The organism is Bacillus sp. JKS001846 (genome assembly GCF_900176455.1).
In the GTDB taxonomy this organism is placed as follows: domain Bacteria; phylum Bacillota; class Bacilli; order Bacillales; family Bacillaceae_G; genus Bacillus_A; species Bacillus_A cereus.
In genome coordinates, this window is record NZ_FWYG01000001.1 from 1,520,397 (window position 1) to 1,981,769 (window position 461,373).

The following is a 461,373-nucleotide window of genomic DNA, read 5'->3' on the forward strand; positions in this document are numbered from 1 at the left end:
TACAAGTTACAGAAACAGAGCCTGGTATTAAAGGTGATACTGCTTCTAACGTAACAAAACCAGCTACATTAGAAACTGGTCTTGTTGTACAAGTACCAATCTTCATTAACGAAGGCGAAATGCTTATCATCAACACTGGTGAAGGTAAATACGTTTCTCGTGCATAGTAAAAAAGCACTCGTGATAATTCACGAGTGCTTTTTTTATAGGAAATAGGGTAGATAGTAAATAGCTGTTATTATAAAACTGACTAAAACAAGTGAAAGAGTACCCATAATAGATGGAGTCAAAACAATTTGAAATGGTTTTATTTCGCCAGTCTCAACGCCAGTTAATGTTTTACTTATTGCGTGATCTGTAATGTTATTTCTATGGTTACTCATAATAATTAACCACATAATTGCAAATATTGCTAAACTACCAAGGAAAAAGGTCTCTATAAATGACCAACCGACCAATAATGAAAAAAGATAAATAAGAGCTAATTCTACTACAACGGTTAAACTAACTTTCAATGCCTTCATATTTTTCCCCCTCATTCTGTAATTTCAACCAGTTTAAAAAATTTTCACGTGACACGACATGCAGAGAGCAAGGTGACTTTACTTCTTTCTCTAGTGCAGCGTGTTCGTCTGGAAACTTGTTTTCCACATGCAATGAAATATAAGGTAGTTTTTCTTGTGCTTTTAAAGAGCGGATATTATTCGTTTTAGCACCAGCAAATACGTAGGAAAGTTGTAAGTCTAAAAAGGCGATTTTAAAGATTTCTTTTTTAGCAGCCTCGTTATAGCCTTTTCCCCAGTACGGATAGCCGAGCCAACTACCAATGTGAGATTGCTTTTTCTCATTATTAATATGTTTAAGTGTGGTGAGGCCAATTATTTCATTTTCTTCATTCACAATCATTCTCGATAAGGATTTCTTTTGACGCTCTTCTTCTATTGCGAAAAGAAGAAATGTTTTCGTGTCTTCGATATTTTCTACCGTTATCCCCAATGCATTTTTTATATGTGGATCACTTGATAGCTCGAAAATCACATTTGTATAGCATAAATCTAGTGGTAATAAAGTGACGTGCTGCATGGTTTAAACCTCTTTTAAACTAAATGTACCATAATATACCATGAAATAATATGAATATTCAGATTGTAATTCAGACTTTAGAGAAAAATTATGTTTTTACTTCTGAAATAGACAACCTCTGCATATGGTTGTACAAATATATTCTTTTTTAGAATACGAAGTTAGTAACTGTTACGGGAGAAGGTGGAAGAATGAAACAGTGGCTAGCGGCAATGGAAACATCCGTGCTTGTTATGGGGGCACTTCGATTATTTTCAGGTAGTGCGGAGATATTTGCTGCTTTGCTTATGCTTTATGTGAATGATGCGAAGAAAGCGTTGTTTATAAATGGTATGTTGGCGTTTGTTGGACCTACCGTATTAATTTTAACAATGACAATTGGGATAGCGAGTGTAGCAAGTGAAATTTCTTTCTTGAAGCTCTTTTTTCTAGCGCTTGGAATTTGCTGTATTTTTATCGCATTACTGAAATAGTAAGTCGAGTATAGTGGGGAGAAGCCGATGAAAGAGGTATTAGAAGTTTTACCAAAAACGATGAAGTACTTAATTGAAGAATGTAAGCAATACGATGCTTTAGAGGAAATTCGCGTTCGAATTGGAAGGCCGCTAGAGTGTATTGCACACGGAAAGGTGTTTTTTTATGACTATATCACTACTGCAGAGGATGCTATTTACTTATTGAATAAGTTAAGTCAATTCTCAATTTATACGATGGAAGAGGAATTAAAACGTGGGTATGTGACGCTTCGCGGAGGGCATAGAATCGGGTTAGCAGGAAAAGTCATTACAGAAAAAAGCGCAGTGAAAATGATTCGTGATGTCTCTTCCTTTAATATTCGTATTGCTCGTCAAAAAATAGGGATTGCTGAACCGCTTTTGCCATATTTGTATGAAAAAAGGTGGTTAAACACGATGGTAATTGGCCCTCCCCAAACGGGAAAAACGACACTCTTAAGAGATGTAGCACGTTGCATGAGTCAAGGGGTAAGTGCTTCGGAAATTCCTTCCTGTAAAGTGGGGATCGTTGATGAACGGTCAGAAATTGCTGGTTGTGTGAAAGGGATCCCGCAATATGATTTTGGTACCCGAGTCGATGTGTTAGACGCATGTCCAAAGGCAGAAGGAATGATGATGATGATTCGTTCTATGAGTCCTGATATTTTGATCGTAGATGAAATTGGCCGTAAAGAAGATAGTGAAGCAATTATGGAGGCAGTGCATGCAGGTGTCCAGCTTTTTATAAGCGCACACGGATTTTCCTATGAGGATGTTGTGAGACGTCCATCGCTCAAGGCAGTGCTAGAGCTTGGTATATTTGATAGGTTTGTGGAGTTGTCAAAAGCGAGGGGTCCAGGAACGGTTATGCAGGTGAAAGATAAATATGGAAAACCAGTGTTATCAAATAGAAAGGCTGAGGGCGTATGGTGAAAATATTTGGTGCAGTGTTAATCGTTGCGGTCAGCACCTTTTTCGGGTTTTCGTACGCTAAAAGATACAGTGAGAGACCGAGGCAACTTAGGTTATTAAAATCAGCACTTCAATCATTAGAGGCAGAAATTATGTATGGACACACACCTTTATCTGAGGCTGCCGAGCGATTAGTTAAACAAATGCCAAAGCCATTAAATTGGATATTTCAAAGTTTCGCTAAAAAACTAGAAAGTGGAGAACAAACAGTAAGGGAAGCTTGGATAGATAGTTTGAAAGAGAATTGGAAGTTGACGGCTTTTCAACAAACCGAGTATGAAATACTGCAGCAATTTGGTGAAACGCTCGGGCAACATGATCGTGAATCACAACAAAAACATATTCGCTTATGTATTACACATTTGGAGAGAGAAGAAGAGGAAGCGAAAGCTTTACAACTGCAATACGAAAAAATGATTAAGAGCTTAGGGGTACTAGCAGGGCTACTTATTGTAATTTTACTGCTATAGGGGGGAGAAAGGCGATGTCCATTGATGTTGGATTAATATTTCAAATCGCCGGAATCGGCATTGTTTTAGCTTTCATTCATACTGTACTAAAAGAATTGAAGCGTGAGGATATTGCAAATTGGGTTATCCTTGTCGGTTTTGTCGTCATTTTATTTCATGTTGCATTTTTAATTAATACGCTATTCGACAAGATTAAAAGTGTCTTTCTCTTCCAGTAAAGGAGGCGGTTCGAATCGAAATTATACAAATTGTCGGATTAGGCCTCGTTGCTACGTTTTTAGCTGCTGTTTTGAACCAGCATAAATCTAGTATTACATCTTTATTTATTGTGTTCGTAGGTAGCGTGATGTTTCTTATTTTAATCGATCAAATTCATTCTATTTTACAAATGATTGAGAGAGTAGCGAGTGAAGCGAAGGTTAGCAACGTCTACGTGGAAACGTTACTAAAAATTATTGGAATTGCTTATATTGCCGAGTTTGGAGCTCAAATTACAAAAGATGCTGGTCAAGGTGCCATCGCTTCGAAAATTGAACTTGCTGGGAAAATCTTAATTCTCGTTATGGCAATTCCTATTTTGACGGTTGTAATTGAAACTATTCTCGGATTTTTACCGACGGGATAAGGGGGAGTGAATGTTGAGGAGGTTTGGAGCTAAGCTGCTATTTGCTTGCTTCCTTTTCTTTTCTTTACCGGTTGTTGTACAAGCTTCTCCTGTAGAAACAAACGTCGTTGATCAACAATTGGATAAGCTCGGAATTGAAGATGTGAAGCAATTTTGGGACGGGCTTGTTACAAAATATGGTGGCTATTTGCCAGAGAGTCAAAAAGGGAGTTTTATGGAGTTTGTAAAGGGAGAAAAAGAATTCTCTCTAAAAGAGTGGATGATAGGGTTATTAAAATATTTATTTCATGAGCTTGCAGCTAATGGAAAACTGCTTGGCACACTCATTATGCTCACAATCTTTAGTGCATTGTTGCAATCACTGCAATCCGCTTTTTCAAAAAGTAGTGTAAGTAAAATTGCTGATGCTGTTGTATATATGGTACTTATTATTTTTGCTTTAAATAGTTTTTATGTCGTTATGACATATGCAAGAGAAACGATACAAACAATGGTAGATTTCATATTAGCGCTATTGCCAATTTTATTGGCGCTTATAGCGACTGGTGGCGGGGTTGTATCTGTATCTTTCTTTCATCCGATTATCATTTTCTTAATGAATACAAGCGGGCTTCTTATGAATTATATCGTTCTACCGCTTTTATTACTGGCAACGATATTAAGTATTGTAAGTACAATGAGTGATCAATATAAAGTTACAAAATTGTCCAAGCTTCTGCAAAACGTTAGCGTTGGGATTATCGGTATCTTCTTAACGATTTTTTTAGGGGTATTATCTGTACAAGGAACAGCGACAGCCGTTGCTGATGGCATAGCTGTGAAAACTGCTAAATTTGTAACAGGAAACTTCATTCCAGTAGTTGGAAGGATGTTTACGGAAGCGGCGGATACTGTTATTAGCGCATCAGGATTATTGAAAAACACAGTCGGAATTATTGGGCTCGTCATTTTATGCTTAATTGTTGCTTTTCCTGCGATTCAAATTTTCTGTATTGCATTTATTTATAAATTCGCAGCAGCAGTATTACAACCGGTTGGCGGCGGAGCAATTATTCAATGTTTAGACATTATTGGAAGAAGCATCATTTACGTATTTGCTTGCTTAGCTATCGTATCATTTATGTTCTTTTTAAGTATTACAATTATTATTGCTGCGGGGAATATTACACTTATGATGCGGTAGGAGGTGAAGAGTATGCAATTTGTTACAGAGTGGATCAGAAATATTATCGTTTTTTTGCTCTTAGCGACAATGCTTCATCTTATTCTTCCAAATTCGAATTTGCAAAAATACGTTAAATTTGTTGTAAGTCTTTTGTTAGTCGTATTAATTTTAACACCCCTTTTTAAACTATTGCAGACAGATGTAAATGAAGTAATTGCAAATTTTAATGAAGAAAAGTACGTAGCAGAAGGATCTGTAAAAAATTCAATAGATTCGAAGAAAAAAGAAATACAAGCTCTAACACGTGCATATAGTTTAGAAGAGATGGCTACCAAAATGAAAAAAGAAGTAGGAAAAGAGTTTGAGAAAAAGTATGGTATGGCTGTCTCTGAAATACAAATAGTCGCAGCAGAAAATATAGAAGAAGTAAAGTCAGCGAAAGATATTCAATCTGTTGTTGTGACGTTGAAAGAAAAAGAACGTAGTAAAAATGATGCAATCGAAACAGTAAAGCCAATTGAAATTAACACGAAAGAGCCTCCAAAAAAAGTGGAAGAAACGAATGTAGAAATGAAAGATTTCTTTTCAAGCAGGTGGCAACTAGAGGGTAAACAAATCCAAGTTCAAATGGAAGGGAGGACAGGTAGAGTAAATGGACAATAAAGATAAAAATTCGAAGTTCTCATTTTTTCGAAACTTATTGAATGGGGATCAAAAAGAAAGCAACGAGAAGGGTAAAAAGGTAACACCTAAGTTTTTACTTGTCCTACTCATACTTGGAATTTTGCTTATGTTTTCTAGTAGTCTCTTTTCAAGTAAAAAAGAAGAAGTACCTGTATTTAAAGAACAAAAAACTCAAAACCAAGAAAAAGACGTACCAACTTTCGGACAAAAAAGTAATGATAGTATGTCAAATGTAGAAAAATATGAAAAAGCGTATGAACAAGAATTAAAAACTGCTTTAGAAGAAATAGCAGGAGTAAAAGACGTAACGATTAAAGTGAATTTAGATTCATCTGAAGAAAAAATTTTAGAAAAAAATACAGTGAAACGCTCACAAACAACAGGTGAAACAGATAAAACAGGCGGTAAGAGAGAAGTAGAGGACGAGTCTCTTGATGAAAAGACTGTCATTATACGTGAAGGGGATAAAGAAACTCCTGTTGTTTTACGAACAGAGAAGCCGAAAGTACGTGGTGTTCTTGTCGTAGCAAAGGGAGTGGATAATATACAAGTTAAAGCAATGGTAAAAGAAGCTGTGATAAGGCTGCTAGATGTACCGGCCCATCGCGTTTCAGTTTCACCGAAAAATTGATAGGGAGGAAATAAAGTGTTAAAAAAACAAACAGTTTGGTTATTAACGATGTTAAGTTTAGTTGTTGTACTATCTGTGTATTACGTGACAACTCCTGACAAAATGAATACAGCATCGCCAGCAACAGGTGAAAAGATTGGACAAGAAAAACAAGGTACTGATAAAGCAGTAACAAACGAAGCGCCTAAAGAAACTCCGAAAAAAGAAAATACAAGCAAAGAAACAACGAATAAAGAAACAGACAAAAAAGAAAATGCAAAAAAAGAAACAAGTAAAAAAGAGGGCAATGTATCAGTTCAATCAAGTGATGAGAATTTCACAGCTTTACGTATGCAAATGGAAGATCAGCGTAGTGAACAAAAAGCAAAATTACAAGAAGTGATGAGTTCAACAAAAGCTTCAGCAACAGAAAAGAATAAAGCGAAAGAAAATTTTGATGCCATTACGACAATGGAAACGAAGCAAGAATTACTTGAGACAGTAATTAAATCTCAAGGAGGATATCCAGATGCTCTTGTAAGAGCTGATGGTACTGATATTAGAGTAACGGTTAAAGCGGCAAAACATTCACAGAAAGAAGCAAATAAAATTATTCAACTTGTAAGAAGTGAAGGCGGATCAAAAGATGTAGGTGTGAAATTTGATCCACCAGCGAAATAAGTGAAACTTTAATCCGTAGGGATTTCCCTACGGATTATTATCTTTTACTAAGCAAAGGGTATGCAAATAGTAAAAAGAGTATGTAAGTACGTGTGAATAGAAAAAAGCTATCATTTTCGATAGCTTTTTTCTATTGCGTCTTTGTAATTATTTTTACTATGTTCAGGTCGGAATGGAGAAACACGTTGTGAGTAAAAGATTAATGGTTCATGGTACTGATGATTACTTTTTCCGGATTTGACGTGGATGCAAAGAACGCATGCCCAAACGATTACAGCAGGTAAAAAGAGAATGAGCCATATCATATTTCCACACCTCGACACAATATATTTTCTACACTTTGAACATACTATTCTTATATGAAGGAATGATGAACGGTGTGTAAACAAAAAAAAATATTTGGTAAAAATATGTTATTGACTATAGGTGTGGTGAAGAGGGAATGGCATGTTTGCTGTGTAACGTTTTGAAAAAGTAGTGAATGTTTTTTAAGAAGTGGTCTTGCCAATTTCGTGTGAAACTTGGTATTATTACTAGGTATTAAATTTTTATTGGAATAATATTTTTACAGGAGTTTCGATTTATTATAAAGAAATATAAATTGGAATGTTTAAAAAATTTATCGTAAGATGGAAATAGTAAATATTTCTATTAGTTAATGAAATATATTTTCTAATAGAATACATCGTATTTTTACAGTCAATCTAGTTTTCGTGACGAGAATCTGTAAAAACGGGACAAACAAGAGTATGGGAGTGGATTTTACATGTTTAAAATTCAAGAAGTTCGCGAATTAATTAAATTAATTGATAGCTCTAATATTGATGAATTTGAATACAAAAAAGACGGTACAACAATCAAAATGAAAAAGCGTGGTAATGAAGTTGTTGCTGTGCAAGCACCTGCAGCAAAACAAGCTATGCAACCAGTAGCGCCTGTTGAAGTTGAAACGAAAGTAGCAGCAGCACAAGCAGAAGCGCCAAAACAAGAAGAGAAGAAGGCTGTTCAAAATGAAAACCTACATAAAATCACATCACCGATGGTAGGTACATTCTATTCTTCTTCTTCGCCTGATACACCTCCATATGTAAGTGTTGGGGATAGAGTATCGAAAGATTCTATCGTGTGTATTGTCGAGGCTATGAAGTTATTTAACGAAATTGATGCTGATGTAGAGGGCGAAATTGTTGAAATTCTTGTTAATAACGGACAGCTTGTTGAGTATGGACAACCGCTATTTCTTGTAAAAGCGTAATAAGGGAGTCTTTGTGATGATAAAAAAAGTATTAATAGCCAATCGTGGGGAAATTGCTGTACGAATTATTCGTGCTTGTAAAGAAATGGATATTGAAACAGTTGCAATTTATTCAGAAGCAGATAAAGAGTCACTTCACGTACAGATTGCAGACGAGGCGTATTGTGTAGGACCAACGATTTCGAAAGAAAGCTATTTAAATTTGACGAACATTATTAGCGTTGCGAAGTTAACAGGCTGCGATGCTATTCATCCGGGATACGGATTTTTAGCAGAGAATGCAGATTTCGCAGAATTATGCCGTGAATGTAACTTGATTTTTATCGGTCCAAGTCCAGAAGCTATTTCAAAGATGGGCACAAAAGACGTTGCTCGTGATACAATGAAAGAAGCAGGGGTTCCGATTGTACCAGGTTCACAAGGGATTATTAAAAATACCGAAGAAGCGATCGAGCTTGCTAATCAAATTGGATATCCAGTTATTATTAAAGCGACTGCAGGTGGCGGCGGAAAAGGTATTCGTGTTGCACGCCATGAAGAAGAGCTTATAAAAGGAATTCAAATTACACAGCAAGAAGCTAGTACCGCTTTTGGGAACCCTGGTGTATACTTAGAAAAGTACGTTGAAGATTTCCGCCATGTTGAGATTCAAATAATGGCAGATACACACGGAAATGCCATTCATTTAGGAGAGCGTGATTGTACAATTCAGCGCCGTTTGCAAAAACTACTAGAAGAAAGTCCATCACCTGCACTTGATGAAGATATTCGCAAGCAGATGGGTGAAGCGGCAGTTAAAGCGGCGGTAGCGGTTGATTATACAGGTGCTGGTACGGTTGAGTTTATTTATGAATATAAAACGAAAACCTTTTATTTCATGGAGATGAATACGAGAATTCAGGTTGAGCATCCGGTTACTGAAATGGTAACGGGAATGGACTTAATTAAAGAGCAAATTCTTGTTGCTTCAGGAGAAAAGTTATCGTTACAGCAAGAAGAAGTACAATTTAATGGTTGGGCAATTGAATGTCGAATTAATGCGGAAAACCCTGCCAAAAAATTTATGCCATCTCCAGGTAAAGTAGAAATGTACTTACCACCAGGAGGATTTGGTATTCGCGTCGATTCAGCTGTATATCCGGGATATTCAATCCCACCTTTCTATGATTCGATGGTTGCTAAATTAATTGTTCACGGAAAAACACGTGAAGAGGCAATTGCAAAAATGAAGCGCGCACTTAGTGAATTTGTCATTGAAGGCGTACATACAACAATCCCGTTCCATTTGCAATTGCTAGATCATCCTGATTTTGTAAAAGGTGAGTTTAATACGAAATTTTTGGAAGAGCATGAACTTGTGACGCAGTGATACATTAAAGGAGGTTTTTTTCATGGCTGAACATATGTTAGATATGGGTCAAGATACAACTCTTGGTAAAGTAGAAATTGCACCAGAAGTAATTGAAGTAATTGCAGGTATTGCAGCTGCTGAAGTAGAAGGTGTAGCGGCAATGCGCGGTAATTTTGCTACAGATGTTGTTGAGAAGTTAGGTAAGAAAAATCATGGTAAAGGTGTAAAGGTTGAATTAGCAAACGAAGATATTATCGTTGACCTTTATGTTGTAATGTATTTTGGTGTAGCAATTCCAGTTGTTGCACAAAAGATTCAAGACAATATTCGCCAAGCACTCTTTACAATGACAGGACTTGAGCCAAAAGAAGTGAATGTTCACATCGTTGGCGTAACATTCGAAACACAAAAAACAGAAATCGAACCAGTGTAAGAATGAAAAGGTGCCTAGTAACATAGGCATCTTTTTTATCGTTTCATTTCTTCACAAATTACAACCCTCTAATTATTATACTATTTCAAAAAATAAGAAATAAACAAGGAAATGTGTCGTTTTTCCAAAAAACGTACATTGTGATAAGATATGGAACTTGAAGTTAATCTTTTTATTATTTTTCAGCCTTGTAACCCGTGTGTGAAACGATAAATTGTGTTATTATCATTGTATTATAAGGTTGGAAAATCAATGAAAACTGTAAGAGTAAGTGAATTGACGGCTTATAAATTATAATAATATAACAAAGTATAAGGAAAGACTTGAAGCATAAAGGAGAGTTACAATGAAACGTAGGACGGCTAGAGAAAGAGCAATGCAAGCATTATACCAAATGGATATTACAGGTGAATTAGAACCGAAAGTAGCAGTGGAAAACACGCTGGATGAAGGCGAAGAAACAAATGAGTTTCTAGAGTCACTTGTAGTAGGTTTTGTAGAAAATAAAGAAGCAATCGATGAAGCGATTCGTCAAAACTTAAAAAAGTGGAAGCTTGAGCGTATTAGTATTGTTGATCGCAGTATTTTACGTGTAGCTGTGTATGAAATGAAGTACATGGAAGAAATTCCACACAACGTAACAATTAACGAAGCAATTGAAATTGCAAAAACATTTGGGGATGAGGAATCTCGTCGTTTTATTAACGGCGTTTTATCTAATATAAAAGATACACTGTAAATTCTTTAAGGGGGAATCTTAAAATGGTAGCAGTAATCATCAAAGGAAATGAAGTTGCGGAGAAAAAACGAGCACAATTAACAGAAGAAGTTGTGAAGTTGAAAGAGCAAGGTATTGTACCAGGATTAGCAGTTATTTTAGTTGGAGAAGATCCAGCATCTCGTTCTTATGTGAAAGGAAAAGAAAAAGGCTGTGAACAAGTAGGGATTTACTCAGAGCTAATTGAACTTCCTGAAACAATTACTGAGGAACGTTTGCTTGCTGAAATCGATCGCTTAAATGGAGATGACCGTATTAATGGCATATTAGTGCAATTACCTTTACCAAAACATATTGAAGAAAAAGCTATCATTGAAAGAATTTCACCAGAAAAGGATGTAGACGGATTTCACCCAATCAGCGTGGGACGTATGATGACGGGACAAGATACATTCCTTCCATGTACACCGCATGGTATTGTAGAATTAGTAAAAGAAACAAATCTTGATATTTCTGGAAAACATGTAGTAGTAATTGGAAGAAGTAATATTGTCGGTAAACCAGTGGGACAATTGTTTTTAAATGAAAATGCCACTGTAACATATTGTCATTCTAAGACGCAAAATATGAAAGAGTTATCGAAGTTAGCTGATATTTTAATCGTAGCTGTTGGACGACCTAAAATGATAACAGCGGATTATATTAAAGAAGGAGCGGTTGTAATTGACGTTGGTGTTAACCGTTTAGAAACAGGAAAACTTTGTGGTGATGTTGACTTTGACAACGTGTTAGATGTTGCGGGTTACATTACACCTGTGCCAAAGGGTGTTGGTCCAATGACAATCACAATGCTTCTTCATAATACTGTTGAATCTGCCAAACGTGCAGGTGTCGTTTGTAAATAATTTGAGTCGGCTATGAGGAGAGAGAAATGGAGAAGCAATATTTAACCGTTACAGCGTTAACACGCTATATAAAAACAAAAATAGAATATGATCCGCATTTGCAGTCTGTTTGGTTAAAAGGTGAAATTTCCAACTTTAAAAATCATAGCCGTGGCCACATGTATTTTACATTGAAAGATGAAAATGCAAGAATCGCAGCGGTTATGTTTGCGGGCCATAATCGTAATATTAAATTCAAACCTGAAAATGGGATGAAGGTACTCGTGAAAGGGAAAATCTCTGTTTACGAGGCGAGTGGTTCTTATCAAATTTATATTCAAGACATGCAGCCTGACGGAGTCGGGAATTTACATTTAGCGTACGAACAGTTAAAAGTTCGTTTAGAAGAAGAAGGACTTTTTTCTCAAGTTTATAAAAAAGCGATTCCTCCTTACGCTAAAACAATAGGTGTGATTACGTCGCCAACAGGAGCAGCGATTCGTGATATTATAACAACGATTAAACGTCGTTATCCAATTGGGAATGTTATTGTATTTCCGGTACTTGTACAAGGGGAGTCAGCGGCTCCCTCGATTGTACAAGCGATTCGTACAGCGAATGAAATGGGAGAGATAGATGTACTAATCGTTGGTCGTGGTGGAGGTTCTATTGAGGAATTATGGGCTTTCAATGAGGAAATGGTTGCAAGAGCAATCTTTAAGAGTGAAATTCCTATTATTTCGGCAGTAGGCCATGAAACGGATTTTACAATCGCAGATTTTGTTGCAGATTTACGCGCGCCAACACCGACTGCAGCAGCTGAGCTGGCAGCACCTAACATTATAGAGTTACAAGAAAAGGTATTACAAAGAACTCTGAGATTGCAAAGAGCAATGAGAGAGTTAGTACATAAAAAAGAAGAAAAACTACAAGTGTTGCAAAAATCGTATGCGTTCCGTTATCCAAGACAAGTATATGAGCAAAAGGAAGAGCAATTAGATAGAGCGCTAGAACAGCTTGTTTTAGCGAAAGAGCGCTATATTGATAAAAAGGTGAATCAGTTAAAGCAACTTTCATTTTATTTAGAGAAGCACCACCCATCTCAAAAAATTATGCAAACGAAGGTAGCTGTTGAAACGTTGCAAAAGCAATTACAACGTGAAATGCAAACGTTACTTCAAACGAAAGAATTTGCCTTTGTAAGAGCTGCTCAAAAACTTGAAGCGTTAAGTCCGCTTAAAGTAATGATGAGAGGGTACGGGCTTGTATATGATGAAGAGAAGCAAGTGTTAAAAAGTGTGAAAGATGTAAGCCTTGGAGATGCTGTTTCAGTTCAATTACAAGATGGAATACTAGATTGTAGCGTATCAGGCATAGAGGAGCGTGAATTGAATAATGGAAAATAAATTAAGCTTTGAAGAGGCAATTTCGCAACTTGAGCATCTTGTTTCTAAGCTAGAACAAGGTGACGTACCTTTAGAAGAAGCGATTTCTTATTTTAAAGAAGGTATGGAATTATCTAAGCTTTGTGATGAGAAGCTGAAGAATGTACAAGAACAAATGGCAGTTATTCTTGGGGAAGATGGAGAGCTTGAACCGTTTACTGCTTTAGGAGATGAAGCATAGTGACGATTGCTTTTGATACTTTTTTGAAAGAAAGTAAAACTTTCGTAGAAGAAAAACTTGTAAGCTATGCAAATGAATTACAATGTCCAAATGTACTTCGTGAAGCGATGGCATATTCTTTGGAAGCGGGTGGAAAACGTCTCCGCCCGTTACTTTTGTTTGCAACATTACAAGCGTTTGGGAAAGAAAGAAATCTTGGAGTAGGTGCAGCTTGTGCTCTTGAAATGATTCATACATATTCATTAGTTCATGATGATTTACCTTGTATGGATGATGATGATTTAAGAAGAGGAAAGCCCACAAATCACAAAGTATTTGGTGAAGCGATGGCAGTTTTAGCAGGAGATGGCTTATTGACGTATGCTTTTCAAGTTATTATGGCATATGAGCAAAAAGAAATTTCTGCCGAAAAAAAAGTAAGACTTGTACTTGAACTTGCAAAAGCAGCAGGACCAGAAGGAATGGTTGGCGGACAAGTGGCAGATATGGAAGCTGAAGGGAAACGCCTTACGATTGATGAATTGGAGTACATCCATAAACATAAGACCGGAAAACTGCTTGAATTTGCTGTACTTGCGGGTGCGATACTTTCTGATGCGACAGAAGAGCAAGAAGAAAAGTTGCTTACGTTTGCCAAATATATCGGTCTAGCTTTCCAAATTCGAGATGATATTTTAGATGTCGAAGGAACTGAAGAAGAGATTGGAAAACCGATTGGTAGCGATCTTTCTAATGAAAAGAGCACATATACAACGTTGTTTACTGTAGATAGAGCAAAGGATATTTTAGAAGAAACAATTGCAGAAGCAAAAGGTGCGATTAGTTCCTTGCAATTACAAGATGAATATTTACTATCTATTTGTGATTTGATTGCAAAACGTAATAACTAATATAACAGCGTTTTCATTTGTTGAGTCATTCATCATTTTATGATATAAATGTAGGAAAAGGTTTTTCTTTTCTTGTTATTGGCAAAAATATATGTAGATTACATTGCCGTTATCACTTCGTGTTAGCGGCTATTTTTTTCATCGCCTAAAGAAATATGGTTTATAATAGGATTAGGGCGCAATAGACTGGTTAATAGCGGGACAAGACGAAAAATAGAAAAGAGAATTTCTTGTTTTGTGTAAATGTTTTTTATAATATTTGACATGTTGACAGATTATGAAATGAAAGTGAGTGATCCATGTGGATCTAACGCAAATTCAAAACCCTAGTTTTTTGAAAGATATGTCTATCAGTGAACTAGAGGGATTGAGTGAGGATATTCGTAAGTTTTTAATTGAAGAGCTCTCTCAAACAGGTGGACATATTGCACCTAATTTAGGTGTAGTAGAACTCACAATTGCTCTGCACAAATTATTTGATAGCCCGCAAGATAAATTTTTATGGGATGTAGGACATCAATCCTATGTACATAAAATTTTAACTGGACGTGCGAAAGAGTTTGGTACATTAAGGCAATATCAAGGTCTATGTGGTTTCCCGAAACGTTGCGAGAGTGAGCACGATGTATGGGAAACTGGTCATAGCTCGACTTCGTTATCGGCTGCAATGGGAATGGCTCTGGCACGTGATTTAAAGAAAACGAAAGAATATGTTATACCAATTATTGGAGATGGTGCTTTAACAGGCGGAATGGCTTTAGAGGCATTGAACCATATTGGACATGAAAAAACAGACATGATTGTTATTTTGAATGATAATGAAATGTCAATTGCACCAAACGTTGGTGCGCTTCATAATGTGCTCGGTCGTTTACGTACCGCAGGAAAATATCACTGGGTAAAAGATGAATTAGAGTATATATTAAAGAAAATCCCAGCAGTTGGCGGGAAAGTGGCTGCGACAGCAGAGAAAATAAAAGATAGTCTTAAATATTTACTAGTATCTGGTGTCTTTTTCGAAGAGTTAGGCTTTACATATTTAGGTCCAGTCGATGGGCATGATTATGAAAAGTTATTCGAAACGTTGCAATATGCAAAGAAAACAAAAGGCCCAGTGCTTGTTCACGTTATTACGAAAAAAGGAAAAGGTTATAAACCGGCTGAGAGTGACGTTATTGGAACTTGGCATGGAACAGGACCTTATAAAATTGAATCAGGTGACTTCGTTAAGCCGAAAGAAGTTGCACCAGCATGGAGTGCTGTCGTTAGTGAAACAGTACTTAAGCTAGCGAGAGCGGATGAGCGTATCGTAGCAATTACACCTGCAATGCCTGTTGGATCAAAACTTGAGAAATTCCAAAAAGAATTCCCAGATCGTATGATTGATGTAGGTATTGCAGAACAGCATGCTACAACAATGGCAGCAGGTATGGCAACGCAAGGAATGAAGCCATTCTTAGCGATTTATTCAACATTTTTACAAAGAGCATATGACCAAGTTGTTCATGATATATGCCGCCAAAATTTAAATGTTTTCATCGGAATAGATCGCTCGGGATTAGTAGGAGCAGATGGTGAAACGCATCAAGGCGTATTTGATATCTCATTCTTACGTCACTTGCCGAATATGGTGCTTATGATGCCGAAAGATGAAAATGAAGGGCAACATTTAGTTTATACGGCGATGCAATATGAAGATGGACCAATCGCATTGCGTTATGCTCGCGGTAATGGACTTGGCGTTCATATGGATAAAGAATTAAAGGCGATTCCAATCGGTACGTGGGAGACGTTAAAAGAGGGGACACAAGCAGCTATTTTAACGTTTGGTACGACAATACCAATGGCAATGGAAGCAGCTGAGCGTCTTGAAAAAGCTGGGGTTTCAGTGAAAGTAGTGAATGCTCGCTTTATTAAACCAATGGATGAAGCATATTTACATGATCTTCTAGGAAAGAATATACCGATTTTAACGATTGAAGAAGCTTGTTTAATCGGTGGTTTTGGAACAGGAGTAGTTGAATTTGCATCTGAAAATGGTTACCATAGTGCATTAGTTGAACGAATGGGTATTCCAGACCGCTTCATAGAGCACGGAAGTGTAACAAAATTATTAGAAGAAATTGGTTTAACGATAGATGCTGTTGTAGACCGTATTCATACAATGATTCCATCAAAACAAAAAAGGGCGTAACAAATGAGCGTAAAAAAAGAAAGAGTAGATGTACTATTAGTAGAGCGAGGACTTATAGAAACGCGTGAGAAAGCAAAGCGCGCCATTATGGCCGGACTCGTATATGCAAATGAGATGAGACTTGATAAGCCAGGAGAGAAAATCTCGCAAGATACTGAGATTACGGTGAAGGGACAAGTTATGCCGTATGTAAGTCGTGGTGGTTATAAACTTGAAAAGGCATTAGAGACATTTCATCTTGATTTACAAGATAAAGTTATGATAGATATTGGTTCATCAACTGGTGGCTTTACAGATTGCGCGCTTCAAAATGGAGCGAAATTATCTTATGCATTAGATGTAGGATACAATCAACTAGCGTGGAAATTACGTCAAGATGAGCGTGTTGTTGTAATGGAACGAACAAACTTCCGTTACGTGACACCAGCAGACTTAGAACGTGGTTTACCTCAATTTGCAAGTATTGATGTTTCATTTATATCATTAAAGCTTATACTGCCAGTTTTAAAAACAATGCTTATGCCTAACGGAGATGTAGCAGCGTTAATTAAACCGCAGTTTGAAGCTGGAAGAGAGCAAGTTGGGAAAAAAGGTATCGTTCGTGATAGAAAAGTACATGAAGCTGTTGTAGAAATGATTGTCGAGTTTGCTTTAAAAGAAGGCTATGATGTGGAAGGTTTAACATTCTCACCAATTACGGGTGGGGATGGTAATATTGAATTTTTAATTCATCTGAAATGGCATGGTGAACGTGAGAATGGCGAAAATCATTCTCCGATTTCTATAGAGCAAGTTGTTACAGAAGCGCATGACGTTCTAAAACAAAAAGGGAAAGGGGAATAACATATGTTGTTCCTCTTTTTGCTGTAATTGTATAATGATTGTAAAAACAATTGTGTACAAGAAACGAATTATAAGTTAACATAAATAAGTGAAGTATACCAATGTTTAAACTATGGTAAGAGATAGTGTGAGGTGCAAATGTATGAATAAAGGTCAGCGCCATATTAAAATCAGGGAAATTATTGCAAACAAAGAAATTGAAACACAAGATGAATTAGTTGATATTTTACGTAATGAGGGATTTAATGTAACGCAAGCAACAGTATCGCGCGATATTAAAGAACTGCACTTAGTGAAGGTGCCATTACATGATGGGCGCTATAAATATAGCTTGCCAGCAGATCAACGATTTAACCCGTTACAAAAATTAAAACGAAATCTAGTGGATTCATTTGTAAAATTAGACACGGCAGGACATATGCTTGTGCTAAAAACATTGCCTGGTAACGCTCATTCACTTGGAGCACTTATTGATCATTTAGAGTGGGATGAGATCATCGGAACCATCTGTGGTGATGATACTTGCTTAATTATTTGCCGTACACCTGACGATACAGGTGTTGTCTCTGATCGTTTCTTAAATATGTTGTAACAAAAAATCTTGTTTGCTTTCCATCGTAAAGTGGAAAGTGAACAAGATATTTTTATTGGTTAAAAATATGAATTTTCAATTGTAATATAATATTTTGTTTGCATAAAGTTAAAAAATAGATGGATTGACCCGTAAAACAAATGTTTGGTACAATGAAGCGGGTTAGAAGAGTATATACATACAAATATATAGCATGATTATTTGAATGAAGAACTGAGAAAATCCTTTAGTAAGGGATTATTTTATAACGAGGTGAATGGGGCATTGTTATCGGAATTATCGATTAGAAACTTTGCTATTATTGAAGCATTAAATATTTCTTTTCAAAAAGGTTTAACGGTTTTAAGCGGTGAAACAGGGGCCGGAAAATCGATTATTATTGATGCAATTAGTTTACTTGTAGGTGGCCGTGGGTCAGCAGAATTTGTTCGATATGGAACAGAAAAGGCTGAGATTGAAGGGCTATTTTATGTTGAAGATGAGAAGCATCCATGTATTGAAAAGGCAGAAGAGTTAGATATAGAAATAGAAGATGGTATGATTATTTTAAAGCGTGATATTGCTGCGAACGGGAAGAGTGTATGTCGTGTAAATGGGAAGCTTGTTACACTTAGCATATTAAAAGAAATTGGGAAAACACTTGTTGATATTCATGGACAGCACGAAACGCAAGATTTAATGAATGAAGAACGACATCTGTTTATGCTTGATCACTTTGATGGGGATCGAATCGTTAAACAATTAGACATATATCAAAACGTATACGCTGACTATGAAAAATTAAAAAAACAATTGAAATCGTTAAGTGAAAATGAGCAACAAATGGCACATCGCTTAGATTTAATTCAATTTCAGCACGAGGAAATTCGCAAGGCGGATTTAAAGATGGATGAAGAAAATGAATTAACTGAGGAACGATTGCAAATTTCTAATTTTGAAAAGATTTATAAAGCGTTAGGTGATGCATATCGTTCTTTAAGTGCCGACGGACAAGGATTAGATAATGTAAGAAGTGCAATGGGGCAAATGGAAAGTATTACACATTTAGATGAAGTGTATCAAGAGAATCATGATTCAATTGCAAATAGCTATTACTTATTAGAAGAGGTTGCCTATCAACTGAGGGAAAAGCTCGATATGATGGAATATGATCCAAATCGTTTAGATGAAATTGAAACACGTTTGAATGAAATTCGTATGCTAAAGAGAAAATATGGAAATAATGTAGAAGAGATTTTAGCGTATGCTAATAAAATTGAACAGGAAATTTTTACGATTGAAAATAAAGACGTTCATATTGAAACGACGAAGAAACAGTTGAAGGAATTAGAAAGTGTTATTATGAAAGAAGCAACGTTGTTAAGTAATATGCGTCATGAGCTTGCAGAACACCTTACAAATGCAATTCATCAGGAATTAAAAGAATTATATATGGAAAAAACGAAATTTGAAGTGAGAATTATGAAGAGAGAAGGAAATGCAGAAGAGCCCCTTGTGGAAGGTGCGCCGGTAAGACTTACGGCGGATGGTTACGATCATGTGGAATTTTATATTTCAACGAACCCAGGAGAGCCGCTAAAACCACTTTCAAAGGTTGCTTCTGGCGGAGAGTTATCTCGTATCATTTTAGCTTTAAAAAGCATTTTTTCTAAGCATCAAGGGGTTGCATCTGTTATTTTTGATGAAGTGGATACGGGTGTAAGTGGCCGGGTCGCACAGGCTATTGCGGAAAAAATTTATCGAGTATCAGTAAACTCGCAAGTACTTTGTATTACGCACTTACCTCAAGTAGCTTCAATGGCGGATTCACATTTATTTATTCGAAAACAAGTAGCGAATGATCGGACAATTACATCAGTTACTGTTTTAACTATGGAGGATAAAGTAACAGAAATAGCTCGAATGATTTCTGGTGTGGAAATCACAGATTTAACGACAGAGCATGCGAAAGAATTACTTACGCAAGCGCATCATTTTAAACAGACAGCAGAGGCTATCCAGTAATGGATAGCTTTTTTTCTCAAATGACGATTTCTTAATTCTTCCGGTTATAAATAAAGCACTGCAAGGAGAGATTAAAAAGTGAAGCCAAGAGGCTGAATGTGGGGTAGGAGCGAGGAGAGTGAACAAGTTGAAATTAGAAAAATTTCGAAAAATAATAGGTCTTTGTCTCCTTGTTTCTTTAGTTTTTATTGGATGTTTTAAACCGCTTCGAACGTTTATTTCATCACCGAAACAACTTGTTGTTTTTGAAGGGCAACAATCAGAAATATCATCATTACCAGTTTTCAAAGCTTCATCCACAAATCGTCATGTATTTACAGTGAGTTCGAATGAACAAAAACAAGGACTTATGGTAAATTCTCATCAAAATGGTGAAGCTGATATGGTATTTCAGCTTGCTGGTTTTCCAGTGAAAAAAGTAAATGTGAAAGTGTTAAAAGATTTTAAAGTGATTCCAGGTGGACAATCAATTGGTGTGAAATTAAATACAAAAGGTGTACTTGTTGTAGGCCATCATTTAATTCAAACTGAAAAAGGTAAAATATCTCCTGGTGAAACAGCAGGTGTACAAATTGGAGATATGATTACTGAAATTAATGGTAAAACAATTGAAAGAATGAGTGATGTAGCACCGTTTATTCATAATAGTGGAGAAACAGGTGAACCGCTTAATCTTGTATTGTTAAGAGATGGAAAATATATTCGTACGAAGCTAACTCCACAAAAAGACAACGGTGAATCGTCTTATCGAATTGGCTTGTATATCCGTGATTCGGCAGCTGGAATTGGAACGATGACATTTGTTCATCCAGATTCTATGAAATATGGGGCACTTGGTCATGTTATTTCTGATAATGATACGAAAAAGCCGATTCAAGTCGAAGATGGACAAATTATGCGCTCGACAGTTACATCAATTGAAAGAGGTAGTCATGGGAATCCAGGGGAGAAATTAGCAAGATTCTCACCAGACCGTGAAGTGATTGGCAATATTACAATTAATAGTCCATATGGTATTTTTGGAAAATTAAATACGAATATGAAAAACGGTATAATGGATAAAGCAATGCCTATCGCATTATCTCATCAAGTAAAAGAAGGACCGGCAAAAATATTAACAGTTATTGATCAAGATAAAGTAGAAGCGTTTGATATTGAAGTTGTTAGTACAGTGCAGCAAAAATTCCCAGCCACAAAGGGTATGGTAATAAAAGTAACAGATAAACGTCTATTAGCGAAAACGGGCGGTATCGTACAAGGAATGAGCGGAAGTCCAATTGTACAAAATGGAAAAGTAATTGGTGCTGTTACGCATGTATTTGTAAATGATCCAACATCAGGATATGGTGTTCATATTGAATGGATGTTACATCAAGCTGGAATTAATATTTATGATCAAGAGAAAAAAGCGAGCTAATATATATTATTAGCTCGCTTTTTCTGTTGAAAAATTCGTTGAAATTTTGTAAAAGCTCCGCAAGAGGTGTTTTTTGTTGTAAAATAAAAGGAAAGGGTTGAACGTTTCGTTGTATTTCTATGATGGAATGTGTTGTGAAAGGGAATAAATGAACGATAAACATATTTTTTTGTGATTTTATCGGAAAGTAAGAAACTTTAAAAGGGAATTTTCACACAATTGTCGAACAATTCATGTAGCCTAGAAGGATACACATGTCGGAGAATCGATTCGGTAAGGGAGGAAAAGCTGTGGAGAAAATTAAAGTATGTCTTGTGGATGATAATAAAGAACTAGTATCAATGTTAGAGAGCTATGTAGCCGCTCAAGATGATATGGAAGTAATCGGTACTGCTTATAATGGTCAAGAGTGTTTAAACTTATTAACAGATAAGCAACCTGATGTACTCGTTTTAGACATTATTATGCCACACTTAGATGGTTTAGCTGTATTGGAGAAAATGCGACATATTGAAAGGTTAAAACAGCCTAGCGTAATTATGTTGACAGCATTTGGCCAAGAAGATGTGACGAAAAAAGCAGTTGACTTAGGTGCCTCATATTTCATATTAAAACCATTTGATATGGAGAATTTAACGAGTCATATTCGTCAAGTGAGTGGTAAAGCAAACACTATGATTAAGCGTCCACTACCATCATTCCGATCAGCCACAACAGTAGATGGAAAACCGAAAAACTTAGATGCGAGTATTACGAGTATCATTCATGAAATTGGTGTACCCGCTCATATTAAAGGATATATGTATTTACGAGAAGCAATCTCCATGGTATACAATGATATCGAATTGTTAGGATCGATTACGAAAGTATTGTATCCAGATATCGCAAAGAAATATAATACAACAGCAAGCCGTGTGGAGCGCGCAATTCGTCACGCAATTGAAGTAGCTTGGAGCCGTGGGAATATTGATTCTATTTCGTCCTTATTCGGTTATACAGTATCCATGTCAAAAGCAAAACCTACGAATTCTGAGTTTATCGCAATGGTTGCGGATAAGCTGAGACTTGAACATAAAGCTAGTTGAGAGTAAAAGTAGTAAGGGATTTAAGCTTTAGTAAAGTTTAATAATTCTTGAAATTGATACTCGATATCAAATTTAAAACCAATGAACTTTTTATTTACAGACCAATGAATGTTATAATTCGTTGGTCTTTTTATTTTGTTGAGAAAAAGAGATTATTTGATAGTATGGAAAATAAAACCTATTTTTAGTAATATTACATGTAAGTGAGTTTTTTATAAGGCAATAAAATAGATATAGATAGGGAGAAGGGGAATGGAAAATAAAATTTCAACTTGGCTAGGAATAGTAGCAGCTATGGGAGTTCTTGCTATTGCAGTTACATTTGGAATGTTAGAACTTGCAGATAATCCCGTAGATAAAGAAGTGAGTGCTCAAATAGATAAAAAAGAAGACCAAACAATAGTAGGTAGAGAGGTAGATGGGGTCTTTGTTGATGTGTATGTTACTGAAAATTCTACTGAAAGCGAAGTCATTACAGCGATGCATCGCATGACTCATCAAAAAGTGGTGGCAGAACGAAAATCAGGCTCTATCCCAATGATTCAAAGTAATACTAAAAAATTAAAAGAAATTATAAATAAGAGTAGCTTTGCGAAGAAAAATGAACTTTTAGCAATTGCTGATAGATGGGCGAAAAAAGATTTTAGTAAAATTGTAGAAGATCACAATTATCTCTCAGATGCTCAAGAAGATAGCGTTTGTAAAGCAACTAGAGCAATGGATGCGTTAGAAGAGCAACATTATATTTTAACTACATTCGGGGAGGAAAAAGCGAAAGAACTATACGAATCAGGGGATGCTCCGCACGTTCAATAAAAAACAATATAAAGGGCTTCTAGTTTTTTATGATCGTGTTTTTAGGACGCAATGGGGACTTATAAATAAATGGTCTGCTTTCTTTATGACGTGTAACAAAAAAGAAAAGATGTGACTCATTATTAAATGATGAAGGAACGGCTAAATCACATCGTAGTACATCTGTTAAAGGATTTTAGTAGGAAAGGCATCCGTGATATAATAGAAAATAATAAAAAGTCCTGCAAAACAGGACTGTATTATTCTTCGTCTTTATTTTGTTTTTCTAATTCAACTAGTTTTTGAATTAAAATGTGCTGCGGCATATGCATGAGTTGTTCAAGTGGAACACCTAGTGCTTTTGATAAGCGGACTGCAGTATCTGGAGAGATTTGTAATGGTCTCATAGAAGTACCTCCTTTTTCGTATAGTATAGCATAAGATTGGGGGAGTGAGGATGACTCTTATATTTGCACATCGTGGTGCGGCTGGAACGTACCCAGAAAATACAATGATTTCATTTGAAGCAGCTGAGTCTTTTAGAGCGGATGGAATTGAACTTGATGTTCAATTAACGAAAGATGGAAAAGTTGTCGTCATTCACGATGAAACGGTGGACCGGACAACAAATGGAAAAGGTGCGGTTCGCAATTATGTATATGAGGACTTATGCAAGTTAGATGCAAGTTATAAATTTGGTGATAAAGTAGGTTTTTGTAAAATACCACTTTTAGAAGAGGTATTAGAATGGCTTGAACAAACGAGTTTGCTACTTAATATTGAACTTAAAAATAATAAAATTCCATACAGAGGTTTAGAGGAAGAAGTTATAACGCTTGTACGGAAATTTAGTCTAGAGGATCGTGTTATATTTTCTTCGTTTAATCACTACAGTATGAAACGGTGCCATATGATGGCTCCTGATATTCAAACAGCAATTTTATATCGCGAAGGTTTGCATAGTCCGTGGGCATACGCGAAAAAAATGGGGGCTACAGCAGTACATCCGAATTATCGTTATCTTCAAGATGCTATTGCCGAACTAACGATGGAAAGTGGTGTAGAAGTTCGCCCTTATACAATTAATGAAGAAACGCTTATGCGTAAATATTTTGATATGAATATATCGGCGATTATTACTGATTACCCTGAAACGGCAAGAACGTTATTGCCAATAAAAAAATGAGACCGCGTGTAACGGTCTCATTTTTTTATTTATAAATAGTGGGGCATTCCTATCTTCTAAAGCGAGCTTGTACTTTATTTCGTTTGCGATCTCGGTGCAAGACGAAGCCACCAAAGATATAAAACCCTAGCGCGAAGCAGAGAGCGCCGATTAAAAATTGTAACCACAGTATGGAAATTGGTGGAAATAGAATCCCGAATACAGTATCTCTCATTAACTTTATACCAAACACAGCTAATGAAATAGGGATGAGTGCTAATAGTAGAGCAACGTAACGCTGCATACATAACGCTCCTTTTCAGATTATTTCGTATATTTTAATGATGTTATACGGAAAGGGGGTTTGTCAAGAGGGTGCTGAACGAGTAAGATAAGGGTGTGAAAAAATTTGCAGAGTTACTTCGAGAGGAAGTGTAATATATGAAACAAAAAGTATTAATTGTTGGTGCAGGTGAAGGCGGGAGCGCGCTGCTGAATCTGTTACAAAGTTCGAATATATTTCAAATTATAGGGATTATTGATATAAATCCGTTGGCAAAAGGACTACAAATTGCTAAGGAATACGGGATTGCAATTGGAGAAAGTGTAACTCCATTTCTTTCTATGCATATCGATGTAATATTTGATATGACAGGTGAAGATGATGTACATAAAGTTTTATCAGAAAAAAAGAAAAAAGACACTCTTCTTATACCAGGTGATATCGCAAAAATTGTTACAGGATTAGCGCATGAGAAGGAAGGGCTAATTGGGCGGTTAGAGGAACAGACGCAACAAGGAGAATTAATTTTAAATTCTACACATGACGGCATGATTGTAATTGATCGAGAGGGACAAGTTCGTCTTTTTAATAAAAGTGCAGAGCGTATTATCGGATATAAAAAAGAAGAGGCGATAGGAAAGTATATTTTAGAAGTCATTCCAACTAGTAAATTACTTCGCATTATACGTACGAAACAAATAGAAGTAAATTATGAACTGACATTAGAGAATGGAAAGAAAATTATTACAACGCGTATTCCAATATTAAAAGAAGGAGGAGAGGTACAAGGGGCATTTGCAATTTTTAAAGATATAACAGAAGTTGTAGATCTTGCGGAAGAAGTTACAGACTTAAAAGAAATTCAAACACTATTAGAGGCAATTATTAACTCATCTGAAGAAGCGATTTCGGTTGTGGATGAAAAAGGAAGAGGTTTAGTCATTAACCCAGCATATACGAAATTAACGGGTTTAACAGAAGAAGATATTATTGGGAAGCCTGCTACAACTGATATTGTAGAAGGCGAAAGTATGCATATGAAAGTACTTCGAACGCGTCGTGCGGTGCGCGGAATACATATGAAGATTGGGCAAAAAAAGAGAGATGTAATTGTAAACGTAGCACCAGTTATTGTGGATGGAATATTGAAAGGAAGCGTCGGTGTTATCCGTGACGTGTCGGAAATTCAAAAATTAACAAATGAATTGAATAGAGCAAGGCAAATTATTCGTACATTAGAAGCGAAATATTCATTTGATGATATTGTCGGAAATTCAGATGAAACAACGGCAGCTATCGAACAGGCGAAGCTAGGAGCGAATACACCAGCAACAGTACTGTTACGCGGGGAATCTGGGACTGGTAAAGAATTGTTTGCACATGCAATCCATAATGGAAGTAATCGAAAATACAATAAGTTCGTCCGTGTAAACTGTGCGGCCATTTCGGAGACGTTGTTAGAAAGTGAATTATTTGGTTATGAGGAAGGGGCGTTTTCTGGAGCGAAAAGAGGCGGGAAACGTGGGTTCTTTGAGGAAGCGAATAACGGTAGTATTTTTTTAGATGAAATAGGGGAGTTGTCTGCAAATACACAAGCGAAACTCCTTCGTGTATTGCAGGAAAAAGAAATTGTAAAAGTTGGTGGAACGAAAGCGATACCTATTAATGTTCGAGTAATTGCAGCGACACATGTGAATTTAGAAAAGGCTATTCTAGAAGGGAAGTTTAGGGAGGATTTATATTATCGATTAAATAAAATTCCAATTCAAATTCCATCTCTTCGTCAACGTAAAGGAGATATACCGACAATTGCGGACAGATTGATTCAAAAAATTAATCAAGATTACGGTCGTAATGTAGAAGGGCTCACTGATTCAGCTGTTTTATATTTACAATCATACGAATGGCCAGGAAATGTGAGGGAACTTGAAAATATTTTGGGGAGAGCTATTATCTTTATGAATTATAACGAGACCTATATTGATGTACACCATTTACCGCCATTACATAACGAAGAGCAGGTGGAGTCAAAGCAATCTCATTTATTACCTGAATTAGAAGAAAAGCCACTTGAACATTTAGTGACAGAGTTTGAAGGGAATATTATTTATGAATATTTGGAGAGATTTGAGGGGAATAAAACACAAACTGCAAAAGCGTTAGGAATTTCCGTTCGAAATTTATATTACAAGCTAGAAAAGTATGACCGTGCAAAAAATAGCATGCAATAAATTGCGTACCGTGCAATTTATTGCATGGTATACAAAAAGCGACAAAATAAGACAGAATCTTTCGTTATTTTCCAAAGTATTGATTTTACTGCATTTTGAATGCGTTTTCATTATTGGTAAGACCACTTTTAAAAGTTGGCACGGTATTTGCTTTATAAATAGACGAGGGACGACGGAAAGGGTTGATTACAAAATATGAAGTTAGAATACTTAATTGATCAAGCAGCAGGAAAGCCTAAAAAAACTGTGGCTGTAGCAGTAGCTGAAGATCATGAAGTAATTGAAGCTGTAGCGAAAGCAATTAAATTACAGCTAGCTCAATTTCGTCTATATGGAAATCAAGAAAAAATAATGGGGATGCTACAAGAACATGGTTTACAAACTTCAGAACATGTTGAAGTGATTGCAGCAATGTCTAGTGCTGAAGCTGCAGAACTTTCTGTTAAAGCTGTGAGAAATGGTGAAGCAGATGTGCTTATGAAGGGGAACATCCCAACAGCGAATATTTTGAAGGCTGTGTTAAACAAAGAGTGGGGCCTACGTAAAGGTAGCGTACTTTCACATGTAGCAGCATTTGAAGTTCAAAATTACGACCGTCTTATTTTCGTTACAGATGCAGCGATGAACATCGCACCTGACGTAACACAAAAAGCTGCTATTATACAAAATACTGTAGAAGTTGCCCAGGCAATAGGAATCGACTTGCCCAAAGTGGCACCAATCGCAGCAGTAGAAGTTGTGAATCCAGCGATGCAGGCGACAATTGATGCAGCGATGTTAACACAAATGAATCGCCGCGGACAAATTAAAGATTGTATCGTTGATGGACCACTTGCTTTAGATAATGCAGTATCACAAATTGCAGCAGAGCATAAAGGCATAGTAAGTGATGTAGCAGGTAAGGCAGATATTTTACTCGTCCCAACGATTGAAGCTGGAAATGTGCTATATAAATCACTCGTATACTTTGCGGATGCAAAAGTAGGAGCAATGATTGCTGGCGCAAAAGCACCGATTGTTTTAACATCTCGTGCTGATTCAGCAGAAACAAAAGTATATTCATTAGCATTGGCAGTTGCGACTGCTTCAAAATAAACCAAAAAGGGTAAAACATTAGGGGGAAACGACAATGACATTAGAAATCTTCGAATACTTAGAAAAATATGATTATGAGCAAGTAGTATTTTGTCAAGATAAAGAATCTGGTTTAAAAGCAATTATTGCAATTCATGATACAACACTTGGACCGGCTCTTGGTGGAACAAGAATGTGGACATATGATTCTGAAGAAGCGGCGATTGAAGATGCATTGCGTCTTGCAAAAGGGATGACATACAAAAACGCAGCAGCTGGTTTAAACTTAGGTGGTGCGAAAACAGTAATTATCGGTGATCCTCGTAAAGATAAGAGCGAAGCAATGTTCCGTGCACTAGGACGTTATATCCAAGGACTAAACGGACGTTACATTACAGCTGAAGATGTTGGTACAACAGTAGATGATATGGATATTATCCATGAAGAAACTGACTTTGTAACAGGTATCTCACCATCATTCGGTTCTTCTGGTAACCCATCTCCAGTAACTGCATACGGTGTTTACCGTGGTATGAAAGCAGCTGCAAAAGAAGCTTTCGGTACTGATAATTTAGAAGGAAAAGTAATTGCTGTTCAAGGCGTTGGTAACGTAGCATATCACCTATGCAAACATTTACACGCTGAAGGAGCAAAATTAATCGTTACAGATATTAATAAAGAAGCTGTACAACGTGCTGTAGAAGAATTCGGTGCATCAGCAGTTGAACCAAATGAAATTTACGGTGTTGAATGCGATATTTACGCACCATGTGCATTAGGCGCAACAGTTAATGATGAAACTATTCCACAACTTAAAGCAAAAGTAATCGCAGGTTCTGCAAATAACCAATTAAAAGAAAATCGTCACGGTGACATCATTCATGAAATGGGTATTGTATACGCACCAGATTATGTAATTAATGCAGGTGGCGTAATTAACGTAGCAGACGAATTATATGGATACAATAGAGAACGTGCACTAAAACGTGTTGAGTCTATTTATGACACAATTGCAAAAGTAATCGAAATTTCAAAACGCGATGGCATAGCAACTTATGTAGCGGCAGATCGTCTAGCTGAAGAGCGCATTGCAAGCTTGAAAAATTCTCGTAGCACTTACTTACGCAACGGTCACGATATTATTAGCCGTCGCTAATCATTCATATATAACTTTTACAAAAGGCGTGGTTACCTCTTATGAGGTTTCCACTTCCTTTTGAATTTATTAGTGGAGGTAGCAACATTGTCTGTAAATCGAATTCTTGTTATTAACCCAGGTAGTACATCCACAAAAATTGGTGTTTTTGATAATGAAAGACCCGTTTTAGAAGAAACGATTCGTCATGACGTAGAACAGATTGGGAAATACAAGCGAATTATCGACCAATATGAGTTTCGAAAAGAAACGATTTTAGAAGTTCTACATTCTCATGGTATTAACATTTCAAAATTAAACGCTGTTTGTGGACGTGGTGGATTACTTCGTCCAATCGAAGGCGGTACGTATACAGTAAACGATGCGATGTTAGAAGATTTAAAAAATGGGTTTAGCGGTCATCACGCTTCAAACCTTGGAGGCATTTTAGCATATGAAATTGCTTCTGGATTAAACATTCCTGCATTTATTGTGGATCCTGTCGTTGTAGATGAGATGGAGCCAGTTGCTCGTATAAGTGGTATTGCTGGTATGGAACGTAAAAGTATCTTCCATGCATTAAATCAAAAAGCAGTTGCTCGTAAAGTAGCCGAACAGTTAAACCACAAATATGAGGATTTAAATTTATTAGTTACACATATGGGCGGTGGTATTACAGTTGGTGCTCATAAAAAAGGAAGAGTAATCGATGTGAATAACGGTTTAAACGGAGAAGGACCATTTAGTCCAGAGCGTGCTGGTACAGTACCAGTAGGGCAACTAGTAGAAATGTGTTTCTCTGGTGAGTATTACCGAGATGAAATGATTAAAAAGCTTGTCGGACAAGGTGGACTTGTAAGTTTAATCGGTACAAATGATGCGATTAAAGTAGAGAAAATGGTTGAAAAAGGTGATCCTGAAGCAACTCTTATTTATAAAGCAATGGCATATCAAGTTGCAAAAGAGATTGGCGGAGCTAGCGCTGTACTTCACGGGAAAATCGATGCAATCGTATTAACTGGTGGACTGGCATACAGTAAAATTCTTGTCGATGAAATAAAAGAGCGAGTGGACTGGATTGCAGATGTTATCGTACATCCAGGCGAAGATGAGTTAGAAGCGTTAGCAGAAGGAGCACTTCGTGTATTACGTGAAGAAGAAGCTCCAAAAGAATATGTTGTACGTGAAAAAGAAACGGTAGCTAGGGGTTGAGATAATGGCAAAAGAATATGATTTAGTCATCGTTGGCGGCGGTACTGGTGGATATGTTGCTGCAATTCGTGCATCACAACTAGGGTTAAAAACTGCACTAGTCGAAAAAGAAAATCTTGGTGGTACTTGTTTACACAAAGGATGTATCCCTAGTAAAGCTCTTTTACGTAGTGCGGAAGTATATGCAACTGCTAAAAAAAGCGAAGAGTTCGGAGTTATTGCAAGCAATGTAGAACTAAACTTTGCGAAAGTACAAGAGCGTAAAGAGAAGATTGTAACGCAGCTTCATAAAGGCGTTCAACACTTAATGAAACAAGGTAAAATTGATGTGTTTGAAGGTATTGGCCGTATTCTTGGCCCATCTATTTTCTCTCCGATGCCAGGGACAATTTCAGTTGAACTTGCAAGTGGAGAAGAGAATGAAATGTTAATTCCAAAAAATGTACTTATTGCAACAGGTTCTCGTCCAAATTCATTACCAGGTTTAGAATTAGACGGAGAGTACGTAATGTCTTCAGATCATGCCCTAAAAATGGAAACGCTTCCTAGTTCGATTATTATCGTTGGTGGCGGTGTAATCGGTATTGAGTGGGCATCTATGCTTGCTGACTTCGGTGTAGAAGTTACAGTATTAGAGTATGCAAAAACAATATTACCACTAGAAGATCAAGACGTTTCAAAAGAAATGCAACGTCTATTCAAGAAAAAAGGTATTAAAGTGGTAACTGGTGCAAAAGTATTACCAGAAACATTGGTAAAAGATAATGGAGTAACAATCCAAGCTGAACACAACGGTGAAAATAAAGAATTTAAAGCAGAAAAAATGCTTGTATCTGTAGGAAGACAAGCGAATACGCAAAATATTGGCTTAGAGAACACAGATATCGTTGTGGAAAAAGGATACATTCAAACAAATGAGTTTTATCAAACGAAAGAATCGCATATTTACGCAATTGGAGATGTAATCGGTGGCCTGCAACTTGCTCACGTTGCTTCTCATGAAGGAATTGCTGCAGTAGAACATATTGCAGGGAAAGAAGTTACACCAATTGATTACTCTATGGTATCAAAATGCGTATATAGCAGTCCAGAAGTTGCTTCTGTCGGTTTAACAGAACAAGAAGCGAAAGAAAAAGGCTATAAGTTAAAAGTAGGTAAGTTCTCATTCCGCGCAATCGGAAAAGCACTTGTATACGGAGAATCAGATGGTTTCGTAAAACTTGTAGTTGATGAAGAGACAAATGACATTCTTGGTGTTCATATGATTGGACCACATGTAACAGATATGATTTCTGAAGCGGGTCTTGCAAGAGTACTTGATGCAACACCTTGGGAAGTAGCACATACAATTCATCCGCATCCATCATTATCTGAGGCGATTGGTGAAGCAGCACTTGCTGTAGATGGAAGAGCGTTACACGCATAAAAATGTGGATTTAGGAGGTTATGAAAAATGGCAGAAGTAAAAGAAAAGCGCCATGAAGAGCTTGGCTTAAGTGATGAGCAAGTATTAGAAATGTTCCGTACGATGTTACTTGCACGTAAAATTGACGAACGTATGTGGTTATTAAACCGCGCTGGTAAAATTCCATTCGTAATTTCTTGTCAAGGACAAGAGGCTGCACAAGTTGGAGCGGCGTTCGCTCTTGATAGAGAGAAAGATTATGCATTACCATACTACCGTGATATGGGTGTTGTACTAGCATTTGGTATGACAGCTAAAGAGCTTATGTTGTCTGCTTTTGCGAAAGCTGGAGATCCAAACTCTGGTGGTCGTCAAATGCCTGGTCACTTCGGTCAAAAGAAAAATCGTATTGTTACAGGTTCATCTCCAGTAACAACACAAGTACCACATGCAGTTGGTATTGCACTAGCTGGAAAAATGGAGAAGAAAGATTTAGTAACGTTCGTTACATTTGGAGAAGGCTCTTCAAACCAAGGTGACTTCCATGAAGGGGCAAACTTTGCTGGTGTACACAAACTACCTGTTATTTTTATGTGTGAAAATAACAAATATGCAATCTCTATTCCAGTTGAAAAACAATTAGCATGTAAAAACGTATCAGATCGTGCGATTGGTTACGGTATGCCTGGATATACAATAGACGGAAACGATCCACTTGCAGTATATAAAGCTGTAAAAGAAGCAGCAGATCGCGGTCGTCGTGGTGAAGGACCAACTTTAATTGAAACAGTATCATATCGTTTAACAGCACATTCTAGTGACGATGATGATCGTGTTTATCGTGATAAAGAAGAAGTAGAAGAAGCAAAGAAAAAAGATTCAATTATAACATTCGCAGCTTATTTAAAAGAAGCTGGTGTGTTAACTGAGGAATCCGAAAAACAAATGTTAGACGAAATTATGCATATCGTAAATGAAGCAACAGAATATGCAGAAAATGCTCCGTATGCAGCACCTGAAGATGCATTGAAGCACGTATACGCAGAATAGGGGGGAACGTTTCATGGCTGTAATGTCTTATATTGATGCTATTACATTAGCAATGCGCGAAGAAATGGAACGCGATGAGAAAGTATTCGTTTTAGGAGAAGATGTTGGTAAAAAAGGTGGCGTGTTTAAAGCGACACACGGTTTGTATGATCAATTTGGTGAAGATCGTGCGCTTGATGCACCGCTTGCAGAATCTGCAATTGCTGGGGTAGCAATTGGTGCAGCAATGTATGGTATGCGTCCAATCGCTGAAATGCAGTTTGCTGATTTCATCATGCCAGCAGTAAACCAAATTGTTTCTGAGGCGGCAAAAATTCGTTATCGTTCTAATAATGATTGGACTTGTCCAGTTACAATCCGTGCACCATTTGGCGGGGGGGTTCACGGTGCATTGTATCATTCACAATCTGTAGAAGCGATGTTTGCAAACCAACCAGGTTTAAAAATCGTTATCCCTTCTACACCATATGATGCAAAAGGCTTATTAAAAGCAGCCATTCGTGATGAAGATCCAGTATTATTCTTCGAACATAAACGTGCATATCGTTTAATTAAAGGTGAAGTACCAGAGGATGACTACGTATTACCAATCGGAAAAGCAGATGTAAAACGTGAAGGTGATGATATTACAGTTATCACGTACGGATTATGTGTTCATTTTGCTCTTCAAGCGGCTGAAAAGTTAGCACAAGATGGCATCTCTGCACACATTCTTGATTTACGTACTGTATATCCATTAGATAAAGAAGCAATCATTGAAGCAGCTTCTAAAACAGGTAAAGTTCTTCTTGTAACAGAAGACAATAAAGAAGGAAGCATTATGAGTGAAGTGGCAGCAATTATCGCTGAAAACTGTCTATTTGATTTAGATGCGCCAATCGCACGTCTTGCAGGTCCAGACGTTCCAGCAATGCCATATGCACCAACAATGGAAAAATTCTTTATGGTAAATCCAGATAAAGTTGAAAAAGCAATGCGTGAACTTGCGGAATTTTAATCGGGGGGACTATACATGGCTGTAGAAAATATTACAATGCCTCAGCTCGGGGAGAGCGTTACAGAGGGCACAATTAGTAAATGGCTCGTTAATGTTGGCGATCACGTAAATAAGTATGATCCGCTTGCAGAAGTAATGACTGATAAAGTAAATGCTGAAGTACCATCTTCTTTCACGGGTGTTGTGAAAGAGTTAATCGCTGGTGAAGGTGATACGTTAGCTGTAGGTGAAGTAGTTTGTGTTATTCAAGTAGAAGGCGCAGATGAAGTAGCAGCAACAGCTGTTGAGGAAAAAACTAAAGAAGAATTAAAGGCAGAAGTAGCTACGTCTGAAAAAGCACCGAAAGTAAAACAACCAACTGATGGAAAACCACGTTTTTCACCAGCTGTGTTAAAGCTTGCGGGTGAGCATAACGTTGATTTAGATCTAGTAGAAGGTACGGGAGCAAACGGCCGTATCACTCGTAAAGATATTTTAAAGCTAGTGGAATCTGGAAATATCCCACAAGCAGGTGCGGCGAAGAAAGAGGAAGCTGTAGCGGCAGTAGTAGAAGCTCGCCCAGAAGCACCAAAAGCAGCACCAGTAGCGCAAAAAGTAGAAGCTGCGAAACCAGTTTCTGTACCTACAATGCCTGGAGATATCGAAATTCCAGTAACAGGTGTGCGTAAAGCAATCGCAGCAAACATGTTACGTAGTAAACACGAAGCACCACATGCTTGGATGATGATTGAAGTAGATGTGACAAACCTTGTGTCATACCGTAACTCAATTAAAGGTGACTTTAAGAAGCGTGAAGGCTTTAACTTAACGTTCTTTGCTTTCTTCGTAAAAGCAGTAGCACAAGCGTTAAAAGAGTATCCTCAAATTAATTCAATGTGGGCTGGCGATAAAATTGTTCAGAAGAAAGATATTAACCTTTCTATCGCTGTTGCAACAGAGGAAGAACTATTTGTACCAGTAATTAAGCAAGCGGACGAGAAAACAATTAAAGGTATCGCTCGTGAAATTACAGAACTTGCAGGAAAAGTACGTACGAAATCGTTAAAAGCAGACGAAATGCAAGGTGGAACATTTACAATTAATAACACAGGATCATTCGGTTCTGTTCAATCTATGGGTATTATTAATTACCCACAAGCGGCTATTTTACAAGTTGAATCAATTGTAAAACGCCCAGTAATTATGGATAACGGTATGTTCGGTGCTCGTGATATGGTTAACTTATGTTTATCACTTGATCACCGAGTACTTGATGGTTTAATTTGTGGTAAGTTCTTAGGACGTGTTAAAGAAATTTTAGAAAACATGTCAGAAAATAATACATCTGTATATTAATAAAAAGCTCGCTTATGCGAGCTTTTTATTATCTTATTTCTTCATCTACATCCTACTATATGTATAAATATCTTTCCCAGTAATCTTACAATAAACGATTATGTATTAGGAATTTACGAAAATACATTGCTGATATATGGTATATGGATATAAAATAAGAAAAGAATAATTTTTTTGGCAAATCTTACTGATGAAACTGTAGTATAATATATTGTATTGTATGAAAAAGAGAGTTATTCTATATAAGTGTTTTATAGATAATGTGTAATCAGTCGTCAAAACATGAAGAATGTTGACTCCTGGTTTTTTATTTTTGCCGTAACAATGTTTCAGGAGGATGTCATGAAAAGAAGTACCGAGTTTCTAAAAAGTTTAGATGTAAAATTAATTTTAATTTTGTGTGCACTATGTGTGACGAGTATAGCTGCTATATATAGCAGTCAGCAAACGGGACAGTATGGAGCTGCAAACTTTGCTATGAAACAAGGTGTTAACTACATAATTGGGGTTGTATTGTTACTTCTTGTTGCAAGCATCGACTTAGATCAATTGCAAAAATTATCTTGGCCGCTTTATATTGCTGGATTTGCTTCACTTATTCTTTTGAAAGTATTACCACCATCAGGTTTTACACCTGAAAAATTAGGTGCAAAAAGATGGTTTGTTTTCCCAGTATTTGGGCAAATTCAGCCGTCTGAGTTTTTCAAAATTGCATTGCTACTTGTAGTAGCGAGTATAGCAGTGAAACATAATGCACAGTATATGGCAAGGACATTCCAAACAGATTTAAAGCTAGTAGGTAAAATTATGCTAGTGTCACTTCCACCTATGGCGGTTGTATATAGTCAACCTGATACAGGTATGGTGTTCTTATATGCTGCTGCTATTGCATGTATTTTATTTATGTCAGGTATTCAAAAGAAATTGATAGCATTATGTACAGTTATTCCGTTGACCATATTATCTGCTTTAATATTTATTTTCTTTAAGTATCAAGACTTTTTCTATAATAATTTAGTTACTTTACTAAAGCCTCACCAACAGTCGCGTATTGTAGGTTGGTTAAATCCATTTGAAAATGCAGATCAAGGTTATCAAACACAGCAATCGATTTTAGCTGTAGGTAGTGGAGGAATGGAAGGTAAAGGGTTTGGGGGAGGAAGCGTCTATATTCCAGAGAAGCATACTGACTTTATTTTCGCTACAATTGCCGAAGAAGGTGGATTTATCGTAGCAGCCTTAGTTGTCTTCTTGTTCCTATTACTACTATATCGAACAATTATTATTGGTTATTCCGCTGATAATTTATTTGGTACATTATTATGCGCTGGATCAATCGGTATATTAACAGTTCAAATATTCCAAAACATCGGTATGATCGTTGGATTAATGCCTGTAAAAGGTATTGCATTACCTTTCTTATCGTATGGGGGAAGTTCCTTATTCTCAAATATGATTATGATGGGGCTCATATTATCGGTACGGAAAACGTATAAAAAATATATGTTTTCAGTTAAGTAAAAAAAGCTGGTTCGTTTTTAAACGAACCAGCTTTTTTACATATATGCTCATAAACGTTGCAAACTAAAACAGGATAGCAGTTTGAGACGGGTAAGGAGTGCAAAGTGATGCATATGCATATTTTTGAAGGAGCACGACATCTTTCTAATAGTGAATGGGTTATTCGGGCTATTATAGCATACATATTTTTAATATTAGTTGCGAAAGCGATGGGGCAAAGGTCTATCGCACAACTTCGTTTTTTAGATGTTGTATTAGTGTTATTGCTTGGTGGGAATATTTCTAACGCATTGTCTGATGAAAAAGTAGGGTTACTGGGATCGATGATTACAACGTTCATACTTGTTGTACTTCATATTATAAGCTCAGTTTTAATGCTGAAATGGGATAGATGGAGACGTTTTTTAGAGCCTGCACCTATTATTCTTATACACAATGGTTCCATTAATTTTAGCAATTTGAAAAAGGCGAGAATTACCTTGGAATATTTGTTTTCGGAACTTCGTATGCGAAATGTGAGCGATATTCAAACGATTAAATTAGCATTATGGGAAGCAAATGGTGTCGTTTCTATATTTCGGTATCCAGAATATGAAGCAGTTTCGCGGCTTGATCTTAAAGTGGCGGGAAAAAAATCTCCAGTTTCTTTTGTATTAGTAAAGGATGGGAGGATACAGAAAGATGTTCTTGCATTATTAGGAAAAACAGAAGCGTGGGCGAGAGAATTTCTAGAGGAGAGTACAGAAGTCGAATCTATTATGTTAGCTACAGTAGATGAATCACATAAAATAAATATTTTGTTAAAAAAATGAAAAATATACGCATTTTGTCGTTTCGTACATATGATACAATAGTGTGGACAACGAAAAAGGAGGCGATACGGTGGGATATGTAGAAGAATTACGAAAAATAGTTGGTCATCGCCCTTTAATTTTAGTTGGTGCTGTTGTACTCGTTATAAATGAAAATGGATATGTTTTATTGCAGCAGCGGACAGAGCCGTACGGAAAATGGGGGCTACCTGGCGGGCTAATGGAGCTTAGTGAATCACCAGAAGAAACAGCTTATCGTGAAGTATATGAAGAGACAGGAATAAAAGTGAAGAACTTGCGACTAATCAATGTATTTTCTGGAGCGAACTACTTTACAAAATTAGAAAACGGTGATGAATTTCAATCTGTAACAACCGCCTATTATACGGATGAATACGAAGGGGATTTTGTTATGAATAAAGAAGAAGCAGTTCAGCTTAAATTCTTTTCAGTAACAGAACTACCTGACTATATTGTAGGATCGCATAAAAAAATGATTGCTGAATATATGAAGATTATGGAAAAAAAGATATAATAATAGTGAAAGAAATACAAAAACACAGCTCTGGTTGGTAGTCCAGACGCATGATTTCATGTCAGTAACCTTCCCCTCCGGGATGTCCCGTATTTCTAATCTTTTAAAGGAGGGGCTGTCAATGGATTTGACAGTATATCACGATGGCCAATTTTTTGTTGGAATCATTACATGTAAAGAAAAAGGGAAATTGTATGGGGCGAGGTATATTTTTGGGGCGGAACCGTCAGATGAAGAAGTGCTTATGTTTGTGAATGGTTCACTTTTAGAGCATTTTCAGCACTTTGCAAAATGTGGTGTAGAAGTTAAAGAAAAACAGCGTCCTAAAAACATAAAGCGTATCATACGACAAGCAGCAAAAGAAACAACTATTAAACGTTTTACTAAGGCGCAAGAGGCGATTAGTTTATCTTATGAATTGCATAAACAAGAAAAGAAACTGCAGTCTAAAGAGAAGCGAGAAGCTGAAAAAGAAAGAAGACGTTTAATGAAAGTACAAAAAGCAAAGCAAAAACATCGTGGTCATTAAAGAAAAGGTGTTAGAGCAAGAGCTCTAACACCTTTTCTATACTTAAATACAAGTAAACTTACTTGTATTTCATAAACATTAACTGGTAAGATACAAATAGGTAGTTTTAGAGGAGGGAAAAGAGTGATTAATTTTAACTTTTTTATGAATGATGTTGTCCGCCAAGCGCGTGAAGAGATTGTCTCTGCTGGATATACAGAATTGACGACGCCGGAAGCGGTAGAAGAAGCGTTTAAAAGAAATGGAACAACACTTGTAATGGTAAACTCTGTATGTGGTTGTGCAGGTGGTATTGCTCGTCCTGCTGCTGCGCATTCCGTACATTATGATAAACGTCCTAACCACCTTGTAACGGTGTTTGCAGGTCAAGATAAAGAAGCGACAGCAAGAGCGCGTGAATATTTCGAAGGGTACCCACCTTCTTCTCCATCATTTGCTTTATTAAAAGATGGAAAAATTGTAACGATGGTAGAGCGTCATGAAATTGAAGGTCATGAACCGATGCAAGTTATTGCGAAACTACAATCATATTTCGAAGAGAATTGTGAAGAACTATAAAAAATAAGAGAAAAGGCGGCACGTCCACAATCAAGTGGATGTGCCGCCTTTTTTATTTATTATTAAAATTTCTGAGATATGCATAGTTATGTTATTTTATGCATCATTTTATACATAACAAACAGCGTTTATATTGTTTCATTATTTATTTTTATTTTATATATTGCATAAAAATAAAAGTGCTGATACAATACAAACATCGAATAAATATTCTATTAAACTTTTAAATATACATTATTAGGGGGAAGAAAGATGAAGAAGTTAGTATCAATATCGTTTGCACTTATTTTAATTGTAAGTATATTCAGCGCTTGTAGTAATGGGGAATCGAAAGAAACAAAAGGAAATAAAAAAGTACTCGTAATGGGAACTTCAGCAGATTATAAACCTTATGAATATGTAGATGCGTCAAAGAGCGATGAAATTATTGGCTTTGATGTTGATGTTGCTAAATATATCGGAAAAGAACTTGGGTATGAAGTGAAAGTGAAAGATATGGATTTTGGTGGTTTATTAGCATCTCTTAGTTCAGGAAAAGTTGATTTCGTAATGGCAGGTATGACGCCAACTGCAGAGCGTAAAAATAATGTTGATTTTACAGATATTTATTTTGTTGCGAAAAATATGGTCGTTTCTAAAAAGGATTCTAACATTAAATCTGTAGAGGATTTAAAAGGGAAAAAAGTAGGGGTACAAACAGGGTCTATTCAAGAAGAGAAAGCTTCAGAATTTAAAAAACAAGTAGATTTCCAAGTTGAGGGACGTGACCGTATACCAGAAATCGTACAAGAAATTAAAGCTGGTCGTTTTGACGCTGCAATTATAGAAGATACAGTTGCTAAAAATTATTTAGAGAAAATGAAAGATTTACAAGGAATTGAAATTAAAGAAGCACCAGAAGAAGTTGGAGCAGCAATTGCCCTTCCGAAAAACAGTGATAAAACAGCTGAATTTAATAAAGTAATTAAAAAAATGCAAGAAAATGGAGAAATGGATAAATTAGTGAAGAAATGGTTTGGCAGCGGAAAATAAGCTGCCTTTCACTTTTCTGTGAGGGGAATGAAAAGAATGAACTTAGATTTTTCGGCGATTACGCCTTCGATACCATATATACTAAAAGGTTTAGAAGTTACTTTGAAAATTGTAGCAGTATCAGCTTTAGCAGGATTTATTTTAGGAACGCTATTAGCACTTTGTAAAATTGCTAGAATACGAGCATTAAATATAGCAGCAGATTTTTATACATCAATTTTTCGTGGTACACCCCTTGTATTGCAATTAATGATTATTTATTTCGGCGTCCCACAAATAATTGGTTATGAAATACCAGCATTCTTAGCTGCTGTACTTGCATTTAGCTTGAATTCAGGTGCATACATGTCAGAAGTAATTCGTGCTGGTATTCAAGCGGTTGATAAAGGACAAACAGAAGCAGCAATGGCTTTAGGGATACCGTACGGAAAAATGATGAGAAATATTATTTTCCCTCAAGCATTAAAAAATATATTACCAGCGCTTGTGAACGAATTTGCGACACTTACGAAAGAATCGGCTGTAGTAACAGTAATAGGCGCGACTGATTTAATGCGTCGTGCTTACATTGTAGGCGGTGAGACATTTAAATATCTTGAACCATTACTTTTTGTTGGACTGATTTATTATATGTTAGTCATTATTCTTACATTAGTCGGGAAGGCAATTGAAGGGAGAATGAAGAAAAGTGATTAAAATTGAAAACCTTCATAAATCATTTGGTAAAAACGAAGTATTAAAAGGAATTACAACAACAATTGAAAAAGGGGAAGTAGTCGCAATTATAGGGCCTTCTGGATCAGGAAAATCAACATTTTTACGTTGTATGAATATGTTAGAAGCACCAACGGATGGTCACATTTGGATTGGGACGGAAGAAGTAACGAATCCGAAAACGAATGTTATGCATGTTCGTGAAAATGTCGGTATGGTATTTCAACATTTTCACTTATTTCCTCATATGACTGTATTAGAAAATATTACGTATGCCCCTATCAATGTAAAAGGGGTAACGAAGCAAGAAGCTGAAAAGAAAGCTGAGAAACTTTTAGAAAAGGTTGGATTAGTAGATAAAAAAGATACGTATCCAAATCGTCTTTCGGGAGGACAAAAGCAACGTGTAGCAATTGCAAGAGCGTTAGCGATGGAACCGGAAGTTATGTTATTTGATGAACCGACATCGGCGCTAGATCCAGAGATGGTGAAAGAAGTGTTAGAAGTTATGAAATCGTTAGTTACGACAGGAATGACGATGGCTATCGTTACACATGAAATGGGCTTTGCAAAAGAAGTGGCAGATCGTGTTCTTTTCTTGGACGGAGGAAAGCTTGTAGAAGATAGTGCGCCAGAAGAATTTTTTGCAGCGCCGAAAAGTGAACGTGCGCAACAATTTTTACAAAAAATATTGTAATATGAAAAGGTTATGTGAATAATAAGTAGAAAAGGATGACATTGTGTCATCCTTTTTTTATACTAGCTGTAAATACGTTTATACATATAGGAGTAATGATATGTTTAAAATTGGATATCGTACAGTAAAAACAGCAATAGGGACAGGTGCGGCAGTTTTTATTGCTCAGTTATTAGGGTTAGAATTTTATAGTTCAGCAGGCATTTTAGTTATTTTATGTGTACAAAATACGAAGCGCAAATCACTTCAAGTGTCGTTACATCGTTTTCTAGCGTGTGTATTATCAATGGCATTCGCGTTTTGTATTTTTGAAACGATTGGCTATACACCACTTGCAATTAGCATATTGTTACTTACATTTATTCCGACTGCAGTAATGCTTAAAATTCAAGAAGGTATTGTCACGAGTTCAGTTATTGTTATGCATCTATATTCATTGAAGCAAATTACATGGCTTATAGTTGGAAATGAAATTGCTATATTAACGATAGGGATTAGCGTGGCGTTATTAGTAAATATGTATATGCCGAGTAGTGAAAATAAGCTAAAAGAGTATCAGGATAAAATAGAGAATAATTTTAAAACGATTTTGTTTGAAATGGTTGTGTATTTACGAAATCGAGAAAGTAGTTGGAGTGGAGCAGAACTCATTGAAACCGAGAATATGTTAAATGAAGCAAGAGATTTATCGTTTAAAAAACTTGAGAATGCATTTATGCGAGAAGATGATTATTACTATCGTTATTTTAATATGCGTATGCAACAATTCGAAATTTTAGAGCGAATGATACCACTAGCAGCTTCTTTATCGTGGACATATGAACAAGCTGACATGATTGCAGATGTTGTTGAAAACATTGGTAATGCTATTAGCCCTGAGAGTACTGGCGTTATTTCCTTAAGGCAGCTTCAAGAAATGAGGGAATTATTTAGAGACATGCCATTGCCAGCTACACGCGAAGAATTTGAGATACGTGCGAAACTTGTTCAACTTGTGTATGAAATGGAACAATATTTACTCATTAAAAGTCGCTTTAAGGGAAAGGATAATATAAAAGAACTTATATAGAAGGTAGGAATTATCTATGCCGTATCTTCTCTCTATCATATTATGTCTTTCTTTATCACCGATTTGGCCTCTTGGGGATAATCCACGTGCCGGAGATCCTTTTATTATTGTAAATAAAGCAACGAATAAATTAGCTTACATTGACGATGGAAAGATTCAAAAGGTTTTTCCAGTAGCGACAGGGAAAACGAATGAATTAACTCCAGAAGGAACTTTTGATGTTGTAATGAAAGCAAAGGATCCGTATTACATTGCGAAGGATATTCCAGGTGGATCGCCAAAAAATCCACTTGGGTCAAGGTGGATTGGATTTAATGCAAGAGGAACTGATGGAAGTAAATATGGAATACATGGAACAAACCAACCGAGTTCAATTGGAAAGTATATTTCACAAGGGTGTATAAGAATGAAGAAAAACGATGTGGAATATTTGTTTGATCGCATTCCAATTGGAACGAAAGTATGGATTGTGAAATCGAAAAAATCATTTCAGCAATTGGCAAAAGAAAAAGGAGCCGTTGCATATGAAAAAGCCAACGAAAAGGTTGGCTTTTTCTATTATAATAAGTTGTCTTGACATGTGTACATAACCGTGCGTTAATGAGAGTATAGAAAGATAAAATTAGATAAAGGGGTTGCTCATATGTACTTGAATCCAAAACTTTCGTATATGCAGTTTTTTATGGGATTTCTATTTGTTATTACATTCATATTGGCAACTTTTAATATATGTTCTTATCTTGTAGCGATTGTATGTATGGCATTACTTAATCTCACTTTTGTTATTGGGGCATTTCAGCAGAAACAATATACAAGTTTTGTAATAGCGCTTGTAATGTCATTTTCCTTTAGTATTGTAGCGATTGTGTTTTATATAAAATAAACCATCTCGATGTCGAGATGGTTTATTTTGTTATGTGTAAAAAGTAAAAAAAGGACGAACACATTGCCCTTTTTACCAAAACATACTCGCGCCAGCAAGTAATGTTGTTACAAGCATAGAAATTAGCATCACATAAACCATAACTTTTTGAGCTTTTTTATGCATCGTTATACCTCCTTGCAAATCAGTACAATTTCATTGTAACGAGAAATGAAATTATGGACAAGGGGAGAGTGAGGACAAAATTCGGGAGGGGATTGCAAAATATAACAGGAAATTTGAGAGTGTGTAGAGAATATAGTAAAAGGGTATATTGTTAATTTTTAGTTGGGCAAGCTGAAGAATGGAGATACGATGATGAAAATATACGAAACAGATCGTTTATACTTAAGGGAAATTGATGAGTCGTATGCTGAAACAGTTCTTCAATATTACGACAGAAATCGTGAATTTTTAAAAGCTTGGGAAGAGTATAGACCGGATGATTTTTTTACGCTAGATTATCAAAAGAAAAAGTTGCAAAAGGATAGAAAAGAGTTCGAAGAAGGGAAAATCATCAGACTATGGATTTTTAAAAAGGGTGATGATACGAAAATAATTGGGTGTATTTCATTTAATTTAATCGTTCGTGGCATTTATCAATCTTGTGTACTCAGTTATAAATTAGATAAAGCAGAGTTAAACAAAGGGTATACGACAGAAGCGCTTAGAAAAGCAATTCAAGTTGCTTTTGGGGAATTTCAGTTACATCGCATAGAAGCTCCGATTATGCCTCGTAATTTAGCATCTATACAAGTAGTAACGAAGATAGGTTTTCAATATGAAGGCGTATCTAGGAAGATGTTAATGGTAAATGGCGTGTGGGAAGATCATATGCGCTGGGTATTGTTAAATGAGTAATAGAAAGCAGATGGTTATCTAGACATGTAAACCATCTGTTTTTTGTCTTGTATTTCGAAACTTTTGCGAAATTCTGTTATAATTAATAGTGTTACATACATAATGGTAGTGCAGGAGGCGCAGTCTTATGATTAATCAAGAACGTTTAGTAAATGAATTTATGGAATTAGTACAAGTAGATTCTGAAACGAAATTTGAAGCAGAAATCTGCAAAGTATTAACGAAGAAATTTACAGATTTAGGTGTAGAAGTATTTGAAGATGACACAATGGCTGTAACTGGTCATGGTGCAGGTAACTTAATTTGTACTTTACCAGCAACAAAAGATGGTGTTGATACAATTTACTTTACTTCTCATATGGATACAGTAGTTCCTGGTAATGGAATTAAGCCTTCTATTAAAGATGGATATATCGTATCAGATGGTACAACAATTTTAGGTGCGGATGATAAAGCTGGATTAGCATCAATGTTCGAAGCAATCCGTGTTTTAAAAGAGAAAAATATCCCTCATGGTAAAATTGAATTTATTATTACAGTCGGAGAAGAATCAGGTCTTGTTGGTGCAAAAGCATTAGACCGTGAGCGTATTACAGCGAAATATGGCTACGCATTAGATAGCGATGGAAAAGTTGGTGAAATCGTTGTTGCAGCTCCAACACAAGCGAAAGTGAACGCAATTATTCGCGGGAAAACAGCTCACGCTGGTGTAGCGCCGGAGAAAGGTGTATCTGCAATTACTATCGCAGCGAAAGCAATTGCGAAGATGCCACTTGGTCGCATTGACTCTGAAACGACTGCAAATATTGGACGTTTTGAAGGTGGTACACAAACGAATATCGTTTGCGATCATGTACAAATCTTTGCAGAAGCTCGTTCTTTAATCAATGAGAAAATGGAAGCACAAGTTGCGAAAATGAAAGAAGCATTTGAAACAACTGCAAAAGAAATGGGCGGGCATGCAGACGTTGAAGTAAACGTTATGTACCCAGGATTTAAATTTGCTGATGGTGATCATGTTGTAGAAGTTGCAAAACGTGCAGCTGAAAAAATTGGTCGTACACCTTCTCTTCACCAAAGTGGTGGCGGAAGTGATGCAAACGTAATTGCAGGACATGGTATCCCAACAGTTAACTTAGCAGTTGGTTATGAAGAAATTCATACAACAAACGAGAAGATTCCTGTTGAAGAATTAGCAAAAACAGCAGAATTAGTTGTTGCAATTATTGAAGAAGTAGCGAAGTAATGGAATAGAAAAAGCGTGTAAATCAATTGTGATTTACACGCTTTTTATTTTGATTCGATTGCTTTGACAAGACGTATAAGCCAATATAAGAAAACCTATGGAAGTATATACGTTGTTGCTACATGTACTAGACGAAGGAATAATCCTAACGTATTCATATTGAAAATCGGAAGTAGTAAATAATTAATTGCAATGATTAATATAACTACAAGGAATGTATAATTGAGTTTATCCCGCTATTTGCCGGACAGTAAGCCCCCCCACCTCAAAATTCAGCGAAAGTAAAGAATTTAGGTGAGGGCTGATTAAAGTTTCACTTTATTAGTTGATCTCATCATAATCAGACCCTTTCACATATATATCCTCTTTATATCGATTATAAAAAAGAACAAGTAATTATTATAACTATTGTGCAAAATTTGATATAATGAAAGAACGAACGTTCTGATTAGGGAGTGAGTACTATGCGAGAAATGTATCCGAAAAATGGTCGTGTTATTTTACATGTAGATATGAATTGCTTTTTCGCATCTGTTGAAATTGCTCATGATCCATCATTACAAGGAAAGCCATTAGCGGTTGCTGGAAATGAAAAAGAGAGAAAAGGAATTATTATAACATGTAGTTATGAGGCGAGAGAATACGGAATACGTACGACGATGCCCCTTTGGGAAGCGAAAAGGTTATGCCCGCAATTAGTTGTAAGGCGTCCTAATTTCACATTATATCGCGAAGCTTCATTTCAAATGTTTCAAGTCCTTTCCCGTTTTACAGAAAAGATACAACCAGTCTCAATAGATGAAGGATATTTAGATATTACAGATTGCTACGCACTTGGTTCGCCTCTTGAAATAGCAAAGATGATTCAACAAGCACTATTAACAGAGTTGCAGCTTCCGTGTAGTATCGGAATTGCTCCAAATCTTTTCCTAGCAAAAACAGCTTCTGATATGAAAAAACCTCTCGGTATTACCGTACTTCGAAAACGTGATATTCCAGAAATGATTTGGCCACTTCCAGTTGAAGCAATGCATGGGATTGGAGAAAAAACAGCTGAAAAATTAAATGAAATTCATATACATACAATTGAACAGTTAGCGAAGGGAGACGAGCATATCATTCGCGCTAAAATTGGGAAGCACGGTATTGATTTGCAAAAGCGTGCAAAAGGTACGGATGATAGGGAAGTGGATCCGAGTCAAATGGGCCAACATAAAAGTGTCGGTAACTCGATGACTTTTTCAAAGGATATGGATGAAGAGAAAGAATTGCTTGATATGTTAGAACGTTTATCAAAATCAGTGAGTAAAAGATTACAAAAGCGAACCCTTGTCAGCTATAATATTCAAATTATGATTAAATACCATGATAGGCGAACAGTAACACGGAGTAAGCAATTGAAAAATGCAATTTGGGAAGAACGCGATATTTTTCAAGCAGCATCCCGTTTATGGAAGCAACATTGGGATGGTGATTCCGTTCGTTTACTAGGTGTTACAGCTACTGAAATAGAGTGGAAGACAGAATCGGTGAAACAATTAGATTTGTTTTCATTTGAAGAGGATGCGAAAAAAGAGCCACTACTTGCTGTCATTGATCAAATTAATGATAAGTATGGAACACCGATTTTACAACGAGGTAGTCAACTACTACGTAAGCAAGAGAAGTCGTTTCAACAAAAGTTAGAAAATAAGTTTATGTAGAAGGTGTCATGAAGTAGTAAAATCATGACACCTTTCCTATTTAACTCGCTTCTAAATTTAAAGAAGTCTTCCATCCAGCTCCAGTAACGCCAGACTCTAATAGCATTCTACTTACTATTTTTTCAATTAAGATAGCCGCATTTGTCTTGCAATGTAATGTAGCCTGTATACAAACTTTTTGATTAGAATCTACATCTTCACTATACAATTCTTTTAAACGGAGCCCTTCTGTACTTACCATATGCATAAGTAAAAAACGAATATGTGCTTCATGTTCTTCTGAACAAGTAAGGGAAAGTAAGTAGTTTGTTTGTTCTGGTGATTCTTCTTTTGATTTTTTATTCATAAAAAGAGCAATTGGGCGAAGAAGTATATTTGCTAGTAACACGCCGGCTGCACCTAATATAGCTGCAACGAGGAAACCGGCGCCTGTAAGAGTACCGACAGCAGCTGCACACCATAAAGTAGCTGCCGTATTTAGCCCTCTAATACTAAAACCATCGCGGATAATAACGCCACCCCCTAAAAAGCCAATGCCACTAACGACTTGAGCAGCAATGCGGGATGGGCTAGCATCATGATCAAGCATGACGGATAATAAAACAAATATACAGGCACCAAGTGATACGAGAGCATTTGTCCGTAACCCAGCCATTCGGTGTCTCCATTGTCTTTCCATTCCAATGCAAGCTCCTACAATAATTGCGATAACTAATCTGAATACAATGTCGTACCATACCATCATGGTCACCTCCATATATAAATATGTGTTATGTTTTTTAGAATGAGCGGGGAATACCCACTCATTCTTATTTTTACAACCAGCTATGAAACTTTTTAATATAAAGCTTTTTTAGGAACTGTGTTAAAAAAGCGTAGCCTAATAGTATTCCTACTAACCAAGGGAAGTAGTTAAGTGGCAATGCTTGCAAACCAACGGCTGCACCAAGTGGTGAGAATGGAATATAAATCCCGATTGCCATAATAAGAGCGGTTAATAAAACGACTGGTGTTGATGCAGCGCTTTGAATAAATGGAATCTTTTGTGTTCTTATCATGTGAACAATTAAAGTTTGTGTTAACAATCCAACGACAAACCAACCGGACTGGAATAATGATTGCTCGCTCGGTGTATTTGCACCAAATACATTCCACATGACTACGTATGTGATAATATCAAATACGGAACTAATTGGGCCGATACAAATAATGAAGCTTCGTAAGTTTGCAGTATCCCATTTTCGTGGTTTTTCTAGAAACTCTTTATCCATTTTGTCCCATGGAATAGAAAGTTGTGAAATATCATAAAGTAAGTTTTGAATTAAAAGATGAATGGCAAGCATCGGTAAAAAAGGAATGAAAGCACTTGCTACTAACACGCTAAACACATTACCGAAGTTAGAGCTAGCTGTCATCTTAATATATTTTAAAATATTTCCGAATGTAGTACGTCCTTCTAAAATACCTGCTTCTAATATAGTTAAACTTTTTTCGAGTAGAATAATATCGGAAGCTTCTTTCGCAATATCAGTAGCAGTATTAACAGATATTCCGACATCAGCTTCACGTAATGCTACAGCATCGTTAATGCCGTCTCCCATGTAACCTACAGTGTGTCCATTTCCTTGTAATGCGTGTATAATACGAGATTTTTGCATTGGATTAAGCTTCGCAAATACAGTCGTTTCTTCAGCAAGTTTTGCTAATGCTTTATCTGGTAAAGAATCAATCTCGTAACCGAGGATTGGTTCGCCGATATCTAATCCAACTTCTTTACAAACCTTTCTTGTAACAATTTCGTTATCGCCAGTTAAAATTTTCACTTGTACACCATGTTTTTGTAATGCTTGAATTGCAGCTGCTGCAGATGGTTTCGGTGGATCTAAAAAGCCGATATATCCACTGAGAATCATATCAGTTTCGTCTTTTACTGCGTACTCTGTATCATTTATTCTTCTATCTTTTTTATAAGCCACAGCAATAACCCGCATACCTTCACTATTTAATGTCTCACTTAGTTTTTTGACATTTGAACGTATTTCCTCGGTGAGTGGAACGACTTTTTCATCCACTTCGGTGTAGTTACAAATTGATAAAATTTCTTCTACGGCACCTTTACAAACCATTGTATGTTCACCTGAAATATCCTTTACGATAACTGACATACGCCGGCGGGCGAAATCGAATGGAATTTCATCTAGCTTTTGAAAAGCTGATGGATTAAATTTATTGTTTTCCTCTGTATGCTTAATAACAGCTTTATCTATTAAATTTTTCAATCCAGTTTGATAGAAACTATTTAAATAGGCAAATTGCAAGACGCGATTGCATTCATTTCCCTTGGGATCTAAGTGACGAACAAGGACCACTTTATCTTCTGTTAAAGTTCCGGTTTTATCTGTACAAAGAATGTTCATAGCACCTAAGTTTTGAATAGAATTTAGCTGTTTTACAATTACTTTTTGTTTAGACATGTTAACGGCACCTTTAGCTAAATTAGCAGTTACAATCATTGGTAACATTTCAGGTGTAAGGCCAACAGCAACGGCAATAGCGAAGAAGAAAGCTTCTTGCCAATCTCCTTTTGTGAATCCATTAATGAGAAGGACGATAGGTGCCATAATAAGCATGAATGTAATTAAGAGCCAGCTTACTTTGTTTACACCTTTATCAAAGCTTGTTTCTACACGCTTTCCAATTACCTTATTTGCTAAAGAGCCGAAATACGTATCGGTACTTGTTGAGATGACAACAGCTTTTGCGCTGCCACTTACAATATTTGTTCCCATGAAGCAAAGGTTTTCCATATCGAGTGGATTGTAATTTTTTTTCATGTTTTTCGGTAAGATATGCTTATTTTCTGTATGGTAGCAGTGTTCGTATTTTTCTACAGGAAGTGCTTCCCCTGTCAAAGAAGATTGATTAACAAATAAATCTTTAGCGGATACAACACGCACATCAGCTGGAACGATATCACCAGCTGAAAGGGAAATAATATCGCCAGGTACAAGTTCCTCAATTGGAATTTCTGTTGTGTAATTTCGGTTTAAATTCTTTACATTTTTTGTTTCATGTACAAATCCATTTATTCTAAATACGCTCGCAGTTGTTCGAACCATAGCTTTTAACTTATCGGCAGCTTTTTGAGAACGAAATTCTTGGGAAAACCGAATCGTTGCACTAAGTAGGACCATTACAGATACGACAATCGTTCCTTGCATATCATCTGTGAAAAAGGAGAGTGCTCCAAGAGCTAATAAAACGAAAATAAATGGATTTTTAAATGCCAATAGAAATTGAATGTACCACGGCGCCATTTTATTATGAGCTATTTCATTCGGACCATATAAAGAAAGTCTACGAGACGCTTCTTGTTTAGATAATCCATCTTGTGTTGTTTCTAAAAGTTTTAACGCAGAGCTTACATCTTGTGTTGCAACCTCCACTAATAATTCGTTATTTGTTTTCATGCTATCTTGCTCATAAGCATGCTTTGTTTCTTGTCTTTGTAAATTAAACATCGGTAGTTCCTCCTCTGTCATGAAGGAGGAAACAATCTGTTACCTAACTATTTGAAATGGTGAGGAACAGTTTCTTTCCTACCTACATGATGAAATATGAATGTAAAACGTATGGGTATCTGGGCCGAATCATCAATTGCCAACTGTTCCTCACCTCCGTACAATTTAGTAGTTTCTGAATATGCTATGTTTGTTTCATAGTAAGGTGCATATAGACGTAAAAAGACCTTTACTCAAAACGAGTAAAGGTCTGAATTCGCAGTTAAAAGAGTCCACAACAAAGACTGTTAGTAGACATAAATAAAAACAGTTTTTGTGTATGACAAAATACATGCACCTCTCCCTCGTTGAGTTTTAGCACTGTATAGCATAGGTACTGAAACCAGCTACGTTAAAAAAGGCCTTCATTCCGACCTTTCCTGTTGACCCATTGGCGTCTCTCGACATTTTTGGGCAGCAGCGTTTCTCTATACAGGAGCCTCACCTAACAGAGACCATATTCAATTACATGTTGATGTTAGCACTGTAAAATCGTAGTGTCAATATCTTTTTTATCTGTGTTTTTAAAATATTAAATGGATTTATAATAGATATATGGGATGAAATGCATGATATTGATTATAAATAATATGGAAAATAAATATTTTTATAAAAGGGGAATTTGTAATGGTACCACAAAATTTTATTATAAATATTGAGAATCAAAAATGGTTGTTTAATGAGCAGGAAGATTTATGTTCTCATGGAGAAATATATTTAAATATGGCTGGAACGATTATTACGCAGGCAGGTATGGATGAGGAATGGGGAATAAGTGAATCAGCTTTAGCTTTGTTACGAACTTTAGATAAAGAATATATTTGTGATATTGAAAATGAAGAGGGGCTTATTTTGCACGGATGTGGCACTATGCTAATGTTAGGATGCCCAATTTCAATTCATTGGACTATAAACCATATAGGTAAAAACGTGATTTTAAAGGACTTTGTCAAAGTTATTTCTACTGATCAAAAGGCTATATACTATGAAGGGCTTCATATAGAATTGAATGAAAATGAATATAGAAGACAAATTGTTTCTTTTGCATTACAAGCAAAAGAATTATTTAATAAATCAAGTGACAAGATAATTTTAGATGAGTTTGATCAAAGGATGTATACAAACTTTTGGACGGAATATGACGATTTACTAAATAAGTATAAATAAAAAAGCACTGTAACCAGTGCTTTTTTATTTATAGATTACGAGATTGTAGGGTTTTCAAAAATAACAATCTCTGAACTGTTTGTAGTTGAAACACGTTGGGCGTAATATGTTAAAGCTGAAGAAATATATGCTGGTAACGTATCATTTGTATGTGATGTTGTATATTCATGGATTAATTCCTTTAAAGTTGTCCATTCTAATTGTGCTGGGTGATCAGACACGAAAGAACTTACCCAGCGATCAAATGAAGATGAAAAATCAGTTTGTAAACGAAATACTTCTTTCATAATAAAACGCTCCCTTAAAATGTAGTATAATCATTTTACCATAAAACACGAACGATAGCTAAATTTTTTAAGTATAATGTTCGTGTTATATAGTTGTCTAGATGATTGGTTATGTAAATTCAATTTGCCATTTGAAATAACATTCCGTAAGATGAGAGATAGAGTATATTTAGAGCTGGAGGAAAGAAAGTGGAATTTGTATTTTTAGGAACTGGTGCAGGTGTTCCTTCAAAAGGAAGGAACGTTTCAGCAATTGCTTTACAATTGTTAGAAGAACGAGGACAAACTTGGTTATTTGATTGTGGCGAGGCCACGCAACATCAAATATTACATACATCTGTACGTCCGCGCCGCATTGAAAAAATATTTATTACGCATTTACATGGCGATCATATTTTTGGATTGCCTGGTTTATTAGGTAGCCGTTCATTTCAAGGAGGAACTACGCCTTTAACGGTGTATGGACCGAAAGGAATTAAACAATTTATTGAAGTGGCATTATCGGTAAGTACGACACATGTGAAATATCCACTTGAAGTTGTGGAGATAACAGAAGAAGGTACCGTATTTGAAGATAATGAATTTTATGTAGAAACAAAAAGATTGTCACACGGTATAGAATGTTTTGGATATCGTATTGTAGAGAAAGATATACAAGGTGCTCTTTTAGTTGATAAGTTACTTGAGATGGGTGTGAAACCAGGTCCAATCTTTAAACGTTTAAAAGATGGTGAAGCAGTTGAATTAGAGGATGGCACGATATTAAATGGAAATGAGTTTATCGGCCCACCTCAAAAAGGAAGAATTATTACTATCTTAGGTGATACGCGATATTGCGAAGCGAGTAGGGAGCTTGCGCAAGATGCAGATGTACTTGTCCATGAAGCGACTTTCGCAGCAGAAGATGAGCAACAAGCGTATGATTATTTTCATTCTACATCTAAGCAAGCTGCGAGCATTGCACTTCAGGCAAATGCGAAGCGACTAATATTAACTCACATTAGTTCTCGCTATCAAGGAGATACATATAAGGAATTATTGAAAGAGGCTAGAGAGTTGTTTTCTAATACAGAAATAGCGACGGATTTGAAATCATTCCCAGTAGAAAAATGATAATTTTATAAAAAATGGTAACGGCGGGTTACCATTTTTTTTTGTCTAAAAAAATTTAAAAATAAAACTGTTATTATTTTATACTTATACTTGGATGATACAGAAAATTAGGATGGTTTGAATATATAGGATAAAAATACGAAATAATGATTATTTAGAAAAACTGTTATATAAGTCAGATGACATACAAGTGATACAAATAGCAGAAATGGACTTTTATTCAGAACTTTTAAAATTCAACAAAAGTAAGCGTTTTATAAAAAACAAGCTATAATGAGGGCAGATTATAATTTATGATAAGTCACATGTATTTTAGTCATTATCGTAACAAGTGAAGTTGACTAAATCATGAGAGAGTAACACGAGAATTATAATAGGAAAGATATTACTATTATTTGTCATAAGTCTTTTTCACTTTTTAGCTAAACGATATGATTAGCGAGTGTATCTATTGCAAGTTCCTTAGTTGAAGCTTTTTATTAATAAGGTGGTGGAGATTTAATTGGTATACCACTCTTTAAAAGAGTTCAGAACATCAGCAGGTAGTCTAGGTGGAATAGCGGGTGCAAATTTAGTTGCATTAGCAATGGTTATATCACTTGTTTATGCTATGCTTGCAATGGCTTCTGTGTTAAACTTTGGATTGCTACCAGACTTTATTGTGGATTATCTTGTATCATTTTTAAATGAAAATAATGCTAAGATTCTTATGTATTATGATAACTGGTATTATTTCAGGTTATATTGGATTACTTTTATTCAAAAACTATCCAATTCGTATAGCAGAACAAATTCGTGGTACAACTGGAAAAGCGACAGATGTAGCAGCTTAATAGAATAGTAGAATAAATTTTTTTCATAGAGGTTTAGGGGGAGTTATGATGAAGTATCGCTCAGTATTTGATATTATCGGTCCAGTTATGATTGGACCATCAAGTTCACATACAGCAGGCGCGGCAAGAATGGGGCAAGTTGCTCGCCAGCTGTTTCGTCATGAACCAGAAAGAGTAAGCATTTCGTTATATGGATCATTTGCAAAGACGTATCGAGGGCATGGTACGGATGTAGCACTAATCGGTGGAATATTAGGATTTGAAACAGATGACTTACGTATTCCAGAGGCGCTAGAAATAGCAAAAGAGCGCGAAATTGAAGTGGAATTCATTGAAGAAGATGCCAATGCACCTCATCCAAATACAGCGAGAATTCGTTTGTATAAAGGTGAAGATGAAATTGAAGTTGTTGCTTGCTCAATTGGTGGCGGTAAAATTGAAGTTGTAGAATTAAACGGATTCGATCTTCAATTATCAGGCACGAGCCCAGCACTACTTATTGTAAATAACGATCGCTTTGGTGCTATTGCAGCAGTAGCTTCAATCCTTGCGAAACATGAGATTAACATTAGTACGATGAGTGTATCTCGTAAAGAAAAAGGAAGAAGAGCGCTTATGGTCATCGAAACAGATGAATTATTAGCAGATGAAGTAATTGAAGAAATAAAAGCGCAACAAAATATTTGTCAAGTAACTATTATGGAATAATTGCAGGGGGGACACACCATGTTTCGGAACGCAGCGGAACTAGTGGCGCAAGCTAAAGAACAAAATGTAAAAATCGCAGAAATTATGATTCAATGTGAAATGGAAACAAGAAGTATTTCACGTGAAGAAGTAATTGCTGGTATGGAAAAGAACTTAGTAGTGATGGAGCAAGCAGTAGAACGTGGTATTCGCGGCGTGAAATCACCAACTGGTTTAACTGGTGGAGATGCTGTAAAAGTTCAAGCGTATATGAAGAGTGGAAAAGGCTTATCTGGAGATACGATTTTGGATGCAGTAAGCAAAGCTGTTGCAACAAATGAAGTAAACGCAGCGATGGGAATTATTTGTGCAACACCAACAGCAGGGTCTGCTGGAACAGTGCCAGGTGTACTATTTGCACTAAGAGAAAAATTGCAGCCTACACGTGAAGAAATGATTGAATTCTTATTTACAGCAGGAGCTTTCGGTATGGTTGTTGCGAATAACGCTTGTATTTCTGGTGCGGCAGGAGGATGCCAAGCTGAAGTTGGTTCAGCAAGTGGAATGGCGGCTGCAGCTGCAGTTGAGATGGCTGGTGGAACACAAGATCAAGCAGCTACAGCGATGGCAATTTCATTAAAGAACATGCTTGGTTTAGTGTGTGATCCTGTTGCAGGACTTGTAGAAGTACCTTGTGTAAAACGTAATGCAGCAGGAGCTGCAAATGCGATGATCTCAGCAGATTTAGCATTAGCTGGTGTAACGAGTACAATTCCATGTGATGAAGTAATTGAGGCAATGTTTAGAATCGGACAAACGATGCCAGTAGCACTTCGTGAAACAGCAGAAGGTGGACTTGCAGCAACGCCGACTGGTCGTCGCCTGCAAGAAGAGATTTTTGGGAAGAACAATAACTAAGTGTAATTATAGAAAAAGGAGCTCAAATAAACTTGAGCTCCTTTTTCTATTTTTCTTTTGTTAGTTGTTCTAATGTTTTTCCAAGATTATGTGATCGTTTCGTTGCCTGTGTAATACAAGAAACAAGTGCTTGTTGAAATTTATGTTCTTGTAATACTTCAATACCTGCCTCAGTAGTTCCACCAGGAGAAGTAATTTCCTTTCGCAAAATAGAAGGGTGTTTGTCACTTGCTTTTAACATTTCAGCAGCACCAATCATCGTTTGAAGAATAAGTGATTTTGCAACATCTTCTTTTAAACCAATTTTTGTTGCAGCTTCTTCCATAGCTTCCACTACGTAATAAATATAAGCAGGTCCACTTCCGGATAATGCAGTGACAGCATGCATATCTTCTTCCTCTACAACAGAGACGAGACCAATCGTTTCAAATAAAGATGTTGCAGTGTGAATATGTTCCGCTGTTGCATGTTTTGAAGGGGAGATAGCGGTAGCTGATTTTAAAATGGCTGCGGATGTATTTGGCATTGCACGAATAATTGGAACGTCTTTTTGAAGTAGTTTTCTAATTGAGTGAGTAGAAACACCTGCTAGTAATGAAATAATAAGCACGTTATTATTTATGTATTCTTTAAAAGGGGTAAGCGCCTCTGCAACATCCTTTGGTTTCATTGCTAGAAAAAGAATATTTGCATCAGTAAGTAATTCTTTTTTATTATGAGTACCTTTGACACCGTATTTTTTATGTAGCTCTTGTAATCTTGTCTCGTTAGAACGATTACTTACAGTAATTTGTTCACCTTTAACGACATTTGCATGTAACAAGCCACCAATAATAGCTTCGGCAATAGAGCCTGCACCGAGAAAGGAAATGTTTTGAATAGACATGATGTTCCTCCTTTAATTTTGGTTAGAAATTCTTATAAATGTACATACATTCGTTTTTTTATAGGAAACACCTCTTTTTATCTGAAAATAATGACAAATATATATAGAAGTTGTAAACTGAAGAAGTATTCATTTTTGAACCGGAAAGAGACAGGGGGGCTAAGCATGACGGCGATTCACCGAATGGAGATTCCTGTACCATTTGCAGTGGAAACTGTGAATGTGTTTTTAGTTGAGGGGGAGACATTAACATTAATTGATACAGGGACGAATACAGAAGAGGCAAGGAATGCGTTAGAAAGTCAATTAGGTGCATTAGGACATACGATAGAAGATATTGAAACAGTAGTCATTACGCATCATCATGCAGATCATTGTGGACTTTTAAATATATTTTCTGAGAAGACGAATATTATTGGACATCCTTGGAATGAGCCTTGGATCACACAAAATCCAGAATTTTTAAAGCGGTATCATGAATTTTTTAGAGAGACGGCCTTACAGTTTGGTGTGCCAGCAGCATTTTTGAAAGACGAGTCGTTATTGACGACGAGGACACTTAAATATTCTTGTAATAGATCGTTAACGCATACTGTGAGAGAAGGAGATCGTATTGATTCTTTGCCTGGATTTATAGTACTTGAAACACCAGGTCATGCTTCTACTCATATTTCTTTATATAGAGAATCTGATGGAATATTAATTGGTGGAGATGCTCTCATCAGTCATATTTCTTCGAATCCAATACTAGAACCACCATATGAAGGGCAAACAGAACGGGCACGCCCATTACTACAATATAATCAAACATTACAGCGTTTAAGCGAAATGAATATTTCACGCATTTTATCAGGGCATGGGGAAGATGTTCTAAATGTGAAACAACTTATTGAAACGAGATTACAAAAGCAAGAAACACGTGCTTTTAAAGTGCTTGAGTTATTAAAGGAAAAACCAATGACAGCATTTGAAGTATGTGTAAAACTATTTCCGGTATTATATAAAGAACAATTACCACTTACTATTTCAGAAACGGTTGGACAATTGGACTATTTAGCATATAATCAACAAGTGATGATTGATGAATCATCGCAACAATTGATTTATTATGCAAAGTAGGTGACAGCAATGACAGGACGTTTACAAAATAAAGTAATCGTCATTACAGGTGCTTCTAGTGGGATTGGTGAGCAAGTTGCAATGCAAGTTGCAGCACAGGGAGCGACTCCCGTATTAATGGCTCGAACAGAAGAGAAACTACAAGCGTTAGTAGACAAAATTAAAGAAAATTATAATACGCCTTGCTATTATTATGTATTAGATGTAAGTGAAGAGATGGAAGTACAGTCTGTTTTTTCAAAGGTATTACAAGAAGTGGGACGTATTGATATATTAGTAAACAATGCGGGATTTGGTATTTTTAAAACGTTTGAAGATGCGTCAATGGATGAAGTGAAAGATATGTTCCAAGTAAATGTATTTGGATTAGTAGCATGTACGAAAGCGGTACTACCTTATATGGTAAACAAGAACGAAGGACATATTATTAATATTGCTTCCCTTGCCGGAAAAATTGCAACTCCGAAATCAAGTGCGTATGCAGCAACGAAACATGCTGTATTAGGATTTACGAATAGTTTACGCATGGAATTAGCGAATACAGATATTTATGTTACAGCAATTAATCCAGGTCCGATAGATACAAACTTTTTTGAAATAGCGGATCAATCTGGTACCTATGTAAAGAATATGGGACGTTACATGTTAAAACCAACATACGTAGCAGAACAAATCGTAAAGTCGATGCACACGAAAAAACGTGAAGTAAACTTACCGAAGTGGATGGGAATTGGCCCGAAACTTTATGCTTTATTTCCAGGTTTATTTGAACGTGTAGCAGGTAAATCATTAAGTAAAAAATAGGAGATTTCCACATGGAAATCTCCTATTTTTTATTGTTTTCCAGTCACATAATCATAAACAATATCCTCAATCTCCTCGTATAAATCAATTTCAATATTTGAATGAGTCATCGTTTGAATATGTTTCACTAGCATTTCCTGATCTTCTTTTGATATTGGACTGCATTGATATTGCTGAAAACTTTTTATAATCATTTTCTCAATTAATTTTTCGTTCATATTTTTTCCCGCCTGTATGTACGTATGTATTGTTTTATTGTACTTGAAGTGAAATAAAAAAACTACCATGCACTATTTTTGTATAAAAATTCGGTTGTGTGTAATGTTTTTCTAGTAAAATTAAGTTTTTTTACTTTTAAAAATTTATAAATATTTAATTGACTCTATAAATATACAATATTATAATCATACTTAATTTAAAGAATCGATTTGAGGAGGAACTTATGAAAGTCGCAATTATTGGAGCCACTGGATATGGGGGCATTGAGTTAATTCGTTTATTAGAACAACATCCATATTTTTCTATAGCATCTCTTCATTCTTTTTCACAAGTTGGTGAGTGTATAACAAATGTATATCCGCATCTTCGAAATGTCCTCGTTCATACGTTACAAGAAATTGATGTGGAGACAATAGGGAAAGAAGCAGAAATCGTATTTCTAGCAACACCAGCAGGAGTATCGGCGGAGTTAACTCCCAAGTTATTAGCAGAAGGTTTAAAAGTAATTGACCTATCTGGAGACTTTCGTATGATAGATCCTTCGTCATATGAACTGTGGTATAAAAGGCCAGCAGCGAAAGAAGAAATTCTTAGAAAAGCAGTGTATGGGTTAAGTGAATGGAAAAGGACTAAGATTCAAAAGGCAAATTTAATTGCAAACCCAGGATGTTTTGCTACAGCCACATTGCTAGCGATAGCACCGTTAGTACGTAGTAGCAGGATTGAAGAAGATTCGATTATTATTGACGCGAAATCAGGGGTATCAGGAGCAGGTAAAACACCAACAACAATGACTCATTTTCCTGAGCTATACGATAACTTACACATCTATAAAGTAAACCAGCATCAGCACGTTCCAGAGATTGAGCAAATGCTTACAGAATGGAATAGTGAATTACAGCCAATTACATTTAGCACACATTTAATACCGATATCACGAGGAATCATGATTACACTTTATGCAAAAGTAAAACAAAAGATGGAAATAAAGCAACTTCAAAAATTGTATGAAGAAACGTATGAACAATCGCCTTTCATCCGAATTTGTACGCAAGGGAAATTTCCAAGTCCAAAAGAAGTGAGAGGCTCAAATTATTGTGATATTGGCATAGCTTACGATGAAAGAACAGAAAGAGTTACGGTCGTTTCTGTTATAGACAATATGATGAAAGGCGCGGCTGGGCAAGCGATTCAAAATGCAAACATAATAGCGGGACTAGAAGAGACAACAGGTTTACAACATATGCCGCTTTATCTATAAGGGGGACATGATGATTAAAGTAGCGTCTATTACAAAATTAGAAAATGGTTCAATTGTAACGCCGAAAGGCTTTTCGGCAATTGGTACTGCAAATGGTCTGAAAAAGGAGAAAAAGGATTTAGGGGCAATCGTTTGTGACGTACCAGCATCATGTGCCGCTGTGTATACAACGAATCAAATACAAGCAGCCCCTTTGCAAGTAACGAAGGATAGTATAACGGCAGAAGGGAAGTTACAAGCAATTATCGTTAATAGTGGAAATGCAAATGCTTGTACTGGAATGAAAGGATTACAAGACGCATACGAGATGCGCACATTAGGGGCGGAACATTTTGGATTGAAAGAAAATTACGTTGCAGTAGCTTCAACAGGTGTAATTGGTGTTCCGCTGCCGATGGATATAATCCGAAAGGGAGTTGCAACTCTTATACCGACGAAGGAAGAAAGTGAAGCATATTCTTTTTCTGAAGCAATTTTAACGACGGATCTCATAACGAAAGAAACTTGCTATGAAATGATTATTGATGGGAAGAAAGTGACGATTGCGGGTGTTGCAAAAGGTTCAGGGATGATTCATCCGAATATGGCAACGATGCTTAGTTTTATTACGACAGATGCTCATATAGAGCATGACGTATTGCAAACGGCATTATCCCAAATTACGAATCATACATTTAATCAAATTACGGTAGATGGAGATACTTCTACGAATGATATGGTCATCGTTATGGCAAGTGGATTATCAGAAACAAGGCCGATAAATATGGAACATACAGATTGGGAAACTTTCGTATGTGCTTTACAGAAGGTATGTGAAGATTTAGCAAAAAAAATTGCGCAAGATGGTGAAGGCGCTACGAAGTTAATAGAAGTAAATGTGCTAGGAGCTCAAACGAATGAAGAGGCAAAAAAAATTGCAAAGCAAATAGTCGGTTCGAGTCTTGTGAAAACAGCAATACATGGTGAAGACCCAAACTGGGGACGAATTATTAGCAGTATTGGACAAAGTGAAGTAGCTATTAGTCCGAATACAATTGACATTACTCTTCAATCTATATTGGTATTAAAAAATAGTGAGCCTCAAACATTTTCTGAAGAAGAAATGAAAGAGAGATTACAAGAAGATGAAATAGTCATTAATGTGTACTTACACTTAGGAGAAGAGACAGGATCAGCTTGGGGCTGTGACTTAAGCTATGAATATGTGAAAATAAACGCTTGTTATCGTACATAAGGAGAGAGAAGATGAGCGAATATATTGTAGTGAAATGCGGCGGTAGTATGTTGAATCAATTAAAAGCTGTGTTTTTTGAATGTATAAAGAAATTGCAACAGAAGTATAAAGTAGTGATTGTTCATGGTGGTGGGCCAGAAATTGATGCCAAATTAAAAGATTGTAACATCAACGTAGAAAAAAGAGATGGATTACGCGTAACACCAAAAGAAGTTATGGATGTTGTTCAAATGGTGCTATGCGGAAGTACGAATAAAAAACTCGTAATGAATTTACAAAAGCATAATTTACTTGCGGTAGGTTGTTCAGGATGTGACGGCAATTTACTTCAAGTTCAACCTGTCAGTGAAGAGATAGGATATGTGGGGGAAGTAAGTTATGTAGAAACAGCCTTATTAAAAGGATTAATGAATATGGAGTATATTCCTGTTATTGCTCCAATCGGGGTAAATGGTAATGAAGTTTATAACATAAATGCGGACAATGCTGCAGCTGGGATTGCGGCTGCGTTAGGGGCAAAAGAGCTTATTTTTATTACGGATGTAGATGGAATATTACATGAAGGGAATTTGGTAAAGGAAACGGATGAATCTGAAATTGCTACTTTTATAGAAACAGGTGTTATTACAGGTGGGATGATTCCGAAAGTACAGGCGGCACTAGCATCATTAAAAATGGGAGTGCAAAAGATAAGTATTGTGAATGGTACAAAAGATTTTACTGAGGTTACGGGAGAGTGTATTGGAACGACGGTAACGAAAGGTGTGAGTATTGCATGACGAGTCATCTTTTTCAAACGTATGGCAGAAGAACTATTGAGTTTGTAAAGGGAACTGGAACGAAAGTTATTGATAATAACGGTAAGGAATATTTAGATTTCACATCAGGAATTGGCGTATGTAATTTAGGACATTGTCACCCTACTGTTCTCAAAGGTGTACAAGAGCAACTTGATGATATATGGCATATATCTAACCTGTTTACAAACAGCTTGCAAGAAGAAGTTGCGTCATTATTAACAGAAAATAGAGAATTAGATTATGTGTTTTTCTGTAATAGTGGGGCAGAGGCAAATGAAGCGGCTTTAAAGTTAGCACGTAAGCATACTGGAAAATCTCTCGTCGTAACATGCCAGCAGTCTTTTCACGGTAGAACATTTGGAACGATGAGTGCAACGGGCCAAGATAAGGTAAAAGAAGGATTTGGTCCATTACTTCCATCTTTTTTACATATCCCTTTTAACGATATTAAAGCATTAGAGGAAGTAATGAATGAAGAAGTTGCGGCGGTAATGGTAGAAGTTGTTCAAGGAGAGGGAGGAGTAATACCTGCTGATCTATCTTTTTTGAAAGAGATTGAAACATTATGTAATAAGTTCGGTTCCTTATTTATTATAGACGAAGTACAAACGGGGATAGGAAGAACTGGAACACTATTCGCTTATGAACAAGTGGGAATAGAGCCTGATATCGTTACCGTTGCAAAGGCGCTTGGGAATGGGATTCCTGTCGGAGCGATGATTGGCCGGAAAGAGCTCGGAGCGTCGTTTACTGCAGGATCACACGGTTCAACTTTTGGCGGGAATTACATCGCGATGGCTGCAGCGAAAGAAGTATTGCAAGTAAGTGAAAAACCATCGTTTTTAAAAGAAGTACAAGAAAAAGGCGAGTACGTATTAGAGAAGTTGCAAGAGGAATTACAGCATGTCGAATGTATTCAAAATATACGTGGTAAGGGGCTTATGATTGGGATTGAGTGTAAGCATGAAGTTGCAAGTTTTATAGAACAACTAGAAAACGAAGGACTTCTCGTATTACAAGCAGGTCCTAATGTGATAAGACTATTACCGCCACTCATTGTCACGAATGAAGAGTTAGAACAGGCAGTATATATAATAAAAAAAGTAGTTTGTACAAAAAACGTATCAATCATATAAGGGGGAAGTTTCATGTCAACTGTACAAGTACCGAAATTAAATACGAAAGATCTTTTAACACTAGAAGAATTAACGAAAGAAGAAATTATTTCTTTAATTGAGTTCGCTATATATTTAAAAAAGAATAAGCAAGAGCCTTTATTACAAGGCAAAATATTAGGGCTTATTTTTGATAAGCATTCAACTCGTACTCGTGTATCTTTTGAAGCAGGAATGGTACAGCTCGGGGGACATGGTATGTTTTTAAGTGGGAAAGAGATGCAAATGGGAAGAGGAGAAAGCGTTTCAGATACTGCGAAAGTATTATCGCAGTATATTGACGGGATCATGATACGTACATTCTCACACGCGGATGTAGAAGAGCTTGCAAAAGAATCGAGTATTCCTGTTATTAACGGTTTAACGGATGATCATCATCCTTGTCAAGCATTGGCAGACCTTATGACGATATACGAAGAAACAAATACATTTAAAGGAATAAAATTGGCTTACGTAGGTGACGGAAATAATGTATGTCATTCATTGTTGCTAGCGAGTGCAAAAGTCGGAATGCATATGACTGTGGCAACGCCTGTAGGGTATGAACCGAATGAAGAGATTGTAAAAAAAGCGTTAGCAATTGCCAAGGAAACAGGAGCTGAAATTGAAGTTTTGCATGATCCTGAATTAGCGGTGAATGAAGCAGATTTCATTTATACTGACGTTTGGATGAGCATGGGGCAAGAGGGCGAAGAAGAGAAGTATACTTTATTTCAACCTTACCAAATCAATAACGAACTTGTTAAGCATGCGAAGCAAACATATCGTTTCTTACACTGTTTACCTGCCCATCGTGAAGAAGAAGTAACAGGAGAAATTATAGATGGACCGCAGTCTATCGTCTTTGAGCAAGCTGGTAATCGATTGCATGCTCAAAAAGCGTTATTAGTGAGTTTATTTAAAAATGTAGAAGAGCCTTCCTAAAAGGGAGGTTTTTTTATATTAAAATGTCGGATGTATATTTGGTTAACCATTTCGATATCATTTATAATAAAAGAGAAAACTAAATTTGTTTTTCAGAGTGTGTAAGGACATACTACATATAAAAATATAGTTAAAGAGATGATGAGGGTGAAAACAACTAAGAAAACATATTCGTTTTTCCAGCGGATGTGGAGAATATTAAAGTTTCAATATTATAAGTTGCTTCGATCGCCAGAAGGCGCAAAGAAAGTATCGTTAGGGTTTGCTATAGGATTCGGCTTAGAAATGTTAGTCATTTATACGGCATCGCTCGTATATGTAATATTTTATCCAATCGTCAGGTTAGCAAAGGGATCTTTTCCTGCGGCAGTTATTGGCAATATTATTGGGAAAATATCGTTTCTCCCAGTATTTTTATTTCCGCTTGCGTATGCGTTAGGAAAAATGATTTATCCATTTCATGTACAGAAAATTCATCATGAACCATTTACGATATCGGACTTGTTTTCAAGTCACATTTTTACGATATTAAAGAGCTTATTACAAAGTGAAGTGTATGTATTAATTGGAATGACGATTTTAGGAGTTGTGTTTGGTCTCATTTCATATTTCGTTGTGCATTATTTATACGAAAAGAACCGTAAGTTACGTTTGAAGAAAAGGAAGAAACGAGTGAGAGAACCACTTGTACAATTATAAACAATGTCACATTCATTTTCTCCTTTGAATATGTTTAAGAAAAAGGAGGAGAGGATAATGTATTATTATTACGTACCTCAAGTATATCCATATGTAAATTATTATCCGGTTTATGATACGAGTAGACAATACGAATTATATCGGCAACAACAATTACAGCAATTATCACAAATACCACAATTACCAACACAACAGCCTACACAGGAAAAAAAACCATATTTAACAACATGGCCATATTCCAATGTATACTATGGTAACTATTACGAATCATAAAGCTGCTTCTATTTAGAAGCAGCTTTATACGTTTGTTTTCAAAATTAAATTTTGAATGGTTTGAAGAGAATGAATGAGCTTTTCGCGCTCTTCCTCAGATAATGTTTGGAAATTTTCTTTTAGTTTGTCTAAAATGAATTGCTGATACTGATTTACTAATAATTTCCCTTCAGCTGTTAGGGAAATTAAAATGACCCGTCGATCTTTTTCGCTATAATGACGCTCTATTAGTTCTTCTTGAATAAGTTTGTTTAATAGAGGTGTCATGTTAGGCCGTGAAATCGCTAGCCGCTTGCCGATTTCGGAAACTGCTAATGTGCCGTTTTCATGCAAAAGCAGTAATACTTGTGTATGTGATGGCGGCATATGTCTTTGAGAAGAAAATTCTCCAGGAAGCATAAATTTGCGATAAAAAAGAGGCACTAGCGAAAGAAGATGATCAACAATACGTTCCCACTCGCGTGATTCCATATAAAGGCCCCCTTCCACTATCATTGTAACAAAAAAGACATGTTATAAAAATAGAATTGTTTCATGGTCGCTTTAATATTTGTAGGATAACACTTGCTTTGTAAATGTATTGGCAATAATTGCATAGCCGTTATCATTTGGGTGTACTTGGTCAAATAATAACTCTTTTTTATCATTCGATATTAATTTGCGAATTGGTAAAACGATAGATGGTTGATTTGCTTTGGAAATGGAATAAACAGATTCATTCCAGCCATCTAAAAACATATCTGCATAACTTGCGATGGAGTCATCGAGTTGTAACGGGTTATAGAGTTCTGAGAGAATGAGTAAAGCGTCCGGATTTTGATCTCGAACTGTTTTTACAATACTTTTTATATCCGCTTCAAAATGGGCTTTTTCTTTATTTAACATTTTTATACCATCTATAACACCAACATCACGATTTAAACGAAATAAATTATTTCCTCCAATATTAATTGTAATTATATTTGCTGCTCTAATTTTTTCCTTTACATCTTCTGATTGAACTTTTTTAGCGAGACGATCTGTTGTAAGACCGTTTACCCCAAGGTTTTCTACTGTAATTGGTTTATGAATTTGTGCTTCTATTTGCTTAGAAGCTAATTCAGCAAATCCACCTTGTGTCGATCCATATCCTTTAGCGAGTGAATCACCTAATACAAGATGATAAAAAGATTCGTTTGTTTGCTTATCAATCCAATTTGGGGCAGATGTTTTTTTTGTTTTTTCTTCAGTTTCATTTTGTTTTGTCTCGTCGTTCTTTTCAAAATAAGAATAAGAAATGATCAGAAGGAGGAGACAAACAATTGTTAAGATGACTTTTTTCATAAATTCATCCTCCTTGTAATTGGTAATTGTATCATATTCAGCAGTATTAGCAATGTAAGGGCATATTATATGTTTATGAAAAGTTTATAATAACTTTACAGAAAATTTGTTGAAGTTTGTCAAAAAATATTGACGATAGGAAAGAACTTTATATATGATAATGTCAGATAAGGTGAAACTTTAATGAGTGGGAGCTTTATTTCCTATTAATTAATAGTCTTCATCAATCGGGCGTTTAAGGGGACTACTCGTTAGCGCAGGGTGAAATGAAAATTGTGTCTCTAATAGAAGAAAAAAGGTATGTGGTTAGAGACAGATAGGGATTCATTTCATTATTTCTGGTAATTGTATAAGGGGGATTTTTTGTGAAAAAGTCAAAAAAAATGCTAGCTGGAGCAACTCTTGCGATTGGTGTTATAGCACCGCAAGTAATGCCAGCAACAGCTCATGCAGATGAGAACACTGGGGAGAGTACAGTTAAATTACGAATTCTAGAAACATCAGATATTCACGTTAACTTAATGAATTACGATTATTATCAAACGAAAACAGATAATAAAGTAGGTCTCGTACAAACGGCAACACTCGTTAATAAAGCACGTGAAGAAGCGAAAAACTCTGTCCTATTTGATGATGGAGATGCATTACAAGGGACACCGCTTGGAGATTATGTAGCAAATAAAATAAAAGATCCGAAGAATCCTGTGGATCCTAGTTATACACATCCATTATATCGTGTAATGAATTTAATGAAGTATGACGTCATCTCTCTTGGGAATCATGAATTTAACTACGGCTTAGATTATTTAAAAAAAGTGATTAAAAAAACGGATTTCCCGGTTATTAACTCGAATGTCTATATAGATGACCATGATGGTAATGATGAGAATGACGAGCATTACTTTGATAAACCATATCATATTTTAGAGAAAGAAGTAGTGGATGAAGCAGGCCAAAAACAAATAGTGAAAATTGGTGTAATGGGATTTGTTCCACCACAAATCATGAACTGGGATAAAGCGAACTTAGAAGGAAAAGTAAAAGCAAAAGATATTGTGCAAACAGCGAAAAAATTAGTTCCGGAAATGAAGGCGCAAGGTGCGGATATTATAGTTGCACTAGCGCATTCAGGTGTTGATAAGAGTGGATACAACGAAGGAATGGAAAATGCATCGTTTTATTTAGCGACAGAAGTTCCTGGCGTAGATGCAGTATTAATGGGACATTCACATACTGAAGTGGCAAGTGTATTTAATGGTGTTCCAGTTGTAATGCCTGGCGTTTTTGGAAATAACTTAGGTATTATTGATATGCAATTGAAAAAGGTAAACGGAAAATGGGAAGTACAAAAAGATCAATCTAAGCCACAATATCGCCCAATTGTTAATGGTAAAGGTAATGTAGGACCTGATCCAAGATTAGTTAATGAGATTAAAAGTGAGCATGAAGCGACAATCGATTATGTAAATACAGCTGTAGGTACAACGAAAGCACCAATTAATAGTTATTTTTCATTAGTACAAGATGATTCTTCTGTACAAATTGTGACAAATGCGCAAAAATGGTATGTAGAACAAGAACTTAAAAAACCAGAGTACGAAAAGATTAAAGATATTCCGGTTTTATCTGCAGGGGCACCATTTAAAGCAGGTGGTCGAAACGGTGCAACATATTATACGGATATTCCAGCTGGAACGTTAGCGATTAAAAACGTTGCAGATTTATACGTATATCCAAATACGTTATATGCTGTAAAAGTAAATGGGGCACAAGTGAAAGAATGGCTTGAAATGTCTGCAGGTCAGTTTAATACAATTGATCCAAAGAAAACAGAAGAACAGCCATTAGTAAATATAGGCTATCCTACATATAACTTCGATATTTTAGATGGCTTAAAATACGAAATTGATGTAACACAACCGGCGAAATACGATAAAGATGGAAAAGTTGTAAATGCAAATACGAATCGTATTGTAAATATGACATATGAAGGTAAGCCAGTAGCTGACAATCAAGAGTTCATCGTTGCTACAAATAACTATCGTGGAAGTAGCCAGACGTTCCCGGGTGTAAGTAAAGGGGAAGTTGTATATCAATCGCAAGATGAAACACGTCAAATTATTGTAAAGTATATGCAAGAAACGCCAGTTATTAACCCGACAGCAGATAAAAATTGGACGTTTAAACCGATTGTTGCAGATAAATTAAATACAACATTTGATTCTTCACCAAATGCACAAAAGTATATAAAGAAAGATGGGAACATATCATATGTTGGACCATCTGAAAATGAATTTGCTAAATATGCAATTGATATAACGAAGAAAAATGATGATAAAGAAACTGGTAAAGGAAATCCAACGACACCGCCAACAGGTGGGGGAGAAAATCCAACAACACCGCCAACAGGTAATGGAGAAAACCCAACACCACCAACAGAAGAAGGTAATAATGGTAATGAACCAAAACAAGATGGAAACAATACTGGATCTGGACAAACTACAACAGATGATCAAAATACAAAAGAAACAACAACAACTGTAAGTGAAAATAAAGAAGCTGAAAAAGATGAACGTGATTTACCGAAAACAGGTGCAAGTATTGCTTCTACAATTGGAGCGGGTCTTGCGTTTGTTGGAGCGGGATTACTTATGTTATTTAGAAGAAAGAAAGCGAATAGATAGTCGAGAAATATAAAAAGGATTACCGATTTGGTAATCCTTTTTATTATATTATGAAACTGGTACTGCTTTTTCTTTTTTCCATGAAAGACCGAATCCAGTAAAGCCGACGATAATGGTTACGACTGGACATGCTAAACAGAAGATTGCGTATGGCAGGTAATCGAATGTTGGAACGCTAAGAACGTTTGTTAAGAATACGCCACTTACACCCCATGGTACGAGTGGATTAATTACTGTACCAGCATCTTCTAATACTCGTGATAAATTACGACGTTCTAAACCGACTTCATCGTATTTATTAGCAAATGCTTGTCCTGTTAAAACGATGGATAAGTACTGCTCACCGAGTAAGAAGTTTACACCAATTGCAGTTGAAGCAGTAGAAATAATTAAGCGTGTACTAGTTTTTACGAAGCTAGAGATAATATTCATCAGCTGCGCTATAATACCCATTCCTTGTAATAATCCTCCCATACAAAGAGCTAGGAAAATAAGAGCAATTGACATCATCATACTTTGCAGGCCACCGCGAGATAATAAGCTATCAATATCTTTGATACCAGTTTTAGAAACGTAACCGTCTTGCATAATTTTTATTAAATCAGCTAAAGAAGTGCTAGGTTTAAAAATAAAGAGAATAATAATCCCTACCACAATTCCTGCAAGTAATGTTGGAACTGCGGGTACCTTTTTAAATGCGAATAGGAACAGTAATAAAATAGGAATCAGTGTAACGATAGAAATCGTTGCATTTTTTTCTAATGTGTTAATAAATGCTGAGAAATCAACGTTTCCACCAGATCCGCTTCCTAAAATGAAAAATGCGATAAAAGCAATAATGAAAGCTGGCACTGTTGTCCAAAGCATGTTACGAATATGTTCAAATAAATCTACACCCGTTACAGCAGGCGCTAAGTTTGTTGTATCAGATAAAGGAGACATTTTATCTCCGAAGAATGCCCCAGAAATAATTGCCCCAGCAATAAGAGCTGGATCGTATCCAAGGGCAGTACCCATTCCCATAAAGGCAAGTCCTACAGTTGCAGCAGTTGTAAATGCACTACCGATACTCGTTCCAACAATTGCACAAACAACAAAAACAGTTGGAACGAAAATTTTTGGAGATACAAGTTGGAAGCCGTATACCATTAAAGTTGGAATAGTTCCAGCTGCGATCCAAATGCTAATTAATACGCCTACAAGTAAGAAAATAAATATAGATGGAATACCAGCTGAAATACTACTTATCATTCCTTTTTCCATAGTAGACCAATCAATTTTTTTCATAAATCCAAACGCTAATAAAAGAACGATGCCAAATAAAATCGGGATGTGTGGTGAAACTTCTAATTTGATAACACTAAAGCCAATGCAGAAAAAGATAAAAATTGTTAAAAGAACAGACTCAATTTTTGAAACCATTGTTTTCCCCTCCTAAGTAATGTGAAATAGCTCTTTTTTATATAAAATTCGCCAATATTGTATATTTCCTTCTAAAATTTAGAATTTTGTGACAAATTACCGGTAATTGTTAGTTCTTCTATATGATGCGGAAATGATTGGATAAAAAAACGTCCCTGCATATAATTATGCAGGGACGAAGAAATCGCGGTACCACCCTAGCTTGTGAAATGAATGTATCACAAAATAAAGGGTCATATGATATGCGCTTATAAAATAAAAAACGCCCCTGCAATATATGCAGGGACGAAAAATTCGCGGTACCACCCTAAATTGTGAAACAGTGTCGTTTCACCACTCTTTAGACATAACGGTCTATAACCGTCTTTCACTACTCCTCACGTTTCGTAAAAGAAGCTCCAGGGGGTAATTCATAATTCGCTCTGTACTGGTTCGCACCGACCACCAGCTCTCTGAAATCAGAAATCGAAATACTACTAAATCCTATCAACGCCGATTCATATGATGTTAGTTAAATTTTTATCATATTTTCATCTTACATGTCAATAAAAATATTAAATGTTTTTTAGGGAAATAAAGGATAATTGTTTTTAACGCTGTAAAAATGTACGTTATAATGAATTTGAAAGGGGGAGGAAAGAGTGAAGAAAAAAATAATTCTTTTTACCACTTTATTAGTTATTGGAGGAAGTGCTGGAATTTACACAGCTTTTGCGGCTGAATCAGAGCAGTTGAAACAAAAGCAAATACAACAGTCAGAAGTGAAGAAAGTAAAAGAAATAGAAGAGAAGAAATCAATGGAAAAAGCAGCAGAAAAACTAGGAGTTTCTACTGAAGGGAAAACAAAAGAAGAGGTTACGAAAGAAGTAAATACCGCTAGGTTTGAGAAGCGTCATGATTTATTAATTGAGCACGCTAAGCAACTTGGAATTGATACAGAGGGGAAAAAAGATGAAGAAATTATTTTAGAAATTGGAAAGATACAGCATGGAAAGTAGAACAACTTATCATATGATAAGTTGTTCTTTTTTAAGAACCATTTGATTTTAAAATAATTGACAGTCATTCAGATTTAATGTTAACTATATTTATAAACAAGTTAACATTAGGGGTGACAATTGTGAAAATAAATAGTAAAACGATTGAAAAATCATCTTATACATATGAAGAATTAGCAGAGAAAAATAAAGCTTACGTATGGCACCCATTTACACAAATGAAAGATTATTTAGAAGAAGATCCTGTCATTATTGAACGTGGAGAGGGAAGAAAGCTATACGATGTAAATGGTAATGAATATTGGGATGGTGTTTCATCTATATGGTTAAATGTTCACGGACATCAAGTACCGGAATTAGATGAAGCAATTCGTGAGCAATTAAATAAAATTGCTCATTCTACTATGTTAGGACTTGCTAACGTTCCATCTATTTTATTAGCAGAAAAAATTATTGAGGTTGTACCAGATGGATTGAAGAAGGTATTCTATTCTGATTCAGGTTCTACCGCTGTTGAAATTGCAATTAAGATGGCTTTCCAATATTGGCAGCATAAAGGGAAACGAAAGAAACAAAGATTCGTTACATTAAAAGAAGCATATCACGGTGATACAATTGGAGCTGTTTCGGTAGGAGCAATAGACTTGTTTCACCAAGTGTATAGTTCGCTCTTATTTGATGCGATTAAAATGCCGTATCCATATACATATCGTTCTCCTTACGGAAATAATAAGGAGGAAATTGTAAAAAGCCATTTAGAAGAAATGGAAGAATTGTTGAAAGAAAAGCATGAAGAAGTAGCTGCCATCATTGTAGAGCCATTAATGCAAGGTGCTGGCGGGATGATTACAATGCCAAAAGGATATTTAAAAGGACTGCGCGATTTATGTACTAAGTACAATGTATTATTTATTACAGATGAGGTAGCGACTGGATTTGGGCGTACAGGGAAAATGTTTGCGTGTGAACATGAAAATGTGACGCCAGACATTTTAACTGCTGGGAAAGGTTTAACAGGTGGATATTTACCAATTGCAGTTACGGTAACGACAGATGAAATATATAATGCCTTTTTAGGAGAATATGAAGAACAAAAAACATTTTTCCATGGACATAGCTACACAGGCAATCCGTTAGGGTGTGCCGTAGCAATCGCAAATCTAGAACTATATGAAAAAACAAATTTAATAGAAGAAGTGGCACGTAAAACGGATTATGTGGCAGCGCAATTAGAAAAGCTCTTTGCGTATAAACATGTAGGTGATATTCGTCAGTGCGGATTAATGGTTGGTATTGAGCTTGTGAAGAATAAGGAAACGAAAGAAGCGTTTGACTGGACAGAAAGAGTCGGTGTTCAAGTATGTAAACGCGCAAGAGAGCTGGGTATGATTTTACGACCGCTAGGTAACACGATTGTATTTATGCCACCACTTGCTTCTACTTTTGAAGAGATTGATGATATGTTACGCATTTTATATAAGGCAATCTCGGATGTTACGGAGGGAGAATAATGAGTGGTTTTTTTATAACAGCAACTGATACTGAAGTTGGAAAAACAGTAGTTGCAGGTGCTATAGCAGGTGTATTTAGACAATTAGGATATAACGTAGGGGTGTATAAACCGTTGCAAAGTGGGCATGTTGCATCAAACCCTGAGGGAGATGCGGCAAGGTTAAAAGCATTATCAGGTGTGCCGACACAAGAAAATGAAATTTGCCCTTATTCTATTGAAGAACCACTTGCTCCGAGACTTGCCATGAAAAGAGCTGGAAGAGTAGTAAAGTTAAAAGAAATTACTGATTACTATAATGAACTATTAAAAGAGTTTAATAGCTTATTTGTAGAAGGGGCAGGTGGGCTTGCTGTCCCATATACAGAAGATGCTTTAGTAATTGATTTTGCAAAAGAATTACAGTTGCCTCTTATTGTAGTAGCTCGTCCTACATTAGGAACAGTAAATCATACAGTGTTAACGATTGCTTACGCAAAGGCGCATGGCTTAACCGTAGCGGGTGTCATTTTATCAGGTTGCAAAGAATGTGAAATGGAAAGAGTGCAAGAAAATAAAGAGATGATTGAAGAGCTGAGCGGGGTACCAGTTTTAGGATTATTACCATTCTTTGAAGGTGAGTTTACGAAAGAAGAAGTATTAGAATCTGCAAAAGAACATATTATGATTTCAAAATTAGAGGAGTTTATCCAAAATGAATCAAACGTGGCGGGCGCACCTTCAATGTAAATTACAACAATTACATGAGCAAGGGCAGTATCGTGATTTGCATGTAACAGAGAAGGCAGAAGAGACTTGGCTTATTCGAGATAAAAAAAGGATGTTAAATTTAGCGTCAAATAATTATTTAGGGTTAGCTGGAGATGAAAGGTTAAAAGAAGCTGCTATTGCCTGTACAAAAAGATATGGAACTGGAGCGACTGCCTCTCGTCTCGTTGTAGGAAATCATCCATTATATGAAGAGGTTGAGAGAAGCATATGTGACTGGAAAGGTACTGAAAGAGCTTTAATTGTAAATAGTGGGTATACGGCAAATATAGGTGCCATATCTTCTTTGGCCTCTCGGCACGATATTGTTTTTAGTGATAAGTTAAATCACGCAAGTATTGTTGATGGAATCCTATTAAGCGGGGCAGAGCATAAAAGGTATCGTCATAATGATTTGGATCATTTAGAGAAGCTGTTGAAAATGGCTTCGCCTGAAAAAAGGAAATTAATCGTAACAGATACCGTTTTTAGTATGGATGGTGATACTGCGTATTTAAGAGATTTAGTACAGCTGAAAGAGAAGTACGGGGCAATCATTATAGTCGATGAAGCACATGCGAGTGGAATATATGGAATCGGCGGAGCTGGGTTATCTCATATAGAAAAAAATCTTGCTCAAAAAATTGATATACATATGGGGACGTTTAGCAAGGCTTTAGGGTGTTATGGTGCGTATTTGACAGGTGATGAAATTTATATAGAGTATTTACAAAATATGATGAGAAGCTTTATTTTTACTACAGCTTTACCACCAAGTACGTTAGGAGCAGTGCAAAAAGCAATTGAAATTGTAAAAGAAGATAACGAAAGAAGAGAGAACCTTATAGCAAACGGAGAATACTTCAGAACTAAATTAAGGGATGTTGGTTTTGATATTGGGAATAGTTCAACTCATATTGTACCGATTGTAGTCGGTTCAAATGAACATGCTTTACGATTTAGTAAAAGGTTGCAAGAGGCAGGGATTGCGGCCATTGCAATTCGTCCGCCAACTGTGCCGGTTCATAGTTCTCGAATTCGCTTTGCAGTTACATCGCAACATACAATAGCTGATTTAAAATGGGCTATTGACCGAATTATTCACATTGCGAAAGAAGAGGAGATTTTCGTATGAACGAGCTAAAGATTATTTTTATCCCCGGATGGGGAATGGAAGAGAATATTTGGGATTTAGTACTTCCGTATTTTAAAGGATATCCTGTTCAATGCGTAGATTGGCGTAATGTGAAAGAACGAAGTGAATTTGCGGAACGAATTATAGATGTAGCGCATAACGACAACGTAATTTTAGTTGGATGGTCACTAGGAGCGTTAGCAGCAGTTGAAGCTTATAAAAAGATTCAGGCAAAAGGCATCGTATTAATTGGTGGGACTGCTAAATTTACAAATACGAGCGACTATAGTAATGGATGGAATGCTTTGCATGTAGAACGGCTGAAAAGGAATTTGGCGAGAAGGAAAGAAGATACGCTCAAGCGGTTTTATGAAAATATGTTTACGAAAGATGAGCTAAAAGGGAATAAAAACTTTGAAGACATTGTAGACCGTTTTAAAGGTGATTCTATTCAGTCTTTACAACTAGGTTTGGATTATTTAATAGAAACAGATATGAGAGAAGAACTAAAAGAAATTAAAGTACCTATACTACTTATTCACGGAGAACAGGATGTAATATGCCCATTGTCTGCGGCACGTAGTATGACGGAGAATAGCAGCAGCGAGCTGAAAGTAGTAAGTGAAGCAGGGCATGCATTATGTGTAACGAATTTTGAATATTGTGCAAATGAGATAATTCAATTTGTAGAGGGGATACGACATGATCAACAAAACGTTACTACAAAAACGGTTTAATGGGGCAGCCGTATCTTACGATCGATATGCAAATGTACAAAAAAAGATGGCACATTCATTACTTTCAATCTTAAAGGAACGATATAGTGAAACGGCATCAATACGTATTTTAGAACTGGGATGCGGGACGGGGTATGTAACAGAACAATTATCAAAGTTATTTCCGAAAGCACATATTACAGCAGTTGATTTTGCTGAAAGTATGATTGCGATTGCGCAAACTAGACAAAATGTAAAAAATGTAACGTTTCACTGTGAAGATATTGAGCAATTACGATTAGAAGAATCATATGATGTCATTATTTCAAATGCTACATTTCAATGGTTAAATAATTTTCAACAAGTGTTAAGAAATTTATTTCAACATTTGTCTATAGATGGGATATTACTCTTTTCAACGTTTGGACATGAAACATTTCAAGAATTGCATGCTTCGTTCCAACGTGCGAAAGAAGAAAGAAATATAAAAAATGAAATATCGATTGGTCAACGTTTTTATTCAAAAGATCAGTTGCTTCATATATGTAAGATAGAAACAGGGGATGTGCATGTTTCTGAAACATGTTACATAGAGAGTTTTACAGAAGTTAAGGAGTTTCTGCATTCTATTCGAAAAGTAGGAGCAACTAATAGCAATGAAGGATCATATTGTCAAAGTCCCTCACTCTTTCGTGCGATGCTACGCATATACGAAAGAGACTTCACGGGAAATGAAGGGATAATGGCAACGTATCATGCTTTATTTATACATATAACAAAAGAGGGGAAGAGATGAAATGAAACAAGTACAAACAAAAAGGGATTGGAAAAAACTTGCATACGACGTAGTGGAAGAGAAAATGATTACGAAAGAAGATGCAATAGCGATATTAGAAGCTGATGATACAGAAGTTTTAGAAATTATGAATGCAGCTTACATTATTCGCCATCATCACTTTGGTAAGAAAGTAAAATTGAATATGATTATTAATACGAAATCTGGATTATGTCCTGAAGATTGTGGATATTGCTCACAGTCTATTATTTCAGAAGCACCGATTGATAAATATGCATGGTTAACGCAGGAGAAGATTGTAGAAGGGGCACATGAAGCAATACGCCGTAAAGCAGGTACATATTGTATTGTAGCGTCTGGTCGTCGTCCGACGGATAAAGAGGTAAATCACGTAATTGGAGCAGTTAAGGAAATTCGTGAAACGACAGACTTGAAGATTTGTTGTTGTTTAGGTTTCTTAAATGAAGATCAAGCAGGACGTTTAGCGGAAGCAGGCGTGCACCGTTATAACCACAACTTAAATACACATGCAAATAATTACGATAGTATTTGTTCAACTCATACGTATGATGATCGTGTTGATACAGTTCAAAAAGCAAAACAAGCTGGTATTTCACCATGCTCTGGAGCGATTTTTGGCATGGGAGAAACAATTGAAGAGCGTGCTGAAATTGCATTTGAATTACAACGTATAGATGCAGATTCTATCCCTTGTAATTTCCTTGTTGCTGTAAAGGGGACACCTCTTGAAGGGCAAAAAGAGTTAACGCCAGTAGAATGTTTAAAAGTACTTGCAATGATGCGTTTTGTAAACCCAACAAAAGAAATTCGTATTTCAGGAGGACGTGAAATCAATTTACGCTCTGTACAGCCAATCGGTTTATTTGCAGCAAATTCTATTTTTGTCGGGGACTACTTAACGACAGCTGGACAAGAGCCGACTGCGGACTGGGGTATGATTGCAGATTTAGGATTTGAGATTGAAGAATGTGCATTATAAGATAGATGAAAAAGCAAACTTGTAAAAGAGTTTGCTTTTTTGTAAATAAAATGTAATAAATAGTTGTGAACGCTTGATATTATTGGTTTTTGAGCGAAAAAAAGAATTTTTGTGGACGAATTTTCCAAGCCCTAGTTGTACATAGTAAATATGTAATTTATATTGGGTTGGAGGATTTTACATGTACAAATACATATTAGCGATTATGACTTGTTTAATTTTAATAAAAGCAATAAGTTCTGATCCAGTTAAGGCTGCTGAAAATCCTGAACAAAAAGAGATGCAACAAAGAATCGAACAACACTTTCGAACGAAAGCTGAACATTTTGGATTGAAAACGGAAGGAAAAGATTTAAAGGAAGTTAGAAAAGAAATTACTATTATAGAAGAAGCGAAAAAAAGAGAGAATGTATGGAGAACAGCACAAGCTCTTCATATAAAAACAGAAGGAAAAACGATGAATGAATTAATAAAAGATGTACAAAAAAAGGTAAAAAAATAAAAAGAGGCCGCAGCCTCTTTTTTTATGCCCATTGTTTTGATAAGTGAGCCATTTCAATTGCAGCAACAGCTGATTCATATCCTTTATTACCAGCTTTCGTACCTGCGCGTTCAATCGCTTGTTCAATTGTTTCTGTCGTTAATACGCCGAAAATAACTGGGATGTCCATTTGTAGTGATAAAGACGCAACACCTTTTGCTACCTCATTACAAACGTAATCGTAGTGCGTTGTAGCACCTCGGATTACAGTACCTAATGTAATAACAGCATCATACTTTCCGCTACTAGCCATCTTTTTAGCGATTAAAGGAATTTCAAATGCACCAGGAACCCAAGCAACATCAATATCACTTTCTTCTACACCGTGACGCTTTAATCCGTCTAAAGCTCCGCCAAGTAACTTACTTGTAATAAATTCGTTAAAACGTCCAACAACAACTCCAACTTTTAATCCTGTACCAACTAAATGACCTTCGAATACCATAATAAATCTCTCCTTTAATTATAAGTTTAGTAAGTGTCCTAATTTATTTACTTTCGTTTGTAAATACGATTTATTCTCTTCTTTTGCCGGCATTTGCAACGGTACACGCTCGACTACTTCTAAATCGTAACCTTGTAAGCCAGCAATTTTTCTTGGGTTATTCGTTAATAATCGTAAGCTTTGTAAACCTAAATCTTTTAATATTTGAGCACCGATACCGTAATCACGAAGATCAGCAGGGAAGCCGAGTTTTTCATTTGCTTCTACAGTATCGAATCCTTCTTCTTGTAATTTATAAGCGCGAAGCTTATTAAGAAGCCCAATGCCTCTTCCTTCTTGTCTCATATAAAGAAGAACACCTTTTCCTTCACGCTCAATTTGAGCAAGTGCTGCATGGAGTTGTGGTCCGCAATCGCAGCGATGTGAACCGAATACATCTCCTGTTAAGCATTCAGAATGAACACGTACAAGTACCGGTTCACCTGTTGAAATATCACCTTTTACAAGTGCGATATGTTCTTTCGTATCTAATGAGTTAGAATAGCCAATTGCGTGGAAAGTACCGAAATCTGTAGGTAATGTAATTTCCACTTCTCTCGTCACAAGTGTTTCATGATGGCGGCGATAAGCAATTAAATCTTCTATTGTAATCATTTTTATATCAAATTGTTTTGCACATTCTATTAAATCAGGTACACGTGCCATCGTGCCGTCCTCATTTATAATTTCGCAAATAACTCCAGCTGGTTCGGCACCGCATAGCTTTGCTAAATCAACAGCAGCTTCTGTATGACCTGCACGACGCAGGACACCGCCTTCTTTCGCAATTAATGGAAAGATATGTCCAGGTCGATTGAAATCAGCGCCTTTTGATGCGGGGTTTAACAATTCTTGTATCGTAGTTGCACGTTCGTGAGCGCTAATCCCTGTTGTTGTAGAAACATGGTCAATGCTCACTGTAAACGCAGTATGATGTGAATCTGTATTATGAGATACCATTGGTTCTAATTGTAGACGTTCCGCGTACCCTGCTGTAATCGGTACACAAACGAGACCACGGCCATGTGTAATCATAAAATTAATTGTTTCTGGTGTAATGTACTCTGCTAAAGCAATAAAATCGCCTTCATTTTCTCGGTTTTCATCATCACATACGATAACGACTTTACCTTGTTTTAAATCTTCTAGAGCTTCTTCAATACGATGAAACATTGTGCTTCCCCCTTATAGAAATCCGTTTTCTTGTAAAAAGCTTTCAGTCATTGAACCTACTCGTTTTGTAGGTTTAGTAATAAAGCGTTCGATATATTTACCAATCATGTCACACTCAATGTTTACGATATCTCCGGCATTTTTTTCTCCAATGACAGATTCGCTTACTGTGTGCGGGATGAGTGAAATCGTTATGGAAGATTCGTCTATAGCAAATATCGTTAAACTCGTTCCATCAACAGCAATGGACCCTTTCTGCAAACAATAGCGCAGCAGTTCATCAGAAATTGCTATTTTGTAATAGACGGCATTGTAATGTTGTTTTTTATTTAAAATCGTTCCGATGCCATCAATATGTCCTGAAACGAAATGTCCACCGAATCGTCCGTTTGCAGCCATTGCTCGTTCTAAATTTACTTTAGAGTGTGGTTTAAGTATACGAAGTGATGTCGACTGCATCGTTTCGGGCATTGCATCAACTGTAAATGAAGTAGTTGTAAAGTTTGTTACAGTTAAGCAAATACCGTTAACCGCGATACTATCACCTAAGTGAACATCTGATAAAATTTTCTTTGCATGAATCGTTAATTTCATCGCTTCTCCACTTTGTTGCATGTTTGCTATCGTTCCTAATTCTTCTACAATTCCTGTAAACATTTCGTCACCTCGTTTCGGGCATTCGCAACGATTTTTATATCATCACCAATTTGTTTCATCTCTTGAATTTTCAAGGAAAGCGCATCTTGTAATTTTGAAAAACCATTTCCTCCAAATAAAGTAGGAGCATCTTTCCCACCAATTAATTTCGGGCTTATATAGGTTACAATTTCATTAAAATTGTTTGTTTTTAAGAAACTTGCATGAATCGATTGGCCACCTTCAACGAATAGAGAAAGAATTTGTTTCTCTCCAAGAAAGGAAAGAAGGTCCTCGATTTCTATATGCTTCGTTTCCATTTGGAATATAGCTATATTTTTAGATTCATAAGAAGATATCTTCTCTTTCTTTACATCCTTACCGACAATAATCCATGTCGGTGCTAAACCATCTGTTATAACATGAGAAGATGGTGGCGTTCGTAAATGGGTATCTAAAACAACGCGAATAGGATGTTTCCCACCATTTGGAATTCTTGTTGTTAAATGAGGATTATCAGCTATAACTGTATTCACTCCAACAAGAATTGCATCATGTGTATGGCGATATTGGTGAACATCAGCACGTGCTTCTTCACCTGTAATCCACTTACTTTCACCAGTTACAGTTGCTGTTTTTCCATCTAAGCTCATCGCTGTTTTGATTGTTACAAAAGGGCGTTTCGTTTTCATGTAGTGAAAAAAGTAGCGATTTAATAAAACTGCTTCTGCTTCAAGAACACCAGTAGTTACTTCAATTCTAGCTTCCTCTAATCTTCTTTTTCCGTTACCAGAAACGAGCGGATTACAATCGAGAGTAGCAATTACAACACGCTTAACTCCTTTTTCGATGAGCAATTCACAGCAAGGTGGTGTTTTTCCAAAGTGGCTACACGGTTCCAGTGTTACATAAACGGTAGCGTCTTTGGCGTTCTGACCAGCCATTTGAAGGGCATGAACTTCTGCGTGTTCTTCACCAGCTCGTAAATGAGCGCCCATACCAACGATGTTTCCATCTTTTACAACAACAGCACCAACCATAGGATTTGGACTTGTTTGTCCTGATGTTCCTTCTGCTAACTGCAGGGCAATCCTCATATATTCTTGATCTGTCATTTTCTTCACCTCTCCAAAAAAAATCAAAAAACCCCAAGGATTTAATATCCTTGGGGTTTGGGAGACGTGATTTCTAGAAATATAGTTTGAATACGAAAGCATAGGAAAGAAACCTAACGATAATTGATATTTCTGCATAAGGAAAAAACCTAGCAAAATATCGAATTTTTAAACGCTAGTTGTCTCTTTTTATTTCAGTATAAAAAATAAGTATAGAAAATTAAACATATATAAAGAATCAAAATGAATCTTTAAAAATATGCATACTGAAATAAAAGTGTATTCACTATATAAAAAACTAGAAACATATCCTTCTCCCATCCAGACTATACTGTCGGCCCTAGAGTTTCACTAGATCCACCGTTTTCGAGTTGAAAACGGGTCACGGACTTAGAAGTTTTCACTTCATCACCGCCGGTTGGGAATTTCACCCGACCCCGAAGGATGCTGTTTGCTCAAATTATAGCACAAAAAAAATAAAAGGCTAGTAAAAAATATTCGAATGTGAAGAATTGTGTGAAAATATATGCAGGCTGGAATGGAAATAAAAGTATTAGAAATGTTGTAAAGAGAAGGGATATAACGGAGTTGCTAAAAAGAAAAAACATGCACAAAAAAATGTGCATGTCACATGTAAAATTATTCTGCCTCTGGTGCTCTAACAACAGACTCGAATTTACCTTTATGCGAAGCGTCGCAATAAGGCATATTTTTTGATAAACCACAACGGCATAAAGAAAATGCCGGTTTTGCTGGGAATGCATTCCCTTGTGAGTCGACTAATTCCACGTCCCCTGTAACGCGAAAAGAGCCATTATCATTTACTTTAATTTGTACTTTTGCCAACGTTATCCCTCCTTCCCAAACGCTTAATTTCATCATATAATCAAGGGAAGTGCTTGGCAATATAAAGTGAAACTTTAATTAGTGGGGGAGGCATCCCCCACTAATTATTAGTTGAACCAATCGGGCTTTTAGGGGCAGTTAATCTCCTACCTAACTTCTTTGTTTCAGCCGAATTTTGAGGTGGGAGTTTTACTGCCCGCAAATAGCGGAGAAAAAAGAGCACTTTGTTTGAGAAAGAAGAGAGTGTTATAATAGTTTTCATAACTGACTAGAGTAAGGTGACGAGAGATGGATAAACAATTACATACATTACGAAACATTGCAAATGAGCGCACGTGGGCATCATTTTTGAATGATAATCATCCATATAGTTTGTTACATTGGTCCATTGCAGGTGTAGGGCAAGAGGCAAAGGATGTTTGGTTACTGCAAGATGAAGTAACATTTCAAACGACAGAATTCCCAACGTTAGATGATGCAATGCAATGGATTTCTGAAAATATGGAACAAGTTACAGACGTTTTAGCGCAATAAAAAACAGGCTTATGCAAGCCTGTTTTTTGTTTCTTTCACATATGTGTTTAAAAATTGATCGACGGCTGTTTCGTACTCTTCTTTATTTTCGTTATAAGAGCAAGCGTGTGCACCGTGTTCTGCAATATAAAGCTGCTTATTATTTTCTTTCGCTTCATATAACGCTTTTGTCATATCAGCTAAAATATAGTCGTCATCTTTACTATGAATAAAGAGAACGGGATTGTTAATGTTTTTTATACAGTCGATTGGTGAAACTTCACGAATTGTATAACCGTCACGAACTTTCAAAAATGCGTTTGCTAAAGGTAATAAAGGCCATTTTGGTAAATGGAATTCAACCTTTAAACGGTGCTGTAATTGTCCGTGAAAATCAGAGAAAGGACAATCTGCAATATAGAAATCAGCACCATCTTCTACAAGTCCTGCGTATTGAAGAAGTGTTGCAGCTCCCATAGATTCACCATGAATACCAAGTGTAATATTGGTGCCAAAACGGTTTTTTAGCCAGTCAACTACGGATTTTAAATCATGTTTTTCATAGTATCCATAGCTTGTTGTTTTTCCGCCAGTTTTACCATGACGACGATGATCGTAAATGAGGACGTTATATCCTCTTTTTAAGAATAAGTTTGCATATTTTACAGAGTTTATTTTATTTACAGTTACACCGTGGCAAAAAACCATAAACTTATTGGTGGAATGACCAGCAGGAATGTAATATCCGTGAAGGTCGTATCCAAATTGTGAAGGGATATGAATTTCTTCTTTATGAAGAGCATCAAAATCCTCTATACGAAAATGTTTTTTCGTTTCTCTTTCGAGTACTTCTTCCTCTGTTTTTTTCTTTAAGTACATCACTTTATTTGTAAAGAAAATCCCAAGGGCAGTTATTGCACCTAGTATAGTAAACAGTGCTGCAAAAAAACGTTTCATCCTTTACCTCATCCTCCAAATACCGTTACATGTGATACACTTATATTGTATCACAATGATATAAAAGGGGAGAAATAGGAAATGCTGCATATACAAAAAATTACGCCAGCGATGAAAGAAACAATCCGAATGTTCATGTGTGAGAACTGGGGAAGTTCATTGATGGTTTCACGTGGTAAGGGACATCAGTTAGAAGAGTTGCCAGGATTTGTTGCGCTCTCAGATGACAGAATAATCGGAATTATAACGTATGAAGTGACCAGAAATATGTGCGAAATTGTATCGCTAGATAGCTTTGAAGAAAGAAAAGGAATAGGGACGAAACTTGTGGATTGTGTATTACAAGTTGCAGAAGAAGAACGGTGCAGACAGGTTTGGCTTATTACAACTAATGATAATATGAATGCGTTACGATTTTACCAAAAACGTAATTTTGTAATGACTAATTTATATGTGAATGCGGTAGAGGAGGCACGAAAAATAAAGAAAGAAATTCCACGTATTGGATATGATAATATCCCAATTTTACATGAAATTCAGTTGGAGTATCGTTTAGTGAAATGATGTAACAATTTTCAGAAATATGAGTTATTAATCTTGACGGATAGTTTAATTTAGGTTACCGTAAAATTGTAATCTATTACCATATTAAGGGGTGACGATGTGGCAACTATACGTGATGTTGCAAAATTGGCAGGTGTTTCAGTCGCAACCGTTTCACGAGTTATTAATGAAAAAGGATACGTTCATGAGGACACAGTAAAACAAGTAAAGGAAGCAATTGAAGAATTACGTTATAGGCCAAACAGTGCAGCGAAGCCACTATTTAAAGAGGATTCAACGATAATTGCATTACTTGTAGATAATTTATGTAACCAATCAAACATCACTTTGCTACATTGTATTGAGGAAATAGCATATAAAGAAGGTTATCAAATCATTATTTGTAATATAGAGAATAAAGATAGATACATACATATGCTGAAGCAAAATAACATTGCAGGTGTTATTTTGACAAGAGCAGTTTTTAAAAGTGTAGGAAAAATTCCATTTCCGTTTGTTGTGATCGATGAGCAACAATCACATGGAAATTATTATGAAAGTGGACAGAGAGCTGTTTCTTTATTAAAAGAGAAAGGGTGTCACTTTCTTGCATATTTCGGTGAGGGAGAAGAAAGTGAAGAAATGGAAGATCATATAGCAGGGTTTTTAGACGCTGTTTGGGATGAAGGAATCTCTTATCGAGAAGAATGTGTACAAGGGTATACAAATAAACAATTTATTACATTATTGCAAAACAATCCGTATGTAGATGGAATTGTAGCCTCAAGTGATCAGATTGCTATTGAGTTAATTCGGTCAGCGAGATTTCTAAATATACATATACCAGATAAATTAAAAATTGTTGGACCGAATGGGAGTATAGAGTGTGAATGGATAGGTTCATCACTACCGACAATTGAAAACTATGTCAGAGATAATGGAAAAGTAGCTTTTCAACAATTAAAAGGAAAAATAAAAAAGTAAAAGGTGCGTTTTATACGCACCTTTTTATAATGTAATTGCGGCAATAAAGCCAAATATAAGTAACGGTATATTGTAATGTAGAAAAGTGGGTACACATGTATCCCATATATGATGGTGCTGACCATCAGCATTTAAACCGGATGTTGGTCCAAGGGTACTATCCGATGCTGGAGATCCTGCGTCACCTAGTGCTCCGGCTGTACCGATAATTGCAATTGTGGCCATTGGACTAAATCCAAGCTGAATGCAAAGAGGTACAAAAATGGTTGTTAAGATAGGGATGGTTGAAAAGGATGAACCAATTCCCATCGTAACGAGAAGTCCAATAACGAGCATAAGAAATGCAGCGAGTGGTTTGTTATTTCCGATTATATGTGCACTCGTTTGCACCAGAGATTCAACATGTCCTGTTTTTCGAAGAACAGCGCCGAATCCAGCGGCAGCAATCATAACAAAGCCAATGAAGGACATCATACGCATTCCGCTTGTTAATATCGCATCTGCTTCTTTAAGTGGTAGACTGCCACTAACTGATAAGACGATAATACCTGCTAAAGCACCGAAAATCATTGATTCGGTTGTTAATTGAACAGTTAATGTAGCAATAATAGATAATAACCCGAAAGTAATGCTACGTTTTGTATAGGGAACGATTTCATTTTCGGTAGTATGAATTTGTTCTGTTTCATACGTACGAGGTTTTCGGTACGTAATGAATACCGCTACACATAATCCAATAATCATACCGATTGCTGGAATAGTCATTGCTTTTGGAATAAGTGCGACATCAAATGTAAGACCGCTTTGCGCAGCGTTGGTTTGCAATACGTCATGATAAATTTTTCCGAACCCTGCAGGGATCCACATATAAGGAGTAATCAATCCAAATGTAATAATACATGTGACAAGTCTGCGATCCACTTTCAGCTCAGTTAATACTTTTAAAAGTGCTGGAATTAAGATGGGGATGAAAGCAATGTGAACAGGAATCACATTTTGTGAGAAACAAGCCATCATTAAAATAATGAATAAAATAAGTACCTTAGAATAAACTTGTTTTTTCGTGTCTTGTTCATTGCCAATCCATTTTAATGCAGTTTGAATCATAGCATCTGGAAGTCCTGTTTTGGAAAGGGAAATAGCGAAACCACCAAGCATTGCATAACTTAAAGCGATTGGAGCACTGTTTCCAAGACCAGTTGTAAAAGTGTTAATCGTTTCTGAAATACCGAGTCCGCCGATAAGTCCGCCTGTTAAAGCTCCAACAATGATGGCGACAATGACCTGGACACGTAACAAACTAAGCAATAGCATAATTGCTACTGCGACGAGTACAGCGTTCATAATAAATGTAATCTCCCTAAATTTTTATTCTGTTAAGACAAGTACATATGAAACATTTTGCTATGTTTATACATACTTGCGACATATTATTATAAAATGTTTTCTATGAAATGTAAAAGAGCCTTTTGTGACTAATGCTGAAAAGCTAGCTCTTGTTTAATTGATTGCAAAGAATTGGCGAATAATTCTGGTTCTTCTAGATCAGGAGAATGTGCTGAGTTTGGGAACCAAATCATCTTTTTTATAGGCGCTTCAATAATATCGCAATATTCCTGAACGAGTGCATAAGGAGTTTGATAATCATAGCGACCAGAACAAAAATAAACTGGAATAGATAAACTTGAGATAGAAGAAAAGAAATCGATTGTCAGCATTTCTTCCCATAAAACGCCAGATTTTAAATTTCCTGCGAGAAACTTGAACCAATCTAATAGCGTGTACTCAGGAGAAAAGAAACCTTTTCGTATGAAAGAAAAGGAAGATCCATTTTGGATTGCGCCTCCGAATGTGCCAAGCCACTTTCTTTGAATAATGAGACGTCTCGTATCTAAAAATGGTGGCTTTCCTAATTTTAAAAGGGAAGCTAATGCTTTTTTATGATTATGTTTTTTTGCAGAACGAATTAAATGTTGATATAGCAATTCTTCATTTTGTTTCATATGTACAATTTGCCCAATACCGATGTAAGCCTCAATATACTTTGGATATTGATGTGCTATGTTAAGCCCAATGATACTTCCCCAAGAATGACCAGCGAGAAATAGTTTTTGTTTGTTGAACCTTTTAAGTACATATTGAATCACTTCTTTTGCATCGGAAACGAATTGTTCGATTGTGAAATTTGCTCCGAAATCTTTCATTGAAAAGGATTTACCAGCCCCGCGCTGATCCCAATTAATAACAATAAATTGCTTCTCTAATTCTTTTTGAAAATGGCGAATAAATCCGATTTGTGCCATCCCAGGTCCGCCGTGACAGCATAATAAAATAGGTTGCTCTACGTTTTGTCCACGCATAAGGAGAGTTTGTTTTCGATTATTAATCATAACGCTTTCTATCGTAGCGATACTGTTAGGAATGAGTTGTTTGTTTTCATTATAGAACTGAGGGGTGTAGCTACGAAAAAGCATATTGAAAACCTCCTTTTGTGAAATCGTATGAATCGCACAGGCTATTCATTTTGCATATACTGTTAGAAAATCATTGTAACATACCATACTAGTGTCATTTCAACACGGGAGGAGGGAAATTGTGACGATTGGAGAAATTATAGATGGTTTAAATAGACGTGAACCCATCGCTATTATAGCAAAACGTCTTGAAATAAGCCCGTATACATTATCGAAGAAATTAAGATTGATTGGATACGAATATGATGGAGAGCAGAAGAAACGTATTTTTGTAGGAGATGGAGAAGAACCACGTCACTTACAACTCCAAGAAGCGACCGCCCTTCAATATGAGAAAACAGATTATCAATTGTTAATTTATGAGCAATTACAAAGCATTTATGAATTATTAAGAAAAAGAGAAGAAGTAATTGTACCAATTATGAGTAAAAGTACAGAGAAGAAGAGACGAACCTTTTCTATTAATACAGAAATATTATCACAATTGGACCTTATATCAGAATCGAAAGGAATTCAAAAATCTAAACTTGTAGAAGAGGCGTTGCACCAATTTTTACAGCAATATGAAGTTGACAAAACATCACATTTTGATAACTAAAGAAAAGGATACTATGTTCATTGGAAGAACGAGTATCCTTTTTATGATGTATATTACGTATAAAATAGAGGATCAGTATAAATCCTTTATGGCGTGAAAAATGAAATTTATTATTAGAGAAACACTTAATTTACTTTTTGAATTCTTCCATCAATAACTGGCTGAATTGGTTCTTTTAATTGTTTTACGTAATCGACTAACGCTTCAAAGTCGTTTGGACCAGTTTCTGCATTTTTACCATTTTTAAATGATACGAATCCGTCACCGCCAGAAGCTAAGAAGGCATTTGCAACTACGCTATACATTTTAGATGGAGATAATTCTTCTCCGTTTGTTAAACGTATATTTGTAACTTTTTCACCGTTTGGTTTATTTGCATCCCACGTATATTGAATACCTGAAATTTGAAGCATTCTTGTTGTTCCTTTTTGCCATTGCTGATTTAAAATATCGCGAATGTCTTGACCTGTTAAATCTACTTTAATTAATTGATTTCCAAAAGGTTGAATGCCGTATAACTCACCCCACGTAATATCACCAGCATCTAAGTCATTACGAATGCCACCAGGATTCATGAGGGCGATTTGAGTTTGCATCGTTTGACGCTGAGCATCGGCAACTAAATTTCCAAGAGTGGACTCACCAGCATCATTTTGTTTACGGTCGATAGGTGCTGTAGATTTTCCGACTACTTCATTTACAAGTGGTGCAATTTTTTCTTTATATTGATCTAGTTTTTTCTTTACTTGTTTATCAGGTTCTACACCTTCATGATACGTTGTAACAACTTCAGCTTTTTTCTTTACAATATCCTTTGTTTTACGATCAATTGTTACATCCACGTCTGAGAAAGCCGTTCCGTATGAATTTGCTTGGACAATTAGTTTATTATTTACTGTACCATTTACATACGTATGACTATGTCCACCGAAAATAACATCAACTTCTGGGTCTGTTTCATTTGCAATTCGAGTAAGATCGCCATTTGTTACCCCAGACTCATCGGTTGTTCCACCGACATGAGCAAGAACGACGATAGATTTAACGCCGAGACGTTTTAATTGTTGTGTTGATTTATTAATTGCTTCTACTTCATCAGTAATTTGTACATTGTTAAGCATCGTAGGCATAACGACATTTGGTGTATCAGTTGTAACAACCCCAATGAATCCTACAGGAACACCATCTACCATTTTTACAGTAAACGGTGGTAAAAATAAGCGGCCAGTTGATTTGTTGTAGAAGTTAGCAGCTACATAGGGGAAGTTAGCCCCTTTGAAATTCCCTGTTTTTTCATGATATCCACCGTAAATGAGGCGTTGCATTTCATCAATACCTTCATCAAATTCATGGTTTCCGATTGTACCGACATCAAATTTTAAGTCATTTAAAAATTCAATTGTCGGTTCATCTTGTAATAATGCTGAAACTGGTGGACTAGCTCCGACGATATCACCAGCATGTACGAGAAGTGTATTAGGGTTTTGTTTTTTACGTTCTTTTAAATAAGTAGCTAAGTAATCAGCGCCACCAGCTTCTTTATTATTGATTTTTTTAACAGTATCTAGTTGTCCATGGAAATCATTAATACCAAGCATTTGTACGTCTATGTAGCGGTTTTGTTCAGTTGGATTCTGAGATGGGGGAGCGGCAAATACGCTTGAAAAAGTAATGGTGCTTAAAACAGCAACGGCAGGAATAATTTTTTTCCACATAATATAATTCTCCTTTTTTTATAATCTGACATCATACGACATAATTTTAATAGATTCATAGGATTATAGCTACATAAAAATTTAGTCTTTTCGAAAAATTAACATATTTACAAAAAGTGAATAATAGAGTGAAGACCTTTTTTTATTGTCGATTTCATCGTGTATCTACTATAATGGAGAAAAAAGTAAAAGGTGAGTAGCATGAAGAAAAAGAAACAAAGACAAATACAAAGACAATCACAAGTGAATCAACCGAAGAAAGAAACACTTACATTAGGCGATCAATTAAATGATTCACTCATGCAACAATTAAAGAGTAAGAAGAAAGAGTTGCAAGTGAGGGAAGAGGAAAAAGAGGCAGCTGAACTGGAAAGAAAGCGCCAAGAACAAAAAGAACGTGAAAAGAATAAATCATTTGAAGAACTGCTAAGTGAAAGTAACCTTACTTGGAAAGACTTTAAATAATAAAAAATGATCAGTGGTATTTCACTGATCATTTTTTGACGAGCTTGTAAGAAAAGGGGAGTTAGAATGAGAAAAATTATCGTTGTTCCACATGAAAACCATTGGAGTGAAAAATTTCAAATGGAGGCTGAAAGATTAAAAACAGCGATGCCAGAAACGGTGAAAATTCATCATATTGGAAGTACGTCAGTGCCCGGACTGGCAGCTAAACCTATTATTGATATGATCATGGAAGTAGAAAATATCGAAAGAGTAGATGGGTGGAATGAACGATTTATAGAGCTTGGTTACATCGTAAAAGGGGAAAATGGTATTTCAAGACGCCGATATTTTATTCATGGAACTGAAGAAAAACGTTCGTATCATTTACACGTGTTTGAAAAAGGAAATCCAGAGATTGTAAGGCATTTAGCGTTTCGTGATTATATGATGGCTCATTGTGAAGAAGCAGAGGCATATGCAACCTTAAAGAGAGAATTAGCCGAAAAGTATACATATGATGGCACGTTATATACAGAAGGGAAAAATGAGTTTGTGCGCAATGTGGATGAAAAAGCGAAAGAATGGAGAGAAAATAACTTAAATGAATGAGTTCACGTTATTTTTTAGCTATATAAAAGTGTTATGTAAACTGTACGTATGTTTTGACTTTTGGGATGAATCTTGTTGAAATAAAGTTGTGGCTTATAAAAAATGTAACAATGAAAGGGAGACGACTGTGCATATTCCAACAACTACACTTCATAATGGCGTGAAAATGCCGATGATTGGTCTAGGCGTATATAAAGCGAAAGAAGGAGACGAAGTAAAGCAAGCAGTAAAAACAGCGTTAGAAGTTGGATACCGTTCGATTGATACAGCAACTGTATATGAAAATGAAAGCGGTGTCGGAGAGGCGATACGTGAATCAGGAATTCCAAGAGAAGATATATTTATAACAACAAAAGTATGGAACGACGATCAAGGATATGAGGAGACACTCGAGGCGTTTGAAAAGAGTTTGAAAAAATTACAAATGGACTATGTAGATTTATATTTAATACATTGGCCGGTAAGAGGGAAGTATGTTGATACGTACCGAGCTTTGGAGAAATTGTATGAAGAAGGTAAAGTGCGCGCGATTGGTGTTTCTAACTTTCATAAACATCATTTAGAACTATTATTACCAAATTGCAAAGTGAAGCCGATGGTAAACCAAGTGGAACTTCATCCGATGTTGACGCAATTTGAGTTGCGCAATTATTGTCAAGATGAGCAAATTCAAATGGAAGCATGGAGTCCGTTAATGAGGGGCGGAGAAGTATTCCAGCATCCAATCATTCAGGCTATTGCTAACAAATATGAAAAAACACCTGCACAAGTTATATTAAGGTGGGATATTCAAAGCGGAATTGTTACAATTCCTAAATCTGTTACACCATCTCGTATTGAAGAAAACTTTACTATTTTTGATTTTGCACTAACTGAAGAAGAGATACGTCAAATTAACACGTTGAATCGTGATTTACATGTAGGAACGAATCCTGATAAATATGATACGTTATAAAAAAGACTGTCTCCTAATACTGGAGACAGTCTTCTGTTTATCGGTAATTCGATATTTTTAACGATGCAAAGCATATGTGTCATATTTAACAATCTTTTGAAGTTGTATATATTCTTCTTTCGTTAAAGGTAACTGTTGGCTAGCTCGTATATTTTCCTGTAATTGTTGAAGCGAGCTTGCACCAGGTATAACAGCTGCAACAGTCTTATTATGTAAGCAATATTGAATAGCTGTTCCTGTTAAAGAGCGTTCTCCAATCGTTTCTTTTACACTCGCTAGAGTTGTATGTAATTCATCGTAAGAATAAGAGAGATAATCCTTGTCCTTTACTCTTTCTATTTTTATTGCATTGTTGTCAGTTAAAATTCCTTTTGCAAGTGGCCCGCGGGCAATGACGCTAATTTGGTGTTCATTCAGAAGGGGAAACCATTCTTCTGGACGACGATTTAAAAGGCTATATTCCATTAGTACACTAACGATGTTTGAGCGTTTTGCATACTCACGAACGACATTTGGGCGTATAGAAGAAATACCATAATGGCGAATAATACCTTCCTTTTTCAATTCTTCAAAAGCTTCAATTGTTTCATCTATTGGATCTTCAATCGTTCCCCCATGAAGTTGGTAAAGATCAATATAATCAGTTTGAAGTCTACGTAAACTTTCCTTTACTTCAGTTTTTATGTAAGCTTTAGAAGGATCCCAAGACCAGCCATTTTTTTCTTCTGTCCAACGATTTCCAACTTTCGTTGTAAGAACAATTTGGTCTCTTCTTCCCTTCAAGGCTTTTCCAACAAATTCTTCATTTAATCCGTAATCATATAAATCTGCTGTATCAAAAAAATTAATTCCTAAATCGATTGCTTCATCGATAATATGCATAGCTTCTGTTTCAGATGTACCGAGAGACATACAGCCAAGGCCCATTTCTGTAACAAACAAATCTGAGTTTCCTAATTGACGTTTTTTCATAGGTCAACCTCCTTACCTTTATTGTACGAGAGGGAAAAGAGGTTGACAAACGTTTACTTTCCGTTTCGCATTAACTGCCCGTAAAAGCATGATTAATGTTTCACTTTATTTGCTGTAATCCACTCTTGTACAGTTGTATACTCTTTGCTATATTGCTTTAGCTTATGGCGAATTTGCCATGCTTTTCCGACTAAAGTGACGCGATTTGGTAAAATATAAACTTTCATTTCTATCACGCTCCTTTCAATGTGGTAAAATGTATGAGGAAAGAATAGGAAATAGAACAGGGAGATGAAGTAGTATGAGTAATCTTGCAGAGAGAACAGTAAAAACTGAGCCGATTTTTGATGGTAGAGTTATAAAAGTTCGTGTTGATGATGTAGTATTACCAAATGGAGCAATGAGTAAACGTGAAATTGTAAATCACCCTGGTGCAGTTGCTATTATTGCTATTACTGATGAGGGGAAAATTGTGCTTGTTGAGCAGTATCGTAAAGCACTTGAAAAGGCGATTATAGAAATTCCGGCTGGCAAGTTAGAACCTGGTGAAAAACCTGAGGTAACAGCAGTTCGTGAATTAGAAGAGGAAACAGGATATGTATGTGAAAATATGGAGCTCATTACTTCTTTCTATACATCTCCAGGATTCGCAGATGAAATTTTATATGTATATAAAGCGACAGGTTTGACAAAAAAAGAAAATAAAGCTGAGTTAGATGAAGATGAGTTTGTGGAATTAATGGAAGTATCGTTAGAAGAAGCGATTACTCTTATGAAAGATCTTCGTATTCATGATGCGAAGACGATGTTTGCAGTACAATATTTACAACTACAAAAATAAACACTCGCCAAAGGCGAGTGTTTTTTAATTGATTTTTGCATATACACGTGCATCACGTAAGCTACCATCTGGTGCTAGGAAATCATTTTCCATTGTACCTTCTAGAATGAATTCTAGACGTTCTGCTAAGCTACATGCATTTATATTTGTTGCATCAGTACGAATTTCAATTCTTCTAGCGCCTAGTTTATCAAAGGCGAACTGAATTGCACCTTTAACAGCTTCGGTCATATAGCCTTGTTTTGTATAGGCACTATGTAGCCAGAAGTGAAGTGAAAACTTTGGAATATCCCAGTTTTCAGGCTTTAGTGTAATTGCTCCGATGAATGTACCAGATACTTTATCGTATAAGTGAAAATCAAGTGTTTCACGAAGTAAAAACTGTCCGTGAGCTTCGCGAACAATTTCTTCAGCACTCTCTTCTGTTTCAGCGTTAATTGGTATCCACGGTACTAAGTCTTCTAGAGAAGCTTGGATTGCTTCATATACTTCTGCACCATCACCTGGAAATGGTTTACGAACTTGCAAGCGTTCAGTTTGAAATAATGTTGGAAAATCTAATAATAATGGTTTCAAGAGAAATCCCTCCTATTCTCTACTTTTTAGTTTAGCAAAGTAGAGCGGAATTTCAATGTTAATTCGTCATACTTTTTTCTTTCTTTCATACATTTTTAATAAGAGTGTGAACGGAGGGAAGAAAAATGTGGCGAAAAAATTGGCAAGACCGTGTAATGTCTCACATACAGGAAAACTCTTCATTATATATATTTAACGCCGTTTTATTATTGATGGGAGTAATATTCGGAGCTATTCTGGTGAATAGTTTACAAATCAATCAAAAACAAGATTTATCATTTTACTTACAACGTTTTTTTGGACAAGTCTCTAAAGGAGAATTTGCCATTGCGGGCGAAATGTTTCGAGAAAGTTACTTTTCGCAATTAAAATACATCGGATTTATTTGGATTTTAGGGATTTCAATTATTGGATTACCACTTATTTTTATTTTATTATTTGTAAAAGGAGTTGTCGTTGGATTTACAGTTGGTTTTTTAGTAAGTCAGCATGGATGGAATGGACTATTATTAGCATTTGTATCTGTTTTGCCACAAAATTTAATTATCATTCCAGTCTTTCTCGTTATGACAACTATTGCTGCAAGTTTTTCTTTACGGATGATTAGGCATCAATTTATTAGAAAAATAACCGAGCCACTATTACCATTATTAATCCGTTATACATGCTTCTTTCTCGTAATTGGAGTGGTGTTAGCACTTGCTTCTAGTGTGGAGGCTTACGCATCACCAGTTTTAATGAAAGAAGTCGTTGAGGCTATTAATAAAAAATAAATACTTTTTGAGAATAATTATCAATTTGTTTTTATTGTTTTTTTCTTTTGACAGAAGCCCTTCTTCTGATATAATGGTGTAAGAGTGGCGAGGAGGGAGTAGTACCGAATGGAAGAAAGAATTGAACGAATTAAGAAGCAATTACATGCAGCGAGCTACAAATTAACACCGCAACGTGAAGCAACAGTTCGTGTGCTGCTAGAAAATGAAGAAGATCATTTAAGCGCAGAAGATGTTTACCTCCTTGTAAAAGAAAAGTCGCCAGAGATCGGATTAGCAACCGTCTATCGAACTTTAGAACTATTATCTGAGTTAAAAGTTGTCGATAAGATTAACTTCGGAGACGGTGTTTCACGCTATGACTTACGCCAAGAAGGTGCGCAGCGTTTCCACCATCATTTGATTTGTACACAATGTGGTGCTGTACAAGAAATACAAGAAGATTTACTTGGTGAAGTGGAAAGGAAAGTAGAACGAGACTGGAGCTTTAAGGTGAAAGATCATCGTTTAACATTCCATGGGATTTGTAAAAATTGTCAAGAAAATGAAACGGATGAAAAATAACCTTTTCCTATTTATCTAGGAAGAGGTTTTTTATTTGAATAAGGTATAAATTGGTGAAAGCTTGGCATATGTTGTAATAACTTATATTTTGGAGGAATTTACAATGCGCCGAGCTTTAAAATTAACTTTTGATGGAATAAAAGTATTTTTATTATTTACAAGTTGTACGATTTTGTTTTATTTCGCTATACTATGGATAAATGAAGAATATGAAAGCTATCATCGTTATGAAAAACCTAAAGAAGAGACTGTAGAAAAAGTATCAGGGAATGAAGAACCGGCAAAGGATGCTTTCGTAAATAGAATGATGTTTTTCTATGAAAATGGGGAGTAGTGTAGAGTGGAAGATCAATTAAAAGATTTTATTCATTATATGGTTGTCGAAAAAGGATTAGCAAAGAATACAGTAGTATCTTATGAACGGGATTTAAAAAGCTACGTAAAGTATTTGCAAAATGTGGAACAGACGAAAACTTTTCATGAAGTGACCCGTTTACATATTGTTAATTTTTTGCAGTATTTAAAAGAGAACGGAAAATCTTCGAAAACATTGGCGCGTCATATCGCATCAATTCGTTCGTTCCACCAATTTTTACTTCGTGAACGAGCGGTAGAACACGACCCATCCGTACATATTGAAACGCCACAAGGGGAACGGAAATTACCAAAAGTATTATCAGTTGATGAAGTAGAGGCGTTACTTCAAACACCAAAAATGACAAGTGCTTTTGGGATTCGTGATAAGGCGATGCTAGAGTTACTGTATGCGACAGGACTTCGTGTTTCAGAATTGATTGCACTCAATTTAGAAGATGTACATTTAACGATGGGATTTGTTCGTTGCATAGGGAAAGGGAATAAAGAAAGAATTATTCCACTAGGAAGTTTAGCAACGGAAGCGATTCAAAAGTATATTGAAAAAGGAAGAAGAGAATTAATGGGGAAAAAAGTAGTAGATGCACTCTTTTTAAACCATCATGGTAATCGTTTATCAAGACAAGGATTTTGGAAAATATTAAAACGATTAGCGAAAGAAGCAAATATTGAAAAAGAGCTTACACCTCATACGTTGCGTCACTCGTTTGCTACGCACTTATTAGAAAATGGAGCAGATTTACGTGCTGTACAAGAAATGCTTGGACATGCAGATATTTCAACGACTCAAATCTATACGCACGTTTCAAAAACTAGATTAAAAGATGTATATAAACAGTTTCATCCGAGAGCATAGTTACTATGCTCTTTTTTCATAGATTAAGAGGGGAAGACCGCTTCACAGAAACTTCACAAACATTTCGTATATTGTTTTCAGCAGAAGACTGGAATATTACAATGTATTTCCTCTATACTAAATAGAGTATAAAGGAGGAAATGATGATGAAAAAACTGATTATAACTTTATTTATCGCGATGCTAGCGTTGGCTGGCTGTAATACAAACAAAGAAGAACCGAAAAAAGAAAAGAAACTTGAAAGTGTAAACGTAGCAATTCAAACGAATCCGAAAGAAATTAAACCTGGTGAAAAAACAGAAGTACAAGCACTTGTTACACAAGGAAAAGAAAGAGTAACCGATGCCGATGATGTAAAGTTTGAAATTTGGAAAGATGGCGACGAGAAGCACGAGATGTTAGATGGTAAGCATAAAGGAAAAGGTGTTTATGCAGTAGAGAAAACATTTGAAACTGACGGAGTATATCATATTATTCCTCATACAAATGCACGTGATATGCACGTTATGCCAGAACATAAAGTTGCTGTAGGAAATGCGAAAGTAGAAGATGCGAAAAAAGAAAATAGTGACCACAGTGCAGGGCATGGAGATCATAAAAGTGACACAATGATCCATCTTATGGCTGGAGACATAAAGGCAAATGCTGAATCTACAATGAAAGTTCATTTAAAGCAAAAAGAAGAAGCATTAACTGGTGCTGAAGTACAACTAGAGATTTGGAAAGATGGTGTTGAAAAACACGAATTTATTCCAGCGAAAGAAGGGAATAAAGGAGAGTATGAAACGAAACATACTTTCAAAGAGAACGGTGCTTACAAAGTGAAAGTACATGTAAGAAAAGGCGAATTGCATGAACATAAAGAAGAAACAATAGAAGTAAAATAAAAAGTAGCTCTTTAGAGCTACTTTTTATTTTTAATATGAAGAAATAAATCATAAAAAAATTAGCACTTCGTTGCAGAATGGATTACAATAGAAGTGTGAAGAAAATGAGAAATTCTACGAAAATGTATTAAAAAGAAAGCGTAAACATGTTATGATATCAGTATCAGATGTCTGACATCTGACTTAGAAAAAACTAGAAATGTTTTTGAATCGTTTCAAGTAAACGAAATAGGTTAGAAAATGATTTAAAGAAGTACTGTTTGACAATGAGAATTCTTTTGGATAACAGTTTCACTTTATAGCGTTTTGAACATACTACAAGAAGTAGAACTGAACTTATAGGAGGTCGCAGTTATGAATAAATATAAACGTATATTCCTAGTCGTAATGGACTCTGTGGGAATCGGTGAAGCACCAGATGCTGAGCAATTTGGTGATTTAGGATCTGACACAATTGGTCACATTGCTGAACATATGAATGGGTTACAAATGCCTAACATGGTGAAATTAGGTCTTGGTAACATTCGAGAAATGAAAGGTATCTCTAAAGTAGAGAAACCACTTGGATATTACACAAAAATGCAAGAGAAATCTACTGGTAAAGATACAATGACAGGTCACTGGGAAATCATGGGCCTTTACATTGATACACCATTCCAAGTGTTCCCGGAAGGATTCCCGAAAGAATTACTTGATGAATTAGAAGAAAAAACAGGCCGTAAAATTATCGGTAATAAGCCAGCTTCAGGAACTGAGATTCTTGATGAACTTGGTCAAGAGCAAATGGAAACAGGCTCTTTAATCGTTTATACTTCTGCTGATAGCGTATTGCAAATTGCAGCACACGAAGAAGTAGTGCCACTTGATGAGTTATATAAAATCTGTAAAATTGCACGTGAATTAACATTAGATGAGAAATACATGGTAGGTCGTGTTATTGCTCGTCCATTCGTTGGTGAACCTGGAAACTTTACACGTACACCAAACCGTCATGACTATGCACTAAAACCATTCGGCCGTACAGTAATGAATGAATTAAAAGATAGTGACTACGATGTAATTGCTATCGGTAAAATCTCTGATATTTATGATGGCGAAGGGGTAACGGAATCACTTCGTACGAAGTCTAACATGGATGGAATGGATAAGCTTGTAGATACATTAAATATGGACTTTACAGGTCTTAGCTTCTTAAACTTAGTTGACTTTGATGCATTATTCGGCCACCGCCGTGATCCACAAGGATACGGAGAAGCTCTGCAAGAATATGATGCACGTCTTCCAGAAGTATTCGCAAAACTAAAAGAAGATGATTTATTATTAATTACAGCAGACCACGGTAATGATCCAATTCACCCTGGTACTGACCATACGCGTGAATATGTACCATTATTAGCATATAGCCCAAGCATGAAAGAAGGCGGACAAGAGTTACCACTTCGTCAAACATTTGCTGATATTGGTGCAACAGTAGCAGAAAACTTCGGTGTGAAAATGCCAGAATACGGAACAAGCTTCTTAAACGAGCTAAAGAAATAGGGGGATAAACAAATGAATCGTGAACTTATTACAAAATCAGCTTCATACTTAAAAGAGAAATTTCAAGAGACACCACAAGTAGGACTAATCCTTGGATCAGGACTAGGTGTATTAGCAGACGAAATTGAGAACGCAGTAACAGTACCTTACAGTGAAATCCCTGAATTCCCAGTATCAACTGTAGAAGGCCATGCAGGTCAACTAGTATTTGGTACACTTCAAGGTGTAACAGTAGTAGCAATGCAAGGACGTTTCCACTTCTATGAAGGATACGACATGCAAAAAGTAACATTCCCAGTTCGTGTTATGAAAGAACTAGGTGTAGAAACGGTTGTTGTAACAAACGCAGCTGGTGGTGTAAATACATCATTTGAGCCAGGCGATCTTATGTTAATTTCAGACCACATTAACTTCATGGGTACGAATCCATTAATCGGACCAAATGATTCTGAAATGGGCGTACGTTTCCCTGATATGTCTACGTCATATACGGTAGAACTTCGCGAAATGGCGAAACAAGTTGCAGCAGACTTAAATATTAAAGTACAAGAAGGTGTATACGTAGGAATGACAGGTCCTGTATATGAAACACCTGCTGAAATTCGTATGCTTCGTACACTTGGCGGAGATGCAGTTGGTATGTCAACAGTACCTGAAGTAATTGTAGCGCGTCATGCTGGTATGAAAGTGTTAGGTATTTCTTGTATTTCAAATATGGCAGCTGGTATTTTAGATCAACCACTTCACCACGATGAAGTAATTGAAACGACAGAACGTGTTAAAGCTAACTTCTTAGCATTAGTAAAAGCAATCGTAAAACAAATGAAGGGGTGACTTCACAATGAGAATGGTGGACCTAATTGCAAAAAAACGTGACGGACATGCATTAACGACAGAAGAAATTAACTTTATTGTTGAAGGATATACGAATGGTGATATTCCTGATTATCAAGTAAGTTCACTTGCAATGGCAATTTTCTTCCAAGATATGAACGATCAAGAGCGTGCTGATTTAACGATGGCAATGGTAAATAGCGGTGATACAATCGACTTATCAGCTATTGAAGGTGTAAAAGTAGATAAGCATTCAACAGGTGGTGTTGGTGATACAACGACACTTGTATTAGGTCCATTAGTAGCTGCTTTAGATGTACCAGTAGCGAAAATGTCTGGACGCGGTTTAGGACATACTGGTGGTACAATTGATAAATTAGAAGCAGTCCCAGGATTCCATGTGGAAATTGAAAACGATGAATTCATGCGTCTTGTAAATGAAAACAAAATCGCTGTTATCGGTCAAAGTGGTAACTTAACACCTGCTGATAAAAAGCTATATGCACTTCGTGATGTAACAGCAACAGTAAACTCAATTCCGCTTATTGCAAGTTCGATTATGAGTAAAAAAATTGCTGCTGGTGCAGATGCAATTGTTCTTGATGTAAAAACTGGAGCAGGTGCATTTATGAAAACGGATGAAGATGCAAAACGTTTAGCAGAAGCAATGGTACGTATCGGTAATAACGTTGGTCGTAACACGATGGCAGTTATTTCTGATATGAGTCAACCACTCGGTGAAGCTATCGGTAACGCATTAGAAGTTCAAGAAGCAATTGATACATTACAAGGTAAAGGGCCGAAAGATTTAGAAGAGCTATGTTTAACACTTGGAAGTCAAATGGTGTACCTTGCTGGACAAGCTTCATCTTTAGAAGATGCACGTGAAAAGCTAATTGAAGTAATGAACAACGGAAAAGCGCTAGAATCATTTAAAACGTTCTTATCAGCGCAAGGCGGCGACGCATCTGTTGTTGATGACCCTTCTAAATTGCCACAAGCACAATTTAAAATTGAAGTGGAAGCGAAAGAAGACGGATATGTATCAGAAATCGTTGCAGACGAAATCGGAACAGCAGCAATGCTTTTAGGAGCAGGACGTGCAACGAAAGAGTCTGAAATTGATTTAGCAGTTGGTCTAATGCTGCGCAAAAAAGTAGGCGATAGCGTGAAGCAAGGTGAATCTCTCGTTACAATTTACGCAAACCGCGAAAATGTTGAAGATGTAAAAGCGAAAATTTATGAGAACATGAAGATCTCTAAAGAACACGTAGATGCACCAACTTTAGTACACGGTATCGTAACGAAGTAATAAAAAAAAGCTGAGGAGATTTCTCCTTGGCTTTTTTTACTATTTTTTGTTTATAATAATAATGGGTGAAATTATGATTAGAATTTGTGCAGTAACAAAAACAGATGAAGTATTATATGATGTTTCTCTAGAAGAAACAAAGAAAGACCATATTGTATGGTATTGGCTAGATTTATATAAGCCAACGAAAGAAGAGTATACATATATTCTGCAAGACCATTTTAAGTTCCATCCCCTTGCAATTGAAGACTGTATAGAATATGTACAGAGGCCAAAAGTTGATTTTTATGATGGATATAACTTTTTAGTACTTCATGCATTTGGGGAAGATGGACTAGAACCGCACGAAATCGATTTATTTATTAGTGATCGTTATATTGTTTCTTTCCACTTTTCTCATAACAATGCAATCGAAAGAGTATGGAAAACACTTGGAGAAAAGAAGCGTATTAAAAATAGTCCTTTACACGTAGCTCATACAATTATCGACCAAATTGTAGATGACTATTTTGCGCCTGTATATTACATTGAGGATCATTTAAATGCAATTGATGATAATTTAACGGGGGAGACAGCAGGAAGTGTATTAGAAGAGGTATTTGATATACGTACAGATTTATCAAAGCTAAGGCGTACAATCATTCCGATGCGTGATTTATTATATCGTATTTTAAATTCGACTCGTTTTTACGGTATAAGCGATCATGAAATTTACTTTAAAGATATACATGATCATTTGCTTAAACTAACAGAAATGATTGAGGCAAGCCGAGAGTTAACAGCAGATATTCGGGATAGTTATTTTTCATTAAACTCACATCATATGAATAACATTATGAAAACATTAACTGTATTCTCGACTATTTTCATGCCATTAACATTTATTGCGGGAGTATATGGAATGAACTTTACGCATATGCCAGAGCTTGGTGGACAATATAGTTATTTTATTTGTCTACTTATCATGGCACTAATTGGCGGCGGAATGATGGCCTGGTTTTATAAAAAAGGATGGTTTAAGTAAAAAAACACCGAGGATTTCCTCGGTGTTTTTTTTAACCAATAGCATGTAATACAAACATAGCTAAGAATAAGCATGTAATGATATACATAGATGGTGCGACTTCTTTACGCTTTCCAAGAGCAACTTTTAAGATAGGGTAAGCAATAAATCCGAACGCAATGCCATCAGCGATACTATATGTGAGCGGGATCATAACGATAATTAAGAATGCTGGAAATCCTTCTGAAAAGTCATTCAGAGGAATTTGTTGAATGCTTGTAATCATCAGACCGCCAATAATAATTAAGATTGGTGCAATGGCACTATCAGGAATTAATTTGACAAATGGAAGAGCAAACAGTGATGCAAAGAATAGCAACCCAGTAACGATAGACGTCAGACCTGTCTTACCACCTGCAGTAATACCTGCGGCACTTTCTACTGTTGAAACGGTAGGACTTGTGCCAAATAGACCACATGTCATTGCTGAAATTGCATTGGCTTGGTAAGCACGTGGGAATTTACGATCATCTTCTAATAAACCGTGCAGAAGTCCCATGTTCTCAAAGATAAGCACCATGCTTAAAGAGAATGTTGCAATCCAAAATGGTAAGGAAGAAAGTTTCCCAAATGACATAGCTCCAAACACATCACCGTAATTAGCGAATGAGAATGAACTATTTCCCACTTGACTCGTATCCACAAGACCAAATAGCCAGGCGATACCAGTTCCTAGTGCAATCGTCCATAAAAAGTTTCCACGTACGTTACGAATAAATAATACAAGTGCAATGATAAGAGTAAGTAATGTCGCAAGAACGACAGGATTACTTAATTTCCCCATTGCCACAGCGGTATTTGGGTTCGAAACGACTAAACCACCTTTTTGCAATCCGATAAACGCTAAAAATAATCCGATGCCGACAGTAATCGCTTCCTTTAATGACTTTGGAATTGATACTGATAGCACGCGAGCGATTGGTGTAAAAGCGGCAATTGCAAAAATAATACCAGAGATAAAGACAGCAGCCAATGCTTCTTGCCAAGTTAGTCCAAGCGTATGCACAGCTGTGTACGTGAAGAATGCATTTACACCCATACCCGGGACAAGAATAGCAGGTGCATTTGCCCAAAATGCCATGAGTAGACATCCGACAAATGAACTAAAAACAGTTGCTAAAATTCCAGCTTCAAGAGGAATACCAGCATCTGATAAGATTGACGCATTTACAATCATAATATATACGATTGTGAAAAATGACGTAACTCCAGCTAAAACTTCTTGTTTTGGTGATGTTTCGTGTAAACCTAATTTAAATGTTCTTTCAAGTATTCCTTTCATGTTAAACCTTCTTTTTCATATCCCTCTCCCACCCGTGATATCTCTTTTGTAAGAGCTCACCGTTCTTTATTATATCAGAACATCATGTTTTTACAACAAGTAAAATGATAACGTTTACTTGTAAAGAGAATTCGTTATAAATACGTAAAAATAGCCCGTATGGATGAAATGATTTCTAATTCACCCGATTGAATGGGCGGGGCTGCTTGCGCATGTAAAGTAGCATAAGACGTAACCTCCCGTGGTAATTGGGCAGATTCTTCAACGAATGAGAGGGGAACAGGATTAATATTTAAATTATATGTACTCGCAATAGCACGAGCTTTTTCTACTGCTTGGTGCAGAGCTTGAATGAGAGCTTGCTCATAATATTTATTTGGATGAGATACTCGGAAACGTAAACCTTTTGCTACATTTGCGCCATTTGAAACGGCTATATCATATACTTCCCCAGCTTTTTGTACATTTAAAACGGTAATTTCATACAAATGCTCCACGCGGTATCCTTGTAGCAATGCTTTATCATTTACATATTCGTATTGAGGAGTAATTGTATAAGAAATCGTTTCTATATCTTTATCGGCAATACCAAGCTGTTTAAGTGCATCCAGCAATTGTTTGGATTGCACTGCATTTTCTTCTTGAGCCTGTTTTACATTTTTATCATCTGTTCGAATGCCAAGCGTTAATATAACAACATTCGGTTTTGCTTTGACAACGCCTTCGCCTTGTACAGTAATAGTAGCTTCTTTACCAGTATTAGCTGTGCGTACGTTGTGTAAATAAGGATTCATTCCACCCTGCATTTTCCATCACCATCCTTTTTATATGTATATGTGTGAACAAAAAAGAAATTTATATGAAAAAAGTTACATAAATGAGAATGTTGAGGAAAGAAAGCATGTACAACATAGGTATTTATAGATTATAATATGTGTAAATATGATAAAAAAGGGACGAGGCTATTGAACGAAAAAAGAGAAACGCTGATTTTAGATTTATCTGCATCATTTCGAAAAATGATACGTTTATTACAAAATGATATTAATACACGTTTTGCAGAACATATGCCATATAATGAATTTTCTGTATTACGTGCGTTATTTTTAAAGAGTCCACAGATGGCTTCGCAAATTGCGAGTGAAGTAAACGTAACCTCCAGTCATATTACAGCTGTTACAGATCGTCTCGTACGAAAAGGATTAGTAGAAAGAAAACGTTCTAATTCAGATCGTCGAATCGTGTATTTAGAAATTACAGAGCACGGAAGAGAAGTAACTGAAAAACTTGAAGCTGTGCGTAAAGAATATTATAAAGAGAGATTTAAAGGTTGGAGCGACCAAGAAATAGAAATGGTCTTAGAACTATTTGGCCGCGTATTATAATAAATGAGGATAGGAAGCGAAAGCATTCCTATCCTTTTTCTTTTGAATAAAAATATTTTGAAACTCCGATACTTTAATTAAAAGATCGGAGGAAAGATTATGAAATATATTGCTGCACTTACCATTTTATTTGGTGGTTTTTTCTATTTTCAAACATTTACGTACGCAGATACGCCTATCCAAGTGGTACGAAAAGAAGTGAAGTACATTGAAACCGATAATACAGTCTTATATTCGAAATTATGGGTTCGTTCTATGCAAAACGCAGTATTATTCCACCATAGCGATAATATTCGTAATCAGGACACATTACGTAATGTAACAAGTTCATCGCTTGTTAAAGCGAAACAACTACCTTTTCAGAAAGCGGCCCTCTATATACCGAGATTATCGCAATACGTATCAAAAACAGGAAAAGAAAACATTCAAGTGTACTACATTGCGATTCACTATAATGTGAAAAAAGAAAATGCATATCAACTAGATGGCATGAACTATTTTCTACAAGTATTTGTGAAAGAGCGTGGGGAATGGAAAATTGCTGAAAGTGTAGTTGCACCGACAGAGCAAATTGTGCAAAATGGTGATGGATTTGGGATGAAAGAAGAGATGGTGTATGGGGATAGGAGAGAGAATGTGAAATAACCTCCTTTAAAAGGAGGTTATTTCACACGCCAAGAAAATTTGAATTTTAATAAGCGAGATAATAGTAGATAGACTATCGTACTGGTCCCTATAAAACCAATATAATAATTTACGATAGAATGACTTCCGCCCGCTGCCATTCCTCCAAACATTCCAATAAAGGTTACACAACATATCATACATAGTGTTTTAAGCTTCGGATATAATAGAAAGTTTCCGTTTTGTTCATTAGGTGATCTTGTATATAAGTACATTCCTAAAGGTAATAGAATAAGTATATTTACGATTGGACCGATAAGTTTTGTTGCTGAAGGAATATACGTAAAATTAGGTTCATCATGACGTACGCCTTGTTGATCAGTATAAGCACGTTGAGGATCGTAATTAAAATTAATATTGAATCCGCGAACTGGCGCTAAAATACTCACTTTTTCTATTACTGAACCGTAACGATCTACATTTTCCTCCGTATAGACGGGATGATTGGAAATAAGTCCAACCGTATGAATAGAAATAGCCCCGGCAATTAGAGTCGGCAAAATAAAAGGGAATCCAAGTATAGCAACACTGAAAAATCCTTGTGAAATCATATTACCAGCAATTGTTCCTATGCATAATGCAAGTGTATATATAGCAATTAAGATAATAACCATGTATAAGAAGTAAGTATGAAATGGTGAAAATATTTGATACTTATTATGAAAGGTTGTCTTTTTCATAATAGCAAAAAGTCCCCAATTTAGTATAACGATAGCTACAATATTACACACACCAAAAAGCCATTTCGTTATGAAGAGATGTGTTCGTTTAAATGGCATAGACCATAAAATGTCACTTGATTGATTTTGACGTTCCCATCCAATAAGAATACAGGCTAATATAATAAGGAGTCCTCCTTGAACCATAATAGCATCGGGAAGTGAAAGTTGATAATTATATCGGTATATATATTTCCATTCATTATGTTCATGAAAATATTTTAATTGCTCGGCAGCTGCTAAATAGTATTTATATGATAGTACATAAAAACTTACTAACCAAAATAGCCAAACAATATATTTACTTTGTTTGTAGGTATGCACCCATAATGCTTTTTGAAACATAGGATCTCTCCTTTAAAAAACTTTATAGTTTGTAAGACGTGATAATATAAAATAAGTGACGATTCCAAATAAAAAGAATCCAACATAGTAACTAAATAATAAATCAAAACGTTTTAACATTTGCCCACCTATTAATGCAAAATAAAAGGTAGTACCCCACATCCAGAGTGAGTTGTATTTTGGAAAAAGGAAAATTTTCTTATTATGTTCATTAGGTGATCGTGCATAAAGAAACATACCAATTAGTAAGCTGGAAATAGTATAGAAGATAGGAACAAGTATTACTTTTGCAGAGTAGTAACTATGAAAAGTGGGTCCCCTTTGTATTACTTTTCCATGATCTTCATCTGATTGGACAGTAGGGTGGTAATTATAACTAATTGAAAAGTCTAATATAGCGCTTGAAATGTTGGTCTTTTTATTGAATTTATAAATGTTTTCGAAATTCGTATAACTTTTATTCCCCTGTATTGCCTCAGCGTGAGCTGTAAAGAAAAGGAGTAAGAGTGAAAAGATTCCCATTCCCATTATGCAAAAAGTAATGCTGAAGATGCTTTGTGAAATAATACTGCCAGTAAATGTACCTATACATAAAGAGACAGTATAGATAGCGATATATGTGAAAATTGCGTACAGGAAATATCGGTGAAATGGTTCGAAAGATTGATATTCAAAGTGAATCGTAGATTTATAAATAAAATACATAAGACCCCAATTGATTAGAAATGATAGTACAATGAAAAATCCACCGAAAACCCATTTCGATAAGAACATATCACGTCTTTTAAATGGAAATGTCATAAGTGAATCTCCATTTTGATTACTTCGCTCCCAGCCAATTAATATACAGGATAGGATAATTGTAATAATACCTAACCAAAAGCTATTAGAAGAATAAAAAGAATAATGATAGTAGAACTTTTCTTCACCTATTTTTTCTGGATGGAGAAAGAGAGACTGTTGAGTTTCTGCTTCTTGATAGTATTCGAAAGATAAAAAATAAAGTGAACTGAAGAGAAAAAGTAACGCAGCATATTTCCCACGCTTCCAATTCCACATCCACAACGCTTTATGAAACATACCCATCCTCCTCCAGTGTCGTAACGAAGACATCTTCAAGTGACATTGTTAATTCTTCAATAAGTATAGGTTGCTCTTTGTAAAACTTCTCCAGTGTTGTAGCCACATTTCCTTCGATTAAGATTGTATATACTTTTCCTGTTTGATTTAATATTTTAATATTGCTTAAGTTTTCTAGTTTTTGAGGTAGTGAACGTTCATAAGCAACTTGTATTTTAGCAAATCGTGATTTTGCATCGTCTAGTGATGTAATAGACGAGATGGTATGGCCTTTTAATATAATAATTGTATCTGCAATTTGTTCTACTTCATCTAAATGGTGAGTGGAGATGAAAATGGTAATCTCTTTTTCTGCAACTTCTCCAACGAGAAACTGTAAAATTTTCCTTTTCACGATAGGATCAAGTCCATTTGTCGGTTCATCTAAAATGATATATTCTGCCTTTGTAGAAACGGCTAAAATGATGGCGAGCAGTGCTTTCATGCCTTTTGAATAGCTACGAATTCGTTTGTTTGGTAAGTTAAAACGTTCTAACAGTTCATAGAAATGTGTTTCATCAAATGCGGTATAAACTTCTTTATAAAACTTTACGATTTCTTTTATCGTATAGCCGTTCAGTATATTAGTAGAATCAGGAACATATACGATTTTTTGTTTCGTTTCAGGATTTTTATGGATGTCGATATCCTCATATGTAACAGTTCCCTCGTCTGGGTCCAAAATGCCGACCATCGTTCGCAATAAAGTTGTTTTTCCCGCGCCGTTTCTTCCGAGTAATCCGATGATACTCCCTCTTTGCAATGTGAAAGAAACATCGTCTAAAATTGTTTGATTATCAATTGTTTTCTTCAAGCTTGTCACTTTCAACATCCGTATTCCCTCCAATCTCTTTATAGTATGAATCTATCCAATCATGAATTTTATCTTTCGTAATACCAAGATAAGAGGCTTCTAATAGTAATTGATGAAATTGCTTTTCAACCATAGCGATTTTCCTTTCGTCTAATGTTGGGGTAATCGATTGGGATACAAATGTTCCTTTTCCTCGTAACGTTTCAATAATTCCTTGTCGCTCTAACTCTTGATACGCTTTACTCACTGTATTTGGATTTATAACGAGTAAAGAAGCGAGTTCGCGTACAGAAGGAAGTTTATCACTTGGAGCCAACATGTTTTTCAATACGAGTTCTTTTATATTTTGAACAATTTGTTCCCATATCGGAGTGTTGCTTCTTGGGTCAAGTTGAATATGCAAGAGCAATGTCTCCTTCCTCATATGTATTAAGTGTACTACTGTATGTAATACACTTAATACAATATAGAGGACGAATGTATTTGTCAACTGAAAATGTTAGAAAAATTTGGTATTAAAAAAAGGTAAATTGGAAAAAATAGGTCTGATATAGAATGGAGGGTTAGTCATGAAGCGAGTTTTTGGAATACTTGTTTGTTTCATGTTATTGCTTTCTGGAACTTCAGTGAGTTTCGCACAATCTGAGAAAACGAAGCAGGAGAAAACAGAAGAAACAACACCGAAGTTAGCGGAACAAGCGTCGTCAGCAATCGTAATTGAGCAAGATACAGGTAAAGTTTTATTTGATAAAAACCCAAATGAAAAATTACCACCAGCTAGTATGACAAAGATTATGACAATGCTTTTAATTATGGAACAAGTTGAAAAAGGAAAACTAAAACTGACCGATAAAGTTAGAGCGAGCGAACATGCAGCTTCAATGGGTGGATCGCAAATCTTTTTAGAACCTGGGGAAGAGATGACTGTAAATGAGATGTTAAAGGGTATTGCAATTGCATCTGGAAATGACGCATCTGTTGCAGTAGCCGAGCATATCGCAGGTTCAGAAGAAGGATTTGTAAATATGATGAACAAAAAGGCGAAAGATCTAGGACTGAAAAATACACATTTTCAAAACCCAACAGGTCTTCCGGCCAAAGACCATTATTCGACAGCAAATGATATGGCTATAATGGCGAGAGAATTGATGAAGTATCCACTTATTCGTAAATACACAGGTAAGTACGAAGATTATTTACGTGAAGATACGGATAAAAAGTTTTGGCTCGTTAATACGAATAAGCTAGTACGTTTTTATCCTGGCGTAGATGGAGTAAAAACAGGTTTTACGACAGAAGCGAAATATTGTTTAACAGCATCGGCTGAAAAAAATGGCATGCGTGTCATTTCAGTTGTCATGGGAGCACCAACATCAAAAGAACGGAACAACCAAGTGACGAAGCTTCTTGACTACGCATTTGGTCAATATATGACAAAGAAATTGTATACGCGCGGCGAAAAAATTAAGACAGTTCAAGTAGGGAAAGGGAAAAAAGAAAAAGTAGATTTAGTTGCATCAGATAATGTTTCTCTTCTTATGAAGAAGGGCGAGAATATGGACAAGGTAAAACAAGAAGTAATTGCTGAAAAGAAAGTAAAAGCACCGATTAAAAAAGGTGACGCGCTTGGTACACTTGTTATTAAAAAAGATAAAGATGTTTTATTAAAACAAACAATTGTAGCAAAAGAAGATGTTGCTGCAGCGAGCTGGTGGGAGTTATTTAAAAGAAGTTTTGGGATGTTTTCAACATCAAAATAGCGGCAAATATTTTGCCGCTTTTCTATTCGTATGTAAGTGAATAATGCTGAAAGGTTTCACTTTATGACGAAATAGTTCTTCTTTTGTCAGCAGGAAGGATTCTTATTTTGTATCACGAAAATCTTTATGTATGTGAATAAGTAAAGTTTGAGCATAAGGAGGAAATCGTGTGAGTCTTTCCATGCAATTAGAAGTAAAACGTGACGTCCTATGTGTGAGACTAGAGGGTGAATTAGATCATCATACGGCTGAAGAGTTGCGAACGAAAGTAACAGATATGATTGAGACACATGGTGTTCATCATATTGTTTTGAGCCTAGAGAACTTATCTTTTATGGATAGTTCTGGTCTAGGTGTTATATTAGGCCGATATAAACACGTAAAGGGATTAGGTGGAGAAATGGTTGTTTGTGCAATTTCACCGCCTGTTAAGCGTTTATTTGAAATGTCGGGCTTATTCAAAATCGTTCGCTTAGAAGAAAGTGAAGCGCACGCGCTCGCGACGTTGGGGGTGGCATAGATGAGAAATGAAATGAACCTTCAATTTTCAGCATTAAGTCAAAATGAATCGTTCGCTCGCGTTACAGTAGCGGCTTTCATTGCACAACTAGATCCAACGATGGAAGAATTAACGGAGATTAAAACAGTTGTGTCAGAAGCGGTTACAAATGCAATTATTCATGGATACGAAGGAAATGCAGAAGGTATTGTTTATATTTCTGTAATTTTGGAAGAAGCAATGGTGAAACTCACGATTCGAGATGAAGGGATTGGAATCTTTAACTTAGATGAAGCGAGACAACCCCTTTTTACAACTAAACCTGAATTAGAGCGTTCCGGAATGGGATTTACTATCATGGAAAATTTTATGGATGAAGTAGAAGTTATTTCAAACGAATCTTTCGGGACAACAATCCATTTGACAAAATACTTATCAAATAGTAACGCTCTATGCAATTAAGGAGAATAGCCTATGGACATAGAGGTCAAAAATGAGAAGAAGAAACCTCAGTTAAAGGACCACGAGCTAAAAGCGTTAATTCAAAAAAGTCAAGATGGAGATCAACAAGCGAGAGATACAATCGTTCAAAGTAATATGCGCCTCGTTTGGTCGGTTGTACAGCGGTTTCTTAATCGAGGATACGAACCAGACGACCTATTTCAAATTGGATGTATTGGGCTCTTGAAATCGGTAGATAAATTTGATTTATCTTTCGACGTGAAATTTTCAACATATGCAGTTCCAATGATTATTGGTGAAATACAACGTTTCTTACGTGATGATGGATCAGTGAAAGTTAGTAGGTCTTTAAAAGAAACAGGAAACAAAATTCGAAAGATGAGAGATGAGCTTTCGAAAGAATTCGGAAGGGCTCCAACGATTAATGAAGTGGCAGAGGCACTAGAACTAACGCCAGAGGAAGTTGTTCTAGCACAAGAAGCGAGCCGGGCCCCTTCGTCTATACATGAAACTGTATATGAAAACGATGGAGATCCAATCACTATTTTAGATCAAATTGCAGATCAATCTGAAACGAAATGGTTCGATAAAATTGCTTTAAAAGAAGCGATTAGAGAACTAGATGAACGAGAGCGCTTAATTGTATACTTGCGTTACTATAAAGATCAAACACAGTCAGAAGTAGCAGAGCGCATAGGCATTTCGCAAGTACAAGTTTCAAGACTTGAAAAGAAAATATTAAAACAGATGAAAGATCGAATAGACGAATAATTGTCTATTCGATTTTTTTATGCCGTTAATAGGAGAGAGATGTTAATTTCCGTAAAAATTAACAGAATTTATTTAAAATTTAGTTAATTTGAAATATAATCCAAGTATGAACTTGTCATAAAGGGGGAAGGAAACATGGAAACGAGGCAACAATGGGGAACGAGAGCTGGATTTATTTTTGCAGCGGTCGGATCTGCCGTTGGATTAGGAAACATATGGCGTTTTCCTTATACAGCGTATGAAAATGGAGGAGGAGCATTCTTTTTACCGTACTTATTTGCATTATTAACGACTGGTATTTCATTGTTAGCGTTTGAGTTTGCCCTTGGTCATCGTCATCGTGGTTCAGCACCACTTACATTTTTCCGTATTAGCCCGCGTGCCGAATTTATTGGATGGTGGCAAATGTGCGTAACATTTATCGTTTCAACATATTATGCAGTGATTATTGCTTGGTCTATATCGTATACATACTTTGCAATTACTGGAGCATGGGGAAAAGACACGCAATCATTTTTATTTAAAGAGTACTTACATGTTGCAGATAAGCCAGGGCAATTTGGAGGACTTGTACCGGAAGTATTAATTCCGTTAGCTCTCGTTTGGATTATTGTGCTTGGCGTTGCATTTAAAGGAGTTAAAAAAGGAATCGAAGTTGTTAACCGTATATTTATTCCTTTATTAGTTGTTATGTTCCTTATTATTGTCGTTCGTGCAGTGACGATGGAAGGTGCTATGCAAGGACTAGATGCATTCTTTAAACCAGATTGGAGTCGTATTTTTGATGGGAAAGTATGGCTTGCTGCTTATGGTCAAATATTCTTTAGTTTATCTTTAGCATTTGGAATTATGATTACGTATTCTAGTTATTTACCGAAAACCTCGGATACAACAAATAATGCCTTTATTACTGGATTTGCAAATTCAGGATTTGAATTATTAGCAGGTATTGGGGTCTTTGCAGCTCTTGGATTTATGGCAAATAATATGGGAGTACCGGTTGATAAAGTAGCAAGTGCTGGCGTTGGGCTTGCATTCGTAGTATTTCCGCAAATTATTAATGAATTACCGATGTCACCGTTGTTTGGTGTATTATTTTTCTTATCGTTAACGGTTGCTGGAATCACATCACTTATTTCACTCGCGGAAGTATGCTTTGCTGCTGTGTCTGAAAAATTCAGTTTAAGTCGGGAAAAAACCATTGGAATTATGGGAACCTTTCTCGTGTTAGTTTCTCTTATTTTTGCAACACGTGGTGGGCTTATGTTCTTAGATGTTGTCGACTATTTCGCTAATAATTTTGGATTAATTACAATTGCACTTGCGGAAGTAGTGACGATAGGGCTCATTTTACGTCGTTTACCAGTTTATCAAAATCATGCAAACTTTGTATCTGACATTAAATTAGGAACGTTTTGGAGAGTGAGTTTACTCGTTATTACTCCACTTATGTTAGGGTATATGCTAATTGATGGTACAATCCAAAATATTAAAAAGAACTACGGAGATTATCCGACTGAGTTTGTTGTAACGTATGGTTGGTCGATAGCAGCAGCCTTCCTTATCGTTGCGCTAATTATTAGTCTAAAGAAATGGAATGCACAAATACATTCGGATTCTGCCAAGCTTGAAAAAGAATGGAAAGATCGAGGTGTTTCATAATGAGTGGATCAGCAATTATGATGATGGTTATTGGAATAGTAGTCATTTGGGGAGGGCTTGCATTAAGTATTGCAAACTTATTTAAGAAAAAGGCATAAGTAAAAAACATCTGTACCGAAATGGTGCAGATGTTTTTTTATGAAAAAATTGTATTAGAAAAAAATTCAATAACCATACTACAACTACGAGGAAGAGTGAAGGGGTGAATGAAAGTTGGAACAAACGATTTATATTAAAATGCGCAATCGTTTAAAAGTTTCTCCTACTTATGAAGTAAAGCTGGGTGATGTTGCTCAACTTGCCGGAGATTCTTCCGTAGTTGAGTTGTTACAAAATGAGATAGTTTACAAAATAACAGCGCATGATAAGACGCATGTTGTAATTGATGTTATGAAAGTAATTGAGATTATTCAACAGAAAGCATCTCATGTACAAATTAATTTACTCGGTTCTGGACAAACTCTTGTTGAAATTATATACGAAAAAAAGAAGGCACACCCAATTTTTTTCGGGCTTGTATGGCTGTTACTTTTCATTGGAGCGGCCCTTGCGATCATTTATTTCCATGAAGATGTAAGTATGCAACAAGTACATCAACGGTTATATTACATGATTACTGGAGAATTTAATGCGCAACCACTTTTATTTCAAATTCCTTATTCTTTAGGCCTTGGCTTAGGGATGGTTTTATTCTTTAATCATGTATTTCAAAAACGAATTAATGAAGAGCCAAGTCCGCTAGAAGTTGAGATGTTTCAATACCAACAGTCACTTGATCAATATGTAATCGTTAATGAAAACAAGGGTAATATGAAACAACTTACCGATGATTGAGTCTGGATTTGTTATTTTAATTGGTTTAGCTGGAGGGATTGCGGTAGGTAGCGGATATGTCGCATTTTTAGCTGTACTTGGTATAATCCCCCGTTTAGCCCAATTAACGAGAAGTGGAAAGCATATTCAATATTTTGAGTGGGCAGTCATTGCAGGTACTTTAACAGGGGCTTGGTGCAGTTTGAAAAACATTACATTTCAAACGTCGCAATATTGGCTCGTTATATTAGGGATATTTTGTGGCACGTTCATTGGAATGCTTGCTGCGGCATTAACAGAGGTGTTAAATGTTCTACCTATTTTAGCGAAACGAGTAGGGGTAGAGGGCAAGATTATTGTTTTACTCGTTGCTATTGTACTTGGGAAAGTAATAGGATCGTTGTTTCACTGGATTTATTTCGTAAAGTAGGAGGCAGTATATAAATGACAAGTCAGAAATTGAAGGATGATTACATAAATAAAGTGAAGGAGTATCATCCAAAGCCAAACTATTTACTAAATTGTATCAAAGCATTTCTTGTAGGTGGACTCATTTGCACAGTTGGAGAAGCATTGATGAAATTTTATATACATTATTTTCACTTTAGTGAACAAGAGGCAGGAAACCCAACTGTTGCAACTCTTGTTTTATTATCCGCGATTTTAACAGGGTGTGGTGTATATGATAAAATTGGTCAATTTGCTGGAGCAGGATCAGCGGTACCGGTAACAGGATTTGCAAATTCTATGGCGAGCGCTGCCTTAGAACATAAGAGCGAAGGGGTTGTTCTAGGGATTGCTACAAATATGTTTAAACTGGCAGGAAGTGTGATTGTATTTGGGGTTGTTGGTGCATATATCATTGGGTTAATAAGGTATACCTTTAAAATTTTTATGTCTTAAAGGAGGGGCTAGTATGAGGTTGACCGGAAAACAAACGTGGGTATTTCAAAATGATATATATGTAAATGCAACGGGCACTGCTGTCGGTCCGAAAGAAGCTGAGGGCCCTCTTGGGAAAAAATTTGATATTTCATATGATGACTTGCATTGTGGAGAAGAAAATTGGGAGCTCGCCGAACGAAGATTAATGTCAGACTCAATTCAACAAGCGGTGCAAAAAGGGAATATAAAAACATCGCAAATTGATTTCTTTTTAGCGGGAGATTTATTAAATCAAACAGTGACAGCAAATTATGTTGCGCGTAAGTGGGGCATTCCTTTTTTAGGAATGTTTAGCGCTTGTGCGACGTCTATGGAGACTTTAGCAGTTGGCTCAGCTTTTATAGACGGTGGATTTGCAAATCGTGTCTTAGCTACAGTAAGCAGTCATAATGCAACGGCTGAAAGACAATTTCGCTATCCAACAGAGTATGGTGGACAAAAACCAGGGACAGCAAATTCAACTGTGACTGGTGCAGGATCTATATTAATTAGCGATGAAAAAAGTGCAATTAAAATTACGTCAGCTACAATCGGAAAAGTGCAAGATTTAGGAATCACAAATCCTTTGGATATGGGGGCAGCGATGGCTCCAGCAGCAGCTCATACAATTCAACAACATTTTGAAGATTTAAGAAGAAGTGCCGATGATTATGATTTGATTGTTACGGGTGATTTATCAGCTGTTGGGACGCCGATTGCGAAACAACTTTTACTTGAGGAAGGTTATGATCTTGGGCATATATACAATGATTGTGGATTGATGATTTATGAAGCAAGTCAAGAAGAAGTGTTTGCAGGTGGTAGTGGTTGCGCTTGTTCAGCAGTTGTTACGTATGGTCATTTATTACACGAGATGCAAAAAGGGAATTTACAACGAATTTTTGTCGTTGCGACTGGTGCATTATTAAGCCCAATGATGATGCAACAGAAGGAAACGATTCCAACAATTGCACATGGTGTCGTATTTGAGAGAGTTAAAGGAGAGTGAATTGTGGATTTTATATATGCATTTCTTGTAGGTGGAGCTATTTGTTTAATTGGGCAACTATTGTTAGATTTCGTAAAGTTAACACCAGCTCATTTAATGGCAACTTTTGTAGTCATCGGAGCAATTTTAGATGGATTTGGATTATACGATAAACTAATAAAGTTTGCAGGTGCTGGAGCGACAGTCCCTATTACAAGTTTTGGACATTCACTATTGCACGGAGCAATGCATGCAGCAGAAAAACATGGATATTTAGGAATTGGTATTGGCATGTTTAGTTTAACGTCTGCGGGTATTTCCGCAGCGATATTGTTTTCATTTTTTATAGCACTTATATGTAAACCGAAAGGATAAATCAAATGAGACGAAGGGTTGTTTTGGTCACAGATGGAGATGAATATGCAAAGCGGACAATTGAGCTTTTAACGAAGGAATTTGGGGGAAGGTGTATTTCAGCATCACAAAGTAATCCAACCAAATTGACAGGGAAAAAAGTTGTTGAGCTTATTATGCAAACGCCATATGACCCTGTATTTGTCATGTTTGATGACAGTGGATTTATTGGAGAAGGATCTGGTGAAAAGGCTTTAAAATATGTGGCTACCCATAAACAAATTGATGTGCTCGGTATTTTAGCAGTAGCGTCTAATACGCATCATTGGGAATGGGCACGTGTAGATGTAAGTGTAGATCGGAACGGGAATTTAACCGAATACGGTGTTGATAAATTTGGACTTCCAGATGGTGAAATTGGCAGGATTAGCGGAGATACAATATATTGTTTAGACGATTTAAATGTTCCTGTCATTGTTGGAGTTGGTGATATTGGTAAAATGTGCGGAAATGATGAATGGGAGAGAGGGTCACCTATTACAAAGAAAGCAATTCAATTAATTTTAGAAAGGAGTGGATTTTATGACGAAGCCTAAAAAAGTGGATATCCCTATATCAACTTTCATAAGTGACAATGAAAATTATTTAAAACAGACAGTTGGACTAGGCGTTACATACGATGTTGGCATTCGTAAATTTCAAATTTTGAATAAAGAAATTGGTGTGTTATTTGTAAACGGACTTTGTGATACAAATTATATTATCCATATTTTAGAAGAAGCAGTGGATACAAATGAGATAAGGGATGTAGAAGAAGATACAGTTAAGCTTTTAGAGAATCGCTTAATCCATCAACAAGTAAGCAAAGTGAAAACGATGGATGAGGTAATGCTCCAAGTATTATCAGGACTCATTGTGATATTTGTAGAAGGTGAAACGGAAGCGTTCGCGATCGATGTTCGTAGTTATCCAGGGCGAACACCGACAGAACCAGATACCGAAAAGGTAGTACGTGGTGCGAGGGATGGGTTTGTTGAAAATATCGTTGTAAATACAGCATTAATTCGTAGAAGAATTCGAGATCCACGCCTTCGAAATGAAATGGTTCGAGTAGGAGATAGATCGCAAACGGATATTTGTATTACATACGTACAAGATGTTGCAAATGCGGATTTAGTAAAGATTATAAAACAAGAATTAAATAACATTGATGTAGATGGAATTACGATGGCGGATAAAACAGTGGAAGAATTTGTTGTAAAGCAAAGCTATAACCCATTCCCGCTTATTCGATATACAGAAAGACCAGATGTAGCAGCAAATCACCTACTAGAAGGGCATGTGTTAGTACTCGTCGACACATCACCAAGTGCTATGATTACACCGACAACATATTTTCATCATTTACAGCATGCGGAAGAGTTTAGACAAAATCCAGCTGTCGGTACATTTTTACGCTGGGTGCGCTTTTTAGGTGTTATATTTTCGTTATTTTTATTACCATTTTGGTTAGTGTTTGTATTTGATCCAACTCTTTTGCCAGCAAATCTGGCTTTTATTGGACCGACTAAGATGACGCATTTACCAATTTTATTACAAGTGTTAATGGCAGAGGTCGGACTTGAGTTTTTAAGGATGGCAGCCATTCATACTCCAACGCCGTTATCGTCTGCAGCAGGGTTGATTTCCGCTATATTAATTGGTCAAATTGCAATTGATGTAGGTTTGTTTGTGCCAGAAGTAATTTTGTATGTAGCAGTTTCGATGGTTGGTGCATATGCAACACCGAGTTATGAATTAGGATTAGGGAATAAGGTTGGGAAATTGTTTGTTATTATTTTAACAGGTCTCTTCCATGAGATGGGATTTGTAATTGGTATGACGATATTAATTTTATTTTTAACGTCTATAAAAAGTTTACAAACACCTTATTTATGGCCGTTTTTACCATTTGATTGGGGCGCGTTAACAAAAATTTTACTCCGTCCAACAATGTCTAGTTTAAAAGTACGACCAAGTATTGTAAGACCTCAAAATGTAAAAAGACAAAAATAAACGGGATTATACACCCGTTTATTTTTTTTAGCAAAAATTTATTATTTTTTAACAAAAATCAAACATTTTTTGTGTACACTTAGAGTAGATATTGTGTATGGAAGGGGAAGAGGACATGATTAAATTATTTGTAAGTGATTTAGATGACACGCTCGTTTACGATGTGAATCATATGCAAAAAGAAGATGAACGTGCGCTGTGTTGGTTAGCTGAGAAAGGGACAAATATTTGTTTTGCCTCTGGCCGCTTTACACACAGAATTGATGAAGTTGTAAAAAGGTTTTCATTCCCATATTACACAACTGGCTTAAATGGAGCGACAATGTTACTTCCGGATGGGAATTTATTTCATGAATCGAGTTTTGAAAATACGGTTGCTCAGGAAATATATCGGTATATACATAAAAAAGGACTAGCGGATATTGTTTGTGCAAATGAGCAGCGATATACAAAAAGGAAGAATGAACATCACCATAATTTTGAAGCATATATGGGCGTGCATATCGCTGAAATTGAAGCGTTAGAAGAAGAGTTTGGTAAGACTGTACACCCTGCAAAATTGTTTGTTTTTGGAGAAGAAGAGAAAATTGTGACGTTAGATCAAGAGCTACGAGATACGTTTCAAGGCGAAGCGGAAGTTTTTATATCAGGTAAACGCTATGTTGATATTATGCCAAGAGGCGTGAGTAAGGGGAGTGCTCTAAAGCGACTAATGGATCATTTGCAAATTGAAGCAAATGAAGTTGCTTGTATTGGAGATTCTTTCAATGATATTTCTATGTTTGAAGTAACCCCACATTCATTTACTCTTCATCATGCCCATCCATATGTAAAGGAGAAAGCAAATCACATAGTGCGTTCGGTTGAAGAGGCTGTTATGAAATTACCGTTACTTGTATAAAAAAGAAGCCCGTCATTGGCGGGCTTCTTTTTTACTTGAATAAAGATTTAACAAAATCAATGATACTTGAGAAGAAATCTTTCACTTTATCTAGAAAACTTTGCCCTTCTTCAGATCCTAAAAAGGCAGAAACATGTTCTTTTGCTTTGTTTAATTGACTACCAACTTGATTCCAATCGATATTAAGATTCTTCATTTTATCAAATAACGATACTAAGTTATCTAACTGTTCATCTGTTAATGTAATGCCGAGTTGGTCAGCAATTTTTTTAATTAATGAACGTAAATCTTCTGTTGTTTTTGGCTGTTCTTTTGCAATTTCTTCTTTAATTTTTGCAACAAGTTGAACTGCTTTTTCTTCACCAATTTTATCACCAAGCTGGGCTGTTTGTACCATTTCTTCATTCGCTACTTTTTTAACTTCTTCAGGAATTTGTTTATTGGACGCAGTTTCGTATGCTTTCATTAATCCAGTTAAAGCTGCAGTTCCTGAAACTTTAAAAGGTGCAGTAATTTGAATTTCTGCATCTTTTACACCTGCTGTAATCAAAGCGTTAGTGTACATTGCATCTGTTACCCAGTTAATGTTCTTTGATCGTACAATAAGACCAGATCCTGGTTTTGTGTATGTAATCATAGAAGAAGAAATTGCTCTCGTACCAATTTGTGCTTTTGGAACAATGCCTTCTAGAAATTTATGTTCTTCCGCATTAGATACAGTGATAATTGTAGCATCTTTTGGTGCTTTCATTTCTTTTAACAGATCTTGTTTTTGTTGTTCGGATAAGTTCTCTCCTAATGTAACAATTGATTCTCCCTCGATGATGTCTGCAAATGAAGCTGTTGGCATCATAAATACCGTTACAGCTAATAGCAGAGCTAATAATTTCGTTTTCACGAAAAATCGCTCCCTTTCTCTTTCTAAAATTTTCGGGCAACAAAGTTATTATAGTATATATTTCTTATTTGTCACCTAGCTTTTTCCACATTTCAAAAAAGAAGTATCTAGATTGTCGGATTCTTTTTGTTTCTAGTCATGAATGTGGTAATATAGTGCTGAGATAATTGAAAGGAGACATATACGCATGAAAACTTTAGGATACATATTAATGGAAAACGGTGAAAAAATCGACTTGGAATTTTTCCCAGAAGAAGCACCGAAAACAGTAGAAAACTTTAAAAAATTAGCAGAGCAAGGATTTTATGATGGTGTGACATTCCACCGTGTTATTCCTGGCTTCGTAAGCCAAGGTGGAGACCCAACAGGTACAGGTGCAGGTGGCCCAGGTTACTCTATTCCATGTGAAACTGATGGAAACCCTCATAGACACCTTGTAGGATCACTTTCTATGGCTCACGCTGGCCGTAACACAGGCGGTAGCCAATTCTTTATCGTTCATGAGCCACAACCGCATTTAGATGGTGTTCATACTGTATTTGGTAAAGCAACAAGCGGTATTGAAACAGTATTAAAAATGCGTCAAGGCGATGTAATGAAAGAAGTTAAAGTTTGGGAAGAATAAGGTAAGGAAAAAGAGAGCTTTTGCTCTCTTTTTTATTTTTAATGAGATTGAGTACTTCTTCTACAGCTCATCATACAAGTAGTATTGTTGCTAAAATATATTGCTTGTGAGAACAAACCTTTAACCAATTACATAGAATACATTACATTATATGTTTCAATAAATATTTTTTGTTATATTAATTTTGCTAGAATTGTGCTGCTTTAGGGTAACTATAAATGAAGTGCTGTTGAATGATATGTTTCTTTCCATTCCATATAAAATTTTCTTTTTTTAACTCTATTTATTAAAGGAATAGTGCTGAAACATAGATTTGACTTTCTTCTTTTCGCTTTGTATGATTATCAAGTTGTTTTAGACTCTTCTCACTCTGTTGAAAATATTGTAAAATGAATGTGATATGAAAAGAGTGATTGAGGGGATTACTAGTTTGTAACTTTTGTAAGAAGGGATAAGGGTTATGTTAATTCGTTTTAAAAAAAGTTATGAAAAAATTGCAATGGGGCTTCTTTCGTTTATGCCAACTGAAAAAGATGTGAAAACATTACAATTGACAATGAAAGAATATGAAGCAAAAGATGATTGGCAATTGTATTTGTGGAAAGAAAATGAAGATTTTGTTGGAATAATGGGGATTGTAAAAAAAGAGAATCAAGTATTAGAAATTCAGCATTTGAGTGTGAACCCGTCTCACCGTCATGTGGGGATTGGGACGAAGATGGTTCAAGAGTTAAAGAGTAAATTTCTTGAGTTTACAATTTGCGGAAATGAGCAAACGGCAAGTTTTTGCGAAAAATGTAAAGGGCTAGAACAAAATATACATTCGTGAAAGCAGAGATAAGTAGTTTATTATCTCTGCTTTCTTTTTTGTAATTGTTCGTTTCGTTCAGTAATGACCTCTGTGCGATCACGCAAAGTGTGCTTGTTTATAATATATTCACCTGGGATAGCATTCAAGTCTTTCCAAGAGAGGTTTTGTTTTTGACATAACTCTATGCACTGCTTCTCTAACGATGAATCTGATAAGGGTAAAAATAAAGGTACAAAACGTTCTTTTTTATGGATAGATTGCAATCTTTCATTGAGCAAGGAAAGAAGTTGTACTTGATTAATTCCTAAACGTTGTAAAGGCACACCGCTTTTTTCTAAAATTGTGATTGCGCTTTTCATCATTTTTGTGGAACCATTCCAATTAGCACGTCTTTGGTGGTATAAAGAAACTGCGATTTGAATGAGACCAACTAAGTAATGATCACGATTACCTCTTGGTTTTGTTTTCCAATACTCTTCTAGTATTTCGTGGCATTCAAAATAGTCATAATCTCCATGGAAATGAATTAAAAATTGTATGTATTCGGTAGGATACATGTTTTCTCGCTCCTATCTAACGGTTATACATATAAGTGTATCATAGAAATATGAACAATAAACGACTAGGAGGTTTCCCCCTAGCCGTTATTGTTCATATTAGCAGAAGCAAGCTGCTCCTACAATAATTAGTAAAATAAACAGTACAACAAGTAATGCGAACCCACCGCTAAAACCACAATCAACGTGACCCATAGTTTTTTGACCTCCTACATTGTTCTTACTACACTGTTATCATATGAAGTGGTGGGCATGATGACATAGGCATCGGTCTATTTTTAATTAAATTTCTTAAAAAGGTTGGATAGAACATGAGTATGCTCTATACTTATGTTGTTATAGAAAAAATGTGGTGGGATGCTTTGTGCAATATAATTTTAAAGTAGAGGCTTTTGAAGGGCCGTTAGATCTATTGTTACATTTAATACATCGTTATGAAATTGATATATATAATATTCCTGTAGCAGATATTACAGAGCAATATTTATCTTATGTGCATACGATGAAAGAACTTCAATTAGATGTTGCAAGTGAGTATTTAGTAATGGCTGCAACGTTATTACAAATTAAAAGTAAGATGTTGTTGCCGAAACATGAAGAAGATGTACTTGATAACGGTGATGATTTTATAGATGATCCTCGTCAAGAATTGATGGAGAGGTTAATTGAATATAAGAAATATAAGCAAGTTGCTACTGAGTTAAAAGAAAGAGAACAAGAAAGAGCACAGCTATATACACGTCCACCAATTGACTTTACATCGTTGCAACAAGAAGAGGAGACAAGCTTACCTCTTGATGTTACGTTATATGATATGCTAGCAGCATTTCAAAAATTAATGCGCCGTAAAAAGGCAAAAAAACCTGTAACAACACGTATTACTCGTCAAGAAATACCAATTGAACAGCGAATGACTGATATTTTAAAGCAGTTAAAAATAAAGGGTGGTCGCCAAAGTTTTTACGATTTGTTTGTTGATGATGAACGTGAAATAATGGTTGTAACATTTTTAGCAGTTCTGGAACTTATGAAAAATCAACAAATCATAATTGAGCAAGAACATAATTTTGATGAAATTTTCGTATCAAGCTCTAATAAATCTGCATAGAGCAAGTATGTGAAAATGGGATAGAAACATTTTATCTCATGCTATGTTTTAATGTATCGTTTGGAACAAGAGAAAAAATATTGAACCGAACGCATTAATTGTGATTCGGTTTTTTGATGTGTATTTTTATGGGAAAATAGAAGGAAGGAGCTCGTGGAATGGATAGGAAAGAACAAAAGTCAATTATTGAAGGCCTTTTATTTGTTTCTGGTGATGAAGGGATTTATCCAGAACAAATAGCAAAAGTTCTTGAAATTGAAATGAATGAAGTAATTAATATTTTAGAAGAAATGCAACAAGAATGTGAAGGTGCAAACCGTGGTTTGCAAATTGTACAGTATGCAAAAGTATATCGTTTTGCTACAAAGAAAGAACATGCTTCATATTATCAAAAATTAATAGATACACCAACAGCTGCTTCACTCTCACAAGCTGCCCTCGAAACTTTAGCGATTGTTGCATATCGCCAACCAATCACAAGGACTGAAATGGAAGAGATTAGAGGAGTTAAAACCGATAAGGCGTTACAAACGTTGGTTTCACATTTACTTATAAAAGAAATGGGAAGAGCAGAAGGACCAGGGCGTCCTATTTTATACGGAACAACAAAAGAATTTTTGGACACATTTGGATTGAAAACATTAGATGATTTACCACTGCTTTCTGAAGAGAATGAACAAATGAATGAAGCAGATTTATTCTTCGGTTCCTTACAAGAGATATCGAAATAAAAGCTTAGCATTTTGCTAAGCTTTTTTTGTATATCAATTATTTACAGTGCCATACTAAATGAAAAAAGGAGACGAGTTATGAGAGGTATGCGGATTATTTTATTATTAGTTTCTGTTTTATTATGTTTTTCTTTAAATAGCGCATCAGCTAAAAGGTATATGATGTCCATTCATACTACGTCTCCTTTACATATGCATCGGCAACATCTTAGTAAAATGAAAGTGAGCTTTTTAAAAGTGGGGCAAGGTGACGCAACACTTATTATAATGCCAAATGGACAAACAATGTTAATTGATGGAGGACCTTATGAAGCAGGAGAGGTTATTATTCAGAAATTAATTGAGAAAGGGATTAATCATTTAGATGTAATTGTCAGTACGCATCCCGATATGGATCATATAGGAGGGTTAATTCCAATTGTAGAGCAAATGCCGGTATCGCTTATATTAGATAGCGGAAAAACATATAGTTCTCTTACTTATCATACGTATCGGAATAATATTAAAAAAAGAGGGATACCTTTCGTTTCAGTAAAGGAAGGACAATATATACCGCTGGATCCACATGTTTCTATACAAGTATTAAACAACGGGAAATCAAAAGATGAAAATAATGAATCCTCAATTGTTTTAAAGGTGCGATATGGAAAAGCGGATTTTTTATTAATGGGTGACGCGGATGTACGGACAGAACATGAAATATTAAAACAATTTGATGTCCATGCAGATGTGTTAAAAGTGGGGCATCACGGCTCATATACTTCAACAAGTGAAACGTTTATAAAAAAAGTGGAACCGCAGTTTGCTATTTTGTCGTACGGGAGTAGTAATCCGTATGGACATCCTCACCAAAGTGTAGTGAAACGCTTAAAAAGGCACGGTATAATGGTATATAGAACGAATAAACGTACAGTAGAAATGGAAACAGATGGTGAACATATTATGTTAGGATCTAGCGGGTTAATGCCATTATTGAAGTGATTTCTATATTAGGGGGCGATACTGTCCCTTTTTGGAAAAATGAATAATATATATTATAATTATAAGAGACGTAAGAAATTTCCTTTTCTGTTGAATAAAAAGGAAATTTTATTAGAATGTATAGACAACTACTCGTGCGTATATTAAGATGGAACTAGGCGAATAAGGTAATAATAACAAGTAGGTAATTCATGGGAAAGGATCGATGAAAATGAAAACGCAAATTGTCATCAATGCCAAAATTTACACAGGTCAAGAAATAGTGGAAAACGGATTTATTCGTTACGCAGAAACCATTAAAGAAATTGGTTTGATGGCTCAATATGTACCACAAGAAAATGAAACTGTTTTTGATGCTACAGGGAAGATTGTAATTCCAGGTATGATCGATGTTCATATTCATGGTGGATACGATATTGATGCGATGGATGCAAATAGCGATGGGTTAGTAACTCTAGGTAAAGAAATGTTAAAAGAAGGGGTTACAACTTACTTCCCAACAACAATGACACAAGCTCCAGAGGCAATTGAAGCAGCGTTAACTGCTGCAAAAGAAGCAAAAGAAAAAGGAGCGCATTTTGAATATATTCACTTAGAAGGACCTTATGTTTCAAAGAAACGTGCAGGTGCACAACCACTTGAACATATCGTTCCTGCAAATATTGAGCAATTTAAACAATGGCAAGAAGCAAGTGGGAATTTAATTAAATTAGTAACATATGCACCAGAAGAAGAGGGAGCATTAGAGTTTGAACAATATCTTGCTGAAACTGGTGTAGTTGGCACAATGGGGCATACAGATGCAATTGATGCGCAACTAAAAAATAGAAAGATTACACATGCGACACATTTATACAATCAAATGCGTGGATTACATCACCGTGAACCAGGAGTTGTTGGTCATGTGTTATTAAATCCAGATGTAATGGTTGAAGTAATTACAGATGGCATTCATATTCACCCTGATATGGTGAAATTAGCATATAAGTTAAAAGGACCAAAAAAAGTAAGTGTTATTACTGACGCAATGCGTGCAAAAGGTCTTGAAGATGGATTATATGAGCTTGGCGGACAGCCAGTACATGTAAAAGATGGTAGTGCTCGATTAGAAGATGGAACGTTAGCTGGTAGTATTTTAAAAATGGATCAAGCTTTCCGAAATGTAATTGAATTTACAGGTTGTTCAATCGAAGATGCAGTACTGATGACATCAGTTAACCAAGCAGAAGAGTTTGGATTAAATAATAAAGGTGCATTAGCGGTAGGAAAAGATGCAGACTTTGTTGTGATGAATGAAGATTTACATGTATATGATACGGTTCGTTTAGGAATTCATATGAAGGAAGGGAAGTAATTAAATGAATATTCTTGTTGTAAAAACTCCAGAAGAACTAGCAGAAGCAGGTTATAAATTAATTGAAGAAGTTGTAAAAACAAAAGAAAATCCAACATTAGGAATGGCTACAGGAAGCTCTCCATTAGGTATTTATGCAGAAATGCGAAAAAATAAACTTGATACAAGCCGTGTAACCACTGTAAACTTAGATGAGTACGTAAATTTACCACATGAAGATAAAAACAGCTATCACTATTTCATGCAAGAACAGTTGTTTGATCATCTTCCATTTAAACAAACTTATGTACCAAACGGGATGGCAAGTGATTTAGAGGAAGAGTGCAAACGTTACGAGGGCATTCTAGCTGCTAACCCAGTTGACCTACAGATTCTTGGAATCGGTGAAAACGGTCACATCGGATTTAATGAGCCAGGAACACCGTTTAATTCTCCAACAAACATTGTTGAATTAACAGAATCTACACGCCAAGCAAACCTTCGCTTCTTCGAGAAAGAAGAAGATGTGCCAACTCATGCGATTACAATGGGAATTGGAAGCATTATGAAAGCGAAACAAATTCTACTAGTTGCTATGGGTTCTAAAAAGGCAGAAGCTGTTAAAGAATTATTGCAAGGTGAATATAGTGAAGAGTGTCCGGCTACAGTTTTACAACGTCATCCGAATGTAACCGTAATCGCTGATCAAGAAGCTCTATCTTTATGCAGTGAGGCGATTGCTGATGAACATCGACAAGTATTCACCATTTCCGATCTATTATCAGATTCAAGAGTGGGTGAAACAGCTAATTGAGGACGGCGAATGGAAGCCGGGAGATAAAATCCCATCTGAGAATGAACTTTGTGATAAGTTCGAAGTAAGTCGAATGACAATCAGACAGGCGATTAATAATTTAGTGGAACAAGGCTATTTATATCGGAAGCGTGGAATTGGAACATTTGTCCAACTTCCGAAAGTGGAACAAAAATTGCAAGGAATGACGGGATTCACAGAAGACATGATTTCTCGTGGGATGAACCCAAGTAGTCAATTACTTAGTTTCCGCCTAGTTCCAGCTACTGCTAAAATAGCAGACCGGTTGAGAATACAGGAGGGGGAATCGGTTTATGAAGTGAGGCGTATTCGCTTAGCTGATGATGAACCGATTGCTTTTGAGACGACATATTTGTCGCCAGCTCTTGTAAAAGATATTAACGAAGAGATATTGCAACAATCTTTATATGAACATTTAGAGAAAAAACTGGGCTTTAAACTTGTTAGCGCTACTCAATCAATTGAAGCTTCCGTTGCTACGGAAAATGAAGCTGAACATCTGCATATTCCTAAAAAGGCGCCTGTACTTGTAATGCGTCAATGGTCATATTCAGAAGGTGAGGTACCGCTAGAGTACGTGAAATGTATTTATCGTGGAGATCGTTATAAATTTATTACGAATATCGCACGAAACAAATAGTATATTTCAGTTTGTGAAGTACAGTGGAATTGAAAATGGTTAACATGTAAAGAAATAAAAATACGACTCATCCTTATAAGGAATGAGTCGTATTTTTATTATGAGCAATTACGTGGTTAACAGCATCTTTGACGTGATTTACTACATAGTGAGCGTGATTTTTTACTGCATCATCTGCTTGTGACATAGCAAAACTGTGAGGAGTTAAAGAAAACATAGGAATGTCATTGTAAGAATCCCCTATACAAGCAATTTCCTCAGGTTTTATTTGAAACTCATTTAATAAAACAGAAATGGCAGAGCCTTTACTAACATTCGGTGGCATTACATCTAAACATTGTTCTGCTGAGATGAAAGTACTAACTTTCCCGTGGAACTTTTCATCAATTTTTTTCTGAAGGAGTTGTAAGCTCTCCTTTGTTCCACCGACAGAAATTTTATTTGGGAAAATTGTATCATCAATCTTCTGTAGTAAGTTTGGTTCTTCAACAGAAGTCATAGTTACTTGTTGTTCAAGTTCTTGAATAAAAGGTGTTTTCTCTTCAATGTAATAATTATGCTCATCACTTACATAACGGAAATAAGGATCTTCATTCGTTATAGCTAACAAATCGGGAAGTATGCTGGAATCAAAAGTTGCAGATAATAGTTGTTTATTTTCATGTGTATATACAAAAACACCATTTACACTAATACGATGAAAATTTGTATTTACAGCTTTCATTAAGTCTGCAATTTCATTATCAAGTCTTCCGGAAGCGAAGCAAAGAATAACATTTTGTTCGGCAAGGCTGCGTAGTGCCGCAACATCTTGTTCATCAATAAGACCTCCGTGTTGCATCATTGTACCATCGATATCACTTACAAACATTTTAATCATGCTGTTATCTCCTTTCTATGTACAGTTGCTCTTACATTATACGCATCATATATAAACATGTCTAAAAAATGAACTTTTATTAAATGGCAGATGTTTTACATTGACGACAAAGAAGAATATTCTGTAACATAAAAGTAGGCTATTTAAGTACGAGGGTGGTGTTATATGAGTAATTATCTAGAAATTAAAAAAGTTTTAAATAATAATGTCATCATTGCTAGCCATCCGGAACACGAGGAAGTAGTAGTGATTGGTAAAGGAATTGGATTTGGGAAAAAAGCGAAAGATGTATTGGAGCAAGAACAAATCGAAAAAATGTTTGTCTTAAAAAATGAACGTGATCGTGAACAATACAAATTATTAGTGCCGCATATTAGTGAAAAATTAATTGAATTGATGAACGATATTATGCTGTACATTCAAGGAAAAGCGAAATCTCCACTAAATGAACATATTCATATTGCGTTAACGGATCATATTTCATTTGCGATTAAAAGGTTAAAACAAGGACTTACAATTGATAACCCTTTTTTAGTTGAAACAAAAATGCTCTATCCAGAGGAATATGAAATTGCGGAAGGTGTTGTACAACTTTTAAATTCTCGTTTGCAAATTACATTGCCAGAAGGAGAAATTGGTTTTATTGCACTTCACATTTACAGTTCGCTTACAAATTCTGATTTATCTTCAGTTAATCAAAACTCCCGTCTCATTGCACAACTTGTATCTTTAATTGAGACAAATTTACAAATTACATTAGACCAAGAGAGCATTCATTATTTACGCCTTATTCGTCATCTTCAATATGCTATTGAGAGGGTGAAAAAAGGAGAAAAAGTAGAAGAATCGCAAAGTTTTGCTGATTTATTAAAGGCGGAGTATCCAGTTTGCTATAACTTGGCTTGGAAGCTAGTTAAGGTCATGCAAAATGAGTTGCAACTACCTGTATATGAAGCTGAAAGTATTTATTTAACAATGCACTTGCAACGCTTAGTGAAGGCAGAGCATGTGTAAAAAGTCATATATTTTTGTCTAAAATGAAAACGTTAAAAAAAATGATTGAATCGCTTACAATAGTTATGTATAATAACTATTGCAAAGTTATACAAATTTCGACAAACACATTAAGGTGAGTAACGAAAACGTTTGCCTTAATTATAGTGAACTTATACGTAAACCTATTTTTGACACGTGTTACTGATTCGATCAGGCATGAGTGGAGAAAAGTAAGGAATGTAAGCTAGAGAAAGGGATATACTACCCTTTGTATAGCTATCGTTCTATCTTTTTTTCCTCATGTCTTTTTGGCGTTTGTCGGAAGGTATCAATATAGATAAGAGAGGAAGGGTTTCCATGTTTAAGAAGATCTTTGGTGTTCTTCAAAAAGTCGGAAAAGCGTTAATGCTTCCAGTAGCGATTTTACCGGCGGCAGGTATTTTACTTGGATTTGGTAATGCATTTCAAAATCCACAGTTAACAAATATTATTCCTGCTTTAAAAGCAGATTGGTTCGTAATGGTTGCAAAAATTATGGAACAATCTGGTGATATTATTTTCGCTAACCTTGCATTATTATTCGCAGTTGGGGTAGCAATTGGTTTAGCTGGTGGAGACGGAGTAGCTGGTTTAGCAGCATTCGTCGGCTACTTAATTATGAACAAAACGATGAGTGTGTTCTTAGAAGTAGATAAGCTAGTGAAAGTAACAAGTTCTGGAGCAGACCCAGTAAAAATTGGATTTGCAGATCCAGCGTATGCAAACGTATTAGGTATTCCAACGCTACAAACAGGGGTATTTGGTGGTATTATCGTCGGTATAGTAGCGGCATATTGCTATAATAAATACTTCAACATTGAATTACCATCATACTTAGGTTTCTTTGCAGGTAAGCGTTTCGTACCGATCGCAACTGCAACATTCTCTTTAATAGTAGGTATTATCATGTGCTTCGTTTGGCCATACATTCAAGGTGGCTTAAACACGTTCTCACATCAAATGATTGATGCAAATAGAACAATTGCAGCATTTATATTCGGTTTAATTGAACGTTCATTAATTCCATTTGGATTACATCACATTTTCTATTCACCGTTCTGGTTCGAATTCGGTCAGTATACGAATGCAGCTGGCGAATTAATCCGTGGTGACCAAAAAATCTTTATGGCACAGTTAAAAGACGGTGTAGAATTAACAGCAGGTACATTTACAACTGGTAAGTATCCGTTCATGATGTTCGGTCTTCCAGCAGCAGCTTTAGCAATGTACCATGAAGCACGTCCAGAAAATAAAAAATTAGCAGCAGGTATTTTAGGTTCTGCAGCATTAACATCTTTCTTAACAGGTATTACAGAGCCACTTGAATTTTCATTCTTATTCGTAGCGCCAGTATTATTCGGAATTCACGCTGTATTTGCTGGTCTATCATTTATGACAATGCAAATTTTAGGTGTTAAAATTGGTATGACATTCTCTGGTGGTTTAATTGACTTCCTATTATTCGGTGTACTACCAGGCCGTACAGCATGGTGGTGGGTAATTATTGTTGGTCTTGTACTAGCAGTTATTTACTACTTCGGATTCCGCTTTGCAATTCGCAAATGGAATCTAAAAACACCTGGTCGTGAAGTGGCAAATGCAAATGACGGCGCAGGAAAAGCAGAAGCAGGCGAACTTCCTCGTGAAGTATTAGTAGCACTTGGTGGTAAAGAAAACATTGCTTCTTTAGATGCTTGTATTACTCGTTTACGTGTTCAAGTTAACGAACAAAAGAATGTAAACAAAGACCGCTTAAAAGAACTTGGAGCAGCTGGTGTACTTGAAGTTGGAAATAACATTCAAGCAATTTTCGGGCCAAAATCTGACACATTAAAATCACAAATTCATGATATTATGTCAGGTCGTACACCTCATGTTGAAAAAGAAGAACCTGTAAAAGTGGAAGAAACTCCTCAAAAAGTTGATGAAAATGAAACAATTGTATCACCAATCGAAGGAAAAATCTTACCAATTACAGAAGTACCTGACCAAGTATTCTCAGGAAAAATGATGGGAGACGGATTTGCAATTGAGCCAACTGAAGGAACAGTAGTTTCTCCAGTTAACGGTGAGATTGTCAATGTATTCCCTACAAAACATGCGATTGGTATTCAATCTGAAGGCGGAAAAGAAATTTTAATCCACTTCGGTATTGATACTGTAAAATTAAATGGTGAAGGTTTTGAAGCGCTTGTAGCACAAGGCGACAAGGTGAAACAAGGCCAACCATTATTAAAAGTAGATCTTGCATTTGTAAAAGAAAATGCACCATCTATCATTACACCAATTGTCTTTACAAACTTACAACAAGGGCAACAAGTCGAATTGAAAAAAGATGGAAATGTTAAGAAGGGCGAAACCGCTATTATTGACATTCAGTAGGAATTTGACGCAAAATGTTTATAATTATAATAGGCGATGTGGTTGACCGAACATCGCCTATTATATACAATAGATGATGTAGTACTCACGTCTATACAACTAAAAAATACTGTAATTTAAAGGAGATAAATTATCATGGAAAAAATCTTTAAAGTAACTAGCGACTCAGGAATTCATGCTCGTCCAGCAACTCTACTTGTAAACACTGCAAGCAAATTCGGTTCTGACATTAACTTAGAGTATAACGGAAAGAACGTTAACTTAAAATCAATCATGGGCGTTATGTCTTTAGGCATTCAACAAAACGCAGAAATTAAAATCACTGCAAATGGTGATGATGCAGCTCAAGCACTAGCAGCTATCGAAGAAACTATGAAAAACGAAGGATTAGGAGAATAATGACTCTTAACATTCAAGGGATCGCTGCATCAAGTGGGATTGCTATTGCAAAGGCTTTCAGACTTGAAAATCCTGAATTTAACATCGAAAAGAAATCAATTACAAACGAAGCTGCAGAAATTGCACGCTTAGACGCTGCGCTTGAAAAAGCAAAAACTGAATTAGAAGCTATTAAGGACCACGCATTTGCTGAGCTAGGTGCTGACAAAGCTGCGATCTTTGAAGCACATTTATTAGTATTAAATGATCCAGAACTAGTAAACCCAGTAAAAGATAAAGTAAATAGCGAAAAAGTAAACGCTGAATTTGCAATGGATGAAGTTGCATCAATGTTTATTTCTATGTTTGAAAACATGGATAACGAATATATGAAAGAACGTGCTGCTGACATTCGTGACGTAACAAAACGCGTTCTTGCACATTTACTAGGAATTAACTTCTCAAATCCTGGTACAATTTCTGAAGAGGTAATCATCATTGCTGAAGATTTAACACCATCTGATACAGCTCAGTTAAACCGTAAGTATGCAAAAGGTTTCACTACTGATATCGGTGGACGTACATCTCACTCTGCAATTATGGCTCGTTCTATGGAAATTCCAGCTGTTGTTGGTACGAAAGTTGTTATGGAGAAAATCCAAAACGGCGATATCGTTATCATTGACGGTTTAGATGGAGAAGTAATTGTAAACCCATCAGAAGAAACTCTTCGTTCGTTTGAAGAAAAGAAAGCGAAATTTGAAGAGCAAAAAGCTGAATGGGCAAAATTAAAAGACCAAGCTACTGTAACAAGTGACGGACATCACGTTGAGCTTGTTGCAAATATCGGAACACCAAATGATGTACAAGGTATTATCGATAATGGCGGAGAAGGCGTTGGCTTATACCGTACAGAATTCTTATACATGGGCCGTGACAATCTTCCAACAGAAGAAGAGCAGTTCGAAGCGTATAAAGCAGTTCTTGAAGGTGTAAAAGAAGGTCAACCAGTCGTTGTTCGTACACTTGACATCGGTGGAGATAAAGAGCTTCCATACTTACATTTACCAAAAGAAATGAATCCATTCTTAGGATACCGTGCAATTCGCTTATGTCTTGATGAACAAGATGTGTTCCGTACACAACTTCGTGCATTACTTCGTGCTAGCGTATACGGTAACTTAAAAATTATGTTCCCAATGATTGCAACTCTTGATGAGTTCCGTCAAGCGAAAGCGATTTTATTAGAAGAGAAATCGAAACTTGTAGAAGCGGGTACAACTGTTTCTGATTCTATTGAAGTTGGTATGATGGTTGAAATCCCAGCTTCAGCAGTATTAGCAGACCAATTCGCGAAAGAAGTTGACTTCTTCTCTATCGGAACAAATGATTTAATCCAATACACAATGGCTGCAGACCGTATGAACGAACAAGTATCTTACTTATACCAACCATACAACCCATCTATTTTACGTCTTGTAAAAATGGTTATCGATGCTGCTCATAAAGAAGGCAAATGGGCTGGTATGTGTGGTGAGATGGCGGGCGATTCACTTGCTATCCCATTATTATTAGGATTAGGTTTAGATGAGTTCAGTATGAGTGCAACATCTATTCTTCCTGCAAGAACACAGCTAAGCAAGTTGTCAAAAGCAGAAATGGAAACATTAGCAGAAAAAGCATTAATGATGTCAACTGCTGAAGAAGTTGTTGAACTAGTTAAAAGCATATAATTAATAAAAAAACCTGAGCCGATTTGAAATCGGTCTCAGGTTTTTTCTATGAGAAAAGTAAATCTTATTTGCTTACTATTGAGGATAAGAGACAGAATTAGATAGCGATTGCAACGATATCAGTTGGGCATACGCGTAAAATACCAGTAAAAGTATTTCGATTTTGATTGTTCTTATCGTCTTTATTGTTATCTTTGTTATCTTTGCCATTACGAGCTAAAGCAGAGAAAAGAGCAACACCGTTACAGAAACCTTCAAAAATTACATTGTTGAAAGTACCATTACCTCTAATGCTTAAAAGAGAAAGCTCTGTTCCAACTGAAATGCTAGCAAGTACGTTACATACAGCTGGTTGTTGTGGTCTAACTACTTCTCTCTCTTTCTCACGATGGTCGCGATGGTCACACTCTCTTTCACGATGATGACAGTCTCTAAAGTTATCACAGCATCCAAATGATCCAAACATAATCCTCATCACCCCCTTCACACTTATAATCTATGTAAGTTCGGTAGTTAGTGACTGGACAGAGAGTGGAATTTTTTCTAGGGGATTTTCTCATTTTAAATGACTAGCTGGGTGTTTAGTATGGAATGATGTTTAAAATAGGGGAGATATAACAAAAAATGTAAAAACCACCGAAATAAATGAAATGGGTAGCCTTTACACTTTTTTACTTTTATATAAAACGATGATATATACGGGAAGAGCTAGGAGTAATGGTACAATGGATCGTGCAGTGTGTTTTTCTGATTCTAATTGGAATGCTTCTTCTTTTGGAAATTGTAAAATGGAGATGTTTGCGGCATCACCAATAAAATATAGAAGCAGTACAGTTACTATGTAACATAAAAGTGCGATAAAGCTTCCGTATGAACTCAATGAAAATCCCTCTCTTGTTATCTATTTGTTATCATTGTATCACAATTGTAACAAAAATACACGGGTATATTTCAATGCCTTAACAAAATTCGACACGAAACGTCACGTTTATTTATGATAAGGGAATAGAATATACTTTTCCATAAGTATAAATGTCGAATGATTTGTAGTAATATTACAAAAGTATGACAGGGAATAAAAAAACGAAGGCAATGTAGTTGCCTTCGTTTTTTATTATTTTGCCCATTCGCTCACTTGCTCTACGCTCATGCGAGGTGCAGGGTGGCCTTTTAAAGTTGATTCACCAATTGTAATAAGCATAATTGGAACGTAACGAGATGAAACGTTAAATTCGTCTGTCAGTGCTTGTGGGTTGAAGCCACCAATAGCACAAGTATCCCAACCAGTTGCTTTAGCTGCAAGCATAAGTTGCATTGCTGCTAAAGATGCATTTGAAAAGGCAGCATCTCTTGGGAATTGTTCACGAGCATATGCAGATTCAATATTTTTAGCTAAGCGTTCTTTTGCTTCTTCTTTCATAAATCCTTGTTCTACAATTGGACCATATACTGGCTCAACATTTTTATAAGCTTCTAAATCACCTAAAATAGCGACTACTGCAGAAGCATCAAGAATTTGTTGTTGGTTATAAGCTATTGGGTGTAATCGTTTTTGTACATCTTCACCTTGAAAAACAAGGAATTTCCAGTGTTGTAAGTTCCAAGCGGAAGGTGCTTGTGCTGCGGCTTTTAAAATCTCATGTAATTCTGTAGATGAGATTTCTTTATTTGGGTTAAATGCACGTGTAGATGTGCGTTCATATAGAACATCAAAAAAGTTGTCGTTTGTCATTGTATATCCTCCAAATTGTATATCGAATTATTTTCAAAAAAATAATATACACTACTTACATTTTGTAAGTTATCGAATTTAAGAATATAATATCTTTATTTTAATTGTCAAGTTTTAAAAATTAGCTAGGGCATTCATACAAACGATACAATTCCTACAATCATACACTAAAAAAGGAATTTATAGAGTGAAAAGCGAAGATAACATTCTCAATTAGCTTGTTAATATGTATCTCTCACAAATTAAAGTTTATTGAAGACCAGTCTTTTAAAAAAGTTTGTGAGGAATTCAGTAGAACAAGATATATGAAGTGAGTGAAGACTAGTGATGAACATACTACATTTTTTATTAGAGAATACGGTTTTCCAAAATGTGTTACAAGATCTGCAGTTAAATGTCCTTTATATAGAAAATGGATGTAAGCATCAACAAACGGTAGAAAATATCCATCCAAAATGTATGTTTATAGCAAATAGTTTTGAAGAGGGCGAACTATTATTTCAAAGAACGAAACCACACATTATCATTACGTATGTAACAGATTATTCTCAAATAAAATATATAAAGAATATGTATACTCCGCACAGTACATTCATTGTCATTTGGGATCAACAAATAACAAAAGAATTCACAGATGTACTTGCATTAGGAATACGTAATATTGTAATAGCTCCTGTAACTCCGCAAGCAGTGTTAGAGGAAGTGAATAAGAGTTTGTATCAACTTTCTTTAGTAAGGCAAGTTAGTTTGCAGCAGGAATTGCTTCAAACGATGTTTGATTTTCAAAATGATCTATTATTTATAGTAGAAGATGATGAAATAGTTGATTGTAATACAAATTTTTTAGCTTTTTTCGGATATGAAAATTTGTTTGCCTATCGTGAGCAACATTTGGTATTTGCTGAACATTTTATTAGAGAAAATGGATACTACTCGACGACGCATGATATAACATGGCTAGACGATACTTTATCTAGTGGTAGAAGAATTAAGATGTTAAATTATGAAGGGGCAGTATCTACTTTTCTATTACGTGCGACACCATTGCCAGAAGATTTATCAAGATTTATTGTAAAGTGCACGGAAATTACAGAATTAGATGAAATCTATCAAGAACAAGAAAGACTTGCTATGATAGATTCATTGACAGAGATTTATAATCGTTTAAAGTTTCAACAAATACTAGAGGTAGAATGGGAAAAGGTAATACGTAGTGATGAGAAAATAGCAATCATTTTATTTGATATAGATAATTTTAAAACAGTTAATGACACATATGGTCATGATTTTGGCGATTTAGCATTAATACAACTTGCAGAGCTTATGAAATCTAAAGTGGAGCAGCAACATGTATTTGCAAGATGGGGAGGAGAAGAATTCATTATATTAGTGACAAATACAGTAGAAAAGGAAGCATTTCAAGTTGCGGAGTCATTACGATTCTTCATTGAAACAAAGCAATTTACTGGAATTTCGAAGTTAACAGCTAGCTTTGGAGTTGCGTTATATGAACAAGGAACTACAAGAGAAGAATTAATGCAACGAGCGGACATTGCATTATATGAAGCGAAAAAAAATGGAAAGAATCAAGTATGTGTGTATAGAAAAGAAAAAATGTAATTTTTCGCAACAAATTGTTGCGATTTTTTTTTATTGTTTGATAATAGAATAGGGGGGACAATTTTAGCGAAGGAATTATGGAGGATCAATATGATAAAAAAAGTAATGGTGATGGCTTCACTGTCTGCTATAGTTGGCGGCGGAGTATACTATTTTCTTGTTAGCCCCAATATAAAGGAAAACACTGTATTAACAACTAAAGTGAATCCTACTATTGAATCGGAAGTACAAGGGAATATAGAAGAAAAAGAAGAGCAACAAATTGATTATGCTAGCATATCTCAAAAATTAGATCAATATTTAGTTGGAAAGCAATTTAATGGAACAGTTTTGGTAACAGATAAAGAGCATGTTATATTGAATAAAGGATATGGGTATGCTGATGTTCAAAATAAAATAGAAAATACGCCTCAAACAAAATATCGTATCGGTTCTATTACGAAAACAGTTGTTGCCACATCTATTTTACAGTTGCAAGAACAAGGTAAATTGAATATTCAAGATAATGTAAATAAATATATTCCTTCATTTCCGGAGAATAAAAATATTACGCTATATCATTTATTAACGCATACCTCTGGTTTACCTGAACATGCGAAAGGAAATGTGAATGCTGCTTCCCGTTTACAGTTAATTAATTGGATTGGACGTCAAAATTTAGAATTTCCTGCAGGAACAGGTTGGAGATATACAGATTATAATTATATGGTTCTTGCTTATATAATAGAACATATCTCCAAAAAACCTTTAGGAGATTACATAAAAGAAAACATATTTATAAAAGTAGATATGCATGAATCCGGTATGGGAAATATGGTACCTGGAGATAAAAATTTTGCAAAGGGTTATGTGAAAAAAGATAAAGAGCTTGTACCAGCGCAGAAGTTAGGCATGGATTGGCTATATGGTTGTGGTGAGATGTATACGACAGTTGGAGATATGAAGAAATTAGACGAAGCAATTATAAATGGAAAACTTCTTTCTGAACAAAGTATACAAGCAATGTTTTCACCTTCAGCAGAACGGAAATATGCATTTAGTTTTTATATATATCCAGATTATTTTCATAATCATGGTGTATTATCTGGTTGGAACACTTTCAATAATTTTAATAAAGAAAAAGGAACTTTTGTTATGTTATTTTCAAATGTGAAAAATAGTATGGATGATGACTTTAATAAAGAGTTCCGAAAGATGGTAAATGATTTATTAGAACAAAGGGGATGAGAAAATGGAACATAAAACTTTATCAATAGGTTTCATTGGTATTGGCGTAATGGGAAAAAGTATGGTTTATCACTTAATGCAAGATGGTCATAAAGTATATGTATATAATAGAACGAAAGCAAAAACAGATTCTTTAGTGCAAGATGGTGCAAATTGGTGTAATACGCCAAAAGAGTTAGTGAAGCAAGTTGATATTGTAATGACAATGGTTGGATATCCACATGATGTAGAAGAAGTGTATTTTGGTATAGAAGGAATTATAGAACATGCAAAAGAAGGTACGATAGCAATTGACTTTACGACATCTACACCTACTTTAGCAAAACGGATTAATGAAGTTGCAAAAAGCAAAAATATATATACTTTAGATGCACCTGTCTCAGGAGGAGATGTTGGCGCGAAAGAAGCAAAACTCGCAATTATGGTAGGTGGAGAGAAAGAAATATATGATAGATGCTTACCTTTACTTGAAAAGTTAGGAACAAACATTCAATTACAAGGACCAGCTGGGAGTGGACAACATACAAAAATGTGCAATCAAATTGCCATTGCTTCCAATATGATTGGAGTATGTGAAGCTGTTGCTTACGCGAAGAAGGCTGGACTGAATCCAGATAAAGTGTTAGAGAGTATTTCAACAGGGGCAGCAGGTAGCTGGTCATTAAGTAATTTAGCTCCTCGAATGTTAAAAGGAGACTTTGAGCCAGGATTTTATGTAAAGCATTTTATGAAAGATATGAAAATTGCTTTAGAGGAAGCAGAAAAATTACAATTACCAGTCCCAGGCTTAAGTTTGGCGAAAGAATTGTATGAAGAGCTAATTAAGGATGGCGAAGAAAATAGTGGAACACAAGTATTATATAAAAAATATATAAGGGGGTAAACGAGGTGGACCTTCAAAAGTTTGATGAGATGATTGATACTGTACAGCGAGCTACTTGTATGCAAATTAATGAAAGACAAAAAGAAGCTTTTAAACAAAAATATGATTTTGAACCAGAATTTGAATATGGAAGAGATGAGAAGGGGCATTATGTAATTCGAACCTCAAAAAAGATGTTAGAAGAAATGGAGTTTTATTTAGCATTGAAATATGATCGTGATGGAGTGGATCTTTATATGCAAGCTGAGATTGACGGCATATTTTATGTATCTATTAGCTATGGTGAAGATGCCCTACATCTACAAGAATTGTTTCAATTTCTAGAAGAAAATAAATAAAAGTCCTCAAATGAGGACTTTTATTTATTTAGTCATCTTTAATTTTTATAATTATAAGTTAGAAGCCCGGCGGCATCGTTCAACCGGGAACGGGATAATTTGTGCGATGTGATTAGGGCCAAATTGTTTTGTACGAGCATGGCGTATTATATAAAAAGCACACAGAATTGAAACAGGAATAGCGCCGAATAAACCAAATAATAAAGCGCTTACACAAGATGCGACAAATCCTAAAACACCAATTTCTAACTCTTCCATAATAGCTCCTAAAATAACAGGAAATGCTCCACATGTAACTCCAAGTATAAGTGCGATAAGTAAGCTCATGATTATCCCCCTCTGTTTGCGATATTATTTTCCTTCTTAGTTAATTGTAGTATATCACATATAAAACAGAATTTTCAGAAAAAATCAATAAATGTTCAAAAAATGTTCGAAAAATGCACTTGAAAAATCAAGGTGTTAAATTTGTGATGAAATAGTACTTTCAAGTAAATAAAAAATCAGGCTTATTTCAAAATGAAATAAGCCTGTTCCATAGGAGGATGTATATATGTAGAGTGAATAAAAGTTTGGAAAAGGGGGTCCAAGTCCTTTTATTCAACTAACTACCTTAATAGATTGGAACCCAGCCTTCAGTTGTCACAAAAATACGAATAGCTACAACTTGGCGATCATCTTGCAAGGTAAAATAATGTCTTGCATTTTCAGGAACAGATATTAAATCGCCTGGCTCAAGTTCAACATCAAAGAATTTCCCATCTTTACCTTCAATAGCGAAAATGCCATGACCACTGACGATAAAACGAACTTCGTCATCTGTATGATGATGTTCCTTTTGGAAATTAATTAATAATTCGTCAAGGTTAGGGGTGCTATTTGAAAGTGAAATTACATCATGTGCTTTATAACCACGGCGTGCTGAAACATCAGCGATTTCTTTTGAAAACACAGCTAATATTTCAGCTTTGTTTTCATCTGTTAAAGAATAATTTTCATTTAAATGAGTAGGAAGTTTAGAAATATTCCATTTCTCATATAAAACGCCTTCCTCTTGTAGAAATTTAGATACTTCCACTTCATTTTCAATACGAATATTTACTTCATGAATACGAATTTGCGCCATTAGAAACGCCTCCTTGAATTGATAATAGTTTTATATGAAATTGGAATAAAAACTCATAAGCTTCTAATCTCTTCTTTGCATCAAAGCTATCTCGGCCCCATACGGTAATACCGTGGTTACGGATTAATACTGCACCCGAATCTCCTTGTATATGCTTTCGGAAGTTTTCTCCAAGCGTTGGGATATGGGCATGGTTTTCAATAATAGGAATTTGAATTGTTGCACCTTCTTCCCAAATATCGAGAGCTTTAATAATTTCTTGATTTTGAAGGGTGACTGCGTCACTATATAAATTTGTGATGACATTATTATCAGTTGTATGAACATGAAGTACGCACCCGGCATTCGTATTGTTATAAATGTGTGTATGCAATATTGTTTCTGCTGAAGGGCGTAATTCAGTCTCTAAAACGGGAACTCCTACATGATCTACTAATAGAAAATCATCTGGAGTGGTTTTTGTTTTATCTTTACCGCTTGCTGTAATAAGAAAAGTAAGTGGTTCATGGCTAACCTTTATAGAAATATTACCACTTGTTGCTGGAAACCAATTTCGTGTTGTTAACTCTTTTTTTAACTCGCTTAAGTCATACCATTGACGAAAAAGTTGTTTCATGCCTTCACCTCCAACAAAAGTTTTAATTCAGCTTGCACATCTTGAAATGTTTCAAACGGTGTATAAGCAATATGATTTTCTTCACACTTTGTAATAAGAAAATCGCGAGCGAATACTTTATCAGCTTGTTTCGCGGCTTGTAAATCAGTAATAGAATCTCCAATTACAATATGAAAGTCATTTGTATCACTTAATTTACGGATTAATGATGATTTACATAATCCGCAATGATTTTGACAATGATCATCACAAGAATGAGGCCATTTAACTGTAATAAACTCTGCTGAAAAGTCTGTTTCATTACAATAAATTTGCTCTTTTGGAATGATTCCTTGTAAGAGTGGATAGACGAAGAAATCCATTCCACCTGATATCACGTAAAAAGAAATGTTATTTTCCTTTACGAATTGTATAAACTCATGAAAACCACTACGAATTTCAGCAGTTTCTATTAAAAATTGAATAATATCATCGTGCAGATTAGTAGGTATGAATTGAAATAATTGAGAAACACCTTCTTGAATGGATAGTTCTTGTGATAAAATTTTATTCTTTACTTCTTCGGCTTCTGGTGGTGCGAATTTTTCCATAATGGACATAATGTTATCATTATTTGTAATCGTGCCATCGAAATCACAAAATACTTGAATACTCATAATTTTACCTCATAAGAGGGATTTCCCCATATTTGTAGTGCACTATGCAAATTTATGTCGTCTACTTCATGGAGTGGTTTATTTTGCAAAGTAGCATCAATTGCAGTACGGAAAGCTTTACCGCCGCCTTGCGCTCCATTTGGATGTCCGTGTATCCCGCCGCCAGCATTAATAACAACATCTTTACCGAAATCTCGTACAATAAAGGGAACGAAACCAGGATGAATACCAGCAGACGGAACAGAAAAGCTCTTCTTGAAAAATGCATCGTCTTCAGTTAAATATTTTGAGATAGCAAGAGCCTCCTCTTTTTCTAGCGCAACACTTCCGTATGGAGATGGGAATAATGAAAAGTCAGCCCCAGCATAACGTAGTAGCTTTCCAAGTAATAATGGAGATGAAACTCCATATAACTTGGATGCTGAATAAGCACCACTTACAGCAGGATGTGCCATAATAGGAACTGGGATTTCATCATCTTCTGCAAGTGATTGTAGTACATCTAGTCCGTAAGCAAATACGTTGAATAATAGAATATCAGCTCCAGCTTGCACTGCACGTTTAGCATTTTCTTTTAAATCAAAAGTTCGTCCTGTTAAATTTACGGCATATAACGTTTTATGACCGTATGTTTCGTAGACAGATTGTAAAACTTCTTTTCCAGATACAATGCGTTTCGTAAGTGGTGTTAATGCATTTTCAAATAATATTTCATCATCTTTTACTATATCTACACCACCAATTGCTTGATCGCGTAATTGCGTTTTTAAATACCCAATGTTTCGTCCAATCATTCCTTTAAAAATACTCATTAAAAGGGGACGATCATGCACTTGTAAAAGATTTCGAATACCATCTATCCCGAATTTTGGACCAGGAAAATGTTTTTTTAACTCGTCTGAAAAAGTTAAGTCAATTAGTTTTACTTCGCCATCAAGTGATAGCTTTCCAAATGTAGTCGTTAAAATCGCTGGTAAATCTGGACTGAAGTTTAATAGCGGATATTCGATTTTAATAATTCCGCGTTTTACTTTTTTACGTAAATACGAATTGGTATGTTCATGTTCAGCTAATTCCTCAACATGAATGACGTTGCCTTTATGCTGCTTTAATTGTTCTTGCAATAAGTGTGGCAAATGAGTCCAAGAGCCAATTGTTAAACCGAGTGCAATTTGCTCAGCTTTTTTTTCTAAGTTATGTGAATCATCATGGATTAAATACGTCGCTATAATTCCGCTCATTGTTATAACCTCCTAGTTAAATAAAAAAACCTCTCAGCTAAGGAGAGGTTTTTTTACAACCAGCTCCTTATCTGTCAGCGTAATGCTGCGAGAATTAGCACCGTGTCTACAATTGTAGATCGGTTGCCGGGTTTCGTCGGGCTCGTCCCTCCACCTGCTCTTGATAAGAAGTATTTAGAAATGTTTAAAATTTTAAGATAACTGAATTTTGTCAGATATTTTTCGTGTTGTCAATTACTTTTTGAAAAAATTTAATTTACCAATTCGATTAATGGCTTCTCGTAATCTATCTTCTGTATGCAAGAGACCAACACGGACATACCCTTCCCCATGCTTACCAAATCCAACACCAGGAGCAACTGCGACATGTGCTTTTTCTAGTAAAATATCAGAAAATTGCTCAGAGGTATATCCTTTTGGAACGGGAAGCCATGCAAAGAATGATCCTGTTGGAATGTCTACATTCCAACCAATTGAGTGACAGGCTGAAATAAGAGCGTTTCTTCGAGATTCGTAACTATTTACAAGGTCTATTACACAAGACTGTGAACTTAATAGCGCTTCTCGAGCAGCATCTTGAACTGCACCGAATATACTAACATACATATGATCTTGTAATAGGTTAATTGTTTCAATCACACTTTCATTCCCTACAGCAAAAGCGATGCGCCAGCCAGCCATATTGAAAGTTTTTGATAATGTGTAAATTTCAATTCCTATATCTTTCGCACCATCTGCTTGCAAGAAACTAACAGGTTTTTGACCATCAAATCCGATAGCGCCATAAGCAAAATCGTGAACAACTAATATATTATGTTTATTAGCAAAGTGAATGGTTTCATCAAAAAAATCTTTTGATGCAGTAGCACCGGTAGGATTATTTGGATAGTTTAAAAACATTAATTTTGCACGCTCTGCAATAGAGTCATCAATGTTCGTATAATCTGGTAAAAAGTTATTTTCTGCAATAAGCGGCATTGTTTCAAAGTGTGCTTTTGCTAAAGCAACCCCGGATAAATAATCTGGATAACCTGGATCCGGAACGAGAATCGTATCACCAGGATTTGTAAAACAAATCGGTAATTCTACTAGTCCAGCCTTCCCGCCAAACAAAATAGCAACTTCAGTTTTTGGGTTTAATTCGACGCCGTATTCACGTTTATAGAATGTAGCCACGGCTTCCTTTAAGCTTTCATGTCCGCGAAATGGCGGATATTTATGATGAATGGTCTTTTCGGCAGCATCTTGTAAAGCTTTTACGATATGCTGCGGTGTTGGTTGATCTGGATTACCTTGACCTAGATTAATAACATCGTGACCAGCTGCAACGACTTTGTTAACTTTTGCAACAAGTGAAGCGAAAAATTGTGTTGGCAATGATGTTACTATCTCAGAAGGTTGAAATAATTTCATACTTTCCACCTCTTTTGAAAGTTGTTACAATTCTAGTGACAAATGATATAATCTTTCCAGTATTTTGTAAAGAAAAAAATAAGAATGGGGCTGAAAAAATGAAAGTCGCATGTATTCAAATGGATATTGTTTTTGGAGATGTAGAAAAAAATATTGAGAATGCTAAAAATAAAATAAGCGAAGCTATGAAGGAAAGGCCAGATGTTATCGTCTTACCAGAACTATGGACAACAGGATATGATTTAACGAGACTTTCTGAAATTGCAGAAAGGGATGGAGTGGAAACGAAAGAAAAGTTAATAGAATGGGCGAAGCAATATGATATACATATTGTTGGTGGTTCTATAGCAAAGCAAACAGAGCAAGGCGTTACAAATACGATGTATGTTGTAAATAATGAAGGACAGCTAGTCAACGAATATAGTAAAGTACATTTATTTCAGCTTATGGATGAACATAAATATTTAATAGCCGGTAATGGTACGGGCGAATTTAAGCTAGATGATGTCGAATGCGCTGGAACAATTTGTTATGATATTCGTTTTCCAGAGTGGATGCGTGTCCATACTGCTAAAGGGGCAAAAGTATTATTTGTTGTAGCAGAATGGCCATTAGTTCGTTTAGCACATTGGCGTTTGCTATTGCAAGCAAGAGCAGTTGAAAATCAGTGTTATGTTGTTGCGTGTAATAGAGCAGGAAAGGATCCAAATAATGTATTTGCGGGTCATTCTTTAATTGTGGACCCTTGGGGTGAAGTTGTAGTAGAGGCGAATGAAGAGGAATCAATTTTATTTGGAGAGCTTGAATTCGAGAAAATTAAAGAAGTACGTAAAGGAATTCCAGTTTTTGCGGATCGCCGTCCAGAATTATACAAATAAAATGTTGACAAGTGATTTTTATTCTTGGTATAGTCTTCAACATAAAGTTAAAAATTCAAAAAATTATACAACTCTTATCAAGAGCAGGTGGAGGGATTTGGCCCGATGAAGCCCAGCAACCGACCGTAATACCATTGTGAAATGGGGCGTTTATTACGCCAAAAGGCACGGTGCTAATTCCAGCAGAAAGTAAAACTTTCTGGCAGATAAGAGGGGAGAAGATAAACTTCAAACCTCTTTCTTAGTGGAAAGAGGTTTTTCTATGTTAGAAAAACCTCTGAATTTAAAAAGGGGGAGAAGACGATGGGATATTATTCATTAACAGAAATAACAGCTGTACAATATGCGAAAGATCATGGCTATTTTGAAGCGAAGGCAAATGTCGTTTGTCATGAAATTGGAGATGGAAACTTAAATTACGTGTTCAAATTAGATGATGGAGAGAAATCAATTATAATAAAACAAGCACTGCCTTATGCGAAAGTAGTTGGTGAAAGCTGGCCATTGTCTATAAAAAGAGCAACGATTGAAAGCAAGGCATTACAAATTTTTGCGCAGTATGTACCGGATTATGTTCCAGTAGTGTACAGTCATGATGAAGAGTTAGCGATAACGGTAATAGAAGACTTATCAAGACTAACAATTACAAGAAAAGGATTAATAGACGGAGAAGAATATCCGCTTTTATCCCAGCATATCGGCCGTTTTCTAGCACATGTTTTATTTTATACTTCAGATTTTGGTTTACAGTCAGAAGAGAAGAGGGTACTAGAAGGTACCTTTGTAAATCCGGACCTTTGTAAAATTACAGAGGATTTAGTGTTTACAGATCCGTTTGGACATTATGATACAAATGATTATGAGCCAGATTTACAGCTCGTGGTTGATGAACTTTGGAGTGATAAAACTTTAAAACTAAAAGTAGCACAATATAAATATAAGTTCTTAACAAGAAAAGAAACTCTTATTCATGGTGATTTACATACTGGTAGTATTTTTTCGTCACCTTCTGAAACGAAAGTGATTGATCCAGAATTTGCGACATATGGCCCATTTGGATTTGACATAGGTCAATTTATTGCAAATCTATTATTAAATGCTTTATCTAGAGAAGAAGAAAAAAGAAGTGTACTATTTTTCCATATAGAAAAGACGTGGAGTTATTTTGTAGAAACTTTTACAAAGTTATGGATTGGAGAAGGTGTAGAAGCATATAAGAAAGAAAAACAATGGTTACCAATTATTTTGCAAAATATCTTTACTGATGCAGTTGGATTTGCCGGATGTGAACTGATTCGTAGAACAATTGGTTTAGCTCATGTAGCAGATTTAGATGAAATAGAAAATAAAGAAACAAGAATTCAAGCTAAGAAACAAGCGCTATCCTTAGGTAAAGAACTAATAAAATATGAATCTAAAAGTGCTGATATTCAACTGTTTCGAACATTATTTCAACAGACAGTTTCAGGGGGCGTAAAAGCGTGAGTACAATTGTTACTGTTCCGAGATCTGTAAGCTGGAAAGGTGATGCAATTGCGGTATTAAATCAAACGAAATTGCCGCATAGCACAGAATACAAAACATTGACGACTATTGAAGAGGTTTGGAAAAGCATCGTAATGTTAGAAGTACGAGGAGCGCCTGCAATTGGAATTGTAGCTGCATTTGGCTTGGCGCTTGCATCAAAAAAATATAACACTGTACATATTGAAGAATTTCAAAAGAAGTTTAATAGAGATTGTAATTATTTAGGAACGTCACGCCCGACAGCAGTAAATTTATTTTGGGCAATTGATCGTATGAGAGAATCTATTCGAGAGATTACTACAATAAAAGAAGCACAAAAAACATTAGAAGAAGAAGCGCTTCGCATTCAGCAGGAAGATGAAGAGGTGTGCCGAAATATTGGGGAATATGCGTTAACATGTTTTAAAGATGGCGATAATATTTTAACAATCTGTAACGCTGGAAGTATCGCAACTGCCAGATATGGAACTGCATTAGCTCCCTTTTATATTGGAAAAGAGAAAGGTGTGCGTTTACATGCATATGCGTGTGAAACGAGACCAGTTTTACAAGGTGGTCGCTTAACGACCTGGGAATTGAAGCAAGCAAATATTGATGTGACCCTTATTACAGATAATACTGCAGCTCATGCTATTCAAACGAAAGAAATAAATGCAATTATTGTAGGGGCGGATCGAATTGTCGCAAATGGAGATACGGCAAATAAAATAGGGACAATGAATTTAGCTATTTTAGCAAAGCACTTTAATATCCCATTTTACGTTGCTGCTCCACTGTCAACATTTGATGTTACGAAAGAAACTGGAGCTGAAATTATTATTGAAGAAAGAGATGAAACAGAAGTTACGAAAATCTTTGGAAAACAAGTAGCACCAATTGGAACGGATGTTTATAATCCAGCATTTGACATAACGCCGAATGAATTAATTACAGGAATTATTACTGAGAAAGGTATTATACGCGGGGACTATAAACGAGAAATTGCATCATTATTTGAAAAACAAGCTAATACATAATAGCTTGTTTTTTTATGCCTAAATGCAGTGTTTTCTCTTACTTATATAATGAAAGGAGGGGAAGAGGATGGAAGAGTGGATCAAGATGATAGGTAATGTAGGGTTTCCGATTGTTGTAACATTATATTTACTCCACTGTATTGAAAGTAAACTAGAGGGGGTAATTGTTGCAATTGAGAAGCTCCCGCGGCAATTACTAAAGTACGAAGATCCTCGGGAATAAAAATAAAGTTTGCTCTTCTTGAGCAAACTTTATTTTTATTGAGCGGTATAACCACCATCTATAACAACAGCTTGTCCCGTTATACCTTTAGCTTTTTCACTCGCTAAAAACATCGCATAATCAGCGATTTCTTGTACTTGTAATAAGCGCTTTTGTGGGACGAGTGGATAAATAACATCTTCTAAAACATTTTCAAGTGGTACATTTCGTGTAGTAGCTAAGTCTTGTAGTTGATTACGTACAAGAGGGGTATCGACATAACCAGGGCAAAGGGCATTAACAGTAATACCATGCGTAGCACCTTCTAAAGCAGCAACTTTTGTTAATCCAATTACGCCATGTTTTGCACTATTGTAGGCAGCTTTTCCAGCAAATCCGACAAGGCCGTTAATAGAAGCGACATTAATAATACGACCATATTTTTGTTGTTTCATAATCGGAAAGGCATGCTTAATTGCGATAAACGGAGCAATTTGCATAATTTGAATTAGTAGCTCGAACTTTTCAGTTGGAAAGTCTTCAATGGGTGAAACGTGTTGCATTCCTGCGTTGTTAATTAATATATGTAATGAACCGAAATGATCAACTGTTTGAGAAATTGCTGCTGTAATTTCCTCTTCAGATGTAACGTCACATTTTAAACCGATAGCTTGAAAACCTTCATTTTGTAATTGTTCAGCAGCTTCTTTTGCACGTTCTTCAAGTCGATCGGTAATCACAACTTTTGCACCTTCTTTTGCAAAAGCCTTTCCCATTTCATAACCAATACCACTTGCAGCACCTGTTAAAAAGACAACTCGATTTGTAACCATGATGAAAAACATCCCTTCATAATAAAGTTTTCATAGTGCTCTATTTAGAGAAGCTATAATGAAATTCCTGCAAACATTTGGAAAAAATATCGTTAGGAGGATTTAAATTATGTCGACAAGTCAAATGCTGAAAGGGATTTTAGAAGGATGCTTACTTGCTATTATTTCTGAAGGCGAAATATACGGTTATGAAATGAGTGAAAAGCTAGCGAAGTATGGTTTTACAATGGCGAGTGAGGGAAGTATTTATCCGTTATTAATACGAATGCAAAAAGAAGGACTAATAACAAGCGTAATGAAGGAATCTCCATCTGGTCCAAAGAGAAAATATTATACATTAACAGAAAAAGGCGAGGAAGCACTTGGTGAATTTATGGATCGCTGGGAAGCGATGCAAAGTAGTGTAGAGCGTCTACTTGAAGGGAAGGGGAGAAAAAAATAATGCTATCAAGTGAAGCGCGAAAGTTTTTGTTAGATATGAGATTATTTTTGACGGCAAAGAGTGTAAAAGAAAGTGATATTGAAAACTTTTTAGAAGATGCAGAGTTGCATTTAATAGAAGCTGAGAGTGAGGGGAAGAGTGTAGAAGATATTTTCGGAAGCTCACCGAAAGAATATGCAGATGAACTTGTAAAAGTGATGGAAAGGGATAGACAGGAAACGTGGAAGCAAATTGGTTTTACAGTAATGAATATCGTATCGTTTTGGATTATTGCTTCTATCTTAATAGTGAACCATGGAATGTTACAGATTTCACTTATTCAGTGTATCGGTTATAGTTTTTCATTTATTTTAGTTGTTATAGGTCCTAATTTTCTACTTCGCAAAATGACTTTTGTAACAAGTTTTTCAAAAACGTGGTTTTCTATGTGGTTTTTAGTAATGATAGCGCCAATGTTTTTAATGGGAGTTATTATGGTACTAGATGTGATATATCCTACAAAAATGTTTATATTCAATCAAATGCAAAGTTATTTATTGGCTGGTGGTATTTTTATCATTACAGTAGCGGTAAATATGTATTTTGATGGATGGTTTAAAAATTTATATTTAATTATTCCACTTTCGATTATGTTACTATTTAAAACATTTACATCAGAAGATCTCGTGCCAATGTTATTTCAAATTATATGTTTATACGGAAGTTTGTTTATTTTAATCTTCCTTGAAATTATGATGAAGACGAATAGAAGAGAAATGATTAAATAAGGGAGGAGTTATAATGAAGATTTCTAAAGAAGGTGAAAAGTTTTTAATCGATACGAAAGTATATTTAATAACAAAAGGGATTAAAGAAGAAGATGTGGACGCTTTTCTAGAAGATGCAGAGCTTCATTTAATAGAAGGTGAAAAAAAGGGAAAGACAGTAAGTGACATATTTGGTGACTCACCAAAAGAGTATGCGGAAGAATTAGCGAAAGAGATGGAGAAGGATAAAAGCGGGAGCATAAAAAGTATTTTAGGGATGATTATTGGTATTGGTGGATATTGGTTACTGACAAATATTTTATTTGGAAGCCCCGATAACCAATTTACGTTAACAAATGTACAGTTAATTGGTTATCCTATCGTTTTAATCATTACGATTATTGGAATGATTGTTGCATTTAGAATGTCTTCTTTTAAAAGTAAATTAGTAGAATTTGGAATGATTTATGTAATAGTAATGGTTCCTATTTTATTATTGGTGTTATTGATGTTTATGAATAAATGGTATGGGACACCTGTATTGCAATTGTCGACAATGCAAACATATATATTAGCAGCAATTATCTTTTTATTACTTCTTATTGGTGAAGTATATGCTCTTGGCTGGATGGGTGTTTTTGTACTAATTGTTCCTCTTATGATTATGTTCTTATTTAAAGATTTAGAAGAAAGTAATGTATTTTGGGGAATTGCAAAGGTCTTACTTATGTATGGAAGTATATATGGATTAATGAAATGGTCTTTAAAAATTGAAGAAAGAAAAAGTATGAACAAGAAATTCAATAAAAAGCGGCTGCTCTGGATATACCAAAAATTATTTCCAAAGAAATATTATATAGGGATTTTTAGAGGGATTACATTTACATTTAGTTGTCTATTTTTATTTCTAGCAGCCGGGATTTTGTTTGTTGATTGGAACAAGTTGTTTTAAACAGTAACATGAGGGTTACTGTTTTTTTCTTTGTAGTAAAGAGCTTTGTAAAGAGAGCGCTTTTTGTTCTGTTGTTAATAAGGAATGAATATGAACGTTTTCTGGACGAGGGACTATCGGATACATAAGATTTGTTGGAGAAGGGTGGTGCTCCGAGCCGGTTGGAGAATGAGGATCTGCATGAGTAAGTTTTCCATGAATACGTCTTGTAAATAAAATATGACCGATTTCGTGAGCGAGCGTATATATATTTTTCGTAGGGGCAGCCGAATTTGTTAAAACGATATAGCCAGTAAGTTGCTGTTGTTTTGCTAAAGAATAAGCGCAGGCAATTACTGCTGTTTCTTTGAAATAATCACTGCCAATATAACAAATATAAAGGTCGCATTCAGGAGCTTCATTTACACATGTTTGGAAAAAGGATGCCAACTTTTCTTGACTTTGAATGGAATTTTTATAACTGATTTCACGGTCAAAAAAACGGAAAAGTTCATTTAATACAATTACTTCTTGAATTTGAAATGTAATGGGGTGCCAAATTGATTCTGCAACAGCTAAATCTTTTGCGATGCGGTCATCAGAAATATCGGCGCCGGGAGTAATGCAAATACATATATTGACGTATGGATCCATAAGGAACACCTCAAATGAAAAAAAGTTCTTCCTATAATATATGTGGGGAAAAGATGTCATGTATGGATAAACGCCTTCTTTATTGAATATATAGATGACAAGTCGAAAAAATTTCATAGTTCTATAACATGGTATGGTCGTCTTTTTGATATAGTAAAGGAAAGGGGGAGAATATATGTATACATTAAAAATCGTTTCAGACAGAGAAGCACTTTATCAATTTGCGAGTTATGTAAGAGTTGTACAAGGGGTTGAAGATGTATATGTAGAGGTGGGAGAACCTTTATATGAACATCCTTTAATGAAGTTTTATGTACATATTAAGCTGAAAGAAACATATGAGCAGCATAAAGCGTTACAGGAAATAGCAAGATTAGTAGAATTGGGTCGTTTTACATATGTCCATTATCGTAATGATGAAATTGAGGAAGCTTTTGAAGCTGTAAAATATGAAAGTTTTAAGAAATAAAGATGAAAAAACGGAGGCGAAAGCTTCCTTTTTTTCTTTAAAATTACATGAACAAAAAGAGAGAAATTTTGTTATGATAAGGGAGGTTAGGGAAAGGGGAATTTACATATGGGGTATATTGAAGAGTTACGAAAAGTCGTTGGTACAAGACCGCTTATTCTCGTAGGATCAGCAATCATTATATTAAATGATAAACAAGAAGTATTGCTTCAATATCGTTCAGATACATATGATTGGGGTGTACCTGGCGGGGCGATGGAACTGGGTGAAACGACAGAAGAAACGGCACGTAGAGAGTTATTTGAGGAAACGGGGTTAACTGCAAAAATAATGCAATTTCTTGGTGTTCTATCAGGAAAAGAAGTATATTTCCGTTATCCGAATGGCGATGAAATTTTCAATGTCATTCATCTGTATCAGGCACATCATGTGAGCGGGGAATTAAAGCTCGATCATGAAGGGTTGAAACTTCAATATTTTCCAGTAGATAAGTTGCCAAAATTGAATGAAACGACAGAGAAAATTTTGCAAAAGTTTTTATATGCACTGACAGAATAGAAGGTTAATTCCTTCTATTTTTATTATATTAAATATTTTGATTTTTTAGTATGTTTATAGTATGATAGTTATAGATATACATCTTATGGAATTTCACCTAAAAACTTACTAGGGTACATAAGAGAGGGGCAAGTACAAAATGCATAATGTTGTTATTACAGCTGCAGTTCGTTCGCCAATTGGAACTTTTGGAGGAGCGCTAAAAAATGTAACGCCAGTAGAATTAGCTGTTCCTGTACTTCAGGAAGCTGTAAAACGAGGCGGGGTAGAACCACATGAAGTTGATGAAGTAATTTTAGGTCATTGTATTCAAAGAACTGATGAAGCAAATACAGCGAGAACAGCTGCATTAGCGGCAGGATTTCCTGACACAGTTACGGGATATACAATCCAACGTCAATGTTCTTCAGGTATGCAAGCAATTATGTCAGCTGCAATGCAAATCCAATTAGGTGTAAGTGATGTTGTTGTTGCAGGTGGAGTAGAAGCGATGAGTTCGAGCCCTTATGCATTGAAACAGCACCGCTGGGGACAACGTCTACAGCACGGAGAAATTCGTGATACGGTGTGGGAAGTGTTAGAAGATCCGATTCACCATATTATGATGGGTGAAACAGCGGAAAATTTAGTTGAACAATATGAAATTACAAGAGAGGAACAAGATGAAGTTGCTCTTCGCAGTCATACATTGGCACTGAAGGCAATCGAGTCTGGACACTTTGACGATCAAATTGTTCCTATTACAATAAAAGAACGTAGAAAAGAAGTAGTATTTTCGAAGGATGAGCATCCACGTGCAGATATTACAGCGGAAAAATTAGCAGGGTTAAAACCAGCATTCCGTAAAGATGGGTCTGTAACTGCAGGTAATGCATCTGGCCTGAATGACGGAAGTGCAGTTCTAGTATTAATGAGCGAAGAAAAAGCGAAAGAAAAAGGCTTACAACCGTTAGCTAGAATTGTTGGATATTCAGTAGCTGGAGTAGACCCGAAAATTATGGGTATTGGACCAGCACCAGCAATTCGTAAAGGTTTAGAAAAAGTAGATTGGTCATTGGAAGATGCAGATTTACTTGAAATTAATGAAGCTTTCGCGGCTCAATATTTAGCTGTAGAGAAAGAGTTAGGCTTAGACCGTGAAAAAGTGAACGTAAACGGTAGTGGCGTAGGACTTGGGCATCCAATTGGTTGTACAGGGGCTCGTATTACAGTAAGTTTAATTCACGAATTAAAAAGACGTGGGTTAGAAAAAGGAATTGCCTCTTTATGCGTCGGTGGCGGTATCGGGGTTGCCTTATTTATAGAAGCACTATAAAAAAGAAGCAGCTATTGCTGCTTCTTTTTTTACGACTCAAATAGATGATGGAATAATCGATCGCGATTTTCAAAGAAAAGTTTCGTCGTTTGGTAATGCTCAGTTTCTTCTAATGTGGATTCGTGAATTCCCTCTTGTGTTAAAGAATATATAGTGGATTCAGGATAAGCCATTAAAATAGGAGAATGCGTCGCAATAACAAATTGTGAACCTTGTTCCGCTAGCTCATGCATTCGAATAAGCATGGAAAGTTGTCTCATTGGTGATAGAGCGGCCTCAGGCTCATCTAAAATGTATAAACCTTGTCCTGAAAAACGGTTCATAAATAAGGAAAAGAATGATTCACCGTGTGATTGTTTGTGTAGTGAGATACCACCATAAGAGTTGATAACCGGGTTCCCACGTGCTTCTCTATCAGCATCTATTTCATCAATATAAGAAGCAACGTTATAAAATGATTCAGCGCGAAGAAAGAAACCGTCGTTTGGTGTATTGAAACTTTTGGAAATTCGAAGGTATTCATGTAAAGATGAATGTGAATCGTTAGTGCTAAAGCGGAAATTCTTCGTTCCACCTTCTGCATTAAAGCCTAACGAAATTGCAATTCCTTCAAGTAATGTTGATTTACCCGTTCCATTTTCTCCAATAATGAATGTTACATTTGGATGAAAAACTAGTGATTGTAATGTTCGGATAGCAGGTAAGCAGTAAGGATATGCGGAAAAACTAGGGATATTTTCTTTTTTTAATGTAACATTTTGTAAAAAGGGTACGTCAATCAATATATAAACCTCAATTCATAACGGATTTTGATTCTAAAAAGGCGGCAAATACAAGTGTTAATGACACCTGAATCCCTTCCTTATTTTCTGAATATTTTATGTGGATTATATCATTTAAACTATCATATTCCAATGTGAAAATAAATATTGCATGAAGATCCATTCTCTCGTTATGATATATGGTATTCTATTGAAAATGTGAGAAGGAGTTAAAGTATGCCGTTTACATTTGCACATCCAGCAGCAGTTCTTCCTTTTGCGAAAAAGCATTCTAAACATATTTCAGTAACGGCTCTTATATTAGGTAGTATGGTGCCTGACTTTGAATATTTTTTACACTTTAGACCGTATGGTGTTACTGGCCATAAATGGCTTGGGTTCTTATATTTAAATTTACCGCTTATATTTCTACTCGCATACATATATCATTACATTTTAAAAAAGCCGTTTATAACGCATTTACCTAAACCGTTTGCTGGTTATTATTCATATGCAATAGATGAGAGGTGGGGGCTACATACCTGGAAAGAATTCTTTGTATTTTGCTATTCTGCATTATTCGGTATGCTCACGCATGTTGTTTGGGATGCATTCACTCATAAGACAGGCTATTTCGTTATGAAAATACCATTATTACAAAGAGAATGGTACGGTATCTCTGTTTATAAATATATGCAACATGGAAGTACATGTATTGGTGTTCTACTATTAGTATACGTTTTATGGAAGTATAGAAATGAAATGGGTAAAGATCTTATTTTAGCTTCGGAAAAAAGAAAGTATTGGGTTTCAGTAATTGTTGTAGCAACTATTATATTTATCGTGCACGCGTTCCTAGATCCCTATTTTCATATTTTCCAAATTGGAGGTATAATAGTATCTGGACTGACAAGTTCATTTTGTGGACTTGTCATTGTTTCTATAGTTTACAAAGCCAGGGACTAATTTTATATTCATGAATGATAGCGTTAGGAGAAATGAAATGATGAAAGCATGGAAAAGTATTTTTGTTTTATGTAGTTTTCTTCTTATGTTAAGTGGTTGCTTCCATCAAGAAGAAAAGAAAGCTGAACCGAAGAAGAAAGAATCTATTCCTGAAACAAAAGAATATGGTGGGCGTGAGCTGAAAAAAGTAGGACAAAAAGTGAAAGAAACAGGATGGGGTACTTTTAAGTTAGAGCAGATGCATTCTGTGAATCAAACATTTGAAGTAGCGCCAATGAAAATTCACGTACAAGATGTGAAAGTAATTTCTTTATCACAGATGAGTGAAAAGGCAAAAAAAACATTGAAAGTATACACGGCACTAACCCCTGAAGAAGTAAAACGGAGATTAGGGGATAAAGTAAGCCAAGAAGATGCAGAATTATATGCATCGCTAAGTGGAACAGAGATTAGTAATACAATTCGTTACGTTGAGATTACATATAAAGTGGAGAATACCGCAAATAAAAATATGCAATTTTTCTCTATGAATGATGTTATGATTAATGGTAAGCAACATTTTAAAGTAGCCACTCAAAACTTTTTATATGACGAAGATACGTTAGTTGGTACAAAAAATGTATCAAGAGAAGACTATAAGCCTGGTGAAACAAGAGATGGTATTATTGGTCTAATACTTGACGATGGAAAAGACAAGGTAAAGGATATTCAGTTTACAACTGATGATTTACTTGCAGGAGATTCAGAAACACAAGATGTTGTAAAAGAGCCACAAACGTTTAACATCTCACTAAAATAATGTAAGGCAAAACAGTCAGCATTCAAATATTATGCTGACTGTTTTTTTATTTCTTTTATGTATGAATCTACATTTTGAAAAGGCACCTTAATTTTAAACGCATCTTTTTGTTCATTAAATTGCTTTTCATTGTAGGGACCGAAACGTTTATTGTGCTTTACGTCAATAATCCAATAATGTTCACTTTTTTTATTTGCAATTGCTGCGTCAGGGTTATTCGGATCTGATTTTTCCTCGGTTTGTTTTGCAATAATGTATTTATCATCCCAAGCAATGTCTGTAATTTTTGCAGGGATGTATTGTGTGGCATATACAGCATCTTGCGAGGGGAAAAGTTCAAATGCATTTCCAGAAGTACGTATGAGTTCGTATTCATCGTTAACCGTATAAGTTAAGTGACCTGTGTTTCCTGCACAACCAGTTAATAGGAAGGCGACGAATAGGATTATCCATTTTTTCAATATGGGAACCTCCTTTATAATGCTATTGTAACAAATTGTACAAGAAAAGTAAGAGAAAGGCTAGTTTACAATGTTTTTTAGAAGTGGTACGATGAGACGGGTAAAGAAGGATATGAAGGAGTCGACATAAAATGAAGTTAAAGATGCATCGTCCAGCGCTTGTAATGAATCGCATAGGTGCTTCCCTAATTGACATGTTTTTAATCTCGGTTATGTATGGTGTAGTAGTAGCTATTATGACCGGAAACTATAGTGCTATGTTTAAGCGCTTTAATATAAGCTTAGGTGATTTTAGATATGATTTCGCAGTAGTTTTTATATTAATGGCGATATATTTTATTGTGTTACCCTTTATTTGGAACGGTGTTACACTTGGAAAAAAGGTAACGAGAATAAAATTAATTTCATTGAAGAGTGAAAAGCTAACGTTGCAAACATTAATTATAAGATTTTTTGTAGTGTTATTACCGAACGTATTGCTATTAGGAATTCCATTAATATGTAATATATATATGATGTTGTTCCGCAAAGATAATTGTGGTTTTCAGGATTTAATTACAAAAACGAAAGTAATAAGTCTTGTATAATGAAAAAAAGACCTTTTTATATATAAAAGGGTCTTTTTGATTTTATAAGTATATGGGGAATGTTTACAGTAAGGAAAAGCTAAAATGTGTTAATTCTATTTATAATAGATTGAAAATTAAGAAAATGATATAATGATTAAAAATAATATCTTTATTCCGCCATATTGGGGCTGATTAAAATTTCACTTTATATAATAAGGGGGAGATTAAAATGACTGGAGGTAGTGTAATCTTTTGGGGGATTTTAATTTTCATCGGTTTAGTTTTCGATCAGCGTAATAATAAGAAAAAAGAAGGATAAAAAGTAAACGTTTACAAGTAAAATAGCAATTTTTCTTGCTTGCAGATTAATCTTATAAAGGAGTATACTGAATGACGGTAAGACTTATAGAAGGGGTAATGAAAATGAAGCTTGCAGGAAAAGTTGCTATCGTAACTGGCGGTGGCATCGGTATTGGACGTAATACAGCTCTTTTGTTGGCTAAACAAGGCGCAAAAGTTATTGTGACGGACATTGATCAAGAGAGTGGACAAGCAACAGTGGAGGAAATTATGAATCTAGGCGGAGAGGCACTTTTTGTATCCTATGATATGGGCAAGCAAGGAGATTGGCAACGCGTTATTAGCATTACTTTGAATGCATTCAGTCGCATTGATATGCTTTTTCAAAATGCAGGTTTATATAAAATAGATTCTATTTTTTCTCGCCAACAAGAGAACGATTCCAATGTACTTTGTATTAATGACGTTTGGATAGAGATAAAACAATTAACGTCATCTTTTATGAAACAGCAAGAAGAAGTGGTGCTTAGTGATTTACCGATTTTCGGTATTATTAGCACAAAAGGACAATCATTTCATACAGTAGAAGCCCTAGTATAATAATAAAAACCGCCCTCAATATATGTGGACGGTTTTTTTGTATGTGTATAGTAAAGATAAATTTTTTAGCGAATACGTTGTTCAGTTTGGTTATCAAAGAAATGTGCTTTATTCATATCAAATGCTAATTTAATTTGATCACCAGGTGAAAATGTATGTCTTGCATCTACACGTGCTGCAAAATCTTGATTTCCAAGTTTCATATATAAAATGGATTCAGCACCTAATAATTCAGCGACTTCAATTTTTGTTGTGAAGGCAGTAGATTGCGAAGCTTCTAAAAATAGTAGTTCATCATGAATGTCCTCTGGGCGAATACCTAAAACAATTTCCTTATTTACATAGCCTTGTTCACGTAGCATCTTCATTTTTCCTTCAGATACTTTAATTTTTATAGTATTGTCTATAACGAAATCGGTTTCAGTCAATTTACCACGGAAGAAATTCATCGCTGGTGAGCCGATAAATCCACCCACGAAAATGTTTTCTGGCGTTTCGTATACTTTTTTTGGAGTTCCAATTTGTTGGATTTTTCCATCCTTCATAACGACAAGACGCGAAGCCATAGTCATTGCTTCTGTTTGGTCATGTGTTACATAAATTGTTGTTGTTCCAAGGCGATGATGTAGCTTAGAAATTTCTGAGCGCATTGCAACACGGAGTTTAGCATCTAAGTTTGATAATGGTTCATCCATTAAGAAAACTTTTGCATCTCGAACGATTGCTCTACCTAACGCAACACGTTGGCGCTGTCCACCTGATAATGCTTTCGGTTTTCTATCTAAATATTGTTCAAGACCTAAAATTTTTGCTGCATCTTTCACACGACGATCGATTTCATCTTTTGGTATTTTTCGAAGTTTTAATCCAAATGCCATATTATCATATACACTCATATGTGGATAAAGAGCGTAGTTTTGGAATACCATAGCGATATCTCGATCTTTTGGAGGAACATCATTCATTAGTTTACCATCAATTGAAAACTCGCCTTTTGAAATATCTTCAAGTCCAGCTACCATTCGTAATGTTGTAGATTTTCCGCATCCAGAAGGACCGACAAATACAATAAATTCTTTATCTTGAATGTGTAAATTAAAATCAGTTACAGCTGTTACGTTATTATCATATATTTTATAAATGTTTTCTAATTTAAGTTCTGCCATGGTATTTCCCCCTAGAAATAATTATGCAAACGTTTTCTTTGAGTTCATTATAAACGAATAGATTCAAAAAATAAATAAAAAAATAAAACGTTTTCATTTATTGGAGATTTATTAGTGGTTTTCATATGTTTTCTTAGAAAAAGAACAATAAAAATTGTAAGCGCTATTTTAAATTGAGATAGAATCTGTTATCATTCATTAATGAAAACGTTTGCGCCTTAAAAAAGAGAAAAATGAATGATGAATGAAATGGGGTAGCATAATGGAAAAACAATGGTGGAAAGAAAGTGTAGTATATCAAATTTATCCTCGTAGCTTTATGGATAGTAATGGTGATGGTATAGGAGATCTTCAAGGGATTATTTCAAAGCTAGATTACTTAAAAGAGTTAGGGATTGATGTGATTTGGTTATCACCAGTCTATGAATCTCCAAATGATGATAATGGTTATGATATAAGCGATTATTGTAAAATTATGAACGAGTTCGGAACAATGGAAGATTGGGATGAGCTATTACATGAAATGCATGAACGTAATATGAAACTTATGATGGACTTAGTTGTTAATCATACTTCGGATGAACATAATTGGTTTATTGAATCACGTAAATCAAAAGATAATAAATATAGAGATTACTATATATGGCGCCCTGGAAAAGAAGGGAAAGAACCGAACAACTGGGGAGCTGCTTTTAGTGGATCTGCATGGCAGTATGATGAAATGACGGATGAATATTATTTACATCTGTTTTCTAAAAAACAGCCAGATTTAAATTGGGATAATGAAAAGGTAAGACAAGATGTTTATGAAATGATGAAGTTTTGGTTAGAAAAAGGAATTGATGGCTTCCGTATGGATGTTATTAATTTTATTTCTAAAGAAGAGGGATTACCAGCTGTTGAAACAGAAGAAGAGGGGTATGTTTCAGGTCATAAGCATTTTATGAACGGTCCAAACATTCATAAATATTTACATGAAATGAATGAGGAAGTATTATCGCATTATGATATTATGACGGTTGGTGAAATGCCTGGTGTAACGACAGAAGAAGCGAAATTGTATACTGGAGAAGAACGAAAAGAGTTGCAAATGGTATTCCAATTTGAACATATGGATTTAGATTCAGGAGAAGGTGGAAAGTGGGATGTAAAACCATGCTCACTTCTTACTTTAAAAGAGAATTTAACAAAGTGGCAAAAAGCATTAGAGCATACCGGATGGAATAGCCTTTATTGGAATAATCATGATCAGCCTCGCGTTGTATCTCGTTTTGGTAATGATGGAATGTATCGCATTGAATCAGCAAAAATGTTAGCGACAGTTCTTCATATGATGAAAGGAACGCCATATATTTATCAAGGAGAGGAAATTGGAATGACGAACGTTCGATTCCAATCAATTGATGAATATCGAGATATTGAAACGTTAAATATGTATAAAGAAAAAGTGATAGACCATGGTGAAGATATAGAAAAAGTAATGGAATCTATTTATATAAAGGGTCGTGATAATGCTAGAACTCCGATGCAGTGGAATGATCAGAATCACGCTGGATTTACAAAAGGTGAACCTTGGATTACTGTAAATCCTAACTATAAAGAGATTAATGTGAAACAAGCAATCCAAGATGAAGGTTCAATTTTTTATTACTATAAGAAATTAATTGAACTACGCAAAAATAATGAAATAGTTGTGTATGGATCATATGATTTAATATTAGATAATGACCCTTCTATTTTTGCTTATGTAAGAACATATGGAGATGAAAAACTACTTGTCATTGCAAACTTTACTGCGGATGAAAGTGTATTTGAAATGCCTAAGGATATTAGTTATAGTGAATCAGAGTTATTTATACACAATTACGATGTAGAAATCGGATCAATAGATAACATTCCATTACGTCCGTATGAAGCGATAGTGTTCAAATTGAAATAAGAAAAAGCCTTATGCCATTTCGAACTTGGCATAAGGCTTTTTTGGATTACCATTTTAATATGGAGAATCCATATGGAGGAAGTGTAACTTGTAATACACTTGCTTCCGCTGAAAATTCTTCGTTTGTATAAATGTTAATTATTTTCTTACCAGTAACATGAAGAGGGAGTGAAACTGTAACTTCACTATTAGTAGAGTTTAAAACGAAAAAGATAGTTTCATCCTCATATGTTTTCGTATAAGAAATATAATTATGTTCATCATTTGCTTCGATGAATTGAAAAGTACCATGTCCTCCAAATGCTTTATGTTGTTTACGTAATAAAATCAATGTTTGTATATGGGTAAATAATGCATGATCTTGTTCTTTAGTATCCCAAATCATACATTTACGGCAATCAGGGTCCATGCCGCCATCCATACCAATTTCATCCCCGTAATAAATACAAGGAGAGCCGATGAAAGAAAGATGGAATACATAGAGCAATTTCAACTTATTTTTATCTCCGTTGCATGTTGTTAAAATTCTTGGAGTATCATGGCTGTCTAATAAATGAAATGCTGCTTCATTTACATTCATAGAGTAGGAATGTAGAGATTCTGTAATTTGCTTCATGAATTCACTTGCTTTAATGGAATCGTTAGCAAAGTAAGAAAGTAGAGCATTTGTAACAGGATAGCTCATGACAGCATCAAATTGATCGCCTTGTAGCCACGGAAGGGCATCGTGCCAAATTTCTCCCAAAATATATACTTCAGGATTTAGTGTCTTTATTTCAGTTCGGAATTCTCTCCAAAAGTTGTGATCGACTTCATTGGCGACATCAAGGCGCCAGCCATCTATATTGAATTCTCGTACCCAATAACGTCCTACTTCAAGTAAGTATTCTTTTACATCTGGATGAGCTGTATTTAATTTAGGCATATACGGTGTAAAGGCGAAAGTATCATAATTTGGAAGTGGTTCGGTTATAATCGGAAATTCATGAATGTGGAACCACTCTTTATATGCGGACTTCTCACCATTCTCTAGTACGTCTTGAAATTTCTCGAAAAAGTATCCACTATGATTAAACACAGCATCGAGCATTACTTTTATACCGTGCTTATGACATTCTTCAACGAGCTCTTTAAAAGTTTCTTTCGTCCCAAATTGTGGGTCAATTTCCATATAGTCAATTGTGTCATATTTATGGTTTGAATGAGCTTTGAAAATAGGTGTGAAATATATTCCGGAAATGCCAAGCTTAACAAGGTAATCAAGGTTTTGAATAACACCAGAAAAATCTCCGCCGAAAAAATTAGTTGGAGTTGGATTCGCACTTCCCCAAGGAAGGGTGTTTTCTGGATTCAGCGTACTATCGCCATTAGCGAATCGCTCAGGGAAAATCTGATACCAAATGGTGTCTTTAATCCAAGATGGTGCTTTGAATACATCATCTGCATGAATAAATGGAAAACAGAAAAAGTTACCAACATCATCATTTGGAATGCTAGAAAAGAATCCTCGCTCTGCATAAATAAGAGTGTCTGTTTCAGATTTTAATTCAAACCCATAACGTAAGCGCTTAAATTTTGGTTCGATTGCAATGGACCAATAATCAAATAATGCAGTAGAACCCGTTTTTTTCATGGGTGTACTTGCTGATATCCATTTCCCGTCTTTCCATTCGTAAGGATCACCGTAAATAAGATCGGCGCTTTGAATATCATCTCTCTTAGTACGTACTCGGATGTGAATTGTTTGTTCATCATAAGCGTATGCATAATTATCTTTCGGCCTATGATAAATGGCTTCTTTAAACATATAGAAAATCCCCCTTCAATATCTCTATACATAGTATTCCCTTAAGTGTAATAATAAAGCCTGTATTGCAAACGATTGCCTTTCTCGTAGCTTTAATATTGCTTATAAGAGTAGTATTCATTTTATATAAAGTCAATGTATAAAGAGTATAATGACATAATTTTTAAATTAATATTTGCAAAATGAATAAAAGAATGTATAATGATAGACAAATAGCGCAAACGTTTTCATAGATTGAGATATTGTTTGCGCTTCAATTAAACTATTAAATGCAAACGTTTTCAGTTAATGAGGTACATAGACAATTTAGGGAGGTTTTTGGGATGAAGAAAGCATTATCATTATTAACGGTTTCAGCATTATCTATTGGTATGTTATCTGCATGTGGACCGAAAGATTCAGGGAAAAAAGAGGAAAGTAAAGCGAAAAAAGACTATGATCTTCTTGTTTGGGAAGATGATAAAAAAGGTGTTGGTTTAGAACCAGCAGTGAAAAGCTTTGAGGAAAAATATAAAGTAAAAGTAAAAGTTGTTGAAATGCAAATGACAGATCAAGTGAAGAAGTTACGCCTTGATGGGCCAGCGGGGACTGGACCAGATGTTGTAACATTGCCACACGATCAAATCGGAAATGCAGTAACAGAAGGTTTACTTTCTGAAGTGAAAGCAGATGATGCTGTAAAGAGTAAATTTACTAATTCATCAATAGAAGCACAGACATATAACGGAAAATTATATGGTTTACCAAAAGCAATTGAGACACCAGTCTTTATTTACAATAAAAAACTAATGCCAAAAGCGCCAGAAACGATGGACGAGCTGTTTAACTTCTCAAAAGAATTTACGAAAGATGGCAAGTACGGATTTTTAGCATTAGGAGATAACTTCTACTTTGCTAATGCATTCATGGCAGGTATGGGCGGTTATGTATTTGGTGAAAAAGATGGAAAGCCAAATGCAAGTGATGTTGGATTAAATAATAGTGGAGCAGTACAAGGTGCTGAATATCTTCAAAAATGGTACAAGGAAAAATTATTCCCAAAAGGTATTATCGGTGAATCAGGTGGGCCTGCTGCTGATGGACTATTCAATGAAGGAAAAGCAGCTTCTATCATGAATGGCCCATGGGCGTTCCAAGCAATGGAAAAGAACGGGATTGATTATGGCGTTGCTCCAATGCCGAAATTACCAAATGGTCAACCAATGAAAACGTTTGTTGGGGTTAAAGGATGGCATGTAACAAGTTTCTCTAAACAAAATGATTTAGCTACAAAATTCACTGAGTGGGTAACAAATGAAGAAAACGCAAAAATTCGATTTGAGAAAACAAAAGAAATTCCTCCAGTAAAATCAGTAATGGAAGATCCAATTATTAAAGATAACGAAGCTGCAAAAGCAGTTGCAACGCAATCTGAAAATGGAATTCCAATGCCAAACATTCCAGAAATGCAAGAAGTTTGGAAACCAGCTGGAGATGCGCTTCAATTAGTTGTTACAGATAAAGAGGCACCAAAAGCGGCGCTTGATAGTGCAGTGAAACAAATTAAAGGTAATATTGAGGCAAATCATAACAAGAAAAAATAAGGTGAAATTCGTGCCTCTAATATGAGAGGCACGAATTCTCTCCCTTCCATGTAGGAAGAAAAAAGGGGGAAGGAACATGCAAACATCTATGGAACCAGCAAATGGGTTAAACCATTCAAAGCATAGGAAAATGGCAACCATGTTATCAATCATTCCAGGCGTGGGCCAAATGTATAATAAACAATTTGTAAAAGGTCTTATTTTTCTAGTATTAACAGGTTCTTTTATTGTAGCCTTTGCTGATTTATTAAATATGGGATTATGGGGTATTGTAACGCTTGGTACAGAAGTTCCACGTGACCATTCTGTCTTTCTATTAGTAGAAGGAATCTTGGCCCTTATCGTTATCGCTTTTGGGCTAGGCATATATGCATTTAACTTATATGATGCATACCAAAATGGAAAGAAACGTGATAGCGGAACACCGTTAAATTCTGTAAAAGAGCAATATCGTAATTTGTTAGATCAAGGTTTTCCTTATTTAATGGTTTCACCAGGTTTTCTACTACTTATCTTTGTGGTCGTATTTCCAATCATCTTCGTAATTTTAATTGGATTTACAAACTATGATTTATATCATTCTCCTCCAGCTAAATTAGTAGATTGGGTGGGCTTTAAAAACTTTATTGATATTTTCACTTTACCGATGTGGAGAGAGACATTTGTAAGTGTATTCTCTTGGACTGTCATTTGGACATTCGTTGCAACAACATTACAAGTTGCACTTGGTATTTTCTTAGCGATTATCGTAAATCAGCCTGGTATTAAAGGAAAGGCGATTATTCGAACAATCTTCATTTTACCGTGGGCGGTTCCAGCATTCGTATCTATTCTTGTTTTCTCTGGTATGTTTAATGAAACATTCGGAGCGATTAACAATCAAGTATTAGCTTTATTCGGAATTGAAAAGATTGCTTGGATGACAGATCCATTTTGGGCGAAGATTGCTTTAATTATGATTCAAACGTGGCTTGGGTTCCCGTTTATCTTTGCGATGACAACAGGTATACTGCAATCGATTCCGGGAGAATTATATGAAGCGGCTACAGTAGATGGAGCGACAGCTTGGCAACAGTTTCGTAAAATTACATTGCCACTTGTGTTATATGCAACAGCACCAATATTAATTACGCAATATACGTTTAACTTTAATAACTTTAGTATCATCTATCTATTTAATGGTGGAGGTCCTGCTGTAGCTGGACAAGACGCAGGTGGAACGGATATTTTAATTTCATGGATTTATAAGTTAACGATGACTTCAGCGCAGTACGGAAAAGCAGCAGCTCTTACAATGATATTATCGTTAATTGTTATTACAGTTGCGTTATGGCAATTTAAGAGAACAAAATCATTCCAAGAAGAGGATATGATGTAAATGAATATTAAAAGACAGAAGATGTTACGTCTCTCATTAAGTTATTTAGTTATTTTCGTAATGTGTGCCATCATTTTCTATCCGTTATTATGGATTATTGGCTCATCGTTTAATCCAGGTGATAGTTTATCTGGATCAAGTATTATTCCACAAAATGCAACGTTAGATCATTATCGTAAGTTATTAGATCTAGAGAATAGTAATTACTTACTATGGTATAAAAACACATTAAAAGTAAGTGTTTTAACGATGATTTTCTCAGTGTTAGCAATTAGTTTTACCGCTTATGCATTTTCGAGATATCGTTTTGTTGGAAGAAAAAATGGTTTATTAACATTTTTAATTCTGCAAATGATTCCAAACTTTGCAGCGTTAATTGCTTTATACGTATTAGCTCAATTAACAGGATTAATTGATACACACCTTGCATTAATTTTAATTTATGTAGGCGGGGCTATTCCGATGAATACATGGCTTATGAAAGGGTATTTTGATACGATTCCGAAAGAACTGGATGAATCAGCTCGAATGGATGGAGCAGGACATTTTCGTATTTTTTGGCAAATCATTATGCCACTTGCAAAGCCAATCGTAGCGGTTGTAGCGTTATTTACTTTCATTGGTCCATTTACAGATTTCATTTTAGCGAGTATTATTTTGCGAACACCAGAAAATTATACTTTAGCAGTTGGATTATATGAAATGGTTGCGAAGAAATTCGGTAATGAATTTACAACGTTTGCAGCGGGTTCTGTGTTAATTGCGATCCCAATTTCAATTTTATTCCTATCACTACAAAAATACTTTATTTCTGGTTTAACAGCTGGAGGTACAAAAGGATGAAAAATGGGACATTACGTCCCATTTTTCTTTTCATCTCCCTATAAATAAGTTTATAGGGAGATGAAAAGAGATTTGACATCACATGTGAAAAGAAGTGAAATAAATAGTATATTATAGTATAGGAAAAAATAGCTATATCCCTTACAATACATGAAGAGGGAGAATAGGATTAGTTTTGCAAGATATAAGAAATGAAAGTTTATGACTTGCAATGAGTGCGAGATAAAATATATGAAAAATGGCAGAGAAATGAGAGGAGGGGGATTTTTATGACAGTTACAATTAAAGATGTGGCGAAGCAAGCGAATGTTGCACCATCAACAGTTTCTCGTGTAATTGCTGATAATCCAAGTATAAGTGAAAAGACAAAGCGCCGTGTTAGGAAAGTGATGAGTGAATTAGGGTATCATCCCAATTTAAATGCGAGAAATCTTGCGAACCAAACGACGAAAACACTTGGTCTTGTTATGCCAAGTTCTGCAAGTAAAGCTTTTCAAAATCCATTTTTCCCAGAAGTTATAAGAGGGATTAGTTCATTTGCACACGTAGAAGGTTATGCGCTTTACATGTCGACAGGTGAAACGGAAGAAGAAATTTTTAATGGTGTCGTAAAGATGGTACAGGGACGCCAAATTGGTGGCATTATTCTTTTATATTCAAGGGAGAATGATCGGATTATTCAATATTTACATGAACAAAATTTCCCGTTTGTTTTAATAGGAAAACCATATGATCGAAAAGATGAAATTACATATGTAGATAATGACAATTATACAGCTGCAAGAGAAGTGGCAGAATATTTAATTTCATTAGGGCATAAGCAAATCGCGTTCATTGGTGGTGGATCAGATTTACTTGTAACGAGAGATCGTTTAGCTGGTATGAGTGATGCCTTGAAATTAGCAGACATTGTATTACCAAAAGAATATATTTTACATTTTGATTTTTCGAGGGAAAGTGGTCAACAAGCTGTTGAGGAATTAATGGGACTGCAGCAACCGCCAACGGCAATTATGGCAACGGATGACTTAATTGGACTTGGTGTGTTAAGTGCTCTTTCTAAAAAAGGATTCGTTGTACCGAAAGATGTTTCTATTGTAAGCTTTAATAATGCTTTATTATCAGAAATTGCGAGCCCTCCACTTTCGACAGTTGATGTGAATATTTATCAGCTAGGATATGAGGCAGCAAAAGCTTTAGTTGATAAAGTAGAGAATGCAGAATCCACTGCAAAGTGTATCATTATTCCTCATAAATTACTAAAACGTCAAACTTGTGATCATTATGCATAAAAAAGCTAAGAGTTTAACTCTTAGCTTTTTTCATTAGAAAGGCTTCTAATCGGTCGCAGCCTTCTTTTAAAGTTTCGATACTATACGCATAGGACAAGCGAAGGTAGCCTTCACCGTATTCAGAGAATGCTGTTCCAGGAACTACAGCTAGTCCCGCTTCTTTGACAAGATCAAGTGCAAAATCAAATGATGAAGATGTCAAATGACCAACATATGGGAATAAGTAAAATGCACCTGTTGGCTTTTCAACTGTTAATCCCATTTGAGTGAGTCTATTATATACGTAATCACGGCGTTTTTTATATTGGTGGCGCATCATTTTTGGTGCGTCTTTAGCTGCTGTTAATGCTTCAATTGCAGCGTATTGAGCGATTGAAGTAGCACACGTTACATTGTATTGATGAACTTTTAATATGTGTCCTGCTAAATAACTTGGTGCAAATAAAAGTCCAACACGCCAGCCAGTCATAGAATGTGATTTAGATAAACCGTTAATGACAATTGTTTTTTCACGCATTTCTGGGAAATGAGCGATAGATGTATGCTTTTGTTCATATACAAGCTCGCTATAAATTTCATCTGAAAGGACGAAAATATTTTTATCTTTTAAAACATCTACAATATCTTTTAGCTCTTCTGTTGATAAAGTTACACCGGTTGGGTTAGAAGGATACGGTAGTACGATGCATCTTGTTTTTTCTGTAATAGCATTTTTAAGCGCTTCAGCTGTTAAACGAAATCCAGTTTCACGAACATCTACAAAAATAGGCGTTGCACCGCATAATCGAATAATAGGTTCGTAGCCTGGATAAATAGGAGCAGGTAAAATTACTTCTGTTCCTGGCTCTAAAATCGTTCGGAATGCAACATCAATTGCTTCGCTAGCACCGATTGTAACGATGGTTTCGTTTTCAGGTGAATAATGTAAATCGTAGTTATCTTTTACGAAGTTACAAGCTGCCTTACGTAATTCTAGTAAACCAGCGTTATGTGTATAGCTTGTATAGTTTTCTGTAATAGCCCGTTTAGCCGCTTCTTTCACGAGAGAAGGTGTAGGGAAATCGGGTTGTCCAATTGTTAAAGAAATCAAATTATCATAGTTTTGAATCATGTTAGAGAACTGACGGATTCCAGAAATTTGGATGTCCTTCACTCTAGGGTTAATGAATTGTTCCATTGTATCTCCCTTTCTTCCGTTTGAAAATTAAGTTCATTTTATCATATTTTCTATGATTACGCTTTGTATATGTTATTTAGAAAGAGAGAGAAAAGAGAAAAAAAGCCGCTATAAGCGACTTTTTAATATCCGTATTCCCAATCTATTTCATCTTCATTCCAGAGTACAGAGGATACCTTGCCAAGGTGAACGACTGATTCGTTTACAGCACATGTGCAGTTTTCATCTCCCGCTTTATGCTGTAACTCTTCATATACTGATTTTTCAACATTTTCTAGAACAACCAAATTTTCTTCTTTTAAAACAAGCGTAGTACCCGCCATATTTATCTTCCTCCTACTAAAGTAATGATCACTTATTTGTAAACATAGATAGTATGGATTATATGCTGTATTTTGCTATAATTGTCCGTCTAAAAAAGTATTTTTATATTTTCTTTGTAATCCGTATTCATTGTATACTGCACGAAGGAAATTTGGTACAGGGTTTACAATCATTTCGAAAATCTGTAACAATTATTATGAGTTGTTAACAAAGAATTAACAAATATGTTAAGAAAAATCAAAATTTTAAAACAAATACACCTATAAAATGATATAATCATATCAAAATACATATAGGGGATGAGAGGTTATGGAGCTTATCCGTGATTTATTGATTCAAATTGCCATCATAATTTTGCCACTATTTTTATATGAAGCGATTCGTTTAAATCGCTATCAAGAAATGCCTCCGAAGCCAAATCGTTACTTTATTATGTTTTTATCTAGCGTTACGCTCGTTCTCTCCATGACATACTCTATTTGTTTTGGCAATGTGTGTGGGTATAACTTTCACCCCATTCCAATTGTCAGTGGTTTTTTATATGGTGGGATTGTTGGTTTAATCCCAGCGGTTATTTTTGTTGCATATGAATGGTTACTAAAGGGAATGAGCTTTCTTCCAGTTTTAGAAGTAATATTTTTATTGATAGTTCCGCTATTTTTATCAAAGAAATGGTCTCTTTTTTCAAGGGATAAGAAATTAATTTTAGCATTTATGATTTCATCATTTTATGTGCTTGTTTCTTTAGTATTAGGCATGATTAATGTTCTTTTGGAAACAGGATTTACACCGTATATTTCGCAAATATATAGCGGATTTATATTTGCCTCGCTTATTATGGTCATGACAATGGTATTCCAGGTGTATTTAACTGAATATTTAAATGAAAATGCATTGCTACGTACAGAGATGCAAAAATCAGAAAAGCTTAATATTGTAAGTGAGTTAGCAGCAAGTGTGGCACATGAAGTTCGAAATCCACTAACTGTTGTTCGTGGATTTATCCAATTGCTAGAAAGTACGGAAGATGTGAAGAATAAGGATTATATGCGTCTCGTATTAGCTGAATTGGATCGGGCGGAACAAATTATTTCAGATTACTTAAATTTAGCAAGGCCGCAAATTGAGAAAAAAGAACACATTTGTTTATCAGCCCAATTAATAGAAATGACCACTCTTATGTCGTCATTTGCAGCGATGCAAGGTGTATATTTACAAGTTGAAATTTCAGAAAGTCTTTATACGATTGGTGATAAGACAAAATTGAAGCAAGCTATTATGAATGTTGTTAAAAATGGTATTGAAGCAATTCAAGGAAATAAAGGATATTTAAAAGTAACAGCTATTCAAAAAGATGAAACAATCATAATAAGAGTTAAAGATAGTGGTGTTGGTATGACGAAAGAACAGTTAGCAAGGCTTGGGCAACCATATTATTCTTTAAAAGAAAAAGGGACAGGATTAGGACTTATGGTAACATTTAGTATTTTACAAGCGCATAATGGTACATTGGAATATAAGAGTGAAAGTGGAAAAGGCACTGAAGCAATTATTATATTACCAGCTGTACAAAATAAGGAATAAAAGTTACCGATGAAAGGTAACTTTTTATTTTATATTGTTTATTCATTTGTTTTTTCTTGTTTTGCTCTGCTAAATAAACTTTTAAATGATTGAAAGAAGCTTTGCTCTTTTGAGGCAGCAACCATTCTTTTTGTTTCTTGAATTTCTCGAATAACTTGCATAAGCTGTGCATCACGGTTACTGTCTTTGTTATAAATTTGACTAACAAGTTTATTCATTTTTTCTTCCTGTTTGGATTCTCGTTTATACATATGATTCATTAATAAGTCCATCTTTTCTTTTTGCAGTGCATCTGTTTGAGCGGCGTGATCGACTAACTCTTGAAGCATTTTTTCTTGAGAGCCTTCTTTTACATAAACTTGTTGCATCAATTCGTCTAGTTTCTCATCCTTTAAACGATTTTGTGTAATTAGAGTAGAATTTTGATGAATAATTGCTTCATTTAATTGAGCTAGCATTTCAAGTTTTAACATGAACTCCTCAAAGTTACGCCCATCTTCTTTTTCTTTCGTTTGTATCTCTTGCTTATCTTGTATAACTGGTACAGGTGGGGCCTCTTTTTCTTTTAAAATAATCGGTATCGTTTCTGAAATATCTTCTTGTAATGTAGCAGCTCTTTCGTGTATAGATTTCAATAGTTTTAAATCATCAAGTTTATAAATACGAGCATCAGCTGTTTTGGAAATCATATAACCATGTTCCTCTAACAGCTGACTATATTTGCGAACTATATGTTTTGGGATGCCTGTTTTATTCGTGACATCTTTCGTTTTATAGGTAGCTTCCATCATATTTCCTCCCCAAAAAGTATCGTATATATCATTTCAATCTTTTATGAGGACTTCCTTTGAAAAAGAATGTCGGAAGGCTATTAGTTTTCTACAGCATTAGTGAAAAAATGAAAATTTTTGGCGGAATGGCAAGGAATAACTAAAATAATGTCTGAAAACATATACAGGAGAAGTTTGTTATAATAACGGAGGAAAAGAAACTGGTAGAAACATGGAGGTATACATGAAGCAATTAAAAGGTATTATCATTTCAATTATCGCAATTCTGTCTATTTTAGTAGCAGTTTATGAAGTACTTGTGCCAGAGGAAACAAGTGTAAAGAAAACGAATACGTATGATCAAGTGTTAGAATTTCCGAAAGAACGTTATCCAGAGACAGGAAAACATATTACGGATGCTATAAAAGAAGGGCATTCAGAAGTTTGTACAATCGATCGTGGTGGTGCTGCAGATAGAAGGAAATTGTCGTTAGCACCATATCCATCAAAAAAAGGGTATGATCGTGATGAATGGCCAATGGCGATGTGCAAGGAAGGCGGAAAAGGAGCACATATTGAATATATAAGTCCGGCGGATAACCGCGGAGCAGGCTCTTGGGTAGGGAATAAGTTAGATAAATACCCAGATGGTACGCGAGTAAAATTTGAAGTGAAGTAGTAGTTGTATATTTCATAATGAAGGAGAAGGGGAACTATGGAGTTAACGATTTCTTATTCGCAATTAATGTTGATGAACTATGACGGTGAGCAGCCTTATGTAGATTGGACTGATGAAGATTTTGAAAGAGGTTATGCTAAGGCAGATGGAACTGTTATTTTTGAAGCACTTTCTGATTATACTTGTGAAGTGAAAGTGACCCCAGGGAAACATATTGAAAAAGAAGAAGTAGTTAGAACGATTACGGTTCCTTTTACAGTTGAAAATGAAAGTATCGTTATAACGAGTATTCTTTCTAATAAATTTCAAATACCTATTCCAAATGGTGAGTATACAGTTGTATTACAAGCAATTCCTCTTGAAGAGCCAACGGATGATGAATTATATAAAATACAATATGAATTCTTTTTTGAAAGTAAAGAATAAAAAATGGGTTATCCTGAGAAAAGGATAACCCATTTTTGTTATGCGTTTGTTTTTAAAAGGGAACGAGCATCTTTCGCTGCTTGCACCATATGTTCTAAAGCTGGAATAACTTCTTCTGTTCTTCTCGTTTTTAAACCACAATCGGGATTAATCCAGAAATATTTAGGATCACATACTTCTAAAGATTGTTCTACGATTTTATACATTTCATCTTTACTCGGTACACGTGGGCTATGAATATCATATACACCTAGGCCAATGCCTTTTTCATATGTTGTATGTTTTAATGTATCAATAAATTCTCCGTGACTTCTTGATGTTTCGATAGAAATTACATCTGCATCTAATGCGCGAATCGCGTCAACAATATCTTCGAAGTTACTGTAACACATATGAGTATGAATTTGTGTTTCATTTGCTACAGAAGAAGTTGCTAAAAGGAAGGATTGTATTGCCCATGTAATATAAGCATCCCAATCTTTTTCTTTTAGTGGCATTCCTTCACGAAGTGCGGGCTCATCGACTTGGATTACTCTAATTCCAGAAGATTCAAGTAGTTCAATTTCGTGACGAAGAGCTAGTGCAATTTGATACGAAACTTCTTTTCTTGGAATATCATTTCGAACGAAGGACCAATTTAAAATTGTAACAGGTCCGGTTAACATTCCTTTTACAACTTTCTCTGTTAAGCTTTGTGCATAAACTGTTTCCTTAATAGTCATGCCGTTAATAAAGGCTACATCACCATAAATAACAGGTGGTTTTACGCAGCGGGAACCGTATGATTGTACCCAACCGTTTTTAGTGAATGAGAAACCAGCAAGGCGCTCACCAAAATATTCGACCATGTCAGTTCTTTCAAATTCACCATGTACAAGTACATCAAGCCCAATTTCTTCTTGGTAACGAATCCATTTTTCTGTCTCTTTTTCAATAAATTGTTCATATTGGTCATTTGAAATAACACCGTTACGCCATTCTTTTCGCGTTTGACGAACTTCAGTTGTTTGCGGGAAGCTACCAATAGTCGTTGTTGGTAATAGCGGTAACTCTAGAGCAACTTGTTGTAATTCGTATCGTTTTTCAAATGGAAGAGGACGTGAAAAATCTTCTTCTTTTAGTGCTGTTCGTGCTGCTTTGACATCTTCTCGGTTACGTGCAGCAGATGAACGAATTGTATGATGTACGTTTCGATATGTTTCCAGCTCATTACTAATGCTTTCTGTACCTTGAGTGAGAGCGGAATGAATAAGAACTAACTCTTCTAATTTTTGATTTGCAAATGCTAACGCATCAAACAGCTCAGTCGATAAGTGAGTTTCTTCTGTTTTATCGATTGGTGTATGCAATAAGCTACAAGAAGGCTGAACGATGATATCTTTCGTTTGGACTTGTTTTTGTAACGTTGTAAATAACTCAAGAACTTCATCAAGGTCAGCTCTCCAAATGTTACGGCCATCTATACAACCGACAGCTAAAGTTTTATCAGTTGGGAATCCATATTTTGAAATAGCATTTAGATTACCTTCTTTACCATGAATGAAATCTAATCCAATACCGGATACCGGGAATGTAATAATTTCTTCATAGTTTTCTTCTACGCTATCAAAATATGTTTGTAAAAGAAGAGTCGCATTTGGAACTTCTTTACGAATAGCTTCATAAATTTCTTTTGCTTGTTGAACTTCTTTTTTAGTTAAAGAAGCGAAAATCGGTTCATCAACTTGAATGGCTTGTGCCCCAGCTGCATGTAGTTCTGAAAGCAGTTGTACGTATGGTGCAACTAACTGTTTTAAAATGTTAGGAAATTGTTCTTGTGTATAGCCTTTAGCTAATTTTAAGAAAGTATATGGTCCTAAAATAACAGGCTTTCCATCTACTCCTAATTCTTGTTTTGCCTCTTCGTATAAGCGAAGTGGGCGATTATCTTTTAAAGAGATTTGTAATCCCTCTTCATATTCAGGAACGATATAGTGATAGTTTGTGTTAAACCATTTTGTCATTTCGGAAGCTACGTGATCTTTAGAGCCACGCGCCATTGCGAAATATACATCAAGGTAAGATGTAAACTCAGAAAAACGTGATGGAATAAATCCTAGCATATAGGCAGTATCCAAAACGTGATCATAATATGTAAAGTCGCCAATTGGAATGAGTTCAATCCCTTTTTCTTGCTGTACTTTTACGTGTTGAAGGCGAATTTCTTTCATTGTTGTTAAAAATTGTTCTTCATCGATTTTATTGGACCAAAAAGCTTCCAATGTTTTTTTCCACTCTCGTTGTAGTCCGATACGTGGATAACCTAAGTTACTTGTTTGAATTGCCATTTTAAATTCCTCCCTAATTGAAAGTAAGCATTTCCGTTTACTAGGAAATACCTATAACAAAAAGTACAAAGACATAGAAAATAAGCCTTCCTTTTTGTTTTAACACCTCATCATCATCCGTGAATCTATCAGTGTTGTTAAAACAGGCAGGTCTCCTGACTTATGCTTCATATAATTTCTTTCACCTTCCCGTTTTCACAGTGGCACCAAAAAGAAATCTCAGCATTTACAGTGGCGGGACCGTGTTGGAGTTTCACCAAGCTTCCCTTTTAAACACGAAACGAAACTTTCGTGTACCTATTTTCCTTTTGAAAGGAATTTAACAAGCGATATGATATTGAAACAAATTCTAACACAATTTTTGGAATTTTGTCTACTGTTTTGAAATAAGAAAATTCAAAAGTTTTTATTTCTTATTATTATGACTTTTCATCCTGGATTAACTAATAATATTACAGTATAAAAAGAGAAATTGAGCTATGAAAGAAGTAGGGATGCCTTCTTTCATAGCTCAATTTTCATCTATAGCAACTTCTGAAAGTCGGCCTGCTATAGCATCTTTAAGGAGGGTGTTTAGCCATTGTAATTCAACTGTAATATGCTCAATTACACTTTGCAAAATATATAGTTGTGCACGTGGAACCTTTCCTTTATTACAATCATATATCGTTTGCATAGTATGTAAATATTGAAGAGTATCGTTTTTCTTTTTTTCTAAAATAGGAACTAATTCGTGATCATTGCTAAAGTGAGCGAAAGATAAGGCCGAATAAATAGGTTTATATATTTGGTTTTTGGCTTCGAATTGTTTTAATAGTAAAGTGTGGAATAGTTTTTTGCCTTCTTCTGTTATATGAAAAATCGTTTTGTCAGGTCGATTTGTGTCTCTAATTACATTTGTAATATGAATTGCGCCTTGCTTTTCTAATTGCTCGAAGGCGTAATAAAGTGATCCTTTAGCATATTTAATGTAACAATCCATTTGTCGTTCTTTCATAATATGCTGCACTTCATATGGATGTTTATCTCCTTCGAGTAGCAAGCCGAGAATGACTAATTTCATGCTCATGCTGTCTCAACTCCTGTATATAAAAACTTTATCCAGTAAGATCCCCACCCAAAAATTCAGCGGAAGCAAAGAAGTTAGGTGGGGATTAACTGCCCGTAAAAGCCCGATTGGTGAGGGCTAATAATCAGTGGGGGATGAACACCCCCCACTGATTAAAGTTTCACTTTATACATATTATAAACGGCATATCCTTTTTCATAAAGGAATATGCCGCTTCTTTTTTATATTAACTAACTTGCTTTTGTTTTTCTTTCTTTTTAGGGCCTGTAAAGAGGCGTTCATTTCCCATAAGTAAAATACAAATAATACTTAGTACAGCCGGGATGAGTGCCCAGAAGAATGTATTCGCAATAGATGTAGCGAGAGCTTCTTTAATACCCGCTAATATTTCAGCAGGAATTTTTGCGGTAGCGCCTGGTGATAATAAGAAACTTGTGTCTCCGCCTTTTGGAGCTAATTTTGCTAGTTCAGGGGGAAATACAGAGTTTAGTTTATCTGTAAAAATATGATTTTGAATTGTACCGAAAATCGTTACACCAAGAGTCATACCGAGTGATCGGAAGAATGAGTTTGTTGATGTCGCCGAACCACGGTCCCGCATTTCCAACTTGTGAATAGAAGACATACTTAATACTGAGAATGAGAAACCAACACCAAGCCCAGCGAGAATCATAAATAGTGTTACGAGTAAACGAGGTGTGTCCATTGTTAAAGTACTTAATAAATAAATACCAAGAACGAAGAAGAAACCAGATACCATCATAATGTTACGATAGCTTGTTCGAGACGCTAATTGTCCTCCGGTTTGACTTCCAATTACAGAACCAACCATCATTGGTGTTAAAATTAATCCAGCATTAGAGGCGGAACCTCCAAGAACGCCTTGAATGAAGATTGGAATATAAACTGTACAGATAATAAAAGCGGCACCATAGAAAAAGGCAACTCCTTGACTAGCTGCGAATAAAGGTTTTTTAAATAGATGGAACGAAATAATAGGCTCGGTTGCTTTTCGTTCTACAAAGAAGAAAATAATAAGCGTAATAACTACTGTTGTAAATAAGCCAATAATTACAGTAGAATTCCAGGCATATTCTTTACCACCAAGTTCTAATGCGAACATTAAGCAAACGATACTTATGACAAGTGTAATAGCACCAGCCCAATCAATTTTTTGTTTTCTAAATTCTAGAGACTCACTGTAGTATTTAGTAATGAAGAAAAAGGAGATAAGTCCTAATGGAATATTAATATAGAAGACCCAATGCCAACTTATATAGTCTGTAATATAAGCACCTAATAAAGGACCGAATACACTAGATGTCCCGAAAACAGCACCGAATAGTCCTGTCATCTTTCCACGTTTTTCTGGTGGGAAGATATCGTACATAATTGTGAAGGCGATAGGCATAAGGGCACCACCACCGATACCTTGAATAGCTCTATAAATACTTAATTGCTCAATACTTGAAGCTGTTCCGCAGAGCGCAGAACCGAATAAGAAAAGAATGAGGCCACCAATATAAAAACGTTTCCGTCCGTACATATCAGAAAGTTTCCCGAAGATAGGCATCCCTGCCATTGTTGCTACCATATAAGCTGATGTGACCCAAACAAACTTATCAAATCCTCCTAGGTCTCCAACGATTGTTGCCATTGCGGTTGCAACGATTGTATTATCCATTGCGGCCATTAATATACCAAGCAGTAAACCAGCAACAACAAATTTTGTCTTGTTGGCTTCTTTTTTTAATGGTTGAGTTTCCAAATATAACCCTCCTTTAGAAATAAGTAAACTATATTAAGTTTTGAGTGCAGTGGATAAAAAATTTTAATGTATAGTTGATTTTAATTTCTTTTCCATAAGTGCACTGATATGCCATAAAGAATATTATAGTCAAATTTGACTATAAGGCAAACTTTTTCTTACGTCAAAATATTCTTTCGTATGAGTAGAGAACGAGTGAGCCATACTGAATATTGCTATGAAGGGAATGAAGTAAATTGTAAAAAAATTTCATAAAGAACACCTTCTGTTAATAGATGAAAAATGGTTTTTTCTTCATATTGTCGAATAGGATAAAAGGAAGAGAAATATTAAACATTGCTTGTAGCAAGCTTTAGTAATTTGGGGAATTCATTGTGTGTATGTTACATCTGAAATGAGGTGAATATATATTATGAAAATATGGGGACGAATTTCGGATACAGGAAAGTATTCAATACCGCTACAACCAGTATTGTGGATTGACGGATCGAAAAAGGAAAACGAATTTCCTCAAGTAGCCGTTACATTACAAATTGGTAGTATGTATACAGAACAGTTTTCGTATGAATTGACCTACGATGTAAACGACATACTTATTATGCGAATTGAAGTGGAAAATAAAGGGGTAGAAATGATTTCGAGAGTTGTTGTAAGTCATATGATTCGAGATTACTTTGCTTATATTCCTAATTCTTTAAAAGTTGATAAGGGGATAAGTGAGTTTTTATTCCAGCTTGTTAGATGGCGAATTGATGATTTGTTACCGAATGAGAAGGTGGAACTACGTTGTAAAATAAAAGCTAATAAAGATAAAGCTCTTAAACAAACATTCTTTCAGGCTACATATACATTTCAAGATAAAGAGATATCATATGGCCCACTGCAAACAAATGAAGTTGTTGTGCGTCAATGATAAAAAGGAACCTGTACAAAAGGTTCCTTTTTTAGTGAAGGTTGTGTTTTTTGAGTATTTTCTTTTGCTCCATTCCTTTTTTTCCTACATAGTTATTTTTGTAGCCAAAGTATAGAATAAATAAAAATGAAACAACATTAACAATAGCGTCGATTTGATCGTTTGTAATAAAGTGTATCCCGAAAGAGGTAAATAATAATTTTAATGATAATAGAAAACCAGCTAGTAAACGCATAGCATCTGATAGATTCTCTTTTTGTAGCATATAGATTACTCCTTTCTATAAAAGTTATATATTATATATATGAAATAGAGTAGAAAAGGTATACAAGCTTAAGCAGAAATGTACATTGCATATGTACATTTTTTATTTTGTAGAAAAACATTATTGATATAGAAACATATATTGGTATAAAAGGGGGAAAAGTATGAAACATAAAGGGAAAATTAGTGGATTATTGCTTGGCAATACTGTGGCAGTTACAGAATGGATTGCACTTCAGGATGTAATTGCAAAACTGGATTCACGATCATTTTATACCGTCTTTATTATTTATATATTGCAAATGATATTAAGTTATTATTTTGGACATTGGTACGATAAAAGAGCGAACGAGCGTATGGGTATGGAAGTAGGAGGAATGGCAAGCAATGATTTTGTTGTTGATTTTTTTGGGAAAGTAGCTGCTTTATCTGAAAGAGATTCTCGTAATATTACAGTGTACATTCTTTCTGTAAAAGAATGGGAAGGATTAAAAGACACGTTGCAAGAAAAAAAGTTGGGAGTGTTAGTACAAAAATTAGAGAGTACCATTGTAAAGACAATTCGGAAGGGCGATGTTGTTACAAAGTGGGATGAAAATAAGTACGTTATTGTAGCAATTGATAATGGTCATGAAACATCAACAATAACAAAACGATTAATGAAAAATATTGAAAGTGAAATAGAAGGTGATTTACTCAGTGTCACTCTTTTATTTGGAGCAGCTAGCTATCCAGTAGAAGGAAAAACGTTTGAAGAACTGTTGAGAAAGTCGCAAAATCAATTGTACCAGTATAGAAATTTGCAAGAAAATGAGTGAAGCTTTGATTTGAAGATATATGATAGGAAGATGTTTTATTTGTAACATTTTTTTGACTTTTATTACAAAAAAACGCCGCGTTTGTAATAAAAGTCTTTAAAAATATATGAAATAAGCATATAATTATGATGGTAGTGTCAATGCAATTTGCACAGTGTGTTTTATTTTAAAAGTGTAGAGGAAAGCAAGCTCTACACTTTTCCTTTTTAGGAAATGAAAAGAATATTTGTAAGTTGTTGCGAGATATCGATTGTACTGTGTAAAATGAACAAAGAGATTAATTGATAGAAAGCTGGAAAGGGAATGATAGACGTGAGAGCGGAGCGATCACCTTTTATCAGGTGAACTATTATAGTTTTATTAAGACTGAGGTGAAATTCCGTGGACATTAAAGTAATACATAGTGTGAACAGGCCTTAAAAAACACGAAGTAGTATACTTAAAGATGGATATGGAATTGCTAAATAATTCAAAAAGAATAATGTAATATCAAGTAATAATTTGTACAAACAATATTAATGATCTTCGTAAAAAAGATGCGAGTGTATAGAACAATTACATATTTTATAACTTTTTTATATTACACGATGGTCGTTTATAAGTAGGAGGAAGAGATGTTGAAATATAGTAAATTAGCAATTGTAACTGCATTATCAATGATTTTATTAGCCGGTTGTTTCGGTCCGAAACCAGAAGAAGAATTATATGTAGCGTTTGAAAACGCTGCCAAACAAGAAAAAACAATGTTTGAAGATGCAAAAAAACTTGAGACTTTAGAGAAAGAAGGACAAGAATTATATAACCAGATTGTTCAAGAAGGAAAAGATAATAATCAAACTGTTAAAGAAAAACTGAATCAAGCAGTGAAAAATACAACTGAACGAGAAAAAGTGCTTGCAAAAGAAAAAGAAGTTTTAAATAAAGCGCAAGAAGAAGTGAAGTCAGCTGATAAGTATGTGAAGAAAATTGAAGATAAGAAATTGAAAGATCAAGCTGATAAAGTGAAAAGCACGTATGAGAAACGACACGATTCATTTAATAAAATGTATGACAGCTATGACAAATCTTTAAAACAAGAAAAAGAGTTATATACAATGTTACAAGATAAAGGTACTAAATTAAAAGATATTAGTGAAAAAGTAAAAGTAGTAAATCAATCTTATAAGGATATTGAGTCAGAAAAAGATAAATTTAATGAATTCACAAAGTCTTATAATACAGAAAAAGTAGCTTTTTATAAACAAGCAAATATTAAAATTAAAGAAGAGAAAAAATAAAACAGTTTGGCCTACACTTGGCCAAACTGTTTTATTTTTTTGTATAAGTACGACTATACCATGGAACAGGTTCACTTAATTTTTTTTCTTGTTTTAATGCTTCAGGACCAATATAATCTTGAATTGTTTTTTTTGCCACTGTTAAAGATAAGGTTGTTTTCGGATTTCGATAGGAGGATTCAAGATGACCAAGATGCGGTAGAATTCGAAAATCTTCTTTCGTAGGAGGGATGTGGAAAAAATAATCGCCTAAACGTATAAGGACATCAGATTGTTGTTGGCTAAAACGTGGGTTTCTAGAAAAATGTAATCCTTCTTTAATTGCTTTTTTTTCAGCAATCAAACGTTCTAAAGCTGTCTTTTTTAACCAGTATAAATATTTAGGATTAGTAGCTGCTTTAGCATGACGATTCACAACGAAAATAGATTGAGCTAGTCGATTAATAGAATGTTGGTTTTGTAATTGAGATTGTGGTTGTGAAGGTTTCATATTGAATCTCCTTTCAATTTTTCATTATTATACCATAAATAAAATAGGTATTTATTATACGCAAAAAGTGATTGTATATATTTTCAATATTAAAGCAATATTGTTACAAAAAACAACTATTTTGTATAATAGTAATAGAATATGTTTTTGAAATTTGATAATGAAAGAGTGAGAAGTTTGAAAGAAATATTAAAACAACAGTATGCCATTATAGATATTGGATCTAATACAATGCGTTTAGTTATTTATGAAAAGCAAAATGGAGGTTTTTATAAAGAGATTGAAAATACGAAAGTTGTTGCTAGGTTAAGGAATTACTTAATTGATGGTGTGTTGAATGAAGAGGGAATAGAAGTATTATTACAGACATTATTTCAATTTCAAGAAAGTACAAGATTCCATCAGTTGCATCATGTACTTTGTGTTGCAACAGCAACAATTAGACAGTCGGAGAATCAAGAGGAAATTAAAAAGCTTGTCGAAGGACAAACGGACTTTACTCTTAGAGTATTATCAGAGTATGAGGAAGCGCGTTACGGATACTTGGCGGTTATGAATTCTACATCGTTTTCAGAAGGAATAACGGTAGATATCGGCGGGGGAAGTACGGAAGTTACATACTTTAGAAATAGAGAAATTTTATATTACCATAGTTTTCCATTCGGGGCACTTTCTTTAAAGCAACAATTTATTAAAGGGGATATTCCTACTAAAGATGAGTTAGAGGGAATGCAACAGTATTTAGAGTTTCAATTTCGAACGTTACCATGGTTAATCAATAAGAAATTACCTCTTATTGCAATTGGTGGTAGTGCTAGGAACTTAGTGAAAATCCATCAAAATTTAATATGTTATCCTATAGCAGGATTACATTTATACAAGATGAAAGAAGAAGATATTGAAAGTGTAAAAGATGAATTGGAAAAATTGTCGTTCATAGAACTTCAGAAATTGGAAGGATTGGCAAAAGATCGAGCAGATACGATTATTCCAGCGGTTGAAGTATTTCATACACTTGTTAATGTTATAGAGGCACCGGCATTTGTATTAAGTAGAAAAGGGTTAAGAGAAGGTGTTTTCTATGAAGAGTTGACAAAAGATTTGGGGATTTCATATTATCCGAACGTAGTTGAAGAAAGTCTGCATTTACTATCACATGAATACGAAATGGACATGGAATTTGTTATTCAGCTTATTAAATATGGAAGACTAATTTGCAAACAACTTGAGGAAATAGGGCTTATTTCTATGTCAGTAAAAGACTGGGAAGTGTTCCATCAAGCAGCGAAAGTATTTAATATAGGCAAATATATAGACGAAGAAGCAAGCCGTTTACATACGTTTTATTTATTAGCGAATAAGACAATTGATGGCATGATGCATAAAGATCGAGTAAGGCTAGCGCTTATTGCATCGTATAAATCAAAAATGTTATTTAAACAACATTTATCTCCATTTGAAGGTTGGTTTGATAAAAGCGAGCAAAAAAAAATACGCCTGTTAGGAGCTGTTTTACAATTTTCAGCTACTTTAAATGTAAGGCAACGATCGCTTATTGATACCATATCTATAACAGAAAACGAAGAAGGATTAACATTTAAAGCTTTATGTGAAAAATCGGCATTAGCGGAAAAAGTGCAGGCTGAAAAACAAAAAAAACAGTTAGAAAGAGTATTAAAAACGAATATTAACTTGTTATTTGAACTAAAACATTAGGTTGTACGGATGTCTTTACGAAAAATTTACACTTTATAATATTGTAATTTGCTAAAATAAAAGTAACTAAATTATAGTAAAAAAGTTTCAAGGGGAAGTGTGAAGAGAATGGAATTATTGAAGGGGAATGCAGTAAATTTAAATGATACAGCTTATTACAATAATCGAGAGTTAAGTTGGTTAGCATTTAATGAACGTGTCTTACAAGAAGCGCAAGATGCAAATAATCCACTTTTGGAAAGATTGAAATTTATTAGTATTTTTAGTTCGAATTTAGATGAATTTTTTATGGTACGTGTAGCGGGATTAAAGGATCAAGTGAGTGCTGGATTTAATCAGCCAGAAAATAAAGCTGGCTTAACACCAAAAAAGCAATTAAATAAAATTGCGATGAAAGCCCATGCACTAATGACAGTACAATATGATACATTTAAAAATTATGTATTACCAGCGCTTGAGTTAGAGGGAATTGAACGTTTAACATTCAATGATTTGACGAAAGAGCAGCGAGAATTTATAGAAGAGTATTTTGATGAGCAAATTTTTCCGGTGTTAACTCCTGTAGCTATTGATGCATATCGCCCATTTCCAATGTTATTAAACAAAAGTTTGAATTTGGCTACTCTTTTATATGATGAGAAGCAAGCGGAAGAGGAAAACAGGACGAAGTTAGGAATTGTGCAAGTTCCTTCATTACTTGAGCGCTTCATAATTTTACCGAGCGAAGGGCAAAAGCATAAATTTATTTTATTAGAAGACGTAATTAGTAGCTTTACTCATAAATTATTTACGGGATATACAGTATCATCTGTTACTCGTTTCCGTATTACACGCAATGCAGATTTAACGATTCATGAAGAAGGTGCGAGAGATTTATTAAAGGTAATTGAAAAAGAATTAAAAAAGCGTAAGTGGGGGGCTGCTGTTCGTTTAGAAGTTGGGAAAGAACACATTGATGAAAGAGTACTAGCGTTATTATATGAGGTTCTGGAAGTAAAAGATGAAGATGTATATATAATGGATGGTCCATTAGATTTAACATGTTTGTTTTCTTTATATAAAAAACTAGCTCCTTTATATGAACATCTTGTATATCCGGCTCTTATTCCGCAACCACCTCAAGATTTAGGTGATGAAGAAGATGTATTTGAAAAAGCAATTGAGCATGATATTTTATTACATCATCCTTTTGAATCATTTCAGCCGGTAGTTGATTTTGTCCGTGATGCGGCGGACGATCCGAATGTACTTGCGATTAAACAAACGTTATATCGTGTAAGTGGTGATTCACCGATTATTCAGGCGTTAAAGATAGCGGCTGAAAAGGGAAAACAAGTGACAGTATTAGTTGAATTAAAGGCAAGATTTGATGAAGAAAACAATGTTCATTGGGCTAAAGAATTGGAACAGGCAGGCTGTCATGTTATTTACGGTGTAAGTCACTTGAAAACACATAGTAAAATTACATTAGTTGTAAGAAGAAAAAACGGAAAAATCGAAAGATTCGTACATCTCGGAACTGGAAACTATAATGATGCAACAGCGAAGTTATATACTGATTTTGGATATATTACATCAAGAAAAGACTTTGGGGTTGATGCAACCAATTTCTTTAATTATTTAAGTGGTTATACAACAAAGCCACATTTTCATCATTTATCGGTTGCTCCATTTGATATAAGAGAGCAATTTATAGATTTAATAGATGAAGAAATCCGTTATCATAGGCAATATGGAAATGGATATATTATCGCTAAGATGAATTCATTAACAGATAAACCATTAATTAAAAAAATGTACGAAGCATCACAAGCTGGAGTAAAGGTAGAGCTCATTGTTCGAGGGACATGTTGTTTAAGACCTGGCATTCCAAATGTAAGTGAAAATATTCGTGTAGTTAGTGTTGTTGGAAGATACTTAGAGCATAGCCGTATTTATTATTTCCATCATAATGGGGAGGAGAAAATATATTTATCTTCAGCTGATTTGATGACGCGAAATATGGAGAAGCGAGTGGAAATATCTTTCCCGATATTAGATATTGAAATGAAGGCACGAATTAAGGCGATTTTACAGCTTACATTAGCTGATAATGTGAAAACACGTGAACAAAATAAAGATGGTGATTACTATTATGTTATTAATAGTAGTACAGAAGAAATTGATAGCCAAGTGAAGTTGTTTAAGATGGCATATCAAAATACAGACGCTGAATAATGAAAAAAGTAAAAACCTCTTATGTCAATAAGAGGTTTTTACTTTTTTCTACTCATATGCTCCAAAAATGGAAGGATGAGTAGAAACAATAGTTTTATTATAAGCGTGTAATGAGATGACTCGTTGAGAGAATAATATTTGAAAGAATCGTTATTTTAACTTAGTAATAGTATGGTTGCTGACATGGTCCACCGTAACAAGGATAAGGTGCTGGCGGCGGGAAAGGTGGTGGATAAGGTGGATAAAATGGTCGAGGGCCGAAAGCTAATGCTCCGCCGAGCAATCCACCAGCAATTCCAGCTAGAAAGGGAACGCCAAAAAACGGGAAGAAGCGTGAGTCGCCTACTGGACCAATAGGTGCTGAACGGACTGGAATTGGTTGATAATATGGATACATGAACATACCTCCTTTATTGGACTCACTTTTATCATATGGTAAACAAAACGTGGATGAGCGCGTACAAGAAAGGATATGTAAGAAAATAGGCGAATTATTACGAATGTTGGAGTGTGAAAATTGTGATTTCAGGTTTTGACATAAAGCGAAATGGGACACGTGTTCTTCCCAGGCCTCGATTGACATAGAGAGTTAAATCCTGAATTGTATAGAAGCCTTCAATATAGTCTTTGGCGAGTGAAGGTGTAATAATAGCTCCTAAAAAAGGAATTTGTACTTGTCCGCCGTGACTATGACCAGAAAGTTGCAAGTTGATTGGATATTTAGAAACTTTGGGCGCGATATCTGGTTCGTGAACAAGAACAATGTTATAAGTACTTTGCCGTGCATGCTCTAATGTTTTCTCTATTTTTGGTTTGCCTAATAGTATATCATCGAGACCGAAAATAGAAATTTCACTATTATCCATTAAACGAATTCTTTTTTCACTATTGAGCAATAGCTCAAATCCTGATTCACGCATGATGTGCTCATAGTATTCAGTTCCATATCCACCGTGATCATGGTTACCATAAATAGCGAATTTACCAAAGGGGGCTTGTATATTTTTTAAAATGGATGCAACGAAAGGAGTGTCAGTATACGTTTGATAATTATCAATGAGATCTCCGGTAAAAAGGACAATATCTGGATTTACAGCATTAATTTTAGAAACAACTTTAGATAAATGTTGAAGCGAGAAATAGTATCCGAGATGTAAATCGCTGAATTGAAGAATTTTCATACCATGAAAACTTTTTGGGATGAGTTGTGATTTTAATGTGTGCTGTGTAAAAGAAATGAAATGGGGCTCTATATATTTAGCATAGTAGTATCCGATGCTACTGGTTATAAATGAATAGAGACAAGTACGCATACCAATTTTTAAAAAATTTCTTCTTGTAATGTGCTTCATAAAAATATGAGTATACCTCAATGTTTTCATTCCATTTATAGGCTACTCAAATCTCCTTTCAGTTTATTTAAAATATACTTTACATAATAAAAAGTAGTATAGATTACGAAAAAAAATGAATAAAAAGAAAGTTCTTTACGCTAAAATATCAGAAAAGTTTAAAAATATAAAGATTTCTATTAAATAAAGTGATAAAATGAATGTGTATTCATTTTTTGGAGGGGATGTATGTGAAAGAAAAGGTAGTTATTATAACAGGTGGATCGAGTGGAATGGGAAAAGGAATGGCGACTCGTTTTGCAAAAGAAGGGGCACGAGTTGTTATTACAGGACGTACAAAGGAAAAACTAGAGGAAACAAAGTTGGAAATTGAACAATTTCCAGGGCAAGTATTACCTGTACAAATGGATGTAAGAAATACGGATGACATTCAGAAAATGATTGAACAGATTGATGAGAAGTTTGGTAGAATTGATGTTTTAATAAATAATGCAGCTGGAAACTTTATTTGTCCAGCAGAAGATTTATCTGTGAATGGCTGGAATTCAGTCATTAATATTGTATTAAACGGTACGTTTTACTGTAGTCATGCTGTCGGAAAATATTGGATTGAAAAAGGTATAAAAGGGAATATCATTAACATGGTAGCAACATATGCATGGGATGCTGGTCCAGGAGTTATTCATTCGGCTGCAGCGAAGGCAGGAGTATTAGCGATGACGAAGACGCTCGCTGTTGAGTGGGGACGTAAATATGGAATACGAGTTAACGCTATCGCGCCAGGACCAATTGAACGTACGGGCGGTGCTGATAAATTATGGATTTCAGAAGAAATGGCTAAACGTACGATACAAAGTGTTCCGCTTGGAAGGCTGGGTACGCCAGAAGAAATCGCTGGTCTAGCTTATTATTTATGTTCAGATGAAGCTGCGTACATAAATGGAACTTGCATGACAATGGATGGAGGACAACATTTACATCAATATCCATTTTAAAAGGGATAAAAAAATGAATATTTGATTCATTTTTTTATGGCTAAATGTGACGGAATTGTGACATATGAAAGAAAAGTGTTTACAAGAGGTCATATATACGTTATATTTAAGACCTCTTTTTTCTTCATAGTAGAATTGCTAATTCCCCTTAGCATTTTACCCCTCTAATCCCTTCAGGAAAACTGAAGGGATTTTTTATTATTTTTCCGTAAATATCATGTTATAATTTTTGAAAAGTAAAGGGAGGGAAGCACGTTGATAGATGCATTAGATGTAATGAGTAACTTGGATAAAGTCCTTCCTTATTATCAAGCTATTTTTAGTGCTGATGAGCATACTGTAATTGGATACGAAGTAGTAGGACGTATTCAAACAGAAGAGGGCATACAAAGTTTAGCTTCTTTCTTTCACGATGATTCGATTCCAAGTGAATTTCAACTGGAAGCGGATAATATTATAGTAGAAAAAGCTTTAAATCGTTATTTAGAAAGCGATCAAAAATTATTATTATTTATACATCGGAATGCTAATGTATTAATGAATGATGATGATGAAAGCTTGCTTCAACTTTTATTGAGGTATGAAGAACAAGGTTTAAATTTAAAACAAATTGTTTTAGAGATTACAGAGCATGAATGTAAAGAAGATATAGAGCAATTTAATCATTTGCTTATGTATTATCGTACATATGGTATTCAAATTTCGATTAATAAAGTCGGAACGGGCACAAGTAATTTAGAGCGTATTAGCGTGTTAGCACCTGATATTTTAAAAGTAGATTTAACGAACTTAAGGCAAACAGCACTTTTACAATCTTATCAAGATATTTTATATTCTTTATCATTACTTGCTAGAAGAATTGGTGCAACTTTGTTATATGAAGAAATAGATGCTTTTTATCAACTGCAATATGCTTGGAAGAACGGCGGAAGATATTATCAAGGTAATTATTTGAAAGAATGTTTACCTGATTTTATTGAAACGAATGTTTTGAAAGAGCGACTAGGTAATGAATGTCATCAGTTTATTCAGCATGAAAAGAAGAAGTTACAAAAAATTTATAATTTAACAGAGATGTTACGCGATCGCATTGGCGATGTTTTATCAAAACAAAAAAAGAATGAAGATATAAATGATTGGTTATTACAATTTAGTCAAAGTGTATCACAGTGTAGTTTTCGTATATTTATTTGTAATGAAGATGGTTTCCAACAATCAGGAAATGTTATGAAAAAAGATGGAGAATGGATTGTGATGCCGGATTATTATATGAAGAACTGGAGTTGGCGCCCGTATTTTCTCGAGAATATCATGAAAATGCGTTTTGAGAATAAGGCGAGGCTTTCAGATTTATATGCAGATATTGAAACGGGAGAAATGGTACGAACATTTTCTTTCCCGATTGATGATGACAACTTTTTATTTATAGATTTATCTTATGAATATTTATATGAAGAAGATGTTTTATTTTAATGCACGAAGAGATTCGTGCATTTTTTGTTTGTTTTTATCATAAATTGGTAATAGTGAAAATGGTGATGAAAATGCTGTCTATCGTTGTAAAGATTTTACGAACGAAATCTGTCCTGTCTTTGCATAATCATTGTTACAATGAATACTACAAAGACAAGTTCTTTTAAAAGGAAGGTGAAAAAATGAGGAAATATGGAATATGGCTTGTTCTATTTGTATGTGTTGCCTTTCTAGTTGGTTATAGTGTTACGACTGTTTTAGGAAAAGAGGAAGTGGAAGTCGATCGGAAAGAAGTATTTACAACGATACAAAAAGGCTATGAAACCCAGTTTTCAATTCGTGGGAAGCATTTGCCGATGAATAAGATGATAGAGACGTTATCACCGTATTTTACAGATAATTTCCTTCAAGTATTTACAGATGAAAATAGCAGAAGTGATAAACAAAGTGGTGAATATTTACTTCCGGCAAAAGAAGCACCGTTTTCTTTTAATTCAGAAACGAAAATGTCGTATGATGAAGAACATAAAAATTTATATGTATATGAGCGGACAAAAAGTGGACAGTATCAAATTGTAACATTGAAAAGGGATCAAGATAAATGGAAGCTAGCAGGATATCATGAAAGTCAGGAACTTTTAACTGAAATAAAAAGGTTGCAACAATTATAAAGTGAAACTTTTAATCAGTGGGAGGGATTACTCTTCCATCTAACTTCTTTGCTGTAGCTAAATTTGGGGTAGGAGTTTTACTACCCACAAATAGCGGGATAAGAATAGGAATAGGTATTTACCTATTCCTATTCTATATTGAGTAGTTGTTGTAACTTTTCAATTTGAAACCCTGCAACTACTTCGCCATCAATTACGACTGTTGGAGTTGAATAAGAATCATAGTCGTATAAAAGACGATTGCGAGCAGCAGCGTCTTTTTTTACGTCAAATTCTTCATATGCAACGTTATTATGCTTCAAAAATTCTTTCACAATAACACAGGGCGGACAATCGGGTTGTGTATAAACCTCAATTTTTTTCATTGTTATTCCTCCTTTTTTCTGTTTTTTATTATATTCTTCCAGTATAAAAACCGCAATAAAGAAGGGGAAATATGTTCTTTCTGTTTTTTCCTTCGCATTTCGACAAATTTTTAGTTGAGTTTCTGGCCAATAACCTTTATCCTAGAGTGTGGAACATTTTTTCTGTTATGACGGATAGAATGAGTATAGCTGTAAAACCTATTGGTAGGAAGATCAGAGAAAGGAGAGATTTCATGTCTCTACTCCAAGGAATTTTAACTCGACTTGTTAGTCTACAAGAACAAGCTGAAAGCGGTGAAGTAGCACAACGCTATTTTGAAGTGAACGGTGAGCGCAAATGTAGCGTGAAATTTTTCGATAAAAGTGAAATGTATGAGTTAGAAGTGTATCAACAAGGTGAAAAACCTCAAGTGTATCAATTCGATAATATCGACATGGTTGCAATTGAGATTTACGATATCATTTCTTGATACATATAAAAAAGGTACTGCCATGTGGCAGTACCTTTTTTAGTTCTATTACTTTCTAGTGGAATGTATAGAAGTTTTTTATTTTTCCTACAATGGTATTAAAATGAAATTTTAATCCGTGCAAGTTTGCTTATCCATGTGGAAAATGAGTCCCGTCAACCGGGTGAATATGTGAAGCTAAACTTCTCACAATCGCTGGGTTCTGCAAATAGCGGGAGAAATATAACTAGGAGGTTATCGTATGGAACGTTTACCAGTTGTGATTTGTCCTAATTGTCAAAGTTCTGCTGAGATTATTCATGTATTAACGGCTCAATCTAATCAAAATGTAATTTATACGTGCCAAGTTTGTCACTTTGTAATTCGAAATATTGAAACGAATAAAGGATAGGAAGTTATAATTTTAGTTTTTGTCCCATACAATGAGAATACGAAAAGTCTGTCTAATTGAAAGGACGTGACTCTGTGGACGGTGCACATAAATTTTACAATGTTTCAGAGAGACATTTAAATTTTGATATGGTCTTTAACCGTATTTGTAGTTTCATTGAAAAGGATCCGCGAAATTTATATCGATTATCCATTGGGACAGACTCACAAGCGCATCAAAAGGATACGAGGTTTATTACAGCAATCCATATTCATCGTGTTGGAAAAGGTGCCTGGGGCTGTTTACACCATAGATCAGTAAAAGATAAGCCGGCAACCTTACGTAAGAAAATATATTTAGAAACGCAGTTTAGTCAAGAAATCGCATGTCTATTTACGCCTACTCATATACAAACAATATGGGAGTTATTGCATCCTTATGCTCAAGATGGGGCTGGATTCATAATGGAAATTCATTTAGACATTGGGAATGATGGTTTAACAAAAGAATTTATTTTAGATATGACAGAAAAAATTCGAGCGATGGGATTAACTGCAAAAATTAAGCCAGATGCTTATGCGGCGTTTAGCTATGCAAATCGATATACGAAATGATTTTTTTTGTATGTATACGATTGCTATATATCTTTTAATAAAAACTGAATATTACATCTATTAAATAGGTTGAATTTTTTATATAATAAGAGTAACGATGCGAGTGTAAGGAGAGGGGTATATGCAAAGGGAAGTTGTTTTAACGAAGGAAGAAGAAAGTTTACTACTAGATATTTTATTTCAGCAAAATTACGCAAGTGAAATTTTAGCTGTGGAACTTACAGATATTGAGAATGGTTTGAAACAGACAGATGTGATGCAATATAAAAAAATCACAAGGTTATTTTACAGATTAAAAAATAAAGGGTATTAAGCGCTACCGGAATGGTAGTCTTTTTTTTGTGCTGTATGCTAAAATAGCTGTGTGATTGTATTTTTATTGAAATAAATTTAGGACAAAATAATAATATGAAAACGCTGTCATAAAATGTGAATAGAGTTGTGAACATAAGCAGGAAAAAGGGAAAATGGGGGATGTAATATGATTAGTATTCCGAAAGACGAATTTCAACAAATTCTTGTGAAGGATTTAATGATTTCATCGGAAAAAGTAGCTCATGTCCAAATTGGAAATAGTTTAGAACATGCTTTACTCGTTCTTGTGAAATCTGGATATTCGGCGATACCTGTCTTAGATCCAATGTATAAACTACATGGTTTGATTAGTACTGCCATGATATTAGATGGTATGTTAGGATTAGAACGTATTGAGTTTGAAAGACTCGATGATATGAAAGTAGAGCAGGTGATGAAAGAAGATATACCTGTTCTTAAATTAGACGATTCATTTGCAAAAGCTTTAGAAATGACAATTGATCATCCTTTTATTTGCGCTGTTAATGAAGAAGGCTATTTTGAGGGGATTTTAACACGTCGGGCTATTTTAAAATTGTTGAATAAGAAAGTAAGGCAACATAATCGATAACGTAAGAAAAGTGACTTCATAGAAACGAAGAAGTCACTTTTTTTTTCGTGCATATCACTTGTGTATGTATTATATTTAAAAAGACATAAAACATAAGGAAAGTTTGCGCTGGACAATTGTATTTTCTGAATGAAAGCATTCGGGTAAATTAAGGATGAAAAGCTTATTGAAATAAGGTGTATGGAAGCTAAGGAAAGAGGGAGAAAGTTGCAAATTGATGATTTTCAAATGATGGTTGTGTTAGCTCAGGAATCAAATATGAGAAAAGCGGCGGAACGTTTATTTGTTTCCCAACCTGCGCTGAGTCAACGTTTACAATCTATGGAGAAACAATGGGGAATGAAGTTTTTTATTCGCTCACAAAAAGGATTGACAATTACACCTGAAGGGGAAAAAGTTGCAAATTATGCTAAAGAAATGTTGCAAAGGGAAGAAGATATAAAAAGTGAGCTAGCTGTTTTCAGAACGGAAACTCATGGAACGTTAAAAATAGCTGTTGCATCAGTTATTGGTCAATATTGGCTCCCTCCTGTTTTGAAAAAGTTTGTGCATAAATATCCTTCTGTCAAGATATCGCTGTTTACTGGATGGAGTAGTGAAGTGCAAAAGCAGTTTTATGAAGGAGACGTTCATGTTGCTATACTGAGGGGAACACAAGAATATAAAGGTCAGAAGCAACAATTATTTGAAGATGAACTGTATTTAGTTGATAAAGAAATAAAAGATATTTCGATGTTAAAAGAAACAAATAGGCCGTTCATTCAATTTAAAAGTGATTCGACTTATTATGGACAAATACAAAATTGGTGGTATGGTTTATTTTCTAATCCGCCTAAGCGAACGATTGTAGTTGACCAAATTGAAACATGTAAACAACTTGTTTTAAATGGTATAGGTTATGCCCTTTTACCTTCTACTGTTTTAAAGGAAGTACAGGAAAATATGTATAAAACACCTGTTCAACTGACGAGAGAAACATGGTTGTTAACAAGTGACTCGGCAAGGCAGTTGAAGCAAGTACAAGCATTTTTAGAAATTATAGAAGAAATTCAAAGGGAAAAATAAGATTATTATCTTGCTACTCGCTCTTTCGTTTGGTAGAGTAACATTATAAATGGATTTAGGAGGCAACAAGAATGAAAATGATGGACGCTAACGAAATTATTTCGTTTATTCAAAAAAGTGAAAAGAAAACTCCTGTAAAGGTATACATAAAAGGGGATTTAAAAGAAGTAACATTCCCTGAAACAGTACAAGCATTTGTGAATAAAAAGTCAGGTGTATTATTCGGAGAATGGTCTGAAATTAAGACAATTCTTGATGAGAATAATAAGCACATCGTTGACTACGTTGTAGAAAACGATCGTCGTAATTCTGCAATCCCGATGCTTGATTTAAAAGGTATTAAAGCTCGCATCGAGCCAGGTGCTATTATTCGTGACCATGTTGAAATTGGTGACAACGCTGTAATTATGATGAATGCAACAATTAACATTGGTGCTGTAATTGGTGAAGGTTCTATGATCGACATGAACGCAGTACTTGGTGGACGTGCAACAGTCGGTAAAAACTGTCACGTAGGTGCAGGTGCTGTACTTGCAGGTGTTATTGAGCCACCTTCTGCAAAACCAGTTATCGTTGAAGATGATGTAGTAATCGGTGCAAACGTGGTTGTTTTAGAGGGTGTTACAGTAGGGAAAGGTGCAGTCGTAGCAGCAGGAGCTGTTGTAACAGAAGATGTGCCTCCATACACAGTTGTTGCAGGTACTCCAGCACGTGTAATTAAAGAAATTGATGAGAAGACAAAAGCAAAAACAGAAATTAAACAAGAGCTTCGTCAATTAAACCCAGAGAAATAAAAAGTAAAAAAAGCGTAAGAGCGTAAATGGGCTCTTACGCTTTTTATAGATAGAGGTGCAAAAATGACAGTAAGCAAATTTATCCAAATTCGTAGAGATTTACATAGAATTCCAGAAATCGGATTTAAGGAATGGAAAACACAACAGTATATTTTAGATTATATAGGAACACTTTCTCATGAATTTGTGGAAGTGAAGACATGGAAAACGGGTGTAATCGTTAAAGTAAATGGAAAAAATCCCGAAAAAATAATAGGTTATCGTGCAGATATAGACGGTTTACCAATTACAGAGGAAACTGGATACGAGTTTGCTTCTATTCATGAAGGAATGATGCATGCATGTGGCCATGATGTACATACAACAATCGGTTTAGGCCTTCTAACGAAAGCTGTGAGCGAAAGAATAGATGATGACCTTGTATTTCTATTCCAGCCAGCAGAAGAAGGACCAGGCGGTGCTCTTCCTATGTTAGAAAGTGAAGAGTTAAAAGAATGGAAACCAAATATAATTCTTGGTCTTCATATTGCACCAGAATACGCTGTGGGGACAATTGCAACGAAAGAAGGACTGTTATTTGCCAATACTTCAGAATTATATATTGATTTAAAAGGGAAAGGTGGCCATGCTGCCTATCCGCATACTGCAAATGACATGATTGTTGCAGCGAGCCACCTTGTTACACAGCTTCAATCCGTTATTAGTCGCAATGTAAATCCTCTTGATAGTGCAGTAATTACAATCGGGAAAATTACAGGTGGTACGGTTCAAAATATTATTGCAGAAAAATCTCGTTTAGAAGGAACGATTCGAACATTATCAGTGGAATCAATGAAGCGTGTGAAAAGCAGAATTGAGTCAATTGTTGCAGGTATCGAAGCTTCTTTCCAGTGTGAGGCGATTATGGATTACGGAGCAATGTATCATCAAGTATATAACCATGAAGAGTTAACGAGAGAGTTTATGGAATTTGTACATAAACAAACTGATATGAATGTTATTACATGTACTGAGGCAATGACGGGTGAAGATTTTGGTTATATGCTTCGAGAAATCCCTGGATTTATGTTTTGGCTTGGAGTAAATTCAGAATATGGTTTACATCATGCAAAATTAAAACCAGACGAAGAAGTGATTGAAAAGGCAATCACATTTTTAAGCCAATATGTAAAGTGGAAAGGGAATAGAAAATAAAACTTCCGCTCTCTTGAAGGTTCCAAAAAACTTTTTGTTCTGAGGTGTAAGTAACGCTCGTATAGATTGATTTTAGACATTTACATACAAATGGAAGAATTAAAGTTAATTGTACTGTTTTAATAATGAGCAGGGGGTTTAGCCACTGCTCATTATTAATTATTTGACTAACTTATATATGTTTACTTTTAGTATGAAAAGTGTGTAAAATCAATGTGAAACATAGAAAAAAGGGTGGGGAATTACGTGCAAATTAGCAGTGCGATTTTATGTTTCGTCTTATATGCGTATGTTATTATTGCGGCGGTTTATTTTGGGATAAGTTTTTATGCCTATCGTCTAGTAGATAATAATGAATATGACGAAACATACAAATGGGTGAAGAGATATTTATCACCTGTACTAGAAATTATGAATGGGTTTGTGCTCTTTTTATTTATTGGATTAATTGCTTTCTCAACGAGTTTAGTAGGGAATAAAACTACGTTATTTGTATTGGGTATCATTATTTTTATGTTGTTAGGAATAAGGATTGGTAATACGGTCTTTTGGGATGAAAGAAAAGTAGATGGTTGGACGGGAATGTTAATTCCGTGCATGTTAGCTGCAATCGTGACAAATATAGAGCATGAATATTATCAATTACATTTTTGGCTTATTATCGTTTTAACAATTCTTTCTGTTTTGTATATAAGCACAGTAGTACTAACATATATTGCACATGAAAAAGGAGATGTTAAAGGCACTCGTTTCTTTAGAGGACGGGCATTATTTTGGAGTGTGCCGACGATGGCAGTTATCGCGCTTATTGCGATATTAGTAAATGGATATCAATTTTCTAATTGGCAACTATTTTTAGAAAATTGGTGGATCTTTATCTTTTCGTTTATTGCTTTTTTAGGTGCAACGCATTATTTATTCCATCAACATCATTACATATGGGCGTTGTTATTTGCATTCACACAGCTTCTATTTGCCTTTTTTGGTCAAGAAACATTATTATTCGTTTTTGAAACATTTAGTTCTTTTGGAAATATATTTGTATTTGCTATGCTACTTGTTGGTATCGCTTTTTACTTGCAACAATATTTTTATATACAAAAACAAAAATAAGAGCTAATCATAGTTTTTGTGACGCATATAAAGTGTGTTACACTGAAAATAAATAGTACTTGAAGTTATTGGAGGAATTCTTGTGGGTGAGAAAGAAAAAGAATTTGCTGTCATTGGACTTGGTCGCTTTGGTGGAAGTATTTGCCGAGAACTAGCTCAATTAGGTATGGAAGTAATGGCAATCGATTCAGATGAGGATAAAATTAATGAATTTGCAAATATAGCTTCGCATGCTGTAATTGCAGATTCAACAGATGAGATGGTATTAAAAAGCCTTGGTATTCGAAATTTTGATCACGTAGTCGTTGCTATTGGAGATAATTTAAATTCAAGTATTTTAACGACTTTGATTTTGAAAGAGTTGGGTGTAAAAAATATTACTGTAAAAGCTCAAAATGATTATCATGAAAAAGTGTTAAGTAAAATAGGTGCAGATCATATTGTGCATCCAGAACGTGATATGGGAAAAAGGATTGCTAATAATATTGCATCAAGCAATGTGCTAGACTACCTTGAGCTTTCAGATGAGCATAGTATTGTAGAGATTATTGCGAATAAAAAAATTGATGGGCACTCTTTAATTGAATTAGATATTCGTGCGAAGTTTGGATTGAATATTGTAGCAATTAAACGAGGCAAAGAAGTTATCGTATCCCCTCGAGCTACGGAGAATATTCAAGCAGGAGATATATTAATTGTCATTGGTCATGACGATGAAGTGGATCGATTTAAACACTTTTTAAGATAAGAGAAAAGAAAAGGACAATGCCTTCATGGCATTGTCCTTTTTCTTATATTTCCATAATGATTGGTAAAATCATTGGACGACGTTTCGTTTTCTCATATAGGAATGGGGCTAATGTGTCTGTAATTTCATTTTTAATTTCAGACCATTGTGTTGTTTTACGCTCCATTACTTTTTCTAAATGAGTTGTAATTAATGTTTGTGCATCATTGATTAAATCGCTGCTTTCACGCATGTAAACGAAACCGCGTGAGATGATATCAGGTCCTGCTGCAACTTTAAATTCTTTCATATCAATGCTTACAACTACAATTACAAGTCCTTCTTCAGAAAGGATACGACGATCGCGTAATACGATATTGCCAATATCTCCAATACCGTTTCCATCAATGTAGACCGAACCAGATGGGATTTTTCCAGCTACGCTAGCTTCATCCGAACGTAAAGCAAGAACATCGCCATTATCCATAATGAAGCAATTTTCTTCAGGGATGCCACAATCATTTGCTATGTTCATGTGCATACGCTGCATACGATATTCACCATGAATTGGCATGAAGTACTTCGGTTTAATTAGACGTAACATTAACTTTTGTTCTTCTTGTCCACCGTGTCCACTTGTATGGATATTTGAAAGTTTCCCGTGAATTACATCAGCGCCAGCGCGGTACAACATGTTAATTGTACGACTTACGCTAATTGTATTTCCTGGAATTGGTGAAGAAGAGAAAACAACTGTATCTCCAGGAATAATTTGAATTTGGCGGTGTGTACCATTTGCAATACGTGAAAGTGCTGCCATCGGTTCACCTTGACTACCTGTACATAAAATAACAACTTTATTAGCTGGTAAGCGGTTTAGTTGAGATGCATCTATGAATGTATCTTTCGGGCAACGAATATAACCAAGGTTTTGTCCAATTTCAATCGCTGCTTCCATACTTCGACCAAACACAGCTACTTTACGGTTGTTTTCAACAGCAGCTTCAACAACTTGTTGTAAGCGGTGGATATTTGATGCAAAGGTTGCGAATATAATCCGTCCTTCTACTTTACGGAAAATGTCTTGAATGCTATCACCAACGCGACGCTCAGACATAGTAAAGTTTGGAACTTCACTGTTCGTACTATCAGATAATAGACATAGTACGCCATCTTTACCGATTTCAGCCATTTTTGTTAAATCAGCTGGTTCACCAACTGGTGTGAAGTCAAATTTGAAGTCACCTGTATGAACAACTTGACCTTGAGGTGTTTTCACAACAACGCCGTACGAATCTGGAATACTGTGAGTTGTACGGAAGAAGGATACAGACGTTTTTTTGAATTTAATAACGTCATCTTCTTGAATCTCGTAAAGTTTTGCTTTACGAAGTAAGCCGTGTTCTTCTAATTTGTTTTTGATGAGTGCAATTGCTAATTTTCCGCCGTAAATCGGAATGTTCACTTGACGTAATAGGTAAGGGATTCCGCCGATATGATCTTCGTGACCATGTGTAATGAATAACCCTTTAATTTTATCTTCGTTTCGCACAAAATAAGTGTAGTCTGGTATTACATAATCGATCCCGAGAAGTTCGTCCTCTGGAAATTTAATTCCAGCATCAATTATAATAATTTCATCTTGAAATTGAACAGCGTATGTATTTTTACCGATTTCACCAAGCCCACCGAGAGCAAATACAGCAACTTGGTCGTTTTTTAGAAATTTCATATCGCTATACGATTTCCGCTAATGTTAAATCAGCGTTTTCTTTTTCATATTCAAGATGAGCGCCAGTAACAGACTGAACAAACTCGATATTATATGCGAACTTATTTAACTTTGTACGAACATCCTTTTCAGACGTAGCCTCTAAATATAAAACTTTTGTATTTTCACGTACTGGAACCTCAGTTAATTTTTCTTGATAAAATACTTTAAAAATCATTTGGAAAACCTCTCCTTGTCTATGTTTTGCATTATCTGTTACTTATTATAAAGCAAACAGTCACGATTTTCATGTTTTTTCGAATGAGAATGAAGAAAAAGCCCGAAATGGGCACAATTTAAGCGATTGTCTTTTTACGGACTAGACCGTTTAAATAACGCTTGAGCTTTTTCTTCAGCTTCTTCAGCATGATTACTCCTTCCTTTCCTTATTTTAAACATGCCTATTACTAGTGAAAACTCTATCTCTGATATAAGAGATAGGACAAAAGTGAATGGTGAATCTTGTCCTTTCCCATACAGTGAAAGTTATTCTATAGTAACGATCAGTAGCCGTTAGTTATAGGTATAGTATGAGGAAGAATGGAAAAGAAAATTCATCCGAACAAGTATCTACATGTTTTACTAATATATATATGCAAAGTTTACAAATAAGGTCAGAAAGGGAACGCTTTCTTCACAGATGTTTAATATGTTATACTTTTTTTTAGAATTTGAAAAGTGATATTCAAAATAGGAATATAGAGTCCCAGAAAGGATTTTGACAAATGAATGATAAAATTGTCTTTTTTGATATTGATGGAACATTATTAGATCATGATAAAAAAATTCCGCAATCTACACGAGATGCAGTAAAACAGTTACAAGAAAAAGGTGTACATGTAGCAATTGCGACAGGGCGCGCGCCATTTATGTTCGAAGATATTCGCAGGGAACTTAATATACATAATTATGTTAGTTTTAATGGACAATATGTTGTCTTTGAAGATGAGGTAATATTTAATAATCCGTTACATCCAGATGCTTTACATAGGTTTACTCAGTTTGCAAAACAAGAAGGATATCCACTTGTATATCTTGACCATCAAGATATGAGAGCATCAGTGGAATATCATGATTATGTGAAAGAAGGCTTTGGAAGCTTAAACTTTGAGCATCCAGCATATGAGCCTAATTTTTATGAGGAATGTAATATTTATCAAACACTACTTTTTTGTGAAGTAAATGAAGAGGAAAAGTTTATTAATCATTATCCAGATTTTCATTTTATTCGTTGGCATGCATATTCAATGGATATCATTCCGAATGGTGGTTCTAAGGCAAAAGGAATTGAGAAATACATTGAAAAGTTAGGTTTTAATCGTGATCAAGTGTATGCATTTGGAGATGGCTTAAATGATTTAGAAATGATCGAAGCCGTTGGCACAGGTATTGTGATGGGAAATGGCCATGAAGACTTGAAAAAACTTGCAAATCATGTGACAAAGGATGTTAATGAAGACGGTATATATCATGGACTAAAGTGGGCTGGATTGCTATAAGTGAATATGGAACCCATTTCATAATAAAAAGGCGGAAGATTAACTTCCGCCTTTTTATTATTATCGCTCTAGAGGTTTGGAATCATCAGGAGCGGCAAAAGGATTTTCTTTATTGATATGGTCATAGAACATAACGCCATTTAAATGATCAATCTCGTGTTGGAATACGATTGCTGGTAAACCTTTTAAACGTAATTTTACTTCTTCTCCGTTAATAGAAGTTGCTTTTACTGTAATTCTTGTATAACGAGGAACATAACCAGGTACTTCGCGGTCTACAGACAGACAGCCTTCACCACCCTGTAAATATGTACGTTCAACAGAATGGCTAATGATTTTTGGATTGAATAATGCATGGCTATATAATGTACCATCCGCATCGGTTACATGAACTGCAATCATTTTTTTTGAAACACCGATTTGCGGAGCCGCTAATCCGATTCCAGGGCGTAAACTATATTTTTCAGCCATTTCAGGATCTTGGCTATTTATTACGAATTCAATCATTTCTTTTAAGGTAGTTGTATCTTCTTCGCTTGCCGGTAATGACACCTCTTCTGCAACGTTGCGCAAAATAGGATCTCCTTCGCGAATAACATCTTTCATTGTAAGCATATGTAATCTCTCCTTTCCTCTTTAGTCTACCAAAGGAGATGGAAAAAGTCATCGGCAAGAAAGGGAAGGCATTTTGGAAATTGTTCTATTATAGAGTAGTTATGTATGTGATAAAAAGAAAAAGACAGCAAAGCCGTCTTTTTCTTTCCATAGTTGTTTCGTTTTACATTAGCGAATGCAAGCAGCACCAACGATAATTAAAAGAATAAACAACACAACGATTAAGGCGAAGCCGCGTCCAGACCCGCCACAAGAACCGCCATAACCGTAGGAAGGATATGAACAAGTTGGATAGCAATATGAGTATCCGTACATGAGATGACCTCCTTTATCATTTCCCGCTAATACTGCGGTTACTATAATGTATGGAAGAGAGGGTAGAAATGTATAGGTATTTACCTAAAAAAGGAAGAGTAGTTTGTATATTTTTGTTACGAAGAGAGAAAAACTAAAGAGAATTAAATCGTTTACATATTATTCTAAGAGAAAAAATAAGTGAAAAAGGGAATAATATAACAGTAGGTCAATGCTTACTAATACAGATGTAAAAAATAAAAACACGTTTGTGTAGTAGAAACCTGCATATTATTTATAAAAAAACGTATTCAAAGTAATTGACATCGTAATTAGAATAGTTGTAAACTAAAAAACGTGATCAAGATTGTATTAATATGTTTCTGAAAAAACATTAGTACAGATTGTTAGGTACACAAAATTATTCTCAACCGACATACAAACATGTTGGTTTACATCGTTGCGCTTTTTAAACTGGAAAATAGCCAGTGAAAGCGTTTCAGAATATGGTTCAAGAGAGGAAGAGGTGAACGGAATGGGTACTAAAACAAAAAAGACCCTATTTAATGTTGATGAGCAAATGAAAGCTATCGCAGCTCAATTTGAAACATTACAAATTTTAAATGAAAACGGTGAAGTTGTGAATGAAGCAGCTATGCCTGAATTATCTGATGATCAATTAAAAGAATTAATGCGTCGTATGGTGTATACTCGCGTATTAGATCAACGTTCTATTTCTTTAAACCGTCAAGGACGTTTAGGTTTCTACGCACCTACAGCTGGACAAGAAGCTTCTCAATTAGCAAGTCATTTCGCACTTGAAGCAGAAGACTTCATCTTACCAGGATACCGTGATGTACCACAATTAGTATGGCACGGATTACCATTATACCAAGCATTCTTATTCTCTCGTGGACACTTCATGGGTAACCAAATGCCTGAGAATGTAAATGCATTAGCTCCACAGATTATTATCGGTGCGCAAATCATCCAAACTGCTGGTGTTGCGTTAGGTATGAAACTACGTGGTAAAAAATCTGTTGCAATTACTTACACTGGTGACGGTGGTGCTTCACAAGGTGACTTCTACGAAGGTATGAACTTTGCAGGTGCATTCAAAGCTCCAGCAATCTTCGTTGTTCAAAACAACCGTTATGCAATCTCTACTCCAGTAGAAAAGCAATCTGCAGCTAAAACTGTAGCACAAAAAGCAGTAGCAGCAGGTATTTACGGAATTCAAGTAGACGGTATGGATCCATTAGCTGTATACGCAGCAACTGCTTTTGCTCGTGAGCGCGCAGTAAATGGCGAAGGCCCTACTTTAATCGAGACTTTAACATTCCGTTACGGTCCACATACAATGGCTGGTGATGACCCAACTCGTTACCGTACAAAAGATATCGAAAACGAATGGGAACAAAAAGACCCAATCGTACGCTTCCGTAAGTTCTTAGAAGCTAAAGGCCTATGGTCTCAAGAAGTTGAAGAGACAGTAATCGAAGAAGCAAAAGAAGATATCAAACAAGCAATTGCTAAGGCTGACCAAGCTCCAAAACAAAAAGTAACTGATTTAATGGAAATCATGTACGAAAAAATGCCTTACAACTTAGCTGAACAATATGAAATCTACAAAGAAAAGGAGTCGAAGTAAGCCATGGCTCAAATGACAATGATTCAAGCAATCACTGATGCTTTACGCGTTGAAATGAAAAATGACCCTAACGTACTTGTATTTGGTGAAGACGTTGGTGTAAACGGCGGTGTATTCCGTGCTACTGAAGGTTTACAAGCTGAATTTGGTGAAGATCGTGTAATGGATACTCCACTTGCAGAGTCTGGTATTGGTGGACTTGCAGTTGGTCTTGCACTTGAAGGATTCCGTCCAGTTCCAGAAATCCAATTCTTCGGTTTCGTTTATGAAGTAATGGATTCAATTTCTGGTCAATTAGCTCGTATGCGTTACCGTTCTGGTGGACGTTGGACTGCTCCAGTAACAGTTCGTTCTCCATTCGGTGGTGGTGTTCATACTCCTGAACTACATGCTGATAGCTTAGAAGGATTAGTGGCTCAACAACCTGGTCTAAAAGTTGTTATTCCATCTACTCCATACGATGCTAAAGGTCTTTTAATCTCTGCGATTCGTGACAACGATCCAGTTATCTACTTAGAGCATATGAAATTGTACCGTTCATTCCGTCAAGAGGTACCAGAAGGTGATTACACAATTGATTTAGGTAAAGCTGATATCAAACGTGAAGGTACAGATGTATCTGTTATCGCTTACGGTGCTATGGTTCACGCTGCATTAAAAGCTGCTGAAGAACTTGAAAAAGAAGGTATCTCTTTAGAGGTTGTTGACTTACGTACAGTTCAACCATTAGATATCGAAACAATCATCGCTTCTGTTGAAAAAACAGGTCGCGTAGTTGTAGTTCAAGAAGCTCAAAAACAAGCTGGTATTGCAGCTAACGTTGTAGCGGAAATTAACGACCGTGCAATCTTAAACTTAGAAGCTCCAGTTGTACGTGTTGCAGCTGCTGATACAGTATTCCCATTCTCTCAAGCAGAGAGCGTATGGTTACCAAACCACAAAGATATTGTTGAAGCTGTAAACAAAGTAATGAACTTCTAATTTTTAGCTTTTCATGTGCAAAAGAAATCAGCACATGCTGGCTTCTTTTGTACATATTCCATAATAATGAAATGAATCAGGGGGCTGAATTCCGTGGCATTTGAATTTAAACTACCAGATATCGGTGAAGGTATCCACGAAGGTGAAATCGTAAAATGGTTTATTAAACCAGGCGATGAAGTAAACGAAGACGATGTACTTCTTGAAGTACAAAATGATAAAGCAGTAGTAGAAATCCCTTCTCCTGTTAAAGGTAAAGTACTTGAAGTACTTGTAGAAGAAGGAACAGTTGCAATCGTAGGAGATACATTAATTAAATTTGATGCTCCTGGATACGAAAACCTTAAATTTAAAGGTGACGATCATGATGAAGCTCCAAAAGCTGAAGAAGCAGCAGTAGAAGCTCCAGCAGCGGAAGCTACTCCAGCAGCAACTGCAGAAGTAGTAAATGAGCGCGTAATTGCTATGCCATCTGTTCGTAAATACGCTCGTGAAAAAGGTGTAGACATTCATAAAGTAGCTGGTACTGGTAAGAATGGCCGTATCGTAAAAGCTGACATCGATGCATTTGCAAATGGTGGACAAACTGTAGCAGCAACTGAGGCTCCAGCAGCAGTAGAAGCTACTCCAGCAGCAGCGAAAGAAGAAGCACCAAAAGCACAACCAATCCCAGCTGGTGAATATCCAGAAACTCGTGAGAAAATGAGTGGTATCCGTAAAGCGATTGCGAAAGCAATGGTTAACTCTAAACACACAGCTCCTCACGTAACATTAATGGACGAAGTAGATGTAACAGAACTTGTTGCTCACCGTAAGAAGTTCAAAGCAGTAGCAGCTGACAAAGGTATTAAATTAACTTACCTTCCGTACGTTGTTAAAGCTTTAACATCTGCATTACGTGAATACCCAATGTTAAACACTTCTTTAGACGATGCATCTCAAGAAGTAGTTCATAAACATTACTTCAACATCGGTATCGCAGCTGATACAGACAAAGGTCTATTAGTACCAGTTGTTAAAGATACAGATCGTAAGTCTATCTTCACAATCTCTAACGAGATCAATGATCTTGCTGGTAAAGCACGTGAAGGTCGTCTAGCTCCAGCTGAAATGAAAGGTGCTTCTTGCACAATTACAAACATTGGTTCTGCAGGTGGACAATGGTTCACTCCAGTTATCAACCACCCAGAAGTAGCAATCCTTGGTATCGGCCGTATCGCTGAAAAACCAGTTGTGAAAAACGGTGAGATCGTTGCAGCTCCAGTATTAGCATTATCTCTAAGCTTTGACCATCGTTTAATTGACGGTGCAACTGCTCAAAAAGCGTTAAACCAAATTAAACGTCTATTGAATGACCCACAATTATTAGTAATGGAGGCGTAATAACAATGGTAGTAGGAGATTTCCCAATTGAATTAGATACAGTCGTTGTTGGTGCAGGTCCTGGTGGATACGTTGCGGCAATTCGTGCAGCACAATTAGGTCAAAAGGTAGCAATCATTGAAAAAGCTAACCTTGGTGGCGTATGCTTAAACGTTGGATGTATTCCTTCAAAAGCGTTAATCAATGCAGGTCATCGTTATGAGAATGCAATGCATTCTGATGACATGGGTATTACTGCAGAAAACGTAAAAGTTGACTTTACAAAAGTTCAAGAATGGAAAAACGGCGTAGTTAAGAAATTAACTGGCGGTGTTGAAGGCCTTCTTAAAGGTAACAAAGTTGAAATCATTCGCGGTGAAGCTTACTTCGTAGATGCTAATACATTACGCGTTATGACTGAAGATGCAGCTCAAACTTATACGTTTAAAAATGCTGTTCTTGCAACTGGTTCTACACCAATCGAAATTCCAGGATTCAAATACTCTAAACGTGTTATCAACTCTACAGGTGCTTTAAGCTTACCTGAAATTCCTAAAAAACTTGTTGTAATCGGCGGCGGTTACATCGGTATGGAATTAGGTACTGCATATGCTAACTTCGGTACAGAAGTTACTGTAGTAGAAGCTGGCGACGAAATCTTAGCTGGTTTCGAAAAAGCTATGAGCTCTGTTGTTAAACGTGCTCTACAGAAAAAAGGTAACGTAAATATCCATACAAAAGCTATGGCTAAAGGCGTTGAAGAAACAGAAACTGGCGTAAAAGTTAGCTTTGAAGTTAAAGGTGAAATCCAAACTGTAGAAGCAGATTACGTATTAGTAACTGTAGGTCGTCGTCCAAACACTCAAGAAATCGGTCTTGAGCAAGTTGGAGTTAAAATGACTGACCGCGGCATCATCGAAATCGATGAGCAATGTCGTACAAATGTACCAAACATCTATGCAATCGGTGATATCGTTCCTGGACCACCATTAGCTCACAAAGCTTCTTACGAAGGTAAAGTAGCTGTAGAAGCAATTAGTGGCCATGCATCAGCTATCGATTACATCGGAATTCCTGCAGTATGCTTCACTGATCCAGAACTAGCATCTGTTGGTTACACTAAAAAACAAGCTGAAGAAGCTGGAATGACTGTAACTGTATCTAAGTTCCCATTCGCTGCTAACGGTCGTGCATTATCATTAAACAGCACTGACGGTTTCCTACAACTTGTAACACGTAAAGAAGATGGTCTTCTTGTAGGTGCTCAAGTTGCAGGTGCAGGTGCTTCTGATATTATTTCTGAGATTGGTTTAGCTATCGAAGCTGGAATGACAGCTGAAGATATCGCTCAAACAATCCATGCTCACCCAACATTAGGTGAAATCACAATGGAAGCAGCTGAAGTTGCTCTTGGAATGCCAATTCACATTGTAAAATAATTTAAGTAATGTAAATAGCCCTTCTCTTATTGTAAGAGAGGGGCTATTTTTATTTTCATCAAATGACTTGCAAGGTCTTTAAACGTACTTGTCGAATGAATATATAATACTTTAACAAATGATTCAGGCTTAACTTACTTCGAAGGTAATATATATCATCCTATAATATGTAATTGATTCAAACTTACCCCCATATATTAATAAAATAGAGCATGTCAAAGGAGAAGGTTCCATGAAAATATTACATGTTATATTTTATCATTTACTACTATGGAGTGGCTTTTCCACTGTATTAACATTATCGAATGGTGATAAGTTTCATTATAAAGTTATTCTTTTTTTCGTATTTCTATATTTAGCCTATGTAATAGCATATTTTGTATTGCACGTAAGAAAGCAAGCTTTATTTCTTACATGTTCGAATTGTATATTATTTTTAATCATATTATCTATTTTTTAAATTAGCGTTTATAAAAATACATTGTTCTTCCATTAAATAATTGTAACTCTCCTTCTAATTTCTTCGCTAAAAAACGGCAAAATTCATTTGCTTTCCCTTTGTCACCAAATGTTGCATTAGGTGGTAAAGAAACTTGGATGAAAGATTGTTCATTTTCTATACCAACACCAATATAAATTGAGTCATACCGGTCGTGAGTGGATTGAAGTTTTAATGTTGTTGTAGATGTATCTAAAATTTCATAAGGAAAAGCGGTATTTGTATACGTGTAATTAATTTGGGCACCAGTTTTAGAAGTAACTGTTTTATAATAATGAAAAAGTTGTTTTATATCATCTATTGAAACTGATTGTTGGTTGGATTTCGGTACAAGCGTAATAAAGGCGTGTTGCATATAAGTTCCCCCTAGCTTAGTAGAATACTATCATTCTACATCCTACTGAATTTTTTGACAATTAAAAGGAGTATTACATGTTTTGTTTAATATACTATTAATGAAACGTGATGTAGAAAGGTGGAAACCGATGTTTGAAAAATTGTATGATGAGCATGAAAGTGTGAAGGTACGATTTTTAGGGTTTATGACACATGATACACGTTATGATTTTGGTGTTATTTATACAAATATGTTTTTTGGAAAGCCGCTCATTGTTTGTATGCAAACAGGAAGGTCTACTTTACTCGGACGAGATGATGTAGAGAATGTTCAATATATACAGGAGATTTTTAAATTAGGATCAGAAGAGGAAGCAAAGGAGTTAGCTCAGTTTTTCAAATTTCTAGTTCCGTCAACTTCTTTACATGCGGAATATGAAGAATAATTAATGTGAAACAGTCGTACTTATAAATATGGCTGTTTTTTATTTTAATATCGCATACTAATTTAAATTAAAAATATTTAATGTGTTATACTAAAAACCTATTGACGTAAAAAGTATAACATATTAAAATAAAGACAGAAAGTTAAGCGGTTACAAAAAGTTTTTGGGATTATAAACTTAGGGGGAAATGAAAAATGGGAACAATCGTATGTCAAGATTGTGAAGGTACAATTGCACACTTCGAAGATGAGAAAGTAACGGTACTTTACGGGAAATGTGGATCTTGCGGATGTGATCACACAGAGCATACAAAAGCCCAATAATTGATAGGAAATGGACAGCTAAAAGTTTTTAGGACCATAAACTTAGGGGGAAATGAAAATGGGAACAATCGTATGCCAAGTATGTGAAGGAACAATCGGACATTTTGAAGATGAGAAAACGACGGTACTTTACGGAAAATGTGGAACAAATTGTGACTGTGCTAGAAAAGATAATGCGAAAGCTTAATGATAAATAAATAGATTACTATTAAAACTCAGGGGGAAATGAAAATGGGAACAATCGTATGCCAAGTATGTGAAGGAACAATTGGACATTTTGAAGATGAAAAATCAACAGTACTATACGGGAAATGTGGATCTCATTGCGAATGTGACCATAAAGAACATACAAAAGCTTAATAATAAGAAAAAGCGCCTACATGTGTAGGCGCTTTTTTAATAAATTGTAGTTGTATGACCAACTGTTGCAACGATTGCATCATCTCTAATTGGAATAAAGCTTATGGATGTATGTGGTGTACTAGAAGAAGCATATTGGCTCATTATACGGCTATCGATACGGGTAATAGTATCAGTCAAGAAAGCTGAAATAAAAGCGTAAGGGACTCTTCGTTCATTTAATGAATAAATAATTTCTTCTTTTGTTTTTACACCCACGCCATGTCCGTAAAAAAAGAAATTTCCTAAATAGATTGTGTTTTCTCCTTGCCACTCAATCGTAGCTGGATTCACTTGTGGGTTTTTAAAGTAAACGAGGTCACCTGGAACAAGATCGCCACCGTTTTTTGTTATGAGCCTTAGATCTTGATCGTAGTCCCATGTATAAAGTAAAAGATTTGCAAATAGACGATTGAAAGTTTCTTCCTCATACAATGATAGTAAAGCTTTATAAAAAATAATGATCATAGCGGTTGCGCATTCAGTTCCATATAGTTTTCCATTTTTAAAAATATCTTGTATGGCAATAGAAGATGGTATGTTTGGAAGAAGCTCGAATCCTCCAAGGGATGTTCTTTTCCAATACTGGGGGTTGCAAAAGGATTGTTGAAATGTGCGAAACTGAAATCCACTTTGAAAAAGCTCTAGTGCAGAGATAATAATATTAACTCGTAAATTGAGATCAAAGCTGAGTTCATCAGCTGTTCGGAAGGAATAAACTTCTTGATTTCCTGCCATTATTGATAAAATTTGTTGTTTCTCTGCTGCAAATGGCTCATATTCATTTGTAATATAAGGATGTACAATAGAACGGCCTATTACAATCATAATAGTATCCCCACCTATACGTTACATTCTTAAGTATCGTATGAAGAAAAGGAAAAAAGGTGAAAAAAAAGCCTATCAACTGATAGGCTTGTACTCTTTAATAACACGTAATGTTTGTAATGTCATATCTTCAGGACCTTGTACAGGTAAACCTGCTTCTAAGTTTTTCCGAATATACTCTAAGTTTTCTTGTGTAATAATTTCCCCCGGAGTAAAGATTGGAATCCCTGGCGGATAAACCATAACAAAATCAGCTATAATACGACCCGCTGCATTTTCAAATGGGATGACTTCTGTTTCCGAATAAAAAGCATCTCGAGGAGAAAGTGCTAGCACTGGAATTTCTGGAATCTCTACTTGTACTTGAACACCTTTATCTGCCCTATTTCTAAATGTTGCTGCTAAATCGTGTAAAGCTGCAATAAGTGTATTTGTATCACTTTCTGTATCTCCCAAAGTGATAAGACATAGTATGTTGTATAGATCTGAGAGTTCTACTTCAATGTTATATTGCTCTCTAAGCCATACTTCAGCTTGGTGGCCGGTAATACCTAAATCTTTTACAGATACAATTATCTTTGTAGGATCATAGTTAAAGGTAGCATCTGTACCTAACATTTCTTTTCCAGGACAGTAAAGATGCTCAATAGAATTTATAGCATCACGAACATGCTCAGCTAATTGTATTGTTTGTTCTATGAGTGCTGTTCCTTCTGTAGCAAGACGTTTTCTCGCAACATCAAGGGATGCTAACAAGATGTAAGAAGTTGATGTAGTTGTAAGCATACTAATAATAGATTGGACATGCTTTACATTCACTAAGCCTTCTTTCACATTAAGAATAGAACTTTGAGTTAAAGAGCCTCCTAATTTGTGAACACTTGTTGCTGCCATATCCGCACCAGCTTGCATCGCTGACATAGGTAATTCATCGTGAAAATGAATATGAACACCATGAGCCTCGTCGACTAGTACAGGGATGTCATAAGAATGTGCTAATTGTACAATCTGTTCTAAGTCTGCAGCAAACCCAAAGTACGTTGGGTTAATAACAAGTAAGCCCTTTGCATCTGAGTGCTCTTCAAGTGCTTTTTTGACAGATTGAATTGTGATTCCATGAGAAATACCGAGCTTCGGATCGATTTCAGGATGCATGAAAATCGGTTTTGCACCTGAGAAAATAATAGCTGACATTACTGATTTATGCACGTTTCGTGGTACTAGGATTTTGTCACCAGGACCGCAAACGCTCATCACCATTGTCATAATAGCGCCACTTGTACCTTGAATAGAAAAGAAAGTATGATCTGCACCGAATGCAGCGGCTGCTAAATCCTGTGCTTCTTTAATCATACCTTTTGGATGATGTAAATCATCGAGTGGCGCAATATTAATTAAATCAATTGCTAATGCATTATGCCCAATAAATTCGCGAAATGTAGGATCCATGCCCTGTCCTTTTTTATGACCAGGAATATGGAATTGAATTGGATTTCGCTTACTGTGCTCAACTAAAGCGGTAAACAATGGTGTTTCGTATTGGGACAATCTATACACCCCTTCTTCTTCATAATATTTAGTGTAATTTGTTTTATATAATCCTGCTCTAAAAAAGTGTAGCCTTTTTTAGAATAAGGCTTGTTTTTCTGCCATTCAAAAAATCGTTTTTGAGATGGTAGCTTCACTTTATTTTCTATAAAACAAAAGCATTATATCACCAATAATTATAGATGTATAGAAAAAAATGTTTTTAAGGTGAGTATGTTTAATAGTTAGCCTCAACTAATGAATAGAGGAAGACAATTCCATTAAAATGAATAAATAGTGTATAATGCAGAGTGGCTATAATGAAGAATAAAATATTCTCTTTAAGATAGCATAATGAAACAAGAAGAAATGATAAATGAGGTGCGAAATGGAATATCAATATCCGTTAGATTATGATTGGTCAAATGAGGAAATGGTTACAATTGTTAAGTTTTATGAAGCGATTGAGAAAGCTTATGAAAAAGGGATTATAAGAGAAGAGTTAATGGGTTTATATCGTCGTTTTAAAGAGATTGTTCCATCGAAAGCAGAAGAAAAGAAAATTGATAAAGAATTTCAAGAAGTAAGTGGATACTCTATATATCGTGCTATTCAAAGGGCAAAAGAAGTCGAAGAACAAAAGCTCGTAAAAATGTAAAAATATTTTGAAAAATAAAAACTGAAGTGATATAATGTGATAACAACTAAAAACGGACAATATAAATTGTCCGTTTTCTACTATCGATTACACAGTGCATATAAAGGAAGGAGTGATTGCATCGTAGATTCAATCTTAGCAAGGAATTGTTCGTTGGTCATTGCTGAAAACTCCTCTGGTGATATATGAATACCAACTAATAATTCTGCTTTTTTTACAGTAGCTAATCGTTCAATCATCTTTTGTAAGTCTTCGGTTTCAAGTGTTTTATGTAATTTCACACTTGGTTTAGTATGGTCAATGGACCAAACGAAGTCATTTGGAATATTTGTTTTTAAATCATTTAAATGTTCTAAGAAGGCATGAGCCGTCTCAACTTTTTGTGGACACTCATAGATTAAACCAAAGTATATGAAGGCATGAGTACCCCATAAGCCGATTTGGAAATGCGGTAGCATTTTATATCCTCGTTTATTTGTTGAAAAAGCAACCCAAGTATCGTTTGGTGGATTGACTTTGCGGCGTGCGTGTTTTGCAACATGATAAAAAAAGTTCTCATCAGTTTGTTTGGATAAGTATTCTGCAAATTGTTCCCCTAAAGCTTCTAGCTTAGGATGAATGTTCGTTTTAATTGCACTCATTCGTTCTTCGAGACCATCAACTGTAAAGACATCAAAATCAGTTGACTTGAATGTTTGTATTGTCATGATTGTTCCTCCAACTCCTATTTTGCTTTTATTTTAGCATAGCTTGTACTATTCATAAAAAAAACAGCACAAAAAAATTTAAATAAAAAAATATAATTTTGTTGCATAGATGATTTATCCAACATAGTATAGTATAAAACAAAAAATCAGAAAATTGAATCAATTATAGTCCGAGGGCAGACGAATATTGGGAGGAGGCAAATAATATGAGACAGGTGATTAATGCGTTAAAGAGAACAGATGCTGAAAAGAGAATACCGGTGCTACGTTTGGAGCTAGATTATGAATTAGCAACTTTATATGATGCGATGATGGAAGATGACAAACAGAAAAAAGAAGAGTGTGTACAAAAGTTAGAAGTGTTAAGACTTGAAATGATTCGTTTAGAAGCGTAATAATAGTATATGTATAAAAAATTAGTTGGTGCGAACCTTATAAAGGGTTCGTTTTTTCTGTGAACAGTATAGATCGGAGTGTTTAAACATGCAAGAAGTATGGAAAGACATTGATGCACACGCCAAACGGTGGATTCGGGATGCAGGAGAGCATTTAATGGCATCAATGAAAAAAGCACTTATTATAGAAACAAAATCAAATGCAGCTGACTTAGTTACAAATATGGACCGAGAGATAGAACAGTTTTTAATTGGGAAAATTAAAGAAACATTCCCGAATCATAATATTTTAGGAGAAGAGGGTTATGGAGACGAGATAACGTCTTCTGACGGGGTTGTTTGGTTAATTGATCCAATTGACGGCACGATGAACTTTGTTCATCAAAAAAGAAATTTTGCGATTTCAATTGGGATTTATGAGAACGGTATCGGAAAGATTGGACTTATATATGATCCAGTGCATGATGAACTATATCATGCAGTCAAGGGATATGGAGCTTTTTGTAATGATATATCAATTCCTACACTGAAAAAAGGAACTGTAGAGCAAGGTATTGTAGCTTTAAATGCGATATGGCTTACAGATAATCCATTGCTTAATATGGAAAGTATGATGGCACTTGTTAAGAAAGCAAGAGGCACAAGATCATATGGCTGTGCAGCGTTAGAGATGGTATACGTTGCAACAGGAAGAATAGATGCATATGTAACGCCGAGATTATCACCATGGGATTTTGGCGGAGGAAAGATAATTGTAGAAGAAGTTGGAGGTAAGGTGACGACATTCTCTGGAGCGCCACTTTCTATCATAGAGAAGAGCAGTGTGTTAGTTGCAAAACCAGGAGTGTATGAAGAAGTGTTATCGTTTATATGAGAGCAACAAAAAAAGTAAGAGGCTGTGTATAAGCTTCTTACTTTTTAGCGTTATTGTGATTTGCGCATTTTTCTTTTTGTTACAAAACCGTATCCAACTGTAACAAATGTGCCGATAATGCAAATAATAATACCGATTGGACTATTTTCAGCAATCATAATGCCGATACCGATTAAGAAAATAACACCGATAATTGCAGTTAATAAAAAGCGATATTGAATGTGTTCCATTTCTTCACCCTCCAATCTCATTTTACTTTCACAAAAGTAAGAATACAACTATATTTTCATTCTTGCTTTTATTTTAATTGCTATTGTATCCCCTTCGCTCTTATAATAGAGAAGGATTAAAAAGACATTAGGAGTTGGACATGTTGAAAAAACGACAAGATTTACGTAATATAGCAATTATTGCCCACGTTGACCATGGTAAAACAACACTTGTTGACCAGTTATTACGTCAAGCGGGGACTTTCCGTGCGAACGAACACGTTGAAGAACGCGCAATGGATTCAAATGATCTAGAAAGAGAACGCGGTATTACAATTTTAGCGAAAAATACAGCGATTCACTATGAAGATAAAAGAATTAACATTTTAGATACACCTGGTCACGCTGACTTCGGTGGAGAAGTAGAACGTATCATGAAAATGGTTGATGGTGTTTTACTTGTTGTTGATGCATATGAAGGTTGTATGCCACAAACACGATTTGTTTTAAAGAAAGCTCTTGAGCAAAACTTAACTCCAATCGTAGTTGTAAACAAAATTGACCGTGACTTCGCTCGTCCAGATGAAGTAGTTGATGAAGTAATCGACTTATTCATTGAGCTTGGTGCAAACGAAGATCAATTAGAGTTCCCAGTTGTATTTGCATCAGCAATGAACGGAACAGCAAGCTTAGATTCAAACCCAGCAAATCAAGAAGAGAATATGAAATCATTATTCGATACAATTATCGAACATATTCCAGCACCAATTGATAACAGCGAAGAGCCACTTCAATTCCAAGTAGCACTTCTTGATTACAACGACTACGTTGGACGTATTGGAGTTGGTCGCGTATTCCGCGGTACAATGAAGGTTGGACAACAAGTTGCTTTAATGAAAGTAGACGGAAGTGTGAAGCAATTCCGCGTAACGAAATTATTCGGTTACATGGGATTAAAACGTCAAGAAATTGAAGAAGCAAAAGCAGGGGACTTAGTAGCCGTTTCTGGTATGGAAGACATTAACGTAGGTGAAACAGTATGTCCAGTTGAACATCAAGATGCGTTACCATTATTACGTATTGATGAGCCAACACTACAAATGACGTTCCTTGTAAATAACAGCCCATTTGCAGGTCGTGAAGGTAAATACATTACATCTCGTAAAATTGAAGAGCGTCTTCGTTCACAATTAGAAACAGATGTAAGTTTACGTGTAGATAATACAGATTCTCCTGATGCGTGGATCGTATCTGGACGTGGGGAACTACATTTATCTATCTTAATTGAAAACATGCGTCGTGAAGGTTATGAATTACAAGTATCTAAGCCAGAAGTAATCATTAAAGAAGTTGATGGCGTAAGATGTGAGCCTGTAGAGCGTGTACAAATCGATGTACCTGAAGAATACACTGGTTCTATTATGGAATCTATGGGTGCACGTAAAGGTGAAATGTTAGATATGGTGAATAACGGAAACGGTCAAGTTCGCCTTACTTTCATGGTTCCAGCACGTGGTTTAATTGGTTACACAACAGAATTCTTAACATTAACTCGTGGTTACGGTATTTTAAACCATACATTCGATTGCTACCAACCAGTACACGCTGGACAAGTTGGTGGACGTCGTCAAGGTGTTCTAGTTTCACTTGAAACAGGAAAAGCATCACAATACGGTATTATGCAAGTTGAAGACCGTGGTGTAATCTTCGTTGAACCAGGTACAGAAGTATATGCTGGTATGATTGTAGGAGAACACACTCGTGAGAATGACTTAACAGTTAACGTTGTGAAAATGAAACAACAAACTAACATTCGTTCTGCGACGAAAGATCAAACTTCAACAATGAAGAAACCACGCCTAATGACTTTAGAAGAATCATTAGAGTACTTAAACGATGACGAGTTCTGTGAAGTAACTCCAGAATCAATTCGTCTACGTAAAAAGATTCTTGATAAGAGTGAGCGCGAAAGAGCTGCTAAGAAAAAGAAATCTGTCGAAGCGTAAAAATAAAAAAACAACGCCCTTTATAAAGGGCGTTGTTTTTTTATTTTGTTTATTTTTTAGAATATTTACTCATTTTTGTGGACAGTATTTTTTTTGCGAGTTACTCTTGTATTAAGTGTATAAAGAAAATTGCATTTTACTGCTAGGGGGGAAGAGTGTGTTAGAAAGGATGTCTTTTTTTGCAAAATTGTGTAAGGTAGATGAAAATCCAGAGTTAGGAATGTGGTTACTTTATGGGACGATTATTATATTAAGTGCTCTCGTTTATAATTTAGGGTTTGCTAGAAAGTTGTCTGTACTAAAAAATATTGTGATATACATATCATTAGCAATTGGATGCACAGTATTAACCTTTTTTGCTGTGTTTTTACCTGTTGGAGAAGGACTTGTTGTAGCGGCAATTGTACTTGGAATTTATAGATTGCGTTTGCGTCAAGCGAAACAACAAAAAGCAGGATAAGGAAGGGGAGTTTTCATGCGTTCAGTACAAGATGCACTATATAATTGGTTAACAATTAAAACAGTTGCGGAAGCACGCCCAGATGATAGTGCTGCAAAAGAAACATATTTGTTATTTCAAAATATGATATATGAAGAACATAAATTAAGAAATGTTGAAGTCGAAAAGAACGAGGAAATGTATTTAATTACATATGAAATGAATGGAGAACGGAAATCTGCAAGGTTTCCGTTAGAAGCCATTGATTGTTTTTTGGATCAGATGAATCGTGAACCAGAAAAATATAAATAAGTCCTTATCTATATGAGTAAGGACTTATTTACATTTTACCAATCATCTTCGATTTTTTTATCACGATATAATCGAAAATTACCACTTGCATGACGTTCCATTGTACGCTCTGCAATTCGTTCCGAACATTCCATGCACATATATGTATGAATAGGGCGATTACGCAGTTTTTTTGCCATAGGATTTTCATCATCTAACATATCTTTTTTATCACAAATCATACATTTGACTCTCATTTCGTCACCTCAATACGAATTCTATCAGTATAAGTATATCATGGAAGTATAATGTTTTTGAATAATAGTGGGAAAAAATAATATTTTCGCAATTCAAAAAATAAGTTATGATAAGGATATACCAAGTATGTTTGGAGGTGAAAATATGGCGAATGTAGTAGAGCCTACCTTAACAGAGGATTTAGTACAAACGTTGCGTAAAGAGTGTATTGTTATGATAGCAACGACAGATTTCGAAAAGCAAGTTCCTAACGTAAGTGCTATTTCTTGGGTGTATGCAGTGAGTAAAACTAGTATTCGATTTGCAGTAGATCAACGTTCACGTATTGTGGAAAATATACGGCATAATACAGGTGTGGTATTGACTATAATGGCGAATGAATCCGTATTTTCTATAAGTGGTGCAGGTGAAATTTTGACAGATAGAATGGAAGGTATTTCTCTAAAATTAACTGTAATAGAAGTAAATGTGCAAGAAGTGCGTGATGTTATGTTTTATGGAGCGAAACTTGCAATTGAACCAACATATGAAAAAACATATGATCTTCGGGCAGCGAAAAAGCTGGATAATGAAGTGTTAGTAGGGATAAGAGAATTATAAAGATGCTAAATAGGAAATTCGTTTATTCACTTTTGTAATCGGTTATTGTGATTTAACGTTAATAATTATAATAAAAAGTAATATATTGAATAGAAATGAATAAAGAATAAATAAAAGGTTTAATGACTATGATTTTCGATTCTACCTCGTTTACACGGTACATATAATTATAACAATGGTTCGTCCATATTGTATGGATGAAACCCTTGTTCTACAAATTTAAAAGTGGAGTCAGGGGGTAACAGGTTGGATAAAATTTATGTGTTAGATACGAATGTACTTTTGCAGGATCCTTTATCTATTTTTTCATTTGAAACCAATGAAGTAGTGATTCCAGCAGTTGTATTAGAAGAGGTTGATTCGAAAAAACGTTATATGGATGAAGTAGGACGAAACGCTCGTTATGTATCTAAGTTAATAGATAAATTTCGTGAAATAGGAAAGCTGCATGAAAGTATCCCGCTAGAAAACGGCGGAACATTTCGTATTGAATTGAACCATCGTTCATTCGTGCAACTACAAGATATTTTTGTAGAAAAAACAAATGATAATCGAATTTTAGCTGTAGCAAAAAATCTATCTTTAGAAGAACAGGAAAAAGAGGACGGGAAGTCTGTTATTTTGGTAAGTAAAGATGTGCTCGTAAGGGTAAAAGCTGATGCAATTGGTTTGAAGGCTGAAGATTATTTAAGTGATCGCGTAATTGAAGTAGAAAATATATATTCTGGCTTTTTAGAAGGATATATATCAAAAGAACAATTGGATTATTTTTATGAGAAAGGTGAATTGCCTCTATCTGAAATTGCGAATCATCCTTTTTACCCAAATCAGTTTGTAGTGATGAAAGATGCATTAGGGGGCTCTAGTTCTGCTCTTGGCATTGTGGATCACTTAGGTAAGAAGGTAAAGAAACTTATTTTTCACAATGAACAAGTGTGGGGGATACGACCACGAAATGTGCAGCAAATTATGGGATTAGAATTGTTGCTTCGTGAAGATATTCCGCTTGTAACGTTAACGGGGAAAGCCGGCACAGGAAAAACGTTACTTGCGTTAGCTTCGGGACTTATGCAAACAGAAGACTTAGGGTTATATAAAAAATTACTTGTGGCAAGACCAATTGTTCCAGTCGGAAAAGATATCGGTTATTTACCAGGAGAAAAAGAAGAAAAGTTAAGACCATGGATGCAGCCAATTTTTGATAACCTAGAGTATTTATTTAATACGAAAAAGCCAGGAGAGTTAGATGCTATTTTAGCTGGAATGGGTTCGATTGAAGTAGAAGCCCTTACTTATATACGCGGGAGAAGTATTCCAGATCAGTTCATTATCATTGACGAAGCACAAAATTTAACAAAGCATGAAGTGAAAACGATATTAACTAGGGTAGGGGAAAAGAGTAAGATTGTATTGATGGGAGATCCTCAGCAAATTGATCACCCATATTTAGATGAATATAATAATGGCTTAACATATGTTGTAGAGAAGTTTAAAGAACAGCGTATTAGTGGTCATGTGAAGTTTGTTAAAGGGGAGCGATCTAATTTAGCTCAACTAGCAGCAGATTTATTGTAAAAAGGAGTGAGCTTAAGCTCACTCCTTTTCTTTAAATAATTGTAAATTTACGGATGTTACGGATTGGATTTTGTTGATTAGATCCATCATTGAAATAGAGATGAACAGGCCCGTCTTCTTTTAATGGTTTTCCTTCTTTTGAAAAGCCTAGTATAGCATTTTTGACAGTTTCTAATGGAAGTGTCATTGTATGATCTACCGTTTCAATTTCAACTTGCCTAGCGTCCTCTAAAATTTCAGCGTTAGCAAGAAATGGATGAAATGGTATACCAAATGTTCCAGTAATCAGCTGTTCTTTTTTATATTTCTTCACACTTTGTTGTATTGGAGGAAAAGCGGCACCATCACGGATTTCGCGATCCCAATGTTCTGAAGTGTTTTTTAAATAAGTTTCTAGTTCAGACGTGTTTTCTCTAGTTTCATCAAAGTAAGTTGTCAAATCTACTTTTCGATCATCAAAGATCCAAACAGTTGGATCAATAGTGATTGGAAAACGTACTTTTCCGTTAATAAATAAAATTTCGCTCATTGTTGTTCCCCCATTTGTGTTATACTCCCACTTTTCAGTATAATAGTATTAGACACTGTTGTCACAAAAAATGTTTCTATTGCAATTTATTAAAACTATCGCTAATATTAATAGATAGGATAGAGGAGAGTAGGACGGAAACGGAGGGAATCAATTTGGCGTCTGAGACAGTAGCAAATCATCAGGAAAAGGCACTAGCCCTTCTACAAGCGGATGCAGAGAAGATTTTAAGACTTATTAAGGTGCAAATGGACCATCTTACAATGCCGCAATGTCCATTATATGAAGAAGTGTTAGACACACAAATGTTTGGACTATCCCGCGAGGTCGATTTTGCGGTTCGCCTTGGTCTTATTGCAGAAGAACAAGGGAAAGCAATGTTAGGTGAGCTCGAACGTGAGTTATCTGCACTTCATGAAGCATTTACAAACAAACAACAATAACGGGTTCAAATAAGGGGGCTCAAACTAAATTAGTTTGAGCTTTTTATTTGTATAATAAAGCAGGAAGAATCAATGTACATATGGAATACAACAATAATTAAATTGAAACAGAAAGAGGAAATGAAATGAAAAAAGTATGGAAATCAATGGATTATTCATTATTACTTCCTCTTGTTATCTTATGTGTGCTGGGAGTAATAATGGTATATAGTTCTAGTTCCATTGTTGCGATTTCGAGGCATAACTGGCCGGCAAATTACTTTTTTAAAAAACAATTAATAACTTTAGCTATTGGAACGGTATTGTTAGTAATTGTAGCTTCGTTACCTTATAAGTTTTGGAGAAAACGAATAATTTTATCGGCGATGGGGCTAGGGAGTATTGCTTTACTAGCAGCAGCCTTGATTTTTGGTAAGGAAATAAATGGTGCAAAAGGTTGGATATTAGGTATACAGCCCGCTGAATTTGTTAAATTATCGATTATTATTATATTAGCTCGCTTTTTTGCAAGGAGACAAGAAACAAATACACCTGTTTTTAAAGGGTCGGGACTTACACTTGGTTTTGTTGGAATGGCAATGTTTTTAATTTTAAAGCAAAATGATTTAGGTACCGATTTGTTAATTGCAGGAACAGTAGGGATTATGTTTCTTTGTTCAGGAGTAAGGATTAATTTATGGATTAAACGAATTGTTTTAACTTCTATAGTATGGATTCCAGCTCTATATTTTTTGGCTAATTATAAATTAAGTGGATATCAAAAGGCACGTTTTTCAGTTTTTCTTGATCCATTCAATGATCCTCAGAATGATGGATTCCAATTAGTAAATTCTTTTATTGGAATTGCTTCAGGAGGGCTAAATGGTCGAGGATTAGGAAATAGTGTGCAAAAATATGGTTATTTACCAGAACCTCAAACAGATTTTATTATGGCTATTATATCTGAAGAATTAGGTTTTATTGGTGTAGCTATTATTTTAATTTGCTTGCTACTTATTATTATTCGTTCATTCAGGATTGCTCAAAAATGTAACGATCCTTTTGGAAGTTTAATTGCAATCGGAATTGCAAGTTTAATAGGAGTACAAACTTTTGTTAATGTTGGTGGTATGTCTGGATTAATACCGCTTACTGGAGTGCCTTTACCGTTTATTAGTTATGGTGGAAGTTCTTTAATAGCTAATCTACTTGCAATGGGAATACTACTTAATATTGCTAGTCACGTGAAACGACAAGAGAAACAACAGAATGGTGTAATGAAAGAAAGAGAACAAAATGGACCACATCTTGTAGTTGTAAAATAAAAACACATTGTGCTTTAGAGCATGATGTGTTTTTTATTTTTAAGTAGTTTTAAATATGATGTACTAATTTCTCTTTCAGTTAAAAGGTATATCACATTAAGTTAAATGTGATATACAATTAAGTTGTTAGAAAAGGAAGAGGTATGCTATACTATTTTTGTGAAACAAATTGCACAGAAAACTTATCATTTGTTAGAAAATAAGGTATGATGGATAAAAATAAAGTGAAGCTTTCTAAGTATAATATAATGTGGAAAGTGAAGAACTTCACGCTTTTTAAGGTGTGTATATATTTTATCTCTAGAGTGGTAGGAAAGTAGAGGGGGAAAATCATGACAAAGCTGCAACGTATTCAAAAAGTATTGGTAGCTAACCGTGGAGAGATTGCAATTCGTGTGTTTCGAGCTTGTTCGGAACTTGGATTAAAAACAGTTGCAATCTATTCTAAAGAGGATAGTGGTTCTTATCATCGCTATAAAGCCGATGAGTCCTATTTAGTTGGGGAAGGAAAAAAACCAATTGATGCTTATCTAGATATTGAAGGCATTATTGAGATTGCAAAAAGTAATCATGTAGATGCAATCCACCCTGGATATGGTTTCTTGTCAGAAAATATTCAATTCGCTAAACGTTGTGAAGAAGAAGGAATTATCTTTATCGGTCCGAAAAGTAAGCATTTAGATATGTTTGGAGATAAAGTGAAAGCAAGAACACAAGCGCAGCTAGCACAAATTCCAGTTATACCTGGTAGTGATGGTCCAGTAAATTCATTAGAAGAAGTCGAAAAATTTGCTGAAAAGTATGATTACCCGATTATTATTAAAGCATCCCTTGGGGGTGGCGGTCGTGGTATGCGTATTGTGCGTACTAGTGAGGAATTAGGAGAATCATATAATCGAGCGAAATCAGAAGCGAAAGCAGCTTTTGGTAATGATGAAGTTTACGTCGAAAAATTCGTTGAAAAACCTAAACATATAGAAGTACAAATTTTAGCAGATGAAGAAGGCAATGTTGTTCATTTATACGAGCGTGACTGTTCTGTACAACGTCGTCATCAAAAAGTTGTAGAAATTGCACCGAGTGTATCACTTTCAGATGATCTGCGTCAGCGTATTTGTGATGCTGCTGTGAAGTTAACGAAAAATGTAAACTATTTAAATGCAGGAACAGTAGAATTCCTTGTAAAAGATGATGAGTTTTACTTTATTGAAGTAAATCCACGTGTTCAAGTAGAACATACGATTACAGAAATGATTACGGGAGTAGATATTGTTCAATCACAAATTTTAATAGCGGATGGACATTCATTACATAGCAAAATGGTAGGTGTTCCGAAGCAAGAGGAAGTAGTTGTACATGGATTTGCAATTCAATCTCGTGTAACAACTGAAGATCCGCTAAATAATTTTATGCCGGATACAGGAAAAATTATGGCGTATCGATCAGGTGGTGGTTTTGGTGTGCGTCTTGATACAGGAAATAGCTTCCAAGGTGCAGTTATTACACCGTACTACGATTCTTTACTTGTAAAAGTTACAACTTGGGCACTTACTTTTGAGCAAGCTGCTGCAAAAATGGAACGTAACTTAAAAGAATTCCGTATTCGTGGTATTAAAACAAATATTCCATTCCTAGAGAATGTAGTAAAGCATAAAAACTTCTTATCAGGAGAATATGATACTTCATTTATCGATGCGTCACCTGAATTGTTCTTGTTCCCGAAACGTAAAGACCGTGGAACGAAAATGTTAAATTACATTGGTACAGTAACAGTAAATGGTTTCCCAGGAGTAGGGAAAAAAGAAAAACCAATATTCCCAGATGCTCGTATTCCATGTTTAAAACATTCAGAGCCAATCCAAAATGGAACGAAACAAATTTTGGACGAGCGTGGAGCGGACGGATTAGTAAAATGGGTACAGGATCAAAAACGTGTACTTTTAACGGATACAACATTCCGTGATGCACACCAGTCATTACTTGCAACTCGTATTCGTACAAAAGATTTACATCAAATTGCGGAGCCAACAGCGAGAATGTTACCGAACCTATTCTCAGCGGAAATGTGGGGCGGTGCAACGTTTGATGTTGCGTATCGTTTCTTAAAAGAAGATCCATGGGAACGATTACTAGATCTTCGTGAAAAAATGCCGAACGTGTTATTCCAAATGTTACTTCGTTCTTCAAACGCAGTTGGATACAAAAACTATCCAGATAATTTAATTCAAAAATTTGTGGAATGTTCTGCTCAAGCAGGCATTGATGTATTCCGTATTTTTGATAGTTTAAACTGGGTGGAAGGCATGAGAGTTGCAATTGACGCTGTACGAGACACTGGTAAAATTGCAGAAGCAACAATGTGCTACACAGGGGATATTCATGATCCACTGCGTAGTAAATATGATTTAAATTATTATAAAAATTTAGCAAAAGAGTTAGAAGCATCAGGAGCTCACATTTTAGGTATTAAAGATATGGCGGGCTTACTAAAACCAAATGCAGCATATGATTTAGTTTCTGCATTAAAAGAGACAGTGTCGATTCCAATTCATCTGCACACGCACGATACGAGTGGAAATGGTATATTAACGTATACGAAGGCAATTGAAGCAGGTGTTGATATCGTCGATGTAGCAGTGAGTTCTATGGCTGGTCAAACGTCACAACCAAGTGCGAACACGCTATACTATGCGTTAGGCGGAAACGAAAGACAACCAGATGTTAATATAGATTCTTTAGAAAAACTATCTCACTATTGGGAAGATGTACGCAAATACTATGCACCGTTTGAAAGTGGTATGAATGCGCCTCATACAGAGGTATATATGCATGAAATGCCGGGTGGGCAGTATAGTAATCTTCAGCAACAAGCGAAGGCGGTTGGTTTAGGAGATCGCTTCGATGAAGTGAAAGTAATGTACCGCCGTGTGAATGACATGTTTGGAGATATTGTAAAAGTAACACCATCATCAAAAGTTGTTGGTGATATGGCATTATTTATGGTTCAAAACCATCTAACAGAACAAGATGTTTTAGAGCGTGGACATGCGATGGACTTCCCAGGGTCTGTTGTTGAAATGTTCTCTGGTGATTTAGGTCAACCGTACGGTGGTTTCCCGAAAGAATTACAAAAGATTATTTTAAAAGGGAAAGAGCCATTAACAGTAAGACCAGGTGAATTACTAGAGCCAGTAGATTTCGAAGCGTTAAAAGAAGAATTATTCCATAAACTTGGACGCGAAGTAACGATTTTTGATGTAGTAGCATATGCTTTATATCCAAAAGTATTTATGGATTATGAAAAAGTTGCTGAGCTTTATGGAAATGTATCTGTACTTGATACACCGACGTTCTTCTATGGTATGAGACTAGGTGAAGAAATTGATGTAGAAATTGAACAGGGTAAAACATTGATGGTTAAACTAGTATCAATTGGAGAACCTCAGTCGGATGGAAACCGTGTTCTTTACTTGGAATTTAACGGTCAACCACGTGAAATTATCGTGAAAGACGAGAGTGTAAAAGCAACAGTTGCACAACGTGTGAAAGGAAACCGTGAGAATCCAAATCATATTAGTGCAACGATGCCAGGAACGGTAATTAAAGTAGTTGTAAAAGAAGGCGACGAAGTGAAAAAAGGCGATTCTATGGCAATTACAGAAGCGATGAAAATGGAAACGACAGTTCAAGCGCCGTTCAATGGTAAAGTGAAGAAAGTATATGTTAACGATGGTGATGCGATTCAAACGGGTGATTTACTTATTGAATTAGATCACTAAAATAAGAAAAGAGCTGTGTAAATACAGCTCTTTTCTTATTGCAAAAAATCCCTTGCCGAATTGGCAAGGGATTTTAGTTTTAAATTATTTTGTTTGTTTAGAAGTTGATTCGGCTTCTTTGGCATTCACTTTACTTCTTGTTCCCAGCATAACTAAATAGCATAGTACGGCAAACAAGCAAGAAATGAATAGAGAATGTAACAATGCCATTGCTAAACTAGCGTTTGTAAATACAACTAAAACTCCTACTACAGCTTGAAGTGTAACAAGGATAAATGAAATAATCCATCCCCAATATACTACAGATTGCTGCTTGTAATGGCGAATAGCGAGAATCATCGCGTATAGTATCCAAGCGAAAATTAACATCGCTGCAACTCTATGGCCCATTTGAACCCATTCATGTAGTTGAGTTGGCATAGGTCTGTTTTTGCTACATAAAGGAAAGTCTGGACAGGCTAAGCTAGCTCGTTCGTGACGTACTAAAGCACCTGTGTAGACGACGATATAACTGTAAATTGTTACACCATAAATATGAAATTTCATTTTTTTGTCCATAATAAGTGAACGTGCATCAAATTTTTGGTCAATTTCAAAGATAAGACACGTTAATAAAATGACAGAAGCAAATGAAATTAAGGAAATACCGAAATGGATAGCAAGTACAGCTGGCATTTGTCCCCAAACAACTGCTGCTGCTCCCATTAATGCTTGTGCAACTAAAAATACGAAGGATAAAATTGCTAACGTTTTTGTTTCACGCACATGTTTATAATATTTCCAGGACAAAATACAAAGTAGAGTGACAAGAATTCCAGCTGATCCTGATGTTAATCGGTGGCTAAGTTCAATAATAGTTTCCATTGATAAATTAGATGGAACAAATTCACCGTTACAAAGTGGCCATGATTTACCACAACCTTGACCAGAACCTGTTTTTGTAACTAAAGCGCCTCCTAATAAAACTATTAATAAATCAAGGCTTGTAATGACTGCTAACCATTTAATAAAGCGTTGCAATCTCTTTCACCATCTTTCTGCTATGAAGTTATTGCGAAATATTTTCATTCCATTATGTATAGAATAAAACGCGCTAGTTCCTATGATATATAAAAAATAATAAAATAGCAAAGAAATGGAGGGGGAAGGAAAGGGAGAGAAAATAGGTGTAAAAACAGGGTTCGCAAGGAAAATTTTGGGTGAAAAATAGGCTATTTTGAAAAGAAATGGGGAGAATACGTGTTAAATAGGACAAAATAGTTTATTATAGAAGGTAACATCATGTTATGATAAGGACAAGTCAGAATGAAGTTTTTTATATTCGACACAAAAAGTTCATGTTTTCTTCACAAAATGTTCGGGAAATATGATTTAATATATTGGAGTATGGGCGTAGATTAGTAGTAGAATGGGTTAACAATGTTTCTACTGTAATAATATTGCTATATAGAAGCGAATTATTTCATTTGAAATAGGCGCAAAAAGAAAGATGAAAGTTTTAAGAGGGGGTTAGAGTGATGAACCATGCAACAAGTGAGCTGCATGATGAGTCCGCTGTTACAAGTGTACCGGAAACAACTCGGTTACAAGATTTAAAAGCACTCGTTAAAATGGGGATTGTAAACTCAAATACACTTACTGTATTTACAGGATTTTGGTTGGCATTACACTTTAATGGATTAAGTGTAATGGACAATCTGGATAAGTTATTCTTTACAATCGTTGGTTCAGGATTAATTATGGCAGGGGTATGTTGTTTAAACAACTACATTGATCGAGACATCGATCCATTAATGGAAAGAACAAAGACCCGTCCAACGGTTACTGGAAAGTATAAACCAGGATTTGCACTTACATTTGGACTAGTCATATTACTTCTTGGTTTTGTATTTTTATTATTAACAACACCAATGGCAGTCTTAATGGGATTTATTGGTGCTTTCACATATGTTGTTCTATATAGTTTATGGACAAAGAGAAAGTATACACTAAATACTGTTGTAGGTAGTATATCTGGTGCAGTTCCTCCTTTAATTGGATGGGCAGCAATCGATCCATCTTTAGGCCATCCAATTGCTTGGATGTTATTTTTAATTATGTTTATTTGGCAAATCCCACATTTCCTTGCATTAGCAATGAAACGTGTTGATGAATATCGAAATGCAGGAATTCCAATGCTTCCTGTAGTTCATGGATTTGAAATTACGAAACGCCAAATTATGATTTGGACAGTATGTTTATTACCACTACCATTTTATATGAGTGGACTAGGGATAACATTTATGGTAATTGCAACACTGCTTAACATCGGATGGATCGTTTTAGGATTTTATGGCTTCCGTAAGAAAGATGACATCAAATGGTCCGTGCAAATGTTTGTTTATTCCCTAAATTATTTAACAATCTTATTTGTATCAATGATTGTAGTTACATTCTTCTAAGACAACGACATAATTGGATTTCTTTACGTTGAGATTTACTTTACTTAACTATAAAGTACAATCTAATTCACAAGGAAAGTGGGGGTTGTTTGTATGAAGAAACAGTGGCGACTGCTTTCGTTCGTTTCACTGCTGGCTTTACTGTTAGGGGGATGCGGTAAAGCCTTTCAATCTACTTTAATTCCGCAAGGAGAAGTAGCAAAAATGCAATATGATTTACTTCTACTGGCGAGTGCAATCATGGTAGGAGTAGTACTAGTAGTTACTATTATTTTCTTATATGTAATTGTGCGTTTCCGACAAAAGAAAGGTCAGGAAGATTATATTCCAGAGCAAGTTGAAGGGAATCACAAGCTAGAAATTATATGGACAGTTATTCCGATTATTCTTTTACTAATCTTAGCTGTTCCAACAGTTACATATACATTCAAACTTGCTGATGTAAGTGCGATGGAGAAAAAGAATATTGATAAAGATACTATCGTTGTTGATGTAACAGCGAATCTTTATTGGTGGGAATTTTCTTATAAATCAGAAAAGATAGTAACTTCGCAAGATTTGGTCATCCCCACAGGTAAGAAAGTGTATTTAAATTTGAAGGGTGCCGATATTAAACACTCATTTTGGGTTCCATCTTTAGCAGGGAAAATGGATACAAATACAGACAATGTGAACAAAATGTGGTTAAAGGCAGATAAATCGGGCACTTATAATGGTTTTTGTACAGAATTTTGCGGCCCATCACATTCTTTAATGCAATTTAAAGTGAAAGCTTTAGATGAAAGCGAGTACAAAAAATGGCTTGCTGATATGAAGAAGATTGATGGGAAGAAAGAAGTAGCTTCAACAAAGGCGCAAGAGGGCCAAGAAATATTTAATAAAAGCTGTATTGGTTGTCACGCAGTTGGATCTAATGATAGTAGACCACCTTCCGCTCGTATCGCACCAAACTTAGCAAACTTTGCGGATCGCGATATGGTTGCCGGTATTGCCGAAAACAATGAAGAAAACTTAAAAAAATGGCTGAAAGATCCTGAAAATATGAAGCCAGGAAACAAAATGACTGGCAAATATGGCAACTTAACGGATGATCAAATTGATGCATTAAATGCATACTTACAAACGTTAAAAGTTGAAAAGTAAAGAGGGACTATTCGCGAAGGGGAGGTTGAAAACGTGAGTTCTGTAGCAAAAAAACAGGGGATGGGTGCTGTCATATGGGATTATTTAACGACAGTAGACCATAAAAAGATTGCCATTCTCTATTTAATTGCAGGTGGATTGTTTTTTGTAATAGGCGGAATAGAAGCTCTATTTATTCGCCTTCAATTAGCGATTCCTAACAACGCTTTTCTTGTTGGGGATGCTTATAATCAAGTATTAACGATGCACGGTACAACAATGATTTTCCTCGCAGCTATGCCACTCGTGTTTGCATTTATGAACGCCGCTGTACCACTTCAAATTGGTGCACGTGATGTAGCGTTCCCGTTTTTGAATTCACTCGGATTTTGGTTATTTTTCTTTGGTGGAGTATTTTTAAATTTAAGTTGGTTTTTAGGTGGAGCACCTGATGCAGGATGGACATCTTATGCATCTTTAGCTTTAGCCTCTAAAGGTCATGGTGTTGATTTCTATGTACTCGGCTTGCAAATCTCAGGTATTGGTACATTAATTGGAGGAATTAACTTCCTTGTAACCATTATTAATATGCGCGCTCCAGGAATGACGTATATGCGTATGCCGATGTTTACATGGACAACATTTGTAACATCTTCGCTTATATTATTCGCTTTTCCGCCGTTAACTGTAGGATTAGGACTTTTAATGTTAGATCGTTTATTTGGAACAAGTTTCTTTAATCCGGCATTGGGCGGGAATACAATTATATGGGAGCATTTATTCTGGATTTTCGGTCATCCAGAAGTATACATTCTTATACTCCCAGCTTTCGGAATATTCTCAGAAATCTTCGCAACATTTTCGAAAAAACGATTGTTTGGTTATTCATCGATGGTGTTTGCGACTGTATTAATTGGATTTTTAGGATTTATGGTATGGGCGCACCATATGTTTACTGTTGGACTTGGTCCAGTTGCTAATGCTATTTTCTCAGTTGCAACAATGGCGATTGCGGTTCCGACTGGTATCAAAATATTCAACTGGCTCTTTACAATGTGGGGCGGAAGTATTCGTTTTACGACACCAATGATGTGGGCAGTAGCTTTCATTCCATCATTCGTAATGGGTGGAGTTACAGGGGTTATGCTAGCATCTGCACCAGCTGATTATCAATTTCATGATAACTATTTCGTAGTAGCACATTTTCATTATGTAATCGTTGGCGGTGTTGTATTTGGTTTACTTGCAGGAGCTCATTATTATTGGCCACTGATGTTTAATAAAGTATTAAATGAAACATTAGGAAAGATAACGTTTTGGCTATTCTTTATCGGCTTCCATTTAACTTTCTTTATTCAGCATTTCCTTGGCTTGATTGGTATGCCACGCCGTTACTACACATATCTTGAAGGGCAAGGGTTGGAAATGGGGAATATGATTAGTTCCATCGGAGCGGTGTTTATGGCTCTTGGAACGATTGTTCTTCTATTCAATGTAATTAAAACAACAGTATCAAAAGAAAAAGCTGGTCGTGATCCGTGGGATGCACGTACATTAGAATGGACAATGCCAGCACCGACACCAGAATATAACTTTAAACAATTACCATTTGTTCGCGGATTAGATCCGTTTTGGATTGAAAAACGTGAAGGTAATAAAGAAATGACAGCAGCGGAACCAGTTGGTGATATTCATATGCCAAATCCTTCGTTTTCACCATTTGTCATTTCTTTCGGATTGTTTATAGCGGCATTTGGTGCGATGTATATGCAGGGCGGAAAAGATAAGTTCTGGTTATTAGTAGCAATTATTGGTTTAATCATTACATTTGGCACAATGTTCCTACGTTCAGTAATTGATGATCATGGGTATCATATTCATAAAGAAGATTTAGAGGATAAGGGGGGCAAGGCATAATGCATGTAGATGAAAAATTAACGAATGAAACATTTCCAGCAGAGCCTGAAAAAGCAACCCTTGAAGGGAAAAATAAGTTTGTCGGTTTTTGGTTATTTCTTGGAGGCGAAACAGTGTTGTTCGCTTCCTTATTCGGAACATATTTAGCGTTAAAGAATTCTACAAATGGTGGACCAACATCTCAAGAGATGTTCCAAATGCCACTCGTTTTCATTATGACGATGCTTTTATTAACGAGTAGCTTAACGAGTGTATATGCGATGTATCACATGAAAAACTTTAACTTTAAGAAAATGCAGCTTTGGTTACTAGTAACAGTATTGCTAGGTTTAGGGTTTTTAGGATTTGAGATATATGAGTTTTATCATTATACACATGAATTTAAGCATACTATGAGAAGTAGTGCCTTTGGCTCTGCGTTTTATGCTCTTGTTGGTACACATGGACTCCACGTATTGTTTGGGTTATGTTGGATTTTAACATTAATCTTTAGAAATGCGAAGAGAGGTCTAAATTTATACAATGCACCGAAGTTTTATGTTGCATCGATTTATTGGCACTTTATTGACGTAGTTTGGGTGTTTATTTTCACTGTAGTATATTTAATGGGAATGGTGGGATAAACAATGGCGATAAAGCAAACGAATAATCCTAAAGTTGATCTTGTTTATCGGAAGAGAAAAAGTGCGGAGGAAATGAGGCATCAAGTTATTACGTTTGCATTAATGATTTTTTTAACATTAGTTGCATTTGTAGCAGTGGCGTATCCAAAAACTTTTAGTCCGATTTTCTCTGTACCGTTTATTTTACTATTAGCAGTGGTACAAGTAATTTTTCAATTGTATTATTTTATGCATATGAGTCATAAAGGACATGAAGCAGCAAGTTTCTTTCTTTACTCTGGTCTGCTAATAGGGTTAATTACAATTTTAGCTTTTATGACAATTGTGTGGATTTGAAAAGTGAAAAATAAGGGAGCTTGTGTTGTCACAGCTCCCTCTTCATATTATGAGATAACCTTACGAAGGCAGGTGTGAAAATGAGTAACTTGTGGATATTTGGTTTTCAGGCTTTATGGAGTCCAATCTTTTTATTATTTATGCTTTCGATTCTTATTGGGTACTTCTTAATTATTGGACCATATAGAATGCGATTTGAAAATGCGACGAAGGTAAGTAAGAAGCAAATTTTTTATTTTACGACTGGTATTGTTCTTTTATATTTTGTAAAGGGAGGGCCTATTGATTTAATTGGCCATATTATATTTAGTGCTCATATGTTTGAAATGGCAGTCATGTATATTGCAGTTCCACCGTTACTGTTGCTTGGTATACCAATTTGGTTATATCGTTACATTACTTCTTTTAAGTTCGTTCAAATTATATTAAAGGCATTTGCTAAACCACTTATTGCGTTGTTTGTATTTAACGGCCTGTTTTCTTTTTATCATTTACCAGTTGTTTTTGATACAGTAAAACAAAGTCAAATAGCTCATCCTATTTGTCTCGCTATATTGTTTTTTACAGCAATCATGATGTGGTGGCCGATGTTAAATCCATTACCAGAATATCAAACGTTAAGTGATATAAAGAAACTTGGTTATATGTTTGCTAACGGCATATTATTAACGCCTGCATGTGCGTTAATCATTTTTGCGACAGCCCCGTTATTTGCAACGTATACGGATCCGGCTGCTTGGATGAAAGCGATGGAACTATGTGTACCAGCGGGCACTTTATCAGATTTAAATATAACGGGACCAGAATTTTTGCACTGGATGCCAGTCGTACAAGATCAGCAAACTGGTGGTATCATAATGAAAATTGTCCAGGAAATAGTGTACGGTACAATTATAGGCTATGTATTCTTTAGATGGGCACGTAGAGAACGTGAAAAGGATAAGGAGCAGTTGCAACAATTGCCGCCGTATTTACAGATTAAGTAAAAAAGTGTATGGGATTCCATGCGCTTTTTCTTTTTTAGCTACCTTAAAAAGATTGAATTTTCTAACTTTTTATGTTAAGTTAGTGTAGGCGTGTACTAAAAGTGGAGATAAAATTTACTACTAGCTTTCATGCGTAATAATTCCATATGTAGTGCAAGTTTTTTAGAGAGTTACAAATATATATTGTTATCTTTAATAAACACGAACTATTTTAAGGGGGAGTTTAAATGGGTAGTAGTGGAAGTATGGTAAAGCCGATTAGTGGTTTTTTGACAGCACTAATTCAATATCCAGTACCAGTAGTAGAATCGCGTGCAGACATTGATAAACAAATTCAACAAATCATAAAAACAATTCATTCGACCAAATCAGGTTACCCTGGTTTAGAATTGATAGTATTTCCTGAATATAGTACACAAGGGCTCAATACAAAAAAATGGACTACAGAAGAATTTTTATGCACAGTGCCTGGGCCAGAAACAGACTTATTTGCTGAGGCATGTAAAGAATCTAAAGTATATGGTGTTTTTTCAATAATGGAGAAAAATCCTGATGGTGGAGAGCCATATAATACAGCAGTTATTATTGATCCACAAGGTGAAATGATTTTGAAGTATCGTAAGCTAAATCCTTGGGTGCCAGTCGAGCCTTGGAAAGCTGGAGATTTAGGCTTACCTGTTTGTGATGGACCTGGAGGAAGTAAATTAGCTGTTTGTATTTGTCATGATGGCATGTTCCCTGAAGTAGCTCGTGAAGCGGCCTATAAAGGTGCAAATGTCTTAATTCGTATTTCTGGATATAGTACACAAGTTAGTGAACAATGGATGCTAACGAATCGTTCAAATGCATGGCAAAATTTAATGTATACATTGTCGGTAAACTTAGCGGGTTATGATGGTGTATTTTATTACTTTGGTGAAGGACAAGTATGTAATTTTGATGGGACTACTTTAGTACAGGGTCATCGAAATCCTTGGGAGATTGTTACTGCTGAAGTATATCCAGAACTAGCAGATCAGGCTAGATTAGGATGGGGATTGGAAAATAATATATATAATTTAGGTTCAAGAGGATATGTAGCAACTCCTGGTGGGGTGAAAGAAAATCCATATACGTTTGTAAAAGATTTAGCTGAAGGTAAATATAAGGTCCCCTGGGAAGATGAGATTAAAGTAAAAGATGGATCTATTTATGGATATCCAGTAAAAAAAACGATTCATTCTTAGGGAAGGGAAATAAAACAAGCGCATCATATTGATGCGCTTGTTTTTGTTAATCAATAATTTGAAATTCTTTTAACTCTTTTTCGACATTTTGTAGGAGTTGTTCGCTTTTTTGAAGTACATTCGTTGGGAAAGTCTCATCATCACCATATTCAACGCCGTGAGGATAATAATGTTTTCCTAATAAGGGGGGGAGTAGTTTTACTTCAGCGTGTCTACTGCCAATGTCACCTTCAACAGCAACTCCTTGCACTCGTAAATAATAAACATCCTTTAATATTTCAAATTTATAATCGTATGTAACTCGTTCATAATCCCACTGTCCGGCAAGTACGAAGTGGTTGTTTTCCATGATTTCAGTTAAAAGAGTTAATTCAACGACGGCTCCATTAAATTTCGTATTTGTAAATTGCATATAATACCTCCTTTTTTAATGTTACACCATTATTTTTATAATAGTATGAATAATAAGAAAGTGCAATTCATATTGAGAGAAAAGGGATAATCCAGACTTTTTTCACAAAAATATGATATAGTGAAAAGAGTACGGTACACACAAAAAGAAAGAAAAGGATTTGTGTATATCTCAATTTTATGTTTTGTTCAGGAGGTATATCGTTTGAAGAAATTATTGCGTATCGTAATGATTACATTTTTAATTTTAGCTGTTGATTTATACGGGAAATTACTCGTTTCACAATATATATTAACCCCATCTCAATCAAAGCAAGAAAATAAAATTGTGAAAAAGAAAAAGCAAATTAAGGAAGACTCCTCAGACACTGTTTTAAATATGATTGGTGAAGACTCTGAAAACCTATTAGCGAAGTGGGGAGAACCCTCTCGAATAGAGCCATCTGCATACGGATATGAATGGTGGGTATACAACCAGGATTTAACTCAGTATGTTCAATTTGGAGTTTCTGAACGTAAAGTTGTAACGGCATACGCAGCTGGTGAACAAGTTAAGGTTCCACCTTATTATATAAATGAAAAATATGAAGAAGTATATAAAAAAAGTCCGCTTTCGCATGAAATTTCATTAAAAAGAGGGAAAAATAGTTATCAATTTGAGCTATCTGATACCGAAGTCATGGAACAACCGTTAATACCTGTAGAAGATGGATGGGCGCAATTGTATTTTGATCAATTTACACATGAGCTTGTTGGTGTTCGTTATATGGATGATGAAACTTTATTACGCCAAAGACCGTATCAGCTCGTTTATTCAGGTGAATTAATAGCAGAACAACCATTGACTCCAGAAAAAATAAAACAAGTAGAAAATGGGAATATGCAACAAATTTTTGATTTAACAAATATCATTCGAAGTCGTCATAAATTACCATTATTAACATGGGATCAGGAAACAGCAGATGTTGCTGTTGGTCACAGTAAAGATATGAAAGACAATAATTATTTTTCTCATGACTCACCTACATTAGGTACACTAGGAGATCGTTTGCAGCGCGGGAAAGTAGGATTTCAACTTGCTGGTGAGAACATAGCGGCGCAACATAGTGATGGAATTGCGGCAGTGCAAGGTTGGTTAAATAGTGAGGGGCATAGAAAGAATTTATTAAATGAACAATTTACAGGATTAGGTGTTGGTGTATACGATAAATTTTATACACAAAACTTTATTCGAAAATAAAGCGAAACTGTAAGCGGTGGGGTGTTACATCACCTAATTAGTTACTTCGTATTCACTGAATTGTAGGTGGGAATCTGACCGTATGCAAATAGCAGAAAAAAAGGTGCATGAATCGTCTAAAAATAGGCGAACCATGCGCCTTTTTTTTCTTACTATATAGTAGATATACATGGAGAGGTGAGGATTATGCCAACAACAAAAGGACCGTTACATCCATCGGTTCAACAGTTTAAAGAATTTGTAAACCATCACCCTAAAATGGTTCATGAGGTTAGAAGTGGTCACAAAACATGGCAACAATTTTATGAAGAATGGTACTTACTTGGTGAAGAAGATCCAATATGGGCAACTTATAGACCGGATGGAGCGCCTGCGTTTTCTTCGGTAAAAGAAAATAAAAAAGAAAAAGATAATCGAACTGAAGAGGAAAAAACTGCTGATGTGATGGGGCAAATGCTTTCTTTTTTTAAAAAGTTGGACGTGGAACAAATGCAGAACCATTTAGCCAATGTGACGAGTGCAATTGGGAGCGTGCAACAAGTTATTCAGCAATTTCAAGGTAACCGTACGCAGCAAGAGCAAAGTACTTCAGAAAATAACCCGTTTTTCTTTCAAAAGGATTAGGGGGAAAGATGATGAGAGCAGAAATTATGGAGTTTATAAAGGCTGATGAGGATTTATCTCGTTATATTAGAGAGCAACCGTACTGGTATAGAAAATTAACACGAAATCCTGAAGAAAAAGAGGCTTTTGAGTTAGCGGCGATGCAACATTTCAAAAAAACGATACCAGATAAAGTGGAAAAGTTTCAAAATCAATTGGCCGTTGCTTCGATCATGATTGATATGTTTCAGTATATGAAGCAACAAAACGCAACCTAATTGGAAGTGAAAAATATGTCCGTCATGCAGAACTTTTGTTACAATAGAAGTTGATTATTTAAAAAGGAGTTGCAGCATGACGGAAATTTGTTTAGTACGACATGGACAAACTGATTGGAATTTTCAAGAAATTATTCAGGGGCGAGAAGATATTCCGCTTAATGAAGTTGGTAAGAAGCAAGCGAGTCAAAGTGCAGCTGCTTTACAAGAAGAAACGTGGGATATCATTATAAGTAGCCCGTTAATTAGAGCGCAAGAAACGGCTAATGAAATCGCAACGGCAGTTGGATTACAATCGATTTTATTAGATGAGCGATTTGTTGAACGGAATTTTGGAGAAGCTTCAGGGAAGCCGGTTGCGGCTGTTAGAGAGTTGATTGCTGAGGGTAAAGTAGAAGGTATGGAGCGAGATGAAGAGATTGTAGCTCGTTGCTTTGCTGCTTTAGAAGATGTTGCGACAACTCATTTTGGCAAACGTATTATTATTGTTGCTCACTCACACGCGATAAAAGCGATTTTACATGCCATTGAACCAGATGAAATTACATTTAAGACACCATTAAAAAATGCGTGTATTAGTTATGTGAAACAAAATAGTGGAAAATGGGATGTTCTTAAATATAATATAGCGGAACATATTAATGTATAAGTGTGTACGGATATAGTGTAAAAATAGTTACGTTATATCTTTCTTTTGAGTAAGTCACTTCAATTAGTAGTTCTAATCTAAATGTGGTATGATGGATACTCGGAGGTGTCTCTCATGATTGTAGCGACGCTAGAAAGCGTATTAATATTAGATAAGGCAGAGCAGCTTGCAAAAGCGATTATCTGTTCAGATATAGCAGAAGATTATCGTAAGTATTATAGAGAATTACATGAAGATATGGAACTTCAGACGCTAATTCAGCAATTTACAGCGATGAAAGAACGGTATGAGGAAGTACAGCGTTTTGGAAAATACCATCCTGACTATACTACCGTGTCGATGAAAATGAGAGAATTAAAGCGTTCTGTGGACTTACATGATAAGGTTGCAGCTTTTAAAAGAGCAGAAACTGCTTTGCAGAAGTTATTAGATGAAGTTAGTGTAGCAATCGGTTCGGAAGTGTCTTCTTCCATTAAAGTGCCAACAGGAAATCCATTCTTTGATGCTGGTGGCTGTGGTGGAGGTTGTGGTACTGGCGGAGGTTGTGGTTGTAAAAAAACGGGGTGATGTACCCCGTTTTTTAGAAGTTGGAAGAAAACGTATACAGAGTTTGTCCTGTAATGTTATAAATTTCTGATTGGTTTTCATAGAATATAAAATATATGTTTTTAAAAGGAGAAGATGGAGAAGATTATGTTCGGGCAACGACAAAGTATGATTGTTTATTTACATTCATTGAAACATGCCAAGATTTTAAGGAAATATGGTAACATACATTACATATCAAAACGATTAAAATATGCTGTAGTATATTGTGATATGGAACAAATTGAGCATATGATGCATAAGTTGAACAAACTTCCTTTTGTGAAAAAGATAGAACAGTCGTATCGCCCGTATTTAAAAACGGAATTTGAAAATTCCCGTCCTGATCGAGCAAAAGAATACGATTATAGCTAATAGAAAAAATCCCCTGCTAAATTTAGCGGGGGATTTTTCACTTGAAATAACGTGTTATTTCATCGGAGGAATGAAATTGTTCATTCGTAAAATACCAATTAAATGATTAAAAAATAGTTCTTTTTCTGGGAAAGTTGTAGATGGTTTTACAGTAAAGGTAGCCACTTTTTTCCCGAGTTGTTCTGCCGTTTCTTCAAATAAAATGACACGTTTACTTTTTTTATTTTCAAATACAGGAATGCCTTCACGACATATGTATAATGGTTGGAAATCACCAGTAGTAGTTGGTTTTAATATTACAACAAGCGAACACACTTTTTTATCGTTTTTTATCGTTTCAAATTGTAACATATGTGCTATACGTTCTTGATTTGTTTTGGCAATTTCAAGTAATTCATATAAATCAGAGTAGCCTTCTCCAAGTTCTATAAAGCGTTGAATCATATCTTTTCCTCCTCTTTCTTTTACTGTACCATTTCACTTTTTAAATGAAAAGCACACAAAGAAAAAAAACCCTGCATAGCAGGGCCCTTCTTATACTAGCATGTACTAGTAAGAAGGCAAAGGGAGAGGAGAAACCGGAGGAAGAACTTATGGGGAAACGTAAGTCTTCTCCGCGGTTGGCAACAACATCGAAGGTGATGTTGTTATAATTATTTATGTCCAATCTAAATGAAGATATACATAATGAAATTAAATTTTATGTTGGGCTTTTTATTTTTCTTTTTTTTATTTTGTGATAGGATAAAAAAGATAAAGTGGAACTAATATACATATTGGGTTCATATTAGTGAATGATGAGATGAATACATAAAAATAACGAGAGGTTATTTGAGGCCGAGTTTTTCTATAGTTAGGTGAATGTGGTTTGTTAACGGTTACCGAAGTGGGAATGGCTTTCTATAATCGCTCGATAGATTGAAATAAAGGTAGTGACAACAGATGAGAGTAGTTTCAGGAAAATGTAAAGGACACCCACTTAAAGCGGTTCCTGGTAATACAACACGTCCAACGACAGATAAAGTAAAAGAATCTATTTTTAATATGATAGGTCCTTATTTTGATGGTGGTATCGCCCTTGATTTATTTGGTGGTAGTGGTGGTCTTGGAATTGAGGCTTTGAGCAGAGGGATCGATAAAGCAATTTTTGTTGATCGGGATAGTAAAGCGATAAAAGTAATTCATCAAAATTTAGAAAGTTGTAGAGTACAGGAACAAGCTGAAGTATATCGAAATGATGCTGAACGTGCAGTAAAGGCGTTAATAAAACGTGAAATGTCATTCGATCTTATATTAATAGATCCTCCATATAAAGAGCAAAAAATTGTATCTTTAATTAGTGTAATGGATCAACATGGATTGCTACATAGTGATGGATTAATTATGGCAGAGCATGGTAATGATGTAGTTTTACCTAATTCAATAGGAAGGCTTGTAAAAGTACGAGCTGAGAATTATGGGATTACTGCAATATCGATTTATAAGTATGAAGGTGAGGGGACAGAATGACAAGTATAGCGATTTCTTCAGGAAGTTTTGATCCAATTACCCTTGGGCATCTGGATATTATTAAAAGGGGAGCAAAAGTATTTGATGAGGTGTACGTAGTCGTTTTAAACAATTCATCAAAAAAACCATTCTTTTCAGTTGAAGAGCGATTAGAACTAATTCGAGAAGCGACAAAGGATATCCCGAATGTAAAGGTAGATTCGCATAGTGGGCTATTAGTAGAGTATGCAAAAATGCGTAATGCAAATGCAATATTACGTGGTTTACGAGCAGTTTCTGATTTTGAATATGAGATGCAAATTACTTCTATGAATCGAAAATTAGATGAAAATATTGAAACATTTTTTATTATGACAAACAACCAATATTCATTTTTAAGCTCGAGTATTGTAAAAGAAGTTGCGAGGTATGGAGGAAGTGTAGTGGATCTTGTACCTCCTATTGTAGAGCGTGCTTTAAAAGAAAAGTTTCAAACCCCGTTAAAGTGAACGGGGTTTTTCTTTATACGTGCGCAAAAATAATAAAATAACATATAAGTATAGACAAAATAATGTAAAAATTGGTCCATAATGTATAAAAGATGTCCAAATTTCATGTAGTATAGAAGGATGCTCGGATAAAAATACAGGAATATCTTTTGGCATAGGTGAGAAAGAACTCACTTTCTCATAAAATGGTGTCCAAAATACAAATGTAAAAATAGGGGCAAGAATACTTTGAATAATTCGTGCGAAAAAATAGGGTTTAAATCGGATATCTGTTTCAGCTAATATACTAGCAACTTGTGCCTGAATAGAAAGGCCGCTAAATGCTAAAATGAAGCTTGTTACCATAGCTTGTTGTAAGAGCGGTGTTTCATTTATTTGACTAATCATTTGGCTTCCGAGTGTCATTTCGAAAATACCTGATAATATAGGTATACTAAAATCTGTACTTAGTTGGAAGAATGATAAAATATGTTGCATAATAAAAGAAAGAGCTGCTGTAATGTGGAATACAGTAATCATTTTATTTAACACAGAGAATAAAATAATAAATCCGCCAATCATAAGTAATGTTTGAATAGAAGAAACAATGGCATCCCCAAGTAATTTACCAATTGGTCTTTTTTCTTGTAAGCGTGTCTCGTGAAGAATTAAAAAAGGGTTTTGAAAGCGACGTTTTTTTGTAGTGTGTGTATTATTTTTGTAAGCGGTATTATCGCCGTAAAAACGCATAATTAATCCGACAGCAAAGTTACTGAAATAATGGGCAGCGGCTAATATAATTCCTAATTTCGGATTATTAAAAAAGCCGATAGACACAGCACCGAAAATAAAAAGTGGATTGGAAGAATTTGTGAAAGAAACGAGGCGCTCCGCTTCAATCTGAGTTAAAAGATTGCTTTTTCGTAGTCTAGCGCTTAATTTGGCGCCTGCAGGGAAACCAGAAGCCATTCCCATCGCCCAAACAAATCCGCCTATCCCTGGAACGCGAAAAAGTGGGCGCATGAGTGGTTCTAATATAACGCCAATAAATTTTACAACACCGATACTAATTAGAAGTTCCGCAATGATGAAAAACGGTAGTAGTGAAGGGAATACAACTTCCCACCATATATTTAACCCGCGAATAGAAGCTTGCAAAGCGGCTTGGGGGTGGAGTACAAGAGAAAAGGTTAAAAATAGCGTTGATATGGTAAGGAAAGCGGTTTTCCATTTTTCATACATGTAAGTAAATCCCCCTTTGTCCCAAAAAACGTTCATTTCAGTATACGTGGATACGTAGTGAATTTAGACCATAAGTATGAAAAAGGAATGAAAAAAATTAAAGGGTGAGAAAAATGAAAGAACCAAAGATTGGTTTAGCGCTTGGGTCTGGAGGAGCGAAAGGGTTTGCTCATATTGGTGTAATAAAGGTTTTAAGGGAAGCGGGTATCCCTATTCACATGATTGCAGGAAGTAGTATGGGGGCGCTAATAGGTACGTTTTATGCGGCAAGTAGTAACGTTGAAAGATTGTATAAATTGGCATCTGTTTTTAAGCGGAAGTATTATTTAGATTTCACGGTACCGAAAATGGGATTTATTGCTGGAAAACGTGTCAAAGATATGATTAAAATGTTTACATATAATAAAAATTTAGAAGAGTTAGATATCCCGACGGCTGTTGTGGCTACTGACATATTGAAGGGGGAAAAAGTGGTTTTTACAAGTGGGCCAGTTGCAGATGCGGTGAGGGCTAGCATATCTGTTCCTGGAGTGTTTGTACCAGAAAAAATAGATGGAAGATTATTAGTGGATGGTGGAGTCATTGATCGCATCCCAGTATCGGTTGTGAAAGAGTTAGGGGCCGATATTGTTATCGCTGTTGATGTATCTCCAATTAAGGTGAATGGCGATGTTACGTCCATTTATGACGTAATCATACAAAGTATTGAAATTATGCAGCATGAGCTTGTAATGAATCGGCAAATTGCATCGGATTTAATGATGCGACCAGCTGTAGAGCAATTTAGTTCACGTGCTTTTACAAACATTGAAGACATTATTCGAGTTGGAGAAGTAGAAGCAGAAAAACATGTTTCAAATATTTATTTATTAATTGAGCAGTGGAAGGAGAAACATAATGTTTAAGCGTTTTCGGTTTATATATGCAATCTTAATAGGGGTTATATTGGCGATGTTACTTGTTTACGTACGTTTACCGTATTATATAACAAAACCAGGAATGGCTGCCAAATTAGAGCCTTATGTTCAAGTTGAGGGTGGAACGAAAGAATCTGGTGATTTTATGCTTGTTACGGTTTCAATGGGACCAGCAAATGTGGTGAATTTAATAGCGGCACAGTTTAATAAATATACACATATTTCGAAAGCGGAAGAAATATTGCAAAAAGGTGAGAGTGATGAAGAATATCAATTTCGCCAAAATTATGCGATGAAAGATTCGCAAAATGCAGCAATTTATAATGCATATAAACGTGCAAATCGCTCAGTATCTTTTGAAAATAAAGGTGTATTAGTTGCTGGTGTGGCAAAAGGAATGCCGTCAGAAGGAAAGCTTAAGCTTGGTGATGTTATTATAGCTGTTGACGGAAAAACATTTGAAAAGACGGAGCAATTTATTGAATATATGACAGGGAAAAAAGAAAACGATGCTGTAAGTATTGAGTACATGAGAAATGGAAAACAATTGAAAGAGAATTTAAATGTAAAGACGATTCCTAATGGGAATGGGCGTGTCGGCATAGGTGTTTCTATCGTTACGGAAAGAGAATTAGTGGTCGATCCGAAAGTGAAAATTAATTCTCATGAAATTGGTGGACCATCCGCAGGTTTAATGTTCACATTAGAAATATATAATCAACTTGTGGAAGAAGACTTAACGAAAGGACATGAAATAGCTGGAACAGGTACAATTAATGAAAAAGGAGAAGTGGGCCCAATTGGTGGTATAAATCAAAAAGTGGTGGCTGCTAGCGATGCCGGGGCTGAAGTGTTCTTTGCGCCAAATGAAAAAGGTGCGGAGAAATCGAACTATAAAGATGCACTTGAGACTGCAAAGGATATTAAAACAAAAATGAAAATTGTACCAGTAGATACGCTGGATGATGCGTTAACATATTTAGAAAAGATGGATAAGGAAAAAACCTCTCTGAAATAGAGAGGTTTTTTTATAGGAATTTTGTAGTTGTTTCATCATAGCGAACAGGATGGTGTGTTATATCCTGTTTTAATAGTTGTGTGCGTAACGGTTCGTGCATGATGGAGAAATATACAGAGTTTGCTTTTTTCTCTATATCTAAAGCGGCATGGTCGAATGTTTTTGTATGAGTAAGGATTGGAAGTTCGATTTTTTTCTTGTTTTTTGAAAGGTAAGTTTGTCCTTTTTGTGACATACCTAGCAGGCGAATATATGGTGCGTGTTGTTCTATATTTGCGCTACGTATTTCCTCTTTTGTTGTGTTTGTTAAAATGTGTGTACAAGCTCTTTGTAATCTAGTCCATGTATAACGTTTTGTTTTTAATGCTTCCATGAATGAATAGAAGGAGGAACTGTTTTGTATTTTTGATAAAATACGATGCTCTAAACCTTCTTCTATTTCATATATATGTCGTAAGTCCCCTGGAGACATCGTCATGAGTCTATATTTAAAAAATGAAAAGTATTGTTCCCAATTATGTAATATCCCGTAATTTTGTTTGTAATTTGCTAAAAGCGAAGTGGTTGCCTGTGGGAGAAAAGGTTCAATTGTTGTAAATGATCCTTCTTCGCTAAAGAGTTGTTTTCGGATGCTTGTCGCGCTTGCAATATGTTGGTCATTAAATGTTTCATCATGATAATGAGAGGCAAATCTTTTTATAGTTTGAGCTTGTATAGAGCTATTTTGTGACAGAATTGCTTTCATATATTGGAAGCCTAAAATATTATTTGGTTGTGACATATCTATGTTTTTTTCAGATGTTAAAATGTGTGAGAAAGCATCCGATGTTGCTTTTGCATAACTATTACCAGCGTCCATGAATTGTTTTACAAGGTAGTTAAAAGTCTCTTCTTCGTTTTTTTGTACGGAGATGGTATTATAAAAATTTTCGATTTGTCCATCCTCACTACCGAAACAAATTTCAGAAACACGTAGGGCATTTAAAATGGAAATAGCACCATTTGCGAAGGTTTCAGCCTTTTGTGTTGCAAAGACGTATGGAAGCTCTACAACAAGGTCTACGCCGTTTGCTAAGGCCATTTTAGTGCGATACCATTTGGAAATGAGTGCGGGCTCACCACGCTGTAAAAAAGGACCACTCATAACGGCAATTATTATATCGGATTGTGTTAACTTTTTTGTCTGTTGCACATGATAAAGATGACCGTTATGAAAAGGGTTATATTCAACAACTATACCACCAGCTTTTATGGTAATCTCTCCTTTCGATGTAGCATCTTTTTGAAAAACGTGATACTCTATATATTATTTACTATGATGACTTCATTATAGTGTAAAGAAAAAACATTGACAAATATAAAATGGCTAGCTATAATTTTGTTTGTTGCCTTGAGGTGATATGATATGAAATGGTCCATCCATCAATTGAATAAATTGAGAAATAAAGGATTGACATTGGATGAGATGGTAGATGTAAGTGAGCTAAAAGAGGTCGAGAAAGATATTCGTGAAATTAATCCTGTTCATGTAACGGGAAGAGTTGATTTTGGCTCCGGTAAGTTTACGTTTCATCTACATATAACTGGAAGCATGGTTTTACCATGTTCTCGCTCTTTAGTAGATGTGACATTACCATTTGACATTAAAACAACTGAGGTGTTCCAAACTTCACAAGAAGAATTTGAAACTGAAGCTGAAATTCATTCTTTAGAAGGAGAAGTACTTGACTTACTGCCCGTAATCAAGGAAAATATACTTTTGGAGATTCCAATGCAAATTTTCAGTGATGATGTTTCTGGTGGAGCACCGATGCAAGGTCAAGACTGGCAAGTGATTTCGGAAGAAGACAAAGAAAAGACTGTTGATCCAAGATTGGCAGGACTTGCAAAGTTTTTTGACAAATAATCGGAAGACTGGTTCAGGCCTTCATATGAAAATAACTATTTCTTTTAAGGAGGTGGGAAGAATGGCTGTACCTTTTAGAAGAACTTCTAAAACAGTAAAAAGAAAGCGTCGTACGCATTTCAAATTATCAGTACCTGGTATGGTAGAGTGCCCAAGCTGTGGTGAAGCGAAATTAGCTCACCGTGTATGTAAAGCATGCGGTACTTACAAAGGTAAAGAAGTAATCAGCAAGTAATTGCGGGAAAATAAACGCAGAAGATATCTTCTGCGTTTATTTTTTTTGTCTTAATCTTTAGTTGTTGTATTCTATCTTTTCTAGTAACTGCATATGCTTAATAAAAAATGCATAGGGAGGACTAGAGAGATGGCGACAACAAGACAAGATGCTTGGACTGATGATGAAGATTTGCTTCTGGCAGAAGTAGTACTCCGGCATATTCGAGAAGGTGGAACACAACTTTCTGCCTTTAAGGAAGTGGGGAAAAATTTATCTCGTACACCAGCAGCATGTGGGTTTAGATGGAATTCTTACGTAAGAAAGCAATATAAAGAACGTATTGAGGAAGCAAAGCAACTTCGTAAAGTAGAAAATTATGAAGTGAAAGAGACAAAGGTGTTAGAACCTACGTCAATTACGTTGAATGATGTTATTGATTTCTTGCAAAATTATAAAGATGAAAACTCTTTAACGGTGTTGCAACAACAAGTTGAATCATTACAAACAGAAAGAGAGCGTCTTCTGGAGCGATTATCAGTATATGAAGAAGAGTATAGAACACTACTTGATTATATCGATCAAAAAAGAAGTGTAATGGTAGCGGAAAGAAACAATGCTCGCTCGAATGAGAAGTTAGAGAAGCTTAAGAAATAAAAAACAGCTGTTATACAGCTGTTTTTTTATTTCTTAAGCCGATTCTTCGTTTGTAACCGCATTCAAATTTGCTTCTGGATGCCAAATATAAAAATCTCCATCAGTTACTGATACGGGGTTGAAATTTAATTTATCCCAAAAACCAGCTGAATGAATACGTGCTATCGTTTTAATAGGAAATTGCATTTGTTTCGCATGATTTACAAGCATTTGCCCGAATCCTTGTTTTTGAAAAGTTGGTAATACTTCAAGTTTATAAAGTTCTAGGTAGGGACCTGTAATTTCGAATGGTTCTCCGCCGTTTCTTTTCATATATAGACTCATACGTGCGATTAGTGATCCGCCATAATAAATACCGTAAAATGGAGATTCACTGTCGTTTTCAATAATGTTTGCTTGTAATTCTTCCAGCATAGATAGTTCCTGGGCTCCGCACCCTTTAAATTTTTTGAATTCATCTAACGTTTTATAATTGATGAGCAAGCGCTCAACTTTTGGGAATCCCATTACATCACATCCTTTTCTTGTCTCGTTGAATGCAGAAAAGTAAAAATATTTATAATAATAGTATAACTCATTTTTTTATTTTTATGAAGAAGATAGTATATTTCTTTTTTTATTTTTTTGAGGATTTGCTAAACTAAGAGTAGAAGCGTATTAATAGGTGGTACATACATAGTGAAAAATGAGAGTATATTTGTTGGGCAGAGGACAGCGGAATTATAGGGCGTGCTCAGGTGCTTTAAAAAGATATAAAGGGGGGAAGGCAAGGGCACTTAGTGTGAATTCCTTGTGTGAAAATGAAAATTGGAATTGTCGGACCAGGTGCTATTGGTCTATTGTATACATTTTATTTACAAAAAAATAACCAAGATGTTACGTTGTTTACAAGAACAGCTAAGCAAGCTGAAGAATTAAATGAAACAGGTGTAACTTGTATTAGAGATGGAAGATGTGAAACAGTATATCCATCTGTTTTACCGATAGAAAGTATGGTAGCGCAAAATTTAGATTATATATTTATTGCTGTGAAGCAATATCATATAGATGACGTACTACCGTTTGTGGAAGGGGCATCATCATTAATCTTTTTGCAAAACGGAATGTCGCATCTTCAAAAGATGCTGAACATAGGGAGTAAAAATATAGCTGTTGGTATTGTAGAACATGGTGCGAAAAAAGAGGGAGGGCATATCGTTCATCATACTGGGATAGGGGTAACAAAATTTGGAGTGGTTTGTGGTCAATCTATACATTTTAAAAAAATATTCAATTATTTTCCTGTTGCTTATTTTCCAGTTCAAATAGAAACGGATTGGGAAGAGATTATGCATAAAAAATTAGTAGTAAATGTATGTATCAATCCGTTGACAGCACTATTGGGAGTTAAGAATGGTGAATTAATCACGAATCGTTTTTTTTATCAAATGATGGAGCAAGTGTTTCAGGAGGCAGCATTTCTTATTAGAGGAGAAAAAGAAATGGTATGGCAAATGGTACGAAATGTGTGTGAAGGAACGTCTCGTAATACATCTTCTATGCTAGCGGATGTAAGAGCGAGTAGAAAGACGGAAATTAATGCGATTGTTGGATATGTATTAGAAGAAGCTAAGAAACAGCAACGACCAGTTCCGACACTTCAATTTTTGTTCGATGCAATAAAAGGTTTAGAAACAAGAGTATAAGTGTTATTCTTTGCTTTTACGTGAAACATTGACTACAATGTGGATTGGTGAGAGAACTGGATACGAAAGGAAGAATTATATGGAGATAAAAGAAATCTCTGTTCCGCAACAAGGTATTGTAGCGGACTATATGAACGGTAAAAAAGAGATACAGTCATGTTTTGATTATATGTTAACAGAAGATGCTTTTAAACAACGTTTACATGATTTGCGTGAAAGGGAGTTTTTCCGCCAAGATTTAGTAGCGCATTTATTAGAATATAATACAAAATTACAAGCGGGAGAATCTACACTTCAAAATGTAAAAGCGCTTGGAGATGAAAATACATATGTTGTTATAGCTGGACAACAAGCGGGGTTATTAACTGGACCGCTTTATACAATTCATAAAGTTATTTCAATTTTACAGCTTGCAAAGGAAAAGGAAGAAAGTTTAGGAGTTAAAGTTGTCCCTGTCTTCTGGATTGCGGGTGAAGACCATGATATGGATGAGATTAATCATACTTTTGTAGCGAAAAATAAAAAGATGAAAAAAACTATTTTTTATGACCGTAATCCGAAAAAGGCAAGTGCTTCTGAGTCTGAACTTTCTGTTGAAGATTGTAGAAATTGGATTGAAGAGATTTTTAAAACATACCCAGAAACAAATTTTACAAAAGATGTATTAAAATTTGTTGATGATGCTTTGAAAAAATCGAATACGTATGTAGATTTCTTTGCTCATCTTATTACGAAAATCTTTGCTAATTCTGGTTTAATCCTTGTTGATTCACATCATCCTGAATTAAGAAAGTTAGAAATTCCATTTTTCAAGCGAATTATAAGTAAGTATAAAGAGGTACAAGAGGGCCTTCGTAATCAGCAGGAAGTAATTAAAGAACTAGGATACAAACCGATTATTGAAACGAAGTCTCATGCAGTGCATATATTCATGGAAATAGATAATGAACGAGTATTGCTTGAAGAGCATCAAGGTAAGTTTGTTGGAAAGGATGGGGCGCATTCCTTTTCATACGAAGAGTTGATTGAAGAGATGGAGAGAAATCCGGCACGTTTTAGTAATAATGTTGTAACACGTCCTCTTATGCAAGAGTATGTATTTCCTACGCTCGCATTTATTGGAGGTCCAGGGGAATTAGCTTATTGGAGTGAATTACAGCAAGTATTCCATACTGTCGGTTTTCAAATGCCACCTGTCGTTCCTCGTCTTACAATTACTTATGTGGAGAGAGATATAGCGACAGATTTATTCGATCTGCAATTGAGAGAAATTGATCCGTTTTTAAATGATGTCGATAAACTGCGTGAAAACTGGTTGTTTAATCAAATAGAGGAACCGATTGATGATCATTTTGAAAAGGCGAAAAAAGAAATTGCCGATATTCATACATCTTTACAGCAATTTGTAAAGAAAATAGAGCCAGGGTTAGGTGCGTTTGCAGGGAAAAACGAATTGAAAATTAATGAACAAATTGAACTGTTGGAAAGAATGTTGAAAAGAAATGTTGAGAAAAAGTATGAGGTTCAGCTAAATAAATTCCGCCGTATACAATTCGCACTTCGTCCATTAGGTGCGCCGCAAGAACGTGTGTGGAATGTATGTTATTATTTAAATCAGTTTGGTTTGGATTTCGTTGATCGTGTAATGGAAAACCCTTTTTCTTGGGACGGAAAACATCATGTTATAAAACTATAAAATCTTGCTCTTTGGAGCAGGATTTTATTTTTATTCCGTTGAATTTACTGTGAAGTGATTTTTTTCTGAATTATCAATCAAAAAATGTTAGATATGGCAATTGTGTTGGATACTTAAATATATGACAAAATAGCACAAAATGTAAACGTATTATTCGCTTTTTCGACAGTTTTTTATTTAAATTCCCGCAAAAGATGATAAAATTTAGTATATAATAAAAGAAAATAGCGATTTGTATAGTATGTTGCCTTTGTTGGTAAGTTAAATGAGTCGTTCTTTCGTATTATTTCATTCTCTAAGCGTGAAATATGTGTTTAGAGGAAGGGATACATTCAACATAATTAATTGGAAAAAGAGTAGGTGCAACAATGTTTAAACACGTAACAGTGCTTTTAAAGGAAACAGTAGACGGCTTAGATATAAAGCCAGATGGTACATATGTAGATTGTACACTGGGGGGAGGAGGACATAGTTCTTATTTATTATCCCAATTAACTGAAGGTGGAAAATTAATAGCGTTTGATCAAGATGAGATAGCGATTCAAAACGCGAAAGAAAAGTTCTCTTCATACGGTGAACAGTTTATAACAGTAAAGAGTAACTTCCGTTATTTAGCTGAAAAACTGCAGGAAATAGGTATAACAGAAGTAGATGGTATTTTATTTGATTTAGGTGTTTCATCCCCACAATTAGATACACCAGAACGAGGCTTTAGTTATCATCATGATGCACCGCTAGATATGCGGATGGATCAAGATGCCCCATTAACAGCGTATGATGTTGTAAATAGCTGGTCATATGAACAACTTGTAAGGATTTTCTTCCAATACGGTGAAGAGAAATTTTCAAAACAAATTGCAAGAAAAATTGAAGCTTATCGTGAGAATAAAGCTATTGAAACGACAGGAGAATTAGTAGAGCTAATTAAAGAAGGTATTCCGGCTCCAGCTCGTAGAACGGGTGGGCATCCTGCTAAGCGAGTGTTTCAGGCAATTCGTATAGCTGTAAATGATGAATTAAAAGTATTTGAAGAAGCATTGGAATCTGCTATTGAGATGGTTAAGCCAGGTGGAAGAGTTAGTGTTATAACATTCCATTCATTAGAAGATCGTATTTGTAAAACAACGTTTAAGCGAAATAGTACAACGCCACAATTGCCGCCAGGATTACCGATTATTCCTGATGAATTTAAGCCGAAATTAAAGCTTATTACAAGAAAACCGATTTTACCTTCTGATATAGAGCTAGAAGAAAATAATCGTGCGCGTTCTGCGAAGTTGAGAATCGCTGAAAAACGATAAAAGGGAGAGAGAGGTATGACTAATTTAGCTGTAAAGTACAAACAACAAGCGCAAGAAGAGGTGCAAATTCAAACGCCCCCACAGCAGATGGCTAAGCCGAAGGTTAAAGCGAAAATTACAAGAATCGAAAAACTGTTGTATGTAGCGTTTATTGGCTTTTTATTGTATGCCTGTGTCGCGTTTATTGGAAATAAAGCAGGCCTTTATCAAGTTAATGTAGAAGCAGCGACGATAGAAGAAAAAATTGTACAGCAGCAAAAAGAAAATCAAGAATTACAAGCTGAAGTAGAGAAGTTAAGTCGCTATGAACGAATCGCTGAAGTTGCAAAAAAACACGGGCTAGAAATTAATGCGAATAATGTGAAAGGCCTCAAATAAGGCAATAGGTGTGAAGGAACGATGAAGAAGAATATGACTAAATTTCATACCAATAAGGGAGCAGGTTATTTTATGATATTTTTCCTCCTGCTCTTTTTGCTGTTATTAGCCCGATTTTTTTACATACAATCAACAGGAACAGTTCATAATCAGGATTTAGATGCACTTGCTAAACAAAAGCATAGTAAAAAAGGAGTTCTTGAAGCGAACCGAGGAACCATTTATGATCAAAACGGTCATGTGTTAGCGCAAGACGCAAACTCTTACAAAATGGTAGCTGCACTAAAAGGTGCTAACTCAGTTGAGAATAAAGAAGATACTGCAAAGAAAATTGCAGGAGTACTTGGAAAAGGCGAAGAGGATATTTTAGCTTCTTTAAATAAGGAAGGTAGAAGTCAAGTCGAATTTGGAACGTTAGGCAAGGATTTGACGAAAGAAAAGAAGGAACAAATAGAAGCGTTGAAGTTGCCGGGAATATCTTTTATTACAGAAAATGCAAGGGTGTATCCAAACGGTGATTTTGCATCTTACGTTATAGGTCATGCAAAACCAAATGAGAATGGAACCTCGGTAGGTCAATTTGGCATAGAGAAAAGCTTGGATAAATACTTAAGTGCCTCGAACGGAGAAGTAGCATATACAGGTGATCGTAAAGGTGTGTCCCTTGATGGGGGAAAAGTTAATGTAAAGGCACCTAAAAATGGAGATAACGCTTATTTAACAATCGATCAACGTGTCCAAAGTTATTTAGAAGACGCGATGAAAGCAGCAAGTAAGCAATATGAGCCAGAAAGTTTAATAGGGATTGTTGCAGATCCGAAAACTGGGAAAATATTAGCGATGTCTACTAAACCTAGTTATGACCCTAATGATCGTCAAATTAAATATTTCTTTAATGACGCAATTGCCAATGCATTTGAACCTGGATCAACAATGAAAATTTTCACGTTAGCGGCAGCTATTAATGAAGGTGTGTACAAAGGCCAAGATTATTATCAGTCCGGGACATATCAAGTCGGAAATAGGAAAATAAAAGATCATAACGGTGGTGCTGGTTGGGGCTCTATCACGTTTGATGAAGGGGTAGAGCGTTCTTCAAACGTAGCGTTTGCAATTTTAGGAGATCAAAAACTTGGTCCAGAACGTTTCCGAAAATATATTCATAGTTTTGGATTAGATGAAAAAACGAACATTGATTTATCAGGTGAAGGATCGAATACAATTTTATTTGATCAGCAAATACAACAAGTGACAACAGCTTTTGGACAAGGTTCCACTGTAACACCAATTCAGCTTGTACAAGCTGCAACGGCCATTGCAAATGATGGGAAAATGATGAAACCTTATGCAATTGATAAAATTGTAGATCCGATAACAGACAAAGTAAAATTAGAACATAAGCCAGAAGAAGTAGGAAAACCTGTTACAAAGGAAACAGCAGCGCAAGTAAGACAATTATTAGAACGTGTTGTTACATCTCCGAAAGGTACAGGGACAGCTTATAAAATTGATGGATATTCAGTTGGTGGTAAAACAGGTACAGCGCAAATTCCGGATGGAAAAGGCGGCTATATGACAGGGAGACAGAATTATATATTCTCATTCTTAGGTATGGCACCAATGGACGATCCACAACTTGTTGTGTATGTAGCTGTTAAACAGCCTAAATTAAAAGATGATGAGAACGGTGCACAACCGTTAGCTGATATTTTTAAATATGTAACAAAAAATAGTTTAGAGTATTTAAAGATTAAGCCAAATGAAGTTAAAGATCCGAAAAAACATCTGAAAGAACAACAAACTACTGTTCCGGATGTAAATGGTAAAACGATGGCTGAAGCGGGGAAAGCGATTGATAAAGCAAAACTTCGTCCAATCGTACTAGGTGAAGGGAAAGTACAGCAACAAGTACCAAAAGCGACTGAACAAACATTAAAAGGCGACCGAGTCTTCTTGGTAGGAGATAAGCCTACAATGCCAAATATACAAGGATGGGCACTGCGTGATGTTATGAATTTAGCGAAGACATTACAGCTTAACTTGAAACCTTCTGGTACAGGATACGTAACAGAACAAAGTGTGGCGGAAGGAACATTATTACAACCTGGTACAGAATTAGGTGTCACACTCGTACCGCCACTCGAACCACAGCAAGAAGCAGAAAAGCCGTAATGGTAAAAGAGAATAAGTTCTAATTAAATAAGTACAAGCATATATTGGAACAAGCTAGGCGTAAGGGAGGCTTGTTCCAATATGCGTGTATCAAATGTAACAGTTAGAAAACGACTTATTTTTATACTTATATCAGGTATACTTATTTTCACGATTATCGATATTCGTCTTGGATATGTGCAATTTTTTCTTGGGAATATGTTAACGGATCGTGCGAAAGATTCATGGAGTCGTAATATTACTTTTGAACCCGAACGTGGGAAAATTTTAGACCGAAATGGTGTGGAACTTGCCACGAATAAAAGTGCTCCAACTGTCTTTGTTGTACCGAGGCAAATTGAAAAACCAGCGGAGACTGCAGAGAAGTTAGCTGCAGTATTAGGTGTGGAAAAAGATGAGATTTATAAAAGGATTACAAAAAAAGAATCGATTGTAAGGTTAGATAAAGGCGGAAGGAAAATATCACATGACAAAGCGAAAGAAGTACGAGGATTAAGTCTGAAGGGCGTGTATATCGCAGAGGATTCTATCCGGTACTATCCGTTTGGAAACTTTTTATCACATGTATTAGGTTTTGCAGGTAGCGATAACCAAGGTCTTATGGGACTAGAAAAATATTATGATAAAGAGCTAAATGGGGACAAAGGTCATGTGCGTTTTTTTGCAGATGCGAAAGGACAAAGGATGCCTAATGTTGGTGATGATTTCAAAAAGCCAGAAGCCGGTTTAAATTTAGGATTAACAATCGATGCGCGTATTACAAGGATTATGGAAAGAGAAATGAATATTGCGGAGTCAACTTATAATCCTGACGGTATGATTGCGATTGCAATGAACCCTAAAAATGGTGAAGTTTTAGGGATGTCTAGTCGACCGAGTTTTGACCCAGCGGATTTTCAAAGTGTCTCTCCAGAAGTGTATAACAGAAATCTACCTGTATGGAGTACGTATGAGCCTGGTTCAACATTTAAGATCATTACATTAGCTGCAGCATTGAATGAAAATTTAGTAGACTTAGAGAAGGATACGTTTTATGATGATGGAGCAGCTGAAGTAGGTGGAGCTAGATTGAAATGCTGGAAAGCAGGAGGTCATGGCAGTCAAACGTTTTTAGAAGTCGTTCAAAACTCATGTAACCCGGGATTTATTGAACTTGGTGATCGCCTTGGTAAAGACCGATTATTTAAATACATTCGTAATTTTGGTTTTGGGCAGAAGACTGGAATTGACTTGCAAGGTGAAGGCAGTGGGATTTTATTTAATTTAGATAAAGTTGGTCCAGTAGAGCAAGCAACAACTTCATTCGGCCAAGGAGTTTCTGTTACGCCGATTCAACAAGTAGCAGCTGTAGCGGCGGCTGTAAATGGTGGAACATTGTATCAGCCGTATATAGCTAAGGAGTTTATTGATCCGAAAAATAATCAAGTTGTTAGTAAAAAGACACCTGTTGAGAAAAGAAAAGTTATTTCCAAGGAAACTTCAGAAAAAGTTCGTTATGCATTAGAGAATGTTGTAGCGAAAGGTTCTGGTAAAGGTGCTTATATTGATGGATATCGCGTAGGTGGAAAAACGGGTACTGCTCAAAAGGTGAAGGATGGTAAATATTTAGAGAATAATTATATAGTATCTTTTATCGGATTTGCTCCAGCGGATGATCCAGAGATTGTTGTGTATGTAGCTGTTGATAATCCAAAAGGGGTTACACAGTTTGGTGGAGTGGTAGCAGCTCCGATTGTCGGGAATATCCTTCGAGATGCGCTTCCTGTTATGGGAGTGAAACCGAGAAAAGAACAAGTTGAGAAAGAATATAAATGGGGCGATACACCAACTGTGGAAGTTCCGAATTTAATTGGAATGAAAAAGAAAGACTTACAAACACAACTCGTCGATTTGAAGCTTGATATAAGTGGAGATGGAGAGAAAGTAATTAAACAATCACCAGAAGCGGGAGCTAAAGTAAAAGAAGGCTCAAAAATTAGAATTTACTTCGGGAATTAAAGGTAACATAGTACGTTTTATGGTACAATTGGTGGAAGTGAGTTCTTTATAGAACAGTTACTTAATTTGAGACAGTAAGTGTCTCATTCATAAATAGGTCAGTAGCACTTACCTCCTTATATAGGAGGTAATGTGTTGCTTACTGAAAAAAGATAAATAAACAATGTAGAGAGGGTTTAGTGAAATGAAGTTGCATACACTTGTATCATGTTTGCATGATTTTCCAGTTGTTCCAAAAGAAAATCCAGAAATCACATCTATAGAAGCTGATTCACGTAAAGTGAAAGAGGGAAGCTTATTTGTATGTATGAAAGGATATACGGTTGATAGCCATGATTTTGCTAAGCAAGCAGCGGCACAAGGAGCGGCTGCTATTGTTGCGGAAAGACCAATTGATGTTGACGTTCCAGTTGTACTTGTGAAAAATACTTTTCGTTCGTTAGCGGTTTTAGCTGATTATTTTTATGGTCAACCGACACACAAGTTACATTTAATCGGAATTACAGGTACAAATGGAAAGACAACAACATCGCATATTATGGATGAGATTATGCGAGCACATGGTCATAAAACAGGGCTAATTGGAACGATTAATATGAAAATCGGTGATGAAACATTTGAGGTGAAAAATACAACACCAGATGCACTAACACTTCAACAGACGTTTTCAAAAATGGTTGAACAAGGTGTGGACAGCACGGTAATGGAAGTTTCGTCACATGCGTTAGATCTTGGTCGTGTACACGGATGTGATTACGATGTAGCGGTGTTTACGAATTTAACACAAGATCATTTAGACTATCATAAAACGATGGAAGAATATAAACATGCAAAAGGGTTACTATTTGCACAGCTTGGCAATAGTTATAATCATAATCGTGAAAAGTACGCTGTGCTGAATAGCGATGATAATGTAACAGAAGAGTATATGAGAAGTACTGCAGCAACAGTTGTAACATATGGTATTGATACAACAAGTGACATTATGGCAAAAAATATCGTTATGACGAGTGGCGGGACTACATTTACGCTTGTCACACCATATGAAAGTGTAAATGTTACGATGAAATTAATAGGTAAATTTAATGTATATAACGTACTTGCAGCAACAGCAGCAGGACTTGTTTCGGGTGTGAAATTAGAAACAATCATTGCTGTTATAAAAGAACTAGCTGGGGTTCCAGGGCGTTTTGAAGTTGTTGATGGAGGACAAAATTATACAGTTATTGTTGATTACGCACATACGCCGGATAGTTTAGAAAATGTATTAAAAACTGCAAAACAATTTGCAAAAGGTGATGTGTATTGTATCGTTGGTTGTGGCGGCGATAGGGACCGAACGAAGAGACCGATAATGGCAAGTGTTGCAACAAAATATGCAACTCATGCAATTTACACATCAGATAATCCAAGAAGTGAAGATCCAGCGGCTATTTTAGATGATATGGTACATGGTGCAAGTGGGAAAAATTATGAAGTGATTATTGATAGAAAAGAAGCGATACACCATGCAATCACTAAAGCGAAAGCAGATGATATCATTATTATTGCTGGTAAGGGTCATGAAACGTATCAAATTATTGGTAAAGAAGTTCATCATTTTGATGATCGTGAAGTTGCTAAAGAAGCAATTAAAGGGCGTTTAAGCAACGAAGAGTAACAACGTGAGAGGAGGACTACATGTGCTTGAGCAAGGTTTATTAGTAACGGCTGGGGTAGCATTCTTAATTTCTGTTGCCCTTTCGCCATTGTTTATTCCATTTTTAAGAAAATTAAAGTTCGGACAGAGTATTCGTGATGAGGGACCAAAGTCACATCAAAAAAAATCAGGGACACCGACAATGGGTGGTATCGTCATATACGTATCTATGATGGTAACTTCACTTATTATGGCGATTAAGTTTAATTATTTAGGTGCAGAGGTTTCGTTATTACTATTAGTGACGTTTGGTTACGGCTTGATTGGATTTTTAGATGACTACATAAAGGTGGTTAAGAAGAGAAATCTTGGTTTAACATCAAAACAAAAATTAGTAGGTCAGCTTGTTATTGCTATTGCATTCTTTTTAATTGGAAAAGGGCAAGCGTTCCACACATACATCATGATTCCGGGAACGGATGTTAAGTTTGAATTAGGTTGGGCGTATTTCGTACTTGTACTATTTATGCTTATTGGTGGATCAAATGCAGTTAACTTAACTGACGGTTTAGATGGTTTATTATCAGGAACAGCTGCTATTGCATTTGGAGCATTTAGTATTATTGCTGTGGCACAAGAGCAATTTGGAGTGGCGATATTCTGTATGGCAGTTGTAGGAGCTGTACTTGGATTTTTAGTATTCAATGCGAATCCAGCAAAAGTGTTTATGGGAGATACAGGTTCATTAGCTTTAGGTGGAGCCATTGCAGCTGTAGCGATTTTATTAAAACAAGAATTGCTACTTGTAATTATCGGCGGAGTATTCGTAATGGAAACTTTATCGGTTATCATTCAGGTCATTTCATTTAAAACAACAGGAAAACGTGTCTTTAAAATGAGTCCATTACACCATCATTATGAATTATGTGGTTGGTCAGAGTGGCGTGTTGTTGTGACGTTTTGGTCTGCAGGATTTTTATTAGCTGTGTTAGGAATTTATATCGGGGTGTGGATGTAATTGAAAACTGTAACTGAATTTCAAAATAAGAATATTCTTGTATTAGGCATTGCAAAAAGTGGTTATGCAGCAGCTACATTGTTACAAAAGTTAGGGGCAAATGTTATTGTAAATGACGGAAAGCCTTTAGCAGAGAATGTATTTGCTGCAGAATTACAAGCAAAAGGAATGGACGTTGTATGCGGTGGTCATCCTTTAGAATTATTAGAGAGAAATATTTCTCTTGTAGTAAAAAATCCAGGAATCCCGTATTCTAATCCAATATTAGTTGCTGCGAAAGAAAAGCAAATTCCGATTGTTACGGAAGTTGAATTAGCATATCGTATTTCAGAAGCACCATTTGTTGGGATTACGGGGTCTAACGGTAAAACGACGACGACAATGCTGACATTTGAAATGCTAAAAGAAGGACAAAAGCATCCTGTAATTGCAGGGAACATTGGCACTGTAGCGTGTGAAGTAGCACAGGATGCAAAAGAAAATGAAGTTGTAGTTACAGAACTTTCATCATTTCAATTGATGGGAGTAGAATTGTTCCAACCTAAAATTGCTGCGTTTTTAAATTTATTTGAGGCCCACTTAGATTATCATGGGACGAAGAAAGAATATGGTTTAGCGAAAGCAAATATTTTTAAAAACCAAACAGAAAATGATTATAGTGTAATAAATGCAGATGATGCAGATGTGATGGCTTTGTCTGCGTATTCTAAAGGTCAAAAAATCCTGTTTTCGACAACGAAAGAAATTGAAGATGGCGCGTGTATAAAAGATAACGCTCTTTATTTCAAAGGTGAAAAAGTTGTTGAAGTAAGCGATATCGTTTTACCTGGTCAACATAATTTAGAAAATATTTTAGCTGCGATGAGTATTGCGAAATTATTAGGTACTTCTAATGAAGCAATTACGGTCGTGTTAAAACGTTTTACGGGTGTAAAACATCGTTTAGAATATGTAACAACGATTAACAACCGTAAGTTTTATAATGATTCAAAAGCAACGAATATGTTAGCGACTGAGAAAGCACTATCTGCGTTTACACAACCGATTGTGTTACTAGCAGGTGGGCTTGATCGCGGAAATGAATTCGATGATTTAATTCCGTATTTCAAAAATGTAAAAGCGATTGTAACATTTGGACAAACAGCTCCTAAACTAGTAAGAGCGGCAGAAAAAGCGGGATTAGATATAATTGAAAGTGTCGATACTTTAGATGAAGCAGTGGTGAAAGCTTATGCTCATTCTAAAGATGGCGATGTCGTTCTTCTTTCTCCAGCGTGTGCAAGCTGGGATCAATTTAAAACATTTGAAGAAAGAGGAGACATTTTTATACAAGCTGTGCATAAACTTATATAAAGTAAATCAAAACATCAGTAGGCTAACACCTACTGATGTTTTGTTACATAGGGCAAAAGTTTCTGCCTAAAGAGGTGGTGTTTGTGGGTAATGAAGAAAACGCCTGATTTTATTCTCATCATCGTAACACTTTCATTGTTGACAATCGGAATGATTATGGTTTATAGTGCGAGTGCAGTTTGGGCCTCTTATAAAATGGGGGACTCATTCTTTTTTGCAAAAAGACAATTACTGTTTGCGGGTCTTGGTGTAGTAGCTATGTTTTTTATTATGAAAATTGATTATTGGGTGTGGCGTACGTATTCAAAAGTGATTTTGCTAGTTTGCTTCATTCTTCTTATTCTCGTTCTTATTCCTGGAGTAGGTCTTGTTCGAGGAGGAGCACGAAGTTGGATTGGAATCGGAGCATTTTCGATTCAACCGTCAGAATTTATGAAGTTTGCGATGATTATTTTCTTGGCAAAGTTTTTAGCAGAACGGCAAAAATTGATTACATCTTTTAAACGTGGTTTATTACCGGCCCTTAGTTTTGTGTTTCTTGCTTTTGGGATGATTATGTTACAGCCAGACCTTGGGACAGGAACGGTAATGGTTGGGACATGTATCATTATGATATTCATTTCGGGAGCGAGGGTCTTTCACTTTGCAATGTTTGGTTTGATTGGTGTAGCAGGATTTGTAGGGTTAATTGCATCAGCACCGTATCGAATGAAACGCATTACATCATATTTAGATCCGTGGTCAGATCCGCTCGGGAGTGGATTTCAAATTATCCAATCATTACTTGCAATTGGACCTGGTGGATTATTTGGGCTTGGACTTGGACAAAGTAGACAAAAATTTCTTTATTTACCTGAACCACAAACTGACTTTATATTTGCGATCTTATCCGAGGAATTAGGTTTTATTGGTGGTTCATTTGTGTTATTATTATTTAGTCTATTATTATGGCGCGGGATTCGTATCGCATTAGGAGCGCCAGATTTATATGGTACGTTTTTAGCAGTAGGTATTGTGGCGATGATTGCGATTCAAGTAATGATTAATGTTGGTGTTGTAACAGGACTGATGCCTGTTACGGGTATTACCTTGCCGTTTTTAAGTTATGGTGGATCAAGTTTGACATTAATGTTAATGGCAGTAGGTGTATTATTAAATATAAGTCGCCATTCTCGCTACTAAACCCTGTTTATAAGACAGGGTTTTTCGTATGTGTGTAAAAATGCAATATGTATATAGAAATAAGTATAATGGAAATAAGAAAAGAGAAGCGGAGGAGTTAGTAGTGCGTGTATTAGTGAGTGGTGGGGGTACTGGTGGTCATATTTATCCAGCTCTTGCTTTAATTAGAGAAATAAAAAAGTTAAATCCAGAAGCGAGATTTTTATATATTGGTACGGAAAATGGACTAGAGAGTACAATCGTTCCAAAAGCAGGTATACCATTTCAATCTATTGTTATAAGTGGATTTAAACGAAAAATATCATTAGATAATGTGAAAACAGTAATGCGTTTTCTAAAAGGTGTACAGGATAGTAAACGATACATTCGTCGTTTTAATCCGGATATCGTAATTGGAACGGGTGGATATGTATGTGGACCAGTTGTATACGCTGCAGCCAAATTAGGTATTCCAACTATTGTACATGAACAAAATAGTGTACCAGGTGTAACGAACAAGTTTTTAAGCCGTTATGTTGATAAAGTTGCTGTTTGTTTTGAAGCAGCTATAGAGCATTTTCCAGAGTCAAAAGTGGTAATGACAGGTAATCCACGAGCATCAGAGGTAATGGATCAAAATGGAATGAAGGGGAAACGTTCAGTTGGGCTTTCTCTTCCTAAAAAGTCTGTACTTATATTTGGTGGAAGTCGTGGGGCTAGACCGATTAACGATGCCTTCGTTGAAGCAATTGAACAGTTTGGGAACAAAAGCTACGAAATACTATATGTAACGGGTGAAGTACATTATGATAAAGTGATGGAAGCCGTGAAGCAAAAAGGGAACCCAAGCAATGTTATTATTAAGCCGTTCATTCATAATATGCCAGAGGTACTAACTGGTGTAGACCTTGTTGTTTCAAGGGCTGGGGCAACAACACTTGCAGAATTAACAGCGTTAGGAAAACCAAGTGTGTTAATACCGAGTCCGTATGTAACAAATAATCATCAGGAAAAGAATGCACGTTCAGTTGTTGATAAAGGAGCGGCAAAAATGTTACTTGAAAAAGATTTAACAGCTGAAACGCTTATTCGTGATATTGATGAGATTTTATTGAATGCACAAACATTACAAAATATGAAGCTAGCGGCTAAGCAACTAGGTATTCCAGATGCAGCAAATAAGCTGTATGAAGTAATGAATAAGCTTGTAAAAAAATAAAGTGAGGCTTTAATTAGTGGGGAGTGATTCTCTCTCGTTGATTATTATCTTTCACTAATCGGATGTTTACTGACATCCTGATTCCGCCTAATTTCTTTGTTATCGCCGAATTTTGATTTAGGAGCTGTACTGCCCGTAAATAGAGGGATAACGTTAGGTGAACGCCCTGCATATTATTGTCATAAGGAGACTTAATATGGGGGAGATTGTCTATGGAACAATTAGTAAATGAGCTTATAGAAGCAGACGTTGGTCGTGTTTTAGTTAACGAGCCGTTAGCACGTTATACAACTATGAAAATAGGTGGACCAGCGGATATTTTAATTGTGCCAAAGCATGTAGCCGGTATTGAAAAAACATTACAGTTAGTAAAGCAATACAAAACGAAGTGGACTGTAATTGGTCGCGGTTCAAACCTTCTTGTATCTGATCAAGGCATAGAAGGTGTTGTTATTCGTTTAGGAGAAGGATTAGATCACTTAGAGGTCGAAAAACATAAGGTAAGAGTTGGTAGTGGATATCCTCTTATTAAATTGTCAACTTTACTTAGTCGTCAAGGGTTAGCTGGATTGGAGTTTGCGAGCGGTATTCCAGGAAGTGTCGGTGGTGCAGTATATATGAATGCAGGTGCACATAAATCGGATATATCGAGTGTATTATCGAAGGCTCTCATTCTGTTTGAAGACGGTACAATTGCCTGGTTAACGAATAAAGAACTGGAGTTTTCTTATCGGTCATCTGTATTGCAAACGAAACGTCCTGGTATTGTTTTAGAGGCGGAGTTTCAATTACAGGCGGGAAAACGTGAAGAAATTGTACGTAGCATGCAAAATAATAAAGACTACCGCCGTGAAACGCAACCATGGAATCATCCGTGTGCAGGAAGTATATTTCGGAATCCAATCCCACATTTTGCAGGAGATTTAGTAGAAAAAGCAGGGCTTCGTGGTTATAGGATTGGTGGAGCTCAAATTTCTGAAATGCATGGCAATTTTATTGTTAATACCGGGGGAGCTTCAGCGCAAGATGTATTGTCTTTAATTGAATTAATAAAACATACAATTAAGGATAAATTTGATGTAGATATGCACACAGAAGTAGAAATCATTGGAAGATAACGGTTATTCGTTCCGCTCATTATCATTTATGTTATAATAAGAAGATAAGAACGGCATGAGGAACATGCCGTTCTTTATGTTACATAGGGGGATCGTACATGAATAATAGTAAAGTGATTAAACTACAAGATCGTGTACCAAAATTGAAAAATCAAAAGAAAAAAAACAAAAAAAATGTTAATCATCGATTGATTTTATACATATCAATTTTATTTTTATTAGTGCTCTTTTTAATTTATTTTCGGTCTCCGCTTAGTAATATAAAAAAGATTAGTGTGTTTGGAAATCACTATATGACGGATGAGCAAGTAATGAAGGATTCAGGCGTGACATATGATACAAGTTATTTCCGAGTGACAGCACATAAAGCTGAAGAAAACTTAACGAAGCGAAAAGAAATTAAAGCAGTAAATGTAAAAAAACGTTTTCCAAACAAGATTGATATTCATATCGAAGAATATTTAACGATTGGTTATATAAATAAAGAGGGAAAACTACAACCGTTATTAGAAAATGGAAAAACGCTTGATGTACTACCTAATGGAAAACTTCCTGTTGCAGCACCGATTTTCGAACCTTTTAAAGAAGAGAAAATGAAGGAGTTAATCGCTGAACTAGAAAAATTAACACCAGCTATTTTAAAATCTATTTCGGAGATTCGCTATTCACCAACGAATGCGAATGAAGATCATCTTACTTTATATATGAATGAAGGTTATGAAGTGAGCACTACGATTCAAAATTTCGCAAAACGTATGGAAGCCTATCCACTTATTTTAAAAACAATTGAGCCAGGTAAGAAGGTATTAATTGACTTAGAAGTAGGTGCATATACGAAAGAATTAGGTGCGGAAGACAAAAAAGAATAGAATGGTAGTTTTCGTTGCTTATAGCAGAAAAAACGAAACGAATGTTCTATTATATGTATACGAATTTAGAAGAATGGTTCATTTGATGAAAAATATGTAAAAATTCTTAGATTCATACTAGTATTGGTACAAGTTTCACTTTTCTATGAGTACATCTTAGTGTAGACTTATACTTGGCGGTAAACTTTACACTGGAAATAGAATTATTTCAAGATAAGCAGTTATTCATAGTTTACTGCGATATTCTTAATTGAATGCTAAATAAAAATAAGAAAAATATAGGGTTAAAAAAGGGAAACGTATAAAGACGTTGAATATTTTTCTTATAAATAGTAAAGTTGCGATTGTTGTTCCATATATTGAGTTGTATGGTATAAATAAAGAAGGAGGTGCCAAAGAATGAACAGCAATGAAATATATGTTAGTCTTGACATCGGTACATCCAATGTTAAAGTCATCATTGGTGAAATGGTTAATGACAGCTTAAACATTATTGGTGTTGGAAATGTAAAATCAAATGGTTTAAAGAAGGGATCGATAGTTGATATAGACGAGACTGTTCGATCAATTAAAAAAGCAATTGAACAAGCTGAGCGCATGGTGGGAATCCACATTGAGCAAGTTGTAGTAGGTGTCAATGCAAACCAGGTACAGCTACTTCCTTGTCACGGAGTAGTCGCTGTTTCAAATGAAGATCGTGAAATCGGGAATGAAGATGTCTTACGCGTTCTAGATGCAGCACAAGTTGTGTCAATTGCTCCAGAGCGTGAGTTTATTGATGTGGTACCTCGACAGTTCATCGTAGACGGTCTTGACGAGATTAACGATCCACGCGGGATGATCGGTGTAAGATTAGAAATGGAAGGTACACTTATTACAGGCTCGAGAACTTTACTACATAACCTACTTCGTTGTGTAGAAAAAGCAGGTCTTGAAATTGTTGATATTTGTCTTCAACCTTTAGCGGCTGCAACAGTTGCTATATCTTCAGATGAAAAAAATAGAGGAGTAGCCCTTGTTGATATGGGGGGAGGATCTACAACTTTATCTATTTTTAAAGATGGAGAGTTACAAGCGACGAGCGTATTACCATTAGGTGGAGACCATATAACGAAAGATATTGCGATTGGGTTGAAAACTTCAACAGAAAATGCAGATCAAATTAAGTTGAAATATGGACATGCTTTTTATGATACAGCATCTGAAGAAGAGATGTTTACGGTTCCTATTATGGGAAGTGATCAAACAGAACAATATTCTCAGTTGGAATTATCGGATATAATAGAGGCTCGTGTAGAGGAAATTTTAATGTTTGTTCAAGATGAAGTGCGTAAGTTAGGAGTAAAGCAAGTGGCTTCTGGTTATGTACTAACTGGCGGAATTGCTTCTATGCCAGGTGTTCTTGATCTTGCATATGATATTTTACATGAAAATGTTCGTGTAGCAACTCCTGATTATATTGGTGTGCGTGAGCCCCAATATACAAGTGGAGTTGGATTAATTAAACATTCTTATCAAAAAGCTAAATTACGTGGGAAAAATGTGCAGGAAAAGCAAGAGCATTTTGAACCAGTACCAGCACCAGCACCAACGCCGGTACAACAGCAACCCGCGAAACAAAAAACTCGTAATCAAAACAATAATAATCAAAATGATGACCGCATGATGTCAAAAGTAAAACGTGTATTCCGTTATTTATGGGATTAAAATTGGACACGAAAAATGAGGTTCTAGGGGGATTTCGACATGTTAGAGTTTGATACTACTCAAGATCAATTAGCGAATATAAAAGTTATCGGTGTCGGCGGTGGCGGAAACAATGCTGTAAACCGTATGATTGAACACGGTGTACAAGGTGTAGACTTTATCGCTGTGAACACTGATGCACAAGCATTAAATCTATCAAAAGCTGAAACAAAAATGCAAATTGGTGGAAAATTAACGCGTGGACTTGGTGCAGGCGCAAACCCTGAAGTAGGGAAAAAAGCTGCAGAAGAAAGTAAAGAACAGATCCAAGAAGCACTTCGTGGTGCGGATATGGTCTTCGTAACTGCCGGTATGGGCGGTGGAACTGGAACTGGTGCAGCTCCAGTTGTTGCTCAAGTTGCAAAAGAATTAGGTGCTTTAACAGTTGGTGTTGTAACACGTCCATTTACTTTTGAAGGACGTAAGCGTGCGACGCAAGCAGCATCTGGTATTGCAGCATTTAAAGAAAATGTAGATACTCTTATTGTAATTCCAAACGATCGCTTATTAGAGATTGTTGATAAAAATACGCCAATGTTAGAAGCATTCCGTGAAGCTGATAACGTATTACGTCAAGGTGTTCAAGGTATTTCGGATTTAATTGCAACGCCAGGTTTAATTAACTTAGACTTTGCAGACGTAAAGACAATTATGTCTAATAGAGGTTCTGCTTTAATGGGTATTGGTTCTGGTAACGGGGAAAATCGTGCTGCAGAAGCTGCGAAAAAAGCGATTTCTAGTCCATTACTAGAAACATCTATTGATGGAGCTCAAGGTGTTATCATGAACATTACGGGTGGCGCTAACTTAAGCTTATATGAAGTACAAGAAGCGGCAGATATCGTAGCTTCAGCTTCAGATCCAGAAGTAAATATGATCTTCGGTTCTGTTATTAACGAAGGATTAAAAGATGATATCGTTGTAACTGTAATTGCAACTGGTTTTGATGATAGCATTGCAACTCAACCACCAAAACCAATTATTCGCCCGAATGCGAACCACACGCAACAACAGCAACAACCAGTAGCTCAACCTTCAAAACAACGTGAAGTAAAACGTGAAATGAAGCGTGAAGAGCCAGTTGTACATGAGCGTCATTCAGATTCAGATGATATCGATATTCCAGCATTTTTACGTAACCGTCGTAGACGATAAAAAAAGGAGCTTTCATGCTCCTTTTTTGTTTTTTAAATGGAAAAGACCTGCTAAGCAGGTCTTTTTTTTATTTGGTATATTTTGTTGGTGAAAATAAGAGTATATCATTCTATGAATTTGTACTTTTATTTTTTACCGACAGATTATGTCTAGAAATCACAAAATAACAAAAAAACACCTCCGCAAATTGACACACTTTCCTATTGGATATGCATTATACTAGTCTCAACTTGAAAAAAGAGGTGAATTGTTTGGTTGTTTACGCCGACGTTGTTTGGTTGTTAAACGCCTGCATTGATTTTCTTTTGCTTTTATTAACAGCTACCGTGTTAAAAAAGAAAATCAAAAAATGGAGGCTTGTGTTAGGGGCATTTATAGGTTCAACTATTGTTATTTTTGCCTTTACTCCTTTTGCTTCTATGATGACACATCCAATTATGAAACTACTGTACTCGTTACTTATTGTGTATACAGCATTTGGGTTTACAACATTTAGAAATTATGCACAAACTGTTTTTACTTTTTACTTTGTAACCTTTATGGTTGGCGGAGGATTAATTGGAACTCATTTCTTTTTGCAAACGAATGAAATGGTAAATGGATTGGTTCAATCTCAGTCAATTTCTTACGGTGATCCAATTAGTTGGTTATTTGTTATTTTTGGTTTTCCAGTAATTTATTATTTTTCTAAAAAGCGTATTGAAAGCGTAGAGGTCACGAAAATACACTATGATCAAATTGTGAAAGTAAAAATTCAATTAGCAGAAGAAGAACTAGAACTGGCAGGTCTTATTGACAGTGGGAACCAACTTTATGACCCATTAACAAAAACACCCGTTATGATTATGCATGTTTCATCATTAGAACATTGCTTACCATCTTGGTTAACAGAACAAATTTATTCCAAAACAGAAATTCCTCAAATACCAGAAAATGATTCTGGTTGGGCGACAAAATTACGCTTAATTCCTTTCCGTGCAGTAGGGGTAGAGAGTCAATTTTTGTGGGCAATTAAGCCTGACAGTGTGCAAGTTGACCATGAAGGTAGTTCTATTGTTGTAAACAAAGTATTAATTGGATTAAATACACAACAGCTTTCTACTAATGGGGAGTATCAATGTATTGTGCATCCAAAAATGTTGATTTCACAAAAAATGGTAATTGCTTAATAATGAGAGGCGGGATAATATGATGAAATTAAAATTTTATTTAGTATACCTTTGGTATAAAGTATTGCTGAAATTAGGAATTAAGACCGATGAAATTTATTATATTGGTGGAAGTGAAGCGTTGCCACCACCGTTAACAAAAGAAGAAGAGGAAGTTCTTTTGAATAAATTGCCAAAAGGAGATCAGGCAGCAAGGTCATTACTTATTGAACGTAACTTAAGGCTCGTTGTATATATAGCAAGAAAGTTTGAAAATACAGGGATAAATATTGAAGATTTGATTAGTATAGGAACAATCGGCCTTATTAAAGCGGTAAATACATTTAATCCAGAAAAGAAAATAAAATTAGCAACATATGCATCGCGTTGTATAGAAAATGAAATTTTAATGCATTTACGTCGAAATAACAAAAATCGTTCGGAAGTTTCTTTTGATGAACCACTAAACATTGATTGGGATGGGAATGAACTGTTATTGTCTGACGTGTTAGGTACAGATGATGATATTATTACAAAAGATTTAGAAGCTACTGTAGATCGTCACCTTTTAATGAAAGCATTACACCAATTAAATGATCGTGAAAAACAAATTATGGAACTTCGGTTTGGGCTTGCTGGAGGAGAGGAAAAGACGCAAAAAGATGTGGCTGATATGCTTGGGATTTCACAGTCATACATTTCGCGTTTAGAAAAAAGAATTATAAAAAGATTACGAAAAGAATTTAATAAAATGGTGTAAAGAATAAGACCAGCCGTTATGTAGGCTGGTCTTATTCTATTTAGTTGTATTAGGAAAGATAATTTAAATAACAAATCGTGAAAAAACCACATGCATAAAATCCCCTTCAAAGGAAATACTTTACACTGTACAGCAACTCCCGATAGGAGGGAACACTTTGACGAGAAACAAAGTAGAAATTTGCGGTGTTGATACAGCTAAACTTCCAGTATTAAAAAATGAAGAGATGCGTAAATTATTTCGTGAAATGCAAAGTGGAGAGATAAGCGCAAGAGAAAAATTAGTGAATGGAAACTTACGTCTTGTACTGAGCGTCATCCAAAGATTTAATAACAGAGGAGAATATGTTGACGATTTATTTCAAGTTGGTTGCATCGGACTTATGAAATCAATTGATAATTTTGATTTAGGCCAAAATGTAAAATTTTCAACGTATGCTGTGCCGATGATTATTGGGGAAATACGCAGATATTTGCGTGATAATAATCCGATTCGCGTATCGCGCTCATTGCGAGATATTGCGTATAAAGCTTTGCAAGTAAGAGAAAAGTTGATTGCAGAAAATTCAAAAGAACCAACAGCAATGGATATTGCAAAAGTGCTAGAAGTAACTCATGAAGAGATAGTATTTGCTTTAGATGCAATTCAAGATCCAGTTTCATTATTTGAACCGATTTATAATGATGGGGGAGATCCTATCTTTGTTATGGATCAGTTAAGTGATGAAAAACAAAAGGACGAGCAGTGGGTTGAAGAATTAGCATTGAAAGAAGGAATGAAGCGTTTAAATGATAGAGAGAAAATGATTATTAGAAAACGTTTCTTCCAAGGAAAGACACAGATGGAAGTTGCAGAAGAAATTGGGATTTCCCAAGCGCAAGTATCACGTTTAGAGAAGTCAGCCATTAAACAAATGAATAAAACGATTCAAGGATAAGGTCTCACCAATTATGGTGAGACCTTTTTATATGTAATATGGTTTGTGCTCATAGTAGGGGATTTGTGTTCATATAATGAAACTAGCATGGTGTTTCGTGTAGGTGGCTTCCTGTAAATATGAGAAACAGTTTCCAATTTGTCATATAAGGGAGAGGATAAAAATGGTGATACGAATTTCAGAGTTACAGATGAAGGATGTTATAAATATTTCAGATGGAAAAAGGATTGGGAATATTGGAGATATTGAAATTGATATGAACACAGGGAAAATTTGTTCTGTTATTATTTCAAAACAGACACGTATGCTAGGTATTTTTGGAAAAGATGTTGAGATTGTAATTCCTTGGAAGGAAATTGTGAAAATTGGGGAAGATGTCATACTTGTAAGAGTAAATCCTGTTAATTCTGTAACAGAATCAATACAAACACCGACAATTTCATAAAGAATATTACAAATTCCTCTTTTTTTTCTGTTAGGATTATGAAAAAATAAAAGTATGGTAAAATAGACAGGAAGTACCATGCTTTTTTCTGTTATTTTAATTAAAAGGAGCCGCTTTATTATGAGAGAACCATTTAAATATTTGGACGGTATACTGTATTTACAAGCGTGGAAAGAACTTGGAAACATTACTGCTGGATTTACGACAAAAGATGGTGGGATAAGTACGGGCTCCTTTCATGCGATGAATTTAGGATTACATGTGAATGATATCGTGGAGAACGTTCATGAAAACAGACGCATTTTAGCAAATAAGTTACAAAAACCATTAGAAAATTGGATTTGCTCTGAACAAGTTCATGCTCATCATGTTGAAAAAGTAGGGCAACAGGAAAAGGGAAGTGGTGTCTATTCATATGAGGACGGCATTTCAAAAACAGATGGCATTTATACGAGTAATGAAGATGTTCTGTTAACGTCTTGTTACGCGGATTGTGTTCCGCTCTATTTTTATGCACCATCACATGGTATGATAGGACTTGCGCATGCTGGATGGAAAGGCACTGTACAAGAGATTGCAAAGGAAATGATTCAAAAGTGGAATGCAGAAGGTATTTCAAGTGATGAAATTCATGTTGCAATTGGGCCGTCGATCGGATCTTGTTGTTATGTTGTGGATGATCGTGTATTAACAGCAGCACAGGAAGTAGTTAGGGGTGCTGTTCCTCATCAAAAAATTTCTGACGGGCAGTACGCAATTAATTTAAAAGAAATTAATCGTATATTATGTGTACAAGCAGGCATAAAAGAAGAGCATATTGTAATGTCATCTCTTTGTACAAGCTGTGAAGAGCAACTATTTTTCTCTCATCGTCGTGATCAAGGTAAGACAGGAAGAATGTTGAGTTTCATAGGTTTTAAGGAGGAAGAAAGCAAGTGACAGTACAAGAAAATTTAGAAATTGTAAACGAAGCTATTAAAGAATCTTGCGCTCGAGCTGGACGTTCGTTGCAAGATATTAAACTTGTTGCAGTTACAAAAACTGTAGGGATTGAAAAAACAAACGAAGTAATTGAAGCTGGAGTTATCGATTTAGGTGAAAATAGAAATGAAGGTTTCTTACAGAAATACGAGCATTTCGGTTCAAAAGTTAATTGGCACTTTATTGGCTCATTACAAACGAGAAAAGTAAAAGAAATCATTAATGAAATTGATTATTTACATTCGTTAGATCGTCTTTCACTGGCGAAAGAAATTCAGAAACGTGCTGATAAGAAAGTGAAATGCTTTATTCAAGTGAAAACCTCATCTGAAGAATCGAAGCAAGGATTGGCAATAGAAGAGGTTGTTTCTTTTATTCAAAGTTTGCAAGAATTCGATAAAATTGAAGTGGTTGGACTAATGACGATGGCTCCATTTACAGAAGAAGAGGAAGAAATCAGACGCTGTTTTAAGGAATTACGTATGCTGCAAACAGAGGTGCAGGAGCTAGAGTTATTACATGCGCCATGTAAAGAATTATCAATGGGAATGTCCAACGATTACAAGATTGCAATTGAAGAAGGGGCTACATATATTCGTTTGGGAACGATTTTAGTAGGAAAAGCGTAAAAGGAAGGAGAATCTTATTATGAGTTGGTCAAAAGTAAAATACTTCTTTTTTGATACACCGGAAGAAAAAGAAGCAGCTCAATATGGTTATGAAAAGGAGCAAACAGACATGAAAAAGCAGCAAGATCCACCAGAACAACAAGACGTTACGTTTCCGAAAGCGCAACCGAAGCAAAATGTTGTGAGTATTGAAACAGCAAAACAATCTTCAAAAGTTGTTTTATTAGAACCACGCACATATTCGGAAGCACAAGGGATTGCGGACCACTTAAAAGGTAGACGAGCTGTTGTAATTAATTTGCAGAGAATGTCTACTGATCAAGCGGTACGTATCGTTGACTTTTTAAGTGGTACTGTATACGCTATAGGCGGGGACATTCAAAAAATAGGGCCGAAAACATTTATGTGTACACCTGAAAATGTAGATATTGTTGGTGCGATTTCAGAGTTATTCGGTGAAGAAGAAGAAACAAATATAAAGAGGTGGTAATACGCCATGACAACAGTTTTTATAGTGTTAAGTTATGCTATCGAGATTTACTCGTGGGCACTTATTATTTACATTCTCCTATCATGGTTTCCTGGTGCAAAGGAATCATCTTTTGGAGAGTTCCTGGCACGTATTTGTGAACCGTATTTAGAACCATTCCGCCGCTTTATTCCGCCGCTTGGAATGATTGATATTTCTCCAATCGTTGCAATCTTTGCGTTGAAACTTGCTAAAACTGGTTTGTTCAGTTTATTAAGCTATTTCTTATAGTAAGAAGGTAAATACATGAGCATCTACGAACATTTTAGGCCTGATGAGGAGGTCTTTGTGGATAAAGTGCTAGAGTGGAAGCGAGCGGCGGAGTACCATCAAGTGAAGTTAACGGATTTTCTTGATCCTAGGCAACAACAAATTGTTTCTATGGTAATAGGACAAGGTGATGTTGCTGTGCAATTTGGTGGTGCAACGCCTAATGCAGAGCGTAAAAGAGCACTTATTTATCCAGACTATCTAGAATTAAATGAAGAAGAATTTCAAGTAGAAGTATTAGAAATTGACTATCCTTCCAAGTTTTATACGCTAGAACATAGGCAAATATTAGGTACATTTATGTCTCTTGGTTTAACAAGAGAAAAATGTGGTGATATTTTGCTGCAAGAAAATCGTGCCCAAATTGTAGTTGCGAAAGAAATTGTATCGTATATTGAGATGAACTTACAATCAATAGGGAAAGTAAAAGTCTCTTTAGCGTCAGTGCAAGGAGAACAAATTCTACAGATACATGAAACGTGGGGAGAGAAATCTGGAACGGTTTCTTCACTTCGTTTAGATGTTATGTTAGCTGAAATGTTACATTTATCTAGACAGAAAGTACAACCTTTCATAAAAAATGGTTTAGTAAAAGTCAATTGGAAAACAGTGGAGCAAACTTCTTATGAATGTTATCCAGGAGATGTTTTTTCTGTTAGAGGATATGGCCGAAGTAAATTATTTTCTGTAGAAGGTAGAACAAAACGCGACAAATGGAGAATTTTGTATGGTATACTAAAATGATTGGTTTTTTAGAAGGAAATCCTCCTATTTTGTCGAAGAAAAGATATAATTGAAAGAGGAAATTTAGATAACTACTTGGAGGTGGCGTTGTGCCGTTAACACCATTAGATATTCATAACAAAGAATTTGGTCGCGGATTCCGTGGCTATGATGAAGATCAAGTAAATGAGTTTCTTGATCAAATTATCAAAGATTATGAATTGGTCATTCGTGAGAAAAAAGCTTTAGAAGAAAAAGTTGCGCAGTTAGAAGGGAAGTTAGATCATTTCTCTAATATTGAAGATACGTTAAACAAATCTATCGTTGTTGCACAAGAAGCAGCGGAAGAAGTAAAACGTAATGCGCAAAAAGAAGCGAAATTAATTGTGCGTGAAGCTGAAAAGAATGCTGATCGTATTATTAACGAAGCATTAGTAAAATCAAGAAAAGTTGCTTTTGATATTGAAGAGCTAAAGAAACAAGCGAAAGTATTCCGAACTCGTTTCCGTATGTTATTAGAAACACAGCTTGAGATGTTAAACAACGATGATTGGGATAAACTAATTGAATTAGAAGACGAAGTAGATGAACTGTTGAAAAAAGAAGAAACAGTGTAAGCTTGACGTTTTTCTCATTATTACATATAATTTTAAACAACATATTTATTAAGAAAAACGAAGATAGGGATAAGTACCTTTTCAAACCTTATATAGCGAACTGAGGATGGTGTAAGCTCAGGATAAGGAGATAGTGGGAATATCACCCTGGAGTTCCGCGCTGAACAAATAGAGTAAGCGTAGGCGTGTATTCGCGTTAAGAATATAAAGAGGATTCTATACATATGTATAGAATCTACTAGGGTGGTACCGCGGGAGACTTTCTCGTCCCTTTTGGGGATGAGAAGGTCTCTTTTTTATTCCGTTTTTTAAGTATTTCTTTTATACATGTAAGGAGGAATTGAGCATGGAGTACAAAAATACATTACTGATGCCAAAAACAGAGTTCCCAATGCGTGGGAATTTACCAAAACGTGAGCCTGCAATGCAAGAAAAATGGGCTGAAATGAATATTTACGAAAAAGTACAAGAACATACAAAAGGTCGTCCTTTATTTGTATTGCATGATGGACCTCCATATGCGAATGGTGACATTCATATGGGACATGCATTAAATAAAGTATTAAAAGACTTTATTGTTCGTTATAAATCAATGACTGGTTTTAGTGCGCCATATGTTCCGGGATGGGATACGCACGGTTTACCAATTGAACAAGCTTTAACAAATAAAGGTGTAAAACGTAAAGAAATGACAGTTGCTGAGTTCCGTAAGTTATGTGCAGAGTATGCATATGAACAAGTAGAACGTCAACGTGAGCAATTTAAGCGTCTAGGTGTACGTGCAGATTGGGATAATCCATATATTACTTTAGAGCCAGCTTATGAAGCACAACAAATTAAAGTGTTTGGTGACATGGCGAAAAAAGGTTATATCTATAAAGGTCAAAAACCAGTTTACTGGTCTCCAACGAGTGAATCTGCTTTAGCAGAAGCTGAAATTGAATATCAAGATAAAAAATCAGCATCTATTTACGTAGCATTCCCTGTAAAAGATGGAAAGAACGTATTAGAAGGTGATGAAAAGTACATCATTTGGACAACAACACCTTGGACATTACCTGCAAACTTAGGTATTTCTGTTCATCCAGAGCTTGAATATAGCATTGTAAAAGTAAATGATGAGAAATATATCATTGCTTCTGAGCTGTTTGAGACAGTTGCAAAAACGTTAGAGTGGGAAAATGCTGAAGTTGTGAAAACAGTAAAAGGTAGCGAACTTGAGTATACAGTTGCAAAACATCCATTCTACGATCGTGATTCATTAGTTATGCTAGGAGATCACGTAACAACAGATGCAGGTACAGGTTGTGTTCATACAGCACCAGGACACGGGGAAGATGACTTCGTTGTTGGTAAAAAGTATGGATTAGAAGTACTTTGCCCAGTCGATGATAAAGGTGTATTAACAAATGAGGCACCTGGATTTGAAGGCTTATTCTATGATAAAGCTAACAAACCAATTACAGAAAAATTAGAAGAAGTAGGCGCGTTACTGAAACTAACATTCATTACACATTCATACCCACATGATTGGAGAACGAAAAAACCAATTATTTTCCGTGCGACAGCACAGTGGTTTGCATCTATTGAAGCATTCCGTAAAGAATTAATAGAAGCTGTAGCAGAAACAAAATGGGTACCAGCATGGGGAGAAACTCGTCTTCATAATATGGTTCGTGACCGTGGTGACTGGTGTATTTCTCGTCAGCGTGCATGGGGTGTGCCAATTCCGGTATTCTATGCTGAGAATGGTGATCCAATTATTACGGATGAAACAATTAACCATGTAGCAGATTTATTCCGTGAACACGGTTCTAACGTATGGTTCGAGCGTGAAGCGAAAGATCTATTACCAGAAGGATTTACACATCCAGGTAGTCCAAATGGTGAATTCCGTAAAGAAACAGACATCATGGATGTATGGTTCGATTCAGGTTCTTCTCACCAAGCGGTATTAGAAGAGCGCGAAGATTTACAGCGTCCAGCTGATTTATATTTAGAAGGATCTGACCAGTATCGTGGTTGGTTTAACTCTTCATTATCAACAGCAGTTGCTGTAACAGGTAAAGCTCCATATAAAGGCGTACTAAGCCACGGTTTCGTACTAGATGGTGAAGGACGTAAAATGAGTAAGTCGATTGGAAACATCGTCGTACCGAAGAAAATCATGGATCAATTAGGCGGAGACATTTTACGCTTATGGGTATCTTCTGTTGACTATCAATCTGACGTACGTATTTCAGATGATATTTTAAAACAAGTAGCAGAAGTGTATCGTAAAATCCGTAACACATTCCGTTTCTTATTAGGAAACTTAGACGACTTTAAGCCAAGTGAAAATGCAGTAGCTGTAGCTGAACTTCGTGAAGTAGATCGTTACATGTTAGTAAAATTAAATGACTTAATTACAAAAGTTAAAGAAGCATATGAGACATACGATTTCGCTGCTGTGTATCATGCAATTCATAACTTCTGTACAATTGATTTAAGTTCATTCTACTTAGACTTTGCAAAAGACATCTTATACATTGAAGGTGCAAACCACGAAGATCGTCGTGCAATTCAAACTGTATTATATGATGTTCTTGTTGCGTTAACGAAACTTGTAACACCAATCTTACCGCACACAGCTGATGAAGTATGGCCATATATTCCAGGCGTAACAGAAGAAAGTGTACAATTAACTGATATGCCAGAAGCTGTACAATTAGATGACGCGGAAGCGTTAAAAACAAAATGGGATGCATTTATGACATTACGTGATGACGTGTTAAAAGCACTAGAAGTAGCTCGTAATGAAAAAGTAATCGGTAAGTCATTAAATGCAAGCATTACGCTATATCCAACTGCAGAAATGAAAGCTATGTTAGAGTCTATTAGCGAAGACTTAAAGCAATTATTCATCGTTTCTGAGTATAAACTTGGTGGTATGATGGATGAAGCGCCAGCAGATGCACCGAAGTATGAACATACAGCGGTTGTTGTTGTTCAAGCAACTGGTGAAACATGTGAACGTTGTTGGGTAGTTTCAGAAACAATTGGTAAAGATGCTGAACATGAAACATTATGTGAGCGTTGTGCAACAGTTGTTAAAGAAAACTATGTAAAATAATAAAAAACTGACTGCTATTGATGCGGTCAGTTTTTTTGTTGATGGTATATCAAGATCACTTTCAGACTCTTTCCTGTGAAGGAAAAATGTGTGTGAGGTAAGCAAATAAATTTCGGACACACTAACTGTACATTACAGCTAGGAGGAATGTACACGTGAATGAAATTTACATGGAAATAAAAGAAGAATTGCAATTGATGAGAAAAGAGTTGCAAGAGAGACTAGCTAAAGAAGTAATGCACAAATATGATGTCGAGTTCAGCCAAGAGCTTGGATATGAAATTAAGGAAGAGATAAAGAAAAAATTGCTATTACATGATATAAAAGAGGATTTAAAGGATGTAGAACGCGCATTATTTAAAATGGAAATAGACATGTATGGTATTTGTGAAGAGACGGGGAGATTAATTTCCACAAAGCAAATGAAGACAATGCCGACTGCCCGTACGATTCATGAATTCTTCTACGAAAAGGTAAATGTATGAATACGCACAACGATATTATATTACCTTTTTTTAATTTATTTTATTCTTCTATAAAGGTTCATTGTGAAAAGGTAGCAGCTATGCTAAAATTTTGAGGTACACTGTCTTTGTGGGGGAAATGAAAATGATATATTATGTAATAGCGTTATTCGTCATTGCTATCGATCAAATATCGAAGTGGTTAATTGTAAAGAACATGGAATTGGGTACGAGTATTCCGATTATCGACAATGTATTATACATAACATCACATCGAAATAGAGGCGCTGCTTGGGGTATTTTAGAAAATAAAATGTGGTTCTTCTACATTATTACAGTTGTTTTTGTAGTGTTTATTGTATTTTATATGAAAAAGTATGCGAAAACAGACAAGCTTCTAGGTATTTCGTTAAGCCTAATTTTGGGCGGGGCAATTGGTAACTTTATTGATCGTGTATTTAGACAAGAAGTAGTGGATTTCATTCACGTGTATATTTTCTCGTACAACTATCCAGTATTCAATATAGCTGATTCAGCATTATGTATTGGTGTTGTATTAATTATTATTCAAACATTATTAGAAGGCAAGAAAGCGAAGGAGTAATTGAATGAGTGAAGTAGTACAAGTAACAGTTGCAGCAGAGCAAAAAAACGAGCGAATTGATAAATTCGTTGCAGGGATAAATAACGAATGGTCACGTACGCAAGTGCAGCAATGGATTAAAGATGACGTTGTGACAGTAAACGGAAAAGCGGTAAAAGGGAATTATAAAGTAAAAGAAGAAGATGAAATTACAGTAACAATTCCTGAACCAGAAGAGTTAGATATTCAACCAGAGGATTTAAATTTAGAAATTTATTATGAAGATGCAGATGTGCTTGTTGTAAATAAGCCACGTGGTATGGTTGTACATCCAGCACCAGGGCATACAAGTGGTACACTTGTAAACGGCCTTATGCACCATTGTACAGACTTATCAGGCATTAACGGTGTAATGCGTCCAGGTATCGTGCATCGTATTGATAAAGATACATCTGGACTATTAATGGTTGCTAAAAATGATATGGCACATGAATCGCTTGTAAATCAGCTTGTAGCAAAAACAGTAACGAGACGTTACAAAGCGATTGTACACGGTGTGATTCCGCATGATAAGGGAACGATTGATGCTCCGATTGCTCGTGATAAGAAAGAGCGTCAAAGTATGACAGTTGATGAAAATGGTAAGAACGCTGTTACGCACTTCCAAGTGTTAGAACGCTTTAAAGACTTTACGCTTGTAGAATGTCGCTTAGAAACGGGACGTACGCACCAAATTCGTGTTCATATGAAATATATTGGCTATCCACTTGCAGGAGATCCGAAGTATGGTCCGAAGAAAACGTTAGATATGAATGGACAAGCACTTCATGCGGGTATTTTAGGCTTTGATCATCCTCGTACTGGTGAATATATTCAGTTTGAGGCACCGATTCCAGAAGTGTTTGAAGACGTATTAAATATTTTACGAAAATAGTATTGACAAATCATAAGAAAACTGAGATACTGACAACAGTTAAATAATGATCCTTTAACACAGCCCCGTGAGGTTGAGAAGGTAACGGTTTGAAATACTTAGGGTATGTTGTACCCTTTTTTCAAAAGTCCTCTCGCACACGCTGAGAGGACTTTTTTTATACCATTACTCTCACGCAAGAAAAAAGCTTGGAGGTGTAGAGCATGCAAGAGAAAGCTGTCGTTTTAGATGACCAAATGATTCGCCGCGCTTTAACACGAATTAGTCATGAAATCGTGGAACGAAATAAAGGTGTCGATAATTGTGTTCTTGTCGGAATTAAAACTCGTGGAATTTTTATTGCACAACGTTTGGCAGAACGAATTGGTCAAATTGAAGGAAAAGAAATGGAAGTTGGAGAGTTAGACATTACGTTATATCGTGATGATTTAACACTACAATCGAAAAATAAAGAACCACTTGTAAAAGGTTCTGATATCCCTGTAGATATTACGAAGAAGAAAGTTATCCTTGTGGATGACGTATTATATACAGGAAGAACAGTTCGAGCAGCAATGGATGCTCTTATGGATTTAGGTAGACCATCTCAAATCCAATTGGCGGTTCTTGTTGATAGAGGTCATCGCGAATTACCAATTCGCGCTGATTATGTAGGGAAGAACATTCCAACATCAAGTGAAGAGCGTATCGAAGTTGATTTGCAAGAGACAGATCAACAAGATCGAGTAAGCATATACGATAAGTAAAGCCCTTTTAAATGTAGTCCTGTGAGGCTGCCAAAGGGTCTTGGCTTTCATATGTCAAATTTGGCATACGAAAGTGTAGGACTCTTTGTGCACAGGCACAAAGAGTTTTTTTATTGCAAAGATTTAAACTGAAGGAGGATGTAACAATGGAACAAAAGCCAGTGTTAGACGTTAATGAAGTACCGAAACCGGGAAAATGGTTATTTTTAAGTATACAACATTTGTTCGCGATGTTTGGATCAACAGTGCTTGTTCCGTTTTTAACAGGATTGAATCCATCAGTAGCATTAATATCAAGTGGATTAGGAACGTTAGCGTTCCTTCTTATAACGAAAGGTCAAGTACCTGCCTATCTAGGATCATCATTCGCCTTTATCGCACCGATTATAACAGCGAAAACGGCAGGTGGACCGGGAGCAGCAATGCTTGGTGGTTTGCTAGCAGGACTTGTGTACATCTTAATCTCACTCGGAATTAAGAAATCAGGATCAGAGTGGATTATGAAATTACTACCACCAATCGTAGTTGGTCCAGTAGTAATGGTAATCGGTCTAGCTTTAGCACATACAGCAGTTAACATGGCGATGAACGGTGCGGATGGCAAATATAGCTTTACACACTTTTCAGTAGCATTAGTAACATTAGCAATTACAATTATATGCTCGATATTTGGAAAAGGATTTTTCAGTATAATACCAGTGTTACTTGGCATTATCGGCGGATATATCTTCGCTTACTTCCAAGGGCTAGTAGACTTAAAGCCGGTAGCTGAGGCAAAATGGTTTGTTGTACCAGATTTCACAGTACCATTTGTAACATATACACCAGAGTTTTCATGGAAGATTGTACTCTTGATGGTACCAGTTGCACTAGTAACAATATCAGAACATATCGGACATCAAATTGTTCTTGGAAATGTTATTAAAAGAGATTTAATTGAAAAACCAGGTTTACACCGTTCAATCTTCGGTGACGGAGTAGCAACATTAATTGCGTCACTAATCGGTGGGCCACCGAATACAACGTATGGTGAAAACATCGGTGTGCTAGCAATTACGAGAGCATACAGTGTATACTTATTCATCGGTTCAGCAGTATTCGCAATCATGTTCGGGTTTATCGGTAAGATTTCTGCACTGATTCATTCGATCCCAACACCAGTTATGGGTGGTGTATCAATCTTACTATTCGGTGTAATCGCATCAAGCGGATTACGCATGATGGTAGATGATAAAACAGATTTAAGTGACAAACGAAACTTAATGATTGCATCAGTAATATTAGTAATCGGTATTGGTGGAGCGGTACTTCACGTAGGAGAATCATTCCAAGTAGAAGGAATGGCACTAGCAGCAATTGTAGGTGTACTGTTAAATCTACTACTACCGGAAACGAAACAAATAAAACAATCTAAGCAGATTGCTTCATAATAATAACCTTTTAATTCAGTCCTGTGAGACCGGAAAGGGTGGCTTCTTTCTTGCACCCTAGTCTCACATGACTAGGGTATTTTTATGCAAAGGTTGTTATAAAAATTCAAAAGTGGTAACATAAAAATCAGAAAGATGAGGGATGACGATGAGCCATTTGTTAACGATGAGTGAATTATCGGAAGTAGAAATTTCAGAAATCCTAAAAGATGCAGAAGATTTTGCGAATGGAAAAGAGAGCAAAACGACAGAGCAAACTTTTGTTGCGAACTTGTTCTTTGAGAATAGTACGAGAACGAGATTTAGCTTTGAAGTTGCTGAGAAGAGATTAGGACTTGATGTTTTAAACTTTTCAGCTGATGCATCTAGCGTACAAAAAGGAGAAACTTTATACGATACGATAAGAACACTAGAATCAATCGGAACAAAAGCAGTGGTCATCCGCCACGAGCAAGATCGCTACTTCGATGAACTAAAAGATCAGGTGAATATTCCAATCTTAAACGCTGGAGATGGATGCGGAAACCACCCAACGCAGTGCCTACTCGATCTTCTTACAATTAAACAAGAGTTTGGAAGATTTGAAGGTTTGAAGATTGCAATAGTAGGAGATGTTCGTCATAGCCGAGTAGCACGTTCTAATGCAGAAGCATTAACGAAGCTTGGTGCAACAATTTACTTTGCAAGTCCAGAAGAGTGGAAAGATGAAGACAACACATTTGGAACATACAAACCATTAGATGAACTTGTTCCAGAAGTTGATGTAATGATGTTACTCCGTGTACAACATGAGCGTCATGATCATTATGAAACAGACATTATGAAAGAATATCATGAGAAACACGGATTAACAGTAGAAAGAGAAAAGCGTATGAAAGAAGGAAGCATTATTATGCATCCAGCTCCTGTAAACCGTGATGTTGAAATTGCAAGTGAACTTGTTGAGTGTGAGCGTTCACGCATATTTAAACAAATGGAAAATGGAGTTTACGTAAGAATGGCTGTACTAAAACGCGCCTTACCAAATGTATTAGGAGGAATGAAACATGAATTATTTGTTTAAAAATGGTCGTTATATGAATGAAGAAGGAAAAATCGTAGCAACGGATCTTCTCGTACAAGACGGTAAAATCGCTAAGGTAGCAGAAAATATTACGGCAGATAATGCTGAAGTAATCGATGTGAACGGAAAGTTAATCGCACCTGGATTAGTAGATGTACACGTACATCTTCGTGAACCAGGTGGTGAACATAAAGAAACAATTGAAACAGGTACACTAGCAGCGGCAAAAGGTGGATTCACTACAATTTGCGCAATGCCAAATACACGCCCGGTACCAGATTGCAGAGAACATATGGAAGACTTGCAAAAACGTATTGAAGAAAAAGCTCATGTTAACGTACTACCATACGGAGCAATTACAGTACGTCAAGCTGGTTCTGAAATGACAGATTTCGAAACATTAAAAGAACTTGGAGCATTTGCTTTCACAGATGACGGCGTAGGCGTACAAGATGCGAGCATGATGTTAGCGGCTATGAAACGTGCAGCAAAATTAGATATGGCAGTAGTTGCGCACTGTGAAGAGAATACGCTTATTAATAAAGGTTGTGTACATGAAGGGAAGTTTTCTGAGAAACACGCATTAAACGGTATCCCATCAGTATGTGAATCTGTACATATTGCAAGGGATATACTGCTTGCTGAAGCAGCAGATTGCCACTATCACGTATGTCATGTAAGTACGAAAGGTTCGGTACGTGTAATCCGTGATGCGAAACGCGCTGGAATTAAAGTAACAGCAGAAGTAACACCGCATCACCTAGTGTTATGTGAAGATGATATCCCATCAGCTGATCCTAACTTTAAAATGAACCCACCGCTTCGTGGAAAAGAAGACCATGCAGCATTAATTGAAGGTTTATTAGATGGAACGATCGATATGATTGCAACTGACCATGCACCGCATACAGCGGAAGAGAAAGCACAAGGAATTGAAAGAGCACCGTTTGGAATTACTGGTTTTGAAACAGCATTCCCGCTTCTATACACAAACCTTGTGAAAAAGGGAGTTATTACGCTAGAACAGTTAATTCAATTCTTAACAGAAAAGCCAGCTGATACATTCGGCTTAGAAGCAGGTCGCCTAAAAGAAGGTAGAGCAGCTGATATTACAATCATTGATTTAGAACAAGAAGAAGAGATTGACCCAACAACATTCTTATCAAAAGGAAAAAATACACCATTCGCAGGTTGGAAATGCCAAGGATGGCCGGTAATGACAATCGTTGGTGGTAAGATCGCATGGCAAAAGGAGAGTGCATTAGTATGAAAAGACAACTTATCTTAGAAGATGGAACAGTATTAATTGGAACAGGTTTCGGAGGCGAAATCGAAAAGTCAGGTGAGGTTGTATTTACAACAGGAATGACTGGATATCAAGAAACATTATCTGATCCATCATATTGCGGTCAAATCGTAACATTCACGTACCCATTAATCGGAAACTACGGCATTAACCGTGACGATTTTGAATCCATTCACCCATCTGTAAATGGTTTAATCGTAAACGAAATTTGTGATCATCCATCAAACTTCCGTAATGAAATTTCGTTAAATGATTACTTGAAAGAAAGAAATATCCCAGGATTAGCAGGGATTGATACGAGAAAATTAACGAGAAAAATTCGTCAATACGGTACATTACGCGGACGCCTTTGTAATATGGATGCAGATGTAGAGTACATTGTAAGTCAATTAAAAGCGACAGTATTTACAGATCATGTAAAACGCGTATCAACGAAAGATCCATACCCAAGCCCAGGTCGTGGTCACCGAGTTGTACTAGTAGACTTCGGTATGAAACATGGTATTTTACGAGAATTAAATAAGCGTGACTGTGATGTAATTGTAGTTCCTTACAACACAACAGCAGAAGAAATTTTACGCCTTAGCCCAGATGGAATTATGTTAAGTAATGGACCTGGAGATCCGAAAGATGTATCAGAAGCAATTGAAATGTTAAAAGACATTATCGGTAAAGTTCCTTTATTCGGAATTTGCCTAGGACATCAATTGTTCGCTCTAGCATCAGGTGCAAATACAAGTAAGTTGAAATTTGGTCACCGTGGTTTAAACCATCCAGTAAAAAATCTTGCAACTGGAAAAGTAGCAATTACATCTCAAAATCACGGATACGCAGTAGAAGAAGAATCAGTTGAAAATACAGATCTTGAAATTACACATGTTGCTTTAAACGATGGAACGGTAGAAGGTCTTCGTCATAAGAAGTTCCCAGCATTTACAGTACAATACCATCCAGAAGCTTCAGCGGGACCAGAAGATGCAAATGATTTATTCGAAGATTTCTTAACAATGATTGAAAACTTCAAGAAAGAAGGGGAAGAGTTATGCCAAAACGCCTAGACATTAACACAATTTTAGTAATCGGATCAGGACCAATTGTAATTGGGCAAGCAGCGGAGTTTGACTACTCTGGTACACAAGCTTGTCAATCTCTTAAAGAGGAAGGTTACAAAGTAATCCTTGTTAACTCTAACCCAGCAACAATTATGACGGATACTGCAACAGCAGATAAAGTATACATCGAGCCATTAACATTAGAATTCGTAAGCCGTATTATTCGTAAAGAACGTCCTGATGCAATCCTACCAACATTAGGTGGTCAAACAGGTTTAAACATGGCTGTTGAACTTGCAAAATCAGGCGTACTTGACGAGTGCGGAGTTGAAATTTTAGGAACAAAATTATCAGCAATCGAGCAAGCGGAAGATCGTGATTTATTCCGTACATTAATGCAAGATTTAAATGAACCAACACCACCAAGTGAAATTATTCATAACCTTGATGAAGCATATGGATTTGTAAATGAAATTGGTTATCCAGTAATCGTTCGACCAGCGTTCACATTAGGAGGAACGGGCGGGGGAATTTGCCATAACGAAGAAGAGCTAATTGAAATCGTAACAAGTGGTTTAAAACATAGTCCAGTAACACAATGTTTATTAGAGAAAAGTATTGCTGGCTGTAAGGAAATTGAATATGAAGTAATGCGTGATTCAAATGATAACGCGATTGTAGTATGTAACATGGAAAACATCGATCCAGTTGGTGTTCACACAGGTGATTCGATTGTAGTAGCACCGAGCCAAACGCTAAGCGACCGTGAATATCAAATGTTACGTAACACTTCATTACGAATTATTCGTGCACTAGGAATTGAAGGTGGATGTAACGTTCAGCTTGCGCTTGATCCATATAGCTTCCAATACTATGTAATCGAAGTAAATCCACGTGTAAGTCGTTCATCTGCACTAGCATCTAAAGCAACTGGATATCCAATTGCGAAATTAGCAGCAAAAATTGCAGTCGGCTTAACGTTAGATGAAATTGTAAACCCAGTAACACAAAAAACTTACGCTTGCTTCGAGCCAGCGTTAGACTATGTTGTTTCAAAAATTCCACGTTGGCCGTTTGATAAGTTTGAATCAGCGAACAGAACGCTTGGAACACAAATGAAAGCAACTGGTGAAGTTATGTCAATCGGACGTAACTTAGAAGAATCATTACTAAAAGCAGTTCGTTCTTTAGAGCTTGGCATTTATCACTTAGAATTAGACCACTTAAAAGAACTTGATAAAGAAACGATGAAAAAACGTATCATTAAAGCGGATGATGAACGACTGTTTATTGTAGCAGAAGCAATTCGCCAAGGTGTAACGAAAGAAGAAATCAATGAATGGTGTGAAATGGACTTCTTCTTCTTACAAAAAGTTGAAAACATCGTAAATATGGAATGTGAAGTAAAAGCGAATGTAGGAAATATAGAAGTACTACAAACTGCAAAAGAAATGGGCTTCAGCGATCACTACATTGCAGCAGCTTGGAACAAAACGGAGCGCGAAATTTACGATATGCGTAAAGAAAATAATATGATGCCAGTATTCAAAATGGTAGATACTTGTGCGGCAGAGTTTGAATCTGCAACGCCATATTACTACAGCACATATGCGGACGAAAATGAATCGATTGTAACAGATCGTAAGAGTGTAGTAGTTCTAGGATCTGGTCCGATCCGAATTGGTCAAGGTGTTGAGTTTGATTACGCAACAGTTCACTCAGTATGGGCAATTAAAGAAGCTGGATATGAAGCAATTATCATTAACAACAACCCAGAAACAGTTTCAACAGACTTCAGTATTTCTGACAAATTATACTTTGAACCATTAACGATTGAAGATGTAATGCACATTATCGATTTAGAAAAACCAGAAGGTGTTATCGTTCAGTTCGGTGGACAAACGGCAATTAACTTAGCAGCGAAACTAGAAGAACACGGTGTGAAAATTTTAGGAACATCACTTGAAGACTTAGACCGTGCAGAAGATCGTGATAAATTCGAAGCTGCTTTAACAAAACTTGGCATCCCGCAACCAGTTGGTAAAACAGCAACGACTGTAGAACAAGCGGTAGCAATCGCAGAAGAAATTGGTTACCCAGTATTAGTAAGACCATCTTACGTACTAGGTGGACGTGCAATGGAAATCGTATATCGTCAAGAAGAACTGCTGCACTACATGAAAAATGCAGTTAAAGTTCATGCAGATCACCCAGTATTAATCGACCGTTACATGGTTGGTAAAGAAATTGAAGTAGATGCAATTTCGGATGGTGAGAATGTATTCATTCCAGGTATTATGGAACATATTGAACGCGCTGGAGTTCACTCTGGTGACTCAATTGGAGTATATCCACCACAAAGTTTATCTGAAAAACTAAAAGAACAAATCATTGAACATACAATTGCGCTTGGAAAAGGATTAAACATTGTTGGATTACTAAATATCCAGTTTGTAGTATTCAAAGATCAAGTGTACGTAATTGAAGTAAATCCACGTGCAAGCCGTACAGTACCGTTCTTAAGTAAAATTACAGGCGTACCGATGGCGAATGTTGCAACGAAAGTTATTTTAGGGCAAGACCTAGTAGAGCAAGGATACGGAACTGGCTATCACCCAGAAGAGAAAGAAGTATATGTAAAAGCTCCGGTATTCTCATTCGCGAAACTACGCTCAGTTGATACAACATTAGGACCTGAAATGAAATCAACAGGGGAAGTAATGGGTAAAGACTTAACGCTTGAAAAAGCATTATATAAAGGATTAGTTGCTTCTGGAATTAACATCCCAACGCACGGCTCAGTAATCATTACTGTAGCTGATAAAGATAAAGAAGAAGCGATGGAAATTGCAAAACGTTTCCACGAAATCGGCTATAACTTATTAGCAACAGCTGGAACAGCACAATCATTAGAAGAGCAAAATATCCCAGTACAAGTTGTAAACAAAATTGATTCTGAAGACTACAACTTACTAGATATTATCCGTCAAGGAAAAGCACAGTTTGTAATTAACACATTAACAAAAGGTAAACAACCAGCGCGTGATGGTTTCCGCATTCGCCGTGAATCAGTAGAAAATGGTGTGGCTTGCTTAACATCACTTGATACAACGAGAGCAATCTTACGAGTATTAGAATCTATGACATTCTCAGCTCATTCAATGAAAGAAATTACGCAAACAAAGCGTCACGAGGTGGTACATGCATGATGCAAAAGCAAAATATGATCGTCGTTAATCAAAAAGAAATCGCAAAAAATATTTACGAATTAGTGCTTCAAGGAACGTTAGTACAGCAAATGAACGAACCAGGGCAGTTTGTACACATTAAGGTAGCAGAGGGCATTGCGCCCCTTCTGCGCCGCCCAATTAGTATTTGTAATGTAGATCAAGAGAAGAACGAATTTACAATGCTATATCGTGCCGAAGGACAAGGGACAAAAACATTAGCAACTAGAAAACAAGGTGAAATGGTAGATGTACTAGGACCATTAGGACACGGTTTTCCTGTAGAAGAAGCAGAAGCTGGTCAAACAGCTTTACTAGTAGGCGGGGGAATTGGTGTACCACCACTTTATGAATTATCACAGCGCCTCGTTGCAAAAGGTGTACGTGTTATTCACATCTTAGGCTTTCAAACGAAAGATGTAGTTTTCTATGAAGAAAAATTTGCAGAACTTGGTGATACGTACGTTGCAACAGTAGACGGTACACACGGTACAAAAGGATTTGTCACAGATGTAATTGATAATTACGGAATTGACTTTGATATTCTTTATTCATGTGGTCCGTTAGCGATGCTTCGTGCATTAGAAGGACGTTACAAAGAGAAAAAAGCCTATATTTCATTAGAAGAACGTATGGGCTGTGGTATTGGAGCTTGTTTCGCATGTGTATGCCACTTACAAGAAGATCCAAGTGGACATTCTTACAAGAAGGTGTGTAGCGACGGACCAGTATTTCCAATCGGGGAGGTTGTACTATGAACAGATTGCAAGTTGAATTACCAGGATTATCATTAAAAAATCCAATTATACCGGCATCTGGATGCTTTGGGTTTGGTCGTGAATATGCACAGTTTTACGATTTAAGTGTACTAGGATCAATCATGATTAAAGCGACGACAGAACAACCACGTTATGGAAATCCGACGCCTCGTGTTGCTGAAACACCAGGCGGCATGCTAAATGCAATCGGACTTCAAAACCCGGGATTAGACAAAGTAATGAATTCGGAATTACCATGGTTAGAACAATTTGACCTTCCAATTATTGCGAACGTTGCAGGCTCACAAGCTGAGGATTACGTAGCGGTTGCGAAGGAAATTTCTAAAGCGCCTAATGTCCATGCACTAGAATTAAATATTTCTTGTCCGAACGTAAAAACAGGTGGTATCGCCTTTGGTACAAATCCTGAAATTGCTGCTGATTTAACGAAGCGAGTAAAAGAGGTTTCTGAAGTACCTGTATACGTGAAGTTGTCACCGAACGTGGCAAACATTGTGGAAATTGCAAAAGCGATTGAAAATGCAGGTGCAGATGGTTTAACGATGATTAATACATTGCTTGGTATGCGTCTAGATTTAAAAACAGCTAAACCAATTTTAGCAAACCGTACAGGTGGATTATCAGGTCCTGCGATTAAGCCAGTAGCAATTCGTATGGTACATGAAGTAAGCCAAGCGGTAAACATTCCGATTATCGGAATGGGTGGTATTGAGACAGCGGAAGATGTAATTGAATTCTTCTATGCTGGCGCAAGCGCAGTTGCAGTAGGTACAGCGAACTTTATTGATCCGTTCGTATGTCCGACAATTATTGAAGAGTTACCAGCATTACTAGATGAATTAGGATTTGATCACATTTCGGAATGTCAAGGAAGGAGCTGGAAGCAAACATGTCACAGTCGTTAATCGTTGCATTAGATTTTCCAGGGAAACAAGATGTAGAACAATTCTTGCGCCACTTTGAAGGGGAAGAGTTATTTGTCAAAGTTGGTATGGAGTTATTTTACAAAGAAGGCCCTGCGATTATTACGTACTTAAAAGAAAAAGGGCATAAGATCTTTCTAGATTTAAAACTTCATGATATTCCAAATACGGTAAAAAGCGCTATGCGTAGCCTAGCTAGTCTAGATGTTGATATGGTAAATGTTCATGCTGCTGGGGGAAGCAGTATGATGAAAGCTGCGATTGAGGGATTAGAGGAAGGTAAGCAAGAAGGAAAAGAGAGACCGATTTGTATTGCAGTTACACAACTAACAAGCACTTCGGAAGCTATGATGAAAAAAGAGATCGGCATTGAGAAAACGTTAGAAGAAGCGGTTGCTCATTATGCAAAACTAACGAAAGAAAGTGGACTTGATGGCGTTGTTTGTTCAACACTTGAAGTTCCAAAATTACGTGAAGTATGCGGAAATGAATTTGTAACGGTAACACCGGGGATTCGTCTTGCAAGCGATGATGTAAATGACCAAGTGCGCGTAGCGACACCGAAACGTGCGAGGGAACTTGGCTCAAGCTACATTGTAGTTGGACGTAGTATTACAAAAGCAGAAAATCCGCTTGAAGCGTATAAAACAGTAAAACAACAGTGGGAAGGTGTAACAGTATGAAAAAAGAAATCGCATCGCATTTATTAGAAATTGGAGCAGTATTTTTACAACCGAATGATCCATTCACTTGGTCTTCAGGTATGAAATCGCCAATTTATTGTGATAACCGTTTAACTTTATCTTATCCAAAAGTACGTCAAGCGATTGCAGCTGGATTAGAAGAGTTAATTAAAGAGCACTTCCCAACTGTAGAAATTATTGCAGGAACTGCAACTGCTGGTATTGCGCACGCTGCATGGGTAAGCGATCGTATGGATTTACCAATGTGCTACGTACGTAGTAAAGCAAAAGGTCACGGTAAAGGGAACCAAATCGAAGGAAAAGCTGAAAAAGGTCAAAAAGTCGTAGTAGTAGAAGACTTAATTTCAACTGGCGGTAGTGCAATTACATGTGTAGAAGCACTTCGCGAAGCTGGATGTGAAGTATTAGGGATCGTATCAATCTTCACATACGAGCTTGAAGCAGGAAAAGAAAAACTAGAAGCAGCTAACGTAGCATCATATTCTTTAAGTGATTACAGTACATTAACTGAAGTTGCAGCAGAAAAAGGTATGATTGGACAAGCTGAAACGAAGAAATTACAAGAGTGGCGTAAAAATCCAGCTAACGAAGCTTGGATCACAGCGTAACACGAAAAAAGACGACCGCGGGGGAACGCGGTCGTTTTTTATATCATTGTTAAAACTTCAAGTAAAGTTCCATCAATATCAAAGAAAATCATATTACAATCTCCTTAACTACTTAGCGCTTTCTGCAAGCTCATATCCTCTTAAAAACAATAAAGTCATATAAGAAACAATAAATGAGAAGATGCTGTACATGCCAACCCAAAAGAAAAATTTTGGAGTAAAGGCGATAACACCTATTATTAAAAAACTAGCAAACGTTACAATCGGCATTACGTAATACGTTTTCGTCTTGCGCGTTCCAATAACAGAAACGATAAAGATAAGTAATGGACAAATTAATAAGACGAAAATCAATTCATTCATAGGTATGTCCCCTTTTCTAATTGCAGTAATCTGTTTCTCGTAAACGTTTTGAAATAATTACTCTCCTAATATAATTTCGCTAAGTAATAACGAATCCCTCTTGAAAACTGATAATTCATGATGAATTTTACAAGCAAAAAACGTAAGCAAGAGAACACTTGCTTACGTTATAGGATAAACATCGCAACGATCGTGGTGACAATTAAACCGATAACAACCGGTAAAAAGTTTCGGCGTGCAAGTTCAAATGGATCGACTTTACAAATCGCAGCAGCAGGAATAAGTGCCCAAGGAATTAACGTCCCGCCCCCGGTCCATATAGCTGCAATTTGCCCGAGTGCTGTTAATGTAGCTGTTCCATGGCCAAGTGCTGTTCCAAAAAGATTGGCAATGGAACCAGCAAGTGATATACCTGAAAAACCTGATCCATCTAAGCCGGTAATGACACCAACGATGGTTAATGTCCCTGCCGATACATATTGATTTAAAGGAACAGTTTGAGATAAAGCGATGCCTAAGTCGTTAATGATTCCGTGTGAACCTTTCGGTAAATAGTCCCCGATAATTTTTACAAATCCACTATCTCCTAAATAAAAGAGTGCAGCGATAGGAATAACTGGTCCGAAAATTTTAAAGCCAAATTGGAGCCCTTCTATGAAATAATCGGTCGTTTTATTCAGTCCATTTCCTTTGTAGGCGATGAGGGAAATGATGATAATCATAATAACAGTCGTTCCGCCGATAAGTGCAGTTGCGTCGCTTCCTTGTAATTTAAATTGAATCATGCAAAGGATATCAATGATATATATGATAGGGATACAAATAGCGAGCCATTTTTTTATGCGAGAAGATAATGAAGTGAGCGTTTTAGAAGACTCAGTTGATGGAATAGCTTCTTGTATAGATAAGCCTGTATGAAACTCTTTTCGTAAGAAGAAAAAAGCGACAGAAGTTGTCACAATGCCCATAACGATAACGAGTGGAACACTTGCAGATACGATGCTGGAAACAGGGAGACCAGCCGCGTCTGCAGTTAATTTCGGTGCACCTTGAATAACGAAGTCTCCAGATAAGGCGATGCCGTGTCCAAATAAGTTCATAGCAATTGCAACCCCAATTGGAGGAAGGCCGACACGTACAGCAACCGGTAATAAAATAGCTCCCATTAAGGCGACAGCTGGAGAAGGCCAAAAGAAGAAAGAAATGGTCATCATTAAAAGGCCGATAATCCAGTAGGCGAGTGTAGGTGTACGAATCATTTTTGTAAATGGTGAAATCATCGTATCATTTATGCCAGTATGAACGAGTAAATTGCTCATTGATACGATAATGGAGATGATTAATATAGTTGGTAATAGCTCAGTAATGGCGTAAATGAAACTTTGAAAAATTCCGCTAATGGCAAGAGGGATAGAACTTGTTGCAGTTAATGCTAATAAAAAGATAAAAACGATACAAATGATAGTCGTATCTTTTCGGAGAATAAAAAAGGTAATAATAGTGAGTAAACAAATAATGTAGAGAGCGTGTAATAGCGTTAATTCAACTCCCATAACATTCACATCCTTTAGGCATTCGTGTAGTGTATTGTATGAAAGCAGTGAAAGTATGTGAGTATAGGAAAAAGAAAAAATGAAATTTCATGTACTGTAATGGTAAGAATGATAAATGGATGTTACAATACAAATAATCCTAAAAATGGAATTTAAGGAGAACTTATGCGCAAAAAAATTGGGTTTTGGGGATTTACCATATCTTGTAGTCTATTAATCACTTTAAATTTGTTTACAAACAATGAATGGATCAGTATCATACCTGTTTTCGGCTTTGTTTTTATACTGTTATATAACTGGGATGATATGAAACAATATAGTAAGAAAAGTATCGGAATTATGATAGGTGTCATTGTTGTTTGCTCATTTTTCGTAGGGTTTATTTTAATAGAAGGGCAGAAACAAATAGAGAAAACGTCTATTTTTCAAGAATGGATGTCGTCTGCAAAAGGTCTTTATATTGTAATTATAGCTGTTATTTTTCTAAGAATTATTATAAGCATAGCAAGTTACGTATTAAAGGAGAAGTAGAATGGGGGAGTACGAATGAGAGAGAAAATAGGATATTATGGTGTGCTCGTTTGTTTACTATTATCAGTTATTTCAGGACAATTCCTTAACAGTGACTGGGTACCAGCTATATTATGTATAGGAGTATTGATTTTTGCATCTATGTATCGTTGGAATGAATGGAAAGCATATAGCCGAAAAAAGAAATTTGTTTTCAGTATCGAGTTTGTCATTATTATTAGCACAATTCCGTTTTTTCTATTGAAAGGAAATGAGATAATAGATGGAATTGTAATGTTTCAAGGGTGGTTATTTATTGCGAAAATGCTGTATTTAATATGTATATTAATGTCGGTAGTGGTAATCGTTAAAAAAGTAAACGAAAAGTTATTCGTTAATGAATAAAAGAAAATGCCACCTTATTCGGTGGCATTTTTTTCTATGATTTCAACAAGGAATAACAATTAGTTCCCGATTTGATTTTGTAATAACTTCATAGCCTTCTTTTGTAATGACGATATCGTCTTCAATTCTACAACCGCCCCAGTTCGGTATGTAAATGCCCGGCTCAACTGTAACAACCATACCTTCTTGTAAAGTTACCTTACTTTCTTGGGATAGGCGAAGCGGTTCATGTATTTCTAACCCAAGACCGTGCCCAGTAGAGTGGCCAAAGTATTGACCGTATCCATGTTCTGTAATGTAATCCCTCGTTATATCATCGATACTTTTCGCAGTTTCTCCAGGCTTAATCGCTTCAGTCCCACGTTTTAACGCTTCTCGTACAACATTGTATATTTTTTTGAATTCTTCCGATGGTTCCCCTATTGCTACAGTACGTGTTATATCGGAACAATATCCGTCGTAAAGTGCACCGAAGTCTAATGTAACGATATCCCCTCGTTCGATTATTTTATTTGATGCAACTCCATGGGGAAGTGAAGAACGAACGCCTGAGGCTACAATGATTTGGAATGAAGAAGATGTAGCCCCTTTTTTTCGCATGAAAAATTCTAATTCATCTCGTACAGCATTTTCACTTATTCCTGGTTTTAGAAACGTAAGAATGTGGTGAAATGCTTCGTCCGCGATATTAGCTGCAATTTTCATTGTTTCTATTTCAGGCGTGTCTTTAATGATACGAATATTTTCGATAATTTCGCACACTTGAATCATTTCCGCCTGTACGTATTTTTGCAAGTTTTTATATTGTTGCAATGTCATGTTGTTTTCTTCAATTCCAAGTTTTTGAATGTTTAATTTCGATACTTGATGTGCAATTTCTTTTTCTAAATTTCCTTTATGCATAATAATTTCAGCATCTTTTATTTGTGATTTCGCTTGATCTACATAGCGGAAATCAGTGATAAAAACAGCTTGATCGGCAGAGATTAAGACGACGCCAGCACTACCTGTAAAGCCTGTTGCATATTGGCGGTTTTCTTTTTTGGTAATAAGTAACCCGTCAATTTCATAGTTTTGTAATTGATTTTGGATTTTATTAATTTTTAAAGTCATGTTAATTCCTCCTATTCACAGTATTGAATAAAGCAAATAGCGTGCCAAAATGTATATTTGAAGAAAGGATAGTAGGGACAACATATATTTTAGGGGAGATAAAAAAATAGCCCGTAATTTGTGGGAGGCGGTTTGTTCATAAAATCTAGATTGCTTCAATGAATAGCAGGGGGATGGGGAAAAATAATGATTGGAGTTACACTTGTACTTTATTTACATGCTGTAAAAAATTTTATACAAATGTGAAATGATACTGTCAATTTTTTTGACAATATTGAATGAATATAGCAACGAAATTGAAAACATATAAAAAATGCGCTGCATACAAGCAACGCATTTTTTATTTACGCTTTTAATTTCATTACAATATCAGCATCTGGTGTTACATATACGGTTTGCTGATTGTCGTACGTAACAAAACCAAGTTTTGCACCACTCGGTTTTTTGACATGGCGTATTTTGGTGAAATCAACAGGTACAGAGCTAGACTCTTTCGCTTTACTGTAATAGGCAGCAATTTTGGCAGCTTCTAGTAAAGTTTCTTCAGCAGGCTCTAAAGAACGAATGACAACGTGAGAGCCAGGTATGTCTTTCGTATGTAACCAAATTTCATCACGGCGGGCAAACTTCGTTGTTAAATAATCATTTTGTTTATTGTTTTTACCAACGAAAATCTCTGTGCCATCACTTGCTACATATTTATCTAATACTGGTTTAGTAGGCTTTTTCTTTGCGTTTTTCGTTTTGCGATTGCGCACATAACCTTCTTCAGCTAATTCCTCACGAATTTCTTCAATATCTTTTGAAGAAGCAGCTTCCATTTGTTGAAGTAAGCTATCAAAATAAAGAATTTCTTCATTTGTTTTTTCGATTTGTTCTTCTACAACAACAACTGAATTTTTTGCTTTTTGATACTTTTGGAAATAGCGTTGTGCATTTTCAGATGGTGTTTTTAAAGGATCTAATGTAATTTTTACAGTTCCACCATTCTCATCGTAATAATTAACGACCTCAATATCTTTATCGCCCTTTTTTAAAGCGTACATATTGGCTGTAAGTAGCTCTCCAAATAGTTGATATTTATCTGCTTTTCCAGCATCTTGCAGTGTTTTTTCGAGTTTAATGAGTTTTTTCTCGTTTTTATTTTTTTCGTTTTGCATAAAGCGTTCTAAATCATGAGCTTGTTGTTTTACACGATCACGTTCTGCTTTGCCAAAGAAGAAACGATCTAACAATTCGCTCACTGATGAGAATGTTTTTTCTTCTCCTTGCAAGTGTGTAAGAGGGAAAAGATAAAAGAATTCTTTTCCATTTGCAGTAATCATTGTAGGTGTATATGCATGAGATAGTAATGGTGTTTGTATAGAGAAAAATGCTTCTGATAATGCTTTCTCGTTTGCCATACCGGCTTTCTTTACTACTTCTTTTGCAAATAATGGGGATATTCCCATGAAAGCACCGACGAGTTGTTTATCCATATTTCCAGATAGAAAGTCTAGCGGTCTAATAAAATCATCTGCGGTTTCAATTTGCAGAGGATTGATTTTATGTTGGGCTGGTGGCGCGACGTACTCAGCACCAGCATATACAGTTCGGTGACGGTTTACGGCTAATGAAACGTGTTTTAAGCTATCTAAAATCACGTTTGTTTTCGTATCTAATAAGATAATGTTACTATGTCGTCCCATTATTTCAATTACTAATGTTTTTAATGATTCGTCTCCGATTTCATTACGACTGCGAACTGTAATTTGAATAATGCGTTCTAAGTCGATTTGTTCAATTTTTTCAATAAATCCACCTTCTAAATGTTTGCGAAGAAGCATACAGAACATCGGCGGTATTGCTGGCGAATCGTAGTTTTGATTCGTTAAGTGCATACGCGCATATGTAGGATGAGATGAAAGAATTAGTTTTTGGTTCTTTCCATTCGCTCGAATATGTAATAAAATCTCGTATTTTGAAGGTTGATATATTTTGGAAATTCTTCCTGTGTAAAGAGAATTTTCAATTTCATGTGTAATCGCTCTTGTAAATAATCCATCGAATGCCATAAATGAACACTCCTTTCTAACTAAATGTTAATTATAGCATTTTTTTGGACGAGGCTGAATAAGCTTTCAATAGAGTATGTCTGGAATCAGGAGGTCGATAGCAGGATGAACTGGTATGGAATGCGAGCACATGAAGTGGAAGAAAGAACGAATACGAATGTAAAGGTTGGACTTACAGAGAAAGAAGCAGAAGGGCGAGTAAAGAAATTTGGTACTAATGAATTAGAAGAAGCAAAAAGGCCTTCTGCACTAATGGTATTTTTAGCACAGTTTAAAGATTTCATGGTACTCGTTTTGTTTGGAGCAACAATTGTTTCTGCGTTTTTAGGTGAATACATTGATTCTATTGCTATTGTTGCCATTGTTATTATCAATGGTATTCTCGGCTTTTTTCAAGAAAGAAAAGCTGAAAAATCATTGGAAGCTTTAAAGGAACTAGCCGCTCCACAAGTTACTGTAATGCGGAATGGAAAGTGGGTAAAAGCACCATCTAAAGCACTTGTTTTAGGAGATATTATTAAGTTTTCCAGTGGTGATCGTATTGGGGCTGATGTGCGTCTTGTTGAGGCATCAAGTTTATATATTGAAGAGTCTGCTTTGACAGGGGAGTCCGTACCTGTACAAAAGAAGGTAGAAGCATTGCAAGGGCAAGATGTTGCAATTGGGGATCAAAAAAATATGGCTTTTATGGGGACAATGATTACGCGAGGATCTGGTACAGGAGTTGTTGTAGCAACTGGTATGAATACAGCGATGGGGCAAATTGCAAATATGTTGCAAAATGCAGAGCAAATGGAAACGCCACTGCAAAGAAGGTTAGAACAGCTCGGAAAAATATTAATTATTGTAGCTCTTATTTTGACAGCGCTCGTTGTATTGGCTGGTGTGTATCAAGGGAATGAAGTATATCATATGTTTTTAGCTGGCGTATCGCTAGCTGTTGCGGCTATTCCAGAAGGATTGCCAGCAATTGTTACAGTAGCTTTATCACTTGGTGTACAGCGTATGATAAAAAAGAGAGCAATTGTAAGGAAGTTACCGGCCGTAGAAACGTTAGGCTGCGCTTCTGTTATATGCTCTGATAAAACGGGAACAATGACGCAAAACAAAATGATGGTAACACATATGTGGTCAGGCGGAGAATTGTGGAAAGTGACAGGGCAAGGATATGAACCTAATGGCTCTTTTATGAAAGGTGAAAAAGAAGTGAATCCAGCTAAGACAAAATCACTTTATCAGCTACTTACATTTGGTTCACTATGTAACAATGCAAATATTATTCAAAAGAAAAAGGCGTACGTATTAGATGGAGATCCGACAGAGGGAGCGCTTGTAGCTGCAGCAATGAAAGCTGGGATAACACGTGAGGCATTAAAAGGGAAATTTGAAATTATTCGTGAATTCCCCTTTGATTCAACTCGAAAAATGATGAGTGTTATTGTACGAGATCGAGAGGGGAAAAAGTTTATTGTTACGAAAGGAGCACCGGATGTTCTTTTGCAACTGAGTCAAACAATCTTATGGGGGGATAAGCAGCAGCCGTTAAGTGAGCTATATAGAAAAGAAGTACAGGCGGCTATTCATAGCTTAGGTAGTCAAGCGCTTCGAACAATTGCAGTTGCGTTTAAACCTTTAAAAGTCACGGATTCTATTGAACATGAAAGAGACGTTGAAAAAGATTTTATGTTGGTTGGAATACAAGGTATGATTGACCCGCCAAGGCCAGAAGTGGCGCAGGCGGTAAAAGAGTGTAAAGAAGCTGGTATTCGAACAGTAATGATTACAGGTGATCATAAAGTGACAGCAATGGCGATTGCTGAACAATTAGGAGTTTTACCACCAGATGGACGCGTTGTTGAAGGAGTAGAACTCGCGAATATGGATGTGGAGGAATTAGAAAATGTTGTAGAAGATACGTATGTATTCGCTCGTGTATCACCTGAGCATAAATTGAAAATTGTTAAGGCACTGCAAAATCAAGGACATATAGTAGCGATGACAGGTGATGGAGTGAACGATGCTCCAGCGATAAAAACAGCGGATATTGGGATAGCGATGGGAATTACAGGGACAGATGTTGCGAAAGAAGCCTCTTCACTTGTTTTACTAGACGATAATTTTGCTACAATTAAATCAGCAATTAAAGAAGGAAGAAATATATATGAGAACATACGTAAGTTCATTCGCTACTTATTGGCGTCAAATGTTGGAGAAATTTTAGTTATGTTATTTGCGATGTTACTTGCATTACCACTGCCGATGGTTCCTATTCAAATTTTATGGGTGAACTTAGTTACTGATGGTTTACCAGCGATGGCATTAGGTTTGGATAAGGCTGAAGGAGATGTGATGAAGAGAACACCGCGTCACCCGAAAGAAGGGGTATTCGCTAGAGGGCTTGCGTGGAAAATAATAAGTCGAGGGTTTTTAATTGGAGCAGTGACGTTAGTGGCGTTTATTATTGCGTATAACCAACATCCAAATGAACTGAAATATGCACAAACTGTAGCGTTCGCGACGTTGGTACTTGCTCAGCTTATTCATGTATTTGATTGTCGTAGTGAGCATTCTGTCTTTCACCGTAATCCATTTGGGAACGTGTATTTAGTAGGGGCGGTTATTATTTCGTTACTACTCATGCTAGTGGTTATATATTATCCACCGTTACAACCAATCTTTAGCACAATGCCGATACAAGCAAGAGATTGGTTATTAATTGGAGGTTTGTCATCAATTCCGACTTTCTTACTAGTAGGTTCTTTATTAACAGGGAAAAAGGCTAAGAAGAAAAAGCCGATATTATATAAGAAGGGATTAAACTTGAAATAGTCAATGTTATGAAAATGTGATATAATTTACAGAAGGTAGTAGAGCCTTGTCTCTATTACCTTTTTCATTGAGTTATTTTATGGCTTGGATGTGATAAAAATGATTTCTAGTATGACAGGGTTTGGAAGATCGAAAGTAGAAAGTGATACTTTTCAAATTACAGTAGAAATGAAATCGGTGAACCACCGTTTTTTAGAGATGAGTATTCGACTTCCTAAGCAAATGATGGTATTTGAGGACAAAATTCGTAAAATAATTGCACAGCAAGTTCGACGTGGACGCATTGAAGTGTCTATTAGTATAGCGGGTGAAGGACTTGTTGAAAGAAAATTAAGTGTGAATTGGTCACTTCTTGAGCAGTACCAATCGATGATGGAAGATATAAAAGGGAAATTTCAATTACAAGATTCTATTACACTTCAGCAATTAATGGCAATGCCAGAAGTAACAGCAATTGAAGAAATAGAAAATGTAAATGAACATTTTGAGAACAGTTTATATGAGGCTGTTCGTCAAGCTGCTCATATGTTGAAAACGATGAGAGATGGCGAAGGAGAACGATTACATAAAGATATAGCGTATCGTTTACAAGAGATTAGCAATTGTGTAAATGCAATTATTCCACATGCACCAATTGTTACACAAAAATATCGTGAACGATTAGAAAATCGCTTAAAAGAATTACATAATCAAGATCTAGATGAACAAAGATTGCTAACAGAAGTCGCAATCTTTGCAGAGCGTTGTGATATTCATGAAGAGTTAGTTCGTTTGCAAAGTCATTTAGAGCAATTTCGTGAAACATTGCAGATTGAAGAGCCTGTTGGAAGGAAAATGGATTTCATCGTGCAAGAGATGCATAGAGAAATTAATACGATTGGTTCTAAGGCAAATGACTTAACAATTTCAAAATATGTTGTAGAAATGAAAAATAACCTTGAAAAAATTCGTGAACAAGTACAAAATATTGAGTAGCTTTCAAAAAATATATAAAGTTATACGTGGTGGAGAAATCGGATAGACTTACTAGGAGGCGCAAACTATGGCCATGCGGTTTTTAAATATTGGATACGGAAATATTGTATCTGCTCATCGAATTATTGCTATTGTAAGTCCGGAGTCAGCTCCTATTAAACGAACAGTACAGGAAGCACGCGAACATAATGCTTTGCTTGATGCTACGTATGGGAGAAAAACAAGGGCGGTTATTGTTATGGATGATGGGCATGTTGTATTAAGTCCAATTCAACCAGAGACGATTGCACATCGTTTGAATAATAAAGAAGATTTAAGTGAGGAAGGGTAGGTTTTACATATTTATGAGAAGTAGAAGAGGATTGCTCATCGTTCTTTCAGGGCCTTCTGGGGTTGGAAAAGGGACGGTTCGTAAAGAGCTGTTTAGCCATGAGGATACACGTTTTCAGTACTCTATTTCAGTAACGACACGTAAGCCGCGTGAAGGTGAAGTAGATGGTGTGGATTATTTCTTTAAAGAAAGAGAAGAATTCGAGGAAATGATTCGTAATGAAAAATTACTTGAGTGGGCTGAGTTCGTAGGTAATTATTACGGAACACCGATTGACTATGTTGAAAAAACATTACAAGAAGGAAAAGATGTATTCTTAGAAATTGAAGTGCAAGGAGCAATTCAAGTTAAGAAAGCTTTCCCAGAAGGTGTATTTATTTTCTTAGCACCTCCAAGTTTATCTGAACTAAAGAGCCGTATTGTCGGACGTGGTACAGAGACTGAAGATGTTATTGAAAATCGTTTAACTGTAGCGAAAGAAGAAATCGAGATGATGGACGCTTACGACTATGTAGTAGAAAACGATCAAGTTGAATTAGCTTGTGATAGAATTAAAGCAATTGTGGTTGGCGAACATTGCCGCCGCGAAAGGGTAGCAAAATATTATAAAGAAATGACGGAGGGTCTATAATTATGTTAAATCCATCAATTGACTCATTACTACAAAAAATCGATTCTAAGTACACATTAGTAACAGTAGCTGCAAAACGCGCGCGTGAAATGCAACTTGCTAATAACTGTGTTGTAGAAAAACCTGTTTCTCATAAATGTGTAGGTAAAGCATTAGAAGAAATCGATGCAGAAGCATTAAGCTACGTACCAAGTGAAGATAAAGTAGCTGAATAAGCCTTTGCCTTCGACAAAATAAAACATAGACTTTATAATTTTCTATGTAACGGTAACAACCTATTTACAAGTAGGTTGTTATTTTTTTACGAAAGGAATGAAATATTGGTACTGACGAGCTGAGAATTCTATTTCAGTATTATAAGTTTGAAAAAGAAAGAGGACGAGTCATATGCTAAAAGGGAAAAAGATACTTCTATGTGTAACAGGAGGCATTGCGGTTTTTAAAGCAGCTGCGTTAACGAGTAAATTGACACAATCTGGCGCGATTGTAAAAGTAATGATGAGTGAGTCGGCAATGAAGTTTGTTACGCCTCTTACATTCCAAGCGCTTTCTCGCCATGATGTATATACGGATACATTTGATGAGAAAGACTCAGCTGTTATTGCTCATATTGATTTAGCAGATTGGGCGGATGTTGTACTTGTCGCACCTGCTACTGCCAATTGTATTGGAAAGTTAGCTGGTGGTATTGCAGATGATATGATTACAACTACTTTGTTAGCTACTACAGCTCCGGTATGGATTGCGCCTGCTATGAATGTGCATATGTATGAAAATAAAATAGTTCAAAAAAATATGATGACATTGAAAACGCTAGGATATACATTTATTGAGCCTGGGGAAGGCTTTTTAGCATGTGGATATGTGGCGAAGGGACGACTAGAAGAACCTGAAGCAATTATTGCACGGTTAGAGGAAGCTTTCTCAGAACACAAACCATTGCAGGGAAAAAGAATATTAATAACTGCTGGCCCAACACGTGAAAAGGTTGATCCAGTTCGTTTTATGACAAATTTTTCTTCTGGAAAAATGGGGTATGCGATTGCGGAAGTGGCAGCGAATTTAGGCGCTGATGTTATACTCGTTTCAGGACCGACAGCATTAAATACACCGTTACATGTAACGACAGTGCAAGTGGAATCTGCACAAGATATGTTAGAAGCGGTTCTTCAACATTATCAAAACGTAGACGTTGTCATTAAAACAGCAGCAGTTGCAGATTATCGTCCGAAATATGTTCATGAGAATAAAATGAAAAAGCAAAATGGTGATGCTGTCATTGAACTTGAAAGAACGGTGGATATTTTAAAAACGTTAGGTCAGAAAAAGGATAAACAGTTACTTATCGGTTTTGCTGCTGAAACGACAAATGTAGAGGAATATGCAACGAAAAAACTACGTGAGAAAAATGCAGATATGATTGTCGCGAATGATGTAAAAGCGCAAGGAGCTGGATTTGGCACGGATACGAATATTGTAACAATGTATAGAAAAGATGGAAAAGTTATTGAGTTGCCAATTTTAATGAAAAAAGAGGTAGCTCGTGAAATATTGAAGCAAATTGAAATGATGTTAGAAGATGATCGTTTATGAAATTTGCAAGTGTAATTGTTGATGTACCTGCCCGTCAGACAGATCGACCATTTGATTACATTATCCCTAAAAAATGGGAAGATATTGTACAGACAGGAATGCGTGTAGTAGTTCCGTTTGGCCCAAGAAAATTGCAAGGTTTTATTATTGGGATTAAAGATTCGGTGGATGTAGAAAGTAAGAAGTTAAAGACAATCCATGAAATATTAGATGTAACACCGGTTTTAAATGATGAATTATTAAAGCTTGGATATTGGCTTACAAGTGAAACGTTATGCTACATGATTTCAGCTTTTCAAGTGATGCTTCCAACTGCGATAAAAGCAACGTATAAAAAACGTCTACAACTTTGTAAACAGGAAGAAATAGCACCTGAAATACTATATTTATTTCAGGATGAAGAAGCAATTGATTTTGAAGTAATCGAGCAACAGCCACATTTATACCGAACTATTCAACAAGAAATTAAAAATGGTACGGTTGAAGTCGTTTATCAAGTGAAAGATAAAGTACAAAAGAAGAAGCAAAGAGTGGTTCAGCCGGAGTTGCCAGAAGATAAATTGGAATTAGCGGCATTTGAACTGAAAAGTAAAAAACAACAAGATGTACTTTATTATTTTGTGGAAAATTATAAAAGTGCACCGTTGAAAGTAATTACAGAAGAGTTACAAATAACAGATGCTCCAATAAAAGCACTTGTTAAAAAGGGATTCATTTCAGAAAAGTATGTGGAAGTATACCGAAATCCGTATGACGATGATGATTTTGAACAAACAAAACCATTTCCACTTACGGAGGAACAAAAACAAGTTATTACACCGATTTTATCATCAATTACAAATGAAACTTATAATCCATTTTTACTATATGGTGTTACAGGAAGTGGAAAGACAGAAGTATATTTACAATCTATAGCAGCAGTGCTCAAGAAAGGAAAAGAAGCTATCGTTCTTGTTCCTGAAATTGCACTAACGCCCCAAATGGTGGATCGTTTTAAAGGTAGGTTTGGCTCACAAGTTGCAGTTCTTCATAGTGCGTTGTCTGTTGGAGAAAAGTATGACGAGTGGCGTAAGATTTTAAGAAAAGAAGTGAAAGTTGTAGTTGGTGCGCGTTCAGCTGTTTTTGCGCCTTTTGAGAATTTAGGGATTATTATTATTGATGAAGAGCATGAATCAAGTTACAAACAAGAAGATAATCCGAGGTATCATGCAAGAGATGTAGCTGTCTGGAGAGGACAATATCATAAATGTCCTATCGTTCTTGGTAGTGCGACACCAACACTTGAATCGTTTGCAAGGGCGAAAAAAGGTGTTTATGAACTATTAACAATGGAAAAACGTATGAATGAACAAGCTTTACCAACGGTAGAGATTGTTGACATGCGAGAAGAACTTCGTGACGGGAATCGATCAATGTTTTCTAAGGCGCTGCATGAAAAAATAGCAGATCGATTAGAAAAGAAAGAACAAATGGTACTCTTTTTAAATAGAAGAGGTCATTCTACATTTGTTATGTGCCGTGATTGTGGGTATGTTGTTCAATGTCCGCATTGTGATATTTCATTGACATATCATAAAATGAATCATCGTTTAAAATGTCATTATTGTAGTTACGAAGAGAATATGCCAACTGAGTGTCCAGCTTGTCAAAGTACATACATTCGTTTCTTTGGTACAGGTACACAAAAGGTAGAAGAAGAAATTACAAAACTATTTCCAGAGGCACGAGTCATTCGAATGGATGTAGATACGACAAGTCGAAAAGGAATGCATGAAAAATTATTAAAGGCGTTCGGGGAAGAAAAAGCAGATATATTACTCGGAACACAAATGATTGCTAAAGGATTAGATTTTCCGAAAGTAACGCTCGTTGGGGTGTTAACTGCAGATACGATGCTTCACTTACCTGATTTTCGGGCGAGTGAAAAGACATATCAGCTATTGACGCAAGTAAGTGGACGAGCGGGTAGACATGAATTGCCAGGGGAAGTTGTGATTCAAACGTATACGCCAGAACATTACAGTATAGAGTTAGCGAAGAACCAACAATATGATGTGTTTTTTGACCAAGAAATGCAAATGAGACGAACAAGACAATATCCCCCATATTACTATGTTGTACTCGTAACTGTATCTCATCCTGAATTATTAAAAGCGGTACAAGTGACGGAAAAAATTGCCTCGTATTTACGAACGCATTGCTCACAGCAAACAATGGTGCTAGGACCAGTTGCTTCAGCGATTCCAAGGATAAAAGATAGATATCGTTATCAATGCATGATAAAATACAAACGGGAACCAAACTTAAAGAACGTGCTCAAAATGGTAAATGAACATTATCAAGCAGAAATGCAAAAAGAGCTACAAATCTCAATTGATTTTAATCCAACAATGTTAATGTAGCGGAGGGAAATATGGCAGTTTTAGAAATAATAAAGCATCCAAATGAAGTGTTAGAAACACCATGCGAAAGAGTAATTAACTTTGATAAAAAGTTAGTGAAATTGTTGAAAGATATGCATGAAACAATGTTAATTGCGGACGGAGTCGGTTTAGCTGCGCCTCAAGTAGGTGTAAGCTTGCAAGTAGCGGTTGTTGATGTCGATGATGATACTGGGAAAATCGAGTTAATCAATCCATCAATATTAGAAAAACGTGGTGAACAAGTAGGTCCCGAAGGCTGTTTAAGCTTCCCGGGACTTTATGGTGAAGTAGAACGTGCCGATTATATTAAAGTAAGAGCGCAAAATCGCCGTGGGAAAGTATTCTTATTAGAAGCGGAAGGATTTTTAGCGCGTGCAATTCAACATGAAATTGATCATTTACACGGTGTTTTATTTACATCGAAAGTGACAAGATATTATGAAGAAAACGAACTAGAATAGGTGTTAAAAGGAGCGGTTTTTAAATGATAAAAGTAGTGTTTATGGGAACACCGGACTTTTCAGTGCCGGTGCTTCGTCGTCTTATTGAAGATGGCTATGAGGTAGTAGGTGTTGTGACGCAACCTGATCGTCCAGTAGGTAGAAAAAAAGTATTAACACCTACACCTGTTAAAGTTGAAGCGGAAAAACATGGTATCCCTGTGTTACAGCCGTTAAAAATTCGTGAAAAAGATGAATATGAAAAAGTATTGGCATTAGAGCCAGATTTAATTGTAACAGCTGCATTTGGGCAGATTGTACCAAATGAAATTTTAGAAGCACCGAAGTATGGATGTATTAATGTTCACGCTTCTTTACTTCCTGAACTTCGTGGTGGTGCACCAATTCATTATGCAATTATGGAAGGTAAAGAAAAAACAGGTATTACAATTATGTATATGGTAGAAAAATTGGATGCTGGTGATATCTTAACGCAAGTGGAAGTTGAAATTGAAGAGCGTGAAACGACAGGCTCATTATTTGATAAATTAAGTGAAGCAGGAGCACACCTTCTATCTAAAACAGTACCTTTATTAATCCAAGGTAAGTTAGAACCGATTAAACAAAACGAAGAAGAAGTAACGTTTGCGTACAATATAAAACGTGAGCAAGAGAAAATTGATTGGACAAAAACAGGTGAAGAAGTATACAATCACATTCGCGGATTGAATCCATGGCCAGTTGCTTATACAACTTTAGCGGGACAAGTTGTTAAAGTATGGTGGGGAGAAAAAGTGCCTATAACTGAACCGGCTGAAGCAGGTACGATTGTTGCAATCGAAGAAGATGGTTTTGTTGTAGCAACGAGTAATGAAACAGGTGTTAAAATTACTGAATTGCAACCTTCTGGTAAAAAGCGTATGAGTTGTTCACAATTTTTACGTGGAACAAAACCTGAAATTGGAACGAAGTTAGGAGAAAATGCATGAGACAAAATGTTCGTGAATTAGCTCTTGATGGTTTAATTCAAGTGGAAAAAAGTGGTGCATATAGCAACTTACTTTTAAATAATCTAATTGAAAAAAGTGCAATTGATAGAAAAGATATTGGTTTATTAACTGAAATTGTATATGGAACGATTCAACGTCGTGACACATTAGATTATTATTTACAGCCTTTTTTAAAAAAGAAGGTTGAGGCGTGGGTAAGAGTATTGCTTCGCTTATCTTTATATCAAATGATTTATTTAGACCGAGTGCCAGAAAGAGCGGCTATTCATGAAGCGGTTGAGATTGCAAAGCGTCGCGGGCATAAAGGAATTGCTGGTATGGTGAACGGTGTATTACGTTCGATTCAGAGAGAAGGTGTACCTTCTGTAGATGAAATCAAGGATCCAGTAGAACGTCTTGCAATTACAACAAGTCATCCAGTTTGGCTTGTCCAAGAGTGGACTTCAGAATACGGTTTAGAAACTGCAGAAAAAATGTGCGAAGTAAACATGTTACCCCCTGTACCAACAGCGCGTGTGAATGTTGATAAGGTAACGGTAGAAGAAGCGATTGAGTTGTTGGCAAGTGAAGGTATAGAAGCAAAAAGTGGTGACTTATCAGATGATGCAATTCAGATTGAAAGAGGAAATGTAGCGCATACAGAAGCGTTTAAAAAAGGATTTCTTTCTATTCAAGATGAAAGTTCTATGCTTGTAGCACGCGCTTTAGAACCGAATACGGGAGATGCAGTTCTTGATAGTTGTGCTGCTCCAGGCGGAAAAACAACGCATATCGCGGAACGATTAAAGGGAACTGGTAAGGTCATGTCCCTTGATTTACATGCACACAAAGTACGTTTAATTAAACAGCAAGCAGAGCGACTTGGTCTAGAAAATGTCGAAACTAAAGCGCTAGATGCTAGAAAAGTGCAAGAGCACTTTGCAAATGAAACGTTTGATAAAATATTGGTAGATGCACCGTGTTCTGGATTTGGTGTAATTAGACGTAAGCCTGATATTAAGTTAGGAAAAGATAAAGGCGATAGTGAAAGATTATCGACGATTCAAATTGCAATACTAGAAAAAATAGCACCATTATTAAAACAAGGCGGTCGTCTTGTTTATAGTACGTGCACAATTGAGAAAATAGAAAATGAACAAGTAATAGAGAAATTTTTACAAGAACATCCTGAATTTGAATGGGATACTACGCTTAAAGAGCGTATGCCAGAAAAATTAACTCCGTATATTGATGAAGGTCAAGTACAAATTTTACCGCATTATTTTGCGACGGATGGCTTTTATATTGCTTGTTTAAGGAAGAAGGTGTAGCATCATGGAAACGACTGTAAGAAAACAAAAGAAAAATTTAGAAACGAAGAAACCATCAATTTACTCTTTACAACTTCATGAAATGCAAGATTGGTTAAAGGAACAAGGAGAACCGAAGTTCCGTGCTGGACAAATTTTTGATTGGTTATATAAAAAACGTGTAAAAAATTATGAGGATATGTCAAACCTTTCTAAAGGATTGCGTGATAAATTGTCGAATTCCTTTGATATTACTACTTTAAACACGTTAGTAAAACAAACGTCTTCGGATGGAACAATTAAATTCTTATTCCAATTATATGACGGATATTCTATTGAAACGGTATTAATGCGACACGAATATGGAAATTCCATTTGTGTAACAACGCAAGTTGGTTGTCGTATTGGGTGTACGTTCTGTGCTTCGACACTTGGTGGATTAAAGCGAAACCTAGAAGCTGGAGAAATCGTAGCGCAAGTAGTAGAAGTTCAGCGTGCGCTTGATGAAACGGAAGAACGTGTAAGTTCTCTTGTTGTTATGGGGATTGGAGAACCATTTGATAACTATGATAATTTAATGGGATTCTTACGCATCATTAACCATGAAAAAGGACTTCATATTGGTGCGAGACATATGACTGTTTCGACGAGTGGAATTATCCCGAAAATTTATAAGTTTGCTGAAGAAGATCTACAAATTAATTTTGCGATTTCATTGCATGCTCCAAACTCAGAATTACGTTCAAAATTAATGCCGATTAACCGTGCTTATAAATTACCAGATTTAATGGAAGCTATTAAATACTATGTAAATAGAACAGGGCGTCGTATTACTTTTGAATATGGATTATTTGGAGGAGAAAATGACCAAGTAGAGCATGCTGAAGAGCTTGCTGCGCTCTTAAAAGGTGTAAAATGTCATGTGAACTTGATTCCGGTAAACTACGTACCTGAACGTAATTATGTACGTACGCCACGTGAACAAATTTTCTTGTTCGAGAAAACGTTAAAAGATCGTGGAGTGAATGTAACGATTCGCCGTGAACAAGGTCATGATATTGATGCAGCCTGCGGTCAGTTGCGTGCGAAGGAGCGCAAAGAAGAGACGAGGTGACGAGATGAAAGCCGTATTTCTATCGGATAAAGGAAAAGTTCGTCAACATAATGAAGATAGTGCAGGAGTTTTTCACAATTTAGATGGAAATGTATTAGCGGTAGTAGCAGATGGAATGGGAGGTCATCGAGCTGGTGATGTAGCTAGCTCGATGGCCATTCAATTATTCCATGATTATTGGAAGCAAACACATAATATGAATGAGCCGAAAAAAGTAGAACAATGGTTACATACTAGTGTTGGGATTATTAATGAGCGTATATATGAATACGCTCAGCAAAATGCAGAATGTAATGGTATGGGAACAACGCTTATAATAGCTGTTTGTACACCAAGCTTTGTGACAATAGGGCATATAGGAGATAGTCGTTGCTATATGGTATCAGAAGGAGAAATGACGCTAGTAACGGAAGATCATTCACTTGTAAATGAGCTTGTGAAACATGGTGAAATTTCAAAGGAAGACGCAGAGTATCATCCGAAAAAGAATGTGTTATTAAGAGCATTAGGAACAGAAGAAAAAGTTGGGTTAGATGTTAAAACGTTGGTGATTGAGGAAGATGATCAATTACTTCTTTGCTCTGATGGGTTATCAAACAAAGTTTCTATTGATGATATGCGACAAATTTTACAGTTAAATGAACAGCTTGAAGGTAAAGGGCAGTGTCTCATTCAATTGGCAAATGATCGCGGTGGAGAAGATAATATCACACTTGTTCTTATTGATTATGCGGGTTCGACAAACGAAAGTAGGTGAAGTGCAACGTGCTGATTGGAAAACGCTTAAATGACCGTTATAAGCTGCTGAAAATGATTGGTGGTGGCGGAATGGCCAATGTATATTTAGCTCATGATGATATACTTGGCCGAGATGTAGCGGTAAAAATATTAAGACTCGACTACTCAAATAACGAAGAGTTTATTAAACGTTTCCATCGAGAAGCGCAGTCTGTTACAACGTTGTCGCATCCAAATATTGTGAATATGTATGATGTCGGAGAAGAAGATGGTATATACTATCTTGTCATGGAATATGTACCAGGGCAAACATTGAAGCAATACATAATTGAGCGAGGGATGTTACCTATAGGAGAAGCTCTTGATATTATGGAGCAGTTAACATCCGCTATGGCACATGCCCATCATTTTGAAATTGTGCATCGTGATATAAAGCCGCACAATATTTTAATTCGAGCTGATGGAATAATAAAAGTAACAGATTTTGGAATTGCGACAGCTACAAGTGCAACAACAATTACACATACAAATTCAGTGCTCGGTTCAGTCCATTATTTATCACCAGAACAGGCACGTGGCGGGATAGCAAATAAACAATCAGATATCTATTCTCTTGGAATAGTTATGTTTGAATTGTTAACAGGAAGACAACCGTTTTCTGGCGAATCTGCTGTTGCTATAGCTTTAAAACATTTACAAAGTGAAATCCCATCACCAAAAAGATGGAATGAAAATATTCCGCAAAGTGTTGAAAATATTATATTAAAGGCAACTGCAAAAGATCCGTTTCACCGATATCAATCTGCCAATGCGATGAAGCGAGATATTGAAACTGCGCTATATCCAGAGAGGATAAATGAGCAACCATTTTACATACCGGAAGATATGGAAGCGACGAAAGCGATTCCGATTATTCAACAAGAACAATTATTTGAAAATGTAAGTGATGAAACGATTGTTTTAAAAGGGAGTAAGGTGGAAGAACCGATAAGAGCAGAAGCAGCTGAGTTAGATAAGAAGAAAAAACGGAGTAACAAGTGGCTTAAAGTTTTAATTTCAACATTTTTATTTTTAGCAATAGGAATAACATTAGCACTTACGGTTATTCCAGGATTATTTATTCCGAAAGATGTGAAAGTTCCTGATGTGGCTGGTATGAAATACACGACAGCTGTAAATACATTAGTAGAAAAGGGCTTTGAGGTGACGGAGCCTAATATTGTATATACAGATGATGTTGAAGTTGGGGATGTAATAAAAACGGACCCTGTAGCAGGAAGAGTCGTAAAAGAAAACGCTAAAATTACTATCTATCAATCAGGTGGAAAAAAGAAAAGTAAGATGGCAAATTTCACAGGTCAAAACTTTGAGAGTGTAAAAGCTGAGTTAGAAGAAAAATATAAACAAGTTACGGTAAATTATATTGAAAATGATAAGCCGAAAGGTGAAATTGTAGAACAAATTCCGACGCCTGATCAGATGGTTATAGAAGCGGAGCAAGAACTGAAAATCTGGGTAAGTAAAGGGCCTTATCAAATTAGACCAGGTGACTTTTCGGGGTGGACTGAAAATAGTGTAACTGGTTATTTGAATGAGAGAAAACTAACGTCAGATATAAAACGAGAGTATTCAGATACAGTCGAAAAAGGACTTGTAATTTCGCAATTTCCAAAACCAGGTACACCATTAAAAGAGGGAGATAAAGTAACTATTATTATCTCTGATGGTCAAAAGCCTAAAGTGACTAAAACGGTAAAAGTGGACAATATCTCTATCCCATATGAGCCTGCTGTAACAGGTGAAAAAAAGCCGCAAACAATAGAAATTTATAAAGAAGACATGCAGCAAAAAATGGATAGACCGGTTGAAACGAGAACAATTACTGAATCAGCGACTATTTCTTTAGAATTTGTAATTCAAGAAGGTTCAAAGGGACACTATAAAATTGTACGGGATGGAGTAACGATTATTGATAAAGAAGTACCATATCCAACTCAATAATAGTGAAAGTCTACTTATTATTATTGCCTGTTATGCTGTCTACAAAGTGGACGGTATAGCAGGCAAAAATATATGATTCAAAAAGCTAGTAAAGTGATGCAGCTGTAAATATTTTTTTGCATTTAATGGGAAATTCAATGTATATTAGCGAAAGTATATATGGTAGGTTTTGAAATCGTTATTTGGAAAATTTAAATCCATTCATTTTTAAATTCAGCATCACCTTATACAAAAAAGGAGAATTCTATGCCAGAAGGAAAAATTATAAAAGCTTTAAGTGGGTTTTATTACGTGCAGCATGAAGAAGGGGTTACGCAATGTCGTGGGCGAGGTGTATTTAGAAAAAATAAAATTACACCACTTGTAGGAGACCAAGTTGTTTTTCAGGCAGATAATCCAACTGAAGGTTATGTGCTTGAAGTGTTTGATCGAAAAAATGAACTTGTTAGACCTCCTATTGCTAATGTCGATCAAGCGATCCTTGTGTTCTCTGCAGTAGAACCAGATTTTAATCCTGGACTGTTAGATCGATTTTTAGTGCTGATTGAATATCATAACATTAAGCCAATTATTTGTATTAGCAAGATGGATTTAGTAGATGAAAAGATGAAAGCAACTGTTGAAGCTTATGCGAATGATTATCGTGAGATGGGTTATGATGTTTTATTTACTTCTATTAATACTTCAGAAAGTATTGATATATTAAAACCATACTTAGAAAATTGTGTTTCTGTCGTTGCGGGCCAATCTGGTGTTGGGAAATCTTCAATGCTTAATGTGCTACGTCCAGAATTAGAGCTGAAAACAAATGATATTTCTTCCCATTTAGGACGCGGGAAGCATACGACAAGACACGTAGAATTAATTGCAATTGGGAGTGGACTAGTAGCAGATACACCGGGTTTTAGTTCACTAGATTTCATTGATATAGAAGTAGAAGATCTTACATATTGTTTTCCAGAGTTGAAAGAAGCGAGCCAATACTGTAAATTTAGAGGGTGTACACATCTTTCTGAACCGAAATGTGCGGTGAAAGCTGCGGTTGAAGAAGGGAAGATTACAGAATATCGCTATAAGAACTATAAACAATTCGTAGAAGAAATTAGAGAGAGAAAGCCGAGGTATTAGTTATGATTAAAATTGCACCATCGATTTTATCAGCAGATTTTTCAAAATTAGGGGAAGAGATTAAAGATGTAGAAAAGGGCGGAGCGGATTACATTCACGTTGACGTAATGGATGGACATTTCGTACCAAATATTACGATTGGACCGTTAATTGTAGAAGCAATCCGTCCGATTACATCATTACCATTAGATGTACATTTAATGATTGAAAATCCTGATAACTATATCCCGACTTTCGCACAAGCGGGAGCGGATATTATTACTGTTCACGTAGAGGCGTGTCCGCATCTACATCGTACAATTCAGTTAATTAAATCTCATGGTATTAAAGCGGGCGTTGTATTAAATCCACATACGCCAGTTTCAGTGATTGAGCATGTATTAGAAGATATAGATATGGTATTACTTATGACAGTAAACCCTGGATTTGGTGGACAGAAGTTTATCCATTCTGTATTACCGAAAATTAAACAAGTTGCAGACATGGTGAAAGAGCGCAATCTAGAAGTGGAAATTGAAGTTGATGGTGGTGTAAATGCTGAAACAGCAAGACTTTGTGTGGAAGCAGGAGCAAATGTACTTGTAGCTGGGTCAGCAGTATACAATCAAAAAGACCGCGGTGAAGCAATTCGCGTAATTCGTGGGTAGTGATGAACTTTTATCCTAGTAAGGCATTTATAGGATAGGATAAAAATATGTAAAAAGGCAATCTACCGAATGGCAGATTGCCTTTTTACAATGGAAGGAGAAGAAAAAATGATTATTCATATTTTGGCAGGAGGACCTTCGGAATATTGCGCAGATTTTGCTCGATACGAGAATGAGGAAGTAGTGTGGGCAGCGGTTGATAGGGGAGTATACCGTCTATTAAAGAAAGGGATTACCCCGGCTGTTGCGTTTGGAGATTACGATTCAGTTACTGAAGAAGAATTAGTATGGATGGGACAGCAAACGAACGAATTACATATTGTTCCGCGGGAAAAAGATCAAACGGATTTAGAAATTGCAATCAACTGGGCATTAGAACAGAAGCCGGCACTAATTCGTATTTTTGGTGCTACTGGTGGAAGGCTTGATCACGGTTTGGCAAATATACAGATGCTTTTAAAAGGGTTAGAAGTAGAGATAGAAATGTGTATTGTGGACAATAAAAATGAAATAACAGTTAAAAAAATGGGTACACATATAATTGAAGAAAATAAAAATTTTCCTTATGTATCTTTTGTACCAGTTACTGAAATAGTGGAAGGGATTACATTGTTTGGTTTTAAGTACCCTCTTACTAATAAAACAATAGAGTGGGGATCAACACTTTGTATTAGTAACGAACTCGTTGAGGAAAAAGGTACTTTTTCATTTACTTCTGGCATATTAATGTTGATAAGAAGCACTGATTGAAGAAACAATTTTGCTCCTTACATCATATAGTGACCAAGTGGAGTAATGGGGATTAGGAGGGAAACCATGAGATTTTATACAATTAAGTTACCTAAATTTCTTGGTGGAATAGTTCGTGCAATGTTAAATACCTTCAAAAAAGATTAAAAAAAGCACCTATCACCGGTGCTTTTTCCATTGTTATAGTAAAAAAAGAGCCTATCGGCTCTTTTTTTTATTATTAAACACGTTCGATTTTGCCAGATTTTAATGCTCTAGCAGAAACGTAAACACGTTGAACTTTTCCGTCGATGCGTACGCGAACTTTTTGAAGGTTAGCGCCCCACTTACGTTTTGTAGCGTTCATTGCGTGAGAACGAGAGTTACCAGAACGAGCTTTTCTTCCAGTAATAGCACAAACACGAGCCATTTATATTTCCCTCCCTTGATACCTTACCATACGTAATTTTTCAATGTTAGTCTTTTATGCGATGCTAAAAACACTACTATAATTTAACACAACTAAAAAGAGAATGCAACACCGTAGAAAAAAGAAATCAAGAAAATTTACTTGACACTATATGTCAATGAAGAAAAGTTGAAATCCATAAAAATTGCTTGACATATTATAGTGGTACATGTTGTATAATAACAATGGACTATTTTGCTCATCATAAAAAAGTGTAATTTAAAACATAAAATATGAGAGTGAAAAGAAAGAACGATGGAATTTTCTTTAAAAAGATTATATGATAGTAACTAAAGTAGTCTAGCTCACTTTCACCATTTATGAAGGGGGAAACGAGATGTCAATTGAAATTAAAACGAAGTACGGTCAAATTGATATTAGTACAGATGTAATTGCAACAATTGCTGGAGGTGCCGCGGTAGATTGCTACGGTATCGTAGGTATGGCATCAAAAAATCAGTTAAAAGATGGATTAACAGACATTTTACGAAAAGAAAACTTCACTAGAGGTGTTATTGTTCGTAAAGATGAAGATGAAGTACATATTGATATGTATATTATTGTGAGCTATGGTACGAAAATTTCAGAAGTGGCACATAATGTGCAGACGAAAGTGAAATATACATTAGATCAAACTGTAGGACTAGCAGTAGATTCTGTAAACATCTACGTACAAGGAGTTAAAGTAATAAACTTGTAATGTGCATTAAGGAGGAAAATCTGTGTCAATTCAAAAAATTGATGGAAAACGTTTATCACAAATGATCATGCAAGGAGCGAATAATTTAACAAACAATGTTCAGCTTGTTGATGCATTAAACGTATTTCCAGTTCCAGATGGCGATACCGGTACAAACATGAACTTATCTATGACTTCAGGTGCGCGTGAAGTGAAAGCAAACCCTTCACAGCATGCTGGTAAAGTCGGCGTAAGTTTAGCCAAAGGATTATTAATGGGAGCTCGTGGTAACTCTGGAGTTATTTTATCTCAGTTGTTCCGTGGTTTCTCTAAATCCATTGAACAAAAAGAAGAATTAACAACAGTTGATTTTGCTGCAGCACTAGAAGCTGGAGTAGAGGCGGCTTATAAAGCGGTTATGAAACCGATTGAAGGAACGATTTTAACGGTTGCAAGAGAAACGGGTAAATATGCAGTAACAGTTGCGAAAAAACAGCGCGACTTTGTTTTGTTTATGGAAGACGTTGTGAAAGAAGCAAACGCATCGTTAAATCGTACGCCAGATTTATTACCTGTATTAAAACAAGTTGGCGTTGTAGATAGCGGTGGTAAAGGTCTTGTAGTGGTATACGAAGGATTTTTAGCTGACTTAAAAGGAGAAACGATTTCTTCTGATGCACCGACGCAACCATCTATGAATGAAATGGTACGCGCAGAACATCACCGTAGTGTACAAAGCCAATTGAGTACAGAAGATATTAAGTATGGATATTGTACGGAGTTCATGGTGAAATTAGAGGCTGAAAAGGTGAAAGAGCATAATTTCTCTGAACAAAAATTCCGTGAAGATATTAGTGTATATGGTGATTCTCTACTAGTTGTGTCTGATGATGAAATTGTAAAAGTTCATATCCATGCAGAACATCCTGGAGACGCTATGAACTACGGGCAAAAATACGGTAGTTTAATTAAGATTAAAGTAGAAAATATGCGTGAACAGCATACTGCTTTATTAGATGAACCTACTATGGTTCCTGAACAACCAGCTCAATCGAAAGAAAAACAACCATATGGTATCGTAACTGTAGCTATGGGGTCTGGTATTAAAACTTTATTTGAGAGCATCGGCGCAACGAAAGTTATCGAAGGTGGTCAAACGATGAATCCAAGTACGGAGGATATCGTGAAGGCAATTGAAGAAGCAAATGCTGAAAAAATCATTATTTTACCGAATAACGGAAATATTGTAATGGCAGCAGAACAAGCGGCATCAGTTGTAGATCAAGAAGTTATTGTTGTTCGTTCGAAAACAGTTCCTCAAGGTATGGCAGCAATGTTAGCATTTAACCCAGTTGGAACGTTAGAAGAGAATGAAGAAAACATGCAAGAAGCTTTATCTCATGTGAAAACAGGTCAAATTACGTATGCTGTACGTGATACGGAAATTGATGGTGTAGCAATTCAAAAAGATGATTTCATGTGTATTGCAGATGGGAAAATTGTATCTACAAATGCTGAAAAAGTAGGAGCTGCGAAGCAATTACTAGAAGCGCTTATTGATGAAGATTCTGAAATCGTAACGATTCTACAAGGTGAAGATGCAACTGACGAAGAAGTAGCGGAGTTAGTTGAATTTGTAGAAGAGAAATTTGAAGATGCAGAAGTAGAAGTGCATGCTGGAAACCAACCAGTGTATTCTTTCATCTTCTCTGTAGAATAAGATAAGATTCGTTTTGAAAATAAATGGATTACTTACTTGCTAATGGATAAGAAGTAGTAATATGAAGGTTATTACTAGTTTTTATTCAAAAGGCTAGCATATTGAAGAGAGAAAAGAGCCTTGCTGCTAATAGTGAGGCTCTTTTTTACTTGTTTTATATAAGGGATTTGAGTAGTTTCTCTTAGAATGCCTATGATAGAATATATAAGGTGAAAGAGAGCGATTACAGATGCTAATTGGTACTCAAATAAAATGCAATAAAGAAAATAATGTGACGGGGTGTGAGAATCTTGAATGATGTTGTACAAGTTCCTGTTACGGATGTAAAGGGGATAGGAGGAGAAACATCTGAGTTACTACATGAGATGGGTATTTATACAGTTTCTCATCTATTAGAACATTTTCCGTACCGTTATGAAGATTATGCGATGAAAGATCTTGCTGAAGTAAAGCATGATGAACGTGTAACGGTTGAAGGGAAGATTCATAGTGCTCCTTTGCTGCAATATTATGGTAAGAAGAAATCGCGTTTAACAGTTCGTGTTCTCGTCGGTCGTTATTTAATTACGGCGGTATGTTTTAATAGGCCTTACTATAAGCAAAAATTAAAGTTAGATGAAACGGTAACGATTACTGGTAAATGGGATCAACATCGTCAAACAATTGCTGTATCAGAACTTCATTTTGGGCCGGTTGTACGTCAACAAGAAGTGGAACCTGTTTATTCAGTAAAGGGGAAACTTACAGTAAAACAGATGCGTCGTTTTATTGCTCAAGCGTTAAAGGAATATGGAGATTCTATAGTCGAAGTGTTACCGGATGGTTTGTTAGGGCGATATAAATTATTACCAAGATATGAAGCGCTTAGGGCATTGCATTTTCCGGTAGGACAGGAAGATTTGAAGCAAGCGCGTCGCCGTTTTGTATATGAAGAATTTTTCTTATTTCAGCTGAAAATGCAAACGCTCCGGAAAATGGAGAGGGAAAATTCAAAAGGGACGAAGAAAGAGATTCCGTCAGTAGAATTACAAGAATTTATCGATGCACTGCCGTTTCCATTAACGGGTGCGCAGCACCGAGTTGTAGATGAAATTTTGAAAGATATGACATCTCCTTATCGGATGAACCGACTATTGCAAGGTGACGTTGGTTCTGGGAAAACAGTTGTTGCTGCGATTGGCCTTTATGCATCGAAATTAGCTCATTATCAAGGTGCTTTAATGGTTCCTACAGAAATTTTAGCTGAGCAACATTATCAGTCGCTTGCTGAAACGTTTTCGCATTTTGGTATGAAGGTGGAACTGTTAACAAGTTCTGTTAAAGGTGCGAGACGTCGAGAAATTTTAGCGAAGTTAGAACAAGGAGAAATAGATATTCTTGTTGGAACGCATGCCTTAATTCAAGATGAAGTTATATTTCATAGGTTGGGTCTCGTTATTACAGATGAACAGCATCGATTTGGTGTAGCGCAGCGCCGAGTTTTACGGGAGAAAGGTGAAAGTCCAGATGTATTATTTATGACAGCGACACCAATTCCGCGTACGCTTGCAATTACTGCATTTGGAGAGATGGATGTTTCGATAATCGATGAGATGCCAGCAGGTAGAAAGGTGATTGAAACATATTGGGCAAAACATGATATGTTAGATCGCGTTCTCGGTTTTGTTGAAAAGGAGATAAAAAAAGGAAGACAGGCATACGTTATTTGTCCTCTAATTGAAGAATCTGAGAAACTTGATGTGCAAAATGCTATCGACTTACATAGTATGCTGACGCATCATTACCAAGGGAAATGCCAAGTTGGATTGATGCATGGGAGATTATCGTCTCAGGAAAAAGAAGAGATAATGGGACAGTTTAGTGAAAATAAAGTGCAAATTCTTGTATCGACAACAGTTGTTGAAGTAGGTGTGAACGTACCGAATGCGACTGTAATGGTTATTTATGATGCAGAACGTTTCGGTTTATCGCAGCTTCATCAGCTTAGAGGGCGTGTCGGACGTGGTAGTGAGCAATCATATTGTTTATTAATAGCAGACCCTAAATCAGAAACAGGGAAAGAAAGAATGCGCATAATGACTGAAACAAATGATGGATTTGTATTGTCAGAAAAAGATTTAGAATTACGAGGTCCTGGAGATTTCTTTGGGAGTAAGCAAAGTGGCTTACCAGAATTTAAGGTTGCTGACATGGTACATGATTATCGAGCGTTAGAAACAGCAAGGCAAGATGCGGCGATACTAGTAGATTCAGAAGCGTTTTGGCACAATGATCAGTACGCTGCCTTGCGTACGTATCTTGATGGGACAGGGGTGTTCCAAGGAGAGAAGCTCGATTAAAGGGAGTCAACAAAAGTTTTTGTTGCATTCTACTTTTAATGATTATATACTACTGTTAGTACCTAGTCATAAAAATGGATGGTGCGGTATGAAAAAAAGAAGAAGTAAAAAAGAAAGACAAGAGTTATTACAACAAACAATCGAATCAAATCCTTTTATTACGGATGAAGATTTAGCGGAAAAATTTCAAGTGAGTATACAAACAGTACGACTTGATCGTATGGAATTGTCTATTCCTGAATTAAGAGAGAGAATTAAACATGTAGCTACAAAGCAACATGAAGAAGATGTGAAATCTTTACCGTTAGAAGAGGTTGTTGGAGAAATTATTGATATTGAATTAGATAGACATGCAATCTCTATCTTTGAAGTAAAGGTAGAACATGTATTTAAAAGAAATCAAATTGCCCGTGGGCATCATCTGTTTGCGCAAGCAAACTCACTAGCTGTTGCAGTTATTGATGAAGAATTAGCTTTAACTGCAAAGTCTACCATTCGATACATTCGCCCTGTAAAATTAGGAGAGCGTGTTGTTGCAAAAGCGCGCGTTGAAGATGTAGAGAATGATAAGGGACGGACGGTTGTCAAAGTGCGTAGCTTCGTTGGAGAAGAACTTGTTTTTACAGGCACTTTTGAAATGTATCGATCTAGTAATTATAGTGAGGAAGGTAACAACTTATGAAAATCGCAATAGATGCAATGGGCGGAGATCACGCTCCAAAGGCTGTAGTATTAGGGGCAATGAAAGCTATTAAGGAATATTCTGATTTACATATTACGTTAGTAGGGAAAGAAGAGGAAATTCGTCAATACTTAACGAGTGATGAACGAATTACTATTCTTCATACAGACGAAAAAATAGAATCAACGGAGGAACCAGTAAGAGCGGTTCGTCGAAAAAAACAAGCTTCAATGGTGCTTGCGGCACAACAAGTAAAGGATGGAGAAGCAGACGCTTGTATATCCGCAGGTAGTACAGGAGCTTTAATGGCAGCTGGATTATTTGTTGTCGGTCGTATGGAAGGAATTGAGCGACCAGCTTTATCGCCTACAATGCCAACTGTAGATGGAAAAGGTTTTGTTATGTTAGATGTTGGAGCAAATGTTGATGCAAAACCAATTCATTTATATCAATATGCAGTAATGGGATCTGTTTATGCTGAGAAGGTAAGAGGAATTGAAAATCCTCGCGTTGGACTATTAAACGTTGGAACAGAGGATGGAAAAGGAAACGAGCTTTCAAAGCAAGTATTTGCAATGCTTAAAGATGCGCCAATTAATTTCGTTGGGAACATTGAATCAAGAGATTTATTGCAAGGTGTAGCAGATGTTGTTGTATGTGATGGTTTTACAGGGAATGTAGCGTTGAAATCATTAGAGGGAACAGCACTTGCGCTATTCTCTATGTTGAAAGAACAATTAATGAGTTCATTTACGAGTAAATTAGCAGCGGCGGTATTAAAGCCAAAACTTATGGTATTAAAAGATAAAATGGATTATTCGGAGTATGGAGGAGCTGCATTATTTGGATTGAAAGCACCTGTCATTAAGGCTCACGGTTCTTCTAATGACCAGTCGATATTTAGTGCGATTCGTCAAACGAGAGAAATGGTAGCGAAAGAAGTAATTCCTACGATTTCAAGCGTAATGGAGAAAGAGTCACTCCAATAAGAGGAGGATTTGAAATGGGAAAAATAGCATTTCTTTTTCCGGGCCAAGGTTCACAGGCAGTTGGAATGGGTAAACAATTAGCAGAGAATAATAAAGAGGTTGCAAAAGTGTTTGCAAAAGCAGATGAGGTGTTGCAAGATTCACTTTCAGAAGTGATTTTTGAAGGACCGCAGGAAAAGCTTACATTAACAACAAATGCGCAGCCTGCATTATTAACAACGAGTTTTGCTATTTTGACAGCTTTGAAAGAGTATGACATTACACCTGACTTTGTCGCTGGTCATAGTTTAGGTGAATATAGCGCTCTTGTAGCAGCTGGTGCATTAACTTTTGAAGATGCGGTATATGCTGTAAGGAAACGCGGGGAATATATGGAAGAAGCTGTTCCGGGCAGGGAAGGTGCAATGGCAGCTATATTAGGTGCTGACCCACATATGCTGAAACAAGTTACAGAAGAAGTAACAAGTGAAGGATATGCAGTGCAAATCGCTAATATGAATAGTACGAAGCAAATTGTAATTTCTGGAACGAAGCAAGGCGTAGAGGTTGCTTCTCAAAGAGCGAAAGAAAATGGTGCAAAGAGAGCAATTCCACTAAAAGTAAGTGGGCCATTCCATTCTTCACTTATGAAGCCGGCAGCTGAGAAGTTTCAAAGTGTTTTGAATGAAATTACAATTCATGATACGAACATTCCTGTTATTGCAAATGTTACGGCGGATGTTATTACACGTGGTGCCGACATTCAAGAAAAGTTAATCGAACAGCTTTATTCGCCTGTATTATGGTACCCGTCTATTGAATGTATGGTGAAGCAGGGAGTAGATACATTTATTGAAATTGGGCCTGGAAAAGTACTTGCTGGACTTATGAAGTCAATTGATTCATCAGCGAAAGCATATGCGATATATGATGAAGAGACATTAAAAGATACCATTTCAAATTTGAGAGGAGAAAACTGATGTTAAAAGGGAAGGTAGCATTAGTAACTGGCGCTTCACGTGGAATTGGTCGCGCGATTGTGATCGATTTAGCGAAACAAGGGGCAAATGTAGTAGTAAATTATGCAGGTAATGAACAAAAAGCAAATGAAGTAGTAGATGAAATTAAGAAATTAGGTTCTGATGCAATTGCGGTAAAAGCAGATGTTGCAAATGCTGATGATGTTACAAATATGGTGAAACAAACAGTAGATACATTTGGACAAGTTGATATTCTTGTAAATAATGCTGGTGTAACAAAAGATAATTTATTAATGCGTATGAAAGAAGAAGAATGGGATACAGTTATTAATACAAACTTAAAAGGTGTATTCTTATGTACAAAAGCAGTATCTCGTTATATGATGCGTCAACGTCACGGTAGAATTATAAATATCGCTTCTGTTGTGGGTGTTATAGGAAACCCAGGGCAAGCTAATTATGTTGCTGCTAAAGCGGGTGTTATTGGATTAACAAAAACATCTGCAAAAGAGTTAGCAAGTCGAAATATTACTGTGAATGCAATTGCGCCGGGCTTTATTGCGACTGATATGACGGATGTACTAGATGAGAATATTAAAGCTGAAATGTTAAAAGTTATTCCAGCTGCTCAATTTGGTGAAGCGAAAGATATCGCGAATGCTGTAACGTTTTTTGCTTCTGATCAAAGCAAATATGTTACAGGTCAAACGTTAAATGTTGATGGCGGTATGGTAATGTAATAAAAGAATCGATTTCACCTAGTTTTTTTGGTCAATATTTAATATAATATTTGAGGGGAGGTGAATGGAATGGCAGATGTTTTAGAGCGCGTAACAAAAATCATCGTTGATCGTTTAGGAGTAGAAGAGACTGAGGTAGTACCAGCTGCAAGCTTCAAGGAAGATTTAGGAGCAGACTCCCTAGATGTAGTAGAACTTGTAATGCAATTAGAAGATGAATTCGAAATGGAAATTTCTGATGAAGATGCTGAAAAGATTGCTACTGTTGGCGATGCTGTGACTTACATAGAGAGTCATCTATAATGCTTAAGTGAAGTCCCGTTTTTTAGCGGGGCTTTCTGGCTTATATCTGGAGGGACCTATGCCGTACCGAAAATATAGAGAAAAAAAATACGAAACAAAATATCGTGAAGCATTTAAAGTGTTTCAAGAAAAGATAGGTATTACGTTTACAGATGAAAAATTATTGATTCAAGCATTTACGCATTCATCGTATGTGAATGAGCATCGAAAAAAACCGCATGAAGATAATGAGCGTCTTGAATTTCTTGGAGATGCAGTATTGGAACTGACTGTATCACAGTATCTGTTTCAAAAATATCCGACAATGAGCGAAGGAGAGTTAACAAAACTACGTGCAGCTATTGTATGTGAGCCATCTCTTGTTCGTTTTGCGAACGAATTGTCATTTGGCAGCCTTGTTTTATTAGGAAAAGGTGAAGAAATGACAGGTGGACGTGAACGACCAGCTTTATTAGCGGATGTCTTTGAAGCGTTTATTGGTGCCCTTTATCTTGATCAAGGGCTAGAAACAGTTTGGGAATTCTTAAAAGAAATTGTATATCCGAAAATTAATGAGGGTGCTTTTTCTCATGTGATGGATTATAAGAGTCAGTTGCAAGAATTGATTCAGCGTGATGGCAGTGGCAATGTTGAGTATCAAATTTTGCAAGAAAAAGGACCAGCTCACAATCGAGAATTTGTGTCACGTGTTACGTTAAATAACGTAGCTTTAGGTCTTGGTAGTGGTAAGTCGAAAAAAGAAGCAGAGCAACAAGCTGCTGCAGAAGCATTGAAAAAATTAAAAGAACAACTATAAGGAATCCCCCTTTGAATGAGGGGGATTCCTTATGCATAGAATGAAACTTTCTTTTTGTTTATAAAGAAAAAGAAGGTAAATCCGTATAATACTTGTTTTTATATAGAGAACATTTATAACGACGGAGAATAGGAGGAAGGCCTTTCGTGTTTTTAAAAAGATTAGAAATAGCAGGGTTTAAGTCTTTTGCTGAGCGTGTATCTGTTGATTTTGTCCCAGGTGTAACTTCTGTAGTAGGACCTAATGGAAGCGGGAAAAGTAATATTACTGATGCAATTCGCTGGGTACTTGGTGAACAATCTGCAAAATCATTACGTGGTGCAAAGATGGAGGATATTATTTTTGCAGGCAGTGATACGAGGAGAGCGGTTAATGTTGCTGAAGTAACAATAACTTTAAATAATGAAGATCAACGTTTACCAATTGAATACAATGAGGTGTGTGTAACACGTCGTGTATCTCGTTCAGGTGATAGTGATTTTTATATTAATAAACAATCATGTAGATTGAAAGATATTATCGATTTATTTATGGACTCTGGTATGGGAAGAGAAGCTTTTTCAATTATTAGCCAGGGGAAAGTGGAAGAGATTTTAAGTAGTAAGTCAGAAGAGCGTCGAGGTGTATTTGAAGAAGCGGCAGGCGTACTAAAATACAAACTTCGCAAAAAGAAAGCTGAAGGGAAACTAGCAGAAACACAAGAAAACTTAAATCGTGTACAAGATATAATTCATGAATTAAGTAGTCAAGTAGAACCTTTAGAAAGACAAGCTTCTATTGCGAAAGATTATCTTGAGAATAAAGAAGAATTAGAGAAAGTAGAAGCTGCGCTTATTGTTCATGAAATTGAAGAATTGCATGAGAAATGGGAAGCGCTTCGAAATCAGTTTGGGCATAATAAAAACGAAGAAGCTAAAATGTCAACGAATTTACAAAAAAGTGAAGAAGAGCTTGAGGAATTACGAGGACAATTACAAGCGGTAGACGAGTCTGTAGACTCGTTGCAAGAAGTACTTCTTCTTTCTAGTAAAGAGCTAGAAAAACTAGAAGGGCAGCGTGAGTTGTTAAAAGAAAGAAAGCAAAATGCTACGACGCATTGTGCGCAACTTGAGCAGTTAATTGTTGAATTAACTGAGAAAGCTAAAAGTTACGATGGTGAGATTGAGTCAAGTACAGAATCTTTAATGCAATTTGTGAATGAAGTAAAAGAGTTGGAGCAAAAATTGCATGATAATGAGCAACTGCTTGCTACTTTTGCTGACAATTTAGAGGAACAGATTGAGAATTTAAAAGGTGACTATATTGAGCTTTTAAATCAACAAGCTAGTCATCGTAATGAATTATCTATGATTGAAGAACAATCGAAACAGCAAACGTCTAAAAACGAGCGTCTAGATGAAGAGAATGCGAAATATGTAGAAATGCGTATGGAAATTACAGCGAAAAAGACGAAACTTGTAGAAAGTTACGAACAAGCGAAAGAAAAAGTAGCTGGCATTCTCTCAAATATACAGAAGACAGAGGCGGCGCTTGGGAAATGTAAGACGCAGTATAGTGAAAATGAAACAAAACTGTATCAAGCATATCAATTTGTGCAACAGGCACGTTCTCGAAAAGAAATGCTTGAAGAGATGCAAGAAGATTATTCTGGATTCTATCAAGGTGTACGTGAAGTATTGAAAGCTAGAGAAAATAGGTTGCAAGGTATCGAGGGTGCTGTTGCGGAACTGTTAACGGTACCGAAAGAATACGAAGTTGCAATGGAAATCGCTCTAGGTGCAGCGATGCAGCATATTGTTGTACAAACAGAGGAACATGCTCGTAATGCGATTGCATTTCTAAAGCAAAATAAACATGGACGTGCAACGTTTTTACCGCAAGCTGTTATTAAAAGCAGATCGTTATCATTTGAGCAATTACGCATTGCAAATCAACACCCATCGTTTGTAGGTGTGGCGGCAGAACTTGTGCAGTACAACAATAAATATGAAAATGTAGTTTCAAATTTATTAGGTACTGTTATTGTTGCGAAAGATTTACGTGGAGCAAATGAGTTGGCGAAACAACTGCAATACCGTTATCGCATTGTAACAATCGAAGGTGACGTAGTGAATCCTGGCGGTTCTATGACTGGTGGGGCGGTAAAGCAAGCGAAATCTTCTTTATTAGGACGCCAACGTGAACTGGAAGAGTGGACTCGCAAGTTAACTGATATGGAAGAAAAAACAACGAAGTTAGAAAACTTTGTTAAAGCAGTAAAACAAGAGATTCAAGAAAAAGAAGTGAAAATACGCGAACTAAGGCAAACTGTAGAAGCAGATCGTGTAGATGAGCAGAAATTAAGAGAAGAGATTAATCGTTTAGAATTAGAAGAACATCGTATTAATGATCGGTTGTCTATTTATGATTTAGAGATTGAAGGGTTTTTACAAGATCGAGTAAAAATGCAAGGGCGTAAAGAGGAGTTAGAAGGGGTTTTAACGAATCTTCAAGCTGAAATCACTAAGTTAGATAGTAAAATTGTAGCTTTAACAAAACAAAAAAGTGAGCAACATTCTTCGAAAGAAAAAGTTCAAAAAGAAATGACTGAGTTAAAAGTGCTGGCAGCTGAAAAGCAACAACGCTTATCTAATCAAAAAGAAAAAGTTGAACGATTGACGAAGGAAAAAGAAGAAACGGATGCGACACTTGTAAAAACGAAAGAGGATTTAGCGTTCTTAAAACAAGAAATGACATCTAATTCAAGTGGTGAAGAGCAAATTACGAATATGATTGAGAAGAAAGCATATGATCGTAATCAAACTTCAGAATTAATTCGCTCTCGTCGTGAACAACGTGTATCGTTGCAAGAGAGAGTAGAACATTTAGAGCGCAATTTGAAAGAAACGACAGGTAAACATAAATATGTTCTTGAAATGTTGAAAGATCAAGAAGTGAGAATAAATCGACTGGATGTAGAGTTGGAAAATAGATTACAACATTTACGTGAAACATATACGATTTCATTTGAAGCGGCAAAACTAAAATATACAATGACAATGCCTGCAGAAGATGCGCGTAAGAAAGTAAAATTAATCAAATTATCCATAGAAGAGTTAGGTACAGTGAACCTAGGGGCAATTGATGAATATGAACGTGTAGCGGAGCGTCATACATTCTTACTAGAGCAGAGAGACGACTTAGAAGAAGCGAAAGCGACATTGCACCAGCTTATTACCGAAATGGATGAAGAAATGAAAAAACGCTTTTCTACTACGTTTGAAGGCATTAGAATGGAGTTTCAATCGGTATTCTCTGAATTATTTGGAGGCGGTAGAGCGGATTTAGTAATGACTAATCCAGAGGATTTACTAAATACGGGTATTGATATTGTAGCACAACCGCCAGGGAAGAAACTGCAGAACTTAGGTTTACTTTCAGGTGGAGAGCGTGCTTTAACAGCAATTGCGCTTTTATTTGGTATTTTAAAAGTACGCCCAGTACCGTTCTGTGTACTAGATGAGGTAGAGGCAGCCCTTGATGAGGCGAATGTAGCTCGTTTTGCACAGTATTTAAAGAAATTCAGTGATGAGACGCAGTTTATTGTAATTACACATAGAAAAGGTACAATGGAAGAGTCTGATGTGTTGTACGGTGTAACAATGCAAGAATCGGGGGTATCTAAACTTGTTTCGGTTCGTTTAGACGCCGGAGAAGAACTTATTGCAAGTGAATAGGAAGGATGGGAAAGTATGAGTTTTTTTAAAAAACTAAAAGAAAAAATTTCAAAACAAACGGATACAGTTACAGAGAAATTTAAACAAGGATTAGAAAAAACGAGAAATTCATTTGCGGATAAAGTGAATGATTTAGTGTATCGTTACCGTAAAGTGGACGAAGATTTCTTCGAAGAGTTAGAAGAAATTTTAATCGGTGCAGACGTTGGCGTTGCGACGGTAATGGAATTAATTGACCAATTGAAAGAAGAAGTACAACGTCGTAACATTCAAGATCCAAAAGAAGTACAAGCTGTTATTTCAGAAAAACTAGTAGGAATTTACAAAGGTGACAGCGATTTTAGTAACGAAATTAATATGCAAGAGGACCAATTAACGGTCGTTTTATTTGTTGGTGTTAATGGTGTAGGAAAAACGACGACAATTGGTAAACTGGCGCATAAGTTTAAATCAGAAGGTAAGTCAGTCCTATTGGCGGCAGGAGACACATTCCGTGCTGGAGCGATTGAACAATTAGAAGTATGGGGCGATCGCGTTGGTGTAGAAGTGATTAAACAAGGATCTGGATCTGATCCAGCGGCGGTTATGTATGACGCTGTACAAGCAGCGAAAGCACGTAAGGTAGATGTATTACTATGTGACACAGCAGGACGCTTGCAAAATAAAGTGAACTTAATGAAAGAGTTAGAGAAGGTGAAGCGTGTAATTGAGCGTGAAGTACCAGGTGCTCCTCATGAAGTATTGCTTGTTATTGATGCAACAACAGGACAAAACGGTTTAAGCCAAGCGAAAACATTCCGTGAAGCAACGAATGTAACTGGTATTGTTTTAACGAAGTTAGATGGAACTGCTAAAGGTGGTATTGTATTAGCGATTCGTAACGAAATGGATGTACCGGTGAAGTTTGTTGGATTAGGAGAGCAAATGGATGACTTGCAGCAGTTTGATCCAGAACAATATGTGTATGGTTTATTTGCGAACTTAGTAGAAACAGAAGAAGTATAAGCGAAAGAAGCGGTATTTCCGCTTCTTTTTCTATAAAAAATATATGATGTTAAGAAAAAAACTTGACACTCTTTTGGACTACATGTAAACTAATTCATGTAAAGGGAAATCACTTAACAAAGGATGATCCAACATGCTCGAAAAAACAACGAGAATGAACTATTTATTTGATTTTTATCAATCGTTGTTAACGCAAAAACAAAGAAGTTATATGTCGCTTTATTATCTAGATGATTTATCTCTTGGTGAAATTGCGGAAGAATTTGATGTAAGTCGCCAAGCCGTGTATGATAACATTAAACGGACTGAAGCGATGCTTGAAGAATATGAAGAAAAATTAGTATTACTTCAAAAGTTTCAAGAGCGACAGCGACTTGTTGCAAAGCTAAAACAGCTAATCAGCGAAGAAGAGCATGTGAATGAAGAAATGAAACAAGTTGTTGAAGCTATCGAAAAATTAGATTAGGAGGGCGGCAATATGGCATTTGAAGGATTAGCCGACCGACTTCAACAGACAATGCAAAAAATCCGCGGCAAAGGAAAAGTTTCTGAAGCCGATGTGAAAGAAATGATGAGAGAAGTTCGTCTAGCTCTTTTAGAAGCGGATGTTAACTTTAAAGTAGTAAAAGATTTTGTGAAGCGTGTGTCTGAACGTGCTGTCGGACAAGATGTAATGAAAAGTTTGACACCTGGACAACAAGTAATTAAAGTTGTACAGGAAGAACTTACAGAACTTATGGGCGGAGAGCAAAGCAAAATTGCTGTTGCTAATAAGCCACCGACTGTTATTATGATGGTTGGTCTGCAAGGTGCGGGTAAAACAACGACGACAGGTAAGCTTGCGAATTTGCTTCGTAAAAAGCATAATCGTAAACCGATGCTTGTTGCAGCGGATATTTACCGTCCAGCAGCGATTAAACAGCTTGAAACATTAGGGAAGCAATTGGACATGCCTGTATTTTCTTTAGGAGATCAAGTAAGTCCTGTTGAAATTGCGAAACAAGCGATTGCAAAAGCAAAAGAAGATCATCACGATTATGTTTTAATCGATACAGCGGGTCGCCTGCATATTGATGAAGAATTAATGGATGAATTAGCGAAAGTGAAAGAAGTTGCGAAACCGGATGAAATTTTCCTTGTTGTCGATGCGATGACGGGGCAAGACGCGGTAAATGTTGCACAAAGTTTCCATGAACAGTTAGGTTTAACAGGTGTTGTATTAACGAAATTAGATGGTGATACGCGCGGTGGTGCTGCATTATCTATTAAGGCTGTAACAAACACGCCGATTAAATTTGCTGGTATGGGTGAAAAACTAGATGCAATTGAAGCGTTCCATCCAGAGCGTATGGCATCCCGTATTTTAGGGATGGGCGATGTCTTAACGTTAATTGAAAAAGCGCAAGCTACAGTTGATGAAGAGAAAGCAAAAGAACTTGAGCAAAAAATGCGTACGCTTTCGTTTACGCTTGACGATTTCCTAGAACAACTTGGACAAGTGCGCCAACTTGGGCCGCTTGATGAATTGTTAGGAATGCTTCCTGGTGCAAATAAAATTAAAGGGCTGAAAAATGCGCAAGTTGATGAAAAACAAATTGGGCATATTGAGGCAATTATTCGTTCTATGACTAAATTAGAACGAGAACAACCGGAAATAATCAATGCTAGTCGCAAAAAGCGCATTGCCAAAGGTAGCGGTACAACTGTACAAGAAATCAATCGTCTAATTAAGCAATTCGATGACATGAAAAAAATGATGAAGACGATGACGGGAATGCAAAAAGGTAAGAAAAAAGGACTAGGTGGATTGAAGTTTCCATTCATGTAAGGAAAAAAAGATGGCTCTGTTAAGAAAAAATACTTTACAAAGCAATAGTCTTTTTGCTAATATAATTATCTGTGTGAAATAAATTCGGAGGTGCTTTATAAATGGCAGTTAAAATTCGTTTAAAACGTATGGGAGCTAAAAAAACTCCTTTCTATCGTGTAGTTGTTGCAGATTCTCGTTCTCCTCGTGACGGACGTTTCATTGAGGAAATCGGAACTTACAATCCAGTTGCTCAACCAGCTGAAGTTAAGATCAACGAAGAAGCAGCATTAAAATGGTTAGGAAATGGTGCTAAACCATCTGATACAGTTCGTAACTTATTCTCTAACCAAGGTATCATGGAGAAATTCCACTTATCTAAACAAGGTAAGTAATTGAGGCAATGACTATGAAGAAGTTAGTCGAGACGATTGTCAAGCCTCTTGTCGATTATCCTGAAGATGTAAAAGTTACACAGGAACTTTGCAACGGAGAGATAAAGTATCGATTAACTGTACATCCTGAGGATGTTGGAAAAGTCATTGGAAAGCAAGGGAGAGTTGCGAAAGCGATTCGAATGCTCTTGTATTCAGTGGGACATCATAATGATGAAAAAGTAACACTGGAAATTCAATAAACGTAAAAAGGGCGAGGAGTTATTCCTCTCCCTTTTTTAACATTTAAATAGAGATTGCATGTTCCATCTGCGAAATGGAGATGCTTAATTTATATAGAAACCAGGGGTGACATACTATTTATGACAAAATGGTTTAACGTAGGGAAAATTGTAAATACTCATGGCGTAAGAGGAGAAATCCGTGTTATTTCTCGTACTGATTTTCCAGAAGAGCGATATAAAGTAGGAAACACGCTATACATATCGAATGAGAAAGGCACAGACTATCTTCCGGTGAAGGTAACTTCTCATCGCCAACATAAGACATTCGATTTATTAACATTTGAAGGATATAACAATGTAGATGAAGTAGAGAAGTTTAAAGGTTCTTTAATAAAAGTACCAGAAGAGCAGTTAGGCGAACTTGCTGAAGGTGAATACTACTATCATGAAATTATTGGTTGCAGTGTTGTAACGGAAGAAGGAGAAGCGCTAGGGACAATCAAAGAGATTCTATCTCCTGGTGCAAATGATGTTTGGGTAATTAAACGCCCGAAGGGTCAAGATCTCTTAATTCCTTATATCGATGATGTTGTACTTCAAGTTAATATTGAAAATAAATTAGTAACCATTCATGTAATGGAAGGGCTGCTATAATGAAAATTGATATTTTAACGTTGTTCCCAGACATGTTTACCGGTGTATTTGGATCTTCTATATTAAAGAAGGCGCAAGAAAAAGAAGCGGTAAACCTTCGTGTTGTTAACTTTCGTGATTATACAACAAGTAAGCATAATAGCGTAGACGATTATCCTTACGGCGGAGGAGCTGGTATGGTGCTTACTCCTCAGCCTATTTTTGATGCTGTAGAGGATTTGACGAAAGAGACAGAGCGTAAGCCGAGAGTTGTCTTAATGTGTCCGCAGGGCGAAAGATTTACGCAGAAGAAAGCGGAAGAGCTTGCAGGGGAAGAACATTTAATCTTCGTATGTGGGCATTATGAAGGATATGACGAACGAATTCGTGAGCATCTCGTAACGGATGAGATTTCTATTGGTGACTATGTATTAACGGGCGGAGAATTAGCCTCTATGGTTATTACTGATAGTGTGGTACGTCTCTTGCCAGGTGTGCTAGGAAATCATGCTTCACAAGTAGAGGATTCGTTTAGTACAGGTTTATTAGAGCATCCTCATTATACACGTCCAGCTGATTTTCGTGGTATGAAGGTACCGGATGTATTAATGTCAGGGAATCATAAAAACATTGATGAATGGCGACATAAGGAATCTTTGCGCCGAACGTATACGCGTAGACCTGATTTATTAGATGAGAGAGAGCTATCTAAACAAGAGAAAAAATGGCTTGAGGAAATAAAGCGAGAGCAGTAATAACTTCATATATTTGCTATTGCAACAGGCCTAGTAATATGCTATTATAACATTTGTGCTACTGAAATCAGTAGCCGTATTAACGATGTTCCGCTGTAATTTATTAAGACTTTATAAGAGCATCTGTTTAAAGGAGAGAATTTAATATGCAACAATTAATCGCAGAAATTACAAAAGGCCAATTAAAAACTGACCTTCCTTCATTCCGTCCTGGTGACACTTTACGTGTACACGTAAAAGTTGTTGAGGGAACTCGTGAAAGAATTCAGCTTTTCGAAGGTGTTGTAATTAAACGTCGTGGTGGCGGAATCAGTGAAACATTCACAGTTCGTAAGATTTCTTACGGTGTAGGTGTTGAGCGTACATTCCCAGTTCACACGCCAAGAATCGCGAAAATCGAAGTACTTCGCCGTGGTAAAGTACGTCGTGCTAAGTTATACTACTTACGTAACCTTCGCGGTAAAAAAGCACGTATTAAAGAAATTCGATAAGACATGTATGGGAGCTTGTAAATGCACAAGCTCCCTTTTTCCAATCTATATGAAATTTTGGTATAATACGAGCAGTTTACATAACCGTGGAGGGGAAATGCATGAAAAAAGAGAAGAGTTCACTTTGGGAATGGATTAAAGCAATTTTGATTGCTGTTGTATTAGCTGGTGTTATTAGACAGTTTTTCTTTGCGCCAATTCTCGTAGACGGGGTATCGATGGCACCTACTTTACATGATCGTGATCGAATGATTGTGAATAAAATTGGTTATCACATTGGAGATCCAAAACGCTTTGATATTATCGTATTTCGAGCAACAGAAGATAAAGATTACATTAAGCGCATTATAGGCCTGCCAGGCGATGAAATAGAGTATCGTAATGATAAACTGTATATTAACGGAAAGGCTTATGAGGAGCCGTATTTAGACAAGCAGAAAAAGCAAATTGCTGACGGACCGCTTACATATGATTTTAATCTTGAAGAAATGACAGGCAAGAAAACCGTTCCAAAAGATCAATTATTTGTTTTAGGTGATAATCGTCGTTTTAGTAAAGATAGCCGTTCAATCGGTACGATTTCAATGGATCAAGTAATTGGTAAAGCTAATATGTTATATTGGCCGTTAGAAGACGCACGTATTGTGAAATAAATGAAAAAGAAGGTGGCAACATGGTAATTCAATGGTTTCCAGGGCATATGGCGAAGGCTAGACGCCAAGTAACGGAGAAATTAAAATTAATTGATGTTGTAATTGAACTTGTAGATGCTCGATTACCATTATCATCTCGAAACCCAATGATTGATGAAATCATTACACATAAGCCAAGGCTTGTTGTTTTAAATAAAGCGGATATGGCAGATGATCGTTTAACAAAACAATGGATCGCATATTTTAAAGAAAAAGGCCATATGGCAATTTCAATTAACGCGCAAGCTGGACAAGGTATGAAGGAAATTGCAGCAGCTTGTAAAGTGCTTGTTAAAGAAAAATTTGATAAAATGGTTGCAAAAGGTATTAGACCGAGAGCGATTCGTGCATTAATTGTAGGTATACCAAATGTTGGTAAATCTACATTGATTAATAAATTAGCAAAGAAAAATATTGCTAAAACAGGAGATCGTCCAGGTGTGACAACAGCTCAACAATGGATTAAAGTTGGGAAGGAAATGGAATTGTTAGATACACCAGGTATTCTGTGGCCTAAATTTGAAGATCAATTAGTGGGTCTTCGCTTAGCGACAACGGGTGCAATTAAAGATTCAATTTTAAATTTACAAGATGTAGCTGTTTACGCATTACGTTTTATGGAGAAACATTATCCAGAACGCTTGAAAGAACGCTATAATTTAAATGAGATTCCAGAAGATATTGTGGAATTATTCGATGCAATTGGAAAAAATAGAGGCTGCTTAATGGGCGGCGGAATGATTGATTATGATAAGACATCTGAGCTTGTGCTTCGGGAGCTTCGTGGTGGCAAACTTGGAAAAATGACGTTTGAAACACCGGAAGAGTTTGCAGAGCAAGTAGAAGATGTGGAAAAAATAGAAGAAGTATAAGACGTGCGTTTGTGCGTCTTTTCTTTTTGGATATGTTTAAAAAGGAGCTTGTATAAATGCAAACTATAACGATAAAAGAAGCAGAAAATGTATTGAAAGAAATTATGAATGAAGAAGATGATCGCTTTCAACTGTTAATGAAAGATGATCGAAAAGGTGTTCAAAAGCTCGTTTTGAAGTGGTATAAACAAAAAGAGTTAGAACAGAAAGAAAAAGAGAAGTTTTTTGAGATGTCCAAGTATGAAAATGCTTTGCGTGAAAAAGGGGTCACATATATCGCGGGTATTGATGAAGTAGGGCGCGGGCCATTGGCTGGGCCTGTTGTGACGGCAGCTGTCGTTCTTCCTGAGGATTTTTATATTCCAGGGTTAAATGATTCGAAAAAATTGAGTGAAGCGAAACGTGAGCGTTTTTATGATGAAATAAAAGTACAAGCAATTGCAATTGGAGTAGGAATTGTATCGCCGCAAGTTATTGATGACATTAATATTTACCAAGCAACGAAACAAGCGATGTTAGATGCAGTTGCGAATTTATCTTGTACACCCCAACATTTATTAATTGATGCGATGAAACTTCCTACACCAATTCCGCAAACATCAATTATTAAAGGTGATGCGAAAAGTGTTTCGATTTCAGCCGCATCCATTATCGCAAAAGTAACGAGAGATCGTATGATGAAAGAACTGGGAGAGAAGTATCCTCAATATGGATTTGAGCAACATATGGGATATGGCACAAAGCAACATTTAGAGGCAATTCAAGTGCATGGAGTATTAGATGAACACCGAAAGTCATTCGCGCCAATTAAAGATATGATTCAAAAATAAGCTGTAAATATACAGCTTATTTTTTTATTTTGGCATATAAACATTACTATTTCCGAAAAAGAATAAAGCGATTTCAGTTTTCTGACACTTTATTGTAGACAGCGTGCCAATCATCTTATACAATGGCAATGTAATGTTTTTTAAACATTAAAAAACTTTTCGAGTAAAACAGGAAAACAGGGGAGGATGGGACCATGAATATCCATGAGTACCAAGGTAAGGCAGTCCTTAGAAGCTATGGGGTTAGCGTTCCGAACGGGAAGGTTGCATTTACAGTAGAAGAAGCTGTAGAAGCGGCGAAAGAATTAGGAACAGATGTATGTGTAGTGAAAGCACAAATTCACGCTGGTGGACGCGGCAAAGCTGGCGGAGTAAAAGTTGCAAAAAATTTAGATGAAGTTCGTACATATGCAGAAAGCATTTTAGGAACTACACTTGTGACACATCAAACAGGTCCTGAAGGTAAGGAAGTAAAACGCTTACTTATCGAAGAAGGTTGCGATATTAAAAAAGAATATTATGTAGGTCTAGTTTTAGATCGTGCAACTTCTCAAGTTGTTTTAATGGCGTCTGAAGAAGGCGGAACAGAAATTGAAGAAGTAGCAGAAAAAACACCTGAAAAAATCTTTAAAGAATATATTGATCCAGCAGTAGGCTTACAAGGTTTCCAAGCGCGCCGAATCGCATTTAACATCAATATTCCAAAAGAGCTTGTAGGACAAGCTGTGAAGTTTATGATGGGCTTATACCGTGCGTTTATCGAAAAAGATTGCTCTATTGCTGAGATTAACCCACTTGTTACAACAGGTGAAGGTAAAGTTATGGCATTAGATGCAAAATTAAACTTTGATTCTAATGCATTATATCGCCATAAAGACATTTTAGAGCTTCGTGATCTTGATGAAGAGGATTCAAAAGAAATTGAAGCTTCAAAATACGACTTAAACTACATTCCTTTAGATGGAAATATCGGTTGTATGGTTAATGGTGCAGGTTTAGCGATGGCTACAATGGATATCATTAAACATTACCACGGTGACCCAGCTAACTTCTTAGATGTTGGTGGCGGTGCAACTGCAGAAAAAGTTACAGAAGCATTCAAAATTATCCTTTCTGACAAAAATGTAAAAGGTATCTTTGTTAACATTTTTGGTGGCATTATGAAGTGTGATGTTATTGCAGAAGGTGTTATTGAAGCAACGAAACAAGTAGGTCTTGAGTTACCTTTAGTTGTACGTCTTGAAGGTACAAACGTAGAACTAGGTAAGAAAATTTTAAATGAGTCTGGCTTAAATATTGTTGCAGCAGAATCTATGGCAGACGGTGCACAAAAAATTGTTTCACTAGTGGGCTAATAGAAAGCGGGGGAGAAAAATGAGCGTATTAGTTAATAAAGATACAAAAGTTATTGTTCAAGGTATTACAGGTTCTCAAGGTTTATTCCATACAAAACAAATGATTGAATACGGTACGAAAATTGTCGGTGGTGTAACACCAGGTAAGGGCGGCACTGATATTGAAGGTGTACCAGTATTTGATACAGTAGAAGATGCAGTGAAAGCAACAGGCGCAAACGCTTCAGTTGTATACGTTCCACCCGCTTTTGCGGCAGATGCAATTATGGAAGCTGTTGATGCAGAAATTGATTTAGTAGTATGTATTACTGAAGGGATTCCTGTATTAGATATGGTAAACGTAAAGAGATATATGGCGGGTAAACATACACGTTTACTTGGACCAAACTGCCCAGGTGTAATCACACCGGATGAATGTAAGATTGGTATTATGCCAGGATATATTCATAAAAAAGGTCATGTTGGTATCGTATCTCGCTCTGGTACATTAACGTATGAAGCTGTACATCAGTTAACACAAGAAGGTATTGGCCAATCTACTGCTGTAGGTATCGGCGGAGACCCTGTTAACGGTACAGACTTTATTGATGCTTTAAAAGCATTTAATGAAGATGAAGAAACACATGCTGTAATTATGATTGGTGAAATCGGCGGTACAGCAGAAGAAGAGGCAGCTGAATGGGTAAAAGCTAATATGACAAAACCTGTTGTAGGCTTCATTGGTGGTCAAACAGCGCCTGCTGGCAAACGTATGGGCCATGCTGGTGCAATCATTTCTGGCGGTAAAGGAACTGCTGCTGAAAAGATTAAAACAATGGAAGCTTGTGGCATTAAAGTAGCTGAAACTCCAGCAGTTATGGGAGAAACGCTAATCTCTGTTTTAAAAGAAAAAGGTTTATTTGAGACTTGTAAAAACTATTAATCTGTTGAAAGACACCTTCTTACTTGAGGGTGTCTTTTTAGACTTTTTCTGTTTACATAATAAAAATTATGGGTAAGGAGAATCAAGATGAAAAGAGAGAGATTATTACATCTTCATTACTTGCTAGCAGATTATTGGAAAGCGATGGAGAGGCTACTATATGTCGATCCAGAATTAGAGAACATATATAATTTTAACGAAAAACAAATGGAACACTACACTGGAATATCCTCGAAAAAATCTTCAGAACTAGTAAAATTTCTTCAAAGTTCAAATCTTCCGCAATATATATCTTATTTAGAGAAAAATCGTATTTTTTATATAACGATATGGGATGAAAATTATCCGCAATTATTACGTGAAATACAAGACCCTCCCTTCGTTTTATATGGAAAAGGAGAGAAAGATTTCCTGAATAAAGTAAATAAATTAGCAGTTGTTGGAACGAGAGAACCATCATTATATGGTCATGAGAGTTTGAAGTTTATTTTACACCCTTTATTAGAAAGAGAGTGGCTTATTGTCAGTGGGTTTGCAAAAGGGATAGATACAATGTCTCATGAGATTACAGTAAGGCATCATTGCCCGACTATTGCGATATTAGGGCATGGATTGTCTTTTATGTATCCGAAAGAAAATAGACCTTTATATGAAATGTGGAAGGAATATATATTGTTATTGACAGAGTATCCGCCGCACTATGCACCGAAAAAATGGTATTTTCCAAAAAGAAACCGGATTATTAGTGGTATAAGTAAAGGTGTTTTAGTTGTAGAAGCGAAATCGAGAAGTGGAACACTTATTACTGCGGACCTTGCGTTAGAGCAAAGTAGAGAGGTATTTGCGCTTCCTGGACCTATATTTATAGAGGGGGCATCGGGAACGAATCATCTTATTCAGCAAGGAGCAAAACTAGTAAGAAATGCAGAAGATATCTTGGAAGAGATTTTAAATTAACCTTATATTTTTATGTTTTTATTAAACAATTATTGACAAATGGTAGATTGGCACTGTATGGTATATTCATTCTTGATTGACAAAAACAAGAGAAATCAATAAGATTAATGAAGACTTGAATCCACCTCTTAAGGAGGCACTAGCATGTCAGATTACCTCGTAATCGTGGAGTCGCCTTCTAAGGCGAAGACCATTGAGAAATATTTAGGGAAAAAATACAAAGTTGTCGCGTCTATGGGACATGTTCGCGATTTGCCAAAAAGTCAAATGGGGATAGAAGTAAAGAACAACTTCACCCCGAAGTATATTACCATTCGTGGTAAAGGTCCCGTCTTAAAAGATTTAAAATCAGCGGCCAAAAAAGCAAAGAAAGTCTATCTCGCGGCCGATCCAGACCGTGAAGGGGAAGCGATTGCTTGGCATTTAGCGAATACGTTAAATGTGGACGTTGAATCAGATTGTCGGGTTGTGTTTAATGAGATTACGAAAGATGCGATCAAAGAATCATTTAAACATCCTCGTGCAATTAATATGGATTTAGTGGATGCACAACAAGCAAGACGTATACTTGATCGTCTTGTTGGTTACAATATTAGTCCTTTATTATGGAAGAAAGTAAAAAAAGGATTAAGTGCAGGACGTGTACAATCTGTAGCAGTTCGTTTAATCATCGAGCGTGAAAGGGAAATTCAAAACTTTGAACCTGAAGAATTCTGGACAATTAAAACAGAATTTGTAAAAGGAAAAGACACATTTGAAGCAAGCTTTTACGGTGTAGATGGTGAAAAAGTTCAATTAACAAATGAAACGCAAGTGAATGAAATAATTGAACAGATGAAAGACAATGCGTTTTCAGTTGAAAATGTAACGCGCAAAGAGCGAAAACGTAACCCTGCATTACCGTTTACAACATCTTCCTTGCAACAAGAAGCAGCCCGTAAGTTAAACATGCGAGCAAAGAAAACAATGATGCTTGCACAGCAATTGTATGAAGGGATAGATCTTGGAAAACAAGGAACTGTAGGTCTTATTACGTATATGAGAACTGATTCAACACGTATCTCAGAAACAGCTCAAACAGAGGCTCGTACTTACATCACTGAAGCGTATGGTACGGAATACATAGGAACAGAAAAGAAGAAAGAAACGAAAAAGTCAAATGCACAAGATGCGCATGAGGCAATTCGTCCTACTTCGGTAATGAGAAAGCCAGAGGAACTAAAAAGTTTCTTAGGTCGTGATCAACTTCGATTATATAAATTGATTTGGGAGCGATTTGTTGCAAGTCAAATGGCGTCTGCTATAATGGATACTGTGACAGCGAGACTCATTAATAACAATGTTCAGTTCCGTGCAAGTGGATCGGTTGTAAAGTTCCCGGGATTTATGAAAGTGTATGTAGAGTCAAAAGATGATGGTGCTGAAGAAAAGGATAAGATGTTGCCGCCTTTAGAAGTAGGGGAAACTGTATTTTCAAAGGATTTAGAACCAAAGCAACATTTTACACAACCTCCTCCGCGCTATACAGAGGCTCGCCTAGTAAGAACACTTGAAGAACTTGGAATTGGAAGACCGTCGACATATGTACCTACACTTGAAACGATTCAAAAGCGTGGGTATGTAGGCTTGGATAATAAACGCTTCGTTCCGACTGAACTTGGTGAAATAGTAATTGAACTTATTTTAGAGTTTTTCCCAGAAATTATTAACATTGAATTTACTGCCAATATGGAGCAAAGCCTTGATGAAGTAGAAGAAGGAAATGCGAATTGGGTAAAAATTGTTGATGATTTCTACGTAGGTTTTGAACCGCGTTTAGAAAAAGCGGAAAAAGAAATGCGTGAAGTGGAAATTAAAGATGAACCAGCTGGGGAAGATTGTGAATTATGTAATCACCCAATGGTCTTTAAAATGGGTAAATACGGGAAATTTATGGCTTGCTCGAATTTCCCAGATTGTCGTAATACAAAGCCGATTGTGAAAGAAATCGGTGTTACTTGTCCAAAGTGTGATAAGGGTCAAATTATTGAACGCCGTAGTAATAAAAAGAAACGTCTTTTCTATGGGTGCGGTACGTATCCGGAATGCGACTTTGTATCTTGGGATAAGCCAATTGGTCGTAAGTGTCCGAAGTGCGAAGGCATGCTTGTAGAGAAAAAGTTGAAAAAAGGCGTGCAAGTACAATGTATTTCGTGCGATTATGAAGAAGAACAACAAATGTGAGCGTAACTGCTCACATTTTTTTCGGGAAGAAAAGGAAAGGTGATATAAATGACAACACAAGTAGTAAACGTCATTGGCGCAGGTCTTGCAGGAAGTGAAGCAGCTTATCAAATTGCAAAACGTGGTGTCCAAGTTAGATTATATGAAATGAGACCGGTAAGGCAAACGCCAGCTCATCACACAGATAAATTCGCTGAATTAGTATGTAGTAACTCACTTCGTGCAAACACTTTAACAAATGCAGTTGGAGTTATTAAAGAGGAAATGCGCTTAATGGATTCTGTAATTATTCGTGCGGCGGATGAGTGCTCTGTACCAGCTGGAGGCGCTTTAGCTGTAGACCGTCATGAGTTCGCAGCTAAAGTAACAGAATACGTAAAGAACCATCCAAATGTAACTGTAATGAATGAAGAAATTACAGATATTCCAGAGGGACCGACAATTATTGCTACAGGTCCATTAACATCTCCTGATCTTTCTGCAAAATTGAAAGAATTAACAGGAGAAGATTATTTCTACTTCTATGATGCTGCAGCCCCAATCGTAGAAAAAGACAGCATTGACATGAATAAAGTATATTTAAAATCGCGTTATGACAAAGGTGAAGCTGCATATTTAAATTGCCCAATGACAGAAGAAGAGTTTGATCGTTTTTATGAGGCTCTAATTGCTGCTGAGACAGTGCCTTTAAAAGAGTTTGAAAAAGAAATTTTCTTTGAAGGTTGTATGCCAGTAGAGGTTATGGCAAGTAGAGGGAGACAGACGTTAGTATTTGGACCTATGAAACCTGTTGGATTGGAAGATCCAAAAACAGGGAAAACGCCATATGCTGTTGTTCAGTTACGTCAAGATGATGCAGCGGGAACTTTATACAATATCGTAGGTTTCCAAACACATTTAAAGTGGGGACCGCAAAAAGAAGTGTTACAGTTAATTCCAGGATTAGAAAATGCAGAGATTGTACGTTATGGTGTAATGCATCGTAATACGTTTATTAATTCACCTAATTTGCTTCGTCCAACATATCAATATAAACAACGGGATGATTTATTCTTCGCTGGTCAAATGACTGGAGTAGAGGGATATGTTGAATCGGCAGCATCAGGATTATTAGCAGGAATTAATGCTGCGCGTCTTGTGCAAGGTGAAGAGCCAGTTGTATTACCGCCAGTAACTGCGATGGGTAGCATGGCAAATTACATTACGGCAACGAACGCTAAAAACTTCCAACCGATGAATGCGAACTTCGGTCTATTTGCACCGTTAGAGAAGAAGATTAAAAAGAAAGCAGAACGAAATGAAGCGTACGCAGCACGCGCTTTAGAAACGATTCGAAATTTTGTAAATATTTAGTTAAATTTCTTGCAAAGGCTACTAAGTTGTGATACGATTTAGTAGCCTTTATTGAGGTGAGTTGTGTGAATGTGAAGAAATTGTTACAATTATTCGTTGGATATTTACAAATTGAAAGAAATTATTCAAAATATACAATTGCAAGTTATCAAAATGATTTAGAACATTTTGTGCAATTTATGGAACGAGAAGGCATATCCTCTTTTTTAGACGTTACATACGCGGATGTTCGTTTGTACTTAACGACGTTGCACGATGAGAAGTTAGCCCGTAAATCTGTCGCAAGAAAAGTATCAAGCTTACGAAGTTTATATCGTTTTTTGATGCGTGAAGGTTATCGAAAGGATAATCCGTTTGCACTTGCGTCACTCCCCAAAAAAGAATTGTCAATCCCAAAGTTTTTATATGCTGAAGAGTTAGAGGAATTATTTGAAGTTTCTGACACAGAAACACCATTAGGTCAAAGGAATCAAGCTTTGTTAGAGTTGATGTATGCGACTGGGATCCGTGTGAGTGAATGTGTCAATTTACAACTTACCGATATTGACTTTGCGGTGGGAACAATTTTAGTAATGGGAAAAGGAAAAAAACAAAGGTATATTCCGTTCGGAAGCTATGCGCAAGATTCTTTAATTACTTATATAGAGAATGGGAGAAAACAGTTAGTTAATAAGACTGACGAAGACTCTCATATGGTATTTTTAAATGCGAAAGGTAAACCGCTAACAAGTCGTGGAGTTCGTTATGTTTTAAATGAACTCATTAAAAAGGCTTCGCTGACAATGCGGATAAGTCCCCATATGTTAAGGCATACATTTGCTACACATATGCTAGATGAAGGGGCGGATTTACGTACTGTACAGGAGTTATTAGGCCATGAAAATTTGTCGACGACACAAATTTATACGCATGTCTCTAAAGAAAGATTGCGTTCTGTTTACATGAAGCATCACCCGCGGGCATAAATTGCTTTAAAAGCTATAAAAACAAATAAAGGAGTTTTTTCTATGGGAAATTTCCACGCTACAACGATATTTGCAGTTCATCATAATGGAGAATGTGCAATGGCTGGAGATGGCCAAGTGACAATGGGAAATGCTGTTGTAATGAAACATACAGCTCGTAAAGTTCGTAAACTTTTCCAAGGTAAAGTTTTGGCTGGTTTCGCAGGATCAGTTGCTGACGCATTTACTCTTTTTGAAATGTTTGAAGGGAAATTAGAAGAGTATAATGGCAACTTGCAGCGTGCTGCTGTTGAAATGGCCAAACAATGGCGTGGCGATAAAATGTTACGTCAGCTAGAAGCAATGCTCATTGTCATGGATAAAACAACTATGCTCCTTGTTTCAGGTACAGGAGAAGTAATTGAACCGGATGATGGTATTTTAGCAATTGGATCTGGTGGGAATTATGCACTTTCTGCAGGTCGTGCTTTAAAGCAATATGCAAGTGAACACTTAACAGCGAAGCAAATTGCGAAAGCGAGTTTAGAGATTGCTGGCGATATTTGTGTTTATACGAATCACAACATAATTGTTGAAGAATTGTAGAATCGTAAGGGAGGCATTTTATATGCATTTACATTTTACTCCGCGCCAAATTGTGGAAAAATTAGATCAATACATCATCGGTCAAAAAGACGCAAAGAAAGCGGTTGCTGTAGCGTTGAGAAATCGATATCGTCGCAGTAAATTAGCTGAAAATTTACGTGACGAAATTGCACCTAAAAATATCTTAATGATTGGACCGACAGGTGTTGGGAAAACAGAGGTAGCACGACGAATGGCGAAACTCGTTGGAGCACCTTTTATTAAGGTTGAGGCTACAAAATTCACAGAAGTTGGATATGTGGGTAGAGATGTAGAGTCGATGGTACGTGACCTAGTGGAAACATCGGTTCGTATCGTAAAAGAAGAAATGGTAGTGAAAGTTCAAGATAAAGCCGAAGAGCAAGCGAATCAACGTCTTGTTGAAATTTTAGTGCCGAGTCCAGAGAAACAATCTGGATTCAAAAATCCATTAGAGATGCTTTTTGGAGGCACTCAAAATTCGAATCAAACGTCTGATACACAAGAAGATGTTGAAATCGAAAAGAAGCGTCAAGATGTGGAGAGAAAGCTTGCTGCAGGGCTTCTTGAAGACGAAATTGTATCGATTGAAGTGACTGAACAACAGTCTTCCATGTTTGATATGTTACAAGGAACTGGCATGGAGCAAATGGGAATGAATTTCCAAGATGCGCTAGGAAGTTTTATGCCGAAAAAAACGAAAAAACGTAAACTTTCTGTAAAAGAAGCAAGAAAACTCTTGACAAATGAAGAGGCACAGCGCTTAATTGATATGGATGAAGTTACACAAGAGGCTGTTTATCGTGCTGAACAGCTCGGGATTATTTTTATCGATGAAATTGACAAAATTGCTGGTAAGCAGTCGAATAGCGTAGATGTATCACGTGAAGGTGTGCAACGTGACATTTTGCCGATTGTAGAAGGGTCGAATGTTGCGACAAAATACGGATCAGTAAAAACGGATTATATTTTATTCGTTGCAGCTGGAGCGTTCCATATGTCTAAACCGTCGGATTTAATTCCGGAATTGCAAGGGAGATTTCCGATTCGAGTAGAATTAACAAAATTATCGACAGACGATTTTGTTAAAATACTAATCGAGCCTGACAATGCGTTAATTAAACAATATATGGCATTATTAGCGACTGAAGGTATAGAAATTGAATTTTCAGACGAAGCTATTCGTAAGATTGCTGAGATTGCTTATCAAGTTAATCAGGATACAGATAATATTGGAGCAAGAAGACTTCATACGATTATGGAGAAGCTCCTTGAAGATTTATCGTTTGAAGCATCTGAAATTACGTTAGAGAAAATAACGATAACACCTCAATACGTTGAGGAGAAATTAGCAACAATTGCTAAAAATAAAGATGTGAGCCAGTTTATTTTGTAATAGTGTCATCAGGTGACTCGCCCTAGTTTCCAAGTGATGAAAAAATATGTGAGTAACATGTAGGAGGAACTTTTGAAATGGAATTATTAGCAAAAACGAGAAAATTAAATGCGTTATTACAGAGCGCAGCAGGGAAGCCTGTAAACTTTAGAGAAATGTCTGACACAATGTGTGAAGTAATCGAAGCAAACGTATTCGTAGTTAGCCGTCGTGGTAAATTACTAGGTTATGCAATTCACCAACAAATCGAAAACGAACGCATGAAGCAAATGCTTGCAGAACGTCAATTCCCAGAAGAATATACACAAAGCTTATTCAACATTACAGAAACATCTTCAAACTTAGATGTGAACAGTGCTTACACAGCATTCCCAGTAGAAAACAGAGAATTATTTGGTCAAGGTTTAACTACAATCGTACCAATCGTTGGTGGCGGTGAGCGTCTAGGTACATTAGTATTAGCTCGTCTTGGTCAAGAGTTCTTAGATGATGATTTAATCCTTGCTGAGTACAGCTCAACTGTTGTAGGTATGGAAATTTTACGTGAAAAAGCAGAAGAAATCGAAGAGGAAGCACGTAGTAAAGCTGTTGTTCAAATGGCGATCAGCTCATTATCTTACAGTGAGTTAGAAGCGATTGAGCACATCTTCGAAGAATTAAATGGAACAGAAGGTTTACTTGTTGCAAGTAAAATTGCTGATCGCGTAGGAATTACTCGTTCTGTAATCGTAAATGCACTACGTAAATTAGAAAGTGCTGGTGTTATTGAGTCTCGTTCTTTAGGTATGAAAGGAACATACATTAAAGTGCTAAACGACAAGTTTCTACAGGAACTTGCTAAATTAAAAACAAACTAATTTGTAAAAAACTCTCCTCGATTGAGGAGAGTTTTTTATGTGCAATGGATAGATGGTGCTTGTGAAAAGTGTCATAAGCGTGTTTTCTGAGAAAACTATTAATTGTATTTATTTTTTTGCTTAAAAGAAATGAAGGTTGGTAATACTGGAATTCGAGTATGAACAAAGAAAGTTTTACATTGTTCGCATTTTCGACTTGATTGTAATATTTCAGTATGATATAGTAAGCAGTGGTGTCAGTACAAAGTACACACGTTTACTGATTTAAGTGTTGGTGCTACGTTTGTAGTTTCGCTTAGAGATGAAGTAAACGGAGGATATCAAAAACCATTTAGGAGGAACTATATTATGTCAGTAATTTCTATGAAGCAATTGCTTGAAGCTGGTGTTCATTTCGGACATCAAACTCGTCGTTGGAACCCAAAAATGAAGCGTTACATTTTCACAGAGCGTAACGGTATCTACATCATCGACTTACAAAAAACTGTGAAAAAAGTTGAGGAAGCTTACAGAACGATGCGCGACATCGCTGCTGAAGGCGGAGACATCTTATTCGTAGGTACTAAAAAACAAGCACAAGAAGCTATTAAAGAAGAAGCAACTCGTGCTGGTATGTACTTCGTTAACCAACGTTGGTTAGGCGGAACTTTAACAAACTTCCAAACAATCCAAAAGCGTATCAAGCGTCTTAAAGACATCGAAAGAATGCAAGAAGATGGTACTTTCGAAGTACTTCCTAAGAAAGAAGTTGTTCAACTTAAAAAAGAGTTAGAGCGTCTTGAGAAATTCTTAGGCGGTATTAAAGATATGAAAGGTCTTCCAAGTGCATTATTCGTAGTAGACCCTCGTAAAGAGCGTATTGCAGTTGCTGAAGCACGCAAATTACACATTCCAATCATCGGTATCGTTGATACAAACTGTGATCCAGACGAAATCGATCACGTTATCCCAGCAAACGATGATGCAATTCGTGCTGTAAAACTTCTTACATCTAAAATGGCAGACGCGATCCTTGAAGCAAAACAAGGTGAAGAAACTGTTACTGCGTAACAAAGTTGGAAAGGTGATAAGGGGTTCGGCCTTTTATCACCTTTTTTAAGGTATAAACACCTTTATAAAAGGTATAAATACATATTTTAGGAGGATGAAAAGTATGGCAATCACTGCTCAAATGGTAAAAGAATTACGTGAAAAAACTGGCGCAGGTATGATGGACTGCAAAAAAGCTTTAACAGAAACTAACGGCGACATGGAGAAGGCAATTGACTTCTTACGTGAAAAAGGTATTGCGAAAGCTGCTAAAAAAGCTGACCGCATTGCTGCTGAAGGTTTAACTTTCATCGAAACAAACGGTAACGACGCTTTAATCTTAGAATTAAACTCTGAAACTGATTTCGTTGCGAAAAACGAAGGTTTCCAAACACTAATTAAAGAATTAGCTGCTCACTTATTAACTAACAAACCAGCTAACGTTGAAGAAGCTATGGCTCAAACAATGGAAAACGGTAAAAAAGTTGAAGAGCACATCAACGAAGCAATCGCTAAAATTGGTGAAAAACTTACACTTCGTCGTTTCGAAATCGTATCAAAAACTGATGCAGATGCATTCGGCGCTTACCTACACATGGGTGGACGCATTGGTGTATTAACAGTTCTTGAAGGTTCTACTGATGAAGCTGCTGCTAAAGATGTTGCAATGCACATCGCTGCAGTTAACCCTAAATACATCGACCGCGATGCTGTAACAGCTGAAGAAGTTGAGCATGAGCGTCAAGTATTAACACAACAAGCATTAAACGAAGGCAAGCCTGAGAAAATCGTTGCAAAAATGGTTGAAGGCCGTTTAGGCAAATTCTTCGAAGAGATTTGCTTACTTGACCAAGCATTCGTTAAAAACCCTGATATGAAAGTTCGTCAGTTCGTTGAGTCTAAAGGCGGAACATTAAAAGGATTCGTTCGCTACGCTGTTGGTGAAGGTATCGAAAAACGCGAAGACAACTTTGCTGAAGAAGTAATGAACCAAGTAAAAGGTAGCAACTAATACAGATTAGGGAACACATTGTGTTCCCTTTTTTAAAATAAAGATGTAAGCAATTGGAGGTTCATTATGAGTAAACCGAAATATAATCGTGTCGTTTTAAAGCTAAGTGGAGAAGCTTTAGCTGGAGAGCAAGGATTTGGAATTAACCCAACTGTTATTAAGTCAGTTGCGGAACAAGTAAAAGAAATTGCAGAACTTGATGTAGAGGTTGCTGTTGTTGTTGGTGGCGGTAACATTTGGCGTGGGAAAATTGGAAGTGAAATGGGCATGGATCGTGCAGGGGCAGATTACATGGGCATGTTAGCGACAGTTATGAATTCATTAGCTCTTCAAGATAGCTTGGAGAATATCGGAATTCAAACTCGTGTACAAACTTCAATTGAGATGCGTCAAGTTGCAGAACCTTACATTCGTCGTAAAGCAGTTCGTCACTTAGAGAAAAAACGTGTTGTTATCTTTGCAGCAGGTACAGGTAACCCATACTTCTCTACAGATACAACAGCAGCATTACGTGCGGCAGAAATTGAAGCAGATGTAATTTTAATGGCGAAAAACAATGTAGATGGTGTATATAATGCGGATCCATCTATTGATCCAACAGCTACGAAATATGAAACGCTTACTTACTTAGACGTATTAAAAGAAGGTTTAGGTGTAATGGATTCTACAGCTTCTTCTCTATGTATGGATAATGATATTCCATTAATTGTATTCTCAGTTATGGAAAAAGGTAATATTAAACGTGCCGTTTTAGGCGAAAATATCGGAACAGTGGTAAGGGGGAAATAAATATGGGACAACAAGTATTGAAGTCTTCAAATGAAAAAATGGAAAAAGCAGTTGCTGCTTATTCTCGTGAATTAGCAACAGTTCGTGCTGGCCGTGCAAACGCGTCTGTATTAGATAAGGTACAAGTTGATTACTATGGTGCACCAACACCAGTTGTGCAATTAGCGAACATTACAGTTCCAGAAGCGCGTTTACTAGTAATTCAACCTTATGATAAAACTTCTATCGGTGATATTGAAAAAGCAATTTTAAAAGCAGATTTAGGCTTAAATCCTTCTAATGATGGAACTGTAATTCGTATTGCATTCCCTGCATTAACAGAAGAACGTCGTCGTGATCTTGTAAAAGTTGTGAAAAAATATGCTGAAGAAGCTAAAGTTGCTGTTCGTAACGTACGTCGTGACGGAAATGATGATCTTAAGAAGCTTGAAAAAGCTGGCGAGATTACAGAAGATGATTTAAGAGGATATACTGAAGATATCCAAAAAGAAACAGATAAATATATTGCAAAAGTTGACGAAATCGCAAAAAACAAAGAAAAAGAAATCATGGAAGTGTAATAGCGATAACTTCGCAATTATGACCCTCTTCTTAAGGGGGTCTTTTTACACTTTTAGGCATACGTCTGCTTGCTGGAGGGTATGAATGATGTTTAAAAACTTTCCTTTTTTTAAAGGTAAAAAGGACACATCGTTTGATCATCTCGTTGAAGAAGTGAAAAAAGGATATATCCCAGAACATATTGCCATCATTATGGATGGGAATGGAAGATGGGCAAAGAGGAGAGCAATGCCTCGTATTGCGGGACATCATGAAGGTATGCAAGTTGTAAAGAAAATTACAAAATTTGCAAGTAAACTTAATGTGAAAGTGTTAACTCTTTATGCTTTTTCAACTGAGAACTGGAAAAGACCGAAAAAGGAAGTTGATTATTTAATGAAGCTTCCAGAAGAATTTCTAGGTACATTTTTACCAGAATTGATTGAAGAAAACGTACAAGTCCGAGTAATAGGGCAAAAAGATCGTCTTCCTACGCATACACGCAGAGCGATGGAGAAAGCCATGGAAGATACGAAAGAGAATACGGGATTAATTCTTAATTTCGCGTTAAACTATGGAAGTCGAGATGAAATCGTTTCTGCTGTGCAACATATGATGAAAGATAATGAGGAAGGAAAAATTCGTTCTGAAGAGGTAAGTGAAGAAATGCTTTCCTCCTACTTAATGACGAGTTCTTTACCTGATCCAGAGTTGTTAATCCGAACAAGCGGAGAGCTACGTATTAGTAATTTCATGTTATGGCAAATTGCATATTCGGAGTTTTGGTTTACAGACGTGTATTGGCCAGACTTCAAAGAAGAACATTTGCTAAATGCGATTACTGACTTTCAACATAGAGGGCGCAGATTCGGAGGCGTGTAGAAAGAGAGGGTTTGGTAGTGAAACAGAGAATTATTACTGGAGTGGTTGCTGCCGCGCTATTCATTCCCATCGTAATATACGGTGGCGTGCCTTTTACGGTTTTAGTGTATGCACTTGCTTCTATAGGTTTATATGAATTAATTCGTATGAATAAGCTTACGCTTATTTCAGTACCGACAGTTTTAGCTGCAGTATTATTGTGGATTCTTTTAATTCCAAGTAGTGCATCAGAACTGTTTACATGGATTGGATTAGGTAAATTGGAAATCACATTTGTGATTGTTTTATTACTTTTATCATATACAGTCCTTTCTAAGAATACATTTACTTTTGATAATGCTTCATTTTTACTGATGGCAACGACATATGTGGCAATGGGATTCTTATATTTAAATGAAACGAGAATATTAGGAATTAAATATGTATTTTGCGCATTATTTGTTATATGGGCTACTGATTCAGGCGCATATTTCGTAGGAAAAGCATTGGGCAAGAGAAAATTGTGGCCAGAAATCAGTCCAAATAAAACAATTGAAGGTTCATTAGGGGGCATCGTTTGTGGAATTATTGTGGCACTTGTTTACAACGTGTTCTTCCCAGTCGAATCGAATGTAGTAATTTTAATTGTGCTGACAATTATTATTTCTATTTTTGGACAAATTGGTGATTTAGTACAATCTGCTTTTAAACGTCATTATGGCGTAAAGGATTCAGGTACAATTTTACCTGGGCATGGTGGTATATTAGACCGAACAGATAGTTGGTTATTCGTTTTACCAATTCTCTACTTCTTATTACAATATAATTAATAAATGAACGAGGGGTTGGAGTCATGAAAAACATTAGTTTATTAGGTGCAAGCGGATCAATTGGTACACAAACTTTAGATGTATTACGCTCGCACCCAGACCAATTCCGTCTCGTTGCTTTTTCTGTAGGGAAAAATATTGACTACGCAGTAAAGGTAATTCAAGAATTTTCTCCGCAAATCGTCTCTGTGCAAAGAGAAGAAGATGTTTTAAAATTACAATCTGTTTCTGGTAATACAAAAATTGTATATGGTAGTGAAGGACTTTTAGAAGTAGCACTACATCCAGATGCGGAGATTGTAGTAAATGCTGTTGTAGGTAGCGTAGGGTTGTTACCAACACTTCGTGCAATTGAGGCGAAAAAAACAATTGGAATTGCAAATAAAGAAACGTTAGTAACTGCAGGACATCTTGTAATGGAAGCAGCACGAAAACATAATGTTTCGTTACTTCCAGTTGATAGTGAACATTCGGCTATTTTTCAATGCTTGAATGGTGAAAATGAAAAAAGAATTTCTCGTCTTATTATAACGGCTTCTGGTGGAAGTTTCCGCGATAAAACGAGGGATGAATTGCATCATGTGACCGTAGAAGATGCGCTTCGACATCCAAACTGGTCAATGGGTTCGAAAATTACAATTGATTCTGCTACAATGATGAATAAGGGACTAGAAGTAATTGAAGCACATTGGCTTTTTGGTATTCCTTATGAGCAAATCGATGTTGTTTTACATAAAGAAAGTATTATCCATTCTATGGTTGAATTTGAAGATCGTAGTGTAATGGCGCAGCTTGGTTCACCTGATATGCGAGTACCAATTCAATACGCACTTACATATCCGGATAGATTGCCTCTTTCAGACACAAAACAGTTAAACTTATGGGAAATAGGGACGTTGCATTTTGAGAAAATGGACCAAGAACGATTCCGTTGTTTACGTTTTGCGTATGAAGCTGGAAAAGCAGGTGGAAGTATGCCAGCTGTAATGAACGCAGCGAATGAAGTAGCTGTTGAAGCCTTTTTACAAAAGAGAATTGATTTCTTAACAGTGGAAGACCTCATTGAAAAAGCAATGAACCATCACAATGTCATTGCACGACCGAGCTTAGAGGAAATTTTGGAAATTGATGCGGCCACAAGACGGTTTGTGATGGAACAAATTTAGCAAAGGTGGTTATGGAATTGAATACAGCGATTGCCTTTATATTAATTTTCGGTGCACTCGTATTTTTCCATGAGCTAGGGCATCTATATTTCGCAAAAAGAGCAGGTATTTTATGCCGCGAGTTTGCGATTGGTTTTGGTCCGAAAATATTCTCATTTGAAAAGAATGAAACGGTGTATACGATTCGATTACTGCCCCTTGGTGGCTATGTAAGAATGGCTGGCGAGGATGCGGACACAGTTGAGTTAAAGCCTGGGAAAAAGGTTGGCCTTGTATTAAATGAAAAAGACGAAGTTGTGAAATTAGTTTTTGATGGATATGAAAAGTATCCAAATGTTCGTGTTATTGAAGTCGAACAAGCTGATTTGGAGCATAATTTAACAATTTCGGGCTATGAAGAGTACGAGGAAGAGCTTCAAACATTCCGAGTGAATGAAAAGGCTCGTATTATTACTGCGGGGGAAGAAATTCAAATTGCCCCGTATAATAGACAATTTGGCTCGAAAAAACTAGGGCAACGCGCTTTAACAATCTTTGCGGGTCCTGCAATGAACTTCATTTTAGCATTTGTTATTTTTGTGATTCTTGGATTTGTACAAGGGGTTCCTGTTGACAAACCAATGGTCGGAAAAGTGATGGATAACAGTGCAGCACAGCAAGCTGGATTGAAAGAGAATGATACAATTCAAGCTATTGATGGGAAAAACACAAGTACATGGAAAGATGTTGTTACTATTGTACGTGAAAACCCAAATAAAGAAATTACGTTACAAGTAAAGCGTGATAATGAACAGTTTAATGTGAAAGTAACGCCAACACTCGATAAAGAAGGTAAAGAAGAAGTTGGTAGAATTGGTGTCTACTCTCCTGTAGAGAAAACAGTGATGGGTTCTATTAAATCAGGTTTTGAACAAACGTACCAATGGACGAAACTAATTTTTGAGTCTCTTGTGAAATTAGTAACTGGTCAATTTTCTATTAATGAGTTGTCAGGTCCAGTAGGAATTTATAATCTAACAGATCAAGTTGTAGATTATGGGTTTACGCGTGTACTAAGTTTAGCTGCAGTTCTAAGCATTAATCTTGGTTTATTTAATTTATTACCAGTTCCTGCTTTAGATGGTGGCCGTTTATTCTTCTTCTTAATTGAAGCGTTACGAGGGAAACCAATTGATCGCCAAAAAGAAGGAATGGTTCACTTTATTGGTTTTGCATTATTAATGTTACTTATGTTAGTTGTAACTTGGAATGACATTCGTAAGTTTTTCTTGTAAAATAAAGTGAAACTTATAATGAAATAGAGCTCGTAGAATAAAATCCCTCACCTAACTCGAGGTGAGGGGTTTTACTGCGTGTAAGAGTAAAATGAAGAGGTGCAAATAAATGAAACAAAGTATGGTATTCAGTCCTACATTACGTGAAGTTCCAGCTGATGCTGAAATTAAGAGTCATCAGCTATTACTTCGTGCAGGTTTTATGCGTCAAAATGCTTCTGGTATTTATAGCTTTCTACCATTTGGATTAAAAGTATTACACAAAGTAGAACGTATCGTTCGAGAAGAAATGGAGCGCGCAGGAGCTGTAGAATTATTAATGCCAGCTATGCAAGCTGCAGAATTATGGCAAGAATCAGGTCGTTGGTATTCTTACGGATCTGAATTAATGCGTATGAAAGATCGTAACGCTCGTGAATTCGCATTAGGAGCGACACATGAGGAAGTAATTACGGATCTTGTGCGTGATGAAGTGAAATCATATAAAAAATTACCGTTAACATTATACCAAATTCAAACAAAATTCCGTGATGAGCAAAGACCTCGTTTCGGCTTATTACGTGGAAGAGAGTTTCTAATGAAAGATGCCTACTCTTTCCATGCTACACAAGAGAGCTTAGATGAAGTATACGATCGCTTATATAAAGCATACTCTAACATTTTTACTCGCTGTGGCTTGAATTTCCGTGCAGTTATTGCTGATTCTGGAGCAATGGGCGGAAAAGATACACATGAATTTATGGTATTATCTGATGTTGGTGAAGATACAATTGCATACTCTGACACATCTGATTATGCAGCAAACATCGAAATGGCTCCTGTTGTAGCTACGTATACGAAGAGTGACGAAGCAGAAAAAGCACTTGAAAAAGTAGCAACACCAGACCAAAAAGCAATTGAAGAAGTATCTGCATTCTTAAACATTGCAGCTGACAAGTGCATTAAGTCTATGGTGTTTAAAGTAGATGAGAAATTAGTAGTTGTACTTGTTCGTGGTGATCACGAAGTAAACGATGTGAAAGTGAAAAATGTATATGGCGCTTCAGTTGTTGAGCTTGCTTCTCATGAAGAAGTAAAAGCATTATTAAATTGTGAAGTTGGTTCATTAGGACCGATTAATGTAACAGGTGATATCGAAATTATTGCTGATCACGCTGTAGCATCAATTGTTAACGGATGTTCAGGAGCGAATGAAGAAGGGTTCCATTATGTAAATGTAAATCCAGAACGTGACTTTAAAGTAAGTCAATATACAGATTTACGCTTTATTCAAGAAGGAGACCAATCTCCAGATGGAAACGGAACAATTCTTTTCGCACGCGGAATTGAAGTTGGTCATGTATTCAAATTAGGAACTCGTTATAGTGAAGCAATGAACGCAACATTCCTAGATGAAAATGGAAAAACACAACCACTTATTATGGGTTGTTACGGTATCGGTGTATCTCGTACAGTAGCAGCAATTGCAGAGCAATTTAACGATGAGAACGGCTTAGTTTGGCCAAAAGCGGTAGCACCGTTCCATGTGCATGTAATTCCAGTAAATATGAAATCTGATGCACAACGTGAAATGGGTGAAAATATCTACAACTCATTACAAGAACAAGGCTATGAAGTGTTATTAGACGATCGTGCAGAACGTGCAGGTGTTAAATTTGCAGATGCAGATTTATTCGGTCTTCCAGTTCGTGTTACAGTTGGTAAAAAAGCAGACGAAGGTATTGTAGAAGTGAAAGTACGTGCTACAGGTGAGTCTGAAGAAGTAAAAGTAGAAGAACTTCAAACATATATTGCAAATATTTTAAAATAAGAAGAGGTACCTCGTAATGGGGTACCTTCTCTTTCTTTGTAAACGTATTTTGTAAAAGAAGAGGTGAGAAATCTTTCTTTGTGGTACGTTTCAATTTATAATAGCAAATGGAAGGAGAGTGCTTATGTCTTTAACAAATGAACAACAAGAGCGATTTCAAATTTTGCTCCAGCAGTTGCAAATACCAGACGACCTTATAAATCAATATTTACAAGGCGGTGGTATTGAAAGGCTCGTTATTGATAAAGCGAATAAAAGTTGGCATTTTGATTTACAAGTGCCACGTATTTTGCCTACAGAATTATATGAATTGCTAGAAACAAAGCTTAAGCAATCATTTTCTCATATTGCAAGAACAACATTTGCATTAGAAACAGAGAATAAACAATTTACAGAAGAAGAAGTGAGGGCGTATTGGCCGCTTTGTACGGAACGAATTACATTTTCACCTATGTTCGCATACTTAAAGAAGCAGCTTCCACAGGTGAATGGAGTGAAGTTGTTAATAAATGTAAATAACGAGCTGGAGTCTACGGCTTTAAAGAAAAACGTTGCGAAACCAGTAGGGGATCAATACGAAGTTTTTGGATTCCCGCGTTTTCAGTTAGACACACATATACAGCAAAATACAGAAGAAATGCAAAAGTTTCGTGAACAAACGCAGCAAGAAGACCGTGAGCGTGTTATACAAGCTATGGAAGAAATGGCGAAGAAGCAAGCTGAAGAAAGCAGCGTTGTGTATGAAGGACCGATTACACTCGGGTATCTTATTAAGCCAGATGAAGAGATTACACCGATGCGAGAAATTCAAGATGAAGAAAGAAGAAAAACGGTTCAAGGATATGTCTTTCATGTAGAAACAAAAGAGCTTCGTAGTGGGCGTACGTTATTAACTTTAAAAATAACGGATTATACGGATTCTATTATGATCAAAATGTTCTCGCGTGACAAAGAAGATATTCCAATGCTGCAATCCTTGAAAAAAGGAATGTGGGTGAAAGCGCGTGGTTCTGTTCAAAACGATACATTCGTTCGAGATTTAGTAATGATTGCAAATGATATTAATGAAATAACAGGACCGTCTCGTAAAGATAAAGCACCAGAAGGCGAAAAACGAGTAGAGCTGCATCTCCATACTCCGATGAGTCAAATGGACGCTGTCACTCCAGTTTCTAAGCTTGTTGCTCAAGCTGGTAAATGGGGACATGAGGCTATTGCGGTTACAGATCATGCCGTGGCTCAGTCCTTCCCAGAGGCGTATTCTGCAGGGAAGAAGGCTGGTGTTAAAGTTATATATGGTGTAGAAGCAAATCTAGTTAATGATGGTGTACCGATAGCGTATAACGAAGCGCATCGTTTACTTGCAGAGGAAACGTATGTTGTTTTCGACGTTGAGACGACAGGTTTATCAGCTGTATACGATACAGTCATTGAGTTGGCTGCCGTAAAAGTAAAGGGTGGCGAAATTATTGATCGCTTTGAATCTTTCGCAAATCCACATCAACCATTATCAGCGACGATTATTGAATTGACAGGTATTACGGATGATATGTTAACTGATGCACCTGAAGTGGACGAAGTGTTTAAAAAGTTTGAGGAATGGATGGGCGACCATACACTTGTTGCCCATAACGCGAGCTTTGATATGGGCTTTATTAACGTAGGTTTTAAAAAGGCTGGACTAGAAAAAACGAATAATCCAGTTATTGATACGTTAGAACTTGCACGATTTTTATTCCCAGAAATGAAAAATCATCGATTAAATACGATGTGTAAAAAACTTGATATTGAATTAACACAACATCACCGTGCGATTTATGATACAGAAGCGACGGGATATTTACTTGTGAAAATGTTGAAAGACGTAATTGAAAAGGGATTTGAATATCACGATCAATTAAATGATAGCATGGGACAAGGGGATGCGTATAAGCGTGGCCGTCCAAGTCATATGACGTTACTTGCCACATCAGATGTTGGATTGAAAAATTTATATAAACTTGTTTCATATTCTCACCTTAATTACTTTTACCGTGTACCACGTGTGCCGAGATCACTATTAAAAAAATATCGTGAAGGGATTTTAGTAGGAACGGCTTGTGATAAAGGTGAAGTGTTTGAGGCAATGATGCAAAAGGCACCTGAAGAGGTAGAAGAAATTGCCCAGTTCTATGATTACATTGAAGTAATGCCTCCAGAGGTGTTGCGTCATTTAGTAGAACGTGAGCTTGTTCGAGACGAAGGTCAATTAAAAACAATTATTTCTAACTTAGTAAAACTAGGTGAGACGTTAGATAAACCAGTTGTTGCTACAGGAAACGTGCATTATTTAGACCCTGAGGATGCGATGTATCGTAAAATTTTAGTCAGTTCGCAGGGCGGAGCCAATCCGTTAAATCGACATTCATTACCGCCAGTACATTTCCGTACAACTGATGAGATGTTAGAATGTTTTTCATTCTTAGGTGAAGACAAAGCGAAAGAAGTTGTTGTAACAAATACACAAAAGATTGCGTCATTAATTGGTGATGTGCATCCAGTAAAAGACGATCTATACACACCGAAAATTGAAGGTGCTGATGATGAAACGCGTGATATGAGTTATAAAATGGCGCGTAGCATTTATGGTGAAGAGTTACCGGAAATTGTAGAAGCACGTTTAGAAAAAGAATTAAAAAGTATTATTGGGCATGGATTCGCCGTAATTTATTTAATTTCACATAAGCTTGTGAAAAAATCGTTAGTAGACGGATATCTAGTAGGTTCGCGTGGATCGGTAGGGTCATCATTTGTTGCAACGATGATGGAAATTACAGAAGTAAACCCATTACCACCACACTATGTATGTCCGAAGTGTAAGCAATCAGAATTCTTTAATGATGGTTCTGTAGGTTCTGGTTTTGACTTACCAGATAAAGAATGTCCTGCTTGTAATATTCCATATGTAAAAGATGGACATGACATTCCTTTCGAAACGTTCCTTGGATTTAAAGGAGATAAGGTGCCCGATATCGATTTGAACTTCTCCGGGGAATACCAACCACGTGCCCATAACTATACGAAAGTACTGTTCGGTGAAGACTATGTATATCGTGCAGGAACGATTGGTACAGTTGCGGAAAAAACTGCTTACGGATATGTAAAAGGTTATGCAAATGATCATAACTTAACGATTCGAAATGCAGAGATTGATCGCTTAGTAGCAGGGTGTACCGGTGTAAAACGTACAACAGGACAGCATCCAGGCGGTATTATCGTTGTGCCAGATTACATGGATATCTTTGATTTCTCACCAATACAGTACCCAGCTGATTCAATTGGTGCTGAATGGAGAACAACGCATTTTGATTTCCACTCGATTCATGATAATTTATTAAAACTTGATATACTAGGACACGATGATCCGACCGTTATTCGTATGTTACAAGATTTAAGTGGTATTGATCCGAAAACAATCCCAACGGATGATCCAGAAGTAATGAAAATTTTCTCTGGTCCAGAATCGTTAGGGGTAACGGAAGAGCAAATTAACTGTAAAACAGGTACACTTGGTATACCAGAGTTTGGTACAAAATTCGTAAGACAGATGTTAGAAGAGACAAAACCGACGACATTCTCAGAGTTAGTCCAAATTTCTGGACTATCACATGGTACTGACGTATGGCTTGGTAATGCAAACGAGTTAATTTATAACGGTACATGTACGCTGAGCGAAGTTATCGGTTGTCGTGATGACATCATGGTATATTTAATCTATCAAGGTCTAGATCCATCATTAGCCTTCAAAATCATGGAGTCGGTTCGTAAAGGTAAAGGTGTACCGGAAGAATGGGAAGAAGACATGAAAAATAATAATGTACCAGATTGGTATATTGATTCATGTAAGAAGATTAAATACATGTTCCCTAAAGCCCATGCGGCTGCTTACGTACTTATGGCTGTACGTATCGCATACTTTAAAGTACATTTTGCACTGTTATTCTATGCCGCATATTTTACAGTTCGTGCAGATGATTTTGATGTAGAGGCAATGGCGAAAGGTTCAGCATCTATACGTGCAAGAATTGATGAAATTGCTCAAAAGGGACTCGATGCTGCGCCGAAAGAGAAGAGTTTATTAACAGTACTAGAAATGACACTTGAAATGTGTGAGCGTGGATACTCATTCCAAAAGGTGGATTTATACCGCTCACATGCAACAGAATTTATTATTGATGGAGACACATTAATTCCTCCATTTAATGCGGTACCTGGTCTTGGTACAAACGCAGCTTTAAGTATTGTGGAAGCACGTAAAAATGGAGACTTCTTATCAAAAGAGGACTTGCAGCAGCGTAGTAAGGTTTCGAAAACAATTATTGAGTATTTAGATAGTCAAGGTTGTTTAGGAGATTTACCGGATCAAAACCAGTTATCACTGTTCTAGTAGGTAGGAAAAGTCTTTGCAAATCAACATTTCCTATGATATACTATTAACCGAGATAACCATGTCATGTATATTGTGTAAAGAAAAGAGTGGGGAAACCCACTCTTTCGTGTTACTATCTATGTTTTCTCTACGTAGATAGGTAAAAGATTTCTGTCGTATATACATATTTTGTTACAAGTTTTACTTCTTAAATTTGGTAATACTAAGACAGATAATCCCTGCTGAACAGCAGGGGCTTTTGTTAGCTAACGAGAAAGAATAAGATAGACCGTTTTTAAAGTGGCGGGGTCTTCTTCTTTTAAATGGTACATGACGGCAGGAAGGAGGCTGTTTATGGATAAGAAAGTCACAGAAGTTGTAGAAGCATTTGCGCAGCCGATCGTTGAAGAGTTAAATCTTGAACTTGTAGATGTAGAGTATGTGAAAGAAGGACAAGACTGGTTCTTACGCGTATTCATCGATTCTGAAAAGGGAGTCGACATTGAAGAATGCGGTGCGGTAAGTGAACGTTTAAGCGAAGCTTTAGATAAAGAGGATCCAATTCCTCATCTTTACTTTTTGGATGTATCATCTCCTGGAGCGGAACGCCCATTAAAGAAAGAAAAAGACTTCCAGCAAGCGGTAGGAAAACAAGTGGCAATTAAAACATATGAGCCGATTGATGGTGAAAAGATGTTTGAAGGAAAACTGCTTTCTTACGATGGTACAACAATAACATTATTATTAACAATTAAAACACGTAAAAAAGAAATCCAAATTTCGATGGATAAAGTCGCAAATGCGCGACTTGCTGTTACGTTTTAGTTAGAAGGGGGATCTTCATGAGCACTGAGTTATTAGATGCTTTGCTCGTATTAGAATCTGAAAAAGGCATTAGCAAAGACATTATTATTGATGCGATTGAAGCAGCTTTAATCTCTGCTTATAAGCGCAATTTTAATCAAGCACAAAACGTTCGTGTGAGCTTTAACCCAGAAGTGGGAACAATTCAAGTTTTAGCACGTAAAGACGTAGTAGACAATGTGTTTGATCCACGTCTTGAAATTTCTGTAGAGGAAGCAAGACAAATTAATCCAAACTACCAAGATGGTGACGTACTAGAAATTGAAGTAACACCAAAAGACTTTGGTCGTATTGCAGCACAAACTGCAAAACAAGTTGTCACACAACGAGTGCGTGAAGCAGAGCGCGGTGTTATTTACTCTGAGTTTAGTGACCGTGAAGAAGATATTATGGTAGGTATTGTACAACGTCAAGATGCTCGTTTCATCTATGTAAGCTTAGGAAAAGTAGAAGCTTTATTACCTGTAAGTGAGCAAATGCCTAATGAGCAATACAAACCACATGATCGTATTCGCGTATTCATTACGAAAGTAGAAAAAACGACAAAAGGACCACAAATTTACGTATCACGTACACATCCTGGTCTTTTAAAACGTTTATTCGAAATGGAAGTTCCTGAAATCTATGATGGAACTGTAGAAATTCGTTCTGTAGCACGTGAAGCTGGCGATCGCTCTAAGATCTCTGTATATGCAGAGAACACTGATGTTGATCCAGTTGGTTCTTGTGTAGGACCAAAAGGGCAACGTGTACAACGCATTGTAGACGAATTAAAAGGTGAAAAAATTGACATCGTCCGCTGGTCAAATGATCCAGTTGAATATGTTGCAAATGCATTAAGCCCATCACAAGTTGTTAAAGTACTTGTAGATGAAGAAGAAAAAGCGACAACAGTAGTTGTTCCAGACCACCAGTTATCATTAGCTATCGGTAAGCGTGGACAAAATGCACGTCTTGCAGCTAAATTAACAGGCTGGAAAATTGATATTAAGAGTGAGTCTGATGCGAAACAACTTGGTATTGTAACAGAAGAAGATAGCGTAATCGCATTTGGATTCGATTCAGTGGAAGACGAAATCGAATAGAGGTGATGAGTATGAGCAATCGAAAAGTTCCGTTACGAAAATGTGTTGCAACGCAAGAAATGAAATCAAAACGAGAGCTCGTTCGCATTGTTCGTTCCAAAGAGGGAGAAGTGTCCATTGATTTAACTGGGAAAAAATCAGGACGAGGTGCTTACTTGTCGAAGGACAAGGAGAGCATTCTTCAAGCTCAAAAGAAAAATGTTTTGGAACATCATCTAAAAGCGAAAATCGACGGTTCTTTATATGAAGAGCTTCTTGAGCTTGTTGAGAAGGAGTCGAAATAAGTGTCCGATTGGAAATCGTTTTTAGGACTAGCAAACCGGGCTCGGAAAATTATTTCGGGTGAAGAACTCGTTTTAAAAGAAGTACGAAGTGGCAAAGCAAAACTTGTATTGCTATCTGAAGATGCGTCAGTAAATACTACAAAACGCATCACAGATAAAACTACGTACTACAACGTACCAATGAGAAAGGTCGAAAATCGACAACAATTAGGGCATGCGATTGGGAGAGATGAGCGAGTCGTTGTAGCTGTGTTAGATGTAGGCTTTGCGAAAAAGCTGCGTAGCATGCTCGATACAAATTACCGGGGGTGAAGGTATGAGTAAAATTCGAGTGCATGAATATGCAAAAAAACATAATATCTCAAGTAAAGATCTTATGACAAAACTAAAAGAAATGAATATCGAGGTTTCGAATCATATGACAATGTTAGACGATGAAGTAGTAAATAAATTAGATAATGAATATCAAACTGAAAAACCTTCTGTTGCAGATGAGTTTGAAGTAGAAGAAAAAGTTGTTCGCAGTAAAAAGAACAGCAATAAGAAAAAGAAAAAAGGCAAAGGAAACGAAGACAAACGTCAAGAGAACTTTGCTGGTAGACAACAAACTCAAATTGTAGAAACACCAGATAAAATTACTTTCTCTGGAAGCCTTACAGTAGGAGATCTTGCTAAAAAATTAAGCAAAGAGCCATCTGAAATTATTAAGAAGCTCTTCATGCTTGGAATTATGGCAACAATTAACCAAGACTTGGATAAAGATACAATTGAGTTAATTGCTAACGACTACGGTATTGAAGTAGAAGAAGAAGTAATTGTAAGCGAGACTGAGTTTGAAACATTCATTGATGAGCAAGATGATGAAGAGAACTTAAAAGAACGTCCAGCTGTAGTTACAATCATGGGACACGTTGACCATGGTAAAACAACATTACTGGATTCTATTCGTAACTCAAAAGTAACTGCAGGCGAAGCGGGTGGAATTACTCAGCATATCGGTGCATATCAAGTTGAAGTAAACGATAAGAAGATTACATTCTTAGATACACCTGGTCACGCAGCATTTACAACGATGCGTGCTCGTGGAGCACAAGTAACGGATATTACAATCCTTGTTGTTGCAGCGGATGACGGTGTTATGCCACAAACGGTTGAAGCAATTAACCATGCGAAGGCAGCAGGAGTACCAATTATTGTTGCTGTGAATAAAATGGATAAACCAGCTGCAAACCCTGATCGCGTAATGCAAGAACTAACTGAATATGAATTAGTTCCAGAAGCTTGGGGCGGAGATACTATTTTCGTACCAATTTCTGCAATTCAAGGCGAAGGCATTGACAACTTACTAGAAATGATCCTTCTTGTAAGTGAAGTAGAAGAATATAAAGCAAATCCAAACCGCTATGCAACTGGTACAGTAATCGAAGCACAGCTTGATAAAGGTAAAGGAACTATCGCGACATTACTTGTTCAAAATGGTACGCTTCGAGTTGGAGATCCAATCGTTGTTGGAACTTCATTCGGACGTGTTCGTGCAATGGTAAGTGATATTGGTCGTCGTGTAAAAGTTGCTGGTCCATCAACTCCTGTTGAAATTACTGGTTTAAACGAAGTACCACAGGCTGGAGATCGTTTCATGGCATTTGCTGATGAGAAGAAAGCTCGTCAAATTGGTGAATCACGTGCACAAGAAGCGTTAGTTGCACAACGTGGTGAGAAATCTAAATTAAGCCTTGAAGATTTATTCCAACAAATCCAAGAGGGCGATGTAAAAGAAATTAACTTAATCGTAAAAGCAGACGTACAAGGTTCTGTTGAAGCGATGGCAGCATCACTTCGTAAAATTGATGTTGAAGGCGTAAAAGTTAAAATCATTCACACTGGTGTAGGTGCGATTACAGAATCTGATATCATTTTAGCTTCTGCATCTAATGCAATTGTAATTGGATTTAACGTACGTCCAGATGTGAACGCGAAGCGTACAGCTGAATTAGAGAACGTTGATATTCGTTTACACCGTATTATTTATAAAGTAATCGAAGAGATTGAAGCAGCTATGCAAGGTATGCTTGATCCAGAATTCGAAGAAAAAGTAATCGGTCAAGCAGAAGTTCGTCAAACGTTTAAAGTAACAAAAGTTGGAACAATCGCAGGTTGTTACGTAACAGACGGTAAAATTACGCGTGATAGTGGCGTACGTATTATCCGTGACGGCGTAGTAATTTTCGAAGGACAACTTGATACGTTAAAACGTTTCAAAGACGACGTAAAAGAAGTTGCACAAAACTATGAGTGTGGTATTACAATTGAGAGATATAATGATCTTAAAGAAGGGGACATCATTGAAGCGTACATTATGGAAGAAGTGAAGCGATGATTATCGCTTCACTCTCATTCGAGTGTATGATTTACGATGTGCATTCTTTAAAAGAGAAACGTGCAATTTTACAACGTGTGTTAACTCGTGTAAAACAGCGCTATAATGTAGCTGTTTCTGAAGTTGGGCACCAAGATGTATGGCAACGTACAGAAATTGCAATTGTTTCCGTATCCTCAAATCGTGTTATCTGTGAGAAAGAAATGAATCGTGTACTTGAGTACATCGATTCATTTCCTGAAATTGAACGTACAATAACACATTTGGAATGGTATTGAATGAGGTGAAGAGTTATGAAATTACGTGCGAACCGTGTGGGCGAGCAAATGAAAAAAGAATTAGGCGACATTATCAGTCGTAAAATTAAAGACCCACGTATTGGATTTGTTACAGTAACTGATGTACAAGTGAGTGGTGATTTACAAATTGCTAAAGTATATATTTCTGTTTTAGGTGATGAAGAACAGAAAGAAAATACTTTAAAAGGTTTAGCGAAGGCAAAAGGCTTTATTCGTTCAGAAATTGGCCAACGTATTCGTCTTCGTAAAACACCAGAAATTACCTTTGAGTTTGATGAGTCTATCGGATATGGTCATCGAATTGATACACTTTTACATGAAATTAATAAAGACGGTAAACGTGAAGAATAATGGATAGACATTTGTCTATCCATTTTTTCAATGCAAAATAAGTTTTGGATATTTACTACGAGAGAATTATGATGAGGTGAACATATATGGAAGGTGTAGTATTATTACATAAGCCAAAAGGCATGACATCACATGATTGTGTATTTAAATTAAGAAAGATATTGCGAGAAAAGAGAATTGGTCATACGGGAACATTAGACCCTGATGTAACAGGAGTATTACCAATTTGCGTTGGAAGAGCAACGAAAATTGCACAATTTTTAACAAGTGAAACGAAAACATATGAAGGTGAAGTAACATTAGGGTTTTCAACGACAACTGAAGATGCTTCTGGTGAGGTTGTTGAAACGAAAAATGTAGATCGTACTATTACTCGTAAGGAAGTAGAGAAAGTCCTTGCGGAATTAACAGGCACGATTGAACAAATGCCACCAATGTTCTCGGCTGTAAAAGTAAACGGGAAAAAATTATACGAATATGCAAGAGCAGGGCAAGAGGTGGAACGTCCAGTTCGTACAATTACAATTCATGAATTCATATTACTTGATGATCGTGAAGTTTTTGAAGGAGAAAATATTTCATTCCGTTTCCGTGTAACGTGTAGTAAAGGAACATATGTAAGAACGTTAGCTGTAATGATCGGGGAAAAACTTGGTTTCCCATCACATATGTCGCACCTTATAAGAACGGCATCTGGTGAATTTTTATTAGAAGATTGCATATCATTTGAAGAAATTGAAGAAAACGTGCAAAATGGAACAGTAGAGTCTATCTTCATTTCAATTGATGAAGCATTAAGTAAGTTTCCAAAAATGGTTGTAGATGAAAAGCAAGCAGAGAAAATAAAGAATGGTATGTTCTTAAAAAATGAATTAGAAATAACAGCACCATTTATTACAGTGTTTGATAAAAATGATCGTTGCTTAGCAATTTATGAACATCATCCGAAACATCCTGGTATGTTAAAGCCGATGAAAGTACTTGTGAATAATCAAGAACTAAAGCTATAATGAATTATTGGAAGGATTATTACAGAAAAAGGTGAATTCAAGCGTGAAACTTATTCATTTAACTCATCCACATGAACAAAATAAATTAGAATTACCACCTACTGTAATGGCATTAGGATTTTTTGATGGCATTCATTTAGGACATCAATGTGTAATTCGAACTGCGAAAAAAATAGCGGACGACCGAGGATATAAAAGTGCAGTTATGACATTTCATCCTCATCCATCTGTTGTTTTAGGAAAAAAGGATGCGCATGTGGAGTATATTACACCGATGCGCGATAAAGAAAAAATAGTCGAAAGCTTAGGAATCGATATATTATATGTAATTAAATTTGATGAATCATTTGCAGGGTTATTACCGCAACAATTTGTAGATGATTATATTATTGGTTTAAATGTAAAGCATGTAGTAGCAGGGTTTGATTATTCATATGGACGTTTAGGAAAAGGAAAGATGGAGACTTTACCATTTCATGCAAGAGGGGAGTTTACACAGACTGTGATTGAAAAAGTTGAATTTCAAGAAGAGAAAGTAAGTTCTACAGCATTACGAAAGTTAATTCGAAATGGCGAAATGGAGCAAATTCCATCTATTTTAGGTAGAGCCTATACTGTAGCGGGAACAGTTATACACGGCGACAAACGTGGACGTCAAATTGGTTTTCCAACAGCTAATGTAGGTTTAAGTGATGAGTATTTATTGCCACCTGTAGGTGTTTATGCAGTGAGATTAAAAGTTCACGGTGAATGGTACGATGGTGTATGTAATATTGGATATAAACCGACTTTTAAAGAAGATGAGCGTCAATTATCAATTGAAGTGCATTTATTTGAATTTAACAAAGATATATACGATCAAAATGTTACAGTAGAGTGGCATATGCGTATAAGAGCAGAAAAGAAATTCAACGGTATCGATGAGTTAGTTGAACAAATCGCAAAAGATAAGAAAACAGCCCAAGAATATTTTGTGAGCGAAAAGAATATACTTGCTTTTTCAAATGAAAAGTAGTATTCTATGTTATGTACTTTATGACAACCATTGCTTGGCATTGCGACTCACCGACGCTTGCTAGGTAATTGGGGGTTTAATTAATAGGAGGTGAAATAGGATGGCTTTAACACAAGAGCGTAAAAATGAAATCATTGCACAATTTAGAACTCATGAGACTGATACTGGTTCTCCAGAGGTTCAAATTGCTGTCCTAACGGAGCAAATTAACACTCTAAACGAGCACTTACGTACTCACAAGAAAGATCATCATTCACGTCGTGGTCTATTAAAGATGGTTGGTAAACGTCGTAACTTACTAACTTACCTTCGTAATAGCGATATCACACGTTACCGTGAATTAATCACAAAGCTTGGCTTACGTCGATAGTCAAAGAAGCGGGAATATTCCCGCTTTTTTGTTAGGTAAAAATATATCTTCTACGCTTTATAGCTTACTTAATTTTAGGCAATACTAGAGGTAGAATATTGTGATATACTATCCATTTACATAGAAGAATTGAATACTTTAAATTGAGAGGGGTACTTAAATGAGTCAAGAAAAGCAAGTCTTCTCGATAGATTTAGCTGGTCGCCAGCTAACAGTTGAAACTGGTCAGCTTGCAAAACAAGCGAACGGAGCAGTATTAGTAAGATATGGCGATACAGCGGTTCTATCTACAGCAACTGCATCAAAAGAAGCAAAAAATGTAGATTTCTTCCCACTTACAGTAAACTATGAAGAGCGTTTATATGCAGTCGGAAAAATTCCTGGCGGTTTCATTAAACGTGAAGGTCGTCCAAGTGAAAAAGCAATTTTGGCAAGTCGTTTAATCGACCGTCCAATCCGTCCACTTTTCGCAGATGGTTTCCGTAACGAAGTACAAGTTGTCAGCATCGTAATGAGTGTTGATCAAGATTGTTCTTCTGAAATGGCAGCTATGCTTGGTTCTTCATTAGCGTTATCGATTTCAGATATTCCATTTGAAGGTCCAATCGCGGGTGCAACAGTTGGTCGTATTAACGGCGAATTCGTTATCAACCCAACAGTAGAACAGCAAGAACAAAGTGATATTCACCTTGTTGTAGCTGGTACGAAAGATGCAATTAACATGGTTGAAGCAGGAGCAGATCAAGTGCCTGAGGAAACAATGTTAGAAGCAATTATGTTTGGTCATGACGAAATTAAACGTCTAATTGCATTCCAAGAAGAGATTGTACAAGCTGTAGGTAAAGAGAAATCAGAAGTGAAACTTTATGAAGTTGACGCTGATCTTAACCAAGCTGTACGTGAAATGGCTGAAGAAGATATGCATTCAGCAATTCAAGTACATGAGAAACATGCACGTGAAGATGCAATTAACGAAGTGAAAAAGCGTGTTATTGAGCATTACGAAGCGCAGGAAGCTGACGCTGATACATTAGGACAAGTAAATGAGATTTTATATAAAATTGTAAAAGAAGAAGTACGTCGTCTTATTACAGTTGAAAAAATCCGCCCAGATGGCCGTAAAGGTGACGAAATCCGTCCATTAGCATCAGAGGTTGGCATTTTATCTCGTACACACGGTTCTGGTTTGTTCACTCGTGGACAAACACAAGCATTAAGTATTTGTACATTAGGTGCATTAGGCGATGTGCAAATTTTAGATGGTCTTGGTGTAGAAGAATCAAAACGCTTTATGCACCATTACAATTTCCCATCATTTAGTGTTGGTGAAACTAGACCAATGCGTGGACCAGGTCGTCGTGAAATCGGTCACGGTGCACTAGGAGAACGCGCACTTGAGCCTGTAATTCCATCTGAAAAAGATTTCCCATACACAGTACGTCTTGTATCTGAAGTTTTAGAATCAAATGGTTCTACTTCACAAGCAAGTATTTGTGGTAGTACTTTAGCAATGATGGATGCTGGTGTTCCACTTAAAGCTCCAGTTGCAGGTATTGCAATGGGTCTAGTTAAAACTGGTGAGCATTACACAATTTTATCTGATATTCAAGGTATGGAAGATCATTTAGGTGATATGGACTTTAAAGTAGCAGGTACAGCACAAGGTGTAACTGCACTACAAATGGACATTAAAATCGATGGTCTATCTCGTGAAATTTTAGAAGAGGCATTACAACAAGCGAAAGTTGGTCGTGTGCACATTCTAAATCATATGTTATCTGTTATTCCAGAGCCACGCACTGAATTATCAGCGTACGCTCCAAAGATTATTACAATGACAATTAATCCAGATAAAATCCGTGACGTTATCGGACCGAGCGGTAAACAAATCAATAAAATTATTGAAGAAACTGGCGTTAAAATTGACATCGAGCAAGATGGCACAGTATTCATTTCTTCAATAAACCAAGAAATGAACGACAAAGCTAAGAAAATTATCGAAGATATCGTTCGCGAAGTACAAGTAGGTGAAATCTACGAAGGAAAAGTGAAACGTGTTGAGAAATTCGGTGCTTTCGTTGAATTATTCAGCGGTAAAGATGGATTAGTTCACATTTCTGAACTTGCACTTGAGCGTGTAGGTAAAGTAGAAGACGTTGTAAAAATCGGTGACGTAATTACGGTTAAAGTTATCGAGATTGACAAGCAAGGTCGTGTTAATCTATCTAGAAAAGTATTGCTAAAAGAAGAGCAAGAAAAAGAAGCTGCTAAAGAAGAAAACAAACAAGAGCAGCAATAAGCGAAAGCCAGTTTAACTGGCTTTTTTTGTTATGTAAAAATATGATTTATATATATTTTTATGTCAGTATAGGTATAGTTTTCATTATAACGCTCAAATTAACAAAGATAAGAAGAAAAATGTTTTTTTATATAGTTAATTTGGGAGGGTTTATATGAAAGTTCGTATATTGGCATACATATGTATATTTTCTTTATATGTCAGTTTAGGCTCTTATTCTGTTTTTGCACAGGATAACTTATATGAAGAAATTCAAAAGCATGCAAAACAATATGAGATTGCACCTCAAAATGCGATGATTGATAAGATATGGAAAGCAACACCAGGATATAATGGAAGACAAGTTGATATGGAAGCATCCTATAACAATATGAAGAAGCTAAAGGAATTTGATCAAAAACACCTTGAATTTAAGGAAGTATCACCGAGTGTCCACTTAGAAGATTTATCACCTGCTCCAATTTATAGGGGGCATCCGAATAAAAAGATGGTGGGATTAACAATAAATGTGGCATGGGGAAACGAGTATTTGCCTCGTATATTAGAAATATTGAAAAAGCATGATGTGAAGGCGACTTTCTTTTTAGAAGGACGTTGGGTGAAAGAAAATTTACGATTTGCAAAAATGATTGTCGATGCAAATCAAGAAGTCGGAAATCATTCTTATACGCACCCTAATATGAAAACGCTATCGTCTGATGAAATACGAGAGCAGTTACAAAAAACAAATCGAATGATTGAAGCTGCTACGAATCAAAAGGTGAGATGGTTTGCCCCGCCGAGTGGAAGTTTTCGGGATGAAGTCGTGAAAATCGCTGATGATTTCCAAATGGGAACGATTATGTGGACTGTCGATACAATCGATTGGAAGCGACCTGAGCCAGATGTACTATTGCAGAGAGTAATGAGAAAAATACACCCAGGTGCTATCGTATTAATGCATCCTACTTCGTCAACGGCAGAAGCATTAGATACAATGATTAAAAAATTGAAGGAACAAGGATATAAAGTAGGGAATATAACAGAATTACTGGATGAAAAACGTGTGGATTAAATACATTTGCATGACATTCATCCTTAAACTTGTTATCATTAAATAATAGCACTTATTTAGAGAAACTGGCAGTAGGAGGAAAGTTTTTGATTAAAAAATATACTTGTAAAAATGGTGTAAGAATAGTTATGGAGAATATACCAACTGTAAGATCGGTTGCGATTGGTATTTGGATCCATGCGGGATCAAGAAATGAAAATGAAAAAAATAACGGGATTTCTCACTTTTTAGAGCATATGTTCTTTAAAGGGACAGAAACACGTAGTGCACGCGAAATTGCAGAATCATTTGATAGTATTGGTGGGCAAGTGAATGCTTTTACTTCAAAAGAGTACACTTGTTACTATGCAAAAGTGCTAGATGAACATGCTAAATATGCTTTAGATGTATTAGCTGACATGTTCTTTAATTCAACATTTGATGAAGAAGAATTGAAAAAAGAGAAGAATGTCGTATGTGAAGAAATTAAAATGTACGAAGATGCTCCAGACGATATTGTGCATGATATGTTAACGAAAGCAACATATGAAACGCATCCGCTTGGATATCCTATTTTAGGAACAGAAGAAACACTTGATACGTTTACAGGTGATACGCTACGCCAATATATTAAGGATCATTATACACCTGAAAATGTAGTTGTTTCAGTTGCAGGAAATATTGATGAAGCCTTCTTACAAACGGTAGAGCAATATTTCGGTAGTTATGAAGGAACAACAAATCGTGAACAAGTACATAGTCCAATTTTCCATTTTAACAAAGTAGCACGTAAAAAGGAAACAGAACAAGCTCATTTATGTTTAGGATATAAAGGCTTACAAATGGGACACGAAGATATTTATAACTTAATTGTATTAAATAACGTTTTAGGCGGTAGTATGAGTAGCCGTTTATTCCAAGAAGTACGTGAGCAACGTGGGTTAGCTTACTCAGTATTTTCTTACCATTCTTCTTATGAAGATACAGGTATGTTAACACTGTATGGTGGAACAGGTAGTCAACAATTAGATACACTGTATGAAACAATGCAAGAAACATTAGAAACATTGAAAAATACAGGTATTACAGAAAAAGAGCTTATTAATAGTAAAGAGCAATTAAAAGGAAACTTAATGTTAAGTTTAGAAAGTACGAATAGTCGTATGAGCCGTAATGGTAAAAATGAATTGCTACTTCGTAAGCATCGTTCACTTGATGAGATTATCGAAAGTGTAAACACTGTAACAAAAGAAAATGTAGATGGGTTAATTCGTAACATGTTTACAGATGAATTCTCTGCAGCATTAATTAGTCCAGATGGAAAACTTCCAAAAGGAATAAAACTATAATCAACTTTTACGATGTATCTGAAAATAACCTTCTCTCTTTTTAAATGAGAGAAGGTTATTTTTTTTATACATATAGAATAGGTACTAATTATAGACAATGCAAATGAAAAATTTAGTAGGGGAGTGGAGTGAGTATGCGATTAAGTGAATTAAGCGGTAAAGAGGTTGTAGATATAGAAAAAGCGGAAAAAATGGGAGCCTTAGGTTATATGGATTTAGAGATTAATGAGAAAGACGGACAAATACAAACACTTATAATACCTGTAGGGAAGTGGGGAGGTTTTAAAAAGGAACCACAAGAAGTAAGAGTGGCATGGAGTCAAATAAAGAAAGTCGGACACGATATGCTTCTTTGTGATAGTATAGATCGTTCAAATTCGGAGTGAAGGATGGCCATTTTGGTCATCTTTTTTTGTATCTACATAGAAACCTGATAAATCATATGTGCATTTGGATTTTCAATCACCATAAACTCGTACATTACATATGATGTGGAGGAAAAAGAAAAAGTAGGCACTTTTCTTATAAATGACAGAAAAAGAAGGTGAATTAGGGAATGTTGACTGAGATGCATATTGCTGTCATAGGAGGAGATGCAAGGCAGCTAGAAGTAATTCGTAAGCTAGTTGAATTGGATGCGAAACTTTCTTTGATAGGTTTTGATCAGTTAGATCATGGTTTCACAGGGGCAGCAAAAGAAAGTATACAAAATTTAGATTTCACTTCTGTAGACGCAATTATTTTGCCGGTTGCCGGTACAAATGCCAAAGGAGAAGTAGATACTATTTTTTCAAATGAAAAAGTTTCAATAACGAAAGAACAAATTGAAAATACACCAGAACACTTTACTATATATTCAGGTATTGGTACACCTTACTTGGAAAATCTCGTATCTACTACGAATCGAAAACTTGTTAAATTATTTGATCGTGATGATGTAGCAATATACAATTCTATTCCAACGGTAGAAGGTACATTAATGATGGTAATTCAACATACCGACTATACAATTCATGGGTCCAATGTAATGGTTCTAGGATTTGGGAGAACAGGAATGAGTGTTGCGAGAGCATTTCAATCATTAGGAGCCCATGTCAAAGTTGGAGCAAGACGATCTGAACATATTGCACGTATTACAGAAATGATGTTTTCTCCTTTTCATATGCAAGACATAGAGAAAGAAGTAGGAAATATCGATATTGTAATTAATACGATTCCGCATCTCGTTGTAACAGCGAATGTTATTGCAAAAATGCCAGCTCATACGTTAGTGATTGATTTAGCTTCTAAACCAGGCGGTACTGACTTTAGATATGCGGAAAAAAGAGGAGTCAAAGCATTGCTAGCACCTGGATTACCAGGTATTGTTGCCCCAAAAACGGCTGGGCAAATTTTAGCAAATGTTCTTTCTCAGTTATTAGCAGCAGATGCAATTGCAAAGGAGGAGGAAAAGAAATGAGTTTGAAGGGGAAACGAATTGGTTTCGGATTTACAGGTTCACATTGTACGTACGAAGAAGTAATGCCTCATTTAGAAAAATTAATTGCTGAGGGAGCAGAAGTACGTCCTGTTGTTTCTTACACTGTTCAATCAACAAATACTAGATTTGGAGAAGGAGCAGAGTGGATTAAGAAGATTGAAGAAATAACAGGTTTTAAAGCAATTAATTCAATCGTTGGTGCAGAACCACTAGGACCTAAAATTCCACTAGATTGTATGGTAATTGCACCACTAACAGGGAATTCTATGAGTAAATTTGCAAATGCAATGACAGACTCTCCAGTATTAATGGCAGCGAAAGCGACGTTAAGAAATGGCAAGCCTGTCGTATTGGCTGTTTCGACGAATGATGCTCTAGGGCTTAATGGAGTAAATCTCATGCGCCTAATGGCAACAAAAAACATCTACTTCGTCCCATTCGGCCAAGATGCACCAGAGAAAAAACCGAACTCAATGGTAGCTCGCATGGAGCTGCTGGAAGATACAGTGTTAGAAGCGCTGCAAGGGAAGCAATTGCAACCGGTGGTCGTAGAAAAATTCAGATATATGAATTAAAAAACGAAAAAAAACGGACAATTTTTGATGAAACCATCATTCTTACTGTAGAATATGATAAAATTAACGTTATTAAGATTAGAAGGGGTATTGTATACTCCTTCTGATTCTAAGTTATAGAAGGATTGGTATCTAGAAAGGGGCATAGTGATGGAAAAGCAAAAAACTTTTCATGTCGCTGTAGTTGGAGCAACCGGCGCAGTTGGTGAACAAATGTTAAATACTTTAGAGAAACGAGAATTTCCAATCGGGAAATTAACGTTACTTTCATCTAAACGATCTGCAGGTAAGAAACTTGTATTTAAAGGCGAAGAATTTACAGTTCAAGAGGCAACTCCTGAAAGCTTTGAAGGAGTAGATATCGCACTATTTAGTGCTGGTGGATCTGTATCGAAACAATTAGCGCCAGAAGCAGCAAAACGCGGTGCGATTGTTGTTGATAATACAAGTGCATTCCGTATGACAGAAAACGTGCCACTTGTTGTACCTGAAGTAAATGAAAACGACTTAAAAGAACATAATGGTATTATTGCAAATCCAAACTGTTCTACAATTCAAATGGTAGTAGCTCTTGAGCCAGTTCGTCAGCAATATGGTTTAAAACGAGTAATCGTTTCCACATATCAAGCTGTATCAGGTGCTGGTGCGGCAGCTATTGAAGAACTGCATGAACAATCACAAGCAATCTTAAATGGCGAAGAAGTTAAGGCAAATGTTCTTCCTGTATCAGGTGATAAGAAGCATTTCCCAATTGCTTTTAATGCGATTCCACAGATTGATAAATTCCAAGATAATGGATTTACGTTTGAAGAAATGAAAATGATTAACGAAACGAAAAAAATTATGCATATGCCTGAATTAGAAGTAGCGGCAACATGTGTACGTTTACCAGTTGTATCAGGACACTCTGAGTCTGTTTACATCGAAGTAGAAAAAGAAGGCGTAACAGTAGCAGAATTAAAGAGCTTACTTGCAAATGCGGAAGGTATTGTTCTGCAAGATAATCCAGAAGAGCAGTTATATCCAATGCCAGCTACTGCAGTAGGTAAAAACGAAGTATTCGTTGGAAGAATCCGTAAAGATTTAAATAACGATAAAGGATTCCATCTTTGGGTCGTATCTGATAACTTATTAAAAGGCGCTGCATGGAATTCTGTTCAAATTGCAGAGCGCTTAGTAAAATTACAATTAGTGTAAACGGCTAAGAGAAGGTGCAAAATATGAAAATAATTGTTCAAAAATTTGGTGGCACATCAGTACGTGATGACAATGGACGTAAGCATGCGCTTCATCATATAAAAAAATCATTAGCTGCTGGTTATAAAGTAGTTACTGTCGTATCTGCTATGGGCCGTAAAGGTGAACCATATGCAACGGATACGTTATTAAGTCTTGTAAATCAAGAGGAATCTACTATTTCTAAACGTGAGCAAGATTTATTATTATCATGCGGAGAGTTAATCTCTGCAATTGTTTTCTCTAATATGTTGAATGAGAACGGTATAAAAGCAGCAGCATTAAATGGTGCACAAGCTGGTTTTGTAACGAATGATGACTTTACGAATGCAAAGATTATTGAAATGAATTGCGATCGTATACATGAAGAGTTAGAAAATGTAGATGTAATCGTCGTTACAGGATTTCAAGGGCAAACGAAAAAAGGTGATACGACAACACTTGGACGCGGAGGTAGTGATACTTCAGCTTCAGCATTAGGTGTTGCACTTCATGCTGAATATATCGATATATTCACTGATGTAGAAGGTGTTATGACTGCGGATCCTCGTATTGTAAAAGATGCACGTCATCTTCAAACTGTAACGTATAACGAAATTTGTAACATGGCTTATCAAGGTGCGAAAGTCGTTCATCCACGTGCAGTTGAAATTGCGATGCATGCAAAAGTGCCACTTCGTGTACGTTCTACGTATTCTGAAAGTGAAGGTACTCTTATTGCAGCATACGATGGTGCTACAAAAGGGCAGGATGTAGAAGAACGTCCTGTTACAGGTATTGCCCACGTATCGAACGTAACGCAAATTAAAGTACTTGCAAAAGAAACGGCATACGACATACAGCAGCATGTATTTAAAGAAATGGCAAACGAAGGCATTAGTGTTGATTTAATTAACATTTCTCCTACTGGTGTAGCTTACACAGTAAATGATAATGTATCAGCTCGTGCTGTCGAAGTGCTAAAACAACTTGGATATGAGCCAATTGTGACAGAACATTGTGCGAAAGTATCTATCGTTGGAGCTGGAATGGCAGGCATCCCAGGGGTTACTGCAAAAATCGTTACAGCTTTAGCGGAAAAAGGCATTCAAATCCTGCAATCGGCAGATAGTCATACAACAATTTGGGTTCTTGTAAAAGAAATTGATTTAGTGGAGGCTGTAAATGCATTACATAGTGCGTTTGAGCTTTCAAAAGAAAAGCAACTGGAACAATAAGGAGTGAGACCATGATAGATTTTGGGACAATTGCAACCGCGATGGTAACACCGTTTGATATAAACGGGAATATCGATTTTGCAAAGACAACGAAATTGGTAAATTATTTAATTGATAACGGTACAACAGCAATCGTGGTAGGAGGAACGACAGGAGAATCTCCTACATTAACTTCAGAAGAGAAAGTAGCGTTATATCGCCATGTCGTATCTGTTGTCGATAAAAGAGTGCCCGTAATCGCTGGAACAGGTAGCAATAATACGCATGCTTCTATTGACTTAACTAAAAAGGCAACAGAAGTTGGTGTGGATGCAGTAATGCTAGTAGCACCGTATTATAACAAACCGAGTCAAGAAGGAATGTATCAGCATTTTAAAGCAATTGCTGAAAGCACGCCGCTTCCGGTTATGCTATATAACGTTCCAGGACGATCTATTGTACAAATCTCCGTTGATACAGTTGTTCGTTTATCAGAAATAGAAAACATTGTTGCTATTAAAGATGCCGGCGGCGATGTGTTAACAATGACAGAAATCATTGAAAAAACAGCGGACGACTTTGCGGTATACAGCGGTGATGACGGTTTAACGTTACCAGCTATGGCAGTTGGAGCGAAAGGTATCGTTTCGGTAGCCTCTCATGTTATCGGAAACGAAATGCAAGAAATGATTACAGCATTTCAATCAGGAGAATTTAAGAAGGCACAAAAATTACATCAATTACTTGTAAGAGTAACTGATTCATTATTTATGGCGCCAAGTCCAACTCCAGTAAAAACAGCGTTACAAATGGTTGGATTAGATGTAGGTTCTGTACGTTTACCACTTCTTCCATTAACAGAAGAAGAAAGAGTAACGTTACAATCTGTAATGCAATCTATCCCTCGTTAATAAAAAATGACCTAGTGTAGAACTAGGTCATTTTTTATTATATGCAAATCTTTTTCTCGTTTTCTCACCTATATGTGTTCTTATAAGAATATTAATCGCTTCTTCATTATGTGTATAAGAAAATAATCGTACTCCTTTAACCGAGTCAAAAAATGATAGATATTATGGAATAAACGTAATAAACTACGGTGTTTGTTTTTAGAGAAATCCCCTCAAATTTGACGTAATTCATAAAAAAACTCCATTTTGTAAGTGTTTTTGTTGGATTCTAGAAAAATAAATCTTGAAACTCCCTATTATGAAATGAATTTAGCGTATGTATGGCTAGTTCTTCAAAATAATATGGAGTATAAAATCGAAGTAAATATAAAGGAAATACCTTCGATACTTTTGTTGTCATTCCGTTCTTTTACTCTTTCTTTCGCACGATTTAACTTGTGTTCTATTTCTTGTATCAGGTATAATATGGCTAAGTAGCTTAGTACGGGTATGCTTAGCAAAATTGGGAAAAATTATAATTTAATTAAATTTTCATATCATATCGAATAAGATATTTGATTTATATAATGAAAGAGAGGTGAAACCTGGTTTAAAAAATAAACAAGGACATGATATCGCATAACGGTAAGGACATTCGTCTTGGACGGTGAAAATATGGTGGTTGTAGAGTTTCCCCTGGTGTCTCTGCAATTTTAGTGAAATCAGTGTTTGCAAGATTTTTAAACCAGGCAACAACATGAAGAGAAAAGAGAATGAGTCTGTTAAAGTATTTGCTCTTGGTGGAGTAGGTGAAATCGGGAAAAACATGTACTGTGTTGAAATTGATTCTGAAATCTTTATCGTAGATGCAGGGTTAATGTTCCCGGGAGATGAAATGTTTGGAATTGATATCGTTATTCCTGATATTACATATTTAGTGGAAAATCAAGAGCGAGTAAAAGGTTTATTTATTACTCACGGTCATGAAGATCATATTGGTGGAATTGTGTATGTACTTCGTAAATTATCTATTCCAGTCTATGCAACGAAATTAACAGTAGGACTTATACAAGAAAAACTTGGTGAAGCGGGCATGTTAGGCCGTGTAGACCTAAAAACAATCGATTCAAATTCAACAGTAGAATTTAACACTACAACGGTGTCATTCTTCGGAACGACACATAGTATTCCGGATTCTGTTGGCGTTTGTTTCCATACATCAAAAGGTGCAGTCGTATATACGGGAGACTTTAAATTCGATCAAACTCCAATTGGAAATAGTGGAGCAGACCTTGGGAAAATGGCGCAAATCGGAAATGAAGGCGTACTTTGCTTATTATCTGATAGTACAAACGCAGAGCGCCCAGGTTATACAGGTTCAGAAAAAGAAGTTGGTGTAGAAATCTCTAAAGTGTTCTATGGCGCAGAAGGTCGTATTATCGTTGCTTCATTTGCATCAAATGTACATCGTATTCAACAAGTATTTGATGCAGCTGCTGAAACAGGGCGAAAAGTAGCGGTAGTAGGACGTAGTATGGTGAAAGTAGTAGACATTGCAAGACGTCTTGGTTATTTAGATGTTCCAGAAGGTATGGTTATTTCATTACAAGAAGTAGACAACTTCCCAGAGAAAAAGGTAGCTATTTTAACGACAGGTAGTCAAGGTGAACCGATGGCTGCTCTATCTAGAATGGCAAAACAAGCACATAAACAAATTTCAATTCGTAAAGGTGATACTGTTATCATTGCTGCTTCGCCAATTCCGGGTAATGAAATATCTGTATCAAAAATTATTGATTTGTTATTTAGAGCTGGAGCTGAAGTTGTTTATTACGGCGAAAGAAAAGTTCACGTGTCAGGTCACGGTAGCCAAGAAGAATTAAAATTAATGTTAAATTTAATGAAACCAAAGTACTTTGTACCCGTACATGGTGAGTTCCGTATGCAAAAAGCGCATGCATATTTAGCTGAAGATGTAGGTATTACAAGAGAAAATATCTTTATCGTAGAAAAAGGCGATGTAATTGCTTTTGGTGACGATGAAGCGAACTTAGTCGGTAAAGTACAAGCTGGTAATGTTTTAATTGATGGATTAGGTGTAGGTGACGTTGGTAATATCGTTCTTCGAGATAGAAAGATGTTATCTCAAGATGGAATACTAGTAGTTGTTGTAACGCTTGGTAAAGATGAAAAGAAAATTATCTCTGGTCCAGAAATCATTTCACGTGGTTTCGTATATGTTCGTGAATCAGAAGCGTTAATTGAACGTTCTACAGAGATTGTACGTATGATTGTTGAGCAGTCAATTAAAGAATATTCAATTGAATGGTCAATGTTAAAACAAAATATTCGTGAATTATTAGGGCAGTTCTTGTACGAAGAGACAAAGAGAAAACCTATGATTTTACCGATTATTATGGAAGTATAAAAAAGATCACCCTTATGGGTGATCTTTTTTCTTTTTAACCCTATCGAATGAAATTTATAACTTAAGAAATAATAGTTATATACGAGTGAAAGGGGATGCGAAATGACAGAACGTGATCGATATACAAATGAAGAAAAAGAAGCTGAGCCAAAAGAAGCTGGAAAAGAGGCTTCGATAGTCGAAAAAATTCAACAGCTTGGACAGACAAATGTACCACAGATGAATGAATCACGTATTCATTGTTTAACGATTATCGGACAAGTGGAAGGTCATGTTCAATTACCACCGCAAAATAAAACAACAAAATACGAGCATATCATTCCGCAAATTGTTGCGATTGAACAAAATCCGAAAATTGAAGGTTTGCTTTTAATATTAAATACGGTTGGAGGTGACGTTGAAGCTGGGCTAGCAATTTCTGAAATGGTAGCTTCACTTTCAAAACCAACAGTATCTCTAGTTTTAGGTGGGGGACATTCCATCGGTGTACCGATTGCTGTTTCTACTGACTATTCGTTTATTGCGGAAACTGCGACGATGACAATTCATCCAATTCGTTTAACAGGTCTTGTCATAGGTGTGCCACAAACATTTGAGTATTTGGATAAGATGCAAGAAAGAGTCATTCGTTTTGTGACGAAGCACTCGAAAGTAACAGAAGATCGTTTTAAAGAGCTTATGTTTGCGAAAGGAAATTTAACGCGAGATATTGGGACGAATGTAATTGGTGGGGATGCAGTAAAGTACGGTCTTATAGATGATGTCGGCGGTATTGGAAATGCAATTCGAAAATTAAACGAATTAATAGATGTTCGTGCGGAAGATAGTACAGAAGGGACAATGCTACAATGATTTTATATACAATTATGCCAGAGCAACTTGTGTATCCGGCCGATTATTCACAATGTGAAAGTCAAAAAGTTGTAAATATAAATGGTGTGGAATTAATGGTTTCTGAAGAGGAACATGGATGTTATTCTATTGTACGTGTGCTAAGTACGGACCCACTTCACTATTTAGAGTTTGAGCCCGGTCAGAAAATAACCTTTTAGCAAAAAGAAGGATTTTGTTTAGAAGCTATGGTATAATATAAAAAACAAGACGGTTGAGCAGCCATGAGTAGGCTGCTTTCTTCTGTTTATTTAGCATTTTACAAGAAGTGTAAAAATAGAAGATATAAAGACCTGAAAAATAGAGAAAACAGACATATAAATAGAGCATTTTGAGGGGAGCTTTATTTATATGTAGAACGCGAGGTGAAGAAATGGCAAAACAAAAGCAAAGAGGGACGAAGGCAAAGGCAAGGCGTACGATAAAGCCAACTTTGTATTATGAAATTGTCGGTTTAACTCTTTTTGCACTTTCAATCATTACGATTTTACAGCTAGGCGTTGTAGGAAAATCGTTTGTGTTATTTTTTCGCTTCTTCTTTGGTGAGTGGTACATAATTGGTGTGTTAGGTGTAATAGCTTTATCGGTTTCCTTTGTTATAAAACGCGGATGGCCGAACCTTTTAAATAAACGATTAATTGGATTTTATTTAATTGTATTGGCGATATTAATGTTTAGTCATATTACATTATTTAACCTTCTTACAAAAGATGGAGCAGTGCAAAATACTTCTGTTATTGTGAGTACGAAAGATAACTTCTTTCTTGAAATGAAAAAGGGGCCAGATAGCGTTCATTTAGGTGGTGGTATGTTTGGTGCGCTTATGTTCGCAACATGTTACTTCTTATTTGACGAAGTAGGAGCTTATATCATTGGTATTATTCTAGTTATTCTCGGTATACTTTGTATAACAAATAAGCATATTGGAGAAGTGTTAGCGCCAGTTGGTAGAATTCTTAGAAGTCAATTTCAAGTGATGCAAGGGGATTATAAAGATTGGAGAGCTAAAAGAACGGCTGAACAAACAGAAAAGAAAAAAACAACAAGAAGCACAAGAAGCAAACGTGCTGCAGAACAAGAAGAAATTATTGAGCCGATGGAAGAAATCTCAATTGATCCTCCGATTATTTCGAATTTCACTGAGAATTATCCTGTAAATGAAGAAGAGGATAAACGAATTGAAGTAGAGCAAGAAGATTTGATTACTTCACCGTTTATTGAAGAGACTCCGCCAATTGAAGAGCCAAAGAAAAAGCGTGGAGAAAAAATTGTTGAATCGTTAGAGAGTGAAGCGCAAGCACCTCCTATGCAATTTTCCAATGTAGAAAATAAAGATTACAAGCTTCCTTCACTTGATATATTAAAATTTCCAAAGAATAAGCAAGTTACAAATGAAAATGCGGAAATTTATGAGAATGCTCGTAAATTAGAACGTACATTCCAAAGTTTCGGAGTGAAAGCGAAAGTAACAAAAGTACATAGAGGTCCTGCAGTTACAAAATATGAAGTGTATCCTGATATGGGGGTAAAGGTAAGCAAAATTGTCAGTTTAAGTGATGATTTAGCCCTTGCTTTAGCTGCCAAGGACATTCGTATTGAAGCGCCAATTCCCGGGAAATCAGCTGTAGGGATCGAAGTTCCGAACTCAGAAGTTTCGATGGTAACGCTGAGGGAAGTTCTTGATTCTAAGGCTAATAATCATCCGGAAGAGAAGTTGTTAATTGGTCTTGGTCGAGATATTACAGGTGAAGCTGTACTAGCCCGTTTAAATAAAATGCCCCATTTACTCGTAGCTGGTGCGACAGGTAGCGGGAAAAGTGTATGTATTAACGGTATTATTGTTAGTATTTTAATGCGTGCAAAACCACATGAAGTAAAATTAATGATGATTGACCCGAAAATGGTAGAGTTAAATGTATATAATGGTGTGCCTCATTTGTTAACGCCAGTTGTAACTGATCCGAAGAAAGCATCGCAAGCATTGAAAAAAGTTGTGAGTGAAATGGAACGTCGTTATGAATTGTTTGCTCATAGTGGTACACGTAACATTGAAGGATACAACGATTATATAAAAGAGCATAATAGTCAATCAGAAGCGAAACAACCCGAATTACCTTATATTGTAGTAATTGTGGACGAGTTAGCAGATTTAATGATGGTTGCTTCGTCTGATGTAGAAGATGCGATTATGCGTCTAGCACAAATGGCTCGTGCTGCTGGTATTCATTTAATTATTGCAACGCAACGTCCGTCAGTTGACGTTATTACGGGTGTTATTAAAGCAAATATTCCATCACGTATTGCATTCGCTGTATCTTCTCAAACAGATTCTCGTACAATTCTTGACGGTGGTGGTGCAGAGAAGCTATTAGGTCGTGGAGACATGCTGTTTATACCAATTGGTGCATCGAAACCTGTACGTGTACAAGGTGCATTTTTATCAGATGATGAAGTTGAGAGAGTTGTAGAATATGTTATTGGACAGCAAAAAGCACAATATCAAGAAGATATGATTCCGCAAGATGTTCCTGATACGAAGCAGGAAGTAGAAGATGAATTATATGATGAAGCGGTTCAACTTGTAGTGGAAATGCAAACAGCATCTGTTTCTATGTTACAACGTAGGTTTAGAGTAGGTTATACGCGAGCTGCTCGCCTAATTGATGCAATGGAAATGAATGGTGTAGTAGGTCCGTATGAAGGTAGTAAACCGAGAGAAGTGCTCATTAATGATGTACAAGAAAAAAGTTCTTAAAAAAAACCTAATTGTTTTTACAATTAGGCTTTTTTATATAGTGTTTTTGTTATATACTATACTCAGCAATAAAGAAAGGGCTTACATTTAGGGGTGCTCTTTAGAATACGAATACTTTGATTATGTTTTATGTAAATGTTCGATATTTAATGCAGAAAAATGTTGGATTTTGTTGACACGTATGAGAGCAAGTGGTAAGATTACTTCGAAAAGAATCACTGCCTCATATAATCTTGGAGATAAGGTCCATAAGTTTCTACCTGGCAACCATGAATTGCTAGACTATGAGGGGAAAAGTGTGTAACAAAGGATGTAAAGGATCTTTGTGCCGAACTTTTTCTCGAAATGAGGAATGTTTATGGTGCAAAGTTTTTTTTATGCAATAAAGAGTGAAAATTTCATTAAAAAAAATTATTATTATTTATTCGACAATTACGCTTATTTTGGTGTTTAGTCATTTGTACTATGTTGTAAGTTGAAAAAAGAGAAAAGAAGTCTTACATCAGAGGTCGAATAATTGAAATGCGGGGGAGTCTTATGTCAGTAAAATCCGATAGTCGTCACCTATATCTACGGGTGATTGATCACATCAAAGAAAAAATTAAAGATGGGGCTTATAAAGAACGACAAAAGTTACCATCAGAGTTTGATTTAGCGAAAGAACTTGGCGTAAGTAGAGCGACTTTAAGGGAAGCGTTGCGTATTTTAGAAGAAGAAAATGTTGTCATTCGTAGACATGGTGTAGGGACATTTGTAAATGCAAAGCCATTATTTTCTTCTGGAATAGAACAACTTTCTAGTATTACAGATATGATTTCTAGTGTGGGGAAAACACCAGGAACAATCTTTTTATCATCATCTACTACAACTTTAACAGAAGAGGAAAAAGAGAAGTTTAATAGTGAAGATGGTTTTAATGCAGTGATGATTGAACGCGTGCGTACAGCAGATGGGGAACCTGTTGTGTATTGTATCGATAAACTTGCAAAAGAAATATTGCCAGATTTATCGGGTTACAATGAGGAATCATTATTAACGGTGATACATAATAACACACATAAGCGCATAACATATGCGGTTGCCCACATTGAGCCAATTGGCTATCACCCTAAAATCTCACCGATTTTAGAATGTGAGCCTGAAACAGCACTGCTTGTATTAAAACAAATGCACTATGATCAAAATGATGAGCCAATCTTATATTCTATCAATTACTTTAGAGCTGATAAATTTAGCTTCCACGTATTAAGAAAGCGTATGTAGGTAAATTCCTTTTTAGGGAGGTGACAGCAAGAAGTAAGGAACAGCAGCGTAAGAATAAATAAATATATATCATTTTTGGAGGGGTTTCTAGTATGAAGAAAAAAGCAGGCCTTTTATTATCATTAACATTAGCAGCAAGTACAGTTTTAGGTGCATGTGGTAACTCGGATAAGGCGAGCAGTGACAAGAAAGACACGAAAGACAATAAAGACTTCAAGGTTGGTCTTGTAACGGATGTTGGGGGCGTTGATGATAAGTCATTCAACCAATCTTCTTGGGAAGGGTTACAAAAGTTTGGTAAAGATAATGGTTTAAAAGAAAAGACAAATTATCGTTACCTTCAGTCTGAAAAAGAGGCTGATTATATTCCGAATTTAAAAAAATTCTCGAAAGATAAATATGATTTAACATTCGGAATTGGTTATAAATTAGAGGGTGCAATTAAAGAAGTAGCAAAAGAATCGTCAAAACAACAATTTGCAATCGTAGATACTGTTGTAGATGCACCGAACGTAACGAGCATTACGTTTAAAGATCATGAAGGATCATTCCTTGTAGGTGCGGTAGCAGCTATGTCAACAAAATCGAATAAAGTAGGATTTGTTGGTGGAATGAAAAGTGATTTAATTAGTAAATTTGAAAATGGATTTAAAGCTGGTGCAAAGGCAGTAAATCCAAACATTGAAATCGTATCTGAATATGCAGAAGCATTCGATAAGCCTGAAAAAGGTACAGTTCTTGCTTCAGCAATGTATGGTCAAGGCGTAGACGTAATTTATCATGCTGCTGGTGGTACAGGTAACGGTGTGTTCACAGAAGCGAAAAACCGTAAGAAAAAAGGTGAAAATGTTTGGGTAATCGGTGTTGACCGTGACCAACATCAAGAAGGTATGCCTGAAAATGTAACATTAACTTCAATGATTAAACGTGTTGATGTAGCAGTAGAAAAAGTAGCTAAAGAAGCAAAAGATGGGAATTTAAAAGGTGGGAAAATTGAAGAGTTTGGCTTAAAAGATGACGGTATTGGTATTTCAAAAACAACTGATAACGTGAAAAAAGTTAACCCTGAAATTTTAACAAAAGTAGAAGAGCTTGAAAAGAAAATTACAGCCGGTGAAATTAAAGTGCCAGCTACAGATAAAGAGTATAAAGAATACGAAGCTTCTCTAAAAAAATAAATAGAGAAATAGCAAAGGTTAGTTCATAGAACTAACCTTTGTATGTATAAAACTTCCGAATTGCTTAATAAGTTAATAGTGTAATAGGGAATGTTCCCTGTTAAAAGGAGGAACACAATGGAATACGTAATTGAGATGAATAACATTACGAAAGTATTCCCAGGCATTGTAGCGAATGATGATATTACGCTGCAAGTAAAGCAGGGTGAGATACATGCTTTACTTGGAGAAAATGGTGCAGGGAAATCCACATTGATGAATGTACTATTTGGTTTGTACCAACCAGAGCAGGGTGAAATTAAAATTAAAGGTAAACCTGTAAAAATTACAAATCCGAATATAGCAAATGACCTTGGTATTGGAATGGTCCATCAACACTTTATGCTTGTTCATAATTTTACAGTTACAGAGAATATTATTCTCGGAAATGAACCGAAGAAAAAAGGGAAAATTGCTGTTGAGGATGCTGCTAAAGAAATTCAAAAACTGTCTGAACAATACGGTTTGGCTGTAGATCCATATGCGAAAATACAGGATATTTCAGTTGGTATGCAACAGCGTGTGGAGATTTTGAAAACTCTTTACCGCGGTGCAGAAATTTTAATATTTGATGAACCGACAGCTGTGTTAACACCACAAGAAATTCATGAGCTAATTCAAATTATGAAAAAGCTTGTACAAGAAGGAAAATCTATTGTTCTTATTACACATAAGTTGAAAGAAATTATGGAAGTTTGCGATCGTTGTACGATTATTCGTAAAGGAAAAGGGATTGGAACGGTTGACGTTGCAAATACGGATGAAAATAAACTTGCAGAATTAATGGTCGGACGTCAAGTGAATTTTAAAACAGAAAAAATAGACGCGAAGCCAAAAGAAGATGTACTTTCAATTGCAAACCTTGTTGTTCACGATGCACGTCAACTACCTGCTGTAAAAGGCCTTGACTTAACTGTTCGTGCGGGGGAAATTGTTGGGATTGCAGGGATTGATGGAAACGGACAAAGTGAATTAATAGAAGCGATTACTGGTTTACGAAAAGTTGAGTCAGGTTCTATTGCAATTAAAGGAAAAGAAATAACAAATTGGCCTGTTAGAAGAATAACAGAAGAAGGAATTGGTCATATTCCAGAAGATCGTCATAAACACGGACTCGTTCTTGATTTTTCTGTTAGAGATAATATAGTTCTTCAAACGTACTATAAAAATCCGTTTTCAAAGAAAGGGATTTTAAATTTTAGCAAAATTACAGAAAAAGCAAAGGCTCTTATTGAACAGTTTGATGTACGTACACCTAGTGAGCAAACGTTAGCACGCGCTCTATCTGGGGGGAATCAACAAAAAGCAATTATTGCACGTGAAGTAGACCGAAATCCAGATTTATTAATTGCGGCACAGCCAACACGTGGTTTAGATGTAGGAGCAATTGAATTTATTCATAAGAGATTAATAGAGCAAAGGGATAAAGGAAAAGGTGTATTACTTTTATCATTAGAGTTAGATGAAATCTTAAATGTTAGCGATCGAATTGCTGTTATTTATGAAGGGGAAATTGTAGCAATAGTTGATGCGAAAGAAACGAATGAACAACAGCTTGGATTGTTAATGGCTGGAGGAACAAAGAAGGAGCAGGTGGGTACAAATGGCTAAAAAACTTTTAACAGAACGAACGATAAATATTTTAGTCCCAGTACTATCCGTTATTTTCGGCTTACTTGTAGGAGCGATTGTAATGCTAGTTAGTGGCTATGATCCAATTGTTGGTTATAGTGCACTTTGGACAGGAATGTTCGGCAGCGCAAGTGCGATTGGTGAAACGCTCCGTACAATGATACCGCTTATTCTTGCTGGCTTATCGGTCGCGTTTGCATTTCGTACAGGTTTATTTAATATCGGGGTAGAGGGTCAATTGTTAGTTGGTTGGCTTGCAGCGGTTTGGTTCGGTTATGCAGTCTCACTACCAGCGTTCCTTCATATTCCATTATCGATTTTATTTGCCGCATTGGTGGGCGGAATTTGGGGCTTCATTCCGGGATATTTAAAAGGGAAGTTTCAAGTGAATGAAGTTATTGTAACTATTATGATGAACTATATTGCGTTGTATGTAACGTATGACATCATTAAGCGTTTCTTACATGCGGGTAATGACAAAACGTATGATATTAAAGAGAGTGCGTCACTATCTTCAGACTGGCTTGCTTCTATTACTGACGGTTCACGTCTACACTGGGGAATTATTGTAGCAATTTTAATCGCTATTTTAATGTGGTTCTTATTAGATCGAACAACTTTAGGTTACGAATTAAAGTCTGTAGGATTTAATCAGCATGCTTCTCAATATGCAGGTATGAAAGTTTCTCGTAATGTAGTATTCTCTATGACAATTGCTGGTGCATTTGCGGGGATTGGTGGAGCGATGGAAGGATTAGGGACATTCCAGAGTATGACAGCGATGTCTTCGTTTACAGGAGTAGGATTTGATGGGATTGCCGTAGCATTACTTGGAGGGAATAATCCGTTTGGTATAATCCTTTCAGCTTTATTATTTGGTGGTTTGAAAAGTGCTTCCCCTCAAATGAACTTTGAGGCAGATGTACCGTCAGAGCTTATTAATGTAATTATTGCATGTATCATCTTCTTTGTTGCATGTAGTTATGTGTTAAGATGGGCGCTTACACGCATGAGCAAGGAGGGGAAATAAATGAGCTTTTTAGATATATTAGCCATTCTTGTGACGGGTACGTTATATACATCGGCACCTATCATTTTCACAGCACTAGGTGGTGTATTTAGTGAACGATCGGGTGTTGTAAATATCGGATTAGAAGGACTAATGCTATTTGGTGCATTTATTGGAGTTGTTACAAACTTATTAATGGGTGATACTTGGGGAACGATGACTCCATGGATTGCGTTATTATTTGCGGCAATTGGTAGTGGGTTATTTGCATTACTTCATGCGGTAGCTTCTATTACATTCCGAGCAGATCAAGTTGTAAGTGGTGTAGCCATTAACTTCTTATCTCTTGGTTTAACAGTATTTGCAATTAAGAAGATTTTTGATAAAGGGCAGACTGACTTTATTCAGTATCGTATTGAAAAGATTGATATTCCAGGCCTTTCGGATATTCCGGTTTTAGGGAAAATATTTTTCTCGAACGTACCAATAACGTCGTATATTGCCATTATTTTAGCATTCGTTGTTTGGTATGTTATTTATAAAACACCGTTCGGTCTTCGTCTACGTGCTGTTGGTGAACACCCAATGGCAGCGGATACGATGGGGATTAATGTATATAAAATGCGTTATATTGGAGTCTGTATTTCAGGAGTGTTTGCTGGAATCGGTGGAGCGATTTTTGCAATGTCAATTTCTAATAACTTCTCAGGGGCAACTATTACAGGACAAGGTTTCTTAGCTTTAGCTGCTATGATTTTTGGGAAGTGGAATCCACTAGGCGCATTAGGTGCAGCTCTATTCTTTGGTTTTGCGCAATCTCTAAGTGTAACGGGCGGAACAATTCCTGTATTAGATCAAATTCCAAGTGTTTTATTAACGATATTACCATATGTATTCACAATATTAGCGCTTGTTGGTTTTGTAGGTCGTTCTGAAGCTCCGAAAGCATTAGGAACTCCTTATGAAAAAGGAAAACGATAAGTATTTTATAAGTATAAAAAAGCTCGCACATTAGTGTGGGCTTTTTTACATAGAATATATTTAATACGGAATTTTACTATGTTCCTTACATATTAAAGTTTTTAGAAAGAATCATATGTAAGCATAATAAGGGAGAAAAGTTGATTTTTTATTTCTAAAAACTGTATATTGAAGAGGAATATTCCTATATACGTAAAGGAGGGCTATAAATGAAACTAATGGAACAACAACTACATGAGTTAGATGGTTTGCGCGTACATATTATTCCGACTGATAAATATAAAACGAATACCTTTGTATTTCGTTTTAAAGCGCCTTTAAATGAGGAGACGGTGACAGAGCGTGCCTTATTGCCATACGTATTGCAAAGTGCGACAGAAAAATTACCTTCTGTAATTCGTCTTCGTCAATATTTAGAAGAATTATACGGATCTTCTTTAGCGGTAGATGTAAGTAAAAAAGGGGAAGACCATATTATCTCCATTTATGTAGACATTGCAAATGAAGTTTACTTACATGATGCACCACCGTTATTTGAAAAAGCGCTTTCTATGTTGTCAGATATTGTGTTACATCCAGCAACGGAGGGCAACGGTTTCCTATCTTCTATCGTAGAAAGTGAAAAAAGAGCACTGTTACAGAGAATTGAAGCCACTTATGACGATAAAATGCGTTATGCAAACGAGCGTTTAATTGAAGAAATGTGCAAAGTAGAACCGTATCGTTTAAGTGCAAATGGAAAAAAAGAGAGTGTTATGTCTATTACAAATGAAAGTCTGTATCAATATTATCAAAAGGTGTTAGCGGAAGATGAAATGGATCTATATATTATTGGTGATATTTCAGAAAACGCCGTTGATCTTGTAAGTAAGTATTTTTCTATTTCAGCTCGTCCAGTGAGAGAAAGAAATGTACTCCTTCATAGACGAAATAATGAAGAAAAAGAAGTTGTTGAAAAACAAGAATTAAAACAAAGTAAATTACACATCGGTTATCGTACATTTGTCACATATAAAGATGAAGATTATTTTGCATTGCAATTGTTCAATGGATTGTTTGGTGGCTTTTCTCATTCGAAGTTATTCGTAAATGTGCGTGAAAAAAATAGTTTAGCGTACTATGCAGCATCGCGCTTTGAAAGTCATAAAGGTTTATTATTTGTTATGTCAGGAATTGAAGCGAAAAATTATGAAAAAGCAGTTGAGATTATTAAAGAACAAATGCTTGCGATGCAAAACGGAGAGTTTTCTGAAGAAGAAATACATCAAACAAAAAGTGTCATCCAAAATCAAATATTAGAGGCAATTGATACACCACGTGGCTTTGTAGAAATGCTATATCATGGTATTATTTCAGATCGTACACGTCCAGTTGAAGAATGGCTTACAGGTATAGAAAGTGTGACAAAAGAAGAAATTGTAAAAGTTGCTAAAAATATTGAACTAGATACAATTTACTTTTTACAAGGAACGGAGGGAGAGTAAGTGGAGAAAATTGTTTATGAGCAATTAAAAGAAACACTCTATTATGAAAAACTTCCTAATGGATTAGATGTATATGTTTTACCGAAACAAGGATTTAATAAAACATTTGCAACGTTTACGACGAAATATGGTTCTGTAGATAATACATTTGTACCATTAGGGAAAGAAGAAATGATTCGTGTGCCAGATGGGATTGCACATTTTCTTGAGCATAAATTATTTGAAAAAGAAGATCATGATGCTTTCCAATTGTTTAGTAAACAAGGAGCATCGGCAAATGCTTTTACATCCTTCACACGAACAGCTTACCTTTTTTCAGGTACTTCAAACGTAGAACAAAATTTAAATACATTGCTAAACTTCGTACAAGAGCCCTATTTCTCTGAAAAAACGGTTGAAAAAGAGAAGGGGATTATTGGGCAAGAAATTCAAATGTATCAAGATAACCCAGATTGGCGTTTGTACTTTGGGTTAATTGATAGCTTATTTGTAAAACACCCAATTAAAATTGATATTGCGGGGACAATCGAATCTATTAGTAAAATTACGAAAGATTTATTATATGAATGTTATGAAACATTTTATCATCCGAGCAATATGTTATTATTTGTTGTGGGTGCAATTGATCCAGAGAAAACAATGGATTTAGTACGTGAAAATCAAGCGAAAAAAGATTATAAAAACCAGCCAGAAATTGTGCGTTCATTTGAAGAAGAACCAAATGAGGTAAATGAAAAGAAAAAAATTATTTCAATGCCTGTGCAAACACCGAAATGTTTAGTTGGTATTAAAGCGACTAATTTAAAAGAAAAGGGGCAAGCGCTTTTAAAACAAGAAATTGCGCTTACGTTACTTTTAGATTATTTATTTGGAAAAAGTTCTGTTCATTACGAAGCTTTATATAATGAAGGACTTATTGATGATTCATTCTCGTATGACTATACAGAAGAAAATAACTTCGGTTTTGCAATGGTTGGTGGTGATACGAAACAACCTGATGCATTGGCAGATCGTTTAAAAGATATTTTATTAAAAACAGATTATGATCAATTAGATGCGGCGGCATTAGAACGAGTGAAGAAAAAGAAAATTGGTGGTTTTTTACGCTCGTTAAATTCACCAGAATATATTGCAAATCAATTTACACGATACGCGTTTAATGAATCTAGCCTATTTGATGCATTGACTGTATTAGAAGGACTAACCGTTCAAGACTTACAAGAAGTAGCGGGATTATTGTTATCAGAAGAAAAAATGAGTGTTTGTCAGGTGTTACCGAAAAAATAAAATTTTAAAGATACCCTCATCTTATCATTGAAAAATTGTAAGATGAGGGTATTATTTAGTTGTGTGAAAATTGAACTTGTAGAGATAAGAGAGGGAATTTATGAAAAAGTATGCGTTAGTAACTGGAGGGAGCGGAGGGATTGGCTCTGCTATTTCGAAACAATTAATTCAAGATGGATATACAGTTTATGTTCATTACAATAACAGTGAAGAAAAGGTATTGGAATTGCAGAAGGCATGGGGAGAAGTTATCCCTGTTCAAGCTAATTTAGCTTCTAGTGATGGAGCAGAACGATTGTGGGGACAAATTGAACATCCTATTGATGTTATTGTATACGCAGCTGGGAAGAGTATTTTTGGACTAGTAACAGATGTAACAAACGATGAATTGGATTATATGGTAGAACTTCAAGTGAAGAACGTATATAAATTACTTTCTATGGCACTTCCGCCTATGATCGGGAGAAGAAGTGGTAATATTGTAATTGTTTCATCTATATGGGGACAAATAGGGGCTTCTTGTGAAGTACTTTATTCAATGGTAAAAGGGGCGCAAAATTCATATGTGAAAGCTTTAGCGAAAGAAGTTTCTTTAAGTGGATTACGTGTGAATGCAGTAGCACCAGGAGCAATTGAAACGGAAATGTTAAGTGTTTTTTCTGAAGAAGATAAAATGGGAATTGCTGAAGATATACCATTAGGTAGAATAGGATTACCAGAAGAAGTAGCGAAAACAGTTTCATTTCTCGTATCACCAGGAGCGTCTTACATAACTGGACAAATTATCGGAGTGAATGGCGGTTGGCACTGCTAAAAAATTCTTACATAAAAAATGAATAGTTGCACAAATTAAGGATGATTTTATTACTCAATAGTGAGGTGCTTAATTATGTCAGTATTAGATAATTTTGATCAGTGGAAGAGCTTTTTAGGAGAACGTTTAGAGCAAGCGCAAGACAAAGGTTTAGATGGCGGTGCGGTATCAGATATGGCATTTCGAGTTGGCGACTATCTTGCTAATGAAGTAGAAGGACGCAATGACCAAGAGAAATTATTAGCTGAGCTTTGGAAAGTTGCTGATGAACAGGAGCAACATACAATTGCAAATTTAATGGTTAAGTTCGTACAACATAAGTAAAAGTAGAGAGGAGATTCTCCTCTCTACTTTTTTTGTATAATAATTACACAGGATAGATTATACATTTAGCTTCCCTATTAGGGTGAAATCATATAATATAGTACGTAGGTGTAAAGTAAGCAAGGGGAGTGATCTTGGATGATTGAATGGTATTTTGAATATGAAATACATAAAAACCGACCTGGCTTGCTTGGTGACGTTTCTTCGTTAATCGGTATGCTCGGCATTAATATTGTCACAATTAATGGTGTAGATAATGCACGACGTGGGTTACTTCTTATGTGTGATAATCAAGAGCAAATCTCTAGACTTGAATCAATTTTAAATACGATGGATAACATAACGGTAACGAAATATCGTCCGCCCAAGCTAAGAGATAAGCTAGCGGTTAGGCATGGTAGGTACATACAACGAGATGCAGATGATAAGAAAACATTTCGATTTGTGCGTGATGAATTAGGCTTACTTGTAGACTTTATGGCAGAAATCATGAAAAAGAAGGCCATAAACTAATTGGGATACGCGGAATGCCTCGTGTCGGAAAAACAGAATCCATTGTTGCTGCAAGTGTTTGTGCAAATAAAAGGTGGTTATTTGTATCATCTACTCTTATTAAGCAAACTGTTCGCAGTCAATTAATTGAAGATGAGTATAGCGATGACAATATTTTCATCCTAGATGGAATTGTGTCAACGAAGCGTGCTAACGAAAGACATTGGCAGCTCGTTCGTGAAATTATGAGATTGCCTGCAACGAAAGTTGTGGAACATCCTGATGTATTTGTGAGTCAGTCAGAATACACATTGGATGATTTTGATTATATTATCGAGTTGCGTAACGATTATGATGAAGAAATACAATATAATTTAGTAGATGAAATTGAGCAAGGTACGCAAAATAATTTCTCTATGTTTGACTTTTAAAGAAATATTGAGGTGTTAGTAGTGACGGAATTGGGACAAAAGCTGAAAGAAACAAGAGAAGCGAAAGGCTTGTCTATTGATCAGCTGCATGAGATTACAAAAATTCAAAAACGCCATTTAGTGGCAATTGAAGAAGGCAATTATGATGTATTGCCAGGAGCTTTTTATGCGCGTGCATTCATTAAACAATACGCAGATGCGGTTGGATTAAATGGAGAGGAACTGCTTGTAGAACATCAGAGTACGATACCACAATCTGAAAAGCGTGAAGTTCCACAAGTATCAACGGGACAAAAAACACAAGAAACAATGCAAAAATCTTCATCATGGCCAATTGCAGATCACATGCCGAAAATCTTAGTTGCGCTGTTAGTCATCGCAGTTGGAGTGGTAATCTGGTTTGTGTTTCAAGCGTTAACTGGAAAAGATGATGAAAAAGTTCCAAGCGCTCAAAGTGAGAAAATTGAAGTTCAAAAAGCGAAAGATTCTCCGTTAGATACGAAGAAAGATGAAGTGAAAGCGGAAGAGCCAAAAAAAGAGGAACCAAAGAAAGAAGAACCAAAGAAAGAGGAGCAACCAGCACAACCAACTGGACAGCAAGAAGTGAAAGTAGTTGGAACAACTGGAAAGGTATCTACTTTGGAAATTCATAATAATAAAACATTAGAACTGGAAATTTCAGCTAAGGGTACAAGTTATGTAGATGTTAAGGATGATGCGGGTAACGAAATTCTAAACACTACAGTACAAAGCGGTCAAACAGAGAAACGCGATGTATCAACATTAAAAGAAGTACGACTTAATATTGGAAGTGCACCGAATGTTGAAATTAAACTGAATGGCCAAGTGCTTGCTTTCCCGTTAGATCCACAAAAAGAATATCACCAAAGATTGGTGATTAAAAACCAAGGGATAGAGCAACCAGCACAATAACAGTCATCGCTTCGATGACTTTTTTTCGATGAACAAATGTTTTTGATATGATGGAGGAATAGCTGTGAATTTACCAAATAAAATTACAATATCTAGAATCTTCTTAATTCCAATTTTTATGGTAATTATGTTAGCGCCCTTTGATTGGGGTTCATACAAAATTGGTGATGTTGATTTGCCAATTCAACATTTAGTGGGGGCACTTATCTTTATCATTGCTTCAGCTACAGATTGGATTGATGGACATTACGCAAGAAAGTATAATCTTGTAACGAATTTAGGGAAGTTTCTTGACCCGTTAGCTGATAAATTGCTTGTTTCGGCAGCACTTATTACATTGGTAGAGATGCAATATGTACCGGCTTGGATTGTTATTGTAATTATCAGTCGTGAGTTTGCGGTAACAGGTTTACGTCTTGTACTTGCTGGAACAGGGGAAGTAGTTGCAGCAAACCAGCTAGGAAAAATTAAGACGTGGACACAAATTATTGCAATTGCAGCATATTTATTACACGATGTACCTTTAAATTTAATCCATATTCCAGTTGCAGATATCTTCATATGGATTGCATTAATCTTTACTGTTATTTCAGGATGGGATTATTTCTGGAAAAATAGAGCTGCTTTTGTAAACTCAAAATAGAAGTTTATGGGGGAATTGGGATGAATGCTGAGATTATTGCGGTTGGAACTGAATTATTACTTGGACAAATTGCAAATACAAATGCCCAGTTTTTATCTGAAAAGTTAGCTTCAATCGGAATTAACGTGTACTATCATACTGTTGTTGGTGATAATAATAAGCGATTGCAAAAGGCGATTGAAGCTGCGGAAGAACGTGCTGATATACTTATTTTTACAGGTGGATTAGGACCAACAAAAGATGATTTAACGAAAGAAACGATAGCTGCTAGTTTAGATGAAGAGCTTGTGTATGATGAAAAGGCATTAGCCTTAATAAGTAATTACTTTAAGCGTACAGGCCGTGAATTTACGGAGAATAATAAAAAGCAAGCGCTCGTTTTAAATGGAGCAACAGTATTTGCAAATGACCACGGTATGGCGCCTGGTATGGGGGTAAATAAGAACGGAAAAGTTTATATTTTATTACCAGGGCCGCCAAAAGAAATGAAACCAATGTATGTAAGTTACGTAGAGCCTTTTTTACGTAATTTTACAACAGGAGAAAACATTTATTCTCGTGTGCTTCGTTTCTTCGGTATTGGGGAGTCCCAATTAGAGGTGAAAGTGCAAGATTTAATTGATGGACAAACAAACCCAACAATCGCCCCGTTAGCAAATGATGGAGAAGTGACATTACGTTTAACCGCTAAGCATCAAAGTGTTAGCGAAGCGGAGAAATTAATTCAACATGTGGAAGATTTGATTTTAGAAAGAGTAGGAGAATTTTTCTACGGATATGACCAAGAATTTTTGCATTATAAGGCAATCGAGTTATTGAAGAGAAAAGGGTTAACTTTAGCGTGTGCAGAAAGTTTAACAGGTGGTCTTTTTGGAAATCAAGTAACTGAAAACGCTGGTGTTTCTTCTGTATTTAAAGGCGGTGTCATTTGTTATCATAATGATGTGAAGCAACATGTTTTACGTGTGCCTGAAGAAGTGTTGCATACTGATGGTGCAGTTAGTAAAGAATGTGCTCGTTATCTTGCTGAAAATGTTAAGGATGTATTAAAAGCGGATATCGGAATTAGTTTCACTGGGGTAGCAGGGCCAGATGCTTCAGAACAGAAAGAACCAGGAACAGTATTTGTTGGGCTTTCGATTAAGGATGAACCAACTGTAGTCTTTCCTCTTAATTTAAGCGGAAGTCGTCAACAAATTAGAGAACGAACAGCAAAATATGGATTTTATCATTTATATAAAAAGCTAGAAGAGATATAAGTTTCTTCTAGTTTTTTTTACGGTTAAATTTAGATATTATTTGATAGAAAATAAAAAAATCGAATAAATGTTCGATTTTTGTTGGCAAATTGAATTGAAAATAGGTATAATAAGATTAGCAATTCAGTTAAGGAGGAATTTTGAATGAGTGATCGTCAAGCAGCGTTAGATATGGCGTTAAAACAAATAGAGAAGCAATTCGGTAAAGGTTCAATTATGAAATTAGGAGAACAAGCGGAGCGTAGAGTTTCTACGGTTTCTAGTGGTTCTTTAGCACTTGATGTGGCACTAGGAGTAGGCGGATATCCACGTGGCCGTATTATCGAAATTTACGGACCTGAAAGTTCAGGTAAAACGACAGTTTCATTACATGCAATTGCAGAAGTACAACGTCAAGGTGGACAAGCAGCATTCATTGATGCGGAGCACGCAATGGATCCTGTATATGCACAAAAATTAGGCGTTAACATAGATGAATTACTATTATCACAGCCTGATACAGGGGAGCAAGGATTGGAAATCGCGGAAGCACTTGTACGAAGTGGTGCGGTTGACATTATCGTAATTGACTCTGTAGCAGCTCTTGTACCGAAAGCAGAGATTGAAGGCGATATGGGTGACTCACACGTAGGTTTACAAGCACGTTTAATGTCACAAGCACTTCGTAAGCTTTCAGGAGCAATCAACAAATCAAAAACAATTGCAATCTTTATTAACCAAATTCGTGAAAAAGTTGGGGTTATGTTCGGAAACCCAGAAACAACTCCAGGTGGTCGTGCGTTGAAATTCTATTCAACTGTTCGTCTTGAAGTGCGTCGTGCGGAGCAATTAAAGCAAGGTAACGACATTGTTGGTAATAAAACAAAAGTAAAAGTAGTGAAAAATAAAGTAGCACCACCATTCCGTGTTGCGGAAGTTGATATTATGTACGGAGAAGGTATTTCAAGAGAAGGTGAAATCTTGGATATGGCTTCTGAGCTTGATATTGTTCAAAAGAGCGGTGCCTGGTATTCTTATAATGAAGAACGCCTAGGACAAGGTCGTGAAAATTCGAAGCAGTTCTTAAAAGAAAATACAGATTTAAGAGAAGAAATTGCCTTCTTTATTCGTGAGCATCACGGAATTAGTGAAGATTCTGGTGCTGAGGGCGCAGAAGATTCAACTCTTCTTGATTAAAAAAATAAAAGACACGGTCTCGTGTCTTTTATTTTTTTATCTACTATTAAGGAGCATAATACTATAGATAAAAATATTTTTTTACTTCAAATGGGTTGTGTAAAGAAGGATATTTAAATATTTTAAGGAAAAGAAATGGGAATTACTAAGGTTTTCCAGTATAGTAGGCTCCTTACTTTTTAAATTTAGGTCACATTCAAGGCTGAAGGTAAAGAAAGTAAAAGTAGACAACGCTTGACAATGAAAATTACGATAGATACAATGAGAATGTATATTTTTTCTTATATACAATATACTCTTCTCAAGAAGAGAAGTAATATTCGGAGTAAGGTTTAAATCTTACCGAAATAATAATATGACATTTTAATTGTGAAATGAAGAAAGTCCCTTAAAAAAGCGGGACGACGGTCTTTGCTGTATGTTGTAATTCAATGTACATGCCGACAGTCTTTTTTCATTCATAGCAAGGGGAGGTGAAATCATGACGAGTACAGTTTGGATACTCATCTCCATTTTGCTTGCAACAGTCGGTGCAGTTGTTGGCTTTTTTGTTCGAAAGTCTATTGCTGAAGCGAAGATTAATGGTGCAGCTAATGAAGCGAGACGTATTTTAGACGAAGCGAATCGTGATGCTGAAGCACTTAAGAAAGAAGCGCTTTTAGAAGCAAAGGATGAAATTCATACACTTCGTACAGAAGCTGAATTAGAAATTCGTGACCGTAGAAGCGAATTACAAAAACAAGAAAATCGTTTAATGCAAAAAGAAGAGAACCTTGATCGTAAAGACGAAACGCTCGATAAACGCGAGCAACAGTTAGAGAAGAAAGAGGAATCTCTTGTAGCGAGACAACAACAGATTGAAGAGTTGGAAAGCAAAGTGGGAGAGTTAGTTCAAAAGCAACAAACAGAATTAGAGCGCATTTCCAATCTGACACGCGAACAAGCGAAAGCAATTATTCTTGGTAAAGTAGAAAGTGAAGTTTCTCATGAAATCGCTGTTATGGTAAAAGAAAGTGAAGTTCGCGCGAAAGAAGAAGCGGATAAGAAAGCAAAAGAGATTTTATCTCTTGCAATGCAAAGATGTGCAGCTGATCATGTTGCTGAAACAACCGTTTCGGTTGTAAATCTTCCAAATGACGAAATGAAGGGACGTATTATCGGGCGTGAAGGTCGTAATATTCGTACGTTAGAAACGTTAACGGGTATTGACTTAATTATCGATGATACACCAGAGGCGGTAATCCTTTCTGGATTCGACCCAATTCGTCGTGAAACAGCTCGTATCGCTCTTGATAAACTAGTACAGGACGGACGTATTCACCCAGCGCGTATTGAAGAGATGGTCGAAAAATCAAGACGTGAAGTGGACGAGTATATTCGCGAAGTCGGAGAGCAAACAACGTTTGAAGTGGGTGTTCATGGATTACATCCAGATTTAATTAAAATTTTAGGTCGTTTAAAATACCGTACAAGTTATGGTCAAAACGTCTTAAAACACTCTATGGAAGTTGCATATTTAACTGGACTTATGGCGGCAGAGCTTGGCGAGGATGAAAAACTAGCAAGACGTGCAGGTCTATTACATGATATCGGAAAAGCGATTGACCATGAAGTAGAAGGTAGCCACGTTGAAATTGGTGTTGAACTTGCAACGAAATATAAAGAGCATCCTGTAGTTATAAACAGTATCGCATCTCACCATGGTGACACAGAACCAACTTCTATCATTGCAGTTTTAGTTGCAGCAGCAGATGCTTTATCAGCTGCAAGACCGGGAGCTCGTAGTGAAACACTTGAAAACTATATTCGTCGTCTTGAAAAGTTAGAAGAGATTTCAGAGTCTTATGAAGGCGTTGAAAAATCATTTGCAATTCAAGCAGGACGTGAAGTTCGTATTTTGGTAAAACCAGATACAATCGATGACTTAGAAGCTCATCGTTTAGCTCGTGATATCCGAAAACGTATTGAAAATGAACTGGATTACCCAGGGCATATTAAAGTAACTGTTATTCGTGAAACACGTGCAGTGGAATACGCAAAATAAAGTGGTGAAACACCACTTTATTTTTTTGTGTTGGAATTGGATAAAATAAAGACAGTTAGTTATATAGCATAAAAGTGAAACAAACTTATAATAAAGATATTATAAGGAATTTACTTGATGCTATAGCAATAAAAAATGCAGTACATAGAAAGGGTAAGACATATGAGAATATTATTTGTTGGGGATGTAGTAGGATCTCCTGGTAGAGGTATGATTCAACAATACGTACCGGCATTAAAGAAAAAATATACACCTACAGTAACAATCATTAATGGAGAAAATGCAGCAGGTGGCCGTGGGATTACAGAAAAAATATATCGAAACTTTTTAGAGTGTGGGGCGCAGGCAGTTACACTTGGAAACCACGCTTGGGATAATCGTGAAGTATTTGAATTCATCGATGATGCAAAATATCTTGCAAGACCAGCTAACTTTCCAGAAGGAACTCCAGGAAAAGGACTTATCTTTGTGAACTGTAATGGAACAGAAGTTGCAGTTATTAATTTACAAGGACGTACTTTCCTTCCTCCAATTGATTGTCCATTCCGTAAAGTGGATGAATTAATTAATATTGCGAAAAAACGTACGAATATTATATTTGTTGATTTCCATGCGGAGACTACAAGTGAAAAACAAGCGCTAGGTTGGTATGTAGATGGACGTGCTACAGCAGTAGTAGGTACGCATACGCATGTCCCTACAGCGGATAACCGTATTTTACCAAGCGGAACGGCATACATTACAGATGTTGGGATGACAGGGCCGTATGACGGAATATTAGGTATGGACAGAGAAGCAGTATTGAAGAAGTTTTTAACAAACTTACCAGTACGATTTGAAGTAACAAATGGCAGAACGCAATTAAGTGCAGTGTTAATTGATGTGGATCCAAATACAGGAAAAGCAAAGAAAATTGAACGTATTTTAATTAATGACGATCAACCATTTTTTGAGTAAATTTCCGTCAAATTTTAGATAAGTTATTATATTTTAATTTTTTAGAAAAATTACGAAAATTTAGCAGGAATACGCGCCATTCCTCGTGAATATAAGTTAAAGTGAAATAATTGCTAATACTTTTTAAAGAAACGAGGAGGAAACGCGGAATGGAAATATTAAAAGTTAAAGCAACGTCGGTCCCTAATTCTGTAGCTGGTGCACTTGCAGGTGTTATTCGCGAACGCGGAACAGCAGAAATTCAAGCTATTGGTGCAGGTGCATTGAACCAAGCTGTAAAGGCAGTAGCAATCGCAAGAGGATTTGTAGCGCCTAGTGGTTTGGACCTGATTTGTATCCCAGCGTTTACAGATATTATGATTGATGGCGAAGAGCGTACAGCAATAAAATTAATTGTAGAACCTCGTTAAGTTTAAACAACCTGTTTGCAGTATGCAAACAGGTTGTTTTTATAATGGAGGAATGAAAATGAAAATTTTTGATGCTCATTGTGACGTGCTTCTTCAGTTATGGAGTGCACAAGGGAAAAGGAATTTTAAAGATGATTCACAATTACATATTACATTTGAACAGTTAAAGAGAAGAAAAGGAAGTATACAATGTTTTGCTATATATGTACCAGAAACAGTGGCATATGAAAACCGATTTGAAGTAGCATTACAAATGGTAGATATTTTTTATAATGAAATTTTATCCCTACAAGGTGTGAAGTTTATTCAGACAAAAGATGATATTAACATATTAAAACAGGACGAGATTGGAGCGATATTAACAATAGAAGGATGCGAAACAATTGGAAAAGATGCAATGAAATTACGGTTGTTGTATCGCCTAGGAGTACGTTCTTTTGGACTAACATGGAATTATGCCAATCTCTTAGCTGATGGTGCGCTAGAGACACGTGGGGCGGGTTTAACGACTTTTGGTAAACATGTTGTACAAGAACTGAATACGTTACATGTATGGACTGATGTGTCTCATTTGAATGAAAGAAGTTTTTGGGATGTTATAGAGATTGCAAAAAATCCTATTGCTTCCCACTCAAATTGTATGAAACTTTGCGAGCACCCACGTAATTTAAACGATGAACAACTTAAAGCTCTTATAAAGCGAAATGGCATGATTGGTGTCACTTTTGTACCGCAGTTTCTAACAAATGAAAAACAAGCGAATGTAGCAGATATAATAAAACATATCGAATATATTTGCTTGCTAGGTGGAGAAAACAATATAGGGTTTGGTTCAGATTTTGATGGGATTGTAGATACAGTTGTAAATGTATCAGCGTATCGAGATTATGAAAATGTAATGAATGAGCTTTGTAAACACTATGCTGCATCTACTGTAGAACGATTTTTATATGATAATTTTGTAGAACATATGAGTTTTTAAATTCTGATTTAAAATTCAGAAAAATTAAAATTAATTCATTTGATTTTATTGCTTTTTTTAAGACCTAATACTAGAATGAAAAACAAAATAGCTTTATACTAAAGATTCAGGGAAATCAGAAGAGGCATAATTTGCGTCCGTTGTAGTTTATTTGCATAAAAAATGCTAAACTATTACTGTAAAAAAATACACTACAATGAATGCAGCCAAAAGGGGTGTAGGAGATGATTAGTCAACTTTCATGGAAAGTTGGAGGCCAACAAGGTGAAGGAATTGAAAGTACAGGAGAAATCTTCTGTATTGCATTAAACCGATTAGGATATTACCTATACGGTTACCGCCACTTCTCATCACGTATAAAAGGCGGCCATACAAATAATAAAATTCGTGTAAGTACAACAGAAGTACGAGCGATCTCAGATGATTTAGATATTTTAATTGCTTTTGACCAAGAAACAATCGATTTTAATTTCCACGAACTACGTCCAGGTGGAATTGTAGTTGCGGATGCGAAATTTAATCCAACAATACCTGACAATACAGATGTAAATCTATATGTGATACCGTTTACAGATATTGCTTCAGAATTAGGCACATCATTAATGAAAAACATGGTTGCTGTTGGAGCATCAAGTGCAGTATTAGGATTAGATGAAACAGCTTATTTAGATGTTGTTGAAGAAATCTTTGGTCGTAAAGGAGAGCAAGTCGTTCAAAAGAATATGGACGCAATTAAACGCGGCTCTCAATATATGAAAGAATTACTAGGTGAGAAAGTAAACATGATGCAGCTTGAAAAAGCTGATGGTAAAAAACGCATGTTTATGATTGGAAACGATGCAATCGCATTTGGTGCGGTAGCTGGTGGTGCTCGTTTTATGTCAGCATACCCAATCACACCTGCATCAGAAATTATGGAATACTTAATTAAAAAATTACCGAAAGTCGGCGGAACAGTAATCCAAACTGAGGATGAAATCGCAGCTTGTACAATGGCAATCGGTGCAAACTATGCTGGTGTTCGTACATTAACGGCATCTGCTGGTCCAGGTCTTTCATTAATGATGGAAGCAATCGGTTTAGCAGGTATTACAGAAACCCCATTAGTAATTGTTGATACACAACGTGGCGGCCCAAGTACAGGATTACCAACGAAACAAGAACAGTCTGACTTAATGGCGATGATTTACGGTACGCATGGTGAAATTCCAAAAATCGTAATGGCGCCAAGTACAGTTGAAGAAGCTTTCTATGACATTGTAGAAGCATTTAACTTATCTGAAGAATATCAAGTTCCTGTTATTTTCTTAACAGATTTACAGCTTTCGTTAGGAAAACAAACAGTAGAACCACTTAAATTAGATAAAGTAGAAATTCGTCGTGGTAAGCTTGATTTAGAAGCAGAATTACCAGAACGTGAAAATAAAGCATACTTCAAGCGTTATGAAGTAACAGAAGACGGCGTTTCACCACGTGTTTTACCTGGTATGAAAAATGGTGTTCACCATGTTACAGGTGTAGAACATGATGAAACTGGAAAACCATCGGAATCAGCAATAAACCGTAAAGATCAAATGGACAAACGTTTCCGTAAAATGGAGAACTTGAAGTTTAATACCCCTGTTTATAAAAATGTTAAGCATGAAGAAGCAGACGTATTGCTTGTTGGATTTAACTCAACTCGTGGTGCGATCGAAGAGGCAATGACGCGTTTAGAACAAGAGGGTATGAAAGTAAACCATGCTCATGTGCGTTTAATTCACCCGTTCCCAACAGCTGAAATCGATCCACTTGTGAAAAAGGCGAAGCGTGTTGTAGTAGTAGAAAACAATGCAACAGGTCAGCTTGCTAACATTATGAAAATGAATCTTGGTAATGGTGAGAAAATTTCTAGTCTTTTAAAATATGATGGAAACCCATTCTTGCCGAAAGAGATTTACAACGAATGCAAAAAAGGGGTTGTATTAAATGGCAACATTTAAGGACTTTCGTAACAGTGTAAAGCCAAACTGGTGCCCAGGTTGCGGAGACTTCTCAGTGCAAGCTGCAATTCAACGTGCGGCAGCTAACGTTGGCCTAAATCCAGATGAACTTGCTGTTATTTCTGGTATCGGCTGTTCAGGCCGTATTTCAGGTTATATTAATTCATATGGTGTGCATAGTATTCATGGTCGTGCCCTTCCGATTGCACAAGGTGTGAAAATGGCAAATCGTGATTTAACAGTTATCGCTTCAGGTGGTGACGGTGATGGATTTGCGATTGGTATGGGACATACAATCCATTCTATTCGTCGTAATATCGACATTACGTACATCGTAATGGATAACCAAATTTATGGATTAACAAAAGGGCAAACTTCACCACGTAGTGAAGCTGGATTTAAAACGAAAAGCACACCACAAGGTTCAATTGAACCATCACTAAATGTAATGGAAATGGCCTTAACAGCTGGTGCGACATTTGTGGCGCAAAGCTTTTCGAGTGATTTAAAAGAATTAACACAAATTATTGAAGCTGGTATTAACCATAAAGGATTTTCATTAATTAACGTATTTAGCCCATGTGTTACTTACAATAAAGTAAATACTTACGATTGGTTTAAAGAGAACTTAACGAAACTAAGCACAGTAGAGGGATATGATCCATCTAATCGCATGATGGCTATGCAAACTTTAATGGAAAATAACGGTTTAGTAACAGGGTTAATTTATCAAAATACTAAGCAACCATCATATCAAGAACTTGTTAAAGGCTATAGTGAAGAGCCTTTAGTGAAATCTGATTTAAATATGGATCAGAAAATGTTTGATGAGCTTGTTGCTGAATTTATGTAATGTAAGAAAAAAGGTTGCCGATTTGGCAACCTTTTTTTATGTACAAAAATATAGGGTAGCCTTATTTACTTAGAAAATTCAGAATGATAAAATAATATATAAATCGTTGTATGAAAATGGCAAGTTCATTGCTTATGAAATGTAAGGTAATAAAAGGCCTTTGTATTGTTAAGATTGGCGAAACACGTCATACTATGGTAATGTTTATAGGGATAAAGCAATATGCTTTTGGGTAGGACAACAAGAAATGATAAAAAGGGAATGTCTATTTGCGTGGGGAAGACTTCATTCTTATGAATGATTAGATTGATTACTCAAGTTTCAAAGGACAAGTTATCTCTCCAGCTATCTAACCATTTTTGAGGTGAGTCTAAGCGCATTAAAATGGACTATAGAGTGTGTATAGTTAAGGGTGAAAGGAGATTACCGATGAACGAGCAACAACGATTAGCAAGTCAACAAGCAAATTCCTCTACGAAAAAAGAAGAGAAAGATTATAGTCAATACTTTGAAAGTGTATATCAACCACCTTCCTTAAAGGATGCGAAAAAGCGTGGAAAAGAAGAAGTTAAAATTGAACGGGATTTTGGCTTACCTGAAGAGTTTCGCAATTTTGGTACAGGAAGAAAGTTCTATATTCGTACATATGGTTGTCAAATGAATGAGCATGATACGGAAGTAATGGCAGGTATTTTCACAGCACTTGGATATGAACCAACTTTTTCAACTGAGGATGCAGATGTAGTTTTATTAAACACTTGTGCAATTCGTGAAAATGCTGAAAATAAGGTGTTTGGTGAGCTAGGCCATTTAAAGTCACTCAAACGAAGAAATCCAGACCTTTTAATTGGTGTATGTGGTTGTATGTCTCAAGAGGAATCTGTTGTAAATAAAATTATGCAAAAAAATCAGCATGTAGATATGGTATTTGGAACGCATAATATTCATAGATTACCGTACATTCTAAAAGATGCGATGTTCTCGAAAGAGACGGTAGTTGAAGTATGGTCAAAAGAAGGTGACGTAATTGAAAATCTTCCGAAAGTACGTCGTGGTGATATTAAAGCTTGGGTAAATATTATGTATGGCTGTGATAAATTCTGTACGTATTGTATTGTACCGTATACACGCGGAAAAGAGCGAAGTAGACGTCCAGAAGATATTATCCAAGAGATTCGTCATTTAGCTGCAAATGGTTATAAAGAAATTACGTTACTTGGACAAAACGTAAATGCATATGGTAAAGACTTTGAAGATATAGAATACGGTCTTGGCGATTTAATGGACGAACTTCGTAAAGTTGATATTGCCCGTATTCGTTTTACAACGAGCCATCCACGTGATTTCGATGATCACTTAATTGAAGTGCTTGGAAAAGGTGGCAACCTAGTAGAACATATCCATTTACCAGTTCAATCTGGAAGTACAGATATGCTGAAAATTATGGCACGTAAATATTCGCGTGAGCATTATTTAGAACTTGTAAGAAAAATTAAAGAAGCAATTCCAGATGTAGTATTAACAACAGATATTATCGTTGGTTTTCCAAATGAAACAGATGAGCAATTTGAAGAAACGATGTCGTTATATCGTGAAGTAGGGTTTGATACTGCCTTTACATTCATTTATTCTCCTCGCGAAGGTACACCAGCTGCAAAAATGAAAGATAATGTACCGATGGAAGTAAAGAAAGAACGTCTTCAGCGCTTAAATACACTAGTAAATACGTTGGCAATTGAAAAGAATAGTCGTTACAAAGGTCAAATTGTAGAAGTGTTAGTTGATGGGGAAAGTAAAAATAATCCGGAAGTACTTGCAGGTTATACTCGTACGAATAAACTTGTAAACTTCGTCGCTTCAAAATCTTTAATTGGTCAGCTTGTGAAAGTGAAAATAACGGAAGCAAAAACTTGGTCTCTTAACGGGGAATTAGTTGAAGAGCCGATTGAGGTGAAATAATAGATGAAAGTATATTCGAAAGATGACATTGTTGAACAAGCGAAAGAATTAGCAAAAATGATTTCTGAAACAGAAGAAGTTGATTTTTTTAAGAAAGCAGAGGCGCAAATTCATAAAAATGAAAATGTAAAGCGCGCAATCGATGAAATTAAAGCACTGCAAAAACAAGCAGTAAACTTGCAACATTACGGGAAATGGGAAGCTTTAAAAAAGGTAGAAGCTGAAATTGATGCATTGCAAGATAAGTTAGACAGTATTCCAGTCGTACAACAATTTAAATCTTCACAAACATACGTAAATGACTTATTACAGTTAGTTGCTAGTACAATTTCTAACAACGTAACAGATGAAATATTAATTTCAACTGGTGGCGATGTACTAAAGGGTGAAACTGGCGCAGCGGTAGAAAGTAAAAAAGGAAATTGTGGTTGTTAAAGAGATGTCATATTGACATCTCTTTTTTTTTTGTGGATTAAACGTAAGTTCTTCTCAAAAAAAGAATGACACATTCCGCTATTGTCACGCATATGATTAAGTGAATAGTGATTGAGGAGGGTTACGAATGTCCGAATTTAGAGAGATTATTACAAAAGCAGTGGTTGGAAAAGGACGTAAGTATACAAAGTCAACGCATACATGTGAATCGAATAATGAGCCAACAAGTATTTTAGGGTGCTGGGTAATTAACCACTCGTACGAAGCAAGAAAGAATGGAAAACATGTGGAAATTGAAGGTTTCTATGATGTGAACACTTGGTATTCATTTGATGGAAATACAAAGACTGAAGTTGTAACAGAACGTGTGAACTACACGGACGAAGTAAGTATTGGTTATCGTGATAAAAACTTTTCTGGTGACGATTTAGAAATTATTGCTCGTGTTATTCAGCCGCCAAATTGTTTAGAAGCACTTGTATCACCAAATGGTAATAAAATTGTTGTAACTGTAGAACGTGAATTTGTAACAGAAGTAGTTGGAGAAACGAAAATTTGTGTAAGTGTAAATCCTGAAGGCTGCGTAGAATCAGATGATGATTTCCAAATTGCTGATGATGAATTTGAAGAATTAGATCCGAACTTTATCGTTGATGCAGAAGAAGAGTAATAGAAAGCTAGGGAGAAGTTCTTCCTAGCTTTTTACTTTACATAAGTGGCGCTGAATGAACATGATTCTTTATGAAATATGTTATAATGAAGAAAGACTCCTGAAATAGGAGATAAGAGTGTCCGTGAAATGCGACATATATGAAAATAGATTATCATGTAAGAATTATGGAGGAAAAGTATGACTCAATATACGCCTATGATACAGCAATATTTAAAGGTTAAGGCAGATTATCAAGATGCCTTTTTATTTTTTCGCTTAGGCGATTTTTATGAAATGTTCTTTGAGGATGCTGTAAAAGCAGCTCATGAACTTGAAATTACATTAACGAGCCGAGATGGCGGTAGTAGTGAACGTATACCAATGTGCGGTGTACCGTATCATGCGGCTAAAAACTATATTGAACAACTTGTTGAAAAAGGATATAAAGTAGCTGTTTGTGAGCAAGTAGAAGATCCGAAAACAGCTAAAGGTGTAGTACGTCGTGAAGTAGTACAATTAATTACGCCAGGAACGATGATGGAAGGGCGTACAATTGATGAGAAAGAAAATAACTTCTTAGCCGCATTAACACATTTTGAAGATGGATCATATGCATTAGCTTGTAACGACTTAACGACTGGACAAAATACAGTAACGTTATTGACTGGTTCAGTAGAAGATATTTTATTAGAAGTGTATGCAACTGGTTCGAAAGAAATTGTTGTTGATTCTTCATTTTCTAAAGATGAACTAAACAAGTTAACTGAAACATTGAAAATGACGATTTCGTATGAAGATGCAACGGCAATTCCGGAAGGATTAGAACAGCTTGTGAAAAATGTTTCACAAGCAAAATTAATTAAAGCAGTTGGACGTTTATTTAACTATGTAATAAGAACGCAAAAACGTTCTTTAGATCATTTGCAACCAGTAGAAATTTATTATACGAATCAATTTATGAAAATTGATGTACATTCAAAGCGAAATTTAGAACTGACAGAAACACTTCGAACGAAAGAAAAAACAGGATCACTATTATGGTTATTGGACAAGACGAAAACAGCTATGGGTGGTCGTATGTTAAAACAGTGGATGGAACGTCCACTTATACAGAAAGAAAGAATTGAAGAGCGTTTAGAAATGGTTGAAACGTTTGTAAATGATTACTTCTTACGTGAAGATTTAAAAGAAAAGTTAAAAGAAGTATATGATTTAGAACGTTTAGCAGGGAAAGTTGCATTCGGTAACGTAAATGCAAGGGACTTATTACAGTTAAGACGATCTTTACTGCAAGTACCAGCTATTTTAGAAGCGATTAGTTTGTTAGATAACGCGTATGCAGCGAGATTAATTCAAGGTGCAGATCCATGTGAGAGCTTAACAGAATTACTAGGAAGAAGTATTCAAGAAAATCCACCGCTTTCGATTAAAGATGGAGATATTATTAAAGATGGTTATAATGACAAGCTTGATCAATATCGTTACGTTAGTAAAAACGGGAAAACGTGGATTGCTGAGCTTGAAAAAAGAGAACGTGATATTACCGGAATTAAATCGTTAAAAATCGGATACAACCGTATTTTCGGTTACTACATTGAAGTAACGAAAGCGAATCTTGCAGCACTTCCAGAAGGTCGCTATGAGCGTAAACAGACGCTTGCTAATGCTGAACGTTTCATTACAGATGAACTGAAAGAAAAAGAAACGTTAATCTTAGAAGCTGAAGAAAAAATTGTACAGCTAGAATACGATTTATTTACAGCACTTCGTGAAGAAGTAAAAGTATTTATTCCGAAATTACAACATTTAGCGAAAGTAATTAGTGAATTAGACGTACTGCAAAGTTTTGCGACAGTTAGTGAAGAAGAACAGTTTGTAAAACCTGTACTGACAACGAAGCGCGAAATCTTTATTAAAGATGGTCGTCATCCTGTTGTTGAAAAAGTATTGAACGGGAAATTGTATGTACCGAATGATTGTATTATGCCAGAGAATATGGATGTCTTTTTAATTACAGGGCCGAACATGTCTGGTAAAAGTACGTATATGAGACAATTAGCACTTGTAACGGTTATGTCGCAAATCGGTTGTTTCGTACCAGCAACAGAAGCAGTATTACCTGTATTTGACCAAATCTTTACGAGAATTGGTGCAGCGGATGATTTAATTTCAGGTCAAAGTACATTTATGGTCGAAATGTTAGAAGCGAAAAATGCAATTGCAAACGCATCAGAAAGAAGTTTAATTTTATTCGATGAAATTGGACGCGGTACATCTACGTATGATGGTATGGCACTTGCACAAGCGATTATTGAACATATTCATGACCAAATTGGTGCAAAAACGTTATTCTCTACGCATTATCACGAATTGACGGTGTTAGAAGAGAGTTTAGATCAACTGAAAAATGTACACGTTTCAGCAATTGAAGAGAATGGAAAAGTAGTATTCCTTCATAAAATTCAAGATGGAGCAGCTGATAAAAGTTACGGAATTCACGTTGCGCAACTTGCGGAGCTTCCAGATAGCCTAATCGCTCGTGCGAAAGAAGTGTTAGCACAGCTAGAAGGACAGGAAGAAATTATTATTCCAAAACGAGTAGAAGTGAAAGTACAAGAAGCTACTCCAGAACCTGTAGTTGTAAAAGAAGAAATAGCAGAAATACAGGAAACGAAAGTAGAGACTGAAGAAGAATCGCAACTATCTTTCTTTGGAGGAGAACAGTCTTCGAAGAAACAAGAAAAGCCTCTGCTAGATCAAAAAGAAACAGCAGTACTGGCGCAAATTAAAAAAATCGATTTACTTGATATGACACCTTTAGAAGCGATGAACGAATTGTATCGCTTACAGAAAAAGTTAAAGAAAGGATGAGTAAGTAGATGGGGAAAATTCGCAAACTCGATGACCAACTCTCTAACTTAATTGCGGCAGGGGAAGTAGTAGAGCGCCCTGCTTCAGTCGTAAAAGAACTTGTGGAAAATTCTATCGATGCGAATAGTACATCTATTGAAATCCACTTAGAAGAAGCTGGGTTATCGAAAATTCGTATCATTGATAATGGTGATGGTATTGCAGAAGAAGACTGTATCGTCGCTTTTGAACGCCATGCAACGAGTAAAATTAAAGATGAAAACGATCTGTTCCGCATAAGAACACTCGGTTTCCGCGGTGAGGCATTGCCAAGTATTGCCTCAGTTAGTGAATTAGAATTAATTACTAGCACAGGTGATGCGCCTGGTACACACCTTATTATTAAAGGTGGAGACATTATAAAGCAAGAGAAGACTGCGAGCCGAAAAGGAACAGATATTACAGTACAAAACTTATTCTTTAATACACCAGCACGTCTTAAATATATGAAAACCATTCATACAGAGCTCGGAAATATTACAGATATCGTGTATCGTATTGCAATGTCACATCCAGAAGTATCGTTAAAACTATTTCATAATGAAAAGAAATTGCTTCATACGTCAGGTAACGGTGATGTAAGACAAGTACTTGCATCGATTTACAGTATTCAAGTTGCGAAGAAGCTTGTTCCAATTGAAGCTGAATCTTTAGACTTTACAATTAAAGGTTATGTAACATTACCAGAAGTAACGAGAGCATCTCGTAATTATATGTCAACGATTGTAAATGGTCGTTACGTTCGAAACTTTGTATTAATGAAAGCAATTCAGCAAGGATACCATACATTACTGCCAGTTGGCCGGTATCCAATTGGTTTCTTATCGATTGAAATGGATCCAATGCTAGTTGACGTTAACGTACATCCAGCGAAATTAGAAGTTCGTTTTAGTAAAGAACAAGAATTGCTAAAGCTGATCGAAGAAACATTGCAAGCTGCATTTAAAAAAATACAGCTTATTCCAGATGCAGGTGTAACAACGAAGAAAAAAGAAAAAGACGAAAGTGTGCAAGAACAGTTCCAGTTTGAGCATGCGAAGCCGAAAGAACCATCTATGCCGGACATCGTTTTACCGACTGGCATGGATGCAAAACAAGAAGAACCGCAGGCTGTGAAACAGCCTGCGCAGCTTTGGCAACCACCGAAGCAAGAATGGCAACCACCACAGTCGCTCGTGAGAGAAGAACAAAGTTGGCAACCATCCACTAAACCGATAATCGAAGAGCCAATTCAAGAAGAGAAATCGTGGGACAGTAATGAAGAGGACTTTGAACTAGAGGAATTAGAAGAAGAAGTTCGGGAAATAAAAGAGATTGAGATGAACGGGAATGACTTACCACCGCTTTATCCAATTGGACAAATGCATGGAACATATATTTTCGCTCAAAATGATAAAGGATTATATATGATTGACCAGCATGCCGCGCAGGAACGTATTAATTATGAATACTTCCGTGATAAAGTAGGAAGAGTAGCGCAAGAAGTACAAGAGTTACTTGTACCGTACCGTATTGATCTATCTCTTACTGAATTTTTACGTGTCGAAGAGCAGTTAGAAGAACTAAAAAAAGTCGGGCTATTTTTAGAACAATTCGGCCATCAATCCTTTATCGTCCGCTCGCATCCAACATGGTTCCCGAAAGGACAAGAAACAGAAATCATCGATGAAATGATGGAGCAAGTTGTTAAACTAAAAAAAGTTGATATTAAAAAGTTACGTGAAGAAGCAGCCATCATGATGAGCTGTAAAGCATCCATTAAAGCGAATCAATATTTAACGAACGATCAAATATTTGCTTTACTGGAAGAACTACGTACAACAACAAACCCGTACACATGCCCGCACGGAAGACCAATTCTTGTGCATCATTCTACTTATGAGTTGGAGAAGATGTTTAAGAGGGTTATGTAGAGTGAATAGATTACATTTCAAAAGGGAGCAACATTTACTGTTGCTCCCTTTTAATATGTAGATTTAATTGTAAACGAGAATATGGTGGAGTAATTTTGTAGTGTATTTCTTGGTTGCGTTAACTTAAATTTATCTATGTATAAAAAAGCGCTGTATACAGCACTTTTTAAAAGGTGCATGAATTGTATCATTACTAACTAAATAACTATGCATGGCCAAATGTTGCTTCTTATTTAGCCAATTGTCATAAGGATCTATACAATTACTTATTTTTATTATTATTAATTTTTTCAGTGTATAGAACTTGCTCTTTATAGTGCTTCTTAATTGGGAAGTTATGTGTACCTGTGCCGTTCTTGAATTTTTTGTCAATGGGGTTCTTTAGAGGAACTGTTGTAGTTTCAGTAAATTCATATGGGTAATTTATTTTAGATTTATCTTCAAACATGAAAATGCCTCCTTTTAGGATCTCCTAAATTCTTTACTATAACATGATATGCATATAGATATTTTTTGGACTAGTTATTTATATAGGTTAATGGAATTTAATTACATAACTACTGAAACATTTTAAAGGAAAACAATTTGAGAAAGAAATGGTATGAATAGATGTTGGCTCCTATTGTTGTTTTTTTGTTTGACAGCACAGTGAATTGTGCATATAAATTCATTATAGATTGTTTTTATAATATGGTTTATATGGAATTTTCCTGATAATATAATGTGGAATATTATAGTGTTATTAGGTTATTAGGAACATTTAATGCTGTTTCATAACTGAAAGGGAATTGAAAAAAAACTGAAACTTTTCTCATAAAAATTCAATCTAACTTGAAAAATGAAAGGAAAATGAAATTTTCCAAAAGATATTCTTTGTTAAGATAAAAAGCATACATACAAAAAGCATTGACATATCTTAAAAATGTATTTTCAAGATATAGTGGGGGAAAAGATGAGATTAGAAAAACAATTAATAAAAAAGATGTATTATGAAACATTCCTAATGGAGAATGAAACAAAGTCAATTCTTGACGTACTTGGACAAGCTTATGTAAACGAAGAACGAAATGAGATTTCTGATGGGTCTTATATTCGTTTTGCACAAGGTGAATTTTATTATCGTCATCAAGATTTTGAAGCAGCTATTTTTAAATGGGAGAAGGTTAGTAATGAATTAGCACCATGGGCACAAAAAAATATTGCGGATGCTTATTTCGAACTTAATCAATTACCATATGCTGAAAATATTTATACTTCCATTACTACTGATAATAAAATATTGATGACCGAAATTAGATTACAATTACTTTCTCTTTACATTGAGCAAAATAATTTTGATTCAGCTTTCGGTGTTATTAAAGAAGCAGTTTCTTTAAATCCTGATTATCCGAACGTCACAAAAATTGCCCGTTCCTTTTATGAGGAACAGCAAGATTTTGATAGTGCAGTAGAGCTTGCTGTGAATGAGTTAATTCGAATAGAGTCGTATCCGTGGTTTGAGGTGTTAAAAGGATATATCGATAAAGGGTTTACTAAACATATTTCACCAGACTATTTTTATGATGCATTAGCTACATTAAATAATGTAGATCAAGTACAATTTACACAAATGGTTTCATCACTTTGGAACAGTTATAAAGATGAACCAAATTATTTATTATGGCTTAATACAATAAATGAATTTTTCTTACATATTGAAATACATTCGTCCGATATATGGAACAAAGTTTCTGCTCTTTACGAAGAAACGTACTTTACATTAATTCAAGGTCAATATACGCTTAGACAATTAAACGATATCATACCAAATCTGTTAGCAAACTGGTTAAAGGTAGTCAATCCATCTTATGCTGTATTTCCATCTGCAGCTGTATTGGCATGGGATGAGATTTTCCCTTCCAAAATAGATTCAGCAAATATAGAACATGCGGAAAACTTACTGTCACATTCTATTAATCATGTAAATGGCTTAGAGTACAGCTTACACCTTTTTGAATCTATTACACAGTGGGCACAAAAGCAGAATATAGAAATAGGTCACCGATTTAAATGGTTAGTTGACGAGCTCGCAGATTTAAGAACAAATCGTATTTTAGTAACGGGAACTTCAGGGAACGGAAAAACTACATTTATTAACTCTATATTAGGAGAAAATATATTAGAAAAATCAATTTCAAATGTAGTAGTTTTAAAAAATGATGCTCATATAGAAATAAACGCTATAACAGACTCAGCAATTACAACAACGGAAGATATCACTGATTACCATAATATGATGTCTCAGCACCATCAAACATATAGAGATAGAGCGTGTGTTGAATTTAAATTACCATGCAGATTTTTAAATGAAAATAAACTTACATTTGTAGTGACACCTGGCTTTAATAGAAATAACGACACTAGAGATGAGATATTCGAATATTTAAATTCTGTAGACGAATTACTGTTCGTATTGAATGCGGATTCACCTTTTACTGATAAAGAACGTGACATTCTATTAAGTATTCAAGAACATACGCCAAATTTACAAATTCATTTCTTATTAAATAAAATCGATAACATTTACAGTGAAGCAGAAGTGAAAAGGGTATTACATGATACGGCAACGAGAATAAATACATATTTCCCGTATGCGAGAATTTTCCCTTATTCCTCGTTATATACAAGTAGTCAACAATTAAATGGTTTAATCGAGTTTATTCATTTTAACTTTAATCATAAAAATATCGATGCAGAACGTACTGAAAAGTTATTATTTTTCATTCGAAAAACAATTACATATCTTTTGGATAAACGTGTTGAGAAAGAAAATAACCTGGTGGATGCTATTAATTGGAATGAAGATATGCTAGTGAAACTAAACGGTAGCATTAATAACCTTACTGCATTTGAAAGGGAAAAAATTCATTTCATTACACAATCATATCGTTCAATGAAGACTGAAATTACAAATGATCTTACCGAAAATATTCCGAAGATATTAAAGAGCTGTTCTAATTTAATTAGTGAAGAAAGTGATTTCGGGCACATGGATACGGAACTAAATAAAGCAATGAATGAAAGAGTGCATAAATATTTAGAACAAACTGTATTACCTAATCTTGCTCTTTCTATGCAAAATTGGATTGCAACTTCTAATAATGAGCTTCTTCAAAGTCAAACGTATTTAGAAGAACTTAGTGAAGGGCTTAATTCACTATTTGGAGAAAATAAAATACAGTTAGAATGTGACTTTAAAGTGCTTGATGACTGGCGCAGAGATACTGACAGGATGACGACTAGAATACAAATGGATGAAGTAAATATTTTACGTCGATTTACGCCAGCACAATTTTTACTAAAAAGTGCCGGTAAATTATTTGGAGTTCTTCCTAAAAATAAATCTATGCTATATAACAAATATAAACAGTATGTAGAAAATGAAGATTATACTGAAGTAACGGCTTCTATTATGAAGAAATTTTTCTTGCAATTTGAGCTGTTTGAAAATACACAAGAGAGGGATATTCATATATTCTTTAGGAATCCATTTAACTCCTTAAAGCAAGCTGTAGAAAATACGCAATTAGAAATACAAGAAAAACAAGAGATGTTACATAAAATGAAATCAAATCCTGAAGTTTATCATGATTCTATCATGCTCTTTGAATTGAGATTGCGTCAATGTGAAGTAATTTTAAATATAGGTGATGATAATACCTATACAGATGTAGCTTTAGAAACAAGCGTAGAATAAAAGTAAAAGGGAGCAACTGTAATAAGTTGCTCCTTTTTCATATAGATTATTTTTCTGTTTCTTTAATTTTAGTTTGTACTTCGCCAGTTTTAATTTTATTGCTTTCTGAGAAACGTAATAAATCGCCTTCAATAATTTTGTCAGACATTCGTAATTCATTTTGTGCACGTTTAATGAGGGCTTGAGCTTCTTTTTTTGGTAAATCTACAATTTCACCTGTTATACGGTCGTAGAAAGTGTTGTTTTTGTATGCATACTTATCTGTAACGAAGCTACCATCACGTAAAACAACAAAGCCAGTATATTCATCTGAAAACATATCATGGCCAAAACGGATATCATTCGTAGAATCAACACCTAATAAATTTAGAATCGTAGGTTTCATATCGATTTGTCCCGTAGGCTTTGAAATAGTTTGACCTTCTGTTTGTCCAGGAATATGAATATATAAAGGTGTACGTTGTAAATTTAAAGTATCAAATTCTGTTATTTGATCTTTTTCTAAAAACTGTGCCATTGCACGATTATGTTTTTCGGAAATTCCATAATGATCACCGTATAACACAATAATAGAATTATCGTAAAGCCCCTCGGCCTTTAGACGTTCAATAAATTTTTTAATGGATTCGTCTAAGTAACGTGCTGTTACGATGTAACGATCAAATATGCCATTACCAGAGTTGTATGGTTCAATGAATTTTGTATCTTCATCATACGTAAATGGATAATGGTTTGTTAAAGTAAGGAAACGAGCATAGAATGGTTGATTAACAGTTTTTAATATATCTACTGATTGATCAAAGTATTCGATATCTTTTAATCCCCAATTTAAATTTGTTTCTGGTGTGATTTTGTAATCAAGTTCATTATAGTAACGGTCATAACCAAGAGCGGAGTACATAATATTACGATTCCAAAATGTTGCGTTATTCGCGTGAAATACAGAAGTGAAATAACCTTGTTGACGTAAAATTTCTGGAGTTGCAGTATAATCATTGTTACCGTGTGTGAAGAATACAGCTCCTCGATTTAATGGATACAACGACGTATCGATTAGAAATTCTGAATCGGATGTTTTCCCTTGACCAGTTTGATGGAAAAAGTTATCAAAGTAATAACTTTCATTTATGAATTCATTTAGGAATGGTGTAACTTCTTGCCCGTTCACTGATGCGCCTATTAAGAAGGTCTGCAAGGATTCAAGAGTGACGACAATTACGTTTTTTCCTTTCGCTGCACCAAACATATTAGGGTTTGGCTCGCTTTGATTTGCTTTTACGTAGTTTTCAGTTTCTTGTAATTTACTACTATCAGCAAGTGCTTTTTGTGACCCAGCTTTTACTTGCAGTGTTAAGTCATATACTTGGTGAGTATATAAGCCTAAATTTTTGACAAGCATGACTCGGTCGAATGATCTTGTTAATAATTCAGGGCGCTCTTTTTCTGCAAGATGTAGATTCGCAAAGAATACACCAATCGTTAAAAGAAAGTATAACAAGCGCGTAGAATGAGTTACACGTTCTGTTTTAAAGACCAATGATTTCTTTTTTAATAAAATAAAGAAGAAAACAATGTCTACGAATGCGAGTATAATTTTGTAGTTTAATATTTCTATAATACTGCCGCCTAATTGGCCAAAGTTTGAGGTTTGTCCAAGTACTGGTAATGTAACGAAATCACTATAAAAATCATAGAACATTACATTTCCAACAAGCACGATTGTTAATAAGAAATTAATACAGAGCGCTATATAATTTCGCTTTTCACCAGTTGCAAATAATGCTAATCCAACAAATGCTAATGATGCGGCTAGAGGGCTAATAAACAAAATGAGCTCTTGCGTTGAAGACTCGATTTTTAAATCAAAACTGAATCGCGTAATAAGATATGTTTTTAACCATACTGCTAAAGCCATTATTATAACAAAACTTATATTTTGCATTTGTAAATTTATTTTGTTCTTCATTTTTACACCTTCTTTATATAATTTATTTAACTAAAGTTATATATTATGTTTTTATAACTATTAGACTGTAATGAACCATTTAGACTTTGTTTTCTAAAGGGAATAATTTGAAGTATTCATATATATACAATGGGGATTTTTAAAGCGTAGTAGCATAAATATAACTCTTTTTTGAGAAACAGGCAGAAAAAGTCATAGTTGTAGTGAAATTGACTTATAGACATCCTACCATATTAAACACTATGATGATGTTACAAAATATCGAACAAATAAAAGTGAAAATGGATAGAGACTTTTAAAACTGTTGACATTCAATTTATTAGAATTGAATGCCAATCGTTTTAAATATACAGTTATATTACATATGTATTTTGTAAAATCCCGATTTTTTGTCGGTTAATCATTAGCAGGGAAGGATAGAGGTCTTATTAATATACTTTTACTATATATAAGTAAAGTGTTTTGAAATTGAAAATATTTGACTGATATTTTAATGATAGAAATTAAATGTCAGATAAGTACTTTCCAACATACAGACCACTTGCAGCTGCTTGAGATAATGAATGCGTAACGCCTGAACAATCTCCAATTAAAAATAGCCCATGTATACTAGTTTCAAAATGATTATTAATTTTTATCGTAGGAGCATAGAACTTTCCATCAATTCCATATAGTAAAGTATGTTGATCGATAGGCTCCTGTATAAATTGTTCTAAGCGTAATAAAAATTCTTTTAGCCCTTCAATATATAATTGAGGAATTTCTTGATTCAAATCTCCATAATCCCCCTGTAGTGTAGGCTGTATACGATTATGCTCCATGCTGTTTTCCACCGTAGGTTGTTTCTTTAGTAAGTCCTCTAAGCGCTGTATAACAATCCGATCTCGTCCTTGGTTAATGCCTTCAATAATTGAACTTGCGTATGCATTTGCTTCTTTGAGAGTTGGAAAATAGCGAGGAATAAATAAAGTGAAATTTAAGTTAGAAGTGCCAGTTCCTTGTTCCCGAAAATTTTGACCGTCAGGCATAACTAAACCTTCTTCGTACTTTCGAATGATGCGGCCTTGTGGATTCATACAGTAAGTAGTTGCTGTGAAATGCTCACCTTGATAAGAAAGTTTTGTTTCAAAAGTATCTTTTAATATAGAACGTAATTGATGTTCTTTCATTTCTACTCTAATTCCTAAATCTACACGTGTTTGCTCCTGAGAAATATTTAGGGAACTGCATATTTCTTTTAACCAATCGGCCCCAGAGCGCCCAGTTGCAAATACAAGTTGCTTAGTTTGAACTGTTCCTTGATTTGTCTCTATTATAAAATGATCTTCCTGTTTCAGAATATGTTGTACATCTATATGAAATTGGATCTTTATTTTCGTCAGTAAAAATTCATAGAGCTGCTGAAAAATGTTACTGGAAAGTGTAGTACCAAGATGTCTTACTTCTGTTGTTAGCATTTGTAAACCACACGCTTCAGCTCTCTTAGTGAGACTTGAATTTTCAGTAGAATATTTTGAAACCGAACTTCCACCAAACTGACATAGAATTTCATCTACTTCAGCCATGAGTTGTATAAAACCCTCTTTACCGACTTTTTTCTCAAGTTCTCCGCCAAATCCGTTTGTATAATTAAATTTCCCTTCAGATTTTCCTAAACCACCAAACCCGAAATATTTATCACATGTAGTACAATTACACACTTTTCCTTCGTCTAAAGGACAATGGCGATCTTCTAGCGCTTTACCTTTATCAAGAATTAAAACTTTTTTGTTACTTTTAGCTAGTGAATAAGCCATAAAAATGCTACTTACTCCAGCGCCGATAATTGTAACATCATACATATTCTTCCACCTGCTAACGAATAGTTTGTTTTTTATTTTTCTAGTGTATAACAATTTTATGAAGTTAAGAAATAGCTTTTATTAATAAAGTGGGAGTTTTTGAACTTGATGCTTTATTAATTTCTACGAGTGGCGGAGTAAATACAAAAATTTTTATTTGAAAGAAGAAATAGTTTAAAAAATAACTATGTCATATGATTAATAACATCTTACATAGAAAAAAACAGACCTTTTAAGTGAAGAGGTCTGTTAATGATTTTAAATCTTATTTAGCAAACACATGATTACCAATTACTGCTACTGTCTGACGTGTCGTAATCCACTTGTCTGTTGATGTTTTTGGATTGTAGAAATAAAGCCAGTCAGAATGTACTCCATTTGTGGAGATAGCCTCTTCTACAGCCATTTTTGCTTCTGCGCTTGCAGGCTGATTAATTCTTCCATCTGTAACAGGAGTAAATGCATATCCGTATTTAATAGGTTCATAAATAACGCCTGTTATTGTATTTGGAAAACCTTTTGCATTTACACGATTTAGTATAACTTTCGCTACTGCTACTTTTCCTTTATAGGATTCGCCACCTGCTTCAGCGGTAACTAAGCGTGCCATTAAGTCTTTTTCTTTTTGTGAAATGCTTGAGTTGATTTTTAAATGTTGTCCTGTATAAAGCTTGTTTCCGACTGTATTGTTAATTTGTTTTATAGATTGGACAGTGACATTGTAACGCCTTGCTATCGTTTCTAATGAATCTCCCGGTTGTACTTGATAAATAATTTGTCCAGAAATGTTCGCAGGCTTGGCGTTTTGAGGAACAGTGATTTCATTTGATTTCACGGACCCTGGAATATGTAACTGTTCGCCAATAAAGGTTTGATCGTTTCCTTTATTATTAGCCTGTTTAATGGATTGTATTGAAACTCCGTATTGTTTACTAATGCCCCAAAGTGTATCGTTCTTTTTTACTGTATGAATGGTAGAAGCTTCAGCTGTGCTTTGACTACATACGAATGTAATTGCAGCTGCAGATAAAGGGATTATATGTTTTAGTTTTAGTAATTTCATTGTAAATCCTCCTAACAAAAAATTAAGGTGAAACTATTAAGTAATGTAGTTTGAATGTATATATGCGTAATATATTAATGTAAGTATATTAGCACATATAAAATAAATAATCACTATAAGTTTCATATTCGTGTAGTGTAGAGTCCGAATATGAAATATTGCATATGAAAATACATTGAAGTTCATATTTCTGATTACTATAATCTATTTAGTAGAAAGGGAATACGTTATAGAAATAAAATCATTATAGATTAATATAATGATTAATTATTAATAGGAGGATTAATGTAATGAAAATATTTCAAAAAATGTGTGCGTCAACTGTAATCATTACAACACTTTTAGGAACAGGAGGTACTATCAATAGTGTACATGCTGATTCTATAGAACAGCAGATTAAATCAGGGATAGAACAAGAAACAGATAAGCAAATTATTGTGAAATTTAAAGCGGATTTGGATTTGCCATATGAAGATGGTATTGAAAAACAAATACAATCTCAAACGAATGATAAAGTAATAAAAGATCTTTTGACAGAATATCCAGATGCAACATTTACTCGTTTATTCACATCTGTAAGCCCGGAACAAATACAAAACCTTGAAGTGAAAGCACCTAATCATGTATCTACAAGTTTATTAAACTACTATATTCTTCAAAATCAAAATAGTGGGTATGAAGAAGAAATAGTAGATAAGTTAAAGGCATCTTCTTTAATAGAAGATGCGTATATGAAGAAACAAGAGAAAATAATGCCACCTGAAGTGCAATCATCAAGTGTAGCTCTTAATCCTAGTAACAATCCTAGATTTAAAAAACAAGGTTATCTTGAAGCGGCCCCATACGGTATTAATGCGCCTTTCGCCTGGGGAATTCAAGGCGGTAATGGAAATGGTATCACTTTTGTTGATATGGAATACGGATGGTTATTAAATCATGAGGATTTATTACATCAAAAAATTGAGTTAATGTCTGGAAGAAATATAGATCAGCATGTCGGTCATGGGACGTCTGTACTAGGAATTGTATCCTCTGAGGACAATGAAGTTGGGAATATTGGGATTGCGCCAAAAGCGAAAGCAAAGGTTATCTCTCAAATAAGAGATAATGGACAGTATAATACGGCTGATGCAATATTAAGCGCTGTAAATCAGTTAGAAGCTGGGGATGTTTTATTGTTAGAGGCACAAGCATCTTTCGATGGATATGGTGATAAATATTTACCTGTTGAAGTACAACCAGATATCTTTGATGCAATTCGTGCTGGTACAGATAAAGGGATTGTAATTATAGAGGCCGGAGCAAATGGGTGGAATGATTTAGACCAGTTCAAAGATAGAAAAGGTAAGCAAGTCTTAAATCGTAATAGTAAAGATTTTAAAGATTCGGGTGCAATTATGGTAGGAGCTGGCTCTTCATCTTTCCCTCATGAACGTATGTGGTTTTCGAATTATGGAAGCCGTATTGATGTGTACGGATGGGGAGAAAATGTAGATACAACTACAGCCGAGCAAAGTAGAAGTGCTGTAAATCTTTATACTTCAAGCTTTAGCGGAACATCTAGTGCTTCGCCAATTATTGCTGGGGCAGCGACTTTAGTACAAAGCATTGCTAAAGAAAATTTAGGACAACCATATAGACCAAGTGAACTAAGAGCAATATTAAGTAACCAGAGCACAGGAACAAAATCTAAAGATCCATATGCAGATAAAATTGGTGTTTTACCAGATTTGAAGTCTATACTAGCAAACTTAGGCTATGAACAAAGAAAACCAAACGGTGGGAATGAATTACAAGTAACAGAAAATGAACCAAATAATGAGCCTAGACAGGCAAATAAAGTTAACTTTCATACACCGGTGAAAGGAACGCTACATAATAGTGATAGAGTAGATGTATTTACTTTCCAAATTGATTCGCCGGAAAATATTAATATTTCTCTACTAAATGAACAAAATATTGGAATGACATGGGTACTTCATCATGAATCAGATTTAAATAACTATGTAGCATATGGTGAAAATGAAGGCAATGTAGTTAAAGGAACTTATAATGCAAAGCCAGGTAAATATTATTTATACGTCTATAAATATGAGAATAAAAATGGTTCATACGTATTGAACATAAAATAAGTAAAAGGAACTTCAGATGAAGTTCCTTTAAATTTTTCTAATTTAGTATATGTGAATGATTTTTTAACTTTACTTCTATGCAATATTTCATATTGATGAAATGTTATTTATTTTTTCTGAGCTAGCTTATATTATATTCAATAAGTTTGATATAAAAACAGAAAGAGAGAGGGATAATAATGAGCAATAAGAAGTTAATTTTGAAATTATTCATATGTAGTACAATATTTATCACATTTGTATTTGCTTTACATGATAAGAGAGTAGTTGCAGCTAGCTCTGTTAATGAGCTTGAAAATTTGTCAAAATGGATGCAACCTATACCTGATAATATCCCGTTAGCACGAATTTCAATTCCAGGAACACACGATAGTGGGACGTTCAAGTTGCAAAATCCGATTAAGCAAGTATGGGGAATGACGCAAGAATATGATTTTCGCTATCAAATGGACCATGGAGCTCGCATTTTTGATATAAGAGGACGTTTAACAGATGATAATACGATAGTTCTTCATCATGGGCCATTATATCTTTACGTAACACTGCATGAATTCATAAATGAAGCGAAACAATTTTTAAAAGATAACCCGAGTGAAACAATTATTATGTCTTTAAAAAAAGAGTATGAGGATATGAAAGGGGCAGAAGATTCATTTAGTAGCACGTTTGAAAAAAAATATTTTGTTGATCCTATCTTTTTAAAAACAGAAGGAAATATAAAGCTTGGAGATGCTCGTGGGAAAATTGTACTACTAAAAAGATATAGTGGTAGTAATGAACCTGGAGGATATAATAATTTTTATTGGCCAGATAATGAGACGTTTACCACAACTGTAAACCAAAATGCAAATGTAACAGTACAAGATAAATATAAAGTGAGCTATGATGAGAAAGTAAAATCTATTAAAGATACGATGGATGAAACGATGAACAATAGCGAGGATTTAAATCATCTATATATTAATTTTACAAGCTTGTCTTCTGGTGGTACAGCATGGAATAGTCCATATTACTATGCCTCTTATATAAATCCTGAAATTGCAAACTATATAAAACAAAAGAATCCTTTGAGAGTGGGCTGGGTAATTCAAGACTACATAAATGAAAAGTGGTCACCATTATTGTATCAAGAAGTTATAAGAGCGAATAAGTCATTAATAAAAGAATAAAGATGATGAGAGTAAGAAGCGATAAAATATATCGCTTCTTTTTCTTTTCCAATAACCAACAATATAAATTGTACTTTTATAATAGAAAAAAATAAAAACATAAGATATAATCATACATATAAAATTTGTACCTATAAATTTTATATGTATGATTGAATTTGATTTGTTGTAATGAAATGGAGGTATATACTATGAAGTTTCCACATGATTTTTTATTCGGAGCTGCTTCAGCTTCTTATCAAGTAGAAGGTGCATGGAATGAAGATGGAAAAGGTGTTACGAATTGGGACGAGTTTTCAAAAATTCCTGGCAAAACATACAATGGAACAAATGGTGATGTAGCTGTTGATCATTATCATCGATATAAGGAAGATGTTCGCTTAATGGCTGAGATGGGATTAGAATCGTATCGTTTTTCTATTTCTTGGGCGAGAATATTGCCGACTGGAGATGGAAAGGTAAATGAAAAAGGGATTGAATTTTATAACAACTTAATTGATGAATGTTTAAAATACGGGATTGTGCCGTTTGTCACTTTATATCATTGGGATTTACCATTACCGTTAGAAAAAGATGGTGGATGGACGAATAAAAGAACAGCAGAGGCTTTCGTAAAATATGCAGAAACTTGTTTTAAGGCATTTGGTGACAGAGTTAAGCATTGGATTACTTTTAATGAGACCGTAATGTTTTGTGGATTAGGTTATTTAAAAGGTGCACATCCACCAGGAATACAAAATGATGTTCCAAAGTATTTTCAAGCTACTCATTATGTATTTTATGCACACGCGAAAACAGTTGCGGTGTACAAGCAGCTGAAACAATATGGTGAAATTGGGATTACACATGTTTTCTTACCAGCTTATAGTGTGGATGATCAAAAAGAAAATATACAAGCAGCAAATCATGCGAATGAATATGAAACGTATTGGTATTATGATCCAATTTTAAAAGGCGAGTATCCGTCTTATGTTGTACAACAATTAAAGGAAAAAGGATGGACTCCTAATTGGACGGTTGAAGAATTAGAAATCATTAAACAAAATGCAGAAGAAAATGATTTTATTGGCTTGAATTATTATCAACCAATACGAGTAGAAAGATATGATATGGATATAAAGAGTGAGGAACATTCTCGAGAAAACTCAACGCTTGCTCCAGGTAACTCTTCTTTTGATGGTTTTTATCGAACAGTTAAAATGGATGATAAAACATATACAAAATGGGGATGGGAAATATCTCCCGAAGGTTTCTTAGAGGGATTGCATATGTTGAAAACGCGTTACGGTGACATAAAGATGTATGTAACGGAAAATGGACTTGGTGATGAAGATCCGATCATTGACGGAGAAATTGTAGATGTTCCGAGAATTAAATTTATTGAAGCGCATTTAAAAGTAATGAAGCGTGCAATTGAAGAGGGAATTAACTTAAAAGGTTATTATGCATGGTCAGTGATTGATCTTTTAAGTTGGTTAAATGGATATAAAAAGCAATATGGCTTTATTTTTGTCGATCATAATGATAACTTAAAACGTAAGAAGAAACTTTCGTTTCATTGGTATAAACGTGTGATCGAAACGAGAGGGGAAGAGTTATAACAGATAAAAGAGTATTTTAGGAGAAAGTGTATGAGTGCAAAGTATAAACAAATTGCAGATGTGTTAGAGCAAAACATTCGAGATGGGCTTTTTAATGAAACGAAAAAACTACCTACAGAAGAAGCGTTGATGAATCGATTTGAAGTAAGCCGTAATACGATACGTAAAGTAATTAGTCAGCTTGTGAATAGAGGTTATATTTTTCAAGTGCAAGGTAGTGGCATGTTTTTACGCGAAACTTCTGTAACAGATTACATTAATTTAGGAAGTTTACGTGGATTAACGAAAAATCTTGTTTCACAAAATATTGAAACGAAAGTGTTAGAGCTTGAAGTAATAGATGCGGACGAAGAGATAGCAAAGCAGATGCAATGCGAAGCTGGAACTAGGTTGTATTTTTTGAAGCGCTTAAGAATTGTAGATGCTAAACCATTCTCTATTGAAGTAAGTTATTTCAAAAAGGATATTATTCCATATTTGAACGAAGAAATAGCATTAAGCTCTGTATACAGTTATTTCATTGAAGATTTACGATTAAATATTGGTTTTGCTGATAAAGTTATTAGTTGTGAAAAAGTAAATAAAGAAAATGCACAGCTTTTAGAATTAAATGAAGGTGATCCGGCGCTTCTTATTGAAAATACAGTGTATCTTGTAAATGGAACAATTTTTGAGTTATCTCAGTCGATGTTTCATTATGAAAAGGCGAAACTTTTAAATCGAATTAATTTTAAATGAAAAATTATTGTGTGAAAAAAGCAACTGGTCCTAAGTGATCAGTTGCTTTTTATTTTTTAAGTGGATGAGCAAAAAAACGCGAAAGTGGTTGGTCCGCTTTTTGCAAACATCTATTATGATAAGAGAAGAAAGGTAGTATGTTATCAACGTTTTAAAGAGGAAGGTTTTTATGTAAGTTCTTTAATTAAAATAGATGGGTCTTAGAGAGGTGAAAAGACAATGAGTTTTGCAATTTCACTAGTCGTTATTATTGTAATTGTATCGCTATTTGGGACTGTACTAGTTGCAAGAAACGTGGAGGAGAATTACGGTAAGTCTACAAAAAGAAATGTGAAAAACTTATCTGCAATCTATATTCTTCTTCTTTTTGTTCTACTAGTTGGGGTAACATGGTATGCGGTAATGATTTAATAGTTTGTAAAAGAACTGAAATGAGAGTATGAAGTTGGAATTTCAGAAGCTATTGAGTAATCAGAAAGAGAACCATTTTGGATATATCCATTTACGGATAAGAAAATGTGACTAATTAATACTATTTTTACGGTGAATACTGTTAGTAAAAAATGAGGATAGTTCGTTTTGAAAGGAGGGAACTATATGGAATGGAAACCAAATCGTGCAGATAAGACACCTGTATATAAACAAATTGCAGATTATATTGAAAGAGGCATTTCTTCAGGCGAATTTCCTTCTGATAGTAAGTTACCTTCTGAGCGTATGTTAGCAAAGGAATTACAGGTGAACCGGAGTACAATAGTAGCTGCGTATGAAGAATTAAAATCACTTGGAGTAGTAGAACGGCAAAAGGGAAGCGGAACACGGGTCAATACAGACATATGGGGTGTCTCACATAAACGAATACCGAACTGGGGTAGATACGTGGAGGATGGATCGTTCTTACCTAACGTACCACTCGTTCAACAAATTCGAACGGAAACACAAAAAGATGATTTAATTAATTTAGCAAGTGGTGAACTGTCACCAGAATTAATTCCAAGTGATAGATTTCGAACAATTTTGTCGGAGAAAACATTTATGGAAAACCTCGGTTATGACCATCCACTTGGAAATGAGATGTTGAGAAAAACAATTGCAGCACATGTTCAGCAATATAAACAAATTGAAGCAGATTCAAGCTCTATTCTTATTACGTCAGGAGCACAACAGGCGCTTAATCTTATCGTTCAATGTTTATTAAAACCTGGCGATGCGATCGCGATTGAAGATCCTTCGTATTGTTTTTCGCTTCCAATGTTTAAATCGGCCGGTTTAAACATATTTCATTTACCTGTTGATGAGCATGGAATGAATCCAGATGACTTAATCGATTTGCACAAAAAGCATCGCATTCGTATGGTGTTTTTGAATCCAGATTATCAGAATCCGACGGGTACTGTGCTTTCATTAGCGAGACGTAAAAAAATTTTAGAACTGTCTTCTGAGTTCGGTATACCAATTGTAGAAGATGATCCGTATAGTTTAATTTCTTTTAATGGAGAAGTGAACCCAACATTAAAATCAATGGACCAAAATGGAAATGTTCTTTATATAAGTTCACTATCAAAAATTGTTGCATCAGGATTACGTATTGGATGGGTAATTGGTCCTACACGCGTAATTGAGCGTTTAGCAGATGCAAAGCAACAAGTTGATTTTGGCCATAGTGTATTTACGCAGTGGGTAGCAAATCAATTTTTAGAATCAAAGGATTTCCATACACATATTACGATACTTCGTGGACAATTGAAGCAAAGAAGAGATGAATTAATTGCAGAGCTTGAAGGAACATTGGGAGAACGAGTTGAATGTTTCGTGCCAGAGGGTGGAATACATGTATGGTGTAAAGTAACAGGAAAGTTTGATGAATATCACTTATTAGGTGAATCTATACGGAATGGTGTCGCATTTGTTCCGGGCAGTGTTTTAGGTTCGAAAAATGAATATATACGATTTACGTTTGGTAGAGCGAATATAGAACAAATTCAACTTGGAATTAAACGGTTTGCCGACACGCTAAATGAGATTTCATAATATGGATGTGTGATAGTGAAATGAGGGAAAGAAATGAAGTACGTGACGCTTTTACTTCAAGTAGGCGTGCTATATGTATTTAGCCTAGTGGGTACGTGGATTCAGGAAATATTCCATCTATCAATACCGGGGAATTTAATAGGGATGTTAATACTGTTCCTGCTCCTTTCCACTCGCGTTTTACCGTTAAAATGGTTTGAGTTAGGTTCGGAAAAGTTAATCGTATTTTTACCGTTATTTTTAATCCCTTCGACAACAGGGCTCATGGAATACGGGTCTTTTCTTTTCAGTAAGGGAAGTATTATATTCCTTTTAGTAGTTGCAAGTACTGTAGTAACTTTGATTGTTTCAGGGTATATAAGTCAATTATTAGTCACATCAAAAAAATAAAATCGACAAGGTGCACGATTCAAATGGTCTTAATTATTATTACTGTAGCAATTTATTTCTTGGCGACAAAGCTATATAAAAAATTTACGTTTGCATTTACGTTACCAGTGTTAACAGTTACGGCAATTATGATTTGTTTATTTTTGATTTTTGGTATTTCTCATCATGAGTATAGGGAAAATGGGGGAAACATTCTTTCAAGCTTATTGAGCCCTGCAATTGTAGCATTGGCCATACCTCTATTTAAAGAGCGAAAGATACTGATGAAAAATTTTTCATCGATACTAATCGGAGTAGTGATAGGTATAGTGGCTGTAACGAGCATGAATGTAGTGATTGGCGGAATTTTAAATATAGATAAGGAACTTATATTAACTACTTTACCACAGGTAGCGACAATGCCAATTGCCCTTTCAATAGCGGATCAAATTGGTGGTATTCCATCTATGACTTCTAGTTTTGTAGTTGTTGCAGGAATAACAGGTGCTATGATCGGACCAACAGTACTTAAGTTTTTCCGTATAACAAGTACGATTGGAAAAGGAGTTGGAATGGGCTGTGCATCACATATTATCGGTGTGAGTCGTTTAGTGAAAGAAGGCGAGAAAGAAGCGACTATCGGTTCGGTAACGATGATTGTAACTGGAATACTTATTAGTATACTAATACCGTATGGAACGAAATTTATTTTTTAAATGTAATGGAGATGATAACAATGACAACATGGTTTATAGTTACATTATTTGTTTTTGGAGCTATTAAAGTATTAGTTTCTAGCATGCCCACTTCTGTTGTAGAATCAATTATTAGTAGATTTGAATTGCATCAAAAGCTTGAGGCGGAAAATACTTCTATATCGATAGATGGAAAAAATATAGAGGGAGAAATGAAACTACAAGTTATTCATGAATTTAATGAGGCGTTGTTTTTAGATAAACATTATTTCCCGCCGCACGGAGAAGGGACACCAATAGTCATTGATACGAAGAAAGGGAGTAAAGAGATTAGATTTTCGCTATATAGCTATGAGGAACATGTTGATGTCATTAAGCAATATAAGAAGAAAGTCGTTGCCTATCGTTTACGCTCTAAAAGCCTTCAAACATTGACACCATTAGTAATAACGGAAGAGTATGCTTAAGAAGAGACCTATAATGGTCTCTTTATTTTTTTATCCAATTATATACGTTCCAAATAAAAGAATGAAAAATTATATAACCAAATAAAGAATATGTATGGTTCCAATTCGCACTATGTACAAATAAACCTAAACTTTCAGCAATCTGTTCAAAAAGGCTAGCACAAATACCGATTGAAATAATAAATGAAATTCTAGAAACTTTAGATAATTTTTTTGAAATGTGTATAAAGATAACTGTTAAAATCGGCAGTACGAACAATGTAAAAGCTATATTAACCGAAAATGTGGATGAGAAGGGCCTAGCCGGAAAGGAATATATTTGTTTATGAACAAAAAAGCCATCTAAGCAAGTTGCAATAATAGAAGAGAGAAAGATTGTAACTACTAATGCTAGAAACTCATTCTTCTTCTCGGAGGAGGACATTTTTCTTTGCGAGAATGGCGATTTCAATTTTTTCGAGTGTTTTGCAGTAGTCTTCTGTAATTTGTCCATTTATATTTTCCTCCTTATCAACTAAGTAATTTACAACTTGCCAATCGGTAAACCAATCTTCACTGTCAACTTCTTCATGCTTCATATCTCGCCATGCATAGATGAGTGCAGGGCTGTATATACGATAAGCGCCATTTCGTAACTGGCATTTCTTAATTCGGCGCTTATAAAACTCACGGGAAAAAGATTCATTTACACTTGAAAATAAATGGGGCCAGTAATCTTTCCTAGATCCTGTATGTGGATGGTGTTGAGCCCAGCTTATTATTTGAGATAAAACATGTGTATCTCGAAATAATAATGAGTACAATCTTTTTCCAATTAATATCCGTTCATGTAAGGAAGTGAAATGTTTCATTGTATCACCAAATAGTAATACTTTTTGTTTCTTATCATTTTCGTAGAATGGGAAAAGGATATGATTAAACTGAAAGAAATCAAAGAGTTTAAATCCAATACTATTTAGTACAGTCTTTTTAAATTGTACATTTTGAATTACTCTTTTTTCTAAGTAGTTTTGTTCATTAATAATAGTTGCAATTGCTAAAGTTTTTTTGTTACCTGTTTTCCAAAAATGGTTCCACATCGTTTCCATAAATGTAGAAACATTTAGGTGAGGGAGAAGGTGAAATAACTTTTGTGATCTCTTTACACTTTGTTCGTAAAGTAAAAATTGAGGGTATACATCTTGGAAAATAAGCCAATTCCCTCTTTCTAAAAAAGAAAAAAATATGAATTGATCTTTCTCTGATAAAATTCTCGTATATAAATCGCCCTTTAAATCAGTCATATTCCAACCGCCGTTACGTGATACCATATGCCCAAGCAGTGCCCAATGTATTTCTGGATATTGAATGTAAAATTGGTAGTATGCGCGTGTTCTTGTAACATTATTTTTATTTAGTTGTTCTGTTTGTATTTTTATTTTGTTGATGATGAGTTGTTCTTCTTTCGTTAATTTATACATGGTGTCAGAAGGAATAAGTTTGCTTTTTTGTTTCAATTCATTTTTTACGTCGAATAGGGAGAGAGGCAGTGCTTTGGAAGGTCCGTTATATGTATGATTTGAATTGCTTCGGTCCATTCCGTTACCTCCCTTTTTCATAAATTTAAATATGATTATTGGCTATGAATCATTCTATTTATTTTATTACGAGTATAAGAAATAAATGAGCGGTGTTTTTTTACAAGGAATTTATTTATCATGCAAACAGTATAAAAAATCTTACTGTTGAGAGATGAAATGAAAAACAGAAACTACGTTTAATAGTTTCTGTTTTTTTATTTTGTCAATTAAATGTAACAAACGACGATTATGATTTGAATCAATTGAAAATAATTCAATAAATATTATTTAAATTGAGATGTTTCGTAGGAGGAAGAAGAATGTTAAATAAAATAATTTTAATTACTGGTGGTACAGGTTCGTGGGGGCATGAACTTATAAAACAACTATTAGAAAAATCACCGAAAGAAATTAGAATTTTTTCAAGAAATGAAACGGTTCAGTTTGAAATGCAGCAACAGTTTATAAATGATGATAGGTTAAAATTTATTATTGGAGATATTCGTGATAAAGATCAACTAGTCTATGCTTGCCAAGGTGTACATTATGTGTTCCATCTTGCAGCTTTAAAACATGTTCCAGTATGTGAGTATTATCCTTATGAAGCTATAAAAACCAATATACATGGTACGCAAAATGTAATTGAAGCCTCTATACAGATGCAAGTTGAAAAAGTTATATATGTTTCAACTGATAAAGCAGCTGATCCATCAAATACGTATGGGATGACAAAAGCAATTGGTGAAAAATTAATGGTTCATGCGAATATACAAACGAAGAAAACAAAATTCATTTGTGTTCGTGGTGGAAATGTTTTAGGAACGAGTGGAAGTGTAGTACCACTTTTTAAACAACAAATTAAAAAATCTTCACAAGTAGGGATTACCGATGCGAATATGACTAGATTTTTCTTAACAGTTGAAGATGCTGTTGGGTTGTTATTTAAAGCCGTATCTCAAGGTAGAGGCGGGGAAATCTTTGTTATGAAAATGCCGGCATGTAAAATAACAGATTTAGCAGAAGTATTAATTGAAGATTCCGGAAAAGAAAATGTTAAGGTAAAAGAGGTAGGGATAAGACCGGGTGAAAAATTAAGTGAAATGCTTCTATCTGAGGTAGAGAGTAAAACAAGTATAAGTTTTGATCAAAATTATTTTGTGGTACTACCGACTATTCCTATACAAGGACTTCAACAATATTATTCAAGCTATCCTCTAGTGGATGTGAAGAGTTTTAGTTCTCAACAAGATTTACTTGCAAAACATGAGGTGAAACAAATGCTATTAAAAGGAGGGTTTTTGCGATGAAAAAAAATGCGAGCCTTTTAATAACTGGTGCAAATGGTTTCACAGGACGCCATGCTTGCCACTATTTTTTACAGCAGGGCTTTCATGTAATTCCTATGTTTCAAAATCGTGCATATGGAGAAAAAATTAGAAATGGTATTACTTGTAATTTAACTAATAAGAGCGAAGTAATGAAGGTAATGAAACAAATAAAGCCAGACTACGTATTGCATTTAGCAGGAAGGAATTCGGTTATAGAATCTTGGACAGCTGCCCTTGAATATATAGAGGTTAATGTAATAGGAACATTATATTTATTAGAAGCAATTAAGCAAGAAGCCTCGCATTGTAGAACATTAGTTATAGGATCTGCTTTGCAAGCAGATAGTATGAACGAAATAAAAATTTCAAATCCATATAGTTTAAGTAAAACGATGCAAGTTATTATTGCAGAGGCTTGGGGAGGATTAATGGATTCAAATATTATCATTGCAAAGCCCTCAAACTTAATTGGTCCAGGGGAATCGAATGGCATTTGTTCGATTCTCGCAAAGAAAATGATAGATATAGAATCAGGTAGAAGTAAAGCCATTATTGAAGTAAACAGTTTGAAAGATAGTAGAGATTTTCTAGATGTACGTGATGCGATTAAAGCGTATCATGTGTTATTACGAGATGGAATAAATGGAAAACAATATAATATCGGATCAGGAGTAAAACGATCTTTGTTAAATGTACTAGAACAATATAAAGAATTAACACAGCTAAATTTTTTTATAGAGGAAACAGAGAAAAGTGGGAGCGACTCAAATGAGAGTTTAGCAATAGAGGAAATAAAAAGGTTAGGTTGGATCCCAGAAATTGAATTTCATCAATCATTAAAAGATGTACTTGAGTATGCGAAGTGTAGTGACATCTGCATGCAATGAAAAACAAAAAAGGGTGTAAGAAATATATGAATGATTATGAAATAATAGATAATCAAAATACGCTATTTCTTTCAATTGTTGATGCGTTGGATTGGAGAGATGAAGAAGCGCATGTACTGCGTCTTTATGAGGCAATACATAAATATCAAGCGTATGTAGAAGAAAAAAGGGTTAATCAAATAAAGTCAGCATTAGAGACGGAAACTAGATATGTGATTCAAATCTTTGCTCAATACGAGTGTAGTGAGTATGGAAATGATTTTTATGAACTCATTAAAGATCTTTTACAAGATATAGAGGTGGAGTTAAAGATTTATATAAAAAATAATAATTTTATTTACATTTAAAAGGTAAATATAAAGCTAGATTTTTAATAATAAAGGTGGGTATAAGTTATGAGCAAAACGATTCTTTTTACTGGGGGCGGTACAGCCGGACACGTTATGATTAATATTGTATTAATTCCTAAATTTATAGAGAAAGGCTGGAGAGTCGAGTATATTGGATCCAAAAATGGAATTGAAAAATCATTAGTGCAAAATGTTAAATACAATAGTGTTTCAACGGGCAAGCTTAGGAGATATTGGGATTGGGGAAATTTTAAAGATCCTTTTAAAATTATACGAGGTTGTTTACAAAGTTATAAATTAATTAAGAAAACAAAGCCTGACGTTATCTTTTCAGCAGGAGGATTTGTTTCAGTTCCTGTAGCTATAGGAGCATGGTTAAATCGTGTGCCTATAATTATACGTGAACCAGATAGCACATTAGGACTTGCCAATAAAATAGCATTACCTTTTGCTACAAAGCTATGCACAACATTTCCTCAGACAGGAGAAAATGTAAGTAATGAGAAGAAGGTTTATGTAGGACCAATTGTAAGGGAAGAAATTGAGAAGGGTAACGTATTACGAGGAAGAAGATATTGTGAATTTCAGCAAGATAAACCAGTATTATTAATTATGGGTGGGAGTCAAGGTGCTAAGTGGATAAATGATATGGTAAGGGAATGTTTAGATACAATACTATTAAACTTTAATATTATTCATATATGTGGTAAAGGGAAGGTAGACCCATCTATTGGCATGGAGGGGTATATGCAATTTGAATATATAGGCGACGAGTTGCCGCATATACTAAATATGGCAAGTGTTGTAGTTTCCAGAGCGGGTTCTACTGCTATTTCTGAATTGTTATTTTTGAAGAAACCGATGTTGCTTATCCCGTTAACTAACAGTTCCAGCAGGGGAGATCAAGTTTTAAATGCTGAATATTTTTCACGGCAAGGATATGCGGAAGTTATACTCCAAGACAGAGTAAGTACGAATACATTTATACATGCAGTAAATAAGTTGTATACAAATAAGGAGAAATATATTCAAAACATGAATGGATATAAGAAAACAAATGATGAGGGAATTCATCAAATAATAGATATAATAAATGAAGTGGTGGAGTAATAGAAATGTAAATAGAAAAACAAAAGGAAAGAAGGTATCTTCTTTCCTTTTTACTATATTTGTTCAAATTCATTATTATTTATTCTAATTAGTTATGTACTATCGGTGAATGCCGTTTTCTAATAGCTCAGTAAATGCATGAATATGAATAGGTTTACTGTAATAATAACCTTGAATAAACTGACATTTATTTTTTTGAAGGAAATTTACGTGCTCTTTCGTTTCTACACCTTCAGCAATGACAGACATTCCTAATGTATTTGCTAATGTGATGATCGTTTTAATAATTTCCATTCCATCATCACATGTTTCAGACATTGTAATAAATTCTCTCGGGATTTTTAACGTATCAATTGGATACAAAGGTAAGTAGGCTAGCGAAGAATAACCTGTACCAAAATCGTCGATAGAAATGTGAATCCCTAAACTTTTTAGTGTACGCAGTTTTATCAATGTTTCTCGCTCATCCATCATTGCAATTCGCTCTGTTAATTCAAGATCAAGAGAGCTTGCTGGTAAACCTGTATTTGTTAAAGTAGAAGAAATAGATTTTACAAAATCTTCTTGTTCAAATTCTTTAGCAGATAAATTTACACCTATTTTTAAATGTGAATATCCGAGTGCGTGCCAACGTTTCATTTGCTTGCAAGCCTGCTCTAATGTCCATTTTCCTATTGAAATAATTTGTAGTGTTTCTTCTGCAATCGGAATAAACTCGTATGGAGAAATAATACCTAATTCAGGATGATTCCACCTAATTAAAGCTTCTGCACCGATAATTTTATTAGATTCACTATCAACTTGAGGTTGATACAAAAGGAACAATTCTTCATTTTGTAGTGCGTTTGGTAAATCTTTTTCTAATCGTAATCGTCTTTCAATTTTTTTAGCGATTACATCGTCATAAATAGAGACAGAGTTAAGCTCTTTTGCTTTTGCATCATACATTGCAACATTAGCGTTTTTCAGAAGTGTAGCGGTATCGATTCCGGAATGTGGATAAATAGCGATGCCGATACTCAGTGATAAAGTTAATTTATGCTCATGTATGATAAATGACTTTTTCATGCATTCAAATAATTGGTTACATAATTGGAATAAGTAATCTTCGTCAGTATAGTTTTCAATTATGATTGTAAATTCATCGCCACCGATTCTTGAAAGATGAGTATGTGATGGAAGACATGATTGGAATCGCTTTGCTACTTCTTCTAATATGTAATCTCCTGATGAATGTCCAAGTGTATCGTTAATTGCTTTAAAGCGATCTAAATCTAAATATAATAATGCAAACTCGCTTTCTGTTATTTTAGCATTTTTTATAACTCTCTTTAATTTCTTATGGAAAAAGGCACGGTTCCCAATTTTCGTTACAGTGTCATGGAATGCTAAATATTTTATTTCTTCTTGCTGTTTTTTTAGTGCAGTAATATCTTTCACCATAATATAGCTTCCTGAAATTTGTCCGTCTATTATAATAGGAATGATTGTAACGTATAAAAAATAAGTAAAGCCATCTTTATATTGAGAACTAAGTTGTAAGAATGCCGATTCTTGTTGTTTCACTTTTTCTAATGCCAATGCTAGCTTATGCTTATCTTCATCTAAAATGATCGAAAAACAAGTTTCACCTAGTAACTCATCCGTTGGTGCCCCAAGTAGTACACTCCCAGCCTTATTTACATTTAAGAATATTCCATTTAAATCAATGGTGAAGATAGGGTCAGGATGATATTCATATAATGATTTAAACTTTTGCTGTTTTTGAGAAAGAGCCTCTGATTTATGAACTAAATCAGACGTCCGTAAAGTAACTTTTTCTTCTAGTTGGGCATTAAATGCCTGCAAACGTTTTGTTAAGGAATTGTTTTGCATACGTACGATAGAATGACGAATGAGTACGAAAATAAAAGTAATACAATTTCCTGTAATGAGAGTTGAAGAGGATGTTTGTTCTTTTAATGTAAACCCGATTAGTATTGCAACAGCAAGATAGGGAAATACAACTAAAGCTTTTTTTCCTATTATAGGGTTTACAAGGAAATAATTTTTATGGCTATTATGATCTTCTGAAATAGAGCCAGCTATTGCAATAAGTAATATAGGTATTCTATATAAAAGACGTAATAATATTATAGTTTCAGTTGATAAGTGGTTATTTAAGTAAAAATAAATATAGTTAAAAGTTGCAGAACTTATTAATACAAAAATAAAGATATAAATTTTCCGTTTGGAATTAAAAATTGTTGGACGGAAAAAGAGACTAACACCTAGCAGTAGAAATAATAAATCTGCAATTGGGTATAAAAATGAAAGGAAAACATCTCCTAGTGAAAGAGCGAATATATTTAAATTTGGTTGATTAAATAAATACCATTCTAATGTGAATATGGAAGTAAGCACTATGCATATATCACAAATAAAGAACGCTTTTTCCCATTTATTGCATTCCTTTAAGATTTTATAGCAGAAAGCGATAAGACAGAAAAATAGAAAAAACATGTAAAATACATCAGAAACCGTAAAACGATGTATTGGAATTTCGAAGAAGCTATCTTGATATGTATATACTATTTTTCCTAATAAAAAACTACCAATTGCTATTGTAATACATATCCAAAACGGATTTGAACTGACTTTCTTAGAATATATAGAGTAAATCAGTGATACAAATGTAATGGCTTCAACGACAAGTGAAGCGAAGCGTACATCTGAATTTGAAAAATGAGTAGGGAACAGATAGAAAAACATAAAATAGATTGAATAGCATATCAATGTTCCAATTAATATACATAATTGTAAATTTTTATTTAATTTCAATGAAATCACCTTCTTTAATTATGCACTATGTTCGTTATATCTATACATAATAATATTATTTAAGAATTGTATCAGATTTCCTTATAAAAATCATGTTTATAAGGAAAGTGTTAAAGAGTGTAAGTATTCTTAAGGTTGAAAAAATATTGCGGTTGATAGTATAGACTGTATCAAGACTTTAAATAGAAATTGTATATTTAGTCATCCTTTGAATTGTAAAGTTTTTTTAGTGATTTGTAAGTGGAGATGCAAAATTGCATATAAAATGATGTGTATCTTTTTTTGGTGAGATTTTTATTTTTAATCTGAAAATTAACATTTGTGAAAATGTTGAGAAAGGATATAAAATAAGAACGTGTATTCTTACAGAGTGGAATAGTATTGCCACTAAATAGGGAGGCTTTTTTATGATATATCGAATTAAAGATGCAGAAATATACTATGAAATTGTGGGAGAGGGTAAACCAGTCATTATCATACATGGCTGCTCCCCTGACCATAGGTTAATGATGAAATGTATGGAATCAGTATTTCAGAAGTATGAAGGTTATAAGCGAATATATATTGATTTACCTGGTATGGGAAAATCGAATGCTCCAAATTGGATAAATAGTTCAGATCGTATAGTAGAAGTGCTTATCACATTTATTGAGGAAATCATTTCTACTGAAAAATTTTTATTGGTAGGAGAATCATATGGAGGCTATTTAGCTAAAGGTATACTTGCAAAGATGTTTGAGAGAGTTAGCGGATTACTATTAGTATGTCCTGTTGTTGTAGCGGAGCCAGAAAAAAGGATTCTTCCAGATAAACAGGTAATTGTACAAGATGAGGAATTTTTAAATACGCTCACTTCCACAGAAAGAGAGGAATTTTGTGAGTTAGCTGTAATAGCAAATGAATATACATATAAGCGATTTAAAGAAGAAATTAAGCCTGGGTTAGATGTTGTTAATGATGAATTTATTGAAAGGTTGCAAAAGAATTACTCTCTTACTATGTATTTTCAGCATGAAAAATATGAAAATCCCGTTCTTTTACTGACTGGAAGACAAGATATATCAGTAGGTTATCAAAATATTATAGAAATTATTGAAGAATATCCAAGGGCAACATTAGCAGTGTTAGATATGGCAGGGCATAATTTGCAAATTGAGCAGCCTGAATTATTTGAGAGTTTAGTAGGAGAATGGATTAGACGAACAAATCAGCACAGTTTATAAAGTATTGTAGTATTACGCCTAAGTGTTGAAATGGGATAAATGAACGTGATTTATTAACTTATCTCGCTATTTTCCTGTAAAAGCCCGATTAGTAAGGGCTAATTAAAGTTTCACTTTATAAAAAATTTTAAGGAGAAATTATGAGCACATATATTTATATGGTTAGACATGGTGAATCACCAAAACTAGAAGGAAATGAAAGAATGCGCGGGTTAACTGAGAGGGGACATATGGATGCCCGTAGAGTAACTGACATATTAAAAGCGGAGAGGATTGATACTTTTATTTCAAGTCCTTATAATCGGGCTGTGTTAACGATAGAGGAGTCAGCTAATTTCCATGAAAAAGAAATAGTAGTATATGAAAATCTTAAAGAGTGTATGTTTTCAAGTGAGGATCAGGTTATATCAGACAAAGAGGTGTATCCACTTGTACAGAAGATGTTCTCTAATCCGGACTTTGCACGAACGGAAGGAGAGTCATATGCAGATTGCCAGAGAAGAGTAGTGAAAGTATTAAAAGAAATCTTAATGGATTTTCAAGGATGCAAAATTGTAATTGGTACACATGGGCTTGTCATGACATTAATGATAAACTATTTTGATAAACAATATGGTTTTGAATTTTTAATGAATACGTCAAAACCGGATATATATAAGATGGAGTTTAAAGAAGAACAATTAATGAATGTAGAGAGATTATGGAAAGAGGAATAAAATTAGTTGCATGGATTTTGTTGTAAAAGTTACTTTTATAGCAAAGTCTTTTTTTTTGAATAGAAAGCATCTTTATCAACTATTTTTAGAATGTTAAATAAATAAGTAATTATTCAGTCTTTGAATAAATTATGGAGAAATTGGTTTAGGGAAACAATTTTAAATGTGTCAAAACTCCAAACGTTGGATTTATATTCAATAGGAGAAAAAGATGTAGAATTTTGTCTTACAGTCCCCGTTTACTTTTCATTTCATTACATATAGGCTTTGTGGTGTAAGGGAGGACATCACCTTTACACAAAATCTATAAGGAGGTCATTGTAATGAAACAGATTAAAAAGTTTGCGGGAGTTGCTTTAGCGGGGACGATTGGATTGAGTGGACTACTGTTTTTAGAACCAAGTGTAAGCGTTGCGGAAGCACAGCAAGTGAAAGTAGAAAATTTCAATATAATTGATGTAACGATGAATCTAAATGAATTGTATGTATTAAGTGGCAGAAGTATTGATATTCTTTCTGGAGATAAAGAAGCAATTCAGTTAAATAAATACACAATTAGTTTTAATAAACCTGGGAAGTATGTGATTAAAGTAAATGGCTGTATTTATGATGATGTATATACTTTTATTGTAAATGAGTAGTATATATTCTTAAATTGCGAGATAAAAACAGAAACACCCTATTTGCGATGAGAGTCGTAAATAGGGTGAATTTATTTGTATTAAGCTGTACTTTAAATATGTTCACTAATTTTCTTTTTGTTATGTAAAATATGTAAAAGTGTTAACAATGTAAATGAAATATACATCTTCACATTCAAAAAAGTTAAAATATTTCGTTTTAAGGATTATAATGGAGGGAGAAACATAAAAGGGAGTGAATGAACTTGAAACAAGAACTTATTGAAAGATTTACGAGATATGTAAAAATTGATACGCAATCAAATGAAGAAAGCCATACAGTACCAACAACACCAGGACAAATTGAGTTTGGTAAGTTATTAGTGGAAGAGCTAAAAGAAATTGGTTTAACAGAAGTAACGATGGATGATAATGGTTATGTAATGGCAACACTTCCAGCTAATACGGACAAGGATGTTCCTGTAATTGGATTTTTAGCCCATTTAGATACAGCAACAGACTTTACAGGGAAAAACGTCAAACCACAAATTCATGAAAATTTTGATGGTAATGCAATTACGTTAAATGAAGAGCTAAATGTTGTGTTAACACCAGAGCAGTTCCCGGAATTACCATCATATAAAGGACATACCATTATTACAACTGATGGTACAACACTTCTAGGAGCAGATGATAAAGCTGGTCTTACAGAAATTATGGTTGCAATGAACCATTTAATACATAATCCGCAAATTAAGCACGGGAAAATAAGAGTAGCATTTACACCGGATGAAGAAATTGGTCGTGGGCCAGCGCATTTTGATGTAGAAGCGTTTGGTGCATCATTCGCTTATACGATGGATGGAGGTCCATTAGGTGGTTTAGAGTATGAAAGTTTTAATGCTGCAGGTGCTAAGTTAACGTTTAACGGAACGAATACACATCCTGGAACAGCGAAAAATAAAATGCGCAATGCTACTAAACTGGCTATGGAGTTTAACGGGTATTTACCAGTAGAAGAGGCGCCAGAATATACAGAAGGCTATGAAGGATTCTATCATTTACTTTCTTTAAATGGTGATGTTGAGCAAAGTAAAGCGTATTATATTATTCGAGACTTTGATCGTGAAAATTTTGAGGCGCGTAAAAATAACGTTAAAAATATTGTGAAGACTATGCAAGAAAAGTATGGCGAAGATGCAGTCGTTTTAGAAATGAATGATCAATACTATAACATGCTTGAAAAAGTTGAACCGGTAAGAGAAATTGTTGATATTGCATATGAAGCAATGAAAAGTTTAGACATTGAACCAAATATTCATCCGATTCGCGGAGGCACAGATGGATCACAATTATCATATATGGGATTACCGACGCCGAATATTTTCACTGGTGGTGAAAACTATCACGGTAAATTTGAATATGTTTCGGTAGATACTATGGAAAAAGCCGTTCAAGTTATTGTGGAAATTGCAAGACGTTTTGAGGAGCAAGCTTAAAAAAGAACCAAGTAGTACGAATGTGCTACTTGGTTTTTTTAATATAGTACTCGCCACAAATAAAAAGTCGCATAAGACTCCCAATTAGCCCAGTTTGCCGCGAAACCTTTTATTTCATTTTTAGTCGGTTTATTTTCGGAACCTGTTATAAATTTAATTGCATTATGCAGACCAACATCATCAATTGGAAAAGCTGAAGGAAATCTTAAACAACGCATTAAAACATAGTTGGCAGTCCATGGTCCTATACCATGGATAGCGGTTAATTGTTTCTCAGCAACCTTTACATCTTGTGTTTGCAGTAAATCCTCTTTTGATAGTTTTCTCTCTGTAATAAGCTTCGCAATACCGATTAAATATTCACATTTTCTAGTCGTCATTTTTAATTGTTGGAGATCTTCTACATGTAGATTTGCAATTGTTTCAGGTAATGGGAATATCCAATGCTTTCTACCGTCCCATTCTACATAACTGCCAAATTGCTCAACTAATCTTCTTTTTAGCGTATAAGCATATGTTAAGTTAATTTGTTGACCGATAATTCCCCAGGAAAGTGCCTCAAATAAGTCTGGAATACCTAAAGTACGAAGGCCATAATATTGTTCAATTGGTCCTTGAAGGAGTAAATCATGTTTAGCTAATGTATAAAAGGGAGCTAAATCAGTAGTTAAATCAAACCATTCTTTTACATAGTTAGCTACAGTTTCACGTATCGATTTTTCAGATGTATATGATTCTTCTAAACAACGTATTTGAATATTGCCATCTGTATTCACACAAATTTCAACTAAAGGATTTACATCTTGAACAGGGATAACTTTATAAATTTTGTTATCTTCAATATGAAACATACATTCATTGTTAGAACGTGATAGATAACGTAAATTTTCTTGGAAACAAAATTCTTTTGGAACTACTATAGATAATGCGCTATTATATTCTGCTGTCATATGAATTCCACCTGTAACTTTTCTAATGTAAGCAATTTTTTCTTCATTTCTAATCCACCCCTAAATCCGGTTAGTTTCCCATTCTTCCCAATAACACGGTGACAAGGAATAGTAATAAGGAGAGGGTTAGCAGCAATAGCAGAAGCAACGGCGCGCACAGCTTTAGGTTTTTGAATTCTTTCAGCAATTTCTGTATAAGAATATGTCTTTCCATAAGGAATTTCACGTACCGTATTCCAAACAGATAATTGAAAATTAGTTCCATAAGCATCGATAGGAAATGTAAAAGTTTCTCGCTTGTTTTCTAAATACTCGATAACTTCTTGCGTATATATTTGCAAGTAATCTGGACTATGAATCAATATATGTTGGGGCAGTTTTTTTCTAGCCCATATATTTAATTCTTCAAAGTTTTCGTCTTGTGATCCAATGAAACATAGTCCATTTTCAGTTGCAGCAATATGAAATCGCCAATTTTTATGTGTAAGTAGCGTCCAATATATATATTTATTTTTGTAGGAATTCATTATCGTATCCCTCTTTCATTTCGTTCTTTTTTCGATATTCAGTAGGAGTAAATCCGGTTTTCTTTTTAAATAAAGTTGCGAAATACTCTGGGTTTTCTATCCCGACAGCAGTACTAATTTCTTTAATAGATTGATTTGTGTGTAAAAGGTATTTGGTTGCTTTAAGAACCCTGAATTGTTGTATATATTCTATAGGAGTTAGCCCTATTATTCTTTTGAAAGTACGCTGTAAATGAAAAGGGCTACCGTGACACATTTCCGCAAGCATGTCGAGAGTTAAGGATTCGTCATAATGCTTTTCGATATAGTCTTTAATTTGTTCTACCCACTCTTCATTAGGTAAAGTGATCCCATTTGGCTTACAACGTTTGCACGGGCGAAAGTTTTCGCTTAATGCTTGCTCTGCATGATGAAAAATTCGTACATTGTTTCTATTCGGTATTCTTGATTTGCATGATGGCCTGCAAAAAATTCCAGTTGATTTCACAGCATAAAAGAATTTGCTATCATAGGAAGAATCGTTATGAATAATTGCTTGCCAATACTCATTTGTTAATGTAACTCCTTCATTGTGCAAAGAACATCACCTCTGAAATTAGTATAACCTGAATAAAGTGCGTATGTATGCATTCATAAATGTAAGAGCAAGATTACAAAGGTGAAAATATCGGATGGCGTTTAGATTATTTTGTTGTTTCGGAAAGAATGAAAGACCAGATAACAGAAGCGAAAATTAATAGTGAAGTGATGGGATCAGACCATTGTCCAGTTGAATTACATATAAATTTCTAAAAAAGAAGTATCTCCCTAATATTAGGGAGATACTTCTTTTTTTAATTCAGTTTGTTAAAATTTTTCAAATCATTCTTGAAATAATTTCATATTAAATATATACTTAGTAACGATAATCATTATCAGTGAAAATGATTATCAAGTGATGAAGACGTAAAAGAATTATAGTCTAGGGGAAGTGAACGTGAATGAGTTCTGGATAAAATTATTAATCTAATGAAATATATATATGGAATAAGATTCATATAGTTAAATTCTATTGAGAATATAGTTTGAAAATTTGAGAGGAGACATATAAAGATGAACAAGAAATTATTTACTTTAGGGATGGTTACCGTTTTAAGTGTAGGTTTAGCGGCATGTAATAGTGCGGATAAAACTTCAGGCGAGCAAAAACAACAGACAAAAGCTACGGAAACGAAAAAAGATGAAAAACGAAAAATTACATATTTAGGTAAAGAATATACAGTGCCAGCAAAAGTAGATAAAATTGCGACAGCTAGTTTAGAGTCAATGGAAGATGCGGCAGTACTTGGAATTAAACCAGTTGGTGCCATTACTGTAGGTGGTAAACTACCAAAATACCTGGAAAAAGAGTTAGAAGGTGCGAAATCTGTTGGTGAGAAAATGCAACCCAATTTCGAAACATTACTACAATTAAAACCAGATGTGATTACATCAAGTACGAAATTCCCAGCAGAAACAGCTGAAAAGTTTACGAAAGTAGCTCCTACATTCCCGGTATCACACGTTTCAACAAATTGGGAAGATAACTTAAAGTTAATGGGAGAATTAACTGGTAAAAAAGATAAAGCAGAAAAAATTATTAAAGACTACAATTCAGATGCTGAAAGAGCAAAAGCAAAACTAGGAGATAAGTTAAAAGATAAAAAAGTACTTGTCATTAGACTAAGAGCAAACGAATTATTCCTATATCCAGAAGGAGTATACTTCAACCCTGTAATTTATAAAGATCTTGGACTAACTGCTCCAGAACAATTGAAAACTGTAAAAGCACAAGAGAAAATTTCATTTGAAAAACTTGCTGAACTTAACCCAGATTATATTTTCTTACAATATGAGGCAAGTGAAAATAAAAATCCAAAAGTGTTAGAAGAAATTGAAAGTAATCCAATTTGGCAAAGTATGAATGCTGCGAAGGAAAAGAAAGTATTTGTAAACGTTGTAGATCCAATGGCGCAAGGTGGTACTGCTTGGAGTAAAACTGCCTTCTTAAAAGAAGCAGTGAAAAATTTATCTAAATAATACAATAAGTAAGGTGCGTTGAATGATATGCAGAAAACAAATGCAGTACCAGTAACTATATTATGTATAGCACCCATACTCATCTTATTTACAGTTATACTTTCGATTTTGTATGGGGCGAAAAGTATTGATGCTGAAACAGTGTGGAACGCATTATTTCATTTTGATTCAAGTGATGTAAATCATAATATTATTATTACTTCACGTTTACCAAGGGTAGTTGCAGCTCTTTTAGTCGGAGCATTTCTAGCCATATCAGGAGCACTTATGCAGGGGATGACAAGAAACTATCTTGCATCCCCTTCTATTATGGGTGTGACGGATGGTGCTGCCTTTGTTATTACACTTTGTATAATTTTTCTTCCAGGAATGTCATCAATTGGTATGGTTATATGTTCAATGATTGGTTCTGCACTCGGAGCCGGTATCGTGTTTGGTTTTGGTTCGCTCCTTCAAAATGGCTTATCACCAGTTAGGTTAGCGATTATAGGAACAGTTATTGGAACATTTTTAAGCAGTGTATCGGCTGCAATGGCTTCGTATTTCCAAATTTCTCAAAATGTTAGTTTTTGGTTTAATGCAAAGTTAGATCAAGTAGATCCTAATATAATTAAAATCACGATACCGTTTGGGATAATTGGAATAATTTTAGCATTGTTAATATCAAAATCTATTACCATTCTTTCATTAGGCGAAGAGGTTTCTATTAATTTAGGACAGCGTACAAAACTAGTTAAAGCGATGGCAATTTTATCGGTAATTTTTTTAACAGGAACAGCAGTTGCTTTAGTGGGGAAAGTTGGTTTTGTAGGTTTAATTATTCCACACATTACCCGCTTTATAATTGGGGTAGATTATAAGTGGATTTTGCCATGTGCAGGTGTTATTGGTGGCGTTTTCTTAGCGTTATGTGACGTTTTGAGTAGATTTGTAAACTATCCATTTGAAACACCTATTGGAGTCGTTACCTCCTTAATTGGAATTCCTTTCTTCCTTTATTTAATCCGTACTAGAGGAGGAGAGAGACATGCTTAAAAGTTCAAGTCAACGTTTCGGAATGACGATGGGGATTATTATATTTTTAATACTATGTGCTATCTATATTAGTTTAACAAATGGTACGTTCGACATTACGATTACAGATGTATTTAAAACACTTTTTAGAATTGATCCAGTACCAGAACATGATTTAGTTATTTTTGAGTTTCGTCTTCCGCGTATCGTAATTGCTGGATTAGTAGGATTAGGCCTTGGTGTTGCAGGTGCTGTTATTCAAGGGATTACGAGAAATGGATTGGCGGACCCAGGTATTTTAGGAGTAAATGCCGGAGCGGGAACAGCGATTGTCATTTTTATGTTTTTCTTTCAAGGACAATTAAAAAGCACAGACTGGGTTTCTATTATGATGATGCCAATGTTTGGTTTAGTAGGTGGATTAGGTGCAGCTATCATCATTTATCTGTTTTCTTGGAAAAACGGTAAATTAGATTCGCAGCGACTTTTATTAACAGGGATTGCAATTGGATCGGGATTTGGAGCTTTTTCTATGTACTTATCACTCAAAATGAAGTCAACTGATTTCGAGATGGCTGCAGTGTGGGTGTCTGGAAGCATATATAGTGCGAACTGGAAGTATATTGTGGCTATGTTACCATGGCTTATTATCTTAATTCCACTTATACAAAAGAAAGCTTATTTATTAGATTTATTCCAATTGGAAGAAACGAGTATTACAAGTTTAGGTGTTTCAGTAGAAAGAGAGAAATCGATTTTATTATTAAGCAGTATCGGGCTTGTGAGTGCATGTGTTGCTGTTTCAGGGAGTATCGGTTTTATTGGCTTAATGGCACCGCATATAGCGAAAAGACTTGTCGGTATTCAACATAAGTATATAATTCCTACGTGCGGCGTAATCGGAATGTTTCTTGTAATTGCCTCAGACTTTATTGCAAAAACAGTTTTCACACCTGTAGAGTTACCAGTTGGAATCGTTATTTCTATTGTCGGTGTACCGTATTTCTTATATTTACTTTATAAGGCGAAAGCGTAAGAGGAGGAATAAAAGTGAGTATTTTAAGTGCAAAAAATTTAGAAACAAGTTATGAAAAGCTTACAGTGTTTCGCGATTTAAATGTGGAAATACAAGAAGGAAAAGTAACGACAATTATAGGTCCAAACGGTTGCGGTAAATCGACATTGTTAAAAACAATGGGAAGAATTTTAAAACAAAAAAGCGGAAAAGTATATTTGCAAGGGCAAGATTTACATACAATTTCAACGAAAGAAATTGCGAAGCAGTTAGCTTTACTCCCGCAAACTCCAATTGCACCAGGTGAACTTAAAGTGGAAGAATTAATTTCTTATGGACGCTATCCACATCGAAATAACGTAAATAAGTTAACGACAAAAGATAAAGAAATGATTGATTGGGCATTAAATATAACGAAAACTTCTGAATTTCGAACGAGACAAATTGCAAATTTATCAGGTGGTCAAAGACAAAAGGTATGGCTAGCGATGGCATTAGCACAAGAGACAGAAGTGTTGCTATTAGATGAGCCAACTACATACCTTGATATGTCTCATCAATTAGATGTATTACAAATTGTGGAGAAGTTAAATAAAGAACATAATTGTACGGTTGTTATGGTATTACATGATATCAACCATGCAGCAAGATTTTCAGATGAAATTATTGCAATGAAGGAAGGAGAAATTGTTACAACTGGTAGCCCAGAAGAAATCATTACAAATGAAGTATTAAAAGAAGTATTTCATATTGATGCACGTGTCATGATTGATCCGTATAACGGGGCTCCTGTTTGTTTCGGTTATGATAGCGTTGTATCTCAAGAAGAAAAAATCGAAATATATGTAACAAGTTAAAAAGGGGGGATAGGGTGAATACTACAGTTGAAAAACAGCAGATTATAATATCTAATACAGAACAGTGGAAAATGTATTCAAAATTAGAAGGTAAGGAATATCAAATTCATATTTCAAAGCCGAGGCAACCAGCACCGGATTCAGGATATCCTGTCATTTACGTATTAGATGGCAATGCCTTTTTTCAAACATTTCATGAAGCAGTTAAAATACAATCAGTAAGAGCGGAAAAAACTGGTGTTTCACCAGCTGTTATAGTAGGAGTGGGTTATCCAATTGAAGGCGCATTTTCAGGGGAAGAAAGATGTTATGATTTTACGCCTAGCGTAATTTCAAAAGATGCCCCTTTAAAACCAGACGGTAAACCGTGGCCTAAAACAGGAGGAGCACATAATTTCTTTACTTTTATTGAAGAAGAACTGAAACCACAAATTGAAAAGAATTTTGAGATTGATAAAGGTAAGCAAACGTTATTTGGGCATTCTTTAGGTGGATTATTTGCTCTCCATATACTATTTACAAACTTAAATGCTTTTCAAAATTATTTTATTAGTAGTCCATCTATATGGTGGAATAATAAATCCGTACTTGAAAAAGAAGAGAACCTTATAAATGAATTAAACAATGCTAAGTTTGAAACAGGAGTGTTCCTTACAGTTGGGTCACTAGAACGAGAGCATATGGTTGTAGGTGCAAATGAATTATCAGAGCGCCTTCTCCAAGTAAACCACGATAAACTTAAATTTAAGTTTTATGAAGCTGAAGGGGAGAATCATGCATCTGTTGTGCCGACGTCTTTAAGTAAAGGGTTGAGATTTATTAGTTACATATAGGAAAAAAGGTTATGGATGAAACATTCCATAACCTTTTTTGATATGTAGAATTGTCCTTTTTGAAAGTTTTGTTTCAACTTTTCGTCTAAAGAGACAAAAAGTTGTCACAAAACGGTCACAATTAGCATAAACATAAAATAGACGAAATGAACTTATTTCCAAAAAGGCTCGGTTTATTCCGATCATGATTTGTAGAGCTGAAAAAGTATGGATTAAAAGTTCACTATATTCCCAAGGAGGTAGATCGTATGAAAACTATTCTTGCTATCGCTGGACTTATTTGGGTTCTATCGCATGGCATCCCAATTTATGAAGGAGAACAAATTCGCAGTGCTCTGAATAAAAATTTTAATGAATATCATATCATTGACCGGCAAGATAATGTTGTAACAGTTCGAGTAAATGACTGTTTTCATACGGTAACCGTTGAAGGAACTTCAGTAGTGAATGATACAAAAGTATGTGATCAACAATAATTATATATGGAAAGAAAAAATTCTTGGATTAAATATCTGAAAATTAAGATTTTAATATTATAGATGAAGAATAAGCGGGGGCGGGTAATCCCCGCTTATTCTTGTTTCACTTTATTGAATTTTGATGAGAGATATAATGATTTTTTTGACAAAAAGGAAAGGGTATACTAAAAATTGAGATTAAGAAGCTAATGCATTGTTAAGAATAATCATAAAGCGTAAATATACTCTTATGGGGTATCGTGCGTAGATATTTAATGCTATAATTGGTATACTCATAAAAACAATTGTTTTATTGGGTGAAGAGAAACTTTAAGAAGGTGATAATATGGATCATAAAGAGCATGAAGCAGTAACACATAGATCAGAAAAAGAAAAAGAACAGATTATAAATAGATTAAAGAGAATTGAAGGACAGGTCCGCGGTATTCAAAATATGATTGAAAATGATCGTTATTGCGTGGATATTTTAGTGCAAATTTCAGCGATTAATGCAGCGATGAAAAAAGTAGGAATGGGTGTATTAAAAAACCATACAAGTCATTGTGTTTCAGGTGCTATTAAAGATGGCAATGGTGACGAAGCAATTGAAGAATTAATGACTGTATTTGAACGTTTTTCAAAAGCGTAAAAACAAGCTAGTATGTCACTGGCTTGTTTTTTTTTGTTTACCTTCATAATAAGATCTCGGCGTATTGATGTGAAAAAGTGTGTGTAAAATAAACTTTTAGAAAATAATTGAAAAATCATGATATAAAACCATTGATTACCTTAGGGGGGTATGGTAAGATGTAATTGTGATTAACAAACAATGAATAAACAAGAGGAGGATTTTAAATGGAACAGTTAACATTACAGGTTGAAGGTATGTCTTGTGGACATTGTGTAAATGCTATCGAAAGCAGTGTGAAAGAGCTAAACGGTGTTGAACAAGTGAAGGTTCAATTAGCAGAAGGAACTGTTGAAGTTACTATCGACTCGTCTGCCGTAACATTAAAAGATATCGTTGCTGTAATCGAAGACCAAGGATACGATGTTCAATAATTATTTTTAGATATGGAAATAAATCGTACTTTAAATGAAGTACGATTTATTTTGCTAATAATTATACCTCATAAGGGTATATAGAGGTGAGAGACATGAATGAAAAAAAAGAGGCCAATCTTCAAATATCAGGAATGACATGTGCGGCATGTGCAAATAGAATTGAAAAAGGTCTAAAAAAAGTAGAAGGTGTTCATGAGGCGAATGTAAATTTTGCACTTGAAAAAACAAAAATAATGTACGATCCAACTAAAACAAATCCGCAACAGTTTAAAGAAAAAGTTGAATCGTTAGGATATGGAATTGTAAGTGATAAAGCTGAATTTACTGTTTCAGGAATGACATGTGCAGCATGTGCAAATAGAGTTGAAAAGCGCTTAAATAAGTTAGATGGTGTGAACAAAGCGACAGTAAATTTTGCTTTAGAATCAGCTACAGTAGACTTTAATCCTGATGAAGTTAATGTAAATGAAATGAAGAGTGCGATTACGAAGCTAGGATATAAATTAGAAGTGAAACCAGATAATCAAGATGCATCAACTGATCATCGATTACAAGAAATTGAAAGACAAAAGAAGAAGTTTATTATTTCGTTTATTTTATCTTTCCCATTATTGTGGGCAATGGTTAGTCATTTCTCATTTACGTCGTTTATTTATTTACCGGATATGTTAATGAGCCCTTGGGTGCAACTAGCACTTGCAACCCCTGTTCAATTTATCATTGGTGGACAGTTTTATGTTGGAGCTTATAAAGCGTTACGTAATAAAAGTGCGAATATGGATGTTCTCGTGGCACTTGGAACGTCGGCCGCGTATTTCTATAGTGTATATTTAAGTATTCAATCTATTGGTTCTTCGAAACATATGACAGATTTATATTTTGAAACGAGTGCGGTACTTATTACATTAATTATTTTAGGTAAATTATTTGAAGCGAAAGCAAAAGGGCGCTCATCAGAAGCAATTAAAAAATTGATGGGTTTACAAGCGAAGACAGCTACAGTTGTGCGAGATGGAACAGAAATAAAAATTTTGATTGAAGAAGTAGTAGCTGGTGATATCGTCTATGTAAAGCCTGGTGAAAAAATACCAGTAGATGGTGAGATTGTAGAAGGAAAGTCAGCAATTGATGAATCGATGTTAACGGGTGAAAGTATTCCTGTTGATAAGTCAATTGGGGATGTAGTAATAGGTTCGACAATAAATAAAAATGGATTTTTAAAAGTGAAAGCAACTAAAGTAGGAAGAGATACTGCATTAGCTCAAATTATTAAAGTAGTAGAAGAGGCACAAGGTTCAAAAGCTCCTATTCAAAGGGTAGCAGATCAAATTTCAGGTATTTTCGTACCGGTTGTAGTTGTGATTGCGATTATCACATTTGCAGTATGGATGATATTTGTTACACCTGGTGATTTTGGCGGAGCACTTGAGAAAATGATAGCAGTACTTGTTATCGCTTGTCCATGTGCATTAGGTCTTGCAACGCCTACATCTATTATGGCAGGATCAGGAAGATCAGCAGAGTATGGTATTTTATTTAAAGGTGGAGAGCATTTAGAAGCAACGCACCGATTAGATACGGTTATTTTAGATAAAACGGGTACAGTGACAAATGGGAAGCCGGTGTTAACAGATGTAATTGTAGCAGATGGATTCAATGAAAATGAACTGCTTAGATTAGTAGGGGCAGCAGAAAGAAATTCTGAACATCCACTTGCAGAAGCGATTGTAGAAGGAATTAAAGAAAAGAAAATTGATATCCCAAGTTCAGAAACGTTTGAAGCGATTCCGGGATTTGGTATCGAATCAGTTGTAGAAGGAAAACACTTATTAATTGGTACACGTCGATTAATGAAGAAATTCAATATTGATATTGAAGAAGTTTCTAAATCAATGGAAGCGCAAGAACGAGAAGGAAAAACAGCAATGCTTATTGCAATCGATAAAGAATATGCTGGTATAGTTGCCGTTGCAGATACTGTAAAAGATACTTCAAAAGCAGCTATCGCAAGACTGAAAAAAATGGGTCTAGACGTTGTGATGATTACAGGAGATAATACACAAACTGCTCAGGCAATTGCAAAGCAAGTTGGTATTGATCACGTAATTGCAGAAGTATTGCCAGAAGGAAAAGCAGAAGAAGTGAAAAAACTGCAAGCAAATGGTAAGAAAGTAGCGATGGTTGGAGACGGGATAAATGATGCTCCTGCTCTTGCTACAGCGAACATTGGTATGGCAATTGGAACGGGAACGGATGTAGCGATGGAAGCAGCGGATATAACGTTAATCCGCGGTGACTTAAATAGTATTGCTGATGCGATCTTTATGAGTAAAATGACGATAAGAAATATTAAACAAAATTTATTCTGGGCATTAGCTTATAACGCGTTAGGAATTCCAATTGCGGCATTAGGTTTCTTAGCCCCTTGGGTTGCTGGAGCAGCGATGGCATTTAGTTCTGTATCCGTTGTATTAAATGCATTACGATTACAAAGAGTTAAATTAAAATCTTAAAGAGCTACATTAAGTAATTGAATAGAATTAAAAAACAATACTTTGAATAAGTATTGTTTTTTTTGTTCGTATAGAAATTAAAACGATATAATAAAGTAGAAATATAGAATCGTATGTAGTAGAAAAGTTAAGAGGTAGTTTCGTAAGGAGACTTATATATGTTAAAAGATATTATAATTAGAACATTCCAGAAAGAAGATTTAGATCAAGTATTACAATTGTTCTATGAAACAGTTCATACGGTTAATGCAAAAGATTATAATGAGTTACAGCTACAGGCGTGGGCACCGGAGCAACTAGATAGAGAAAATTGGTTACAGTCTTTAGAAAAGAATATTAGCTATGTAGCGGATCATAAAGGTGTGATTGTGGGGTTTGGGGATTATAACGATGATCGTTACGTAGATCGTTTATTTACGCATAAAGATTATCAAGGGAAAAGAGTCGCTTCATACATACTACAGAAGTTAGAAAAAGAAGCAGTGAACCTAGGGCATAGGGAGATATATACAGAGGCGAGCATTACCGCAAAACCTTTTTTTGAAAGTAAAGGTTTTATTTGCATAAAAGAACAAAAGAAACAACATAATGGTCAGATTTTTATTAATTATGTTATGAAAAAAATATCCTTCTCATAAATGAGAAGGATATTTTTCATTATTTTACAGCTTCTTTTAGTTCTTTACCAGCTTTGAAAGCAGGTACTTTAGAAGCTGCGATTTGCATTTCTTCACCAGTTTGTGGGTTACGGCCTGTACGAGCAGCTCTTTCACGAACTTCGAATGTACCGAATCCGATAAGTTGTACTTTTTCACCAGCAGCTAAAGTGTTAGTGATTGATTCTACTACAGTTTGTACAACTACAGTAGCTTCTTTTTGAGAAATCTCAGCATTTTGTGCTACGTTTTTAATTAATTCTGTTTTGTTCATGTTTTTCACCTCATATGTAAATAATGCTATTTAAGTTGTTATTATAACGTATAAAACATTCGAGAACAAGTGTACGTACATATATTCGCAAAAAAAATGAAATTTGTAATATTTTTTAGGGCACTTTATAGACATTCCATTTAAGCGGACAGAGATTTGTTCTTCATTTCAGTCTTCTCTTGATGAGCAGGTAGTTTCTTATTATAAGATATGAAGTAAGGTAGTGCTACAAATAACATACCTCCTACTAAATTTCCAAAGAAAACAAAAATAAAGTTTGGAAAATATTCAGCCCAAGTGAAATGACCGGCAAAAATGGCGGCTGGGATGACAAACATATTGGCTACAACGTGTTGAAATCCAATCGCAACAAAAGTCATAACCGGGAACCAAATACCGATAATCTTTCCGATAAATTCTTTACTTCCCATACTGAGCCAAACAGCTAAACAAACGAGCCAATTACATCCGATTGCAGAAATAAATGCTTGCAATGGTGTATCTTGTAGTTTCGCTTGAGCGATAGAAATAGTTTTTGCTAAAAAAGCTCCTTCAGTTAAGCCAACGATATGACCGAAAAAGTAGGCTACAAATACAGCCCCTATGAAATTGCTAAATGTAACAATAACTAAATTTCGTATGAAATAAAATAAAGTAATTTTCTTTTGAAGCCAGGCCATAGAAACTGTCATCATGTTACCAGTTACTAGTTCACCGCCTGCAAGAATAACGAGAATAAGGCCAATAGGGAATACAGCAGCGCCTAGAAAACTAGTAAATGATCCCCAAGCCTTTGGCATTGTTCCAATAACATGAATATCGAGTAAATACCCTAATGCTATAAAAGCACCGCCAAAAAAACCGAGAATTAACATAGGGAGTAATGATAAATGAGCTTTTTTTCTTCCGGAATTAGCAGCAAGTTCCGTAATTTCTTCTGGTGTAAATACAGACATGAATAACCCCTCCGTAATAAAATGATGGAATGAATAGAAAAAATTTCGAAAATCTATGTATTATAAAAATATGTTATGACTTCTGTATAAAATTGTCAAAGTGAATAGAGAGGGAATTACATATTGATAACATTGTTCATGTTGTCACATGAATGTAACAATAAGGATTTAAAGTGTTTCTAGAGGTGAAAACATGAATACGAATCATGTAAAAAAAGAACGAAAAAAATCAATCGTAAAGATATTTATTATTAGTTTTATAAGTATATTAATGATACCAGTAAGTTTGTATTATTATGCGACAGAAATAGAACGAAAACTAGTAACAGTTACGTGGAATGAAATAGAAGCTTCTACAATTCCTAAAGAGTTTAATAATAAAAAAATATTGCAGTTTTCAGATGTACATTTAGGACCAGAGTTTACACTGAAACAACTTGAACATTTAGTGGAGAAGATGAATGAATTACATCCAGATATAGTAGTTTTTACCGGAGATTTAATAGATAAATTTGGGTCTTATAGTGCGGAAAGAGAAGAAGCGAAGGTTATTTTGCAGAAAATTTACGCTCCCTTAGGGAAATATGCTGTGTTTGGGAATCATGATAGGGGCGGGGGCGGTAGTTTATTTTACAAAAAATATATGGAAGAAGCTGGTTTTTCTGTATTAGTAAATGAAGTGCAGAAAATTAAAGTGGAAAACGGCAAATATATTATAATATCAGGTTTGGATGATTTTCTATTAGGGAAGCCGCAAATAGATTCAACTTTAAAAAACTTGAAACAAAATGATTTCAACATGTTATTAGTACATGAGCCGGATGTTGTAACCAAAATAAATCGTTACCCAGTTGATCTTCAACTGTCAGGACATAGTCACGGAGGACAAGTCCAAATTCCTTTTGTAGGTCCGTTAATTACTACCAAACTAGCTGAGCACTACGTTGAAGGTATGTATGAAGTAGAGGGGAAGAGTAAGCCGTTATATTTATATGTAAATCGTGGCATTGGGACTACTAGGATGCCTGTTAGATTTTGTAGTGTACCTGAGCTTTCAATTTTTGTGTTGAAGCAAAATAGTAACTAGAATATTTAACAATATGATTCCAAGGAACGTGCGATGTTGGTCGATGGAAAAGAGTTTCTTAAAACTTTAGATGTGACAAAGTAATTTTCATAAGTAAAAAACAACAATAGGACCTATAAAGGGACCTATTGTTGTTTTTATCCTGCATTGATTGCCCATAAATGTCCGATTGATGAGGGCTAATTATAGTTTTACTTTGTTATTTTTGCAAGGAAAGACCATCAAAATATGTTCTATAGTTACTAGAGAATTCAAAGTTGTTTTTTGCATCCCAATTAATAGACCAAGACATTAGGCCGCGGAATGCAGGATAGCCACTCTGGTTAGAAAGTTTATACTTTCCTCCGAATGGAACTCCTTTAATGATATAATTTAAAGCTTTTTTCATTTCAGTTGGCGAAATGTATCCACCACTTGGAGCTGCCGCTGGTGCTGCTGGAAGCCCAATCATGACTTGATCTGAACGAAGAGCTGGGAAAATGTTATTTGCATTACCACCTACAGGAAAACCATGTAAGAGCATATCTGCCATAGCGACCTCGTAGTCTGCAGTACCTTGATTGTAGTTATTACCGTCCATTCCAATCCCGCTACCAGCGTTGTAGTGTTGAACGTGAATGTATGTTAGTTTATCTTTCACTCCGTAAATAATTGGTAAATATGCACCCCATATGCTTCCATATGCGCTATATCCGCCTTGAACATAAGCTGTTTCAGGGGCCATGCTTAATAGAAAATCTGGACCATAATGATCTGAGATTGTTCGAATAGCTGAAATAAGATTTACGATTTGAGGGGTAGTTGGGTTTTTGAAGTTAGTGTCATTTCCGTTTAAGTAAATACCTGATTCAAGGTCAATATCTATTCCGTCAAAACCGTATTTATCGATCAGAGATTGTATGGAATTAATAAAACGATCCTTAGCGGCATTGTCAGGAAGTAAAACGACCCCATTTTGTCCACCTATTGAAAGAACTATTTTCTTTCCTTTACTTTTTAAATAAGAAATATCTGATTTGAATTCTGCATCTGTACCATACACAGGAGAAAATTCAACAGTGGAACGATCACCACC

Annotated in this window: 472 protein-coding genes, 3 pseudogenes, 6 riboswitches and 2 other annotated features (2 of these 483 running past the window's edge); of the genes and pseudogenes, 378 read left to right on the forward strand and 97 right to left on the reverse strand. The window is 35.8% G+C overall.

The genetic code is table 11. The annotated features are described in order from the left end of the window. On the forward strand, nt 1-167 hold the 3' end of the coding sequence (efp, locus tag B9A45_RS08355) for an elongation factor P (RefSeq protein ID WP_000626516.1). The gene continues 391 nt to the left of window position 1, outside the view; 167 of the gene's 558 nt are visible here — the last part of the coding sequence; its start codon lies beyond the left edge, outside the window; it ends in the stop codon at nt 165-167. A 36-nt stretch (nt 168-203) separates the two neighbouring features. On the opposite strand, the gene B9A45_RS08360 is transcribed toward efp, so the two are convergent. Then, nucleotides 204-524: a hypothetical protein gene (locus B9A45_RS08360; RefSeq protein ID WP_000645695.1), complete on the reverse strand. Its 321-nt coding sequence runs from the start codon at nt 522-524 to the stop codon at nt 204-206. Then, entirely contained in the window at nt 505-1,083 is a 579-nt protein-coding gene (locus tag B9A45_RS08365) for a GNAT family N-acetyltransferase (RefSeq protein ID WP_001164991.1), read from the reverse strand. Before B9A45_RS08365 ends, B9A45_RS08360 begins: the two co-directional genes overlap by 20 nt. 191 nt (nt 1,084-1,274) lie before the next feature. Between B9A45_RS08365 and B9A45_RS08370 the strand changes: the two genes are divergently transcribed. From B9A45_RS08370 to B9A45_RS08410, 9 genes are read left to right on the forward strand one after another with little or no spacing between them, the layout of a single operon-like run. Continuing rightward, a complete protein-coding gene (locus B9A45_RS08370) occupies nt 1,275-1,556 on the forward strand; it encodes a YqhV family protein (RefSeq protein ID WP_000816050.1) in 282 nt (93 codons plus the stop codon). A gap of 27 nt (nt 1,557-1,583) precedes the next feature. Further along, nucleotides 1,584-2,510 carry a stage III sporulation protein AA gene (gene spoIIIAA / locus B9A45_RS08375; protein ID WP_000665905.1) on the forward strand — a complete coding sequence of 309 codons (927 nt, stop codon included), beginning with the start codon at nt 1,584-1,586 and terminating at the stop codon, nt 2,508-2,510. Then, the gene (gene spoIIIAB, locus B9A45_RS08380; protein WP_000238702.1) at nt 2,504-3,019 is read left to right on the forward strand and encodes a stage III sporulation protein SpoIIIAB; all 516 of its coding nucleotides are present in this window, start codon (nt 2,504-2,506) and stop codon (nt 3,017-3,019) included. The genes spoIIIAA and spoIIIAB overlap by 7 nt, the downstream gene beginning before the upstream one ends. Nucleotides 3,020-3,033: 14 nt before the next feature. After that, nucleotides 3,034-3,237, forward strand: coding sequence for a stage III sporulation protein AC (gene spoIIIAC / locus B9A45_RS08385; protein WP_000020914.1), 204 nt, complete (start codon nt 3,034-3,036; stop codon nt 3,235-3,237). A 23-nt stretch (nt 3,238-3,260) separates the two neighbouring features. Continuing rightward, entirely contained in the window at nt 3,261-3,644 is a 384-nt protein-coding gene (gene spoIIIAD, locus B9A45_RS08390) for a stage III sporulation protein AD (protein ID WP_077393170.1), read from the forward strand. Between the two features lie 10 nt (nt 3,645-3,654). Beyond that, nucleotides 3,655-4,827: a stage III sporulation protein AE gene (gene spoIIIAE, locus B9A45_RS08395; protein ID WP_000946110.1), complete on the forward strand. Its 1,173-nt coding sequence runs from the start codon at nt 3,655-3,657 to the stop codon at nt 4,825-4,827. 12 nt (nt 4,828-4,839) lie between these two features. Beyond that, entirely contained in the window at nt 4,840-5,472 is a 633-nt protein-coding gene (gene spoIIIAF, locus B9A45_RS08400; RefSeq protein WP_001161033.1) for a stage III sporulation protein AF, read from the forward strand. Then, on the forward strand, nt 5,462-6,124 hold the full coding sequence (spoIIIAG, locus tag B9A45_RS08405) for a stage III sporulation protein AG (protein ID WP_000368890.1): 663 nt from the start codon (nt 5,462-5,464) through the stop codon (nt 6,122-6,124). Before spoIIIAF ends, spoIIIAG begins: the two co-directional genes overlap by 11 nt. Before the next feature lie 15 nt (nt 6,125-6,139). After that, nucleotides 6,140-6,784 carry a SpoIIIAH-like family protein gene (locus B9A45_RS08410; RefSeq protein ID WP_000914710.1) on the forward strand — a complete coding sequence of 215 codons (645 nt, stop codon included), beginning with the start codon at nt 6,140-6,142 and terminating at the stop codon, nt 6,782-6,784. 110 nt (nt 6,785-6,894) lie between these two features. Here B9A45_RS08410 and B9A45_RS08415 read toward each other — a convergent pair whose 3' ends face one another. Continuing rightward, nucleotides 6,895-7,089: a DNA recombination protein RecO gene (locus tag B9A45_RS08415; RefSeq protein ID WP_084063978.1), complete on the reverse strand. Its 195-nt coding sequence runs from the start codon at nt 7,087-7,089 to the stop codon at nt 6,895-6,897. Between the two features lie 461 nt (nt 7,090-7,550). Between B9A45_RS08415 and accB the strand changes: the two genes are divergently transcribed. The 15 genes from accB (at nt 7,551) to B9A45_RS08495 (ending at nt 22,892) form a co-directional block, all read left to right on the forward strand. Continuing rightward, complete coding sequence (gene accB, locus B9A45_RS08420; protein ID WP_000472859.1) at nt 7,551-8,039, forward strand: acetyl-CoA carboxylase biotin carboxyl carrier protein; 489 nt, start codon at nt 7,551-7,553, stop codon at nt 8,037-8,039. 16 nt (nt 8,040-8,055) lie between these two features. Beyond that, nucleotides 8,056-9,408, forward strand: a complete 1,353-nt coding sequence (accC, locus tag B9A45_RS08425; RefSeq protein ID WP_000592870.1) for an acetyl-CoA carboxylase biotin carboxylase subunit — start codon at nt 8,056-8,058, stop codon at nt 9,406-9,408. A 22-nt stretch (nt 9,409-9,430) separates the two neighbouring features. Continuing rightward, nucleotides 9,431-9,823, forward strand: coding sequence for an Asp23/Gls24 family envelope stress response protein (locus B9A45_RS08430; RefSeq protein ID WP_000807630.1), 393 nt, complete (start codon nt 9,431-9,433; stop codon nt 9,821-9,823). A 346-nt stretch (nt 9,824-10,169) separates the two neighbouring features. Then, nucleotides 10,170-10,562, forward strand: coding sequence for a N utilization substance protein NusB (nusB, locus tag B9A45_RS08435; RefSeq protein WP_000830247.1), 393 nt, complete (start codon nt 10,170-10,172; stop codon nt 10,560-10,562). A 23-nt stretch (nt 10,563-10,585) separates the two neighbouring features. Continuing rightward, nucleotides 10,586-11,446 (forward strand): bifunctional methylenetetrahydrofolate dehydrogenase/methenyltetrahydrofolate cyclohydrolase FolD, encoded by an 861-nt coding sequence (folD, locus tag B9A45_RS08440; RefSeq protein ID WP_000226732.1) that lies wholly within the window; start codon nt 10,586-10,588, stop codon nt 11,444-11,446. Nucleotides 11,447-11,472: 26 nt separating this feature from the next. Further along, complete coding sequence (gene xseA, locus B9A45_RS08445; protein WP_000415249.1) at nt 11,473-12,831, forward strand: exodeoxyribonuclease VII large subunit; 1,359 nt, start codon at nt 11,473-11,475, stop codon at nt 12,829-12,831. Then, nucleotides 12,821-13,051, forward strand: a complete 231-nt coding sequence (gene xseB, locus B9A45_RS08450) for an exodeoxyribonuclease VII small subunit (protein ID WP_000428423.1) — start codon at nt 12,821-12,823, stop codon at nt 13,049-13,051. The genes xseA and xseB overlap by 11 nt, the downstream gene beginning before the upstream one ends. Next, entirely contained in the window at nt 13,051-13,941 is an 891-nt protein-coding gene (gene ispA, locus B9A45_RS08455; RefSeq protein WP_000150374.1) for a (2E,6E)-farnesyl diphosphate synthase, read from the forward strand. The genes xseB and ispA overlap by 1 nt, the downstream gene beginning before the upstream one ends. A gap of 301 nt (nt 13,942-14,242) precedes the next feature. Further along, complete coding sequence (gene dxs / locus B9A45_RS08460; protein WP_084063979.1) at nt 14,243-16,135, forward strand: 1-deoxy-D-xylulose-5-phosphate synthase; 1,893 nt, start codon at nt 14,243-14,245, stop codon at nt 16,133-16,135. A gap of 3 nt (nt 16,136-16,138) precedes the next feature. Further along, a complete protein-coding gene (locus tag B9A45_RS08465) occupies nt 16,139-16,978 on the forward strand; it encodes a TlyA family RNA methyltransferase (protein WP_000111874.1) in 840 nt (279 codons plus the stop codon). A 142-nt stretch (nt 16,979-17,120) separates the two neighbouring features. Continuing rightward, nucleotides 17,121-17,570 carry an arginine repressor ArgR gene (gene argR / locus B9A45_RS08470; RefSeq protein ID WP_001032580.1) on the forward strand — a complete coding sequence of 150 codons (450 nt, stop codon included), beginning with the start codon at nt 17,121-17,123 and terminating at the stop codon, nt 17,568-17,570. 264 nt (nt 17,571-17,834) lie between these two features. Beyond that, the gene (recN, locus tag B9A45_RS08475) at nt 17,835-19,574 is read left to right on the forward strand and encodes a DNA repair protein RecN (RefSeq protein WP_084063980.1); all 1,740 of its coding nucleotides are present in this window, start codon (nt 17,835-17,837) and stop codon (nt 19,572-19,574) included. Nucleotides 19,575-19,692: 118 nt separating this feature from the next. Beyond that, the gene (gene spoIVB / locus B9A45_RS08480) at nt 19,693-20,991 is read left to right on the forward strand and encodes a SpoIVB peptidase (RefSeq protein ID WP_002000940.1); all 1,299 of its coding nucleotides are present in this window, start codon (nt 19,693-19,695) and stop codon (nt 20,989-20,991) included. Nucleotides 20,992-21,281: 290 nt separating this feature from the next. After that, complete coding sequence (spo0A, locus tag B9A45_RS08490; protein WP_021727703.1) at nt 21,282-22,076, forward strand: sporulation transcription factor Spo0A; 795 nt, start codon at nt 21,282-21,284, stop codon at nt 22,074-22,076. A gap of 252 nt (nt 22,077-22,328) precedes the next feature. Next, the gene (locus tag B9A45_RS08495) at nt 22,329-22,892 is read left to right on the forward strand and encodes a PRK06770 family protein (RefSeq protein ID WP_084063982.1); all 564 of its coding nucleotides are present in this window, start codon (nt 22,329-22,331) and stop codon (nt 22,890-22,892) included. Between the two features lie 239 nt (nt 22,893-23,131). Here B9A45_RS08495 and B9A45_RS08500 read toward each other — a convergent pair whose 3' ends face one another. After that, nucleotides 23,132-23,278, reverse strand: a complete 147-nt coding sequence (locus tag B9A45_RS08500; RefSeq protein WP_001247671.1) for a YycC family protein — start codon at nt 23,276-23,278, stop codon at nt 23,132-23,134. A 50-nt stretch (nt 23,279-23,328) separates the two neighbouring features. Here B9A45_RS08500 and B9A45_RS08505 point away from each other — a divergent pair, with 50 nt between their 5' ends. Then, a complete protein-coding gene (locus tag B9A45_RS08505) occupies nt 23,329-24,057 on the forward strand; it encodes a glycerophosphodiester phosphodiesterase (RefSeq protein ID WP_000172580.1) in 729 nt (242 codons plus the stop codon). A 49-nt stretch (nt 24,058-24,106) separates the two neighbouring features. Here the strand turns inward: B9A45_RS08505 and B9A45_RS08510 are convergent, their stop codons facing one another. Further along, the gene (locus B9A45_RS08510) at nt 24,107-24,340 is read right to left on the reverse strand and encodes a DUF2627 domain-containing protein (protein ID WP_001190210.1); all 234 of its coding nucleotides are present in this window, start codon (nt 24,338-24,340) and stop codon (nt 24,107-24,109) included. Nucleotides 24,341-24,477: 137 nt separating this feature from the next. Between B9A45_RS08510 and B9A45_RS08515 the strand changes: the two genes are divergently transcribed. From B9A45_RS08515 to B9A45_RS08620, 19 genes are all read left to right on the forward strand, one after another. Further along, nucleotides 24,478-26,550, forward strand: coding sequence for a sigma-54 interaction domain-containing protein (locus B9A45_RS08515; RefSeq protein WP_084063983.1), 2,073 nt, complete (start codon nt 24,478-24,480; stop codon nt 26,548-26,550). A gap of 195 nt (nt 26,551-26,745) precedes the next feature. Next, the gene (gene yqiS / locus B9A45_RS08525) at nt 26,746-27,645 is read left to right on the forward strand and encodes a phosphate butyryltransferase (protein ID WP_000764670.1); all 900 of its coding nucleotides are present in this window, start codon (nt 26,746-26,748) and stop codon (nt 27,643-27,645) included. 34 nt (nt 27,646-27,679) lie between these two features. Then, a complete protein-coding gene (locus tag B9A45_RS08530; protein ID WP_000171357.1) occupies nt 27,680-28,780 on the forward strand; it encodes a leucine dehydrogenase in 1,101 nt (366 codons plus the stop codon). 87 nt (nt 28,781-28,867) lie between these two features. Further along, the gene (buk, locus tag B9A45_RS08535) at nt 28,868-29,971 is read left to right on the forward strand and encodes a butyrate kinase (RefSeq protein WP_000115780.1); all 1,104 of its coding nucleotides are present in this window, start codon (nt 28,868-28,870) and stop codon (nt 29,969-29,971) included. Between the two features lie 4 nt (nt 29,972-29,975). Beyond that, complete coding sequence (gene lpdA, locus B9A45_RS08540; RefSeq protein ID WP_001051289.1) at nt 29,976-31,397, forward strand: dihydrolipoyl dehydrogenase; 1,422 nt, start codon at nt 29,976-29,978, stop codon at nt 31,395-31,397. A 27-nt stretch (nt 31,398-31,424) separates the two neighbouring features. Then, nucleotides 31,425-32,426: a 3-methyl-2-oxobutanoate dehydrogenase subunit alpha gene (gene bfmBAA, locus B9A45_RS08545; protein ID WP_000852551.1), complete on the forward strand. Its 1,002-nt coding sequence runs from the start codon at nt 31,425-31,427 to the stop codon at nt 32,424-32,426. 13 nt (nt 32,427-32,439) lie between these two features. Then, entirely contained in the window at nt 32,440-33,423 is a 984-nt protein-coding gene (bfmBAB, locus tag B9A45_RS08550; RefSeq protein WP_000290071.1) for a 3-methyl-2-oxobutanoate dehydrogenase subunit beta, read from the forward strand. 15 nt (nt 33,424-33,438) lie between these two features. Continuing rightward, nucleotides 33,439-34,758 (forward strand): dihydrolipoamide acetyltransferase family protein, encoded by a 1,320-nt coding sequence (locus B9A45_RS08555; protein WP_084063984.1) that lies wholly within the window; start codon nt 33,439-33,441, stop codon nt 34,756-34,758. Nucleotides 34,759-35,100: 342 nt separating this feature from the next. Next, nucleotides 35,101-36,279, forward strand: coding sequence for an FtsW/RodA/SpoVE family cell cycle protein (locus tag B9A45_RS08565; RefSeq protein ID WP_000831181.1), 1,179 nt, complete (start codon nt 35,101-35,103; stop codon nt 36,277-36,279). Nucleotides 36,280-36,386: 107 nt separating this feature from the next. Beyond that, a complete protein-coding gene (locus B9A45_RS08570) occupies nt 36,387-37,091 on the forward strand; it encodes a DUF421 domain-containing protein (RefSeq protein ID WP_000550964.1) in 705 nt (234 codons plus the stop codon). Between the two features lie 70 nt (nt 37,092-37,161). Then, nucleotides 37,162-37,626, forward strand: coding sequence for an NUDIX hydrolase (locus tag B9A45_RS08575; RefSeq protein ID WP_000542555.1), 465 nt, complete (start codon nt 37,162-37,164; stop codon nt 37,624-37,626). Between the two features lie 121 nt (nt 37,627-37,747). Beyond that, on the forward strand, nt 37,748-38,155 hold the full coding sequence (locus B9A45_RS08580; RefSeq protein WP_000366585.1) for a YjdF family protein: 408 nt from the start codon (nt 37,748-37,750) through the stop codon (nt 38,153-38,155). 144 nt (nt 38,156-38,299) lie between these two features. Beyond that, nucleotides 38,300-38,713: a BrxA/BrxB family bacilliredoxin gene (locus B9A45_RS08585; RefSeq protein ID WP_001979317.1), complete on the forward strand. Its 414-nt coding sequence runs from the start codon at nt 38,300-38,302 to the stop codon at nt 38,711-38,713. Nucleotides 38,714-38,965: 252 nt separating this feature from the next. Then, nucleotides 38,966-39,745, forward strand: a complete 780-nt coding sequence (locus B9A45_RS08595) for a transporter substrate-binding domain-containing protein (protein WP_000737676.1) — start codon at nt 38,966-38,968, stop codon at nt 39,743-39,745. Between the two features lie 36 nt (nt 39,746-39,781). Further along, complete coding sequence (locus B9A45_RS08600) at nt 39,782-40,441, forward strand: amino acid ABC transporter permease (RefSeq protein WP_001046915.1); 660 nt, start codon at nt 39,782-39,784, stop codon at nt 40,439-40,441. Further along, complete coding sequence (locus B9A45_RS08605; RefSeq protein WP_000590202.1) at nt 40,434-41,156, forward strand: amino acid ABC transporter ATP-binding protein; 723 nt, start codon at nt 40,434-40,436, stop codon at nt 41,154-41,156. Before B9A45_RS08600 ends, B9A45_RS08605 begins: the two co-directional genes overlap by 8 nt. Before the next feature lie 100 nt (nt 41,157-41,256). After that, nucleotides 41,257-42,225 carry an aromatic acid exporter family protein gene (locus B9A45_RS08610; protein WP_000472665.1) on the forward strand — a complete coding sequence of 323 codons (969 nt, stop codon included), beginning with the start codon at nt 41,257-41,259 and terminating at the stop codon, nt 42,223-42,225. 16 nt (nt 42,226-42,241) lie between these two features. Further along, nucleotides 42,242-42,802: a L,D-transpeptidase gene (locus B9A45_RS08615; protein WP_001146566.1), complete on the forward strand. Its 561-nt coding sequence runs from the start codon at nt 42,242-42,244 to the stop codon at nt 42,800-42,802. A gap of 66 nt (nt 42,803-42,868) precedes the next feature. Beyond that, nucleotides 42,869-43,108: a DUF3894 domain-containing protein gene (locus tag B9A45_RS08620; RefSeq protein WP_000281167.1), complete on the forward strand. Its 240-nt coding sequence runs from the start codon at nt 42,869-42,871 to the stop codon at nt 43,106-43,108. A gap of 72 nt (nt 43,109-43,180) precedes the next feature. On the opposite strand, the gene prli42 is transcribed toward B9A45_RS08620, so the two are convergent. After that, nucleotides 43,181-43,273 carry a stressosome-associated protein Prli42 gene (gene prli42, locus B9A45_RS32135; protein WP_000549040.1) on the reverse strand — a complete coding sequence of 31 codons (93 nt, stop codon included), beginning with the start codon at nt 43,271-43,273 and terminating at the stop codon, nt 43,181-43,183. A 189-nt stretch (nt 43,274-43,462) separates the two neighbouring features. On the opposite strand from prli42, the gene B9A45_RS08630 reads away from it, so the two are divergent. The 3 genes from B9A45_RS08630 to B9A45_RS08640 all read left to right on the forward strand — a co-directional run bounded on the left by B9A45_RS08630 (nt 43,463) and on the right by B9A45_RS08640 (nt 46,957). Further along, a complete protein-coding gene (locus B9A45_RS08630; protein ID WP_001987197.1) occupies nt 43,463-44,008 on the forward strand; it encodes a GNAT family N-acetyltransferase in 546 nt (181 codons plus the stop codon). Nucleotides 44,009-44,135: 127 nt separating this feature from the next. Beyond that, the gene (locus B9A45_RS08635; protein ID WP_000609803.1) at nt 44,136-45,254 is read left to right on the forward strand and encodes a tripeptidase T; all 1,119 of its coding nucleotides are present in this window, start codon (nt 44,136-44,138) and stop codon (nt 45,252-45,254) included. Nucleotides 45,255-45,718: 464 nt separating this feature from the next. Beyond that, complete coding sequence (locus B9A45_RS08640; protein ID WP_001208856.1) at nt 45,719-46,957, forward strand: DNA polymerase IV; 1,239 nt, start codon at nt 45,719-45,721, stop codon at nt 46,955-46,957. 40 nt (nt 46,958-46,997) lie between these two features. On the opposite strand, the gene B9A45_RS08645 is transcribed toward B9A45_RS08640, so the two are convergent. Together B9A45_RS08645 and mgtA are read right to left on the reverse strand one after the other, a co-directional pair. Beyond that, nucleotides 46,998-47,699: an MgtC/SapB family protein gene (locus B9A45_RS08645; RefSeq protein WP_000262341.1), complete on the reverse strand. Its 702-nt coding sequence runs from the start codon at nt 47,697-47,699 to the stop codon at nt 46,998-47,000. A gap of 73 nt (nt 47,700-47,772) precedes the next feature. Continuing rightward, entirely contained in the window at nt 47,773-50,478 is a 2,706-nt protein-coding gene (gene mgtA / locus B9A45_RS08650; protein ID WP_142263045.1) for a magnesium-translocating P-type ATPase, read from the reverse strand. Between the two features lie 331 nt (nt 50,479-50,809). Further along, nucleotides 50,810-50,977, reverse strand: a riboswitch (M-box (ykoK) riboswitch). Nucleotides 50,978-51,144: 167 nt separating this feature from the next. Between mgtA and B9A45_RS08655 the strand changes: the two genes are divergently transcribed. Then, the gene (locus B9A45_RS08655; protein WP_000249056.1) at nt 51,145-51,684 is read left to right on the forward strand and encodes a hypothetical protein; all 540 of its coding nucleotides are present in this window, start codon (nt 51,145-51,147) and stop codon (nt 51,682-51,684) included. Nucleotides 51,685-51,719: 35 nt separating this feature from the next. Here the strand turns inward: B9A45_RS08655 and B9A45_RS08660 are convergent, their stop codons facing one another. Continuing rightward, a complete protein-coding gene (locus B9A45_RS08660; protein WP_000665709.1) occupies nt 51,720-51,971 on the reverse strand; it encodes a DUF3932 family protein in 252 nt (83 codons plus the stop codon). Between the two features lie 189 nt (nt 51,972-52,160). On the opposite strand from B9A45_RS08660, the gene rnz reads away from it, so the two are divergent. The 4 genes from rnz to sdaAA all read left to right on the forward strand — a co-directional run bounded on the left by rnz (nt 52,161) and on the right by sdaAA (nt 55,522). After that, nucleotides 52,161-53,084, forward strand: coding sequence for a ribonuclease Z (rnz, locus tag B9A45_RS08665; protein ID WP_000397453.1), 924 nt, complete (start codon nt 52,161-52,163; stop codon nt 53,082-53,084). 586 nt (nt 53,085-53,670) lie between these two features. Beyond that, nucleotides 53,671-53,925: a hypothetical protein gene (locus B9A45_RS08675; RefSeq protein WP_153587794.1), complete on the forward strand. Its 255-nt coding sequence runs from the start codon at nt 53,671-53,673 to the stop codon at nt 53,923-53,925. A 40-nt stretch (nt 53,926-53,965) separates the two neighbouring features. Continuing rightward, nucleotides 53,966-54,625: an L-serine ammonia-lyase, iron-sulfur-dependent subunit beta gene (gene sdaAB, locus B9A45_RS08680; RefSeq protein ID WP_000877445.1), complete on the forward strand. Its 660-nt coding sequence runs from the start codon at nt 53,966-53,968 to the stop codon at nt 54,623-54,625. An 18-nt stretch (nt 54,626-54,643) separates the two neighbouring features. Beyond that, nucleotides 54,644-55,522: an L-serine ammonia-lyase, iron-sulfur-dependent, subunit alpha gene (gene sdaAA / locus B9A45_RS08685; protein WP_000489461.1), complete on the forward strand. Its 879-nt coding sequence runs from the start codon at nt 54,644-54,646 to the stop codon at nt 55,520-55,522. Nucleotides 55,523-55,568: 46 nt separating this feature from the next. Here the strand turns inward: sdaAA and proI are convergent, their stop codons facing one another. Beyond that, the gene (proI, locus tag B9A45_RS08690; protein ID WP_000027253.1) at nt 55,569-56,408 is read right to left on the reverse strand and encodes a pyrroline-5-carboxylate reductase ProI; all 840 of its coding nucleotides are present in this window, start codon (nt 56,406-56,408) and stop codon (nt 55,569-55,571) included. A 165-nt stretch (nt 56,409-56,573) separates the two neighbouring features. On the opposite strand from proI, the gene B9A45_RS08695 reads away from it, so the two are divergent. Both B9A45_RS08695 and B9A45_RS08700 read left to right on the forward strand, forming a co-directional pair. After that, nucleotides 56,574-57,527 carry an MBL fold metallo-hydrolase gene (locus B9A45_RS08695; protein WP_000125118.1) on the forward strand — a complete coding sequence of 318 codons (954 nt, stop codon included), beginning with the start codon at nt 56,574-56,576 and terminating at the stop codon, nt 57,525-57,527. Nucleotides 57,528-57,536: 9 nt separating this feature from the next. Beyond that, nucleotides 57,537-58,331, forward strand: coding sequence for an SDR family NAD(P)-dependent oxidoreductase (locus B9A45_RS08700; RefSeq protein WP_084063986.1), 795 nt, complete (start codon nt 57,537-57,539; stop codon nt 58,329-58,331). 29 nt (nt 58,332-58,360) lie between these two features. On the opposite strand, the gene B9A45_RS08705 is transcribed toward B9A45_RS08700, so the two are convergent. Then, nucleotides 58,361-58,549 carry a YqzH family protein gene (locus B9A45_RS08705; protein ID WP_001003220.1) on the reverse strand — a complete coding sequence of 63 codons (189 nt, stop codon included), beginning with the start codon at nt 58,547-58,549 and terminating at the stop codon, nt 58,361-58,363. Between the two features lie 224 nt (nt 58,550-58,773). On the opposite strand from B9A45_RS08705, the gene argC reads away from it, so the two are divergent. From argC to B9A45_RS08740, 7 genes are all read left to right on the forward strand, one after another. After that, nucleotides 58,774-59,811, forward strand: coding sequence for an N-acetyl-gamma-glutamyl-phosphate reductase (argC, locus tag B9A45_RS08710; RefSeq protein ID WP_000861254.1), 1,038 nt, complete (start codon nt 58,774-58,776; stop codon nt 59,809-59,811). Between the two features lie 10 nt (nt 59,812-59,821). Beyond that, nucleotides 59,822-61,045: a bifunctional glutamate N-acetyltransferase/amino-acid acetyltransferase ArgJ gene (argJ, locus tag B9A45_RS08715; protein ID WP_000598389.1), complete on the forward strand. Its 1,224-nt coding sequence runs from the start codon at nt 59,822-59,824 to the stop codon at nt 61,043-61,045. 11 nt (nt 61,046-61,056) lie between these two features. After that, nucleotides 61,057-61,824: an acetylglutamate kinase gene (gene argB / locus B9A45_RS08720; RefSeq protein ID WP_000006080.1), complete on the forward strand. Its 768-nt coding sequence runs from the start codon at nt 61,057-61,059 to the stop codon at nt 61,822-61,824. Next, on the forward strand, nt 61,821-62,981 hold the full coding sequence (locus B9A45_RS08725; protein ID WP_000200560.1) for an acetylornithine transaminase: 1,161 nt from the start codon (nt 61,821-61,823) through the stop codon (nt 62,979-62,981). The genes argB and B9A45_RS08725 overlap by 4 nt, the downstream gene beginning before the upstream one ends. A 12-nt stretch (nt 62,982-62,993) precedes the next feature. Further along, nucleotides 62,994-63,944, forward strand: a complete 951-nt coding sequence (gene argF, locus B9A45_RS08730) for an ornithine carbamoyltransferase (protein WP_000108852.1) — start codon at nt 62,994-62,996, stop codon at nt 63,942-63,944. A gap of 138 nt (nt 63,945-64,082) precedes the next feature. After that, nucleotides 64,083-64,643, forward strand: coding sequence for a DUF2062 domain-containing protein (locus B9A45_RS08735; protein ID WP_002005691.1), 561 nt, complete (start codon nt 64,083-64,085; stop codon nt 64,641-64,643). 57 nt (nt 64,644-64,700) lie between these two features. Beyond that, complete coding sequence (locus B9A45_RS08740; protein ID WP_000291957.1) at nt 64,701-64,916, forward strand: hypothetical protein; 216 nt, start codon at nt 64,701-64,703, stop codon at nt 64,914-64,916. Between the two features lie 24 nt (nt 64,917-64,940). Here the strand turns inward: B9A45_RS08740 and B9A45_RS08745 are convergent, their stop codons facing one another. Both B9A45_RS08745 and B9A45_RS08750 read right to left on the reverse strand, forming a co-directional pair. Continuing rightward, on the reverse strand, nt 64,941-65,387 hold the full coding sequence (locus B9A45_RS08745; protein ID WP_000445819.1) for a MarR family winged helix-turn-helix transcriptional regulator: 447 nt from the start codon (nt 65,385-65,387) through the stop codon (nt 64,941-64,943). Nucleotides 65,388-65,459: 72 nt separating this feature from the next. Beyond that, the gene (locus B9A45_RS08750; protein WP_053512787.1) at nt 65,460-66,239 is read right to left on the reverse strand and encodes a GDSL-type esterase/lipase family protein; all 780 of its coding nucleotides are present in this window, start codon (nt 66,237-66,239) and stop codon (nt 65,460-65,462) included. Nucleotides 66,240-66,604: 365 nt separating this feature from the next. Here B9A45_RS08750 and cpdB point away from each other — a divergent pair, with 365 nt between their 5' ends. Beyond that, on the forward strand, nt 66,605-68,923 hold the full coding sequence (cpdB, locus tag B9A45_RS08755; protein ID WP_084063987.1) for a bifunctional 2',3'-cyclic-nucleotide 2'-phosphodiesterase/3'-nucleotidase: 2,319 nt from the start codon (nt 66,605-66,607) through the stop codon (nt 68,921-68,923). A 48-nt stretch (nt 68,924-68,971) separates the two neighbouring features. Here the strand turns inward: cpdB and nhaC are convergent, their stop codons facing one another. Beyond that, nucleotides 68,972-70,345 (reverse strand): Na+/H+ antiporter NhaC, encoded by a 1,374-nt coding sequence (nhaC, locus tag B9A45_RS08760; protein ID WP_000253716.1) that lies wholly within the window; start codon nt 70,343-70,345, stop codon nt 68,972-68,974. A 278-nt stretch (nt 70,346-70,623) separates the two neighbouring features. After that, nucleotides 70,624-70,844, reverse strand: a binding site (T-box leader). A gap of 142 nt (nt 70,845-70,986) precedes the next feature. Here nhaC and B9A45_RS08770 point away from each other — a divergent pair. The 8 genes from B9A45_RS08770 to B9A45_RS08805 all read left to right on the forward strand — a co-directional run bounded on the left by B9A45_RS08770 (nt 70,987) and on the right by B9A45_RS08805 (nt 77,749). Beyond that, nucleotides 70,987-71,343 carry a hypothetical protein gene (locus B9A45_RS08770; RefSeq protein ID WP_000726902.1) on the forward strand — a complete coding sequence of 119 codons (357 nt, stop codon included), beginning with the start codon at nt 70,987-70,989 and terminating at the stop codon, nt 71,341-71,343. 77 nt (nt 71,344-71,420) lie between these two features. Then, nucleotides 71,421-72,854, forward strand: a complete 1,434-nt coding sequence (gene bioA / locus B9A45_RS08775; RefSeq protein ID WP_142263046.1) for an adenosylmethionine--8-amino-7-oxononanoate transaminase — start codon at nt 71,421-71,423, stop codon at nt 72,852-72,854. Then, nucleotides 72,854-73,582 carry a dethiobiotin synthase gene (bioD, locus tag B9A45_RS08780; RefSeq protein WP_044795940.1) on the forward strand — a complete coding sequence of 243 codons (729 nt, stop codon included), beginning with the start codon at nt 72,854-72,856 and terminating at the stop codon, nt 73,580-73,582. Before bioA ends, bioD begins: the two co-directional genes overlap by 1 nt. Next, nucleotides 73,548-74,735 (forward strand): 8-amino-7-oxononanoate synthase, encoded by a 1,188-nt coding sequence (gene bioF, locus B9A45_RS08785; RefSeq protein ID WP_070179487.1) that lies wholly within the window; start codon nt 73,548-73,550, stop codon nt 74,733-74,735. The genes bioD and bioF overlap by 35 nt, the downstream gene beginning before the upstream one ends. Further along, nucleotides 74,732-75,472 (forward strand): alpha/beta fold hydrolase, encoded by a 741-nt coding sequence (locus tag B9A45_RS08790; protein ID WP_070179486.1) that lies wholly within the window; start codon nt 74,732-74,734, stop codon nt 75,470-75,472. Before bioF ends, B9A45_RS08790 begins: the two co-directional genes overlap by 4 nt. After that, nucleotides 75,438-76,247 (forward strand): malonyl-ACP O-methyltransferase BioC, encoded by an 810-nt coding sequence (gene bioC / locus B9A45_RS08795; RefSeq protein ID WP_084063989.1) that lies wholly within the window; start codon nt 75,438-75,440, stop codon nt 76,245-76,247. The genes B9A45_RS08790 and bioC overlap by 35 nt, the downstream gene beginning before the upstream one ends. A 1-nt stretch (nt 76,248) precedes the next feature. After that, on the forward strand, nt 76,249-77,247 hold the full coding sequence (gene bioB / locus B9A45_RS08800; RefSeq protein ID WP_000815856.1) for a biotin synthase: 999 nt from the start codon (nt 76,249-76,251) through the stop codon (nt 77,245-77,247). Between the two features lie 181 nt (nt 77,248-77,428). Then, entirely contained in the window at nt 77,429-77,749 is a 321-nt protein-coding gene (locus B9A45_RS08805; RefSeq protein ID WP_000280032.1) for a hypothetical protein, read from the forward strand. 22 nt (nt 77,750-77,771) lie between these two features. Here the strand turns inward: B9A45_RS08805 and ribH are convergent, their stop codons facing one another. The 5 genes from ribH to B9A45_RS08830 form a co-directional block, all read right to left on the reverse strand. Beyond that, a complete protein-coding gene (gene ribH / locus B9A45_RS08810) occupies nt 77,772-78,233 on the reverse strand; it encodes a 6,7-dimethyl-8-ribityllumazine synthase (RefSeq protein ID WP_000230899.1) in 462 nt (153 codons plus the stop codon). An 18-nt stretch (nt 78,234-78,251) separates the two neighbouring features. After that, entirely contained in the window at nt 78,252-79,445 is a 1,194-nt protein-coding gene (ribBA, locus tag B9A45_RS08815) for a bifunctional 3,4-dihydroxy-2-butanone 4-phosphate synthase/GTP cyclohydrolase II (RefSeq protein WP_000468983.1), read from the reverse strand. A 12-nt stretch (nt 79,446-79,457) separates the two neighbouring features. Then, complete coding sequence (ribE, locus tag B9A45_RS08820; RefSeq protein ID WP_000493898.1) at nt 79,458-80,102, reverse strand: riboflavin synthase subunit alpha; 645 nt, start codon at nt 80,100-80,102, stop codon at nt 79,458-79,460. Continuing rightward, the gene (ribD, locus tag B9A45_RS08825) at nt 80,084-81,196 is read right to left on the reverse strand and encodes a bifunctional diaminohydroxyphosphoribosylaminopyrimidine deaminase/5-amino-6-(5-phosphoribosylamino)uracil reductase RibD (protein WP_000131988.1); all 1,113 of its coding nucleotides are present in this window, start codon (nt 81,194-81,196) and stop codon (nt 80,084-80,086) included. Before ribD ends, ribE begins: the two co-directional genes overlap by 19 nt. Before the next feature lie 305 nt (nt 81,197-81,501). After that, nucleotides 81,502-81,645, reverse strand: a riboswitch (FMN riboswitch). Nucleotides 81,646-81,835: 190 nt separating this feature from the next. Further along, on the reverse strand, nt 81,836-82,042 hold the full coding sequence (locus B9A45_RS08830; protein ID WP_001151579.1) for a CDGSH iron-sulfur domain-containing protein: 207 nt from the start codon (nt 82,040-82,042) through the stop codon (nt 81,836-81,838). Nucleotides 82,043-82,330: 288 nt separating this feature from the next. Here B9A45_RS08830 and B9A45_RS08835 point away from each other — a divergent pair, with 288 nt between their 5' ends. Continuing rightward, nucleotides 82,331-82,576 (forward strand): DUF2552 family protein, encoded by a 246-nt coding sequence (locus B9A45_RS08835; RefSeq protein WP_000360793.1) that lies wholly within the window; start codon nt 82,331-82,333, stop codon nt 82,574-82,576. A gap of 9 nt (nt 82,577-82,585) precedes the next feature. On the opposite strand, the gene B9A45_RS08840 is transcribed toward B9A45_RS08835, so the two are convergent. After that, nucleotides 82,586-83,512 carry an alpha/beta hydrolase gene (locus tag B9A45_RS08840; protein WP_084063990.1) on the reverse strand — a complete coding sequence of 309 codons (927 nt, stop codon included), beginning with the start codon at nt 83,510-83,512 and terminating at the stop codon, nt 82,586-82,588. A gap of 81 nt (nt 83,513-83,593) precedes the next feature. Between B9A45_RS08840 and B9A45_RS08845 the strand changes: the two genes are divergently transcribed. Further along, nucleotides 83,594-84,076: a GNAT family N-acetyltransferase gene (locus B9A45_RS08845; protein ID WP_000902438.1), complete on the forward strand. Its 483-nt coding sequence runs from the start codon at nt 83,594-83,596 to the stop codon at nt 84,074-84,076. A 99-nt stretch (nt 84,077-84,175) separates the two neighbouring features. Next, complete coding sequence (locus tag B9A45_RS08850) at nt 84,176-85,039, forward strand: LacI family DNA-binding transcriptional regulator (RefSeq protein ID WP_048567765.1); 864 nt, start codon at nt 84,176-84,178, stop codon at nt 85,037-85,039. Between the two features lie 24 nt (nt 85,040-85,063). Here B9A45_RS08850 and B9A45_RS08855 read toward each other — a convergent pair whose 3' ends face one another. Continuing rightward, nucleotides 85,064-86,383, reverse strand: a complete 1,320-nt coding sequence (locus tag B9A45_RS08855; RefSeq protein ID WP_000994819.1) for a Na+/H+ antiporter family protein — start codon at nt 86,381-86,383, stop codon at nt 85,064-85,066. Nucleotides 86,384-86,514: 131 nt separating this feature from the next. Continuing rightward, the gene (locus tag B9A45_RS08860) at nt 86,515-87,513 is read right to left on the reverse strand and encodes an alpha/beta fold hydrolase (protein ID WP_000898975.1); all 999 of its coding nucleotides are present in this window, start codon (nt 87,511-87,513) and stop codon (nt 86,515-86,517) included. A gap of 121 nt (nt 87,514-87,634) precedes the next feature. On the opposite strand from B9A45_RS08860, the gene B9A45_RS08865 reads away from it, so the two are divergent. Next, nucleotides 87,635-88,111 (forward strand): ribbon-helix-helix domain-containing protein, encoded by a 477-nt coding sequence (locus B9A45_RS08865; protein ID WP_000151926.1) that lies wholly within the window; start codon nt 87,635-87,637, stop codon nt 88,109-88,111. Between the two features lie 125 nt (nt 88,112-88,236). Here B9A45_RS08865 and B9A45_RS08870 read toward each other — a convergent pair whose 3' ends face one another. Next, entirely contained in the window at nt 88,237-89,826 is a 1,590-nt protein-coding gene (locus B9A45_RS08870; protein WP_000265560.1) for a bifunctional metallophosphatase/5'-nucleotidase, read from the reverse strand. A 201-nt stretch (nt 89,827-90,027) separates the two neighbouring features. Here B9A45_RS08870 and B9A45_RS08875 point away from each other — a divergent pair, with 201 nt between their 5' ends. The 3 genes from B9A45_RS08875 to B9A45_RS08885 all read left to right on the forward strand — a co-directional run bounded on the left by B9A45_RS08875 (nt 90,028) and on the right by B9A45_RS08885 (nt 91,837). Then, a complete protein-coding gene (locus tag B9A45_RS08875) occupies nt 90,028-90,291 on the forward strand; it encodes a YqkE family protein (RefSeq protein WP_000727548.1) in 264 nt (87 codons plus the stop codon). A gap of 66 nt (nt 90,292-90,357) precedes the next feature. Next, the gene (locus B9A45_RS08880; RefSeq protein ID WP_001226445.1) at nt 90,358-90,882 is read left to right on the forward strand and encodes a GrpB family protein; all 525 of its coding nucleotides are present in this window, start codon (nt 90,358-90,360) and stop codon (nt 90,880-90,882) included. A gap of 127 nt (nt 90,883-91,009) precedes the next feature. Next, on the forward strand, nt 91,010-91,837 hold the full coding sequence (locus tag B9A45_RS08885; RefSeq protein ID WP_000547991.1) for an aldo/keto reductase: 828 nt from the start codon (nt 91,010-91,012) through the stop codon (nt 91,835-91,837). Between the two features lie 57 nt (nt 91,838-91,894). Here the strand turns inward: B9A45_RS08885 and B9A45_RS08890 are convergent, their stop codons facing one another. Further along, entirely contained in the window at nt 91,895-92,809 is a 915-nt protein-coding gene (locus B9A45_RS08890) for an aldo/keto reductase (RefSeq protein WP_058840135.1), read from the reverse strand. Nucleotides 92,810-92,901: 92 nt separating this feature from the next. Further along, nucleotides 92,902-93,036, reverse strand: a complete 135-nt coding sequence (gene mciZ / locus B9A45_RS08895; protein ID WP_000870302.1) for a Z-ring formation inhibitor MciZ — start codon at nt 93,034-93,036, stop codon at nt 92,902-92,904. A 74-nt stretch (nt 93,037-93,110) separates the two neighbouring features. Between mciZ and B9A45_RS08900 the strand changes: the two genes are divergently transcribed. Continuing rightward, complete coding sequence (locus tag B9A45_RS08900) at nt 93,111-93,650, forward strand: NUDIX hydrolase (RefSeq protein WP_000067041.1); 540 nt, start codon at nt 93,111-93,113, stop codon at nt 93,648-93,650. A gap of 24 nt (nt 93,651-93,674) precedes the next feature. Here the strand turns inward: B9A45_RS08900 and B9A45_RS08905 are convergent, their stop codons facing one another. Then, nucleotides 93,675-94,226 (reverse strand): GNAT family N-acetyltransferase, encoded by a 552-nt coding sequence (locus B9A45_RS08905; RefSeq protein ID WP_000803479.1) that lies wholly within the window; start codon nt 94,224-94,226, stop codon nt 93,675-93,677. A 155-nt stretch (nt 94,227-94,381) separates the two neighbouring features. Between B9A45_RS08905 and spoIIM the strand changes: the two genes are divergently transcribed. The 9 genes from spoIIM to corA all read left to right on the forward strand — a co-directional run bounded on the left by spoIIM (nt 94,382) and on the right by corA (nt 102,390). Further along, on the forward strand, nt 94,382-94,999 hold the full coding sequence (gene spoIIM / locus B9A45_RS08910) for a stage II sporulation protein M (protein WP_013142149.1): 618 nt from the start codon (nt 94,382-94,384) through the stop codon (nt 94,997-94,999). Nucleotides 95,000-95,107: 108 nt separating this feature from the next. Next, complete coding sequence (locus tag B9A45_RS08915; RefSeq protein WP_000392657.1) at nt 95,108-95,563, forward strand: ferric iron uptake transcriptional regulator; 456 nt, start codon at nt 95,108-95,110, stop codon at nt 95,561-95,563. Between the two features lie 103 nt (nt 95,564-95,666). After that, nucleotides 95,667-95,897, forward strand: coding sequence for a YqzK family protein (locus B9A45_RS08920; protein ID WP_001250432.1), 231 nt, complete (start codon nt 95,667-95,669; stop codon nt 95,895-95,897). Nucleotides 95,898-95,903: 6 nt separating this feature from the next. Continuing rightward, nucleotides 95,904-96,794: a site-specific tyrosine recombinase XerD gene (gene xerD, locus B9A45_RS08925; protein WP_000390088.1), complete on the forward strand. Its 891-nt coding sequence runs from the start codon at nt 95,904-95,906 to the stop codon at nt 96,792-96,794. A gap of 143 nt (nt 96,795-96,937) precedes the next feature. Continuing rightward, nucleotides 96,938-97,681, forward strand: a complete 744-nt coding sequence (locus B9A45_RS08930; protein WP_002101286.1) for a FixH family protein — start codon at nt 96,938-96,940, stop codon at nt 97,679-97,681. A gap of 354 nt (nt 97,682-98,035) precedes the next feature. Continuing rightward, nucleotides 98,036-99,220, forward strand: a complete 1,185-nt coding sequence (gene deoB, locus B9A45_RS08935) for a phosphopentomutase (protein WP_001046079.1) — start codon at nt 98,036-98,038, stop codon at nt 99,218-99,220. A gap of 12 nt (nt 99,221-99,232) precedes the next feature. After that, on the forward strand, nt 99,233-100,054 hold the full coding sequence (locus B9A45_RS08940) for a purine-nucleoside phosphorylase (protein WP_001078446.1): 822 nt from the start codon (nt 99,233-99,235) through the stop codon (nt 100,052-100,054). A 7-nt stretch (nt 100,055-100,061) separates the two neighbouring features. Further along, on the forward strand, nt 100,062-101,366 hold the full coding sequence (locus tag B9A45_RS08945) for a pyrimidine-nucleoside phosphorylase (RefSeq protein ID WP_001243069.1): 1,305 nt from the start codon (nt 100,062-100,064) through the stop codon (nt 101,364-101,366). A gap of 61 nt (nt 101,367-101,427) precedes the next feature. Continuing rightward, the gene (corA, locus tag B9A45_RS08950) at nt 101,428-102,390 is read left to right on the forward strand and encodes a magnesium/cobalt transporter CorA (RefSeq protein WP_002005674.1); all 963 of its coding nucleotides are present in this window, start codon (nt 101,428-101,430) and stop codon (nt 102,388-102,390) included. Between the two features lie 31 nt (nt 102,391-102,421). Here the strand turns inward: corA and B9A45_RS08955 are convergent, their stop codons facing one another. After that, nucleotides 102,422-103,711, reverse strand: coding sequence for an NCS2 family permease (locus B9A45_RS08955; RefSeq protein ID WP_084063991.1), 1,290 nt, complete (start codon nt 103,709-103,711; stop codon nt 102,422-102,424). A 134-nt stretch (nt 103,712-103,845) separates the two neighbouring features. Beyond that, a complete protein-coding gene (locus B9A45_RS08960; protein WP_001161448.1) occupies nt 103,846-104,517 on the reverse strand; it encodes an SIMPL domain-containing protein in 672 nt (223 codons plus the stop codon). Nucleotides 104,518-104,676: 159 nt separating this feature from the next. Between B9A45_RS08960 and B9A45_RS08965 the strand changes: the two genes are divergently transcribed. Next, a complete protein-coding gene (locus B9A45_RS08965; RefSeq protein WP_001003305.1) occupies nt 104,677-105,096 on the forward strand; it encodes a MarR family winged helix-turn-helix transcriptional regulator in 420 nt (139 codons plus the stop codon). A gap of 99 nt (nt 105,097-105,195) precedes the next feature. Beyond that, nucleotides 105,196-105,741, forward strand: coding sequence for a hypothetical protein (locus B9A45_RS08970; RefSeq protein WP_016111271.1), 546 nt, complete (start codon nt 105,196-105,198; stop codon nt 105,739-105,741). A gap of 17 nt (nt 105,742-105,758) precedes the next feature. On the opposite strand, the gene B9A45_RS08975 is transcribed toward B9A45_RS08970, so the two are convergent. Genes B9A45_RS08975 through B9A45_RS08990 form a run of 4 tightly spaced genes read right to left on the reverse strand, consistent with a single transcriptional unit; the run spans nt 105,759 to nt 109,180 of the window. Then, on the reverse strand, nt 105,759-106,844 hold the full coding sequence (locus B9A45_RS08975) for a hypothetical protein (RefSeq protein ID WP_000486561.1): 1,086 nt from the start codon (nt 106,842-106,844) through the stop codon (nt 105,759-105,761). Between the two features lie 12 nt (nt 106,845-106,856). Continuing rightward, nucleotides 106,857-107,924, reverse strand: coding sequence for an ABC transporter permease (locus B9A45_RS08980; RefSeq protein ID WP_000468528.1), 1,068 nt, complete (start codon nt 107,922-107,924; stop codon nt 106,857-106,859). Next, on the reverse strand, nt 107,914-108,795 hold the full coding sequence (locus B9A45_RS08985) for an ABC transporter ATP-binding protein (protein ID WP_000922146.1): 882 nt from the start codon (nt 108,793-108,795) through the stop codon (nt 107,914-107,916). The genes B9A45_RS08980 and B9A45_RS08985 overlap by 11 nt, the downstream gene beginning before the upstream one ends. Next, nucleotides 108,761-109,180, reverse strand: coding sequence for a GntR family transcriptional regulator (locus B9A45_RS08990; protein ID WP_000548027.1), 420 nt, complete (start codon nt 109,178-109,180; stop codon nt 108,761-108,763). Before B9A45_RS08990 ends, B9A45_RS08985 begins: the two co-directional genes overlap by 35 nt. 166 nt (nt 109,181-109,346) lie before the next feature. On the opposite strand from B9A45_RS08990, the gene dacF reads away from it, so the two are divergent. The 14 genes from dacF (at nt 109,347) to B9A45_RS09065 (ending at nt 119,966) form a co-directional block, all read left to right on the forward strand. After that, entirely contained in the window at nt 109,347-110,537 is a 1,191-nt protein-coding gene (dacF, locus tag B9A45_RS09000; RefSeq protein WP_000831998.1) for a serine-type D-Ala-D-Ala carboxypeptidase DacF, read from the forward strand. Between the two features lie 169 nt (nt 110,538-110,706). Next, a complete protein-coding gene (spoIIAA, locus tag B9A45_RS09005) occupies nt 110,707-111,057 on the forward strand; it encodes an anti-sigma F factor antagonist (protein WP_000059135.1) in 351 nt (116 codons plus the stop codon). Next, nucleotides 111,058-111,498, forward strand: coding sequence for an anti-sigma F factor (gene spoIIAB / locus B9A45_RS09010; protein WP_001243398.1), 441 nt, complete (start codon nt 111,058-111,060; stop codon nt 111,496-111,498). It abuts the gene before it with no gap. A gap of 12 nt (nt 111,499-111,510) precedes the next feature. Next, nucleotides 111,511-112,269 (forward strand): RNA polymerase sporulation sigma factor SigF, encoded by a 759-nt coding sequence (gene sigF, locus B9A45_RS09015; RefSeq protein WP_000350729.1) that lies wholly within the window; start codon nt 111,511-111,513, stop codon nt 112,267-112,269. A 135-nt stretch (nt 112,270-112,404) separates the two neighbouring features. Continuing rightward, nucleotides 112,405-113,931 carry a sodium-dependent transporter gene (locus tag B9A45_RS09020; protein WP_084063992.1) on the forward strand — a complete coding sequence of 509 codons (1,527 nt, stop codon included), beginning with the start codon at nt 112,405-112,407 and terminating at the stop codon, nt 113,929-113,931. Beyond that, nucleotides 113,931-114,029 (forward strand): methionine/alanine import family NSS transporter small subunit, encoded by a 99-nt coding sequence (locus B9A45_RS09025; RefSeq protein WP_000016826.1) that lies wholly within the window; start codon nt 113,931-113,933, stop codon nt 114,027-114,029. Before B9A45_RS09020 ends, B9A45_RS09025 begins: the two co-directional genes overlap by 1 nt. Before the next feature lie 115 nt (nt 114,030-114,144). Continuing rightward, nucleotides 114,145-114,765: a stage V sporulation protein AA gene (locus B9A45_RS09030; RefSeq protein ID WP_016111267.1), complete on the forward strand. Its 621-nt coding sequence runs from the start codon at nt 114,145-114,147 to the stop codon at nt 114,763-114,765. Further along, entirely contained in the window at nt 114,758-115,174 is a 417-nt protein-coding gene (gene spoVAB / locus B9A45_RS09035; protein ID WP_016111266.1) for a stage V sporulation protein SpoVAB, read from the forward strand. Before B9A45_RS09030 ends, spoVAB begins: the two co-directional genes overlap by 8 nt. 14 nt (nt 115,175-115,188) lie before the next feature. Next, nucleotides 115,189-115,647, forward strand: a complete 459-nt coding sequence (gene spoVAC, locus B9A45_RS09040) for a stage V sporulation protein AC (RefSeq protein ID WP_000203807.1) — start codon at nt 115,189-115,191, stop codon at nt 115,645-115,647. Nucleotides 115,648-115,660: 13 nt separating this feature from the next. Further along, entirely contained in the window at nt 115,661-116,677 is a 1,017-nt protein-coding gene (gene spoVAD, locus B9A45_RS09045; protein WP_001241158.1) for a stage V sporulation protein AD, read from the forward strand. A gap of 3 nt (nt 116,678-116,680) precedes the next feature. Then, nucleotides 116,681-117,031, forward strand: coding sequence for a stage V sporulation protein AE (spoVAE, locus tag B9A45_RS09050; RefSeq protein WP_000345904.1), 351 nt, complete (start codon nt 116,681-116,683; stop codon nt 117,029-117,031). A 5-nt stretch (nt 117,032-117,036) separates the two neighbouring features. Then, nucleotides 117,037-117,606: a stage V sporulation protein SpoVABEA gene (locus tag B9A45_RS09055; RefSeq protein ID WP_001254415.1), complete on the forward strand. Its 570-nt coding sequence runs from the start codon at nt 117,037-117,039 to the stop codon at nt 117,604-117,606. Continuing rightward, nucleotides 117,593-119,065 (forward strand): spore germination protein SpoVAF, encoded by a 1,473-nt coding sequence (spoVAF, locus tag B9A45_RS09060; RefSeq protein WP_000165592.1) that lies wholly within the window; start codon nt 117,593-117,595, stop codon nt 119,063-119,065. The genes B9A45_RS09055 and spoVAF overlap by 14 nt, the downstream gene beginning before the upstream one ends. A 97-nt stretch (nt 119,066-119,162) precedes the next feature. After that, nucleotides 119,163-119,966 (forward strand): Cof-type HAD-IIB family hydrolase, encoded by an 804-nt coding sequence (locus B9A45_RS09065; protein WP_002101284.1) that lies wholly within the window; start codon nt 119,163-119,165, stop codon nt 119,964-119,966. Nucleotides 119,967-119,997: 31 nt separating this feature from the next. Here B9A45_RS09065 and B9A45_RS09070 read toward each other — a convergent pair whose 3' ends face one another. Further along, a complete protein-coding gene (locus B9A45_RS09070; protein ID WP_000850515.1) occupies nt 119,998-120,864 on the reverse strand; it encodes a DUF1002 domain-containing protein in 867 nt (288 codons plus the stop codon). A gap of 187 nt (nt 120,865-121,051) precedes the next feature. Between B9A45_RS09070 and B9A45_RS09075 the strand changes: the two genes are divergently transcribed. Together B9A45_RS09075 and ribT are read left to right on the forward strand one after the other, a co-directional pair. Next, nucleotides 121,052-121,489, forward strand: a complete 438-nt coding sequence (locus tag B9A45_RS09075) for a peptidylprolyl isomerase (protein ID WP_000853782.1) — start codon at nt 121,052-121,054, stop codon at nt 121,487-121,489. Between the two features lie 460 nt (nt 121,490-121,949). Further along, nucleotides 121,950-122,318: a GNAT family N-acetyltransferase RibT gene (gene ribT / locus B9A45_RS09080; protein WP_000908401.1), complete on the forward strand. Its 369-nt coding sequence runs from the start codon at nt 121,950-121,952 to the stop codon at nt 122,316-122,318. A gap of 20 nt (nt 122,319-122,338) precedes the next feature. Here the strand turns inward: ribT and B9A45_RS09085 are convergent, their stop codons facing one another. Together B9A45_RS09085 and B9A45_RS09090 are read right to left on the reverse strand one after the other, a co-directional pair. Then, complete coding sequence (locus B9A45_RS09085; protein ID WP_000283597.1) at nt 122,339-122,857, reverse strand: DUF309 domain-containing protein; 519 nt, start codon at nt 122,855-122,857, stop codon at nt 122,339-122,341. Between the two features lie 99 nt (nt 122,858-122,956). Beyond that, nucleotides 122,957-123,052 (reverse strand): YjcZ family sporulation protein, encoded by a 96-nt coding sequence (locus tag B9A45_RS09090; RefSeq protein ID WP_000510194.1) that lies wholly within the window; start codon nt 123,050-123,052, stop codon nt 122,957-122,959. Between the two features lie 169 nt (nt 123,053-123,221). On the opposite strand from B9A45_RS09090, the gene scpA reads away from it, so the two are divergent. The 6 genes from scpA to phnF all read left to right on the forward strand — a co-directional run bounded on the left by scpA (nt 123,222) and on the right by phnF (nt 128,485). Beyond that, nucleotides 123,222-123,965, forward strand: coding sequence for a segregation/condensation protein A (scpA, locus tag B9A45_RS09095; RefSeq protein WP_001199753.1), 744 nt, complete (start codon nt 123,222-123,224; stop codon nt 123,963-123,965). A 158-nt stretch (nt 123,966-124,123) separates the two neighbouring features. Then, nucleotides 124,124-124,696 carry a segregation/condensation protein ScpB gene (gene scpB, locus B9A45_RS09105; RefSeq protein ID WP_000375170.1) on the forward strand — a complete coding sequence of 191 codons (573 nt, stop codon included), beginning with the start codon at nt 124,124-124,126 and terminating at the stop codon, nt 124,694-124,696. A 78-nt stretch (nt 124,697-124,774) separates the two neighbouring features. Next, complete coding sequence (locus B9A45_RS09110) at nt 124,775-125,677, forward strand: ComEC/Rec2 family competence protein (RefSeq protein WP_084063993.1); 903 nt, start codon at nt 124,775-124,777, stop codon at nt 125,675-125,677. A gap of 211 nt (nt 125,678-125,888) precedes the next feature. Next, on the forward strand, nt 125,889-127,031 hold the full coding sequence (gene nagA / locus B9A45_RS09115) for an N-acetylglucosamine-6-phosphate deacetylase (protein ID WP_001987227.1): 1,143 nt from the start codon (nt 125,889-125,891) through the stop codon (nt 127,029-127,031). Between the two features lie 4 nt (nt 127,032-127,035). After that, nucleotides 127,036-127,824 (forward strand): glucosamine-6-phosphate deaminase, encoded by a 789-nt coding sequence (gene nagB, locus B9A45_RS09120; RefSeq protein ID WP_058840143.1) that lies wholly within the window; start codon nt 127,036-127,038, stop codon nt 127,822-127,824. Continuing rightward, nucleotides 127,754-128,485 carry a phosphonate metabolism transcriptional regulator PhnF gene (gene phnF, locus B9A45_RS09125; RefSeq protein ID WP_021727649.1) on the forward strand — a complete coding sequence of 244 codons (732 nt, stop codon included), beginning with the start codon at nt 127,754-127,756 and terminating at the stop codon, nt 128,483-128,485. Before nagB ends, phnF begins: the two co-directional genes overlap by 71 nt. 73 nt (nt 128,486-128,558) lie before the next feature. On the opposite strand, the gene B9A45_RS09130 is transcribed toward phnF, so the two are convergent. Continuing rightward, entirely contained in the window at nt 128,559-129,365 is an 807-nt protein-coding gene (locus tag B9A45_RS09130; protein ID WP_084063994.1) for a Cof-type HAD-IIB family hydrolase, read from the reverse strand. A gap of 165 nt (nt 129,366-129,530) precedes the next feature. Between B9A45_RS09130 and glcT the strand changes: the two genes are divergently transcribed. The 4 genes from glcT to ptsP all read left to right on the forward strand — a co-directional run bounded on the left by glcT (nt 129,531) and on the right by ptsP (nt 134,893). After that, complete coding sequence (gene glcT / locus B9A45_RS09135; RefSeq protein WP_084063995.1) at nt 129,531-130,379, forward strand: glucose PTS transporter transcription antiterminator GlcT; 849 nt, start codon at nt 129,531-129,533, stop codon at nt 130,377-130,379. A gap of 339 nt (nt 130,380-130,718) precedes the next feature. Continuing rightward, on the forward strand, nt 130,719-132,782 hold the full coding sequence (gene ptsG, locus B9A45_RS09140; protein ID WP_000473172.1) for a PTS glucose transporter subunit IIABC: 2,064 nt from the start codon (nt 130,719-130,721) through the stop codon (nt 132,780-132,782). Nucleotides 132,783-132,917: 135 nt separating this feature from the next. Beyond that, nucleotides 132,918-133,181, forward strand: coding sequence for a phosphocarrier protein HPr (gene ptsH / locus B9A45_RS09145; RefSeq protein ID WP_000411080.1), 264 nt, complete (start codon nt 132,918-132,920; stop codon nt 133,179-133,181). Further along, nucleotides 133,181-134,893: a phosphoenolpyruvate--protein phosphotransferase gene (ptsP, locus tag B9A45_RS09150; protein ID WP_084063996.1), complete on the forward strand. Its 1,713-nt coding sequence runs from the start codon at nt 133,181-133,183 to the stop codon at nt 134,891-134,893. The genes ptsH and ptsP overlap by 1 nt, the downstream gene beginning before the upstream one ends. 97 nt (nt 134,894-134,990) lie before the next feature. Here the strand turns inward: ptsP and B9A45_RS09155 are convergent, their stop codons facing one another. The 3 genes from B9A45_RS09155 to B9A45_RS09165 form a co-directional block, all read right to left on the reverse strand. Next, nucleotides 134,991-135,359 carry a DUF3915 domain-containing protein gene (locus tag B9A45_RS09155; protein ID WP_000468035.1) on the reverse strand — a complete coding sequence of 123 codons (369 nt, stop codon included), beginning with the start codon at nt 135,357-135,359 and terminating at the stop codon, nt 134,991-134,993. Nucleotides 135,360-135,554: 195 nt separating this feature from the next. After that, the gene (locus tag B9A45_RS09160; RefSeq protein ID WP_000100485.1) at nt 135,555-135,773 is read right to left on the reverse strand and encodes a hypothetical protein; all 219 of its coding nucleotides are present in this window, start codon (nt 135,771-135,773) and stop codon (nt 135,555-135,557) included. A 234-nt stretch (nt 135,774-136,007) separates the two neighbouring features. After that, nucleotides 136,008-136,625 (reverse strand): nitroreductase family protein, encoded by a 618-nt coding sequence (locus B9A45_RS09165; protein ID WP_000180372.1) that lies wholly within the window; start codon nt 136,623-136,625, stop codon nt 136,008-136,010. A 327-nt stretch (nt 136,626-136,952) separates the two neighbouring features. Here B9A45_RS09165 and B9A45_RS09170 point away from each other — a divergent pair, with 327 nt between their 5' ends. From B9A45_RS09170 to B9A45_RS09185, 4 genes are all read left to right on the forward strand, one after another. Then, nucleotides 136,953-138,245, forward strand: a complete 1,293-nt coding sequence (locus B9A45_RS09170) for a GGDEF domain-containing protein (protein WP_001023189.1) — start codon at nt 136,953-136,955, stop codon at nt 138,243-138,245. A gap of 90 nt (nt 138,246-138,335) precedes the next feature. Continuing rightward, nucleotides 138,336-139,472: a serine hydrolase gene (locus tag B9A45_RS09175; protein WP_142263047.1), complete on the forward strand. Its 1,137-nt coding sequence runs from the start codon at nt 138,336-138,338 to the stop codon at nt 139,470-139,472. A 4-nt stretch (nt 139,473-139,476) separates the two neighbouring features. Further along, nucleotides 139,477-140,355, forward strand: a complete 879-nt coding sequence (locus B9A45_RS09180) for an NAD(P)-dependent oxidoreductase (RefSeq protein WP_000400431.1) — start codon at nt 139,477-139,479, stop codon at nt 140,353-140,355. 5 nt (nt 140,356-140,360) lie between these two features. Next, entirely contained in the window at nt 140,361-140,693 is a 333-nt protein-coding gene (locus B9A45_RS09185; protein ID WP_000365624.1) for a DUF3909 family protein, read from the forward strand. Between the two features lie 51 nt (nt 140,694-140,744). Here B9A45_RS09185 and B9A45_RS09190 read toward each other — a convergent pair whose 3' ends face one another. The 6 genes from B9A45_RS09190 to B9A45_RS09215 all read right to left on the reverse strand — a co-directional run bounded on the left by B9A45_RS09190 (nt 140,745) and on the right by B9A45_RS09215 (nt 145,745). Next, nucleotides 140,745-141,020, reverse strand: coding sequence for a hypothetical protein (locus B9A45_RS09190; protein WP_000054659.1), 276 nt, complete (start codon nt 141,018-141,020; stop codon nt 140,745-140,747). 286 nt (nt 141,021-141,306) lie between these two features. Continuing rightward, complete coding sequence (locus B9A45_RS09195; RefSeq protein ID WP_016111260.1) at nt 141,307-141,819, reverse strand: 1,2-dihydroxy-3-keto-5-methylthiopentene dioxygenase; 513 nt, start codon at nt 141,817-141,819, stop codon at nt 141,307-141,309. Further along, nucleotides 141,797-142,435 (reverse strand): methylthioribulose 1-phosphate dehydratase, encoded by a 639-nt coding sequence (locus B9A45_RS09200; protein ID WP_000811347.1) that lies wholly within the window; start codon nt 142,433-142,435, stop codon nt 141,797-141,799. Before B9A45_RS09200 ends, B9A45_RS09195 begins: the two co-directional genes overlap by 23 nt. Next, nucleotides 142,432-143,091, reverse strand: coding sequence for a 2-hydroxy-3-keto-5-methylthiopentenyl-1-phosphate phosphatase (locus B9A45_RS09205; protein WP_016111258.1), 660 nt, complete (start codon nt 143,089-143,091; stop codon nt 142,432-142,434). The genes B9A45_RS09200 and B9A45_RS09205 overlap by 4 nt, the downstream gene beginning before the upstream one ends. Next, a complete protein-coding gene (gene mtnW, locus B9A45_RS09210; RefSeq protein ID WP_000014180.1) occupies nt 143,088-144,332 on the reverse strand; it encodes a 2,3-diketo-5-methylthiopentyl-1-phosphate enolase in 1,245 nt (414 codons plus the stop codon). The genes B9A45_RS09205 and mtnW overlap by 4 nt, the downstream gene beginning before the upstream one ends. A gap of 64 nt (nt 144,333-144,396) precedes the next feature. Continuing rightward, nucleotides 144,397-144,502: riboswitch (SAM riboswitch) on the reverse strand. Nucleotides 144,503-144,566: 64 nt separating this feature from the next. After that, nucleotides 144,567-145,745 carry a pyridoxal phosphate-dependent aminotransferase gene (locus tag B9A45_RS09215; protein ID WP_084063997.1) on the reverse strand — a complete coding sequence of 393 codons (1,179 nt, stop codon included), beginning with the start codon at nt 145,743-145,745 and terminating at the stop codon, nt 144,567-144,569. A gap of 14 nt (nt 145,746-145,759) precedes the next feature. Between B9A45_RS09215 and B9A45_RS09220 the strand changes: the two genes are divergently transcribed. The 4 genes from B9A45_RS09220 to B9A45_RS09235 all read left to right on the forward strand — a co-directional run bounded on the left by B9A45_RS09220 (nt 145,760) and on the right by B9A45_RS09235 (nt 149,389). Beyond that, on the forward strand, nt 145,760-146,623 hold the full coding sequence (locus B9A45_RS09220; RefSeq protein WP_142263095.1) for a carbon-nitrogen family hydrolase: 864 nt from the start codon (nt 145,760-145,762) through the stop codon (nt 146,621-146,623). A gap of 71 nt (nt 146,624-146,694) precedes the next feature. Beyond that, nucleotides 146,695-146,836, forward strand: a riboswitch (SAM riboswitch). 90 nt (nt 146,837-146,926) lie between these two features. Then, nucleotides 146,927-148,108: an S-methyl-5-thioribose kinase gene (gene mtnK, locus B9A45_RS09225; protein WP_084063998.1), complete on the forward strand. Its 1,182-nt coding sequence runs from the start codon at nt 146,927-146,929 to the stop codon at nt 148,106-148,108. Next, nucleotides 148,105-149,166: an S-methyl-5-thioribose-1-phosphate isomerase gene (mtnA, locus tag B9A45_RS09230; RefSeq protein ID WP_000104612.1), complete on the forward strand. Its 1,062-nt coding sequence runs from the start codon at nt 148,105-148,107 to the stop codon at nt 149,164-149,166. The genes mtnK and mtnA overlap by 4 nt, the downstream gene beginning before the upstream one ends. 67 nt (nt 149,167-149,233) lie before the next feature. Beyond that, nucleotides 149,234-149,389, forward strand: a complete 156-nt coding sequence (locus B9A45_RS09235) for a YvrJ family protein (protein WP_084063999.1) — start codon at nt 149,234-149,236, stop codon at nt 149,387-149,389. Nucleotides 149,390-149,424: 35 nt separating this feature from the next. On the opposite strand, the gene B9A45_RS09240 is transcribed toward B9A45_RS09235, so the two are convergent. After that, entirely contained in the window at nt 149,425-150,201 is a 777-nt protein-coding gene (locus B9A45_RS09240; protein WP_000258428.1) for a 3-hydroxybutyrate dehydrogenase, read from the reverse strand. Nucleotides 150,202-150,310: 109 nt separating this feature from the next. Here B9A45_RS09240 and B9A45_RS09245 point away from each other — a divergent pair, with 109 nt between their 5' ends. From B9A45_RS09245 to B9A45_RS09255, 3 genes and pseudogenes are all read left to right on the forward strand, one after another. Beyond that, the gene (locus B9A45_RS09245; RefSeq protein WP_000107984.1) at nt 150,311-150,643 is read left to right on the forward strand and encodes a PadR family transcriptional regulator; all 333 of its coding nucleotides are present in this window, start codon (nt 150,311-150,313) and stop codon (nt 150,641-150,643) included. Beyond that, on the forward strand, nt 150,643-151,410 hold the full coding sequence (locus tag B9A45_RS09250) for a DUF1129 domain-containing protein (protein ID WP_000952891.1): 768 nt from the start codon (nt 150,643-150,645) through the stop codon (nt 151,408-151,410). Before B9A45_RS09245 ends, B9A45_RS09250 begins: the two co-directional genes overlap by 1 nt. Nucleotides 151,411-151,423: 13 nt before the next feature. Then, nucleotides 151,424-152,182 (forward strand): annotated as a pseudogene (locus B9A45_RS09255) (DUF1129 domain-containing protein); the annotation flags it as partial. A gap of 174 nt (nt 152,183-152,356) precedes the next feature. Here the strand turns inward: B9A45_RS09255 and B9A45_RS09260 are convergent. Further along, nucleotides 152,357-152,974 carry an ImmA/IrrE family metallo-endopeptidase gene (locus tag B9A45_RS09260; RefSeq protein WP_000371609.1) on the reverse strand — a complete coding sequence of 206 codons (618 nt, stop codon included), beginning with the start codon at nt 152,972-152,974 and terminating at the stop codon, nt 152,357-152,359. 175 nt (nt 152,975-153,149) lie between these two features. Here B9A45_RS09260 and B9A45_RS09265 point away from each other — a divergent pair, with 175 nt between their 5' ends. The 3 genes from B9A45_RS09265 to B9A45_RS09275 all read left to right on the forward strand — a co-directional run bounded on the left by B9A45_RS09265 (nt 153,150) and on the right by B9A45_RS09275 (nt 155,316). Then, a complete protein-coding gene (locus B9A45_RS09265) occupies nt 153,150-153,443 on the forward strand; it encodes a DUF3928 family protein (RefSeq protein ID WP_000288330.1) in 294 nt (97 codons plus the stop codon). Nucleotides 153,444-153,551: 108 nt separating this feature from the next. Further along, on the forward strand, nt 153,552-154,001 hold the full coding sequence (locus B9A45_RS09270; RefSeq protein WP_002005651.1) for an NUDIX hydrolase: 450 nt from the start codon (nt 153,552-153,554) through the stop codon (nt 153,999-154,001). Nucleotides 154,002-154,140: 139 nt separating this feature from the next. Further along, nucleotides 154,141-155,316 carry an acetyl-CoA C-acetyltransferase gene (locus tag B9A45_RS09275; RefSeq protein ID WP_000552075.1) on the forward strand — a complete coding sequence of 392 codons (1,176 nt, stop codon included), beginning with the start codon at nt 154,141-154,143 and terminating at the stop codon, nt 155,314-155,316. Between the two features lie 29 nt (nt 155,317-155,345). Here the strand turns inward: B9A45_RS09275 and B9A45_RS09280 are convergent, their stop codons facing one another. Continuing rightward, nucleotides 155,346-156,098, reverse strand: a complete 753-nt coding sequence (locus tag B9A45_RS09280) for an AAA family ATPase (RefSeq protein ID WP_084064000.1) — start codon at nt 156,096-156,098, stop codon at nt 155,346-155,348. Nucleotides 156,099-156,314: 216 nt separating this feature from the next. Here B9A45_RS09280 and B9A45_RS09285 point away from each other — a divergent pair, with 216 nt between their 5' ends. Continuing rightward, the gene (locus tag B9A45_RS09285) at nt 156,315-157,043 is read left to right on the forward strand and encodes a DUF4184 family protein (RefSeq protein WP_084064001.1); all 729 of its coding nucleotides are present in this window, start codon (nt 156,315-156,317) and stop codon (nt 157,041-157,043) included. A 37-nt stretch (nt 157,044-157,080) separates the two neighbouring features. Continuing rightward, complete coding sequence (locus B9A45_RS09290; protein WP_084064002.1) at nt 157,081-157,842, forward strand: hypothetical protein; 762 nt, start codon at nt 157,081-157,083, stop codon at nt 157,840-157,842. A gap of 29 nt (nt 157,843-157,871) precedes the next feature. Here the strand turns inward: B9A45_RS09290 and B9A45_RS09295 are convergent, their stop codons facing one another. Next, nucleotides 157,872-158,303 (reverse strand): DUF3997 domain-containing protein, encoded by a 432-nt coding sequence (locus B9A45_RS09295; RefSeq protein ID WP_000758785.1) that lies wholly within the window; start codon nt 158,301-158,303, stop codon nt 157,872-157,874. A 131-nt stretch (nt 158,304-158,434) separates the two neighbouring features. Here B9A45_RS09295 and B9A45_RS09300 point away from each other — a divergent pair, with 131 nt between their 5' ends. The 3 genes from B9A45_RS09300 (at nt 158,435) to B9A45_RS09310 (ending at nt 159,772) form a co-directional block, all read left to right on the forward strand. Beyond that, complete coding sequence (locus B9A45_RS09300; RefSeq protein WP_000769098.1) at nt 158,435-158,890, forward strand: RDD family protein; 456 nt, start codon at nt 158,435-158,437, stop codon at nt 158,888-158,890. A 211-nt stretch (nt 158,891-159,101) separates the two neighbouring features. Continuing rightward, nucleotides 159,102-159,191, forward strand: coding sequence for a hypothetical protein (locus B9A45_RS09305; RefSeq protein ID WP_000145650.1), 90 nt, complete (start codon nt 159,102-159,104; stop codon nt 159,189-159,191). A 71-nt stretch (nt 159,192-159,262) separates the two neighbouring features. Continuing rightward, nucleotides 159,263-159,772, forward strand: a complete 510-nt coding sequence (locus B9A45_RS09310) for an SDR family NAD(P)-dependent oxidoreductase (RefSeq protein ID WP_000218410.1) — start codon at nt 159,263-159,265, stop codon at nt 159,770-159,772. Between the two features lie 65 nt (nt 159,773-159,837). Here B9A45_RS09310 and ugpC read toward each other — a convergent pair whose 3' ends face one another. Then, entirely contained in the window at nt 159,838-160,938 is a 1,101-nt protein-coding gene (ugpC, locus tag B9A45_RS09315) for an ABC transporter ATP-binding protein (RefSeq protein ID WP_084064003.1), read from the reverse strand. A gap of 262 nt (nt 160,939-161,200) precedes the next feature. Here ugpC and malL point away from each other — a divergent pair, with 262 nt between their 5' ends. Next, a complete protein-coding gene (gene malL / locus B9A45_RS09320) occupies nt 161,201-162,877 on the forward strand; it encodes an oligo-1,6-glucosidase (protein WP_000415178.1) in 1,677 nt (558 codons plus the stop codon). 46 nt (nt 162,878-162,923) lie between these two features. On the opposite strand, the gene B9A45_RS09325 is transcribed toward malL, so the two are convergent. After that, nucleotides 162,924-164,684, reverse strand: coding sequence for an alpha-glycosidase (locus tag B9A45_RS09325; protein WP_084064004.1), 1,761 nt, complete (start codon nt 164,682-164,684; stop codon nt 162,924-162,926). Between the two features lie 323 nt (nt 164,685-165,007). Here B9A45_RS09325 and B9A45_RS09330 point away from each other — a divergent pair, with 323 nt between their 5' ends. From B9A45_RS09330 to malR, 4 genes are all read left to right on the forward strand, one after another. Further along, nucleotides 165,008-166,267, forward strand: a complete 1,260-nt coding sequence (locus tag B9A45_RS09330; protein ID WP_000709923.1) for an extracellular solute-binding protein — start codon at nt 165,008-165,010, stop codon at nt 166,265-166,267. 76 nt (nt 166,268-166,343) lie between these two features. Next, entirely contained in the window at nt 166,344-167,645 is a 1,302-nt protein-coding gene (gene malC / locus B9A45_RS09335; RefSeq protein ID WP_001194996.1) for a maltosaccharide ABC transporter permease MalC, read from the forward strand. Continuing rightward, nucleotides 167,646-168,488, forward strand: coding sequence for a maltosaccharide ABC transporter permease MalD (gene malD, locus B9A45_RS09340; protein ID WP_001022608.1), 843 nt, complete (start codon nt 167,646-167,648; stop codon nt 168,486-168,488). Between the two features lie 269 nt (nt 168,489-168,757). Continuing rightward, nucleotides 168,758-169,780 carry a maltose operon transcriptional repressor MalR gene (gene malR, locus B9A45_RS09345; protein WP_000219053.1) on the forward strand — a complete coding sequence of 341 codons (1,023 nt, stop codon included), beginning with the start codon at nt 168,758-168,760 and terminating at the stop codon, nt 169,778-169,780. A gap of 13 nt (nt 169,781-169,793) precedes the next feature. On the opposite strand, the gene B9A45_RS09350 is transcribed toward malR, so the two are convergent. Together B9A45_RS09350 and B9A45_RS09355 are read right to left on the reverse strand one after the other, a co-directional pair. Next, nucleotides 169,794-170,957: an aminotransferase A gene (locus tag B9A45_RS09350; protein WP_000434578.1), complete on the reverse strand. Its 1,164-nt coding sequence runs from the start codon at nt 170,955-170,957 to the stop codon at nt 169,794-169,796. 122 nt (nt 170,958-171,079) lie between these two features. After that, a complete protein-coding gene (locus tag B9A45_RS09355; protein ID WP_000929277.1) occupies nt 171,080-171,280 on the reverse strand; it encodes a hypothetical protein in 201 nt (66 codons plus the stop codon). Nucleotides 171,281-171,590: 310 nt separating this feature from the next. On the opposite strand from B9A45_RS09355, the gene kinB reads away from it, so the two are divergent. Beyond that, a complete protein-coding gene (kinB, locus tag B9A45_RS09360) occupies nt 171,591-172,865 on the forward strand; it encodes a sporulation sensor histidine kinase KinB (protein ID WP_000420369.1) in 1,275 nt (424 codons plus the stop codon). Between the two features lie 38 nt (nt 172,866-172,903). Here kinB and B9A45_RS09365 read toward each other — a convergent pair whose 3' ends face one another. Continuing rightward, entirely contained in the window at nt 172,904-173,653 is a 750-nt protein-coding gene (locus B9A45_RS09365) for a DUF3967 domain-containing protein (RefSeq protein WP_000388471.1), read from the reverse strand. A gap of 226 nt (nt 173,654-173,879) precedes the next feature. Here B9A45_RS09365 and nucA point away from each other — a divergent pair, with 226 nt between their 5' ends. Both nucA and comJ read left to right on the forward strand, forming a co-directional pair. Continuing rightward, entirely contained in the window at nt 173,880-174,314 is a 435-nt protein-coding gene (gene nucA / locus B9A45_RS09375) for a DNA-entry nuclease (protein WP_000811494.1), read from the forward strand. Nucleotides 174,315-174,350: 36 nt separating this feature from the next. Next, the gene (gene comJ, locus B9A45_RS09380) at nt 174,351-174,740 is read left to right on the forward strand and encodes a competence protein ComJ (protein WP_000424030.1); all 390 of its coding nucleotides are present in this window, start codon (nt 174,351-174,353) and stop codon (nt 174,738-174,740) included. 38 nt (nt 174,741-174,778) lie between these two features. Here comJ and metE read toward each other — a convergent pair whose 3' ends face one another. From metE to B9A45_RS09395, 3 genes are all read right to left on the reverse strand, one after another. Further along, complete coding sequence (gene metE / locus B9A45_RS09385; protein ID WP_084064005.1) at nt 174,779-177,067, reverse strand: 5-methyltetrahydropteroyltriglutamate--homocysteine S-methyltransferase; 2,289 nt, start codon at nt 177,065-177,067, stop codon at nt 174,779-174,781. Between the two features lie 127 nt (nt 177,068-177,194). After that, nucleotides 177,195-177,383: riboswitch (cobalamin riboswitch) on the reverse strand. Nucleotides 177,384-177,578: 195 nt separating this feature from the next. Next, nucleotides 177,579-178,136 carry a PadR family transcriptional regulator gene (locus tag B9A45_RS09390; protein WP_000062063.1) on the reverse strand — a complete coding sequence of 186 codons (558 nt, stop codon included), beginning with the start codon at nt 178,134-178,136 and terminating at the stop codon, nt 177,579-177,581. Nucleotides 178,137-178,362: 226 nt separating this feature from the next. Then, on the reverse strand, nt 178,363-179,904 hold the full coding sequence (locus B9A45_RS09395) for an MDR family MFS transporter (RefSeq protein ID WP_000449909.1): 1,542 nt from the start codon (nt 179,902-179,904) through the stop codon (nt 178,363-178,365). Nucleotides 179,905-180,316: 412 nt separating this feature from the next. On the opposite strand from B9A45_RS09395, the gene B9A45_RS09400 reads away from it, so the two are divergent. Beyond that, nucleotides 180,317-180,817 carry a hypothetical protein gene (locus B9A45_RS09400; RefSeq protein ID WP_000708120.1) on the forward strand — a complete coding sequence of 167 codons (501 nt, stop codon included), beginning with the start codon at nt 180,317-180,319 and terminating at the stop codon, nt 180,815-180,817. A gap of 31 nt (nt 180,818-180,848) precedes the next feature. On the opposite strand, the gene B9A45_RS09405 is transcribed toward B9A45_RS09400, so the two are convergent. Then, complete coding sequence (locus B9A45_RS09405; protein ID WP_000939448.1) at nt 180,849-181,082, reverse strand: SPP1 phage holin family protein; 234 nt, start codon at nt 181,080-181,082, stop codon at nt 180,849-180,851. 163 nt (nt 181,083-181,245) lie between these two features. Here B9A45_RS09405 and B9A45_RS09410 point away from each other — a divergent pair, with 163 nt between their 5' ends. Then, nucleotides 181,246-181,899: a diguanylate cyclase domain-containing protein gene (locus B9A45_RS09410; protein ID WP_000680811.1), complete on the forward strand. Its 654-nt coding sequence runs from the start codon at nt 181,246-181,248 to the stop codon at nt 181,897-181,899. A 614-nt stretch (nt 181,900-182,513) separates the two neighbouring features. Further along, entirely contained in the window at nt 182,514-183,176 is a 663-nt protein-coding gene (locus B9A45_RS09415; RefSeq protein WP_000922482.1) for a YkyA family protein, read from the forward strand. Between the two features lie 31 nt (nt 183,177-183,207). Here the strand turns inward: B9A45_RS09415 and B9A45_RS09420 are convergent, their stop codons facing one another. Further along, nucleotides 183,208-183,666: a YkyB family protein gene (locus B9A45_RS09420; protein ID WP_000804862.1), complete on the reverse strand. Its 459-nt coding sequence runs from the start codon at nt 183,664-183,666 to the stop codon at nt 183,208-183,210. A 141-nt stretch (nt 183,667-183,807) separates the two neighbouring features. Here B9A45_RS09420 and B9A45_RS09425 point away from each other — a divergent pair, with 141 nt between their 5' ends. Further along, nucleotides 183,808-185,382, forward strand: coding sequence for a Ppx/GppA family phosphatase (locus B9A45_RS09425; protein ID WP_142263048.1), 1,575 nt, complete (start codon nt 183,808-183,810; stop codon nt 185,380-185,382). A 108-nt stretch (nt 185,383-185,490) separates the two neighbouring features. Beyond that, complete coding sequence (locus tag B9A45_RS09430) at nt 185,491-187,599, forward strand: polyphosphate kinase (protein ID WP_000421682.1); 2,109 nt, start codon at nt 185,491-185,493, stop codon at nt 187,597-187,599. A gap of 160 nt (nt 187,600-187,759) precedes the next feature. Here B9A45_RS09430 and B9A45_RS09435 read toward each other — a convergent pair whose 3' ends face one another. Continuing rightward, the gene (locus B9A45_RS09435) at nt 187,760-187,996 is read right to left on the reverse strand and encodes a hypothetical protein (RefSeq protein ID WP_000283738.1); all 237 of its coding nucleotides are present in this window, start codon (nt 187,994-187,996) and stop codon (nt 187,760-187,762) included. Nucleotides 187,997-188,093: 97 nt separating this feature from the next. After that, on the reverse strand, nt 188,094-188,951 hold the full coding sequence (locus B9A45_RS09440; RefSeq protein ID WP_084065586.1) for a metallophosphoesterase: 858 nt from the start codon (nt 188,949-188,951) through the stop codon (nt 188,094-188,096). 230 nt (nt 188,952-189,181) lie between these two features. On the opposite strand from B9A45_RS09440, the gene fadH reads away from it, so the two are divergent. The 3 genes from fadH (at nt 189,182) to B9A45_RS09455 (ending at nt 192,090) form a co-directional block, all read left to right on the forward strand. Further along, nucleotides 189,182-189,946, forward strand: a complete 765-nt coding sequence (gene fadH, locus B9A45_RS09445; protein WP_000660913.1) for a 2,4-dienoyl-CoA reductase — start codon at nt 189,182-189,184, stop codon at nt 189,944-189,946. 255 nt (nt 189,947-190,201) lie between these two features. Next, nucleotides 190,202-191,419, forward strand: a complete 1,218-nt coding sequence (locus B9A45_RS09450) for an EAL domain-containing protein (protein WP_000564306.1) — start codon at nt 190,202-190,204, stop codon at nt 191,417-191,419. Between the two features lie 182 nt (nt 191,420-191,601). Continuing rightward, the gene (locus B9A45_RS09455) at nt 191,602-192,090 is read left to right on the forward strand and encodes a DUF3993 domain-containing protein (RefSeq protein WP_001233804.1); all 489 of its coding nucleotides are present in this window, start codon (nt 191,602-191,604) and stop codon (nt 192,088-192,090) included. Between the two features lie 128 nt (nt 192,091-192,218). On the opposite strand, the gene B9A45_RS09460 is transcribed toward B9A45_RS09455, so the two are convergent. Continuing rightward, a complete protein-coding gene (locus B9A45_RS09460) occupies nt 192,219-192,455 on the reverse strand; it encodes a glutaredoxin family protein (RefSeq protein ID WP_000717875.1) in 237 nt (78 codons plus the stop codon). Between the two features lie 233 nt (nt 192,456-192,688). Here B9A45_RS09460 and B9A45_RS09465 point away from each other — a divergent pair, with 233 nt between their 5' ends. From B9A45_RS09465 to B9A45_RS09510, 10 genes are all read left to right on the forward strand, one after another. Beyond that, the gene (locus tag B9A45_RS09465) at nt 192,689-192,925 is read left to right on the forward strand and encodes a YkuJ family protein (protein WP_000055151.1); all 237 of its coding nucleotides are present in this window, start codon (nt 192,689-192,691) and stop codon (nt 192,923-192,925) included. Nucleotides 192,926-193,166: 241 nt separating this feature from the next. Beyond that, nucleotides 193,167-193,316, forward strand: coding sequence for a hypothetical protein (locus B9A45_RS32140; RefSeq protein ID WP_000440540.1), 150 nt, complete (start codon nt 193,167-193,169; stop codon nt 193,314-193,316). A 74-nt stretch (nt 193,317-193,390) separates the two neighbouring features. Continuing rightward, on the forward strand, nt 193,391-193,909 hold the full coding sequence (locus tag B9A45_RS09475) for a ribonuclease H-like YkuK family protein (RefSeq protein WP_084064007.1): 519 nt from the start codon (nt 193,391-193,393) through the stop codon (nt 193,907-193,909). Between the two features lie 121 nt (nt 193,910-194,030). Further along, nucleotides 194,031-194,222: an antirepressor AbbA gene (gene abbA, locus B9A45_RS09480; RefSeq protein ID WP_001188692.1), complete on the forward strand. Its 192-nt coding sequence runs from the start codon at nt 194,031-194,033 to the stop codon at nt 194,220-194,222. A 168-nt stretch (nt 194,223-194,390) separates the two neighbouring features. After that, nucleotides 194,391-194,834: a cyclic-di-AMP-binding protein CbpB gene (gene cbpB, locus B9A45_RS09485; RefSeq protein ID WP_000623579.1), complete on the forward strand. Its 444-nt coding sequence runs from the start codon at nt 194,391-194,393 to the stop codon at nt 194,832-194,834. A 180-nt stretch (nt 194,835-195,014) separates the two neighbouring features. After that, a complete protein-coding gene (locus tag B9A45_RS09490) occupies nt 195,015-195,899 on the forward strand; it encodes a LysR family transcriptional regulator (protein ID WP_001987174.1) in 885 nt (294 codons plus the stop codon). Between the two features lie 71 nt (nt 195,900-195,970). Further along, nucleotides 195,971-196,693, forward strand: a complete 723-nt coding sequence (dapD, locus tag B9A45_RS09495) for a 2,3,4,5-tetrahydropyridine-2,6-dicarboxylate N-acetyltransferase (RefSeq protein WP_000783241.1) — start codon at nt 195,971-195,973, stop codon at nt 196,691-196,693. A gap of 63 nt (nt 196,694-196,756) precedes the next feature. Continuing rightward, nucleotides 196,757-197,887: an N-acetyldiaminopimelate deacetylase gene (locus B9A45_RS09500; protein WP_016111232.1), complete on the forward strand. Its 1,131-nt coding sequence runs from the start codon at nt 196,757-196,759 to the stop codon at nt 197,885-197,887. Between the two features lie 246 nt (nt 197,888-198,133). Continuing rightward, a complete protein-coding gene (locus tag B9A45_RS09505; RefSeq protein ID WP_001167317.1) occupies nt 198,134-199,000 on the forward strand; it encodes a cytochrome c oxidase assembly protein in 867 nt (288 codons plus the stop codon). An 82-nt stretch (nt 199,001-199,082) separates the two neighbouring features. Then, nucleotides 199,083-199,748: a potassium channel family protein gene (locus tag B9A45_RS09510; RefSeq protein WP_000504032.1), complete on the forward strand. Its 666-nt coding sequence runs from the start codon at nt 199,083-199,085 to the stop codon at nt 199,746-199,748. A gap of 43 nt (nt 199,749-199,791) precedes the next feature. Here the strand turns inward: B9A45_RS09510 and rnjA are convergent, their stop codons facing one another. After that, entirely contained in the window at nt 199,792-201,459 is a 1,668-nt protein-coding gene (gene rnjA / locus B9A45_RS09515) for a ribonuclease J1 (RefSeq protein WP_000670377.1), read from the reverse strand. A gap of 4 nt (nt 201,460-201,463) precedes the next feature. Further along, entirely contained in the window at nt 201,464-201,676 is a 213-nt protein-coding gene (locus B9A45_RS09520) for a DNA-dependent RNA polymerase subunit epsilon (RefSeq protein WP_000576435.1), read from the reverse strand. Nucleotides 201,677-202,223: 547 nt separating this feature from the next. On the opposite strand from B9A45_RS09520, the gene B9A45_RS09530 reads away from it, so the two are divergent. Then, on the forward strand, nt 202,224-202,997 hold the full coding sequence (locus tag B9A45_RS09530; protein WP_084064008.1) for a Cof-type HAD-IIB family hydrolase: 774 nt from the start codon (nt 202,224-202,226) through the stop codon (nt 202,995-202,997). A gap of 60 nt (nt 202,998-203,057) precedes the next feature. On the opposite strand, the gene def (B9A45_RS09535) is transcribed toward B9A45_RS09530, so the two are convergent. Together def (B9A45_RS09535) and B9A45_RS09540 are read right to left on the reverse strand one after the other, a co-directional pair. Then, nucleotides 203,058-203,612: a peptide deformylase gene (def, locus tag B9A45_RS09535; protein ID WP_000957048.1), complete on the reverse strand. Its 555-nt coding sequence runs from the start codon at nt 203,610-203,612 to the stop codon at nt 203,058-203,060. Nucleotides 203,613-203,780: 168 nt separating this feature from the next. Then, entirely contained in the window at nt 203,781-203,927 is a 147-nt protein-coding gene (locus B9A45_RS09540) for a YjcZ family sporulation protein (RefSeq protein ID WP_000274562.1), read from the reverse strand. Nucleotides 203,928-204,441: 514 nt separating this feature from the next. Here B9A45_RS09540 and pdhA point away from each other — a divergent pair. The 5 genes from pdhA to B9A45_RS09565 all read left to right on the forward strand — a co-directional run bounded on the left by pdhA (nt 204,442) and on the right by B9A45_RS09565 (nt 209,799). After that, complete coding sequence (gene pdhA / locus B9A45_RS09545; protein WP_000536895.1) at nt 204,442-205,557, forward strand: pyruvate dehydrogenase E1 component subunit alpha; 1,116 nt, start codon at nt 204,442-204,444, stop codon at nt 205,555-205,557. Nucleotides 205,558-205,560: 3 nt separating this feature from the next. Next, on the forward strand, nt 205,561-206,538 hold the full coding sequence (pdhB, locus tag B9A45_RS09550) for a pyruvate dehydrogenase complex E1 component subunit beta (protein WP_000068168.1): 978 nt from the start codon (nt 205,561-205,563) through the stop codon (nt 206,536-206,538). Nucleotides 206,539-206,631: 93 nt separating this feature from the next. After that, nucleotides 206,632-207,921 (forward strand): pyruvate dehydrogenase complex dihydrolipoyllysine-residue acetyltransferase, encoded by a 1,290-nt coding sequence (pdhC, locus tag B9A45_RS09555; RefSeq protein ID WP_000863419.1) that lies wholly within the window; start codon nt 206,632-206,634, stop codon nt 207,919-207,921. 5 nt (nt 207,922-207,926) lie between these two features. Further along, nucleotides 207,927-209,339 (forward strand): dihydrolipoyl dehydrogenase, encoded by a 1,413-nt coding sequence (gene lpdA, locus B9A45_RS09560; RefSeq protein ID WP_000260104.1) that lies wholly within the window; start codon nt 207,927-207,929, stop codon nt 209,337-209,339. A gap of 232 nt (nt 209,340-209,571) precedes the next feature. Continuing rightward, the gene (locus tag B9A45_RS09565; protein WP_000697469.1) at nt 209,572-209,799 is read left to right on the forward strand and encodes a hypothetical protein; all 228 of its coding nucleotides are present in this window, start codon (nt 209,572-209,574) and stop codon (nt 209,797-209,799) included. 1 nt (nt 209,800) lies between these two features. Here the strand turns inward: B9A45_RS09565 and B9A45_RS09570 are convergent, their stop codons facing one another. After that, nucleotides 209,801-210,193: a DUF1885 family protein gene (locus B9A45_RS09570; RefSeq protein ID WP_001163302.1), complete on the reverse strand. Its 393-nt coding sequence runs from the start codon at nt 210,191-210,193 to the stop codon at nt 209,801-209,803. Nucleotides 210,194-210,323: 130 nt separating this feature from the next. Between B9A45_RS09570 and B9A45_RS09575 the strand changes: the two genes are divergently transcribed. From B9A45_RS09575 to B9A45_RS09590, 4 genes are all read left to right on the forward strand, one after another. Next, nucleotides 210,324-210,620: a DUF3055 domain-containing protein gene (locus B9A45_RS09575; protein ID WP_000462038.1), complete on the forward strand. Its 297-nt coding sequence runs from the start codon at nt 210,324-210,326 to the stop codon at nt 210,618-210,620. A gap of 194 nt (nt 210,621-210,814) precedes the next feature. Next, entirely contained in the window at nt 210,815-210,943 is a 129-nt protein-coding gene (locus B9A45_RS09580) for a GapA-binding peptide SR1P (protein ID WP_000536778.1), read from the forward strand. A 58-nt stretch (nt 210,944-211,001) separates the two neighbouring features. Further along, nucleotides 211,002-211,130: a GapA-binding peptide SR1P gene (locus B9A45_RS09585; protein ID WP_000536803.1), complete on the forward strand. Its 129-nt coding sequence runs from the start codon at nt 211,002-211,004 to the stop codon at nt 211,128-211,130. A gap of 44 nt (nt 211,131-211,174) precedes the next feature. Then, nucleotides 211,175-211,303: a GapA-binding peptide SR1P gene (locus tag B9A45_RS09590; RefSeq protein ID WP_000536796.1), complete on the forward strand. Its 129-nt coding sequence runs from the start codon at nt 211,175-211,177 to the stop codon at nt 211,301-211,303. A 36-nt stretch (nt 211,304-211,339) separates the two neighbouring features. Here B9A45_RS09590 and B9A45_RS09595 read toward each other — a convergent pair whose 3' ends face one another. Both B9A45_RS09595 and speA read right to left on the reverse strand, forming a co-directional pair. After that, nucleotides 211,340-212,170, reverse strand: coding sequence for a protein-glutamine gamma-glutamyltransferase (locus tag B9A45_RS09595; RefSeq protein WP_000635340.1), 831 nt, complete (start codon nt 212,168-212,170; stop codon nt 211,340-211,342). A gap of 75 nt (nt 212,171-212,245) precedes the next feature. Beyond that, complete coding sequence (speA, locus tag B9A45_RS09600) at nt 212,246-213,718, reverse strand: arginine decarboxylase (protein ID WP_000084898.1); 1,473 nt, start codon at nt 213,716-213,718, stop codon at nt 212,246-212,248. Nucleotides 213,719-214,085: 367 nt separating this feature from the next. On the opposite strand from speA, the gene B9A45_RS09605 reads away from it, so the two are divergent. After that, nucleotides 214,086-214,355 (forward strand): UPF0223 family protein, encoded by a 270-nt coding sequence (locus B9A45_RS09605; protein ID WP_000456552.1) that lies wholly within the window; start codon nt 214,086-214,088, stop codon nt 214,353-214,355. An 80-nt stretch (nt 214,356-214,435) separates the two neighbouring features. Here B9A45_RS09605 and B9A45_RS09610 read toward each other — a convergent pair whose 3' ends face one another. Then, the gene (locus tag B9A45_RS09610; protein WP_000155317.1) at nt 214,436-215,062 is read right to left on the reverse strand and encodes a YktB family protein; all 627 of its coding nucleotides are present in this window, start codon (nt 215,060-215,062) and stop codon (nt 214,436-214,438) included. Between the two features lie 206 nt (nt 215,063-215,268). On the opposite strand from B9A45_RS09610, the gene B9A45_RS09615 reads away from it, so the two are divergent. Then, nucleotides 215,269-215,457 carry a hypothetical protein gene (locus B9A45_RS09615; RefSeq protein ID WP_001250164.1) on the forward strand — a complete coding sequence of 63 codons (189 nt, stop codon included), beginning with the start codon at nt 215,269-215,271 and terminating at the stop codon, nt 215,455-215,457. Between the two features lie 88 nt (nt 215,458-215,545). Continuing rightward, nucleotides 215,546-216,331 (forward strand): inositol monophosphatase family protein, encoded by a 786-nt coding sequence (locus B9A45_RS09620; protein ID WP_001158705.1) that lies wholly within the window; start codon nt 215,546-215,548, stop codon nt 216,329-216,331. Between the two features lie 50 nt (nt 216,332-216,381). Here the strand turns inward: B9A45_RS09620 and B9A45_RS09625 are convergent, their stop codons facing one another. Then, nucleotides 216,382-216,561, reverse strand: a complete 180-nt coding sequence (locus tag B9A45_RS09625; RefSeq protein ID WP_000400127.1) for a DUF5325 family protein — start codon at nt 216,559-216,561, stop codon at nt 216,382-216,384. Between the two features lie 140 nt (nt 216,562-216,701). Between B9A45_RS09625 and typA the strand changes: the two genes are divergently transcribed. From typA to B9A45_RS09640, 3 genes are all read left to right on the forward strand, one after another. Continuing rightward, nucleotides 216,702-218,546 (forward strand): translational GTPase TypA, encoded by a 1,845-nt coding sequence (typA, locus tag B9A45_RS09630; protein ID WP_000914762.1) that lies wholly within the window; start codon nt 216,702-216,704, stop codon nt 218,544-218,546. Nucleotides 218,547-218,703: 157 nt separating this feature from the next. Continuing rightward, nucleotides 218,704-219,006 carry a YlaH-like family protein gene (locus B9A45_RS09635; protein WP_000893662.1) on the forward strand — a complete coding sequence of 101 codons (303 nt, stop codon included), beginning with the start codon at nt 218,704-218,706 and terminating at the stop codon, nt 219,004-219,006. Between the two features lie 15 nt (nt 219,007-219,021). After that, nucleotides 219,022-219,297, forward strand: coding sequence for a hypothetical protein (locus B9A45_RS09640; protein WP_001258147.1), 276 nt, complete (start codon nt 219,022-219,024; stop codon nt 219,295-219,297). A 35-nt stretch (nt 219,298-219,332) separates the two neighbouring features. Here the strand turns inward: B9A45_RS09640 and B9A45_RS09645 are convergent, their stop codons facing one another. Further along, entirely contained in the window at nt 219,333-219,533 is a 201-nt protein-coding gene (locus B9A45_RS09645) for a YlaI family protein (protein ID WP_002082250.1), read from the reverse strand. Nucleotides 219,534-219,678: 145 nt separating this feature from the next. Between B9A45_RS09645 and B9A45_RS09650 the strand changes: the two genes are divergently transcribed. Together B9A45_RS09650 and B9A45_RS09655 are read left to right on the forward strand one after the other, a co-directional pair. Then, nucleotides 219,679-220,134 (forward strand): pyridoxamine 5'-phosphate oxidase family protein, encoded by a 456-nt coding sequence (locus B9A45_RS09650; RefSeq protein ID WP_000024597.1) that lies wholly within the window; start codon nt 219,679-219,681, stop codon nt 220,132-220,134. A gap of 246 nt (nt 220,135-220,380) precedes the next feature. Beyond that, nucleotides 220,381-221,709, forward strand: a complete 1,329-nt coding sequence (locus B9A45_RS09655) for a PhoH family protein (protein WP_000358083.1) — start codon at nt 220,381-220,383, stop codon at nt 221,707-221,709. A 31-nt stretch (nt 221,710-221,740) separates the two neighbouring features. On the opposite strand, the gene B9A45_RS09660 is transcribed toward B9A45_RS09655, so the two are convergent. Further along, nucleotides 221,741-222,238 (reverse strand): molybdopterin-binding protein, encoded by a 498-nt coding sequence (locus tag B9A45_RS09660; RefSeq protein ID WP_001289807.1) that lies wholly within the window; start codon nt 222,236-222,238, stop codon nt 221,741-221,743. A gap of 155 nt (nt 222,239-222,393) precedes the next feature. Between B9A45_RS09660 and B9A45_RS09665 the strand changes: the two genes are divergently transcribed. The 3 genes from B9A45_RS09665 (at nt 222,394) to pyc (ending at nt 227,764) form a co-directional block, all read left to right on the forward strand. Beyond that, on the forward strand, nt 222,394-222,681 hold the full coding sequence (locus tag B9A45_RS09665; protein ID WP_000135694.1) for an Fpa/YlaN family protein: 288 nt from the start codon (nt 222,394-222,396) through the stop codon (nt 222,679-222,681). 125 nt (nt 222,682-222,806) lie between these two features. Continuing rightward, nucleotides 222,807-223,985 carry an FtsW/RodA/SpoVE family cell cycle protein gene (locus B9A45_RS09670; RefSeq protein WP_000758413.1) on the forward strand — a complete coding sequence of 393 codons (1,179 nt, stop codon included), beginning with the start codon at nt 222,807-222,809 and terminating at the stop codon, nt 223,983-223,985. Between the two features lie 332 nt (nt 223,986-224,317). Then, nucleotides 224,318-227,764 (forward strand): pyruvate carboxylase, encoded by a 3,447-nt coding sequence (gene pyc, locus B9A45_RS09680; RefSeq protein ID WP_000164088.1) that lies wholly within the window; start codon nt 224,318-224,320, stop codon nt 227,762-227,764. Nucleotides 227,765-227,848: 84 nt separating this feature from the next. Here pyc and ctaA read toward each other — a convergent pair whose 3' ends face one another. Continuing rightward, a complete protein-coding gene (gene ctaA / locus B9A45_RS09685) occupies nt 227,849-228,784 on the reverse strand; it encodes a heme A synthase (RefSeq protein WP_001188747.1) in 936 nt (311 codons plus the stop codon). Between the two features lie 497 nt (nt 228,785-229,281). Between ctaA and ctaB the strand changes: the two genes are divergently transcribed. The 7 genes from ctaB (at nt 229,282) to B9A45_RS09720 (ending at nt 236,415) form a co-directional block, all read left to right on the forward strand. Next, nucleotides 229,282-230,205, forward strand: coding sequence for a protoheme IX farnesyltransferase (gene ctaB, locus B9A45_RS09690; RefSeq protein ID WP_001015056.1), 924 nt, complete (start codon nt 229,282-229,284; stop codon nt 230,203-230,205). 93 nt (nt 230,206-230,298) lie between these two features. After that, on the forward strand, nt 230,299-231,348 hold the full coding sequence (gene coxB, locus B9A45_RS09695; RefSeq protein ID WP_000745268.1) for a cytochrome c oxidase subunit II: 1,050 nt from the start codon (nt 230,299-230,301) through the stop codon (nt 231,346-231,348). 60 nt (nt 231,349-231,408) lie between these two features. After that, nucleotides 231,409-233,244: a cytochrome c oxidase subunit I gene (gene ctaD / locus B9A45_RS09700; RefSeq protein WP_153578907.1), complete on the forward strand. Its 1,836-nt coding sequence runs from the start codon at nt 231,409-231,411 to the stop codon at nt 233,242-233,244. Then, nucleotides 233,244-233,867: a cytochrome c oxidase subunit III gene (gene ctaE / locus B9A45_RS09705; protein ID WP_000557861.1), complete on the forward strand. Its 624-nt coding sequence runs from the start codon at nt 233,244-233,246 to the stop codon at nt 233,865-233,867. Before ctaD ends, ctaE begins: the two co-directional genes overlap by 1 nt. Before the next feature lie 3 nt (nt 233,868-233,870). Next, nucleotides 233,871-234,203, forward strand: a complete 333-nt coding sequence (gene ctaF / locus B9A45_RS09710; RefSeq protein ID WP_000985706.1) for a cytochrome c oxidase subunit IVB — start codon at nt 233,871-233,873, stop codon at nt 234,201-234,203. An 80-nt stretch (nt 234,204-234,283) separates the two neighbouring features. Next, nucleotides 234,284-235,189, forward strand: coding sequence for a cytochrome c oxidase assembly factor CtaG (gene ctaG / locus B9A45_RS09715; RefSeq protein WP_000069022.1), 906 nt, complete (start codon nt 234,284-234,286; stop codon nt 235,187-235,189). Between the two features lie 227 nt (nt 235,190-235,416). Continuing rightward, a complete protein-coding gene (locus B9A45_RS09720) occupies nt 235,417-236,415 on the forward strand; it encodes a formamidase (RefSeq protein ID WP_000535802.1) in 999 nt (332 codons plus the stop codon). Nucleotides 236,416-236,461: 46 nt separating this feature from the next. Here B9A45_RS09720 and B9A45_RS09725 read toward each other — a convergent pair whose 3' ends face one another. Then, nucleotides 236,462-236,827 carry a YugN family protein gene (locus tag B9A45_RS09725; RefSeq protein WP_001160947.1) on the reverse strand — a complete coding sequence of 122 codons (366 nt, stop codon included), beginning with the start codon at nt 236,825-236,827 and terminating at the stop codon, nt 236,462-236,464. 204 nt (nt 236,828-237,031) lie between these two features. On the opposite strand from B9A45_RS09725, the gene B9A45_RS09730 reads away from it, so the two are divergent. The 6 genes from B9A45_RS09730 to B9A45_RS09755 all read left to right on the forward strand — a co-directional run bounded on the left by B9A45_RS09730 (nt 237,032) and on the right by B9A45_RS09755 (nt 240,556). Next, nucleotides 237,032-238,066 (forward strand): CAP domain-containing protein, encoded by a 1,035-nt coding sequence (locus tag B9A45_RS09730; RefSeq protein WP_000735378.1) that lies wholly within the window; start codon nt 237,032-237,034, stop codon nt 238,064-238,066. A 186-nt stretch (nt 238,067-238,252) separates the two neighbouring features. Continuing rightward, the gene (locus B9A45_RS09735) at nt 238,253-238,690 is read left to right on the forward strand and encodes a YlbD family protein (RefSeq protein WP_001143346.1); all 438 of its coding nucleotides are present in this window, start codon (nt 238,253-238,255) and stop codon (nt 238,688-238,690) included. Nucleotides 238,691-238,701: 11 nt separating this feature from the next. Continuing rightward, nucleotides 238,702-238,947, forward strand: a complete 246-nt coding sequence (locus B9A45_RS09740) for a YlbE-like family protein (protein ID WP_001200990.1) — start codon at nt 238,702-238,704, stop codon at nt 238,945-238,947. Nucleotides 238,948-239,023: 76 nt separating this feature from the next. Beyond that, entirely contained in the window at nt 239,024-239,596 is a 573-nt protein-coding gene (locus B9A45_RS09745) for a histidine phosphatase family protein (protein WP_000134947.1), read from the forward strand. 114 nt (nt 239,597-239,710) lie between these two features. Next, nucleotides 239,711-240,163, forward strand: a complete 453-nt coding sequence (locus tag B9A45_RS09750; protein WP_000634366.1) for a YlbF/YmcA family competence regulator — start codon at nt 239,711-239,713, stop codon at nt 240,161-240,163. 126 nt (nt 240,164-240,289) lie between these two features. Continuing rightward, nucleotides 240,290-240,556 (forward strand): YlbG family protein, encoded by a 267-nt coding sequence (locus B9A45_RS09755; RefSeq protein ID WP_002082261.1) that lies wholly within the window; start codon nt 240,290-240,292, stop codon nt 240,554-240,556. A gap of 54 nt (nt 240,557-240,610) precedes the next feature. On the opposite strand, the gene B9A45_RS09760 is transcribed toward B9A45_RS09755, so the two are convergent. Next, nucleotides 240,611-241,000, reverse strand: coding sequence for a DUF7147 family protein (locus B9A45_RS09760; protein WP_000616017.1), 390 nt, complete (start codon nt 240,998-241,000; stop codon nt 240,611-240,613). A 498-nt stretch (nt 241,001-241,498) separates the two neighbouring features. On the opposite strand from B9A45_RS09760, the gene rsmD reads away from it, so the two are divergent. Then, the gene (gene rsmD, locus B9A45_RS09765) at nt 241,499-242,065 is read left to right on the forward strand and encodes a 16S rRNA (guanine(966)-N(2))-methyltransferase RsmD (RefSeq protein WP_001266979.1); all 567 of its coding nucleotides are present in this window, start codon (nt 241,499-241,501) and stop codon (nt 242,063-242,065) included. Next, the gene (gene coaD / locus B9A45_RS09770; RefSeq protein WP_000200601.1) at nt 242,062-242,553 is read left to right on the forward strand and encodes a pantetheine-phosphate adenylyltransferase; all 492 of its coding nucleotides are present in this window, start codon (nt 242,062-242,064) and stop codon (nt 242,551-242,553) included. The genes rsmD and coaD overlap by 4 nt, the downstream gene beginning before the upstream one ends. Here the strand turns inward: coaD and ylbJ are convergent. Then, nucleotides 242,545-243,774: a sporulation integral membrane protein YlbJ gene (gene ylbJ, locus B9A45_RS09775; RefSeq protein WP_000273083.1), complete on the reverse strand. Its 1,230-nt coding sequence runs from the start codon at nt 243,772-243,774 to the stop codon at nt 242,545-242,547. The genes coaD and ylbJ overlap by 9 nt on opposite strands. Before the next feature lie 113 nt (nt 243,775-243,887). Here ylbJ and B9A45_RS09780 point away from each other — a divergent pair, with 113 nt between their 5' ends. Both B9A45_RS09780 and B9A45_RS09785 read left to right on the forward strand, forming a co-directional pair. Next, entirely contained in the window at nt 243,888-244,679 is a 792-nt protein-coding gene (locus B9A45_RS09780; RefSeq protein ID WP_000662587.1) for a patatin-like phospholipase family protein, read from the forward strand. Beyond that, the gene (locus B9A45_RS09785; protein ID WP_000476280.1) at nt 244,672-245,709 is read left to right on the forward strand and encodes a SepM family pheromone-processing serine protease; all 1,038 of its coding nucleotides are present in this window, start codon (nt 244,672-244,674) and stop codon (nt 245,707-245,709) included. Before B9A45_RS09780 ends, B9A45_RS09785 begins: the two co-directional genes overlap by 8 nt. 10 nt (nt 245,710-245,719) lie before the next feature. Here the strand turns inward: B9A45_RS09785 and B9A45_RS09790 are convergent, their stop codons facing one another. Beyond that, the gene (locus B9A45_RS09790; RefSeq protein ID WP_002101277.1) at nt 245,720-246,901 is read right to left on the reverse strand and encodes a nucleotidyltransferase; all 1,182 of its coding nucleotides are present in this window, start codon (nt 246,899-246,901) and stop codon (nt 245,720-245,722) included. A gap of 213 nt (nt 246,902-247,114) precedes the next feature. Here B9A45_RS09790 and B9A45_RS09795 point away from each other — a divergent pair, with 213 nt between their 5' ends. The 3 genes from B9A45_RS09795 (at nt 247,115) to B9A45_RS09805 (ending at nt 248,486) form a co-directional block, all read left to right on the forward strand. Next, a complete protein-coding gene (locus B9A45_RS09795) occupies nt 247,115-247,615 on the forward strand; it encodes a YceD family protein (protein WP_000872147.1) in 501 nt (166 codons plus the stop codon). A gap of 61 nt (nt 247,616-247,676) precedes the next feature. Beyond that, complete coding sequence (rpmF, locus tag B9A45_RS09800) at nt 247,677-247,850, forward strand: 50S ribosomal protein L32 (protein WP_001984764.1); 174 nt, start codon at nt 247,677-247,679, stop codon at nt 247,848-247,850. Nucleotides 247,851-247,979: 129 nt separating this feature from the next. Continuing rightward, entirely contained in the window at nt 247,980-248,486 is a 507-nt protein-coding gene (locus B9A45_RS09805; RefSeq protein ID WP_000246468.1) for an RsfA family transcriptional regulator, read from the forward strand. 33 nt (nt 248,487-248,519) lie between these two features. On the opposite strand, the gene B9A45_RS09810 is transcribed toward B9A45_RS09805, so the two are convergent. Further along, a complete protein-coding gene (locus tag B9A45_RS09810; protein WP_000506692.1) occupies nt 248,520-248,993 on the reverse strand; it encodes an N-acetyltransferase in 474 nt (157 codons plus the stop codon). 293 nt (nt 248,994-249,286) lie between these two features. On the opposite strand from B9A45_RS09810, the gene panE reads away from it, so the two are divergent. The 39 genes from panE (at nt 249,287) to pyrE (ending at nt 292,964) form a co-directional block, all read left to right on the forward strand. Then, on the forward strand, nt 249,287-250,171 hold the full coding sequence (gene panE, locus B9A45_RS09815) for a 2-dehydropantoate 2-reductase (RefSeq protein ID WP_002101275.1): 885 nt from the start codon (nt 249,287-249,289) through the stop codon (nt 250,169-250,171). A 79-nt stretch (nt 250,172-250,250) separates the two neighbouring features. Continuing rightward, nucleotides 250,251-251,867, forward strand: a complete 1,617-nt coding sequence (bshC, locus tag B9A45_RS09820; RefSeq protein ID WP_000403026.1) for a bacillithiol biosynthesis cysteine-adding enzyme BshC — start codon at nt 250,251-250,253, stop codon at nt 251,865-251,867. Between the two features lie 368 nt (nt 251,868-252,235). After that, nucleotides 252,236-253,168 (forward strand): 16S rRNA (cytosine(1402)-N(4))-methyltransferase RsmH, encoded by a 933-nt coding sequence (gene rsmH / locus B9A45_RS09825; protein ID WP_000472508.1) that lies wholly within the window; start codon nt 252,236-252,238, stop codon nt 253,166-253,168. Between the two features lie 15 nt (nt 253,169-253,183). Next, the gene (gene ftsL, locus B9A45_RS09830) at nt 253,184-253,546 is read left to right on the forward strand and encodes a cell division protein FtsL (RefSeq protein WP_000182804.1); all 363 of its coding nucleotides are present in this window, start codon (nt 253,184-253,186) and stop codon (nt 253,544-253,546) included. Nucleotides 253,547-253,618: 72 nt separating this feature from the next. Then, on the forward strand, nt 253,619-255,718 hold the full coding sequence (locus B9A45_RS09835; protein WP_001987238.1) for a penicillin-binding protein: 2,100 nt from the start codon (nt 253,619-253,621) through the stop codon (nt 255,716-255,718). An 81-nt stretch (nt 255,719-255,799) separates the two neighbouring features. Next, nucleotides 255,800-257,716, forward strand: a complete 1,917-nt coding sequence (locus B9A45_RS09840) for a stage V sporulation protein D (protein ID WP_001266237.1) — start codon at nt 255,800-255,802, stop codon at nt 257,714-257,716. A 184-nt stretch (nt 257,717-257,900) separates the two neighbouring features. Continuing rightward, entirely contained in the window at nt 257,901-259,376 is a 1,476-nt protein-coding gene (gene murE / locus B9A45_RS09845) for a UDP-N-acetylmuramoyl-L-alanyl-D-glutamate--2,6-diaminopimelate ligase (protein ID WP_000766316.1), read from the forward strand. 22 nt (nt 259,377-259,398) lie between these two features. Continuing rightward, nucleotides 259,399-260,373, forward strand: a complete 975-nt coding sequence (gene mraY / locus B9A45_RS09850) for a phospho-N-acetylmuramoyl-pentapeptide-transferase (RefSeq protein WP_000893060.1) — start codon at nt 259,399-259,401, stop codon at nt 260,371-260,373. Then, nucleotides 260,374-261,726, forward strand: coding sequence for a UDP-N-acetylmuramoyl-L-alanine--D-glutamate ligase (murD, locus tag B9A45_RS09855; RefSeq protein ID WP_084064009.1), 1,353 nt, complete (start codon nt 260,374-260,376; stop codon nt 261,724-261,726). 90 nt (nt 261,727-261,816) lie between these two features. Continuing rightward, complete coding sequence (gene spoVE / locus B9A45_RS09860; protein ID WP_000753520.1) at nt 261,817-262,908, forward strand: stage V sporulation protein E; 1,092 nt, start codon at nt 261,817-261,819, stop codon at nt 262,906-262,908. 103 nt (nt 262,909-263,011) lie between these two features. Next, nucleotides 263,012-264,106: an undecaprenyldiphospho-muramoylpentapeptide beta-N-acetylglucosaminyltransferase gene (murG, locus tag B9A45_RS09865; protein ID WP_021728036.1), complete on the forward strand. Its 1,095-nt coding sequence runs from the start codon at nt 263,012-263,014 to the stop codon at nt 264,104-264,106. Between the two features lie 212 nt (nt 264,107-264,318). Further along, the gene (murB, locus tag B9A45_RS09870; protein WP_000437021.1) at nt 264,319-265,224 is read left to right on the forward strand and encodes a UDP-N-acetylmuramate dehydrogenase; all 906 of its coding nucleotides are present in this window, start codon (nt 264,319-264,321) and stop codon (nt 265,222-265,224) included. A 98-nt stretch (nt 265,225-265,322) separates the two neighbouring features. Further along, on the forward strand, nt 265,323-266,093 hold the full coding sequence (divIB, locus tag B9A45_RS09875; protein WP_001065788.1) for a cell division protein DivIB: 771 nt from the start codon (nt 265,323-265,325) through the stop codon (nt 266,091-266,093). 399 nt (nt 266,094-266,492) lie between these two features. Further along, a complete protein-coding gene (gene ftsA / locus B9A45_RS09880; RefSeq protein WP_001087557.1) occupies nt 266,493-267,800 on the forward strand; it encodes a cell division protein FtsA in 1,308 nt (435 codons plus the stop codon). A gap of 39 nt (nt 267,801-267,839) precedes the next feature. Continuing rightward, a complete protein-coding gene (ftsZ, locus tag B9A45_RS09885) occupies nt 267,840-268,994 on the forward strand; it encodes a cell division protein FtsZ (RefSeq protein WP_000888984.1) in 1,155 nt (384 codons plus the stop codon). Nucleotides 268,995-269,245: 251 nt separating this feature from the next. After that, nucleotides 269,246-270,163 carry a sigma-E processing peptidase SpoIIGA gene (gene spoIIGA, locus B9A45_RS09890; protein WP_000261970.1) on the forward strand — a complete coding sequence of 306 codons (918 nt, stop codon included), beginning with the start codon at nt 269,246-269,248 and terminating at the stop codon, nt 270,161-270,163. A 19-nt stretch (nt 270,164-270,182) separates the two neighbouring features. Next, the gene (gene sigE / locus B9A45_RS09895) at nt 270,183-270,902 is read left to right on the forward strand and encodes an RNA polymerase sporulation sigma factor SigE (RefSeq protein ID WP_000976948.1); all 720 of its coding nucleotides are present in this window, start codon (nt 270,183-270,185) and stop codon (nt 270,900-270,902) included. A gap of 157 nt (nt 270,903-271,059) precedes the next feature. Beyond that, nucleotides 271,060-271,839, forward strand: a complete 780-nt coding sequence (gene sigG / locus B9A45_RS09900; protein WP_000197755.1) for an RNA polymerase sporulation sigma factor SigG — start codon at nt 271,060-271,062, stop codon at nt 271,837-271,839. 163 nt (nt 271,840-272,002) lie between these two features. Next, nucleotides 272,003-272,284 (forward strand): YlmC/YmxH family sporulation protein, encoded by a 282-nt coding sequence (locus tag B9A45_RS09905; RefSeq protein WP_000236745.1) that lies wholly within the window; start codon nt 272,003-272,005, stop codon nt 272,282-272,284. 120 nt (nt 272,285-272,404) lie between these two features. Beyond that, on the forward strand, nt 272,405-273,223 hold the full coding sequence (gene pgeF, locus B9A45_RS09910; RefSeq protein WP_084064010.1) for a peptidoglycan editing factor PgeF: 819 nt from the start codon (nt 272,405-272,407) through the stop codon (nt 273,221-273,223). Then, nucleotides 273,220-273,894: a YggS family pyridoxal phosphate-dependent enzyme gene (locus B9A45_RS09915; protein ID WP_000218000.1), complete on the forward strand. Its 675-nt coding sequence runs from the start codon at nt 273,220-273,222 to the stop codon at nt 273,892-273,894. The genes pgeF and B9A45_RS09915 overlap by 4 nt, the downstream gene beginning before the upstream one ends. Nucleotides 273,895-273,913: 19 nt before the next feature. Continuing rightward, the gene (locus B9A45_RS09920; protein WP_000119129.1) at nt 273,914-274,384 is read left to right on the forward strand and encodes a cell division protein SepF; all 471 of its coding nucleotides are present in this window, start codon (nt 273,914-273,916) and stop codon (nt 274,382-274,384) included. A 6-nt stretch (nt 274,385-274,390) separates the two neighbouring features. Beyond that, the gene (locus B9A45_RS09925; protein WP_000214233.1) at nt 274,391-274,654 is read left to right on the forward strand and encodes a YggT family protein; all 264 of its coding nucleotides are present in this window, start codon (nt 274,391-274,393) and stop codon (nt 274,652-274,654) included. A 15-nt stretch (nt 274,655-274,669) separates the two neighbouring features. Continuing rightward, the gene (locus tag B9A45_RS09930; protein WP_002098127.1) at nt 274,670-275,437 is read left to right on the forward strand and encodes a YlmH family RNA-binding protein; all 768 of its coding nucleotides are present in this window, start codon (nt 274,670-274,672) and stop codon (nt 275,435-275,437) included. A gap of 89 nt (nt 275,438-275,526) precedes the next feature. After that, nucleotides 275,527-276,033 carry a septum site-determining protein DivIVA gene (divIVA, locus tag B9A45_RS09935; RefSeq protein ID WP_001131611.1) on the forward strand — a complete coding sequence of 169 codons (507 nt, stop codon included), beginning with the start codon at nt 275,527-275,529 and terminating at the stop codon, nt 276,031-276,033. Between the two features lie 51 nt (nt 276,034-276,084). Continuing rightward, nucleotides 276,085-276,308, forward strand: a binding site (T-box leader). Nucleotides 276,309-276,379: 71 nt separating this feature from the next. Continuing rightward, complete coding sequence (ileS2, locus tag B9A45_RS09940; protein WP_000455952.1) at nt 276,380-279,145, forward strand: isoleucine--tRNA ligase; 2,766 nt, start codon at nt 276,380-276,382, stop codon at nt 279,143-279,145. 155 nt (nt 279,146-279,300) lie between these two features. Beyond that, entirely contained in the window at nt 279,301-279,630 is a 330-nt protein-coding gene (locus tag B9A45_RS09945; RefSeq protein ID WP_001002956.1) for a TraR/DksA C4-type zinc finger protein, read from the forward strand. A gap of 124 nt (nt 279,631-279,754) precedes the next feature. After that, the gene (gene lspA, locus B9A45_RS09950; RefSeq protein WP_000642184.1) at nt 279,755-280,213 is read left to right on the forward strand and encodes a lipoprotein signal peptidase LspA; all 459 of its coding nucleotides are present in this window, start codon (nt 279,755-279,757) and stop codon (nt 280,211-280,213) included. A 4-nt stretch (nt 280,214-280,217) separates the two neighbouring features. After that, complete coding sequence (locus B9A45_RS09955; protein ID WP_000005830.1) at nt 280,218-281,126, forward strand: RluA family pseudouridine synthase; 909 nt, start codon at nt 280,218-280,220, stop codon at nt 281,124-281,126. A 203-nt stretch (nt 281,127-281,329) separates the two neighbouring features. Then, on the forward strand, nt 281,330-281,872 hold the full coding sequence (pyrR, locus tag B9A45_RS09960; RefSeq protein ID WP_001156491.1) for a bifunctional pyrimidine operon transcriptional regulator/uracil phosphoribosyltransferase: 543 nt from the start codon (nt 281,330-281,332) through the stop codon (nt 281,870-281,872). Nucleotides 281,873-282,018: 146 nt separating this feature from the next. Then, entirely contained in the window at nt 282,019-283,302 is a 1,284-nt protein-coding gene (gene uraA / locus B9A45_RS09965) for a uracil permease (RefSeq protein ID WP_000435926.1), read from the forward strand. Nucleotides 283,303-283,450: 148 nt separating this feature from the next. Then, nucleotides 283,451-284,365, forward strand: coding sequence for an aspartate carbamoyltransferase (gene pyrB / locus B9A45_RS09970; protein WP_000018849.1), 915 nt, complete (start codon nt 283,451-283,453; stop codon nt 284,363-284,365). Beyond that, nucleotides 284,349-285,635, forward strand: a complete 1,287-nt coding sequence (gene pyrC / locus B9A45_RS09975) for a dihydroorotase (protein ID WP_001108364.1) — start codon at nt 284,349-284,351, stop codon at nt 285,633-285,635. Before pyrB ends, pyrC begins: the two co-directional genes overlap by 17 nt. Continuing rightward, nucleotides 285,632-286,729, forward strand: coding sequence for a carbamoyl phosphate synthase small subunit (locus B9A45_RS09980; RefSeq protein WP_000828684.1), 1,098 nt, complete (start codon nt 285,632-285,634; stop codon nt 286,727-286,729). The genes pyrC and B9A45_RS09980 overlap by 4 nt, the downstream gene beginning before the upstream one ends. Beyond that, complete coding sequence (gene carB / locus B9A45_RS09985; RefSeq protein WP_001126096.1) at nt 286,714-289,932, forward strand: carbamoyl-phosphate synthase large subunit; 3,219 nt, start codon at nt 286,714-286,716, stop codon at nt 289,930-289,932. Before B9A45_RS09980 ends, carB begins: the two co-directional genes overlap by 16 nt. Next, entirely contained in the window at nt 289,929-290,708 is a 780-nt protein-coding gene (pyrK, locus tag B9A45_RS09990) for a dihydroorotate oxidase B electron transfer subunit (protein WP_000983359.1), read from the forward strand. Before carB ends, pyrK begins: the two co-directional genes overlap by 4 nt. Continuing rightward, entirely contained in the window at nt 290,705-291,634 is a 930-nt protein-coding gene (pyrD, locus tag B9A45_RS09995; protein ID WP_001081049.1) for a dihydroorotate oxidase B catalytic subunit, read from the forward strand. Before pyrK ends, pyrD begins: the two co-directional genes overlap by 4 nt. Next, the gene (pyrF, locus tag B9A45_RS10000) at nt 291,619-292,335 is read left to right on the forward strand and encodes an orotidine-5'-phosphate decarboxylase (RefSeq protein WP_000083496.1); all 717 of its coding nucleotides are present in this window, start codon (nt 291,619-291,621) and stop codon (nt 292,333-292,335) included. Before pyrD ends, pyrF begins: the two co-directional genes overlap by 16 nt. Further along, nucleotides 292,332-292,964 (forward strand): orotate phosphoribosyltransferase, encoded by a 633-nt coding sequence (gene pyrE / locus B9A45_RS10005; protein WP_000711441.1) that lies wholly within the window; start codon nt 292,332-292,334, stop codon nt 292,962-292,964. Before pyrF ends, pyrE begins: the two co-directional genes overlap by 4 nt. Nucleotides 292,965-293,072: 108 nt before the next feature. On the opposite strand, the gene B9A45_RS10010 is transcribed toward pyrE, so the two are convergent. Both B9A45_RS10010 and B9A45_RS10015 read right to left on the reverse strand, forming a co-directional pair. Further along, nucleotides 293,073-293,327, reverse strand: coding sequence for a YbeF family protein (locus B9A45_RS10010; RefSeq protein ID WP_001003932.1), 255 nt, complete (start codon nt 293,325-293,327; stop codon nt 293,073-293,075). A 167-nt stretch (nt 293,328-293,494) separates the two neighbouring features. Beyond that, nucleotides 293,495-294,880, reverse strand: a complete 1,386-nt coding sequence (locus tag B9A45_RS10015) for a hypothetical protein (RefSeq protein ID WP_000537865.1) — start codon at nt 294,878-294,880, stop codon at nt 293,495-293,497. A gap of 165 nt (nt 294,881-295,045) precedes the next feature. On the opposite strand from B9A45_RS10015, the gene B9A45_RS10020 reads away from it, so the two are divergent. After that, nucleotides 295,046-295,411, forward strand: a complete 366-nt coding sequence (locus B9A45_RS10020) for a YoqO family protein (protein ID WP_001227565.1) — start codon at nt 295,046-295,048, stop codon at nt 295,409-295,411. Between the two features lie 15 nt (nt 295,412-295,426). Continuing rightward, nucleotides 295,427-295,795, forward strand: coding sequence for a YoqO family protein (locus B9A45_RS10025; RefSeq protein WP_001208270.1), 369 nt, complete (start codon nt 295,427-295,429; stop codon nt 295,793-295,795). A gap of 42 nt (nt 295,796-295,837) precedes the next feature. Here B9A45_RS10025 and B9A45_RS10030 read toward each other — a convergent pair whose 3' ends face one another. Together B9A45_RS10030 and B9A45_RS10035 are read right to left on the reverse strand one after the other, a co-directional pair. Next, nucleotides 295,838-296,908, reverse strand: a complete 1,071-nt coding sequence (locus B9A45_RS10030; RefSeq protein WP_000172803.1) for a M24 family metallopeptidase — start codon at nt 296,906-296,908, stop codon at nt 295,838-295,840. Between the two features lie 344 nt (nt 296,909-297,252). Beyond that, a complete protein-coding gene (locus tag B9A45_RS10035; protein ID WP_000863279.1) occupies nt 297,253-298,962 on the reverse strand; it encodes an Rqc2 family fibronectin-binding protein in 1,710 nt (569 codons plus the stop codon). A 105-nt stretch (nt 298,963-299,067) separates the two neighbouring features. Between B9A45_RS10035 and B9A45_RS10040 the strand changes: the two genes are divergently transcribed. From B9A45_RS10040 to spoVM, 17 genes are all read left to right on the forward strand, one after another. Further along, entirely contained in the window at nt 299,068-301,791 is a 2,724-nt protein-coding gene (locus B9A45_RS10040; protein WP_001104775.1) for a calcium-translocating P-type ATPase, SERCA-type, read from the forward strand. A 99-nt stretch (nt 301,792-301,890) separates the two neighbouring features. Continuing rightward, nucleotides 301,891-302,766 (forward strand): YicC/YloC family endoribonuclease, encoded by an 876-nt coding sequence (locus B9A45_RS10045; protein WP_000625869.1) that lies wholly within the window; start codon nt 301,891-301,893, stop codon nt 302,764-302,766. Nucleotides 302,767-302,833: 67 nt separating this feature from the next. Next, nucleotides 302,834-303,097: an extracellular matrix/biofilm regulator RemA gene (locus tag B9A45_RS10050; protein WP_001251456.1), complete on the forward strand. Its 264-nt coding sequence runs from the start codon at nt 302,834-302,836 to the stop codon at nt 303,095-303,097. A gap of 13 nt (nt 303,098-303,110) precedes the next feature. Continuing rightward, nucleotides 303,111-303,728 carry a guanylate kinase gene (gene gmk / locus B9A45_RS10055; protein ID WP_001257741.1) on the forward strand — a complete coding sequence of 206 codons (618 nt, stop codon included), beginning with the start codon at nt 303,111-303,113 and terminating at the stop codon, nt 303,726-303,728. A 2-nt stretch (nt 303,729-303,730) separates the two neighbouring features. After that, complete coding sequence (rpoZ, locus tag B9A45_RS10060) at nt 303,731-303,943, forward strand: DNA-directed RNA polymerase subunit omega (RefSeq protein WP_000933960.1); 213 nt, start codon at nt 303,731-303,733, stop codon at nt 303,941-303,943. Between the two features lie 172 nt (nt 303,944-304,115). Next, entirely contained in the window at nt 304,116-305,321 is a 1,206-nt protein-coding gene (coaBC, locus tag B9A45_RS10065; RefSeq protein WP_000911753.1) for a bifunctional phosphopantothenoylcysteine decarboxylase/phosphopantothenate--cysteine ligase CoaBC, read from the forward strand. Next, the gene (gene priA, locus B9A45_RS10070) at nt 305,318-307,723 is read left to right on the forward strand and encodes a primosomal protein N' (protein WP_084064011.1); all 2,406 of its coding nucleotides are present in this window, start codon (nt 305,318-305,320) and stop codon (nt 307,721-307,723) included. Before coaBC ends, priA begins: the two co-directional genes overlap by 4 nt. Before the next feature lie 11 nt (nt 307,724-307,734). Further along, nucleotides 307,735-308,205: a peptide deformylase gene (def, locus tag B9A45_RS10075; protein WP_000279455.1), complete on the forward strand. Its 471-nt coding sequence runs from the start codon at nt 307,735-307,737 to the stop codon at nt 308,203-308,205. Between the two features lie 23 nt (nt 308,206-308,228). After that, entirely contained in the window at nt 308,229-309,173 is a 945-nt protein-coding gene (gene fmt, locus B9A45_RS10080) for a methionyl-tRNA formyltransferase (protein WP_000598804.1), read from the forward strand. Further along, entirely contained in the window at nt 309,170-310,504 is a 1,335-nt protein-coding gene (gene rsmB, locus B9A45_RS10085; protein WP_001249668.1) for a 16S rRNA (cytosine(967)-C(5))-methyltransferase RsmB, read from the forward strand. Before fmt ends, rsmB begins: the two co-directional genes overlap by 4 nt. Before the next feature lie 4 nt (nt 310,505-310,508). After that, nucleotides 310,509-311,597: a dual-specificity RNA methyltransferase RlmN gene (gene rlmN / locus B9A45_RS10090; protein ID WP_084064012.1), complete on the forward strand. Its 1,089-nt coding sequence runs from the start codon at nt 310,509-310,511 to the stop codon at nt 311,595-311,597. Between the two features lie 4 nt (nt 311,598-311,601). Then, nucleotides 311,602-312,354 carry a Stp1/IreP family PP2C-type Ser/Thr phosphatase gene (locus B9A45_RS10095; RefSeq protein ID WP_000648703.1) on the forward strand — a complete coding sequence of 251 codons (753 nt, stop codon included), beginning with the start codon at nt 311,602-311,604 and terminating at the stop codon, nt 312,352-312,354. 8 nt (nt 312,355-312,362) lie between these two features. After that, complete coding sequence (gene pknB, locus B9A45_RS10100; RefSeq protein ID WP_000904748.1) at nt 312,363-314,336, forward strand: Stk1 family PASTA domain-containing Ser/Thr kinase; 1,974 nt, start codon at nt 312,363-312,365, stop codon at nt 314,334-314,336. 246 nt (nt 314,337-314,582) lie between these two features. Next, nucleotides 314,583-315,464 (forward strand): ribosome small subunit-dependent GTPase A, encoded by an 882-nt coding sequence (gene rsgA, locus B9A45_RS10105; RefSeq protein ID WP_001113932.1) that lies wholly within the window; start codon nt 314,583-314,585, stop codon nt 315,462-315,464. Between the two features lie 2 nt (nt 315,465-315,466). Beyond that, complete coding sequence (gene rpe / locus B9A45_RS10110; RefSeq protein WP_000589974.1) at nt 315,467-316,111, forward strand: ribulose-phosphate 3-epimerase; 645 nt, start codon at nt 315,467-315,469, stop codon at nt 316,109-316,111. Between the two features lie 69 nt (nt 316,112-316,180). Continuing rightward, nucleotides 316,181-316,861, forward strand: coding sequence for a thiamine diphosphokinase (locus B9A45_RS10115; protein WP_000752663.1), 681 nt, complete (start codon nt 316,181-316,183; stop codon nt 316,859-316,861). Nucleotides 316,862-316,927: 66 nt separating this feature from the next. Beyond that, nucleotides 316,928-317,008: a stage V sporulation protein SpoVM gene (gene spoVM, locus B9A45_RS10120; protein ID WP_001213599.1), complete on the forward strand. Its 81-nt coding sequence runs from the start codon at nt 316,928-316,930 to the stop codon at nt 317,006-317,008. 73 nt (nt 317,009-317,081) lie between these two features. On the opposite strand, the gene rpmB is transcribed toward spoVM, so the two are convergent. Then, complete coding sequence (rpmB, locus tag B9A45_RS10125; protein ID WP_000124776.1) at nt 317,082-317,270, reverse strand: 50S ribosomal protein L28; 189 nt, start codon at nt 317,268-317,270, stop codon at nt 317,082-317,084. 376 nt (nt 317,271-317,646) lie between these two features. On the opposite strand from rpmB, the gene B9A45_RS10130 reads away from it, so the two are divergent. The 88 genes and pseudogenes from B9A45_RS10130 to mutL all read left to right on the forward strand — a co-directional run bounded on the left by B9A45_RS10130 (nt 317,647) and on the right by mutL (nt 416,115). Beyond that, nucleotides 317,647-318,009, forward strand: coding sequence for an Asp23/Gls24 family envelope stress response protein (locus B9A45_RS10130; RefSeq protein WP_000021109.1), 363 nt, complete (start codon nt 317,647-317,649; stop codon nt 318,007-318,009). Between the two features lie 22 nt (nt 318,010-318,031). Continuing rightward, nucleotides 318,032-319,708 (forward strand): DAK2 domain-containing protein, encoded by a 1,677-nt coding sequence (locus tag B9A45_RS10135; protein ID WP_000027129.1) that lies wholly within the window; start codon nt 318,032-318,034, stop codon nt 319,706-319,708. 290 nt (nt 319,709-319,998) lie between these two features. Further along, nucleotides 319,999-322,047 (forward strand): ATP-dependent DNA helicase RecG, encoded by a 2,049-nt coding sequence (gene recG / locus B9A45_RS10140; protein WP_001000811.1) that lies wholly within the window; start codon nt 319,999-320,001, stop codon nt 322,045-322,047. An 88-nt stretch (nt 322,048-322,135) separates the two neighbouring features. Continuing rightward, nucleotides 322,136-322,729 (forward strand): transcription factor FapR, encoded by a 594-nt coding sequence (gene fapR / locus B9A45_RS10145; RefSeq protein WP_000747349.1) that lies wholly within the window; start codon nt 322,136-322,138, stop codon nt 322,727-322,729. Beyond that, nucleotides 322,726-323,718: a phosphate acyltransferase PlsX gene (gene plsX, locus B9A45_RS10150; RefSeq protein WP_000684098.1), complete on the forward strand. Its 993-nt coding sequence runs from the start codon at nt 322,726-322,728 to the stop codon at nt 323,716-323,718. Before fapR ends, plsX begins: the two co-directional genes overlap by 4 nt. Before the next feature lie 14 nt (nt 323,719-323,732). Then, nucleotides 323,733-324,677, forward strand: coding sequence for an ACP S-malonyltransferase (fabD, locus tag B9A45_RS10155; RefSeq protein ID WP_000515905.1), 945 nt, complete (start codon nt 323,733-323,735; stop codon nt 324,675-324,677). Further along, nucleotides 324,677-325,417, forward strand: coding sequence for a 3-oxoacyl-[acyl-carrier-protein] reductase (gene fabG, locus B9A45_RS10160; protein ID WP_084064013.1), 741 nt, complete (start codon nt 324,677-324,679; stop codon nt 325,415-325,417). Before fabD ends, fabG begins: the two co-directional genes overlap by 1 nt. 69 nt (nt 325,418-325,486) lie before the next feature. Further along, entirely contained in the window at nt 325,487-325,720 is a 234-nt protein-coding gene (acpP, locus tag B9A45_RS10165) for an acyl carrier protein (protein ID WP_000786062.1), read from the forward strand. A 58-nt stretch (nt 325,721-325,778) separates the two neighbouring features. After that, a complete protein-coding gene (gene rncS, locus B9A45_RS10170) occupies nt 325,779-326,516 on the forward strand; it encodes a ribonuclease III (protein WP_001146875.1) in 738 nt (245 codons plus the stop codon). A gap of 146 nt (nt 326,517-326,662) precedes the next feature. After that, entirely contained in the window at nt 326,663-330,232 is a 3,570-nt protein-coding gene (gene smc, locus B9A45_RS10175) for a chromosome segregation protein SMC (protein WP_000478977.1), read from the forward strand. A gap of 15 nt (nt 330,233-330,247) precedes the next feature. After that, nucleotides 330,248-331,237: a signal recognition particle-docking protein FtsY gene (gene ftsY / locus B9A45_RS10180; RefSeq protein ID WP_000007655.1), complete on the forward strand. Its 990-nt coding sequence runs from the start codon at nt 330,248-330,250 to the stop codon at nt 331,235-331,237. Between the two features lie 133 nt (nt 331,238-331,370). Beyond that, nucleotides 331,371-331,703, forward strand: a complete 333-nt coding sequence (locus B9A45_RS10185; protein WP_000891062.1) for a putative DNA-binding protein — start codon at nt 331,371-331,373, stop codon at nt 331,701-331,703. 12 nt (nt 331,704-331,715) lie between these two features. Beyond that, nucleotides 331,716-333,065 (forward strand): signal recognition particle protein, encoded by a 1,350-nt coding sequence (gene ffh / locus B9A45_RS10190; RefSeq protein ID WP_000863460.1) that lies wholly within the window; start codon nt 331,716-331,718, stop codon nt 333,063-333,065. A gap of 101 nt (nt 333,066-333,166) precedes the next feature. Continuing rightward, complete coding sequence (gene rpsP / locus B9A45_RS10195; protein ID WP_000268750.1) at nt 333,167-333,439, forward strand: 30S ribosomal protein S16; 273 nt, start codon at nt 333,167-333,169, stop codon at nt 333,437-333,439. Nucleotides 333,440-333,453: 14 nt separating this feature from the next. Then, nucleotides 333,454-333,681 (forward strand): KH domain-containing protein, encoded by a 228-nt coding sequence (locus tag B9A45_RS10200; protein WP_000737401.1) that lies wholly within the window; start codon nt 333,454-333,456, stop codon nt 333,679-333,681. 120 nt (nt 333,682-333,801) lie between these two features. Then, nucleotides 333,802-334,317 carry a ribosome maturation factor RimM gene (gene rimM, locus B9A45_RS10205; RefSeq protein WP_000170278.1) on the forward strand — a complete coding sequence of 172 codons (516 nt, stop codon included), beginning with the start codon at nt 333,802-333,804 and terminating at the stop codon, nt 334,315-334,317. After that, nucleotides 334,317-335,051 carry a tRNA (guanosine(37)-N1)-methyltransferase TrmD gene (gene trmD / locus B9A45_RS10210; RefSeq protein ID WP_000686903.1) on the forward strand — a complete coding sequence of 245 codons (735 nt, stop codon included), beginning with the start codon at nt 334,317-334,319 and terminating at the stop codon, nt 335,049-335,051. The genes rimM and trmD overlap by 1 nt, the downstream gene beginning before the upstream one ends. A gap of 146 nt (nt 335,052-335,197) precedes the next feature. Beyond that, nucleotides 335,198-335,542: a 50S ribosomal protein L19 gene (gene rplS, locus B9A45_RS10215; protein WP_001186516.1), complete on the forward strand. Its 345-nt coding sequence runs from the start codon at nt 335,198-335,200 to the stop codon at nt 335,540-335,542. Between the two features lie 101 nt (nt 335,543-335,643). Then, the gene (gene lepB, locus B9A45_RS10220) at nt 335,644-336,195 is read left to right on the forward strand and encodes a signal peptidase I (RefSeq protein ID WP_000711851.1); all 552 of its coding nucleotides are present in this window, start codon (nt 335,644-335,646) and stop codon (nt 336,193-336,195) included. Nucleotides 336,196-336,215: 20 nt separating this feature from the next. Further along, the gene (gene ylqF / locus B9A45_RS10225) at nt 336,216-337,106 is read left to right on the forward strand and encodes a ribosome biogenesis GTPase YlqF (RefSeq protein WP_000236702.1); all 891 of its coding nucleotides are present in this window, start codon (nt 336,216-336,218) and stop codon (nt 337,104-337,106) included. 56 nt (nt 337,107-337,162) lie between these two features. Next, a complete protein-coding gene (locus tag B9A45_RS10230) occupies nt 337,163-337,936 on the forward strand; it encodes a ribonuclease HII (protein WP_001193513.1) in 774 nt (257 codons plus the stop codon). A gap of 194 nt (nt 337,937-338,130) precedes the next feature. Continuing rightward, nucleotides 338,131-339,291, forward strand: coding sequence for an ADP-forming succinate--CoA ligase subunit beta (gene sucC, locus B9A45_RS10235; RefSeq protein WP_001020791.1), 1,161 nt, complete (start codon nt 338,131-338,133; stop codon nt 339,289-339,291). Between the two features lie 19 nt (nt 339,292-339,310). After that, the gene (gene sucD / locus B9A45_RS10240; RefSeq protein ID WP_000115178.1) at nt 339,311-340,213 is read left to right on the forward strand and encodes a succinate--CoA ligase subunit alpha; all 903 of its coding nucleotides are present in this window, start codon (nt 339,311-339,313) and stop codon (nt 340,211-340,213) included. An 87-nt stretch (nt 340,214-340,300) separates the two neighbouring features. Next, the gene (dprA, locus tag B9A45_RS10245) at nt 340,301-341,170 is read left to right on the forward strand and encodes a DNA-processing protein DprA (RefSeq protein WP_000818039.1); all 870 of its coding nucleotides are present in this window, start codon (nt 340,301-340,303) and stop codon (nt 341,168-341,170) included. A 144-nt stretch (nt 341,171-341,314) separates the two neighbouring features. Next, nucleotides 341,315-343,393 carry a type I DNA topoisomerase gene (gene topA / locus B9A45_RS10250; protein WP_001286963.1) on the forward strand — a complete coding sequence of 693 codons (2,079 nt, stop codon included), beginning with the start codon at nt 341,315-341,317 and terminating at the stop codon, nt 343,391-343,393. Nucleotides 343,394-343,441: 48 nt separating this feature from the next. Continuing rightward, a complete protein-coding gene (trmFO, locus tag B9A45_RS10255) occupies nt 343,442-344,746 on the forward strand; it encodes an FADH(2)-oxidizing methylenetetrahydrofolate--tRNA-(uracil(54)-C(5))-methyltransferase TrmFO (RefSeq protein ID WP_000213002.1) in 1,305 nt (434 codons plus the stop codon). A 65-nt stretch (nt 344,747-344,811) separates the two neighbouring features. After that, nucleotides 344,812-345,711: a tyrosine recombinase XerC gene (gene xerC, locus B9A45_RS10260; RefSeq protein WP_001101241.1), complete on the forward strand. Its 900-nt coding sequence runs from the start codon at nt 344,812-344,814 to the stop codon at nt 345,709-345,711. 42 nt (nt 345,712-345,753) lie between these two features. Next, nucleotides 345,754-346,296, forward strand: coding sequence for an ATP-dependent protease proteolytic subunit HslV (hslV, locus tag B9A45_RS10265; RefSeq protein WP_000526272.1), 543 nt, complete (start codon nt 345,754-345,756; stop codon nt 346,294-346,296). Between the two features lie 22 nt (nt 346,297-346,318). Beyond that, nucleotides 346,319-347,710 (forward strand): ATP-dependent protease ATPase subunit HslU, encoded by a 1,392-nt coding sequence (gene hslU / locus B9A45_RS10270; RefSeq protein ID WP_000550087.1) that lies wholly within the window; start codon nt 346,319-346,321, stop codon nt 347,708-347,710. Between the two features lie 77 nt (nt 347,711-347,787). Next, nucleotides 347,788-348,567 carry a GTP-sensing pleiotropic transcriptional regulator CodY gene (gene codY, locus B9A45_RS10275; RefSeq protein ID WP_000421290.1) on the forward strand — a complete coding sequence of 260 codons (780 nt, stop codon included), beginning with the start codon at nt 347,788-347,790 and terminating at the stop codon, nt 348,565-348,567. A 348-nt stretch (nt 348,568-348,915) separates the two neighbouring features. Next, the gene (gene rpsB, locus B9A45_RS10280; protein ID WP_000111485.1) at nt 348,916-349,617 is read left to right on the forward strand and encodes a 30S ribosomal protein S2; all 702 of its coding nucleotides are present in this window, start codon (nt 348,916-348,918) and stop codon (nt 349,615-349,617) included. 103 nt (nt 349,618-349,720) lie between these two features. Continuing rightward, complete coding sequence (gene tsf / locus B9A45_RS10285) at nt 349,721-350,608, forward strand: translation elongation factor Ts (RefSeq protein WP_001018578.1); 888 nt, start codon at nt 349,721-349,723, stop codon at nt 350,606-350,608. Nucleotides 350,609-350,674: 66 nt separating this feature from the next. Next, on the forward strand, nt 350,675-351,397 hold the full coding sequence (gene pyrH, locus B9A45_RS10290) for a UMP kinase (RefSeq protein ID WP_000042668.1): 723 nt from the start codon (nt 350,675-350,677) through the stop codon (nt 351,395-351,397). A gap of 2 nt (nt 351,398-351,399) precedes the next feature. Continuing rightward, nucleotides 351,400-351,957, forward strand: coding sequence for a ribosome recycling factor (gene frr / locus B9A45_RS10295; protein ID WP_000531501.1), 558 nt, complete (start codon nt 351,400-351,402; stop codon nt 351,955-351,957). A gap of 85 nt (nt 351,958-352,042) precedes the next feature. After that, nucleotides 352,043-352,819 (forward strand): isoprenyl transferase, encoded by a 777-nt coding sequence (uppS, locus tag B9A45_RS10300; RefSeq protein ID WP_000971296.1) that lies wholly within the window; start codon nt 352,043-352,045, stop codon nt 352,817-352,819. A 17-nt stretch (nt 352,820-352,836) separates the two neighbouring features. After that, nucleotides 352,837-353,628, forward strand: a complete 792-nt coding sequence (cdsA, locus tag B9A45_RS10305; RefSeq protein ID WP_000813592.1) for a phosphatidate cytidylyltransferase — start codon at nt 352,837-352,839, stop codon at nt 353,626-353,628. A 23-nt stretch (nt 353,629-353,651) separates the two neighbouring features. Beyond that, nucleotides 353,652-354,794, forward strand: a complete 1,143-nt coding sequence (gene dxr, locus B9A45_RS10310; RefSeq protein ID WP_000790372.1) for a 1-deoxy-D-xylulose-5-phosphate reductoisomerase — start codon at nt 353,652-353,654, stop codon at nt 354,792-354,794. A gap of 17 nt (nt 354,795-354,811) precedes the next feature. Then, nucleotides 354,812-356,068 (forward strand): RIP metalloprotease RseP, encoded by a 1,257-nt coding sequence (gene rseP / locus B9A45_RS10315; protein WP_001090245.1) that lies wholly within the window; start codon nt 354,812-354,814, stop codon nt 356,066-356,068. A 109-nt stretch (nt 356,069-356,177) separates the two neighbouring features. Further along, nucleotides 356,178-357,878, forward strand: a complete 1,701-nt coding sequence (locus B9A45_RS10320; RefSeq protein WP_000814333.1) for a proline--tRNA ligase — start codon at nt 356,178-356,180, stop codon at nt 357,876-357,878. A gap of 124 nt (nt 357,879-358,002) precedes the next feature. Beyond that, nucleotides 358,003-362,304 (forward strand): PolC-type DNA polymerase III, encoded by a 4,302-nt coding sequence (locus B9A45_RS10325; protein ID WP_000060004.1) that lies wholly within the window; start codon nt 358,003-358,005, stop codon nt 362,302-362,304. A 336-nt stretch (nt 362,305-362,640) separates the two neighbouring features. After that, entirely contained in the window at nt 362,641-363,111 is a 471-nt protein-coding gene (gene rimP, locus B9A45_RS10330; protein WP_000359096.1) for a ribosome maturation factor RimP, read from the forward strand. 17 nt (nt 363,112-363,128) lie between these two features. Continuing rightward, nucleotides 363,129-364,235, forward strand: a complete 1,107-nt coding sequence (gene nusA / locus B9A45_RS10335; protein WP_000102604.1) for a transcription termination factor NusA — start codon at nt 363,129-363,131, stop codon at nt 364,233-364,235. 11 nt (nt 364,236-364,246) lie between these two features. Next, the gene (locus B9A45_RS10340; protein ID WP_000071127.1) at nt 364,247-364,519 is read left to right on the forward strand and encodes an RNase P modulator RnpM; all 273 of its coding nucleotides are present in this window, start codon (nt 364,247-364,249) and stop codon (nt 364,517-364,519) included. Beyond that, nucleotides 364,520-364,831 (forward strand): YlxQ family RNA-binding protein, encoded by a 312-nt coding sequence (locus B9A45_RS10345; RefSeq protein ID WP_001286524.1) that lies wholly within the window; start codon nt 364,520-364,522, stop codon nt 364,829-364,831. It begins immediately after the preceding gene. 4 nt (nt 364,832-364,835) lie between these two features. Beyond that, complete coding sequence (infB, locus tag B9A45_RS10350) at nt 364,836-366,896, forward strand: translation initiation factor IF-2 (RefSeq protein WP_000036343.1); 2,061 nt, start codon at nt 364,836-364,838, stop codon at nt 366,894-366,896. Then, on the forward strand, nt 366,893-367,174 hold the full coding sequence (locus tag B9A45_RS10355; protein ID WP_000582363.1) for a DUF503 domain-containing protein: 282 nt from the start codon (nt 366,893-366,895) through the stop codon (nt 367,172-367,174). The genes infB and B9A45_RS10355 overlap by 4 nt, the downstream gene beginning before the upstream one ends. 15 nt (nt 367,175-367,189) lie before the next feature. Further along, nucleotides 367,190-367,546 carry a 30S ribosome-binding factor RbfA gene (gene rbfA, locus B9A45_RS10360; protein ID WP_000776437.1) on the forward strand — a complete coding sequence of 119 codons (357 nt, stop codon included), beginning with the start codon at nt 367,190-367,192 and terminating at the stop codon, nt 367,544-367,546. A gap of 86 nt (nt 367,547-367,632) precedes the next feature. Beyond that, nucleotides 367,633-368,556 carry a tRNA pseudouridine(55) synthase TruB gene (gene truB / locus B9A45_RS10365; RefSeq protein ID WP_000399348.1) on the forward strand — a complete coding sequence of 308 codons (924 nt, stop codon included), beginning with the start codon at nt 367,633-367,635 and terminating at the stop codon, nt 368,554-368,556. A 43-nt stretch (nt 368,557-368,599) separates the two neighbouring features. Next, on the forward strand, nt 368,600-369,571 hold the full coding sequence (gene ribF / locus B9A45_RS10370; RefSeq protein WP_000766704.1) for a bifunctional riboflavin kinase/FAD synthetase: 972 nt from the start codon (nt 368,600-368,602) through the stop codon (nt 369,569-369,571). Nucleotides 369,572-369,671: 100 nt separating this feature from the next. After that, entirely contained in the window at nt 369,672-369,941 is a 270-nt protein-coding gene (gene rpsO / locus B9A45_RS10375; RefSeq protein WP_001229392.1) for a 30S ribosomal protein S15, read from the forward strand. Nucleotides 369,942-370,101: 160 nt separating this feature from the next. Next, nucleotides 370,102-372,240: a polyribonucleotide nucleotidyltransferase gene (gene pnp, locus B9A45_RS10380; RefSeq protein WP_000076737.1), complete on the forward strand. Its 2,139-nt coding sequence runs from the start codon at nt 370,102-370,104 to the stop codon at nt 372,238-372,240. Between the two features lie 154 nt (nt 372,241-372,394). Next, on the forward strand, nt 372,395-373,294 hold the full coding sequence (locus B9A45_RS10385; protein WP_000868232.1) for a polysaccharide deacetylase family protein: 900 nt from the start codon (nt 372,395-372,397) through the stop codon (nt 373,292-373,294). Between the two features lie 86 nt (nt 373,295-373,380). Continuing rightward, nucleotides 373,381-374,622, forward strand: a complete 1,242-nt coding sequence (locus tag B9A45_RS10390) for a M16 family metallopeptidase (RefSeq protein WP_000592989.1) — start codon at nt 373,381-373,383, stop codon at nt 374,620-374,622. A 134-nt stretch (nt 374,623-374,756) separates the two neighbouring features. Then, nucleotides 374,757-375,008 (forward strand): YlmC/YmxH family sporulation protein, encoded by a 252-nt coding sequence (locus B9A45_RS10395; protein WP_001239756.1) that lies wholly within the window; start codon nt 374,757-374,759, stop codon nt 375,006-375,008. Nucleotides 375,009-375,178: 170 nt separating this feature from the next. Next, nucleotides 375,179-376,081, forward strand: a complete 903-nt coding sequence (gene dpaA / locus B9A45_RS10400) for a dipicolinic acid synthetase subunit A (RefSeq protein WP_000954735.1) — start codon at nt 375,179-375,181, stop codon at nt 376,079-376,081. Next, nucleotides 376,078-376,677 carry a dipicolinate synthase subunit B gene (gene dpaB / locus B9A45_RS10405; protein WP_000053596.1) on the forward strand — a complete coding sequence of 200 codons (600 nt, stop codon included), beginning with the start codon at nt 376,078-376,080 and terminating at the stop codon, nt 376,675-376,677. The genes dpaA and dpaB overlap by 4 nt, the downstream gene beginning before the upstream one ends. A gap of 150 nt (nt 376,678-376,827) precedes the next feature. Beyond that, nucleotides 376,828-377,874: an aspartate-semialdehyde dehydrogenase gene (asd, locus tag B9A45_RS10410; protein ID WP_000414846.1), complete on the forward strand. Its 1,047-nt coding sequence runs from the start codon at nt 376,828-376,830 to the stop codon at nt 377,872-377,874. Between the two features lie 23 nt (nt 377,875-377,897). Further along, nucleotides 377,898-379,130 (forward strand): aspartate kinase, encoded by a 1,233-nt coding sequence (gene dapG, locus B9A45_RS10415; protein ID WP_000692453.1) that lies wholly within the window; start codon nt 377,898-377,900, stop codon nt 379,128-379,130. An 11-nt stretch (nt 379,131-379,141) separates the two neighbouring features. Then, complete coding sequence (dapA, locus tag B9A45_RS10420; RefSeq protein WP_000564764.1) at nt 379,142-380,020, forward strand: 4-hydroxy-tetrahydrodipicolinate synthase; 879 nt, start codon at nt 379,142-379,144, stop codon at nt 380,018-380,020. Nucleotides 380,021-380,756: 736 nt separating this feature from the next. Then, the gene (locus B9A45_RS10425; protein WP_000823096.1) at nt 380,757-382,427 is read left to right on the forward strand and encodes a ribonuclease J; all 1,671 of its coding nucleotides are present in this window, start codon (nt 380,757-380,759) and stop codon (nt 382,425-382,427) included. A 102-nt stretch (nt 382,428-382,529) separates the two neighbouring features. Beyond that, entirely contained in the window at nt 382,530-383,279 is a 750-nt protein-coding gene (gene tepA, locus B9A45_RS10430; protein ID WP_000139806.1) for a translocation-enhancing protein TepA, read from the forward strand. Next, nucleotides 383,276-383,479, forward strand: a complete 204-nt coding sequence (locus B9A45_RS10435; RefSeq protein WP_000605020.1) for a YlzJ-like family protein — start codon at nt 383,276-383,278, stop codon at nt 383,477-383,479. Before tepA ends, B9A45_RS10435 begins: the two co-directional genes overlap by 4 nt. A 212-nt stretch (nt 383,480-383,691) precedes the next feature. Next, nucleotides 383,692-386,073 (forward strand): DNA translocase FtsK, encoded by a 2,382-nt coding sequence (locus B9A45_RS10440; protein WP_001118777.1) that lies wholly within the window; start codon nt 383,692-383,694, stop codon nt 386,071-386,073. Between the two features lie 203 nt (nt 386,074-386,276). Continuing rightward, a riboswitch (purine riboswitch) is annotated at nt 386,277-386,378 on the forward strand. A 232-nt stretch (nt 386,379-386,610) separates the two neighbouring features. Continuing rightward, the gene (locus B9A45_RS10450; protein WP_000114182.1) at nt 386,611-387,336 is read left to right on the forward strand and encodes a GntR family transcriptional regulator; all 726 of its coding nucleotides are present in this window, start codon (nt 386,611-386,613) and stop codon (nt 387,334-387,336) included. Nucleotides 387,337-387,428: 92 nt separating this feature from the next. Continuing rightward, nucleotides 387,429-388,514: a BMP family lipoprotein gene (locus tag B9A45_RS10455; protein WP_000725771.1), complete on the forward strand. Its 1,086-nt coding sequence runs from the start codon at nt 387,429-387,431 to the stop codon at nt 388,512-388,514. Nucleotides 388,515-388,631: 117 nt separating this feature from the next. After that, nucleotides 388,632-390,164: an ABC transporter ATP-binding protein gene (locus B9A45_RS10460; RefSeq protein ID WP_000456906.1), complete on the forward strand. Its 1,533-nt coding sequence runs from the start codon at nt 388,632-388,634 to the stop codon at nt 390,162-390,164. Beyond that, nucleotides 390,157-391,215: an ABC transporter permease gene (locus B9A45_RS10465; protein ID WP_001085254.1), complete on the forward strand. Its 1,059-nt coding sequence runs from the start codon at nt 390,157-390,159 to the stop codon at nt 391,213-391,215. The genes B9A45_RS10460 and B9A45_RS10465 overlap by 8 nt, the downstream gene beginning before the upstream one ends. Next, nucleotides 391,216-392,175: an ABC transporter permease gene (locus B9A45_RS10470; protein WP_000008857.1), complete on the forward strand. Its 960-nt coding sequence runs from the start codon at nt 391,216-391,218 to the stop codon at nt 392,173-392,175. A 209-nt stretch (nt 392,176-392,384) separates the two neighbouring features. Then, nucleotides 392,385-393,659, forward strand: a complete 1,275-nt coding sequence (locus tag B9A45_RS10475) for an EF-P 5-aminopentanol modification-associated protein YfmF (RefSeq protein WP_000772405.1) — start codon at nt 392,385-392,387, stop codon at nt 393,657-393,659. After that, nucleotides 393,660-394,946 (forward strand): EF-P 5-aminopentanol modification-associated protein YfmH, encoded by a 1,287-nt coding sequence (locus B9A45_RS10480; RefSeq protein ID WP_000411982.1) that lies wholly within the window; start codon nt 393,660-393,662, stop codon nt 394,944-394,946. A gap of 100 nt (nt 394,947-395,046) precedes the next feature. After that, complete coding sequence (locus B9A45_RS10485) at nt 395,047-395,760, forward strand: elongation factor P 5-aminopentanone reductase (RefSeq protein WP_000759607.1); 714 nt, start codon at nt 395,047-395,049, stop codon at nt 395,758-395,760. A gap of 75 nt (nt 395,761-395,835) precedes the next feature. Further along, nucleotides 395,836-396,084: a DUF3243 domain-containing protein gene (locus B9A45_RS10490; RefSeq protein WP_000114450.1), complete on the forward strand. Its 249-nt coding sequence runs from the start codon at nt 395,836-395,838 to the stop codon at nt 396,082-396,084. Nucleotides 396,085-396,222: 138 nt separating this feature from the next. Then, a pseudogene (locus B9A45_RS10495) lies at nt 396,223-397,007 on the forward strand (DUF3388 domain-containing protein). Nucleotides 397,008-397,028: 21 nt separating this feature from the next. After that, the gene (locus tag B9A45_RS10500; protein ID WP_000137491.1) at nt 397,029-397,940 is read left to right on the forward strand and encodes a helix-turn-helix domain-containing protein; all 912 of its coding nucleotides are present in this window, start codon (nt 397,029-397,031) and stop codon (nt 397,938-397,940) included. 64 nt (nt 397,941-398,004) lie between these two features. Next, nucleotides 398,005-398,583 carry a CDP-diacylglycerol--glycerol-3-phosphate 3-phosphatidyltransferase gene (gene pgsA / locus B9A45_RS10505; RefSeq protein WP_001052967.1) on the forward strand — a complete coding sequence of 193 codons (579 nt, stop codon included), beginning with the start codon at nt 398,005-398,007 and terminating at the stop codon, nt 398,581-398,583. A 20-nt stretch (nt 398,584-398,603) separates the two neighbouring features. Beyond that, a complete protein-coding gene (cinA, locus tag B9A45_RS10510) occupies nt 398,604-399,842 on the forward strand; it encodes a competence/damage-inducible protein CinA (protein WP_084064015.1) in 1,239 nt (412 codons plus the stop codon). Nucleotides 399,843-399,986: 144 nt separating this feature from the next. Further along, the gene (gene recA, locus B9A45_RS10515) at nt 399,987-401,018 is read left to right on the forward strand and encodes a recombinase RecA (protein ID WP_001283860.1); all 1,032 of its coding nucleotides are present in this window, start codon (nt 399,987-399,989) and stop codon (nt 401,016-401,018) included. Nucleotides 401,019-401,499: 481 nt separating this feature from the next. Beyond that, nucleotides 401,500-403,062 carry a ribonuclease Y gene (gene rny / locus B9A45_RS10520; protein ID WP_000204911.1) on the forward strand — a complete coding sequence of 521 codons (1,563 nt, stop codon included), beginning with the start codon at nt 401,500-401,502 and terminating at the stop codon, nt 403,060-403,062. A gap of 162 nt (nt 403,063-403,224) precedes the next feature. Continuing rightward, the gene (locus tag B9A45_RS10525; RefSeq protein WP_001221095.1) at nt 403,225-404,019 is read left to right on the forward strand and encodes a TIGR00282 family metallophosphoesterase; all 795 of its coding nucleotides are present in this window, start codon (nt 403,225-403,227) and stop codon (nt 404,017-404,019) included. A 149-nt stretch (nt 404,020-404,168) separates the two neighbouring features. Then, nucleotides 404,169-404,429 (forward strand): stage V sporulation protein SpoVS, encoded by a 261-nt coding sequence (gene spoVS, locus B9A45_RS10530; protein ID WP_000404341.1) that lies wholly within the window; start codon nt 404,169-404,171, stop codon nt 404,427-404,429. Between the two features lie 58 nt (nt 404,430-404,487). Then, on the forward strand, nt 404,488-405,411 hold the full coding sequence (locus B9A45_RS10535; RefSeq protein ID WP_000688044.1) for a dipeptidase: 924 nt from the start codon (nt 404,488-404,490) through the stop codon (nt 405,409-405,411). A gap of 224 nt (nt 405,412-405,635) precedes the next feature. Next, a complete protein-coding gene (locus B9A45_RS10540; protein WP_000625417.1) occupies nt 405,636-407,393 on the forward strand; it encodes a 2-oxoacid:acceptor oxidoreductase subunit alpha in 1,758 nt (585 codons plus the stop codon). Then, nucleotides 407,380-408,246, forward strand: a complete 867-nt coding sequence (locus B9A45_RS10545; RefSeq protein ID WP_000190155.1) for a 2-oxoacid:ferredoxin oxidoreductase subunit beta — start codon at nt 407,380-407,382, stop codon at nt 408,244-408,246. The genes B9A45_RS10540 and B9A45_RS10545 overlap by 14 nt, the downstream gene beginning before the upstream one ends. A gap of 429 nt (nt 408,247-408,675) precedes the next feature. Continuing rightward, nucleotides 408,676-410,205 carry a tRNA (N6-isopentenyl adenosine(37)-C2)-methylthiotransferase MiaB gene (miaB, locus tag B9A45_RS10550; protein WP_084064016.1) on the forward strand — a complete coding sequence of 510 codons (1,530 nt, stop codon included), beginning with the start codon at nt 408,676-408,678 and terminating at the stop codon, nt 410,203-410,205. 3 nt (nt 410,206-410,208) lie between these two features. Next, on the forward strand, nt 410,209-410,640 hold the full coding sequence (locus tag B9A45_RS10555; protein ID WP_000870461.1) for a YlbF/YmcA family competence regulator: 432 nt from the start codon (nt 410,209-410,211) through the stop codon (nt 410,638-410,640). A 127-nt stretch (nt 410,641-410,767) separates the two neighbouring features. After that, nucleotides 410,768-411,310, forward strand: coding sequence for an outer spore coat protein CotE (gene cotE / locus B9A45_RS10560; RefSeq protein WP_001288799.1), 543 nt, complete (start codon nt 410,768-410,770; stop codon nt 411,308-411,310). Between the two features lie 180 nt (nt 411,311-411,490). Next, nucleotides 411,491-414,163: a DNA mismatch repair protein MutS gene (gene mutS / locus B9A45_RS10565; protein WP_084064017.1), complete on the forward strand. Its 2,673-nt coding sequence runs from the start codon at nt 411,491-411,493 to the stop codon at nt 414,161-414,163. Nucleotides 414,164-414,171: 8 nt separating this feature from the next. Beyond that, the gene (mutL, locus tag B9A45_RS10570; RefSeq protein WP_000516463.1) at nt 414,172-416,115 is read left to right on the forward strand and encodes a DNA mismatch repair endonuclease MutL; all 1,944 of its coding nucleotides are present in this window, start codon (nt 414,172-414,174) and stop codon (nt 416,113-416,115) included. A 262-nt stretch (nt 416,116-416,377) separates the two neighbouring features. On the opposite strand, the gene B9A45_RS10575 is transcribed toward mutL, so the two are convergent. After that, the gene (locus B9A45_RS10575) at nt 416,378-416,563 is read right to left on the reverse strand and encodes a hypothetical protein (RefSeq protein WP_000461138.1); all 186 of its coding nucleotides are present in this window, start codon (nt 416,561-416,563) and stop codon (nt 416,378-416,380) included. A gap of 504 nt (nt 416,564-417,067) precedes the next feature. Between B9A45_RS10575 and B9A45_RS10580 the strand changes: the two genes are divergently transcribed. Continuing rightward, nucleotides 417,068-419,851: a dynamin family protein gene (locus B9A45_RS10580; RefSeq protein ID WP_084064018.1), complete on the forward strand. Its 2,784-nt coding sequence runs from the start codon at nt 417,068-417,070 to the stop codon at nt 419,849-419,851. 46 nt (nt 419,852-419,897) lie between these two features. Here B9A45_RS10580 and B9A45_RS10585 read toward each other — a convergent pair whose 3' ends face one another. The 3 genes from B9A45_RS10585 to B9A45_RS10600 form a co-directional block, all read right to left on the reverse strand. Beyond that, the gene (locus B9A45_RS10585; protein WP_084064019.1) at nt 419,898-421,817 is read right to left on the reverse strand and encodes an LTA synthase family protein; all 1,920 of its coding nucleotides are present in this window, start codon (nt 421,815-421,817) and stop codon (nt 419,898-419,900) included. Nucleotides 421,818-422,320: 503 nt separating this feature from the next. After that, nucleotides 422,321-423,658 (reverse strand): NAD(P)/FAD-dependent oxidoreductase, encoded by a 1,338-nt coding sequence (locus B9A45_RS10595; protein WP_084064020.1) that lies wholly within the window; start codon nt 423,656-423,658, stop codon nt 422,321-422,323. Nucleotides 423,659-423,923: 265 nt separating this feature from the next. Then, nucleotides 423,924-424,721 (reverse strand): cell wall hydrolase, encoded by a 798-nt coding sequence (locus tag B9A45_RS10600; protein WP_000771174.1) that lies wholly within the window; start codon nt 424,719-424,721, stop codon nt 423,924-423,926. 290 nt (nt 424,722-425,011) lie between these two features. Here B9A45_RS10600 and B9A45_RS10605 point away from each other — a divergent pair, with 290 nt between their 5' ends. The 9 genes from B9A45_RS10605 to B9A45_RS10645 all read left to right on the forward strand — a co-directional run bounded on the left by B9A45_RS10605 (nt 425,012) and on the right by B9A45_RS10645 (nt 433,923). Continuing rightward, nucleotides 425,012-426,853, forward strand: coding sequence for a S8 family peptidase (locus B9A45_RS10605; protein ID WP_084064021.1), 1,842 nt, complete (start codon nt 425,012-425,014; stop codon nt 426,851-426,853). Between the two features lie 179 nt (nt 426,854-427,032). Further along, entirely contained in the window at nt 427,033-428,022 is a 990-nt protein-coding gene (gene plcA / locus B9A45_RS10610; protein WP_000066292.1) for a phosphatidylinositol diacylglycerol-lyase, read from the forward strand. Between the two features lie 191 nt (nt 428,023-428,213). Next, nucleotides 428,214-429,623 (forward strand): glycoside hydrolase family 1 protein, encoded by a 1,410-nt coding sequence (locus B9A45_RS10615; protein ID WP_084064022.1) that lies wholly within the window; start codon nt 428,214-428,216, stop codon nt 429,621-429,623. Nucleotides 429,624-429,653: 30 nt separating this feature from the next. Then, complete coding sequence (locus B9A45_RS10620; RefSeq protein WP_001274909.1) at nt 429,654-430,361, forward strand: GntR family transcriptional regulator; 708 nt, start codon at nt 429,654-429,656, stop codon at nt 430,359-430,361. A gap of 219 nt (nt 430,362-430,580) precedes the next feature. After that, on the forward strand, nt 430,581-430,772 hold the full coding sequence (locus tag B9A45_RS10625) for a hypothetical protein (protein ID WP_000006459.1): 192 nt from the start codon (nt 430,581-430,583) through the stop codon (nt 430,770-430,772). Nucleotides 430,773-430,958: 186 nt separating this feature from the next. Then, nucleotides 430,959-432,392, forward strand: a complete 1,434-nt coding sequence (locus tag B9A45_RS10630; protein ID WP_000454966.1) for a MocR-like pyridoxine biosynthesis transcription factor PdxR — start codon at nt 430,959-430,961, stop codon at nt 432,390-432,392. Nucleotides 432,393-432,425: 33 nt separating this feature from the next. Further along, complete coding sequence (locus B9A45_RS10635) at nt 432,426-432,782, forward strand: CidA/LrgA family holin-like protein (protein WP_000878485.1); 357 nt, start codon at nt 432,426-432,428, stop codon at nt 432,780-432,782. A gap of 23 nt (nt 432,783-432,805) precedes the next feature. Further along, nucleotides 432,806-433,477 carry an LrgB family protein gene (locus tag B9A45_RS10640; protein ID WP_000242946.1) on the forward strand — a complete coding sequence of 224 codons (672 nt, stop codon included), beginning with the start codon at nt 432,806-432,808 and terminating at the stop codon, nt 433,475-433,477. A 20-nt stretch (nt 433,478-433,497) separates the two neighbouring features. Continuing rightward, nucleotides 433,498-433,923: a YfmQ family protein gene (locus tag B9A45_RS10645; protein ID WP_000214645.1), complete on the forward strand. Its 426-nt coding sequence runs from the start codon at nt 433,498-433,500 to the stop codon at nt 433,921-433,923. 22 nt (nt 433,924-433,945) lie between these two features. Here B9A45_RS10645 and B9A45_RS10650 read toward each other — a convergent pair whose 3' ends face one another. Further along, nucleotides 433,946-434,347, reverse strand: coding sequence for a CBO0543 family protein (locus B9A45_RS10650; RefSeq protein WP_142263096.1), 402 nt, complete (start codon nt 434,345-434,347; stop codon nt 433,946-433,948). Beyond that, complete coding sequence (locus B9A45_RS10655) at nt 434,322-435,500, reverse strand: DUF2515 domain-containing protein (protein ID WP_000376162.1); 1,179 nt, start codon at nt 435,498-435,500, stop codon at nt 434,322-434,324. Before B9A45_RS10655 ends, B9A45_RS10650 begins: the two co-directional genes overlap by 26 nt. Before the next feature lie 302 nt (nt 435,501-435,802). On the opposite strand from B9A45_RS10655, the gene B9A45_RS10660 reads away from it, so the two are divergent. The 4 genes from B9A45_RS10660 to B9A45_RS10675 are packed head-to-tail and all read left to right on the forward strand — an operon-like array spanning nt 435,803 to nt 439,157. Further along, nucleotides 435,803-436,789, forward strand: a complete 987-nt coding sequence (locus B9A45_RS10660; protein ID WP_000932591.1) for a UDP-N-acetylglucosamine 4,6-dehydratase family protein — start codon at nt 435,803-435,805, stop codon at nt 436,787-436,789. Beyond that, complete coding sequence (locus tag B9A45_RS10665; protein WP_000739083.1) at nt 436,786-437,697, forward strand: NAD-dependent epimerase/dehydratase family protein; 912 nt, start codon at nt 436,786-436,788, stop codon at nt 437,695-437,697. Before B9A45_RS10660 ends, B9A45_RS10665 begins: the two co-directional genes overlap by 4 nt. Then, the gene (locus B9A45_RS10670; RefSeq protein ID WP_002101267.1) at nt 437,694-438,044 is read left to right on the forward strand and encodes a DUF6572 domain-containing protein; all 351 of its coding nucleotides are present in this window, start codon (nt 437,694-437,696) and stop codon (nt 438,042-438,044) included. Before B9A45_RS10665 ends, B9A45_RS10670 begins: the two co-directional genes overlap by 4 nt. 48 nt (nt 438,045-438,092) lie before the next feature. Further along, nucleotides 438,093-439,157 (forward strand): undecaprenyldiphospho-muramoylpentapeptide beta-N-acetylglucosaminyltransferase, encoded by a 1,065-nt coding sequence (locus tag B9A45_RS10675; protein WP_084064024.1) that lies wholly within the window; start codon nt 438,093-438,095, stop codon nt 439,155-439,157. Between the two features lie 99 nt (nt 439,158-439,256). Here B9A45_RS10675 and B9A45_RS10680 read toward each other — a convergent pair whose 3' ends face one another. After that, nucleotides 439,257-441,977: a putative bifunctional diguanylate cyclase/phosphodiesterase gene (locus B9A45_RS10680; protein WP_000773555.1), complete on the reverse strand. Its 2,721-nt coding sequence runs from the start codon at nt 441,975-441,977 to the stop codon at nt 439,257-439,259. Nucleotides 441,978-442,384: 407 nt separating this feature from the next. On the opposite strand from B9A45_RS10680, the gene B9A45_RS10685 reads away from it, so the two are divergent. The 4 genes from B9A45_RS10685 (at nt 442,385) to pepT (ending at nt 446,035) form a co-directional block, all read left to right on the forward strand. Then, nucleotides 442,385-443,200: an alpha/beta fold hydrolase gene (locus B9A45_RS10685; RefSeq protein ID WP_016111206.1), complete on the forward strand. Its 816-nt coding sequence runs from the start codon at nt 442,385-442,387 to the stop codon at nt 443,198-443,200. Between the two features lie 140 nt (nt 443,201-443,340). Next, nucleotides 443,341-443,916 carry a histidine phosphatase family protein gene (locus B9A45_RS10690; protein ID WP_000109183.1) on the forward strand — a complete coding sequence of 192 codons (576 nt, stop codon included), beginning with the start codon at nt 443,341-443,343 and terminating at the stop codon, nt 443,914-443,916. 323 nt (nt 443,917-444,239) lie between these two features. Further along, nucleotides 444,240-444,557: a hypothetical protein gene (locus B9A45_RS10695; protein ID WP_000809493.1), complete on the forward strand. Its 318-nt coding sequence runs from the start codon at nt 444,240-444,242 to the stop codon at nt 444,555-444,557. Nucleotides 444,558-444,802: 245 nt separating this feature from the next. Next, nucleotides 444,803-446,035 (forward strand): peptidase T, encoded by a 1,233-nt coding sequence (gene pepT, locus B9A45_RS10700; protein WP_016111205.1) that lies wholly within the window; start codon nt 444,803-444,805, stop codon nt 446,033-446,035. Nucleotides 446,036-446,073: 38 nt separating this feature from the next. Here pepT and B9A45_RS10705 read toward each other — a convergent pair whose 3' ends face one another. From B9A45_RS10705 to B9A45_RS10715, 3 genes are read right to left on the reverse strand one after another with little or no spacing between them, the layout of a single operon-like run. Continuing rightward, nucleotides 446,074-446,985 carry a DNA glycosylase gene (locus B9A45_RS10705; protein WP_084064025.1) on the reverse strand — a complete coding sequence of 304 codons (912 nt, stop codon included), beginning with the start codon at nt 446,983-446,985 and terminating at the stop codon, nt 446,074-446,076. After that, nucleotides 446,982-447,512: a methylated-DNA--[protein]-cysteine S-methyltransferase gene (locus B9A45_RS10710; protein ID WP_016111204.1), complete on the reverse strand. Its 531-nt coding sequence runs from the start codon at nt 447,510-447,512 to the stop codon at nt 446,982-446,984. Before B9A45_RS10710 ends, B9A45_RS10705 begins: the two co-directional genes overlap by 4 nt. Further along, on the reverse strand, nt 447,493-448,089 hold the full coding sequence (locus tag B9A45_RS10715; RefSeq protein WP_016111203.1) for a bifunctional transcriptional activator/DNA repair enzyme AdaA: 597 nt from the start codon (nt 448,087-448,089) through the stop codon (nt 447,493-447,495). Before B9A45_RS10715 ends, B9A45_RS10710 begins: the two co-directional genes overlap by 20 nt. Nucleotides 448,090-448,166: 77 nt before the next feature. On the opposite strand from B9A45_RS10715, the pseudogene B9A45_RS10720 reads away from it, so the two are divergent. From B9A45_RS10720 to B9A45_RS10770, 11 genes and pseudogenes are all read left to right on the forward strand, one after another. Then, nucleotides 448,167-448,304: pseudogene (locus B9A45_RS10720) on the forward strand (exodeoxyribonuclease III); the annotation flags it as partial. 300 nt (nt 448,305-448,604) lie between these two features. Then, a complete protein-coding gene (locus tag B9A45_RS10725; RefSeq protein WP_058840222.1) occupies nt 448,605-449,570 on the forward strand; it encodes an iron-hydroxamate ABC transporter substrate-binding protein in 966 nt (321 codons plus the stop codon). 27 nt (nt 449,571-449,597) lie between these two features. Beyond that, nucleotides 449,598-450,605 (forward strand): FecCD family ABC transporter permease, encoded by a 1,008-nt coding sequence (locus B9A45_RS10730; protein WP_001173051.1) that lies wholly within the window; start codon nt 449,598-449,600, stop codon nt 450,603-450,605. Next, nucleotides 450,598-451,620, forward strand: a complete 1,023-nt coding sequence (locus tag B9A45_RS10735) for a FecCD family ABC transporter permease (protein WP_000920450.1) — start codon at nt 450,598-450,600, stop codon at nt 451,618-451,620. Before B9A45_RS10730 ends, B9A45_RS10735 begins: the two co-directional genes overlap by 8 nt. A gap of 14 nt (nt 451,621-451,634) precedes the next feature. Next, on the forward strand, nt 451,635-452,456 hold the full coding sequence (locus B9A45_RS10740; RefSeq protein WP_000025773.1) for an ABC transporter ATP-binding protein: 822 nt from the start codon (nt 451,635-451,637) through the stop codon (nt 452,454-452,456). A gap of 14 nt (nt 452,457-452,470) precedes the next feature. Further along, nucleotides 452,471-453,289, forward strand: coding sequence for an alpha/beta hydrolase (locus tag B9A45_RS10745; RefSeq protein WP_001098697.1), 819 nt, complete (start codon nt 452,471-452,473; stop codon nt 453,287-453,289). A gap of 248 nt (nt 453,290-453,537) precedes the next feature. Beyond that, entirely contained in the window at nt 453,538-453,765 is a 228-nt protein-coding gene (locus tag B9A45_RS10750) for a hypothetical protein (protein ID WP_000849103.1), read from the forward strand. A gap of 328 nt (nt 453,766-454,093) precedes the next feature. Further along, nucleotides 454,094-454,396, forward strand: coding sequence for a metal-sensing transcriptional repressor (locus B9A45_RS10755; RefSeq protein WP_000349636.1), 303 nt, complete (start codon nt 454,094-454,096; stop codon nt 454,394-454,396). A 206-nt stretch (nt 454,397-454,602) separates the two neighbouring features. Next, the gene (gene copZ, locus B9A45_RS10760) at nt 454,603-454,809 is read left to right on the forward strand and encodes a copper chaperone CopZ (protein WP_000436973.1); all 207 of its coding nucleotides are present in this window, start codon (nt 454,603-454,605) and stop codon (nt 454,807-454,809) included. Between the two features lie 95 nt (nt 454,810-454,904). After that, on the forward strand, nt 454,905-457,325 hold the full coding sequence (locus B9A45_RS10765) for a heavy metal translocating P-type ATPase (RefSeq protein WP_016111201.1): 2,421 nt from the start codon (nt 454,905-454,907) through the stop codon (nt 457,323-457,325). Between the two features lie 158 nt (nt 457,326-457,483). After that, a complete protein-coding gene (locus tag B9A45_RS10770; RefSeq protein ID WP_000910155.1) occupies nt 457,484-457,963 on the forward strand; it encodes a GNAT family N-acetyltransferase in 480 nt (159 codons plus the stop codon). 19 nt (nt 457,964-457,982) lie between these two features. Here the strand turns inward: B9A45_RS10770 and B9A45_RS10775 are convergent, their stop codons facing one another. After that, complete coding sequence (locus tag B9A45_RS10775) at nt 457,983-458,255, reverse strand: HU family DNA-binding protein (RefSeq protein WP_001043904.1); 273 nt, start codon at nt 458,253-458,255, stop codon at nt 457,983-457,985. 140 nt (nt 458,256-458,395) lie between these two features. After that, nucleotides 458,396-459,211 carry a formate/nitrite transporter family protein gene (locus B9A45_RS10780; RefSeq protein WP_000110530.1) on the reverse strand — a complete coding sequence of 272 codons (816 nt, stop codon included), beginning with the start codon at nt 459,209-459,211 and terminating at the stop codon, nt 458,396-458,398. A 193-nt stretch (nt 459,212-459,404) separates the two neighbouring features. Here B9A45_RS10780 and B9A45_RS10785 point away from each other — a divergent pair, with 193 nt between their 5' ends. Next, the gene (locus B9A45_RS10785; protein ID WP_001095345.1) at nt 459,405-460,298 is read left to right on the forward strand and encodes a metallophosphoesterase; all 894 of its coding nucleotides are present in this window, start codon (nt 459,405-459,407) and stop codon (nt 460,296-460,298) included. Nucleotides 460,299-460,497: 199 nt separating this feature from the next. Here B9A45_RS10785 and B9A45_RS10790 read toward each other — a convergent pair whose 3' ends face one another. Further along, nucleotides 460,498-461,373, reverse strand: partial view of a chitinase gene (locus tag B9A45_RS10790; protein ID WP_000932439.1) — the 3' portion only. Its footprint extends 207 nt past the window's final position; the window shows 876 of its 1,083 coding nt (coding positions 208-1,083); its start codon lies off the right edge, out of view; its stop codon occupies nt 460,498-460,500.

Bases quoted from the DNA above. Each gene is read 5' to 3' on its own strand.
- spoVS (WP_000404341.1), top strand. From the start codon at position 404,169: ATGGAAATATTAAAAGTTAAAGCAACGTCGGTCCCTAATTCTGTAGCT.
- panE (WP_002101275.1), top strand. From the start codon at position 249,287: ATGAAAATTGGAATTGTCGGACCAGGTGCTATTGGTCTATTGTATACA.
- ylqF (WP_000236702.1), top strand. From the start codon at position 336,216: ATGGTAATTCAATGGTTTCCAGGGCATATGGCGAAGGCTAGACGCCAA.
- B9A45_RS09590 (WP_000536796.1), top strand. From the start codon at position 211,175: ATGGGAACAATCGTATGCCAAGTATGTGAAGGAACAATTGGACATTTT.
- rpsO (WP_001229392.1), top strand. From the start codon at position 369,672: ATGGCTTTAACACAAGAGCGTAAAAATGAAATCATTGCACAATTTAGA.
- ctaD (WP_153578907.1), top strand. From the start codon at position 231,409: ATGGGTGCTGTCATATGGGATTATTTAACGACAGTAGACCATAAAAAG.
- B9A45_RS09260 (WP_000371609.1), bottom strand. From the start codon at position 152,974: ATGGATCCATACGTCAATATATGTATTTGCATTACTCCCGGCGCCGAT.
- B9A45_RS09620 (WP_001158705.1), top strand. From the start codon at position 215,546: ATGCAAGAAGTATGGAAAGACATTGATGCACACGCCAAACGGTGGATT.
- B9A45_RS08985 (WP_000922146.1), bottom strand. From the start codon at position 108,795: ATGTTGAAAGTGACAAGCTTGAAGAAAACAATTGATAATCAAACAATT.
- sigF (WP_000350729.1), top strand. From the start codon at position 111,511: ATGGACATAGAGGTCAAAAATGAGAAGAAGAAACCTCAGTTAAAGGAC.
- B9A45_RS10725 (WP_058840222.1), top strand. From the start codon at position 448,605: ATGAACAAGAAATTATTTACTTTAGGGATGGTTACCGTTTTAAGTGTA.
- B9A45_RS09580 (WP_000536778.1), top strand. From the start codon at position 210,815: ATGGGAACAATCGTATGTCAAGATTGTGAAGGTACAATTGCACACTTC.
- codY (WP_000421290.1), top strand. From the start codon at position 347,788: ATGGAATTATTAGCAAAAACGAGAAAATTAAATGCGTTATTACAGAGC.
- B9A45_RS08725 (WP_000200560.1), top strand. From the start codon at position 61,821: ATGACGAGTCATCTTTTTCAAACGTATGGCAGAAGAACTATTGAGTTT.
- B9A45_RS10130 (WP_000021109.1), top strand. From the start codon at position 317,647: ATGTCAATTGAAATTAAAACGAAGTACGGTCAAATTGATATTAGTACA.
- spoIIIAC (WP_000020914.1), top strand. From the start codon at position 3,034: ATGTCCATTGATGTTGGATTAATATTTCAAATCGCCGGAATCGGCATT.
- B9A45_RS09455 (WP_001233804.1), top strand. From the start codon at position 191,602: ATGAGGAAATATGGAATATGGCTTGTTCTATTTGTATGTGTTGCCTTT.
- B9A45_RS09065 (WP_002101284.1), top strand. From the start codon at position 119,163: ATGGAAGGGGAAGAGGACATGATTAAATTATTTGTAAGTGATTTAGAT.
- B9A45_RS09110 (WP_084063993.1), top strand. From the start codon at position 124,775: ATGAGAGGTATGCGGATTATTTTATTATTAGTTTCTGTTTTATTATGT.
- B9A45_RS09905 (WP_000236745.1), top strand. From the start codon at position 272,003: ATGGTGATACGAATTTCAGAGTTACAGATGAAGGATGTTATAAATATT.
- fabG (WP_084064013.1), top strand. From the start codon at position 324,677: ATGTTAAAAGGGAAGGTAGCATTAGTAACTGGCGCTTCACGTGGAATT.
- B9A45_RS09175 (WP_142263047.1), top strand. From the start codon at position 138,336: ATGATAAAAAAAGTAATGGTGATGGCTTCACTGTCTGCTATAGTTGGC.
- corA (WP_002005674.1), top strand. From the start codon at position 101,428: ATGGGTGAAATTATGATTAGAATTTGTGCAGTAACAAAAACAGATGAA.
- B9A45_RS08655 (WP_000249056.1), top strand. From the start codon at position 51,145: ATGGTACCACAAAATTTTATTATAAATATTGAGAATCAAAAATGGTTG.
- def (WP_000957048.1), bottom strand. From the start codon at position 203,612: ATGCTTACAATGAAAGATGTTATTCGCGAAGGAGATCCTATTTTGCGC.
- B9A45_RS08955 (WP_084063991.1), bottom strand. From the start codon at position 103,711: ATGAAAGGAATACTTGAAAGAACATTTAAATTAGGTTTACACGAAACA.
- B9A45_RS10025 (WP_001208270.1), top strand. From the start codon at position 295,427: ATGAGAGAGAAAATAGGATATTATGGTGTGCTCGTTTGTTTACTATTA.
- B9A45_RS08840 (WP_084063990.1), bottom strand. From the start codon at position 83,512: ATGAAACGTTTTTTTGCAGCACTGTTTACTATACTAGGTGCAATAACT.
- typA (WP_000914762.1), top strand. From the start codon at position 216,702: ATGTTGAAAAAACGACAAGATTTACGTAATATAGCAATTATTGCCCAC.
- fapR (WP_000747349.1), top strand. From the start codon at position 322,136: ATGAAAAAAAGAAGAAGTAAAAAAGAAAGACAAGAGTTATTACAACAA.
- phnF (WP_021727649.1), top strand. From the start codon at position 127,754: ATGAACATCGACAAGTATTCACCATTTCCGATCTATTATCAGATTCAA.
- bshC (WP_000403026.1), top strand. From the start codon at position 250,251: ATGGAGATAAAAGAAATCTCTGTTCCGCAACAAGGTATTGTAGCGGAC.
- B9A45_RS08735 (WP_002005691.1), top strand. From the start codon at position 64,083: ATGATGAGGGTGAAAACAACTAAGAAAACATATTCGTTTTTCCAGCGG.
- B9A45_RS08600 (WP_001046915.1), top strand. From the start codon at position 39,782: ATGAACTTAGATTTTTCGGCGATTACGCCTTCGATACCATATATACTA.
- B9A45_RS09805 (WP_000246468.1), top strand. From the start codon at position 247,980: ATGGCGACAACAAGACAAGATGCTTGGACTGATGATGAAGATTTGCTT.
- dapG (WP_000692453.1), top strand. From the start codon at position 377,898: ATGAAAATAATTGTTCAAAAATTTGGTGGCACATCAGTACGTGATGAC.
- hslV (WP_000526272.1), top strand. From the start codon at position 345,754: ATGGGAAATTTCCACGCTACAACGATATTTGCAGTTCATCATAATGGA.
- def (WP_000279455.1), top strand. From the start codon at position 307,735: ATGGCAGTTTTAGAAATAATAAAGCATCCAAATGAAGTGTTAGAAACA.
- tsf (WP_001018578.1), top strand. From the start codon at position 349,721: ATGGCAATCACTGCTCAAATGGTAAAAGAATTACGTGAAAAAACTGGC.
- B9A45_RS10650 (WP_142263096.1), bottom strand. From the start codon at position 434,347: ATGTCCTCCTCCGAGAAGAAGAATGAGTTTCTAGCATTAGTAGTTACA.
- hslU (WP_000550087.1), top strand. From the start codon at position 346,319: ATGCATTTACATTTTACTCCGCGCCAAATTGTGGAAAAATTAGATCAA.
- B9A45_RS08740 (WP_000291957.1), top strand. From the start codon at position 64,701: ATGTATTATTATTACGTACCTCAAGTATATCCATATGTAAATTATTAT.
- carB (WP_001126096.1), top strand. From the start codon at position 286,714: ATGCCAAAACGCCTAGACATTAACACAATTTTAGTAATCGGATCAGGA.
- B9A45_RS09245 (WP_000107984.1), top strand. From the start codon at position 150,311: ATGTCGACAAGTCAAATGCTGAAAGGGATTTTAGAAGGATGCTTACTT.
- B9A45_RS08835 (WP_000360793.1), top strand. From the start codon at position 82,331: ATGGATAAACAATTACATACATTACGAAACATTGCAAATGAGCGCACG.
- B9A45_RS09810 (WP_000506692.1), bottom strand. From the start codon at position 248,993: ATGGGATTCCCAAAAGTTGAGCGCTTGCTCATCAATTATAAAACGTTA.
- B9A45_RS09540 (WP_000274562.1), bottom strand. From the start codon at position 203,927: ATGTACGGATACTCATATTGCTATCCAACTTGTTCATATCCTTCCTAC.
- B9A45_RS09235 (WP_084063999.1), top strand. From the start codon at position 149,234: ATGGAAGAGTGGATCAAGATGATAGGTAATGTAGGGTTTCCGATTGTT.
- divIB (WP_001065788.1), top strand. From the start codon at position 265,323: ATGAATAATAGTAAAGTGATTAAACTACAAGATCGTGTACCAAAATTG.
- mutS (WP_084064017.1), top strand. From the start codon at position 411,491: ATGACTCAATATACGCCTATGATACAGCAATATTTAAAGGTTAAGGCA.
- B9A45_RS10585 (WP_084064019.1), bottom strand. From the start codon at position 421,817: ATGAAGAACAAAATAAATTTACAAATGCAAAATATAAGTTTTGTTATA.
- B9A45_RS10730 (WP_001173051.1), top strand. From the start codon at position 449,598: ATGCAGAAAACAAATGCAGTACCAGTAACTATATTATGTATAGCACCC.
- B9A45_RS10785 (WP_001095345.1), top strand. From the start codon at position 459,405: ATGAATACGAATCATGTAAAAAAAGAACGAAAAAAATCAATCGTAAAG.
- B9A45_RS09075 (WP_000853782.1), top strand. From the start codon at position 121,052: ATGAAAACTTTAGGATACATATTAATGGAAAACGGTGAAAAAATCGAC.
- dpaB (WP_000053596.1), top strand. From the start codon at position 376,078: ATGAGTTTGAAGGGGAAACGAATTGGTTTCGGATTTACAGGTTCACAT.
- B9A45_RS10600 (WP_000771174.1), bottom strand. From the start codon at position 424,721: ATGAAATTACTAAAACTAAAACATATAATCCCTTTATCTGCAGCTGCA.
- bioD (WP_044795940.1), top strand. From the start codon at position 72,854: ATGAGTGGTTTTTTTATAACAGCAACTGATACTGAAGTTGGAAAAACA.
- frr (WP_000531501.1), top strand. From the start codon at position 351,400: ATGGGACAACAAGTATTGAAGTCTTCAAATGAAAAAATGGAAAAAGCA.
- B9A45_RS09520 (WP_000576435.1), bottom strand. From the start codon at position 201,676: ATGATTTTTAAAGTATTTTATCAAGAAAAATTAACTGAGGTTCCAGTA.
- bioF (WP_070179487.1), top strand. From the start codon at position 73,548: ATGAATCAAACGTGGCGGGCGCACCTTCAATGTAAATTACAACAATTA.
- B9A45_RS09840 (WP_001266237.1), top strand. From the start codon at position 255,800: ATGCGTGTATCAAATGTAACAGTTAGAAAACGACTTATTTTTATACTT.
- ribBA (WP_000468983.1), bottom strand. From the start codon at position 79,445: ATGTTTCATCGTATTGAAGAAGCTCTAGAAGATTTAAAACAAGGTAAA.
- gmk (WP_001257741.1), top strand. From the start codon at position 303,111: ATGAGAAGTAGAAGAGGATTGCTCATCGTTCTTTCAGGGCCTTCTGGG.
- B9A45_RS10620 (WP_001274909.1), top strand. From the start codon at position 429,654: ATGAGTGCAAAGTATAAACAAATTGCAGATGTGTTAGAGCAAAACATT.
- B9A45_RS10485 (WP_000759607.1), top strand. From the start codon at position 395,047: ATGAAAAAGTATGCGTTAGTAACTGGAGGGAGCGGAGGGATTGGCTCT.
- B9A45_RS10775 (WP_001043904.1), bottom strand. From the start codon at position 458,255: ATGAACAAAACAGAATTAATTAAAAACGTAGCACAAAATGCTGAGATT.
- uppS (WP_000971296.1), top strand. From the start codon at position 352,043: ATGATGTTTAAAAACTTTCCTTTTTTTAAAGGTAAAAAGGACACATCG.
- B9A45_RS09645 (WP_002082250.1), bottom strand. From the start codon at position 219,533: ATGAGAGTCAAATGTATGATTTGTGATAAAAAAGATATGTTAGATGAT.
- B9A45_RS10770 (WP_000910155.1), top strand. From the start codon at position 457,484: ATGTTAAAAGATATTATAATTAGAACATTCCAGAAAGAAGATTTAGAT.
- B9A45_RS10425 (WP_000823096.1), top strand. From the start codon at position 380,757: ATGAAGAGAAAAGAGAATGAGTCTGTTAAAGTATTTGCTCTTGGTGGA.
- rplS (WP_001186516.1), top strand. From the start codon at position 335,198: ATGCAACAATTAATCGCAGAAATTACAAAAGGCCAATTAAAAACTGAC.
- B9A45_RS09595 (WP_000635340.1), bottom strand. From the start codon at position 212,170: ATGATTGTAATAGGCCGTTCTATTGTACATCCTTATATTACAAATGAA.
- ftsZ (WP_000888984.1), top strand. From the start codon at position 267,840: ATGTTAGAGTTTGATACTACTCAAGATCAATTAGCGAATATAAAAGTT.
- B9A45_RS09460 (WP_000717875.1), bottom strand. From the start codon at position 192,455: ATGAAAAAAATTGAGGTTTATACACAACCCGATTGTCCGCCCTGTGTT.
- B9A45_RS09410 (WP_000680811.1), top strand. From the start codon at position 181,246: ATGAAACATAAAGGGAAAATTAGTGGATTATTGCTTGGCAATACTGTG.
- B9A45_RS09090 (WP_000510194.1), bottom strand. From the start codon at position 123,052: ATGGGTCACGTTGATTGTGGTTTTAGCGGTGGGTTCGCATTACTTGTT.
- priA (WP_084064011.1), top strand. From the start codon at position 305,318: ATGAAATTTGCAAGTGTAATTGTTGATGTACCTGCCCGTCAGACAGAT.
- B9A45_RS09275 (WP_000552075.1), top strand. From the start codon at position 154,141: ATGCATAATGTTGTTATTACAGCTGCAGTTCGTTCGCCAATTGGAACT.
- B9A45_RS09440 (WP_084065586.1), bottom strand. From the start codon at position 188,951: ATGAAGCACATTACAAGAAGAAATTTTTTAAAAATTGGTATGCGTACT.
- B9A45_RS08510 (WP_001190210.1), bottom strand. From the start codon at position 24,340: ATGCAGCGTTACGTTGCTCTACTATTAGCACTCATCCCTATTTCATTA.
- spoVAB (WP_016111266.1), top strand. From the start codon at position 114,758: ATGATTGAGTCTGGATTTGTTATTTTAATTGGTTTAGCTGGAGGGATT.
- B9A45_RS08855 (WP_000994819.1), bottom strand. From the start codon at position 86,383: ATGAACGCTGTACTCGTCGCAGTAGCAATTATGCTATTGCTTAGTTTG.
- copZ (WP_000436973.1), top strand. From the start codon at position 454,603: ATGGAACAGTTAACATTACAGGTTGAAGGTATGTCTTGTGGACATTGT.
- B9A45_RS10525 (WP_001221095.1), top strand. From the start codon at position 403,225: ATGAGAATATTATTTGTTGGGGATGTAGTAGGATCTCCTGGTAGAGGT.
- B9A45_RS10020 (WP_001227565.1), top strand. From the start codon at position 295,046: ATGCGCAAAAAAATTGGGTTTTGGGGATTTACCATATCTTGTAGTCTA.
- rpmF (WP_001984764.1), top strand. From the start codon at position 247,677: ATGGCTGTACCTTTTAGAAGAACTTCTAAAACAGTAAAAAGAAAGCGT.
- bioC (WP_084063989.1), top strand. From the start codon at position 75,438: ATGATCAACAAAACGTTACTACAAAAACGGTTTAATGGGGCAGCCGTA.
- B9A45_RS09425 (WP_142263048.1), top strand. From the start codon at position 183,808: ATGTTTTTGAAATTTGATAATGAAAGAGTGAGAAGTTTGAAAGAAATA.
- B9A45_RS09170 (WP_001023189.1), top strand. From the start codon at position 136,953: ATGAACATACTACATTTTTTATTAGAGAATACGGTTTTCCAAAATGTG.
- B9A45_RS08880 (WP_001226445.1), top strand. From the start codon at position 90,358: ATGAGAAAAATTATCGTTGTTCCACATGAAAACCATTGGAGTGAAAAA.
- uraA (WP_000435926.1), top strand. From the start codon at position 282,019: ATGGAACAAAAGCCAGTGTTAGACGTTAATGAAGTACCGAAACCGGGA.
- cotE (WP_001288799.1), top strand. From the start codon at position 410,768: ATGTCCGAATTTAGAGAGATTATTACAAAAGCAGTGGTTGGAAAAGGA.
- spoVE (WP_000753520.1), top strand. From the start codon at position 261,817: ATGAAGAAAACGCCTGATTTTATTCTCATCATCGTAACACTTTCATTG.
- B9A45_RS10395 (WP_001239756.1), top strand. From the start codon at position 374,757: ATGCGATTAAGTGAATTAAGCGGTAAAGAGGTTGTAGATATAGAAAAA.
- rpoZ (WP_000933960.1), top strand. From the start codon at position 303,731: ATGTTAAATCCATCAATTGACTCATTACTACAAAAAATCGATTCTAAG.
- B9A45_RS08530 (WP_000171357.1), top strand. From the start codon at position 27,680: ATGACATTAGAAATCTTCGAATACTTAGAAAAATATGATTATGAGCAA.
- acpP (WP_000786062.1), top strand. From the start codon at position 325,487: ATGGCAGATGTTTTAGAGCGCGTAACAAAAATCATCGTTGATCGTTTA.
- fmt (WP_000598804.1), top strand. From the start codon at position 308,229: ATGATAAAAGTAGTGTTTATGGGAACACCGGACTTTTCAGTGCCGGTG.
- B9A45_RS08675 (WP_153587794.1), top strand. From the start codon at position 53,671: ATGGTTATATCACTTGTTTATGCTATGCTTGCAATGGCTTCTGTGTTA.
- B9A45_RS10475 (WP_000772405.1), top strand. From the start codon at position 392,385: ATGAAACTAATGGAACAACAACTACATGAGTTAGATGGTTTGCGCGTA.
- B9A45_RS09265 (WP_000288330.1), top strand. From the start codon at position 153,150: ATGTATACATTAAAAATCGTTTCAGACAGAGAAGCACTTTATCAATTT.
- B9A45_RS10705 (WP_084064025.1), bottom strand. From the start codon at position 446,985: ATGACAGCAGAATATAATAGCGCATTATCTATAGTAGTTCCAAAAGAA.
- B9A45_RS09575 (WP_000462038.1), top strand. From the start codon at position 210,324: ATGTTTGAAAAATTGTATGATGAGCATGAAAGTGTGAAGGTACGATTT.
- B9A45_RS09570 (WP_001163302.1), bottom strand. From the start codon at position 210,193: ATGCAACACGCCTTTATTACGCTTGTACCGAAATCCAACCAACAATCA.
- miaB (WP_084064016.1), top strand. From the start codon at position 408,676: ATGAACGAGCAACAACGATTAGCAAGTCAACAAGCAAATTCCTCTACG.
- pyrF (WP_000083496.1), top strand. From the start codon at position 291,619: ATGTCACAGTCGTTAATCGTTGCATTAGATTTTCCAGGGAAACAAGAT.
- rny (WP_000204911.1), top strand. From the start codon at position 401,500: ATGACGAGTACAGTTTGGATACTCATCTCCATTTTGCTTGCAACAGTC.
- nagB (WP_058840143.1), top strand. From the start codon at position 127,036: ATGAATATTCTTGTTGTAAAAACTCCAGAAGAACTAGCAGAAGCAGGT.
- mciZ (WP_000870302.1), bottom strand. From the start codon at position 93,036: ATGAAAGTTTATATTTTACCAAATCGCGTCACTTTAGTCGGAAAAGCA.
- B9A45_RS08430 (WP_000807630.1), top strand. From the start codon at position 9,431: ATGGCTGAACATATGTTAGATATGGGTCAAGATACAACTCTTGGTAAA.
- B9A45_RS09205 (WP_016111258.1), bottom strand. From the start codon at position 143,091: ATGAGTATTCAAGTATTTTGTGATTTCGATGGCACGATTACAAATAAT.
- ribD (WP_000131988.1), bottom strand. From the start codon at position 81,196: ATGACAGATCAAGAATATATGAGGATTGCCCTGCAGTTAGCAGAAGGA.
- B9A45_RS09055 (WP_001254415.1), top strand. From the start codon at position 117,037: ATGAGACGAAGGGTTGTTTTGGTCACAGATGGAGATGAATATGCAAAG.
- mgtA (WP_142263045.1), bottom strand. From the start codon at position 50,478: ATGTTTAATTTACAAAGACAAGAAACAAAGCATGCTTATGAGCAAGAT.
- B9A45_RS08805 (WP_000280032.1), top strand. From the start codon at position 77,429: ATGTACAAATACATATTAGCGATTATGACTTGTTTAATTTTAATAAAA.
- ptsP (WP_084063996.1), top strand. From the start codon at position 133,181: ATGACTCTTAACATTCAAGGGATCGCTGCATCAAGTGGGATTGCTATT.
- B9A45_RS08565 (WP_000831181.1), top strand. From the start codon at position 35,101: ATGAAAAGAAGTACCGAGTTTCTAAAAAGTTTAGATGTAAAATTAATT.
- B9A45_RS08945 (WP_001243069.1), top strand. From the start codon at position 100,062: ATGAGAATGGTGGACCTAATTGCAAAAAAACGTGACGGACATGCATTA.
- B9A45_RS09390 (WP_000062063.1), bottom strand. From the start codon at position 178,136: ATGAGCATGAAATTAGTCATTCTCGGCTTGCTACTCGAAGGAGATAAA.
- B9A45_RS10035 (WP_000863279.1), bottom strand. From the start codon at position 298,962: ATGGCATTCGATGGATTATTTACAAGAGCGATTACACATGAAATTGAA.
- nusB (WP_000830247.1), top strand. From the start codon at position 10,170: ATGAAACGTAGGACGGCTAGAGAAAGAGCAATGCAAGCATTATACCAA.
- B9A45_RS10635 (WP_000878485.1), top strand. From the start codon at position 432,426: ATGAAGTACGTGACGCTTTTACTTCAAGTAGGCGTGCTATATGTATTT.
- B9A45_RS09795 (WP_000872147.1), top strand. From the start codon at position 247,115: ATGAAATGGTCCATCCATCAATTGAATAAATTGAGAAATAAAGGATTG.
- B9A45_RS10645 (WP_000214645.1), top strand. From the start codon at position 433,498: ATGACAACATGGTTTATAGTTACATTATTTGTTTTTGGAGCTATTAAA.
- B9A45_RS09660 (WP_001289807.1), bottom strand. From the start codon at position 222,238: ATGAGCGAAATTTTATTTATTAACGGAAAAGTACGTTTTCCAATCACT.
- dapD (WP_000783241.1), top strand. From the start codon at position 195,971: ATGAAAATGATGGACGCTAACGAAATTATTTCGTTTATTCAAAAAAGT.
- B9A45_RS09330 (WP_000709923.1), top strand. From the start codon at position 165,008: ATGAAGAAAGCATTATCATTATTAACGGTTTCAGCATTATCTATTGGT.
- malD (WP_001022608.1), top strand. From the start codon at position 167,646: ATGAATATTAAAAGACAGAAGATGTTACGTCTCTCATTAAGTTATTTA.
- B9A45_RS08660 (WP_000665709.1), bottom strand. From the start codon at position 51,971: ATGAAAGAAGTATTTCGTTTACAAACTGATTTTTCATCTTCATTTGAT.
- spoVAC (WP_000203807.1), top strand. From the start codon at position 115,189: ATGACAAGTCAGAAATTGAAGGATGATTACATAAATAAAGTGAAGGAG.
- B9A45_RS10455 (WP_000725771.1), top strand. From the start codon at position 387,429: ATGAAGAAAAAAGCAGGCCTTTTATTATCATTAACATTAGCAGCAAGT.
- malC (WP_001194996.1), top strand. From the start codon at position 166,344: ATGCAAACATCTATGGAACCAGCAAATGGGTTAAACCATTCAAAGCAT.
- B9A45_RS09735 (WP_001143346.1), top strand. From the start codon at position 238,253: ATGCCAACAACAAAAGGACCGTTACATCCATCGGTTCAACAGTTTAAA.
- pyrE (WP_000711441.1), top strand. From the start codon at position 292,332: ATGAAAAAAGAAATCGCATCGCATTTATTAGAAATTGGAGCAGTATTT.
- trmFO (WP_000213002.1), top strand. From the start codon at position 343,442: ATGACAACACAAGTAGTAAACGTCATTGGCGCAGGTCTTGCAGGAAGT.
- B9A45_RS10340 (WP_000071127.1), top strand. From the start codon at position 364,247: ATGAGCAATCGAAAAGTTCCGTTACGAAAATGTGTTGCAACGCAAGAA.
- B9A45_RS09240 (WP_000258428.1), bottom strand. From the start codon at position 150,201: ATGGTTACAAATCGAGTTGTCTTTTTAACAGGTGCTGCAAGTGGTATT.
- dacF (WP_000831998.1), top strand. From the start codon at position 109,347: ATGAAGCGAGTTTTTGGAATACTTGTTTGTTTCATGTTATTGCTTTCT.
- B9A45_RS10710 (WP_016111204.1), bottom strand. From the start codon at position 447,512: ATGAATTCCTACAAAAATAAATATATATATTGGACGCTACTTACACAT.
- B9A45_RS10580 (WP_084064018.1), top strand. From the start codon at position 417,068: ATGAGATTAGAAAAACAATTAATAAAAAAGATGTATTATGAAACATTC.
- trmD (WP_000686903.1), top strand. From the start codon at position 334,317: ATGAAAATTGATATTTTAACGTTGTTCCCAGACATGTTTACCGGTGTA.
- B9A45_RS09565 (WP_000697469.1), top strand. From the start codon at position 209,572: ATGAAAATATTACATGTTATATTTTATCATTTACTACTATGGAGTGGC.
- B9A45_RS10320 (WP_000814333.1), top strand. From the start codon at position 356,178: ATGAAACAAAGTATGGTATTCAGTCCTACATTACGTGAAGTTCCAGCT.
- B9A45_RS10625 (WP_000006459.1), top strand. From the start codon at position 430,581: ATGAGTTTTGCAATTTCACTAGTCGTTATTATTGTAATTGTATCGCTA.
- B9A45_RS09835 (WP_001987238.1), top strand. From the start codon at position 253,619: ATGATATTTTTCCTCCTGCTCTTTTTGCTGTTATTAGCCCGATTTTTT.
- comJ (WP_000424030.1), top strand. From the start codon at position 174,351: ATGGAGTTAACGATTTCTTATTCGCAATTAATGTTGATGAACTATGAC.
- B9A45_RS08915 (WP_000392657.1), top strand. From the start codon at position 95,108: ATGGAAGAAAGAATTGAACGAATTAAGAAGCAATTACATGCAGCGAGC.
- ptsH (WP_000411080.1), top strand. From the start codon at position 132,918: ATGGAAAAAATCTTTAAAGTAACTAGCGACTCAGGAATTCATGCTCGT.
- rpsP (WP_000268750.1), top strand. From the start codon at position 333,167: ATGGCAGTTAAAATTCGTTTAAAACGTATGGGAGCTAAAAAAACTCCT.
- B9A45_RS08585 (WP_001979317.1), top strand. From the start codon at position 38,300: ATGAATGATGTTGTCCGCCAAGCGCGTGAAGAGATTGTCTCTGCTGGA.
- B9A45_RS10095 (WP_000648703.1), top strand. From the start codon at position 311,602: ATGAAAGCCGTATTTCTATCGGATAAAGGAAAAGTTCGTCAACATAAT.
- spoIIM (WP_013142149.1), top strand. From the start codon at position 94,382: ATGTCTCACATACAGGAAAACTCTTCATTATATATATTTAACGCCGTT.
- B9A45_RS10230 (WP_001193513.1), top strand. From the start codon at position 337,163: ATGCAAACTATAACGATAAAAGAAGCAGAAAATGTATTGAAAGAAATT.
- spoIIIAA (WP_000665905.1), top strand. From the start codon at position 1,584: ATGAAAGAGGTATTAGAAGTTTTACCAAAAACGATGAAGTACTTAATT.
- ctaF (WP_000985706.1), top strand. From the start codon at position 233,871: ATGGCGATAAAGCAAACGAATAATCCTAAAGTTGATCTTGTTTATCGG.
- B9A45_RS08620 (WP_000281167.1), top strand. From the start codon at position 42,869: ATGTACTTGAATCCAAAACTTTCGTATATGCAGTTTTTTATGGGATTT.
- malR (WP_000219053.1), top strand. From the start codon at position 168,758: ATGACAGTTACAATTAAAGATGTGGCGAAGCAAGCGAATGTTGCACCA.
- B9A45_RS09025 (WP_000016826.1), top strand. From the start codon at position 113,931: ATGAGTGGATCAGCAATTATGATGATGGTTATTGGAATAGTAGTCATT.
- B9A45_RS08940 (WP_001078446.1), top strand. From the start codon at position 99,233: ATGAATCGTGAACTTATTACAAAATCAGCTTCATACTTAAAAGAGAAA.
- B9A45_RS10695 (WP_000809493.1), top strand. From the start codon at position 444,240: ATGAAACAGATTAAAAAGTTTGCGGGAGTTGCTTTAGCGGGGACGATT.
- B9A45_RS09300 (WP_000769098.1), top strand. From the start codon at position 158,435: ATGAAGTTAAAGATGCATCGTCCAGCGCTTGTAATGAATCGCATAGGT.
- B9A45_RS09920 (WP_000119129.1), top strand. From the start codon at position 273,914: ATGAGTTGGTCAAAAGTAAAATACTTCTTTTTTGATACACCGGAAGAA.
- B9A45_RS09250 (WP_000952891.1), top strand. From the start codon at position 150,643: ATGCTATCAAGTGAAGCGCGAAAGTTTTTGTTAGATATGAGATTATTT.
- recA (WP_001283860.1), top strand. From the start codon at position 399,987: ATGAGTGATCGTCAAGCAGCGTTAGATATGGCGTTAAAACAAATAGAG.
- B9A45_RS09585 (WP_000536803.1), top strand. From the start codon at position 211,002: ATGGGAACAATCGTATGCCAAGTATGTGAAGGAACAATCGGACATTTT.
- pyrC (WP_001108364.1), top strand. From the start codon at position 284,349: ATGAATTATTTGTTTAAAAATGGTCGTTATATGAATGAAGAAGGAAAA.
- argC (WP_000861254.1), top strand. From the start codon at position 58,774: ATGAAAGTCGCAATTATTGGAGCCACTGGATATGGGGGCATTGAGTTA.
- B9A45_RS08980 (WP_000468528.1), bottom strand. From the start codon at position 107,924: ATGTTTCATAAAGCGTTGTGGATGTGGAATTGGAAGCGTGGGAAATAT.
- B9A45_RS08930 (WP_002101286.1), top strand. From the start codon at position 96,938: ATGATGAAAAAACTGATTATAACTTTATTTATCGCGATGCTAGCGTTG.
- plsX (WP_000684098.1), top strand. From the start codon at position 322,726: ATGAAAATCGCAATAGATGCAATGGGCGGAGATCACGCTCCAAAGGCT.
- B9A45_RS09745 (WP_000134947.1), top strand. From the start codon at position 239,024: ATGACGGAAATTTGTTTAGTACGACATGGACAAACTGATTGGAATTTT.
- B9A45_RS10750 (WP_000849103.1), top strand. From the start codon at position 453,538: ATGAAAACTATTCTTGCTATCGCTGGACTTATTTGGGTTCTATCGCAT.
- B9A45_RS08700 (WP_084063986.1), top strand. From the start codon at position 57,537: ATGACAGGACGTTTACAAAATAAAGTAATCGTCATTACAGGTGCTTCT.
- B9A45_RS08970 (WP_016111271.1), top strand. From the start codon at position 105,196: ATGAAATATATTGCTGCACTTACCATTTTATTTGGTGGTTTTTTCTAT.
- B9A45_RS08595 (WP_000737676.1), top strand. From the start codon at position 38,966: ATGAAGAAGTTAGTATCAATATCGTTTGCACTTATTTTAATTGTAAGT.
- B9A45_RS10655 (WP_000376162.1), bottom strand. From the start codon at position 435,500: ATGGACCGAAGCAATTCAAATCATACATATAACGGACCTTCCAAAGCA.
- B9A45_RS08705 (WP_001003220.1), bottom strand. From the start codon at position 58,549: ATGAACGAAAAATTAATTGAGAAAATGATTATAAAAAGTTTTCAGCAA.
- B9A45_RS09740 (WP_001200990.1), top strand. From the start codon at position 238,702: ATGAGAGCAGAAATTATGGAGTTTATAAAGGCTGATGAGGATTTATCT.
- B9A45_RS09420 (WP_000804862.1), bottom strand. From the start codon at position 183,666: ATGAAACCTTCACAACCACAATCTCAATTACAAAACCAACATTCTATT.
- lpdA (WP_001051289.1), top strand. From the start codon at position 29,976: ATGGCAAAAGAATATGATTTAGTCATCGTTGGCGGCGGTACTGGTGGA.
- B9A45_RS09405 (WP_000939448.1), bottom strand. From the start codon at position 181,082: ATGCTACAAAAAGAGAATCTATCAGATGCTATGCGTTTACTAGCTGGT.
- prli42 (WP_000549040.1), bottom strand. From the start codon at position 43,273: ATGCATAAAAAAGCTCAAAAAGTTATGGTTTATGTGATGCTAATTTCT.
- proI (WP_000027253.1), bottom strand. From the start codon at position 56,408: ATGTCTATTCAAAACATTTCCTTTCTCGGTGCAGGCTCTATTGCCGAA.
- B9A45_RS10595 (WP_084064020.1), bottom strand. From the start codon at position 423,658: ATGTATGATGTTACAATTATCGGCGCTGGAGTAAGTAGCATTTTTATG.
- B9A45_RS09400 (WP_000708120.1), top strand. From the start codon at position 180,317: ATGAAAATATGGGGACGAATTTCGGATACAGGAAAGTATTCAATACCG.
- sucC (WP_001020791.1), top strand. From the start codon at position 338,131: ATGAATATCCATGAGTACCAAGGTAAGGCAGTCCTTAGAAGCTATGGG.
- B9A45_RS08845 (WP_000902438.1), top strand. From the start codon at position 83,594: ATGCTGCATATACAAAAAATTACGCCAGCGATGAAAGAAACAATCCGA.
- B9A45_RS09465 (WP_000055151.1), top strand. From the start codon at position 192,689: ATGTCTCTACTCCAAGGAATTTTAACTCGACTTGTTAGTCTACAAGAA.
- B9A45_RS09670 (WP_000758413.1), top strand. From the start codon at position 222,807: ATGAAAAAAGTATGGAAATCAATGGATTATTCATTATTACTTCCTCTT.
- mtnK (WP_084063998.1), top strand. From the start codon at position 146,927: ATGGGATATTATTCATTAACAGAAATAACAGCTGTACAATATGCGAAA.
- infB (WP_000036343.1), top strand. From the start codon at position 364,836: ATGAGTAAAATTCGAGTGCATGAATATGCAAAAAAACATAATATCTCA.
- B9A45_RS08900 (WP_000067041.1), top strand. From the start codon at position 93,111: ATGAGTAATCTTGCAGAGAGAACAGTAAAAACTGAGCCGATTTTTGAT.
- B9A45_RS09195 (WP_016111260.1), bottom strand. From the start codon at position 141,819: ATGGCGCAAATTCGTATTCATGAAGTAAATATTCGTATTGAAAATGAA.
- rimP (WP_000359096.1), top strand. From the start codon at position 362,641: ATGGATAAGAAAGTCACAGAAGTTGTAGAAGCATTTGCGCAGCCGATC.
- B9A45_RS10045 (WP_000625869.1), top strand. From the start codon at position 301,891: ATGATTTCTAGTATGACAGGGTTTGGAAGATCGAAAGTAGAAAGTGAT.
- accB (WP_000472859.1), top strand. From the start codon at position 7,551: ATGTTTAAAATTCAAGAAGTTCGCGAATTAATTAAATTAATTGATAGC.
- pyrR (WP_001156491.1), top strand. From the start codon at position 281,330: ATGCAAGAGAAAGCTGTCGTTTTAGATGACCAAATGATTCGCCGCGCT.
- B9A45_RS10660 (WP_000932591.1), top strand. From the start codon at position 435,803: ATGTTAAATAAAATAATTTTAATTACTGGTGGTACAGGTTCGTGGGGG.
- B9A45_RS10535 (WP_000688044.1), top strand. From the start codon at position 404,488: ATGAAAATTTTTGATGCTCATTGTGACGTGCTTCTTCAGTTATGGAGT.
- B9A45_RS09725 (WP_001160947.1), bottom strand. From the start codon at position 236,827: ATGCAATTTACAAATACGAAATTTAATGGAGCCGTCGTTGAATTAACT.
- lspA (WP_000642184.1), top strand. From the start codon at position 279,755: ATGATATATTATGTAATAGCGTTATTCGTCATTGCTATCGATCAAATA.
- B9A45_RS10050 (WP_001251456.1), top strand. From the start codon at position 302,834: ATGGCCATGCGGTTTTTAAATATTGGATACGGAAATATTGTATCTGCT.
- B9A45_RS10115 (WP_000752663.1), top strand. From the start codon at position 316,181: ATGGCAGATTGCCTTTTTACAATGGAAGGAGAAGAAAAAATGATTATT.
- B9A45_RS08555 (WP_084063984.1), top strand. From the start codon at position 33,439: ATGGCTGTAGAAAATATTACAATGCCTCAGCTCGGGGAGAGCGTTACA.
- B9A45_RS08515 (WP_084063983.1), top strand. From the start codon at position 24,478: ATGAAACAAAAAGTATTAATTGTTGGTGCAGGTGAAGGCGGGAGCGCG.
- B9A45_RS09085 (WP_000283597.1), bottom strand. From the start codon at position 122,857: ATGTATCCTACCGAATACATACAATTTTTAATTCATTTCCATGGAGAT.
- spoVM (WP_001213599.1), top strand. From the start codon at position 316,928: ATGAGATTTTATACAATTAAGTTACCTAAATTTCTTGGTGGAATAGTT.
- dxr (WP_000790372.1), top strand. From the start codon at position 353,652: ATGAAAAACATTAGTTTATTAGGTGCAAGCGGATCAATTGGTACACAA.
- argB (WP_000006080.1), top strand. From the start codon at position 61,057: ATGAGCGAATATATTGTAGTGAAATGCGGCGGTAGTATGTTGAATCAA.
- pnp (WP_000076737.1), top strand. From the start codon at position 370,102: ATGAGTCAAGAAAAGCAAGTCTTCTCGATAGATTTAGCTGGTCGCCAG.
- ribE (WP_000493898.1), bottom strand. From the start codon at position 80,102: ATGTTTACAGGAATTGTAGAAGAATTAGGAACGATAGCAAACATGCAA.
- cbpB (WP_000623579.1), top strand. From the start codon at position 194,391: ATGATTAGTATTCCGAAAGACGAATTTCAACAAATTCTTGTGAAGGAT.
- B9A45_RS08920 (WP_001250432.1), top strand. From the start codon at position 95,667: ATGCGCCGAGCTTTAAAATTAACTTTTGATGGAATAAAAGTATTTTTA.
- nucA (WP_000811494.1), top strand. From the start codon at position 173,880: ATGAAGCAATTAAAAGGTATTATCATTTCAATTATCGCAATTCTGTCT.
- rpmB (WP_000124776.1), bottom strand. From the start codon at position 317,270: ATGGCTCGTGTTTGTGCTATTACTGGAAGAAAAGCTCGTTCTGGTAAC.
- B9A45_RS08630 (WP_001987197.1), top strand. From the start codon at position 43,463: ATGATGAAAATATACGAAACAGATCGTTTATACTTAAGGGAAATTGAT.
- B9A45_RS10665 (WP_000739083.1), top strand. From the start codon at position 436,786: ATGAAAAAAAATGCGAGCCTTTTAATAACTGGTGCAAATGGTTTCACA.
- ctaG (WP_000069022.1), top strand. From the start codon at position 234,284: ATGAGTAACTTGTGGATATTTGGTTTTCAGGCTTTATGGAGTCCAATC.
- bioA (WP_142263046.1), top strand. From the start codon at position 71,421: ATGTTAACTATATTTATAAACAAGTTAACATTAGGGGTGACAATTGTG.
- rncS (WP_001146875.1), top strand. From the start codon at position 325,779: ATGCCGTACCGAAAATATAGAGAAAAAAAATACGAAACAAAATATCGT.
- coaD (WP_000200601.1), top strand. From the start codon at position 242,062: ATGACAAGTATAGCGATTTCTTCAGGAAGTTTTGATCCAATTACCCTT.
- pyc (WP_000164088.1), top strand. From the start codon at position 224,318: ATGACAAAGCTGCAACGTATTCAAAAAGTATTGGTAGCTAACCGTGGA.
- B9A45_RS09500 (WP_016111232.1), top strand. From the start codon at position 196,757: ATGACAGTAAGCAAATTTATCCAAATTCGTAGAGATTTACATAGAATT.
- B9A45_RS09310 (WP_000218410.1), top strand. From the start codon at position 159,263: ATGACGGTAAGACTTATAGAAGGGGTAATGAAAATGAAGCTTGCAGGA.
- B9A45_RS09435 (WP_000283738.1), bottom strand. From the start codon at position 187,996: ATGTATCCATATTATCAACCAATTCCAGTCCGTTCAGCACCTATTGGT.
- B9A45_RS09615 (WP_001250164.1), top strand. From the start codon at position 215,269: ATGAGACAGGTGATTAATGCGTTAAAGAGAACAGATGCTGAAAAGAGA.
- B9A45_RS08360 (WP_000645695.1), bottom strand. From the start codon at position 524: ATGAAGGCATTGAAAGTTAGTTTAACCGTTGTAGTAGAATTAGCTCTT.
- ctaB (WP_001015056.1), top strand. From the start codon at position 229,282: ATGAACCATGCAACAAGTGAGCTGCATGATGAGTCCGCTGTTACAAGT.
- B9A45_RS09305 (WP_000145650.1), top strand. From the start codon at position 159,102: ATGACTGGAGGTAGTGTAATCTTTTGGGGGATTTTAATTTTCATCGGT.
- B9A45_RS10685 (WP_016111206.1), top strand. From the start codon at position 442,385: ATGATATATCGAATTAAAGATGCAGAAATATACTATGAAATTGTGGGA.
- kinB (WP_000420369.1), top strand. From the start codon at position 171,591: ATGGAGCTTATCCGTGATTTATTGATTCAAATTGCCATCATAATTTTG.
- B9A45_RS09780 (WP_000662587.1), top strand. From the start codon at position 243,888: ATGAAAGAACCAAAGATTGGTTTAGCGCTTGGGTCTGGAGGAGCGAAA.
- ribH (WP_000230899.1), bottom strand. From the start codon at position 78,233: ATGGTATTCGAAGGTCATTTAGTTGGTACAGGATTAAAAGTTGGAGTT.
- pdhB (WP_000068168.1), top strand. From the start codon at position 205,561: ATGGCTCAAATGACAATGATTCAAGCAATCACTGATGCTTTACGCGTT.
- dpaA (WP_000954735.1), top strand. From the start codon at position 375,179: ATGTTGACTGAGATGCATATTGCTGTCATAGGAGGAGATGCAAGGCAG.
- B9A45_RS08790 (WP_070179486.1), top strand. From the start codon at position 74,732: ATGAACGAGCTAAAGATTATTTTTATCCCCGGATGGGGAATGGAAGAG.
- ugpC (WP_084064003.1), bottom strand. From the start codon at position 160,938: ATGGCAGAACTTAAATTAGAAAACATTTATAAAATATATGATAATAAC.
- folD (WP_000226732.1), top strand. From the start codon at position 10,586: ATGGTAGCAGTAATCATCAAAGGAAATGAAGTTGCGGAGAAAAAACGA.
- spoIIAB (WP_001243398.1), top strand. From the start codon at position 111,058: ATGAGAAATGAAATGAACCTTCAATTTTCAGCATTAAGTCAAAATGAA.
- B9A45_RS09165 (WP_000180372.1), bottom strand. From the start codon at position 136,625: ATGACAAACGACAACTTTTTTGATGTTCTATATGAACGCACATCTACA.
- B9A45_RS10015 (WP_000537865.1), bottom strand. From the start codon at position 294,880: ATGGGAGTTGAATTAACGCTATTACACGCTCTCTACATTATTTGTTTA.
- argJ (WP_000598389.1), top strand. From the start codon at position 59,822: ATGATTAAAGTAGCGTCTATTACAAAATTAGAAAATGGTTCAATTGTA.
- metE (WP_084064005.1), bottom strand. From the start codon at position 177,067: ATGGCAATTCAAACAAGTAACTTAGGTTATCCACGTATCGGACTACAA.
- pyrD (WP_001081049.1), top strand. From the start codon at position 290,705: ATGAACAGATTGCAAGTTGAATTACCAGGATTATCATTAAAAAATCCA.
- pyrH (WP_000042668.1), top strand. From the start codon at position 350,675: ATGAGTAAACCGAAATATAATCGTGTCGTTTTAAAGCTAAGTGGAGAA.
- B9A45_RS08695 (WP_000125118.1), top strand. From the start codon at position 56,574: ATGACGGCGATTCACCGAATGGAGATTCCTGTACCATTTGCAGTGGAA.
- spoVAD (WP_001241158.1), top strand. From the start codon at position 115,661: ATGAGGTTGACCGGAAAACAAACGTGGGTATTTCAAAATGATATATAT.
- rimM (WP_000170278.1), top strand. From the start codon at position 333,802: ATGACAAAATGGTTTAACGTAGGGAAAATTGTAAATACTCATGGCGTA.
- bfmBAA (WP_000852551.1), top strand. From the start codon at position 31,425: ATGGCAGAAGTAAAAGAAAAGCGCCATGAAGAGCTTGGCTTAAGTGAT.
- B9A45_RS09430 (WP_000421682.1), top strand. From the start codon at position 185,491: ATGGAATTATTGAAGGGGAATGCAGTAAATTTAAATGATACAGCTTAT.
- B9A45_RS08875 (WP_000727548.1), top strand. From the start codon at position 90,028: ATGAAGAAAAAGAAACAAAGACAAATACAAAGACAATCACAAGTGAAT.
- rpe (WP_000589974.1), top strand. From the start codon at position 315,467: ATGATTAAAATTGCACCATCGATTTTATCAGCAGATTTTTCAAAATTA.
- sucD (WP_000115178.1), top strand. From the start codon at position 339,311: ATGAGCGTATTAGTTAATAAAGATACAAAAGTTATTGTTCAAGGTATT.
- pyrB (WP_000018849.1), top strand. From the start codon at position 283,451: ATGAGCCATTTGTTAACGATGAGTGAATTATCGGAAGTAGAAATTTCA.
- B9A45_RS08370 (WP_000816050.1), top strand. From the start codon at position 1,275: ATGAAACAGTGGCTAGCGGCAATGGAAACATCCGTGCTTGTTATGGGG.
- B9A45_RS08500 (WP_001247671.1), bottom strand. From the start codon at position 23,278: ATGAGACCATTACAAATCTCTCCAGATACTGCAGTCCGCTTATCAAAA.
- ftsA (WP_001087557.1), top strand. From the start codon at position 266,493: ATGAACAGCAATGAAATATATGTTAGTCTTGACATCGGTACATCCAAT.
- rsmH (WP_000472508.1), top strand. From the start codon at position 252,236: ATGTTTAAACACGTAACAGTGCTTTTAAAGGAAACAGTAGACGGCTTA.
- B9A45_RS09270 (WP_002005651.1), top strand. From the start codon at position 153,552: ATGGGGTATATTGAAGAGTTACGAAAAGTCGTTGGTACAAGACCGCTT.
- nusA (WP_000102604.1), top strand. From the start codon at position 363,129: ATGAGCACTGAGTTATTAGATGCTTTGCTCGTATTAGAATCTGAAAAA.
- malL (WP_000415178.1), top strand. From the start codon at position 161,201: ATGGAAAAACAATGGTGGAAAGAAAGTGTAGTATATCAAATTTATCCT.
- B9A45_RS08890 (WP_058840135.1), bottom strand. From the start codon at position 92,809: ATGAAAAAACGTCAATTAGGAAACTCAGATTTGTTTGTTACAGAAATG.
- B9A45_RS09155 (WP_000468035.1), bottom strand. From the start codon at position 135,359: ATGTTTGGATCATTTGGATGCTGTGATAACTTTAGAGACTGTCATCAT.
- deoB (WP_001046079.1), top strand. From the start codon at position 98,036: ATGAATAAATATAAACGTATATTCCTAGTCGTAATGGACTCTGTGGGA.
- B9A45_RS10200 (WP_000737401.1), top strand. From the start codon at position 333,454: ATGAAGAAGTTAGTCGAGACGATTGTCAAGCCTCTTGTCGATTATCCT.
- accC (WP_000592870.1), top strand. From the start codon at position 8,056: ATGATAAAAAAAGTATTAATAGCCAATCGTGGGGAAATTGCTGTACGA.
- B9A45_RS08745 (WP_000445819.1), bottom strand. From the start codon at position 65,387: ATGGAATCACGCGAGTGGGAACGTATTGTTGATCATCTTCTTTCGCTA.
- glcT (WP_084063995.1), top strand. From the start codon at position 129,531: ATGAGTAATTATCTAGAAATTAAAAAAGTTTTAAATAATAATGTCATC.
- B9A45_RS08960 (WP_001161448.1), bottom strand. From the start codon at position 104,517: ATGCAGGGTGGAATGAATCCTTATTTACACAACGTACGCACAGCTAAT.
- lpdA (WP_000260104.1), top strand. From the start codon at position 207,927: ATGGTAGTAGGAGATTTCCCAATTGAATTAGATACAGTCGTTGTTGGT.
- B9A45_RS08750 (WP_053512787.1), bottom strand. From the start codon at position 66,239: ATGAAAAAAGTCATCTTAACAATTGTTTGTCTCCTCCTTCTGATCATT.
- B9A45_RS09610 (WP_000155317.1), bottom strand. From the start codon at position 215,062: ATGACAATACAAACATTCAAGTCAACTGATTTTGATGTCTTTACAGTT.
- pyrK (WP_000983359.1), top strand. From the start codon at position 289,929: ATGATGCAAAAGCAAAATATGATCGTCGTTAATCAAAAAGAAATCGCA.
- mutL (WP_000516463.1), top strand. From the start codon at position 414,172: ATGGGGAAAATTCGCAAACTCGATGACCAACTCTCTAACTTAATTGCG.
- mtnW (WP_000014180.1), bottom strand. From the start codon at position 144,332: ATGAGCGGAATTATAGCGACGTATTTAATCCATGATGATTCACATAAC.
- ileS2 (WP_000455952.1), top strand. From the start codon at position 276,380: ATGGAGTACAAAAATACATTACTGATGCCAAAAACAGAGTTCCCAATG.
- B9A45_RS09180 (WP_000400431.1), top strand. From the start codon at position 139,477: ATGGAACATAAAACTTTATCAATAGGTTTCATTGGTATTGGCGTAATG.
- B9A45_RS08580 (WP_000366585.1), top strand. From the start codon at position 37,748: ATGGATTTGACAGTATATCACGATGGCCAATTTTTTGTTGGAATCATT.
- B9A45_RS09355 (WP_000929277.1), bottom strand. From the start codon at position 171,280: ATGGCGGGTACTACGCTTGTTTTAAAAGAAGAAAATTTGGTTGTTCTA.
- B9A45_RS09365 (WP_000388471.1), bottom strand. From the start codon at position 173,653: ATGGAAGCTACCTATAAAACGAAAGATGTCACGAATAAAACAGGCATC.
- B9A45_RS10690 (WP_000109183.1), top strand. From the start codon at position 443,341: ATGAGCACATATATTTATATGGTTAGACATGGTGAATCACCAAAACTA.
- ribT (WP_000908401.1), top strand. From the start codon at position 121,950: ATGTTAATTCGTTTTAAAAAAAGTTATGAAAAAATTGCAATGGGGCTT.
- fabD (WP_000515905.1), top strand. From the start codon at position 323,733: ATGGGAAAAATAGCATTTCTTTTTCCGGGCCAAGGTTCACAGGCAGTT.
- rsgA (WP_001113932.1), top strand. From the start codon at position 314,583: ATGCCAGAAGGAAAAATTATAAAAGCTTTAAGTGGGTTTTATTACGTG.
- B9A45_RS10385 (WP_000868232.1), top strand. From the start codon at position 372,395: ATGAAAGTTCGTATATTGGCATACATATGTATATTTTCTTTATATGTC.
- B9A45_RS10325 (WP_000060004.1), top strand. From the start codon at position 358,003: ATGTCTTTAACAAATGAACAACAAGAGCGATTTCAAATTTTGCTCCAG.
- B9A45_RS08975 (WP_000486561.1), bottom strand. From the start codon at position 106,844: ATGTTTCAAAAAGCATTATGGGTGCATACCTACAAACAAAGTAAATAT.
- B9A45_RS10355 (WP_000582363.1), top strand. From the start codon at position 366,893: ATGATTATCGCTTCACTCTCATTCGAGTGTATGATTTACGATGTGCAT.
- B9A45_RS10470 (WP_000008857.1), top strand. From the start codon at position 391,216: ATGAGCTTTTTAGATATATTAGCCATTCTTGTGACGGGTACGTTATAT.
- B9A45_RS09350 (WP_000434578.1), bottom strand. From the start codon at position 170,957: ATGGAACAATTCATTAACCCTAGAGTGAAGGACATCCAAATTTCTGGA.
- B9A45_RS09200 (WP_000811347.1), bottom strand. From the start codon at position 142,435: ATGAAACAACTTTTTCGTCAATGGTATGACTTAAGCGAGTTAAAAAAA.
- B9A45_RS08495 (WP_084063982.1), top strand. From the start codon at position 22,329: ATGGAAAATAAAATTTCAACTTGGCTAGGAATAGTAGCAGCTATGGGA.
- abbA (WP_001188692.1), top strand. From the start codon at position 194,031: ATGCAAAGGGAAGTTGTTTTAACGAAGGAAGAAGAAAGTTTACTACTA.
- B9A45_RS10765 (WP_016111201.1), top strand. From the start codon at position 454,905: ATGAATGAAAAAAAAGAGGCCAATCTTCAAATATCAGGAATGACATGT.
- B9A45_RS09925 (WP_000214233.1), top strand. From the start codon at position 274,391: ATGACAACAGTTTTTATAGTGTTAAGTTATGCTATCGAGATTTACTCG.
- argF (WP_000108852.1), top strand. From the start codon at position 62,994: ATGTCAACTGTACAAGTACCGAAATTAAATACGAAAGATCTTTTAACA.
- rlmN (WP_084064012.1), top strand. From the start codon at position 310,509: ATGGAAACGACTGTAAGAAAACAAAAGAAAAATTTAGAAACGAAGAAA.
- B9A45_RS10030 (WP_000172803.1), bottom strand. From the start codon at position 296,908: ATGACTTTAAAAATTAATAAAATCCAAAATCAATTACAAAACTATGAA.
- spoIIIAG (WP_000368890.1), top strand. From the start codon at position 5,462: ATGGACAATAAAGATAAAAATTCGAAGTTCTCATTTTTTCGAAACTTA.
- B9A45_RS32140 (WP_000440540.1), top strand. From the start codon at position 193,167: ATGGAACGTTTACCAGTTGTGATTTGTCCTAATTGTCAAAGTTCTGCT.
- rsmD (WP_001266979.1), top strand. From the start codon at position 241,499: ATGAGAGTAGTTTCAGGAAAATGTAAAGGACACCCACTTAAAGCGGTT.
- B9A45_RS10440 (WP_001118777.1), top strand. From the start codon at position 383,692: ATGGCAAAACAAAAGCAAAGAGGGACGAAGGCAAAGGCAAGGCGTACG.
- B9A45_RS10450 (WP_000114182.1), top strand. From the start codon at position 386,611: ATGTCAGTAAAATCCGATAGTCGTCACCTATATCTACGGGTGATTGAT.
- B9A45_RS09625 (WP_000400127.1), bottom strand. From the start codon at position 216,561: ATGGAACACATTCAATATCGCTTTTTATTAACTGCAATTATCGGTGTT.
- topA (WP_001286963.1), top strand. From the start codon at position 341,315: ATGTCAGATTACCTCGTAATCGTGGAGTCGCCTTCTAAGGCGAAGACC.
- B9A45_RS10605 (WP_084064021.1), top strand. From the start codon at position 425,012: ATGAAAATATTTCAAAAAATGTGTGCGTCAACTGTAATCATTACAACA.
- B9A45_RS09020 (WP_084063992.1), top strand. From the start codon at position 112,405: ATGGAAACGAGGCAACAATGGGGAACGAGAGCTGGATTTATTTTTGCA.
- B9A45_RS09285 (WP_084064001.1), top strand. From the start codon at position 156,315: ATGCCGTTTACATTTGCACATCCAGCAGCAGTTCTTCCTTTTGCGAAA.
- B9A45_RS09215 (WP_084063997.1), bottom strand. From the start codon at position 145,745: ATGAAATTATTTCAACCTTCTGAGATAGTAACATCATTGCCAACACAA.
- scpB (WP_000375170.1), top strand. From the start codon at position 124,124: ATGGATAGGAAAGAACAAAAGTCAATTATTGAAGGCCTTTTATTTGTT.
- B9A45_RS10755 (WP_000349636.1), top strand. From the start codon at position 454,094: ATGGATCATAAAGAGCATGAAGCAGTAACACATAGATCAGAAAAAGAA.
- coxB (WP_000745268.1), top strand. From the start codon at position 230,299: ATGAAGAAACAGTGGCGACTGCTTTCGTTCGTTTCACTGCTGGCTTTA.
- yqiS (WP_000764670.1), top strand. From the start codon at position 26,746: ATGAAGTTAGAATACTTAATTGATCAAGCAGCAGGAAAGCCTAAAAAA.
- dprA (WP_000818039.1), top strand. From the start codon at position 340,301: ATGAAAAGAGAGAGATTATTACATCTTCATTACTTGCTAGCAGATTAT.
- B9A45_RS09325 (WP_084064004.1), bottom strand. From the start codon at position 164,684: ATGTTTAAAGAAGCCATTTATCATAGGCCGAAAGATAATTATGCATAC.
- spoVAF (WP_000165592.1), top strand. From the start codon at position 117,593: ATGACGAAGCCTAAAAAAGTGGATATCCCTATATCAACTTTCATAAGT.
- B9A45_RS08640 (WP_001208856.1), top strand. From the start codon at position 45,719: ATGCGAGAAATGTATCCGAAAAATGGTCGTGTTATTTTACATGTAGAT.
- murE (WP_000766316.1), top strand. From the start codon at position 257,901: ATGAAGTTGCATACACTTGTATCATGTTTGCATGATTTTCCAGTTGTT.
- truB (WP_000399348.1), top strand. From the start codon at position 367,633: ATGGAAGGTGTAGTATTATTACATAAGCCAAAAGGCATGACATCACAT.
- ftsY (WP_000007655.1), top strand. From the start codon at position 330,248: ATGAGTTTTTTTAAAAAACTAAAAGAAAAAATTTCAAAACAAACGGAT.
- nhaC (WP_000253716.1), bottom strand. From the start codon at position 70,345: ATGGTTTCAAAAATTGAGTCTGTTCTTTTAACAATTTTTATCTTTTTC.
- xseA (WP_000415249.1), top strand. From the start codon at position 11,473: ATGGAGAAGCAATATTTAACCGTTACAGCGTTAACACGCTATATAAAA.
- rpsB (WP_000111485.1), top strand. From the start codon at position 348,916: ATGTCAGTAATTTCTATGAAGCAATTGCTTGAAGCTGGTGTTCATTTC.
- B9A45_RS10545 (WP_000190155.1), top strand. From the start codon at position 407,380: ATGGCAACATTTAAGGACTTTCGTAACAGTGTAAAGCCAAACTGGTGC.
- B9A45_RS10735 (WP_000920450.1), top strand. From the start codon at position 450,598: ATGCTTAAAAGTTCAAGTCAACGTTTCGGAATGACGATGGGGATTATT.
- B9A45_RS09530 (WP_084064008.1), top strand. From the start codon at position 202,224: ATGAATGATAAAATTGTCTTTTTTGATATTGATGGAACATTATTAGAT.
- B9A45_RS09290 (WP_084064002.1), top strand. From the start codon at position 157,081: ATGATGAAAGCATGGAAAAGTATTTTTGTTTTATGTAGTTTTCTTCTT.
- B9A45_RS10185 (WP_000891062.1), top strand. From the start codon at position 331,371: ATGCTCGAAAAAACAACGAGAATGAACTATTTATTTGATTTTTATCAA.
- nagA (WP_001987227.1), top strand. From the start codon at position 125,889: ATGAAAACGCAAATTGTCATCAATGCCAAAATTTACACAGGTCAAGAA.
- B9A45_RS10630 (WP_000454966.1), top strand. From the start codon at position 430,959: ATGGAATGGAAACCAAATCGTGCAGATAAGACACCTGTATATAAACAA.
- B9A45_RS08635 (WP_000609803.1), top strand. From the start codon at position 44,136: ATGATTAATCAAGAACGTTTAGTAAATGAATTTATGGAATTAGTACAA.
- sdaAA (WP_000489461.1), top strand. From the start codon at position 54,644: ATGTTTCGGAACGCAGCGGAACTAGTGGCGCAAGCTAAAGAACAAAAT.
- rsmB (WP_001249668.1), top strand. From the start codon at position 309,170: ATGAGACAAAATGTTCGTGAATTAGCTCTTGATGGTTTAATTCAAGTG.
- B9A45_RS08860 (WP_000898975.1), bottom strand. From the start codon at position 87,513: ATGCTTTTTCGTAGCTACACCCCTCAGTTCTATAATGAAAACAAACAA.
- B9A45_RS09750 (WP_000634366.1), top strand. From the start codon at position 239,711: ATGATTGTAGCGACGCTAGAAAGCGTATTAATATTAGATAAGGCAGAG.
- ftsL (WP_000182804.1), top strand. From the start codon at position 253,184: ATGACTAATTTAGCTGTAAAGTACAAACAACAAGCGCAAGAAGAGGTG.
- B9A45_RS08615 (WP_001146566.1), top strand. From the start codon at position 42,242: ATGCCGTATCTTCTCTCTATCATATTATGTCTTTCTTTATCACCGATT.
- ylbJ (WP_000273083.1), bottom strand. From the start codon at position 243,774: ATGTATGAAAAATGGAAAACCGCTTTCCTTACCATATCAACGCTATTT.
- B9A45_RS10040 (WP_001104775.1), top strand. From the start codon at position 299,068: ATGAACTGGTATGGAATGCGAGCACATGAAGTGGAAGAAAGAACGAAT.
- sdaAB (WP_000877445.1), top strand. From the start codon at position 53,966: ATGAAGTATCGCTCAGTATTTGATATTATCGGTCCAGTTATGATTGGA.
- ffh (WP_000863460.1), top strand. From the start codon at position 331,716: ATGGCATTTGAAGGATTAGCCGACCGACTTCAACAGACAATGCAAAAA.
- B9A45_RS09640 (WP_001258147.1), top strand. From the start codon at position 219,022: ATGCGTTCAGTACAAGATGCACTATATAATTGGTTAACAATTAAAACA.
- B9A45_RS10670 (WP_002101267.1), top strand. From the start codon at position 437,694: ATGAAAAACAAAAAAGGGTGTAAGAAATATATGAATGATTATGAAATA.
- B9A45_RS09415 (WP_000922482.1), top strand. From the start codon at position 182,514: ATGTTGAAATATAGTAAATTAGCAATTGTAACTGCATTATCAATGATT.
- B9A45_RS08415 (WP_084063978.1), bottom strand. From the start codon at position 7,089: ATGATATGGCTCATTCTCTTTTTACCTGCTGTAATCGTTTGGGCATGC.
- B9A45_RS10780 (WP_000110530.1), bottom strand. From the start codon at position 459,211: ATGTCTGTATTTACACCAGAAGAAATTACGGAACTTGCTGCTAATTCC.
- dapA (WP_000564764.1), top strand. From the start codon at position 379,142: ATGATAGATTTTGGGACAATTGCAACCGCGATGGTAACACCGTTTGAT.
- rbfA (WP_000776437.1), top strand. From the start codon at position 367,190: ATGAAATTACGTGCGAACCGTGTGGGCGAGCAAATGAAAAAAGAATTA.
- B9A45_RS09785 (WP_000476280.1), top strand. From the start codon at position 244,672: ATGTTTAAGCGTTTTCGGTTTATATATGCAATCTTAATAGGGGTTATA.
- B9A45_RS08365 (WP_001164991.1), bottom strand. From the start codon at position 1,083: ATGCAGCACGTCACTTTATTACCACTAGATTTATGCTATACAAATGTG.
- B9A45_RS09930 (WP_002098127.1), top strand. From the start codon at position 274,670: ATGAGCATCTACGAACATTTTAGGCCTGATGAGGAGGTCTTTGTGGAT.
- tepA (WP_000139806.1), top strand. From the start codon at position 382,530: ATGACAGAACGTGATCGATATACAAATGAAGAAAAAGAAGCTGAGCCA.
- B9A45_RS08505 (WP_000172580.1), top strand. From the start codon at position 23,329: ATGACTCTTATATTTGCACATCGTGGTGCGGCTGGAACGTACCCAGAA.
- B9A45_RS10640 (WP_000242946.1), top strand. From the start codon at position 432,806: ATGGTCTTAATTATTATTACTGTAGCAATTTATTTCTTGGCGACAAAG.
- spoIIIAF (WP_001161033.1), top strand. From the start codon at position 4,840: ATGCAATTTGTTACAGAGTGGATCAGAAATATTATCGTTTTTTTGCTC.
- B9A45_RS10555 (WP_000870461.1), top strand. From the start codon at position 410,209: ATGAAAGTATATTCGAAAGATGACATTGTTGAACAAGCGAAAGAATTA.
- B9A45_RS09650 (WP_000024597.1), top strand. From the start codon at position 219,679: ATGGCGAATGTAGTAGAGCCTACCTTAACAGAGGATTTAGTACAAACG.
- B9A45_RS10435 (WP_000605020.1), top strand. From the start codon at position 383,276: ATGATTTTATATACAATTATGCCAGAGCAACTTGTGTATCCGGCCGAT.
- B9A45_RS08870 (WP_000265560.1), bottom strand. From the start codon at position 89,826: ATGTGGAAAAAAATTATTCCTGCCGTTGCTGTTTTAAGCACCATTACT.
- B9A45_RS10460 (WP_000456906.1), top strand. From the start codon at position 388,632: ATGGAATACGTAATTGAGATGAATAACATTACGAAAGTATTCCCAGGC.
- pdhA (WP_000536895.1), top strand. From the start codon at position 204,442: ATGGGTACTAAAACAAAAAAGACCCTATTTAATGTTGATGAGCAAATG.
- bfmBAB (WP_000290071.1), top strand. From the start codon at position 32,440: ATGGCTGTAATGTCTTATATTGATGCTATTACATTAGCAATGCGCGAA.
- xseB (WP_000428423.1), top strand. From the start codon at position 12,821: ATGGAAAATAAATTAAGCTTTGAAGAGGCAATTTCGCAACTTGAGCAT.
- rnjA (WP_000670377.1), bottom strand. From the start codon at position 201,459: ATGAAATTTCTAAAAAACGACCAAGTTGCTGTATTTGCTCTCGGTGGG.
- B9A45_RS09755 (WP_002082261.1), top strand. From the start codon at position 240,290: ATGTTCGGGCAACGACAAAGTATGATTGTTTATTTACATTCATTGAAA.
- B9A45_RS09720 (WP_000535802.1), top strand. From the start codon at position 235,417: ATGGGTAGTAGTGGAAGTATGGTAAAGCCGATTAGTGGTTTTTTGACA.
- B9A45_RS09490 (WP_001987174.1), top strand. From the start codon at position 195,015: ATGGAAGCTAAGGAAAGAGGGAGAAAGTTGCAAATTGATGATTTTCAA.
- B9A45_RS10490 (WP_000114450.1), top strand. From the start codon at position 395,836: ATGTCAGTATTAGATAATTTTGATCAGTGGAAGAGCTTTTTAGGAGAA.
- spoIIIAE (WP_000946110.1), top strand. From the start codon at position 3,655: ATGTTGAGGAGGTTTGGAGCTAAGCTGCTATTTGCTTGCTTCCTTTTC.
- cinA (WP_084064015.1), top strand. From the start codon at position 398,604: ATGAATGCTGAGATTATTGCGGTTGGAACTGAATTATTACTTGGACAA.
- B9A45_RS09760 (WP_000616017.1), bottom strand. From the start codon at position 241,000: ATGATTCAACGCTTTATAGAACTTGGAGAAGGCTACTCTGATTTATAT.
- B9A45_RS08610 (WP_000472665.1), top strand. From the start codon at position 41,257: ATGTTTAAAATTGGATATCGTACAGTAAAAACAGCAATAGGGACAGGT.
- B9A45_RS10010 (WP_001003932.1), bottom strand. From the start codon at position 293,327: ATGAATGAATTGATTTTCGTCTTATTAATTTGTCCATTACTTATCTTT.
- coaBC (WP_000911753.1), top strand. From the start codon at position 304,116: ATGCTAAAAGGGAAAAAGATACTTCTATGTGTAACAGGAGGCATTGCG.
- B9A45_RS10675 (WP_084064024.1), top strand. From the start codon at position 438,093: ATGAGCAAAACGATTCTTTTTACTGGGGGCGGTACAGCCGGACACGTT.
- argR (WP_001032580.1), top strand. From the start codon at position 17,121: ATGAATAAAGGTCAGCGCCATATTAAAATCAGGGAAATTATTGCAAAC.
- murB (WP_000437021.1), top strand. From the start codon at position 264,319: ATGGAACAATTAGTAAATGAGCTTATAGAAGCAGACGTTGGTCGTGTT.
- B9A45_RS10575 (WP_000461138.1), bottom strand. From the start codon at position 416,563: ATGTTTGAAGATAAATCTAAAATAAATTACCCATATGAATTTACTGAA.
- B9A45_RS09955 (WP_000005830.1), top strand. From the start codon at position 280,218: ATGAGTGAAGTAGTACAAGTAACAGTTGCAGCAGAGCAAAAAAACGAG.
- ctaE (WP_000557861.1), top strand. From the start codon at position 233,244: ATGCATGTAGATGAAAAATTAACGAATGAAACATTTCCAGCAGAGCCT.
- sigE (WP_000976948.1), top strand. From the start codon at position 270,183: ATGATGAAATTAAAATTTTATTTAGTATACCTTTGGTATAAAGTATTG.
- bioB (WP_000815856.1), top strand. From the start codon at position 76,249: ATGAAACAAGTACAAACAAAAAGGGATTGGAAAAAACTTGCATACGAC.
- pgeF (WP_084064010.1), top strand. From the start codon at position 272,405: ATGAGAGAACCATTTAAATATTTGGACGGTATACTGTATTTACAAGCG.
- asd (WP_000414846.1), top strand. From the start codon at position 376,828: ATGGAAAAGCAAAAAACTTTTCATGTCGCTGTAGTTGGAGCAACCGGC.
- B9A45_RS08645 (WP_000262341.1), bottom strand. From the start codon at position 47,699: ATGGTATGGTACGACATTGTATTCAGATTAGTTATCGCAATTATTGTA.
- B9A45_RS09980 (WP_000828684.1), top strand. From the start codon at position 285,632: ATGAAAAGACAACTTATCTTAGAAGATGGAACAGTATTAATTGGAACA.
- B9A45_RS10465 (WP_001085254.1), top strand. From the start codon at position 390,157: ATGGCTAAAAAACTTTTAACAGAACGAACGATAAATATTTTAGTCCCA.
- plcA (WP_000066292.1), top strand. From the start codon at position 427,033: ATGAGCAATAAGAAGTTAATTTTGAAATTATTCATATGTAGTACAATA.
- B9A45_RS10540 (WP_000625417.1), top strand. From the start codon at position 405,636: ATGATTAGTCAACTTTCATGGAAAGTTGGAGGCCAACAAGGTGAAGGA.
- B9A45_RS09605 (WP_000456552.1), top strand. From the start codon at position 214,086: ATGGAATATCAATATCCGTTAGATTATGATTGGTCAAATGAGGAAATG.
- ptsG (WP_000473172.1), top strand. From the start codon at position 130,719: ATGTTTAAGAAGATCTTTGGTGTTCTTCAAAAAGTCGGAAAAGCGTTA.
- B9A45_RS10615 (WP_084064022.1), top strand. From the start codon at position 428,214: ATGAAGTTTCCACATGATTTTTTATTCGGAGCTGCTTCAGCTTCTTAT.
- spoIIIAB (WP_000238702.1), top strand. From the start codon at position 2,504: ATGGTGAAAATATTTGGTGCAGTGTTAATCGTTGCGGTCAGCACCTTT.
- B9A45_RS08570 (WP_000550964.1), top strand. From the start codon at position 36,387: ATGCATATGCATATTTTTGAAGGAGCACGACATCTTTCTAATAGTGAA.
- B9A45_RS08465 (WP_000111874.1), top strand. From the start codon at position 16,139: ATGAGCGTAAAAAAAGAAAGAGTAGATGTACTATTAGTAGAGCGAGGA.
- B9A45_RS09190 (WP_000054659.1), bottom strand. From the start codon at position 141,020: ATGAGCTTACTTATCGCACTTATACTTGGAGTTACATGTGGAGCATTT.
- B9A45_RS09130 (WP_084063994.1), bottom strand. From the start codon at position 129,365: ATGATTAAAATGTTTGTAAGTGATATCGATGGTACAATGATGCAACAC.
- lepB (WP_000711851.1), top strand. From the start codon at position 335,644: ATGAAAAAAGAGAAGAGTTCACTTTGGGAATGGATTAAAGCAATTTTG.